The sequence below is a fragment of the Rhizobium phaseoli genome, assembly GCF_003985125.1.
Classification (GTDB): domain Bacteria; phylum Pseudomonadota; class Alphaproteobacteria; order Rhizobiales; family Rhizobiaceae; genus Rhizobium; species Rhizobium phaseoli.
The window spans coordinates 228,440-666,416 of sequence record NZ_ML133565.1; the positions used below are offsets into that span (position 1 = coordinate 228,440).

Annotated in this window: 388 protein-coding genes and 5 pseudogenes (1 of these 393 only partly in view); 227 read left to right on the forward strand and 166 right to left on the reverse strand. The window is 61.4% G+C overall.

Annotation, left to right across the window (positions count from 1 at the left end; all coding sequences use genetic code 11):
- The 11 genes from EFD56_RS01055 to EFD56_RS01105 form a co-directional block, all read left to right on the forward strand.
- Positions 1–416: the 3' portion of an amino acid ABC transporter ATP-binding protein gene (locus EFD56_RS01055; RefSeq protein ID WP_012490129.1), read on the forward strand. The gene continues 367 nt to the left of window position 1, outside the view; only the last 416 of its 783 coding nucleotides appear in the window; the start codon falls outside the window, past its left edge; it ends in the stop codon at positions 414–416.
- Positions 417–425: 9 nt separating this feature from the next.
- Positions 426–1,088: an amino acid ABC transporter permease gene (locus EFD56_RS01060; protein WP_010025109.1), complete on the forward strand. Its 663-nt coding sequence runs from the start codon at positions 426–428 to the stop codon at positions 1,086–1,088.
- Between the two features lie 12 nt (positions 1,089–1,100).
- Positions 1,101–1,766 (forward strand): amino acid ABC transporter permease, encoded by a 666-nt coding sequence (locus tag EFD56_RS01065; RefSeq protein ID WP_037146465.1) that lies wholly within the window; start codon positions 1,101–1,103, stop codon positions 1,764–1,766.
- Between the two features lie 30 nt (positions 1,767–1,796).
- The gene (gene dapA, locus EFD56_RS01070) at positions 1,797–2,675 is read left to right on the forward strand and encodes a 4-hydroxy-tetrahydrodipicolinate synthase (RefSeq protein ID WP_010025115.1); all 879 of its coding nucleotides are present in this window, start codon (positions 1,797–1,799) and stop codon (positions 2,673–2,675) included.
- 89 nt (positions 2,676–2,764) lie between these two features.
- Positions 2,765–3,799 carry a proline racemase family protein gene (locus tag EFD56_RS01075; RefSeq protein ID WP_012490127.1) on the forward strand — a complete coding sequence of 345 codons (1,035 nt, stop codon included), beginning with the start codon at positions 2,765–2,767 and terminating at the stop codon, positions 3,797–3,799.
- A gap of 16 nt (positions 3,800–3,815) precedes the next feature.
- The gene (locus EFD56_RS01080) at positions 3,816–5,066 is read left to right on the forward strand and encodes an NAD(P)/FAD-dependent oxidoreductase (protein ID WP_126904439.1); all 1,251 of its coding nucleotides are present in this window, start codon (positions 3,816–3,818) and stop codon (positions 5,064–5,066) included.
- Positions 5,067–5,100: 34 nt separating this feature from the next.
- Entirely contained in the window at positions 5,101–6,591 is a 1,491-nt protein-coding gene (locus EFD56_RS01085; protein WP_126904592.1) for an aldehyde dehydrogenase family protein, read from the forward strand.
- The gene (locus EFD56_RS01090) at positions 6,588–7,622 is read left to right on the forward strand and encodes a proline racemase family protein (protein WP_126904440.1); all 1,035 of its coding nucleotides are present in this window, start codon (positions 6,588–6,590) and stop codon (positions 7,620–7,622) included. Before EFD56_RS01085 ends, EFD56_RS01090 begins: the two co-directional genes overlap by 4 nt.
- A 9-nt stretch (positions 7,623–7,631) precedes the next feature.
- A complete protein-coding gene (locus EFD56_RS01095) occupies positions 7,632–8,396 on the forward strand; it encodes an SDR family NAD(P)-dependent oxidoreductase (protein ID WP_004672059.1) in 765 nt (254 codons plus the stop codon).
- A gap of 70 nt (positions 8,397–8,466) precedes the next feature.
- On the forward strand, positions 8,467–9,222 hold the full coding sequence (locus tag EFD56_RS01100) for an SDR family NAD(P)-dependent oxidoreductase (protein ID WP_037114250.1): 756 nt from the start codon (positions 8,467–8,469) through the stop codon (positions 9,220–9,222).
- 84 nt (positions 9,223–9,306) lie between these two features.
- Positions 9,307–9,984, forward strand: coding sequence for a GntR family transcriptional regulator (locus EFD56_RS01105; protein WP_037114247.1), 678 nt, complete (start codon positions 9,307–9,309; stop codon positions 9,982–9,984).
- 27 nt (positions 9,985–10,011) lie between these two features.
- On the opposite strand, the gene EFD56_RS01110 is transcribed toward EFD56_RS01105, so the two are convergent.
- Positions 10,012–11,013: an Ldh family oxidoreductase gene (locus tag EFD56_RS01110; RefSeq protein WP_004672058.1), complete on the reverse strand. Its 1,002-nt coding sequence runs from the start codon at positions 11,011–11,013 to the stop codon at positions 10,012–10,014.
- A gap of 229 nt (positions 11,014–11,242) precedes the next feature.
- On the opposite strand from EFD56_RS01110, the gene EFD56_RS01115 reads away from it, so the two are divergent.
- Together EFD56_RS01115 and EFD56_RS01120 are read left to right on the forward strand one after the other, a co-directional pair.
- A complete protein-coding gene (locus EFD56_RS01115; protein WP_170967835.1) occupies positions 11,243–12,295 on the forward strand; it encodes a proline racemase family protein in 1,053 nt (350 codons plus the stop codon).
- Between the two features lie 108 nt (positions 12,296–12,403).
- The gene (locus EFD56_RS01120; protein WP_004672053.1) at positions 12,404–13,243 is read left to right on the forward strand and encodes a hypothetical protein; all 840 of its coding nucleotides are present in this window, start codon (positions 12,404–12,406) and stop codon (positions 13,241–13,243) included.
- A gap of 105 nt (positions 13,244–13,348) precedes the next feature.
- Here the strand turns inward: EFD56_RS01120 and EFD56_RS01125 are convergent, their stop codons facing one another.
- The 7 genes from EFD56_RS01125 to EFD56_RS01155 form a co-directional block, all read right to left on the reverse strand.
- The gene (locus EFD56_RS01125) at positions 13,349–13,864 is read right to left on the reverse strand and encodes a hypothetical protein (protein WP_050981290.1); all 516 of its coding nucleotides are present in this window, start codon (positions 13,862–13,864) and stop codon (positions 13,349–13,351) included.
- Positions 13,865–14,002: 138 nt separating this feature from the next.
- A complete protein-coding gene (locus tag EFD56_RS01130) occupies positions 14,003–14,587 on the reverse strand; it encodes a TadE/TadG family type IV pilus assembly protein (protein WP_010014470.1) in 585 nt (194 codons plus the stop codon).
- A 1-nt stretch (position 14,588) separates the two neighbouring features.
- Positions 14,589–15,119 (reverse strand): TadE/TadG family type IV pilus assembly protein, encoded by a 531-nt coding sequence (locus EFD56_RS01135; protein ID WP_004672048.1) that lies wholly within the window; start codon positions 15,117–15,119, stop codon positions 14,589–14,591.
- Entirely contained in the window at positions 15,116–16,450 is a 1,335-nt protein-coding gene (locus EFD56_RS01140; RefSeq protein ID WP_012490117.1) for a TadE/TadG family type IV pilus assembly protein, read from the reverse strand. Before EFD56_RS01140 ends, EFD56_RS01135 begins: the two co-directional genes overlap by 4 nt.
- Before the next feature lie 206 nt (positions 16,451–16,656).
- The gene (locus tag EFD56_RS01145; protein ID WP_012490116.1) at positions 16,657–17,907 is read right to left on the reverse strand and encodes an ABC transporter substrate-binding protein; all 1,251 of its coding nucleotides are present in this window, start codon (positions 17,905–17,907) and stop codon (positions 16,657–16,659) included.
- Positions 17,908–17,946: 39 nt separating this feature from the next.
- Complete coding sequence (locus EFD56_RS01150; protein WP_126904441.1) at positions 17,947–20,073, reverse strand: putative bifunctional diguanylate cyclase/phosphodiesterase; 2,127 nt, start codon at positions 20,071–20,073, stop codon at positions 17,947–17,949.
- Between the two features lie 296 nt (positions 20,074–20,369).
- Complete coding sequence (locus tag EFD56_RS01155) at positions 20,370–20,567, reverse strand: hypothetical protein (protein WP_037146376.1); 198 nt, start codon at positions 20,565–20,567, stop codon at positions 20,370–20,372.
- Between the two features lie 496 nt (positions 20,568–21,063).
- Here EFD56_RS01155 and EFD56_RS01165 point away from each other — a divergent pair, with 496 nt between their 5' ends.
- The 13 genes from EFD56_RS01165 to EFD56_RS01230 all read left to right on the forward strand — a co-directional run bounded on the left by EFD56_RS01165 (position 21,064) and on the right by EFD56_RS01230 (position 37,125).
- Positions 21,064–23,595, forward strand: coding sequence for a sensor domain-containing protein (locus tag EFD56_RS01165; protein ID WP_081279185.1), 2,532 nt, complete (start codon positions 21,064–21,066; stop codon positions 23,593–23,595).
- A 594-nt stretch (positions 23,596–24,189) separates the two neighbouring features.
- A complete protein-coding gene (locus EFD56_RS32525) occupies positions 24,190–24,384 on the forward strand; it encodes a hypothetical protein (RefSeq protein WP_037146375.1) in 195 nt (64 codons plus the stop codon).
- A gap of 438 nt (positions 24,385–24,822) precedes the next feature.
- Positions 24,823–26,016: an ABC transporter substrate-binding protein gene (locus tag EFD56_RS01180; RefSeq protein WP_012490109.1), complete on the forward strand. Its 1,194-nt coding sequence runs from the start codon at positions 24,823–24,825 to the stop codon at positions 26,014–26,016.
- A 21-nt stretch (positions 26,017–26,037) separates the two neighbouring features.
- Complete coding sequence (locus tag EFD56_RS01185; protein ID WP_004672036.1) at positions 26,038–26,910, forward strand: branched-chain amino acid ABC transporter permease; 873 nt, start codon at positions 26,038–26,040, stop codon at positions 26,908–26,910.
- Between the two features lie 40 nt (positions 26,911–26,950).
- Positions 26,951–27,937: a branched-chain amino acid ABC transporter permease gene (locus EFD56_RS01190; protein ID WP_012490108.1), complete on the forward strand. Its 987-nt coding sequence runs from the start codon at positions 26,951–26,953 to the stop codon at positions 27,935–27,937.
- Complete coding sequence (locus EFD56_RS01195; protein ID WP_012490107.1) at positions 27,934–28,704, forward strand: ABC transporter ATP-binding protein; 771 nt, start codon at positions 27,934–27,936, stop codon at positions 28,702–28,704. Before EFD56_RS01190 ends, EFD56_RS01195 begins: the two co-directional genes overlap by 4 nt.
- The gene (locus EFD56_RS01200; RefSeq protein WP_012490106.1) at positions 28,697–29,437 is read left to right on the forward strand and encodes a branched-chain amino acid ABC transporter ATP-binding protein; all 741 of its coding nucleotides are present in this window, start codon (positions 28,697–28,699) and stop codon (positions 29,435–29,437) included. The genes EFD56_RS01195 and EFD56_RS01200 overlap by 8 nt, the downstream gene beginning before the upstream one ends.
- A 27-nt stretch (positions 29,438–29,464) precedes the next feature.
- Positions 29,465–30,673, forward strand: a complete 1,209-nt coding sequence (locus EFD56_RS01205) for an aspartate transaminase (RefSeq protein WP_012490105.1) — start codon at positions 29,465–29,467, stop codon at positions 30,671–30,673.
- A 75-nt stretch (positions 30,674–30,748) separates the two neighbouring features.
- The gene (gene nac / locus EFD56_RS01210) at positions 30,749–31,687 is read left to right on the forward strand and encodes a nitrogen assimilation transcriptional regulator NAC (RefSeq protein WP_004672030.1); all 939 of its coding nucleotides are present in this window, start codon (positions 30,749–30,751) and stop codon (positions 31,685–31,687) included.
- A 153-nt stretch (positions 31,688–31,840) separates the two neighbouring features.
- Positions 31,841–33,904, forward strand: coding sequence for a hydantoinase/oxoprolinase family protein (locus EFD56_RS01215; protein ID WP_126904442.1), 2,064 nt, complete (start codon positions 31,841–31,843; stop codon positions 33,902–33,904).
- Positions 33,905–33,915: 11 nt separating this feature from the next.
- The gene (locus tag EFD56_RS01220; protein ID WP_037146362.1) at positions 33,916–35,592 is read left to right on the forward strand and encodes a hydantoinase B/oxoprolinase family protein; all 1,677 of its coding nucleotides are present in this window, start codon (positions 33,916–33,918) and stop codon (positions 35,590–35,592) included.
- An 11-nt stretch (positions 35,593–35,603) separates the two neighbouring features.
- The gene (locus EFD56_RS01225) at positions 35,604–36,413 is read left to right on the forward strand and encodes an SDR family oxidoreductase (RefSeq protein WP_037114237.1); all 810 of its coding nucleotides are present in this window, start codon (positions 35,604–35,606) and stop codon (positions 36,411–36,413) included.
- A 10-nt stretch (positions 36,414–36,423) separates the two neighbouring features.
- Positions 36,424–37,125 (forward strand): HpcH/HpaI aldolase family protein, encoded by a 702-nt coding sequence (locus EFD56_RS01230; protein ID WP_126904443.1) that lies wholly within the window; start codon positions 36,424–36,426, stop codon positions 37,123–37,125.
- A 37-nt stretch (positions 37,126–37,162) separates the two neighbouring features.
- Here EFD56_RS01230 and EFD56_RS01235 read toward each other — a convergent pair whose 3' ends face one another.
- The 4 genes from EFD56_RS01235 to EFD56_RS01250 all read right to left on the reverse strand — a co-directional run bounded on the left by EFD56_RS01235 (position 37,163) and on the right by EFD56_RS01250 (position 39,243).
- A complete protein-coding gene (locus EFD56_RS01235) occupies positions 37,163–37,873 on the reverse strand; it encodes an RNA polymerase sigma factor (RefSeq protein ID WP_004672024.1) in 711 nt (236 codons plus the stop codon).
- Between the two features lie 37 nt (positions 37,874–37,910).
- The gene (locus EFD56_RS01240; protein WP_037114234.1) at positions 37,911–38,222 is read right to left on the reverse strand and encodes a cupredoxin domain-containing protein; all 312 of its coding nucleotides are present in this window, start codon (positions 38,220–38,222) and stop codon (positions 37,911–37,913) included.
- Positions 38,223–38,229: 7 nt separating this feature from the next.
- A complete protein-coding gene (locus tag EFD56_RS01245; RefSeq protein WP_004672022.1) occupies positions 38,230–38,751 on the reverse strand; it encodes a DUF4142 domain-containing protein in 522 nt (173 codons plus the stop codon).
- A gap of 144 nt (positions 38,752–38,895) precedes the next feature.
- Positions 38,896–39,243, reverse strand: coding sequence for a DUF488 domain-containing protein (locus tag EFD56_RS01250; RefSeq protein ID WP_012490098.1), 348 nt, complete (start codon positions 39,241–39,243; stop codon positions 38,896–38,898).
- Between the two features lie 95 nt (positions 39,244–39,338).
- On the opposite strand from EFD56_RS01250, the gene EFD56_RS33070 reads away from it, so the two are divergent.
- From EFD56_RS33070 to EFD56_RS01265, 3 genes are all read left to right on the forward strand, one after another.
- Positions 39,339–39,788, forward strand: a complete 450-nt coding sequence (locus EFD56_RS33070) for a hypothetical protein (RefSeq protein WP_010011249.1) — start codon at positions 39,339–39,341, stop codon at positions 39,786–39,788.
- Between the two features lie 454 nt (positions 39,789–40,242).
- Positions 40,243–41,265, forward strand: a complete 1,023-nt coding sequence (locus EFD56_RS01260; RefSeq protein WP_037146356.1) for a class I SAM-dependent methyltransferase — start codon at positions 40,243–40,245, stop codon at positions 41,263–41,265.
- A 352-nt stretch (positions 41,266–41,617) separates the two neighbouring features.
- On the forward strand, positions 41,618–42,430 hold the full coding sequence (locus EFD56_RS01265; RefSeq protein ID WP_245440542.1) for a PA3715 family protein: 813 nt from the start codon (positions 41,618–41,620) through the stop codon (positions 42,428–42,430).
- Positions 42,431–42,570: 140 nt separating this feature from the next.
- Here EFD56_RS01265 and EFD56_RS01270 read toward each other — a convergent pair whose 3' ends face one another.
- Both EFD56_RS01270 and EFD56_RS01275 read right to left on the reverse strand, forming a co-directional pair.
- Positions 42,571–44,136 (reverse strand): PQQ-dependent sugar dehydrogenase, encoded by a 1,566-nt coding sequence (locus EFD56_RS01270; protein WP_037146352.1) that lies wholly within the window; start codon positions 44,134–44,136, stop codon positions 42,571–42,573.
- Complete coding sequence (locus EFD56_RS01275; RefSeq protein WP_037146350.1) at positions 44,136–44,573, reverse strand: DUF2231 domain-containing protein; 438 nt, start codon at positions 44,571–44,573, stop codon at positions 44,136–44,138. The genes EFD56_RS01270 and EFD56_RS01275 overlap by 1 nt, the downstream gene beginning before the upstream one ends.
- 258 nt (positions 44,574–44,831) lie before the next feature.
- Here EFD56_RS01275 and htpG point away from each other — a divergent pair, with 258 nt between their 5' ends.
- Entirely contained in the window at positions 44,832–46,718 is a 1,887-nt protein-coding gene (gene htpG / locus EFD56_RS01285) for a molecular chaperone HtpG (RefSeq protein WP_037146348.1), read from the forward strand.
- 163 nt (positions 46,719–46,881) lie between these two features.
- Here the strand turns inward: htpG and EFD56_RS01290 are convergent, their stop codons facing one another.
- The 3 genes from EFD56_RS01290 to EFD56_RS01300 form a co-directional block, all read right to left on the reverse strand.
- The gene (locus EFD56_RS01290) at positions 46,882–47,205 is read right to left on the reverse strand and encodes a hypothetical protein (RefSeq protein WP_085744617.1); all 324 of its coding nucleotides are present in this window, start codon (positions 47,203–47,205) and stop codon (positions 46,882–46,884) included.
- 223 nt (positions 47,206–47,428) lie between these two features.
- Complete coding sequence (locus EFD56_RS01295; protein ID WP_029531801.1) at positions 47,429–47,815, reverse strand: DUF1236 domain-containing protein; 387 nt, start codon at positions 47,813–47,815, stop codon at positions 47,429–47,431.
- A gap of 166 nt (positions 47,816–47,981) precedes the next feature.
- Positions 47,982–49,019 carry an aldo/keto reductase gene (locus EFD56_RS01300; protein ID WP_126904444.1) on the reverse strand — a complete coding sequence of 346 codons (1,038 nt, stop codon included), beginning with the start codon at positions 49,017–49,019 and terminating at the stop codon, positions 47,982–47,984.
- Positions 49,020–49,483: 464 nt separating this feature from the next.
- Between EFD56_RS01300 and EFD56_RS01305 the strand changes: the two genes are divergently transcribed.
- The 3 genes from EFD56_RS01305 to EFD56_RS01315 all read left to right on the forward strand — a co-directional run bounded on the left by EFD56_RS01305 (position 49,484) and on the right by EFD56_RS01315 (position 54,045).
- A complete protein-coding gene (locus EFD56_RS01305; protein WP_064826441.1) occupies positions 49,484–51,370 on the forward strand; it encodes a diguanylate cyclase in 1,887 nt (628 codons plus the stop codon).
- 108 nt (positions 51,371–51,478) lie between these two features.
- Positions 51,479–53,773: an FdhF/YdeP family oxidoreductase gene (locus tag EFD56_RS01310; protein WP_126904445.1), complete on the forward strand. Its 2,295-nt coding sequence runs from the start codon at positions 51,479–51,481 to the stop codon at positions 53,771–53,773.
- Positions 53,770–54,045, forward strand: a complete 276-nt coding sequence (locus tag EFD56_RS01315) for a hypothetical protein (protein WP_037146339.1) — start codon at positions 53,770–53,772, stop codon at positions 54,043–54,045. The genes EFD56_RS01310 and EFD56_RS01315 overlap by 4 nt, the downstream gene beginning before the upstream one ends.
- A gap of 55 nt (positions 54,046–54,100) precedes the next feature.
- On the opposite strand, the gene EFD56_RS01320 is transcribed toward EFD56_RS01315, so the two are convergent.
- From EFD56_RS01320 to EFD56_RS01355, 7 genes are all read right to left on the reverse strand, one after another.
- Positions 54,101–55,099 carry an AraC family transcriptional regulator gene (locus EFD56_RS01320; RefSeq protein WP_037146337.1) on the reverse strand — a complete coding sequence of 333 codons (999 nt, stop codon included), beginning with the start codon at positions 55,097–55,099 and terminating at the stop codon, positions 54,101–54,103.
- A 767-nt stretch (positions 55,100–55,866) separates the two neighbouring features.
- Entirely contained in the window at positions 55,867–56,142 is a 276-nt protein-coding gene (locus tag EFD56_RS01330; protein WP_406550207.1) for a hypothetical protein, read from the reverse strand.
- Positions 56,143–56,262: 120 nt separating this feature from the next.
- On the reverse strand, positions 56,263–57,342 hold the full coding sequence (locus EFD56_RS01335) for a quaternary amine ABC transporter ATP-binding protein (RefSeq protein WP_037146335.1): 1,080 nt from the start codon (positions 57,340–57,342) through the stop codon (positions 56,263–56,265).
- Positions 57,335–58,222 carry an ABC transporter permease gene (locus EFD56_RS01340; protein ID WP_012490081.1) on the reverse strand — a complete coding sequence of 296 codons (888 nt, stop codon included), beginning with the start codon at positions 58,220–58,222 and terminating at the stop codon, positions 57,335–57,337. The genes EFD56_RS01335 and EFD56_RS01340 overlap by 8 nt, the downstream gene beginning before the upstream one ends.
- Positions 58,223–58,315: 93 nt before the next feature.
- Positions 58,316–59,317, reverse strand: coding sequence for an ABC transporter substrate-binding protein (locus tag EFD56_RS01345; RefSeq protein ID WP_004671995.1), 1,002 nt, complete (start codon positions 59,315–59,317; stop codon positions 58,316–58,318).
- 68 nt (positions 59,318–59,385) lie between these two features.
- Positions 59,386–60,180 carry a pyrroline-5-carboxylate reductase family protein gene (locus EFD56_RS01350; RefSeq protein ID WP_037114205.1) on the reverse strand — a complete coding sequence of 265 codons (795 nt, stop codon included), beginning with the start codon at positions 60,178–60,180 and terminating at the stop codon, positions 59,386–59,388.
- Positions 60,181–60,193: 13 nt separating this feature from the next.
- Entirely contained in the window at positions 60,194–60,823 is a 630-nt protein-coding gene (locus EFD56_RS01355) for a TetR/AcrR family transcriptional regulator (RefSeq protein WP_004671993.1), read from the reverse strand.
- A gap of 146 nt (positions 60,824–60,969) precedes the next feature.
- Between EFD56_RS01355 and EFD56_RS01360 the strand changes: the two genes are divergently transcribed.
- The 18 genes from EFD56_RS01360 to EFD56_RS01450 all read left to right on the forward strand — a co-directional run bounded on the left by EFD56_RS01360 (position 60,970) and on the right by EFD56_RS01450 (position 79,690).
- Positions 60,970–63,006 (forward strand): NADH:flavin oxidoreductase, encoded by a 2,037-nt coding sequence (locus EFD56_RS01360; RefSeq protein WP_004671992.1) that lies wholly within the window; start codon positions 60,970–60,972, stop codon positions 63,004–63,006.
- A gap of 164 nt (positions 63,007–63,170) precedes the next feature.
- Positions 63,171–63,779, forward strand: coding sequence for a dimethylsulfoniopropionate lyase (locus EFD56_RS01365; RefSeq protein ID WP_037114201.1), 609 nt, complete (start codon positions 63,171–63,173; stop codon positions 63,777–63,779).
- A gap of 99 nt (positions 63,780–63,878) precedes the next feature.
- Positions 63,879–64,628 carry an electron transfer flavoprotein subunit beta/FixA family protein gene (locus EFD56_RS01370; protein WP_126904446.1) on the forward strand — a complete coding sequence of 250 codons (750 nt, stop codon included), beginning with the start codon at positions 63,879–63,881 and terminating at the stop codon, positions 64,626–64,628.
- A gap of 25 nt (positions 64,629–64,653) precedes the next feature.
- Entirely contained in the window at positions 64,654–65,583 is a 930-nt protein-coding gene (locus EFD56_RS01375; protein ID WP_126904447.1) for an electron transfer flavoprotein subunit alpha/FixB family protein, read from the forward strand.
- A gap of 14 nt (positions 65,584–65,597) precedes the next feature.
- A complete protein-coding gene (locus EFD56_RS01380; RefSeq protein WP_126904448.1) occupies positions 65,598–66,290 on the forward strand; it encodes a dimethylsulfonioproprionate lyase family protein in 693 nt (230 codons plus the stop codon).
- 93 nt (positions 66,291–66,383) lie between these two features.
- Positions 66,384–67,511 (forward strand): S-(hydroxymethyl)glutathione dehydrogenase/class III alcohol dehydrogenase, encoded by a 1,128-nt coding sequence (locus EFD56_RS01385; protein ID WP_012490072.1) that lies wholly within the window; start codon positions 66,384–66,386, stop codon positions 67,509–67,511.
- Between the two features lie 3 nt (positions 67,512–67,514).
- Positions 67,515–68,351 carry an S-formylglutathione hydrolase gene (gene fghA / locus EFD56_RS01390; protein WP_012490071.1) on the forward strand — a complete coding sequence of 279 codons (837 nt, stop codon included), beginning with the start codon at positions 67,515–67,517 and terminating at the stop codon, positions 68,349–68,351.
- A gap of 55 nt (positions 68,352–68,406) precedes the next feature.
- A complete protein-coding gene (gfa, locus tag EFD56_RS01395; RefSeq protein WP_004675980.1) occupies positions 68,407–68,979 on the forward strand; it encodes an S-(hydroxymethyl)glutathione synthase in 573 nt (190 codons plus the stop codon).
- Between the two features lie 352 nt (positions 68,980–69,331).
- Positions 69,332–70,048, forward strand: a complete 717-nt coding sequence (locus EFD56_RS01405; protein WP_004675979.1) for a GntR family transcriptional regulator — start codon at positions 69,332–69,334, stop codon at positions 70,046–70,048.
- The gene (locus EFD56_RS01410) at positions 70,045–70,956 is read left to right on the forward strand and encodes a dihydrodipicolinate synthase family protein (RefSeq protein ID WP_012490069.1); all 912 of its coding nucleotides are present in this window, start codon (positions 70,045–70,047) and stop codon (positions 70,954–70,956) included. The genes EFD56_RS01405 and EFD56_RS01410 overlap by 4 nt, the downstream gene beginning before the upstream one ends.
- On the forward strand, positions 70,949–72,466 hold the full coding sequence (locus tag EFD56_RS01415; protein WP_126904450.1) for an aldehyde dehydrogenase: 1,518 nt from the start codon (positions 70,949–70,951) through the stop codon (positions 72,464–72,466). Before EFD56_RS01410 ends, EFD56_RS01415 begins: the two co-directional genes overlap by 8 nt.
- Complete coding sequence (locus tag EFD56_RS01420) at positions 72,463–73,809, forward strand: NAD(P)/FAD-dependent oxidoreductase (RefSeq protein WP_004679062.1); 1,347 nt, start codon at positions 72,463–72,465, stop codon at positions 73,807–73,809. The genes EFD56_RS01415 and EFD56_RS01420 overlap by 4 nt, the downstream gene beginning before the upstream one ends.
- Positions 73,810–73,887: 78 nt before the next feature.
- The gene (locus EFD56_RS01425) at positions 73,888–74,739 is read left to right on the forward strand and encodes a glycine betaine ABC transporter substrate-binding protein (RefSeq protein ID WP_004679057.1); all 852 of its coding nucleotides are present in this window, start codon (positions 73,888–73,890) and stop codon (positions 74,737–74,739) included.
- 84 nt (positions 74,740–74,823) lie between these two features.
- A complete protein-coding gene (locus EFD56_RS01430; RefSeq protein WP_012490067.1) occupies positions 74,824–75,915 on the forward strand; it encodes a quaternary amine ABC transporter ATP-binding protein in 1,092 nt (363 codons plus the stop codon).
- Positions 75,916–75,936: 21 nt separating this feature from the next.
- The gene (locus EFD56_RS01435) at positions 75,937–76,785 is read left to right on the forward strand and encodes an ABC transporter permease (RefSeq protein WP_004679053.1); all 849 of its coding nucleotides are present in this window, start codon (positions 75,937–75,939) and stop codon (positions 76,783–76,785) included.
- Entirely contained in the window at positions 76,782–77,633 is an 852-nt protein-coding gene (locus tag EFD56_RS01440) for an ABC transporter permease (protein ID WP_012490066.1), read from the forward strand. Before EFD56_RS01435 ends, EFD56_RS01440 begins: the two co-directional genes overlap by 4 nt.
- Before the next feature lie 16 nt (positions 77,634–77,649).
- Positions 77,650–78,648: a 4-hydroxyproline epimerase gene (locus tag EFD56_RS01445; RefSeq protein ID WP_004679049.1), complete on the forward strand. Its 999-nt coding sequence runs from the start codon at positions 77,650–77,652 to the stop codon at positions 78,646–78,648.
- Positions 78,649–78,676: 28 nt separating this feature from the next.
- Positions 78,677–79,690: a GlxA family transcriptional regulator gene (locus tag EFD56_RS01450; RefSeq protein WP_012490065.1), complete on the forward strand. Its 1,014-nt coding sequence runs from the start codon at positions 78,677–78,679 to the stop codon at positions 79,688–79,690.
- Positions 79,691–79,710: 20 nt separating this feature from the next.
- On the opposite strand, the gene EFD56_RS01455 is transcribed toward EFD56_RS01450, so the two are convergent.
- The 3 genes from EFD56_RS01455 to EFD56_RS01465 are packed head-to-tail and all read right to left on the reverse strand — an operon-like array spanning position 79,711 to position 83,366.
- The gene (locus tag EFD56_RS01455; RefSeq protein ID WP_037117884.1) at positions 79,711–80,991 is read right to left on the reverse strand and encodes a M24 family metallopeptidase; all 1,281 of its coding nucleotides are present in this window, start codon (positions 80,989–80,991) and stop codon (positions 79,711–79,713) included.
- A 40-nt stretch (positions 80,992–81,031) separates the two neighbouring features.
- Complete coding sequence (locus tag EFD56_RS01460; RefSeq protein ID WP_012490063.1) at positions 81,032–82,123, reverse strand: FAD-binding oxidoreductase; 1,092 nt, start codon at positions 82,121–82,123, stop codon at positions 81,032–81,034.
- Positions 82,113–83,366: an aromatic ring-hydroxylating oxygenase subunit alpha gene (locus tag EFD56_RS01465; RefSeq protein WP_012490062.1), complete on the reverse strand. Its 1,254-nt coding sequence runs from the start codon at positions 83,364–83,366 to the stop codon at positions 82,113–82,115. Before EFD56_RS01465 ends, EFD56_RS01460 begins: the two co-directional genes overlap by 11 nt.
- A 111-nt stretch (positions 83,367–83,477) precedes the next feature.
- Here EFD56_RS01465 and EFD56_RS01470 point away from each other — a divergent pair, with 111 nt between their 5' ends.
- Positions 83,478–84,365: a LysR substrate-binding domain-containing protein gene (locus tag EFD56_RS01470; RefSeq protein WP_012490061.1), complete on the forward strand. Its 888-nt coding sequence runs from the start codon at positions 83,478–83,480 to the stop codon at positions 84,363–84,365.
- On the opposite strand, the gene EFD56_RS01475 is transcribed toward EFD56_RS01470, so the two are convergent.
- Positions 84,366–86,018: an acyltransferase gene (locus EFD56_RS01475; protein WP_012490060.1), complete on the reverse strand. Its 1,653-nt coding sequence runs from the start codon at positions 86,016–86,018 to the stop codon at positions 84,366–84,368.
- A gap of 67 nt (positions 86,019–86,085) precedes the next feature.
- Positions 86,086–86,580, reverse strand: coding sequence for an Lrp/AsnC family transcriptional regulator (locus EFD56_RS01480; RefSeq protein WP_012490059.1), 495 nt, complete (start codon positions 86,578–86,580; stop codon positions 86,086–86,088).
- Positions 86,581–86,752: 172 nt separating this feature from the next.
- Here EFD56_RS01480 and EFD56_RS01485 point away from each other — a divergent pair, with 172 nt between their 5' ends.
- The 4 genes from EFD56_RS01485 to EFD56_RS01500 all read left to right on the forward strand — a co-directional run bounded on the left by EFD56_RS01485 (position 86,753) and on the right by EFD56_RS01500 (position 94,959).
- Positions 86,753–86,959 (forward strand): hypothetical protein, encoded by a 207-nt coding sequence (locus tag EFD56_RS01485; protein ID WP_126904451.1) that lies wholly within the window; start codon positions 86,753–86,755, stop codon positions 86,957–86,959.
- 28 nt (positions 86,960–86,987) lie between these two features.
- Entirely contained in the window at positions 86,988–90,695 is a 3,708-nt protein-coding gene (putA, locus tag EFD56_RS01490; protein WP_126904452.1) for a trifunctional transcriptional regulator/proline dehydrogenase/L-glutamate gamma-semialdehyde dehydrogenase, read from the forward strand.
- A 134-nt stretch (positions 90,696–90,829) separates the two neighbouring features.
- On the forward strand, positions 90,830–91,933 hold the full coding sequence (locus tag EFD56_RS01495) for a transposase (RefSeq protein WP_064817369.1): 1,104 nt from the start codon (positions 90,830–90,832) through the stop codon (positions 91,931–91,933).
- 485 nt (positions 91,934–92,418) lie between these two features.
- Entirely contained in the window at positions 92,419–94,959 is a 2,541-nt protein-coding gene (locus EFD56_RS01500; protein ID WP_126904453.1) for a methyl-accepting chemotaxis protein, read from the forward strand.
- A gap of 37 nt (positions 94,960–94,996) precedes the next feature.
- Here EFD56_RS01500 and EFD56_RS01505 read toward each other — a convergent pair whose 3' ends face one another.
- The gene (locus EFD56_RS01505; protein WP_126904454.1) at positions 94,997–96,322 is read right to left on the reverse strand and encodes an NAD(P)/FAD-dependent oxidoreductase; all 1,326 of its coding nucleotides are present in this window, start codon (positions 96,320–96,322) and stop codon (positions 94,997–94,999) included.
- A gap of 231 nt (positions 96,323–96,553) precedes the next feature.
- Here EFD56_RS01505 and EFD56_RS01510 point away from each other — a divergent pair, with 231 nt between their 5' ends.
- Positions 96,554–97,030, forward strand: coding sequence for an Lrp/AsnC family transcriptional regulator (locus tag EFD56_RS01510; protein ID WP_004679019.1), 477 nt, complete (start codon positions 96,554–96,556; stop codon positions 97,028–97,030).
- 301 nt (positions 97,031–97,331) lie between these two features.
- A complete protein-coding gene (locus EFD56_RS01515; protein ID WP_126904455.1) occupies positions 97,332–97,688 on the forward strand; it encodes a cupin domain-containing protein in 357 nt (118 codons plus the stop codon).
- A 138-nt stretch (positions 97,689–97,826) separates the two neighbouring features.
- Here the strand turns inward: EFD56_RS01515 and EFD56_RS01520 are convergent, their stop codons facing one another.
- The 7 genes from EFD56_RS01520 to EFD56_RS01550 all read right to left on the reverse strand — a co-directional run bounded on the left by EFD56_RS01520 (position 97,827) and on the right by EFD56_RS01550 (position 105,829).
- Entirely contained in the window at positions 97,827–99,254 is a 1,428-nt protein-coding gene (locus EFD56_RS01520; protein WP_126904456.1) for an aldehyde dehydrogenase family protein, read from the reverse strand.
- Positions 99,255–99,401: 147 nt separating this feature from the next.
- Positions 99,402–100,364, reverse strand: coding sequence for a threonine/serine dehydratase family protein (locus EFD56_RS01525; RefSeq protein WP_126904457.1), 963 nt, complete (start codon positions 100,362–100,364; stop codon positions 99,402–99,404).
- 2 nt (positions 100,365–100,366) lie between these two features.
- Entirely contained in the window at positions 100,367–101,362 is a 996-nt protein-coding gene (locus tag EFD56_RS01530) for an ornithine cyclodeaminase family protein (RefSeq protein WP_126904458.1), read from the reverse strand.
- A gap of 198 nt (positions 101,363–101,560) precedes the next feature.
- Positions 101,561–103,042: an NAD(P)/FAD-dependent oxidoreductase gene (locus tag EFD56_RS01535; protein ID WP_206513398.1), complete on the reverse strand. Its 1,482-nt coding sequence runs from the start codon at positions 103,040–103,042 to the stop codon at positions 101,561–101,563.
- Positions 103,039–103,341: a (2Fe-2S)-binding protein gene (locus EFD56_RS01540; protein ID WP_126904459.1), complete on the reverse strand. Its 303-nt coding sequence runs from the start codon at positions 103,339–103,341 to the stop codon at positions 103,039–103,041. The genes EFD56_RS01535 and EFD56_RS01540 overlap by 4 nt, the downstream gene beginning before the upstream one ends.
- Positions 103,322–104,449, reverse strand: a complete 1,128-nt coding sequence (locus EFD56_RS01545; protein ID WP_126904460.1) for an NAD(P)/FAD-dependent oxidoreductase — start codon at positions 104,447–104,449, stop codon at positions 103,322–103,324. Before EFD56_RS01545 ends, EFD56_RS01540 begins: the two co-directional genes overlap by 20 nt.
- 57 nt (positions 104,450–104,506) lie before the next feature.
- A complete protein-coding gene (locus tag EFD56_RS01550) occupies positions 104,507–105,829 on the reverse strand; it encodes an NAD(P)/FAD-dependent oxidoreductase (RefSeq protein WP_126904461.1) in 1,323 nt (440 codons plus the stop codon).
- Positions 105,830–106,330: 501 nt separating this feature from the next.
- On the opposite strand from EFD56_RS01550, the gene EFD56_RS33075 reads away from it, so the two are divergent.
- Positions 106,331–107,032 (forward strand): aspartate/glutamate racemase family protein, encoded by a 702-nt coding sequence (locus EFD56_RS33075; RefSeq protein ID WP_126904594.1) that lies wholly within the window; start codon positions 106,331–106,333, stop codon positions 107,030–107,032.
- A gap of 255 nt (positions 107,033–107,287) precedes the next feature.
- Here the strand turns inward: EFD56_RS33075 and EFD56_RS01565 are convergent, their stop codons facing one another.
- The 11 genes from EFD56_RS01565 to EFD56_RS01615 form a co-directional block, all read right to left on the reverse strand.
- Positions 107,288–108,943 carry an ABC transporter ATP-binding protein gene (locus EFD56_RS01565; RefSeq protein WP_037117866.1) on the reverse strand — a complete coding sequence of 552 codons (1,656 nt, stop codon included), beginning with the start codon at positions 108,941–108,943 and terminating at the stop codon, positions 107,288–107,290.
- Positions 108,943–109,797, reverse strand: a complete 855-nt coding sequence (locus tag EFD56_RS01570; protein WP_037117864.1) for an ABC transporter permease — start codon at positions 109,795–109,797, stop codon at positions 108,943–108,945. The genes EFD56_RS01565 and EFD56_RS01570 overlap by 1 nt, the downstream gene beginning before the upstream one ends.
- Complete coding sequence (locus EFD56_RS01575; protein ID WP_037117862.1) at positions 109,794–110,744, reverse strand: ABC transporter permease; 951 nt, start codon at positions 110,742–110,744, stop codon at positions 109,794–109,796. The genes EFD56_RS01570 and EFD56_RS01575 overlap by 4 nt, the downstream gene beginning before the upstream one ends.
- Positions 110,745–110,825: 81 nt before the next feature.
- Positions 110,826–112,439: an ABC transporter substrate-binding protein gene (locus EFD56_RS01580; protein WP_126904462.1), complete on the reverse strand. Its 1,614-nt coding sequence runs from the start codon at positions 112,437–112,439 to the stop codon at positions 110,826–110,828.
- 53 nt (positions 112,440–112,492) lie between these two features.
- Positions 112,493–112,846 (reverse strand): hypothetical protein, encoded by a 354-nt coding sequence (locus tag EFD56_RS01585; RefSeq protein ID WP_225881203.1) that lies wholly within the window; start codon positions 112,844–112,846, stop codon positions 112,493–112,495.
- Between the two features lie 217 nt (positions 112,847–113,063).
- A complete protein-coding gene (locus EFD56_RS01590) occupies positions 113,064–114,440 on the reverse strand; it encodes an aspartate aminotransferase family protein (protein WP_064824006.1) in 1,377 nt (458 codons plus the stop codon).
- Between the two features lie 11 nt (positions 114,441–114,451).
- Entirely contained in the window at positions 114,452–115,288 is an 837-nt protein-coding gene (locus tag EFD56_RS01595; protein WP_085781750.1) for a GNAT family N-acetyltransferase, read from the reverse strand.
- 149 nt (positions 115,289–115,437) lie between these two features.
- Positions 115,438–116,718: a 3-oxo-tetronate kinase gene (gene otnK, locus EFD56_RS01600; RefSeq protein WP_064824005.1), complete on the reverse strand. Its 1,281-nt coding sequence runs from the start codon at positions 116,716–116,718 to the stop codon at positions 115,438–115,440.
- Positions 116,719–116,721: 3 nt separating this feature from the next.
- Positions 116,722–117,498 (reverse strand): 2-oxo-tetronate isomerase, encoded by a 777-nt coding sequence (gene otnI, locus EFD56_RS01605; RefSeq protein WP_064824004.1) that lies wholly within the window; start codon positions 117,496–117,498, stop codon positions 116,722–116,724.
- Between the two features lie 11 nt (positions 117,499–117,509).
- Positions 117,510–118,454 carry an L-threonate dehydrogenase gene (gene ltnD / locus EFD56_RS01610; RefSeq protein ID WP_126904463.1) on the reverse strand — a complete coding sequence of 315 codons (945 nt, stop codon included), beginning with the start codon at positions 118,452–118,454 and terminating at the stop codon, positions 117,510–117,512.
- Between the two features lie 67 nt (positions 118,455–118,521).
- Positions 118,522–119,838, reverse strand: coding sequence for an MFS transporter (locus EFD56_RS01615; protein WP_064824002.1), 1,317 nt, complete (start codon positions 119,836–119,838; stop codon positions 118,522–118,524).
- A 242-nt stretch (positions 119,839–120,080) separates the two neighbouring features.
- Here EFD56_RS01615 and EFD56_RS01620 point away from each other — a divergent pair, with 242 nt between their 5' ends.
- The 4 genes from EFD56_RS01620 to EFD56_RS01635 all read left to right on the forward strand — a co-directional run bounded on the left by EFD56_RS01620 (position 120,081) and on the right by EFD56_RS01635 (position 123,913).
- Complete coding sequence (locus tag EFD56_RS01620; protein ID WP_016735888.1) at positions 120,081–121,079, forward strand: LacI family DNA-binding transcriptional regulator; 999 nt, start codon at positions 120,081–120,083, stop codon at positions 121,077–121,079.
- Between the two features lie 15 nt (positions 121,080–121,094).
- Entirely contained in the window at positions 121,095–121,763 is a 669-nt protein-coding gene (gene otnC, locus EFD56_RS01625; protein WP_012490043.1) for a 3-oxo-tetronate 4-phosphate decarboxylase, read from the forward strand.
- A gap of 193 nt (positions 121,764–121,956) precedes the next feature.
- Complete coding sequence (locus EFD56_RS01630) at positions 121,957–122,625, forward strand: haloacid dehalogenase type II (protein ID WP_012490042.1); 669 nt, start codon at positions 121,957–121,959, stop codon at positions 122,623–122,625.
- A 13-nt stretch (positions 122,626–122,638) separates the two neighbouring features.
- Positions 122,639–123,913 carry an NAD(P)/FAD-dependent oxidoreductase gene (locus tag EFD56_RS01635; protein WP_126904464.1) on the forward strand — a complete coding sequence of 425 codons (1,275 nt, stop codon included), beginning with the start codon at positions 122,639–122,641 and terminating at the stop codon, positions 123,911–123,913.
- Between the two features lie 84 nt (positions 123,914–123,997).
- Here EFD56_RS01635 and EFD56_RS01640 read toward each other — a convergent pair whose 3' ends face one another.
- The 6 genes from EFD56_RS01640 to argE form a co-directional block, all read right to left on the reverse strand.
- A complete protein-coding gene (locus EFD56_RS01640; protein WP_126904465.1) occupies positions 123,998–125,455 on the reverse strand; it encodes an NAD-dependent succinate-semialdehyde dehydrogenase in 1,458 nt (485 codons plus the stop codon).
- A gap of 63 nt (positions 125,456–125,518) precedes the next feature.
- Positions 125,519–126,562, reverse strand: a complete 1,044-nt coding sequence (locus EFD56_RS01645) for a tartrate dehydrogenase (protein WP_126904466.1) — start codon at positions 126,560–126,562, stop codon at positions 125,519–125,521.
- A gap of 10 nt (positions 126,563–126,572) precedes the next feature.
- Entirely contained in the window at positions 126,573–128,036 is a 1,464-nt protein-coding gene (locus EFD56_RS01650; protein WP_126904467.1) for an aldehyde dehydrogenase family protein, read from the reverse strand.
- A gap of 204 nt (positions 128,037–128,240) precedes the next feature.
- A complete protein-coding gene (locus EFD56_RS01655; RefSeq protein WP_126904468.1) occupies positions 128,241–128,594 on the reverse strand; it encodes a cupin domain-containing protein in 354 nt (117 codons plus the stop codon).
- Positions 128,595–128,631: 37 nt separating this feature from the next.
- Complete coding sequence (locus tag EFD56_RS01660; RefSeq protein WP_126904469.1) at positions 128,632–129,555, reverse strand: 2-hydroxyacid dehydrogenase; 924 nt, start codon at positions 129,553–129,555, stop codon at positions 128,632–128,634.
- Positions 129,556–129,578: 23 nt separating this feature from the next.
- Entirely contained in the window at positions 129,579–130,703 is a 1,125-nt protein-coding gene (gene argE / locus EFD56_RS01665; RefSeq protein WP_126904470.1) for an acetylornithine deacetylase, read from the reverse strand.
- Between the two features lie 264 nt (positions 130,704–130,967).
- On the opposite strand from argE, the gene EFD56_RS01670 reads away from it, so the two are divergent.
- A complete protein-coding gene (locus EFD56_RS01670; RefSeq protein WP_064844483.1) occupies positions 130,968–131,870 on the forward strand; it encodes a GNAT family N-acetyltransferase in 903 nt (300 codons plus the stop codon).
- A 1-nt stretch (position 131,871) separates the two neighbouring features.
- Here EFD56_RS01670 and EFD56_RS01675 read toward each other — a convergent pair whose 3' ends face one another.
- Positions 131,872–132,093, reverse strand: coding sequence for a hypothetical protein (locus EFD56_RS01675; RefSeq protein ID WP_016735876.1), 222 nt, complete (start codon positions 132,091–132,093; stop codon positions 131,872–131,874).
- Between the two features lie 290 nt (positions 132,094–132,383).
- Here EFD56_RS01675 and EFD56_RS01680 point away from each other — a divergent pair, with 290 nt between their 5' ends.
- Entirely contained in the window at positions 132,384–132,641 is a 258-nt protein-coding gene (locus EFD56_RS01680; RefSeq protein ID WP_080574769.1) for a hypothetical protein, read from the forward strand.
- Here EFD56_RS01680 and EFD56_RS01685 read toward each other — a convergent pair.
- Positions 132,634–132,945, reverse strand: coding sequence for a hypothetical protein (locus tag EFD56_RS01685; RefSeq protein WP_012490031.1), 312 nt, complete (start codon positions 132,943–132,945; stop codon positions 132,634–132,636). The two genes, EFD56_RS01680 and EFD56_RS01685, sit on opposite strands and share 8 nt — an antisense overlap.
- Before the next feature lie 257 nt (positions 132,946–133,202).
- Between EFD56_RS01685 and EFD56_RS01690 the strand changes: the two genes are divergently transcribed.
- Together EFD56_RS01690 and EFD56_RS01695 are read left to right on the forward strand one after the other, a co-directional pair.
- The gene (locus EFD56_RS01690) at positions 133,203–134,108 is read left to right on the forward strand and encodes a LysR substrate-binding domain-containing protein (RefSeq protein WP_064823995.1); all 906 of its coding nucleotides are present in this window, start codon (positions 133,203–133,205) and stop codon (positions 134,106–134,108) included.
- A 56-nt stretch (positions 134,109–134,164) separates the two neighbouring features.
- Positions 134,165–135,295, forward strand: a complete 1,131-nt coding sequence (locus tag EFD56_RS01695) for an HPP family protein (RefSeq protein ID WP_037145679.1) — start codon at positions 134,165–134,167, stop codon at positions 135,293–135,295.
- 37 nt (positions 135,296–135,332) lie between these two features.
- Here EFD56_RS01695 and ydiJ read toward each other — a convergent pair whose 3' ends face one another.
- The 4 genes from ydiJ to groES all read right to left on the reverse strand — a co-directional run bounded on the left by ydiJ (position 135,333) and on the right by groES (position 140,833).
- The gene (ydiJ, locus tag EFD56_RS01700) at positions 135,333–138,398 is read right to left on the reverse strand and encodes a D-2-hydroxyglutarate dehydrogenase YdiJ (RefSeq protein ID WP_126904471.1); all 3,066 of its coding nucleotides are present in this window, start codon (positions 138,396–138,398) and stop codon (positions 135,333–135,335) included.
- A gap of 119 nt (positions 138,399–138,517) precedes the next feature.
- Positions 138,518–138,784, reverse strand: coding sequence for a hypothetical protein (locus EFD56_RS01705; RefSeq protein ID WP_004678907.1), 267 nt, complete (start codon positions 138,782–138,784; stop codon positions 138,518–138,520).
- A gap of 57 nt (positions 138,785–138,841) precedes the next feature.
- Positions 138,842–140,470, reverse strand: a complete 1,629-nt coding sequence (gene groL / locus EFD56_RS01710) for a chaperonin GroEL (protein ID WP_064844479.1) — start codon at positions 140,468–140,470, stop codon at positions 138,842–138,844.
- A gap of 48 nt (positions 140,471–140,518) precedes the next feature.
- Positions 140,519–140,833: a co-chaperone GroES gene (groES, locus tag EFD56_RS01715; protein WP_037117842.1), complete on the reverse strand. Its 315-nt coding sequence runs from the start codon at positions 140,831–140,833 to the stop codon at positions 140,519–140,521.
- A 354-nt stretch (positions 140,834–141,187) separates the two neighbouring features.
- Between groES and EFD56_RS01720 the strand changes: the two genes are divergently transcribed.
- The 5 genes from EFD56_RS01720 to EFD56_RS01740 all read left to right on the forward strand — a co-directional run bounded on the left by EFD56_RS01720 (position 141,188) and on the right by EFD56_RS01740 (position 143,093).
- Positions 141,188–141,478, forward strand: coding sequence for a hypothetical protein (locus tag EFD56_RS01720; RefSeq protein ID WP_012490025.1), 291 nt, complete (start codon positions 141,188–141,190; stop codon positions 141,476–141,478).
- A gap of 83 nt (positions 141,479–141,561) precedes the next feature.
- The gene (locus EFD56_RS01725; protein WP_012490024.1) at positions 141,562–141,918 is read left to right on the forward strand and encodes a hypothetical protein; all 357 of its coding nucleotides are present in this window, start codon (positions 141,562–141,564) and stop codon (positions 141,916–141,918) included.
- A gap of 48 nt (positions 141,919–141,966) precedes the next feature.
- On the forward strand, positions 141,967–142,299 hold the full coding sequence (locus EFD56_RS01730) for a four-helix bundle copper-binding protein (protein ID WP_064829602.1): 333 nt from the start codon (positions 141,967–141,969) through the stop codon (positions 142,297–142,299).
- 42 nt (positions 142,300–142,341) lie between these two features.
- Positions 142,342–142,668 carry a DUF2934 domain-containing protein gene (locus tag EFD56_RS01735; protein ID WP_064829601.1) on the forward strand — a complete coding sequence of 109 codons (327 nt, stop codon included), beginning with the start codon at positions 142,342–142,344 and terminating at the stop codon, positions 142,666–142,668.
- A gap of 5 nt (positions 142,669–142,673) precedes the next feature.
- Positions 142,674–143,093 (forward strand): HD domain-containing protein, encoded by a 420-nt coding sequence (locus EFD56_RS01740; protein ID WP_064829600.1) that lies wholly within the window; start codon positions 142,674–142,676, stop codon positions 143,091–143,093.
- Positions 143,094–143,148: 55 nt separating this feature from the next.
- Here the strand turns inward: EFD56_RS01740 and EFD56_RS01745 are convergent, their stop codons facing one another.
- On the reverse strand, positions 143,149–144,252 hold the full coding sequence (locus EFD56_RS01745; RefSeq protein ID WP_064830158.1) for a flavodoxin family protein: 1,104 nt from the start codon (positions 144,250–144,252) through the stop codon (positions 143,149–143,151).
- Positions 144,253–144,499: 247 nt separating this feature from the next.
- Between EFD56_RS01745 and EFD56_RS01750 the strand changes: the two genes are divergently transcribed.
- Positions 144,500–146,872: a PAS-domain containing protein gene (locus EFD56_RS01750; RefSeq protein WP_425376299.1), complete on the forward strand. Its 2,373-nt coding sequence runs from the start codon at positions 144,500–144,502 to the stop codon at positions 146,870–146,872.
- Positions 146,873–146,934: 62 nt separating this feature from the next.
- On the forward strand, positions 146,935–147,510 hold the full coding sequence (locus EFD56_RS01755) for a histidine phosphatase family protein (protein WP_126904472.1): 576 nt from the start codon (positions 146,935–146,937) through the stop codon (positions 147,508–147,510).
- Between the two features lie 81 nt (positions 147,511–147,591).
- Here EFD56_RS01755 and EFD56_RS01760 read toward each other — a convergent pair whose 3' ends face one another.
- The 7 genes from EFD56_RS01760 to EFD56_RS01790 form a co-directional block, all read right to left on the reverse strand.
- The gene (locus tag EFD56_RS01760) at positions 147,592–149,442 is read right to left on the reverse strand and encodes a DUF2264 domain-containing protein (RefSeq protein ID WP_126904473.1); all 1,851 of its coding nucleotides are present in this window, start codon (positions 149,440–149,442) and stop codon (positions 147,592–147,594) included.
- A 76-nt stretch (positions 149,443–149,518) separates the two neighbouring features.
- Positions 149,519–150,793, reverse strand: a complete 1,275-nt coding sequence (locus tag EFD56_RS01765; protein ID WP_126904474.1) for an ABC transporter substrate-binding protein — start codon at positions 150,791–150,793, stop codon at positions 149,519–149,521.
- Between the two features lie 40 nt (positions 150,794–150,833).
- On the reverse strand, positions 150,834–151,547 hold the full coding sequence (locus tag EFD56_RS01770) for a DUF624 domain-containing protein (RefSeq protein ID WP_126904475.1): 714 nt from the start codon (positions 151,545–151,547) through the stop codon (positions 150,834–150,836).
- A gap of 20 nt (positions 151,548–151,567) precedes the next feature.
- The gene (locus EFD56_RS01775) at positions 151,568–152,677 is read right to left on the reverse strand and encodes an ABC transporter ATP-binding protein (RefSeq protein ID WP_126904476.1); all 1,110 of its coding nucleotides are present in this window, start codon (positions 152,675–152,677) and stop codon (positions 151,568–151,570) included.
- Positions 152,678–152,692: 15 nt separating this feature from the next.
- A complete protein-coding gene (locus tag EFD56_RS01780) occupies positions 152,693–153,865 on the reverse strand; it encodes a glycoside hydrolase family 88 protein (RefSeq protein ID WP_126904477.1) in 1,173 nt (390 codons plus the stop codon).
- A 4-nt stretch (positions 153,866–153,869) separates the two neighbouring features.
- Complete coding sequence (locus EFD56_RS01785) at positions 153,870–154,706, reverse strand: carbohydrate ABC transporter permease (RefSeq protein ID WP_126904478.1); 837 nt, start codon at positions 154,704–154,706, stop codon at positions 153,870–153,872.
- Positions 154,703–155,659 carry a carbohydrate ABC transporter permease gene (locus EFD56_RS01790; RefSeq protein WP_126904479.1) on the reverse strand — a complete coding sequence of 319 codons (957 nt, stop codon included), beginning with the start codon at positions 155,657–155,659 and terminating at the stop codon, positions 154,703–154,705. Before EFD56_RS01790 ends, EFD56_RS01785 begins: the two co-directional genes overlap by 4 nt.
- Before the next feature lie 212 nt (positions 155,660–155,871).
- On the opposite strand from EFD56_RS01790, the gene EFD56_RS01795 reads away from it, so the two are divergent.
- From EFD56_RS01795 to EFD56_RS01810, 4 genes are all read left to right on the forward strand, one after another.
- Positions 155,872–157,665 (forward strand): heparinase II/III domain-containing protein, encoded by a 1,794-nt coding sequence (locus EFD56_RS01795; RefSeq protein WP_126904596.1) that lies wholly within the window; start codon positions 155,872–155,874, stop codon positions 157,663–157,665.
- 65 nt (positions 157,666–157,730) lie between these two features.
- Complete coding sequence (locus tag EFD56_RS01800; RefSeq protein ID WP_126904480.1) at positions 157,731–158,570, forward strand: carbohydrate-binding protein; 840 nt, start codon at positions 157,731–157,733, stop codon at positions 158,568–158,570.
- Between the two features lie 97 nt (positions 158,571–158,667).
- Positions 158,668–159,336, forward strand: coding sequence for a response regulator (locus EFD56_RS01805; RefSeq protein ID WP_004678873.1), 669 nt, complete (start codon positions 158,668–158,670; stop codon positions 159,334–159,336).
- Positions 159,326–160,726, forward strand: coding sequence for a sensor histidine kinase (locus tag EFD56_RS01810; protein ID WP_126904481.1), 1,401 nt, complete (start codon positions 159,326–159,328; stop codon positions 160,724–160,726). The genes EFD56_RS01805 and EFD56_RS01810 overlap by 11 nt, the downstream gene beginning before the upstream one ends.
- Before the next feature lie 83 nt (positions 160,727–160,809).
- Here EFD56_RS01810 and EFD56_RS01815 read toward each other — a convergent pair whose 3' ends face one another.
- The 4 genes from EFD56_RS01815 to EFD56_RS01830 form a co-directional block, all read right to left on the reverse strand.
- A complete protein-coding gene (locus EFD56_RS01815) occupies positions 160,810–161,691 on the reverse strand; it encodes an ABC transporter permease (RefSeq protein WP_126904482.1) in 882 nt (293 codons plus the stop codon).
- A gap of 12 nt (positions 161,692–161,703) precedes the next feature.
- Complete coding sequence (locus EFD56_RS01820) at positions 161,704–162,567, reverse strand: ABC transporter ATP-binding protein (RefSeq protein ID WP_425376300.1); 864 nt, start codon at positions 162,565–162,567, stop codon at positions 161,704–161,706.
- A gap of 50 nt (positions 162,568–162,617) precedes the next feature.
- The gene (locus tag EFD56_RS01825) at positions 162,618–163,631 is read right to left on the reverse strand and encodes an ABC transporter substrate-binding protein (RefSeq protein WP_012490006.1); all 1,014 of its coding nucleotides are present in this window, start codon (positions 163,629–163,631) and stop codon (positions 162,618–162,620) included.
- Positions 163,632–163,921: 290 nt separating this feature from the next.
- Positions 163,922–164,650 carry a FadR/GntR family transcriptional regulator gene (locus EFD56_RS01830; protein WP_004677391.1) on the reverse strand — a complete coding sequence of 243 codons (729 nt, stop codon included), beginning with the start codon at positions 164,648–164,650 and terminating at the stop codon, positions 163,922–163,924.
- Positions 164,651–164,949: 299 nt separating this feature from the next.
- Here EFD56_RS01830 and EFD56_RS01835 point away from each other — a divergent pair, with 299 nt between their 5' ends.
- Positions 164,950–165,210 (forward strand): CopG family ribbon-helix-helix protein, encoded by a 261-nt coding sequence (locus EFD56_RS01835; RefSeq protein ID WP_004677393.1) that lies wholly within the window; start codon positions 164,950–164,952, stop codon positions 165,208–165,210.
- Positions 165,210–165,485, forward strand: a complete 276-nt coding sequence (locus tag EFD56_RS01840) for a type II toxin-antitoxin system RelE/ParE family toxin (protein ID WP_012490004.1) — start codon at positions 165,210–165,212, stop codon at positions 165,483–165,485. The genes EFD56_RS01835 and EFD56_RS01840 overlap by 1 nt, the downstream gene beginning before the upstream one ends.
- A gap of 6 nt (positions 165,486–165,491) precedes the next feature.
- Here EFD56_RS01840 and EFD56_RS01845 read toward each other — a convergent pair whose 3' ends face one another.
- A complete protein-coding gene (locus EFD56_RS01845) occupies positions 165,492–166,499 on the reverse strand; it encodes a LacI family DNA-binding transcriptional regulator (RefSeq protein WP_004677397.1) in 1,008 nt (335 codons plus the stop codon).
- A gap of 208 nt (positions 166,500–166,707) precedes the next feature.
- On the opposite strand from EFD56_RS01845, the gene EFD56_RS01850 reads away from it, so the two are divergent.
- From EFD56_RS01850 to EFD56_RS01880, 6 genes are all read left to right on the forward strand, one after another.
- On the forward strand, positions 166,708–168,030 hold the full coding sequence (locus tag EFD56_RS01850) for an alpha-L-fucosidase (RefSeq protein WP_126904484.1): 1,323 nt from the start codon (positions 166,708–166,710) through the stop codon (positions 168,028–168,030).
- A gap of 49 nt (positions 168,031–168,079) precedes the next feature.
- Positions 168,080–169,300: an ABC transporter substrate-binding protein gene (locus EFD56_RS01855; RefSeq protein WP_126904485.1), complete on the forward strand. Its 1,221-nt coding sequence runs from the start codon at positions 168,080–168,082 to the stop codon at positions 169,298–169,300.
- A 67-nt stretch (positions 169,301–169,367) separates the two neighbouring features.
- The gene (locus EFD56_RS01860; protein WP_029531794.1) at positions 169,368–170,294 is read left to right on the forward strand and encodes a carbohydrate ABC transporter permease; all 927 of its coding nucleotides are present in this window, start codon (positions 169,368–169,370) and stop codon (positions 170,292–170,294) included.
- The gene (locus EFD56_RS01865; protein ID WP_126904486.1) at positions 170,284–171,168 is read left to right on the forward strand and encodes a carbohydrate ABC transporter permease; all 885 of its coding nucleotides are present in this window, start codon (positions 170,284–170,286) and stop codon (positions 171,166–171,168) included. Before EFD56_RS01860 ends, EFD56_RS01865 begins: the two co-directional genes overlap by 11 nt.
- A gap of 199 nt (positions 171,169–171,367) precedes the next feature.
- On the forward strand, positions 171,368–172,297 hold the full coding sequence (locus EFD56_RS01875; RefSeq protein WP_016735846.1) for a substrate-binding domain-containing protein: 930 nt from the start codon (positions 171,368–171,370) through the stop codon (positions 172,295–172,297).
- Between the two features lie 16 nt (positions 172,298–172,313).
- Positions 172,314–174,458, forward strand: a complete 2,145-nt coding sequence (locus EFD56_RS01880; protein ID WP_126904487.1) for a methyl-accepting chemotaxis protein — start codon at positions 172,314–172,316, stop codon at positions 174,456–174,458.
- 55 nt (positions 174,459–174,513) lie between these two features.
- Here the strand turns inward: EFD56_RS01880 and EFD56_RS01885 are convergent, their stop codons facing one another.
- Positions 174,514–175,776, reverse strand: coding sequence for a DUF3422 domain-containing protein (locus EFD56_RS01885; protein ID WP_064820309.1), 1,263 nt, complete (start codon positions 175,774–175,776; stop codon positions 174,514–174,516).
- Positions 175,777–176,105: 329 nt separating this feature from the next.
- Positions 176,106–177,392 (reverse strand): ABC transporter substrate-binding protein, encoded by a 1,287-nt coding sequence (locus tag EFD56_RS01895; protein WP_064829587.1) that lies wholly within the window; start codon positions 177,390–177,392, stop codon positions 176,106–176,108.
- A gap of 192 nt (positions 177,393–177,584) precedes the next feature.
- Here EFD56_RS01895 and EFD56_RS01900 point away from each other — a divergent pair, with 192 nt between their 5' ends.
- The 6 genes from EFD56_RS01900 to EFD56_RS01925 are packed head-to-tail and all read left to right on the forward strand — an operon-like array spanning position 177,585 to position 185,723.
- A complete protein-coding gene (locus EFD56_RS01900; protein ID WP_126904488.1) occupies positions 177,585–180,107 on the forward strand; it encodes a hypothetical protein in 2,523 nt (840 codons plus the stop codon).
- Positions 180,108–180,124: 17 nt separating this feature from the next.
- Positions 180,125–181,219 (forward strand): beta-galactosidase BglB, encoded by a 1,095-nt coding sequence (bglB, locus tag EFD56_RS01905; RefSeq protein WP_012489996.1) that lies wholly within the window; start codon positions 180,125–180,127, stop codon positions 181,217–181,219.
- On the forward strand, positions 181,216–182,580 hold the full coding sequence (pglB, locus tag EFD56_RS01910; protein WP_126904489.1) for a polygalacturonase PglB: 1,365 nt from the start codon (positions 181,216–181,218) through the stop codon (positions 182,578–182,580). The genes bglB and pglB overlap by 4 nt, the downstream gene beginning before the upstream one ends.
- Positions 182,568–183,674 (forward strand): ABC transporter ATP-binding protein, encoded by a 1,107-nt coding sequence (locus EFD56_RS01915; RefSeq protein WP_097602471.1) that lies wholly within the window; start codon positions 182,568–182,570, stop codon positions 183,672–183,674. Before pglB ends, EFD56_RS01915 begins: the two co-directional genes overlap by 13 nt.
- 2 nt (positions 183,675–183,676) lie before the next feature.
- Entirely contained in the window at positions 183,677–184,663 is a 987-nt protein-coding gene (locus EFD56_RS01920) for a carbohydrate ABC transporter permease (protein WP_012489993.1), read from the forward strand.
- Positions 184,664–184,676: 13 nt separating this feature from the next.
- Positions 184,677–185,723, forward strand: coding sequence for a carbohydrate ABC transporter permease (locus EFD56_RS01925; RefSeq protein ID WP_004677423.1), 1,047 nt, complete (start codon positions 184,677–184,679; stop codon positions 185,721–185,723).
- A gap of 141 nt (positions 185,724–185,864) precedes the next feature.
- On the opposite strand, the gene EFD56_RS01930 is transcribed toward EFD56_RS01925, so the two are convergent.
- Positions 185,865–187,016 (reverse strand): ROK family transcriptional regulator, encoded by a 1,152-nt coding sequence (locus EFD56_RS01930; RefSeq protein ID WP_126904490.1) that lies wholly within the window; start codon positions 187,014–187,016, stop codon positions 185,865–185,867.
- Positions 187,017–187,183: 167 nt separating this feature from the next.
- Here EFD56_RS01930 and EFD56_RS01935 point away from each other — a divergent pair, with 167 nt between their 5' ends.
- A complete protein-coding gene (locus tag EFD56_RS01935; protein WP_483475670.1) occupies positions 187,184–188,206 on the forward strand; it encodes an AraC family transcriptional regulator in 1,023 nt (340 codons plus the stop codon).
- A 111-nt stretch (positions 188,207–188,317) separates the two neighbouring features.
- Here EFD56_RS01935 and EFD56_RS01940 read toward each other — a convergent pair whose 3' ends face one another.
- Positions 188,318–189,355, reverse strand: coding sequence for a LacI family DNA-binding transcriptional regulator (locus tag EFD56_RS01940; protein ID WP_064829581.1), 1,038 nt, complete (start codon positions 189,353–189,355; stop codon positions 188,318–188,320).
- Positions 189,356–189,531: 176 nt separating this feature from the next.
- Positions 189,532–190,164 carry a TetR/AcrR family transcriptional regulator gene (locus EFD56_RS01945; protein ID WP_004677429.1) on the reverse strand — a complete coding sequence of 211 codons (633 nt, stop codon included), beginning with the start codon at positions 190,162–190,164 and terminating at the stop codon, positions 189,532–189,534.
- A gap of 112 nt (positions 190,165–190,276) precedes the next feature.
- Here EFD56_RS01945 and EFD56_RS01950 point away from each other — a divergent pair, with 112 nt between their 5' ends.
- The 5 genes from EFD56_RS01950 to EFD56_RS01970 all read left to right on the forward strand — a co-directional run bounded on the left by EFD56_RS01950 (position 190,277) and on the right by EFD56_RS01970 (position 198,341).
- Positions 190,277–191,350: an efflux RND transporter periplasmic adaptor subunit gene (locus EFD56_RS01950; protein WP_085744669.1), complete on the forward strand. Its 1,074-nt coding sequence runs from the start codon at positions 190,277–190,279 to the stop codon at positions 191,348–191,350.
- Positions 191,347–192,432 (forward strand): efflux RND transporter periplasmic adaptor subunit, encoded by a 1,086-nt coding sequence (locus tag EFD56_RS01955; RefSeq protein WP_012489986.1) that lies wholly within the window; start codon positions 191,347–191,349, stop codon positions 192,430–192,432. The genes EFD56_RS01950 and EFD56_RS01955 overlap by 4 nt, the downstream gene beginning before the upstream one ends.
- Positions 192,429–195,500, forward strand: a complete 3,072-nt coding sequence (locus EFD56_RS01960) for an efflux RND transporter permease subunit (protein WP_126904492.1) — start codon at positions 192,429–192,431, stop codon at positions 195,498–195,500. Before EFD56_RS01955 ends, EFD56_RS01960 begins: the two co-directional genes overlap by 4 nt.
- Positions 195,501–195,576: 76 nt before the next feature.
- Positions 195,577–196,731, forward strand: a complete 1,155-nt coding sequence (locus tag EFD56_RS01965) for an alpha/beta hydrolase (RefSeq protein WP_004677432.1) — start codon at positions 195,577–195,579, stop codon at positions 196,729–196,731.
- Between the two features lie 158 nt (positions 196,732–196,889).
- Positions 196,890–198,341 carry an NCS1 family nucleobase:cation symporter-1 gene (locus EFD56_RS01970; protein WP_085744673.1) on the forward strand — a complete coding sequence of 484 codons (1,452 nt, stop codon included), beginning with the start codon at positions 196,890–196,892 and terminating at the stop codon, positions 198,339–198,341.
- A gap of 64 nt (positions 198,342–198,405) precedes the next feature.
- Here the strand turns inward: EFD56_RS01970 and EFD56_RS01975 are convergent, their stop codons facing one another.
- Positions 198,406–200,289 (reverse strand): methyl-accepting chemotaxis protein, encoded by a 1,884-nt coding sequence (locus EFD56_RS01975; RefSeq protein WP_012489982.1) that lies wholly within the window; start codon positions 200,287–200,289, stop codon positions 198,406–198,408.
- Between the two features lie 200 nt (positions 200,290–200,489).
- On the opposite strand from EFD56_RS01975, the gene EFD56_RS01980 reads away from it, so the two are divergent.
- Together EFD56_RS01980 and EFD56_RS01985 are read left to right on the forward strand one after the other, a co-directional pair.
- A complete protein-coding gene (locus EFD56_RS01980; protein WP_126904493.1) occupies positions 200,490–201,200 on the forward strand; it encodes a DUF4272 domain-containing protein in 711 nt (236 codons plus the stop codon).
- A 134-nt stretch (positions 201,201–201,334) separates the two neighbouring features.
- Positions 201,335–202,378 (forward strand): magnesium and cobalt transport protein CorA, encoded by a 1,044-nt coding sequence (locus EFD56_RS01985; RefSeq protein ID WP_012489980.1) that lies wholly within the window; start codon positions 201,335–201,337, stop codon positions 202,376–202,378.
- Between the two features lie 3 nt (positions 202,379–202,381).
- Here EFD56_RS01985 and EFD56_RS01990 read toward each other — a convergent pair whose 3' ends face one another.
- From EFD56_RS01990 to EFD56_RS02010, 5 genes are all read right to left on the reverse strand, one after another.
- Entirely contained in the window at positions 202,382–203,155 is a 774-nt protein-coding gene (locus tag EFD56_RS01990) for a phosphotransferase enzyme family protein (RefSeq protein WP_164736813.1), read from the reverse strand.
- A gap of 17 nt (positions 203,156–203,172) precedes the next feature.
- Entirely contained in the window at positions 203,173–204,054 is an 882-nt protein-coding gene (locus EFD56_RS01995) for an MBL fold metallo-hydrolase (protein WP_010009139.1), read from the reverse strand.
- A gap of 27 nt (positions 204,055–204,081) precedes the next feature.
- On the reverse strand, positions 204,082–204,399 hold the full coding sequence (locus tag EFD56_RS02000) for a hypothetical protein (RefSeq protein ID WP_245440545.1): 318 nt from the start codon (positions 204,397–204,399) through the stop codon (positions 204,082–204,084).
- 120 nt (positions 204,400–204,519) lie between these two features.
- Positions 204,520–204,774: a hypothetical protein gene (locus EFD56_RS02005; protein WP_004676077.1), complete on the reverse strand. Its 255-nt coding sequence runs from the start codon at positions 204,772–204,774 to the stop codon at positions 204,520–204,522.
- A gap of 70 nt (positions 204,775–204,844) precedes the next feature.
- Complete coding sequence (locus EFD56_RS02010; protein ID WP_010009145.1) at positions 204,845–205,201, reverse strand: hypothetical protein; 357 nt, start codon at positions 205,199–205,201, stop codon at positions 204,845–204,847.
- 273 nt (positions 205,202–205,474) lie between these two features.
- Here EFD56_RS02010 and EFD56_RS02015 point away from each other — a divergent pair, with 273 nt between their 5' ends.
- Genes EFD56_RS02015 through glgB form a run of 3 tightly spaced genes read left to right on the forward strand, consistent with a single transcriptional unit; the run spans position 205,475 to position 214,191 of the window.
- Positions 205,475–208,702 carry an alpha-1,4-glucan--maltose-1-phosphate maltosyltransferase gene (locus EFD56_RS02015; RefSeq protein WP_126904495.1) on the forward strand — a complete coding sequence of 1,076 codons (3,228 nt, stop codon included), beginning with the start codon at positions 205,475–205,477 and terminating at the stop codon, positions 208,700–208,702.
- Complete coding sequence (gene treS / locus EFD56_RS02020) at positions 208,703–211,984, forward strand: maltose alpha-D-glucosyltransferase (protein WP_064829575.1); 3,282 nt, start codon at positions 208,703–208,705, stop codon at positions 211,982–211,984. It begins immediately after the preceding gene.
- On the forward strand, positions 211,981–214,191 hold the full coding sequence (gene glgB / locus EFD56_RS02025; RefSeq protein WP_126904496.1) for a 1,4-alpha-glucan branching protein GlgB: 2,211 nt from the start codon (positions 211,981–211,983) through the stop codon (positions 214,189–214,191). Before treS ends, glgB begins: the two co-directional genes overlap by 4 nt.
- A gap of 7 nt (positions 214,192–214,198) precedes the next feature.
- On the opposite strand, the gene EFD56_RS02030 is transcribed toward glgB, so the two are convergent.
- Complete coding sequence (locus EFD56_RS02030) at positions 214,199–215,827, reverse strand: thiamine pyrophosphate-dependent enzyme (RefSeq protein WP_064829573.1); 1,629 nt, start codon at positions 215,825–215,827, stop codon at positions 214,199–214,201.
- Positions 215,828–215,861: 34 nt separating this feature from the next.
- Positions 215,862–217,040 carry an amino acid aminotransferase gene (locus tag EFD56_RS02035; protein ID WP_064829572.1) on the reverse strand — a complete coding sequence of 393 codons (1,179 nt, stop codon included), beginning with the start codon at positions 217,038–217,040 and terminating at the stop codon, positions 215,862–215,864.
- Between the two features lie 152 nt (positions 217,041–217,192).
- Between EFD56_RS02035 and EFD56_RS02040 the strand changes: the two genes are divergently transcribed.
- Positions 217,193–217,660, forward strand: a complete 468-nt coding sequence (locus EFD56_RS02040) for an Lrp/AsnC family transcriptional regulator (RefSeq protein WP_004676083.1) — start codon at positions 217,193–217,195, stop codon at positions 217,658–217,660.
- 24 nt (positions 217,661–217,684) lie between these two features.
- Here the strand turns inward: EFD56_RS02040 and EFD56_RS02045 are convergent, their stop codons facing one another.
- From EFD56_RS02045 to EFD56_RS02070, 6 genes are all read right to left on the reverse strand, one after another.
- The gene (locus EFD56_RS02045) at positions 217,685–218,446 is read right to left on the reverse strand and encodes an ABC transporter ATP-binding protein (protein ID WP_064829571.1); all 762 of its coding nucleotides are present in this window, start codon (positions 218,444–218,446) and stop codon (positions 217,685–217,687) included.
- Entirely contained in the window at positions 218,443–219,483 is a 1,041-nt protein-coding gene (locus EFD56_RS02050; RefSeq protein WP_064829570.1) for a FecCD family ABC transporter permease, read from the reverse strand. The genes EFD56_RS02045 and EFD56_RS02050 overlap by 4 nt, the downstream gene beginning before the upstream one ends.
- A complete protein-coding gene (locus EFD56_RS02055) occupies positions 219,480–220,505 on the reverse strand; it encodes an ABC transporter substrate-binding protein (RefSeq protein WP_064829569.1) in 1,026 nt (341 codons plus the stop codon). The genes EFD56_RS02050 and EFD56_RS02055 overlap by 4 nt, the downstream gene beginning before the upstream one ends.
- Before the next feature lie 145 nt (positions 220,506–220,650).
- A complete protein-coding gene (locus tag EFD56_RS02060; protein ID WP_126904497.1) occupies positions 220,651–221,520 on the reverse strand; it encodes an alpha/beta fold hydrolase in 870 nt (289 codons plus the stop codon).
- Between the two features lie 2 nt (positions 221,521–221,522).
- Positions 221,523–221,804, reverse strand: a complete 282-nt coding sequence (locus tag EFD56_RS02065; RefSeq protein WP_064829567.1) for a hypothetical protein — start codon at positions 221,802–221,804, stop codon at positions 221,523–221,525.
- A 27-nt stretch (positions 221,805–221,831) separates the two neighbouring features.
- Positions 221,832–222,284, reverse strand: coding sequence for a hypothetical protein (locus EFD56_RS02070; protein WP_004678174.1), 453 nt, complete (start codon positions 222,282–222,284; stop codon positions 221,832–221,834).
- 213 nt (positions 222,285–222,497) lie between these two features.
- Here EFD56_RS02070 and EFD56_RS02075 point away from each other — a divergent pair, with 213 nt between their 5' ends.
- The 14 genes from EFD56_RS02075 (at position 222,498) to EFD56_RS02135 (ending at position 237,562) form a co-directional block, all read left to right on the forward strand.
- On the forward strand, positions 222,498–228,800 hold the full coding sequence (locus EFD56_RS02075) for a HAMP domain-containing protein (protein WP_126904498.1): 6,303 nt from the start codon (positions 222,498–222,500) through the stop codon (positions 228,798–228,800).
- A gap of 10 nt (positions 228,801–228,810) precedes the next feature.
- Entirely contained in the window at positions 228,811–230,484 is a 1,674-nt protein-coding gene (locus tag EFD56_RS02080; RefSeq protein WP_096477425.1) for a response regulator, read from the forward strand.
- Positions 230,485–230,667: 183 nt separating this feature from the next.
- Positions 230,668–232,440, forward strand: a complete 1,773-nt coding sequence (gene treZ, locus EFD56_RS02085) for a malto-oligosyltrehalose trehalohydrolase (RefSeq protein ID WP_225881517.1) — start codon at positions 230,668–230,670, stop codon at positions 232,438–232,440.
- Between the two features lie 27 nt (positions 232,441–232,467).
- Positions 232,468–234,375, forward strand: a complete 1,908-nt coding sequence (gene malQ, locus EFD56_RS02090; protein WP_126904500.1) for a 4-alpha-glucanotransferase — start codon at positions 232,468–232,470, stop codon at positions 234,373–234,375.
- 17 nt (positions 234,376–234,392) lie between these two features.
- The gene (locus tag EFD56_RS02095; RefSeq protein ID WP_064830184.1) at positions 234,393–234,593 is read left to right on the forward strand and encodes a hypothetical protein; all 201 of its coding nucleotides are present in this window, start codon (positions 234,393–234,395) and stop codon (positions 234,591–234,593) included.
- A gap of 93 nt (positions 234,594–234,686) precedes the next feature.
- The gene (locus EFD56_RS02100; protein WP_009998651.1) at positions 234,687–234,902 is read left to right on the forward strand and encodes a hypothetical protein; all 216 of its coding nucleotides are present in this window, start codon (positions 234,687–234,689) and stop codon (positions 234,900–234,902) included.
- 11 nt (positions 234,903–234,913) lie between these two features.
- Positions 234,914–235,096, forward strand: a complete 183-nt coding sequence (locus tag EFD56_RS02105; RefSeq protein WP_009998647.1) for a hypothetical protein — start codon at positions 234,914–234,916, stop codon at positions 235,094–235,096.
- 9 nt (positions 235,097–235,105) lie between these two features.
- Positions 235,106–235,294 carry a hypothetical protein gene (locus EFD56_RS02110; protein WP_004678167.1) on the forward strand — a complete coding sequence of 63 codons (189 nt, stop codon included), beginning with the start codon at positions 235,106–235,108 and terminating at the stop codon, positions 235,292–235,294.
- An 84-nt stretch (positions 235,295–235,378) separates the two neighbouring features.
- A complete protein-coding gene (locus tag EFD56_RS32530) occupies positions 235,379–235,540 on the forward strand; it encodes a hypothetical protein (protein WP_016735802.1) in 162 nt (53 codons plus the stop codon).
- 216 nt (positions 235,541–235,756) lie between these two features.
- Complete coding sequence (locus EFD56_RS02115) at positions 235,757–236,047, forward strand: hypothetical protein (RefSeq protein ID WP_170965660.1); 291 nt, start codon at positions 235,757–235,759, stop codon at positions 236,045–236,047.
- A 13-nt stretch (positions 236,048–236,060) separates the two neighbouring features.
- The gene (locus EFD56_RS02120) at positions 236,061–236,468 is read left to right on the forward strand and encodes a membrane protein (protein WP_012489956.1); all 408 of its coding nucleotides are present in this window, start codon (positions 236,061–236,063) and stop codon (positions 236,466–236,468) included.
- Between the two features lie 66 nt (positions 236,469–236,534).
- Entirely contained in the window at positions 236,535–236,783 is a 249-nt protein-coding gene (locus tag EFD56_RS02125) for a hypothetical protein (protein ID WP_016735799.1), read from the forward strand.
- 183 nt (positions 236,784–236,966) lie between these two features.
- On the forward strand, positions 236,967–237,197 hold the full coding sequence (locus EFD56_RS02130) for a hypothetical protein (RefSeq protein ID WP_029531786.1): 231 nt from the start codon (positions 236,967–236,969) through the stop codon (positions 237,195–237,197).
- 101 nt (positions 237,198–237,298) lie between these two features.
- Entirely contained in the window at positions 237,299–237,562 is a 264-nt protein-coding gene (locus EFD56_RS02135) for a hypothetical protein (protein ID WP_126904501.1), read from the forward strand.
- An 87-nt stretch (positions 237,563–237,649) separates the two neighbouring features.
- Here EFD56_RS02135 and EFD56_RS02140 read toward each other — a convergent pair whose 3' ends face one another.
- Positions 237,650–238,720 (reverse strand): LacI family DNA-binding transcriptional regulator, encoded by a 1,071-nt coding sequence (locus tag EFD56_RS02140; protein WP_126904502.1) that lies wholly within the window; start codon positions 238,718–238,720, stop codon positions 237,650–237,652.
- Between the two features lie 180 nt (positions 238,721–238,900).
- Here EFD56_RS02140 and EFD56_RS02145 point away from each other — a divergent pair, with 180 nt between their 5' ends.
- The 5 genes from EFD56_RS02145 to EFD56_RS02165 all read left to right on the forward strand — a co-directional run bounded on the left by EFD56_RS02145 (position 238,901) and on the right by EFD56_RS02165 (position 243,440).
- Positions 238,901–239,728 carry an ABC transporter substrate-binding protein gene (locus tag EFD56_RS02145; protein ID WP_126904503.1) on the forward strand — a complete coding sequence of 276 codons (828 nt, stop codon included), beginning with the start codon at positions 238,901–238,903 and terminating at the stop codon, positions 239,726–239,728.
- Between the two features lie 77 nt (positions 239,729–239,805).
- The gene (locus EFD56_RS33450) at positions 239,806–241,323 is read left to right on the forward strand and encodes an amino acid ABC transporter permease/ATP-binding protein (RefSeq protein WP_126904504.1); all 1,518 of its coding nucleotides are present in this window, start codon (positions 239,806–239,808) and stop codon (positions 241,321–241,323) included.
- A 53-nt stretch (positions 241,324–241,376) separates the two neighbouring features.
- Positions 241,377–242,513: an NAD(P)/FAD-dependent oxidoreductase gene (locus EFD56_RS02155; protein WP_126904505.1), complete on the forward strand. Its 1,137-nt coding sequence runs from the start codon at positions 241,377–241,379 to the stop codon at positions 242,511–242,513.
- A gap of 91 nt (positions 242,514–242,604) precedes the next feature.
- Positions 242,605–243,108: a hypothetical protein gene (locus EFD56_RS02160; protein WP_126904506.1), complete on the forward strand. Its 504-nt coding sequence runs from the start codon at positions 242,605–242,607 to the stop codon at positions 243,106–243,108.
- A gap of 80 nt (positions 243,109–243,188) precedes the next feature.
- Positions 243,189–243,440: a hypothetical protein gene (locus tag EFD56_RS02165; RefSeq protein WP_004678156.1), complete on the forward strand. Its 252-nt coding sequence runs from the start codon at positions 243,189–243,191 to the stop codon at positions 243,438–243,440.
- A 5-nt stretch (positions 243,441–243,445) separates the two neighbouring features.
- On the opposite strand, the gene EFD56_RS02170 is transcribed toward EFD56_RS02165, so the two are convergent.
- Together EFD56_RS02170 and EFD56_RS02175 are read right to left on the reverse strand one after the other, a co-directional pair.
- Positions 243,446–245,950, reverse strand: a complete 2,505-nt coding sequence (locus EFD56_RS02170; protein WP_126904507.1) for a methyl-accepting chemotaxis protein — start codon at positions 245,948–245,950, stop codon at positions 243,446–243,448.
- A 199-nt stretch (positions 245,951–246,149) separates the two neighbouring features.
- The gene (locus EFD56_RS02175; RefSeq protein WP_126904508.1) at positions 246,150–246,878 is read right to left on the reverse strand and encodes an endonuclease/exonuclease/phosphatase family protein; all 729 of its coding nucleotides are present in this window, start codon (positions 246,876–246,878) and stop codon (positions 246,150–246,152) included.
- A gap of 123 nt (positions 246,879–247,001) precedes the next feature.
- Here EFD56_RS02175 and EFD56_RS02180 point away from each other — a divergent pair, with 123 nt between their 5' ends.
- A complete protein-coding gene (locus tag EFD56_RS02180; RefSeq protein ID WP_126904509.1) occupies positions 247,002–247,964 on the forward strand; it encodes a lysylphosphatidylglycerol synthase domain-containing protein in 963 nt (320 codons plus the stop codon).
- Here EFD56_RS02180 and EFD56_RS02185 read toward each other — a convergent pair.
- Positions 247,911–249,407: a phospholipase D-like domain-containing protein gene (locus EFD56_RS02185; protein WP_126904510.1), complete on the reverse strand. Its 1,497-nt coding sequence runs from the start codon at positions 249,405–249,407 to the stop codon at positions 247,911–247,913. The two genes, EFD56_RS02180 and EFD56_RS02185, sit on opposite strands and share 54 nt — an antisense overlap.
- A gap of 90 nt (positions 249,408–249,497) precedes the next feature.
- Between EFD56_RS02185 and EFD56_RS02190 the strand changes: the two genes are divergently transcribed.
- Positions 249,498–250,748: a DUF763 domain-containing protein gene (locus EFD56_RS02190; protein ID WP_126904511.1), complete on the forward strand. Its 1,251-nt coding sequence runs from the start codon at positions 249,498–249,500 to the stop codon at positions 250,746–250,748.
- 2 nt (positions 250,749–250,750) lie between these two features.
- Here EFD56_RS02190 and EFD56_RS02195 read toward each other — a convergent pair whose 3' ends face one another.
- From EFD56_RS02195 to EFD56_RS02245, 11 genes are all read right to left on the reverse strand, one after another.
- Positions 250,751–251,668 carry a DMT family transporter gene (locus EFD56_RS02195; RefSeq protein ID WP_126904512.1) on the reverse strand — a complete coding sequence of 306 codons (918 nt, stop codon included), beginning with the start codon at positions 251,666–251,668 and terminating at the stop codon, positions 250,751–250,753.
- Positions 251,669–251,828: 160 nt separating this feature from the next.
- Entirely contained in the window at positions 251,829–252,923 is a 1,095-nt protein-coding gene (locus EFD56_RS02200; RefSeq protein WP_126904513.1) for a hypothetical protein, read from the reverse strand.
- 243 nt (positions 252,924–253,166) lie between these two features.
- On the reverse strand, positions 253,167–253,910 hold the full coding sequence (locus EFD56_RS02205; RefSeq protein WP_085744693.1) for an ABC transporter ATP-binding protein: 744 nt from the start codon (positions 253,908–253,910) through the stop codon (positions 253,167–253,169).
- Positions 253,907–254,764 (reverse strand): ABC transporter ATP-binding protein, encoded by an 858-nt coding sequence (locus tag EFD56_RS02210; RefSeq protein ID WP_126904514.1) that lies wholly within the window; start codon positions 254,762–254,764, stop codon positions 253,907–253,909. The genes EFD56_RS02205 and EFD56_RS02210 overlap by 4 nt, the downstream gene beginning before the upstream one ends.
- Complete coding sequence (locus EFD56_RS02215; protein ID WP_004678146.1) at positions 254,761–255,696, reverse strand: ABC transporter permease; 936 nt, start codon at positions 255,694–255,696, stop codon at positions 254,761–254,763. The genes EFD56_RS02210 and EFD56_RS02215 overlap by 4 nt, the downstream gene beginning before the upstream one ends.
- Positions 255,697–255,700: 4 nt before the next feature.
- On the reverse strand, positions 255,701–256,795 hold the full coding sequence (locus EFD56_RS02220) for an ABC transporter permease (protein ID WP_126904515.1): 1,095 nt from the start codon (positions 256,793–256,795) through the stop codon (positions 255,701–255,703).
- Positions 256,796–256,800: 5 nt separating this feature from the next.
- A complete protein-coding gene (locus tag EFD56_RS02225; RefSeq protein WP_126904516.1) occupies positions 256,801–258,387 on the reverse strand; it encodes an ABC transporter substrate-binding protein in 1,587 nt (528 codons plus the stop codon).
- 64 nt (positions 258,388–258,451) lie between these two features.
- Positions 258,452–259,402, reverse strand: a complete 951-nt coding sequence (locus EFD56_RS02230) for a dihydrodipicolinate synthase family protein (RefSeq protein ID WP_126904517.1) — start codon at positions 259,400–259,402, stop codon at positions 258,452–258,454.
- Between the two features lie 23 nt (positions 259,403–259,425).
- Positions 259,426–260,313 carry an SMP-30/gluconolactonase/LRE family protein gene (locus EFD56_RS02235; protein WP_126904518.1) on the reverse strand — a complete coding sequence of 296 codons (888 nt, stop codon included), beginning with the start codon at positions 260,311–260,313 and terminating at the stop codon, positions 259,426–259,428.
- On the reverse strand, positions 260,310–261,140 hold the full coding sequence (locus EFD56_RS02240) for an NAD-dependent epimerase/dehydratase family protein (protein ID WP_012489933.1): 831 nt from the start codon (positions 261,138–261,140) through the stop codon (positions 260,310–260,312). Before EFD56_RS02240 ends, EFD56_RS02235 begins: the two co-directional genes overlap by 4 nt.
- A 20-nt stretch (positions 261,141–261,160) precedes the next feature.
- Positions 261,161–261,874, reverse strand: a complete 714-nt coding sequence (locus EFD56_RS02245; protein ID WP_012489932.1) for a FadR/GntR family transcriptional regulator — start codon at positions 261,872–261,874, stop codon at positions 261,161–261,163.
- Positions 261,875–262,220: 346 nt separating this feature from the next.
- On the opposite strand from EFD56_RS02245, the gene EFD56_RS02250 reads away from it, so the two are divergent.
- From EFD56_RS02250 to EFD56_RS02275, 6 genes are all read left to right on the forward strand, one after another.
- Complete coding sequence (locus EFD56_RS02250; protein ID WP_064829562.1) at positions 262,221–264,161, forward strand: ABC transporter substrate-binding protein; 1,941 nt, start codon at positions 262,221–262,223, stop codon at positions 264,159–264,161.
- Between the two features lie 118 nt (positions 264,162–264,279).
- Positions 264,280–265,266: an ABC transporter permease gene (locus EFD56_RS02255; RefSeq protein ID WP_004679120.1), complete on the forward strand. Its 987-nt coding sequence runs from the start codon at positions 264,280–264,282 to the stop codon at positions 265,264–265,266.
- 9 nt (positions 265,267–265,275) lie between these two features.
- On the forward strand, positions 265,276–266,397 hold the full coding sequence (locus tag EFD56_RS02260; RefSeq protein WP_004679118.1) for an ABC transporter permease: 1,122 nt from the start codon (positions 265,276–265,278) through the stop codon (positions 266,395–266,397).
- Positions 266,398–266,404: 7 nt separating this feature from the next.
- Positions 266,405–268,126: an ABC transporter ATP-binding protein gene (locus EFD56_RS02265; RefSeq protein WP_126904519.1), complete on the forward strand. Its 1,722-nt coding sequence runs from the start codon at positions 266,405–266,407 to the stop codon at positions 268,124–268,126.
- The gene (locus EFD56_RS02270) at positions 268,123–269,334 is read left to right on the forward strand and encodes a mandelate racemase/muconate lactonizing enzyme family protein (protein WP_126904520.1); all 1,212 of its coding nucleotides are present in this window, start codon (positions 268,123–268,125) and stop codon (positions 269,332–269,334) included. The genes EFD56_RS02265 and EFD56_RS02270 overlap by 4 nt, the downstream gene beginning before the upstream one ends.
- Before the next feature lie 12 nt (positions 269,335–269,346).
- Positions 269,347–270,534, forward strand: a complete 1,188-nt coding sequence (locus EFD56_RS02275) for a galactarate dehydratase (RefSeq protein WP_126904521.1) — start codon at positions 269,347–269,349, stop codon at positions 270,532–270,534.
- A 126-nt stretch (positions 270,535–270,660) separates the two neighbouring features.
- On the opposite strand, the gene EFD56_RS02280 is transcribed toward EFD56_RS02275, so the two are convergent.
- The 7 genes from EFD56_RS02280 to EFD56_RS02310 all read right to left on the reverse strand — a co-directional run bounded on the left by EFD56_RS02280 (position 270,661) and on the right by EFD56_RS02310 (position 278,000).
- Positions 270,661–271,233 (reverse strand): NADPH-dependent FMN reductase, encoded by a 573-nt coding sequence (locus EFD56_RS02280; RefSeq protein ID WP_126904522.1) that lies wholly within the window; start codon positions 271,231–271,233, stop codon positions 270,661–270,663.
- Between the two features lie 82 nt (positions 271,234–271,315).
- Entirely contained in the window at positions 271,316–271,981 is a 666-nt protein-coding gene (locus tag EFD56_RS02285) for a nitroreductase (RefSeq protein ID WP_004679108.1), read from the reverse strand.
- Positions 271,982–272,113: 132 nt separating this feature from the next.
- A complete protein-coding gene (locus EFD56_RS02290; protein WP_126904523.1) occupies positions 272,114–272,506 on the reverse strand; it encodes an ArsR/SmtB family transcription factor in 393 nt (130 codons plus the stop codon).
- Between the two features lie 146 nt (positions 272,507–272,652).
- Positions 272,653–273,345 carry a response regulator transcription factor gene (locus tag EFD56_RS02295; RefSeq protein ID WP_037145816.1) on the reverse strand — a complete coding sequence of 231 codons (693 nt, stop codon included), beginning with the start codon at positions 273,343–273,345 and terminating at the stop codon, positions 272,653–272,655.
- Between the two features lies 1 nt (position 273,346).
- Positions 273,347–273,724: a response regulator gene (locus EFD56_RS02300; protein WP_004679103.1), complete on the reverse strand. Its 378-nt coding sequence runs from the start codon at positions 273,722–273,724 to the stop codon at positions 273,347–273,349.
- A 2-nt stretch (positions 273,725–273,726) separates the two neighbouring features.
- Positions 273,727–274,368, reverse strand: a complete 642-nt coding sequence (locus tag EFD56_RS02305; RefSeq protein WP_012489926.1) for a response regulator transcription factor — start codon at positions 274,366–274,368, stop codon at positions 273,727–273,729.
- Positions 274,365–278,000 carry a PAS domain-containing protein gene (locus EFD56_RS02310; protein ID WP_126904597.1) on the reverse strand — a complete coding sequence of 1,212 codons (3,636 nt, stop codon included), beginning with the start codon at positions 277,998–278,000 and terminating at the stop codon, positions 274,365–274,367. The genes EFD56_RS02305 and EFD56_RS02310 overlap by 4 nt, the downstream gene beginning before the upstream one ends.
- Positions 278,001–278,334: 334 nt before the next feature.
- On the opposite strand from EFD56_RS02310, the gene EFD56_RS02315 reads away from it, so the two are divergent.
- From EFD56_RS02315 to repC, 6 genes are all read left to right on the forward strand, one after another.
- Positions 278,335–279,087: an SDR family oxidoreductase gene (locus EFD56_RS02315; RefSeq protein ID WP_126904524.1), complete on the forward strand. Its 753-nt coding sequence runs from the start codon at positions 278,335–278,337 to the stop codon at positions 279,085–279,087.
- A gap of 67 nt (positions 279,088–279,154) precedes the next feature.
- Positions 279,155–279,376, forward strand: a complete 222-nt coding sequence (locus tag EFD56_RS02320; protein WP_126904525.1) for an AbrB/MazE/SpoVT family DNA-binding domain-containing protein — start codon at positions 279,155–279,157, stop codon at positions 279,374–279,376.
- 98 nt (positions 279,377–279,474) lie between these two features.
- Positions 279,475–280,788: a hypothetical protein gene (locus EFD56_RS02325; protein ID WP_126904526.1), complete on the forward strand. Its 1,314-nt coding sequence runs from the start codon at positions 279,475–279,477 to the stop codon at positions 280,786–280,788.
- Between the two features lie 274 nt (positions 280,789–281,062).
- Positions 281,063–282,256: a plasmid partitioning protein RepA gene (gene repA, locus EFD56_RS02330; RefSeq protein ID WP_004679091.1), complete on the forward strand. Its 1,194-nt coding sequence runs from the start codon at positions 281,063–281,065 to the stop codon at positions 282,254–282,256.
- Between the two features lie 4 nt (positions 282,257–282,260).
- Positions 282,261–283,262 (forward strand): plasmid partitioning protein RepB, encoded by a 1,002-nt coding sequence (repB, locus tag EFD56_RS02335; protein ID WP_004679089.1) that lies wholly within the window; start codon positions 282,261–282,263, stop codon positions 283,260–283,262.
- 153 nt (positions 283,263–283,415) lie between these two features.
- Positions 283,416–284,720 carry a plasmid replication protein RepC gene (gene repC / locus EFD56_RS02340; RefSeq protein ID WP_126904527.1) on the forward strand — a complete coding sequence of 435 codons (1,305 nt, stop codon included), beginning with the start codon at positions 283,416–283,418 and terminating at the stop codon, positions 284,718–284,720.
- Positions 284,721–284,828: 108 nt separating this feature from the next.
- On the opposite strand, the gene EFD56_RS02345 is transcribed toward repC, so the two are convergent.
- Complete coding sequence (locus tag EFD56_RS02345) at positions 284,829–285,842, reverse strand: substrate-binding domain-containing protein (protein WP_010006458.1); 1,014 nt, start codon at positions 285,840–285,842, stop codon at positions 284,829–284,831.
- Positions 285,843–286,080: 238 nt separating this feature from the next.
- Between EFD56_RS02345 and EFD56_RS02350 the strand changes: the two genes are divergently transcribed.
- From EFD56_RS02350 to EFD56_RS02375, 6 genes are all read left to right on the forward strand, one after another.
- Entirely contained in the window at positions 286,081–287,346 is a 1,266-nt protein-coding gene (locus EFD56_RS02350) for an ABC transporter substrate-binding protein (RefSeq protein WP_037145835.1), read from the forward strand.
- 65 nt (positions 287,347–287,411) lie between these two features.
- Positions 287,412–288,398, forward strand: a complete 987-nt coding sequence (locus tag EFD56_RS02355; RefSeq protein WP_037145837.1) for a carbohydrate ABC transporter permease — start codon at positions 287,412–287,414, stop codon at positions 288,396–288,398.
- On the forward strand, positions 288,398–289,228 hold the full coding sequence (locus tag EFD56_RS02360; RefSeq protein WP_016735757.1) for a carbohydrate ABC transporter permease: 831 nt from the start codon (positions 288,398–288,400) through the stop codon (positions 289,226–289,228). Before EFD56_RS02355 ends, EFD56_RS02360 begins: the two co-directional genes overlap by 1 nt.
- Before the next feature lie 11 nt (positions 289,229–289,239).
- Positions 289,240–290,265: an ABC transporter ATP-binding protein gene (locus EFD56_RS02365; protein ID WP_126904528.1), complete on the forward strand. Its 1,026-nt coding sequence runs from the start codon at positions 289,240–289,242 to the stop codon at positions 290,263–290,265.
- A 63-nt stretch (positions 290,266–290,328) separates the two neighbouring features.
- On the forward strand, positions 290,329–291,114 hold the full coding sequence (locus EFD56_RS02370; protein WP_085744223.1) for a ThuA domain-containing protein: 786 nt from the start codon (positions 290,329–290,331) through the stop codon (positions 291,112–291,114).
- Positions 291,115–291,214: 100 nt separating this feature from the next.
- On the forward strand, positions 291,215–292,252 hold the full coding sequence (locus EFD56_RS02375; protein ID WP_085744224.1) for a Gfo/Idh/MocA family protein: 1,038 nt from the start codon (positions 291,215–291,217) through the stop codon (positions 292,250–292,252).
- A gap of 67 nt (positions 292,253–292,319) precedes the next feature.
- Here the strand turns inward: EFD56_RS02375 and EFD56_RS02380 are convergent, their stop codons facing one another.
- The 4 genes and pseudogenes from EFD56_RS02380 to EFD56_RS02395 all read right to left on the reverse strand — a co-directional run bounded on the left by EFD56_RS02380 (position 292,320) and on the right by EFD56_RS02395 (position 296,044).
- Positions 292,320–292,712 carry a DUF4112 domain-containing protein gene (locus EFD56_RS02380; protein WP_126904529.1) on the reverse strand — a complete coding sequence of 131 codons (393 nt, stop codon included), beginning with the start codon at positions 292,710–292,712 and terminating at the stop codon, positions 292,320–292,322.
- Positions 292,713–292,770: 58 nt separating this feature from the next.
- Positions 292,771–293,821, reverse strand: a pseudogene (locus EFD56_RS02385) (alcohol dehydrogenase family protein).
- 11 nt (positions 293,822–293,832) lie between these two features.
- Positions 293,833–294,168: an aminotransferase class III-fold pyridoxal phosphate-dependent enzyme gene (locus EFD56_RS02390; RefSeq protein WP_281040030.1), complete on the reverse strand. Its 336-nt coding sequence runs from the start codon at positions 294,166–294,168 to the stop codon at positions 293,833–293,835.
- A gap of 58 nt (positions 294,169–294,226) precedes the next feature.
- On the reverse strand, positions 294,227–296,044 hold the full coding sequence (locus tag EFD56_RS02395; RefSeq protein WP_126904530.1) for a methyl-accepting chemotaxis protein: 1,818 nt from the start codon (positions 296,042–296,044) through the stop codon (positions 294,227–294,229).
- Positions 296,045–296,287: 243 nt separating this feature from the next.
- Between EFD56_RS02395 and EFD56_RS02400 the strand changes: the two genes are divergently transcribed.
- Together EFD56_RS02400 and EFD56_RS02405 are read left to right on the forward strand one after the other, a co-directional pair.
- A complete protein-coding gene (locus tag EFD56_RS02400) occupies positions 296,288–296,536 on the forward strand; it encodes a type II toxin-antitoxin system VapB family antitoxin (RefSeq protein ID WP_016735730.1) in 249 nt (82 codons plus the stop codon).
- Positions 296,533–296,946 (forward strand): type II toxin-antitoxin system VapC family toxin, encoded by a 414-nt coding sequence (locus EFD56_RS02405; protein ID WP_064823948.1) that lies wholly within the window; start codon positions 296,533–296,535, stop codon positions 296,944–296,946. The genes EFD56_RS02400 and EFD56_RS02405 overlap by 4 nt, the downstream gene beginning before the upstream one ends.
- On the opposite strand, the pseudogene EFD56_RS02410 reads toward EFD56_RS02405, so the two are convergent.
- The 3 genes and pseudogenes from EFD56_RS02410 to EFD56_RS33095 all read right to left on the reverse strand — a co-directional run.
- A pseudogene (locus tag EFD56_RS02410) lies at positions 296,931–297,149 on the reverse strand (flagellar basal body protein); the annotation flags it as partial. The gene EFD56_RS02405 and the pseudogene EFD56_RS02410 sit on opposite strands and share 16 nt — an antisense overlap.
- A 208-nt stretch (positions 297,150–297,357) precedes the next feature.
- A complete protein-coding gene (locus EFD56_RS33090) occupies positions 297,358–297,519 on the reverse strand; it encodes an EF-hand domain-containing protein (RefSeq protein ID WP_225880153.1) in 162 nt (53 codons plus the stop codon).
- A 16-nt stretch (positions 297,520–297,535) separates the two neighbouring features.
- The gene (locus EFD56_RS33095; RefSeq protein ID WP_225880154.1) at positions 297,536–297,754 is read right to left on the reverse strand and encodes an EF-hand domain-containing protein; all 219 of its coding nucleotides are present in this window, start codon (positions 297,752–297,754) and stop codon (positions 297,536–297,538) included.
- A 399-nt stretch (positions 297,755–298,153) separates the two neighbouring features.
- Between EFD56_RS33095 and EFD56_RS02420 the strand changes: the two genes are divergently transcribed.
- The 11 genes and pseudogenes from EFD56_RS02420 to EFD56_RS02470 all read left to right on the forward strand — a co-directional run bounded on the left by EFD56_RS02420 (position 298,154) and on the right by EFD56_RS02470 (position 306,676).
- Positions 298,154–298,801, forward strand: coding sequence for a TetR/AcrR family transcriptional regulator (locus tag EFD56_RS02420; protein ID WP_010024936.1), 648 nt, complete (start codon positions 298,154–298,156; stop codon positions 298,799–298,801).
- A 26-nt stretch (positions 298,802–298,827) separates the two neighbouring features.
- Positions 298,828–299,299, forward strand: a pseudogene (locus EFD56_RS02425) (DUF1217 domain-containing protein); the annotation flags it as partial.
- Positions 299,300–299,704: 405 nt separating this feature from the next.
- Entirely contained in the window at positions 299,705–300,544 is an 840-nt protein-coding gene (locus EFD56_RS02430; RefSeq protein WP_010024938.1) for a transporter substrate-binding protein, read from the forward strand.
- Positions 300,545–300,707: 163 nt separating this feature from the next.
- Entirely contained in the window at positions 300,708–301,370 is a 663-nt protein-coding gene (locus tag EFD56_RS02435; RefSeq protein ID WP_016735724.1) for an amino acid ABC transporter permease, read from the forward strand.
- 5 nt (positions 301,371–301,375) lie between these two features.
- Positions 301,376–302,035, forward strand: a complete 660-nt coding sequence (locus EFD56_RS02440) for an amino acid ABC transporter permease (protein WP_126904531.1) — start codon at positions 301,376–301,378, stop codon at positions 302,033–302,035.
- Between the two features lie 12 nt (positions 302,036–302,047).
- On the forward strand, positions 302,048–302,818 hold the full coding sequence (locus EFD56_RS02445) for an amino acid ABC transporter ATP-binding protein (protein ID WP_010025547.1): 771 nt from the start codon (positions 302,048–302,050) through the stop codon (positions 302,816–302,818).
- A gap of 211 nt (positions 302,819–303,029) precedes the next feature.
- Positions 303,030–303,779, forward strand: coding sequence for a GntR family transcriptional regulator (locus EFD56_RS02450; protein WP_126904532.1), 750 nt, complete (start codon positions 303,030–303,032; stop codon positions 303,777–303,779).
- 4 nt (positions 303,780–303,783) lie between these two features.
- Positions 303,784–304,569 (forward strand): transporter substrate-binding domain-containing protein, encoded by a 786-nt coding sequence (locus EFD56_RS02455; protein ID WP_004673673.1) that lies wholly within the window; start codon positions 303,784–303,786, stop codon positions 304,567–304,569.
- 76 nt (positions 304,570–304,645) lie between these two features.
- Positions 304,646–305,317, forward strand: coding sequence for an amino acid ABC transporter permease (locus tag EFD56_RS02460; protein WP_037115065.1), 672 nt, complete (start codon positions 304,646–304,648; stop codon positions 305,315–305,317).
- Positions 305,314–305,973, forward strand: coding sequence for an amino acid ABC transporter permease (locus EFD56_RS02465; RefSeq protein WP_037145887.1), 660 nt, complete (start codon positions 305,314–305,316; stop codon positions 305,971–305,973). Before EFD56_RS02460 ends, EFD56_RS02465 begins: the two co-directional genes overlap by 4 nt.
- Positions 305,951–306,676 carry an amino acid ABC transporter ATP-binding protein gene (locus EFD56_RS02470; protein WP_010009825.1) on the forward strand — a complete coding sequence of 242 codons (726 nt, stop codon included), beginning with the start codon at positions 305,951–305,953 and terminating at the stop codon, positions 306,674–306,676. The genes EFD56_RS02465 and EFD56_RS02470 overlap by 23 nt, the downstream gene beginning before the upstream one ends.
- Positions 306,677–306,740: 64 nt before the next feature.
- Here EFD56_RS02470 and EFD56_RS02475 read toward each other — a convergent pair whose 3' ends face one another.
- The 3 genes from EFD56_RS02475 to EFD56_RS02485 all read right to left on the reverse strand — a co-directional run bounded on the left by EFD56_RS02475 (position 306,741) and on the right by EFD56_RS02485 (position 308,770).
- Positions 306,741–307,229, reverse strand: a complete 489-nt coding sequence (locus EFD56_RS02475) for a cupin domain-containing protein (protein WP_064832323.1) — start codon at positions 307,227–307,229, stop codon at positions 306,741–306,743.
- A gap of 360 nt (positions 307,230–307,589) precedes the next feature.
- Positions 307,590–308,327, reverse strand: coding sequence for a PspA/IM30 family protein (locus tag EFD56_RS02480; protein ID WP_010009822.1), 738 nt, complete (start codon positions 308,325–308,327; stop codon positions 307,590–307,592).
- Positions 308,324–308,770, reverse strand: coding sequence for a YjfI family protein (locus EFD56_RS02485; protein WP_010009818.1), 447 nt, complete (start codon positions 308,768–308,770; stop codon positions 308,324–308,326). The genes EFD56_RS02480 and EFD56_RS02485 overlap by 4 nt, the downstream gene beginning before the upstream one ends.
- A gap of 103 nt (positions 308,771–308,873) precedes the next feature.
- On the opposite strand from EFD56_RS02485, the gene EFD56_RS02490 reads away from it, so the two are divergent.
- The 7 genes from EFD56_RS02490 (at position 308,874) to EFD56_RS02520 (ending at position 315,819) form a co-directional block, all read left to right on the forward strand.
- Positions 308,874–309,929 (forward strand): ion channel, encoded by a 1,056-nt coding sequence (locus EFD56_RS02490; RefSeq protein ID WP_126904533.1) that lies wholly within the window; start codon positions 308,874–308,876, stop codon positions 309,927–309,929.
- Complete coding sequence (locus tag EFD56_RS02495) at positions 309,926–310,585, forward strand: YjfK family protein (protein WP_126904534.1); 660 nt, start codon at positions 309,926–309,928, stop codon at positions 310,583–310,585. Before EFD56_RS02490 ends, EFD56_RS02495 begins: the two co-directional genes overlap by 4 nt.
- Positions 310,586–310,619: 34 nt before the next feature.
- The gene (locus tag EFD56_RS02500; protein ID WP_004673652.1) at positions 310,620–311,021 is read left to right on the forward strand and encodes a DUF350 domain-containing protein; all 402 of its coding nucleotides are present in this window, start codon (positions 310,620–310,622) and stop codon (positions 311,019–311,021) included.
- An 11-nt stretch (positions 311,022–311,032) separates the two neighbouring features.
- The gene (locus tag EFD56_RS02505; RefSeq protein WP_126904535.1) at positions 311,033–311,635 is read left to right on the forward strand and encodes a DUF1190 domain-containing protein; all 603 of its coding nucleotides are present in this window, start codon (positions 311,033–311,035) and stop codon (positions 311,633–311,635) included.
- 1 nt (position 311,636) lies between these two features.
- Positions 311,637–312,794 (forward strand): glutathionylspermidine synthase family protein, encoded by a 1,158-nt coding sequence (locus tag EFD56_RS02510; protein WP_085744232.1) that lies wholly within the window; start codon positions 311,637–311,639, stop codon positions 312,792–312,794.
- A 340-nt stretch (positions 312,795–313,134) separates the two neighbouring features.
- A complete protein-coding gene (locus tag EFD56_RS02515; protein ID WP_085744233.1) occupies positions 313,135–313,701 on the forward strand; it encodes a sugar transferase in 567 nt (188 codons plus the stop codon).
- Between the two features lie 123 nt (positions 313,702–313,824).
- Positions 313,825–315,819, forward strand: coding sequence for a polysaccharide biosynthesis protein (locus EFD56_RS02520; RefSeq protein ID WP_126904536.1), 1,995 nt, complete (start codon positions 313,825–313,827; stop codon positions 315,817–315,819).
- 32 nt (positions 315,820–315,851) lie between these two features.
- On the opposite strand, the gene EFD56_RS02525 is transcribed toward EFD56_RS02520, so the two are convergent.
- The 3 genes from EFD56_RS02525 to EFD56_RS02535 form a co-directional block, all read right to left on the reverse strand.
- The gene (locus EFD56_RS02525) at positions 315,852–317,126 is read right to left on the reverse strand and encodes an O-antigen ligase family protein (protein WP_037145898.1); all 1,275 of its coding nucleotides are present in this window, start codon (positions 317,124–317,126) and stop codon (positions 315,852–315,854) included.
- 313 nt (positions 317,127–317,439) lie between these two features.
- Positions 317,440–317,691, reverse strand: coding sequence for a hypothetical protein (locus tag EFD56_RS02530; protein ID WP_010005462.1), 252 nt, complete (start codon positions 317,689–317,691; stop codon positions 317,440–317,442).
- Between the two features lie 51 nt (positions 317,692–317,742).
- A complete protein-coding gene (locus EFD56_RS02535) occupies positions 317,743–318,144 on the reverse strand; it encodes a DUF2934 domain-containing protein (RefSeq protein WP_126904537.1) in 402 nt (133 codons plus the stop codon).
- Between the two features lie 171 nt (positions 318,145–318,315).
- On the opposite strand from EFD56_RS02535, the gene EFD56_RS02540 reads away from it, so the two are divergent.
- Positions 318,316–319,038: a GntR family transcriptional regulator gene (locus EFD56_RS02540; RefSeq protein ID WP_126904538.1), complete on the forward strand. Its 723-nt coding sequence runs from the start codon at positions 318,316–318,318 to the stop codon at positions 319,036–319,038.
- Between the two features lie 43 nt (positions 319,039–319,081).
- Positions 319,082–320,269 carry a mannonate dehydratase gene (uxuA, locus tag EFD56_RS02545; protein ID WP_126904539.1) on the forward strand — a complete coding sequence of 396 codons (1,188 nt, stop codon included), beginning with the start codon at positions 319,082–319,084 and terminating at the stop codon, positions 320,267–320,269.
- A gap of 56 nt (positions 320,270–320,325) precedes the next feature.
- Here the strand turns inward: uxuA and EFD56_RS02550 are convergent, their stop codons facing one another.
- Entirely contained in the window at positions 320,326–320,973 is a 648-nt protein-coding gene (locus tag EFD56_RS02550) for a TetR/AcrR family transcriptional regulator (RefSeq protein WP_126904540.1), read from the reverse strand.
- Positions 320,974–321,109: 136 nt separating this feature from the next.
- On the opposite strand from EFD56_RS02550, the gene EFD56_RS02555 reads away from it, so the two are divergent.
- Together EFD56_RS02555 and EFD56_RS02560 are read left to right on the forward strand one after the other, a co-directional pair.
- Positions 321,110–322,294, forward strand: coding sequence for an HlyD family secretion protein (locus EFD56_RS02555; RefSeq protein ID WP_126904541.1), 1,185 nt, complete (start codon positions 321,110–321,112; stop codon positions 322,292–322,294).
- Positions 322,295–322,315: 21 nt separating this feature from the next.
- Positions 322,316–323,899, forward strand: coding sequence for a DHA2 family efflux MFS transporter permease subunit (locus EFD56_RS02560; RefSeq protein ID WP_126904542.1), 1,584 nt, complete (start codon positions 322,316–322,318; stop codon positions 323,897–323,899).
- Between the two features lie 80 nt (positions 323,900–323,979).
- On the opposite strand, the gene EFD56_RS02565 is transcribed toward EFD56_RS02560, so the two are convergent.
- The gene (locus EFD56_RS02565) at positions 323,980–324,849 is read right to left on the reverse strand and encodes an aldose 1-epimerase family protein (RefSeq protein WP_097541167.1); all 870 of its coding nucleotides are present in this window, start codon (positions 324,847–324,849) and stop codon (positions 323,980–323,982) included.
- A gap of 38 nt (positions 324,850–324,887) precedes the next feature.
- Positions 324,888–325,214, reverse strand: coding sequence for a DUF6665 family protein (locus EFD56_RS02570; RefSeq protein ID WP_097541168.1), 327 nt, complete (start codon positions 325,212–325,214; stop codon positions 324,888–324,890).
- 141 nt (positions 325,215–325,355) lie between these two features.
- On the opposite strand from EFD56_RS02570, the gene EFD56_RS02575 reads away from it, so the two are divergent.
- The 4 genes from EFD56_RS02575 (at position 325,356) to EFD56_RS02590 (ending at position 328,802) form a co-directional block, all read left to right on the forward strand.
- Complete coding sequence (locus tag EFD56_RS02575; RefSeq protein WP_064830221.1) at positions 325,356–326,978, forward strand: ABC-F family ATP-binding cassette domain-containing protein; 1,623 nt, start codon at positions 325,356–325,358, stop codon at positions 326,976–326,978.
- 129 nt (positions 326,979–327,107) lie between these two features.
- Positions 327,108–327,701 (forward strand): hypothetical protein, encoded by a 594-nt coding sequence (locus EFD56_RS02580; protein ID WP_004673617.1) that lies wholly within the window; start codon positions 327,108–327,110, stop codon positions 327,699–327,701.
- A gap of 86 nt (positions 327,702–327,787) precedes the next feature.
- Positions 327,788–327,952: a DUF1328 domain-containing protein gene (locus tag EFD56_RS02585; RefSeq protein WP_003571841.1), complete on the forward strand. Its 165-nt coding sequence runs from the start codon at positions 327,788–327,790 to the stop codon at positions 327,950–327,952.
- 331 nt (positions 327,953–328,283) lie between these two features.
- Entirely contained in the window at positions 328,284–328,802 is a 519-nt protein-coding gene (locus EFD56_RS02590) for a DUF992 domain-containing protein (RefSeq protein WP_010024224.1), read from the forward strand.
- A gap of 139 nt (positions 328,803–328,941) precedes the next feature.
- On the opposite strand, the gene EFD56_RS02595 is transcribed toward EFD56_RS02590, so the two are convergent.
- Positions 328,942–329,871, reverse strand: a complete 930-nt coding sequence (locus EFD56_RS02595; protein WP_126904543.1) for a LysR substrate-binding domain-containing protein — start codon at positions 329,869–329,871, stop codon at positions 328,942–328,944.
- Between the two features lie 71 nt (positions 329,872–329,942).
- Here EFD56_RS02595 and EFD56_RS02600 point away from each other — a divergent pair, with 71 nt between their 5' ends.
- The 10 genes from EFD56_RS02600 to glpK all read left to right on the forward strand — a co-directional run bounded on the left by EFD56_RS02600 (position 329,943) and on the right by glpK (position 341,106).
- Positions 329,943–330,860 carry a DMT family transporter gene (locus tag EFD56_RS02600; RefSeq protein WP_206513399.1) on the forward strand — a complete coding sequence of 306 codons (918 nt, stop codon included), beginning with the start codon at positions 329,943–329,945 and terminating at the stop codon, positions 330,858–330,860.
- A 112-nt stretch (positions 330,861–330,972) separates the two neighbouring features.
- On the forward strand, positions 330,973–331,746 hold the full coding sequence (locus EFD56_RS02605) for a DeoR/GlpR family DNA-binding transcription regulator (protein WP_004673604.1): 774 nt from the start codon (positions 330,973–330,975) through the stop codon (positions 331,744–331,746).
- Positions 331,747–331,856: 110 nt separating this feature from the next.
- Entirely contained in the window at positions 331,857–333,371 is a 1,515-nt protein-coding gene (glpD, locus tag EFD56_RS02610; protein WP_037115056.1) for a glycerol-3-phosphate dehydrogenase, read from the forward strand.
- A 41-nt stretch (positions 333,372–333,412) separates the two neighbouring features.
- Entirely contained in the window at positions 333,413–334,492 is a 1,080-nt protein-coding gene (locus tag EFD56_RS02615; protein WP_126904545.1) for an ABC transporter ATP-binding protein, read from the forward strand.
- Between the two features lie 9 nt (positions 334,493–334,501).
- On the forward strand, positions 334,502–335,572 hold the full coding sequence (locus tag EFD56_RS02620) for an ABC transporter ATP-binding protein (protein WP_004673594.1): 1,071 nt from the start codon (positions 334,502–334,504) through the stop codon (positions 335,570–335,572).
- Positions 335,573–335,574: 2 nt separating this feature from the next.
- Positions 335,575–336,441, forward strand: a complete 867-nt coding sequence (locus tag EFD56_RS02625; protein ID WP_016735689.1) for a carbohydrate ABC transporter permease — start codon at positions 335,575–335,577, stop codon at positions 336,439–336,441.
- 1 nt (position 336,442) lies between these two features.
- Positions 336,443–337,354, forward strand: coding sequence for a carbohydrate ABC transporter permease (locus tag EFD56_RS02630; protein ID WP_004673590.1), 912 nt, complete (start codon positions 336,443–336,445; stop codon positions 337,352–337,354).
- Positions 337,354–337,650 (forward strand): DUF2160 domain-containing protein, encoded by a 297-nt coding sequence (locus EFD56_RS02635; protein WP_004673588.1) that lies wholly within the window; start codon positions 337,354–337,356, stop codon positions 337,648–337,650. Before EFD56_RS02630 ends, EFD56_RS02635 begins: the two co-directional genes overlap by 1 nt.
- Before the next feature lie 81 nt (positions 337,651–337,731).
- Positions 337,732–339,456: an ABC transporter substrate-binding protein gene (locus EFD56_RS02640; RefSeq protein ID WP_037145939.1), complete on the forward strand. Its 1,725-nt coding sequence runs from the start codon at positions 337,732–337,734 to the stop codon at positions 339,454–339,456.
- 147 nt (positions 339,457–339,603) lie between these two features.
- Positions 339,604–341,106: a glycerol kinase GlpK gene (gene glpK, locus EFD56_RS02645; RefSeq protein ID WP_004673583.1), complete on the forward strand. Its 1,503-nt coding sequence runs from the start codon at positions 339,604–339,606 to the stop codon at positions 341,104–341,106.
- Positions 341,107–341,322: 216 nt separating this feature from the next.
- On the opposite strand, the gene pdxA is transcribed toward glpK, so the two are convergent.
- From pdxA to EFD56_RS02665, 4 genes are all read right to left on the reverse strand, one after another.
- A complete protein-coding gene (pdxA, locus tag EFD56_RS02650; RefSeq protein WP_126904546.1) occupies positions 341,323–342,309 on the reverse strand; it encodes a 4-hydroxythreonine-4-phosphate dehydrogenase PdxA in 987 nt (328 codons plus the stop codon).
- Positions 342,310–342,339: 30 nt separating this feature from the next.
- Entirely contained in the window at positions 342,340–343,473 is a 1,134-nt protein-coding gene (locus EFD56_RS02655) for an iron-containing alcohol dehydrogenase (RefSeq protein ID WP_037146279.1), read from the reverse strand.
- Positions 343,474–343,818: 345 nt separating this feature from the next.
- A complete protein-coding gene (locus tag EFD56_RS02660) occupies positions 343,819–345,006 on the reverse strand; it encodes a sialidase family protein (RefSeq protein ID WP_097602756.1) in 1,188 nt (395 codons plus the stop codon).
- A gap of 10 nt (positions 345,007–345,016) precedes the next feature.
- Positions 345,017–345,922, reverse strand: a complete 906-nt coding sequence (locus tag EFD56_RS02665) for a dihydrodipicolinate synthase family protein (protein ID WP_064829552.1) — start codon at positions 345,920–345,922, stop codon at positions 345,017–345,019.
- 323 nt (positions 345,923–346,245) lie between these two features.
- Between EFD56_RS02665 and EFD56_RS02670 the strand changes: the two genes are divergently transcribed.
- From EFD56_RS02670 to EFD56_RS02700, 7 genes are all read left to right on the forward strand, one after another.
- Positions 346,246–347,883 (forward strand): ABC transporter substrate-binding protein, encoded by a 1,638-nt coding sequence (locus tag EFD56_RS02670; RefSeq protein ID WP_126904547.1) that lies wholly within the window; start codon positions 346,246–346,248, stop codon positions 347,881–347,883.
- Positions 347,884–348,007: 124 nt separating this feature from the next.
- Positions 348,008–348,964: an ABC transporter permease gene (locus EFD56_RS02675; RefSeq protein WP_004677191.1), complete on the forward strand. Its 957-nt coding sequence runs from the start codon at positions 348,008–348,010 to the stop codon at positions 348,962–348,964.
- 2 nt (positions 348,965–348,966) lie between these two features.
- Complete coding sequence (locus EFD56_RS02680) at positions 348,967–349,926, forward strand: ABC transporter permease (protein ID WP_064829551.1); 960 nt, start codon at positions 348,967–348,969, stop codon at positions 349,924–349,926.
- Positions 349,923–350,930 carry an ABC transporter ATP-binding protein gene (locus EFD56_RS02685; RefSeq protein WP_064829550.1) on the forward strand — a complete coding sequence of 336 codons (1,008 nt, stop codon included), beginning with the start codon at positions 349,923–349,925 and terminating at the stop codon, positions 350,928–350,930. The genes EFD56_RS02680 and EFD56_RS02685 overlap by 4 nt, the downstream gene beginning before the upstream one ends.
- A complete protein-coding gene (locus EFD56_RS02690; RefSeq protein ID WP_037145954.1) occupies positions 350,930–351,922 on the forward strand; it encodes an ABC transporter ATP-binding protein in 993 nt (330 codons plus the stop codon). Before EFD56_RS02685 ends, EFD56_RS02690 begins: the two co-directional genes overlap by 1 nt.
- On the forward strand, positions 351,919–352,980 hold the full coding sequence (locus EFD56_RS02695) for a four-carbon acid sugar kinase family protein (protein ID WP_004673134.1): 1,062 nt from the start codon (positions 351,919–351,921) through the stop codon (positions 352,978–352,980). Before EFD56_RS02690 ends, EFD56_RS02695 begins: the two co-directional genes overlap by 4 nt.
- A 24-nt stretch (positions 352,981–353,004) precedes the next feature.
- Positions 353,005–353,769 carry a FadR/GntR family transcriptional regulator gene (locus EFD56_RS02700; protein ID WP_037145957.1) on the forward strand — a complete coding sequence of 255 codons (765 nt, stop codon included), beginning with the start codon at positions 353,005–353,007 and terminating at the stop codon, positions 353,767–353,769.
- A gap of 36 nt (positions 353,770–353,805) precedes the next feature.
- Here EFD56_RS02700 and EFD56_RS02705 read toward each other — a convergent pair whose 3' ends face one another.
- The 6 genes from EFD56_RS02705 to EFD56_RS02730 all read right to left on the reverse strand — a co-directional run bounded on the left by EFD56_RS02705 (position 353,806) and on the right by EFD56_RS02730 (position 360,835).
- Positions 353,806–355,590 (reverse strand): thiamine pyrophosphate-requiring protein, encoded by a 1,785-nt coding sequence (locus EFD56_RS02705; protein ID WP_037145958.1) that lies wholly within the window; start codon positions 355,588–355,590, stop codon positions 353,806–353,808.
- 103 nt (positions 355,591–355,693) lie between these two features.
- Complete coding sequence (locus tag EFD56_RS02710; protein ID WP_037145960.1) at positions 355,694–355,957, reverse strand: hypothetical protein; 264 nt, start codon at positions 355,955–355,957, stop codon at positions 355,694–355,696.
- Between the two features lie 153 nt (positions 355,958–356,110).
- Entirely contained in the window at positions 356,111–356,638 is a 528-nt protein-coding gene (locus EFD56_RS02715) for a DUF4142 domain-containing protein (RefSeq protein WP_037145962.1), read from the reverse strand.
- A gap of 101 nt (positions 356,639–356,739) precedes the next feature.
- Positions 356,740–358,722 carry a protein-L-isoaspartate(D-aspartate) O-methyltransferase gene (locus EFD56_RS02720; RefSeq protein WP_126904548.1) on the reverse strand — a complete coding sequence of 661 codons (1,983 nt, stop codon included), beginning with the start codon at positions 358,720–358,722 and terminating at the stop codon, positions 356,740–356,742.
- Positions 358,723–358,787: 65 nt separating this feature from the next.
- Positions 358,788–359,411: a DUF4142 domain-containing protein gene (locus EFD56_RS02725; RefSeq protein ID WP_037145967.1), complete on the reverse strand. Its 624-nt coding sequence runs from the start codon at positions 359,409–359,411 to the stop codon at positions 358,788–358,790.
- Positions 359,412–359,428: 17 nt separating this feature from the next.
- Complete coding sequence (locus EFD56_RS02730; RefSeq protein ID WP_037145969.1) at positions 359,429–360,835, reverse strand: cytochrome b6; 1,407 nt, start codon at positions 360,833–360,835, stop codon at positions 359,429–359,431.
- Between the two features lie 211 nt (positions 360,836–361,046).
- Between EFD56_RS02730 and EFD56_RS02735 the strand changes: the two genes are divergently transcribed.
- The 3 genes from EFD56_RS02735 (at position 361,047) to EFD56_RS02745 (ending at position 363,570) form a co-directional block, all read left to right on the forward strand.
- A complete protein-coding gene (locus EFD56_RS02735; RefSeq protein ID WP_037145971.1) occupies positions 361,047–362,942 on the forward strand; it encodes an APC family permease in 1,896 nt (631 codons plus the stop codon).
- Between the two features lie 74 nt (positions 362,943–363,016).
- Positions 363,017–363,262 (forward strand): hypothetical protein, encoded by a 246-nt coding sequence (locus EFD56_RS02740; RefSeq protein ID WP_037114894.1) that lies wholly within the window; start codon positions 363,017–363,019, stop codon positions 363,260–363,262.
- Between the two features lie 44 nt (positions 363,263–363,306).
- Entirely contained in the window at positions 363,307–363,570 is a 264-nt protein-coding gene (locus EFD56_RS02745; RefSeq protein WP_004673154.1) for a hypothetical protein, read from the forward strand.
- Positions 363,571–363,621: 51 nt separating this feature from the next.
- On the opposite strand, the gene EFD56_RS02750 is transcribed toward EFD56_RS02745, so the two are convergent.
- Together EFD56_RS02750 and EFD56_RS02755 are read right to left on the reverse strand one after the other, a co-directional pair.
- Positions 363,622–364,422, reverse strand: coding sequence for an SDR family NAD(P)-dependent oxidoreductase (locus EFD56_RS02750; protein WP_037145973.1), 801 nt, complete (start codon positions 364,420–364,422; stop codon positions 363,622–363,624).
- Between the two features lie 12 nt (positions 364,423–364,434).
- Complete coding sequence (locus EFD56_RS02755) at positions 364,435–365,604, reverse strand: zinc-dependent alcohol dehydrogenase (protein WP_037145976.1); 1,170 nt, start codon at positions 365,602–365,604, stop codon at positions 364,435–364,437.
- Positions 365,605–365,807: 203 nt separating this feature from the next.
- On the opposite strand from EFD56_RS02755, the gene EFD56_RS02760 reads away from it, so the two are divergent.
- Positions 365,808–366,014 carry a hypothetical protein gene (locus EFD56_RS02760; protein WP_037114936.1) on the forward strand — a complete coding sequence of 69 codons (207 nt, stop codon included), beginning with the start codon at positions 365,808–365,810 and terminating at the stop codon, positions 366,012–366,014.
- 22 nt (positions 366,015–366,036) lie between these two features.
- Here the strand turns inward: EFD56_RS02760 and EFD56_RS02765 are convergent, their stop codons facing one another.
- Positions 366,037–366,759: a metallophosphoesterase family protein gene (locus EFD56_RS02765; RefSeq protein WP_037114897.1), complete on the reverse strand. Its 723-nt coding sequence runs from the start codon at positions 366,757–366,759 to the stop codon at positions 366,037–366,039.
- A gap of 10 nt (positions 366,760–366,769) precedes the next feature.
- A complete protein-coding gene (locus tag EFD56_RS02770) occupies positions 366,770–367,576 on the reverse strand; it encodes a nucleotidyltransferase family protein (protein ID WP_012489848.1) in 807 nt (268 codons plus the stop codon).
- A 196-nt stretch (positions 367,577–367,772) separates the two neighbouring features.
- On the opposite strand from EFD56_RS02770, the gene EFD56_RS02775 reads away from it, so the two are divergent.
- Genes EFD56_RS02775 through EFD56_RS32535 form a run of 3 tightly spaced genes read left to right on the forward strand, consistent with a single transcriptional unit; the run spans position 367,773 to position 368,355 of the window.
- Positions 367,773–367,994, forward strand: coding sequence for a hypothetical protein (locus EFD56_RS02775; RefSeq protein WP_064837463.1), 222 nt, complete (start codon positions 367,773–367,775; stop codon positions 367,992–367,994).
- A complete protein-coding gene (locus EFD56_RS02780) occupies positions 367,991–368,188 on the forward strand; it encodes a hypothetical protein (RefSeq protein WP_064832823.1) in 198 nt (65 codons plus the stop codon). Before EFD56_RS02775 ends, EFD56_RS02780 begins: the two co-directional genes overlap by 4 nt.
- Positions 368,185–368,355: a hypothetical protein gene (locus tag EFD56_RS32535; protein WP_164736814.1), complete on the forward strand. Its 171-nt coding sequence runs from the start codon at positions 368,185–368,187 to the stop codon at positions 368,353–368,355. The genes EFD56_RS02780 and EFD56_RS32535 overlap by 4 nt, the downstream gene beginning before the upstream one ends.
- Here EFD56_RS32535 and EFD56_RS02785 read toward each other — a convergent pair.
- A complete protein-coding gene (locus tag EFD56_RS02785; protein WP_037145977.1) occupies positions 368,342–369,385 on the reverse strand; it encodes a Gfo/Idh/MocA family protein in 1,044 nt (347 codons plus the stop codon). The two genes, EFD56_RS32535 and EFD56_RS02785, sit on opposite strands and share 14 nt — an antisense overlap.
- On the reverse strand, positions 369,385–370,371 hold the full coding sequence (locus EFD56_RS02790; RefSeq protein ID WP_037145979.1) for an MDR/zinc-dependent alcohol dehydrogenase-like family protein: 987 nt from the start codon (positions 370,369–370,371) through the stop codon (positions 369,385–369,387). Before EFD56_RS02790 ends, EFD56_RS02785 begins: the two co-directional genes overlap by 1 nt.
- 181 nt (positions 370,372–370,552) lie before the next feature.
- Between EFD56_RS02790 and EFD56_RS02795 the strand changes: the two genes are divergently transcribed.
- From EFD56_RS02795 to EFD56_RS02835, 9 genes are read left to right on the forward strand one after another with little or no spacing between them, the layout of a single operon-like run.
- The gene (locus EFD56_RS02795; RefSeq protein WP_012489845.1) at positions 370,553–371,656 is read left to right on the forward strand and encodes an NAD-dependent epimerase/dehydratase family protein; all 1,104 of its coding nucleotides are present in this window, start codon (positions 370,553–370,555) and stop codon (positions 371,654–371,656) included.
- The gene (locus EFD56_RS02800; protein WP_126904549.1) at positions 371,653–373,695 is read left to right on the forward strand and encodes an NAD-dependent epimerase/dehydratase family protein; all 2,043 of its coding nucleotides are present in this window, start codon (positions 371,653–371,655) and stop codon (positions 373,693–373,695) included. The genes EFD56_RS02795 and EFD56_RS02800 overlap by 4 nt, the downstream gene beginning before the upstream one ends.
- A complete protein-coding gene (locus tag EFD56_RS02805; RefSeq protein WP_225882735.1) occupies positions 373,692–374,804 on the forward strand; it encodes a glycosyltransferase family 4 protein in 1,113 nt (370 codons plus the stop codon). Before EFD56_RS02800 ends, EFD56_RS02805 begins: the two co-directional genes overlap by 4 nt.
- Positions 374,805–374,806: 2 nt before the next feature.
- Positions 374,807–375,937 (forward strand): CgeB family protein, encoded by a 1,131-nt coding sequence (locus EFD56_RS02810; protein ID WP_037145983.1) that lies wholly within the window; start codon positions 374,807–374,809, stop codon positions 375,935–375,937.
- Complete coding sequence (locus EFD56_RS02815; RefSeq protein WP_126904550.1) at positions 375,934–377,025, forward strand: CgeB family protein; 1,092 nt, start codon at positions 375,934–375,936, stop codon at positions 377,023–377,025. Before EFD56_RS02810 ends, EFD56_RS02815 begins: the two co-directional genes overlap by 4 nt.
- On the forward strand, positions 377,022–378,122 hold the full coding sequence (locus tag EFD56_RS02820) for a CgeB family protein (RefSeq protein WP_126904551.1): 1,101 nt from the start codon (positions 377,022–377,024) through the stop codon (positions 378,120–378,122). The genes EFD56_RS02815 and EFD56_RS02820 overlap by 4 nt, the downstream gene beginning before the upstream one ends.
- A gap of 11 nt (positions 378,123–378,133) precedes the next feature.
- A complete protein-coding gene (locus EFD56_RS02825; RefSeq protein WP_037145988.1) occupies positions 378,134–379,180 on the forward strand; it encodes a UDP-glucuronic acid decarboxylase family protein in 1,047 nt (348 codons plus the stop codon).
- An 18-nt stretch (positions 379,181–379,198) separates the two neighbouring features.
- Entirely contained in the window at positions 379,199–379,933 is a 735-nt protein-coding gene (locus EFD56_RS02830; protein WP_064830246.1) for a TIGR04290 family methyltransferase, read from the forward strand.
- 33 nt (positions 379,934–379,966) lie between these two features.
- Positions 379,967–380,881 (forward strand): cytochrome c, encoded by a 915-nt coding sequence (locus EFD56_RS02835; protein ID WP_012489837.1) that lies wholly within the window; start codon positions 379,967–379,969, stop codon positions 380,879–380,881.
- Positions 380,882–380,914: 33 nt separating this feature from the next.
- On the opposite strand, the gene EFD56_RS02840 is transcribed toward EFD56_RS02835, so the two are convergent.
- From EFD56_RS02840 to EFD56_RS02900, 13 genes are all read right to left on the reverse strand, one after another.
- Positions 380,915–381,277, reverse strand: coding sequence for a c-type cytochrome (locus tag EFD56_RS02840; protein WP_012489836.1), 363 nt, complete (start codon positions 381,275–381,277; stop codon positions 380,915–380,917).
- A gap of 34 nt (positions 381,278–381,311) precedes the next feature.
- Positions 381,312–382,208: a cytochrome c oxidase assembly protein gene (locus tag EFD56_RS02845; RefSeq protein WP_126904552.1), complete on the reverse strand. Its 897-nt coding sequence runs from the start codon at positions 382,206–382,208 to the stop codon at positions 381,312–381,314.
- A complete protein-coding gene (locus EFD56_RS02850; protein WP_126904553.1) occupies positions 382,205–382,807 on the reverse strand; it encodes a cytochrome c oxidase subunit 3 in 603 nt (200 codons plus the stop codon). Before EFD56_RS02850 ends, EFD56_RS02845 begins: the two co-directional genes overlap by 4 nt.
- Positions 382,804–384,717 (reverse strand): cytochrome c oxidase subunit I, encoded by a 1,914-nt coding sequence (ctaD, locus tag EFD56_RS02855; protein ID WP_126904554.1) that lies wholly within the window; start codon positions 384,715–384,717, stop codon positions 382,804–382,806. Before ctaD ends, EFD56_RS02850 begins: the two co-directional genes overlap by 4 nt.
- On the reverse strand, positions 384,714–385,712 hold the full coding sequence (gene coxB, locus EFD56_RS02860) for a cytochrome c oxidase subunit II (RefSeq protein ID WP_126904555.1): 999 nt from the start codon (positions 385,710–385,712) through the stop codon (positions 384,714–384,716). The genes ctaD and coxB overlap by 4 nt, the downstream gene beginning before the upstream one ends.
- Positions 385,709–386,431: a c-type cytochrome gene (locus tag EFD56_RS02865; protein ID WP_245440556.1), complete on the reverse strand. Its 723-nt coding sequence runs from the start codon at positions 386,429–386,431 to the stop codon at positions 385,709–385,711. The genes coxB and EFD56_RS02865 overlap by 4 nt, the downstream gene beginning before the upstream one ends.
- A gap of 44 nt (positions 386,432–386,475) precedes the next feature.
- A complete protein-coding gene (locus EFD56_RS02870; protein ID WP_126904556.1) occupies positions 386,476–388,878 on the reverse strand; it encodes an FdhF/YdeP family oxidoreductase in 2,403 nt (800 codons plus the stop codon).
- 165 nt (positions 388,879–389,043) lie between these two features.
- Positions 389,044–389,301 (reverse strand): hypothetical protein, encoded by a 258-nt coding sequence (locus EFD56_RS02875; protein WP_425376301.1) that lies wholly within the window; start codon positions 389,299–389,301, stop codon positions 389,044–389,046.
- Positions 389,302–389,581: 280 nt separating this feature from the next.
- A complete protein-coding gene (gmd, locus tag EFD56_RS02880) occupies positions 389,582–390,685 on the reverse strand; it encodes a GDP-mannose 4,6-dehydratase (RefSeq protein ID WP_126904557.1) in 1,104 nt (367 codons plus the stop codon).
- 42 nt (positions 390,686–390,727) lie between these two features.
- On the reverse strand, positions 390,728–392,986 hold the full coding sequence (locus EFD56_RS02885; RefSeq protein WP_126904558.1) for a GumC family protein: 2,259 nt from the start codon (positions 392,984–392,986) through the stop codon (positions 390,728–390,730).
- Entirely contained in the window at positions 392,983–394,125 is a 1,143-nt protein-coding gene (locus EFD56_RS02890; RefSeq protein ID WP_126904559.1) for a glycosyltransferase family 4 protein, read from the reverse strand. Before EFD56_RS02890 ends, EFD56_RS02885 begins: the two co-directional genes overlap by 4 nt.
- On the reverse strand, positions 394,119–395,219 hold the full coding sequence (locus EFD56_RS02895; RefSeq protein WP_126904560.1) for a glycosyltransferase family 4 protein: 1,101 nt from the start codon (positions 395,217–395,219) through the stop codon (positions 394,119–394,121). Before EFD56_RS02895 ends, EFD56_RS02890 begins: the two co-directional genes overlap by 7 nt.
- On the reverse strand, positions 395,216–396,166 hold the full coding sequence (locus EFD56_RS02900) for a glycosyltransferase family 2 protein (RefSeq protein WP_126904561.1): 951 nt from the start codon (positions 396,164–396,166) through the stop codon (positions 395,216–395,218). The genes EFD56_RS02895 and EFD56_RS02900 overlap by 4 nt, the downstream gene beginning before the upstream one ends.
- A gap of 625 nt (positions 396,167–396,791) precedes the next feature.
- Between EFD56_RS02900 and EFD56_RS02910 the strand changes: the two genes are divergently transcribed.
- The 7 genes from EFD56_RS02910 (at position 396,792) to EFD56_RS02940 (ending at position 406,405) form a co-directional block, all read left to right on the forward strand.
- Positions 396,792–398,096 (forward strand): O-antigen ligase family protein, encoded by a 1,305-nt coding sequence (locus tag EFD56_RS02910; RefSeq protein ID WP_126904563.1) that lies wholly within the window; start codon positions 396,792–396,794, stop codon positions 398,094–398,096.
- 16 nt (positions 398,097–398,112) lie between these two features.
- Positions 398,113–400,236 carry a right-handed parallel beta-helix repeat-containing protein gene (locus EFD56_RS02915; RefSeq protein ID WP_126904600.1) on the forward strand — a complete coding sequence of 708 codons (2,124 nt, stop codon included), beginning with the start codon at positions 398,113–398,115 and terminating at the stop codon, positions 400,234–400,236.
- Between the two features lie 581 nt (positions 400,237–400,817).
- Positions 400,818–401,681 (forward strand): WecB/TagA/CpsF family glycosyltransferase, encoded by an 864-nt coding sequence (locus EFD56_RS02920; protein ID WP_126904601.1) that lies wholly within the window; start codon positions 400,818–400,820, stop codon positions 401,679–401,681.
- A 7-nt stretch (positions 401,682–401,688) separates the two neighbouring features.
- Complete coding sequence (locus tag EFD56_RS02925) at positions 401,689–403,179, forward strand: sugar transferase (RefSeq protein WP_164736815.1); 1,491 nt, start codon at positions 401,689–401,691, stop codon at positions 403,177–403,179.
- Positions 403,180–403,226: 47 nt separating this feature from the next.
- On the forward strand, positions 403,227–404,279 hold the full coding sequence (locus EFD56_RS02930) for a UDP-glucuronic acid decarboxylase family protein (protein ID WP_126904603.1): 1,053 nt from the start codon (positions 403,227–403,229) through the stop codon (positions 404,277–404,279).
- A 119-nt stretch (positions 404,280–404,398) separates the two neighbouring features.
- Positions 404,399–405,214 (forward strand): glycosyltransferase, encoded by an 816-nt coding sequence (locus EFD56_RS02935; protein WP_126904564.1) that lies wholly within the window; start codon positions 404,399–404,401, stop codon positions 405,212–405,214.
- Between the two features lie 201 nt (positions 405,215–405,415).
- Complete coding sequence (locus EFD56_RS02940; protein WP_126904604.1) at positions 405,416–406,405, forward strand: glycosyltransferase family 2 protein; 990 nt, start codon at positions 405,416–405,418, stop codon at positions 406,403–406,405.
- 199 nt (positions 406,406–406,604) lie between these two features.
- On the opposite strand, the gene EFD56_RS02945 is transcribed toward EFD56_RS02940, so the two are convergent.
- Positions 406,605–407,360, reverse strand: coding sequence for a response regulator transcription factor (locus tag EFD56_RS02945; protein ID WP_126904565.1), 756 nt, complete (start codon positions 407,358–407,360; stop codon positions 406,605–406,607).
- A gap of 559 nt (positions 407,361–407,919) precedes the next feature.
- Between EFD56_RS02945 and EFD56_RS02950 the strand changes: the two genes are divergently transcribed.
- From EFD56_RS02950 to EFD56_RS02975, 6 genes are read left to right on the forward strand one after another with little or no spacing between them, the layout of a single operon-like run.
- Positions 407,920–408,426, forward strand: coding sequence for an acyltransferase (locus EFD56_RS02950; RefSeq protein ID WP_010019085.1), 507 nt, complete (start codon positions 407,920–407,922; stop codon positions 408,424–408,426).
- Entirely contained in the window at positions 408,423–409,460 is a 1,038-nt protein-coding gene (locus EFD56_RS02955) for a Gfo/Idh/MocA family protein (RefSeq protein ID WP_004673248.1), read from the forward strand. The genes EFD56_RS02950 and EFD56_RS02955 overlap by 4 nt, the downstream gene beginning before the upstream one ends.
- A complete protein-coding gene (locus tag EFD56_RS02960) occupies positions 409,457–410,560 on the forward strand; it encodes a DegT/DnrJ/EryC1/StrS family aminotransferase (protein WP_064829542.1) in 1,104 nt (367 codons plus the stop codon). The genes EFD56_RS02955 and EFD56_RS02960 overlap by 4 nt, the downstream gene beginning before the upstream one ends.
- Positions 410,550–411,269: an acyltransferase gene (locus EFD56_RS02965; RefSeq protein ID WP_126904566.1), complete on the forward strand. Its 720-nt coding sequence runs from the start codon at positions 410,550–410,552 to the stop codon at positions 411,267–411,269. Before EFD56_RS02960 ends, EFD56_RS02965 begins: the two co-directional genes overlap by 11 nt.
- On the forward strand, positions 411,266–412,240 hold the full coding sequence (locus EFD56_RS02970; protein WP_004673254.1) for an NAD-dependent epimerase/dehydratase family protein: 975 nt from the start codon (positions 411,266–411,268) through the stop codon (positions 412,238–412,240). Before EFD56_RS02965 ends, EFD56_RS02970 begins: the two co-directional genes overlap by 4 nt.
- Positions 412,237–413,454, forward strand: coding sequence for a DegT/DnrJ/EryC1/StrS family aminotransferase (locus EFD56_RS02975; protein WP_126904567.1), 1,218 nt, complete (start codon positions 412,237–412,239; stop codon positions 413,452–413,454). The genes EFD56_RS02970 and EFD56_RS02975 overlap by 4 nt, the downstream gene beginning before the upstream one ends.
- A gap of 60 nt (positions 413,455–413,514) precedes the next feature.
- On the opposite strand, the gene EFD56_RS02980 is transcribed toward EFD56_RS02975, so the two are convergent.
- Together EFD56_RS02980 and EFD56_RS02985 are read right to left on the reverse strand one after the other, a co-directional pair.
- Positions 413,515–415,023: an O-antigen translocase gene (locus tag EFD56_RS02980; RefSeq protein WP_126904568.1), complete on the reverse strand. Its 1,509-nt coding sequence runs from the start codon at positions 415,021–415,023 to the stop codon at positions 413,515–413,517.
- A gap of 82 nt (positions 415,024–415,105) precedes the next feature.
- Positions 415,106–416,416 (reverse strand): polysaccharide biosynthesis/export family protein, encoded by a 1,311-nt coding sequence (locus tag EFD56_RS02985; RefSeq protein WP_206513402.1) that lies wholly within the window; start codon positions 416,414–416,416, stop codon positions 415,106–415,108.
- A 577-nt stretch (positions 416,417–416,993) separates the two neighbouring features.
- Between EFD56_RS02985 and EFD56_RS02990 the strand changes: the two genes are divergently transcribed.
- Together EFD56_RS02990 and EFD56_RS02995 are read left to right on the forward strand one after the other, a co-directional pair.
- Positions 416,994–423,335: a DUF4082 domain-containing protein gene (locus EFD56_RS02990; protein ID WP_126904570.1), complete on the forward strand. Its 6,342-nt coding sequence runs from the start codon at positions 416,994–416,996 to the stop codon at positions 423,333–423,335.
- A 102-nt stretch (positions 423,336–423,437) separates the two neighbouring features.
- A complete protein-coding gene (locus tag EFD56_RS02995) occupies positions 423,438–424,619 on the forward strand; it encodes a GTP-binding protein (RefSeq protein WP_126904571.1) in 1,182 nt (393 codons plus the stop codon).
- Positions 424,620–424,972: 353 nt separating this feature from the next.
- Here the strand turns inward: EFD56_RS02995 and EFD56_RS33105 are convergent, their stop codons facing one another.
- The gene (locus EFD56_RS33105) at positions 424,973–425,131 is read right to left on the reverse strand and encodes a hypothetical protein (RefSeq protein ID WP_237358129.1); all 159 of its coding nucleotides are present in this window, start codon (positions 425,129–425,131) and stop codon (positions 424,973–424,975) included.
- A 25-nt stretch (positions 425,132–425,156) separates the two neighbouring features.
- On the opposite strand from EFD56_RS33105, the gene EFD56_RS03000 reads away from it, so the two are divergent.
- The 8 genes and pseudogenes from EFD56_RS03000 to EFD56_RS03035 all read left to right on the forward strand — a co-directional run bounded on the left by EFD56_RS03000 (position 425,157) and on the right by EFD56_RS03035 (position 437,611).
- On the forward strand, positions 425,157–430,085 hold the full coding sequence (locus EFD56_RS03000; RefSeq protein ID WP_245440558.1) for a DUF4082 domain-containing protein: 4,929 nt from the start codon (positions 425,157–425,159) through the stop codon (positions 430,083–430,085).
- A gap of 49 nt (positions 430,086–430,134) precedes the next feature.
- Positions 430,135–431,367, forward strand: a complete 1,233-nt coding sequence (locus tag EFD56_RS03005) for a GTP-binding protein (RefSeq protein WP_126904573.1) — start codon at positions 430,135–430,137, stop codon at positions 431,365–431,367.
- A 48-nt stretch (positions 431,368–431,415) separates the two neighbouring features.
- On the forward strand, positions 431,416–431,721 hold the full coding sequence (locus EFD56_RS03010; RefSeq protein ID WP_126904574.1) for a hypothetical protein: 306 nt from the start codon (positions 431,416–431,418) through the stop codon (positions 431,719–431,721).
- Positions 431,722–431,765: 44 nt separating this feature from the next.
- Complete coding sequence (locus EFD56_RS03015) at positions 431,766–433,910, forward strand: peptidase domain-containing ABC transporter (protein ID WP_126904575.1); 2,145 nt, start codon at positions 431,766–431,768, stop codon at positions 433,908–433,910.
- Positions 433,907–435,349 (forward strand): HlyD family type I secretion periplasmic adaptor subunit, encoded by a 1,443-nt coding sequence (locus tag EFD56_RS03020; protein WP_029531752.1) that lies wholly within the window; start codon positions 433,907–433,909, stop codon positions 435,347–435,349. Before EFD56_RS03015 ends, EFD56_RS03020 begins: the two co-directional genes overlap by 4 nt.
- A gap of 424 nt (positions 435,350–435,773) precedes the next feature.
- A complete protein-coding gene (locus EFD56_RS03025) occupies positions 435,774–436,565 on the forward strand; it encodes a DUF6030 family protein (RefSeq protein ID WP_425376303.1) in 792 nt (263 codons plus the stop codon).
- 367 nt (positions 436,566–436,932) lie between these two features.
- On the forward strand, positions 436,933–437,199 hold the full coding sequence (locus tag EFD56_RS03030; RefSeq protein WP_126904577.1) for a type II toxin-antitoxin system prevent-host-death family antitoxin: 267 nt from the start codon (positions 436,933–436,935) through the stop codon (positions 437,197–437,199).
- Positions 437,199–437,611, forward strand: a pseudogene (locus EFD56_RS03035) (hypothetical protein). Before EFD56_RS03030 ends, EFD56_RS03035 begins: the two are co-directional and overlap by 1 nt.
- A gap of 35 nt (positions 437,612–437,646) precedes the next feature.
- Here the strand turns inward: EFD56_RS03035 and EFD56_RS03040 are convergent.
- Positions 437,647–437,814 (reverse strand): annotated as a pseudogene (locus tag EFD56_RS03040) (type IV secretory system conjugative DNA transfer family protein); the annotation flags it as partial.
- Between the last annotated feature and the right edge of the window lie 163 nt (positions 437,815–437,977).

Here is a 437,977-nt window from a genome sequence, read left to right on the forward strand (position 1 = left end):
GAGAAGGCAAGGCGAAGGCGACCGCCCGCGCCCAGGCTCTGCTCGAGCGCTTCGGGCTCGGCGCCAAGGCCAATGCCTATCCGGCCCAGCTTTCCGGCGGCCAGAAGCAGCGCGTCGCCATCGCCCGCGCACTGATGCTCGATCCGAAGCTGATGCTGTTCGACGAGGTCACCTCGGCGCTCGACCCGGAGCTCGTCAGCGAGGTCGAACAGGTCATCCTGCAACTCGCCGCCCAGGACATGCCGATGATGATCGTCACCCACGACATGTGGTTCGCGAAGAACATCGCGTCGCGCGTCATCTTCTGTGCGGGCGGCGTGGTCGTCGAGGACGGCCCGCCCGAGCAGGTGCTCGGCGCTCCGCGCGAGGAACGCACCAAGGAATTCATCGACCGCGTCTTCCACATCAAGCAGTAGGAGGCACAGATGAACTACACGTTCGATTTCAGCGCCGTCTCCATCGCCCCGCTGCTGCAGGGGCTGTGGGTTTCGCTGCAGCTGACGGCGGCCGCGAACATCATCGGCATCGTTCTGGGCTTCGGATTGGCCCTGCTGATCATGAGCCCGATCAAGATCGTGCGGCTGCCGTTCATGCTGTTCGTCGAATTCTTCCGCTGCACGCCGGCCATCGTCCAGATCGTCTGGATATTCTATTGCGTGCCGATGCTGTTCGATGTCTTCCTCGATCCGATGACGATGGGCATTATGGCCCTCGGGCTCAATCTGATGGCGTTCAATGCCGAGGCCTATCGTGCCTCGATCCAGGCGGTGCCGCGCGAACAGCTCGACGCCGGCATCGCGCTCGGCCTCAATCCGCTGCAGCGGGTGCTCTACATCGTCTTCCCGACGGCGTTCCGCGCCTCGATCCCGGTGCTTTTGACCAACGGCATCGTCATCTTCCAGCAGAGCGCGCTAGTCGCGATCGTGGCGATCCAGGACCTGATGTACCAGGGCAAGACGCTGGCGACGGAGACTTATCGTCCGATCGAGACCTTCACCGTCGTCGCCCTCATCTATTTCGCCGTGTCTTTCCCGATCACCCAGATCGTCGGCCTGCTCGAACGCCGCCGCCAGATCCTCGTCAGCTAGGAGGCCAGCATGATGACGCTCGATTTCTCGATCCTGCTGCGCTTCGAAAACGCGCTGCTCCTTGGCCTGTGGATGACGATCAAGCTGACGATCATCTGCGTCGTGCTTGGATGCTCTCTCGGCTTCCTCGTCGGCCTGGCGCGCGCGTCGCGCAATCTGGCGCTTCGCGCCATTGCGGGCACCTATGTCGAATTCTTCCGCGGCACGCCGGTGCTCATCCAGCTCTTCTGGATCTTCTTCTGCCTGCCGCTGATCCTCGGTGTCGAGCTTTCGAATCTCGCATCGGGTGTCATCACGCTGACGCTCTATATGGGCGCAATAACGAGCGAAACTTTCCGGGCGAGCCTCAAATCGATCGGCCGGGAGCAGTTGGATGCCTGTGTCGCCCTCGGCCTGCCGCAGAGGGTCCAGGTCGTCAACGTCGTGCTGCCGCAGGCGGTGCTGCGGGCCATCCCGACGCTGCTGTCGAACTGCGTCAGCCTGTTCAAGGAAAGCGCGCTCGTCTCCGCCGTCGGCATGGCCGACCTGATGTTCGTCGGCCAGAACATTTCGAACAATACCGCCCGTCCGGTCGAAGTGCTGACGGTCGTCGCCCTGATCTATTTCGTCATCGCCTTCCCCCTCACGCGGGCGGTCTCCCTCATGGAGGGACGCATTCTCAAGAAGCTCGCAATCTGAAAACCGTCGTTCCCAGGACAGGAGAATCCCATGAAACTTTCCGGCGTCATACCCGCCCTCATCACCCCCTTCGACGCGAACAACAGGATCGACTTCAAGGCGTTCGAGAAGCTTCTGACGCATCTGCGCGAGGCAGGCGTCACCGGCTGGGTGCCGAACGGCTCGACCGGCGAATATTTCAGCCAATCCAGGGAAGAGCGCCGTGACGTGCTGCAGTTCGTCAAGGAGTTTGCCAGGCCCGGCGAAATCCTGATCGCCGGCACCAATGCGCCCGCGACCCGCGAGGTGATCGAGCAGACGGCGCTCGCCAGAGATATCGGCTATGACACCGTCCTGCTGGCACCGCCCTTTTATACCCGTCCAACCCAGGCGGAACTGATCAGGCACTATGAATCCGTGCTTGGGGCCGTCGATGTGAACCTCGTCCTCTATTCTTATCCGGCTAAGGATGGTTCAGACATCAGCTTCGAGCTGATGGATCATTTTGCCGACAATCCGCGGGTGATCGGCATCAAGGAAAGCTCGGGTGTATTGCAGCGGGCGATCGACATCGCCAGCCGCTATGAGGGCAAGATCCAGCTCGTCAGCGGCTCCGACGATATCGCGCTCGATTTCATGTTCTGGGGCGCGGAAAGCTGGATCTGCGGCCCGTCCAACTGCATGGCCAAGGCCTGCTGCGATCTCGACCGAACCTACAAGGCGGGAGATCTAAGCAAGGCGCGCGAGATGATGAAGACCCTCTATCGGGCGATGAACATCCTCGAAAGCGGCAAGTTCGTGCAGAAGATCAAGTATGGCTGCGAGCTGCAGGGCTTGTCCGTGGGGACGTGCCGCGCGCCGCTCGGCGAGCTGACCGCGGAGGAAAAGGCCGAGTTCAGGGCGGCGATGGAGCCGATCCTCAACTGGTAGGATTTTTCACGTCGATACCGGGGTCGGCCGGAGGCAGGCCGGTCCCGAACATACTCATGGTTCCCAGGAAAGACCCGGAGACTCAAGCGATGCGATTCAAGAAGGTCCTGTCCGTCGTCGATTGTCATGCGGAAGGCGAGAGCGGCAAGGTGATCGTCGGCGGTGTCGGCCAGGTCAAGGGCGAGACCATGTTCGACAAGCGGAGCTATCTCGAAACCCACATGGACGATATCCGCAAGATGGTTCTCTTCGAACCGCGCGGCGCCGTCTGGCACAATGCCAACATCGTTCTGCCCTCCAATCATCCGGAAGCCGATTTCGGCTATGTGATCCTGGAGACGACGGAATATCCTGTTATGTCGGGTTCGAACACCATGTGCGTGGCGACCGTCCTGCTTGAAACCGGCATTCTTCCGATGCAGGAGCCGGTGACGAACCTGACGCTGGAATCGCCGGCCGGCCTCATTCGGGTTCGCTGTGAATGTTTAGACGGCAAGGTGACGAGTGTCCGGCTCGTGAACCAGCCGGCCTTCTGCTACCATCTCGGCAGCCATATCGAAGTCGAAGGTCTCGGCACGGTTGAGGTCGACATCGTCTATGGCGGCATGACTTACACGATGGTCGATGCCGCCGCTCTCGGTTTTTCGATCGATCCCTCCGAGGCCCGCGACCTTTGCGAGATCGGGCAGAAGCTCAAATTCGCCGCCGCCGAACAGCTTGCCGTGGAGCATCCCGACAACCCCGCGATCCCCGGCATTACCAACACCCAATTCATGGGACCGCTGCGCCGCGAAAGCGGCCGGCTGATTTCGAAGAATTGCGTCGTCGTCTCGCCCGGCCGCTGCGATCGCTCGCCCTGCGGCACCGGCTCGTCGGCCCGTCTTGCCCTGTTGCATGCCAAGGGCCTGATCGCGCCTGGCGAAACTCTCATCCATGAATCCATCACCGGAAGCCGCTTCACCTGCGCCATCGACGGGCTGGCGAAGGTCGGAAGATACGATGCCGTCATCCCGGCAATCGCAGGACAGGCGTGGATCACCGGTTTCTATCAGATGGGCATGGATCCGACCGATCCCTATCAACAAGGATTCACCGTGGCGGATACCTGGATGACGACGGTCTGAAGCCTAGAGAATGGATATGAGCGGAAACAAAATTCCTTTGGTGGTCGTCGGCGCGGGTATCATCGGCGTCGTCATTGCCTATGAGCTCCAGCGTCGCGGCCAGACCGTCGTGCTGGTGGACAGGGCGGCCCCCGGCATGGGCGCCTCCTACGGCAACATGGCGAGCATCGCGGTTACCGAATTCATGCCGGCTTCGCGCCCCGGCATCTGGGCGCAGATGCCGAAATGGCTGCTCGACCCGGAAGGGCCGGTGCGCATCCGGCCCGGCTACCTGCCAAAACTGGTGCCGTGGTTCCTGAGGTTCCTCGCCGCCAGCCGCCCCTCAAAATTGAGGGAGTTGGAGGCGGCCGGCGCTGCGCTCTGCGGCCGTGTTTACGAAGATATGGACGCGCTGCTCAAGCAGACCGGCCTGACGCATATGCTGACGGCAGAGGGGTGCCTCAGCCTCTATACTGATGACGCAGAGTTCAGGGCGGATCGCGAACATATCGATATCCTCGAGCGTTTCGGCTTCCGGCACGAAATCCTCGGCGGCAACGCCATCCGGGATCTCGAGCCGGCCTTGACCACGAAGATCGGCAAGGCGGTGCTCTTTCCCGACAATCGGTCGATCACCGATCCGTACAAGCTCGTCGCCGCCCTTATCGAAAAATTCCAGGCGCTCGGCGGCCGGATCGTCGAGGGCGACGTCGCAGGCTTCGAGCAAAGCGAGGCCGGCGTCTCCGCTCTCCGTCTGGCGGATGGACGAAGCCTTGCGGCGGAGAAGGTGGTGCTTGCGGCCGGCGCCTTCACCGCCCGGCTTTCCGCCCTGCTGCGGGAGCCCATCCCGCTTGAAACCGAACGCGGCTACCACACGCAGATCATGGAGCCCGGCATTTCGATGCGCCACTCGATCATCTGGCCGACGCGCGCCTTCATGGTCACGCCGACGGCAGGCGGCATCCGCGTCGGCGGCACGGTCGAAATGGCCGGCCTCGACGCTCCCCCGGATTACCGGCGCGCAAAGATCCTGGTGAAGCGGGCTCGGGAAGCATTGCCGGAGCTGAAGGCCGAAGGCGCGACGGAATGGATGGGGCACCGCCCGGCACTGCCCGACACCGTTCCGGTCATGGGTCCATCCGCCAAGCGCCGCAACGTCTGGTTCGCGACCGGTCATGGGCATCTCGGCCTGACCTATGCGGCCACGACCGGCCGGTTGATGGCCGATCTCGTTACGGGCGTTGAACCGCCCGTGGACATGAAACCCTATCGCGTCGACCGCTTCTGAGAGCGGTGCCGGCGCAAGGCAAAAGGGAGTGAACATGCGAAGCGAACTCTATATCGACGGACAATGGGTGAAGCCGGTCAAGGGCGGCACCTGCACGGTGACCAACCCGGCGACGGAAGAGGTGATCCAGACGATCGGAGCGGCAACGGCCGAGGATGTCGATCTGGCCGTCAAGGCGGCGCGCCGCGCCTTCGACAAGGACGGCTGGCCAAAACTGACGGGCGCCCAGCGCGCGAAGTATCTCCGGGCGATCGCTGCCGGCATTCGAGCCCGCCAGGCCGAGATCGCCCGGCTCGAGGTCCTCGACAACGGCAAGCCGTTCCCTGAGGCCGATTGGGACGTTGCCGACGCGGCGGGCTGCTTCGATTTTTATGCGGGGCTTGCCGAACAGCTCGACAACAATCCCGAGGAAACGATCGCGCTTCCGGATCAGCGTTTCACCTCCAAGGCTGTGCGTGAGCCGCTCGGTGTCGCCGGCGCGATCATTCCCTGGAACTATCCGCTGTTGATGGCGGCATGGAAGGTCGCCCCGGCACTGGCCGCCGGCTGCACCGTGGTGCTGAAGCCCGCCGAATTGACGTCGCTGACGGCGCTGGAGCTGGCGGCGGTTGCCGACGAGGCCGGGCTGCCGGCCGGCGTGCTCAATATCTTGACCGGCGCCGGGTCGGTCGCCGGCCAGGCGATCATCGATCACAAGCAAGTCGATAAGCTCGCCTTTACCGGTTCCGGGCCGGTTGGCTCGAAGATCATGGCGGCGGCCGCCCGCGACATCAAGCGCGTCAGCCTCGAGCTCGGCGGCAAGTCGCCCTTCGTCGTCTTCGAGGACGCCGATATCGACAAGGCCGTCGAATGGATCATGTTCGGCATTTTCTGGAACCAGGGCGAGGTCTGCTCGGCAACGTCGCGGGTCCTCGTGCAGGACACCATCTACGAGCGGCTGCTCGCACGGCTGATCGAGGAGACAAAGAAGATCAAGATCGGCAACGGCTTGGACGAGGGCGTTCTCCTGGGGCCGCTGGTTTCCAAGCGCCAGCACGAGCAGGTCGTCGCGGCGATCGAAGCGGCGCGGCAGGCCGGTGCAACGGTCGCCTGCGGCGGAGCCCGTCCGGAAGGATTCGACAAGGGCTATTATCTCCAACCGACCGTTCTGACCGATGTTCCGCTCGACAGCGCCGCCTGGGTTGAGGAGATCTTCGGGCCTGTCGTCTGCATCCGGCCGTTCAAGACCGAGGAGGAGGCGATCGACCTCGCCAATGATTCCCGCTTCGGCCTTGCGGCCGCCGTCATGTCGAAGGACGACATCAGGGCCGAGCGCGTTGCCGCCGCCTTCCGCGCCGGCATCGTCTGGATCAATTGCTCGCAGCCGACTTTCACCGAGGCGCCCTGGGGCGGCTACAAGGAATCCGGCATCGGCCGTGAGCTCGGCCGCTGGGGCCTCGACAACTATCTCGAGACCAAGCAGATCACCCGCTTCGTGAGCGAAGATCCCTGGGGCTGGTACATCAAGCCGGAGGCAGCCGAATGAACTGGAACCGCAGCCTCGACCTGCTGCAGGTCCACTGCCAGGGCGAGATCGGCAAGATCATCGTCGCCGGCGCGCCCGAAATACCGGGCGCGACCATGCTCGACAAGATGAACCACATCAACGCGGTGGACGACAGCCTGCGCCGCTTCGTCACCTTCGAGCCGCGCGCCAATGTCGCCATGTCGGTGAACCTGCTGGTCGAGCCGACCCGCGCCGATGCCGATGCCGGCTTCATCGTGCTGCAGGCCGACCGCGCCCACCCGATGTCGGGTAGCAACTGCATCTGCGTCGTCACCGCGCTTCTCGAAAGCGGGCGGGTGCCGATGTCGGAGCCGGAGACGGTGGTGCGGCTGGACACGCCGGCTGGCCTGATCGTCGCGCGCGCCACCTGCCGTGACAACAGATGCCTGTCGGTCAGCCTCAACAATGTGCCGAGTTTTGCCGAAGCGCTCGACAGTGAGGTGGAGACGCCGAAATGGGGCCGCATCAAGGTCGATGTCGCCTTCGGCGGCGTCTATTACGCGCTGGTCGATGTCGACCAGCTCGGCCTCGATATCGCTCCGGCCAATGCCCGGCTGCTGGCGGAAGCCGGCATCGAGCTCAAGTCGCTTCTGGCTGGCCAAGTCTCGGTCGCCCATCCGGTCCTGAGTGGCGTAAACGAAATCGCCTATGTCATGTTTCGCGGGCGCGAGGCTGACGGTGCGGTCAGAACCTGCACGACGCTGCAGCCGGGCCGCGTCGACCGCTCGCCCTGCGGCACCGGCAGCTCGGCCAATCTGGCGACCCTTTATGCTCGCGGTGAGGTCGCCGTCGGAGACTCGAGGACGTCGCGGTCGATCATCGGCGGCGAATTCCTAGCGGAGGCGATCGGCGAAACCGAGGTGGGCGGCCGCCGCTCCGTGTTGCCGAGAATAACCGGCCGGGCCTATGTCTATGGCCGTGAGCAGCTGCGCATGTCCGACGACGATCCCTTCGTCGCCGGCTTTGCGCTCTCTGATACATGGGGGCCGCAGGTCGGCCTGCTCGGATAGGAGCCTGCAATGTCTCACCTTCAACCTCTGGCCGACCAGACTGTCCTCGTCACCGGGGCATCCGGCGGAATCGGAGCAGCCATCATCGAGCGCCTTTCAGCCGAAGGCGCGCGGCCGGTCATCCACTACGGTCGCGACAGGCAACGAGCGGAAGCCCTGCTCGGCCAGCTCGACGGAAACGGATTGATCGTTCAGGCCGACCTCTCCCGTCCGGACGGCGCCTTCGCGCTTTGGCGCGACGCGCTTTCGGCGGCGGGACGAATCCATGCCGTGGTCAACAATGCCGGGGTCCGCAACGAGATTTCGATCGATGCCGATCCGGCCGACTGGCGGGCGGCTTGGCAGAAGGAGTTTCAGGTGAACTTCTTTGCTGCGGCGGATCTTTGCAAAGAGGCGCTCGTGCATTTCAAGCAGCATGGCGGCGGGCGGATCGTCAATATGGCCAGCCGCGCCGGTCAGCGCGGATACGCGGCCGACGCCATGCCTTATGGGGCGACGAAGGCGGCGCTCACCAATCTGACAAAGTCGATCGCGAGGAGCTTCGGTCGCGACGGAGTGGTCGCCGTCTCCGTCGCGCCGGGATGGGTGCGGACCGATATGGCCGAGGATTTCGTGGCAAGGCACGGGAAGGAGGCGGCGGTTGGCGACATCCCGATCGGTGAGATGGCCGAGCCGGGCGAGATCGCCGAACTGGTGGCCTTCCTGCTTCGTCCGTCGCAGGCATCGGTCAACGGCGCGACATTCGACGTCAATGGCGGCAGCTACATCAGGTAGAGCAGTTCCAGCGGTAGCAGGCAGCGGTAGTGCGGCGCAATCGCGTGAGGACAAAGGGAAGGGGTTCGTTATGAAGAGATTTTTGGGCAAGGTCGCGGTCGTGACGGGCGGCGGCGGCGGGATCGGATCGGCCATCTGCAAGCGGCTGGCCGATGAGGGCGCCTTGGTGGTGGTGACGGATGCGAACGCCGAGGCGGCGGATGACGTCGCCGCCGGCATAGAAGCTGCCGGTGGATCTGCAATTGCGATCGCGGCTGATATCTCGCGCAAGCCCGATTGCGTCGACCTCATTGAGAAAGCCTTTGCGATCAAGGGGCGGCTCGACGTGCTGGTCAACAATGCCGGCATCAACCGGCGCGGAAATCTGCTGTCGCTGTCGGACGAGGATTGGAGCGTGAGTTTCGCCGTCAACCTCGATTCGATGTTTCATCTCTGCCGGGCCGCGCTGCCGCATATGATCGCCGCCGGCGGCGGCGCGATCGTCAACACTGCCTCGCAATGGGGGCTCTACCCGGCGCCGAACCATATTGCCTACAACACGACGAAAGCGGCGGTCGCCGCCTTCACCCAGAATCTTGCCCGCGACTATGCGCCCGACAAGGTTCGCGTGAACGCCGTCTGCCCCGGGGAAATCCATACGCCGATGCTGGAAGCGGGCGTCAAACGCTCCGGCCGGACGATCGCCGATCTCGATAAGCTCGTTCCCTATGGCCGCATCGGCAAGCCGGAGGAAGTGGCGGCGCTCGTAGCCTTCCTCGTATCGGATGAAGCGGCCTTCATGTGCGGCTCGCTGGTGGAAATCACCGGAGCGCAGGCGGTGGCTTGAACGCGCCGATCGCCCTTGAGCATCGGGATCGTCTACGATATCCCAATGAGATATGCGTCGGGTAGGAAACGAGGAGCTCCGGGAATGCCTTTCAACACCGCTCAGGTGACCAATCTCGGAAAGGCGCCCACGGCCTCGGATGTGATCTTGAAATTCATCCGGGATTCGATCGCGGACGGCTCGCTTGATGAAGGCGAGCCGATTCGTCAAGACGATGTGGCGCGGCTGTTCAATGTCAGCAAGATCCCCGTCCGGGAGGCGCTGAAACGTCTGGAGTCCGAAGGCCTGGTGGAATTCCACCGGAACAAGGGCGCGATCGTCACCAGCGTCTCGGAGCCGGAGATCGCCCAGATCTTCGAGGTGCGGGCGATTCTCGAATCGAATGCCATCAAGCTCTCGATCCCGCACATGACCGAAAAGACCTTTGAGACGGCTCTGGCCTATTGTGACGCCTTCGCCAAGGAAACGGATGTGGCGCGCTGGTCGGAATTGAACTGGCGCTTCCACAGCTGTCTTTACGAGGACGCTGAGCGGCCGTTCCTCGTCAGCACGATCCGTTCGGTAAACGACCGGCTGGAGCGATATCTGCGGGTGCAGCTGACGCTGTCGCATGGCCAGGAGACGGCGGATCGCGAGCATCGGCAAATCATCGAAGCGTGCCGGGAGCGGGATGAGGAAAAAGCGGCAAGCCTCGTCTATGCTCATATCATGAGCGCCTGCCGATCGCTCCTCGAACACCTTCCGGCAAAAAAGCCCCGTTGAGCGTCATCCCATCGATCGCGGGAACAATCAGGCGCCGGCGATCTTCACGACAGCCTCGAAGACGGCGCGCGGCACTTTCACGCCTTCCGTCGCCGGCCTTGGATATTCCATGCCGCTGACGCCGGGTACGAACACCCCGTGTTGCTGAAGGCGGTCGGCCTGCCGCCGTGCGCGTTCAACAAGGCCATCGTCGGTGCGCCCCGGCATCATCGCCACGACGGTCAATCCTGCGGCGGGGCTGGCACTTCCCTCTCGAAAAGATGGCGTATCCAATGACCAGGGACCGCCGGAGAGGCCGGCCGACAGCATTTCCACCATCAGCGCGACATTGGCGCCCTTGCGCCCGCCGAAAGGAAGCAGCGCTCCGCCGAGCGCTCTTGCCGCATCCTGGGTGTCGTTACCGGCTTCGTCGACTGCCCATCCCGCCGGGATGCCACGCCCCTCGGCTGCGGCTGCGACGATATTGACATAGGCGGTCGCGCTCGACGCCTGGTCGATGATGAGAGGCAGCGACCCTTCTCCGAGCGGAAAGCCGAAGGCCATCGGGTTGGTGCTATAGACGGCAGGGCCGCCGGCTTTGGCAACCACCATGGCATTGGCGTTGGTGGCGGCGATGCCGACGATCCCTTCGCCGGCAAGCCTGCGGACATAGTATCCCAGTTCTCCTGCCGTGTAGCTGTTCGTCTGCGTAAAGATCGCGAGCCCGAAATTACGCACCGCTGCCACGAGATCGTCGAACGCAAGATCGAAACCAAGCTGCGCGATGCCCCGATCGGCGTCGGCGACGAAGAAAGCGGGATAGGGACGCTCGCACCTCGGCGAGGGATTGCAGTTGATACGCCCCTCGCGAAAGCTGTCGAGATAATCGACCATATGCGGAAACCCGAGCATGGCAGGTCCATAGAGCGCGGCTGACAAGGTGGCGTCCACGAGGGAGCGGGCAGTGGCTTCCCCAGCGCCTGCTGCCAGGCAGGCCCGCATCGCCAAGGCCTCAGCTTCCGTCCGATCGAGTAGGATCTCATCCGACATCGCAAATCTCCAATTCTCTGCTTCCTTGGCTACCGGGCGCCTGTTCAGCCCTCGGCGCGGTTATCTCAGCAGGCGTTCTTAGCAGAAGCGAGGAAACGCCGACAAGAAAATGTACAATTGTGTCCACAAACATAACTTTGCTGATTGACAAGTCTGCAGCGTCGTACAAAAGATATCGTATACGATATTACAAAGCAACGACGTAGGTCGACGTCAGAGGAGAATGGACATGGGATTCAAAAGAACGATCCACGCGGTTGATACGCACGCGGGCACGCCGATGCGCGTGATAACGGGTGGAATTCCGCATATTCCCGGCAATTCCGTCTATGAGAAGATGAAATGGCTGGAGAGCAACGACGACCAGCTGCGCAAGCTGATGCTGCGCGAGCCGCGCGGCTATCCCGCCCATTGCTGCAACATCATCGTGCCGCCCTGTCACCCGGAAGCCGATGCCGGCTATATCATCCTCGAGCAGGTCGAATATCCGATGATGTCCGGCGGCAATACCATCTCGGTGGTGACGGTGCTTTTGGAAATGGGCATGCTGCCGATGAAGGAGCCGATCACCGAGCTGGTGCTCGAGGCGCCCGCCGGCCTGATTCGCGTCAAGGCGGAATGCAGCAACGGCAAGGTCAAGAACGTGACCTTCAAGAACGTCCCGGCATTTGCCGCCCATCTCGATGCCGTCATCGATGTGCCGCATCTCGGCAGGGTTACCGTCGATGTCGGCTGGGGCGGCATGTTCTATGTCATCGCCGATGTCAGGCAGTTCAAAGGCCTTGAACTGATCCCGGAACATGGTCGGGAGATCGCGCGCGTTTCCGCGATGATCCGCCAGGCCGCCATCGAACAATTGCCGGTTGCCCATCCGCATTATCCCGGCGTCGGCATTACAATCTCACAGCTGTCGGGACCGACGGACGATCCGAACGCCGATTGGAAGAACACGGTGACGATGGCGACAGGCGATCTTTCCTGGGACGACCCAGCCACCTGGACGGGTGCGCTCGATCGCTGCCCCTGCGGCACCGGCACCTGCGCGAAGATGGCCGTTCTGCATGCGAAGGGCGAATTGCCGCTCCATCAGGCCTTCCGGCATCAGGGGATTCTCGGCAATATCTACACCGGCAGGCTGGTCGAGGAAGCAAGGATCGGCGACCAATCCGCCGTTGTCCCGACGCTGAGCGGCACCAGCTGGATCTCGGGCCTGAATACCCTCGTTCTCGACAATGACGACCCCTTCACCGAAGGTTTCACCCTCGGTGACATCTGGGCTTAAGGAAAGGCGCGCGACGCATCACCTGCGGCGATGATCCCGCTTTCGTTCTGGACGCCATATGTTTACAAGCGGAAGCTGTAAACATTCGACCGAACGGAGGCATCGATCTTGCATATCCTGCGTCGCGCGCTGCTGGGGTCCTTGTGGGCCGTGATCGGCTGGAAACCGTCTTTCTCAAGGGAAGCGAGCCCGGAAACGGCGATCCGCGAGGAGGCGACCTCGGTGACGCCCCGGCATGTTCTGTGTTTTCTCGGGAAGGATCGCGACCTCAGCCACTTGTCCGCGGCGGCAGCCCAAGCGATTCGGGACTTCGCCGATGGATTCAGCGTCGACGAGGATTATTCGCAGGCAGAGCCGGATGATCGCATGAGCCAATCGTTCGATGTCTGCTGGGATCGGGTCGAAGCCGATGTGTGGACCGAAGCGGACGAGAAAGCCGTCGCCGATCATCAATCCGTCCTTTATGTGCTCGGGCCGAGCATGGCGCAGGCGGAGACGGTGAAGGCGTCGATGACGGCGCTGCGTCTCGTCGAGCGGCTGATCGCAGCGGGAGCGGTGGCCGTCAAAGGTGAAAGCGCCGGCATCGCCCATGGCCTCGATCGATGGAGAACACTGATCGGCCAAGGTGCGGAGGCGGTGAAAGCGGCAGATCCGCTCGCCCAGCAGCGCATCGGCCGGCTCGCTTTCGCCAAACGGCCGCTATCGGCGCGGGGATATCTGGAGAGCGTCGGCTTCCATCTCGTCGGGCTGCCTGAAGTCTATGTGCCGGAGGCGATGGGCAGCGAGAGGCAGATCGTTGCCATCATCGACCAGGTCGCCGACGAGATCGCCGGGCATGGCCTGGATCCAACGCTGCAGAAGCGCCACGCCAGCCTTTCCTTCAGTTCCACCTATGAGGTGGACGAATTCAAGTTCAATCCCTACGGCATCGTCCGGCTTTCCGGATGAGCGGCCGCAAGAGCGCCTCAGGTTCTCCGGGGGAGCCGGTCGAGCCGGAGGGCGTCGGCGAAACCGGCCGACCCGAACCTTGGCCGAGCATGGCCGGCAGGTCGCTCAATCGATCTGCAGCTCAAGTGTTTTGGCAAGCTCTTCATAGTGACGCGCAGACCCGGCATTTTTCTCGGCGGCATACTTGGCGCCCACCAGCCGCGCGGCCTCGGCCGCAATTCGGAAAGCATCGATCCTGTCCTGGGGCTCGGCTGCGGCTTCATCGCCGATATCGCCGCTGCTGAAGCGGCCGGCTTTGAAACCGTCTCCGAGATCGATGACGCCGATCTCCGGAACCCCGTCCCTCAACCGGCCGAAGAAGGCCGCTCCGGCGCGTTCGCCATCCCTACGCCGCAACATCCCTTGGCCCGACGCCTTTCCCTCGAGGCAGGCTCCGATCCAAAAGGTGGGGCCGCTGGTCAGGGATGACGGCGCCACGAATTTGCAGTGGCTGCCCGGATCCTGCGACCATTGCAGTTCTGCGGCTGCCTGGGCAAAGCCCTGGGGATGGAACATCATTGCGGCGATCGGCGCCACAAAAAACAATCGCTGCACGCCGCCGAAAATTTTTTGCGCCGTCATCTCATTCCCTTCCGCATTCACGACTATCCGTTGCGTTGCCGTGGGAGCAAACCGCCGTTGAGGCGATGCAATGCACCATTGTCGCTCCGGCGACAACGGTCTGATTGCTATAGGTTGCCGCTCGCGACAGGCGGCAGCCTATTTGTAGCTGATCGTGTCGCTCACGCGCGGGCGGTTGAAGAAATGATGGTCGAAGCTGTATCCGTTCTGTCCGGTGAAATTCGAGAAAAATGACGAGACCGGTGTCGTCAATGTGTATTGCACGCGGGTGAGCACGACCTGGACGCCGGCGTCCTGGATCTGCGAGGGGATGTCGATTGCGCTCGCCGCGCCGGAGTTCAGCGCCGAGGTATTGAACGCGGCGGACCAGTTGACGGTGGCGTTGCCGTTCTTGCTGATATCGTTCACCGTGAGCGTGATCTTAAGCCCGCTCGTGTCATAGGGCTGCAGAATGAAGCTGGCGCCGGAAAGAAGCTTGGTGACATCGGAGCTCGTCCAGGAGCTCTGCTGTCCGATCAGATCGCCCGTCGTGGAAGCGATTTCGTCGATCTTACGGCTGACCGTCAGCGCGTGGCCGAGATCGACGGTGCCGAACAGCAGCATCACCAGGATCGGCAGCACCAGCGCGAATTCGACGCCGGAAGCAGCCAGCCGGTCGCGCGCAAGATCGAGCAGGCGGGATCGGGCGAAGCGGAACAGGGAAAGGCTTGGTGTCTTGATCATATCAGAAGGGCTCGTTGCGGAACAAGGCGGACGAGCCAATGAGATAACGGCCGTCTGAAAGCTTGGCGCTCGACAGGGTGAGGAAGTTGACGACGGGGTCCCAGGGCAGGAATGTCTGAACCAGGATATAATCGCTGCCCTTGCCGACATCGAAGGTCTGGGTGATGGCAAGATTGCCGCTGTTGTCGATCGGGTCGGTGCTGGTCGCCGATGACAGGTCGGAAAGCACGTTCACCTTGACCACCAGATCGCTGGAGCAGTTGAACGACAAAAGCATATCGTCGCAAATTTTCGCCTTGAACCCGGCGAGCGTGATCTTCGACGACGCAACTTCGCCAGTGCGGATCATTCGGGAGATTTTGTGAACCGAAGCGTCCAGCGCAGAGTTGACGAAGAACATGAGCGACACTTCGATGATGCCGAACAACATGATGAAGAGCGGCAGGGCGAGGATCGCGAATTCGATCGCAGCCACCCCTTGACGATCGCCGAGAAGACGGCGAAGCGGAGCGAGCTTTTTTTCGAGCTTCATTGGGTCAGCCGGACGGAAGAGAGATATTGGGTGAAGAGCGCCGACAGGCCTTCCGTGATCTCGGTGGACGACGAGGCCGACAGGAACAGGCTCTTGGACGACGCACAGTCGGCCAGCGCATAGGGGATGTAGTCTCGCCTGGTGATGCTGGTCGACACGCCGCTCCGCATGGTGCCGCCCCAGTTGCTCTTCCAGTTGGCGCTCGCCATGGTTGAGCCGACGGTGTCATTGTAACCCCAGTCCGTGGTGATCGGCAGATATTCGGTATAAAGAACCGCCATGGTGGCGGACTTGTTTTTGACGTAGCCGCACCAGTCCGGGTTAAGTGGCGCCACCTTTTTCAAGTTGCTTGAGTTCTTTACCACCCATCCGCGCTGTGACTGAACGCCGTCCGTCAGCAGGAGAACCAGCTTGAGCGGATTTGCCGAAGAGGTGCCATCACCACCCGTGCCGACTATCTTCTGTAGTGCCGCTAAGGCGACGTCAAAATAGGTATAGTTCATCGAAGTTGCACTTGTCAGACCGTAGCTGTCATCGGACAGGCGTTTGCGTGCGTTTGACGTATCCAGGGTTGGAGCGAGAACTTCCTTGGTCGTATCACCCAAGCTGTATAGCCCGACCTTGATCCGTTCGTGATTGCTGTCGGATTCATCGATCATGTCGAGCACTTCTCGGACGGCGTCACCGGCGACATCGGCACGCAGCTTTATGTTCTTCTCGGTGCTGTAATCATAGTTGTTGGCGTATGTCTTCTTGCCGACGGTATGCGCATCGCCGGTGTGGCAGGCGAACTGGCAGCCGATGCCTGAATACATGGTCGACTGACCTGAAGTCGTTGCCGCCAGAAGCATCGACGGCGATCTGTCGATGACGATATAGACATTGAGATAGGACGTCGCCGGGCCCTTGACGGCGCTTCCCACACTGACGGGGACGGTATCGATATTGGCGATCTTCATGAAGGTGGTCGGAACGGTGCCGCTCGCCGTCGCCGTTATGTTGTGGTTGGTGGTATCGATCTCGATCTCACCAAGCGCGTAGCTGTTTTCCACCTGCGCATGGAACCAGTCGGAAACCTTCTGCTTCAGCGCGTCGGTGTCTTCGCTATTGTTGATCTGTTTGACCGCGGCGATCAGGGCTGCATCGAGGTCGCTCTGCATCCTCTGCCGGACATTGTAGCTGCGGATGTAGTCGAAGCTCGCGCCGACCGCGACGAGCATCGGCACCAGGCTGAGCGCAACGACGATCGCGACGTTGCCCGTCCTGTCCCTGCCGAGACTGCGAAAGGCTCTAACGAGCCGACCGAAAGAATTTAAAAGCCCAGATCTCAAAAGCCACCATCGCGCAACACATAAAAATAGCAAAAGCAAGATGTTTCAAGGGAACTTAAGCCATTGTTAAATCTTGCTGGTTCCGACTCGAAACGAGCCGCCGGCGCGCCGTTTGCTGCGCATATCGTATAAGGCTGCGAATTATGGATATCCGCTGGTCGATATTTCACCGCATTTGACGGCGCATCGGCTTTTCGCGCGCGCCTTCATCGCTGCATCAGCAGATCGTGCAAGCGTTTCTGGGCGTCCCGGGCGGAAATGTTCCCGTCATTGAAAAAATCACCAACCACGCCGATCCAGCCTTCCGACATCTGGCTCGGCATCGCCTGGGATTGGGCGCTGACTTCGCCCCTCCTCGCCTTGATCATCTCCAATCCGAGCTTGCCGCAACGGTCGAGCCCCGACGGATCGACATCGGTGCGGACGGGCAGCGATCCCTTGACCCGGCTGAACGCGACTTGATTGCTCCGATCGAGCAGCATGCGCGCGAAAGCCTGCTGCGCCTCGGGCGTGCCTTCCCGGTTCGACAGCGGGAAGGCGAAAGCATCGATCACCATGAAATAGGCGATCGACGTGCCGGGAACGAGACTGCAATCGAAATCCTTGTCGACGCTGTATCCACGTGCGGCAAGCTCGCCCTTGGCCCAGTCGCCCATGAACTGCATACCGGCCTTGCCCTGACCCACTGCCGCCGCGGCGTCGGCCCAGGTCTTGTCCTTTCGCTTTTCGAGCGGCTCAGCATAGTTGGACAGACGCCGCAGCATCTCCAGGGCCTCGATCATGCGCGGGTCCTCCACCAGGGCGACATCGCCGCTCATCAGGCGGGCATAGCCTTCCGGACCGAACTTCAAATAGATGATGTCATTGAAAATGAGGGACACCTCCCATCGCGCGCCGCCGAGCGCGATCGGCAGTTGCCCGGCGGCCTTGATCTTTTCAGCCGTATCGAAGATCTCGTCCCAGGACTGCGGCGTCTTCACGCCGGCCTCGGCCAACATCGCCGTGCTCGTCCAGAGCCAGTTTTCGGCATGGATATTGGTCGGCGCGAAGTAGACCTTTCCCTTGTAGGAGATGCGATCCAGCACCGTCGCGGGAATGACGTCCCGCCAATGGTCCGCCTGCGCGACATCATCTATGTCAAGTACGATGCCCATTTCCGGCAGTTCGCGCGAGCCGTAATTGGCGTTCCACTGCATCACCGCCGGCGCATATCCGTTTGCGATGCGATCGCTCACCACCCGCTGGACGGCAACCTTGTTCTCCGCCGGCATATCGACCCACTGGTTACCGGCCGCCGCCCATGCCTTGCGGTAGACGTCGAGCGCCGCGGATTCGCTTTTCGATACCCAGAAATGCACGACATCGACCGCCTGGCCTTCATCTGCGAAAGCTTCTGCGGAAAGCGCTCCTGCCGCCAGTGCAGCCGCCAGCGATGCTCGTATGATACTCTGTTTCATTTGTTCCCCTCTTTCATTGATTAATTCTGCCGCACTGTCTCATGCGGCGCCCTGGAAGGCCGGTTCACCCGGCCCTTGCGTGATCCGTCCTGACTTGCCGCGCACGGCAAGGGGGTTTTGCGCCAGGCGTTCGACCGCCGCGGAGGCCGGTTCGGGTTTGGCGAAGAGATAGCCCTGGCCGATGTCGCAGCCGGCGGTCATAAGGAAGCCGCGCTGGGCCTCCTCTTCGATTCCTTCGGCGACGCATCGCTTGCCGAGGTTGCGGGCGAGATCGATGATCGCCCTGATGATCTGCTCCGAGCGGATATCCTTGCCGATCTCGGCAACGAAGCTGCGGTCGATCTTGAGTTCATCGAAGGGGAAATCGCGCAGGTGCACGAGCGATGCAAAGCCGGTGCCGAAATCGTCGAGGGATACCGACACGCCATGCTTGCGGAAACGGGAGATGGTCTCGGCGATCTGCTCGGCGCCGCGGTTGAGAAAAACGTCCTCGGTGACTTCGATGGCGAAATCACGCCAGTCGAGCCCGTTGGCTTTGACGGCGGCAGCGATGAGGTCGTAGCCGTCCTGGCTGACCAGCAGCGCTTCCGGCAGATTGATGGCAACCGAGCCGGCGCGCAGCCCCGCCGCCTTCCATGCCTTCAGATCGCGCCCGACCGTATTGACGATACAGCGCGTCATGGCCTGTATGAGGTGACCCTCCATCAGCGGCAGGAAGCGGCCGGGCGGCAGGATGCCGAGCTGGGGATGGCGCCAGCGCACCAGGGCCTCGAAGCCGAGATGCCGGCTGGTCAGCAGATCGACCTTCTGCTGATAATAGACGACGAACTCGTCGCGATCGGCGGCAAAGGCGAGGGCGGCCGCGAGCCGGTTCTGTTCCAGACGCTGGGCGAAGGATGCTTCGTCGAAGATCACGGCCGTGTTGCGCTTGGCCTTGGCAGCGTAGAGGGCCAGATCGGCGATGCGCATGAGCGTCGGCTCGTCGGAGGCATGACCGGGCACGACAGCGCCGCCGATGCTTGCCGAAACCGGCAGCAGCCGTCCTTCGAAATGGCATTCCGTCGCAATCGCCGCAACGGCCCGCCCGGCAATGCCTTCGAGGGTCGCGGCATCCGAGATTCCCGGAAGAAGAGCGGCAAACTCGTCGCCGCCGAGGCGAGCCACGACGTCGCCGGCGCGGAAGGTCTTCTGCAGCGCAGCCGCGACATGGGCGAGAACCGCATCGCCGGCCGGGTGGCCGAAACTGTCGTTGGTGGATTTGAAATGGTCGAGATCGACGAGCAGCATGGAAAAGCCGGCGCCTGTGCGCTCAAGGGAGCCAAACAGCCCGTTCAGCGCGTCGTTGAACGAGGAGCGGTTTCCAAGGCCCGTCAATGTGTCCGTATGCGCCAGATGGGTCAGCTTGATCTCGAAGTCGAGGGTCCGGCGGTGCTCGGTGCGCAGCTTTACGAGGAGCGGAATGAAGAGGATCAGGGTCGCCAGGATGAGCGTGGCTGCAGTCAGGCTGAGGAGCACCGCGCTGATGAGGCGGGTATGGTCGATGCTCACATCGCTGCGGTCGTGTGCACTCTCGATCAAGGCGCTGAATTGACGCATGAGCAGGCTGTCGGATGAAACGGCGAAGTCGATCGGTCCCCAGAAGCTGTAGCGCTCCCGCCGCTCCTGCAATTTGGTGGAGACGACGCGTTCGGCTCTTTGCAGAAAATCCTCCAGCCGGCCGTCGAGTTCGAGGCGCAGCTTTTCGGCGGCCGGGTCCGGCCCATTCAGCCGTTCGAGGAGATTTGCCTCGACCTCGTTGTTCAGATCGTGCAACTGAACGTTCATAGCCCTGATGTCGTCGATTGCCTTTTGAACGTCCTCGACCATTGGCCGGACGATATATTCCGGCATATTCGGATCGGTCGATGCTCGCATGACCGCCCGTGTCTGGTTGGCGAGCTGCTGGAAGCGGATGAACTGGCGCCCGATGAGATAGCTGATGTTCTGCTGCAGGGAATGGCGGTAGAGGGCCACCTTGACCGTGACAAAGGTTGCTCCGATCAGGACCGTCATGACGACGACGGCCGTGACGTAGTGCCGCCCGATGGAGCGGATATATTTGGCGACGGAAGAATGGGAATCGCCTGTTGGCGTTACCTTGTTTTTCATATTCGATCCAACCACCATTCACGCTCCATCAGGAAACATTGGCCGCCCGAGCCGCCTTGGTATCAGCGCCGTTCGAGGCATCCTTGAAAACGCCTCGAGATCTTGCTGCTTCCAACACGCAGACTTCGCCCTCAGCGCGAGTTTGCGCCGGATAGTACGCCACGAAATCTACCTAAAGATCGGCCGTCATGGCCCTGGTCCGGGTGCCGGACACTGGCACACCGGGAAAGATGAGGTCTGCGTCGTCGCACCCGCGCTATCGCAGTCGAGATCGGCGCCGGCCGCAGCGCAGCCCCGGGAGCTCTTGGACCGCGTCAGTGCGTCAGGAATTCCGGACGATGGAAAGTATTCGGTTTTTCACGACCGGCGCCACCGCGCCATTCGCACAGCAGCGTCTCCGTCCGCATAGAATTATCGATCACGTCGCTCCCCCCTGGGCGCATGCCATCTTCATCGATGGGAAGCGCAGATTCCGGTTCATCCCGCACCCTCTTCATGGCGGAAAAGGTCAAGCGGTACCTCGTTCGAACGGTTTGAAACTGCGGACGCTCTGGTTTCGGAAGCGTAAATGCCGTTCCGAAAAAAGCAATGAAACCAGTTCCTTGCGGAAAAGCTGATACGAAAAAATCGCGATCTGGCTAGGTTCTTCGGATTCCGGATAAGGCGTATGTCCGGCTTTGGATCAGTCTCCGCCGGGCCGATGCGCGCGCCGTTCGGCCGACACGTGCAAGCGGCCGCGGCGACGTAAACCGAAAGGCTGCTTCTGCCTGAAAGTGGGACTATCCACATTGCGCGCTGGCGATCCGGATCGCGCGCCGAAAGTTGCCGCGCCGCAGAAGGCGGAGCGATCTCTTAATTTTCTCGCCGCAGTATCAGCAGCCAAGCGACGTGCTTCGATTGCGGCCACGTCTTCGTCGGTTACGCCTCAAATGACTTGGGCGGCTTTCTCGGAAGAATATTCAGCCGGATGAATGATGCATCAGGCTGTCGCCCACGGTGAGTCAATCCATGATGAAGTCGTCGTCCCAATCGTCTCGGAACCCTGTTCCCGTTCCGGAAACGCACGGCCACACGGCTCAGCCTGCAGATCAGGGCGAGACGATCGACCGGGAGGCGCTCCTTGATGCGTTGCTGGGGCCATTCCCTCTCCCGGTCTTCTACAAGGATCCGCTTGGCCGCTATGTCGGCTGCAACAAGGCCTTCGAAGACTTGTTCGGCCAGAGGCGCGAAGAGATCATCGGAAAGACGGATTTGGAACTCAAGCCGGAGCTCCTGGCCGAACTCCATCTCGCCGGAAACGAAGCACTCCTCGAAAGGGTCGGAGGCCGCTATTCCGAAAGCAAGATAATCACCGCAAACGGTGGGGTACGGGATGTCGTCTGGAACAAGGCCGTCCTGTCGGGCGGGAACGGTGATGCCGCTGGTCTGATCGGCGCCGTCGTCGACATCACCGAGCACAAGCGGGCGGAGCGTGAGCTCAAGAAGGCGCTTGAATTCGCCGAGGGCATCATCACTGCCATTCCGGATGTCCTGTTCGAGGTGGACGAGGATGGTCGCTATCTCCAGGTCTGGACGAGAAGCCCGGAACTGCTGGCCCAGCAGCGGGAAATGCTGCTGGGCAAGTCTGTTGGCGATGTTCTTGCGCCAGATCAGGCGGACATCGCGATGGAGGCGCTTCGCACGGCCGGCAAGGAGGGAGTCGCCTACGGCCGATGCATCCGCATCTCGCTGCCGAACGGCGAGACACGGTGGTTCGAACTATCCGTGGCCAGGCGGCCGAACGCCGATCCGGCCGCCGCCACGACGCTTCTGGCATTTTCGCGCGACATTACCGAGCGGAAACAAGCCGAAGACGCCATCAACTCCGTGCGGACGCAGTTGCTCAGCGTGCTTCAGACCATGCCCGACATGATCTGGGTCAAGGATATGAACGGCGCTTATGTGCTGTGCAATCACACGTTCGAGCGAATGACCGGCCTGGCGGAAGCCGACGTGGTCGGAAAAACCGACTTCGACCTGTTCGACATTGGGAGGGCTCGGTTTTTTCGCGAATCCGACAAGGCGGCGATCAAGGCCGGGGAATGCATCCTCAGCGACGAGGAGTGGGTCATTTCCCAGCAGAGCGGTCAATCCGTTCTTCTTGAAACGCGCAAGGTGCCGATCACAGATGCGGAAGGAGCCGTCGTGGGGGTTCTCGGCGTCGCCCGCGACGTGACGGAGCTGAACGCATCGCGCCAGAAGATCCACCAGATGGCCTTTTACGATCCCTTGACCGCGTTGCCGAACCGATCGCTGTTCAACGACCGGCTGCGGCAGATGATCACCTCGGCCGTCTCGCGAGGACAGCGGGCCGGCGTGATGCTGATCGACATCGACCATTTCAAGGTGGTCAACGATACGATGGGACATCCGGTCGGCGATGAATTGCTCTGTCAGGCGGCCGCGCGCCTTAATGCGAGCGTCCGCGACTACGACACCGTCGCCCGCCTCGGCGGCGACGAATTCGCGATCCTGCTGCCGGATCTGCGGCCGGGAGACGATCTCGGCCGGGTCGCCAGCGACATCCTCGACAAGTTCCGGGAAAACTTCCTGCTGGATGGCAAGGAGGTGTTCGTCTCATGCAGCGTCGGCATTGCGCTCTATCCCGATGACAGCGCCGAGGCCAACGATCTGGTAAAATATGCCGACTCCGCGATGTATCTCGCCAAGCGCTCCGGACGAAACAGCTTCCGCTTCTACTCGAAGGACCTGACGGCGAGCGTCGAGGATCGCATGCGGCTGGAATTGGATTTGCGCCGGGCTATCGAGCGCGGCGAGCTGGAACTGCATTACCAGCCGAAGGTACTTCTGGACAGCGGCGCGATGATCGGCTCCGAGGCGCTGTTGAGATGGCGTCACCCCGAAATGGGCATGATTCCTCCCCTTCGCTTCATTCCGGTCGCCGAAGAAACCGGGCTGATCGTCGATCTCGGGCGATGGGTACTGCGCGAGGCCTGCCAGACGGCGGCCGAATTCAATGCCAAAAGCCGGGTCGTGAGCCGCTCGCCGCATAAGGTGGCGATCAACCTGTCGGTCAAGCAGTTCCAATCCGCCGGATTGGTAAGGTCGATCGGCGAAATTCTCGACGAAACTGGCTGTCGCGCCGAATGGGTCGAAATAGAAATAACCGAAAGCCTCCTCCTCGATCAGAAGGACGAAACGCTGCAGACGCTATCGGACCTTCGCAGCATGGGCTTTTCGATCGCCATCGATGATTTCGGTACGGGCTATTCGGCGCTCAACTATCTGGCGCGCTTCCCGATCGACACGCTGAAGATCGACCGGTCGTTCATCAACAGCACCGACCGGCGCAACGAGGAACTTGTGAAGGCGATCCTCTCAATCGCGCGCTGCCTCGGGCAGGAGGTGGTGGCGGAAGGCGTCGAGACCGCCGAGCAGGCAGCCTTCCTGGCTGCGAACGGATGCGGATCGGCGCAAGGTTTCCTCTACAGCAAGGCCCTGCCGAAGCCGGAAATCATGGCGCTGTGGTTGAGCGATTGACGGGCAAATCTGCCACAAGCATGATGCGCTAGCCATCAGCCGTCGATTTCGCTGGCACGGTGTTCGAATCCGTCCTCATGTCCTCGATCTCGGAACGTGCCTGAAAGCCTCGCCCGAAGCTCTGCCACCAGCCATCTCGCTGCGGGCCCGGGCGGGGTTGCGTATCACGTGAATCGGATATCCATCCTGATCGAAGGCAGAAAACTTGAGATGGACGAGACGGCCATCGGCAAGGTCGTCCGCCCCGCGGATAAGGAACGACCGCTTGCGAGTTCGCTTCGAAGCACGGCGAGCGGGATTTCATTTCGCCGGTTCTTAAGCTGCAGAACTGACCGGTTCTCAATTTGACGGTTGCGTTATCCGAATTTCGCAATGTTGTCCGATCGGCGCAGCAAAGCTTGGAACTGAGCCGTGCGCAGGGGCGAAAGTAGCAGTTTGTTAAGGTTGATCAGGCGTTTACTGGGTGTAGGGACGAACGCAACGCATTGAAATAAAAGGCGAAGACGTTCCGGTCGATCGGCAATGAAACCACGCCGCATCCTGGAGACATGAGAGTTTCCGTCCTCCCAGGCACAATGAAAATAATGAATGAGAATGGCTGAAATCTTCCAGTTTCCAAATCCGCTCTCCAACAGTGCGACGAATGCTCATGACCTGCAGACCGCAGCCGGACCGTCCGGCGGCTCCGACATGGATAACATGCTTCAGGCACGCGCCCGCATCCAAAAGGTTCTGCATGAACTCGACAGATTGACCGGTGAGCTCTGCCAGTTGGTTATCGAGGGTTGAGGGCGGAATGGTTTGGTCGGCGCGCCCCTTGCCGGCGAGGCCGCTTGATCGGATGACGTTCCATTCAAGGATATCGGTCTCCTGCGTCAGGAGCGATCCAGGTGCGCTGCAAGAATGCATCTCCACGCCGGACGCATGCAGACCATATCGCAGGGGAGGATGAAGCCGGTCCGACACCGGATCGTTTTCCCGTGCACGGCGCTCGGCGATGTCGGGGATGCTGGTTGTCAGGCGGCCGCCGCCGAGCTTTGGACCCCTTCTTCGCTATAAAGATTCGCTATGGCGGCAGAAGCGAGTTGTGTTGGCCATGCGCCGATGGATGAACCTACTGTGACAGTGTCAGCAGAAGACTGGCGCAACAAGAACCGCGGCAAAGCGGCATTTGAGCACATGACGGCAGGGGCCGATCAGACGTGTCCAACAAACGGAGTGGGAACCATGAACAAGACTTTGACGCGCCGGGCATTTTGCATTTCCACGGCAATCCTTTCCTTGACCGCGCTCATGACCGGCGTCTCGCAACGGGCTCTCGCCGCAGATGAAACGATCAGGCTCGGCCTGGTATCGCCGATGAGCGGGCCGAATGCCCGTTACGGCGCGTTTTCGCTGCATGGCGCCGAACTGGCCGTCAAAGAAATCAACGATGCCGGCGGTATTGACGGCCGCAAGATCGAAATCTTTTCCGCCGACAGCCAGGGAACGCCGGTCGAGGGCGTTTCGGCCACGCGGCGCCTGATCGACCAGGACAAGGTCAACTACATCATCGGTGACGTTTCGAGCTCGGTCACTCTGGCGATGCAGCCGGTCGCCGAAGATGCGGGCGTGCTTCTGCTGAACGCCGCATCGTCGAACCCGAAGATCACCTATGGCGCCGGCGTCGGCGGTTACAAGTGGACCTTCCGCAACTATCCCACAGACGAGAACCGGGCGCTGATTGTGGCGAAATATGCCGCCGAGCAGCGCGGCTTCACCAAATTCGCCGTTCTCTCGGTCGACAGCGATTACGGCCGTTCGGCGATCACCTTCACCAAGAAATACCTGCCCGACTTCAAGGGCGAGATCGTCAGCGAAGACTATTACAAGGAAGGCGAGGTCGACTTCCGCAGCGTTCTCGCCAAGATCCGTGACAATGGCGCCCAGGCGATCATCATGTACGGCCTTGCCGATACCACGCCAATTATCGCCCGTCAGATGCTCGAACTCGGGCTGGCCGGCAAGGTGACCCTGATTGGCAATGGCGAGTTCAACACCGAAAAGACCATCAAATCAGCGCCGAAGGTCCTTGAAGGCGCGGTCGAAGCCGCGGCATGGCTGCCGGCCTTCGACTCCCCCGAGAGCAAGGCTTTCGTGGAGAAGTTCACGGCTGCCTACAATGAGGCGCCGAACAACCACGCCTATGTCCATTGGGACACGGTTCACCTTCTCGCCCAGGCGATCAAGGAAGCCGGCAGCCCCGACCAGGCCAAGGTGCGTGATGCGCTCTCCAAGATCAAATATAAGAGCGCCGTCGGAGAGGTGACCTTCGACGATCACAACCAGGCTCGCCTGCCGATGATCCTGCTGCAGATCGAGGACGGCAAGCCGAGCATCAAAGGTGCCTACGCGGCGGATATCCAGTATCCTGCGAACTGATCCACCGTCGGGGATAGGACCATGTTCTCAACAATCCTTGAGCAGATCATCAACGGCATCGTGACGGGATCCGTCTACGCCATCGTTGCCGTTGGCATGACGATGATATTCGGGGTGCTCCGGGCCATCAATTTCGCCCACGGCGAATATTACATGCTGGGAACGTTCGGGGCATGGTTCGCCATCGACTATCTCGGACTGTCCTATGAGGCCTCGATCGTCGTCGGTGTGCTGTCGACGATCGTCATCGCCTATGTGGTCGGCAAATTCGTGATGCAGCGCATGGTCGGCGCTCCGCCCGAATCCGGGGTGCTCGCCACGCTCGGCATCGCGCTCGTCCTGCAGAATACCGTCATCCTGGTTTTCGGCGGCGGCTACAAGTTCTTTTCGGGCGGCTATATCGAACCCGTGTCGATCCTCGGCTTCAGCCTGGCCGAGCAGCGCGTCATCATCCTCATCGTCTGCCTGATCGTGTTCATCGGCCTCGAACTTATGGTGACCTATACCAGGATGGGCAAATCCATGCGGGCGGTGTCGCAGAATGTCGAATGCTGCGAGGTGGTCGGCATTGATGTGCCGCAGGTCGTGCTCAGGACCTTCATTCTCGGCGCCGCACTTGCCGCCCTCTCCGGAGTGCTGACGGCGCCGGTCAATGTCAGCGTCTATGGCGGCATGGGTGAGCTGATCACCTTCAAGACCCTGCCGATCATCATCATGGGCGGCCTCGGCAATGTGCGCGGCACCTTCTTCGCGGCGATGATCCTCGGTATCGCCGAGAGCCTGGTTGCCACTTATGTGGGACTGCAGTTCCGCGACACCGTCGGCTTCGCCACGCTGATCCTGATGCTGATGTGGCGCCCTCATGGGCTGTTCTCGACACAGGCGCGCTTCTGAGCGCGCTCCGCCGAACCTTTCTCGAATTTGAGGACTTGCTATGTCTCTCACGGAAGTCTCGCAATCACAGCAGCGCCGCGATCTTCGCCTGCCGCTCGGTGTGCTGCTGCTGTTGGCCGCGCTCTGCGCCCCCTTCGTCGCCAGCACCTATGTCGTCCATGCGCTGATCATCGCGCTGATCTTCATGCTGCCGGCGCATGGCCTCAATCTTCTGGTCGGTTATACCGGCCTGCTCTCGCTCGCCCAGGCCGCATTTTTCGGCATCGGCGCCTATGCCTCGGGCCTGCTGGCCGTCACCTACGGCACACCGTTCTACGTCAATGTCGCCGCCGCCGGGCTGGCGGCGGGCGCCATCGCCCTGCCTCTCGGCATCCCGGCCCTGCGGCTGCGCTCGACATCCTTCGTGATGTGTACGCTCGGCTTCGTGATCATCGGCCAGGCGATCGCCAAGAACTGGATTTCGCTTACCCGCGGCGATATGGGACTCTCCAGCATACCGAAGCCGCATTTCGCGCTCGGGCCGCTGTCCTTCACCGTATCGGGCACGACGGCCTTCTATTATCTGGCGCTGACCGTCGGAATTCTCGCCACGCTCGCCGTCTGGATGATCGTCCGCTCGCCTGCCGGGCGCAACATGATCGCCATCCGCGAGAACGAGACGCTGGCCGAATCCGTCGGCATCCCCACCTGGCGCTACAAGCTGATCGTCTTCATGCTGAGCGCGGTCTTCGCCGGCGTCGGCGGCAGTCTCTACGCGCATTATCTGACGGTGGTCAGCCCGCTGACCTTCCAGATGTATTATTCGACGACGATGCTGATCATCGTGCTCGGCGGCGGCGCCGGGACGATTTCGGGCGTCGTCTTCGGCAGCCTGCTGTTCGTCGGCCTGACTGAGGCCCTGCGTGTGACGCCGGAACTTCGGATGATCGCCTACGGGCTCTGCCTGCTCGTCTTGGTTTTTTGGTTCCGGAAGGGTTTTGCGCCCGCTATCAACCGCCTCTGGGATTCGATCGGGAGCGCGAAATGACCGGTCTTCCCATTCTCGAAATCAGCAATCTCACGAAATCCTACGGCGCGGTGAAGGCGGTCGACGATGTCAGCATTCATGTCGAGCGCGGCGAGATCGCCGGTTTGATCGGGCCGAACGGCTCGGGCAAATCGACCTTCTTCGATTGCAGCACCGGCCTCGGCAAACCCGATAGCGGCAAGGTGAGGCTCGACGGCCAGGATATCACCGGATGGACGCTGAACCGGATCGCCCGCGAGGGGCGCATGCTGCGCTCCTTCCAGAAGACGGTCGTCTTCAAATCGCTCGACGTCGAGGAAAACCTGATCATCGCGGGGCAGATGTTCAGCTTCCCGTCGCTGTTTTCCACCTTCGGGATCGGCAAGCTGTCGCGCAGCCGGGTCTCAGGATTGCGCGAACGTGCGCAGGAACTGATCAGGATGGCCGGGTTGTGGGACGTGCGCAAACAGCCGGCCGGCAATCTTTCCGGCGGGCAGCAGAAGCTCATCCAGTTCGCTTCCATGCTGATGCCGGAGCCGAAGCTGATCCTGCTCGACGAGCCGATGGCGGGCATCAACCCGAAGATCATCGAGCGGGTGGTCGAGACCATTCTCTACGCCAACAAATCGCTCGGCGTCAGTTTCCTGATCATCGAACACAATATCGACGTGGTGACCAGCATCTGCCGGCGGGTGATCGTGCTCGACCAGGGGCGCAAGCTCGCCGAGGGCCTGCCGCAGGAAATCATCAACGACCAGCGGGTCAGGGAGGCCTATCTCGGTGGCTGATTCAAATCTCTCGATCAAGAGCCTGCGTGCCGGATATGGATCTCTCGATATCCTGAACGGCGTCGATCTCGACGTGCCGGCAGGCCAGTTCGTGGCACTGATGGGACCGAACGGAGCGGGAAAATCGACACTTCTGAAGACGCTCTACGGCATGACGACGATCAAGGACGGCAGCATCGACTGGCGCGGCAAGAACATTGCCGGCTACAAGTCGCGCGCCATTCTCGGTGAAGGCATATCCTTCGTGCCGCAGGGCCGCTGCAATTTTCCGGTCATGACGGTGGACGAAAACCTGCAGATGGCGGCCTATACGCTGCGCGACGACAAAGTGAAGGCGGATCGGGATTATGTCTACGATCTGTTTCCGATCCTGAAGACGCGGCGCTCGACGCTGGCCGGCAATATGTCGGGCGGCGAGCAGCAACTGCTCGAAGTGGCGATGGCCGTCCTGCAGCGCCCGAAAGTGCTGCTGGTCGACGAGCCGTCGGTCGGCCTTTCGCCGGCGGCGATCGGCATCGTCTTCGATGAACTGCTGCGCCTGCATGCCGCCGGGCAGACCATTCTGCTCGTCGAGCAGAACACGAAGAAGGCCATGGAGGTCGCCGAACGCGCGGTGATCCTCAGGCTTGGCAGGGTCATCTGGGACGGTTTGCCGGGGGAAATCAGCCACGACGAACTCGGCGAGCTTTTCCTGACGGGCAAGATGCGCGGCGAGACTGAAGCGGTTCACTGAAACCCAAGAAAAACCAAGGACATATCCATGAGCACTTTCGTGCCAGCCTCACGCGTCTCCAGGATCAAGGTTTCGCCGAGCACGGCGGCGGCGGCGCGCGCCCGCGAGCTGAAGGCGGCCGGCCGCGACATCGTCGACATGACGGTCGGCGAGCCCGACTTCGATACGCCGGATCACGTGAAGGCAGCGGCCCATGCCGCCATCGACCGGGGTGAAACCAAATACACCGCCGTCAACGGCACGCCCTCCCTGCGCAAGGCGATCATCAACAATTTCGAGCGGCGTCTCGGATTGCGATATGGCGATAACGAGATCTGCGTCGGCGGTGGCGCAAAGCAGATCCTTTTCCTTGCCTTGATGGCCAGCGTCGAGAACGATGCCGAGGTCATCATTCCGGCACCCTATTGGGTCTCCTATCCCGATATGGTGATCGCCAACGAGGGCAAGCCGATCATCGTGCAATGCCCGCAGGAGCAGGGCTTCAAGCTGACGCCGGAAGCCCTCGAAGCGGCGATCACGCCGAAGACCATGTGGTTGATCCTGAATGCGCCGTCGAACCCGACCGGCGCTGCCTATAGCCGCGACGAACTGCACGAACTCGGAAAGGTGCTGCTGCGGCACCCCGAGATCATGATCCTCTCCGACGACATCTACGATCAGGTCTGGTTCAAGGACGAGCCGATGACGACGCTGGTCGCAGCTGTGCCGGAACTGAAGGATCGGGTGCTCCTCACGAACGGCGTGTCGAAATCCTACGCCATGACCGGTTGGCGCATCGGTTACGGAGCGGGGCCGGCTCCCCTGATCGCGGCGATCAACAAGCTGCAATCGCAGATGTCGTCCTGCCCGTCTTCAGTCAGCCAGGCGGCGGCCGCGCATGCGCTCGCCTCCGACCAGGGCTTCGTCACCGACAGCGTCAAGGTCTACAAGGAGCGCCGCGACTATGCCTGCCGGCGTCTGAACGCCGTGCCGGACCTGTCGTGCCTGGTGCCGGACGGGGCCTTCTACCTCTTTCCCAACTGCGCCGGCGTGATCGGCCGGAGGACGCCTGAGGGCAAGGTGATCGAGACGGACCTCGACTTCGTCCTCTATCTCCTCGACGGCGTCGGCGTGGCGGCCCTGCAGGGCGCGGCCTACGGCCTATCGCCGTATTTCCGCCTGTCGATCGCCACTTCGATGGACGCCATCACCGAAGCCTGTGATCGCATCGAGCGGGCGGTCGGCGAATTGCGTTGAATTCTGCAGCAGGCGGGAGGGGCTTGCGCGTTTCCCGCCCGAGGTCTTAGGTTCCGTAAACCGAAGCTTGAGGCCATGAGCGTAGATTTCAGAAAACTGCGAAGTTTCGTCAAGATCGTCGATACCGGCAGCGTTTCGCGCGCAGCCGCCCTGCTTCGCACCGCTCAGCCTGCGCTCTCCCAGCAGATCGCCGCGCTGGAGGCCCATTTCAAGCACAAGCTTCTGATCCGAAGCAATGTCGGCATCACCCCGACCGAGGCCGGCCTGATCCTCTATCGGCATGCCCAGCTGATGCTGAAGCAGATCGATCAGGCGCAGACCGATATCAACCAGTCCGCAAAGTCGGTGGCCGGACGGGTATCGATCGGGCTTGCGACCTATTCGACGTCGAGCGCCTTGTCGCTGCCGATCCTGAAGGAAATGAAAGCCCGTCATCCCGACGTCGTCGTCCACATAAACGACAGCTTCGGCCATATCCTCAGCGAACTCATCATGACCGGCAAGATGGACATGGCGCTGATCTATGCCGCAGACCCCATCAAAGGGGTGACGCTCCAGCCGCTGTTCCGGGAGCAGATGTTCCTGGTATCACCGCCGGGGGCGGAATTGCCCGGCGACCCGTCCGAGCCTCTGCCGCTTGCATCGGTCGATGCCCTGCCGCTGCTGCTGCCCAGCAAAGGCCATCTGCTTCGCCGGCTCATCGACGAAGCGTTCGCCCGCGCCCGCGCCCATCCGCAAGTGCTGTCGGAGATCGAGTCGGTGCCGGCGCTCGACGCCGCGGTACGGGAAGGGCTGGGCTCCACCATCCTTCCGGCATCGGTGGTGACCGAAACCTCCTATTTCGCCGGCACGCAGGTGCGGGCGCTGACCAAGCCCGTCATCGAAGCCACCGTCTCCCTCTGCGTCTCCGACCATCTGCCTCTGTCCGAGCCGGCGCTCGCGGCGCGGGCCGTCCTGCTGGAGATCGTTGCGAAGCTGATGAGCAGCCAGCATCAGGGTATCAAGACGGTTTAGAGCCGACCCGTTTTTCAACCGCCTGCCATAAGCAAACCCTATGGCGGCAGACGGCAACTGTGTTAGCCAAGCCGGTCGCCGATCACCTAACCTCCTCAGCAGACATAAGGGTCTCCGAAACCGCATGAGACCAACGGTTGCTTCGAGGGAAACATGGCAAAACTGGCTTTCGACACTGGCGGCACCTTCACCGACTTCGCATTGCTTGATGACAATGGCGATCTCCATCTGCACAAGGTGCTGAGCACGCCGAAGAACCCGGCGGAAGCGGTCGTGCAGGGCGTGTCGGAACTCCTGGAACAGTTCTCCTCCGCCATCTCGATCGAACGTCTGCAGGTCTTGGGTGCGACGACGGTGGTGACGAATGCTGTGCTGGAGCGCAAGGGCGTCGAGACCAGCTTCATCACCACCGATGGCTTTCAGGATATGCTTCGCATCCGCAACGAAGGCCGCTACGACCTCTACGATCTCAACATCAAATATCCGGAGCCGCTGGTCACGCGGTCGAACAGCTATGGCGCCGTCGAGCGCATCGCGGCCGATGGCGAGGTGATGACCGAACTCAAGGAAGAGACCGTCCGTGAAATTGCGTCGCATCTGAAGAAGAAGGGCATCCGTTCCGTCGCCGTGTGCCTGCTGCACGCCTATAAATATCCGCAGCACGAACAGCGTGTGGCAGCCCTCCTGCGCGAGGAAGACCCCGATATTTTCGTCTCGTTGTCGTCGGAGGTCTGCCCTGAGATGCGGGAATTCGACCGCGCCTCGACGACGGTCGTCAATGCCTATACCCGCCCGCAGATGGCCGGTCACGTCGCTCATCTTCAGCGCGAATTCGCCACCAAAGGCATCGACCGCCAGGTTCTCTGGATGACCTCGTCGGGCGGCCTGGTGCCGAGCCGGCGCGCCGCCGAACTTCCCGTCCGCCTGATCGAATCCGGTCCCGCAGCTGGCGCCGTCGCCGCCGCCGAATTCGGCCGCATTGCCGGCGAGGGAAGCGTGCTTTCCTTCGACATGGGCGGCACCACCGCGAAGCTTTGCCTGATCCCGAACGGCGAGCCGACGGTCGGAACGGACCTTGAGGTCGCTCACTATCAGCGTTTCCGCAAGGGCTCCGGCTTCCCGCTGAAGATCCAGTCCATCCAGATGATCGAAATCGGCGCCGGCGGCGGGTCGATCGCGGCAAAGAACCCGCTGGGTCTTCTCGATGTCGGCCCGCATTCGGCGGGCGCGATGCCGGGTCCGGCGGCCTATCAGCGCGGCGGCACGCAGCCGACGGTCACCGATGCGGATATCCTGCTTGGCTATATGGGGACGGAGTCCTTCGTCGGTGGTTCCTTCAAAGTGTCGAAGGACGCGGCGCGCGAAGCGATGGCCGCACTTGCCAAGTCGCTCGATGTCAGCGTCGACCGCTGCGCCTGGGGCATTCACGATCTCGTCAATGAATCCATGAGCAAGGCGGCGGCCATGCATGCCACCGATCTCGGTGTCGATCCGCGGTCGCTGCCGATGGTGGCATTCGGCGGCGCGGGCCCGGTGCATGCCTACGGCATCGCCTGCAAGCTCGGCATCAAGCGCATCATCTGCCCGACGGGGGCAGGCGTCACCTCGGCCATCGGCCTGCTGATCGCGCCGGTCGCCGTCGATCTCTCCGCAAGTCATCCGATGCCGGTCGACAATTGGGATGTCGCCGCGGTCGACCGTCTGCTGGACGATCTGGCTGCGCAGGGCGCCGAGGTGGTTTCCGCCGCCGGCATCGCCAAGGAGACGATCACCAACCGCTACACGGTCGACATGCGCCATGTTGGCCAGGGGCACGAGATCACCGTGGCTCTGCCCGATCGCGGCCTGCCGAAGGAGGAGTTCCTCAAGCAGCTGCTCGCCAATTTCTACAAGCTCTATCGCGAGCTGTTCGGCCGGACGGTCAACGCGTCGGTCGAGGTCATCACCTGGCGGCTTCGCGCCAGCGGCGAAAAGGATCGGGTGACCCGGCCTCACGAAGTCAATGCCGCCGATGCGTCGAAGGGGCAGCGCCAGGTCTATTTCCAGGAGCTCGGCGCCTATGCCGAGACGCCTGTCTACGACCACTACCGGCTTCCGGTGGGGCGCGAATTCGCTGGGCCGGCGATTGTCGAGCAGCGCGAATCCACCGCCGTCGTCGGGCCAAGTGGCGTCTTCCACGTCGATGCCAACGGCAACCTCGTGATCAACATTCAGTAAGGCGAATTCCGATGTCGAAGACCGCTACCGATTTCAACGATCCGATCAATCTGCAGGTCATGTGGAACCGCTTGATCTTCATCGCCGATCAGGCCGACAACGTGCTCGGCAAGACGGCCTTCTCGCCGATCGTCCGTGAGAACCACGATTATGTCACCGTGCTGCTCGACAGCAAGGGGCGGGCGCTTGCCCAATGCACCTGGTCCATCCCGGTCTTCATCACCTCGCTGCCGGCCGCGGCTCAGAAATATTTCCTGCCGAAGTTTCCGGCGGAAACGCTTGTCGAAGGCGATGTTCTCGCGACCAACGATCCGGAGATCGGCACCGGCCATCTGCCCGATGTGACGATGATCACGCCGATCTTCAAGAACGGCAAGGTCGTCGCCTATGCCGGCTCGATCGCTCACCTGCCTGACATCGGCGGAGCGCCGCTTCATTCGGAAGCGAGCGACATTTTCGAGGAAGGCATCCGTTTCCCGATCGTCAAACTGCACAAAGCCGGCGTTCCCAATCAGGACGTTCTCGACATCATCGCCGCATCGGTGCGGCTGCCGACCGAAGTCCAGGGCGATCTGGAATCGATGATCGCTGCCAACAATGTCATGGGTCGCGAACTGGTGAAATTCCTCGATGAATATGGCCTCGACGATATCGACGGCCTCGCCGAAGCGATCCATTCCCGCTCTGAGGCGCAGACCCGCAAGGCGATCAAGGCGTGGCCGAATGGCCGCTATTCGGCCCAGATGACGCTGGACGGCTACGAGACCGACATCATCTTGAAGGCGACGGTCATCGTCGGCGACGATTCCATCCATGTGGATTACGCCGGCACATCCGATCAGGTTCTCCACTCGATCAACTGTCGCACCAACTATCGCTACGCCCATTCGGTCTATGCGCTGAAATGCCTGCTCGATCCCGATACGCCGAACAACGAGGGCTGCATCACGCCGATCACCGACGACGCTCCGCTTGGCTCCGTTCTCAATCCGGAGCAGTGGACGGCGGGCAATTCCCGCAACTTGATCGGCCATGCGATCCCCTCGCTGATCTTCCGGGCGCTCGAAGGCGTGGTGCCCGACAAGGTCATGGGCGACAGCGGCGGCGCGCCCATATGGGCGGCCAACTGCGTCGGCCGCCGGGATGACGGTTCGCAGTACGGATCCGTGCAGAATTTCCATGGCGGCCAGGGGGCTCGTGCGGGATTCGACGGGCTGGATACGCTGAGCTTTCCATCGAACTGCAAAGTGACGGCCGTCGAAATGTTCGAAATCGCCGTCCCCGTGCTGATGGAGCGCAAGGAGCTCATCGCCGATTCCGGCGGGGCCGGCAAATATCGTGGCGGCCTGGGACAGCGGGCAATCCTGCGCAATCTCGGACGCTCGGCAATGAACATCTATCTCGCATCCGAGCGTGTCCGGCATCCCTGCTTCGGTGTCGTCGACGGACAGGACGGCACGCCGGGCAAGGTCAGCAAGGAAGGCCAGCCGCAATTTCCAAAGGGCAAGGTCGTGCTGAAGACCGGCGAGCGGCTGGAAGTCGAAACGCCGGGCGGCGGTGGATGGGGCAGGGTGAGCGAGCGACCGGCCGTGCTGATCGAGCAGGATCTTGCCGAAGGCCTGATCACCCCAAAAGCCGCAAAGCTTATATATGGCTACAAGGGCGCGGCCGCGGTGGCCGCGGAATAGGAGGAGCCGTTATGGGCCTGTTGAACGGAAAGATCGCGCTTGTCACTGGAGCGGGAACGGGCATCGGTCGCGAGGCCGCGATCCTTCTTGCCGAGGAAGGCGCCACCGTCGTTCTGACCGGCCGCCGGATGGCGCCGCTGCGAGAGGTCGCCGGGCTGATCGAGAAGCGGCGCGGCAAGGCCTTTACCCGGCCTCTGAACATCGAATCGCGGCAGGAAATCTTCGAAAGCGTGAAGTGGATCAGGGACGGCATCGGTCCGGTCGATATCCTCGTCAATAATGCCGGCAGCGCGAGCAAGGTACTGAACGCGCGTTTCCTCAGCGAAGAAGAGTGGAACTCCACGGTCAACGTCAACCTGACCGCCGTCTTCAACCTCACCCAAGCGGTTCTGCCCGATATGATCGCCAATGGCGGCGGCACGGTGATCACCGTCTCGTCGCTTGCCGCACTCAATCCGAACCTCCTGGGCGGAGCGGCCTATGGCGCTGCCAAGGCCGGGGTGAAGAACTTCATGACCTTCGTCCACAACACCTATCGAAACCAGGGCATCCGGGCGACGACGATCCTTCCCGGCGAAACCAACACGCCGATCATGGACAACCGCGCACGGCCGCCGCTCGAAAGCGAGCGGTCCGTGATGCTCGATCCACAGGACGTGGCGAGGGCAATCGCGCTCTGCGCAAGCCTGCAGAAGGGCGCCGTCATCCCCGAGCTTCACATCTGCCCGACCTTCATGCGGGACACATCGGCCGATATCGAGACCGCGCGCTGGGTCGGCGCGCCGGCCGATACGCCCGACATGCCGAAATCAAGGAAATAGGAGGACAACCATGAACGGCGCAAAGCTGCGCGCCCGGCTGCTGGCCGGCGAAGCCATCTCGATGTTTACGCCCCATCACTCCTCTTCGGGCCTGGCCGCCCGGCTGGTGGAACTGGGTGCGGATTCGGTCTTCGTCGACTGCGAGCATGGCACCTGGAGCTTCGAGGATGTCAGGATGACCTCCCAGATCGTCCGCTCGGTCGGCGGCGCTGCAATCGTGCGCCCGCATTCGCACGAACGTCCGGTCATCATCCGCTATTTGAATGCCGGCGCTGACGGGATCATGGTGCCGCTGGTCGAGACATCAGAACAGGCGCGTGCGATTGTCGATGCCGTCCGTTATGCCCTGCCATCGGATTACGACAAGCGGCTGGTGATCGCCATGGTCGAGACGCAGGATGCGATCGCCAATCTGAACGAGATGCTTCGTGTCGATGGCATCGACGTGTTCTTCATCGGTCCCGGCGATCTCTCCCAGGATATGGGTTATCCGCCAGCGCCGCCGTTCGGCGAGCCGCGCCCGGCAGCTGTGACGGACGAGGTCGCCCGCGCCGTTGGGAAGATCCGCGCCGCAGGCAAGATTGCCGGTACGCTCGTGACCGCCGAGGAACTGCCGCATTGGCGGGAAAAGGGCGTGCAGTTTTTCTATATTCACTCGGACCCGTTCCTGCGCCGCGGCCTCGCCGGCGTAAGGCAGGCGCTCGCCTCATAGCATGGGCGCTCCGTCCATATGGCGGCATTCTTCCGTATCAGGAGGTCTGGCGAAGCGCCGCGACGACGCGGTCGGCCATGAAAGCGCAGCGGGCGCCATCGAAGGGAAACAGCGCCGAGAAGGCGCCGGAAAGCCGTTTTTCAATCGACTGGCGCATCATCTTCCGCGCTCGGTGCAGCCGCGTCTTGGCGGTTTCGGGTCTTATGCCGAGATAGGATGCGGCCTCGTAGGTGCTCATGCCCTCGACATCCCGCAGCACGAAGATGGCGCGAAAGTCATCCGGCAGTTCGTCGACCGCCTGTTCCAGCAGTTGCCGCGCCTGGCTTCGCGACAGCTCGGTTTCCGGATCTGTCGCCGATAGCGAGGACGGAAACTGCACGACCTGGCCACCCGCCGACGTCGCCTGCATGTCGATTTCCTCCAGTCCGGTGGTGTTCTTTTGCGCGCGGACCCGGCCCAGCGCCTCGTTGAGCGTAATTCGGGTCAGCCACGTCGAAAGCTCGGCCTCACCCCGGAATGCCGACAGGCTGGCGAAGGCTTTGATGTAAGACGCCTGGACGACATCTTCCGCCTCCGCATCATTGCGGATGACGGCACGCGCGGTGCGGAACAGGCGCTGATTGTGACGCTGGATGATGGCGCGGATGGCGACCTCGTCGCCGATTTTTGCCAGCGGCAGGAGGTCGGCGTCGGCAAGTGCCGATAGAAGCGGTCGATGTCGTGTGACCGGAACCGGAATGGCTGTCATGGAAATCTTCGCTGCTCCGTGTTTCCAGGAGTCCGGCCTATGGCCGGACCTCCAGTGTACCCGTCATGGCGGGATGAAAGCGGCAGTAAAAATCGACCGCTCCCGCTCGGCTGATCGTCAGGCGGCTTTCCGATTTCGGCGGCAGATCGATGTCGAAGCTTTTGTCACGCGCCGTTGCCGTATGCCGGAATATATCATCATTTCGCCAGACGATCACATCGCCGACATGCAGTTCGGCAGGCGTCGCACTGAATTTCATGCCCGTGATGGTGACCTGATATTCCGCCGCCGATGCTGCCCCGGCCCAAAGTACAAACAGCAGCGGCAGCGATTTCATCGGCAGCTTCATCGCAAACCTACTTCATCATCGAGGCAAGATGCTCTGCATGCATCTGATGCTGCTTGAACAGGGTCAGGCCCGTTTCCAGGAGCGACTTCAGCTCCTTGTTCTGAGCCGATGGGATCAGCACCGTGGACAGCGCTGAATTGACCGACTTGTGGTAGGCGACTTCGTTTTCGACATAGGCCTTGTCGAAGGCCGCGCCGTCGAGAGCCTCAAGCGTCTTCAACTCCTTGCTTGCTTGAGCCGAGAGCGACTGGCTGATCTTGTTGTCTTCGGGCGTCACCTTCAACTTCTTGACGAGGGCGAGCGCCTGGTCATTGACGGCCTTGTGGTCGCGTTCCATGGTCTTGGCGAATTCGATGACTTCGGCATTCTTGCTTTTCTTCAATGCCTGTTCAGCGGCGGTGACATCGATCTGCCCCGCCGTATAGGCGATATGGGCGATCTGAGGGTCGGTCGGCTTGGCATCGGCGGCGAGTGAAATCGTGCCGAGCGAGGCCGCTATCAGCGCTGCACCGAAAATCTGTTTCAACATGATCCGTCTCCCTTGTGTCTTGCGAATGCCTTCCGCGGCGCCGGCGCGTCTTTGGAAGCAGGCATTGGATGCAGATCCGTCGAAAAGGTTCCCGGAAATTTTTACGCAGGGGGCAGCCTTTCATCGGCGTCGGGCGCCGATGTTTCAGCTTCTGCCGAGGAACCGCTGCAGCACGATCGCGTGATTGTGCTGCAGGTCCTTCGCCGCATAGAGAAGCGTTGCGTCCGATTTTCCGATCTGGTGTTCGAGTTCTTCTACGGCCGACGCGTTCATTTCGAGTTCGCCCTGGTAGCGGCGCTGGAACTCTGTCCATCTGGCGGGATCGTGGCCGAACCAGCGGCGCAGCGCCGGGCTCGGCGCGACCTCCTTCAGCCAGAGATCGACTGCCGCATCCTGCTTGCTCAGTCCGCGCGGCCAGAGCCTGTCGACGAGAATGCGGATGCCGTCCTTGTCTTGCTTCGGTTCGTAGATTCGTTTGATGTGCACCGTCATTTGCTCACCCGCATTGGTTCAGAATCCTTTTCGATCGAAGAGATGAGTGAAGGACTTGGTTCCACCTTAAGAGATATGAAAGGTTGAAGGCAGCCATGCTTCATTCGTCGCGGCTGCGGATCGCGCGGTTCCTCAAAAAGAACACGCCGCCGCATTTTTCCGGCGTGAATGACGATTTTGTCTGGGGTGCCGCGCTGGCCAGCGAACGAACGGCCGACGAACTGCTGGTCGTGGGCGAAGACGGCACTGTTTTGATAGGCAATGCCCGTGATGGTTTCCGCAGTTTGGGGGAGTTTTTCCCCGGTGATTACATCTGGTCGGTCCGCAGCTTCCTAGGGAGGATCTACTTAGGCACCTGTCTTTATGTGCTCGAAGGCTCTCGCGTGAGGCTGCTTACGGGCGAAAAGTTGGACGGCAAGACGCAGGTCATCAGCCTCGACAGCGTGTCTGATAACGCCTTGTGGATAGCGACCAACCGTCATGCGTACCGTTACGACGGCAGCGCATTCACATACTATCAGCACGGCGACAATCTCGCGTACTGATGGCTTCGGCTGAACCCATTGCAATAAGGTCAGCTGTCGGGGTATCCTGAACAATGGCTATTCATGTTTTGCTGAACCAGTTCGTCCACATAGGGGTCGAACGCTCTATCCTCGACACACCCGATCCGAATAACCCATACAGGCGGCTTGAACACGCGCGCGAGATCGGGTCATCGAGACAACTGAGGGACTAAACAGCTATGGCACGATGCCATGACGGCACGCGAGGAATTTCGTCGAGCGACGATCCGACAGAGCATGCCGAGCGGCATTGTCGTCTGAAGCTTCAACACCCGTCAGTATAAAGCGGAGATGCGGCTCGGCTGGGCCGTTCGGTCAGCAGGGCAGCACCCGATAGGGTTAGCTGGGTGCGTATTGTAGAATATGTGAATGTACGCATAATTTCCGCGGCTGGCGCGGCCAGGCAGATTGGTCGAGTGCTCTGGGGGATGCTATGGAAACAGATGTCGAGGACACCCATGCCGGTGTCGTGTCGCCGGAACTCGTGGTCGATGCACTCTTTGCATGCCGGAAGACGGCGGCGATCAGGGCGGCTATCGAACTCGATCTCTTTACGCATATCGGCGAGGGCAAAACGGCAGTATCCCTGGCGTCGGCAATGAGCGCTTCGGAGCGTGGGACGCGCATCCTGTGCGACTACCTCGTGGTCCATGGCTTCCTGACAAAGGAGAGCGGCGAGTACCGAATGACGCCCTCGACCAGAATGTTCCTCGATCGCAATTCACCGGCCTATATGGGCTCCGCCGTCGAGTTCGTCGCCGCTCCCGAAGTCCTGGATAATTTTCTGCGTGATCCGGCCGCCGTCGTTCGAAATGGCGGATCGGCCGGGCTTGCGAACCTGTCTGCAGATAATCCCGTCTGGTTGAAGTTTGCGCGCGGTATGGGCTCCTTTACCGGGCTCAGTGCCAAAATACTGGCCGGCGAAATCTCCGGCTGGGGCAAGCCTCCCAGAAAAGTTCTGGATATTGCTTCAGGTCCGGGCCTGTTCGGGATCGAAATTGCCAAGGTCTTTCCGTCGGCGGAAATCGTCGCCGTCGACTGGGCGGCTGTATTGGAGTTGTCGCGGCAGAATGCGGAAAGAGCCGGCGTTGCTGACCGATATCGGACGGTCGCCGGCAATGCTTTCGATGTCGACTGGGGCACCGGATATGACCTCGTGCTGCTTCCAAACTTCCTGCACCACTTCGATATGCCGACATGCGCTCAACTGTTGCGAAAGATCATCGCGAGCCTTGCAGAGGATGGTCGGATCGTCGCGGTTGATTTCGTGCCGAACGAAGATCAGGTTTCACCGCCTTTTCCCGCGGCGTTTTCCTGGGAGATGCTCGCTGGCACGCCGTCGGGGCAGGCTTATACGCACAGTGAGCTGACTGAGATGGCAAGACTGGCCGGCCTTGCGGGTGTCATGGTCAAACCGATGCCGCCAACTCCGGCAAGCCTCATTGTCTTCGAGTAGCCGGCCGATTGCCGTCTTGCTGCCGGCGGATGCCCGTCCTCTCGCTCTCGGTGATCTCGCATTTCCCGCCTCGTCGGTGAGACCCCGCCACGCATTTTTCAATCGGCGGCTTCATCGAATATCTGGGCGTTCTTTCGCAGATGGGATCCTTTGCGCTCGAACGCGATATCGATCCGAAAGAGGGTGGTCGAGGACCCTTTGGCCATCTCGAAGCTGCTCGCACGGGCGGAAGCGACCGTCTGGTCGAGAATTGACGTGCGCCTGGCTTTGGTGCGATCCGTATGCTGCAGTCACGCTTTGCATGGCTGGTTTGCTGAGGATCAATATGAAGCGGTTTTCGAACATCCGAACCTTGTTCTTCGCGCCGGTCGTCCTGATCGGGCTTGGCGCTCCGGCGGCATTGGCGGGGCAGAATGATTGCGTCGGCCGTGCGGCAGACATTATTCGACATGCTTACCCGAGCGCGACAAATGCCGATGATGGTACTCTTCTGTTCGAAGGGGCAACCATCACGCTATCCAGGAGCGACAGTGTCGATGACGATCCGCATGCGGTGATCTGCCGGGCTTGGCCGGCGCAGCCCCAGCTGACGCTGATTGCGGTTCCGTTGATGACAGAGCAGTCGGATTCGGAAAACGAAGGTGGTATCGAACTCCTCGTCGTCGACAGCACCAACCTGCAAGTAAGGCAGCGGCTGCGTCTTGACGGCTTCATGTCCGACGACGCCTTTCGTGTGCGAAGCGTCGCCCTCGACACCGCACGCTATCAGCTCGCTCCGAAGAGAACGGCTTTCGGCCTGCGTGTTTCGCGGGAAGGCAGTTCGCGCGCCAACCCATTCGGTGAAACGACCTTATGGCTCTTCGCGATCGAAGGTGATGGGCTGAAGCCGATTCTTGACAACGTTGTCGTTCGCGAAAGTCACGGAGAATGGGATACCGTCTGCGCCGGTGAGTTTAGCGAAACCACGCGCACGCTTTCGATGGTTCCGTCAGCCAAAGACACCGTTGCCGACATCATTGTCACCGAGAAAACGACGACATCCGTCAACAGGGTCGGAACGGATAATGATTGCAACAGCGAAGATAAGACGACGATCCGCAAACACCGGCTGCGGTACGACGGATCGGGATATGGCGTTCCCAAAGACCTGAAGCGGGTCGATTAGGAGGACTGACCGGGACGGGGTCCAGGCTGCGCATCGTGCACATGGCGAATTAGAGCTCGGGCAAATCTAGGCGCCCGAGCTTCATCCCGCCCTCGGCGCAGCGATCACCGTCCACAATTCTGTCCAGCACTCCGTCAGAGTTAGGGGCCTGTCGCTGGGGCGATCTGCATCTGCGGGGGCTGGAGCGCGTCGTCTTTCCCAGGGCTCACTTCGGTATCGGTTGCAGGCGCTCCGGGCGCGGCCGGCGGCGTCGGGGGATGAGCAGTTGATCCTGTCGTTTCGGTTCCGACCGCGGGATTGTTGCCGACAGGGGGTGCGGCGGCCTCAGCATTTATCGAAACCTGCTCGGTAGCGATCGGTTCAGGGGTGACCTTGCCATCGGCCGAAGCCACGCGCCATACGGTGTTGCCGCTATCATCAGCCACAAGCAGTGCACCGGTGCCGTCGATGCCGACGCCGACTGGCCGTCCCTTCGCCTGATCCCCCTTGATAAAACCCGTCACCACATCCTGCGCCTTGCCGGAGGGCTGGCCATTTTCGAACGGCACGTAGACCACCTTGTAGCCGTTGAAGCTGTCCCGGTTCCAGCTGCCGTGCTCGCCAATGAAGGCGCCGTTGGCATAGGCGGCCGGCAGCGCCGAATTCTTGGAGAAGGTCAGCCCGAGGGCCGCGACGTGGCTGGACAGGGCATAATCCGGCGGGATCGCCCTGTCGACCATCTCAGGGCGCGACGGGTGTACGCGCGCATCGACGTGCTTGCCATAATAGCTCCAGGGCCAACCGTAGAAGCCGCCTTCCTTGACCGACGTCATGTAATCGGGAACCAGGTTCGGACCCAGCTCATCACGTTCATTGACGACAGTCCAGAGGACGCCGGTATCGGGATTGAAGGTGAGGCCGTTTGGATTGCGCAGGCCCGAGGCGAAAACGCGCGCGGCGCCGGTGTTTCGGTCCACCTGCCAGATCGCGGCGCGCCCCTTTTCCGCTTCGAGGCCGTTTTCAACGATGTTCGAATTCGAGCCAACCGAAACGTACAGCACCTTTCCGTCCGGGCTGAGCGCAAGATCCTTTGTCCAGTGATGGTTGATCGGGCCGCCTGGCAGAGGCGTCAACAGTCTCGGCGGAGCGGTTATCTCATTCTGCCCAAGCGAATAGGGATAGGCGAGAATGGCGCTCGTCGAGGCGACATAAAGCGTGTTGTCGATCCACGCCACGCCAAAGGGCGACTCCAATTTTCTCAGGAGATCGTGCCTCTCGTCTACAATGCCGTCACGGTTCGTGTCGCGCAGCAGCGTGATCAGATTGCTTTCCTTCTGCTGGCCGCCACTATCGCCATGAGCGATCGACATGATCCAGCCCCGTATGAAATCCTTTGGCCGTGATTTTTGCTCGCCGGATGGACCGCGGGATTGAATGACCAGCACGTCACCATTCGGCAGGGTGTGCACGGTGCGCGGATTGGCGAGGTCCTTGGCAAACGCAGTAATCTTCAGGCCGTCCGCAACCGCCGGCGTCTCGCCTCCTTTCCAACCAACGACCTCCGCCACCTTCAGATCAGCGAGCAGAGACATGGCCGGCTCGGGCAGCACCGGATTAGGTCCGATCTGCGTGGAAATATCGAAATTGTCGCTCTGCGCATAAGCCGTGAGGCCGATGCTACTCGCTAGCGACAGGATCGACGCGCGGAGGATTCGGGTCTTGATCATCACACTCTCCAGGCCAGTCGGGCATACTTGCGGGCAGACACGGCCGCAGTCACCAGGCACAAGACGAACGTGACAGCCGATAGCGCCAGCCCGTAGGGGACCACTGCGGTCCAGCCATCGCCGGCATGCACAAGGCTGTTTGCGACCGCAAGCACCAATATCAATAGGTATAGGAGGGCGGATAGGAAGGTCGGCCGCAAAGGCTGAGTCCGCGGACGCAGCAGATCGAAGACTCCCACTAGAATTGCAAGCCCTCCGAAAACCAGGCCGGCAAACAGCAGCCAAGCTGAGAAGTTTTGCCATAGCAGATTGCCGCTTTGCCAGAAGGCGATATCGGTCGCCAGCGCGAGCGTAAAGCAGACGAAGGGAAATGGGATAAAGAGCGACTGTATGGGATAGGCGGTCGCGTCGCGATTTCTGGCGGAAAAGATTGCCATGGCATGCTCCTTGGCGAAGAGAGCTTCGACTTGCCTACCAACCGCACAACGCGGAGTTAGTTCCCGCCGCAGCCGTTGCCAATCGGCGTGGTTCGAAGAGCGACATATGCCATTGAGATTGGCGCCGCCTGTCAAAGGCTCGGGCAGTGCAGCGGAGCCGAGTGCTTCGCGCTCGCATCTGCTTTCAGCCCTTGAATTTTGCGCCCGGTTTCGCCAATTGATCGGCGGAAAAATCCGTATCTTCTGGGGAAACCAAGCATGACGACAAGTGTCGAACAGAATGTCGAAAGCCACGTCTTCGAGGCCGATGTCGCCCGCCTTCTGCATATGATGGTCCACTCCGTCTACTCGGACAAGGACGTCTTTCTGCGCGAATTGATCTCGAATGCAGCCGATGCCTGCGAGAAGCTTCGCTATGAGGCGATCGAGGCACCGGCGCTGCTGGGATCAGATGCCGAGAGCCGTATCACGCTGTCGCTGGACGACGAGAGCCGACAGCTCGTCGTGGAGGACAACGGCATCGGGATGCAGCGCGACGAAATGATCGAGGCCCTCGGGACGATTGCGAGGTCGGGGACCCGGGCTTTCATGGATCGCATAGCAGCGCGCAAAGCCGGTGAAGGCGCTCAACTGATCGGCCAATTCGGCGTCGGCTTCTATTCCTGCTTCATGGTCGCGGATCGGGTCGACGTGATCTCCCGCCGCGCCGGCTCGGAGGAGGCCTCGAAATGGTCCTCGGACGGCAAGGGGAGTTACAGCGTCGCTGCGGTAAATCTTGCCGAGGCGCCAGAGCGCGGCACGCGCATTGTCCTGCATCTGATGGAGGATGCGAAGAAATACACTTCCAGGTGGACTGTCGAGCGGATCGTCAAAGAACAATCCGGCCATGTTCCCGTCGCAATCCGGCTTATCGAAAAGCCGGGCAGCGAACCGGTTGAGATTACCGACGGCACCGCGCTCTGGACAAAATCGAAGAGCGAAGTCAGCAAGGAAGAATATACCGACTTCTACCGCGGCGTGTCCGGTCAATACGATGAACCGGTCCTTACCGTGCACTTCCGTGCCGAAGGCCGGCATGAATACACGGCTCTCGCCTTTGTGCCTGGAACACAGCCGTTCGACATGTTTGACCCGGATCGCAAGGGGAGGATGAAGCTTTACGTCAAGCGCGTCTTCATCACCGACGACGCGGAACTGATGCCGAGATATCTGCGCTTTGTCAGGGGCTTGGTCGATACGGCTGATCTGCCGCTCAATGTTTCTCGCGAAATGATCCAGGAAAGCTCGATCCTGGCGGCGATCCGCAAAGGCGTCACAAACCGGGTCATCACCGCGATCGAGAAAATGGCTGATAGCGAGCCGGACACCTACCTCAAGTTCTGGGAGAACTTCGGAGCTGTCTTGAAGGAAGGCATTTACGAAGACTACGAGCGGCGCACGCAACTGATGGCGCTTGCGCGCTTTCGTACCTCGACCTTGGCCGAAGGCTACCGTTCCTTGGCTGAATACGTCAAAGACGCGAAAGAAGGCCAAAATGCCATCTACTATCTTGCGGGTAGCAGCCTCGACCAGTTGAAGGCATCGCCACAGCTGGAAGGCTTTCGGGCGCGCGGCATCGAAGTGCTGCTGTTGACCGACTCGGTCGACAGCTTCTGGGCGGTGAATGCACCGGAGTTCGAAGGCAAGGCATTCAAGTCCATCACGCAAGGAGCTGCGGATCTTGCTGGCTTTCCAACCACCGATGGTCAAACACCGCAGGAACTGGATGGCGCCGGCCTGGCGATCTTCATCGGCTTCGCCAAGGAGAAACTGGCCGGTCAAGTCTCCGATGTCCGTGCATCCGACCGGCTGACGGAGAGCGCAGTCTGCCTCGTTGCGCCGGAGGATGGTTATGACAGGCAGATGGAAAAGATTCTGCAGAATGCAGGTCGTCTCCAAGGCGCCGCCAAGCCAATTCTGGAAATCAACCTGGCCCATCCTTTGGTCAGAGCTATCGCAGCGGTCGAGAACGATGCCTCCTATCAGGAGGACGCAACATTCTTGCTGCTCGACCAAGCGCGCATTCTGGACGGCGACCGGCCGGAAGATCCCCGAAAATTCGCGGAGCGGCTGGCGAGAGTCTTCCAGAGGTCTGTCCCTTCCTAAGCTGGGCTTGTTCAGCGCCCAAGCCGGTAACAGGCGTCGGCTTGTCGCGGGTGTCGCCATGAGTTTCCTGGCGGCATCTGCAGCCGACACTACACGGTGGATGCCGAGAAAGTTACGCCGGTCGAAGGGCTCGGGGCTGAGTCTGCCGGCTATTACGGTTAAGTTAGACGGGTTCGCTGCCGCGGCCAATGCAGGGAGTGAGAAGCTCCGGGTAGTTCTTTTCGTTGCTGGCCGTAAGATCGGTGGCTGAGAGCAGGAGTTCCGTCAAAGCTCCGAAGCGCTCATGCGCCTTTCTCAGGAGTTCGGCGCTGGCGATCGGGAGATCGATCACGGTCTCAAGCGTGCGAACGACACGCCGGGCGGCTCGCCGGATCTCGCGAGACGATATTTCAGATTTCACTATCTCCGCCGCCAGATTGAATTTGGCGCGGAAACTTGTCGCGTTTTGGGCGGCGATCTGCCATTGGCGGTAGGTCTGTTGCTGCATGGCGACTTAACGCCTCAAGCGCCGAAACGTCTCAACTCACCTGCAAACAAAGTGAATCGCATTTTAACCAAAACTTAAGCGTAAATTAGTTGAGGCTTATTAAACCGCCTAGCCCCGGGTGGACGTCGCGCTAACCTCCCACTCGTCAAAATAAGCGGGCGTCGGCTAAGCCGACGCCCGCAATCATCCGGGGGAGTTGTCACTCTTAAACCGCCGGATGCCACTACTCGATGATCTGCACGACCCTGCGGGTCTGCGGCTCGACGATGACGCGCTGCTGTCCCATCACGACGTAGCCATATTTCGGATTGTCGGGGACTTCACTGATCACGACATCAGGAGGCAGCGCGACGCCCACCTTCACCGGTTCCTGGACGATCACCCGTTCCGCCGGGGCCGGGGCCTGCTCGACGTAGGTTATCACCTGGGCAGGCGGAGGATCGATCACGCTGCCCGTCACGCCACCCACCACTGCGCCGACACCAGCTCCGATCGGGCCGCCGACGATGGCGCCGGTGGCCGCGCCTCCGACCATGCCGGTGACGGCGCCGTCCGCAAAGGCCGAGCCGGCTATGCAGGTGATTGCCGCTGCGAGAATAATGCTTTTCATGCTGTTCTCCTTTTTCACAGGTGAACCAGAAAAGCGGCGCGGCACGCATTGTTCCGGAGATAGGACCTAGGTCGGATGATGCGACGCACGGTCTTCGCCGCGCGGAGAGAGCAGGGGTTGCGATCGGACTGCCTGTCATCCCAGCGACTGCCTGGCCTGTGAGGAGTCAGCGACCAGAGACTTCGTGGACGGGCGCGTCAACCCGTATCAAACCAAGCGCTTTCAGTTCCTCCCACAGCTCGCGGGGAATGGCTGTGTTCCGCGCGCGCTGGTTAGATGTTACCTGATCAACCGACTGGCCACCGGGGATGACGGAAACGACAGCTGGATGATAGAGCGGAAAGTTGAGAGCGGCGTCTGCCATAGCGACATTGTGTTCTCGGCAGACCTGCTCTATTCGCCGAACCTTGTCGAGGATCCCTGGCGGGGCGTCGGAATAATTGTACTGTGCGCCGAAAATCGGCCCTGTGGCGAGGATGCCGGAATTATACGGACCGCCGAGCACTATGCCGATATTGCGGGCTTCGCACATTGGGAGGAAGGATTCCAACGCGTCCTGCTCAAGCAACGTGTAGCGTCCGGCAAGCAGGAACAGATCGAAATCTCCTCGTTCGGCTAGCGTCTGGCACATCTCCCACTCGTTGATCCCGCCGCCGATGGCCTTCACGACGCCCTGGTCGCGCAACGAGATCAGTGCGTGATATCCACCGGTCATGAATTGCTCGAAGTAATGGGCGCAGGCTTCCGGCGTGCCGTGGTTGAACACGTCGAGATCGTGAACGAACAAAATATCAAAGCTGTCGAGACCCGTGCGTTCGAAGGATGCTTCCAGCGATCGCATGACTCCATCGTAGCTGTAGTCGAAAATCTCCCTGCGACTGGGCGTATCAAAGAATTTGCCGATGCCGGTCCGCTCATCGGGTCGGCAGACCTTCATTATCCGGCCTACTTTTGTCGACACCACGCAGTCTTCCCGCTTTTTCCTCGCGAGGAAACGACCGACTCGCCTTTCCGCAAGGCCAAGCCCATAGAGCGGTGCGGTGTCGAAGTAACGAATGCCATATTGCCAAGCTGCATCCAATACGGCTGTTGCTTCTTCATCGCTTATGGCTCGATAGAGATTGCCGAGCGGCGCGGTGCCAAATCCGAGTTCCGTAAAGGTGAGGCCGCCGTCCCCTCTGCGATCCCAATGTCGCATCTGCATGTCGTCCGCGTCCTATGTTCGTCTTGCCGTTCCCCGCTCGAACAGATGCGCTGTGCCTCAACGGGGTTGGTTTGATCGCCTCGCGCGCGCAGCTATGATGTCGGTCACGCTCGAGCGCCGGATGTCGGCATCATGTCCCGCAAGAAGATTATTGAGAACTCCTTTGCCAGATTGCGGGTGCCAATCTTCGCCTCCGCCGCCACGCGCGCGGCTGAATTCTAGACAATAACGCATCTGAAGTGGAATCGAAGCGCAGGTTGGAAATTTCAGTCGCGACGCGACCGACGTTGCGCGGTGTTAAACCTCACGCAACTCATTCCGATCGTGCCTTCCGCATGCGTCGAAAGCCTGCATATCCGGTGCACCAGCAGCGATCGAGACGTCCGCCCTGCGGTTTAACGAAGCTCAAACCAGTATCGTCGTATGACAGTTTTCTTAGGTGGTTTGGAAGTGGATCCAAAGCAGTGAATGGCATCTGGACACAATTTGGTGGCAACCTTTCCTTCGTATCCCTGGCAATGTCGCTCTGGGCGCTCTTTTCGATTCAGTTTCAGCGCCGATCCATCACACAAGAGAGGATCGCCTTCGGAATCATAGCCGGCGGCGCCTCTGTCGGATCCATGTTGCTCGCCATCGAATTTCACCCCGGCATCTATATCGATCTGCGATTTTCGCCGCTCGCATTGGCCGGCATGTTCGGGGGGCCGATCGCTGCGGCTTTTGCCGCTTCACTGGCTATCGCCTTTCGCTTTGCCGTCGGCGGAACGGCGATGGTCGACGGGATAGTCACGATCGCTATCACCGCTGGGATCGGGGTGGCCGGTCATCTCTTGACGCGCAAGAGATCTCCAGGTTTCACGGACGTTGTTGTGCTGAGCCTCGCCCTCGGCGGCGCTCTGGTTGCATCCATGGCCCTGCTTCCCACTCTCGTGACCGCTCATGTACTTGCCGGGGCCGGTTTTCCGCTGACCGCTTTGAATTGTCTGGCCACCGTGCTGGGCGGCTTCGTCCTTTTGAAAACGCAGCAATGGGAGCTGGAACGCAGCATTCTGGTCACGGCATTTTCGCAATCGCCCGACTATCTCTATGTGAAGGACCGAAACAGCCGGTTCATCACCGTCAATGAAAACATGACCCGCCTCTTCCGTTTCAGAACGACGGCGGAAATGATCGGATTGTCGGATTTCAATCTGATGTCGCGGCCGCTCGCCGAGGAACTCTATTATCTCGAGCAGCAGGTCATAGACACCGGCGTGCCGCTGATCGATTCCACAGAGCATATAGAAGGCAGATTCCTGCTCGCCTCCAAGGTTCCGTTGCGCGACAAGCAGGGGCGGGTGATCGGTCTGGCCGGCGTAACACGGGATGTGACGGAGCGCACCGCCCTGGAGCGGGAATTGCGCGAAAGCAAGAATCTGCTGTCGCATGCGATGGCCAGCATGTCCGATGGCATCGCCATGTACGACAGCAAAGGTTTTATTCTCTTTTGCAACGAACAGTATCGCGATGCGTTCCCGCTTTCCGGAGAGGCTCGCGTGGTCGGCGCCCATATCAATGACATCCTGCGCCGCGTCGTCGCAACCGGCGAACGGCAGGGTATCCCGGAAGGAAATGTGGAAGAATGGATCAAGGCCGCCACAGCTTCCCTGCATAGCAACAAGGATGAAGAGGTTCAGCTTCACAACGGCGACTGGCGCAGCATCCGGACGCGACTTGCAGATGACGGCACGGCAATGGCCGTCGTCTCGGACATCACGGCGACGAAGCAGGCGGAAATCGCGCTCAGGCTGTCGGCGGAACAACTGAAGAATCTGGCCGAGACCGACGGACTTACCGGCATCGTCAATCGCCGCGCCTTCGACGAAGTCTTCGCGCGCGAAACCGCGGGCAACGCTCGGAGAAACACGCCTTTCAGTCTCCTGATGGTCGATATCGACCGTTTCAAGGCCTACAACGATACCTACGGGCATCCCGCCGGCGACCAATGCCTGCGCGTCGTCAGCAAATGCCTGCGCCAATCCGTCAGCCGACCGGCGGACATCGTGGCGCGCTATGGCGGAGAGGAATTCGTGGTCTTCCTTCCCGACACCAGCGCCAAGGGTGCAATGATCGTCGCCGAGCAATTCGCACGACGCCTCGCCCAGGAGAATATCGTTCATTCCGGCAGCGAATTCGGACGTGTGACCGCCAGTATCGGCATATCTTGCGCGACAGGGGCAATGTTGCGGGCCAGTCCGAACCGGTTGCTCGCTGAGGCCGATACCGCGCTCTACGAGGCCAAGACGCAAGGCCGCAACCGCATTCTCGCGCATTTGCGCGAGAATGGGCATGCGCTGAAGGACGCCGGCTAAGCGACACCCGGGTCCCTTCTCGAGACTGCGGCCTTTAATAGGATTTTTCTATCAAACCATCGCTTGAATGGCCTTGATGTTTGCCCGGCTTCGACAATACACGGGCGCATGGGCACAAAATTCATTGGGAAGAAATCGGCGGCAGCCGGAGGCTGGGGCGCTTTGAAGAGTTGCGGCAAGCAATTGCTGCAAAGTGGAATGCCGATCTCCGGGGCGCGAACGATGCTGAAGGCGAACCAGCCGGATGGGTTCGATTGCCCGGGCTGCGCATGGGGCGATCCGGAACACGGATCGTCGTTCGAGTTCTGTGAGAACGGGGTTAAAGCCGTCGCGTGGGAAGCGACGGAAAAACGGGCAACGCCGGCGTTTTTCGCGAAAAGAACGGTTTCGGAGCTTCGCCAGCTTTCGGATTACGAGCTTGAGCTCAACGGGCGCCTTACCCATCCCATGCGCTATGATGCAACAAGCGACCGCTACCTGCCGGTGGCCTGGGAGGTTGCCTTTGCCGAAATCGGCAGCATCCTCAAGGGCCTCGCTAATCCTGATCGCGCGGAATTCTATACGTCCGGCCGGGCCAGCAACGAGGCTGCCTTCCTCTACCAGTTGTTCGTGCGCGTCTACGGCACCAATAACTTTCCCGATTGCTCCAACATGTGCCACGAGGCGAGCGGCATCGCCATGCGCCCGGCGGTCGGCGTCGGCAAGGGCACGGTGCTGCTGGAGGATTTCGAAGAGGCCGAGGCGATTTTCGTGATCGGCCAGAATCCGGGCACCAATCATCCGCGAATGCTCGGCGACCTGCGGCGGGCAGCGCTTCGCGGCGCGCGCATCGTTGTCTTCAATCCGATCCGCGAGCGCGGCCTGGAGCGCTTTTCCGATCCGCAGGATAAGATCGAAATGCTGCGCCGCGGCTCGACCGATATTGCCAGCCATTATCTGCAGCCGCAGCTTGGCGGCGATATGGCCGCGATCAGGGGCATGGCGAAGGCTGTGCTGGCCGCGGAAGAGGTGGCGGCCGCAGCCGGCCTGCCGTCTGTCCTCGATCATTCCTTTCTCGCCGAGCACTGCGCCGGTTTTGCCGAATACAAAGCGTCGGTCGAGGCGACGAGCTGGGCCGAGATCGAGGACCAGTCGGGGCTTAGCCGAGAGGAGATTGAACGGGCGGCCGATGTCTATATCAAGGCCGAAAGGGTGATCTGCACCTGGGCGATGGGTGTGACCCAGCATCTGCATTCCGTGGCGACGATCCGCGAGATCGCCAATTTCATGTTCCTACGCGGCAATATCGGCAGGCCGGGTGCTGGCCTCTGCCCGGTGCGCGGCCATTCCAATGTGCAGGGCGACCGAACTGTCGGTATCGACGAAAAGCCCTCGGAGGATTTCCTCGATGCGCTGGAGACGCATTTCCGCTTCACGGTCCCCCGCCAGCACGGCCATAATGTGCTTGCCGCGATCGGCGCGATGCTCGACGGCTCGGCCGAGGCCTTCATCGGGCTTGGCGGCAACTTCGCCCGCGCCACACCCGACAGTGCCCTCGTCGAGAAAGCGCTTCGGCGGCTGAAACTGACGGTGCATATCGCGACCAAGCCGAACCATTCGCATCTGATGCCGGGCGAAACGGCCTTTATCCTGCCGTGTCTCGGACGGACCGAGATGGACCTCAACGCGACCGGCAATTCCCAGCTCGTGAGCGTCGAGGATTCGATGAGCATGGTGCATGGTTCCGCCGGCATCAATCGTCCGGCCTCACCGCTTCTCCTTTCGGAAGTCGCCATCATTGCCGGCATTGCACAAGCGACGGTCGGCTCTGCCGTGGTCGACTGGGCGGAACTTGCCGAGGATTACGATCGCATCCGCGATCATATCGAGGCGACCATTCCCGGCTTCGAGGATTATAATAAGCGCCTGCGCAAGCCGCGCGGTTTCCATCTGCGCAATGCCGCCGCCCATCGCAAGTGGCAGACGCCCACCGGCAAAGCGTCATTCTCCTGCCAGGCGCTTCCCGAGCAGACGGTGCACCAGCGTGCGCGAATAGGCGAGGGCCGCTTCGCCCTGCAGACATTCCGCTCGCACGATCAGTACAATACCACGGTCTACGGCCTCGATGACCGCTACCGCGGCGTCTACGGAGAGCGGCAGGTCATCTTCATTCATCCGGAAGATCTGAAGGCGATCAACGCCAAGGCCGGCGACCGCGTCGATGTCGTTGGCGAGCACGATGACGGCATCGAGCGCGTCGCGCGGGATTTCCGATTTGTCCCCTATGACATTCCGCGGGGCAGCATCGCCGGCTATTATCCCGAGCTGAACGTGCTCGTGCCGCTTGGCAGCGCCGGCGAGGAAAGCGACACGCCGACCTCGAAATCAATCATGGTTTCCTTCCGTCGGCGAAATGCCGCGTGAGCGAAGAGACGTCCGACGCCGACCGATTTCTCGCCCTTGTCGCTACGGCACAAGATAGGGATGCCAGGCTGACCGCGATCCAGGCCGGTCTGCTCGTCGCCGCGGACCTCAACATCGCATGTGACAGCCGCTCCTTTGCACGCAGGCTGGGAATCGCGCATGCGCTTGTCCTGCGGGAACTCGACGCGCTCGCCGAGCATGAAGATAAGCTTGAGATCGTCAAGCGGGATCCGAGGACGATGCGAGTGTTTTACAGATTGGCCAGGTCCTGAGGCTTGTCGCACAAAATTGTGCAGTGATTTCGCGATGACGGCGATGCGGCCCGGCTTATCGGCGGCTCACGCGTTTCCGCGTGTCTGAGGGGTATTCCCCATAGGTCGTTTTATAGACCGCGGAAAAGCGGCCGAAATGGAAGAAGCCCCATTTGAGGCAGATGGCCTTCATCGTCTCTTTGCTTTCGGGATTGAGCAGGTCCTGGCGCGCCGCGCGCAGACGAAGCATCAGCAGATAGGCGGCGGGAGACGTTCCCTTGAAGGCGCGGAAACCGGTTTCGAGCGCCCTGCTCGAGACGCCGGCTGCTTCGGCCACCTTCGGCATGGTGATCGGCTGATCGATATTGGCCTGCATGAACTCGATTGCCCTGCGCACATGCCGCGGAGCGATCAGGGCCGGTCCCTTTTCGAGGAAATGCGACAACCGGTGCGGCACCATGCGCACGACCAGATCGGCCAGCGCCTGTGTCATGTGCGCCATGGCGATCGGCGACTCCAGCAACGGGCCGTCGTCGCGCATCCCCGATATGATCGTTTCGGTGAGATTGCCGATCGTCCGGCCAACCGGCGTCGACAGATCCAGCTCCGGCAGCAGGTCCAGCGATCCACTAAACGGCATTTCGAAAGTCTGGCCGATCGTCTGGAGGATGACGGGCCAGTTGATCAGCAGTTCGTCGATGACGTTGCCTTGCCCATGCATGAGAACGCTGTCGGGTTCGAAATTGTTGTAGAGAAGCAACTTCCCGTTCCCGGCCTCGGCCTTGCGCGCTCCATAGGTCACTCCCATGCCGCCGCGGCGGGGGACGACCAGCGACAGATATTCGGCCGTGGTGCCGGTCGGCTCGATGTTGAACTGGAACTCCGCCTCATGATAGCCGGTCAGCAGGACCGCGCTGTCCGCCACCGAAAAATCCAGTCCCCAGTGGAAGTCCTTGGCGCGACCGACGGGCTCGGCATCAAATGCGCCAAATGCACCACCGAGGGTTTCCACCATGTTGTCGAAGGACGAACCATGGAATCGGAAGGAGAATGGCTTTGCGCTGTTTTCCGTCATGCTGTTCCCGTTATTTCTTCCGACCGAATACGGCGGGAGGTGTTGGTTGCATGATGATGACGTACGTCCCTCTTTGTGGCCACACCTGCTGACATCGCCTTTTCCTCCGCGCTTTCGTCAGGACCTGATGGACGGATCGAAGGGCGAGACCTCGCCGCATATTAACGAAAATGGGGGGGCAGCGCACCAAGTGGCGGCGTGGCGGACGAGCTTTCTGGCATCGAAAGCTGTTCGACTGAACGAATTCACGACGAGGACGACCCTGGCAGGTGTTGGAAAAGGGAAGCTTTTGAACAGTTTATCGACAACGCCCATCGGTCGGATTTTCCTGGCCGCTCGGCAGGAACTGACAGAACCGGCAGCACTTGGCAAGCCTCGGCGCTGCTGCTTTTAGTAGTAATCTGATGATAAAACGATTAGCCAGCCTGCGCAGTCGGCGCGCTCTAATGCCCCGCGCAAAAGTCGCCTGCCGAAGGTTCTAAAGTGGACCGCTCGAGATAGCCTTCGGCAGGCTGACAGGCAGTTGCATACGCACGGGATGGAGTGCGTATGAATGGAGCCCCTCCCATCATTTGGGGTCATCGATGGAGGGGTTTGGCTTCAGACCGTAGACCATCATGGCCCCGGTCACGGTTACTTTAGTGTTCCGCAGCCATGGAGCAATTGTCCCGCGTCGATATTGTCGGTCGAGCGCCTTTTCGCGACGCAGTCTGGACTGGTCCTGCGCAATATGTACAGGCTGGCGCTTTGCTCTGGCGACTTTGCCACTAGGCATCAGAGCTCCAATGCGACTCACCGGCCTCGTAGAAAGCAGAGGTGCCTGGTGCGGTACGAATTCCGGAATTGCCATGTGCGCCGACGTGGTAGAGCTGCTGGATCGCGACGCACCTGCTTGATTCGGTCGTCGCCTTAACGCTGTTGTCGCCGGGACGGTAGTTTCCGCGTGTGAGAACAACGGCGGGATGAACCGGCATCGGCTCGACCACGATCGTCCCGGCGCCGCCCGGTGAGGCGATCGGCATAATAGGCGACGTGCTGGTCACCAGGCACGCCGCCTCTGGCCATGTTTCCCAAATGCGCCCCGAAGACGATCCGGTTGCATCGCATGGCTACGCACCGGATATCGGTGTCGCCGACCAAACCGAGAGACGCCGCGCGGAGGTTCAGAGTGCGACTGAAAGAGTGTTGTCGCGCCGGTCGGCCACCTCATGCGAATTCACCATCGCGCCGGCGAGCTGGCGGAAGGTGACGAGCCCCAGGGTTTCTCCCGATGGTGTAACCACCCTGGCATCGTCGGCCGGCGTCGAGGCCAGCATCCGGACGGCCTCTTCGACCGTCGTTCCGGCCGCAATCGCCAGTCCGACCGGTGCCGCACCGGCGTGCAGCGGGGTCATGACGGCTTCGACATGGACGACCCGTCCCCGGTTCACTTCCTTGACGAAATTGGCGATGTATTCGTCGGCCGGGCGCAGCACGATGTCCTGGCTGGTGCCCTGCTGGATGACTTCGCCGTCACGCAGGATGGCGATCTGGTCGCCGAGGCGCAGCGCCTCGTCGAGATCGTGGGTGATGAAGACGATGGTCTTCTTGATTTCCTTCTGGATGTCGAGAAGCACCGTCTGCATGTCGGTGCGGATCAACGGGTCGAGCGCCGAATAGGCCTCGTCCATCAGAAGCACCGGCGCATCGTTGGCAAGCGCCCGCGCCAGGCCGACACGCTGCTGCATGCCGCCGGAAAGCTGGTTGGGATAGCGCTGCTCGAAGCCCTTGAGGCCGACCCGCTCCAGCCAGCGCATGGCGATGTCGATGGCTTTGGCCCGCTCCATACCCTGCACTTCGAGGCCGAAGATGGTGTTGTCGAGGACGTTGCGGTGCGGCAGCAGCGCAAACTTCTGGAACACCATCGCCGTCTGCTGGCGGCGGAACGTCCGCAATTCGGTCTCGTTCATCTTCACGACGTCGACGCCGTCGACCAGCACTTCGCCGGATGTCGGGTCGATCAGCCGGTTGATGTGGCGGATCAGCGTCGACTTGCCCGATCCGGACAGGCCCATGACGACCTGGATGCAGCCGGAGGGGATCTCGATATTGATATCCCTGAGGCCGAGCACGTGGCCGTATTTCTGGTTGAGCTCGGTCTTTGTCAGGCCTTTCTGCACCGCCTCGACATGGGCGGCCGGGTTGGGGCCGAAGATCTTGTAGAGGTGGCGGATCTTGATGCCGCCGAAATGATGCTCAGCCATGAACGGTCTCCCGATGCTTCTGGAGCCTTTTGCCATATGCCTGGCTGACCCGGTCGAAGATGATGGCAATGCCGACGATGGCAAGGCCGTTGAAAATGCCCAGCGTGAAGTACTGGTTGGCAATCGCTTTCAGCACCGGCTGGCCGAGGCCCTGGACGCCGATCATGGAGGCGATGACCACCATGGCGAGCGCCATCATGATCGTCTGGTTGATGCCGGCCATGATGGTGGGCAGCGCCAGCGGCAGCTGCACCTTGAACAGTTTCTGCGATCGCGAGGTGCCGAAGGCGTCGGCGGCTTCGAGCACGTCCTTGTCGACGAGGCGGATGCCGAGATCGGTCAGGCGGATCATCGGCGGGATGGCGTAGATGACGACGGCGATCAGGCCGGGCACCTTGCCGATGCCGAGCAGCATGACGACCGGAATGAGGTAGACGAAGCTCGGCATGGTCTGCATGACGTCTAGGATGGGGTTGACGATGCGCTGCAGCCGGTCGGAGCGGGCCATCAGGATGCCGATCGGGATGCCGATGGCGATGGAAAGAACCGTGCAGACGAAGATCATCGAGACCGTCCGCATCGTGTCATCCCACATGTCGAAATAGCCGATCAGCATCAGCGTCACCAGACAGCCGGCGACGACCTTCAGGCTGCGGCTCCCAAACCAGGCGATGGCCAGGATGATCGCGGTGATGATCGGCCATGGCGTCTGAGTCATGAAACGTTCGGCCGCGATGAGGAAATGCTGCAGCGGCACGAACAGGCTTTCGATGCCGTCGCCGTAGCTGCGGGTAAATCCGCGAAAGCCGTCATCGATCGCCTTCTTCAGATTGCGAAGCGCGTCATCGTTCATGTGCGGGAATTTGTAAAACCATTCCATCTCGGTTCCCCTTTCGTCAAACAGCCGTGGCAGTCTTTTTGATTTTGTCGGCGCGTGAGAAGCGGTGCGCTTTTCGCGCACCGCTATTTTTGTTTAGAGAGCAGCTTCGATCTTCGCGGCTGCCTCCGGCGAGACCCACTTGGTCCAGATGTCCTTGTTCTCTTCCAGGAAGTGCTTGGCACCGTCTTCGCCGGTCGCCTGGTTGTCGGTCATCCACGACATCAGCTTGTTGACCGTGTCGTTGCTCCAGGAGCGTTTCTTCAGATAATCCATGACCTCGGGGCCGACCTTTTCAGAAAAGGGTTTGGCAACGAGGGTCACGACGTGATCAACCGGCCACGAAGCGGGCTTCGGATCGGGGCAGTCGGCGACGGTGATGCAGCGCTTCCATTCGGCGGCATCCTCCGGCACGCCGGCTTCGAGCTTGACCATCTGATACTTGCCGAGAAGCGCGGTCGGCGCCCAGTAGTAACCGACCCAGCCTTCCTTGCGTTCGTAGGCCTTGGCGATCGAACCGTCGAGACCGGCAGCAGAACCGGTGTCGACGAGGGTGAAGCCCGCCTTCTCGGCGCCGAAGGCCTTGTAGAGCTGCGAGGTGACGACCGTGCCGCCCCAGCCCTGCGGGCCGTTGACGATGGCGCCCTTCTTGGGATCCTCTGGATCAGGGAAGAGTTCCGGATGCTTCAGCACGTCGCCGATGGTCTTGATGTCGGGATGGGCGTCGGCGAGATATTTCGGAATCCACCAGCCCTGTACGCCGCCGTCGGGCAGCGGTGAGCCGACCTGCACGATACGGCCTTCTTCCGTGCCCTTCTTGACGACATCAGGCAGCAGGTCGATCCAGGCTTCCGGGGCGATATCAGGCTGACCCTTTTCCGCCATTGACGTGATCGTCGGGACGGTGTCGCCGACGGTGATGTCGGCGCTGCAGCCATAACCTTCGTTCAGGATGAACTTGTCCAGGTTGGAGAGAACTTCGGCGCTCTGCCAGTTCATGCTGGCGATGGTGACGCTGCCGCATTCGGCGGCGCTGGCGAAAGACGCACCGCCGAGCAGGCCGAACGTCAAACATGTCGATGCGAGTAGTTTCTTCATTCTCGTTCCCTCTATTTAGCGGCTGATCTAGCCGGGCGGGGTGCCGCAGTACCCGCCCTCAACGGTTGTCAGGAAGCGTCTCCCATACTCACCGATTTCTTGAATGCTGCCGATAGTCCGTCTGCCACCGCAGCGTCGAACCCGGCGGCGCGCATGCCTTGGATGGCTGCCGCCGTTGTGCCGCGATAGTCGAGAAAGGCCGCAACGGTATCGGCGGCAGATCCGTCGCGACGTTCCAGCAGGCGGCCGGCGCCGACCAGCACCGTATTGACGGCGCGGCGGGCAATCTCGGCCGGAAGGCCATGGGCGACGGCGTCGCTCATCATGGCGGCAGCGAGCAGTGCCGGAAATGCCGGGCCGGACCCGGAAAGGCCGGTGAGGTAGTCGATATCGCCTTCGCTTGCGACTTCGTCCTGTGATCCGCAAGCCTCGAAAATGGCGCCGACAATGGCCCGGTCGTCTGCGGTGACACCGCTCGCGCCGATCCAGGGCGTATAGGATCTGGCCACTTCGGCGGCAGCATTCGGCAGCGCGCGGACGACGCGACCGGTGTTGTGGCGTTCTGAGAGGGCATTCAGTCGGACGCCCGCCATGACCGAGATGACGAGCTTGCCGTCGGCGTCGACCGTCAGGCCATGCCAGTCACCGGGGCGCACCGAGAGAATGATCACGTCAGAGCGATCGGCAAGCGCCTGGTTGTCAGACGTCCAGGAGGAGTTCGGGAAGCGGCGCGGCTGTGTGCTGCGATAGGAGAGGCAAAGATTTCGAGAATCGACCACGCCGGCATCAATGAGCGAGCCGGCGATTGCCCCGCCCAGCCAGCCGCCACCACCGATTATGCCGATTCTCAAGGAAACGCTCATCGCCGGCCTTCCTCTAACTGGGCCTATAGCCGTGCCGGGAGAAGAAGCGATCAAGCTCCCTCTGCTGCGGCACTTCGCCCGTGTAGATCGCAATATACTCCGGAATCCGTTTCATGCGGACGGCGATATCCTCCCTCGACTGCATGGAGATGTAGCCGATCTGCACGAGGTATGTTGTTCGCGCTCTGACATCCGATGTCGTTTCTGGTAACCCGAACCGCATGAACATGCGCTTCAGCGCCTCCAGTCGGATCTGGTCGGCGTGCTGAACTTCGGCCAAAAGCTCGTCCGACTGCAGCGCCCAGCTGCGGATGGCGAACTCGAATTTCGCGTCGAAGAGATCGGTGTTGAGCCAGCAATCGAATACGTTGAGCATCGCCTCGGCCAGCGATTCCGCGTAAGCCTCGGACTGCTTGATGATGTTGCCAGTGTTTTTGTCGCGCCACCGCGCCACCAATGCGCTCAACAGTTCCTCTCGATCCTTGAAGAACCAGTAGAAGCTCGTCCTGGAGAGGTTGAGCTTCTTCGCCAAGGGCAGAATTTTCACCGAGTCAACGCCCGACTCGAGCAGGGAATGGTAGGCTGCTTCGAGCCATCCCTCCTGCGATCCGCGCCAGCCAGTGTCGTTCAAAGCCTGATCCATGAATTAACTCCTATCAAATTACGACACGGCGCACAAGAAAAATGTACATATGTGTCGAAAATAACGACCCGTCTGTTTTCTTCGTTGACACATATGTACATTGCGCATAGCGTTCCTTTGTCGTTTTTAATCCGGAACCACGGTCCATGTCGAATGATCCTCTCCTTCAGCCTTACCAGCTCAAGCATCTGAAGCTGCGCAACCGTATCATCGTGACCTCGCACGAACCGGCCTATCCGGAAGACGGTATGCCGAAGGAAAAGTATCGCGCCTATACGGTGGAGCGGGCAAAGGGCGGCGTGGCCCTGACGATGACGGCGGGTTCGGCGGCCGTCTCCAAGGACAGCCCGCCGGTCTTCAACAACCTGCTCGCCTATAAGGACGAGATCGTCCCGTGGATCAGGGAAATGACCGATGCGGTGCACGGGGAGGGGGCGGCGATCATGATCCAGCTCACCCACCTCGGCCGGCGCACGCGCTGGGACAAGGGCGACTGGCTGCCGGTTGTGGCGCCGTCGCATCATCGCGAGGCTTCGCACCGCGCCTTCCCGAAGAAGATGGAAGACTGGGATATCGAGCGCATCATCAAGGATTTCGCCGATGCGGCCGAGCGCATGAAGGCGGGCGGCATGGACGGTGTCGAGCTCGAGGCCTACGGCCACCTGATCGACCAGTTCGTGTCTCCGCTCACCAATGAGCTCGATGGCCCCTATGGCGGTTCGCTCGACAATCGTCTGCGCTTCTGTTTCGACGTGTTCAAGGCGATCCGGAAAAGGGTAGGCGACGAGTTCATTCTCGGCCTGCGCTATACGGCCGACGAATGTCTTCCCGGCGGCACGGGCAAGGCCGAAGGCCTCGAATTCTCCAAGCGCCTGAAGGAAAGCGGCCTCATCGATTACCTGAATGTGATCCGCGGCCATATCGACACCGACGCGGGCCTGACCGATGTAATCCCAATCCAGGGCATGGCGAATTCGCCGCATCTCGATTTCGCCGGCGAAATCCGCGCCGCCACCCAATTTCCGACCTTCCATGCGGCGAAGATCCCCGACGTCGCAACCGCGCGCCACGCGATTGCGGCCGGCAAGGTCGACATGGTCGGCATGACCCGCGCCCACATGACCGACCCGCATATTGTCCGCAAGATCATCGAGAAACGGGAAGAGGATATCCGCCCCTGCGTCGGCGCCAACTACTGTCTAGACCGCATCTATCAGGGCGGCGCCGCCTATTGCATCCACAATGCCGCCACCGGCCGCGAACTGACCATGCCGCATATCCTTGATAAGGCCGATGTGAAGAAGAAGGTCGTTATCGTCGGCGCCGGTCCGGCCGGTCTCGAGGCGGCGCGGGTTGCCGGGGAACGCGGCCACAAGGTGGTCGTTTTCGAAGCGGCGAACAATCCCGGCGGCCAGATCCGCCTCACCGCCCAGAGCGAACGCCGCAGAGAGATGATCAGCATCATCGACTGGCGTATGAGCCAGTGCGAAAAATACGACGTGACCTTCCACTTCAACAGCTGGGCGGAAGCCGACACGATCGAAGCCGAAAACCCCGATGTCGTCATTATCGCGACCGGCGGCCTGCCGCATACCGAGGTGCTTTCGACGGGCAACGAGCTGGTGGTCTCCTCATGGGACATCATCTCCGGGGACGTGAAGCCTGGCACCAACGTGCTGATTTTCGATGATGCCGGCGACCATGCCGGCCTTCAGGCGGCGGAATTTCTCGCCAAGGCGGGCGCCAAGGTCGAGATCATGACGCCCGACCGGTCCTTCGCGCCTGAGGTCATGGCGATGAACCTTGTGCCCTATATGCGCTCCCTTCAGAAGCATGACGTGACCTTCACCGTCACATATCGCCTGGAAGCGGTCGAGAAGAGCGGCAATCAGCTTGTTGCCCATGTCGGCAGCGATTACGGCGGGATTGCCAAGCAGAGCAGCTACGACCAGATCGTCGTCAATCACGGGACCATTCCGCTCGATGAGCTCTATTTCGAGCTGAAGCCCAATTCGAGCAACCTCGGCGAGATGTCGCATGACCAGCTTCTGGCTGGTGAACCGCAGTCGGTCGTTCGCAATCCCGAGGGCAAATTCCAGCTGTTCCGGATCGGCGACGCTGTCGCTGCGCGCAACACGCATGCCGCCGTCTATGACGGCCTGCGCATCGCGAAGGATATATGATTGCAGCAGAGGCCACCGGCTGGCAGGCCTAAAATCGTCCTGTTCTAAAGCGTGTCGCGATCTTTCGGATTCGCTTGTCACGCTTTAGGTCTTTGTTTTTACGCATGTCTTTATCGCAAAACCGCTGCACACTTTTGCGAGACATGCTCTAGGGAGGGGATGGCATGAGTTTACGCGGGGGGAGCCTGCAGATTTTCTTGGACACAGCGTCTCAGGCTTTCCAGGCATTTGCGACAGCCCCGGTGGCCCGACGCTCGATACGGCAGTTTGTCGCAAAGCTGGAGCAGCCGGGAACCGCACGTGCCGGCGACGGAAGCCGGTTGCCGGTCTGCGATTACCTTGATGTGGCGCTCGCGATTGATACCTCCTATGATCCCTCGCTGGGGCGATTGGTCGAGGCGTTCAAAGGCATCGAGCCAATGCTTGAATGGCGTCGGCGCACCAAGTATGACCACTCGGCGAGCGACAATTTTGCCGATGGGCATGCCAATGCGATGATCATAGGCCCCGGCGGACTGGAGGAGCGGAGCGACCTGTGGCTCGGTGTGACGTTGATGGCGCCGCATGTGCGCTATCCCGATCATGATCATGCGCCGGAGGAGGTCTATCTCGTGCTTTCCGAGGGGGAGTTCAAGCAGGGGGAGGGGAAGTGGTTTTCGCCCGGCATCGGCGGATCGTTCTATAATGTCCCAGGGATCAAACATGCCATGAGGTCGGTCGATACGCCGCTCTTCGCCTTCTGGGCGTTGCTTGCCGATCGACCGCACGAGTAGCGCGATGAGCAGGTTTAAACCTTGCAGCGTCCTGTGCGCGTCTGAAAGGACGTCCGGCGCTGTAGGGATCAGCATTCGGAAGAACAAAGGGGATTGCAAATGAAGATTCTCGTGCCCGTCAAACGGGTTGTCGACTACAACGTGAAGATCCGGGTGAAGCCGGATGGTTCGGGTGTCGAGCTTGCCAATGTGAAGATGTCGATGAACCCGTTCGACGAGATCTCGGTCGAAGAGGCGCTGCGGCTGAAGGAAGCCGGCAAGGCCGAGGAAGTGGTGGTGGTGTCGATCGGCCCGGCCAAGGCCGAGGAGACGTTGAGGACCGCGCTCGCCATGGGCGCCGACCGGGCGATCCTGGTCGAGACCGACGATCAGGTCGAGCCGCTCGCTGTCGCCAAGATCCTCAAGGCGGTCGCCGATGCCGAACAGCCCGGATTGGTCATCGTCGGTAAGCAGGCGATCGACGACGATAGCAACCAGACCGGCCAGATGCTGGCGGCATTGCTCGGCAGGCCCCAAGCGACCTTCGCCTCGAAGATCGAGATCGGGGACGGCAAAGCAACGGTCACCCGCGAGGTCGACGGCGGCCTGCAGACGATCGAGATCAAGCTGCCGGCGGTCGTCACCACCGATCTTCGTCTGAACGAGCCGCGTTATGCCTCGCTGCCGAATATCATGAAGGCGAAGAAGAAGCCGCTCGACAAGAAGAGCCCGGCCGATTTCGGCGTCTCGACGACGCCGCGGCTGACGGTGTTGAAGACCGAGGAGCCGTCCGGCCGCAAGGCCGGCGTCAAGGTCAAGAGCGTCGCCGAACTGGTCGACAGGCTGAAGAACGAAGCCGGCGTGCTGTAATCGGGTTGGAACAGGAGCAATTATCATGAGCATTCTTCTTCTGGCCGACCATGACGGCCATCACCTCTCCGACCAGACCGCCAAGGCGCTGACGGCAGCCTCGCAGATCGGCGCCGACGTGCACATCCTCGTCGCCGGCAAGGCCGCCAGGGCGGCGGCCGATCAGGCCGCCAAACTCTCTGGCGTCTCCAAGGTGCTGCTGGCCGAAAGCGATGCGCTTGCCAACAATCTGGCCGAACCGCTGGCCGACCTGATCGTCTCGCTCGCCGGCTCCTATGACACGATCCTGTCTGCCGCCACCTCGGTCGGCAAGACCGTGCTGCCGCGCGTCGCCGCCCTGCTCGACGTTGCCCAGATCTCCGAAATCATCGAAGTCGTCTCATCCGATACCTTCAAGCGGCCGATCTATGCCGGCAACGCCATCCAGACGGTGCAGGCAAGCGATGCGAAGAAGGTGATCACCGTGCGCACCGCCTCGTTTGCTTCGGCACCGACAGGCGGCTCGGCCTCGGTCGAGGCGATCGCAGCGGTCTCCGATCCGGGTCTGTCGCGCTTCGTCGCCGATGCGCTGTCGGCCTCCGACCGCCCGGAACTGACCTCGGCCAAGATCATCATCTCCGGCGGCCGGGCGCTCGGTTCGGCCGAGAAGTTCAAGGAGGTCATCCTGCCGGTTGCCGACAAGCTTGGGGCTGCCGTCGGCGCCAGCCGGGCGGCCGTCGATGCCGGTTATGCCCCGAACGACTGGCAGGTCGGCCAGACCGGCAAGGTGGTGGCGCCCGATCTCTATATCGCCGCCGGCATCTCCGGCGCCATCCAGCATCTGGCCGGCATGAAGGATTCGAAGGTGATCGTCGCCATCAACAAGGACGAGGAGGCGCCGATCTTCCAGGTCGCCGACTACGGCCTCGTCGCCGATCTGTTCGACGCCCTGCCGGAATTGCAGAAGGCGCTTTAACGGGGAGACCGAACGTGGCGCGCATGGCGGGACGTCCAATCAGGCCCGGTGCCGACCTTCTCCTGAACGATGAGGAAAAGCCGGCCTATATAAGACTGCATGACATCGGCCGGGAAAGGCGTCCCCGGCCGCTGCAGGAGTTCCTCAACGATATCGGTGGGCTGATGCTGTCGGCCGACGCTCCCGCCGTTGCCAGTTTCGTTGCCGGCAAAGTCCTTCAGAGGCTGCTCAAGACCGGCAAGGTGCACCCGGAAGGAGGCCCTCTTCCTGGTGTGCCCGAGGGATTGAGTGACGCCATCAGTCATTTGGCAAGATCCGGACGGAAATACGAGGCGATCGCCAGCCAGTTCAAGAGCCTCGCCGACAGACTGCTCTGGAGACGCGGCCGCACTGGCCCGTTTGCCAGCCTGAATTTCGGCAATACGCACTCCCACGCCGTTCTGGTCGGTCCTGGCGGCATGGAGGAGCGCGCCGATCTCCGGGTCGGCGTGATCTATATGGATCGCTATACCCGCTTCCCCGATCATATTCAGACGCAGCCACGCGCGTTCATTCTGCTTTCGCCGGGAGAAATCTGCCTTGGTGATTCCCAGTGGTTTTCTGCCGCGACCGGAACGGTCTTCGCCAATGATGCCGGGCAATCCTTCGCGATAAGATGCACGGCGCAGCCGCTTCTCGCGGTGTGGTGCCAGGTCGAGCCGGGATGACACCAAGATGAGGCCGAAGCAGATGGTTTCGATCGCTCGGTCGCATCCCGCATAATTAACAACGGAAATTGAATTAACAGGAGGGATTATCAAATGGACGTTCGCGCCGCCGTAGCCGTTCAGGCCGGAAAACCGCTCGAAGTGATGACCGTGCAGCTGGAGGGGCCAAAGGCCGGCGAAGTGTTGGTCGAGGTCAAGGCGACCGGCATCTGCCATACCGACGATTTCACCCTGTCCGGCGCCGATCCGGAAGGCCTGTTTCCTGCCATTCTCGGCCATGAGGGTGCCGGCATCGTCGTCGACGTCGGCCCGGGTGTGACCACGGTCAAGAAGGGCGACCACGTCATTCCGCTCTACACGCCGGAATGCCGCGAATGCTATTCCTGCCTGTCCCGCAAGACCAATCTCTGCACCGCCATCCGTTCGACCCAGGGCCAGGGCGTGATGCCGGACGGGACCTCGCGCTTTTCGATCGGCAAGGACAAGATCCATCACTATATGGGCTGCTCGACCTTCGCCAATTACACCGTGCTGCCGGAGATTGCGCTCGCCAAGGTCAATCCCGACGCCCCCTTCGACAAGATCTGCTACATCGGCTGCGGTGTGACGACCGGCATCGGCGCGGTGATCAACACCGCCAAGGTCGAGATCGGTTCGACGGCGATCGTCTTCGGTCTCGGCGGCATCGGCCTCAACGTGCTGCAGGGCCTGCGGCTTGCCGGCGCCGACATGATCATCGGCGTCGACATCAATCCTGACCGCAAGGCCTGGGGCGAGAAATTCGGCATGACGCATTTCGTCAATCCGAAGGAGGTCGGCGACGACATCGTGCCCTATCTCGTCAATATGACGAAGCGGGGTGGCGACCTGATCGGCGGCGCCGACTATACCTTCGACTGCACCGGCAACACCAAGGTGATGCGCCAGGCGCTGGAGGCCTCCCACCGCGGTTGGGGCAAATCAGTCATTATCGGCGTTGCCGGCGCCGGCCAGGAGATCTCCACCCGGCCGTTCCAGCTGGTCACCGGCCGCAACTGGATGGGCACCGCCTTCGGCGGCGCGCGCGGCCGCACCGATGTGCCGAAGATCGTCGACTGGTACATGCAGGGCAAGATCCAGATCGACCCGATGATCACCCACACGATGCCGCTCGACGACATCAACAAGGGCTTCGACATGATGCACAAGGGTGAGAGCATCCGTGGCGTGGTGGTCTACTGAGCCATGAAAACCATCTCGATCGACAAGTCTTACGGCGGCACTCAGGGCGTCTACGTCAGCCGCTCCGAAGCCTGCGACTGCGACATGACCTTTGCGGTCTTCGTGCCGCCGCAGGCGGCCGAAGGCAAGCGCCCGGTTCTGTGGTACCTGTCCGGCCTGACCTGCACGCATGCCAATGTCATGGACAAGGGCGAATATCGGCGGCTTGCCGCCGAGCTCGGGCTGATCATCGTCTGCCCGGATACCAGCCCCCGCGGCGATCACGTTCCTGACGAGCCCGACAATTGGCAATTCGGCAAGGGCGCCGGGTTTTACGTCGATGCCACCGAGCCGCCGTTTTCGGCCAATTATCGCATGTACAGCTACGTCACCGACGAGCTGCCGCGTCTGCTTGCCGCCGAATTTCCCGCCGATATGGATCGCCAGGGAATTTTCGGCCATTCGATGGGCGGACATGGGGCGATCACCATTGCGCTCAAGAATCCCGACCGCTTCCGGAGCTGCTCGGCCTTCGCGCCGATCAGCCACCCCTCGGTTTCCGGCTGGTCGAAACCGGCCTTGCGGAAATATCTCGGAGCTGACGAAAAGACCTGGCGGGCCTATGACGCCTGCTCGCTGATCGAAGATGGGCATCGCTTCGCCGAGCTCTTCGTCGACCAGGGAACGGCGGACAGTTTTCTGGAGGACGGGTTGCGTCCCGACGAGCTTCGGCAGGCCTGCGAGGCGGCGGGCATTCCCCTCAAGCTTCGCATGCAGGAAGGCTATGGCCACTCCTACTTTTTCATTTCGACATTCATGGAAGACCATCTGCGCTGGCACGCGCAGAGGCTTGGAAAATGATTGCAGAGCTCGGCCGGGCATAACGCAAACGGCCAGGGAGGGAAGGAGAGAAGCAATGAGCAGCATAGCCATTCATCCGGCAGTGGATTCGGGCTTTCGAGCGACTGACGCTGCTTTCACAGGCGGGACGCTGGTGTGCAAATGCACGAGCAATCCTGTAAAGGTCAGGATCAAGGGCGATATCGCCCACAATCACGCCTGCGGCTGCACCAAGTGCTGGAAGCCCGAGGGGGCAGTCTTTTCGGTCGTGGCGGTCGCTCCGACCGAGAGCGTCGAAGTCCTGGAGAACGGCGACAAACTCGCCGTCGTTGACTCGACTGCCTTGATCCAGCGGCACGCCTGCAAGGAATGCGGCGTGCATATGTATGGGCCGGTCGAGCGCGAACACCCGTTCCAGGGATTGTCCTTCGTCCATCCCGAGCGCTTCCAGGAAGGCGGCTGGGCAAAGCCCGGCTTTGCGGCCTTCGTGTCGTCGATCATCGAAAGCGGTTTCGATCCCGCCAAGATGGATGCCGTCAGAGCGCAGCTGAAGGCGTCGGGTCTGGAGCCCTATGATTGCCTCTCTCCCGGCCTGATGGATTATATCGCCACCTGGATTGCCAAGAAGAGCGGCGTGCTCGCCGCCTGAATTTTTCGGGGAGCGCTGACGCCGGCGCTCCCCGATCAAGCCGGGCAGCGGCCGATAGACGTTTCTGATGCCCCTGCGCAGCTTTGTCCGCGGGCTTCCGATATCCGCCTCGACGTCGACTTTCCCGCACTTTGCCACCGACAATCAGCTTGAAAATGACTGCGCGATGCGTCGAGCGCCGCGGGCCCGTTCGCGCATGGCTTCGTGTTCGATCGTCGCGACTGTCGCGGCGCCGAAAAAATTGTGTTTTTCTCGAATACGAATTGTGTACGCAAGGTACACAATCGTTGACTCCTGCCGAAAGGCGTGTCATCTTTCCTGCAGTAGAGCAACGAATGGCCGGAGATCGACGATGGCGAAGACACCCAAGAGCAATCTCTACGAAGATCTGAAACGCCAGATTCTGACGATGGAACTGGACCCGGACGCCGATCTGGACGAGGCCAGTTTGAGCGAAAGGTACGGGCTTTCCCGGACGCCGGTGCGCGACATATTCCGCCGTCTTGCCGGCGAGGGTTATATCGACATCCGCGAGAACAGGGGTGCGCGGGTCATCCCGATGAACCACTCCACGCTGCGCAATTTCTTTCTCGTCGCGCCGATGATCTATGCGGCGGTCGGCCGTCTCGCCGTGCAGAATTTCAAGCCCGCGCAGCTTGTCGAGCTGAAGCAGACGCAGGAGCGGTTTCGCGCCGCCAGCCAGAAGACGGACGCTCTGGCGATGGTGCTGGAGAACAACCGCTTTCACGAAATCTTCGGCGAGATGTCGGGCAACGTCTACATGCAGCCGAGCCTCGGCCGGCTGCTCATCGACCACGCGCGCATCGGTCACACGTTTTTCCGGCCGAAAAACGAGGACATGAGGCGGCGGCTCCAACTGGCCGTCGACCATCATGACGGCTTTATCGCAGCGCTCGGCGCTCACGACGAGGATGCCGTCGTCGATCTCGTTTTTGAACACTGGGAATTGTCTCGCGAGAACATGGAGATGTTCATCGCACCGCAAGGCCTCAAGGCGGACGCCTTCGTCGGCGGTCCAGCCACGCAAATATTGGAGAAGTCATCGTGAAGTTTGAGGGGATCTACACGCCGGCGGTAACGCCGCTCGATCGAGATGGTCAGATCGACCGGGCCGGATTTGCAGCCGTGCTCGAGTCGCTGATCGAAGCGGGCGTCCACGGCATCATCGTCGGCGGCTCGACCGGCGAATACTACGCTCAGAGCAGCCAGGAGCGTTTCGAGCTCGGGGCCTATGCCAAGGAGGTCATCGGCACGCGGCTGCCGCTCATCATCGGCACCGGCGCCACGCGCACCGAGGATTCGGTCGAATATGCCAAGGCTGCAAAGGAAATCGGCGCGGATGCGATCCTGGTGTCGTCACCGCCCTATGCGCTGCCGACCGAACGCGAGAACGCGGTCCATGCCCTGACGGTCGATCGCGCCGCCAACCTGCCGATCATGCTCTACAACTATCCCGCCCGTATGGGTGTGGTGATGGGCGAGGAGTATTTCTCCCGCGTCGGCAAGTCGAAGAACGTCGTCGCCATCAAGGAAAGCTCCGGCGACATGGGCAATCTTCACCGGCTCGCCCGGAAATTTCCGCACATTGCGCTGTCCTGCGGCTGGGACGACCAGGCGCTCGAATTCTTCGCCTGGGGTGCGAAGAGCTGGGTCTGCGCCGGCTCCAATTTCCTGCCGCGCGAGCATGTCGCCCTCTATGAGGCCTGCGTCCTCGAGAAGAATTTCGACAAGGGCCGGGCGATCATGAGCGCGATGCTGCCGCTGATGGACTTCCTCGAATGCGGGAAATTCGTCCAGTCGATCAAGCACGGATGCGAGATCATCGGCCTCAAAGCCGGTCCGGTGCGGGCGCCGCTGCGCGGACTGAACTCCGAAGAGAAAAGAACCCTTGAGACCGTCGTTTCCACGTTGAAGCGCACGATCGGCCAGATCACGTCGGGAGCCAACCATGCATGAACCTTTGACCGCCGCCGAATACAAGGCGATTGCCGCCGGTCTTCAACTTCCGACGAATGCCTTCATCGATGGTGCATTCCGTCCGGCAAATTCCGGCAAGACCTTCACCTCGACCAACCCCGCCACCGGCGAGGCCCTGGCCGAAATCGCAGCCTGCGATTCCAGTGACGTCGATTTCGCCGTTGAGAAGGCGAAAGAGGCCTTTGACGACGGCCGCTGGCGGCTTCGTTCGCCGGGCGAGCGCAAGGAAGTGCTGCTGAAGCTTGCCAAGCTCCTGGAGCGCAACAGGCACGAACTCGCCGTCATGGAAAGCCTCGACAGCGGCAAACCGGTCCGCGAATGCCAGACCGTCGACGTTCCCGATACCATTCATACGCTGCGCTGGCATGCCGAGCTGATCGACAAGCTCTACGACAACACCGCGCCTGTCGGCGCCAACGCGCTGACGATGATCGTGCGCGAGCCGATCGGTGTCGTCGGATGCGTGCTGCCGTGGAATTTCCCGCTGCTGATGCTGGCCTGGAAGATCGGCCCGGCGCTTGCCGCCGGCTGCTCGGTTATTGTCAAGCCGGCGCAGGAAACGACTTTCACGACGCTGCGCGTCGCCGAGCTCGCCCTTGAGGCAGGCATTCCGGCCGGCGTCTTCAACGTCGTCACCGGTTCCGGCCGCGAGGTCGGCGAGCCGATCGGCCTGCATATGGACGTCGACATGGTCGCCTTCACCGGTTCGACGCCGACCGGCCGCCGCTTCCTGCGGTATGCGGCGGATTCCAACCTCAAGAAGGTCGTGCTCGAATGCGGCGGCAAGAACCCCGCCGTCGTTCTCGACGATGCCGAGGACCTGGATCTCGTCGCCGAGCAGGTCGTCAACGGCGCCTTCTGGAACATGGGCGAGAATTGCTCGGCCACGTCGCGCCTCATCGTCCATGCCAAGGTCAAGGACGAGCTGATGAAGCGCATCGGCGCCTATATGCGCGAATGGAAGACGGGCGATCCGCTCGATCCGGAAAACCGCATCGGCGCGCTGGTCAGCAAGTCGCACTTCGAGAAGGTCAAATCCTTCCTCGACGACGCCAAGACGGAGAAGCTCTCCGTCACCCAGGGCGGCGAAACCTATAACGGCATCTTCATCGAGCCGACCTTGGTCGAGGGCGTGACGCCGGCGAGCCGCCTGTTCCAGGAAGAGATCTTCGGGCCGATCCTGTCGGTCACGACGTTCAACACGCTCGCCGAGGCGACCGCTCTGGCCAACGACACCAATTACGGCCTGACGGCATCCGTCTACACGGGCAGCCTGCGCAATGCGATCCGGCTGACCCGCGACATCCGCGCCGGCCTGGTCACGGTCAACTGCTTCGGCGAAGGCGACGCCACCACACCGTTCGGCGGCTACAAGGAGTCCGGCTTCGGCGGCCGCGACAAGTCGGTCTTCGCTCACGACAACTATTGCGAACTCAAGACCATTTGGATCGACATATCCGAACGGTCGGTCGACGAGACGATCCGATGAGCCGCCATGTGATCAAGCACCTGCCGACCGACACCGGCGTTTCGGGATGGGAGGCGACCAGCGAACGCACCTTTCCCGTCACGGCGCTTGAGCACGACATTACGGCCGACTGGCTGATCATCGGCGGCGGGTTTGCCGGCCTGTCGGCAGCACGTCGTCTTTCGCAATCGCGCCCTGAAGACAAGATCGTCGTCCTGGATGCGCGTGAACTTGCCAAGGGACCGGCCGGGCGCAATTCCGGCTTCATGATCGACGTGCCGCACAACCTGTCCTCGGGCGAGTATTCGGTCGCGGACGAGGCGGCGACGAAGGACGAGATCCGTCAGAACCGTCTGGCGATTTCCTTTGCGGCCGATGCTGCAGCCGAATATGGCATGTCGCGCGAGACCTTCGATCCGGCGGGCAAGGTGAATGCCGCGGCCTCCGAGCGGGGGATGGGACTGAACGACAACTACCGGAAGTCGCTCGAAAAGATCGGCGAGGACCATCGTGTTCTCGATGACGCTCAGATGCTAGACATGACCGGCTCGCGTTACTATCTCGGCGGTCTCTATACGCCGGGCGCGGTGATGATCCAGCCGGCCGACTATATTCGCGGCCTGGCGCGCGGGATTTCCTCCAAGGTGATCATCCACGAGCACTCGCCGGTCCTGGAGCTTGCCCGTGAGGGCCGGACCTGGAAGGCAAAGACGGCCCGCGGCTCGGTTTCCGCGCCCAAGGTCATTCTGGGGGTAAACGGCCATATCCAGAGTTTCGGCCACTTCCGGGGCCGGCTGATGCATATCTTCACCTATGCGTCGATGACGTCGGCCTTTTCGCAGAACGAGTTCGGCGGCGACGTCACCGGCGTCGATCGCTGGGCGCTGCTGCCGGCCGATCCGATGGGCGCCACGGTGCGCAAGATCACCAAAGACGGGCTTTCCAGAATCGTCGTCCGGACGCGGTTCACCTACGACCCGAGCCTCAAAGTGTCGGAGAAGCGGGTCGCCGGCATCGCCTCCGAACAGCGGCGGTCGTTCGATGCCCGTTTCCCCGGGCTGGAGCGCGTTCCGATGGAATACAGCTGGGCGGGTGCACTCTGCCTTAGCCGAAACCATGTGCCGGCGTTCGGCGAGGTCGACGAAGGACTTTTTTCCGCCTGCTGCGAAAACGGTCTCGGCACCGTCAAGAGCACGCTTGCCGGGATGATGGCGGCCGATCTTGCGACAGGAGTGGCCAGCCCGGAGCTCGACAAATTCAAAAACCAGCCGGAACCGACGAGATTGCCTCCCGAGCCCATAGCATGGCTCGGCATCAACTCGGTGATCCGCTTTCAGGAATTGCGTGCGGGCCGCGAGGGATGAACCCTCGGCTCACGCAATAGGAAGACTGCCGCCCGCAGGCTTCGATGAGAATGGGAACTAAAACCAGGAGTAACAACAATGAAGACTTTGTGGAAGGCTCTCTGCGCCGCTGCGGTGATCGGGATGAGCATCCTGCCTGCCCGTGCGGAGGAAAAGACGATCACTCTGGGCACGATGGCGTGGGAAGACCTGACGCCGATCACCGGCATTACCAAGAAGGTTCTGGAAGACGCCGGCTATACCGTGAAGGTCACCGAATTTTCCGAATGGGGCATTGCCTATGCCGCTCTCGCGAAGGGCGATATCCAAGCTCTGACCTCGCAGACCGATTACGTCGCTCAGGACTATTGGGACAAGAACAAGAACCGCCTCGAGAAGATTTCTCCGGTTTCGCATGGCCTCTATCAGGGCGTGGCCGTTCCGAAATATGTCCCGATCGACTCGCTCGAACAGCTCAATGAAAACGCCGACAAGTTCGGCGGCAAGATCATCGGCATCGAGCCGGGCGCCGGCCTGATGCGCGATACCTCGAATGCGGTCAAGGAATACGGCCTCAAGCTCCAGCTCGTCGAAGGCAGCACGGCTGCGATGACGGCGGCGCTGAAGTCTGCCTACGACCGCCAGGAATGGATTGCGGTGACGATCTGGGAGCCGTCGTGGATGGTCCAGAAGTACGAGGTCAAGTACCTCAAGGATCCGAAGGGCGTCTTCCCGCCGCCGCAGAGCTACTACTGGATCGGCCACAAGGGCTTCTCGGAAGAATATCCGCATGCCCGCGAAGTCATGGCCAGCGTCTACGTGCCGATCGCCGACATCACCACCATCAACGGTGCAGTCAAGGACGGCAAGACGATGGACCAGGCCGTGCAGGACTGGATCGGCAGCCATGCCGACCTGATCAAGCGCTGGGAAAACATCAAGAAGAAGTAAATGCCGCGTGGCCGTCCGAACCCTCGGGCGGCCACCCTGAAACCTAAGAAAGAAGCCAGCGCCATTGGCTCAAAGGGGATCGCTATGAAAACCGCCAATATCGATGCCAATGATGTCCTGATCGACTGCCAATCCCTCTGGAAAGTCTTTGGGGGCAAGTCCGCTGCGGCGATGAAGTCGATCAAGGAGCGCGGCCTCGGCAAGACAGAGGTTCTGAAGGAATTCAACTGCGTCGTCGGCGTCTCCGATGCGAGCATCCAGGTGCGGCGCGGCGAAATCTTCTGCATCATGGGATTGTCGGGAAGCGGAAAATCGACGCTCATCCGCCTTCTCAACAAGCTGATCACGCCGAGTTCCGGCAAGGTCATGGTCAAGGGGCGTGATCTCGCCAGCCTGTCGCCGGTCGATCTGAGACAGATGCGCGCCAAGAATATCGGCATGGTGTTTCAAAGCGTCGCTTTGTTGCCGCACCGGACGGTTCTGGAAAATGCGGCCTTCGGCCTCGAGGTTCAGGGAATCGCCAAGCTGGAGCGCAACAAGACCGCCGCTGCCGCGCTGGAGAAGGTCGGCCTCGCCGACTGGCTGAGCCGGTATCCCAGCGAGCTTTCCGGAGGCATGCAGCAACGCGTCGGACTTGCGCGCGCGCTCGCTTCCGACCCCGAAATCATTCTCATGGACGAGCCGTTCAGTGCGCTCGACCCGCTGATCCGCCGCCAGCTTCAGGACGAGTTCCGCCAGTTGACCAAGGCGCTTGGCAAGTCCGCCGTTTTCATCACCCATGATCTCGACGAGGCGATCCGCATCGGCGACCGCATTGCGATCATGAAGGACGGCGTCATCATTCAGACCGGTACGGCCGAGGAGATTATCCTCAACCCGGCCGATGCCTATGTCGCCGAATTCGTCGCCGGCATATCCCGTCTGCATCTGATCAAGGCGCATTCCGTCATGCGCAGCGTCGCCGAATTCCAGCAGAATGCGGCGAATTCCGACATCGCTTCGCTGGCGCGGACGACGCCGGACGCCGATATCGACGAGCTTATCTCCTTGACGATGCAGTCGGACCGCGACGCCATCGCCGTCGTCGACAAGGATCAGGTCGTCGGCGTCGTCACGCCGCGCAGCCTGCTGATGGGCGTCAAGGGAACTTCCGCCCACGATCTGACGGCGGCGTGACCCCAACCGGAGCTGATCGACATGGATACTTCAGTCTTCACCGATCTGTTCGACGAATGGACGGACTCCGCGCTCGAATGGGTGAGCGACAACGGCGAATTTCTCTTCGACTATATCAGGCAGGTGCTCGAGGGCCTCTATGATGGGATCCTCTGGCTCCTCGAGCTTCCGCCGTTCTATGTGATTGCGATCGTCGTGGCGCTGATCGGCTGGCGGCTGGTCAATGTCTGGTTCGCGGCGCTCAGCGGTGTCGCGCTGGCGCTTTGTTTTTCGATGGGGCTCTGGCCGGAGACGATGAGCACCCTGGCACTGGTCCTCACTGCCACCGTGATCGCCCTGGCGATCGGCATTCCGATCGGTATCGCGGCGGGCTTTTTCACCGCTCTTGATCGCTTCATGGAGCCGGGTCTCGATCTCATCCAGACGCTTCCGCCATACATCTACCTGCTGCCGGCGATCGCCCTGCTCGGCTACGGACCGGCGACGGCGTTGATCGCCACCGTGATCGTCGCCGTGCCGCCGGCGGTCCGCCTGACCTCGCTCGGTATCCGCATGACCCCCAAGGAGTTCATCGAACTTGGCGAGGCGCTGGGGATGACACCGGCAAAGATGTTTTTCAAGATCCGTCTTCCCTTTGCTCTGCCCAGCATCATGGCGGGCATCAACCAGAGCCTGATGATGGCCTTCGGCATGGTCGTCATCGCCGGCATCGTCGGTTCGGGCGGGCTCGGAGAGACGATCTACGGCGCGATCAGGACGCTCGATATCGCGACTTCTATCAATGCGGCGATCGCCATCGTGGTATTGACCATGGTGATTGACCGAATAACGCAGAGCGCCGCTCGCTTGGGAACGGGGAGGAAGTCATGAATATTTCGGACTTGCAGTTTTCGCCCGGCGCTTTCCTGGCCCCGGCCGTCGATTGGCTCAACACCAACCTTCATCCGCTGTTTGCGGCCATCAGCTATGTGGTCGAAACGGTGCTTTCCGCCATCGAGGCCGCACTTCTCTTCGTGCCGCCTTTTGCGCTGATCGCGATCGTCGTCGCGGCGGCATTCTTTGCCGTCAGCCTGCGCGCCGCCATCGTCGCCGGCCTCTGCCTCGGCTTCTGCCTGCTTGTCGGACTGTGGACGGCGTCGATGCAGACGCTTGCGCTGGTCACCGTCGCCGTCGTGATCTCCGTTCTCATCGCCTTTCCGATCGGCGTACTCTGTTCGCGCTATAAGACATTGGAGGCGGCGGTTCGCCCGGTTCTCGACGTGATGCAGACCGTGCCGCCATGGGTCTATCTCATTCCGGCGGTGATGATCTTCAGCCTCGGACGCGTGCCGGCGATCATCGCCACCATCGTCTATGGCATTCCGCCGATGCTGCGTCTGACGACGCTTGCCTTCAACCAGGTGCCGAAGGTGTTCATCGAGCTCGGCAGCGCCATCGGCGCACCGCCCCGCTCGATCCTGTGGAAGATCGAGATGCCGCTTGCCAAGCAGACGCTGCTGGTCGGGCTCAACCAATGCATCCTGCTGTCGCTGGCGATGGTTGTGCTCGCCGGTCTCGTGGGTGCGGGCGGGCTCGGCGCGGAAGTGACGCGCGGCTTGACGCGCATGGAAATGGGGCTCGGCCTCAGAGCAGGCCTGGCAATCGTTGCCGTCGCCCTGCTGCTCGACCGGTTGACCCGCGGCCTGTTCGACCGCGGCCGGCTGGCGAAGGCGCGGTGAGCGGGGATATGAAAAAATGAGAAACAGCTTCTTCTGCATCGACGCCCATACCTGCGGCAACCCGGTCCGTCTCGTCGCCGGCGGCGGTCCGCTGCTTCCGCATCTGCCGATGGGCGAGCGCCGGGAAATCTTTGTCCGCGACCATGACTGGGTTCGCAAGGCGCTGATGTTCGAGCCGAGGGGGCATGACATTATGTCGGGCTCGATCATCTATCCGGCCTATCGGGAAGATTGTGATTTCGCCGTTCTTTTCATCGAGGTAAGCGGCTGTCTGCCGATGTGCGGCGCCGGCACGATCGGCACCGTCACCGCCGCGATCGAAGAGGGCTTGGTCAAGCCGCGTGAAGCCGGAAGGGTCGCTATCGAAACGCCGGCCGGCAGGGTCGACGTCACCTATGAGGAGAAGGGCGGCTATGTCGATTCCGTTCGCCTCCACAATGTGGCGAGCTATCTCCACCAGGCGGATGTCGAGGTCGATGTGCCTGATATGGGCCGGCTGCGTGTCGATATTTCCTATGGGGGCAACTATTATGCGGTCGTCGAGCCGCAGGAGAACTGGAGCGGGCTCGACGGCATGAGCGCCTCCGACATCGTCGGATGCAGCCAAAAGCTCCGGGCAGCGCTTGCCCATGTCGTCGATCCCGTTCATCCCGATGATCCGAGGATTCGCGGCGTCCATCACGCGATCTGGTGCGACCGCCCGGTGAATGATGTCTCGGACGGGCGCTGCGCCGTCTTCTACGGAGAAAAGGCGATCGACCGGTCGCCCGGCGGCACCGGCACGTCCGCACGCATGGCGCAGCTTTACGGAAAGGGCCGGCTTGCCGTCGGTTCGAGATACCGCCATGAAAGCCTGATCGGAACGATTTTCGAGGGCAGGGTCGAAGCCGAGGCGAAAATCGGACCTTATGCCGGCATTCTTCCGAGTATCGGAGGCTGGGCGCGGGTGATCGGGCACAATACGATTTTCGTCGACGATCGCGATCCGCTGGCGCACGGTTTTCAAATTCGATGAGGGGCGTTCGAAGGGGCAGGAGATGAACATGCGACCTGAACAGCATCGATTGGTAGACGATAGCGCAAAACAGCCGGCCCGACTGAAGGTGGGGTTCGTTCTGTCGCGGTCCTTCACGCTGTCGGCCTTCGCCTTGTTCGTGGATACGCTGAGGCTTGCGAGCGACGAGCAGGATCGGTCCGGAAGGGTGCTTGCCGACTGGCAGGTGATCGGCAGCACGCGGCACCTGATCACCTCCAGCTGTGGCGTCCAGGTGGCGCCGACCTCGGATTTCGTCGATCCCTCAAGGTTCGATTATATCGTCGTCGTCGGCGGCCTGCTGACGGTCGAAAATCCGGTCGACCAGCAGACGATCACCTTCCTGCGGCAGGCGGATGCGAAGAAGGTGCCGCTGATCGGCGTGTGCACCGGTTCGTTCATCCTGGCGGCGGCTGGCCTGATGAAACGGCACGAATCCTGCGTCAGCTGGTTGCATTACAAGGAGTTTCGCGAGCGCTTTCCGGAGCTTGCCGTCCGCTCCGACCGGCTCTTCAATCTCGACCGGCAGCGCGGCTCCTGCGCCGGGGGCAGCAGCGCTGCCGACATGGCGGCATTGCTGGTGAGAAAATACATCAGCCGCGATGCCGAACGAAACGCGCTTGAGGTGCTTCAGATCGAGAAGGCCCGAACGCCATCGGATGTTCAGCCGCGGCGTCCGCTCTATGACGACTATGACGACGCCCGCGTCAAGGCGGCGATGATCACCATGGAGCAGTTCGTCGACGGCAGCATGCCGATCGAGAAGCTTGCCGCCATGGTCGGGCTCTCAAGGCGGCAGCTGGAGCGGATCTTCATCGAAAAGACGGGCATGTCGCCTGCCAAGGCCTATAACCGCGTTCGCATGGAACGGGCAAAATCGATCCTTGCCCAGTCGAAAGCGCCACTCATCGAGATTGCGCTCGATGTCGGTTTTGAAAACGCCTCGCAGTTCACCAGAACGTTCAAGCGCACATTCGGGCAGACGCCCTCGCAGCATCGCGCGGCGACCTTGAGAGCGCACTGAAGCGTTTTCTTACCGGCGTCTCAGACCTCCTCCCAGGGAAAGCTGTCCAGCCGCTCGGCTCCCCTTGAGGTGATCAGGGCCTGGGTTTCCAGTTTGATGCTTTCCGATCCCGCCTCGGCGATCAGGCTTTCGACGTTGAGCACCATGTTCTCCTCGATGACGCCGCTGAAATCGGGATCGAAATCCGGATGCAGCATCACGCCCGGCCACTCGTCCGCCATGCCGGTGCCGTGCAGGGCCAGTGTGTAGCGGTAGGGCTGGTATTTTTCCGGGATCCGCCAGGACAGTTCGTTGAACTCCCGGAACGTCATGCCGGGCCTGATGACGGACAGATTGTGCTCGATCTGATCCCTGGCCGCGGCATAAATTTCCCTCTGCTTGGCGTTCATCGCGACATGGCCGCAGGTCCATGAACGCGAGAGGTCGGCGCAATAGCCGTAGGGGCCGATCATATCGGTGTCGAAGGAGATCATCTCGCCGCGCTTGACGACGTAGTCGGAACATTCCTGATACCAGGGATTGGTTCGCGGGCCGGAGGTCAGGAGCTTGGTCTCCAGCCACTCGCCGCCGCTGCGGGCATTTTCGAAGTGAAGCTCGGCCCAGATTTCCCGCTCGGTGCGGCCGGGTTCTGACACCTCGTACATGCGCGCCATGCCCGCTTCGCAGACGCGGATCGTCCAGCGCATCAGTTCGATTTCGTCGGCGCTCTTGATCGATCGCGCCCGTTCGGCGAGTTCCTGGCCGTCGAGCAGCGTAAAGCCGCGTTCGGTCAGCTCGAAGGCGCCGGCCGGTTCGAGCCGGTCCACGGCGATGCGCCTGTTGCCGCCATTGCCTTTGACGATGTCGGCGATCTCGTCCGCCCAGGCCTTCAGCCGGGGTTCCACGAGGTTGCCTGCGGTGAAGAAGATCCAGGATTTCGATGGCCGGATCTCGTCGATGCCGGGCAGCCCGTCATTGACGTGTTCGGCGCCTTCGAATTCGAAAATGATCGCCGGGCCGTCGGCCAGGATCAGCGCGTAGCGGGACGGATTATGCATCGTCCAGATGCTCATATTCGACGAGTCGAAGGCATAGCGGATATTGACGGGATCGTAGAGCAGCAGGGCGCCGCAATCCCATTCGCGCATCTTCATGCGCAGCCGTTCCAGCCGGTAGCGCCGCGCCCGGTCGAGGGTCGCGGCCGGCACCGGACTGATGAGCGGTCGGTCGGCGCCATCGGGGTTGAGGTAGGCCTGTTTCCGCTCGTCCTTAAAGACGGTCGAGCCGGTCAGCTCGACGGAGGCGTTGTCGTCTCGCAGCATCCGGGTGATCCCCTGTTGTCGATGATTGATGCGGTGTCGCTCAGCGTTCGATGACGAGATCGCTGAGCGGCTTCGAGCAGCAGGGCAGGAAGAAGCCGGCGTCGATTTCCCGCTGGCGGATGCCGCCATTGTGGTTCATGTCGACCGTGCCTGAGGTGAGCTTCGACTTGCAGGTGCCGCAGACCCCGTTGGCGCAGGAGGACGGGATCCTGACGCTCGCTTTCTTCGCGCAGGAGAGCACGCTCTGATCGCCAGTTACCTCGATGCTGCGGGCCTGCTTGGAGAAGGTGACCTGAAAGACCTTCGCGGCTGCTTCCTGGATCGCGGCGATTTCAGGCTCGTCGATGACGGCGGCGTCGAAGCTTTCCTCGAGATAATGCGCAGCGGGAACGCCGAGTTCGGCGGCAATGCCGCGCGCCGCCGCCATGAAGGGGGCGGGGCCGCAGCACATCACCGTGCGGTCGGCGATATCGGGAACCGCCAGCCTGAAATAATCCGCCGAAATACGGCCGGTAAGGCCGGACCAGGAGGGCTCGCCCGCAACCGTTTCTGGCAGGAAATGCAGCCGCAGCCCTTTCAGCTTGCGGGCGATGCAGGCAAGCTCATCGCGGAAGATCAGATCGAGCGGCGTGCGTGCGGCATGCAGGAAGACGACGTCGGCCGGCGCGCAGCTGTCGGCGAGCTCACGCAGAATGGACATGACGGGCGTGATGCCGGAGCCGCCGGAGAGCAGCAGAAGCTTCGGCTTCGAAGCCTCGGACCGGACGAAATGACCGAGCGGGCCGTTCGCCTTGACCGACGCACCCGGCACCAGCGTGTCGTGAAGCCAGTTGGAGATCTTGCCGCCGGGAACGCGCTTCACCGTCACCGAGAAGGCGTTCGTGCGATGCGGCGACGAGGAGATGCTGTAGCAGCGGCTTTCAGGCTCTCCATTGTGCTCCAGGTCGAACAGGAAATACTGGCCGGCCTTGAAGGCGAAGCGCTTGCCGTCAGGGGAGGCGAAGGTGAAGGTCTTGACGTCGTGGGTCTCCTGCTGGACGTCGAGGCAGACGAGTGTATCGTCTTCCTCGGGATTCCAGACGTCGTGACGGACGGCCTTTGCGAGCGGCGCTTGCGGGTTCCTAGTATCCATGAGCGCGCATCCGGTCGATATACCAGGTGGCGAACTTGTCGAGGTTCGTCTCGGAGAAGCGGGAATAGGGACCTGGCTGATAAGCGGGGTCGAGCGCGCCGGCATGGGAGCGGGCGACGAGATCAGCGTCCTGGTCGGTCGTCGCGATCCACACATCTGTCAGCTTGTCGAGGTCGTAATCGACGCCTTCGACGGCATCCTTGTGGACTAACCATTTGGTGCGGACCAGCGTCTTGCCCGCCGAAAGCGGAATGACAGTTGCCACGACCGCATGGTCGCCCATGAAATGGTTCCAGCTGTTATGGCCCCAGAGATGCGTGTCGCCGAGATCCTTGCGGGTCATCTGCCCGAGCAGCTTGGACGAGGCGGCAGTGGCGTCATGCGTCTGGGATTCGCCGGCGCCTGATATGATCAGCCGCTGCGTGCGGAAGTTCGTGGCGCAGTCGGCCAGCTGCTCGATGGCAGCTGACGGAAACCCATCGGCTTCCCATACCTGGGTGCGCGCCTCGTACAGCCGGAAATGCTCCTCGGCCTGTTCGCGATCCTCCGGGCTCAGCGTCTCGGGATCGAAGCCGAAGTCGAGATCGACGAAGGAGACGCAGAGCTCAGGATGGTTCGCGGAGCAATGGTAGCACTCGCGATTGTTCTCCATCGTCAGCTTCCAGTTGCCGTCTTCGATGACGTCGGTCTGGTGGGCGATCTTGGCATTGCGAATGTCGTAGGGCGCGAGACGCTCGACCATCGCCTGTTCGAGGCCGGCAATATCCTCAGGCGGATTGTCGGACAGGCAGACGTAAATCAGGCCGCCGATCGATTTGAAGGTAACGGGCTTCAGACCGTGACAGTCCTTGTCGAATTCTTTGCCCATGTGCGGGGCGTAGCTGAGCTCGCCCGTCAGTTCATAGGTCCAGGTGTGATAGGGACAGACAAGCTTCGAAACGATCGTCTTGCCCGGGTTGAGAAGACGCGAGCCGCGATGGCGGCAGACATTGTGCAACACGCGGATTTCGCCGTCGTCGTCGCGCAGCAGGATCAGGCTCGTCTTGCCGATGTCGACAACGGTGGCGTCGCCGGGCTCCGGAACATCGCAGTCGAGGCCGACGCAGATCCAGTGCTTGTGGAAGAAGACATCGATATCCGCTTCGAACACGTCTTCGCGGATGTAGAGCCCGGCCGGCAGCGAATGGCCGTCCGCGCGGGAGTCCAGAAGTGCCGAAATGGAAGAAGGAAGCCTGTTTAGCATGAGAACCCCTTATGTGAGAGTTTCCCTAGATTGCTCTTGCAGCGCCGGGCTTTCAACGGCATAAAAAATTAGCTTCGCATAAGTTTTTGTCATGCGAATAGGAGTCTCGTGATGCAATTTCGAAGACGGCTTCCGTCGCTGACGGCGCTGGTGACGCTGGAAGCGGTGCTGCGCAGGAAGAGCTTCACCACGGCGGCGAGCGAACTCGGCGTCACCCAGGCGGCCGTCAGCCGGCAGATCGCCGCCCTGGAGGAGGAGCTCGGCCAGCCGCTCTTCCTGCGCAAGCACCGGGCGATCGAGCCGACGGCCGCCTGCGTCAGCCTCGGCGCGACGCTGGCAAAGAGCTTTGCCGACATCGCCGAGAGCGTGGAGGCGATCCAGTCGCGCAGTCAGGACGTGGTGACGATCGGCGCGACCGTCGCCTTCTCTTCCTTCTGGCTGCTGCCGCGGCTCGCCGAATTCCGCCGGTCCAATCCCGGCATTCTCGTGAGGGTGATATCCCAGGATAACCCGATCACGCTGGATGACGGGGAGATCGACGTGGCGATCCGATACGGCGTGCCGCCCTTCAGCGATGGAACGGTCATTGCCTCGCGCGGCGACGTCGTCTGCCCCGTCTGCTCTCCCGACCACCTCAGGCGACGCGGAAATGGTCCGCTCGGCTCCGCCGACGAATTCATCGAAACGGAGGTGATCGATCGTTCCTGGTATGGCTGGGCGCAATGGGTGTCGCTGACCGGCGGCAATATCGAGGTCAAACCGTCGCTTCGCTTCAACCATTACACCGAAAGCATCGCGGCGGCGCGCGCGGGACAGGGGATTGCCTTGGGATGGCGCATGCTGATCGGCACCTTCCTGGAGGACGGAACGCTGGTGTCGGCCTCAGGAACCGAGCTTGCCGCCGAAGGCCGCTACAACGTGATCGTGCCGATCAAGGCCAAGCGCAGCCATGCGGGCGATCTCGCCGCCGCCTGGCTGACGGCCTCGCTGCACGGTTGATCAGAGGCCGAGGCCGGGTGTCGCCGTACGATGGACGCCCTTCGGCACGAAGGCGAACTGATCCGCCAGGCTGAGGAAATCGGCCGCCAGATGCATGACCGAAAGCCACATTTCGGTTCCCTGCAAGCTCGGCTCGCCGCCGTCGGCGAACGGGAAACCTTCGCCATCCCGCCATCTGTCGAGCGCCCTGGAGATCAGGCCGCGCGCGATCGCCTCGCCGTCGGTCCGGCGGTAGTCGGTCTGCCGCCCGATCAGCAGCAGCGGATGGATCGTATCAAGCAGGTTGCAGGCATTGTATTTCTCGGCAACGAAGCCTTTGTGGTTGCGGTAATTCAGGTGAACCGTCTCGATCGCTGCATGCGGATGCGGAAGCGGCATGCCGAACTGCGCATAGGTGCCGCGCGTCAGGCGATAAAATCCATTCACCGGCTGGAGCCATCCCTCCAGCGCCGTCGGCTCGCCCCAGAGGCCGGAGACGCCGCTGGCAGTGCGGCTCAGCCACTCGAAGAGCGCCGGTCGCGGCCCCTTGGTGCCGAAATACCTGGCGTTGAAATACATGGCGGTTCCGATGGCATCGACGACGCTGCCGGCGTGCCACGCCCGGCTCGGCCAGGGAAGCACACCCAGCCACTGCTCCAGCTCTCGAGCATCAAGCTGTACCGCCTGGATCGGGTGCCGTGGCCCGGAGCCGAGCAGTTCCAGCGCATAGCCGACCGAAAGCACGTTGTACAGCGCCTTCGGATCTTCTCTCAATGCCCGGTCCTGCCCATGCGAATGCGCCTCCGGAAAGAGGCCGGTCTCCCGCTCCTGAAGACCCCGGAGACGCTCGACGGTTTGCGACGTATCGAGTCCGGGCGGCAGCTGATCGAAGCCGGCGGCGATCTCGATGGCATCGCAGAGATGCCGGATCGCCGGCCGCCTTATTCCGTCCGCCTCCAGCGATTCATAGCCCTCGGGTGTTTTCCAGCGCGCAAGGATATCGGGCCATTGCTCCTTCGCCTTCTGCCCGAGCCTGACCAGTCGGTCTTCGATCTCTCCAATGCCGGATTTCCTGGCCGGTGCGCCCCTGCTCCGCAACATCTTTGCCGGAACTCCGCCGGCAATCGCAAGCGCAGGAACATCTTGCGTGACGACCGCTCCTGCGGCAATCACCGCGCCGTTGCCGATCGTGACGCCATCGAGGATCACGCAATTGGCGCCGATCCAGACATCGTCGCCGATGACGATGCCGATGCTGACGACGCCTTGGCGATGGATCGGCCGATCGGGGTCGTCGAAACCATGGTTGAAGCCGACGATCGACGCATGCGAAGCGATCCGCACGCCATTGCCGCAGGTCACCTTGCCGGAGACACAGGCATAGGGATTGATCGAGCAATCGTCGCCGAGGATCACGTCGCCCCGCACGAGCGCATGCCCGGCAATCCAGGACCGTTCGCCCATCGTCAGGCTCTCGGTGAAGATCGCAGCATTCTCGGCAATATAGGACGTCTCGGCCAATTCGGCGCCGCATGCTCGCCGAAGCTCCGCCTTGCGGGCAAGGTGAGCGGGATGATCGAGATCCTTCGCGACGCGCTCCCAGGGAAGAAATTGAAGCCTGCGCGCTTCGCGCTGTTCGTCTGCCGATAATGGGACGCTATTGGCTTGGCCCATCTTGATCCTCGCATTCAGCTTCAGCCGCGAATATCGGTTTAGCAGGACTGTCGGCGGCCGTCTTCCTTCACGAAAGACTCGAGCCGAACTTGTCCCAGCCTTCCTTGATCGTCTCCATCGCCACATTCGTCGAGGTGTTGGCAACATGGGGCAGCGTCGAGATGCGCTCGCCGAGCACGCGGCGGTAGCGCCCGATGTCGCGGGTGCGGATCTTCAGGAGATAGTCGAACCGGCCGGCAATCATATGGCACTCTTCGACTTCCCGGATCTTTTTGATGGCTTCGTTGAAGCTTCTCAGTGCATCCTCGCGGGTGTCGGAGAGCTTCACCTCGACGAAGGCGATGTGGTCGAGCTGCATCTTCGATGGGTTGAGGACGGCTTTGAAGCCTTCGATGTAGCCGTCGCTGATCAGTCGCTTGAAGCGAATCTGGCATGGTGTCTTAGAAAGCCCGACGCGCGCGGCGAGATCGGTGATCGACAGCCTGCCGTCCTCGGCGAGTGCCGCGAGGATCTTTCTGTCGAATTGGTCCAATTCACTAAAGTTATCGGTTTCCGCAGCCATTTGAACTCTCGATAATCGGTTTATAAGTTCATACAGCTTGAAAACCATTGAAATCAAGTGAGATCGCGATTCGTGACTGTGGTAGATTAATCGTCGGCAATGGGAGGAAGGGCGCAGCCGCCTGGCGCATTGCCGGGCTCGGTCGCTGCGACGTGTAAAAGGGGGATCGTAGATGCATGAGAGAAAAGCTGATGGCGATCAAAAACCGGATCTGCTCGCTCACTATCGGCCGGTGGCGATAAGAGCGGTCGCAGCCGCATTCACCCTCAAGAGCGACAAGCCCCCTGCGCGTCCGCTTCACGAGACGGAATATTCCGGCCCGATTTTTACGGACGATGCCACCTGGGACGACGAGCCCGGTGTTCCATTTATCCGTTAGACGAAACATTCACCGATCAGGAACTCTCATGTTGAACGCAGCGATCGACCCCGCATCCTCCAAAGAACCCGCCGGCGGCGTGCCGTTCGCCGCCTTTGCTCCGCCGATCCGGCCGCAATCGGAACTCCGCCAGGCGATCACGGCAGCCTATCGCCGTCCGGAAACCGAATGCCTGCCGCCGCTGGTTGCGGCCGCACGCGTTTCCGAAGCGAAGCGTTATGATATCCGCAGCACGGCTCGCAGCCTCATCGAGGCGCTTCGCGCCAAGCACAAGGGCACAGGCGTCGAAGGGCTGGTGCAGGAATATTCGCTCTCCAGCCAGGAAGGCGTGGCACTGATGTGCCTTGCCGAAGCGCTGCTGCGTATTCCCGATACCGACACCCGCGACGCGCTGATTCGCGACAAGATCGCCGAGGGCAACTGGACCTCGCATATCGGCGGCGGCAAATCGATGTTCGTCAACGCCGCCACCTGGGGCCTCGTCGTCACCGGCAAGCTGACCTCGACGGTCAATGACCGCAGCCTGTCGGCAGCGCTGACGCGGCTGATTGCCCGCGCCGGCGAGCCGGTCATCCGCCGCGGCGTCGATATGGCGATGCGCATGATGGGCGAACAGTTCGTCACCGGCGAAACCATCGAGGAGGCGCTGAAGCGCGCCCGGCCGCTCGAAGCGCGCGGCTTCCGCTATTCCTACGACATGCTGGGCGAGGCCGCGACCACTGCTGCCGACGCCGAACGTTATTTCAAGGACTACGAAAAGGCGATCCACGCCATCGGCAAGGCTTCCGACGGGCGCGGCATCTATGACGGTCCCGGCATCTCGATCAAGCTTTCGGCGCTGCATCCGCGTTATGTCAGGGCGCAGGCCGGCCGGGTGATGGGAGAGTTGCTGCCCAAGGTCAAGGCGCTCGCCGTTCTCGCCAAGACCTATGATATCGGCCTCAACATCGACGCCGAGGAGGCCGATCGGCTGGAGCTTTCGCTCGATCTGCTCGAGGAGCTCTGCTTCGCCCCTGATCTTGCCGGCTGGAGCGGACTGGGTTTCGTCGTGCAGGCCTATGGCAAGCGCTGCCCCTTCGTCATTGATTTCATTATCGATCTGGCGCGCCGCTCCGGACGCCGGATGATGGTGCGCCTGGTCAAGGGCGCCTATTGGGACGCAGAGATCAAGCGCACCCAGCTCGACGGTCTCGACGACTATCCTGTCTATACCCGCAAGATCTACACCGACGTCGCCTATATCGCCTGCGCGCGCAAGCTGCTTGCCGCCGCCGATGCCGTCTTCCCGCAATTCGCCACCCACAATGCGCAGACGCTGGCGACGATCTATCATCTCGCCGGTCCCGATTTTGCGGTCGGCAAATACGAGTTCCAGTGCCTGCACGGCATGGGCGAGCCGCTCTATGACGAAGTCGTCGGCAAGGAAAAGCTCGACCGGCCCTGCCGCATCTATGCGCCAGTCGGAACCCATGAGACGCTGCTCGCCTATCTGGTGCGTCGCCTTCTGGAAAACGGCGCCAATTCCTCCTTCGTGCATCGCATCTCCGATCCGAACGTTTCGGTCGAGGCGCTGGTCGCCGATCCCGCCGAGATCGTCGCCGCCATGCCGATCGTCGGTGCGCCTCATGTGCAGATCGCCGCGCCGAAGGCGCTTTACGGCAATGCCCGCGCCAATTCAGACGGGCTCGATCTCTCGAACGAGGCCACGCTGACGGATCTCGCGCAGGCGCTCGCCTCCACGGCCGAGAGCCCCTGGCACGCGCTTCCGATCCTCGCCGACGGTTCCACGGATGGGGTGACGCGCGACGTCCTCAATCCTGCCGATCACAGCGATGTCGTCGGCACTGTCACCGAACTGAAGGTCGAGGAGGCTGCCCGCATCGTTGCGATGGCAGCCGACTATGCGCCGCAATGGGCGGCCGTGCCGCCGGCCGAGCGCGCCGCCTGCCTGGAGCGGGCTGCCGACATCATGCAGGCCCGTATGAAGACGCTGATGGGCATCGTCATGCGCGAGGCCGGCAAATCGGCGGCCAACGCCGTCGGCGAAGTGCGTGAGGCAATCGACTTCCTGCGCTATTACGCCGAACAGGCGCGCAAGACCCTCGGGCCGTCCCACGCGCCGCTTGGGCCCATCGTCTGCATCAGCCCATGGAATTTCCCGCTGGCGATCTTCACCGGCCAGGTGGCTGCGGCGCTGGTGGCCGGCAATCCCGTGCTGGCCAAGCCCGCCGGCGTCACGCCGATCATCGCCTCGGAGAGCGTCAAGATTCTCCACGAGGCGGGCGTGCCAGTCGGCGCGCTGCAATTCGTGCCCGGCAGCGGCCGGCTTGGGGCCGGCATGGTCGGTGCCGAGCAGACGGCCGGCGTCATGTTCACCGGTTCGACCGAAGTCGCCCGGATGATCCAGGCGCAGCTCGCCGAACGGCTGTCTGCAACCGGAAAGCCGATCCCGCTGATCGCCGAAACCGGCGGCCAGAACGGCATGATCGTTGATTCCTCGGCTCTGGCCGAGCAGGTGGTGGCCGATGTCATTGCCTCGGCTTTCGACAGCGCCGGCCAGCGCTGCTCGGCGCTCCGCGTCCTCTGCCTGCAGGACGATGTGGCTGACCGGACGCTCAACATGCTGAAGGGTGCCTTCCGCGAGTTGACGATCGGTCGTACCGACCGGCTCAGCATCGATGTCGGCCCCGTCATCAACGACGGCGCCAAGGCAGAGATCGACCAGCATATCGAGCAGATGCGTGGCGCCGGCCGCAAGGTTGAACAGTTGCCGCTGCCCGCAAGTGCTGCCGCAGGTACCTTCGTTCCGCCGACGATCATCGAGATCAAGGCGCTGAAAGATCTGACCAAGGAGGTCTTCGGACCGGTCCTGCACGTTTACCGCTTCAAGAGAAACGGGCTCGACCGCCTGATCGAAGATATCAATGCCTCGGGCTACGGCCTCACCTTCGGGCTTCATACGCGGCTTGACGAAACCATCGCGCATGTGACGAGCCGCATCAAGGCCGGCAACCTCTACGTCAACCGCAACATCATCGGCGCCGTCGTCGGTGTCCAGCCTTTCGGCGGCCGCGGCCTGTCGGGAACTGGCCCGAAGGCAGGCGGTCCGCTCTATATCGGCCGCTTAGTGCAGCGCGCCCCCGTGCCGCCGCAGCAGGATTCGGTTCATACGGACCTTGCCCTTCGCGACTACATCGTCTGGCTGGACAAGAAGGGCTTGACGGTCGAAGGGGAGGCAGCGCGTGGTTATGCCGGCCGCTCGGCCCTTGGGCTCGAACGCGAGCTCACCGGCCCGGTCGGCGAGCGCAATCTTTACGCGCTGCATCCGCGCGGCCGCATTCTGCTCGTGCCGCAGACCGAGAGTGGGCTCTATCGCCAGATCGCCGCAGCCCTTGCAACGGGCAATCATGTCGCGGTGGATGCCGGTTCCCTCTCGAAATCGGTGCTCGCCGATCTTCCGGCTGCGGTCGCCAGCCGCATTTCCTGGACCTCGGACTGGGAAAAGGACGGACCTTTTTCGGGCGCGCTCGTCGAGGGCGATCGCGACAGGGTCCACGCGGTCAACAAAAGGATCGCGGCCCTGCCCGGTCCGCTTCTCCTGGTTCAGGCTGCCACGAGCGACGAACTTGCCGGCGATCCCGAGGCCTATTGCCTGAACTGGCTGCTGGAAGAGGTCTCGACCTCGATCAATACCGCCGCTGCCGGCGGCAATGCCAGCCTGATGGCGATCGGTTGAGCAAACCCGGCGCGAGGGCGTCAAAGTGCGCCCTCAAGGCCGCTGACAGAGCCCTCTTTCGTCATGCTCGGGCCTGCCCCCATGGGCGCTAACTTAGTATTGACGGTGATGATCGCGAGTGATTCATCTTGGTCATGAGCGATTCGTTGCAAGCATTGGATTGGGGCGAGCTGGTCGAACGACTTGGCTCGGCGGAAGAGTTGGAGGCGAGCGCGCGCGAGGCCGGCGCGCTGCTTCGAAAACGGCAGGTGGGCGGCGCGGCCGATCTGCTGCGATTGTGTTTCGCCTATGTGCTTGGTGGTTTTTCGCTTCGAACCTTGGCGGCTTGGGCCGAGCAGCGGGGGCTAGCGTCGATGTCCGACGTGGCCATGCTTAAACGTCTGAAGGCCAGCGCCGATTGGGTAGGCTATCTGGTTTCGGAGTTGCTTGCCGAGCGCTGCCCCGAAGCCTTTGCCGGTGTGCGCAGTGACCTGCGGCTGATGGCGGTTGACGCCACGGTCGTTGCACCACCTGGGCCAAAGCGGGCCTACTGGATGGTGCATACGGTGTTCGACCTTTCACGGCTGAAACTCAGCTCGGTTGAGGTCACCGATCGTCGTGAAGCCGAACGGCTGTCGCGCGGCGTCAAGGCCGGCGAACTTCGGATCGCCGACCGTGCCCATGCCAAGGCGGCCGATCTGGCTGTGGTGGTCGGGGTCGGGGCCGATTTTCTGGTCCGTGCTCCTTCCAACTATCCGCGCCTGCTGGATAGCGACGGCCAGTTGCTGGAGCGCTTGGCACTCTGCCGCGAGGCGGACGCCAAGGGTGTGCTCGATCGGTCCGTGAGGATCCAGGACGGCAAGTCCAAGGTCGAGGTGGCGGCACGTGTGGTGATCTTACCCTTGCCGCCTGAGGCCGCCGCAAAAGCCAGGCGAGCGGCACGCCGGTTGGCCGCTAAGGCCAGATACACGCCTAGCGATGCCGGCATCGAGATGGCTGGCTACCTGGTGCTGCTGACTTCGCTTAACGCCGACGACTGGCCCCCGGAGCGGCTCGCCTCGACCTATCGGTTGCGATGGCAGATCGAACTGGCCTTCAAACGCATGAAGTCGCTGATCGGTTTGGAAGACCTACGTGCCAAGGACGCCGACCTGGCCCGCCTGTGGATCAACACCGCCCTGCTCGCCGCACTGCTGGCCGAAGACGGCCTGCCGGCCCTCGATCCCGAGGCGCCGGACTCTCTCCCCCTGGCAGCCTGAACCAATCGGCATTGCCGATCTGGCGTCTCGTCGCCATCGCCATTACCAACATCTCTATCGCCGTCTTGCACGCCGCCATCAGGCCCATCGCCATCGGCCAGCTGCTCCATCGACTGCGAGAGCCGCCGCGAAGGCGAAGAGCCATCGCACATCGACGGCTAAGTTAGCGCCTATGGGGCCTGCCCCGAGCATCTTGCTTCCGTCGATAGGGCAGCAGATCCTCGGCACAAGGCCGAGTATGACGTCGAGGAAAGGGCGAGGTTGCCAGCAAATCGGGGGGAAGAGGCAGAAAAGATATGCCTTCAGTCATCCTCGGGAACAAACTCGACACCATTGACTATTTTTTTAAGAGTTCTGCCTATCGTGATGGTCTCTGGCGCGGCCACCGCCAATTGAGGGCAATGGTCAATTGCGCGCAGGCGTGCTGTCGCATGATGGGGCGCCGGAGTTAAGAGCCGAATTTCCTGGGCGGGGGCCACCATTTCATGTCGTTGATTGACCGACTATTGCAGCGTATGCGGATCGTGACGAAGGTCCTCTTCTTCGTGGTGCCTCTCGTCATCCTCATCGCGGGCATCGGCCTGTTCGGCTATTTCACGGCTGGGACGCTGAATGGCCAGATGACCCTGACCCGGCAGACGATCGATACGCTTTCCAGTTTTCAGCAACTGCGATCCTCGCTGACCGCCTTTACCGACCTTCCGACGCCGGCCACGCGCGATCGGCTGGTCGCCAGCATCGCCGATCAGCAGAAGGGTGCGGCGACGCTCGATGCCATGTTGAGCAATCCCGCCCAGAAGCAGCAGATCTCCGCCGTGCGCGAACTCGGCGGCAAGATGCAGGGCGGCGCCGACGCGCTCTGGGCGGTGGCGCAGGAACGTGCCAATACCGAACTGGGGATCGATGGGGCGGTAGCGCAACTTTTCAAGGAAAGCCAGACCGCCCGCAAGCAGCTCGACGTTCTTCAGGACCAGGCCGATGGCAAGGAGGCCTTCGTCCGGGCACTTCTTCTCGACGCCTCGGCCTACAAAAATCTCTCGGGACGCGTTGCGAAACTGCGCAAGGCGACCGCAGCCGCAGCCGATCCTCAGAAGCTTGCCCAGGCCATCGGCAGCCTTCTGCCGCCGCTCGTCAAGGAAGTCGGCGAGAGCGAGGCGCTCGGCTCCGATAAGGCGAAAAGCCAGATCGCTCCGCTGAAGCCGGTTCTGGACAAGCTTGCCGCGATGGCGAAGGACAGCGCCAATCTGTCGCTCGACGGCTATGCTCCCGTCGACCAGGATCTGCAGCGTTTCGAGGAGCAGTTTGCAAAACTCGCTTCCGGCAATGCGGATACATCAATCGAGCGTTTCGCCGGCATGGATGCGAGCATAGCAACGCTTCGCTCGATGGTCGTGATCGTCAATGCCGCTTTCAAATCGATCGACGATCTGCGACTGCACCTCAGCGAACTGAACAGGCGGGTCGATGCCGAGTCGCGGGATGCGGTTCTGGTGGATCTAAAGGCCCTGCGCGAAAGCGCTGCAAAGCTCGAGCCCTTGAGCGGCAAGAACGCCGCTTTGAAGGATCTTGCCAAGAAGATCGAGCCTTCCCTTGCTTTGATCGAAAAGGGTACCTCGGACCTGATATCGATCGCGGATCGGTGGCAAGGCAACAAGCAGACAGCGACCGAGCTGGTGGCGGCCGCAAGCCACACGCTCGAGCAGTTCGTCAGCACGGCGCAGGAGAGCGGCAAGGAAATCAGCCAGCGCTCGGCCACGATGTCGCTCTCCGCCATGATCGCGGGAACGGTGCTCGCCATCATCGGCGGGCTGATGCTCATCGAAACGCTGCGCGGACCGCTGAAGCGGATCACCCAGACGATGACGAGACTTGCTGCCGGCGATCTCAATGTTCCGATCGGCGATGGCAAGCGCGGCGATGAAATCGGCGATATGATCCGCTCCGTGACGGTCTTCCGCGACCAGGCGCTCGAAAAGACGAGGCTCGAAGAGGTCGCGGAAACGAACAGAGCGCGGGACGAACAGGAACAGGCGCGCCGCGCAGCCGAGCAGGCACGCATCGAAGCCGAGCAGAGCGAGGCCCTGGACGCGCTGTCCGACATGCTCGGCAAACTCGCCGACGGCAATCTTGCTGCCGTGATGAGCGAGGAACTGGCCGCCGATTATGTCGCGATGGCCAGAACTTATAACCAGGCGATCGATGCGCTCCGCCGGACCCTCGCCGAGGTCCGCAACACAACCTACGAAATCGCCGAGGGCAGCACCAATCTTTCGGGCGCGGCCGACGATCTGGCACGGCGAACCGAACAGCAGGCGGCTGCCCTCGAAGACAGTTCACGCGTGCTCGGCGAGCTGACCGCGAGCGTCCGCACGACGGCGGAAAACGCGCGCCAGACATCGGTTTCCGTCGCAGAGGCGCACCGGCAGGCGGAGCATTCCGCGGCCGTCGTCGCCAAGGCGGTCGACGCCATGGACGCCATCAACCGATCGTCGGACAAGGTCACCAGCATTATCGGCGTGATCGACGAGATCGCCTTCCAGACCAATCTTCTCGCCCTTAATGCCGGCGTCGAGGCGGCGCGGGCAGGAGAGGCGGGCAGGGGCTTTGCCGTCGTCGCTCAGGAGGTGCGCGAGCTTGCACAGCGCTGCGCCAAGGCGGCCCGCGAGATCAAGGATCTTATCTCCAACAGCGCAACGCAGGTCGGCACCGGCGTCAAGCTCGTCGAGGAGACCGGCCAGGCGCTATCGGCGATCATGGAACATTTCACCTCGATCAACGGGCTGGTGCAGGTCATCTCGACGGCGACGAGCACCCAGTACAAGGGGATCGACGAGGTCAATAACGCCGTTCGCGATATCGAACATATCACCCAGCACAACGCCGCCATGGTCGAGGAAAACACCGCCGAGATTCACAGGCTGCGGCAGCAGGTGGAATTGCTGAACGAACGCATCTCCCGCTTCCAGACCGCCGACAGCCGCAGGGATTCGGCTGTCCAGAGCCATCGGATGGCCGTGGCCTCCTGAGCGGCGTTTATGTCTTTCGCTTGGGGCGCGCGCCTGTTTAGAAATCGGCGACTTTGCCCCAGGCGGACGCCGCAAAGCGGCTGGGATGGTAGGGCCGCGGATCGACGATCGGCTCATCGCCGGTGACGATGTCGGCAATTAGATGACCGGCGCCGGGTCCGATGCCGAAGCCATGACCGCTGAAGCCGGCAGCGAGGATGAAGCCGGGGAGGGTGGCGATCTCACCGATCCCGGGCACGCCGTCCGGCGTGCTGTCGATATAGCCCGCCCAGGCTGCGCTGATGCCGGTGTCCTTCAACGCAGGCAGAAGTTTAAGCGCCCGCGCATGCGTAAGGGCAATGGTGGCCGCGTCGACCGCCGGGTCGAGGATGCGCATGCGCTCCATCGGCGTCTGGGTGTCGAGGCGCCAGCGTGCCAGGGATTCATGGCCGGAACGAATTCCCTCCAATCCGCCGGGCGCGAGGCTGCGCCAGCGCCGGGCGAACATCGGCAGGAACTGCGGCGCGAAACGAAGCTGCTGTGCAGTCGGATCGACCCGGCCGCGGCCGCTGATCGCCAGCGTGTAACCGCCATCGCCGCGACGCGTCACGGAAACCGCGGAGGTATGCAGTGCATCCGGCAGGCCGCTCGCGCCCGGTGAAACCGAAAGGATCGACGAGCGGATCGAGGCTTGCGGAAATCGAATGCCGAGCTGGCGGCAGAAGGATGAGGCCCAGGCGCCGCCGGCCAGGATCGCGATTTTGGTCCGGATCGTGCCATGCTCGGTGACGACGCCCGCAAGCCTGCCGCCTTCGATGTCGATGCCGCGGGCCGCACAGGACTGATGCACCGTGCCGCCGAGCTTCAGGATCGCGCGCGCGACGGCCGGCGCGGCACTTGCCGGATCGGCGGTGCCGTCCGTCGGTGAAAGTACCCCGCCTTTCCACACGGAGCCGGTCGCGCGCCCGCGGTCGGTTGCCTTCGCGCTGCTCAGCATATGGGTCGTGACGCCGACCGACCGGGCGAATTCGCCCCAGCGAGCCCAGCCGGAGAGCTCCTCTTCGCTGTTGCTGAGATAAAAAAGACCGCAGCGGCGGAAGCCGGTGTCCTCGCCGGTCTCGGTCGCGAAGCGCTCCCACAGACCGAGGCTCTTCGTCGACATCGGCAATTCCCGGGCGTCGCGGTTCTGCTGCCGGCACCAGCCCCAATTGCGGCTCGACTGTTCCGCCCCGATCAGCCCCTTCTCGACCAGGGCGACCTTCAATCCGCGCCGGGCCAGATAATAGGCTGCGAAAGCACCGACGATGCCGCCGCCAATCACCACCGCATCGGCGGCAGCAGGCGGCTGTGGGGTGGTGTCGACGTGCGTGAGCGGTGCGGGCATGGCATGGTCTCCGGTTCGGTACTAGTCTAACGGATCCGAAGCCGCGCCTTTGCCGCAGATCGACCGGCGGCAGCAGAAGATTCTGTCTTGCGGCGAGTCCAGCAGCCATTTGTGCTTCGTCATATGCCGCAATCTGATCGACACTGCCTTGGTATATGTTAAGCTCGACGCTGGAAAACCGCAGCATAATCTGCTGCACCGTTGGCGATCTCTAGCAGACGAAGGCGTGTGATGAAACTCGACCGGATCGACATAAAAATCCTCTACGAACTGCAGAAGAATGGCCGCGTCACCAATGTAGAACTCGCCGAGCTGGTCAATCTGTCACCGAGCCCGTGCCTGATGCGGGTGAAGAAGCTGCAATCCGAAGGCTACATCGAAGGCTATTCGGCTCAGATTAATGTCAGTAAGCTCGGCCAGACGCTCACCGTGTTTACCGAGATTACACTGAAGAACCATCGGCAGATCGATTTCGCCCGTTTCCTCGCGGCGATCGAGAAGGTCGACCAGGTGATCGAATGCCATCTGGTTTCGGGCGGCTATGATTATCTCCTGAAATTCGTCACCGCCGGCATCGACGAATATCAGACGATCATGGAACGGCTCACCGATATGGACGTCGGCATCGACAAGTATTTCAGCTTCGTCGTCCTGAAATCGCCGATCATCAAGGCCCACATGCCGCTGACCACTTTGTTTCCGCATTAGAGAGCGCGCATCGCCCCGGCATGTATGATCCGCACTTGCCCTCCTCGGTGACAGATGTCGCAACAGTCCGCAGGTGTGGCTGGGTGGTGGAGAGATTTCGAAATTTACGACTGAAACAAGGCCTTATTCGGTAACGCCGACTTCCGCATCGCCTTAATCTCGGATGACACCACGACCCATCCCAGAGGCAGGCCGGGATGGTCGAGGCCATCGGCAGCCCGTACTGCTCAGCTGTCGCGCTCGGAAACAGTCCAACCCTCGCCTCGTAGATCAGAACCGCCTCTCAAAGAAGGAAGATGACATGTCACTGTTGGTCACCATCGACACCAATCCGGATTTCACGCCAAAGGACGCGGTCCCGGGGCCGGAGCGTCTGATTTCGGGCAATCCCTTTTTCAAGACCTGGGCCCAGGATGCTTCAAAGGGGGAGAAGGTGTTGACCGGCGTCTGGGAAGCGACGCCTGGCGAGCATCATTCGATCAAAGGCACCACCTACGAATTCTGCCATATTATTTCGGGCCTCGTAGAAATCGAGGAGAAGGGCGGCCAGACGAAAACCTATCGGGGTGGTGACAGCTTCGTCATGAAGCCCGGGTTCGTTGGAGTTTGGCGTACTATTGAGACCGTACGCAAGATCTACGTCTGTGTTTACGAGTGACAGCAGATCTCAGGTGCGCCCACTAGAATAATGGCGCACCTGAGAATTCCAGATGAGGCGACTTCAGAAACCTGAACCGACGTTACTGCAGCGCCTCGCGTAAACATCCCCGAACGGACATACCGAAGTTTGGACATTTCACTCGTCCAAGAAGCCGACGATGCTCTTGGTTTCGCTAAACTCGTCCAGTCCGAACTTGCCGTACTCCCGACCGTTGCCTGATTGCTTGTAGCCGCCAAAAGGGGCGGCGCTGTCCCAGGCGCAGCTGTTGAGGCGAACAGTGCCGGCGCGCAGCCTGCCTGCGAGCGCCCGCGCTTCTTGCGGATCTCCCTGAATGTAGGCCGCCAGACCGTAGGGGCTGTCGTTGGCGATCGCGATCGCTTCCTCTTCGCTATCATAGCCGATGATCGACAGTACCGGGCCGAAGATCTCCTCCCGTGCGATCGTCATCTGGTTGGTGACGCGGGCAAACACGGTCGGGCGCACGTAATAGCCGGAATTGAGATGCGAAGGGCGCCCAGGACCACCGGCGACGAGCTCCGCTCCTTCCGCGATGCCGCGTTCGATCAGCGTCTGGATCTTGTCGAACTGGGCGCCGCTCGCGACCGGTCCGAGGTCGGTGCGTGGATCCGAGGGCGGGCCGACGACGAGCGCAGCCGCTTCCCTCGCGGCGATCAAGCCTGCTTCCTCCATTCGCTCCGCCGGCACCAGCATCCGCGTTGGCGCGGTGCAAGTCTGGCCGGAATTGCTGAAGCAGCGGCGTACGCCAGCGCTGACCGCGGCGGCGAAATCGGCGCTGGGCAGGATGATGTTCGGCGACTTGCCGCCGAGTTCCTGATGCACTCGCTTGACGGTCGGTGCCGCCGCCTGTGCCACGGCAATGCCGGCCCGCGTCGAGCCGGTGAAGGACACCATATCCACATCCGGATGGCTGGCCAGTGCGGTTCCGACAGTAGGTCCGTCGCCTTGGACGAGGTTGAAGACGCCTTTCGGCACGCCGGCCTCATCCACGATCTCGGCGAAGACCACGGCACTGAACGGAGCGATCTCCGATGGCTTCAGGACCATCGTGCATCCCGTAGCGAGCGCTGGAGCGACCTTGCAGGCGATCTGATTGATCGGCCAGTTCCAGGGGCTGATCATCGCGACGACCCCGATAGGCTCGTGTACGATGCGGGTAGAGCCCTGCATGTAGTCGAAGGCAAAAGTCTCGATGGCCTTGATCGTTTGCTCGAAATGGGTAGCTCCGATACCGGCCTGCTCTGCCCGGGCCATGGCGAGGGGAGCGCCCATTTCCCGCGAGATGACATCGCCGAGCTCGTCATTGCGGCGCTTGAGGATATCCACTATGCGCTTCAGCAGATCGATGCGCTCGGTCTTGGAGGTCTGAGAGAAGGAGGCGAACGCCCCCCGCGCTGCCGTGACCGCCCTCTGCACGTCGGCGGCGCTGCCGAGCGCTATCGTGCCCGCCGGCTGCTCCGTCGAGGGATCGATGACTTCGAGTGTTTTCGAGACGCAGGGTTCGATCCACTCACCGTCGATATAGAACCTGTGGGCATGCATCATTGATGGCTCCAATCTGTTGCTTGGTCTGCCGACGAACGCAGTCCGCGATACGCCGAACGGCGGACAGCTTGTATTTGCCAAAGGATGATCGCAGACCTTCAACGGCGACCGGGTGGTGCATTGACCGAAGTTGAATGGATCACAGCGCTAATTGTAGATCTCGGCCAGGTCGTGTAGATCCCAGTTCCCGCCGGACAGCACCGTACAGACTTTCTCTTCTGGCTTCACGTGTATGCTGCCTGCCAACAAGGCTCCGATTCCAATGGAGGCGGCCGGTTCAGCGATCAATTTTGCATCTTTGGCAAGGGCACGCATCCCGGCAATGATGTGTTCGTCGTCAACAAGAACAATCTCGTCCACATATCTTTCGATAATGGGATAGGGGTTTTGCCCCGGGACGCTTATCCTCAAGCCATCGGCAATGGTGTTCTTCAAGGGAAGCGTTGTCCGCTCCTTGTTGATCCGGCTATGGAAATACTTCGGTGTCAACGCAGGTTCCGCGCCTATGACCCGCACGGATGGGTTCGTTTCCTTGATGGCGGTCGCGATTCCCGAGATCAGCCCTCCGCCCCCCACGGGAACGATGACGGTATCCACATCCTCCAGATCCTGCAATATTTCACAACCGATCGTTCCCTGACCGGCCATTACTATGGGGTCCTCAAAAGCGTGAACAGCCGCGTACCTGTTTTCTTCGGCGATTTCATACACCCTTTTCCATCTGGCGGCGGTATCGCCGTCGAAAAGAATAACTTCCGCTCCGAGGGCCTTGGTGTTTTCGATTTTGATCTTGGGCGTGGTGACCGGAAGGACCAAAATCGCTTTCACACCCAGCATCCTGGCGGCATAAGCGAGCCCTTGGGCATGGTTGCCCGACGAGGTCGCGATGATCCCGTTGGCGATCTCTTCTCGGGAGAGCGAGAGAGCCTTGTTCAGAGCGCCGCGGATCTTGAACGCGCCAGTAATCTGCAGGGTTTCGGGCTTGAGATAGAGCTGACAACCAACCACTTTCTCGATCTTGTCCGCACGCAATAGGGGGGTATGTCTGACGTGCGGTTTCAGCCGCTCTTGAGCTTCACGGATGTCGTGAATGGTGGGGAAATTGCGCATGGTCATTGCTCGAAAAACTGAAAGAAGGTGCCGACGTTATTGGCTACGGCGTTATGATAAATTTTGCTGGCTGTCGTATTGTCCTGTATGGCCATGCCCGTGGAGTCGAAGATCGTGATTTCGTCATCACTTTCTCGTCCAGGTTTCCTTCCCAGCAATATCTCGCCGATTTCACCATGAATGTCGTCTTTGGTGATGATATTCTTGTTCAGGGGATGCCAGGTTTCGCCCTTCTCGGTGCACTGCGCCATCGAGTCGACGACTAGCTTTGCGTTCCTGAATATCTCTGGATCCAATTCCTGCTTGCCCTGTTGATCCGTGCCGATCGCAACAATATGCGTGCCGGGCCTGACCCAACCCGCCTCTACGAGCGAGCCTTTTCCGCGGGTCGTGGTAACAAGGATATCGGCCTGCTCGACGGCCTCCTTTTTGGAATTCGCCATCATGACAGGAATGCCAAGCTCGCTTTCAATATCCGTCTTGTATTTGAAGAGCGTGTCGGGGTTGCTGTCCCAGGCGTGGATCTCCTCGATCTTCATGATCTCGTTGATCGAACGGATTTGCATTCTCGCTTGATTGCCAGTGCCGATCGATGCGACCGTCGTGGCGTTCTTCCTCGCCAGCGCTTTGACGGAGACGGCTCCAGACGCTCCCGTTCTGAGACCAAGAATCAAACTTCCATCCATAACGCAAATCAACGCACCGCTCCTGGCGTCGAACAGGAAAATCGTCGCCATGCCATTGGGCACTCCGTGTGCAGTCGGGTTATCAATGAACCCGCCGGAAGAGGCTTTCATGGAGATTATTTCATTGGCTTTGTAGTAGCCAAGCTTAAAGTCGATTTCCCCCCGAGGCGACGGGAGATCTATCCCCATATAGTCAGGTTGTTCAACCTGATCACTGCTAAAGGCCTTGTACGCCTCTTCCACGGCAGCGATGACTTCCGTCACGCTGATCAGCCGACTGACCTCGTCCTTTTTAAGCAGCAGCGTTTTCATGCACCAGCTCTCTATTTCTTGATTCAACCACCGCTTCGACTATTCCGCCCAATTCCGCCATCATCATAATCGCCGAGTTTTGGCTTTATTAGCCATATGCGCGGAGCCCCAGGCAGATTATTTTATATTGCGCTCAGCTTTTGGCAGAGAGTGCGGCCCGCGCCTTGGTGGCGCCCATGGATTGTGTCCTGTGCGCCATCAGCGCCGCGTTTCTAAGAATCCGGCGACAGCGACGATGGCTGCATCCGTGTGCGGCCAAGCGGCTAGCTCGCCCAGCGTCACTGGTTTGATGGGCGGGCGCAGCCGATAGTAACCAGCCTCGCTGGGCGAGCCGCCACGGCATTCTGCCAGCAGTTCGACCGCAGTCAGGCCGCACAGCCGGCCTTGACATGGGCCCATTCCACATCGTGTGAACGCCTTCATCTGGTTCGGGCCCGGCACGCCGAGCGCTGCAACCTCGCGCAGCTTGCCAGCCGTAATTTCTTCGCAGCGGCAGACGATGGTGCTGTCGTGCTCTGGAATCCGGAATTTCTCGCCAGAACGAAAGCGACGCTCGATGAACGTCCTGCCTCTCATGGCACGAGCTAGCTCTCGAGTGAGCCGTGTCCGACGCTCTCCGTAGGCATTTCGGTCAATGAGGTTTAAGTCGAATGTGGCATTGAGGCCAGCCAACTCCCCTTGGAGTGCGGAGGCAACCGCGCCGACGATGCCGGCACCATCGCCGGCGATCGAAACACCTGGAACGGAACTTGCGCCGCAGGCATCGACGCTCGGGCGGAAAACCGCCGAATGCTCATCCCAATAGTAATCGCATCCCGCCGCTAGCGTGAGATTGAGGTTTGGCGCGATTCCTTGGTGCAGGAGGAGAAGGTCGCCTTCAATCTCGAGAGAATTCTTGCCCCTGCTCGCGCGCAGAGCGCTGAATTTTTCCTGCCCAACGGCCTCGATTGCGGTCACCCCGCGAACGACTCGCGCCCGCCGGTGAACATCGAAGAGAAGTTTCAGGCCTTTAAGGGCATGGGGTGAGGTGACAAAGGCGGGCAGATGAACGAGAGCCGTACGCCAGTTCTCGCGTGGCGTGGCGTCGACAACTGCGATCACATCTACGCCTGCCCGGAGAAGCTGGCTTGCCACTAAGTACAGCAGCGGCCCGGTTCCGGCGAGGATGGTGCGCCCGGACGGCACGAGACCTGACGACTTCATCAAGATCTGCGCCGCTCCCGCCGTCATGACACCCGGCATGGTCCACCCTGGGAACGGGAACGGGCGTTCGAGCGCGCCTGTTGCGAGGATCACCCGATGGGCGGCGATCGGTCGAGCAATCCCGCCGAGGGAAATCCCGACCTCGAGCGGATGCGCGCCGTCCAATTCTTCGTCAGCAGGCCCGACACTCCACACAGTCGCACGGGGGGCGTAGCTCAAGTTTCCTTGCCGAAATCGCTCGATGAGCTTCCGCCCGGCAGCGTAGTCCGGCCCCATGCAGGCGAGGTCGGCATCTGATGCATGCTCGACCGACCGATAAATCTGCCCGCCAGGGGATTCATTTTCGTCGGCGAGCAAAACCGCGAGACCGTGGATCGAGGCTTCGATGGCTGCCGAGAGGCCGGCGGGGCCCGCGCCAACGACGACGACGTCATAGGCAGGCGCGAGATCGGTGGCAGACTGAATGTTTCTAATCACCCTTCCTGCCTCGGCATGGCCGCGCCCTCCTGTGTTTCGATCCGCATCCCCTCCGCAACGTTGGTCATGCAACCCCGCTGGTTCGGCCGGCCATCGATTTTGACGAGGCACTCGAAGCAGACACCCATCATGCAGTAAGGACCACGGGCGGCGCCGGAGACCGGGCTGCTACGCGTGCTGCCATACCCCGCGGCCAACAGTGCGGCGGCAACGCTATCGCCTTGTCTGGCCATGGTCGGCATGCCGTTGAATGTGAATGACATTGAACTCTCCTTTCGGTCAGGCAGCCGCCGGAACATGGAACCTCCGGGAATGAAATGCGGAAAGATCGTCAGAAAGCGCGCCGGCTGAAATCTGCCGCGACAGGACCAGCGCATGATTGGCCGCCAGAGTCACGCCGGAATGGCAGGCACATGCGAACGCACCAGGAAACCTCTCTGACTGCTCGTAAATGGGGTAGCCGTCCGGCGTCACCACTCGGAATGCGGCCCAGATCCGCACCGCACTGGCGTCCTTTAGAAGTGGGAATGTGCGCACGGCGCGCTCAGCGAGGACCGCAGTAATCGGCCCGCGCGGCCGCTGGTGATCGATTGTGGTTTCCTTGCTTTCGCCGATCAGCACCGATCCCTCGTCTGTCTGCCGCAGATGGCCGGTGGCATGGCTTAGGAAAGGCTTCAGCCGCTCGGTCACAATGATCTGGCCGCGGCTGGGCGAGAGCGGAACGTTCAGCCCGACCATCGGAGCGAGCGCGGTGTTGCCGATCCCGGCAGCAAGGACGATCTTGCCGGCACCGAGTCGCCACCCGTCTCCGGCCAATTCGAACGTACCTGCGCGATGACTGATCGCAATCGTCTGCCGATGCGGCAGATAATGAACGCCACGCTGCTTAAGCGCCTTATGAAAGCCTGCGAACAGCCGCAGCGGATTGACGTGTCCATCGAGCGGGCTGAAAATCGCCCCTGCCACGGTCTCGCCGACCAGCGGCAAGCGGCGACGCATCTCCGCCTGATCGAGTATTTCATATTCGAGCGGTGGGGTTCCTTCCGCCTCCATTCCGGGCTGGCCGGCCAGCTTCGCCATGGATGTGATCCCGCGTTCCAGCTCCGTAGACGTGAGCCGAATTGAGAAGCCGCCCGATTGGACGAATCCAGTGTCGACGCCGGTTTCGGCCTTGAGTTCGGCCGCCAACTGGTGCCAGTTTGCAGTCGAGAGTCGCGACCACTGCGAATAGGCGGCGTTGCCGAGGCCCTTGCTTGAACTCCATACGAGACCGAAATTCGCCCGTGCCGCCCTGTTTGCCACATCGCCTTCATCGATGACGGCAATCCTTTGTCCGCACGTGGACAGACCCCAGGCAATCGATACGCCCACGAGGCCGCCGCCGATGATGATTACGTCGTAATCCATTTCGCTAGCTTCCTTCCATGCGTATATCAACGGCCTCTTGCTGGCCGGCACTCACGTTCAGATGGCACCTACCTTAACTTTCGAACCGTCCACCAGGCGCGACAGGCGGAAGGGGGTGGGGTCGACACAGGGTGCATCGTTGGCAACGAGGTCGGCGGCCAGGCGGCCGATGCCCGGGCCGAGGCCGAAGCCGTGCCCGGAGCCGCCCGCGGCCAGGTAAAGGCCCTTCACACCATCGACCGGCGAGATGACCGGCACCGCGTCCGGCGTGAAGTCCACGTAGGCTCCCCAGCTGTCGGCGATTTCGACGCCCGCCAACGCAGGAACCTGCTTGGTGACCCGTTTCAAAATGGCCGCGATCGTGCGGCGGCTCGGCGGCGGGTCGAGAACGCGCATCCGCTCGAAGGCCGACGGTTTACTCTTGTTCAAGCTTCCGAATGCCTCCGGACCTTGGAGGAAGGATTTGCCGATGCCGAACTGCACCGCTTTCAGACGCTTCATGAACATCGGCATGAACCAGCGGGCGTAGCGAATGCCTTGTGGAGTGATATCCAGCATTGCCCTGCCGCTGATCGCAAGCGTGTAACTGCCATCCAACCGGCGGGTCAGCGCGCAGTCCGGCGTATAGATCGCCTCGCCCAGATCCTTCGTGGGCCGCGTACGAAGCGCTGTCTGGCGCACGCTCGCCTGTGGAAACACAACGCCGTGCTGGCGACAAAACATCGACGTCCAGGCACCGCCAGCACAAAGGACGGCTTGTGCCCGGATGGTTCCCTTTTCGGTGATGACCCCCGCCACCGCTCCATTGACCAGATCGAGGCCTCGCGCAGCGCACTCCTGGTGGATCGTCGCGCCAAATTTGCGAGCGCCGTTCGCGATCGTCGGCGCGGCGATGGCGGGCTCGCCCTTGCCATCATCGATCGAATGCACGCCGCCGACCCATCGGCGTCCATTTGCCGGGATCGTGGCAGCCGCTTCCTTTGCGCTGAGCATCTTCGTATTGACATTGAACTGCCGGGCGGTCTCACGCCATGCTTCCCATTCCGCCAGTTGCCGCGGATTATCCGTAGCGTAAAGCAGACCGCATCGGCGGAAGCCCACGTCCTCACCGATTTTAGCCGCAAACTCATCCCAGGCTTGCAAAGCGATGCCCGAGAGCGGTAACTCGCGTGCATCCCGGTTCTGCCGCCGGCACCAACCCCAGTTGCGGCTCGACTGCTCGCAGCCGACATAGCCCTTTTCGACCAGAGCTACGGACAGTCCCCGCTCCGCGAGAAAGAAAGCTGCCGTTGCACCAATAATGCCGCCGCCAATGACGACAACATCAGCCTTTGCGGGAAGCTCTTGATCGTTCGGTATGCGCTTGACAATTGGAGACATGGGGGCTGACCTGAACTGATTTTGGCGGCCGATCTATACGGCACTGTTTCCTGCTCCTCCGGCGGGAGCAATTGAGGCAATGACGGCTATCGCATCGATTTCGACGAGATAGCCCTAGTGAAGTTCCGGTACCGGAACGACGTGCGAGTCGGGCGGGAAGCGCCCAAGCCTAGCCGTTCGGACGGATGCATTTCGATGACGCCTTCTGCCGGACGCAGGAAATTCCCGACGGACAGGGCAGGTCATGTGAAGCTACCGAGCGGAGGCGAGCAGCATGTATCGAATGCAAATGCAGGGGCGGCAGGAAATTCCGTTTTCGGCGGCGCGACAGTCACAGCTAGGACGGTCGAGCGGGTAAGCTACAGAGCGTGGTCTGACGACAGCGATTTTTGAATTGGTTTGCCGTCGAGCACGACAGATGCCCTGATCAGGTGCATGTCACCCCTGCTGCTACAGTCTCACCATAAAGAGCGTGCGCAATCAAAAACCGAGATATTAGCTATGACTACAGGCACTCATGAGTCCCCTGCGCTTGCCATGATCCACACGGTCCCCGGGATCATCCCCGCGTTCAACGAACTCGTTAGCCGCCATCTGCCCGGTTGGCGCCCGTTCAACATGTTGGATGAGAGCTTGCTGGGGAACACGATCCGCGAAGGCGCGCTATCACGTCAGACCATGCGGCGGCTTGCGACTCACATTTGGTCAGCGGTGGATGCGGGGGCTTCCGCAGTCCTCGTTACTTGTTCGTCGCTCGGCCCTGCAGTGGATGCGGCAATGCCACTCTGCCCCGTACCTCTCTTCCGTATAGATGATGGGGTGGCAATTGGGGCCTTGCAATGCGGAGATCGAATTGGCGTCCTCGCAACGCTGTTTACAACATTGAGCCCCACGACCCACTTGATCGAAAGCCATGCTCAGCGAATGAGTCGCGAAATTCTCCTTACAAGTCATCTCTGCGAAGGGGCGTTTGAGAAACTGCGGGACGGAGACAGAGCGGCGCATGATGCGCTGATACGTGAAGGCCTCGCTGCTCTGTTGGGCAACGTTGACGTGGTTGTTCTAGCTCAAGCATCGATGGCAAATGCGCTGAGCGAGATGAAAGGCACACCGGTGCCAATACTAGCTAGTCCCGAACTTGGAGTGCTGCATATGTCCTCAGCGCTGAAGAGCGCGACGTCGGGGAAAGCCCTGAGAGGCTAGGTAACCCGTCGATATTCCGGCAGCTCAACGGATGGTTGAGCTGGGTTCGCCCTCGTTCAGGGGCGCCGCGGCAGAGGTGAGAGGCGCACTGCTCATCCAAGGATCAACTGGCGACCAGCAAAAGCGGCGAACATCAGGAAATCGTGGAGCGACCTGATGAACAATGGATGTGGCATCGACGAATATTTGCGCCACGTGCGCTGAAACTCGCCGATCGTCAAGTCGCACCTGCCGCCGAGAGCCTCCTTCCCGCAATTATCCGCCTCCGACGGCGCGGATCAGCTTCGGATCCTGCTTGAGGCCGTCGAGCCAGGCCGGGTCGAGCTTGGGGACGGAGGAGAACAGTAGCTGTGAGTAGGGGTGGCTCGCGCTGCTACTCATGGCCGAGGGAGGGAGCTGCTCGATCTTTTCGCCCGCATACATCACCGCGACTTCGTCGCAGATCGCCTCGACCACGGAGAGGTCGTGGCTGATAAAAATGTAGGAGAGGGAAAGCTCCCGCTGCAGTTCCTTGAGAAGGTCGATGACGGCTGCGGCAACTACGGTATCAAGTGCCGACGTAACCTCGTCACACAGGATCAGTTTTGGCTCGGCAGCGAGCGCGCGAGCGAAGTTGACGCGCTGCTTCTGACCCCCGGACAGTTCTGACGGGCGCCGGTGCTTCAAGGCCCGGGGCAGGCGAACCATATCCAGGAGTTCGTCGATCCGCTTCTCACGCTTTTCACCTGTCATGCCGTGATAAAAGGCCAACGGTCGCCCGAGAATATCGCTGATCGATTTGGCGGGATTGAGTGCGGTGTCGGCGTATTGGAAAACGATCTGCAGCTCTCGCAACTGTTCTCGCGTACGGGCGCCGGCGGCTGGCGCCAGCGTCTGTCCATTGAAGGTGATCTTGCCCGCGGTCGCAGGAATGATGCCGGCAATCGTTCGAGCCAGGGTGGATTTGCCGCAGCCGGACTCACCGATAATTCCCAGATTGCAACCGCTCTCAACCTCGACGCTGACGGATTTCAGGGCTTTGACGAGGGGTGTGCCATCGGCCTGGATGGGTCCATAGCCTGCGATAAGGTCCTGCACCTGAAGAATCGCTTTGCTCTGCTGCTTGTCAGGGGATTTGGCCCGCGCTTCCGGCTTGAAAGCGCCTAACAACTCCTTGGTATAGGGATGCTGCGGTCTGCTGAGGATTTGCTCGGTGCTTCCGATCTCCTGGACTTCGCCTCCTTTGAGGACAACGATGCGATCGGCAATTTGGGCCACTACGGCAAGATCGTGCGAGACGTACACGCCGCCGATGCGACCCTTGTGCATTACGGATTTAAAGGCGCGCAGCACTTCGATCTGTGTGGTCACATCAAGCGCCGTCGTGGGCTCGTCGAAGATGACAAGTTTTGGATCACCGATCAGGGCCATCGCGGCCGAGAGGCGCTGCAACTGACCGCCGGAAACCTGATGTGGATAACGGGAACCGATCGTTTCCGGATCGGGAAGCGAGAGCGCCTTGAATAGGCTTACCGCGCGGGTGCGGGCCTCTTCGGCGGGCATCAGGTCATGGATGCGAGCGATCTCGATGACCTGTTCCATGATCGTCTGTGACGGGTTGAAGGCCGCGGCGGCACTTTGTGGTACATATGAGACGACGGTTCCTCGGATATTGGCCCGTTTTCGCTCCGGAAGGCTTGCCATGTCCTGACCGGCGAGCACGACGGAGCCGCCGCTGATCCGACAGCCGGCGCGGGCATGGCCCATCAGGGTTAGAGCGATGGTCGTCTTGCCTGACCCACTTTCACCGATCAGAGCGACGATCTCCCCTTCAGCGACTTCGAAACTGACGCCACGGATGATTTCGACGATGCGGCCGGAGTCGGTCTTGGCTTCGACCTTGAGGTCACGGATTTCGACGAGGTTGGCCATCATTCGCTCCGATCGCGTATTTTTTGAGGAAGGTTGTCGATCAGCAGATTGACGCTGATCGTCAGCGTGGCGATAGCGATCGAGGGGAAAATCACCGCGGGTGCGCCGAGCGGGAGGCCGCCGATATTCTCGCGCACCAGGGCTCCCCAATCCGCGTAGGGCGGCTGCACGCCAAGCCCGAGGAACGAAAGACCCGACAGGAGCAGCACGATGAAGACGAAGCGCAGGCCCAGGTCGGCAAGAACCGGCCCGACAATATTGGGCAGGATTTCGGACGCAACCAAGTAAGCTATACCTTCGCCGCGAGCGCGGGCCACGGTGATGAAGTCCATCGTATTGATGTTGACTGCGAGAGCCCGGGCGAAGCGATAGGAGCCGGGCGTGTAGATCACCGCAAGTGTCAGCACCAGAACGGGAATGGACGATCCGACCGCCGCCACGACCACGAGGCCGAAAAGCTTGCTTGGAATGGAATTCATGGCATCGAGAAAGCGACTGAGAAAGGTGTCGACCCAGCCCCCAGATACCGCCGCGATCATGCCGAGCACGACGCCCGAGAAGCACGCGATGCTAACCGCGACTAACGAAATGCCGACCGTATAGCGCGCGCCCATCAGGATGCGCGAAAGCATGTCACGTCCCAGATAGTCTGAACCAAGCCAGAACTGCTGGCTCATGGGGCCGAAATAGTCAAAATCGAGTATCTCACCCACCGGATGGGGGATGATCCAGGGAGCAATGACGGCGATGATTGCCCAGAAAGCAATGACGGCGAAGCCGACCACACCGACCAGGTTGATGCGATAGGCGAATTTCCGACGCTTTGGCGCATGTGTTTCGATCGTGGTCATCATCGTAGCCTCGGGTTGGCAAGAATAGCGATGATATCGGCCGTCGTGATCAGGATCAGATAGCCGACGCAGAATATCATCGCGCAGGATTGGATGAGCGGGAGATCGCGGGTGGCGACGGCGTCGACCATCAGCTTGGCGATGCCGGGATAGTTGAAGATCGTTTCGACGATGATTACTCCGCCCAGAAGGTATGAAAGCGAGAGGGCAATTGCGTTGACGATCGGACCGAGGGCGTTTGGCAGCGCATGTTTCAACACGATGCGGCTTCGTGAGGCACCCTTCAATAGTGCCATTTCGGCATAGGGTGTATTCAGTGTTTCCACCACCGCAGCCCGCGTCATGCGGATCATCTGCGCGGACACCCCGAAGGTGAGGGTGATCACAGGCATCGCGTAGACGCGCACTATGTCGGTGATAGTGTGGACTTCGTTGGTGAGTGAAATCGCGGGCAGCCATTGCAAATAGACTGCAAAGAACATGACAGCCAATGTCGCTATCATGAATTCCGGTACCGATATGACGCCGATCGTAAATACGGTGACCGCTCGATCATAAAGCGAGCCCCTTACCATGGCGGCGGTGATGCCGAGCGTCAATGCAATCGGTACTGCGAACAAGGCCGTGACGCCCGCAAGCTTCATCGAGTTCGCGAACCGGCCGCCGATCAGGTCGGCGACCGGCATGTTGTTGGCGTAGGACGTGCCCAGGTCACCCGATAGCAGTCCGCCCATCCAATAGATAAAACGCAGAAACGCCGGGTCGTCGAGATGCATGGCCGCGCGCAATCCGGCGACGGCCTCCGGCGTTGCAGCCTGGCCGAGAAGGATCGAAGCAGTATCCCCCGGCAGGAGCGTCGTCGCTGTAAAGACCGCGAACGAGACGATGACCAAGGTGATCACGGCGATGAGCAATCTGCTCAGCACCAGGGATAGGACCTCTTTGTTCACACTCGCTTCCTTCCAGTTATCGGGACCAAAGTGCAGAGGGGCCACAGCAATGTGGCGGCAGCCCCGAGACTACTTTGGCGATCACGATTCAAACCAAACATGCTCGGCCATGCGATAACCCATCATACCTCCGAGTGGGTTCGTTTCCATGCCCTTGAGCTTGTCCGTGATGGCGTCGATCCCGGTCAGGTAGGCCGGAATGATGGTGCCGGCCTCATCTGCAATCATCACCTGCATCTCATTGTAAATCGCTTTACGCTTCTCCTGATCGAGCGAGCCGCGCGCCTCGATCAGCATCTTGTCGAATTTATCCGATTTGTAATGGCTCTCATTCCAGGGTGCGCCGGACGCATATAGCAACGAGAACAGGATGTCGGGCGTCGGCCTATAATTGATATTGCCGAAATGGATCGGGGCCTTGAGCCAATACTTGTCCCAATAGCCGTCGGAGGGCACGCGCTGGACGTCGAGCTTCATGCCGATTTCGGCGCCGGCGGCCTGAATGATCATCGCCATGTCGATTGCGGAGTTCGCGGCCTCGGACGCGATCACCGGGATCGACTGACCGAGAACGCCCGCCTTGTTGAAATAGAACTTTGCCTTTTCAGGGTCGTACGGCTTAGGCTTGAGGTCGTCGTTGCGATAGGGGTTGCCCGGGAAAATCGGCTGGTCGTTGCCGATTTCACCGCGCCCGCGCAGGGCTGCCCTCAGGATCTGCTCACGATTAACCAAGTGCTTCATGCCCGCGACGAAATCGCTGTTTTGACCAGGGGGCGTATCGAGGCGCATGTTGAGGTTGGTGTAGCTGTTGGCGCTCGATTTCGACAGAACGAAGCCGGGCCTGCCTTCGACGAGCCGTTCCGAGCGGGGATTGATAGCGGCCGCGACATGGATGTCTCCCGACAGCAAGGCATTCACGCGCGAGCTGTCGTCGCTGATCGCGAAGAACTCAAATGAGTCGACAAATGGTCCTTTCGACTTCCAGTAATGGTCGTTCCGCCGCATAAGCGAGCGCACACCGGGTTCGAAGTTTTCGAGAACGAAAGGCCCTGTGCCGTTCCCCTTCGAGAAGTCGGCGGTCCCTTCCGCGACGATCATGAAGTGCTGTAGTGCCAGGATGGTCGGCAGGTCGGCGTTGGCGTCTGCGAGTGTTATTTCGAGAGTGAGATCGTCGAGCGCCTTGAACCCCGTCATTTGCTTTGCGATGGCATTGACCTTGGAGCCGACGTTGGGATCCAGGTGGCGCTTGAGCGAGTAGATCACATCTGCGGACGTAAGTTGTTTGCCGTCGTGAAAGGTGACGCCCTTGCGCAGCTTCACAGTCCACACCTTGCCATCGGTGCTCTCGATGCTTTCCGCCAGCTCCATCTCGACCGCGCCGGACCTGTCGAGGTTGGAAAGGCGGCTATAGACTGCGGAACACCGTGAATAATCCGTTGAATTCGATGCTTTGGCCGGGTCGAGCGTGTCTGCGGTCGAAGACGTGAAGCCTGCCGCCTTGAGATGTCCTCCGGTGATCGGAGACGCGGCGATCGCTTTAGTGGCGCGACCAACGATGACGCCGCCAGCGGACATGGCGACGCCCCCAGCGAGAAGCATCTGCAGCAGTTCACGGCGGGTGGCGCCGCGTCTGATGGCGCATTCGACCACTGCGTCGTCGGCGCGGGTCCAGTTCGTAGTCCTTAAGTCGGTCATGGCATTCCCCTTTTCTTTCTGTGACGGCCGCCTGCCGGCGAGCCGATCCGGTTTTAAAAGTCAGGCGCGCGAAGTGGCCACGGCCTCCGCGGGGCGGCCATCGACGTGAAATGATCGGGTGCGGTGAACTCCGCCGGCTCGATCGTGCCGTCGCAGCCCTTGTGGGCATGCCGCCGCTCCCGCAGCGGCCCGCCGGCGGGCAGGCCAAGCTCCGTCCCGCTCGCGAGATAGGCGCGCACGAGATCGTCGGGAAAGAGGTCATCATCGTCTGAATAGCGGTGGGCCTCGCGATAGAGGCTGAGCGTCGCCCGCTCGCCATGGATCTCGTGTCCCGTTTCGGCTGAAGCGATGAGCAAGCCGACCTCGTCGAAGCCCATGTAGCTGATTTCCGGAAGACTTTTGCTCACGCGAATTCCCCAGTGTTCGGCTCCGATGGAGCGCGGCTTCTCAAAGAAGAATATTCCGTTCCCGGCAGGATCGTTGTCCCGCTCTTGTATCAAGGCCGGATTTGTTGTGATCCGTGCCTTTCGTCTGTTTCAGTTTGTCACTTGCGCTGCGCCGGATTCTCCGAAAAGGCGCCCTGGCGCGGCACAAAACACCGAATCTAACCGTTTCGCGCTATTCTCAGACCCGCAGCGCCCCGCGCACATCCGGGTCCTCAAGCGTCTCGTCCAGCGTCAAACGCGTGCGCTCGACGATCGCATCGATTTCCGTTTCGGTGCAGCACAGCGGCGGCGCATAACCGAGCACGCCGTTGCCGAAGGCGCGGATGACGAGGCCGTTTTCCCAGGCGCGATCGAAGATCCGGCGGGCGGGTTCGGCGGATGCCGGCAGCGGCGTCTTGTTGATTTTGTCGGCCACGAGCTCGACGGCGGCGAGCATTCCGCGGCCGCGGACGTCACCGACGAGCGGGTGATCTCTCAGCGATTCCAACCCCTGCATCAGCCGCGTCCCGGCCTTGACGCCATTGTCGAGCAGGCCGTTTTCATAAAGCGTCAGGACTTCAAGGCCGACGGCGGCGCTGACGGGATGGGCCGAATAGGTGTAGCCGTGTCCGATAGCGGCGGCGCCGGCACCCTCGGCAATCGTCTCATAGACGTGGTCGGCCATGAAGACGGCGCCCATCGGGACGTAGCCGGAGGTGAGACCCTTGGCGGTCGTCATGAAATCCGGCACGACTCCCTCTTCGCTGCAGGCAAAAAGCGGCCCTGTGCGGCCAAAGCCGGTGATCACCTCATCGGCCACGAAGAGGATGTCGTGCTCGCGGCAAAATTCGCGCATCGCCTTCACCCAGCCTTTCGGCGGTACGAGCACGCCGCCCGAACCCTGGATCGGTTCGACGTAGAAGGCGGCGACGCGCTCCGGCCCGATCGCCTCGACCTTGCTTCTCAGCGCTGCCAGCGAGGCCTCGATAATCGCCTGCGGATCCTCGCCGACCGGGTTGCGGTAGGCGTAATGAGACGGAATTTTATGCTGCCAGTCGAAGGGAAGGCCGAAGCCGGCATGGAAGGCGGGCAAAGCGGTCAGGCCCGCACCGGCCGTCGAGGAGCCGTGATAGCCCTGTTCGACCGAAATGAACTGATCGCGCTCGGGCCGTCCCCGAGCATTCCAGTAGTAGCGGATGAACCGGATCGTGCTGTCCACCGCGTCGGAGCCGCCGAGGGTGAAATAAACATGGTTGAGATCACCAGGCGCCCGATCGGCGAGTTCTGAGGCAAGCCGGATCGCCGGCTCGGAGCCGAGGCCGAAATAGGCCGTTGCATAGGGAAGCTCCCGCATCTGCCGGGCTGCTGCCTCGACGATGCTTTCGTGGCCGTAACCGGCATTGACGCACCAGAGGCCGGCGAAGCCGTCGATCAGTTGTTTGCCGGAGGCGTCGGTGACCGTTGCGCCCTTGGCCGAGGCCAGTACGCGCACGCCGTGCTTCTCGTGACTGCGGTAGGAGGCCACAGGATGGATGAGATGGGCGCGGTCGAGTTCGATGAGCGAGTTGGCGTACATGGGGTCTCCGATCAGCCCAGCGCCTGGCTGGCAAGGGCGAAGGTGGTGGCAGCAGGGGCGGCGGCGTGGCCGGCCGATGGATTTCGCATTGCGATGCCGCCGCCGACATGGGCGAAGCCCTGTTCGGCGAGCCAAGGGGAAAGTCCTGTTTCGGCGGTGGTATCCACCCTGAGGAAGTGTCCTGGGCGTCTCGCGATGTGATGTTCGATGAGTTTCCTGGCGTCCTCGATGTTCGTTGCAACCACGGGTCCGATCACTTCGCCACGCCCGAAGGCGCGCATGCACGCGAAGCCCGAGACGCCGCCGTCGCGGCGAATGACGGCGAACTCGCCGACCTTGGCGAGATAGGAGAGCAGGTTTTCGCGGTCGGCGCCGAAGGCAACGCGATCGAGCGTCATGATTTCAGGGAGGTCGTCAGCGGTGGCGGCCTCAGTGCCGGCAGGCGCAGGGATTTCTCGGGCAAGGCCCTGGTGCTGCAGCACGGTTCCGGTTTCATGGAAGCCAAGCTTTTGGTAGAGCGGCAGGCCCGCCGTCGTCGCGACCAGCCGTAGCGGCCGGTCTCCTGCGATCCGCAGCGCGGCGTCCATCAGCCTGCGGCCGAGGCCACGCCCACGTATGGTTTCGTCGACGATGACCATGTTGATCGTCGCGCAATCTTGCTTGTATGGCGTGACGAGCACAGTGCCGACGACCCTGTCGTCTTCGAGTGCGATCATCCCGTCGCTCAAGGCGAGCGCCATCTGCCAGTCTTCCGTCCGATGCGGCCATCCCGCCTGTTTGGAGAGCGCGACGGCGGCGGCCAGGTGGTCGAGGCTGAACGGGACGATTTCGATCTGGCTTGCTTGCATGGGGGCGTCCTTCATGTCGTGCCCGCCAGTCTGCCGGAGCGCCGGCGGGCAGATCGTCTGAAGGCCGTGGTTCAGGCAGTATCTTATGGCTTTGCGATCACCGGCCGCCGCATCTTATGCTGGAGGACCGAGCCTTTCGCAAAACCTTGTCACCGCATCATCGCCAGCGCTGCGCCGAAGAAATCTTCGCCGCCGAAATTTCCTGATTTCAACGCCAGAAGCATGTCGCCCTGCCTATTGCCGACCGTGCGCAGCACCGGCACGCCGGGCGCAATTTCGGGGCCGATCAGAAAAGCCGGGATGGCGAGCTTGTCGACTGCGGCTCCCGAGGTCTCGCCGCCTGCGACGACGAGGCGCCGCACGCCTCGATCCACCAGCTCGGCGGCGATAATCGATGTGGCGGTCTCGATCACGTGGCCGGAGGCCTCGCGCCCATATTGCGATTGCAGCCGGGATACCGTTTCGGGCGCCGCGCTCGCGGCGACCACGACCGGGCCGGCAGAAATGCGGTCTCCCGCCCAGGAAATCGCCGAGGCGATCTCATCCGGACCGGCGGCCAGCAGACGCTCCGGATCAAGCCGCAGCACGGGCATCGATTGCTCGGCGATGTCGAGTTGGCGCAGCGTCGCTTTCGAACAGCTGCCGGCAATGATCGCCGAAAGCCCGCCGACTGGGCGAATGACGTCTTCACCTGTCGCGCTGCCGGATATCCGGCCGGAGCGGACGAGCGCGCGGGCAAGGCCGAGGCCGAGGCCGGACGCACCGGTGGATACCGGCGTTTCCAGCGCGATCTCGCCCAACGTTTCCAGATCCCGCTCGAAAATCGCGTCGGCGATAGCCATGGTCGCGCCCGTCGTTCGCAGGGCGTCGAACTTCGCCTTGGCGGCGGCCGGCCCGGCAGCGATGGCTGCCAGGTCGATCAGTCCGACGGCGCCGCGCGATTGCCGGGCGAGAACCCGGACGAGATTGGCATCGTGCATCGGGTTCAGCGGGTGGTCCTTGAGCGGGCTTTCGTTCAATGGCTGGCCGCCGACGAAGAGGTGGCCGAGGTAGACGGTGCGCCCGGTTTCCGGAAAGGCTGGCGTCACCAGCACGCCACCGCCGCCCGCAGCCTCGCTCAAAGCCTCGGTGACGGGGCCGATATTGCCGGCATCGGTGGAATCGAAGGTCGAACAGATCTTGTAAAGCACATGGCCCGCACCCTGCTGGCGCAGCCAGCGCTCAGCTTCGGTCGCGGCGGTCACGGCCTCCGAAGCCGGAACGGAGCGAATTTTCAGGGAGACGACCACCGCATCGACCTCCGGCAGCGCGAGCGACGGATCGGGAATGCCGACCGTCTGCACTGTCCGCAGACCGTTCTTCGTCAGCGTGTTGGCGAGATCGGACGCGCCGGTGTAGTCGTCTGCTATTGATCCAAGTGAAATGGCCATCGTCTAGCTCCGTGCAAAAGGTTTGAACCAGCCAAGGCCATCCAGTGTCTGGCTGCGCGGGACGTATTCGCAGCCGATAAAACCGTCATAACCCAGCCGGTCGATTTCGCTGAACAGGTAGGGATAGTTCAGCTCCTCTCCATCAGGCTCGTTGCGGGAGGGCACGCTGGCGATCTGGATATGGCCGGTGATCTCTAGCAGGCGCCGCAACGCCTTGGTGACGTCGCCATGGAGGATCTGACGGTGATAGATGTCGAATTGCAGTTTCAGGTTCGGCAGGCCGCATTCGGCGATCAGCCGTTCGGCGATCGCGAAGTCGTTGAGGAAATATCCCGGCATGTTGCGCCCGTTGATCGGCTCCAACAGCAGATCGATGCCTTTTTCCGCAAGCCGGCCGGCAGTGTAGGCGACGCAGCGCCGGTAGGAGGCGGCGGCCTCTGGATCATGAGGGTCGGCGATGCCCGCCATCAGGTGCAATCGCTTGACGCCCGTCGCCGCCGCATAGTCCAACGCCCGCTCGACATCCGCTTTGAGATCGTCGAACCGTTCGGGAAGAGCCGCGATCCCGCGCTCGCCCGCACCCCAATCCCCTGGCGGCAGATTGAACAAAGCCTGCTGCAGATCGTTGCGGGCAAGTCGTTCGGCGATGGCCTCCGGCGCGGCCTCGTAGGGAAACAGATATTCGACGGCGGAAAACCCCGCATCGGCTGCGGCGTCGAAGCGGTCGAGGAAGTCCCATTCATTGAACATCATCGTCAGGTTGGCGGCGAAAACGGGCATGTCGATAGTCCTTAGCGGCTCTGTGGTTCTTTGGCGGAGCCGGGCAATTGCGTGCCGGAAAGCTGCGCGTAGAGGCGCGCGAGGGAGGAATCGTCGTCACGGCCCATGCCGGCTCCGGCCGCCGCCAAGTACATCTGCAGAGCCGCCGCCGAAAGCGGTGCCGGATAACGCTCGGAACGGGCCATATCCTGGACGATGCCGAGATCCTTGACGAAGATCTCGATGCTGCTGAGCGGGGTGTAATCTCCGGCCAGCACATGCGGCATACGATTTTCGAACATCCAGGAATTGCCGGCCGAGGCGGTGATGACTTCATAGACCTTGTCGAGGTCGAGGCCCTGCTTGGCGGCAAAGCTTATCGCCTCGCAGGCGGCTGCGATGTGCACGCCGGCGAGAAGCTGGTTGATCATCTTGAAGGCGGCGCCCGTTCCGGCGGCATCGCCGAGCTCGTAGACCTTGCCGGCCATGGCGTTCAGAGCGGGGCGCGCCGCATCGAAGGCTCGGCCGGAGCCGGAAGCCATGATCGTCAGCTCGCCAAGTGCGGCCTTGGCCGCGCCGCCTGAAATCGGCGCATCGAGATAAAGCAGGCCGAGGGCCTCCGTCCGCGCCGCCAGATCGCGCGCGACGGCGGGATCCATGGTCGCCGACGAGATGAAGACGGCGCCGGGCTTCATCGTATCCGCAGCGCCCTGCGGCCCGAACAGCACGGTCTCGGTCTGAGCACCGTTGACCACCACGGAAACGACGATGTCGGCGTTTTGGGCGGCCTCGGCTGGCGTCGCTGCGCCGCGCCCGCCTTCGGCGACGAAGCGGTCCACCGCTGCCGGGGTTATGTCATATCCAACGACGTCGAGACCCGCGCGCTTCAAAGACCGGGCCATTCCCAGTCCCATGGAGCCAAGACCGATGACGGCCGCGACGACGGCAAAACCTGGGTTTTCAGCAAGCGGTGTCATGAGAGGTTCTCCAGTCTCGTGAGGAAGATCCGTGCCCCTCCGGAAGTCGTCCCGGAGGGGCTGTCGCTTAGCGATTGACGGTTTTAGCCGGGACCGTCAACACGGCCAGCGAACCGATGACGAGCGCGGCCGCCAGCAGATACATGCCGGCGCTGTTGGTGCCGGTGAAGTCCTTCAGATAGCCGACCAGAAACGGTCCGAGGAACCCGGCGAGATTGCCGACCGAATTGATCCAGGCGATGCCGGCCGCAGCGCCGGTGCCGGCGAGGAAAGCGGTCGGAAGCGACCAGAAAAGCGGCGCGCAGCTGATGGCGCCCGCAGCAGCCAGCGAGAGGCAGATGATCGACACCGTCGTGCTCGTCGCGAGCGTTGCGGCAACGAAGCCGCCGGCGGCGATAAGAGCCGGGACGACGAGGTGCCACCGCCGTTCGCGCAGCCTGTCGGCGGAACGTCCGAGCGCCAGCATGGCTACGAATGTGCAGATATAGGGGATGGCGGAAATGAGGCCGATGTTGAGATTTCCGCTGACGCCCGAGGCTTTCACGATGGTCGGCATCCAGAAATTCAGGCCATATTGCCCGAGCACGAAGCAGAAATAAATCAGGCACATCAGCCAGACGCGACGGTCGGTCAGCGTGCCCGAGATGCTGTGCGGGCTTGCTGTCTTGGCTTTATTCTCCGCCTCGATATTGGCCGTCAGCACCCGCTTTTCCTCATCGTCCAGCCACGTCGCGTCAGCGATCCTATCATCAAGATAAAAGAACGTCGCGACGCCGAAAAGAATGGCCGGAACGGCTTCGATCAGGAACATCCACTGCCAGCCGGACAGACCGTGCGTTCCGTGAAAGCTGTCCATCAAAAAGCCTGAAAGCGGATTGCCGAAAATGGCGGATACCGGGATAGCGGACATGAAAGTGGTAATGATCTTGGCGCGGCGATGCGCCGGATACCAGGATGTCAGATACAAAATGATGCCGGGGAAAAATCCTGCCTCGGCAACGCCCAGCAGGAAACGCAGGACATAGAACACGGTTTCCGACGAGGTGAACATGAAGGCGGCGGAGATGATGCCCCAGGTGATCATGATGCGGGCAATCCAGACCCGCGCACCGACCTTATTCATGATGACATTGCTTGGCACTTCAAACAGAAAATAGCCGATGAAGAAAATTCCGGCGCCGATGCCATAGGCAGCTTCCGAGAGGCCGAGCTCGCTCGACATCTGCAGCTTGGCGAAGCCGACATTGACGCGGTCGAGATAAGCGACGACGTAACACAACATCAAAAACGGCACGATGCGCCAGAATACCTTGCCATAGGCCCGGTCTTCCGTCGCCTCTGCGGGATATGCGCCAGCGATTGGCGCCTCTGTATGCAGCGTCATGATTCTCTCCTCCGATCGTTGCCGCGGTCTCCGACAAATCCTCCCGCGACACGCTGAGCCTTTTTGGCAGCGCTGCCATTCCCGTTAACTCATTTTGGCAGCGCTGCCAACCGCAAATTGGCAGCGCTGCCAAAAAAATCTTGCTTCTTGCCTGAAGTAGTGAAAAATGAATCTCGCCTAGTGACGGTGTTGCCAGACGCTTCGCGCCGGAAGGCTTGCTCATATCGGGTTCAAAATTGACGATGGAATTGAAACAACAGGCGACGGTCACCCTCGCGGAGGTCGCGGAAGCGGCCGGCGTCGGCGAGAGCACGGTGTCGCGCGTGCTGCGCAACCATGGTTCGTTTTCAGGCAAGACCCGGGAGCGGGTGATGGCCGCTGTCGAGCGGTTGGGCTATGTGCCGAACCGGATCGCCGGAACGCTGGCCTCCACCGGTTCGCGTCTCGTCGCTTTCGTCATTCCTTCGCTGTCCAACATCGTCTTTCCCGATGTGCTGCGCGGCGCCAGCGCCGTTCTGGAGGAAAACCGATATCAGTCGGTTTTTTCGGTGACCGACTATGATCCGGGCAGGGAGGAAGCGCTCGCCGCCGCAATGCTCGCCTGGCGGCCGGCGGCGGTGATGCTGGCAGGATACGAGCATACCGACGGCACGGCGAAAATGCTGCGCGCCAGCGGATGCCGGGTCGTGGAACTGCTCGATCTGGACGGCGACGCCCTCGATATCGCAGTCGGCTTCTCGAACCGCGCGGCCGGAAGGGAGAGCGCTGCCTTCCTGCTCAAGCGGGCTTATCGCAGGATCGGCTATGTCGGTCACGACCTCCAGCGCGATACCCGCGCCGGCAAGCGCTTTTCCAGTTTCTGCGAAACGCTCGAGGCCGCCGGCGCCCCGCTCATCGCCCGCGAAATTCTTGCCGGCCCATCCTCGGTGGAGAACGGCAGATTGGGGCTTGAGCGATTGCTTGCACGAGCGACCGATCTGGATGCCGTCTATTTTTCCAACGACGATATGGCGCTGGGCGGTTATTTTCATTGTCTCGCCCAAGGGATCGCGATCCCCTCGCAGCTCGCGATTTTTGGTTATAACGGCCTCGATATCGGCCGGGCGATACCACAGCCCTTGTCGACCATCCGGACGCCGCGCGTGGCGACCGGTGAGATAGCCGCGCAACTCATCGTCGCCAATGCGCCGCCGCAGGTCGTCGATCTCGGCTTTGAACTGATCGAGGGGGCGACCGCATGAATTGGAGGAACTGTCATGTCCGACGCGCGCCTGCGTGAGGAAATCTGTCGATACGGCCGGTCGCTGTTCGAGCGCGGGCTGACGCCCGGTTCGTCGGGCAACATATCGTTACGGCTGGAGGACGGCGGCTGGCTGGTCACGCCGACCAACGCCTCGCTCGGCTTTCTCGACCCGGCGCGTATTTCAAGGCTCGATGCCGAAGGCCGGCTCCTATCCGGTGACAAGCCGACCAAGGAAATCCCGCTTCACACCGCCCTCTACGACACACGCGGCAGCGCCCGCGCCATCGTCCATCTTCATTCCACGCATGCGGTGGCGCTGACGATGCTGCCGGAGATCGATCCGCGCGCCGCCTTGCCGCCGATGACGCCATACTATCTCATGCGCGCCGGCGAGACGGCGCTGGTGCCCTATTATCGCCCCGGCGATCCGGCGGTGGCCGATGCGATCCGCGGGCTGGCGGGCAAATACTCGTCGGTGCTTCTGGCCAATCATGGACCCGTCGTTGCCGGTGACAGCCTGGAGGCGGCGGTCTTCGCAACCGAGGAACTGGAGGAAACGGCGAAGCTCTATCTGCTGCTGCGCAACCTCAATCCCCGCTTCCTCAGCCCGGAGCAAGTGGCCGATCTCGTCAAGACCTTCGGCCTCGATCTTCCCTCGCATCATGACCACGACCACGATTGAACCCGTCCTCGCGTCGTGGACCATCGAGTTTGACGGCATGATGCGTCTGCGGGAGCGCGCAACCTTCTGCCAAACGCCGGTTTCGATACGATAGATTCTGCTTCCGATGCCGCCGATTCAGGCAAGCCATGGGCAAGGCGGTGCCTATGATTGTGGACACGTTCCCCTGTTCCAATCTTTCGAGGATATGCTGATGACCACGTTCCGTCCGAAATACATCACCTTCGATTGCTACGGCACGCTGACCAACTTCCAGATGGCGGAAGCAGCGCGCGACCTTTACGGCGAGCAGCTCGACGAGCCCCGCATGGTCGAGTTCATCAAGAATTTCGCCGCCTATCGTCTCGACGAGATCATGGGCGCCTGGAAACCCTATGCCGAGGTGGTGCACAATTCGCTCGAGCGGGCATGCAAGCGCAACGGCGTGACCTTTCGCGACGAAGCCGCGCAAATGGTTTACGAGCGTGTTCCGACCTGGGGTCCGCATCGAGACGTACCCGAGGGCCTTGCCAAGGTCGCGCGGGAAATTCCGCTGGTCATCCTGTCCAACGCCATGGACGCTCAGATCATGTCGAATGTCGAAAAGCTCGGCGCGCCCTTCCACGCGGTTTATACCGCTCAACAGGCAAATGCCTATAAGCCGCGTTTCCAAGCCTTCGAATATATGTTCGACATGCTCGGCTGCGGGCCGCAGGACGTGCTGCATTGCTCGTCCTCCTTCCGCTACGATCTGATGTCGGCGCATGATCTCGGCATCAAGAACAAGGTCTGGGTCAATCGCGGCCACGAGCCGGCCAATCCCTATTACGGGTATGTCGAAATCCCGCATATTTCAGGCCTGCCGGGCGTCGTCGGACTCTGACGGAGACAAGCGGATGCAGTTCCAATCCTACTGGCACGACACGGCCCGCCCTTTTGCTGAGGCGGCCCAAGGTCCTGTCGAAGGACATTACGACGTCGCCATCATCGGCGCCGGCTTCACCGGGCTCGCCGCAGCGCGCCAGCTTGCGACAGCCGGCGTCAAGGTCGTCGTGCTGGAGGGCGAGCGTGTCGGCTGGGGCGCATCGGGGCGCAATGGCGGCCATCTCAATAACGGCCTTGCGCATAGCTTCCTGTCCGCCAAGGCCGCGCTGGGCGTGGAGCGGGCCGTTGCGCTCTATCGGGCGTTCGACGATTCCATCGATACGATCGAGGCGATCATCACCGAGGAGGGGATCGACTGCGATTTCCGTCGGGCCGGAAAGCTGAAGCTTGCCTCCAAGCCGCAGCACTTCGAAGCCATCGCCCGCAATTTCGAAGCCGTGCATAGAGAGGTCGATCCGGACACGGCGCTTCTGACGGCAAACGAGCTGAAGGGCGAGGTGGGGTCGCCTTTTCACGGCGCCATGCTCTCGAAGAAGAGCGCGATGATGCATATGGGCCGCTATGTCGCCGGGCTTGCCGCCGCGGCCGTCCGCCACGGCGCGACCATCTTCGAACAGGCTGCGGTGACCGGCCACAGGCAGGGTAGCGGCCGCCACAGCCTTGAGACCGCGCGGGGCACCGTCACCGCCGACCACGTGCTGGTTGCGACCGGCGCCTACACGCCGTCGCTCTTTGGCTATTTCCGTCGTCGGATCATTTCGGTCGGCAGCTTCCTGATCGCCACCCGTCCGCTGAGCGATGCCGAAATCACAGCGACGATGCCGGGAAATCGGACCTGCGTCACATCGATGAACATCGGCAACTATTTCCGGCTGTCGCCGGACAAGCGGCTGATCTTCGGCGGTCGCGCCCGCTTTTCCGCAACGTCGGATCAGCGATCGGACGCAAAGAGCGGCGATATTCTGCGCGCCAGTCTCGCCGAGATCTTCCCGCAGCTCGCCGGTGTCGAAATCGACTATTGCTGGGGTGGGCTGGTCGACATGACGAAGGACCGCTATCCGCGCGCCGGCTATGTCGATGGCGTGTGGTATGCCATGGGCTATTCCGGTCACGGCGCCCAGCTTTCCACCCATCTCGGCATGATCATGGCCGACGCGATCATGGGCAAGGCAAACCGCAATCCGGTCAAAGGGCTCGAATGGCCCGCCGTTCCCGGCCATTTCGGCAAGCCGTGGTTCCTGCCGATGGTCGGGCTTTATTACAAGACGCTGGATCGCTTCAAGTAAGCGAGGCGCGCGGTCGACCTTTCCAGAACATAGATGTGGCAGGGGCGCCGGATGAATTTCCGGCGCCCTTTGTTTTTGCGCGGGTCAGGAAAGCCCGCCGATGTGAAAGCTCTTCATTTCCAGATATTCCTCGATGCCGCATTGTGCGCCTTCGCGGCCAAGGCCGGATTGCTTGACGCCGCCGAACGGGGCGACCTCGGTGGAAATGGCGCCGGTGTTGAGGCCGATCATGCCGAATTCGAGCGCTTCGCCGACACGCCAGGAGCGTTTCAGGCTCTCGGTGTAGAAATAGGCGGCAAGGCCGAAGGGAGTGGCGTTGGCAATGCGGATCGCCTCTTCCTCCGTGTCGAAGCGGAAGAGGGGCGCAACCGGCCCGAATGTCTCTTCACTGGCAAGCTGCATGTCGGTCGTCGCATCGCCAAGCACCATAGGCGCCGCATATTGATCCCCCGCGGGCATCGAGCCCGCAGTGGCGAGGATTTTAGCTCCCTTTTCCACCGCATCGTCGACGTGACGTTTGATCTTCTCGATCGCCGCCTTGTTGATCATCGGCCCGATATCCGTGCCGGCATCCGTACCGGCCCCGACCCTCATGGCCGCGACCCGCGCGCCAAGCTTGGCGGCAAAGGCCTCGTACACGCCGGACTGGACGAGAAGGCGGTTGGCGCAGACGCAGGTCTGGCCGCCATTGCGGAATTTCGAGGCGATTGCGCCTTCCACGGCAAGATCGAGATCAGCATCGTCGAAGACGATGAACGGCGCGTTGCCGCCGAGTTCGAGGCTGAGCCGCTTGACGCTGTCGGCCGCGCCGCGCATCAGCAGCGAGCCGACGCGGGTCGAGCCGGTGAAGGAGATCTTGCGGACGGTCTGGTTGGCCATCAACTCGTCGCCGATCCCGGCCGGCATGCCGGTGACGATATTGATCACGCCCTTGGGGATGCCGGCGCGCTCCGCCAGGACGCCAAGTGCCAGCGCCGAAAACGGGGTCAGGTCGGATGGTTTGATCACGACCGTACAGCCTGCCGCGAGCGCCGGCCCCACCTTGCGGGTGATCATCGCATTGGGAAAATTCCACGGCGTGATGATCGCCGATACGCCGACAGGCTCCTTCAGGACGACAATGCGCCGATCCGCTGTCGGTGAGGGAATGGTCGCGCCGCCGATGCGGCGCGCTTCCTCGGAAAACCATTTGACGAACGAGGCGCCGTAACGGATTTCGCCGCGCGCTTCTGCAAGCGGCTTGCCCTGTTCCCTGGTGAGGATCAGCGCCAGGTCCTCGATATTGTCGAGCATCAGATCGTGCCAAGCTTCCAGCAAGGCGGCGCGCTCGGCATGGGTTATTGCCCGCCATGGGCCAAAGGCTTTTTCCGCCGCCGCGATTGCGGCCCGCGTATCGGCTCCGTCCATATCGGGCACCGTGCCCAGCACATGCTGCGTCGCCGGATCGGTCACCTCGATCGTGCGGCCGGCTGCAGCCCCGCACCATTCGCCGTCGATGAGACCTTGCTGGCGAAGCAGGCTGCCGTCTCTCAATCCGTCCATTTTCTCCCCTTTCGTCAACGTGTTTGTTTTCCGCAATTGCGGGCACGCAGTGCGTGACATGCGTTAGCCGAGCGCTGAAAGCACCGATGCCGTGATCGCGTCGGTCTTGTCCTTGCCGGGAATTGCGCCGATGCCGCGCGCCGTCGTCGTTTCGATTGCGGCCATCACCTTTCCGGCGGCCGCCGTTTCTCCGAGATGTTCCAGCATCATTGCACCCGACCAGATGGCGGCGATCGGATTGGCGATCCCGAGATGAGCGATATCGGGTGCTGACCCGTGGACGGGTTCGAACATGGAGGGCGCCGAGCGATCGGGATTGATGTTGGCGGATGCGGCGAAGCCGAGCCCGCCCTGGATCGCGGCCCCAAGGTCGGTCAGGATGTCGCCGAACAGGTTGGAGGCGACCACGACATCGAGGCTTTCGGGCGCCATCACCATGCGGGCGGCCATGGCGTCGATATGGTAACTGGTCACGTCGACATCGGGATATTCCGCAGCGAGCCCGTGGGTGATCTCGTCCCAGAAGACCATCGAATGTTTCTGTGCGTTCGACTTCGTCACCGAGGCAAGCTTGCCGCGTCGCGCACGTGCCTGCTCGAAGCCGAAACGCAGGATGCGTTCGACCCCCTTGCGGGTGAAGATCGCGGTTTCGATCGCCACTTCGTTGTCTGTGCCCTGATGGATGCGGCCGCCGGCGCCGGAATATTCGCCCTCGGTGTTCTCACGGATGCAGAGGATGTCGAAGCCGTCAGACCGCAGCGGTCCCTGCACGCCTGGCAATAGCCGGTGCGGGCGGATATTGGCATATTGCACGAAGGCCTTGCGGATCGGCAGCAGGAGGCCGTGCAGCGATACGGAATCCGGCACCTTTTGAGGCCATCCGACGGCGCCGAGCAGGATGGCATCGAAAGACCGCAGCGTTTCGATGCCGTCGGCAGGCATCATGCTGCCATTTTCGAGGTAGTAGTCGCAGGACCAGGGGAGGCGGGTCCCCTCAAGAGAAAATCCGCTCGATCCGGCCGTCTTTTCGAGCACGGACCAGGCTGCTTCGGTCACGTCCCGGCCGATGCCGTCTCCGGGCAGAAGGGCGATCTTGTAGGTCTTCATCGCAGCTCCTTTAAAGGCTGATGAGCACGCTCTTGCTCTTGCGGTTGGCATGATAGGCTTCGCGGCCGAGATCCTTGCCGATGCCCGACTGTTTGTAACCGCCGGTCGGCAGGATATGGTCACGCGAGCGGCCGTAGCGGTTGACCCAGACGGTGCCGGCCTGCAGGCGGCGGGTAAGTCGGATCGCTCGGGAGAGATCGCGGGTGAAGAGGCCGGCGGCGAGCCCATAGGCCGGATGGTCGGCCAAGCTCAGCGCCTCTTCCTCATCCTCGAAGGTCTGGATAGTCAGCACCGGTCCAAAGATTTCCTCGAGAACCGCCGGCGATGTCGCCGTGACGCCGGAAATAAGGGTCGGTGCGTAGAAATAGCCGTCGCGGTCGAGGCGGCGGCCGCCCGTGAGGCACTCGGCCCCGCCGTCGATCGCGGCGCGGATGATGCCGTCCATACGGGCGATCTGGCGTTCGGAGATCACCGGCGAATAATCGGTCGTTTCCTCCCAGGTCGGGCCGGGGCGGATGGCCGCCAGCCTGGCAAGCAATGCCGTTGCAAGCGCATCCGCCACCTTCGCCTCGACGATGAGGCGGGATCCGCAAACGCAGGCCTGGCCGGCATTGGACAGGATGCTGCCGGCGATGGCGCCTGCGGCGAGATCGAGATCGGCGTCGGCAAAGACCAGCTGCGGGCTCTTGCCGCCGAGTTCCAGCGTCATCGGCTTCACCCCGGTGCGGGCGATATTGGCCATGATCGCCGCGCCGGCCGCCGTCGAGCCGGTGAAGCTGATCTTGGAAATTCCCCGATGGCCGGTGATGGCGGTTCCGGTGGTCGGGCCGTCGCCGAGGACGACGTTGACGAGACCGGCGGGCAGGCCGGCCCGCACCGAAAGTTCGGCAAGATAGAGTGTCGAGAACGGTGTCATTTCCGATGGCTTCAAGACCACCGCATTGCCGGCCGCCAGCGCCGGAGCAAGCTTCCACCCTGCCATCGACAAAGGGAAATTCCACGGCGTGATGGCGCCAACGACGCCGTACGGCTCCGTCATGATCATGCCGAAATTCGCGTCGTCGGTCGGGACGAGATCGCCGCCTTCCTTGTCGGCGAATTCGGCAAAGAAGCGGATCTGCTCGGCGGTGACGGCAATATCGCCGGCGACGAGCTGGCCGACCGGGCGGGTTGAGGAGAGTGCTTCGAGCCTGGCAAGGGTTTCCGCCTCGGCTTCGATCAGGTCGGCCCAGCGCTGCAGCGCCATGGTGCGCTCGCGCGGCCGCACGCCACCCCAATTGCTGGTCTTCAAGGCTGTTTCGGCCGTCTCGACGGCGTGGTCGACAAGGGCCTCGTCGGCAAGCGGGCAGCCGGCATAGGCCCTGCCGTCGGACGGCCGATGCATGTCGATAACGGCTTTGGCCGGAACCAGCCGGCCGCCGATGAAATGTCCGACGGGCAGGGAGATCGTGTTCGGATCGAAGCTGAGTGTCATTGCGCGTCCTCGGAATGAACCGAGGACAAGCCTAGCCGGGGAAGGCGAGCAGCATGCATCGACCGATCACGCTGCGGCGGCCGAAAATTGCGTTTTGCGCACTGCCACCAGTCAAATCTACGGCGGGTGACCGGCGCCCAAGCCGCGCGGTCTGCGGTCGGGAAACGACCGCGCCGCAGGCGATCGTGGCGCGCGGCACCGGCGTCATGATACCGTCACGTAGATCTTGCGCACCGTCTCGATCGTCTTCCACACGCCGACGAAACCCGGCTTCGTCACAAAACTGTCGCCGGCCTTGTAGACCACCGGCTCGCCGCCGTCCGGCGTGAGTTCGACCAGGCCGGACAGGATGTGGCAGAACTCGAACGTCTCGCCCTTGATCGAACGCGTCTCGCCGGGTGTTGCCTCCCAGACGCCGGTATGAACACTCTCTGCGCGGGCGACATCCTGCGCCCAGGTCTTGAAGGTGGGATTGCCCGAGATGAGGCGCTCGGGAAGAGGGCCGGATTCGCGCGGCGCCTGGGAGGGGTTGGTATCGATCGTCTTGAGCAGGGACATGGCTTTCCTTTCGCGAGTGCAGATTTGGGGGAATGAATCAGTAGCCGCGGCTGCGATCGACCAGCCCGATCGGGTCAAGGCCTGCCCGGTGGCGCTTGATATTGGCGATCACGGCCGCCGCAGCGGTTTCGGCTTGGGTGACGCTGGCAATATGCGGTGTCAGCAGGATGCGCGGATGGTTCCAGAAGGCGTGGCCCGCAGGCAGCGGCTCCGGATCGGTGACATCGACGACGGCGCCGGAGAGATGCCCGGCATCGAGTGCGTCGGCGAGCGCCTGATGATCGAGCTGCGCGCCGCGGCCGACATGGACGAGTGCCGCGCCGGCCGGAAGCCTGGCGAAGAGCTCGGCATTCAGGAAGCCGCGGGTCTCCTCCGTCAGCGGCAGCAGACAGACGAGAATGTCGGTGGTTGCAAGTAGCGTATCGAGTCCCTCAGCGCCGCTCAGGCATCGCACGCCGGCGATCGCCCGCGGACTGCGGCTCCAGCCGGAAAGCGGGAAGCCGAAGGGTTGCAGACGTTCGAGCACCGCGCTTCCAAGCATGCCGAGTCCGAGCACGCCGACGCGGCGTTCTGCGGCCTGTAGCGGTTGGATCGGCTGCCAGATGCCACGTCGCTGCTGGTCGAGATAGGCCGGCAGGTCGCGATGGAGCGCAAGGACGGCGAGCGTCGCATATTCCTGCATCATCCTGACGATGCCGTCCTCGACCATGCGCACCACCTTGACACGGGCAGGCACGGCATCGATGCGGAACTGGTCGATGCCGGCGCCGATCGAGAACAGGATTTCGAGATTGCGGTAGCGCGCGAGATCATCGGGCACCGTCCAGGTGATCAGGTAACGCACAGCCTCCGGTTCGACCGATGCCGGGTCCATGGAAAAGGCTATATCGGGCAGCTCGCGCGCGAAAGCTTCGGCGAATACGGCGCCGCGCTTCGCGTCCGAATTGAAGAGAAAGGTCATTGCATCGGCTCCTTGATCTCAGGTCAGGCGGTGCAGCGGCGGGCGAGGGCTTCGACCATTGCCTGGCAGGCGAGGAGCTCGCTGACGTGAATGAATTCGTCCGGCCTGTGGGCCCGGCCGATATCACCCGGTCCGCAGATGATCGCATCGATGCCGGCGCGCTGGAAAAGACCGGCCTCGGTGCCGTAGCTGACGGCGGCGAGCGGCTCGATGCCGGTCAGTTCGCCAAGCAGGCGGGCAAGCGGGGCATCGGCGGCAAGCGACAGGGCCGGATAGGCGCTGAGTTCGCGCCATTCCACCTCGAAGCCCAGTGGCGGCAGGGCCTCGGCCGCCGCCCGCAGGGGCGCCAGCAGCACGGCCGGATCGACGCCGGAAATGGCTCTCGCCTCGAACTCGGCCTCGCAGGTGTCGGGAATGATGTTGACCGCCTGGCCGCCCTTTAACGTGCCGACCTGAAGAGACGAGTAGGGCGGCTCGAACACATCTTCGAATGGGCCGTGTGTCAGCCGGGCGGCTTCGACATTGGCGCAAGCCAGGACGCCGGTCATGGCATGGATCGCGTTCAGTCCCTGGTCCGGGCGGGAGGAATGGCCGGACCGGCCCCTGACCGTCAGCCGGGCGGCGGCCTTGCCCTTGTGGGCGCGGATTGCCCGCATGTTGCTCGGCTCGCCGATGATCGCGCCAAGCGGGCGGGCACTGAGTTCCGGCAGGCGTGCGATCATGTGCGGGACGCCGCGGCAGCCGGCCTCCTCATCGTAGGAAAAGGCAAGATGAATGGGCCGGCGGAGCCGCGTTGCTGCGAGCGCCGGCACGGCGGCAAGAACGGCTGCTAGGAAGCCCTTCATGTCGGTGCTGCCGCGGCCGTAAAGGCGATCCGCTTCAGCCCGCAGGCGGAACGGGTCGCTGCTCCAGCCGGCCTCGGCGGCAGGGACCACATCCATATGGCCGGAGAGGATATAACCCGGCGCTTCGACCGGCCCGATCGTCGCGAAGAGGTTCGACCGGTCACCCTCGGGGCCGGGAAGCTCGGTGGCGGCAATACCGTGACTTTTGAGATAGTGGCGGATCCAGGCGACGATTTCGCCGTTCGGCGTACCGACGACGGAGGGAAAGCCGACGAGCCTTTCGAGAATTTCAATTGCCTGCATGGGCGTCCTCACGGCGCGGGATGTCGGGTGCAACCGGGCTCTTGCGGTCAACGGCGCCGTCGGCCGGTCGGGGTCTGCCAATGACTGTAGAGACCGGCGCAGGCTTTATTTGCCGAAAGCGTATCGGATTTGGTCGATTGTTGTGTTTGCGCGGGCCTCGCCAGTGAATTGTATCGTGCGATCCGTCCTATTCTCGATAAAGGTTTTTCCGTGGGGCGGCTTTCCCCGAAGGGCTTGGCCAGAAAATGCGGCAGGAGGGCGGGAGTGAGCGCACTGACATCTGAATCTAGGTTCGTCGACAGTTTCGAGACGCGCATTGCCGACATTAACAGCGTGGATATCGATAAGCTGCACGCGCTTTCAATGTCCGTCGCCTGGCCGCATCGCCGCGAAGACTGGCAGTTCTTGCGCGATTTCGGCCACGGCATCGCTGCGATCGACGAAATCGGCCGCATCCTGGGCTCAGCGATGTGGTTTCCCTATGACGGCCGGTTCGCGACCATCGGCATGGTCATCACCTCGCCGCGCCTGCAGGCCAACGGCGCCGGGCAGTGGCTGATGGGCCACGCGCTCGATCAGGTTGCCGGGCGCAATCTTGGGCTGAACGCGACGCGGGCGGCGCGGCGCCTTTATCTGTCCCTGAATTTTGTTCACGAAGCGTCGGTCTTCCAATGCCATGGCGAAGCAATCTTGCCGCCGGATATGGAACTGCCGCCAGGTGCCGCAATACGGGCGGTGGAAGCCGATGACCTGGAGGCGATCGCCGCATTGGATTCCATCGCCTTCGGCGCCGATCGCACGCTGCTGCTGGCGCGCCTCCTTGCCAATTCCAAAGGTGTCGTATTAACCCGCGCCGGCCGGGTCGAGGCCTTCTCTCTTTGCCGCAGGTTCGGGCGCGGCCATGTCATCGGCCCGGTCGTGGCAGGCAATGACGCAGACGCGATCGCCGTCGTCCATCCGCATGTGGTTGAACATGCGGGAGCATTCCTGCGCCTCGATACCCGCGAAAAAGGCGGGACGTTTGCCGATTTCCTCTCCCGCTGCGGTCTTCCGATTTATGATATCGTGACGACCATGTCGCTGGGCGAGCCTTGGCTTCCGGTACCGGGAGGCCGCGGGATGCACGAGCCAAAGACCTATGCGCTCGTCAGCCAGGCGCTCGGGTGAATCAAGCGCCGGGACAGAGAGGCAGCGATGCCAGAGCCTGAGCGCGCTGGCATTCGGGCCGAAACGAGCGATATTGCCAGAAACCATCCGGAGATTCGCGCCGGTATACGGTCTCGAGCCAGTAGATGGTGTCGTCGACCGGCAGGACGGGATGCCAGGCATACCACTCCGTCCAGATGCTTCCTGCCGGCTCTCTCTCGATGATCGTTGCCCACCTGTTCATCGGTGACCCTCGAATATGTCCGCGGTGTCTTCCCGGATGTCGAGGCGCATGGAACGCCTCTCCGGTTCCCCCGAAGCTGGACGCATAATTATCGTTCGACAGATGAGAATTACACCCAGAGCATTCTTCAACAGATATGATGCGCCGCGGTCGGTAAATCGTTCTGCTGCCCCGGTCCCGACGCAGTGCACTCGTCGCCTTCGAGACTCGAAGCGCTCGTTCCAGACATCTTGAAATTATATCGTAGTACGATATATTTGAAATGCACCGATCATCGAGGAGCATGCCTCATGGAACATCCATTGCATCCAGCATCGCACCGCCCTGCACCCTATCCTCCAAGCGAGGCGTTTGAAGCGTTGCGACAAAGAGTTCGCGCTTTGCTCGACGACAAGGAAACAGGTCGTTGGCAGCTCTTGTGCGCGGAATGGCTGTACGATGTGGCTTTGCTGACGAATGATTTTCGTCTCTGGATGCAGCGCCTCGACCGGCATTTCGACACTAGAGAGGGCGACGTGTTTCATCGCCGCGGGTCGTCGCTCAGTTGATTGAACGCAGTCCGAGGTAGGCCGCCAGACTGACCGCGGAGACGGCAATGGTCAGCTTGGGCCTGCCGTCGTCGAACATCGCTGCCAGCAGAAGGCCGAGCATCAGAATAACTGATTTCGCCCAAAGTTCCTGATCGGAGATGGTGAGAGCGATCGTTGCCAGAAAGACGGCGCTGGCGACCATCGTCGCGGGAGCGGACTTCTCCGCCAGATCGCCGCTCGGGAAATAGGGCAGGAGAAAACGCCGCATGCTCAGGCCCGAGGCGATGCTTAGAAGAAGACAGGTCAAGACAAGATGCAACATGGGGCCGTCCCCGATCAATCTGCAGGTGGAATCGCAGATGCAAACGCCGTGCCAGTCGCAAACCTCGAAATCATCATCCGATAACGACAGCGGCGGGCTCCGCTTGGCTATTTCCGCGGCGGCACGACCCTTTTTTCGGCAGCCGTACCCAGCCTCGCTCGATCGGCAAATTATGTCGTATTGCGACTTGAGGCATGGTGATGATTTCGATATGGAGAACTATCCCCAAGGTTAATTCCGGAAACGAGATCTTTTCATTGGACCTTTCGTCAATCGAAATATTCCTCGCCGTTGCCAGCGATTGCAGCGTGACGAAGGCGGCCAAGGCCGTCGGGCGAGTGCCGTCGAACGTGACGACGCGCATCCAGCAATTGGAGGAGGATCTCGGCGCCTCCCTCTTCAGCCGGGATGGCAAGAAGATGACGTTGACGCGGGAAGGCGAGACGTTTCTCACCTATGCCAACCGGCTTATGGCGCTTGCGCTCGAAGCGCGCCAAGCCGTGCGGCCGCTTGCCCCATCCGGAACATTGCGGGTCGGCACGATGGAGAGCACGGCGGCAAGCCGCCTGCCGGCGGCGCTCACGCAGTTCAACCAGATGTGGCCTGAAGTGTCACTGCATCTGACGATGGGCGCGTCCCGTGATCTCGCCCGCGATGTTCTGGCCGACGCGCTGGATTGCGCCTTGATCGCCCGGCCGCCGAAGACGATGCGGGAGGATGACCTGGATTTCGATGCCGAACTCAAGGCGCTGGAAAAAGAGACGGTTTTTGTCGAAGATCTGTTGATCGTGCTGCCATCAGGACATCCCGCCATCAAATCGGCCGCCGACCTGCGTGTCGGAGCGCTCGCCGCTTTGGAGCCTGGCTGCACCTATCGCAGGATTGCCGAAAACTGGGCGCGCAAATCGACCGCCCTGCCGACGAGCGAGCTCGGCTCCTACCACGCGATCCTGGCGAGCGTTGCGACCGGCAACACCGCGGGTGTGATGCCGAAATCCGTGCTCGAGCTCATGCACTGGCCGACCGCTGTCCAGACCCATCAGCTCGGCCCCGTCGAGACGCTGCTGGTCTACCGTCGGGATAATCGCCCCAGCGCCTTCAGTGCCTTTCACGAGGTCCTCAGCGCTAGAAAGGGCAGAGAGATCCGACTGGCGACAAACTAGTTTCTCCGTCTTCTCCTTCGCCCGCCAGACAATCCTCGCTTATAATTGGTCTTAGCATGCAATTTCCCGTTTCCCCGAAGGTAGCGCCGAGCCGTTTTCGCCGCTTTCGCCTGTTTTCGCCCATCCTGGCCGGTGCGACATTAAGAGAGCGGCTGATCGCCTGTTTCGGCGCGTTGCTGGGCATCGGTCTTACCGGCGTCATCAGCGGCTATCTGTTCGGCCAGGGACCGCATCTTCCGTTGATCGTCGCGCCAATGGGCGCCTCGGCGGTGCTGCTTTTTGCTGTGCCGGCAAGCCCGCTGGCGCAGCCATGGTCGATTATCGGCGGCAATACGATTTCCGCCATGATGGGCATCATTGCCGCCTATTTCATTCGAGATCCGATCATCGCAACTGGCGTCGGCGTTTCACTGGCAATCGGAGCGATGTCGTTCACGCGATCGCTCCATCCTCCGGGAGGGGCTGCGGCGCTGACCGCGGTGCTCGGCGGTCCCGTCGTCGCCGGCTGGGGATTTCTCTTTCCCTTCGTGCCCGTCGCCCTGAACTCCTGCATTCTCGTTGCGCTTGGCCTGCTGTTCCACAAGCTCTCCAAGCGGAACTACCCGCATGTCGTACCGAAGCCGGCGGAAAATACCCATCAGACAATCGATCTGCCATCTGCCGTGCGGGTGGGCTTTCGCGAGGAGGATGTCGACGCTGCCCTGGAAGCGCTCGATGAAACCTTCGACATCGATCGGGCCGATCTCGGGCGGTTGCTGCAACAGGTCGAGTTGCAGGCGGCCATCCGCTCAAACGGCAAGATCAGTTGTGCCGATATCATGTCGCGCGATGTGATCGCCATCGGCGAGGCTGCGGAACCGGATGCCGCACGGCAGCTTCTCCTCAAACACAATATCCGCACCTTGCCGGTGAAGGATCCGGAGGGCCGTCTGGTCGGCACCGTCGGCCTCAGGGAATTGTTTGCGAGCGGCGATACGATCGCCCATGCACTTTCCAAGCCGGCGGTGGCGAGAGCATCCGATGCCGCGCTGTCGCTGCTGCCCGTTCTGACGGATGGACGGACCCATGCCGTCATCGTCATCGATGATGACCACCGGATCCTCGGCCTGATATCGCAGACCGATCTCCTGAGCGCCGTGGCGCGGCTGCTGCCGAATGACGGCGACGCGATCGCCGCCGTGGCGTGAACTGGCGAGCGGCTCGGCTACTGCCGGCCTTTTGTCGTCAGCTCGGTGGAGCTGTCTTGTGTGAATGCCGGAGATCTGCCGTTTCCGACATGATCCCGGCGATGACCTGGAGCGGATGCGGCAGCCGCCGGCCGTCGATTTCCTTCACCTGGGAGCGGCACGAATATCCTGTCGCCATAAGGATATCGGCATCGCCGGCCGCATCGAGCTCCGGTTTCCAGCTCAGCGCGTAGAGGCGCTCTGCGATCTGCCGGTTGCGGGCCTCGTGTCCGAAGGTGCCGGCCATGCCGCAGCAGCCGGTCTGCGCCGCCTGAAGCTCGACGCCGAGGCTGTCGAACACTGTTTGCCATTGTGCGACGGAGGCCGGCGCATTGGTGCGTTCGGTGCAGTGGGGCATCAATCGGAAGCGGCCCTTGATGGCCGAAGGCGAGGCGGTGAGACGGTCGAGGTTGGCGGCGAGCCATTCCTGTGGAAGCAGGACCGTCGCCTTCAGCAATCCCTTATATTCGCTGCGGAAGGCAAGGGTCATGGAGGGATCGAGGCCGACGAGCGCCACGCCCGCTTCATCCAGACGCTGCAGATAATGCGCGGTCCGCTTGGCCGCAGCCTCGAAGCGTCCGAGATAGCCATGGACATGCAGGGCTTTGCCATTGACGTGGGAAGCTGCAAGAAAGGGCGTCAGCCCCATTTTCCGGGCAAGCGCGATGGCTGCGAGCGCCACATCGGGATCGAAATAGGCGGTAAAGGCGTCGGCGACGAAAACCACGCTTTTCTGCCTTTCCTGCGGCGACAGGGCTTCGATCGATTGCGGTGTCGCAAGCGGCACGCCGAGGCGGGCGGCTTCCTTTGCGAGCGAGATTTGCGGCAGGCGCGGCAGGGAGGTCAGGCCGGTCATGCGCATCATTGTTCTGCCGGCGCGCGTGCCCACGACGAGGTTATAGGCCGGCCGAATGCGCCGGACGAAGGGCAGGGTGGTCTCGATCGCCGCGACCAGCGGGTCCTTCAGCGGACGGAGATAACGTCCATAATAGAGTTCCAGGAATTTGGAACGGAAGGCCGGCACGCTGACCTTCACAGGACACTGCCCCGCGCAGGCCTTGCAGGCGAGACACGTGTCCATGGCCGCGCGCACCTCATGAGAAAAGTCGTCCCGGTTTGCCGGGTTCAGCGAATTGAAGGCGCGCCGCGCCAGGCTGGCGAACGGAATGCTCCGCCGCAGGCGCTTTGCCTCCTGGCGGGGGTCGATGCCCTTCTCGGCAAGCAGCCTCAGCCATTCCCGCATCAGCGCGGCACGGCCCTTGGGTGAGAAGCGACGGTCGCGGGTCGCCTTGTAGGACGGGCACATCGGGCTCGTCTCGTCGAAATCGAAGCAGGCGCCGTTGCCGTTGCAATAGGTCGCGTTGTCGAAGGCGGAGCGGATCTCGTTGCCGATGATGCGGTCGGTATCTCCCCGCAATGGAAGGTCGTCAATCTTCGTCAGCGCCTCGCCAGAAGGAGTTGCGATCTTGCCGGGATTGAGCCGGTTGTCGGGGTCGAAAGCCCGCTTGATCTCCTGCAGGCTGGGATAAAGATCGCCGAAAAATTCCGGCACATATTCGGAGCGCACGCCCTTGCCGTGCTCGCCCCAGAGCACACCGCCATATTTGCGGGTGAGGGCCACGACGGCGTCGCTGATCTCGCGCACCATTCTGATATGGTCGTCGCGGGTCAGATCGAGCGCCGGCCGCACGTGCAGCACGCCGGCATCGACATGGCCGAACATGCCGTAGGAAAGGCCGGCGCCATCGAGAAGCGCGCGGAACTCGCGGATATAGGCCGCGAGGTTTTCCGGTGGTACGGCCGTATCCTCGACGAAGGCGACGGGTCTGACCGGCCCCTCCACGTTTCCGAGCAGGCCGACTGCTCGCTTGCGCATCGACCAGATCGCTTCGACATCGGCATGGCCCCGGGCGATCGTATAGCCGGCATGGCGCGTCGTCGCGCCCGTGTCGAGCGACGCGGTTACTGCGGAAAGCTTGCGTTCGAGTTCCTCTTCATCGTCGGCCAGCACTTCGGCGATGTTGATGCCGCTAGCCGAACTGCCCGGATCGTCGGGAAGGAAGCGGGCGATGCCGGTCCAGACGATATCGCTCTTCGCAAGGCCAAGCACTGTCTCGTCGACAGTTTCCACCGAGGCGACCTTCAACGCCACCAGGTTGCGCGCGTCCTCCAGGGCGGTGTTGAAGTCCTCGTAGCGGATGTTGATCAGCGCCGCATGGGCGGGGATCGGCAGAAGGTTGAGCTCGGCTTCGGCGATCATCGCCAGCGTTCCCTCCGAGCCGCAGAGAACGGCATTGAGGTCGAAGCATCCGTCGCCGCGCCTGACATGGGGGAGGTCATAGCCGGTCATGTAGCGGTTGAGCTTCGGAAAGATCTCAGCGATCCGCTCGTGCTTTTCCCGCGCGATCCGTTCGACCGTCCTGTGGATATCACCGACACGATCCTCGCGCGCGGCGATCCCCGCGAGCGCCTCTGCGTCGAGCGGGCGCGACCAGAAATCGGACCCGTCCATAAGGATGATGCGCAGTCCGAGGACGTGTTTGCTGGTCTTGCCGTAGAGGCAGGAACCCTGGCCGCAGGCGTCGGTGGAAATCATGCCGCCGATGGTGGCGCGGTTGGAGGTGGAGAGTTCGGGCGCGAAGAACAGGCCGTAGGGCTTCAGGGCCTGGTTCAGCTCATCCTTGACGACGCCCGCCTGCACACGCGCAATCCTTCGGACGGGATCGATGTCGAGAATGGAAGTCATGTGCCGCGAACAGTCCACGACGACGCCAGACGTCAGGGATTGGCCATTGGTGCCGGTGCCCCCACCCCGCGGTGCGATGCGGATCTCCCGGAAGGCCGGTTCCGACAGGACGGCCGCCAAGACCTGCAGGTCTTCGACGTTCCTCGGAAAAAGGATGCCGTTCGGCTCGACCTGATAGATGGAATTGTCGGTGGAAAATACCGTCCTGCTCGCCGCACCAGTCTCGATATCGCCGGTAAACCCCGCCTCGACGAGCCGTTGGAAAAACCCCGCGGCTGGAAGAGGGATGGAATCCCTCGGTTGGAGGCGTGGAATCATTTCGAAACCTTCAGAATGCGCTTGAGCCCTGTCACTAGCGCATCGGCTCAAAAATCGGAATCGATTTTCGGAGCGAGCGGCAAGCCCATGCCGCTCGTGAAGGCGTCGTCAGCGGCGTGTCAACTGCTGGACGTAGCCGCCGGTCGGTTGACCGAACCGTCCGCTTCAAAGAGCCCGCGGGCCGCCTCGACCATCGACTGCAGGTGGTTGGGGTCGCGCACGCCCTGCCGGTAGAGCTCGATGATGATGCTCGCCATTCGTTCGGCTTCGTCGCTGTCCCTTGCCACCGCATAGTCGACGCTGAGCTTGTCGAAGACCTGCTGGCAGGTTGCCAGATCGCGGGAGTCCAGCGGCACCTGCGATCGGTTTACGATCGTTTGAACCATTTTCATTCCCTCGAAAGAGGCCCGCCCGGCGGGGCGTGCGGGCCGATCTATCGTCTGTCAGAAATCCATGCCGGCACCGGGGGGCAATGGCGGAGCGGCATCCTTCTTCGGTTTCTCGGCGACCATGGCTTCCGTCGTGACGAGAAGACCGGCGATGGAGGCCGCATCCTGAAGCGCGGTGCGAACAACCTTGGCCGGATCGATGACGCCCTGCGCATAGAGGTCGCCAAATTCGCCCGTCTGGGCGTTCCAGCCATAGGAGAACTCGGTCTTTTCACGCAGCTTGCCGACGACCACCGAGCCTTCCGCGCCGGCGTTCTCCGCGATCTGGCGCGCTGGCGCCTCAAGTGCGCGGCGAACAATATCGACGCCGACGCGCTGCTCGGAATTGGCGGTCTGCACATTTTCAAGCGCCTTGACGGCGCGCAGCAGCGCCACGCCGCCGCCTGGCAGGATGCCTTCCTCGACGGCCGCGCGGGTGGCGTGAAGCGCGTCGTCGACGCGGTCCTTCTTTTCCTTCACTTCGACTTCCGTCGAGCCGCCGACGCGGATGACGGCAACGCCGCCGGCGAGCTTGGCAAGACGTTCCTGCAGCTTCTCGCGATCGTAGTCGGAGGTGGTTTCTTCGATCTGCGCCTTAATCTGCGCAATACGGCCTTCGATGTCGGACTTGGCGCCCGAACCGTCGACGATCGTGGTGTTCTCCTTCTCAACCGACACTTTCTTCGCCCGACCGAGCATGTCGAGCGTGACGCTCTCGAGCTTGATGCCGAGGTCTTCGGAGATGACGGTGCCGGCGGTGAGCACGGCGATGTCTTCGAGCATGGCCTTGCGGCGATCGCCGAAGCCAGGAGCCTTGACGGCAGCAATCTTCAGGCCGCCGCGCAGTTTGTTGACGACGAGCGTTGCAAGGGCTTCGCCTTCGACGTCTTCAGCGATGATGAGGAGCGGCTTGCCGGACTGGACGACGGCTTCGAGGATCGGGAGCATCGACTGCAGGTTCGAGAGCTTCTTCTCGTGTATCAGGATATAGGGATCCTCGAACTCGACCCGCATCTTGTCGGCATTGGTGACGAAGTAGGGGCTGAGGTAACCGCGGTCGAACTGCATGCCTTCGACAACTTCGAGTTCGGTTTCGGCGGTCTTGGCTTCTTCAACCGTGATGACGCCGTCATTCCCGACCTTTTCCATCGCCTCCGCCAGGAAGCGGCCGATTTCAGCATCGCCATTGGCGGAGATTGTACCGACCTGGGCGATCTCGGAATTGTTGGAGATATTGCGGGCGTTGGCCTTGAGTTCCGCGACGATGGCGGCGACGGCGAGATCGATGCCGCGCTTCAGGTCCATCGGGTTCATCCCTGAGGTAACGGCTTTGGCGCCCTCCTTGACGATCGCCTGGGCGAGTACCGTCGCAGTCGTGGTGCCGTCGCCGGCGATGTCGCTGGTCTTCGAAGCGACTTCGCGGACCATCTGGGCGCCCATGTTTTCGAACTTGTCTTCGAGTTCGATTTCCTTGGCGACCGAAACGCCGTCCTTGGTGATGCGCGGCGCGCCGAAGGATTTGTCGATCACGACGTTGCGGCCTTTCGGGCCAAGGGTCACCTTGACGGCATTGGCCAGGATGTCGACGCCGCGCAACAGTTTCTCGCGGGCTTCGACGTTGAATTTGACTTCTTTAGCAGCCATGTCCTCACTCCTTCATAGGCAGCTAGCATTGACCACGTCCTGAGCGCCTCAGGCGGCCTGCTTTCCTTCGCTCCGGGCTTCGATGATACCCATCACGTCGTTTTCCTTCATGATCAGCAGCTCTTCGCCGTTGATCTTGATCTCCGTGCCCGACCACTTGCCGAACAGGATGCGATCGCCGACCTTGACGTCGAGCGCCTGAATCTGGCCGGCATCGTTGCGCGCGCCGGGACCGACGGCGATGACCTCGCCTTCCTGCGGCTTTTCCTTGGCGGTGTCGGGGATGATGATGCCGCCCTTGGTCTTTTCCTCAGAATCGACGCGGCGGACGAGAATGCGGTCATGAAGCGGTCGGAACGACATGTCTTCCTCCATCGACAAACAATGATGACGTTGTTCGCCAGACCGGACCGGATGACGAGGTCCGGGCGGGTGCAAGGTCGCGCGCCTTGCGCGTTTGATCTGGTTCGATGGTTTTTCGATTTCAAGGGGCGACGCAGAAAAATTAGCACTCGCTACCGGTGACTGCTAATGACCCGCGCGGGAACAGAAGACCGGCTCCTGCGTTCGACCTAATGACGATGGTCATCCCCTCGTCTGGAAGACGAGTTCAAAACTGTGTTCCGGCTTGAATCCGGACATCGGCGTTCCTAGCTCTCAGGCGATCGAGGCTCGATGAGCTCGATCAACGTCCCACGTCTTTTAGGAGTGAGTGACATGGAAGAGAAGACCAATATAATCAAAGACCTCAGCATCGAGGAACGCGAGGAAATCTTCGTCGATATCGCTCGCACGCTGGAGGATACGGCGCGCGAGGCCCTCGTCGAGGGGAATATGCAATTTGCTGTGCTGTCGAACAACATGGCCGAAGCGATCCGCGTCAACGCCGACGAACTCGCTCGGGACGATCCCGAGAATGCCGAGCGCGTGCTGCTCGAGGCGACGGCGATGATCTCGCAGTTCGAGGCCGTGCACCCGTATCGCATGGTCAGTATGGCCGTTCACTGATTGCCCCGCGCAAATCAATCGCCAGCCTGCGGAACTCTCACGGCTGGCGAAGGTTAATGGATCACAGCATCGACAGGTGATCCATGAACACTTCGAAAATCAGCACGCCACCCGAAAGCGGAACCGACGACGCGCGCTCCTTCGATACGCAAAGGGCCGAGGTCGATCGCCAGAGGGCATCGGACGCAGCCCGGCGCAATGCGGGTTCGACCCTGGATCGCGATACCAGCGCTGAAACTCCAAGCCTGAAACTTGCGAAAGAGTATCTGAGCCTCGGGGGGCGGCGCCGGTCCAAGATCGACGACAACATCACCACTGTTCGCCAATGGGAAGAGGATCCGCCGGCGGCCGAACGCTTCTGGCAGGAACGGGTGGAGACGCTTCCAAAGAATGTGCGCAAGCAGGTGGAGGATTTTCTTCCCACCATCAACACGCCTTGAAACACGGCCGCTCGATTTGGTCGCCGCGCGATGAATTGGAGGAAGAACATGCATGAGATGGATCCGATAATGCAGAAATGCATCGACAACTGCCTGCGTTGCTATGGCGTTTGTCTCCGCACGGCAATGAGCCACTGTCTCGAAGCAGGTGGAAAGCATACGGAGCCTGCGCATTTCAGGCTGATGATGGCCTGCGCCGAGATTTGCCGCACGTCCGCGCATTTCATGCTGATCGGCACCGATCACCATAAACATACCTGCCGTGAATGCGCCGAGATTTGCACGGAGTGCGCGGCCGACTGCGAACGAATGGGCGATATGCAGGCGTGTGTCGATGCCTGCCGGAGCTGCGCTGAAAGCTGCCGGCAGATGGCGGCCTAGTTTTCGGCATCTTGCGAGGTCAGGTCGGAACTGGAGAAGATCATGGCCACAGACAAACACGAACAGATACGCCGGCGGGCCTACGAAATCTGGGAGGCCGAAGGCCGCCCTGAAGGGGCGGACCTGCGCCATTGGATGCAAGCCTGCGACGAGCTGGCTGGCGAGGACGAGCATGAGACGCTGCAGGACCTGCTCGATCAAGACGACAGGGACGACGCGGCGCTGCTTCAAGGCGCAGGGGAAAGCGGCGATCTCGACCGGCCACGCCTCGCAGGTGGTCAAGCTGCCGGGGCGGCTGCGCCCGATATCGAAATAACCACGGGGGAGAAGCCTTCGCGGCAGAAGATCAGAGAGACCGAAGGACCGTAATCGTCATGCAGCATCTCGACCACGCCATGCAGATCGCTATGGACGCACATGGCGGCCAGACGGACAAAACCGGCCAACCGTTCTTCGAGCACTGTCAGCGGGTCGCGCTTCTCGTGTCGGGCGATGAGGCGCGAACCGTCGCCTACCTTCACGACGTTGCAGAAAAAGGCAGCGGCTGGACGCTCGACAGGCTGAGAGAGGAAGGCTTCCCGCCGGCGATCATCTCGGCGGTGGACGCGTTGACCCAGCGGCCCGACGAGCCGGACGAGGAATTCGTCAGGCGTGCGGCAGCAAATCCGCTCGCTCTGCCTGTCAAGCGGGCCGACCTTGAAGACAATCTCCGACAGGCCGAACAGATCGGCAAAAACAAGGAAAAGTATCAACGCGGCCTGGATCTGCTACGCGATATAGAGAACGGACAATAGGTGTTCCGTTCTGCGGCCACAGCCAAGGTCCTGCCGGCAAGAGTCGTTCGCGGCGCTATTTCTGACGCGGCTGCCGCAAGCCGGCGCCGGCAGCGATCTGGGGGCCTTGGCGCTTGGCGGTCGCGGCTTCGTACAGCGTTCGACCCGCATTGCGGATTTCCTCCTGCATCGCCTGGTCCTTTTCGTAGTTTACGTGGCTCGTCGCATAGGGCTCCCAATAACCAATATAGCGATCGACTTCGGCAAGCGGGCCGGCTGGAATAAGATCCATCGATCTCAGCCAGTCCGAGAGGTTCCTGCGGACATCTTCCGCACCCTCCGTGTCGCCATGAACGACGACGGAAAACAGGCGGCCTTCGAGATGGCGGGGATAGGGCCATCCATTCATCTCCAGCTGTTTTGCCTGGTCGGCATGTTTTCCGTGCGTGCTTGTGGGATCCGGATTGCCGCCGTCGGCACAGACAAGCCGGTCGATCATCAGCTTCAGGGATGACGGCGCCTGATACCAGTGCACCGGCGTGACGATCATGATGCCGTGCGCCTCGACCCACATCGGATAGATCTCGTTCATCCAGTCATGGATCTGCCCGAGCGAATAGTTGGGATAACAGGAACAGGGCCAGTGACAGAGAGCCGCCGCAGTGGAGAAGCAGGCTTTGCACGGGTGGATCTGCCTGCCGTATTCCGAGGCGAGCCGGCTCAGGTCGAGGACCTCGATCTTCACGTGGCGCTGCTGCTCCAGCACCTCCCTGGCGATATCGACCATACGGTAGCTCTTCGAAATCTCGCCCGGGCAGGTGTGTTCGCTGCGCGTCGAGCCGTTGACCAGAAGCAGACGGGTAGGCCCGTTCGGGTCGTCATGCCGCTTTTGCGCATCACGGATGGCGTCGCGGGCCGCCAGCCAGTCTTCAGCCAGATCATAATCGGGATCGGCGAAGCCGGGGCCGGCCTTGCGTGTCTTCGGGCTTTTTCTCGAATTTGCGTAGGCTTCCCAGGCTGCCGAAGCGAGTTTCGCAAGCTCTTCCTGCAATTTGCCGTAGGCCGGATCACGAAACTGATTGAGGAAGCGCCGCTTGAATTCGGGCTCGTCGAGCCGCGGGCTGGGGCTGCCCTTGCGCGGTTCGAGTCCGGAGGCCGAAGTGGAAACATTGGCTGGCATTGGGAACTCCTGAAGCCGCTGCTTTGCTGAACGCGCCGGCAGATACAGGGTTCCCGTCATGCCATCGATGGCCGATGCAACCTCAGTGTCGAGAGCGAAACTCTTTCGGAGTCCAAGAAATAGCCGCCACCCGCTAACCATTTCCTGACTATGAAACGGGTCGCGATGGCATGCCGACCAGCGGTAAGTCGCTTGTTAACTCATACGACTTACGGTCGCGTCCACTTGGGCGAACGGGGGAGTAGTCTTGTCCTACGAGCTGCACATGATCTCCGCAATGGATGGTGCATTGACGGGCCTGCCCGGAATTGGCGATTGCCTTGATCAACACGATATCGTGCTCGGCGTTCACCTCGATCGAGATGAATTTCATGAATGCGCCGCTAAGCGGCCGTTGCCGGAGCTTATTCTGCTCGACGCCCTGTCGCCGGAGGGGCGCGGTCTCGAAGACTGCCGGCGTCTCAAGGGAAACGCCGTAACGCGTGATATCCCGGTGATTATTGTGGTCTCGCCTCAGGACGAGCAAACCAGGATTGCGGGGTTTGCCGCCGGTGCGGTGGATTGTGTCTCCAACCTCGTCTCCGCCGCCGAGCTCGTTGCCCGCATCAAGCGACACATCGAACTCAGCGCGGCGCAGGCGCACCTGCGGCGGCGCAACGAGCAACTCGACACGGCGCTTGCCAGCATGGGACAGGGTGTCTGCCTGTTTGACGAGGACGGCCGGCTGCTTCTTTCGAATAATCGGTATGCGGAGGTTTACGGACTCGATCCCGCCGTCATTCATCCGGGGCAGTCACTGGAAGACATCCTGAAACTGCGAGGGGACGTTGGCGCCGTCCCCGCCACGTCCACGTCGGACTATCTCGCCTGGGCCGTAGCGACCAATATGGGCGACGCGCCCCAGGATTGGATCAAGGAACTCAAAACCGGCCAGATCATCCGCGGCTATCATCAGCGAACGCCGGAGGGCGGCTGGGTATCGACCCATGAGGATATCACACAGGCCTGGTTTGCGGAAAAAGCGCTTGCAGAGGCGCACGCCCAGGCAGAACGCGCCGAGCAGGAGGCGCGGGCGGCACATGCCCGGCTTCTGGCCGCTTTCGAAGTCGTCCCCGAAGGCCTCGTTCTGTTCGACGCCGAAGACCGCTTCGTCCTGTGGAACCGGCGATACGAACAGCTTTACGCCGAAAGCGGCGATATGCTTGTCAAAGGGATGCGCTTCGAAGACCGCCTGCGCACAGGTCTCGAATGCGGCCAGTATCCGGAGGCGGTCGGGCGCGAACAGGAATGGCTTGAGGAGCGTCTGGCCCATCATGCCGAGCCCACCAGCAAACACGAGCAGCGCCTGCCCGGAAACCGATGGATCCGGATCGAGGAACGCCGGATCTCCGAAGGGGGCAGCGTCGGCATCCGCGTCGATATCACCGATCTGAAGATGCAGGAGGCGTCGTTCAGGCTGCTGTTCGAAGGCAATCCGATGCCGATGTGGGTGTACGACCGCGAAACCCTGAAATTCCTTCATGTCAATCAGGCCGCCATCGATCACTATGGCTACCGGCTTGAGCAGTTCCTGACAATGACGCTGCGTGACATCCAGGCGCCGCAGGACGCCGACCGGGCAACGGCTGCCGTCTTTGACGCCGAGGATCCAGCCGCCACGACCTGCTCCTTCCGCCACCTCAAGGCAGATGGAGGCGCCATTGAAGTCACTGTCTACTCCACCTGCTTGAACCACAGGGGCAAGGCGGCATCGCTGATGGCCGTCGTCGACGTCACCGAGGCCAAGCGTGCCGAAAAGGCATTGCTGCAGCACCGCGATACGCTGGAAGAGATGGTGCGCTCGCGCACCGTCGAACTGGCGCGGCAGACGGAAGAACTCGAGCGCATGCTTGAACAGGAAAAGCAGATCAACGAATTGCAGCGCCAGTTCGTCTCGATGGCGTCGCATGAGTTCCGCACCCCGCTCGCGGTGATCGACGGTGCGGCGCAGCGGCTCATTCGGCGCAAGGAGGCGGCGACGCCGGAATTCCTTGCTGAAAAGGCCGACCAGATCCGCAGCTCGGTTTCCCGTATGCTCGAACTGATGGAAAGTATTCTTGCTGCCGGGCGGTTGGATCATGGCCGGATCACCATCGTGCCGAAGCCCTGCTCGATCGCCGAAATCATCGAAACCTGCAGCGCCCGTCAGGAAAGCATCCGGCGGTCGCATCGCTTTCTGCTTAAATTGGACGAGCTTCCCGAAACCATCTACGGCGATCGTCCCGCGCTCGACCAAGTCTTCAGCAACCTCTTCTCCAATGCCGTGAAATACGCGCCGGATTCTCCAAACGTCCATGTTTCAGGATGGCAGGAAGGAGAACGCGTCTGCATCACCGTGCGCGACGAAGGCATTGGCATCGACGCCGACGACCTCCCGAAGATGTTCCAGCGTTATTTCCGCGCCAGAAGCTCCACGGGCATTGCCGGCACCGGCATCGGCCTCAATCTCGTCAAGCAGATTGTCGAGCTTCACGGGGGAACGATAGACGTGGCGAGCAGCCGCGGAAACGGCACGACATTCACGCTGCGGATTCCGATAGGCGCCGAAATGTTGGACGAGCAGCGCGTTGCGACGGGCTAGGCAAGCGGGTGCGGCGCATATTGGGCGAATTTCAGTAGCACCCCGTAGAAGGGTTCAGAGGATTGACGATAATTTTTCTCCTTCGGCACGGAGAGACGATCTGGAATGCGGCAGGTCGGTTTCAAGGACAAAAGGATTCGCCTCTCACTGAAAGAGGGCGGCAGCAGGCGGATCAGGCCGGCAAGCTTCTTGCCCGCGAACTAGAGCGGCATGACGGTGAAATCGATGTTCACGTCAGCCCGCTCGGTCGTACGAAAGAAACAGTAGCGCGCATCGCGCGCTATATACCCTTGGCCAGCCGCGATGAACCAAGATTGATGGAGGTCACGACCGGGTCCTGGGATGGCATGAGCCACAACGAAATCGACAAGGAATATCCGGGCATGCTCGAAGGTGCCGATGCTTTCAACTGGTTCTTTCGATCGCCTGACGGAGAAACATTCGATGCAGCTTGCGCACGCGTCAAGGAGTGGTTGTCACAGCTTCGCTCGACGACGATCGCCGTATCCCACGGGCTGACGGGCAGACTGATACGAGGCATATATCTTGGATTGTCCCGAGAGGAAATGCTGAAGCTGCCGGTGCCGCAAACCGGATTTTATCGGCTTCAGGATGGCCAGGCCGAACTTGTTGAATAGCCCTGGGGCTGAACCAAGGATCGGCCGGATTTTCCGCTCTTGCTATCTCTGATTAGTCGCTTAAGTCTTGCCAAGACCAAGCTACGACAGGAGAGCAAAAGCCGGCACGCGCACGCCTTTCTCGCGAAAATGCCGCTCCAACTCCTCAAGATCGGGACAGGCCGGCGGATTGTCCAGCGCCGCTCCGCAATCCGCGCCGTTCGGCAGGGCCATCGCCGCAGTGACGAGCGTCGTGGTTCCCGGGCCGAGTTCACCGCGCAACTGCGGCAGCAGGGTCTTGGCGTGGATGAGGTTGGTATTCGGGATCGGGCTCATCGTGTGGCCAGCCCTGGGATTCGGCGATAGGTCCAAGATCGCGCTCACGTCCGTCTGGCCGTACCAGACGGCCCGGCCTTCACCCTGTTCGGAGCGATCGGCGTTGAAATCGGCGCGTTCGATAGCGAAGCCGCCCTCAATGGTGCTCAGTGCCCGGGGCGTGGCGACGCGGTGGATGCGGACGTGCCAGGGGGTGACGGGGATGAGCCAGGTTTCGATGGTGACGTCGTTCCAGGGGCGCCAGCGCGAATAGAGCCGGTCGCCGGATATCAGCGCCTCTTCCATTGTCTCGCGCATGCGGAAATGCACGCCGTCGTCGGAGAGGCCGAGCATGCCGTCGAAGCTTGCGGCGGTAAAATTGCGGTCATCGGCCTCGATGTTGAAGGCGTAGCGGGTGGAATAGACAAATTTCGAATATTTCTCGCTGGCGCCGCGCATCTTGTCGTGCTGCTGGCCCGAGGAGAGCACGACGAGATTTCCCGGTGTGTGCATGGCGACCATGCCTGCGGGCTTCAAGGGAACCGGCTGCGGGAATTGCGGCTGCGGCGCTTCTTCGGCGACCCAGAACGGATGATCCTCGGGAAGGGCGAGCGGCAGGAAGAATTTGAGCGCCCAGTAGGGCGAGCCGGGCGAATTGTAGCTCTCGCTCATCAGGAGGTTCGGATAGCCGTAGCCGATGGAGAGAACGCCATCGCGGTCGGCGATCGGCAGCGCCGACCACCAGCGGATATGGCGCATGTAATAGCCCTTGATCTCGGCCCAAGGCAGCGCTTCGAGGCCGGCAAAGGCAAGCGCACCCCAGAAGCCGCCAGCGGCGAAACGGTAGGTCTGGCTACGGCCGAAGGCAAGGGCGGCGCCATCCGGGCCGAACCAGTGGCGGATATCCCGGGCGAAGATTTCGGCGCGATGGCGGAAGCGCTGCTTGCGTGCCTCGTCGCCGCGCGCGAGTACGGCATAGATCAGGCCGTAGAAATGCATGGCGAAAGGAATGTAGTGATCGACCCGCCTGACCGGCCCGTCGCGATACCAGCCTTCGCCGAGATCGAACGCCTCGGCTTCATCGAGATAGGCGACGGTTTTGCCGTGGTCGAACGGAACACCGACGCGCTCCAGCCCAAGATCGATGAGGACGCGGAAGAATTTCCAGTTGTTGTCGATGAATTCCAGGTTCCGTGCCTGGAGAAGATAGGCGGCGACCGTCTTCTTGTCGCTGTCGCTCAATGGCTCCCAGATATGTTCGGGCACGAGCGCCAGCGCAAAGCCGACGGCGGCAAGCTCGACGAGCCGCTGGTTGCGGTCGGCGAGATCGCCCCAATATTCGGGATCGTCAGGATTGGTGCCGTTCGCCAGCCCGCGCCGATAGAGATCCCAATGCGGAAAATGGCCGCCGCCGGCGGCAAGGGGAACGATGCCCCAGAGCGGCCGCGCAAAACCTTCGAGATCCGCCGCCGCCCGGTCGAAGATCGCGCCGGCAGCGCCGAGGCGCACGCGGGCGCCGCCTTCGGAAAAATAGGGCAGGAGCGGTTCGAAAAGGTCGATGACGGCCTTTCCCAGATCGTCGCGCGTCTTCAGAGGATTACCGGAAAGCGGGTTGGCCCTGCTGGGATCGTAGATCATTGTCTGCTCTGACTCTTCTAAAACAGGATCGGCCGCGGGCCAGTGCTGACCCGCGGCCGCCGGTGTCTTGCGAGACCTACTTGATGGCCTTCACGCCTTCGGTCATGTCCTTGAGCCCGTCGTCGACGGAGGTGTTGTCGGTCATGATCGCGTCATGGGCGCGGTTGAGCACCACCTCGATCTTGGCGGCGTTCGGATTGACCGCCATTTCCAGATAGGCTTTGGCCGGTATCAGCGCTTCCTTGCTGGCCTCATCCTGCGGGAAGCCGGGCGTCGAGGCGATCTTGGCACTGACGTCAGCTGTCTTCAGCGCCGGGAAGGTGCCGGTCGCCGCGATGACCGCCGCACCTTCCGGGCCGGTGACGAACTTGATGAAATCAAGCGCCGCATCCCTGTGTTGGGAATTGGAGTTCACCGCCAGACCGGAGATCTGCGCGGCAGTCGTGCCGGCCGGCACGCCATCGGGATGCGGGAACTTCACGATGCCCCAGTTCTTGCTCTTCGATTCACCGGATTTGACCTTGGCGATCTGGGTTCCGACGAACCAGGTGCCCATCGGCAGCATGCCGATCGTGCCGTTGAAGAAGAGCGCCGAATAATGCGTGTTCGAGGTCTTCAGGAAGGCATATGAGGGGATGGCGCCGTCCTTCTGCAGGGTGAGCGCCCGCTCGTACCAGGGTTTCAGGAAGGCATAGTCGCCATCGACCAGCGTGTGTTTTCCGTCGAGGATGCCGGGCAGCTGGACGGTTGAGCGCCAGGTATGCAGCAGCGCGCCATAGGTCTTGTTGGTGCCCATGCCGCCGGCAAGCTTCTCGGCGGTCGCGTCGAACTGCGCCCAGGTCATGTCGTTGGCGGGGTAGGGGACGCCGGCCTTGTCGAAGATGTCCTTGTTGTAATAGACGATCCAGAAGTCGGAGCGGAACGGCAGCGAATAGATCTTGCCGTCGATGGTCAGCTCCTCGATCAGGCCGCCATAGGGCGCCGGATCGATCTTCTGATCCTTCACGAAGCCACTGAGATCGGCGATGTTGCCGGCGCGTACCAGATTGGTATAGCCCGGCACGTCCTTGATGGTGACGATGTCGATATCCTTCGAGCCGCCGGTCAGCTGCGTCGAGATCATCTGCTGGTAGTCCTGCGAGCCGAGATCCATCGGCTCGAACTTCACGTTCGGATGCTTGGCCTGATAGGCCTCGATCAGCGGCTTGTAATAGGCCGTCTTGTCCCAGTCCCACAAAGCCCATTTCAGCGTTACGGCGTCCTGGGCCAGTGCTGCGCCAGCCGTCGTCGCCGCCAGAGTGAAACCTGCCACGGCAAGTTTCACCGTCCTCCCGAATTTATCCAAATACATTCCTGTTCTCCTTCCCTGGATCGTCTCTGGATCAGTTATTTTATGAAGCGTCTCGTGCATGCGGTTTGCGGTGCGCCGGCAAGTCCAGAACCATCGCCGCCGCACGATGGGCGGCGAATGCGACAGCGAACATTCCGAGTGAAAAATTGAAGGTCGCCGGCATGAAAACGGAAACCGGATAGAAGAGGATATGCGCCAGCCACAGTGCGGCGTTGAAGGCGAGTGCGGCAAGGGCCGGAAGCGGGCGGGCGACGGAGGCAAGTGCTGCGAGGCGCAGGAGCCGCAGCGCCGGCAGGTCGCGCATCACCATCAGCATAGTGAGGTGGCAGGCGGTGACCGCGAGGAAAGCGGTCGCGACGAGCGCGATCGCCAGCGGTGCTGCGAGCATCAGATTGCCCCGCGCGCCGGCGGCATAGGTGGCTGTCGCATGGACGCCGATCGCAAGCGCGCCTGCCAAGCCGAGGCCCCAGGCGGTGGCGCGCCAGAAATATTGCCGGAATGCTTCCAAGAAGTCCCTGAGCAGATAGGTGTTGCGATCTTCCACGAAGGCCACCGAGACGCGGGCCATGGCGGCGAGCGCTGCCGGCAGCGTCACCACGAAGAGCGAGGCCAGAATGAACAGGATGTTGAGCTTGACGATCTCCCACCATTCGCGGGCGAGGATGTCGGCGAACAGGGCAAGGCCGGTCTTTGCAGGCGCATCCTTCGGAATGCCCGGCCCCTCCTTCGTCCACATGTCCCGCAACCACTGCATGGCCGTCTCCCGCAGGCGCCTCAGTAAAGAATCGAGCGTTCCGTTTCCTTGTCGAACAGCTGCGCATTGCTCATGTCGGCAATAAGCGTCGCCTCCTCGCCGATATCGGGCCGGAAGCGCGGCGACACACGGGCGATGAGATTGCGTCCGCCGGCGACCATATTCAGATGCACCTCCGAGCCCATGGGCTCGGCAAGCTCGACCACTGCCTTCACTGGCGCGAGATTTTCGGCCGGGATGTCGGCCGGCGGCAGTTCGTGGAAGTTCTCCGGACGGATGCCGAGCACCAGCTCGCGGCCCTCGTAAGGCGCGATCCTGCTCTTGTCGAAATGAACGGGCAGTGGCAGCTCCCGGCCGTCGAAAATGGCGACATAGCGCTCGCCGCGGCGCTGGATCGTCGATGGCAGCATGTTCATCTGCGGCGCGCCGATGAAGCCGGCGACGAACATGTTGACGGGGCGGTCGTAAAGGTTCTGCGGCGTGTCGACCTGCTGGATATGGCCGTCCTTCATGACGACGATGCGGTCGGCCATCGTCATGGCTTCCACCTGGTCGTGGGTGACGTAGATGAAGGTGGCGTTGAGGCGCTTGTGCAGCTTGGTGATTTCCGAGCGCATCGTGCCGCGCAGCTTGGCGTCGAGATTGGACAGCGGCTCGTCGAGCAGGAAGACGGCCGGGTTGCGCACCATGGCGCGGCCGAGCGCGACGCGCTGGCGCTGCCCGCCCGAGAGCGCCTTCGGCTTGCGGTTCAGGAGATGGGTGATGTCGAGGATCTTGGCGGCGTCCTGCACCTGCTTGTCGATGAAATCACGCGACACTTTGCGCAGCTGCAGGCCGAAGGCCATGTTCTTGTAGACGGTCATATGCGGGTAGAGCGCATAATTCTGGAAGACCATGGCGATATCCCGGTCCTTGGAGGGGACGTCGTTCATGACGTCGCCGCCGATCTTGAGTTCTCCGCCGGAGATCTCCTCGAGGCCGGCGATCATCCTGAGCGTCGTCGATTTGCCGCAACCGGAGGGGCCGACCAGGATGATGAATTCCTTATCGGCAATTTCCAGATCGATATCGTGGACGACGGTGAGCGCGCCGTAGGATTTGTTCAGCTCTTTAAGCGAAATGCTGGCCATCGGGTTCTCCTGACGTCACCAATAGGAAGACCAGCGGCGCGAAAGGCGCGTCAAAGCTTCCATGTAATAATAATCTCCCCAGGAGACACACTCATCGACGCCCTCACCGCGGCAGGTGTTGAAGGGCGATTTCTTCGAATAGGTGGCGTGCAGCACCAGGCCGTTGGAGACTGCGGGGTCCTTGACCGCATAGTGATCGGCAAGGCTCTTGATCATGCGGCGCGCCAGCATGCGGTAGCGTTCGGCGGCTTCGGCATCGACGAGATCGGCCATCTCAAGCAGGCCACAGGCGGTGATCGAAGCCGAGGAACTGTCGCGCGGCTCGCCGTCGCCATCGGAAAACACGAGATCCCAATAGGGCACCATGTCGGCCGGCAGCCGGTTGAGATAGAAGGCGAGCAGCCGGTCGAAGGTCTGGCGATATTCCTCGATCCGCTCGTAGCGGTAGGAGATTGCCATGCCGGCGATGCCCCAGGCCTGGCCGCGCGCCCAGGCGCTGTCGTCCCGGTAGCCCTGTTTGGTGGCGCCGCGCACCGGCGCGCCGGTGACCGGGTCCATGTAGAAGGTGTGATAGGTGGAATCGTCGGGCCGTACCGAGTTGGCGAGCGTGGTGCGGGCATGAATGAGCGCGATCTCGCGATATTTCGGATCGCCCGTCTCGCTGCTGGCCCAGTAGAGAAGCGGCAGGTTCAGCAGGCAATCGATGATGTAGCGGTATTCTTCCGGCCTGCCCTTGCGGCCCCAGGCCTGGATGAACTGGCCGATCGGCTGGAAGCGCTCGATCAGCTGGTCGGCGGCCAGGATCGCTGCCCTGCGGCCGTCCTCGTCTCCGACCAGCTTCCAGGCGGCGATGCAGGAGGGCGAATAGAGGAAGCCCATATCGTGATGGTCGGTCTCGATGCGCTTGACGATCCGATGCAGGAAGGACTGGACCTGGATCTGCGCGGCATGCCGAAATAGCGGATCACCGCTATGCTCGAAGGCCAGCCACAGCTCGCCGGGCCAGAAGCCCGCGGTCCATTGATCGTTCGCCACGGCAGGATAGAAATTGTTCAAACTCGAATGGTTCTGCGCGGCATAGGTGAACTGAGGAAGATTACGTCTGACCTGTGCGACGGCAAGATCGAGCGCGGCATTCACTTCCTTATCAGTGATCGGCTGCGGGGCGACTGTTGAAACGGCATTCATGGATTTACCCCTTCAGTCCCGTCGAGGCGATGCCCTCGACGAAGAAGCGCTGCAGAGAGAGGAAGACGACGAGAACGGGCACGAGGGCGACGACGGAGGCCGCCATGATCAGCCCGTACTCGGCCGAATATTGCGAGATGAACATGCGCAGGCCGATCTGGACGGTCTTCAGCTCGGTCTTGGTGAGATAGATCATCGGTCCGAGGAAATCGTTCCAGGTGCTGACGAAGGTAAAGATCGTCAGCGTCGAGAGCGCGGGCTTGGAGAGCGGCAGCATGATGCGCGCCCAGATCTGATATTCGTTCATGCCGTCGATGCGGGCCGCCTCGCAGAGTTCGGTCGGGATCGACATGTAGAATTGCCGCATCAGGAAGACGCCGAAGGCGGTGAAGGCCTGCAGGCAGATCAGCGCCAGATGCGTGTTGTTGAGGCCGAACTCGCGCATCAGCAGGAACTGCGGCACCATATAGACCTGCCAGGGCATGGCGATGGTAGCGATATAGCCGAGGAACAGCGTGTTCTTGTAGGGGAAGTTCAGCTTGGCGAAGGCGTAGGCGGCAAAGCTCGAGGTCAGGAGCTGCAGCAGCGTGACGATGATCGTCAGCTTCGAGGTGTTGTAGATGAAGAGCGCAAGCGGGATCTTCGTCCAGATATCGACGTAGTTATGCCATTGCGGCTGAGACGGTATCCACTCGATCGGGAAGGCGAAGACGTCGCGGCTGAGCTTCAGCGACGCCGAGAGCATCCAGGCGAAGGGCATCAGCATCACCACCGTCACCGTGATGACGATCGCATAGAGGAGGACCGTTTTGACGGTGATCTTGCGCCCGGCGATCCTCATGCCTCGTCCTCCCGCTGGCGGCGGAACTGAAAGACCGTGACCGCGAGCACAAGGAAGAACAGCACCAGCGAAATCATGCTGGAATAGCCGAGATCCCAGGAAATGAAGGCCTCGTTATAGATGTGGTAGACGAGCACGAGCGTCGATGTGCCGGGGCCGCCCTGGGTGATCATGAAGATCTGGTCGAACACCTTGAAGGACTGGATCGTCAGCATGACGGTGACGAAAAAGGTCGTCGGTCCGAGCTGCGGCACAGTGACATGGATGAATTTCTGCCAGGAATTGGCGCCGTCGAGATCGGCAGCCTCATAGAGCTCGGCATTGATGCCCTGCAACCCGGCCAGGTAGATGACCATGTAATAGCCCATGTTTTTCCAGATGCCGAACAGGATCACCGTCACCATCGCCCAGTGGCGGTCGGCCGCCCATCCCGGCATGTTCTTCGGGTCGAGGCCGAGCGTGTAGAGGATCATGTTCACCGGTCCCATCTCGGGATTGAAGATCATGTTCCAGACGACGGCGACGGCGACCAGCGAGGCGACATAAGGAAAGAACATCGCGGTGCGGAAGAAATTCCGCCCCGCGATCTTCTGGTTGAGGAGGACGGCGAGGCCGAGCGCGCAGAGCAGCGTCGCCGGCACCGAGGCGACCGTGTAGATGATCGTGTTCCAGAAGGCGGCGACGAAGGCCTTGTCGTCGAACAGCCGCCAGAAATTGTCGAGCCCGGCGAAGGTGATCGCATTCGAGCCGTCCCAATGCATGAAGGCGAGGGCGAAGGCGAACAGGATCGGGCCGAGCGTGAAGACCGCGAAGCCGAGGAAATTCGGCGCGATGAAGGAATAGGCGACGAGCGCGCTGCGGATCTTGCGCTGCCGCTTGGTGAGGACTGCGGCCTTCCGACGTGGAGTTGTCGGGGCGCCATCCGTCGCAATGACTGAATTCGATATGGACACGAACGCCTTCCTCCTCGACGGACTTGCTGCACCTGACGGCTTGCTGACGCCTCCGTCGCCGCCCCCCGTCAGTCAACGACATAACACATATCCGGTATTGGTCAAACAAGTTCTGAATAGGTCATACAAATGTAATGGAAAGCGTCAGAAACATATGATAGGTGAGCGTGAAGACCAGACGCTCGTCGAGGCTTTCCGGCGCAGGGAGGAACATGTTCAGCGAGATTTCAGGGGGGCTGCCTGACATTCTGGGCGACTTCATGCCCGGAGCGGTGCGTTCCGATCGTGAGCGCTGGAGTGCGGTGCCGCCGGCGACGCGCGATGCCGTTATTTGCGATGCCGAGGCTGCGGTTGCGCGCGCCTGGCCTCTGATTACGGCTTCCGATTACCGGGAATATACTGCGACCGGCAACCGCTCTCGTTTTGAGGAACTTTATTTCACCCGGCGGCGGATGCTCAACGATCTGGTGCTGGGCGAACTCGTCGAGGGGGGCGGGCGGTTTCTGCCTGACATCGTCGACGGCATCTTCCTGATAGCGGAGGAGAGCGGCTGGCAGCTTCCGGCCCACAATGCCTATGAACGCAGTGGCGCGCGGCTGCCGCTTCCCGACAATTCGCAGCCCGTCATTGATCTCTTCGCCGCCGAAACGGCGGCGCTGCTCGCCACGATCGTCGCCCTGCTGGGCACAGCGCTCGACGACCTCAGCCCGGAGGTTACGGCACGGGTTCGGCGTGAGATCGAGAGCCGCATTCTCCGGCCCTATCTCGGCCGGCATTTCTGGTGGATGGGCCGGGGCAGTGATCGGATGAACAATTGGACGGCCTGGATTACCCAGAACGTCCTGCTGGCGACCTTCTCCCTGAACACCGATCAGGCGACGCGCCGGGCGGTCGTCGAGAAGGCGCTCGCCAGCCTCGACGCCTTCCTGAAGGACTATGCGGAGGATGGGGCTTGTGAAGAAGGTGTGCTTTACTACCGCCACGCCGCTCTCTGCCTCCATGGCGCCGTGACCATTCTCGACAGCGTGGCGCCGGGCGCGTTTGCCGGGATCTGGCAGCAGCCGAAGATCCGCAACATGGCCGAATACATCGCAAATATGCATGTGGCCGGACGCCATTATTTCAACTTCGCGGATTCCTCCGCCGTCGTCGAGCCCTGCAGCGCGCGGGAGTACCTGTTTGGAAAAGCGGTCGGTTCGCCGATGCTGGCGGAATTCGCGGCGACCGACAGGGCGGCGGCCGAACGCCCGCATTTGCCGGAGGAATGGAACCTCTGGTACCGCGTGCAGGAGTTGCTGGTCGGTCATCGGATCCGCCGGACCGAAGCGAAACCGGCGCTCCAGGGCGATATTTTCTACCCCGGCATCGGCCTGTTCATCGCTCGCGACGAGCAGTTTTCGCTTGCGGTCAAGGGCGGCAACAATGGCGAGGGCCACAATCACAACGATGTCGGCAGTGTGACGCTCTACAAGAACGGACGCCCGCTGCTGATCGATGTCGGCGTCGAGACCTATACGGCCAAGACCTTCTCCCCGCAGCGCTACGAGATCTGGACGATGCAGTCGGCCTATCACAACCTGCCGACATTCGAAGGTGTCATGCAGTCCGCCGGTGAAACCTTCGGCGCAAGGGATGTCGAAGTCGAATTCGGCGAGGAAAGTGCGCGCGCATCTCTGGAAATATCCGGCGCCTATCCCGCGGATGCACAGCTGCGCAGCTATCGCCGCACCGTCTCTCTGTTGCGCGGCCGCCATGTGGAGATTGTCGATGCTTATGACGGAGATCGATCGGCGGTGCTGTCGCTGATGACGTGCCTGGCGCCGACCGTCACCGCCCAGAGGATCGATCTCGCAGATCTCGGCAGCATTGTCGTGGACGGCGCCGGTACGATCGAAATCGACGAGATCGAGGTGAATGACGCCAGACTGAGATCGGCCTGGCCCGAAAAGCTTTACAGGCTGCGTCTGCCGTTTGCCGGCAGGCTCCTGAAATTGCGAATAAATTAAATGATGAGAGCATGATGCCGAATATCGCTCACGCTTTTCGGCCTCATGCTTTGAGGAGGGCGAGCATGGAATTGACGCTGAAGATCGTGGACGCCGATGGGTTCGTCCTGGCAAGCTCAACAGGGCAGGAAGAGACTTTCCTGGTCTATCGCCAAAGCTATCGCGAGGGCGAGCAGGTGGTCGTTGAGGCCTCCGAGCCAGGACACATCTTCCTCGCGCTGGACAGCGCGATTCAGCCCAGCCTGGTCTATATGAAGGAGTGTTCCTATTCGCTTGCCGTGCCGTTCGGCGACAAGCGCCGACCCTATTCGCCGAATGCCTTCAAAGGCGATATGCATCGGCTGTCGGTGCGCAGGGCACGGCCCGGGGAGGTTGCGCATCGGCGCAATCTGGCGCTCAACCCCTGGGATGGTCACGCCAATCGCACGCTGTTTCCGCACGCACGCGCCAATGTCGAAACCCGGGGAGAAGCGGTCTTTGCCGCCCGGAACGCCATCGACGGCGAGAAGGCCAATGACGATCACGGCTTCTGGCCCTACACGAGTTGGGGCATCAATCGTGATCCGCAAGCGGCGCTGACGGTGGAGTTCGGCAGGCCCGTGCGGATCGACGAGATTATCTTCTACCTCCGCGCCGATTTTCCGCATGATTCCTGGTGGGAAGAGGCAAGCGTCACCTTCTCGAGCGGCAAAAGCTTTTCCTTCCCGCTGGCCAAGTCAGGCGCCGCGCAGGGCTTCCCGATCGAGCCTTGCATCGTCGAATGGGTCGAACTGCATGGCCTGATCAAGGCCGAGGATGTCTCGCCCTTTCCGGCGCTGACGCAGATCGAAATCTGGGGAACCGAGGCGCCGGGCGCCGGCGATCGGAACGTCGTCGCCGTTACAGCGGCTGACGAGCAGGCCTAGATATAAGCCTCTCCTGATCAGCTTGAATGTGGGGTGCTCGTCAGCGGTGGCAACGGGTCGCTTCCGCTAGCCCGTCCGCACGTGCTAAGGGGATCGGATGCGACTGCTCGTGGTGGAGGACAACAAGGATCTGGCGGCCTGGCTGGGCAAAGCCCTGCGGCAGGCGCAATACGCCATCGACATCGCCCATGATGGTGAGGATGCCGAGCATATGCTGAAGGTCGCCGAGTATTCGGCGATGATCCTCGACCTTGCGCTGCCCAAGCTCGACGGATTGACGCTTTTAAAGCGGCTGAGACAATCCGGCAGCAAACTGCCGGTCATCATCCTGACGGCCAATGCAAGCCTGGACGGCCGCGTGGCGGGTCTCGACAGCGGCGCCGACGACTATCTCGCCAAGCCCTTCGAAATCGCCGAGCTCGAAGCCAGGATCCGGGCGGTGGTGCGCCGCGGACAGGACCGCGCATCTTCGGAAATCACGGTTGGAGACTTGCTTTTTTCCGGTGGGACGCGGCAATTTTTCGTCGCAGGCGAGCCGCTGCAGCTGACGCCGCGGGAATATGCCGTTCTCGAGCAGCTCGTCATGAAGTTGGGTACCACGGTTTCGAAGACCGCCCTTTCCGAAAGCGTCTTCGGCTTCGACGACGAGGCGGATCCAAGCGCCATCGAAATCTACATCCACAGGCTGCGAAAGAAGCTCGAGAACAGTTCGGTTCAGATCGCGACACTGCGGGGGCTCGGCTATCTCCTCAGACATGTCCAGTAGCGTCGGCCCCAGAATCGGCGCGACGATCGCGCGGCTCAGCCGGAGCCTGCGCGTGCAGCTGCTTTGCTGGGTGCTGCTGACCCTGCTCGGCGCGATCGGTTTCAATCTTTACGACAGTTTCTGGACGGCGGATGCCACGGCAAAGCTGGTGACGGATCGAACGCTTCTGGCCTCGGCCCGCGTTATCGCCGAGGCCGTCCGTGTCGATGAAGGCGGCAATGTCCAGGTGGACGTGCCGCCGGCTGCGCTCGAGATGTTCGATACCGGCTTCGGCGACCGGGTCTTTTACCAGGTCATCACCGTCTGGGGCAGTCTGGTCAGCGGCTTTCCCGACCTGCCGCTGCCGGCCAGCCAGCGGACCGGCGAGAATCGCGCCTTTCACGGCGCTGACGTGCGCGTTCTGATGCTCGACCATCCCGTCGTCGGCCTTTCCGGCGATGGCGCGATCTCCGTGACCGTCGCCGTTACCCACAACAGCCAGTATGCGATGCGGCGGCAATTGTGGCTGTCGGACTTTTCCAAGCAGTTCGTGCTCGTCTTCGTCGCAAGTCTGGTGACCATCCTCGGCCTTCAACGGGGCCTGGCGCCGGCTCTGAGACTGCGGGACGCTGTGCGCCAGCGCGGCCGCAACCGTCTTGATCCCCTGCCGCCCGAAATGGTGCAGAGCGAGCTGCAGCCGCTCGTCCATGCGCTGAACGACCACATGGAGCGTGTCCAGAGCCAGATGGCGGCGCAGCGACGGTTCGTATCGAACGCCGCGCATCAGCTCAGAACGCCACTGGCGCTGATTTCGACGCAGGCAAGTGTGGCGGCGCGCGAAGAGGATGCGGCCCGCCGCGACGAGGCGCTTGCCGCGCTGCGGACCAGCACGCGGCAGATTTCGCGCCTCGCCAGTCAGCTTCTGACGCTGTCGCGGGCCGAGCCGGGAAGCCGGCGCCCGCGCAGCGATGCGACCGACCTCAGCAAGGCTGCCCGTGAGATCCTGGAGGCGCATGCCGAAGAGGCGCTCCGGCGCAACATCGACGTCGGGCTCGAAGCGGACCGACCCGTCATCGTCGAGGGCGACGGCACGATGCTGCGCGAGATGCTGGTAAACCTCATCGACAACGCCATCCGCTACAGCCGCGCGGACGGACGGGTGACGGTCTCGATCAGGCAGGAGGGCGACAATGCCGTCGTCACCGTGGAGGACAACGGGCCGGGCATTCCCGTGAGCGAGCGCGACCAAGTATTTGAGCGCTTCTATCGAATCATCGGAACCGAAAGCGAGGGAAGTGGTCTCGGGCTTGCCATCGTTCGCGAGGTTGTCGAAGGGGCCGGAGGTTCAGTGTCGCTGGGTGATGCCGTAGGCGGCGGTCTCGTCGTGACCGTGCGGCTTCCGCTTGCTTGAACCGGAAACGCATCAAACGAATGAAGGCCGGGCGTCGAGCCCGGCCTTCGCTTCGATCCGCCTTGGGAGGGAGGCCGATCTGGTTACTGCGTGTCGAGGTGCTGCTGCGGCCGCCATTTCGCCAGGCGGTTCTCGACCAGCGTCATGATGTATTCGGCAACGAGCGTGACGACCATGACGAGCAGGATCGCAGCGAACATGCCGGCGGCGTCGAAGGTACCCTTGGCAATCGAGATCAGCTGGCCGATGCCGAAGCGGGCGCCGACGAATTCGCCGACGATCGCGCCGATGATCGCAAAGCCGAAGGAGACGTGCAGGCTGGCGAAGATCCAGCTCATCGCCGAGGGAATGACGACCGTACGGGTCACCTGCCAGTCGGAAGCGCCGAGGATGCGGGCATTGGCGATCATGTTGCGGTCGGCCTCGCGCACGCCCTGGAAGGCGTTGGCAAAGACGACGAAGAACACCATGATGAAGGCGAGCGCCACCTTGGACGGCAGGCCGAGGCCCATGATCATGATGAAGATCGGCGCAAGCACGACGCGCGGGATCGAGTTGATCGCCTTGATGTAGACGGAGAAGATATCCGACAGGAAGCGGTTGCGGCCGAGGCCGATGCCGACGAAGACACCGGTGATCGAGCCGGCGAAGAAGCCGATCAGCGCCTCTTCCATCGTCACCCAGAGATTATACCAGAGCGAGCCTTCGGTGGTGCCCTCCGTCGCCCATTCATAAAGGCGCTCGAGAACGCCGCTCGGGCTCGAATAGAAAAACGGATCGATCCATTGCATGTTGGAAGCGAACTCCCACATGCCGATGACAAAGACTAGAATGGCGATCTGCCAGAAGCGCACCAGCGCGTCGCGCCGGCGCATGGCCTTCAGTGCGGAGGCTTCGATCTCGGCATCTGATGTGCCCGGACGAAACAGAGCGGCCGAACCGGCCTCGAAAGTTGTGTGTGCCATGATATCCTCCCGTCAGGCCGCTTCGCTTGCGCGGCGGTAGCTGGTCTCGACCTCTTCGCGCAGGTCCTCCCAGATCGTCTTGCAGTAGTCGATGAAGTTCTGCTCGTAGCGGATCTCCGACACGACGCGCGGGCGGGGTAGGTCGATCGGATAGACCGACTTGACCGTGGCGGGGCCGGCGGTCAGCACATAGACCTTGTCGGCAAGGGCGACTGCCTCTTCGAGGTCGTGGGTGACGAACACCACCGAGGCCTTGCGCTCCGCCCAGAGTTTCAGAAGTTCTTCGTGCATGACCGTGCGGGTCTGCACGTCGAGCGCCGAGAAGGGCTCGTCCATCAGCAGGATTTCAGGTTCGTTAATGAAGGTCTGCGCCAGCGAGACGCGCTTACGCATGCCGCCGGAAAGCTGATGGGGATAATGGTGCAGAAATTTCGACAGGCCGACGCGCGCCAGCCAATCGCGGGCGCTCTGTTCCGCCTCGGCGCGGGACTTGCCGCGGAACAGCGGGCCGGCCATGACGTTTTCGATCACGTTTTTCCAGGGAAAGAGCGCGTCGGTCTGGAATGCAAAGCCGACACGCGGATCGATGCCGGTGATCGGCCCGCCCATCAGGCGGACTTCGCCGGCGCTCGGGCGTGCGAGGCCCGTCACGAGATTGAGCGTCGTCGACTTGCCGCAGCCGGTCGGGCCGACGACGGCGACGAACTCGCCGCGGGCGACCGTCATGTTGAAATCGCGAAGCGCAGTCAGCGACTTTCCGGTCGGCGAGACGAAACGTCGGCTGACGTTGATCAGCTCGATCGCGGGGATCTGTTTGGTGTCCTGTTGCATGGTGATACCTGAAGGCGTGCTTAAGGGCGCGCACGCAATGCCCATGATCGAACGGACGCCGCTTCCGCTCAGGAGCTGGAAGCGGCGCGACGGCCTCACTTGACGTTCTTGACGAACTCGGTCGTGTAGGTCTTGGAAAGGTCGATCTGTTTGCCCTTGACGTTCTTGGAGAACTCCGAGAGCACGGCAAGCACGGTCTTCGGGCCGTCCTCCGGCATCACGCCATCGGGCGTGAACATGCCCTTGCCCTCGTCGAGAGCCTTGACGTAGCCATCCTTGTCGCCGACGTAGAAGTCCTTCGGCATCTTGTCCGCGATCTCGGCGGCGGAATGCGTATTGATGTATTTCAGCGTCTTGACGAATGCATTGGCGAGCTTCTGTGCCTCGTCCTTATGTTCCTCGACCCAGGAAGTTTCCATGTAGAGCGAGGCGGCCGGATAGGTGCCGCCAAGCGCCTTTCGGGTCGCTTCGACCGTGCGCATGTCGACGAGAACGCTCGCTTCGCCCGTCTTGATCAGGCGCGAGATCGTCGGCTCCGTCGTCATGCCGGCCTGGATCTGATCCTGCTGCATCGCGGCGATGAACGTGCCGCCGGCGCCGACCGGAATGGTGACGACGTCGCCGGGCTTGAGGTCGGCCTTGGAGGCCATGAAGAGGGTGAGGAAGTTGGTGGAGGAGCCGAGACCGGTGACGCCGAGGCTCTTGCCCTTGAAATCGGCCGGCGACTTGATCTCGGGATGTTTGCTCGAAACCATCTCGACCTCGCCCGGCGCCTGGCTGAACTGGACGATGGATTCGACGAACTTGCCCTTGGCCTGCAGGTCCACACAATGGTCATAGAAGCCGACGACGCCTTGGACGGCGCCTGCCAGCAGCTGGTTTTCGGCATCGACGCCGGCGGCTTCGTTCAGGAGTTCGACATCAAGCCCTTCATCCTTGAAATAGCCAAGGGATTCGGCGAGCTTGGCGGGCAGATAGATCTGCTTCTCGTAGCCGCCGACCATGATGGTGATCTTGTCGGCAGCGTGGGCAGCTGTTGCAGCAAAGGATGCCGCGGTCAGCAGCGCGGAAAAAGCGACGGTGTGAAAAAGGCTGCGTGAAGAACGCATGGAAATCTCCTCCTGGTGGTTTACCCGCATCGTCGTCTCGCCACTTCGACCGTGTCTCCTCCACGATGCTGCCCTTTCCTATGACCTCCAAGCTTTCAGTTAGCTTTCAGCCGCAGTCGGCGGTAAACAATCCGCTATGCATCCCGGTGAAGCGCGCTGGGCAATGGCCATCACAATAAAGGCGGCTGCGTAAACCGGCCAGCAGCTTCGCTCCCCAAGCCCATGTTCAGATGGTGGGCTGCTGGTGATTTCCGGAAAACCTGTAGTGCTGGCAGCGCTTCTGGCACGCCTCAGCTCGTAAAGCTCCGAAGATCCTTCAGCAGGTTCCGGTATCTGGCCTGGCTACCGACCAGATGCTCGCGCATGGCGTTGCGCGCGGCCTGATCGTCCCTGTCCGAGATGGCCATGACGATCGCTTCGTGTTCCCTGTGGATCAGCTTTCGGTAGGCGGTCTGCTCGGCGGTTCTCGTTTCCGGAACGAGCCGCGACTGCGGGATGATCACGGTTCCCTGCGATTCCAGGAAGTGCTTGAACAGCGGGTTGTTCGTCGCCTCGGCGATGGCGACATGAAGGTCGAGATCCGCCTCGCGGATGGATTGATCCGTCTCGATGCGCTGGAGGATTTTCCGGTGGCATTCGAAGATCGCCTCCTCCTGCGCCGGCGACCGGCGCAAGGCGGCAAGTCCCGCCGCCTCGATTTCGACAGGCGTTCGGATTTCGAGCACTTCCAGATCGGAGGCGACGCGGGCCTTGTCGACCTTTCTGCCTGACAGCGCCGGATCGGCGCCGATCACGAAAATGCCCGCGCCCTGGCGCACCTCGACCAGCCCGTCGGAGCGAAGGGCAGCCACCGCCTCGCGCACCACGGTCCGGCTGACGCTGTGCGTTTCCGTCAGTTCGTGCTCGCTCGGAAGCTTATCGCCGGCGGCGTACTGGCCTCTGAGGATCGCCTGCCGGAGGCTTTCGCCGACCTGTGCGACCAGCGACCCCGAGCCCCTGCTGCGATCCTTCCCTTGCATAGCCACGCCTCGACCCCCGCATCGGCTTCGATCCGGATGCTGTTCGAACCAGCAGCACTCCGAAATTTATGATTCATCACACATGTATGACAAATCTTGCGGTCTTTCAATGGATGAAGGATCGACGCTTTTGCTTTGGCTGCTTCACCGGCCGATGAAAATCCGACATTGTACCTCACAACTCTCGATGCCGCGTCACCTTTCTGGGAAGTCTCAGTCGGGCTTCATGACGTATAGGCGCTGGATATAATCAAAATTAATCGCTATGATTATGATTGATTGGTGTTGAGGAGTTTTTGATGGAGACCAAAGTTCTCACGGCTCATGTTCCATTGCCGCTTGCGCAGAAGGTCGATCAGCTTGCATCGCGCCTTGAGCGTTCGCGCGGCTGGATCGTCAAGCAAGCCCTGACTGCATGGATCGACCAGGAAGAGGAGCGTCGGCGTTTGACGCTTGAGGCGTTAGCCGATGTGGATAGCGGCAATGTTGTCGATCACCAGTCTGTTCAAGCCTGGGCCGATAGTCTTGACGGTGACGAGCCGATTTCGTTGCTCCGGTGATGGAAATCAAGTGGACGAGCAAAGCTGTCTCCGACATCGCTCGCTTATACGACTTTCTCTCCCCGATCGACCGGCGAGCTGCGGCCCGAACCGTGCAGGCGCTGGCGGCAGCCCCCGCTCGTCTAATTGAGCAGCCACGTCTCGGCGAGCGGCTCGAAGAGTTCGATCCTCAGGAGGTCCGCCGCATTCTCGTTGGCCGTTATGAGATGCGTTATGAAATCCAGCAGTCGACAATCTATGTATTGCGGCTTTGGCATACGCGCGAGGATCGGTAGTAATCCTTATAGCCGCCTTGTCGACTCTCCACGCACAAATCTCGGCGTCAGGATGAAATCCTGCGGCGGCTCGGCGGCAGCCTCGGGGCTTGCGATCCTGGCCAGCAGGCGCTGGGCGGCCAATTCGCCCAGCTTCTGCGCATCCTGCACGACCATGGTGATGCGAGGTGTGATGACGTTGCTCCAGGGCACGTCGTCGACCATTGCCAGCGAGACGTCGTCGGGACAGCGGAAGCCCATTTCCTGCATCACCTGCAGGGTTGCCAGCCCCATCATGTTGTTGGCGCCGATGATGGCGGTCGGGCGGTCGCGGCGGGTGAGCAGGCGCATCGCCTGTGTATGGCCGCCGCTCCTGGTATAGCCGCCCTCGACCACCAGTGACGGATCGACGTCGGCGCCGGCGCCTGCCATCGTGTCCATAAAACCTTTCAGGCGCTCGTCGGCGGTGTGCAGGCCGCTCGGGCCGGAGATGAAGGCGATGCGCCGATGGCCGAGTTGCAGCAGGTGCTCTGTCAGGATGGTCGTCGTCAGCGGATTGTCCGAGCCGACGAAATCGCGCGCGGCGCCATCCACCTTCTGGTCGAACATGACGATTGGCGTCTTGAAGTCGCGCAGGAAGGTTGCGTATTCCTCGCCGCGTCCGTTGGCCGCCAGAGCAATGCCTGCGATCTTTTGCGCCTGCAGCCGCTCCAGCAGCGCCCGTTCGAGATCGGCCCTGCCGGAGGAGTCGGCGATCAGCACGAAATAGCCGTGGTCGAGCGCCTGGTGCTCGATCTCGCGGCGGATGTCGCCGAAGAACATGTTGCCGAGATTGGCGGACACGAAACCGATCAGCGAGCTGCGCCCGCGCGCCAGCGTCTGGGCCACCGGATCGATGCGGTAGCCGGTCGATTTTATCGCCTGCTGAATGCGGTCGAGCGTCTCGGCGCCGACCCGTTTCGGGCTGTTGAGCGCGAGCGAGACGGTCGAGATCGAAACTCCCGCAAGGCGCGCGACATCGCGTATGGTGGTCATATCTGTCGAACCGGTTCTAAAGCTTTCTTCTGTCAGATTTTATTTGCTGTTGCAACATATCTGGCTTGATTGCTCAATTATGGTGCGTTTACCTCGCGGTTGTGCAATTCACGAATTTCGGCTTGACAGGTGCCGGGTCAAGGACGATGTTCAATCGCCGAACCGGTTCGACATGAAGTGGATCCGGAAAAACAGGGAGGAGAAACCTGTGACGAGTTCGGAACGCCAGCCGGAAAATCCTGTATCGGGAGGGGCGGGCAAGCACGCTTGGTTCAGCCATGATCGCCTTGGCATGTTTATCCATTGGGGCCTTTATGCTCTCGGGGCGCGGCATGAGTGGTTGAAGAACCGCGAAGAGCTGAGCGACGATCACTACCAGCGCTATTTCGAGAATTTCGATCCGGATCTTTACGATCCCAAGGCCTGGGCGCGCCGTGCCCGGCTCGCCGGCATGAAATATGTCGTGGTGACGACCAAGCACCACGAAGGCTTCTGCCTGTGGGATACCAAGGTCACCGATTACAAGGCGCCGAACACGCCCTGCGGCAAGGATCTGCTGACGCCGCTGGTCGAGGCTTTCCGCGCCGAGGGGCTGAAGATCGGCTTCTACTATTCGCTGCTCGACTGGCACCATCCCGATTTTCCGATCGACGTCCACCATCCCCTGCGCAACCATCCCAACGCCGAGGCGCTGAATTCAGGGCGCAACATCGCCAATTACGCCGCCTATATGCGTGAACAGGTGCGCGAGCTTCTGACCGGCTTCGGCCGCATCGATATCATCTGGTTCGATTTCAGCTATCCCGGCCGCGAATATCGCGGCCTTCCCGGCAAGGGGCGCGCGGACTGGGAGAGCGAGCGGCTGATCGAGCTGGTACGCGAGCTGCAGCCCGACATCATCGTCAACAACCGTCTCGACCTACCGCCGGGCAAGCTGCCCGATGTGACGACGCCGGAACAATATACGCCGCGCGTGGCGCCCGCCATCGCCAGCCAGGGCGTGCTCTGGGAAGCCTGCCACACCTTCAGCGGCTCCTGGGGTTATCACCGCGACGAGGACAGCTGGAAGAGCCCGGAGCAGATCATCCAGCTGCTGATCGATTCCGTCGCGCTCGGCGGCAACCTCCTGATGAATGTCGGCCCCACCGGCCGCGGCACATTCGATGCCCGCGCCATTGCCGCGCTCGAGGTCTATCAGAGCTGGATGGAAGTGAATGGGCGTTCGATCTACGGCGCCGGTCCGTCCGAATTTCCGGTGCCGGCCGGCTGCCGCTACACCCAACGCGGCAACCGCCTCTATCTGCATGTCTACAACTGGCCTTACCGCCACATTCATATCGAGGGCCTCGCTGACAGGATCGCCTATGCGCAGTTCCTGCACGACGCCAGCGAAGTGCGCTGGCTCAGCCAGACGAAGGAAGTGGATTCCAATATCGGCGTGATGGTGCCGGAGGGCATGATTACGCTCGAACTGCCGGTCCGGCGACCTGACGTTACCGTCCCGGTGATCGAGATCGTCCTGAAGGCGTGAATTCGGTCGCACCCGCGTGTTCATTGCGTCATGGAGGGAGGAGAAACCCATGAAGGTTCTGAAGAAAACGCTTTTGCTCGCCGCAATCGGCGGCAGCCTCTTTGCCACAACAGCATCGGCCGAGCAGATTAACCTGACCTGGCAGATGTGGACCGGCTCGGATGCTGACACCAAGGGCTGGCAGCACCTGGCCGACATGGTGACCGCCAAATATCCCGATATCAAGGTAACGCTGACGACGACCGGCTGGGTCGACTACTGGACCCGGCTGCCGGTGCTGGCGGCATCCGGCCAGCTCGCCGACATCGTTTCCATGCAGTCGCTGCGCATGCCGAATTTCTATTCGCTGCTGGAGCCGCTGAATGACCGGATCGCCGCCGACAAGTTCGATGTCGGCGCCTTTACGCCCTCGATCATCGGCGGCATGTCCGTCGACAAGCAGCTCTACGGCCTGCCCTATGACGTCGGTCCATGGGTCATCTATTATAATCAGGACGCGCTCGAAGGGGCCGGTATTCCGCTACCGAAGCCGGGCTGGACGCTCACCGAATTCACCGATGCCGCCAAGAAGCTGACCAAGGACGGCAAGTACGGCTTCGGCATCACGCCCCAGAACTATTCGGTGCTGGCCTCGGCCTGGGGCGATAAATATCTCAACGATTCAGGAGAGCTTGACCTTACCAATCCGAGCGCGATGTCGGCAGCCGACAGGGTGATCGGCTTTGCCGCCAAGGACAAGGTCGCGCCGCTGGCACCGTCGAGCGCCGATGCCGGCACGGTGATCCAGGGCCGGTTCTATTCGGGCAATGTCGCCATGTATGTCGACGGCCCGTGGTCGATCATCGGCATGAAGGACAAAGTCAAGTTCAAGGTTGGTTCTGCCACACTCCCGCGCGCAGATGGGGAGCTTACGGCCGTCACGGCGGGCTCGGGTTTCGGCATCGCCACCACGAGCAAGAATAAGGATGCGGCCTGGAAGGCGATCCAGGTGCTGACCAGTCCGGAAGCATTGCAATATCTCGCCGAACAGGGCCGCGCGCTGCCGGCACGAACGGCCTCGCAATCCTCCTGGTACAAGGTGGCGGCCAAGGACATCACCAATGGCGGCGAGGCGATCGACTATTCCCTGGCGCATTCCATCCCCTATGTGATCACCAACAACTGGGCGGCGGTGGAAAACCTGTTCAACCAGTATTTCCCGCCGGCCTTCGCCGGCAGCACCGACGCCAAGCAGACGATGGAGACCATCCAGAGCCTCGCGCAGCAATAGAGCCCGTGCGCCCGAAGGAATGCGCATGCGCCCGCCGTGGCAGGAATTGCCGCGCATGGAGGAAGACATGTCGGAAAGCGCCGTTGCCGAAATCACCCTGCAGTCCGGTCAGCCCCGGCGCTTCCTCAAGCCGGAGACGCAGACGGCCATGCTGTTCCTGTTGCCGAGCTTCCTCGGCTTCATGATCTTCATGGCCCTGCCGATCCTGGCGTCGCTGGCGCTCTCCTTCACCAACTGGCAGCTGATTTCGACGCCGGCCTTTGTCGGCTTCCAGAATTACATCAAGCTCTTCACCGTCGATCCCGCCTTCTACACCATATTGAGAAACACGCTGTTTTTTGCCGTCGAATATCTGGCGGTGAACATCATCGTCTCGCTGACGCTGGCGGTGTGGATATCGAGCCTCAAGCGCGGCAAGGCGATCTTCCGGGTGATCTTCTTCCTGCCAACCTTCACCCCGACGATCGCGGCCTCCGTGGTGTGGCTGCTGATCTTCACGCCGGACGGGCTCGCCGACAGCATCATCCGGTCGCTCGGCCTCGGCGTGCCGAATTTCCTGCTGAGCTCCAGCTGGGCGATGCAGGCAGTCGTGCTCGTGACGCTCTGGGCGAATGTCGGCTACAACGTCGTGATGTTCAACGCCGCGCTCGATCTGGTGCCGAAGCACTATCTCGAGGCGGCAATGATCGATGGGGCGGGTCCCTGGCGGCGCTTCTGGCGCATCCGCCTGCCGCTCATCTCGCCGACGGTGTTCTTCGCCACCGTCATGACCGCCATCACGTCGCTGCAGGTCTTCGACGAAATCTTTGCGATGACCCGCGGGGGACCGGGGTCGGCAACCGCCACGCTCGGCTTTGCCATCTATCAGAAGGGCTTCACCAACTTCCAGATGGGTTATGCCTCAGCGCTGGCCTGGGTGATGTTCGTGATGATCATGGCGCTTACCATTCTGCAGTTCCACATGCAGCGCAAATGGGTGCATTATGACGATTGAGCCGATCTGGCGGCATCCGCATTCCGTCTCTGCAGGCCGGCGCCGCCTCCTGCGGCGCATCGGCATCTTCGTCAGCTATACCGGCCTTTCGCTGGTCGCGCTGCTGTTTCTCTTTCCCTTCTTCTGGATGGTGTCGAATGCGGTGCGCTCCAATACCGAAGTGCTGGCCGTGCCTGTCCGCATCCTGCCCGAGGAATATCATTGGGACACTTTCATCGAGGCGCTGGTTTCGCTGCCCTTCGGCACCTTCCTGTTGAATTCATTCATCGTCGCCTGCAGCGTGACCGCGATCGTGATCGTGGTCTCCTGCCTTTCCGCCTACGCCTTCGCCCGGCTCAGGTTTCCCGGCCGCGAGGGGCTGCTGCTCACCTATCTCAGCACGCTGATGATCCCGCAGGTGATGCTGGTCATCCCGCTCTTCCTCGTCGTCAGCAAGCTCGGCTGGATCAATACCTATCACGGCATGATCCTGCCGGTCGCCTTCTCGTCTTTCGGCACCTTCCTGCTGCGCCAGTTCATCCTCGGCATTCCCAAGGATCTCGACGAGGCGGCGATGATGGACGGGGCCTCGCGCGTGCGCATCCTGGTCACCGTCATCGTGCCGCTTGCCATGCCGGCCATCGGCCTTCTGTCGCTCTTCACCTTCATCGCCCAGTGGAAGAGCTTTCTCTGGCCGCTGATCGCCACCAGCGGTCTCGACAAGGCGACACTGCCGCTCGGGCTCACCCTGTTCCAGACGCAGCAGGGCACGGCCTGGAACTACATCATGGCGGGCGCGACGATCTCCATGCTGCCCGGCGTCGTGCTCGCCATCGTGCTGCAGCGGGTGATCTACCGCGGCATCACCGTCAGCTCCGGCTTCGGCGGAAGATAATTTCAGTTAAACAAAGACTTGAAGGCGTCACATCAAGTTCGTCTCGATGTCCTTCAAGTCCGACCGAATGCCGCCGAAGAACGTGCTTCTGACGCCGCTAGAGCTTTTCCGCGCGCTTAACTTTCGCTTCACGTCGAAAAGTAAAATTTAACCAAGATTTGAAATAACGCGTTCACATCCGAATCGCGCAGGGGAATTCATGAAAACCGCCACGCTTGCATCCATCGCCTTGGCGATATCGATCTCTGTCGCCAATGCGCAGACGATCGGGGTTTCGATGACCAATCTCGACAAGTTCAGGCAGATGCTTGTGAACGGCGTCGTCTCGCACGGGAAGACAATATCGGGCCTCAAGCTGGTCACCGCGAATGCCGATGGCGACAATGAGCTGCAGAAGAAACAGGTTCAGCAGTTCGTCGCCGACAAGGTCGATGCCATTATCGTGATGCTGTCTGATGGCGATGTCGGGCCGCAAATGACCAAGATCGCAGCGGATGCCGGCATTCCGCTGATCTACATCAACACCACGCCCTCCAATCTCTCGGACTTGCCGGACAATCAGGTTGTTGTCGCCTCCGATGAGAAAGACTCCGGTACGCTGGAGACGAAGCAGGTATGCTCTCTCCTCAAGGGCAGGGGCCGCGTCGTCGTGCTGATGGGCGAGGTCTTCCATGTGGCAGCCCGCACCCGCACCCAGGACATCGCCGATGTCATCGCGACGCCGGAATGCAAAGGTCTTGAGATTGTCGAGCAGCAAGCGGCCTATTGGTCGCGCGATTATGCCGATCAGCAGATGCAGGAATGGCTGGCGGCCGGCGTCAAGTTCGACGCCGTTATCGCCAACAATGACGAGATGGCGCTCGGCGCGATCCGCGCCATGAAGAAGGCCGGCATGCCGATGAAGGATGTCGTCGTCGCCGGGGTCGACGCGACCGACGATGCGCTAGCCGCGATGGTGGCTGGCGATCTCGACGTGACCATTCTCCAGAGCGCCGTCGGGCAGGGCGCGGCTGCGGTCGATGCTGCCATGAAGCTCATCAACAAGGAGAAGGTGCCGCGCGAAAACAACGTTCCCTTCGAACTCGTCACCCCTGAGAACATTGCCCAATACCTGCCGAAGAGCCAGTGAGCATAAGAGGCCTATGATGTTGCATTTCTGGAATAAATTCGGCATTCGCGCGCAGATCACCGCAGGTTTCGTGCCATTGATCCTGCTGATGAGCCTGCTGACCGTCAGCACGATCTCGGGCATGAACGGGCTCGCCGCCATCTTCGCTTCCTATCGCGCCACGGCCGGCCAGAGCCTCGCCATCTCGGATTACAGCGAGCAGCTGCACGAGATCCAGATGTCGGCCGAAGCCTTCCGCTCCACGCCGACGCAGGCTGTCGTCGACAGTTTCCGCGCCGGCGTGAAGGCCTTCGAGGCCGACGATCCGCGGTTTGCCGGCAACAAGGACCTGCAGTCGGGCCTGGCGACGATCCGCCAGGATATTGCCGCCTATGGCAAGGCCTTCGAACAGATCGTCGCCCTTCAGGCCCGCCGCGACCTGCTGATCTCCAAGGTTACCGAATTCGGCCCCTGGACCAGCATCGCGCTCAACGATGTCATGCGCAGTGCCTGGCGCCAGAGCGACGTCGCCCAGCTGCATATGACGGCGGCGACGCTGGAGGCCCTGAACCGCAGCCTCTATTTCTCTGAACGCTTCGTGCATTCCGAGGATTTTACCGCCTATGATACGGCCCAGGCGGCGCTTGCCGAAGCGGTGACACTCAATGAGACTGCCGCCAAGGCGGCGAAGGACGAGCTGCAGAAGAAGCGCCTGATGGGCGCCGGCCAGCTCATGCAGAACTATACCGCCCGTCTAGGCGACATGAAGGAGGTGCTGCAGGCTTCCGGCAATATCCGTCAGACGCAGCTCGGTGTGCTCGCGCCGAAAATATCGGGCGAGTTCAAGGATTTGCAGGCGACGGTGACCGGCGCCCAGACGAATCTCGACGGCTCGGTTGAAGCCATGGTTTCCTCCGCGACCAGCACGACGCTGGTCATCAGCGGCCTGCTGATCGTCATCGGCCTCGTGCTCTCCTATTTCGTCGGCCGGCTGATTTCCTCGGCGGTGCGCGGGATGGCGCAGTCCATGGAACAGCTTGCTCGCGGCGAGGAAGGGATTTCGATCACCGGCGTCGAGCACCGCCACGAACTCGGCGCCATGGCGCGTTCGCTGAAGGTTTTCCAGGAGACCGGCCGCGCCAAGCTGATCGCCGAGGCCAATGCCGAACGTGCGCGTCTCGCCGCCGAAGAAGAGCGGCTGCGCCAGGAAGCCGAGCGGCTTGCCGACGCGCAGGTCATGGAACATGCCTTCCGGCAGATCTCGCTCGGTCTCGATGCGCTCTCGAAGGGCGACCTCTCCGTGCGCGTCGGTGAAGTCGACCATCGCTATGTCAGGATCCGCGATCACTTCAACAGCTCGGTCGCAAGCCTCGAAGAAGCGATCGACTCCGTCATCCGCGCGGTCACGACCATCCGCTCCGGCCTTGCGGAAATCTCCACCGCCTCCAACGATCTCGCCCGCCGCACCGAGCAGCAGGCGGCTTCGCTGGAGGAAACCGTCGCGGCGCTGGGCGATGTCACCCGCGGCGTCAACGGAACGGCGGAGGGCGCCAGCCGCGCCCAGGCTGTGGTGGCCACGGCCCGCACCAATGCCGAAAAGGGCGGCGAGATCGTCTCGCGCGCCATCGCCGCGATGACGGAAATCCAGAACTCCTCGTCCAAGATTGGTAACATCATCAGCGTCATCGACGAGATCGCTTTCCAGACCAACCTGCTGGCGCTGAACGCTGGTGTCGAGGCGGCGCGTGCCGGCGAGGCCGGCAAGGGTTTTGCCGTCGTGGCCCAGGAAGTCCGCGAACTCGCCCAGCGTTCCGCCAATGCGGCACGGGAGATCAAGGAACTGATCTCCACCTCCTCGGCACAGGTCAAGACCGGCGTCGAGCTGGTGGGTGAATCCGGCCTCTCGCTCGAACAGATCGTCGAGCAGGTCACGGCCATGAACGCGACCGTCGCCGAGATCGCCATCGCCGCCCGCGAGCAGGCGACCAGCCTGCGCGAGGTCTCGGCCGCCGGCGACCAGATGGACAAGGTCACGCAGCAGAACGCCGCGATGGTCGAGGAAACCACGGCCGCCGCCCAGAGCCTGACCCAGGAAACCGAGAGCCTCGCCGAGCTGCTGCGCCGCTTCAAGACGGGCAACGGCCTGGCATCGGACCAGCGATACTACGCGATGGCGTCGTAACGTCCTGCTAACGCAGCCAAGAGAACGCTGCCGCCTTCAAAGGGCGGCGGTCGCGTCAATGGCCTCCGGCCGCCGGATTGTGCGGCGCGCCGGCGATGCTTCGGCGAACGTGGCGGACCGCCGTCCAGACGGCGAAGAGAACCAACGGGATGGCTCCGAGAACGGCGAGTTTCGTCACGTGCGGATCGACACCCAAGGCGGAGATGCTTTCGAGGCAGATCTTCGCCAAGCCGATAGTATAGTAGGTGATGGCGATGACGGAGAAGCCTTCGACCGCCTGCTGGATGTGCACCTGGATGCGCGCCCGCTCTTCCATTGAGGTCAGCAGTGAGGCGTTCTGATCTTCAAGCTGAACCTGCACGGTGGTTCTGAGGAGGTCTCCGGCCAGGCTGACGCGTTCGGCCAGTTCGTCGAGGCGCCGTTCTGCCGCATAGACGGAGCGCACAGCCGGTTGGAAGCGCCGGTCGATGAAGGTGCCGAGCCTTTGTCTTTGCTCGACCCGCTCTTCTCGAAGCTCCGACAGCCTGCTCGCCACGATCTCGGCATAGGCTTTCGTCGCGCCGAAGCGGTGGCGGGCGAGTGCCGAGAAGTTGAGCACATCGGAGGAGAGCCTCGTCACCTCGGACAGCAGCGCCTTGTCGACTTTGACGGCACTCTGCATGTGGACGATCAGCAGATCGAGGCGCTGGTCAAAGGCGGAAAGCTTCGACACGGTCTCGCGCGCCATCGGCAACGCCAGTAGCGCCATCATCCGGTATGTCTCGATTTCCAGGAAACGCCGGACCATGCGGCCAGTGCGATAGGCGTTGAGGTTGCGGTTGAAGAACAGGAATTCGAGGAAGCCGCTGTCGGTCAGTCGAAAGTTCGAATGCACCTCGGCGTCGCCGCCGCCGACCCGCGAAGCGACATAGTCGAGCTTGGGCTTTTCCAGGATGCGCCCGTCCTTTTCGTCACGGACCAGCACGCGCACGGCGGCGATGACCTTTCCGCCAACCTGGCTGCAGCAGGCCCGAAAGGCTTCCGGCGGGTTGCTGCCGGGTTCGGCCGATGCCGGCACGACGAAGGTGAGGGTGAGGAACTCGGTATGGGCTTCCCATTTGAGCCGGCCGTCGCCGACGCGGCCGATGCCGTGGTTTCCCTCGCCGGTCGTGGTGACGTCTTCCAATCCCGGCAGGGAACCGGGCGGCGAAGGAGGGCCACTCTCGCCGACGATGGCGACGTGCCAGACATCGGTGTCGCCATCGAAGTAGAGCGACGGGCGCGCATGGAGCTCGTTGTGAAGTTCCCTTCGCAGCGGATGCTCAGAGCCGAGTGGCATGGAGATGCACCTCAATGGGCTGGACTGCCGCCGGTTTGCCGGCTTCAGTAAGTTGAGCCTGACGCCGGCGCGCCGCGCAGGCCGAAACGCCTATAGCGTCTCGCGAAGTCCGTGTCACGACGCCAAAGAACCATCGGTTCCATCCGCGCCGATCTGCCGCGGCGCAGTTGCACCAGGCCGCCGGCCGACCTTGCGACAGGAAGGGCCGTTCCGACCATCGCGCTGCGGATTATAGCGGCGTAGACGGGGGCTAAAAAGCGATCAGCCACGGCCTGTTGCGAGGTCGTGGCTGATGCAGCGCGCAATCTGTGGGAGACAGGCGCGGCCGGTTACTTGTTGGCGGCGAGCGCCACGTTGACCTTGTCGACGTCCGCGCTCATCGCCTTGAAGGTGTCTTCGAGGGAAAGTTCGCCGACGATCAGCTGACTCATCCGCTGGACGATGAGCTGATAGATGGCGGACGAGCCCTTGAGGCGTTCGAGGTCGCGGGCTGCCTTCGGCGCGCTGTTGCGGGCCGCGAGGAAGACGGCCATGGCGTCCTTGGCATTCTGGCTGTCGAGCTTGTACTGCGGATCCTTGATGTCGGCGCCGGTCAGGATGACGTAGTTTTCGGCGATCTCACGCTGAACCTTTTCGGAACCGAGGAATTCGATGAAGGAGGCCACGGCCTGCGGGTACTTAGTGCGCTTGAAGCCGACAATCGCGGTACCGCCGGGCATCGCATAGCAACCGGCATCGCCGCAGGGCGCGCTGATCGCCGTCCAGTCGAAGGCGTCGCCGATCTTCTTCTGGAACGGATTGACCATCCAGTTGCCGGCGAGATAGGTCACGACATTGCCGTTGACGAACTCGTCACCCATGTTCTTGTACTGGGTTCCGCCGGCCGCACCCCACATTTCCTTCGGGAAAGAGCCGTCCTTCGTCCAGTTGTAGAGATCGGTGATGTAGCGCTTGGCAGCATCGTCGGGGAAGGAGAACTTGCCGTCCTTCACGTAGTTGGAGCCGTAGGAGAAGGCCGCGCCGGAGAAGCGGTGGCCCGAACGGTCCATCGTGAAGGGGATCTGGGCGCCGGTCGCCTTGGCGACGCGTGCCGAGGCTTCGACGATGTCCTTCAGCGTGGCGGTCGGCTTCGGAAGCGGTTCTTTCGCCTGTTCGAACAGCGTCTTGTTGACGAAGGGCAGATTGAAGGTCTGCGAGGCGACGTAGCCGTTGATCGAATTCGGATCGTTGACGCCGGGGAAACGAAGGGTGTTCAGGCTGTCGCCGTGCAGCTTGGCAAAACCGTCGGGATCCTTCATCAGCGGCCGCATGTCCAAGTAATAGGGCGCCAGCTGCCAGTCGGTGATCTTGGCGACGTCAGGACCTTCTCCGATGGCAAGCTGCACCGGCAGCTGCTTGGCGACGGCATCGTAACCCGACGAGACGAAGTTCACCTTGATGTCGGGATGCGCGGTCTCGAATTCCTTGCTCAGCGCTTCCATCCGCTCGACATAAGCCTGGTCGTCGTCGGTGAAGAGAAAGGTGATCGTCTGGGTTTCGGCCATGGCCACGCTGGACCAGGCGAAAGAAACGGTGGCCAGCGCCAGTGCGAAAGCCCCTGAAAGATACGTTTTCATTTTCATCCTCCCATGAAAACATTTTCATAAATCGCGGCATCAGCCATCGATTAAGGGAATTTCATATACTTGACATTCGTTCCGTCAAGCTATTTTCTACACGAATAGCGATGTTTTTGAGCGATTTTCAAAAATCACGCACCCACATAACCTAATGAAAATATTTTCATAGGATTGCGGAGGAGGCGATCTGTGAAAACGGAAAGCATCAAGCAGCCGGACGACACGGCGCCAGCGTACGGCGTGGCCGAGGGGCAGACGATCACGGCATGGGCCGTTTCGGCCCTCATCGAGCGCTATTTTCCCGGCGAGCCGGCTCCGGCCGAAGATCGCGTCAACTACCGCTTCATCAACGGTTTCGTCGATGTCGGCGACCTGCCGTGCCGCAAGGCCTTCTGGTCCACCATGGTCGGGCGGGCGCTGGAGCCGGACACGTGCTGGCCGACTGAAAGCCTCTATCTTCCCGGTTCAAACCGCCGCGTGGAGTTTACCAGCTTCTGGCATGTGCCCACCCATGTCAGGCGATGGCTGAGGGGCACGTTCAGGACGGATACCCCGCGCAGGCTCAATCTCGCGCTCAAGACCTGCGGCGGCGTCCGCATCTGGGTCAACGGCCAGGAGGCGTCGCGCTTCGAGCCCTTCAGGCGCAACGTCGAGAGCGCAACCGAGATCGCGCTGACGCTCGAGGCCGGCGACAACGAGGTTCTCGTCCATACCGAAGACCTTGCCGAGCGCGACACGACCTGGTTCTTCGAGCTCGAAATGCTGGACAGCGAACCGCTCTCGGTGCTGCTGCCGGTAGCGCTGGACCAGAACGAGGTGCGCGAACTGGAAGTTCTGTCGCGCGGCGTGCGCCCGGCCCGAGACGTCTTCGTCAATCAACCGCTGGAGATCGTCTTCGATACCGCGCCCGCGCGCGATCTGCCCGTGGCGCTCAAAGTCGTCGGCCATGGCCACGAGCGGCCGGTTCTCGCCCATTCGAAGCTGACGTTGCGCGCCCAGCAGAGCCGCCTGGTCGCCGAGGAAGTCTGCGGCATTGCGGACGGTTATCACGGCGTCCACATGACGATCGGCTCCGGGCCGGGTTCGGTCACCCGCGTCATCGATGCCGCCTTCATGAGTAGCCTTTCGCCGTTGCCGGTGGAGACGTCGCTTTCTGCCCGCAAGCGGCAGGCGCTGGAATACAGCGCCCGCTTTGGCGCCAATCGCGCCGGGCGCCTCATCGCGATGATGGAAACCGGCCATCACGACCCGAAAAGCTTCGATCGTATCGTTGACGCGACGCTTGCCTCGATCGATGCGCGGGAGGATTGCTCGGACTTCATCATGGTGCCGCTCCTCTGGCTGCTCGGCGCCTATGGCGACCGGATGCCCGAGGCCATCGTCGAACGCATCCGCCGTTCCGTTCTCTCTTATCGCTACTGGGTCGACGAGCCGGGCAATGACGCGATGTGGTTCTGGAGCGAGAACCATGTGCTCTGCTTCCATACCAGCCAGCTGCTGGCCGGGCTTCTTCTGCCCGACGCGGTGTTCTCGGCCTCCGGGCGGACGGGACGACAGCAGGCGGAACTCGCCGTCGAGCGGCTCGGCCGCTGGTTCGACAGCGTCGAGGCCCACGGCCTGGCGGAATGGAATTCGGCCGCCTATTACCCGATCGATTTCATCGGTCTGCTCGCGCTGGAGCGCTGGGCGGAGCGCGGGATCGCCGATCGCGCCCGCGGCCAGATCGATCTCATCTTCCGCATGATCGCCCTTCACACGCTTGCCGGCGTACCGGCCGGCTCGCAGGGCCGCGCCTACGACAAGGAGCTGCGCGCCGGACCGCTGACCGAGCTTGCACCCTTTGCCCAGGTCGCCTTTGGCACCGGCTGGCTCAACAACGGCGTGGCGGCGCTGACGATGTTCTGTGCCGGCAGCTATGAGCCGCCCGCCGATCTGACCGAGCTTGCCGCCCTTCCCAGGGGCAGAAGCGTCGAGGCGCGTTACAGCCAGGGGCTCGAGAGCGGAAAGCTCGTGCTGTTCAAGAACGAGGCGGCGCAGCTTTCGACGGTGGTCGATCACAAGACCGGCCGGAAGGGTCACCAGCAGCACGTGCTCGACATCAGGCTGGCCGGCCATCCGATGGCGCGACTCTGGGTCAACCATCCCGGCGAGGACGATCCCTGGGGCAATCAACGGCCGTCCTATTGGGCCGGCAACGGCATCCTGCCGCGTGTCGCCCAGCATCGCGATGTCGCCCTGCTGATCGAGGACACAAGCGACGCGCGGCATGCGTGGACGCATGCCTATATCGGCCGCGATGGCCTCGACGATCTCATCGTCGAAGACAAGTGGCTGATCGCCCGATCGGGCAGGGGCTTTGCCGCCCTCTGGGCCTCAAACGGCCTGGAATTGATCACCGAAGGGCCGACCGCCGGCCGCGAGGCGCGCTCCTACGGGTCGCTCTGCGGCTGGGCAGCTATCGTCGGAAGCGGGAATAGCGATGCCTTCAAGGCCTTCCTCGAACGTTTATGCCAGACAAAGGTTGCCTTCGATCCCGCGCTTCGGCAGCTCGTCCTGACTCCGCCGGGCGGTCCGGCGCTCTCCCTTTCTTATGCCGATGGTCTTTCGATAGCCGGCAAGCCACGGCCGTTCACCCATGATCAGCCGCAGCCGATCCTCACCCACGACAGCGCGGCCTCCGGCTCAGCCGCTGACGGGCCGTTTTACTCCTGAGAATATAGGATTTCAGCATGAACACAGCATCTGTCGACAACGGCGCTCTCCTGACGACCATCGATCGCGTGGCGACGGCCTTCAGCCGCCTCAGGGGCATCAAGGAAGGTCTCGTCACCGACGATGCCGCCTCGGGAATCCAGTTCGACGAATGGGACTGGGAAGTCGGCGTCGGCCTTTATGGCTTCCTGCGCCGGGCGATTGCCGCCAACGACCCGAAGGCGCTGCAGGAGCTTGTCGTCTGGTACAGCGGCCAGATAGATCGAGGCCTGCCGCCGCGCCAGATCAACAGCACGGCGCCGATGCTGCCGCTGGCGATCCTCGTCGAGCATGTCGACCGTCCTGACTTTCGCGCCCTCGTCGAGGACTGGGCCGAATGGCTGGTCAAGGAGCTGCCGAAGACCGAGGACGGCGGCTTCCAGCACGTCGTCAAGGAACGTCTCAACGACGGCGAATTGTGGGACGACACGCTGTTCATGGCCTGCCTGTTCCTCGCCCGCGCCGGGGTGCTCTGCAAGCGCAACGACTGGATCGACGAGGCCGTCTATCAGTTCGTCATCCACACCCGCTATCTCTCCGATCCGGTGAGCGGTCTGTGGTATCACGGCTGGACCTTCAACGGCCGGCACAATTTCGCCAATGCCTTCTGGGCGCGCGGCAATGCCTGGATCACGGTCGCCATCCCGGAACTCTTCGATCTCGTGCCGACCCTCGGCGAGAAGGACCGGCGCTTCCTGTCGAACGTTCTCGTCAGCCAGGTGCGTTCGTTGAAGGCATATCAGCGGCCGGACGGCATGTTCACGACGCTGCTGGACGATCCGTCCTCGCCGCTGGAAACCTCGGCCACGGCGGGTATCGCCTACGGTATTTTGCGCGCCATCGATGCCGGCATTCTCGGCGAGAGCGACAAGGTCCATGCCGAGCGTGCGCTGAAGGCCGTGCTTGCTCAGATCGACGAGGAAGGTGTCGTGCATGGCGTTTCGGACGGCACGCCGATGGGTCATGACCTTGATTTCTATCGGCGCATCCCGAACCTGCCGACGCCCTACGGCCAGGCACTGACCATGCTGCTGCTGACCGAAGTCCTTATCGAGAATGGCCGACGCCAATGAGTGCCACCTCCCTCGTCGCGATTGAGGCCTTCGACGGCGACAATACCAGCCGCCTGCAGGCGGCGATCGACGATCTCTCGGCTTCCGGCGGCGGACGCCTGAAGCTCCTGGCGGGCATCCACCTCTGCCGGGGGCTCCAGCTCCGTTCGGGCATCGAGCTGCATCTGGCCGCCGGCGCAATCCTGCGCCCTGTTTCCGACTATGAGGCTTACGCGCATACGACTGTTTCGGTAATCGCCGAGAAGTCGGACCGCGGCATGATCGTCGCCAAGGGCGCACGGCGGATCAGCCTGACGGGACCGGGGCGCATCGAGGCCGGCTGCGAGAGCTTCATCATCGGCGACGACGAGACGGTGGGGACCTTCATCCCGGCGGAATTCCGCCCCCGCGCCGTCGTCTTCGAAAGCTGCGACAAAGTCGAGATCAGCGCCGTCCATATCAGCCGCTCGCCGATGTGGACGCTGCACTTCGTCAACTGCACCGATGTCGCGGTCCGGAACGTCACCATCGAAAACGACCGCCGTCTTCCCAACACGGATGGCATCGTGCTCGATGCCTGCCGGGGCGCCGTCATCGAGGATTGCACGATATCGACGGCCGATGACGGCATATGCCTGAAGACCAGCATCGGCCCGCAGGGTGTCGCCATCGGGCGATGCGAGAATATTCTTATCCGCCGCTGCTCCGTTCAGAGCCTCAGCTGCGCGCTGAAAATCGGTACTGAAACGCATGGCGACGTCACCAACGTCGTCTTTGAGGATTGCAGCGTCTCATCCTCCAACCGGGCGCTCGGCATATTTTCGCGTGACGGCGGCCGGATCTCGAACGTGAGGTTTTCCAGGATTGCGGTAGAGTGCCGCGAAACGCTCGATGGCTTCTGGGGCTCGGGGGAGGCGCTGACCGTCAACCTCGTCGACCGTGTCACTGAGCGCCCGGCAGGTGCGATCGAAAACCTCATTGTCGAGGACATTACCGGGCGCATGGAGGGGGCGATCACCATCATCTCGACTGCGTCCGCTGGCATCCACAACATATCGCTGGCACGCATCGGCATAGACCAGTGGCCCGGCGAACTCGGCACCGCTCAGTCCTACGACCTGCGCCCGACCAATGCCGATCTCGCGCCGAAGGCCGAGGGCGGCGGCCGCGCCAATGCCTGGACGCGCGGGGCGGACGGCCGGGTGATCGGCCTGCAGGACTATCCAGGCGGAATGCCCGGCATGTATGTGGCTGATGTCACCGGGATCTTGATGAACGAGGTGCGGATCACAAGACCGACACCGCTGCCGCAAGGCTGGAACGCAAACGACGTCGTCTTCGAGACGGCGGCACCCGATGGGAGTAGGGCATGGCAGAACTGAGACTTTCCACCGTCAACAAGTCGTATGGCTCCGTTAAGGTGCTGCATGACGTCGAACTCGATATCAAGGACGGCGAGTTCGTCGTCTTCGTCGGCCCGTCGGGCTGCGGCAAGTCGACCCTGTTGCGCGTCATTGCCGGCCTCGAAGAGGTCACCTCGGGCGGAATTGCGATCCGCGGCCGGGATGTCAGCGCGCTCTCGCCGGCCGAGCGCAAGATCGCCATGGTTTTCCAGTCCTATGCGCTTTATCCGCATATGAGCGTGCGCAAGAATCTTGCTTTCGGCCTGGAGAACCTCAAGTTCAAGCGCGCCGAAATCGACGCTCGCATTGCCGAAGCGGCCAGAATGCTGGCGATCGAACCTTATCTCGACCGACGGCCGAAGCAGCTCTCCGGCGGCCAGCGCCAGCGCGTGGCGATCGGCCGGGCGATCGTGCGCGAACCGGATATTTTCCTCTTCGACGAGCCGCTTTCCAATCTCGATGCGGCGCTGCGCGTCCAGACCCGCGCCGAGATCACCAAACTCCACCGCGAGATCAAGACGACCATGATCTATGTGACCCACGATCAGGTCGAAGCGATGACCATGGCCGACAAGATCGTCGTGCTGCGCGCAGGCCGCGTCGAGCAGGTCGGTGCGCCGCTCGAACTCTTCGATCATCCGCGCAATCTATTCGTCGCCGGCTTCCTCGGCTCGCCGCGCATGAACATCGTCAAGGGCAAGGTCTCGAGCCTCGGCGAGGGCGGCATCGCCATCGATGTCGTCGGCGGCGGCAGGATCGTCAGCGATGTCGACCCGACGGGCATCACGGTCGGGCAGGATGTGCTTGCCGGCATAAGGCCCGCGCATTTTTCCCGCTCCAGTGAAAAGGGCCTGCCGTTCATCGTTCAGTATCACGAGGGACTCGGTACGGAGACCTATGTCTACGGCAATCTTGCCGGGCAGGAGGAGCAGATCATCATCCATGAAGCCGGCCATTTCGCACCTGTTCAGGGCGACCGGATCATGATCGACGCCGATCCGGCACGCGTTCACCTGTTCGATCCCGAAAGCGGCCTGGCTTTTGCCCGCCGATCGGGTCAGGGGAGGCGCTGACCATGGCTGCTGCTGCATTGCTCTCCCAGGCGGGCGACACGGCAATGAAGGTGGTCGAGGCTCCGATGAATGCGGTCGAGCGCCTCTTCGGCCGCAAGCGCATGCCCTGGCTGTTCCTGGCGCCGAACCTTGTTCTGTTCGCCATCTTTACCTTTCTTCCGATCGCGATCGCGGTCGGTTACGCCTTCACCGGCGGCACCAATCTTTTCGTCTCGGAACGGCCCTTCGTCGGCTTCGACAATTTCCGCGCCCTGCTTTCCTGCGGCAACTATCTGCAGCCGGGAACCTGCCAGGAATCGCTGTTCTGGACGGCGGTGTGGAACACGCTGTGGTTCGTCGCACTGAACGTCACCGCCACATTGCTGGTGGCGCTGATCACGGCGCTGATCCTCAACCGGGCGATCTTCGCGCGCGGTTTCTTCCGGGCGATGTTCTTTTATCCCGTTCTGCTGTCGCCCGTTGTCATCGGCCTGATCTGGAAATGGTTCCTCGATCGCAACGGGCTGTTGAACGCCTTCTTCCAGATGCTCGGCGTGCCTCCTGAAATTTTCCTGCTGGATGTCGGCTGGTCGCGCTTCTTCGTCGTCGTGGTCTCGGTCTGGTTTCACATGGGTTTCTACACCCTCATCCTGCTTGCCGGCCTCCAGGCGATCCCGAAGGAACTTTACGAGGCCGCCGCCATCGACGCCGCGTCGCCGCGCCGCACGCTTTTCAGGATCACGCTGCCGCTGCTTGCGCCGAACCTACTCGTCGTATTCATCCTTCTGATGATCAAGTCCGTGCAGATCTTTGACGAGGCTTGGGTTTTGACGAATGGCGGCGGTCCGGGCACGGCCAATAGCTTCATCGTCCAATATATCTACCAGATGGCCTTCAGTAGCGATCTTCGCCTCTTCGGCCTCGCCTCGGCCGCCTCGGTTCTGATGGGGCTGGTGCTTCTGGTTCTCACCCTCATACAGCTGCGCCTCGGCAAGCGAATGGAGTCCTGAGATGAAAAGCTCTATGAACCCGATCCGCTTCATGACGCGCACGCGCCGGGCCGGACGCATCGATATAACAGACATCCTGTCCTGGGTCTGGCTGATCGGCGGCACGCTCGCCGTCCTCGTTCCCGTCCTCTGGGCCGGCCTCTCGTCGCTGAAGCCGGCGGCCGAAATCACCCGCTTTCCGCCGACGCTGCTGCCGCGCGCCGCGGTGGAGCAGACCGTGCCCGGCTTCGACAAGCCGCTCAGCCTCTGGCAAGTCACGATCGACGGCCAGGCGCGGGAAATGGCGATGGTCCGGCGTATCGGCCTCAAGGCCCAGATGGTCGATCCCGCCAATCCGGGACAGCCGGTCAGCGTCGACGTGAAGGGGATCACCCCGGTCCAGCACCTGACCGTCGCCACCGAAAATTACACCGATCCGCTGACACGCTTCAGCTTCCTGACCTTCCTCAAAAATTCGGTGTTCGTCACCGTCGTCGCGACGCTTCTGACGCTGATCGTCAACGCGATGGCGGCCTTTGCGCTGTCGAAATATAAATTTCGCGGCGACACGACGGTGTTCGTCATCATCATTTCCACCCTGATGATCCCGCTCGCCGTCGTCATGGTGCCGGCCTATCTCGTCATCGTCGGGGTCGGACTTGCCGACAATCTCTGGGGCGTCATCCTGCCGACCATCGCCTCTCCAACCGCCGTCTTCCTGCTGCGGCAATATATGCTGACCATACCCGACGAACTGATCGAGGCGGCGCGCGTCGATGCGGCGAGCGAATTCTGCATCTTCTGGCGCATCATCCTGCCGCTGACGGCGCCGGCTCTGGCGGTTCTCGCGATCTTCTCTGTGCTCTGGCGCTGGAACGATTTCCTCTGGCCGCTGATCGTCCTCAACAGTCGCGAGAATTTCACCCTGCAGGTCGGCCTGAACGCCTTCCAGGGCGAGTTCTCGGTGCAGTGGCACTATATCCTGGCGATGACCTTCCTCAGCCTGCTGCCCGTCACCGTCGTCTTCCTGTTCCTGCAGAAATACATCACCACGGGCATTGCCGGTACCGGAATGAAGTGAGCGAGTCCAGGCGCAGACGCAATCGGGGTCGAGATGCGGAGACCTGCCGATTTGGACAGGAGCGGTTCAGGCTTGATCGCCGGACCGCTTCGATCTCGTGTGAGGCAATGCCCGCAACCAGCACACGCTGGTGGGCGAATATCACAAAACGGTTTCGAAGAGCGGGATCAAGGCCGCGCCGATCGCGCCGGGGGCATCGATGATCTCTGCCAGCGCAAGCTTCGGAACGTCGCGCAACGCGCCGTGCCGCGGCAGGTTGTTGAATTCGGTCCGTTCAATCAGCATTCTTGCAAGCGAATGCGGAAGCTCGCCACCCAGCACGATCAATGCCGGGTCGAAGATCGCGCAGATCGCATTGACAGCGCGGTTGTGGGCCGGCGTGACGCGGTCGACCCATTCCTCGACGCCGTCCCAATCCACCAGTTTCTCGTTCTTCAGATCCCGCAATGTCAGGCCCGAGCGTCCCTTGGAGCGAAGATGCTCGAGCAGTTGGTTGAGCGCGGGGCGATCGTCGTAATCCTGACGCCCGAAGAGAACGGAGAATTCGCCGGCGTTGCCGAAACTGCCGCGAAACGGCATGCCGCCGGAAACGAGACCGCCGCCGTAGCCATGAAGGTGGGCGATATAGGCGAAATCCGTGGCATCACGACCGACGCCGAAAATGGCTTCCGCCAGAGCCGCAGTCCTGGCGACATTGTCGGCCCAGACCGGCAGACCAAGTTTATTGCCCAGCAAGGGCGCCAGGTCGATCAGCGACCAATGGGCGAGCGGCAAGGGACAGTTGAAGGCGGTCTCCAGCATTCGGTGGCCAGCGACCGCCAGGCCGACGCCGAGGACGTCACGCCGCTTGGCGTCGCGACGGGCAAGAATGTCTTCGACGGCTGCTTCGATCCGGTCCATCTCCTCCGATAGCGAAGACCCCGTCTGCGCGATTTCCATGTTTTCCAGAGGTTCGCCGAAGCCCATGAGACAAAGTCCGATCGAACCGACATTGACGGAGATTCCGAGCGTGAGACACCACTCCTTCCGGAGTGTCAGCTCAGGACTGGGCGGTCCCGCCCGCCGGTTTTCCGACTGCGAAAAGACGAGCATTCCTCGATCGTGCAGTCGTCCGACGATCCTGTGCAACGATTGCTGCGTCAGATCGAGCGGCTCGGTCAGGTCGGAGCGCTCGATGCCGGGAGACTTCCAGATCAACCGCAGGAGGTCCCGTTCGTTGCGGGTGGCTACCCGCGGCGGCTGTATATCGCGCAGAAAATGGGCGGCTACATGGTCCAGGGCAACGTACTTCATTTTCCGATCATATTGATTTACACTGTAGGTGTGAAGCAGGTGAAGGGGACGCTTGGCTTCTGCGGGGCAAGGAGGTCATCCGTGGTTCTCGGCCCTGCTTACCGCATCGAGATTGGTCATACCAGTCGCGATGGCGCGTCATTTCTCAAGGGAGTTGCATGGATTCGATGAGACCTGAGAATATGGCCCACTTTCCGGAGCATGGGCGTTACGGTTTTGTGCCGACGCATGAAGGCGCCAGCTTCGAATCGATGGTGCAGGCCTTTTCGGCAGGCTATGGGGTCTTCGGCGCGCAGCCGCTGAAAAACGAACGGAAGTTTGCCTGGGCCGCGGACCTGAGAAGGACCGAGGCGCTCACAACACTTCATTCGGTGTATGAGAGCCCCTGGACCATCCGAACGCTTGACGAGAGCCCGCAACATCTGACCTTTTTCATGCCGCACACCGGATCCTTTCGTCTATCGATCGGCAGGAGAACGGTTGAAAGCGGCACCGGTCACCTTCTTATGGCCAACAACCACGAGGCCGGCGATCGCGTGATCCAGGGTGTTCCGCATCGCTCGGATGCTCTCTTCCTGGACTGGAAGGTCGTGAAACAGGCGCTTGCTTCGCTGGTGGAGACGCCATTCTCCGAGTCGCTCGACCTCGAGCCCATTCTGGATCTCACGACACAGGCCGGCCAACTCATCGGCAATCTGGTCCAAACGATTGTACAGGGCATGCGCGCCGGCGGTCCGCTGCTGTGTTCACCCCTTGCGGCGGCGGCGATGAGCGAAACGCTCGCTCACCTCGTGATCCGATTCGGACGCCACCGTCTTTCCGATCGTCTCGAAAGGAAGAAAGTGTCGCTGATCGCGCCTTGGCATGTCCGACGGGCCATCGAGTACATGCATGCCAATATTGCGGAACCTCTTACGATGACGATGGTCGCCGACGACGTCGGCGTTTCCCTTCGCGCGCTGCAAACGGGTTTCAAGGCCTTCCGAGGGACGTCGCCGGCAGGTTACCTCCGTACGATCCGGCTGCAGGCGGCCCGCGAGCAGCTGCGGGATCCGACGAACCAACGATCCGTCCGCGAAATCTGCGCGATATGGGGGTTTGCTCACGCGGGGAGATTTTCCATCATCTATCGCAGCACTTTTGGCGAAAGCCCGCGGGATACGCGGCTACGGGCGGAGCGCTTGCGCTGATTGCTGGAACAGGATGATTTTAGGCCCGGTTGGCCTAAAATCATCCTGTTCCGAATTAAAGAGTTAGCGCATGATGTCATCCGAACCGCTCACACTTTTCGGCATCATGTTCTAGCGCGGAGGCGCAATGCTGCCGCGCAGGACGAGGTGGCAGCCCAGTTCCAGGCGATGGGCCGGACGCTGGGGATCGTTGGCGATCAGCCGCTGTTCGATGAGTGCGAGTGCCGCCGCGCCGAGCCTGTCGGTGGGGACGCTGACCGTCGAAAGCGGCGGGCGGCTGAACTCGCCGGGCACGATGTCGTCGAAGCCGAGGACGGAAACTGCTTCGGGCACACGTATGTCGCGATCGGCCAATGCCTTCAGGCAGCCGAGCGCCAGATTGTCGGCCGCGCAGAAGACGGCAGTGGCGCCTTGCATCGTCGGATCGCGGTCGAGCAGCGCGTTGATGGCTGCCTCGCCATGCCTGGGCTCATAACCCTCGGCCTCGACGATCATCTCCTCCGGGACCGGTAGCTGTGCGGCGAGATAGGCATCGGAGAAGCCGTCGTACCGGCGCTGGATGGTCGTGCGCCCCTTCCAGGTCAGGTGCAGGATACGGCGATGCCCGAGCGCCAGCAGGTGCTCGATGCCGAGCCGCGCGCCGAAGCGGTTTTCGGGGGTCACCGTATCGACCAGCATGGTCGGGTCCTCGCCGTTGACGATGACCACGGGCATATCGGTGGAGGCGAGGCTGCGGATGAGTTCCGGCTGATCGTCGTTCAGGACCACGATCCCGTCAGCGCGCTCCGCTAGCGCGATCTGCCTGACCTGTGCGCCATCGATGCGCCGGCCGGTGCTGACGAAAGGCACGATCCTGATGCCGCGGCGCTCGCATTCCCTCCTGATACCGTTGAGGATCGTCCAGCTGACCAGGTTGAGGTCGCTCTCCGGCGCAGCGTCGTCGGGAATAGCGAGAAGCAGAACATGCAGGGTGGCGATCGTCGCCTTCTTTCTCCGGCGGTCGAGGTAACCGAGGCGTTTTGCCGAATCCAGAACCCTTTCGCGCACCTCGACCGTCAGCGGCGCGGTTCCGTTCAAGGCGTGCGAGGCCGTGCTCAGCGACACGTCGGCATCGCGCGCGACATCTTTGAGATTGACTTTGCGTTCCACTTTTTCCGTCACGAGTTCAGGTGGCGCCTTTGAAGGCAGAGCTAACTCGATGTTTTTACATAAAGACTTCAGAAAAGCTACCTGCGTTGCAGCATATTTCTCCGCTTTCGGCGAAAGCTGGCTGCGGTGCCGCAAACGAACAATGACAAGTGCAGGCGCCGGGAGACTATTGCTGATCAGTGAGGCTTGGCGAGCAGACCGTTGAATAGCAAGTCGAAATAGGTCCGCAGGAAGGCCTCTTTGTTGGGAGTGGGCACGCGGCGGTCGTCGAAGATCAGCCGCAGAACCGTCGTCGTCAGGATGGGAGCGACCACGATGTCGGAGAATTCCACCGGAACTGGGCGAAACTCGCCCGACGCCACGCCTTCCAGGATGAGGGCGTCGATCTTGGCGATAATCGGCTCGATGAATTGATCGTGGTGGCGGTCAATGAGGTCGGGAAACCGGTGTCCTTCCCCAATGACGAGCCGCGTCAGCTCGCGGGTCGTGCGATCCTCGGCGATTTGTTCATAGAGCAGGCCGAGAATGGAAGTCAGCCGGTCGGTGGCGCTGCCACTGAGCCCGTCGGTAATCGCCAGCAGCTCCTGAAATGGCACGGAAAAATGGTTGATCATCGCTTCGAAGAGCTTTTCCTTCGTCTCGAAGTAAACGTAGACGGTGCCTTTGGTGACGTTAACCCTGTCGGCGATGTCTTCCACGCGCGTGCCCGCAAAACCGCTTCTGACGAATTCTTCGAAAGCCGCATCCAGAATCTGGATGGGTCGCAACGCTTTCTGTTCCGCGCGTGTGAGCTTCTTCGGAGATGCCATTTTTTCCTCGCCTCCCTTGTCGTGCACACCCTCTTCCCTGCGGCACAAAGTTTCATTGACTAATGCGTCAGTCAATTATATAGGGGCTGCCGTTGAGAGCAAGAGGTCAATTATGAGAACCATCCTGATCGCCACAGCGATCGCATGCGCCATCGGTCTCGGATCCTGCAGCGATGAGAGCAGGCCGGCTGAGCCGACCCCGCGGCAGGTCGGTGTCGTTGTCGCCAAGCCTGAGCCGCTGGTTCAGGGGGGCGCGATCACGGGAGAGGTGCGGGCGCGTGTCCAAAGCGATCTGTCGTTCCGCGTCAGCGGCAAGATCATCGAACGGCTCGTCGAGGTCGGTCAGACCGTGAAATCCGGGCAGCTCCTCGCACGCATCGATCCGGAAGAGCAGAAGGCCGACCTGGATGTGGCGGCGGCCAATCTTCAGTCGGCCGAGGCGCAGCAGACTCAGGCGCAGCTTGCATTCGACCGCCAGCAGAGCCTGTTTCGGACGCAGGTGACGACCCGCGCCGCGCTCGATCAGGCGCAGGAGGCGCTTCTGACGGCGCAGGCATCGACCAAGTCGGCGCAGGCACTCTTCGAAACCGCTCAGGACACCTTGTCCTACACTGAGCTGAAAGCGGATGCCGATGGGGTGATCACCGCCCGTAACGCCGAGGTCGGGCAGGTGGCGCAGGCCGCTCAGGTCGTCTTCACGCTTGCCCATGATGGCGATCGCGATGCCGTCTTCGAGGTCGTGGAAAGCGCATTCCTGCGTCCGATTGACGGCGACGGGACCGTAACTCTGTTGTCGGATCCGACGCAGAAGATCACGGCGAAGGTTCGCGAGATTTCGCCGACAATCGATTCCGCCACCGGCACCATCAAGGTCAAGGTGGCGATCTCGAGCGATGCTCCCGTTCCGCTGGGCGCTCCCGTCGTTGGACGGTTCAATTACCTGGCACAGGACGTCATCCAGCTGCCCTGGTCGGCAATGACCTCGAAGGACGGCAAGCCGGCCGTCTGGATCGTCGATCCGACATCCTCCGTGGTTTCGGCCAGAACGGTCGACGTTGCCGGCTACGAAACCGGCAGCTTCGTCGTGAAGTCGGGCGTGTCGGCAGGAGAGGTCGTGGTGACCGACGGCACCAAGTTCCTCAGGCCCCGTGAGATCGTGTCTTACGTCAAGGAAGCTTCCAAGTGAGTATTCGTCTGAAGATTGTCGCACTTATGCTGGGCACGGCCCTGGTCTCCTCCTGCGCGCCGAAAGAAGAGAGTAAGGACGAAACGCCTCGGCCGGTGCTGTCGACGACGGTCAGGCAGACGCCGGCCACGGCCCTCAGCCTGACGGGCACCATCGAACCGGCGACCGAAACCGAACTCGGCTTTCGGATTCTCGGGCGAATGATTGCCCGCAATGTCAATGTCGGCGATATCGTCAAGAAAGGTGACGTCGTCGCCGCCATCGATCCGGTGGCGCTGGAGCTTGCTGTCCGCAGCGCCCAGTCCGATGTGGAAAACAGCGATGCCCAGCTTAGAAACGCGGTGACCACGGAGCAGCGCCAGCGCGCGCTGGTGGAATCGCGCTCGGGCACGGAAGCCTCGCTCGAAGAGGCCGAGCAGGCGAGACGGACGGCAGCGGCAGCCGTCGCCAAGGCACAGGCTAATCTCGACAAGGCCAAGGAGCAGCTGGGCTATGCGCAGCTTCGGGCGGAATTCGATGGTGTTGTAACGGCGACTTCGGCCGAGGTCGGGCAGGTCGTGTCGGCCGGCCAGACGGTCGTGACCATTGCCCGGCCGGACAAACGCGACGCCGTCGTCGACGTGCCCCAGGCAGCCGCTCAGAAACTGAAGCTCGGTGCGCCCTTCGAAGTGACACTGCAACTCGATCCGACGATCCGCACCTCAGGAACCGTCCGTGAGATCGCGCCGGAGGCGGAGACGGCCACCCGCACGAGCAGGACGAAGATCGCGCTCACCGATCCGCCTGAAGCGTTCCGGCTCGGCTCGGTCATCACCGCCTCCGCCACGATTGCCGCGGAGCCGGAGATCGTGCTGCCTTCCTCGGCCATCCTTTCCGGCAGCGACGACCAGAGCGTCTGGATTGTCGACGTGCCCGGCAAGAAGGTGTCGCTGCGCCGCGTCAAGATCGCGGGCGATGTCGTCGACGGCGGCACTGTCCGCGTCACCGAAGGGCTCGCACCCGGGGAACGGGTGGTCGTGGCCGGCGTGCATAAACTTGAAGATGGCCAGGCCATCAGGATCGACCAGGAGATCAACCAGTGAAGTCCTTCAATCTTTCCGACTGGGCGCTCGAACACCGTTCGCTCGTCTGGTACTTCATGATCGTCTTCATTCTTGCAGGCGCCTTCTCCTACCTGAACCTCGGCCGCGAGGAAGACCCGAACTTCACGATCAAGACCATGGTGATCACCGCACAGTGGCCCGGCGCCTCCGCCGAAGAGGTGACGCGGCAGGTGACCGACCGGATCGAGAAGAAGCTGCAGGAACTGGAATCGCTCGACTACACCAAGAGCCAGACCGTTGCCGGCCAGACGACCGTTTTCGTCGAACTGCTGCCGACGACCAAGGCCCGGGATGTCGCGTCCACCTGGCTGCGTATTCGCAACATGATCGCCGACATCAAAGGCGATTTCCCGAGCGGTGTTGTCGGCCCCTTCTTCAACGACCGCTTCGGCGATGTTTTCGGAAACATCTATGCCTTCACCAGCGACGGTTTGACCCAGCGGCAGCTTCGCGATCTTGTCGAAAATGCTCGCTCCGAGGTTCTGAAGGTGCCTGATGTCGGTAAGGTCGACGTGATCGGCGCGCAGGACGAGGCGATCTATCTGGAATTCTCCACCCGCCAGATCGCAGCCCTTGGCATCGACCAGCAGTCGGTCATCCAAACCCTGCAGGCCCAAAATGCCGTGACGCAGTCCGGCTTTGTCGATGCCGGGCCGGAGCGCATCGCGCTCAGGGTGAGCGGACAGTTCACATCCGAAGAAAGCCTGCGGTCGATCAACCTGCGCATCAACGACCGCTTCTTCCCGCTGACCGACGTCGCCACAATCACGCGCGGCTACGTCGATCCGCCGTCGGCTCTGTTCCGCTTCAACGGCCAGCCGGCGATCGGGCTCGCCATCGGCATGAAGCAGGGGGCCAACCTCCTGCAGTTCGGCGAGGCGCTCGATGCCGAGATGAAACAGGTCGTCGCCGATCTTCCTATTGGGGTGGACGTTCACCGCGTTTCCGACCAGCCGGCGGTGGTCGACGAAGCGGTTTCGGGCTTTACACGGGCGCTCTTCGAAGCGATCGTCATCGTGCTCGTCATCAGCTTCATCAGTCTCGGCCTACGCGCCGGCATGGTGGTGGCGATCTCCATCCCCCTGGTGCTCGCCATTACCTTCGTCGTCATGGAATATTCCGGAATCTCGCTGCAGCGCATATCGCTCGGCGCATTGATCATTGCGCTCGGCCTGCTCGTCGACGACGCCATGATTGCCGTCGAGATGATGGTGGCGCGCCTGGAAGCGGGCGACGATCTAAGAAAGGCGGCGACCCACGTCTATACATCGACCGCTTTTCCGATGCTGACGGGAACGCTCGTCACGGTCGCGGGCTTCATCCCGGTTGGTCTCAACAGTAGCGCCGCCGGCGAATTCACCTTCACGCTTTTTGTGGTCATCGCGGTTTCGCTGGTCGTTTCGTGGATCGTCGCAGTGCTCTTCACGCCGCTTCTCGGCGTGACGATCCTGCCGAAAACCATGAAGTCGCATCATGAGAAGAAGGGGCGCTTCGCTGCTGTCTTCTCCTGGCTTCTGAAGCTCGCCATGCGCTGGCGCTGGGCCACCATCGTGCTCACGGTCGGCGTCTTCGCTCTCTCGGTCGGCGGCATTGGGCTGGTGCAGCAGCAATTCTTCCCGAACTCGGACAGGACTGAACTCGTCATCGACTGGAATCTGCCGCACAACAGCTCCATCGCCGAGACCAACCGGCAGATGGCCAAGTTCGAAAAGGAGATGCTGGCCGACAACAAGGATATCGACCATTGGACAACGTATGTCGGTCAGGGCGCGCCGCGCTTCATCCTGTCGTTTGACGTCCAGACGCCTGATGTCACCTTCGGACAGACCATCATCGTCACCAAAGGCCTCGACGTGCGCGACAAGGTGCGTGCGGACCTGCAGAACTATCTGACCAAGACCTTCCCCGGCACCGACGCCTTCGTGAAGCTTCTCGACATCGGCCCGCCCGTGGGCAAGCCGGTCCAGTATCGGATCAGCGGACCCGACATTCAGAATGTGCGCGACATTTCCCAGCAGTTCGCCGGCGTCGTCGGCGCGCATCCGCTGCTGTCGAACATGGTGCTGGACTGGAACGAACCCTCGCGCGTGGTGAAAGTCGATGTACTGCAGGACAAGGCGCGCCAGCTCGGCGTCTCCTCCGAGGACATCGCCACCGCTCTCAACGGTATTGTCGAAGGCTCGACGGCGACGCAGATTCGCGACGACATCTATCTGGTCAATGTCATCGGCCGGGCGAGGGCATCGGAGCGTGACTCGGTCCAGACGCTTGAGAATCTGCAGCTCTCGACCTCCAACGGCAAGGTCGTGCCGCTTTCGGCGGTGGCGAATTTCCGCTACGAGCTCGAGCAGCCGACGATCTGGCGTCGCGACCGGCAGCCGACCATCACGCTCAAGGCGGCCGTCATCGGCTCGACGCAGCCGGCCACGATCGTCGACCAGCTGAAGCCGAAGGTCGAAGAGTTCCAGAAGAACCTCCCCGTGGGATACAAGGTGGAAGTGGGCGGCGCGGTCGAATCAAGCGCCGAAGCCCAGGGACCGATCGCTGCTGTAGCGCCGCTGATGCTGTTTACGATGGCGACGATCCTGATGATCCAGCTGCAGAGCTTCAGCCGCCTGTTTCTGGTCTTCGCGGTCGCGCCGACGGCCCTGATCGGCGTGGTCGCGGCGCTCCTTCTGAGCAACGCACCGATGGGCTTCGTCGCCATCCTCGGCATTTTGGCCCTGATCGGCATCCTGATCCGCAACTCGGTCATCCTGGTCGTGCAGATCGAGCATCTGCGCGCCGAAGGGGTCGCGGCGTGGCAGGCGGTGATCGAGGCGACCGAACATCGCATGCGGCCGATCATGCTGACGGCGGCCGCCGCCACCCTCGCGCTGATCCCAATCTCGCGCGAGATCTTCTGGGGCCCGATGGCTTACGCCATGATGGGCGGCATTGTCATCGGAACCGCGCTCACGCTTCTGTTCCTGCCGGCGCTCTACGTCGCCTGGTTCAGGATCCCGAGGGATGAAACTGTTCGGGCCGACGCCGCGGCGGAAGCATGAAGACGGGCTTCGACGGCCATCCAATGCAGCCGCCGCGCCGGCGGCTGCATATCTCGGTTTCCAACGGAGCGGATCGATGAGGGAACGATACTCTCAACGGCTGCCAAAGGCCGGCGCGGCCATGATCGCAGCGATCGGGCTGGCAGTGCTTGCGGGCTGCGCCACCAGACCATCGCCTGACGTCTTGAAGCCCGTACATCTGAGTGGGCCTGTTCATTCCGAAACAGTTCCGGAGCGGGTGAACGTCCTGACCGCGACCAACAGAGCACCCGATAGCGTACGGGGTGGATTTGGCGGCACATGGGCCGCGACCATGACCTACGAGCACTACGCGTTTTCGGTCCCGTCCGGCAGGAAGGACACCGCCATCGTCTACCCGACGGCGAAGCCGGACCCGGAACGGCAATTTGCCGTCGTCGAGCGCAAGCAGTTGGCGAAGGACGCCTTCATGCAGCAGGCGCTGGGCTCCGTGCAACCCGACGGCACCATCGGCATCTTCGTCCATGGCTACAACTACAGTTACCAGGAGGCGCTTTATCGCACGGCCCAGATCGCTGCGGACGCCAAGATACAGGGCGCTCCGATCCTGTTTTCCTGGCCGTCCGCTGCCTCCGTCGCAGGTTATGTCGCCGACCGTGACGCCGCGCTTTCTTCGCGCAGCGAACTCGATTCCCTCGTCACCTCGCTTTCGGCCTCCGGCAAGGTGAAGCGCGTCATCCTGTTCGGGCATAGCATGGGTGGATTCCTGGTCATGGAAACGGTGCGGCAGCTCAAGCTGCAGCATCGCGACGATGTCGTCGGCAAGCTGGCCGTGGTTCTCGCCGCCCCCGATATCGACGTCGACGTGTTCCGCTCCCAACTGACGGATATCGGCCAGATGCCGATGCCGATCTCCCTTCTTGTGTCGAAGGATGATCGGGCGCTCGTGGCTTCGAGCTTCATCGCGGAAGAACGCCCGCGCGTCGGGCGTCTCGATATCAATGATCCCGTCATCGAGGAGGCCGCCATGAAGGAAAGGCTTCGGGTTATCGACATCACGTCGATCGAAGCAACCGACGGGCTGGGGCATGATCGCTATGCATCTCTTGCCAAGTTCGGCGCGCAGCTTGCCTCCTTCGAGAGCGGCGGGCGCACGAGCGCCGGCGACGTCGGTGCCTTCGTCTTCGATGCCGCCGGCGCGGCGGTCGCAAGTCCGTTTCGACTGGCCGGTCGGGTGGCGGCGGCTCAATAGGCGGCGGCTACAGCATGCCCGCGGCGCGGCCCCGAGCCATCTGTACAATGCGACCATCAACATTGTGTACAATGTGACTATTAAATTGTCAGATGCCTAAATGAAGCGCAGACTTCCTCCCGTGGTCGAGTCGCCACAGGGGATATGGGAGGGCATTCATGAGCATTCGAGATCCGTCTCCCTCGTTGTATAACGAGGACCTTGCACCCGCCGCCGAGCGCAAATGGGGTGCATTCAGCATTTTCAACGTCTGGACGTCTGACGTCCACAGCCTGTGGGGCTATTATCTGGCGGCGAGCCTGTTTCTGCTGTGCGGCAGCTTCGTCAATTTCGTCATCGCCATCGGTATCGGTTCCCTGGTCATCTTCATCCTGATGAGTCTGGTCGGCAATGCCGGCGTGCGCACCGGCGTACCATTTCCGGTGCTGGCCCGTGCCTCCTTCGGCACCTTCGGCGCCAACGTTCCGGCACTGGTCCGCGCGGTGGTCGCCTGCTTCTGGTACGGGGCGCAGACGGCCGCGGCATCCGGTGCGATCGTTGCCTTGCTGATCAGGAATGAGAGCCTGCTCGCCTTCCATCAGAACAGCCACATGCTCGGCCACTCGACCCTCGAACTGATCTGCTACGTCATCGTCTGGGCGCTGCAGCTGCTGATCATTCAGCGGGGTATGGAAACGGTCCGCAAGTTCCAGGATTGGGCCGGCCCGGCCGTGTGGATCATGATGCTGATCCTGGCGGTTTATCTGGTTATCAAATCAGGCACTTTCTCATTCGGCGCGGAAATTCCGCGCGACGTGCTGATCGAAAAAACCAAGGATGCCGGCGTGCCGGGTGAACCGGGCTCGATTGCGGCACTTGCCGCCGTGGCCGCCACCTGGATCACCTATTTTGCCGCGCTCTACCTGAACTTCTGCGATTTCTCTCGTTATGCGACGAGTGAAAAAGCGCTCAGGAAAGGCAATCTCTGGGGTCTGCCGATCAATCTTCTGGCCTTCTGCCTCGTTGCAGGTGTCACGACCACGGCCGCCTTTACCGTCTATGGCGAGGTGTTGCTGCATCCGGAAATGATCTCGGCGAAATTCGATAGCTGGTTCCTGGCACTGCTTGCAGCACTGACATTTGCGGTCGCGACGCTCGGCATCAACGTCGTGGCCAACTTCGTGTCGCCGGCCTTCGATTTCGCCAATGTCTTCCCGCGCCAGATCAATTTCAAACGCGGGGGATATATCGCCGCGCTGATCGCCCTCGTACTCTATCCATTCGCTCCCTGGGAGACGGGTGCGGCGCATTTCGTCAACTTCATCGGGTCGACGATGGGGCCGATCTTCGGCATCATGATGGTGGACTACTATCTCATCCGGAAGAGCCAGCTGAACGTTGAAGCGCTCTACCGCGAGAATGGCGAGTTCCGCTTCCAGAACGGCTGGCACGGCAATGCCTTCATCGCATTCGCGGTCGGCGCGCTGTTCTCCTCGATCCTGCCGACCTTCACCTCTATCCTTCCGGATTGGTGGGGCACTTATGGCTGGTTCTTCGGCGTCGCCATCGGCGGAGCGATCTATTTCGTGCTGAGAATGGGCGCGCGGCGCAATCCGGCATTCGCCGCATGACCAAATAGAAGGCGCCGGGCAACGGCCGGGCGTCTTTTACTTCAGAATTCCTGCAGACCTACGTTCAGCGGCGCGCGGCAACCGCAGGGATCGCTGCGCGGCCGGTGGGCTGGGCCATGGTTCTCGCCGTCGAACGAAGGGCGGCGGATTGCCCGGAGGCTGCATCGTCGAGCCTGAACTGGGCGACAAGCTCGCGAAGCTTCTGGGCTTCCTGCGCGAGCGAGTCCGACGCCGCCGTCGACTGCTGCACCATCGTCGCGTTCTGTTGCGTGGTCTGGTCCATCTGGTTGACCGCGACATTGACTTCACTGAGGCCGATCGACTGTTCTTTCGCAGACGTGGCAATCGAATCCATGTGCTGGTTGATCTGCGTGATGAAGCCGCCGATGGTCTTCAAGGCCTGACCGGTATCGCGCACCAGTTTCACACCGCTCTCCACCTCTTTCGAGGAATTCTGGATCAGGCCCTTGATTTCCTTGGCAGCACTCGCCGAGCGCTGTGCGAGTTCGCGCACTTCCTGGGCGACGACGGCGAAGCCCTTGCCCGCTTCGCCGGCTCGTGCTGCTTCCACGCCGGCGTTCAGCGCCAGAAGGTTGGTTTGGAACGCGATCTCGTCGATGACGCTGATGATGTTGGAAATCTGCTGCGACGAGGCCTCGATGCGTTCCATCGCCTCCTCCGCGTGGGAGACGACTTCCGCCGAAATGCCGGCGCTGCGATTTGCCTCCGTGGCTACCGCACGCGTTTCTTCGGTCCGTTTGCTGGAGTTCGACACGTTGGCAGTGATCTGTTCCAGCGCGGCGGCTGTCTCTTCGAGCGAGGCCGCCTGCTGCTCTGTGCGCTTGGAGAGATCGCTCGCGCCGGAGGAGATCTCCCGCGTGCCTTCGTCGATCGTGCCGATGCTCTCGGAAATCGCTTTCAGCGTCGCACTCAGTTGCGTCACCGACTGGTTGAAGTCGTGGCGCAGCACCTCGAAATCGGGTGCGAAGGCCTCATTGAGCTGGAAGGCGAGGTCGCCCGCGGCGAGGCGCTTCAAACCGGCGGCAAGACCCGAGGTCGCAATACGCAGCCGCTCCGAAGCGTCTTCTTCCGCCTGCTTTTGGGCGGCAACGCGATCGGCCTCCGCTTTGTTGCGGTTTTCTTCGGCTTCCAGCGCCAGCCGCTTGTTCGTGATCGCCGCTTGGCGGAAGATCTCTACTGCCGCAGCCATCGAGCCGACCTCATCGGCGCGGTCGGCAAAGGGAATTTCCGAGCCGGTGTCCCCTTCGGCCAGGCGCCGCATCGCGACGGTGATGCCGGTGATCGGGTTGGCGATACTCTTCAGCACGAAGGCGACGGCGCCGAGAACGAGCAATCCCGCAAATCCGATCGCGGCAAGCAGGTAGAATTCGATCGAGGCGAAGGTTTCCTTGCTGAGGTCGGCCGCCTTGTTGCTGCCGCTGACATCCAGTTCGACGAGGCTCGTCGTTGCCTCCTTCAGCTTGTCCGAGTAGGTGCGCATCCCTGCGCCAAGGTATTGCCCGGCTTCCTCGGTCTTGTTGGCGCGCGAAAGGGCGAGCAATTGCGAGCTGCTGGCGATGTAGCCTTCAACGCTCTCCTTGATTGTCTTGATCAACTCGCGCTCGTGGTCGGACGAGGCAAGCGGAATGTAGGCGTCCACCGATTTGCGAATGGCATTCTCGGCAACGGCAATCGCCTCTTCGCGTGTCTTCTTCTCCGCCTCGCTCTGCGCGATGACGTGATCGCGGTAGGCGAGGCGCAAATTCGTCATGTTGAGATTGATTGCCTGCGAGGCCCGCACGCTCGGCAGCCATCGGGTCGCGATTTCCTCGGTGGAGCCGTTGGTATTTCGAAGACCGTCGACGGCGAGATAAGCGACAAGACCGAAAAGGAGGGCTATGCCGCCGAAGATCAACAGCAAACTCGATTTTATGTTTGGACGACGCATTAAAGTCCCCATCGAACGCTCCCGCCGTCACACCGGCGTGATGAGATCCCTTTGTAGCAAAAAAAATTTAACGATGTGTTCCGGGAGGGAACAAGGCCGTTTACTAGTTTTGCGGGAACCTGCCGCCCCTTGCGTGCTCATGATCACGTTCAGACGGGAAAATGCCTATCGATGGGCGTCAGAGTTGATAGGAGCCAGTCATGATGAAGCGCATATTTTCAGTCGTTCTAGCATTGATCCTTCCGGTGCAGTCAGCCGTTTCTCAAGCCCCCGATGAGGCGCAAGCCCGCAAAACGCGGTCTATCGCCCAGCTTCAGTCGGAAGGTGTGCCGACCATCGATCATCTGCCGACCATCGAGACGGAGAGCGACAGCACCCGCCGCGATACGAAGGCTGTCGCTCAGCGCGCCATCGCGCTTGTAATCGTTGCCGTGAAAGGCGAGACCGGCGACCACGCCATGGGCCAGACCCTCATCCGGCAGTTCGACGCGGCACGTTTCTTCACTCCGAAAGAACGGGCATTCATGGACGACCCCAATCCGTCGGAGCAGGACCGGGTGAATTTCGCCTGGCGCTACGAAGGCGTTCACGTCCTGTTATGGGCGCTCGGGATTGCGCCGGAGCTCGAACGTCCCGATCATATTTGCGACGTACCGTCCATCGCGAACACGCTCAGGGAGCTGGGGACGGACGGGCTGATGCGTCGCGCCAAGCTGCGCCCGCAAAAGGAGCTGCTCGACGCCGCCGACCTGATCTACCGCTATGATTGGGCTGCCGTGAACGCCCGGCTGAAGGGCGAGGAACCGCCCGCCGGATTGGACAAGGGTGTCGTTTACGAACGCCACTATGCCCTCAACTGGCTGATCGGCTACCTGGATCAGGACTGGGACGATATCTCCACGGACACATGATGCTTCCTGCGTCCAATCGGCTTCCACCAAGGCGGATGCATGTTTGGTGAAATGGCATTATGATCGCTAGGTCGCGGATCGGCGAGGAGGTCGGCCACGGCGGGGTTATTCCTGGAGAGGGAGGACGGCAGGACTTGGAACAGTTGAAGGATCCGGACAGTGTTTCGCCGCAGGCCGGCAGCGGCTCTGCGTCGCCGCGGCATGAGCGACGGGGCGTGGTGGCGGCGGCCGTATACCAGCAGGGGCAGCGCATTCGCGACATCAGGATAGAAGAAGCCGGCGAATGGCGCAGCCGGGAGAACGCCATCGTCTGGATCGGCCTGCATGAGCCGGATGAAGTGCTGTTGCACCAGGTGCAGGCCGAGTTCAATCTCCATCCACTGGCGATCGAGGACGCGGCGCAGCCCCATCAGCGGCCGAAGTTGGAGATTTACGGGGACGCGATGTTCATCGTCGCCCGCACCGCCCATATGAAGGATGGCGAGATCATCTTCGGCGAAACGCATCTGTTCGTCGGCCGCGGCTATGTCGTCTCCGTGCGCCACGGCGAGTCCTCTTCCTACCTGACGGTGCGGCAGCGATGCGAGGCGACGCCGACTGCGCTTGCCCACGGCGAGAACTATATTCTCTATTCCATCCTCGATTTCATTGTCGACAACTACATGCCGGTCATCGAGGTCGTGCAGGAGGAGGTCGAGAAGCTCGAGGATCTGGTGCTGCGCGAACAGCTGGGAAAGTCCGACATCGAACGGCTTTACCTCCTGCGCCGCAAGCTCTTGCGGCTGCGAAACGCCGTGGTGCCGCTGGTGGACGTCTGCCGGCGATACGAGCACATCGACCTTCCCGGCATGGATCCGACGCTGCAGTCGCTGTTTCGCGATGTGACCGATCACGTTCGCCGGGTTCAGGAAGATATCGACGCGCTGCGCGAGGTCCTCGCCTTCGCTTTCGAGGCCAGCGTGATGATCGGCCAGACGGAGCAGACGGCGATTGCCCGCAAACTCGCCGCCTGGGCGGCAATCCTCGCCGTTCCCACGGCGATCGCCGGCATTTACGGGATGAATTTCAGCGACATGCCGGAACTGAAATTTCAGTATGGTTATTTCGTCGTGCTCGGCGTCATCGCTTTCCTCTGTCTGTGCCTCTTCGGCTTCTTCCGACGGAGGAAATGGCTCTGATTGTCAGCGCAGGGCCTCCAGCAGCCGTTCCCGATGGCTGGAGATATAGTCGATGTCGCCGAGATAAAGCCGGGCGTCTCCGTTATCGATGTCCTCGGCGAATGTCCCGTCTCCGGCTGCTGCGCTTGCCAGCATGAAATCCACGAGCGCCCGAAGTCGCCGGCAGATCATTTCGGGAAGCTGGAGTCGCTCTTCCGCCGTTGCCCCATAAGCCGTGCAGAAGATGTCCGCCCGGCGCAACTGGTCGTCGAGACCGAACGCCACGGCGGGATTGGCCGGATCGGACAAGGGGGCCCAGCGATAGACCGCATAAGCGAGGTCCCACAGGCGCGGGGCAGGATGGGCGGTGTCGAAATCGATGATCCCGACCGCCGCATCATCCGCCGCGGCAACGTTGTAAGGCGCAAAATCGCCGTGGCATATGATCTCGCGCGGCTCTTGCGGCGCCAGCATCCATGTCTGAGCCTCGGCGTCTTTCTCCAGAAATCCTTGCGAAGCCGAATGAAAATCGCCGAGAAGCCTTGCGGCCGAAACCAGCATGCGCTCGGAACCGACGAAGCGATCGCCGAGGTCTTCGCAAACGCGCCCGGCGACGTAGCTCACGACCTCCTGGTTGTGGTCGGTGATGCCGATCGGTTTGGGCGCTCCGGCAAAGCCTCGGCTCCTGAGATGGTGCAAGAACCGATGCACCGTCGGCGTCCATGTGCCGGATGGTCTGATGACGGTCTCGCCGTCGCGCCAGATCTGCCCGGTTCGTCCGCCCTCCAACGGTTTCAAATTATCGCCTCGAGCATTCATGCGGATTTCAACGTTTCGAGATGGGCCTGAACCGTGGCGCCAAGATTGGTCTCGTGGCAGTTCCGGTAGAAGGCCAGCGTGTCCAAAGGCATTCCCTCGGGAATGGCGACGAAGTCTTCAAGCCGAAAGCCGTTCAAACTCCCGAGCTGTCCGTTCCTCAGCCGGTCTTCCTCCAAAGCGCCGACGCTATCGGCCAAGGCTTCGAAATAGGCGAGATTGGCATCCACGATCGAAGGAGAAGACGTCCTGCCATGTGCCGGAATGACCAGCCTAGCATTGAGATCGCGTATCCGCTGGAGCGAGGAACGGATCAGCTGGAGATCAGCGGCGCTTCTGCTCCAGACCTCGGGGATCGGATATTCCACCGCGTCGACGGCGAGGCAGATGCGCAGCTCGGGGATCCAGACGGCGATATGGTCGGGCGTATGCCCCGGCGTATGAATGAGCTCCAGCGTCAGATCGCCGCCGTTAAGGGTCATTGAGCCGGAGAAGGTGATGTCGGGACCGATGATCTCGACATCGCCAAACCGCGAATCCTCGCCCACCTTGTTTATCAGGACCTGCTTAGTCGCGGGATCGCGCAGACGGTCGAGTGCTGTGGCATGCGCGATGATGGGAGCGCGCCCGGCAACAGCGGCATTGCCCCAGAAATGATCCCAATCCATGTGCGAATTGACGACGATCAGCGGACCAGCCCCGGCCCTTTCCTCAAGAAGATCCAGAGCCGTCCGGCAAAGCTCGGACGTGCCGAGCGTATCGATGAGGACGTTGAACCTCTCGGTCCTGACAAATACGGCATCGACTTCGTCTCCGGCGCAGACGATCACGATCCGCTCGTCGAGTTCGGGATGGGAGTGCAACTCCACCGCTGGATTCATGTCTTGGGCTCCTGAAGCGCGTCGATATTACTCGTCCCTTGGTGTGAAAGAGAGGCTCCGTCTCCTATTTTCGGCGATGATCGCAGCTTTGACTTGGTTGAAGAATTCCTCGGGAATGAACCCGTAATCGACGCGACTGGGATCATCGGGGCGTGGGCGCAAGTCATAGCCGGGCCAGATAAAGCGGTTCAGTTGAGTCAGTCGCAGCCAGTGCCGCCCGGCATCAAGGCCAATCGATTTTGCTACTGCGGCAGGCATTTCGAGCGATGCCGAGGCATCGGCTGGATCGGGTTCGGAGTGGGTAATGGGTATGACAACAACTTGAGTTGCCGCTGTGTCCTTCACCTTCGCTGCAAGAACGATCGCGCAAGGCCTGTCCTTGGAAGCTTCGTATTTTTCCTCGTCGTAATCCGCTTTCCAGAGAAAAGTATCTGATCACCAGGCCAGGTGGGGGTTCGGGGAACTTCACTTCGGCGCGACGCCATATTTAGCGTTTTCGATGTCCGAAATAGTTTCGTCGTCCAACTCTCCGACAACGAGAACCTCACGCTCTCGGCGCTTCAGGCTCCTATAGTGTTCAAGCTCGGTCGCGGAAAGATAGCCGCCGATGACACGCCCATGACTTGTGACTTCAATGACCGTTCCAGCCATCGCCTCATCCTGATATCGTGCGAAGCTGCGAGAGAATACAGTCGCGGGCACTCTCACTGCTGTGGCCATCCTTCCTTCCTCCATCCATAATGTGTAAAATACGCAAATTACGTAAATTGTAAATGATGATGGAAGAGCTTCAATCCGGTTTCTGCCGCACCGGTACATGCACATCCCACTGTCTCATCACTTCGTTCGGCACGGCGGCTGCGCATATCACCGCCACACTGGGTTTCGAGCGGCCGAGGCTTTTCGGCGTCCAATGCGCTTGGAGCGGCACCGCGCAGCGGGGAACCAGCACCTTCGCATTGGGTTCCAGCACGCTCCACTGCTCGTGCCCTTTGGCATTCTCCTGCGCGATGAAGCGCCTGGCCTCCTCGCGGATTTCGAAGAGCCCGTGCTTGTCTGGTGTCGAGCGATCGGTGTCGATGCTCCAGGCGGCGAGGCATGTTACGCAAGCCGACAGGGCGGCAGTGAAGAGTATTGATCGAAGCATTGATGCGCTCTCAACCGCCCGATAGGTTTTGGATGCGAAACAGTCGGGGCATCTTTTAGCGCATGGCGGCAATATCTCTACAGGCAAAACAAAAGGCCCTCGGATATCGCCGTGCTCCGGCTCGATCGGGCGCGCGTGACCTGCCAGTGTGATTGAGCAAGCCTTGAATTCGATGCTGTTTGCGATGTCGATGCAGCCGTGAATTGACGGGTTGCGTGGAACAACCTCCGCCAAAGGAAGTTTGCCTGAAAAGCAAACTCGAGGCGGCGGCCGATGTTATTATCTGCGAAGCAGGGTGCGGTGAGCACCCCACCCAGGATCTATTATGTCAATCCGCTGCTTCTCCAGGGCATCGATGCATGGCGCGAGGTTTTCGACCACGCGGCGGATACCGGCTTCGACCATGTGCTGACAGCGCCTCTGTTCGACCGGGGCGGGGAACGCAGCGTCTTCACCTCCCAGGACGTCGACCGTCTCGATCCTCAACTGCAGCTCGGAAGCACGGTAGAGGATGGAGTGGCGCGTCTGGCGGAAGCCGCTGGCAAGAGCGGCGTCGGCTTGATGATGGACCTGATGCTCGACGGAAAAAGGCAAGATCGGCAAGCGGGCTTTCGACCCGTCGATCCCCGGCGCTCGCCGCTCGACCCGGCGGAGCCGATGAGCATGCTGGAAGCGGAGCGGCAATCGCAGCTCTCGGTAGAATGGGTCGAACGGCTGCAGCGGCTGTCCGATGCCGGCCTAGCCGGTTATCGGGTGCTCGGGATTGATCGGGCAACACCGGCGCTTTTCAAAACGCTGATTGCCGGAGTGCGCGAGAAGGCTGAGGTGCAGTTCTTCGCCTGGACGCCCGGCACCGATTTCGCGGTGAGAAGCGCCATCGCCGATGCGGGTTTCGCAGGCTGTTTTTCATCGATGGCCTGGTGGGATCTCGACGAGAGATGGTTCGTCGAGGAGCATCATATCCAGGAGCCGTTCGGCTGGCAGATTGCCTTTCCCGAGCCGCCGTTTGCCAGGCGTATCGCGCATGGGACGGAGAGCCGTGAAATCCTCGAGCGGCGCGCCGTCCGAGCGCTGCGCCTTGCCGCCTCGCTTGGCGGCGGCCTGATGGTTCCCATGGGCTTCGAATATGGTGCGGCGACACCGCTTGATCCAACGCATGGCGACGGCTCGGGCTTGCGCAGGCTGCGCCATGATCTCGCCTTCGATATCTCATCCGAGATCAGGCTCGCCAACAGCGAAATCGGCAAGGCCGGCCAGATGCGGGCTCCGTCGCTTCGCCTGATCCGCAATGCCAATGGGCCGGTTTCGGTCCTTGTTCAATCCGAGGCGGAGGATCTTCGCAGCGCGTCCGATGTGCGCTTCATCCTGCTCAACCGGGATCTCAGGCGAAGCGCGCCTGCGCCGGTGACAGCGCTTCGCGAGGCCGCCGCCGGCTTTCTTCCCGTCACCGCCGATGGCGCGGCCCTGCGTCTGCGGGCAGGGGAGATCCGGGTGATTGAAGGCCAGGTGCCGGAGCCGATCACCTCAAGACCCGCTCTTGACATTGAGCAGGCGACGGCATCGGCGCGGCTTGCCATCGAAAACATCGTGCCGCGGGTTGATGACGGACGCTTTCCTGTCAAACGCGTGGTCGGCGAGACCGTCACCGTCGAGGCGGATATATTCGCCGATGGTCACGACCCGCTCGCAGCCGCCCTGCTCTGGCGGCCGCATGACGCCATGGCGGAGTGGAACGAGACGCCGATGCAGCTGGTCGGAAACGACCGCTGGCGGGCTGAATTCCTGCTTGAGCGCATTGGGCGCTACGAATTCGCGGTCGAGGCGTGGAAAAATCCGTTCGCGATCTTCCGCTACGAGCTGACCAAGAAGAACGATGCGAGGCTCGACCTGAAGCTGGAGCTCCAGGAGGGGCTGAACCTCGTCCGCGCCGCGAAGGCCGAAGCGCCGGCAGCGCTCGGCGCCGGCTTGCAGGCTCTGATCGACAGTCTCGAAAAGGCTTCCGATCCCGAGCGCACGGCGATCTTGCTCGATCCCGAGACATCCGAACTGATGAACAAGGCCGACAGGCGGCCGTTCCGGCTTCGCTCAACGGCAAGCGCCGTCGATGCCGAACGCAAGGAAGCAGCCTTCGCCAGCTGGTACCAGATCTTTCCGCGTTCGCAGAGCGGCGATCCCAACCGGCACGGCACCTTCGACGACGTCATCCCGAGGCTGGCCGATATTCGCGGCATGGGCTTCGACGTGCTCTACTTCCCGCCCATTCATCCGATCGGCTCGACCAACCGCAAGGGCCGCAACAACAGCCTTAAGGCTGCACCCGGCGATCCCGGAAGCCCCTATGCCATCGGCTCGGAAGATGGCGGACATGACGCCATCCATCCCGAGCTCGGCGATTTCGAGGATTTCGGCCGGCTGGTCGAGGAGGCGGGCCGGCATGGGCTGGAGATTGCGCTGGATCTCGCCATCCAAGCGTCGCCGGATCATCCCTGGCTCAGGGAGCATCCCGGCTGGTTCGACTGGCGTCCCGACGGCACGATCAAATATGCCGAGAATCCACCGAAGAAATACGAGGATATCGTCAATGTCGATTTCTACACGAAGGATGCCTTGCCTTCCCTATGGGTGGAGCTGAGGGACATCGTCCAGCTCTGGGTCGACCAGGGCGTCAAGCTGTTTCGCGTCGACAATCCGCACACCAAGCCCTTCCCCTTCTGGGAATGGCTGATCGGCGATATCAGGGCGCGCCATCCCGACGTCGTCTTTCTCTCGGAAGCCTTCACCAAGCCGAAGGTCATGTACCGGCTGGCGAAGATCGGCTTCTCCCAGTCCTATACCTATTTCACCTGGCGCAATGCCAAGTGGGAGCTCGAGGAATATATGCGGGAGCTCACCGAGACGGCGCCGAAGGAATTCTTCCGCCCGCATTTCTTCGTCAACACTCACGACATCAATCCGGATTTTCTGCAGAACGCGCCGCGCCCGGCATTTCTCATCCGCGCCGCACTTGCGGCCACCCTTTCAGGATTATGGGGTGTCTATAACGGTTTCGAACTTTGCGAGGGACGGCCCGACGCCAAGCGCAAGGAATATGCCGACAGCGAGAAATACGAGATTCGCGTCTGGGACTACGACCGGCCGGGCAACATCATTGCCGAAATCAGGATGCTCAACCGCATCCGGAACGAAAACATTGCGCTGCATTCGCATCTCGGGCTGACGCTGCTCCCCGCCTGGAATGACAACATCCTCTTCTTCGAGAAGGCGAGCAAAGCCCGCGACAACGTCCTGCTGATCGCGATCAGCCTCGACCCCCATAATTTTCAGCAGAGCGACGTCGAGCTGCCGCTCTGGAAGTGGTCGCTCGGGGATGGCGGCGCGCTCGACGCCGAGGATCTGGTTGGCGGGCATCGTTTCAAATGGACTGGCAAAAGGCAGACCGTCGCTCTCAATCCTCACATTCTGCCCTTTGCAATCTGGCGCGTTCGCGCCGCGGAGGCATGAATGGATACGATGAACCCCGGTAACGCCGAGCCACTGCTCTGGTACAAGGATGCGATCATCTACCAGCTGCATATCAAGTCGTTCTACGACGCCAATGGCGACGGCGTCGGCGATTTCGCCGGCCTGCATGCCAAGCTCGATCATATCGCGGCCCTCGGCGTCAACGCCATCTGGCTGCTGCCATTCTTTCCCTCACCACGCCGCGACGACGGCTATGACATCGCCGACTACGGCAATGTCAGTCCGGATTACGGAACGATGGAGGATTTCCGCGCCTTCGTCGATGCCGCCCACCAGCGCAATATCCGCGTAATCATCGAACTCGTCATCAACCACACTTCCGACCAGCATCCCTGGTTCCAGCGCGCCCGACAGGCGCCTCCGGGATCACCCGAGCGGGACTTCTATGTCTGGTCGGATACCGATCAGAAGTTCCCGGAAACGCGCATCATCTTCCTCGATACGGAAAAATCCAACTGGACATGGGACGCGGTGGCCGGCGCCTATTACTGGCACCGCTTCTATTCCCACCAGCCGGACCTGAATTTCGACAGCCCGCTCGTCATGGAGGAACTGCTGAAGGTGATGCGCTTCTGGCTGGAAACCGGCATCGACGGTTTCCGTCTCGACGCGATCCCCTATCTCGTCGAGCGCGAGGGGACGATCAACGAAAACCTGCCGGAAACCCATGGGATCCTCAAGCGCATCCGCGCCGCCCTCGACGCGACCCATCCCGGCGTGATGCTGCTCGCCGAGGCCAATCAGTGGCCGGAGGACACGCGCGAATATTTCGGCGACGGCGACGAATGCCACATGGCCTTCCACTTCCCGCTGATGCCGCGCATGTATATGGCGATCGCCAAGGAGGATCGGTTTCCGATCACCGATATTCTGCGCCAGACGCCCGAGATTCCGGAGAATTGCCAGTGGGCGATATTCCTTCGCAATCACGACGAGCTGACACTGGAAATGGTGACGGATGCGGAGCGCGACTATCTCTGGGAAACCTATGCGTCCGATAAGCGGGCTCGCATCAACCTCGGCATCAGGCGGCGCCTGGCGCCGCTGATGGAGCGCGATCGCCGCCGCATCGAGCTGATGAACGCGCTTCTTCTCTCCATGCCGGGAACGCCCGTCATCTATTATGGCGACGAGATCGGCATGGGCGACAATATCTATCTCGGCGACCGGGACGGGGTGCGCACACCGATGCAGTGGTCGCCGGACCGCAATGGTGGCTTCTCCCGCACCGACCCGGCCCGCCTCGTGCTGCCGCTGATTGCCGATCCGCTTTACGGCTTCGAGGCCGTCAACGTCGAAGCGCAGAGCACCGATGCGCATTCGCTGCTCAACTGGACGCGCAAGATGCTGGCGTTGCGTGGCCGCCACCCGGCTTTCGGACGCGGCTCGCTTCGATTTCTCTCGCCCGAAAACCGCAAGATCCTCGCTTATCTCCGGGAATATGAAGGCGAGACGCTGATGTGCGTCGCCAATCTCTCGCGCCTGCCCCAGGCGGTTGAGCTGGACCTGTCGGCCTTCGAGGGCCGCGTGCCGATAGAGCTGACCGGCATGTCGCCCTTTCCGCCGATCGGGCAGCTCACCTATCTCCTGACATTGCCGCCCTATGGTTTCTTCTGGTTCCAGCTGCAGGCCGATGCGGATCCGCCGGCATGGCGCACGGCGCCGCCCGAACAACTGCCCGACCTGGTGACGATGGTCATCCGCCGCGGCCTGCTCGATCTCGTCGACGAGCCCGCGCATATGCGCGTCCTCAGTAACGAAATCCTGCCCGCCTATCTCTCCCGGCGGCGATGGTTCGGGGCGAAGGACCAGCCGCTGCAGGCGGCGAGGCTAATCTCGGCCACGCCGATCCCCTTTGTCGACGGTGTCGTTCTCGGCGAATTGGAGGTGGTGCTGCCTGACCATACCGAATCCTACCAGTTGCCGCTGACGGTCGCCTGGGACGATGCCCAGCCGTCGGCGCTAACCCAGCAGCTGGCGCTCGGGCGGGTTCGACAGGGCAGGCGGGTCGGTTTCCTGACGGATGGTTTCGCCGTCGAGCCGATGGCGCGCGGCATCCTGCGCGGGCTCGCCGACCGCTCGCGCATCACCGGGCGCACCGGCACGCTGGAATTTCTCGGCACCGAACGGCTCGACCGGCTACAGATCACCGACGACATGCCAGTCCACTGGCTGTCGGCCGAGCAATCCAACAGTTCGCTGATCGTCGGCGAGGTCGCCATGATCAAGCTGATCCGGCACATTTTCCCCGGCATCCACCCCGAGGTGGAGATGACGCGGTTTCTGACCCGGGCCGGCTACGACCACACGGCGCCGCTGCTCGGCGAAGTCGCGCACACCGATTCCGGCGGGCGCCGCTCGACCTTGATCATCGTCCAGGGCGCGATCCGCAATCAGGGCGACGCCTGGAACTGGATGCTCAACAATCTGCGCCGCGCTGCCGACGAACTGGTGCTGGCCGATCCGGCGGTCGAACCTGGCGACGACGTCTTCCGGTCGCTGATCAGCTTCGTCGCGATGGTTGGCATGCGACTGGGCGAATTGCATGTCGTGCTCGCCGGGGAAACCGCGGATGCGGCCTTCAGCTCTGTCGTCGCCGGCGACGATGAGGTGGAGGCGATCAAGAGGGCCGTGGCGGGCGAGGTCGCCTTTGCCATGTCGAAGCTTGCCGAACGCGAGGAGGATGCCGATCCCGCGATCGATCTGCTCGCCGCTTCGCTTGTAGGGCGCCGTGCCGAACTCGTCGAGCTGGCTGGGCGGCTGGCGGAAAGCGCCCGCGGCACGCTGATGACGCGCACGCATGGCGATTTCCATCTCGGCCAGATTCTGGTCAGCGAGGGCGATGCCGTCATCATCGACTTCGAAGGCGAGCCCGCGAAAAATCTCGCAGAGCGACGCGCCAAAACGGTTCCGCTGCGCGATGTCGCCGGGCTGCTGCGGTCTCTGAGCTATCTCGTCGCCACCGCCCAGCTCGAGAATGACGCGGTCACCGAACATGAGAACGAGGTACGCCGCGATGCTATCGCCCGGTTCGGGCGCAGTGCCGAGGCGGCCTTCCTCGATGCCTACTGGCAGGCAGTCTCCGCGTCGAAGCCGCTTGCCATGCCGGCGGAACAACGCAGGCGGGTTCTCGACGCCTTTCTTCTCGAAAAGGCCGCCTACGAAATCGCCTATGAAGCCCGCAACAGGCCGAAGTGGCTGCCGATCCCGCTCGCCGGCCTTACCGAAATCGTATCGCGCTTAGCGGGGGTCAATGCATGAATGTTGAACGCTCGGAACTTCTTTCAGGCATCGGACACGATGCGCTCTGGGCTCTGATCGAGGGACGCCATGGCGATCCCTTCTCCATCCTTGGTCCGCACGAGGCCGGCGGCATGACGGTAGTGCGCGTCTACCTGCCGGGCGCCGACGCGGTCGATCTCATCGATGCGGACAGCGGCAGGGTGGTGACGCCTTTCAGCATCGCTCATCCTTCCGGCCTGTTTGCCGCCGCGACGGCTTCAAGAATGAGCTATAGGCTGAGGATCCAATGGCCCGATGGCGAGCAGGTCACCGAGGATCCCTATAGCTTCGGTCTTCTGCTCGGAGAACTCGACCTCCACCTGATATCCGAAGGCACCCATTACAGCCTGAGCCGGACGCTCGGCGCAGTGGCGATGTCGATCGACGGTATCGCAGGCGTTCGTTTCGCCGTCTGGGCGCCGAATGCCTGCCGCGTCTCGGTGGTCGGCGATTTCAACGCCTGGGACGGGCGGCGCAATCCGATGCGGCTGAGGCAATCGGCGGGCGTCTGGGAGCTGTTCGTTCCCCGGTTGGCGCCAGGCGAACGATATAAATTCGAGATCGTCGACGCACATGGCAACTGCCTGCCGCAAAAGGCCGATCCAGTGGCGCGCGCCAGCGAAGCCGCCCCGTCCACCGCCTCGATCGTCGCCTCGTCGACGCCGTTTCGCTGGACCGATGACGGTTGGATGAAAGGCCGCGACCGGCAAGCGCGGCTCGACGGTGCGATCTCGGTCTACGAGGTGCACGCCGGCTCCTGGCTTCGCGACCGGCAGGACGGCAATAGCTATCTCGATTGGGCCGAACTCAGCCAGCGGCTGGTTCCCTATGTCCGGGACATGGGATTTACCCATATCGAATTGCTGCCGATCATGGAGCATCCGTTCGGCGGCTCCTGGGGCTACCAGCCGCTCGGGATGTTTGCCCCGACAGGCCGATACGGAACGCCCGAGGATTTCGCCTATTTCGTCGACCGGTGTCATGGCGCCGGCATAGGTGTCATCCTCGATTGGGTGCCGGCCCATTTTCCCACGGATGTCTGGGGTCTTGCCCGCTTCGACGGCAGCGCGCTCTACGAGCACGAGGATCCCCGGGAGGGTTTTCACCGTGACTGGAACACGCTGATCTACAATCTCGGCCGCAGCGAGGTGAAAGGTTTCCTGATCGCCAGCGCGCTCGAATGGCTCGAGCGCTACCATGTCGACGGCTTGCGCGTCGATGCCGTCGCCTCGATGCTCTATCGCGACTATAGCCGCAACGAGGGCGAATGGATCCCCAACCGGTATGGCGGGCGCGAGAATCTGGAGGCGGTGGAATTCTTCAAGCACCTCAACAGTATCGTTCACGAGCGTTGCCCGCATGCCATAACCATCGCCGAGGAATCGACGGCCTGGCCGGGTGTGACAAAGCCGCCGGAAGAGGGTGGGCTCGGCTTCGATATCAAATGGAACATGGGCTGGATGCACGACAGCCTGAGTTATATCGAGAAGGATCCCGTCTACCGGAGCTATCACCACGGCACGATGACCTTCGGCATGATCTATGCCTATTCCGAGCGTTTCATCCTGCCGATTTCCCATGACGAGGTGGTTTACGGAAAAGGCTCGCTGCTGGCGAAAATGCCGGGAGACGAATGGCAGAAATTCGCCAATCTGCGCAGCTATCTCGCCTTCATGTGGGGCCATCCCGGCAAGAAGCTGTTGTTCATGGGAAGCGAAGTCGCCCAGCCGGGCGAATGGAACCACGATGCATCGGTGAGCTGGGACGTACTGGACCGGCCTGCGCATGTCGGCATTCAGCGCCTGGTGAGGGATCTGAACGCGTTTTACGGCGACGAGCCGGCATTGCAGTTCGGCGATTTTCACCCCGAGGGCTTCGAATGGGCGACCGCCGATGACGCCGTCAATTCCGTTCTGGGCATGCTCCGTTTTGCCAGTGACCGCTCTTCATCCGTCCTTATCCTGTCGAATTTCACGCCGGTGCCGCGTTACGGCTACAGGATCGGTGTGCCGCAGGACGGCGTGTGGATCGAGCGGGTCACGACAGATGCGCGGGAATATGGCGGCTCCGGCCTCGTCAACGGCGCGGTTTCGAGTGAATCCGTGCCGGCCCACGGCAGGCCGTTCTCCTTGTCGCTGACACTGCCGCCGCTGGCGACGGTTTTTCTCAAGGGGCCGTCGCCGTGATAGGGATCTATTCGGCGTGCGGCGCCGGATGAATGAAGGGCCAAGGGCTTGCCTCGGATGCTTTTTCGATCGGAACCTCGATGAGAACAGGTTGGTCGAGAGAAAGGGCTTCCTCGATCCTGTTTTTCAATTCTCCCGGACTCGTCACTCTGAACGACCGGATACCGAAGCTCTCCCCAAGGGCGACAAAATCCGGATTGGTGAGATCGGACCCGAGGTAGCGGCCGTTATAGGCCTGTTTCTGGTCGCGCAACACGTTGCCATAGGCCGAATTGTTGAAGACGACGGCGACGACGGCGATCTTGTGCTGGACGGCAGTGGCGAGTTCCTGAACGCCGAACATGAAACCGCCGTCGCCGGAAACCGAAACCACGGCTTTATCGGGATTGGCGACCTTAACACCGAGGGCGGTGTTGAAACCAAAACCCAGATTGTCCTGATAGCCGCACGTCACATACTGACGCGGGCCGTAGACGGGGAAGGCAAAGCGGGCGGTAAAGCCCATCTGACTGACCTCCTCAACGAAGAAGCCATCTCTTGGAAGAGCCTGGCGAATGGCATCGAGATAGGCGAGCTGCGGCTGCACGCTTGAGAAGCGAGATATGGCCTCGCTGTTTAGTTCGGCGAACTCGCTGGTGCGATCCTCGCGGCGGGAACCTGCCAGCGCATCGATCAGCGCCTGCGTTCCGGCCTCGGCATCGGCGACGATGCCGACATCGGGCTTGAGACGAACCATTTCGGTCGGATCGATATCGATGCGGATGATCTTGAGGCCCTTGGGCAGCCACTTCCACCGCATGAACTGCAATTCGAGCCGGCTGCCGATGCCGATCAGGACGTCCACCTTCTTCCAATATTCATAAGCCGCGACGAAATTCAGATAGTTCGGGTGATCGTCGGCGACGATGCCTTTGCCGGAGCGATGCGAGGTAACCGGCGCCTGCAGCAGTTCCGCAAGAGCAGCAATCTCGGGCCCGGCATCTGCCGCACCGCCGCCGACCATGATCATCGGGTTCCTGGCGCCTGATATCAGTGCCGTTGCGGCCGCGATCTGATCCGGGTTGACTGCCGGACGAGGTGCGCTTGCGCCCGTGGGAAGATCGACTTCCGGGCCGGATTGTCCAAACACATCCCAAGGCGCTTCGATCGCCCCCGGACCCTGCCGGCCGGAGAGCATCTTCCCGACGACCCCTGATAGGACAGGGCCGGCTTCGGACTGGTGATTGATGCGCTCCGCCACCTTGGTAATTCCGCGCATTGTCGAGAGCTGATCCGGCAGCTCGTGCAACTGGCCTCTGCCTCGGCCGATCAGGTGCGACATGATGTTGCCGGTAATGCAAAGCACCGGCGCATTGGCGCCGTAAGCGGTGCAAAGTGCTGCGCCGGAATTCAGGACGCCTGGGCCGGGGACAACAGTATAGGCGCCAATCCGGCCGGTGGATTTGGCATAGCCGTAGGCCATGTAGCCGGCGCCCTGTTCATGCCGGGTATGGATGAAGCGAAGCTTGTCACCGGCGCCGTAAAGAGCATCGTTGAAGTCATACATGTGGGCGCCCGGAATGCCGAAGACCGTGTCGATTCCATGGGCGACAAGCGATCGGGCGATCGCCTGGCCGGTCGTTTCTTTCCTGCTCATTTGGAAATCCAATGACTTGAGTTCGGTTATGTCACTATCGCTTCAAGCAACCTTCGGCTCGAAGTGCGGCAACGATGGCGCCGGCGTCGGCCGGCTGCATGCCCGCGAGATTCATCCGCCCGGAATCGGCCATGTAGATGCCATGCCTGGCTCGCAGCGCCACTGCGATATCTTTTGACATGGAGAGATTGGAGAACAGGCCGCGCTGCCGGCTGATGAAAGCGAGATCCGGCGCGGCGGCTGAGAGCGCCGCCCGATTGCCGTTGACGCGCTCGCACATTTCCGCGAGTTCGGCGCGCCATATTGCCGATAGCTCGGTGTTTTCCAGAACGGTCCTGACGACCGCCGCACCATGATCGGGCGGCATCGACCAGTTGACGCGGGCGAGGGCGGCCATGTTGCTTTCGGCCTTTCCAATTTCATCGCTGGTGCGGGTCATGACATAGAGCGCGCCGACGCGCTCGCGATAGAGACCGAAATTCTTGTCACAGGAATAGGCGATCAGTGCCTCGTCGACCGCTTCGAGGATCATGCGTGTCGGCGCGGCATCCTGTTCGAGGCCGTCGCCGAGCCCTTGATAGGCAAGATCGATGAACGGCACCAGCTTGTGCGCAACGACGAGCTTGGTGATCTCCAGCCACTGTTCCTCGGTGAAATCAATGCCGGTCGGGTTATGGCAGCAGCCGTGAAGGAGCACGACATCGCCTGCACTGGCCGCAGACAAGGCTTCGATGACGCTGTCGAATTTCACCTGCTGCGACACCAGGTCGACGAAGGCATATTCCTTAACGGCCAAGCGCGCCGCACCGAAAATCGGCGCATGGTTCGGCCAGCTCGGTGTTCCCAGCAGGACCTTCGCGGATGGATTTGCCGCTTGAATGAGTTCGGCGCCAAGACGCAGTGCGCCGCTGCCGCCGGGGGTTTGAATGCCGACGAGGCGTGGGGCGAACGACGGCGCCTTTCCGAAGATGATCGGCTGCAACAGGCGCACATATTGCAGATCGCCTTCCGGGCCGAGATATTTCTTGCTGTCCTGGGTCTCAAGGAGAAACTGCTCCGCTGCCTTTACGGCGCGCATGACCGGCGTGCGTCCCATGCCGTCGCGATAAACGCCAACCCCGAGGTCGATCTTCCCGCTGCGCTCGTCGGCCTGAAAGGCCTTGATGAGTGCAAGCAGGCTATCTGCCGGCCGGCTCTTCAGTTCTTCAAACACAGATCCACCTCCGTTTTTTCTCTCATCGGAGACTAGCGGAAGTCGGGTGGCGAATTTCTGCGATTATCCTCCTTCGTTAACCGAATTATGCAGAGAATCTGCGCGACATCGGTATGATGCGCAGAAATTCACCTTGAATGGGAGTGTTGGCTATGCTTGACCAGTTCGACATCAAACTGCTTGCGGCTCTCCAGCAAAACAGCGAGACGACGCAGAGCGAGCTGTCTCAGAAGGTCAATCTGTCTGCGACCCAATGCGCACGCCGCCTCGAAAGGCTGCGCAACGAGCAATATATCCAGAGCGTCGTGGCTATTCTCAACCCGGCCAAGCTGGGCTTCAGCGTCGTCGCACATACCCTCGTCAGTCTCAGGGCGCATACGGAAGGTGGAAACGAACGGCTCCATCGCTTCATCGAGACCGCGCCGGAGATCCTGGAGTGCTATTCGCAGACAGGCGACGCTGATTTTCTGATGAAAGTCATGACGCGCGATCTCGACCATCTCAGCCAATTTCTCGAAAGAATGATCCGGGTCACCGACAACCTGGCCTCAGTCAAGTCAAGCATCGTCCTGAAAACGATCAAGAAGACAACCGCTCTGCCGCTGCAAATCGTCACGTGAGTGCGTCGCGCGGCTGCCGCCGCCTTACCTGAGATAATGGATGTGCGGACGCGAATGATAGGGGGAGGACTCGACGCGGGCCTCGATCGAAAAGACGTCGCGCAACAGGCTTTCGCTCAGCACGTCCTGCGGCGCGCCGGAGGCGACGATCTTGCCCTGCTGCATGATGATCAGCGCATCGCAGAACATGGCGGCATGGTTGAGATCGTGCAACGCGACGATGCTGGTGATCGGCAGGTCGGAGACGAGCCGCATCAGGCCGATCTGGTGCTGGATATCGAGATGGTTTGTCGGTTCGTCGAGGATCAATTCCCTAGGCGACTGGGCAAGCGCCCTGGCGATATGGGTGCGTTGCTTTTCTCCACCCGACAGGTCCTGCCAGCGATGGTCACGCTTTTCCGCCATGCCGGCACGGGAGAGCGCCGCTTCGACCGCCTCTTCGTCGGCTCTCGTCCAGCCGGAGAACATCGACCGATGCGGGAAGCGGCCGAGCTTGACGACGTCGACGACCTTCAGATTGGCATTGGTCGTGGCATGCTGCTCGACGAAGGCGATGCGCCGGGCGATCGAACGGCGGTCGATCTTTCCAATGTCGTACCGGTCGAGCGTGACGCTGCCGGAATGCGGGCGCTTGAGGCCGGCGAGAAGCCTGAGCAGCGAGGTCTTGCCGGAGCCGTTCGGCCCGAGCAGGCCGAGCATCCGGCCGGGCTGCGCCTCCATGGTAACGCCGTCGAGGATGGTCTTCCTGCCAATTTTCCAGGTGAGGTTGTCGGCCTTGATGCTCATGACGCGCGCTGGAACCGGTAGAGGATGATCGCGAAGAAGGGAACGCCGACCAGCGCCGTGACGACGCCGATCGGCAGGATCTGGCCGGGAATGAGGGCGCGCGCGGCGATGTCGGCGAGCACCATGAAAATCGCCCCTGCGATGGCGCAGGCCGGCAGCAGGCGGATATGGAGCGGCCCGACGACGAAGCGCGCGACATGCGGCACGACGAGGCCGACAAAGCCGATCGAACCGACCATGCTGACGATCGTCGCCGTCATCATCGCGGTGAGCGCGAAGAGCGCCATGCGGGCGCGGCCGACATTGACGCCGAGCGAGGAGGCGGCTTCGTCGCCGAAAGCGAAGGCGTCGAGCACGCGGGCATAGAACAGACAGGCGACGAGGCCGAGGCCAACGACGACCGAGACCAGCGCGAATTCCGGCCAGCGCACGCCGCCGAAACTGCCGAGCAGCCAGAACATGACGTCGCGGGCCTGCTGCGCATTGGCCGAGGTGGTGACGATATAGGAGGTCGAGGCGTTGAAGAGCTGCGATGCGGCGACACCGGCAAGGATGGTGCGGTCCGCGCCGCCGCGCGTGCCGTTCGACAGCAGCGCCACGAAGAAGAAGGCCGCGAAGGCGCCGGCAAAGGCGCCTGCCGACAGCGATACCGCGCCGGCGCCGAGGCCCAGGATGACGATCGCGACGGCGCCGGTGGAGGCGCCGGCGGAGATGCCGAGCACATAGGGTTCGGCAAGCGGGTTGCGCAGCAGCGACTGCATGACGGCGCCCGACAGCGCCAGCCCGGCGCCGCAGAAGGCGGCGACGAGCGCCCGGCTCAGGCGATAATCCCAGATGACCGTCTCGTGGATGCGGTTGAGCTCGATCGCGGTCCAGCCCAGCCGATTGGTGACGGCCGAAAACGTCGTTGCGAGCGGAATCGGCAGGTCGCCGATCCCGACGCTGACGCCGATGGCGACAGCGATAAGGCAGAGGGAAGCCAGAAGCAGTGCGGTGAGTGTTCCCAGCTGCCGGAAGAGACGGCCCGCCTCGGTCACTTCAGCAGACCGAGGGCCTTCAGCTGCTCGGCCACCTGTTCGGCGCCGTAGATCGTGCGGATGGTCGGGTTCATCGCCTGACCGTCCATGACGACGAGCGCCTTGTTCTTGACCGCCGGGATCTGGCTGACGGCAGGATCGGTGTTCAGGAACTTGATCTTGGCTTCGGGCTTGTCGAGCTCCCAGCGGTTGCGGTCGAGGCTGGCGACAACGATCACGTCGGGGTTGGCGGCGATGATGCCTTCCCAGCCGATGGTCGGCCATTCCGCAGCCGCGTCGATTGCATTGCGTCCACCGAGCAGGTCGGCGATGAAGCCGGAGGCGCTGTTCTTGCCGCCGACATAGGCATCGGCCGACGGGCTGGGGCTGGAAAACCAGAAGACGTAGGACAGTTTCTGGCCATCCTTGGCAACGCTTCCGCGCAGCTTGGCTTCACGCGCCTTGACATCGGCGATCAGCGCCTGGCCGCGGTCGGTGACGTCGAAGATCTGGGAGAGTTCGTCGATCTCCTTGTAGAGAAGATCCATATTCCACAGCTCGCCGCGGCTGCCGTACTGGTCCTTGACGTCCTTGGTGCTGAGGCAGGTGCTGGGCGAGAGATAGGTGGCGACGCCGACCTTGTCGAAATCCTCGCGCTTGGCGACCTTGCTGTTTGGTCCGACCAGGCTCGGCAGAGCGGCGGCGACGAAGTCTGGATTTTCGGCGAGCATCGATTCGAAAGTGGGCATTTCGACAGTCAGAAGCTTGACCTTGGCATTGGCCTCAGTGAGCTGCGGCAGCACCTTGCTCGGCCAGAAAGCGGTGCCGACCATCTTGTCCTGGAGGCCGAGCAGCAGCAGGATTTCCGCGCTGTTCTGGCCAAGCCCGATTGCCCGCTCAGGCGCCTTCTTGAAGGTGACCTCGGCGCCGCAGTTTTCGAGCGTCAGGGGATAGGTGGTCGAACCCGCCAACGACGGCGTTGCGGCAAGGCCGATCACAGTGAAGAGGCCGCAAGCGGCGGCGATTGATTTGAGGCTGGTCACTTAGAAATCCCGGTGCGCAAGTGTCTGGCCGCCCTATAGCCCCAGGATGGGCCCTGAAACAAGACTTAAAAGATCAACTTATCGAAAAAATCGACCGCCATTCGACATTGCTGCCGGACGCCTGCTACGGAAACGCGTCTCAAGCCTAGGCACCATCCGCTTCGAGAAACTCCCGGATCGCCGCAGACAAGGCTTCCGGATTCTCCTCGGCAACATGGTGGCCACTGTCTATGCCGAAGCCGCGTACATCATCCGCCCAGTTCCGCCAGATGGCGACGGGATCGCCATAGATCTGCTCCATGTCGTCGCGGAGCGACCAGAGGCAGAGCATGGGGCAGGTGACTTTCCGGCCAGCGTCGCGATCCGCGCGGTCATGGAGATGATCGACGCTGAGGCCGGCGCGATAATCCTCGATCATTCCGTGGATGACGTGAGGATCATGGATGACCTCGATGAGGTCGTCGTAAGCCAGCCTGCCCATCAGCGCCGGCGAGAGTTTGTCATACCACGCCAGGGGATCGGCCAAAATCGCCCGCTCCGGCTTTGCCGGCTGGGCGAAGAAGAACCAGTGATACCAGTCTCTCGCAAATTGCCAATCGGCGCGTTCGAGATGCTCGATAACAGGGATGCCGTCGGCGATGACGAGTTTCCGAACGCGGTCAGGGTGGTCCATTGCCATGCGAAAGGCGGTCAGGCTTCCGCGGTCGTGGCCGACGACCACGAAGTTCTCGTGCTCCAGTCGTCGCATCAGTTCGACGAGGGCTTCTGCCTTGGCTCGCTTGGAGGAATTCTTGCTTTCGGCAGCGTCGACAGGCTGATAGGAGCGGCCGAAGCCGGGCAGGTCGGGACAAACGACCGTGTAATCGGGCGAAAGCAGATCCGCCACCTTGCTCCAGGTCAGATGTGTCCTGGGATGGCCGTGGAGAAGCAGAACGGCGGGTACCTCGCCGCCGATGCGGACGCGAAGTGAACCCAGCCCTACATCGACTGTCTCAAGAGAAAAGCCTTCGAACACGCTCAGCCGAGCTTTCCGACGAGCTTGGCATAGTCCGAAAACGTTGCGCCTTCGCCCTTCCGGCCCGCCTCGCCCGCCAGCTTCAGCACGCGGATCGGAAACAGGATCGCCGCGAGGTTGGCGCCGGACAGCTCGTGGTCGTCATCCTCCTCGATCGCCTTTTGAGCATTGGACAGCGCGGCATCGATTTCCGCGCGGGTGAGCAATTCCTTTTCGACGATCGCGTCGCAAATCGAGGCCATCGCCATGATCAGGCCCTTGAGCTGCAGATTGGCAGTATTCATGAGAACCCCCAGGGTAGGATAGGATGCCTAGTCCGGCTCGACAGGCCGGATCGTTTCGATTGATACAGTCCCGTCAAGAATGCCGCGCCTGAGATCGCGCCTGTTCCGATCGATCTCGATCACAGTATAAAGCTTGTCATCGCGGAAGGCACTGGCATTGGCGGTCGTCACGTCCTCGGCGGGTGCCGCATCCACTTCCATGAAATCGAGCTCGCGGGCCGCGGCGACGATCCTGGCGTCGCCGGGCGTCCTGGCGGCGACGACAACGATGCCGTGTCCCGGCGCGTTTGCCCATCTCGGATCGTCCGGCTTGGCGATCGGTTCCAGCCGATAGACGTTGAGTAGCTCTTGGCCGGCATCGGGCGAGGCTTCCGCCGCCGCATCCTGCATCTGCGCCTGACTTTCGACCGATTTTCCAAAGGTGGTCGGGCTCGTCGCGTTGTTGATCTCTTCCTTGCCAGTCCTCGAGACGTTCGACATGTCGCTCTCCATTGTCAGGACGGAAACGACGGCCGGCGGGGAACGGTTCCAGCCTGCGCGAAAAACGGCAAAGCCGGCTTCGTACGCGGCTTCGGATTTGTGCAGCTATTAAGTTCATTTTGAATGATAAATCGTGATAAACTCTACCGGGGATGGCCCATACCATTTTCCAAGTTGAGCACTAAATACCAGTCGTCGAAGAGGGGGATTTTCGTGAGCAACCAAACCAGCGAATTCGCGCGCGACAATGGCGCGGCAGACAGCCTCATTGGGCGCGACCACAAAACGATGGCGTTCGATGACGCCAGTGCTCTCCTGGAGGTCCTGGTCGCGGTCAGGCGCGGCGATTTCTCCGTGCGAATGCGCTCCGATCTCACCGGCGTCACCGGCAAGATCGCCGACGCCCTCAATGACATCATTGCCGCCAATCAGCGCATGGCCCAGCAACTCGAACATGTCGGCCAGGTCGTCGGCCGCGACGGGCGAACGAGCACGCGGGTGCGCTTCGGCCTTTCCGACGGGTCCTGGTCCGAGATGGAGGGGTCGATCAACGGTCTGATCGACGATCTGCTGTGGCCGACGACGGCGGTGACGCGCACGATCACGGCGGTCGCCAAGGGTGACCTGCTGCAGACCGTTCCGCTCGACGTCGACGGCCGGCCGCTCAAAGGGGAGTTTTTGCGCTCGGCTGATATCGTCAACACGATGATCAAGCAGCTGAGCGTTTTCACCTCGGAAGTGACGCGCGTCGCTCGCGAGGTCGGCACGGACGGCAAGCTCGGCGGCCAGGCGCAGGTGTCTGAGGTGACCGGCGTCTGGAAGGACCTGACCGAAAGCGTCAATTCAATGGCGTCGAACCTGACGGCGCAGGTGCGCAACATCGCCGAAGTGACGATCGCCGTTGCCAATGGCGACCTGTCCAAGAAGATCACCGTCGACGTGCGTGGCGAAATCCTGCAGCTGAAGGAAGCGATCAACACCATGGTCGACCAGCTGCGCTCCTTCGCTTCGGAAGTGACGCGTGTGGCCCGCGAGGTCGGCACCGAAGGCAAGCTCGGCGGCCAGGCGCTGGTGCCGGGTGTCGCCGGCACCTGGAAGGATCTGACCGACAGCGTCAACGCCATGTGCGGCAATCTGACGGCGCAGGTGCGCAACATCGCCCAGGTGACGACGGCCGTGGCGCGCGGCGACCTGTCGCGCAAGATCACTGTCGACGTCTCGGGCGAAATCCTGGAGCTGAAGGAAACCATCAACACCATGGTCGACCAGCTCAACGGCTTTGCCGGCGAGGTGACGCGCGTGGCGCGTGAGGTCGGCACCGAGGGCCGGCTGGGCGGTCAGGCGCAGGTGCCGGGTGTCGCCGGCACCTGGAAGGATCTGACCGACAACGTCAATTCCATGGCCTCGAACCTGACGGCACAGGTGCGCAACATTGCCGAAGTCTCGACCGCGATCGCCAATGGCGACCTGTCGAAGAAGATCACCGTGTCGGTGTCGGGCGAAATCCTCGAGCTGAAGGAAACCATCAACACGATGGTCGACCAGCTGAACGCCTTTGCCTCGGAAGTAACGCGCGTCGCCCGCGAAGTCGGCACGGAAGGCCGGCTCGGCGGCCAGGCCAATGTGCGCGGTGTCGCCGGCACCTGGAAGGACCTGACCGAAAACGTCAACTCGATGGCCGGCAACCTGACGGCGCAGGTGCGCAATATCGCCGAGGTTTCGACCGCGATCGCCAATGGCGACCTGTCGAAGAAGATCACCGTCCCGGTTTCGGGCGAAATCCTCGAGCTCAAGGAAACCATCAACACGATGGTCGACCAGTTGAACGGTTTTGCCGGCGAAGTGACGCGCGTGGCGCGCGAGGTCGGCACGGAAGGCAGGCTCGGCGGCCAGGCAAACGTGCGCGGTGTGGCCGGCACCTGGAAGGATCTGACCGACAGCGTCAACTCCATGGCCTCCAACCTCACCGGCCAGGTGCGAAACATTGCCGAGGTTGCGACCGCCGTCGCCCAGGGAGACCTGTCGAAGAAGATCACCGTTCCGGTTTCGGGCGAAATCCTGGAGCTGAAGGAAACCATCAACACGATGGTCGATCAGCTGAATGGCTTTGCCGGCGAGGTGACGCGCGTGGCGCGCGAAGTCGGCACGGAAGGGCGTCTCGGCGGCCAGGCGAACGTGCTCGGCGTCGCCGGCACCTGGAAGGACTTGACCGACAGCGTCAATTCGATGGCCGGCAATCTGACGGCGCAGGTGCGCAACATCGCGGAAGTCTCCACGGCCATCGCCAATGGCGACCTGTCGAAGAAGATCACGGTGTCGGTTTCGGGCGAAATCCTCGAGCTCAAGGAAACGCTGAACACCATGGTGGATCAGCTGAACCGCTTCGCCTCGGAGGTCACGCGCGTCGCCCGCGAAGTCGGCACCGAAGGTAAGCTCGGCGGCCAGGCGCAGGTGCCGGGTGTTGCCGGCACCTGGAAGGATCTGACCGAAAACGTCAATTCCATGGCCTCCAACCTCACCGGCCAGGTTCGCAACATTGCCGAAGTGACGACCGCCGTGGCGCGCGGCGACCTGTCGCGCAAGATCACCGTCGACGTGAAGGGGGAAATCCTGGAACTGAAGAACACCATCAACACCATGGTGGACCAGCTCAACGCCTTCGCCGGCGAAGTGACGCGTGTGGCGCGCGAAGTCGGCACCGAAGGCAAGCTTGGCGGTCAGGCGCAGGTCTCCGGTGTGGCCGGCACCTGGAAGGATTTGACCGACAGCGTCAACTCGATGGCCGGCAACCTGACGGCGCAGGTGCGCAACATCGCCGAGGTGGCGACCGCGATCGCCAATGGCGACTTGTCGCGCAAGATCACCGTCGATGTCCGCGGCGAAATCCTGCTGTTGAAGGACACGCTGAATACCATGGTCGATCAGCTTCGCTCCTTTGCCGGCGAGGTGACGCGTGTGGCCCGCGAAGTCGGCACCGATGGCCGCCTCGGCGGCCAGGCCGTCGTTCCCGGCGTTGCCGGCACCTGGAAGGACCTGACCGACAACGTTAACCTGCTCGCCGCCAATCTGACGACCCAGGTGCGCAACATCGCCGAAGTGACGACCGCCGTGGCGCGCGGCGACCTGTCGCGCAAGATCACCGTCGACGTGAAGGGCGAAATCCTCGAACTGAAAAATACCATCAACACCATGGTGGACCAGCTCAACGCTTTCGCCGGCGAAGTGACGCGTGTGGCTCGCGAAGTGGGCACCGAAGGTAAGCTCGGCGGCCAGGCGCAGGTGCCGGGAGTCGCCGGCACCTGGAAGGACCTGACGGACACGGTCAACGTCATGGCCGCCAACCTGACCGAGCAGGTGCGCGGCATCGTCAAGGTGGTGACGGCGGTGGCAAACGGCGACCTCAAGCAGAACCTCACCGTCGCCTCCAAGGGGGAGGTGGCAGCCCTTGCCGAAACCATCAACAACATGACCAATACGCTCGCCACCTTCGCCGATCAGGTGACGACGGTGGCGCGCGAAGTGGGCGTCGAAGGCCGCCTCGGCGGCCAGGCGAATGTGCCGGGCACAGCCGGCACCTGGAAGGATCTGACCGGCAACGTCAACCTGCTCGCCGCCAACCTGACGACGCAGGTGCGCGCCATCGCCGAAGTGGCGACCGCCGTCACCAAGGGCGACCTGACGCGCTCGATCAAGGTCGATGCGCGCGGCGAAGTGGCCGAGCTCAAGGACAACATCAACACGATGATCGACAACCTGCGGCTCACCACCGAGCGCAACACCGAGCAGGACTGGCTGAAGACCAATCTTGCGCGCTTTACCAACATGCTGCAGGGCCAGCGCGACCTGACGCTGGTCGGCAAGATGCTGCTGTCGGAGCTGGCGCCGCTGGTCGGCGCCCATCAGGGCGTCATCTACCAGGTGGATGCCGACGAGAGCCAACCGTTCCTGTCGCTGCTGTCGGTCTATGCGCAAGGGGGCGAGGCAGCGCATCCGCCGCGGCTCGACTTCGGCCAGGGTCTCGTCGGACAGTGCGCCAGCGATGCCCGCCGCATCCTCGTCACCGATCTGCCCGAGAATGTCGTACCGATCAGCTCCGGCGTGTTCACCACCCTGCCGAGAAGCGCGATCGTGCTGCCGGTGCATTTCGAGGGCCAGGTGAAGGCGGTGATCGAGCTTGCTTCGGCCGGCGAATTCACCGAGCTGCAGCTCTCCTTCCTCGATCAACTGACGACATCGATCGGCATCGTTCTCAACTCGATCGAAGCGACGATGCAGACAGAAGGCCTGCTCAAGCAATCGCAGCAGCTCGCCGCCGAGCTGCAGACACAGCAGCGCGAACTGCAGCAGACCAACGAACAGCTCGGACAGAAGGCGCAGCAGCTCGAGGAACGCAACGTCGAAGTCGAGGCGAAGAACCAGGAGATCGAGCAGGCGCGGCGCGCGCTGGAAGAAAAGGCGGCCGAGCTGGCTCTGACCTCGAAATACAAATCCGAATTCCTCGCCAACATGTCGCACGAACTGCGCACGCCGTTGAATTCGATCCTCATCCTCGGTCAGCAGCTCGGAGAAAACCCCGACGGCAATCTGTCGGGCAAGCAGGTCGAATTCGCCAAGACAATCCATGGCGCCGGCACCGATCTGCTGAACCTCATCAGCGATATTCTCGATCTCTCCAAGATCGAATCCGGAACGGTCTCCGTCGATGCCGAGGAGATCTTCGTCAACAACCTGCTCGAGGTGATGGCGCGACCGTTCCGGCACGAAGCGGAAACGCGCAACCTGTCCTTCGCGGTCGAGGTCGGCGCCGATGTTACGAAGAGCATCATTACCGACTCCAAGCGGCTCCAACAGATCCTCAAGAACCTGTTGTCGAACGCCTTCAAGTTTACCGCGCAGGGCGGCGTGACACTGCGCGTCGCATCGGCGACGAGCGGCTGGTCGTCGGATCACCCCTCGCTCCGGCACGCGCCGTCGGTGATCGCCTTTGAAGTCGTCGATACCGGCATCGGTATTCCGCCGGAAAAGCAGCGCATCATCTTCGAGGCGTTCCAGCAGGCGGATGCCTCGACGAGCCGCAAATATGGCGGCACCGGCCTCGGATTGGCGATCAGTCGTGAACTGGCAAACCTGCTCGGTGGCGAGATCCAGCTGCGCAGCACGCCCGGCGTCGGCAGCACCTTCGTTCTTTACCTGCCGCTGACCTATGTCGGCGCCGGTGCCGTTCCACCAAGGCCGCTTCCACCGCCGGCGAATGTCGTAGAATTTGCCGAGGCCGCGGCAAGCCGCCGCGCCGAGAAGCCTACCGAACATGTCACCGACGACCGTCACCGGATCGAGGTCGGCGACTCGGTGCTGCTCGTCGTCGAGGACGATGCGCATTACGCCCGCGTTCTCGTCGATCTCGCCCGCGACAACGGCTTCAAGGTGCTGGTGGCGATGCGCGGCAGCGATGCGCTGACGCTCGCGCAGGAATACAAGCCGTCGGCGATCTCGCTCGATATCTTCCTGCCCGATATGCTCGGCTGGACGGTGCTGAGCCAGCTCAAGCAGAACCCGCAGACCCGGCATATTCCGGTGCAGATCATCAGTCTCGACGAGGATCGGCAGCATGGGCTTACACGCGGCGCTTTCGCCTTCATGAGCAAACCGACGACGCCGGAAGGGCTAGGCAAGGCGCTGTCGCGCCTGAAGGCCTATGCCGAGCCGCGCCGCAAGCAGTTGCTGCTCGTGGAGGACGACGAGGCGGAGCGCTTGAGCGTCACTGCGCTTCTCGGACATGACGACATAGACATCACCAGCGTCGGCTCCGGATCCGAGGCGCTTGCCGCCTTGCGGCGCAATTCCGCCGACTGCGTGGTGCTCGATCTCTCTCTTCCCGATATGTCGGGCTTCGAAGTGCTGGAGCAGATACGCGACGATGTCGAGATTGGCGAGGTGCCGGTGGTCGTCTTCACCGGCCGGGAGCTCTCGGCGGAGGAGGACGCGACGCTCCACAGCATGGCCCGCAGCGTAGTCGTCAAAGGTGTGGAGTCCCCCGAGCGGCTTCTCGACGAGACGGCATTGTTCCTGCACCGGGTCGTCGCCGATCTGCCGGCGGCCAAACAGGCGACGTTGCAGGAGTTGCACAGTTCGGACGAGGATCTCGTCGGCGAGACCGTGTTGCTCGTCGACGACGACGCTCGCAACATCTTCGCACTCAGCAGCGTGCTGGAGCGCCGCGGCATGCGGGTTCTGACCGCGACGACCGGCAGCGAAGCCATCGACGTCATCAACACCGAGCCCTCGGTTGCGATCGTGCTGATGGACATCATGATGCCCGGGATGGACGGCTACGAGACGATGCAGGTCATTCGCTCGGAACCCCGCTTCCGACGGTTGCCGATCCTGGCGCTGACGGCCAAAGCGATGAAGGGCGACAGGGAGAAATGCCTGGAGGCGGGCGCGTCGGATTACCTGGCGAAGCCCGTCAACACCGAGCAGCTGCTGTCGGCGCTGCGCATGTGGCTGCACCGTTGAGGATCCGGCCATGAACCCCGTCAACATCCTCCTCGTCGACGACCAGCCCGCCAAACTCCTGAGCTACGAGGTCATTCTCGAGGAGCTCGAGGAGAACCTCATCAAGGCGCAGTCGGCCCGCGAAGCCTTCGAGCACCTGCTGCGCACTGAAATCGCCGTCATCCTGGTAGATGTCTGCATGCCGGAACAGGATGGTTTCGAGCTCGTCAGCATGATCCGGCAACACCCGCGCTATCAGAACACGCCGATCATCTTCGTCTCGGCCGTCATGCTGGCCGAACCGGACCGGCTGCGCGGCTATGCGGTCGGTGCCGTCGACTACGTCTCCGTCCCGATCGTGCCCGAGGTGCTGAGGGCCAAGGTCCGGGTCTTTGCCGATCTCTACAGAAAGACGCGGGAGCTCGAGCGGCTGAACGCCGATCTGGAAGCCAGGGTGCACCAGCGCACCGCCGAGCTCGAGGCTTCTGCCATCCAGTTGCGTCAACTGAACGAGGAGCTCGAGCAGCGGATCGACCAGCGGACGCGCGAGCGTGAGGAGGCGCTGGCGCAGCTTTTCGAAGCGCAGAAGCTCGACACGATCGGTCACCTCACCGGCGGCGTGGCGCACGATTTCAACAATCTTCTCATGGCAGTGCTCGGCAGCCTCAGCCTGCTGAAGAAGCGGCTGCCGGCGGACGAGCGCAGCGAACGCCTGGTGACGAATGCCATCCAGGCGGCCGAGCGCGGCACGGCGCTCACCCAGCGCCTGCTCGCCTTCGCGCGGCGCCAGGAACTGAAGCCGCAGGCAGTCGACTTCCTCAGGCTGTTTGAAAATATCGAGGATCTGCTCGCCAAGGCGGTGGGACCGCGCGTCGAGATCCGAAAGTGCATCCCGGCGGATCTGCCGCCGCTCTTGGTCGACAGCAATCAGCTGGAGCTGGCGCTGCTCAACCTCTTCGTCAATGCACGCGATGCGCTCGAAAGCGGCGGTGCGGTGACGGTCGCGGCGGCTGCGGAGGAGGCACGGCCGACCGGCCTTGCGGGCGGAAATTACATCAAGATATCGGTCTCGGACGATGGCGAAGGGATGGACGAGGCGACGGTCCTGCGTGCCGCCGAGCCATTTTTCACCACCAAGGGGATCGGCAAGGGCACCGGCCTCGGCCTGTCGATGGTGCACGGCCTGGCAGCGCAATCGGGCGGCTCGATCCAGATTTCGAGCACGAGAGGCAAGGGCACCACCGTCTCACTCTGGCTGCCCGTCGCCGAGAGCTTCACCAGGGCGCAGGCGGCGGACGTGCCGACAGCGGCGGAACCGGTGAAGCCGGTGTCGCGATCGCTCGCCATTCTTGTCGTCGACGACGATGCGCTCGTCAGGACTGGAACTGTGGCGATGCTGGAGGATCTCGGACATTTGCCGCGGGAGGCGTCTTCCGCCTCCCAGGCTCTGGAATTCTTCGCCGGCGGGCAGGAGTGCGATCTGGTTATCACCGATCACGCCATGCCGGGCATGACCGGCGCCGAGCTTGCGCGCCACCTTCGTGCAGCCTTTCCCAACCTGCCCGTGATCCTCGCTTCCGGCTATGTCGAGCTTGCCGAGGACCAGGGGCTCGGCCGGATGCTCAGGATGACGAAGCCGTTCACCCAAGAGCAGCTTCAGGCGGCCATGGACGAAGCGCTCCGGGACAAGGTCGCTGCGGCGTGATCGACGAAGCGAGCGGCTGGCCCTTCACTTTGATAGGCAGGCAGCGTGCGATTGTGATGAGCTTAGGAAATCCCACTCCCTCTCGGCCGGCACGCTGCTGACACCACAGCTCACACGTCCGCTTGCAGACGAAACTTTTTGCTCCTGCAAAAGTTACCCAGGTTCCGTCCATTCATCAAAGGCATGCCCTTGACCAACATGACGTTCGGCCCCGCCTTCAGCGAAGACGGCATTCTGTTCCGCCTCTGGGCTCCTCTGCATGAAAGCGTGTCATTGAGGATCGAAGGCGCGGACCCTCGTCCGATGCAGGCGGGCGAAGATGGCTGGCATCGCTGCCTGGTCGCGGATGCCGGAGCCGGCATGCGCTACCGTTTCGTGCTGCCCGACGGCCTCGAGGTTCCCGATCCGGCCTCGCGCTTCCAGCCGCAGGATGTGCATGGCCCGAGCGAAGTGGTCGACCTTTCTTCCTATCGCTGGAACACCAGCGAATGGACCGGCCGGCCTTGGGAAGAAATGATCATCTACGAACTGCATATCGGCTGCTTCACGCCAGAGGGTACTTTCAAGGCTGCGATCGAGCGGCTCGACCATCTGCAGGCATTGGGCGTGACGGCGCTGCAGATCATGCCGCTCGCTGAATTCCCTGGCCGCTACAGCTGGGGCTATGACGGCGTGCTTCCCTATGCTCCTGACAGCAGCTACGGCCGGCCGGAAGATCTCATGGCGCTGGTGGACGCTGCACATGAGCGCGGCATCTCGGTCTTCCTCGACGCCGTCTATAATCACTTCGGCCCGGACGGGAACTATATCCCATCCTACGCGCCGCTTTTTACCGATCATCACAAGACCCCCTGGGGCCACGGCGTCAATTACGACGGCGACGGCTCCGGGATGATCCGCGAATTCATCATCGAGAACGCCATCTACTGGATTACCGCGTTCCGGCTCGACGGTTTTCGCTTCGATGCCGTCCATGCCATCAAGGACGACAGCAAGGAACATCTTCTGCATGCGCTCGCCCGCCGTGTTCGGGCAGCCGCCGGCGACAGGCACGTCCATCTGATCGTCGAGAACGAGGAGAACGACAGCGAGCTGCTGCAGCGCGATGAAAGCGGCGAGCCGAGCCTGTTCACGGCCCAGTGGAACGACGACTTGCACCATGTGCTGCATATCGCTGCGACCGGCGAGACCTTCGGCTATTATGCCGACTACGCCGGTGATGCCGACAAGCTTGGCCGCGCGCTGGCGGAAGGCTTCGTGTTTCAGGGCGAGCATATGCCCTATCGCGGCGGGAGCCGGGGCAGGCCGAGCGGCCACCTGCCGCCGACTGCCTTCGTGTCCTTCATCCAGAACCACGACCAAATCGGCAACCGGGCGCTCGGCGACCGCATCATGGCCGTAAGCCCGGCCGATGCCGTCAAGGCAGTCACATCAATCTACCTGCTGGCGCCCGAGGTTCCGATGCTGTTCATGGGCGAGGAATGGGGCGCCGACGAGCCTTTTCCGTTTTTTTGCGATTTCGACGAGGATCTGAACGACAAAGTCCGGAAAGGCCGGCGCGAGGAGCTGTCGCGCCTGCCGGGCTTCGATGCCGGCGAGCTTCTCGACCCGACGGCGCCGTCGACCTTCGCTGCTGCAAAGCTCGACTGGGAGAAACTCGCCTCCTCGGAGACCCTCGACTTCTACAGGATGCTTCTCGGCCTACGACGTCAACGAATTATTCCCTTGCTGAAAGGAGCCGCCGGACATGCGACTTTCCAGTCGGCTGGAGCAGCGGTTGCGGTGGCTTGGACGCTTGCCGGCAACCGGCGCCTTCATCTCGCCGCCAATCTCAGTGACGAGGCCGCGAGGCTTGGCCATCGGCATGAGGACGGCGAAACGATCTTCCGTCTCGGTCGCAATGACGATGGAGATCTTGCCCCATGGACGGTGATCTGGAGCATCGGCGAAGCGTAAGGGGGCCGAAATGAAGGCGATCGAATTATGAGGTCCTGGGAGCTCGAAAGTCTCGCCCGCCGGCACGGCATCATCCCGACAAGGCCCAGTCCCGACAATCGGGAAGTGGCGATCTCCGGCCGGACCAAGCGCAAGCTACTTTCGGCACTGAAGGTTGACTTGTCGGCTGCGGTTGATCGCGAGACGGCCGGGACGCGGCAGGAGCCGAAGCAGACGCTCAAGGAGATCCCGAGGTCATACCTGCCGGAGTTTCTTTCCTGCACGCGGATCTGGGGCATCAGCCTGCAGCTCTACGAGCTTCGTTCGGCGCGCAACTGGGGCATAGGAGACTTCGAGGATCTTGTCGTCATGACGGATCTGGCAGGATCGCTCGGCGCCGATTTCATCGGACTCAATCCGCTTCATGCGCCGTTTCTTGCCGATCCCGACCGCTGCAGTCCTTATGAACCATCCAGCCGCCAGCATCTCAACCCGCTCTATATCGCCGTCGACTGCGTCCCCGGGTTTGTCTTGAGTCGAGCACTCGACCGAAAGTTGGAGAGGCTTCGCCGGACCGATCTCGTCGATTATGCTGAGGTGGCTGCGGTCAAGCTTCAGGCGCTGCGCGATCTCTGGCCGGGGTGGCGGGGGCGGAGCCCAGTCGACAAGGCTTATGCTCCGGCCGATTTCGACCTCTTCGTGGCGCAAGGCGGCGAGGACCTGCGGCGGCACGCTCTGTTCGAATGCCTGTCGCTGTCCATGGCCGGGCGCGGCGCCGGCGCCGGCTGGCAGACATGGCCCGCAGATTTTCAGCGCGCCGACAGCGCAGCCGTCGCAGAATTCGAGCGCGATCATCAAGACGATGTGCGGTTCCATATGTGGCTGCAGTGGCTCGCCCACCGGCAGATGATGCAGGCGGCGGAGCGGGCACTGAAGGCCGGTATGCGGATCGGGCTCTATCTCGATCTTGCGGTGGGCGAGGCAGTCGACGGCTCGGCGACATGGAGCCAGCCAGAGGTCTATATTTCCAAGGCCACCATCGGCAGTCCACCCGATCCCTTCGCGGTTGACGGGCAGGACTGGCATCTTGCCGGCTATCTGCCGTCCAGGATCGCATCGGGAGAAACTTCTCCCTTCCGTCGGATGGTGACGGCTGGGATGCGCTATGCGGGCGCGATCCGCATCGACCATGCCCCGGCGCTCCGGCGGCTCTTTCTGGTGCCGCTCGGCAGCAGCCCGGAGGGCGGCGGCTATGTGCGCTATCCCCAGGAAAGGCTCCTGCAGATCCTGGCCGAAACGTCGGCCGAGCATCGATGCCTTGTCATCGGCGAAGCCTTGGGAATGATCCCCGAAGACCTACCCGACGATCTGGTGTCGGCCCGCATTCTCTCTTATCGGATCCTGTCCTATGAACAGGACGAAGACGGCTTCAAATCGCCGGATACCTACCCCGTTCTTGCCTTGGCCTGCATTTCGACGCACGATCACCAGACCCTGGCCGGCTGGTGGCGCGGCGCCGACATTCAGGACCGGCGCGAGCACGGCATCGTCCCGCCGGATCTCACTGAAAAACATCTCGAACAACGCAAGCGCGAGCGGAAAAGCCTGAAGGCGGCACTCAGGGCAGCCGGTCTCGGCCTGCCCCAACGTCTTGACGCAACGGCAAGTCGGGAAGCGCTGAGGGAATTGACCGTCAGCGCCTATCGCTACATCGCCAGAACCCCGTCACTTCTCGTCGCGGTGCGCCTCGCCGATCTCACCGACGAGAAAAACCCGACCAATATTCCAGGCACCAGCGACAGCTATCCGAATTGGAAGCCGAAGTTGTCGGTTTTGCTCGAGGACATGATGTCGAGCCCGCTCGTCAAGCGCGTAACGGAGGCGATGCGCGAGGAAAGGCCGCAAAATCGTAGGGCAAGGGAACGAATGGGAAGCCGGCGGATTCTGAATAGATAGGAAAAAGGATTGCCGAGATGATTTCCAAGAAACAGCTGGTCGAAGTCGCGGTGGATACCGAAGAAGGGCGTGTCCCGCTCGGCATCATGAATGCCGGGCAGGCGCTCGCGCTTTCCGATGATCTCGATGTCGAAGTATCGCATCCCGATCACGAGCCCGGCAAAACCGACCTTTTCATCCGGAAGGACGAGTTGCGACGGCATCTCTGCAATCGCTAGGACCGACCTGGCGTGTTCCTCCGGCCGATTTGCCGTCGATCCCGGAACCTCGGCGGATCTGGATTGTTTGACATGATCATCAAGGAGAAAACCATGGCACATGCCGACCGGAAACATATCGGCGCTGGCGCGAAGGGTAAGGGGGATGGCAGCGGCGCCATGACCGACCTCAAAGAGGCACAGCTTCCCGAAAACGCGGTCCTTTCGAACCGCGACAAGGCACAACACTCCAAGGAGCGCGGCCTGGACGGCAAGACGGTTCAGACCGAGCAATATTCCGATCACAGCTCCAATCGAGACCCTGACTGAGGAGAGGCGCGATGAGCAGTAAGCTACCACCAATTCCAGCAGGCAACGTCAGCAGCAAGGGCGCAGGTAAGTCGGTGAAGACCAAGGCAGAGGACACTGCGATGGCAAGCGGCGGCGAAGACCCCGACAAGAAGGGTCAGCAAGGCAACACCAAGGTCAACACGACCCATCAGGGTTACCAGCAGGATCGCTAGGAGGCATCGATGTCCACGTCCAAAAAGAGCGCCGCGACCATCCGCCAGGGTGGTCCCGGCGCTTCCCATGAAAATGCCAAGGCTCCGCTCGACATTCCGAAGCCGGCAGCGGAGCCCGACAAGCGCACGCAAAGCAAGGTCTCGGGCGGAGGGGGCGAGCATGATCGCCACCATAGCCATGACCCGCAACGGAAGTGAGGGACAGACCAGCGGCGAAACCTGACCAGCCGAAAGAATGGGGCCGCCGCTTTATGGGATCAACATGATGGAAGAAGACAGACCATGACGACCGCATTCATCCTTGTTGCATTGGCTCTCATCGGCATCTACGCCGGCCCGACATTGCTGTTTATCTGCGTTGGTTATGCCGACTATATGCTGGAGCGACGCAGACACTTGCTGGCTTTGAAACACGTGGTAAGGCGTCGCAGCGATAAGCTTTAGGCGTCCCGGCAGCACCATTGCCGACGCGAGCACAAGACCGGTTGCGCGCGGCCGGGATTATCCCAATCCATGTTTCATAAACATCCGCCACGACAGACAGCCGCCTAGGCCGGGGCGCGACGCGCCGTCCTGGCGGACGGCCGCTTCTGGAACAATGCCCATTGATGCTTGTTACTATGGCGGAGCGTTCGACGCCGAAGCGGCAGGAGGAGTTCGATGAAGCGGAGAGTGGCATTGCCGTTGCTTTGTGCCGTCGCCCTGGCTGCTTGCACGACCAGCGTGGGCAGCTACTCTTCGGCCGGCCTCACGCCCATTCCGGGTAGTATTACCTATGGCGGCCAGCCTCGCACGAAGCTCACCAAGTCGCCGATCGGGTCTTCCTTCCCGCACAGCTTCACGGATCAATGGGGACGAGAGGTTGAGGAAATATACATCATCCGGCCTGACCGAAGCCTGCTGATCGCCGAGCGCCATTATCGGCCGGTCTTTTCACTTGACGATGACTAGGAGGAGATGTGACATGCCGCGCCGCAAGACCAATGAGATGCCGACGCTTGACACCACCGGAGCAAAGATCGGTGAGCCGGTGCCGAAAGCCATCATCGATGTCAACACCGCATCCGTCGGGGTCCCCCGCCAGCCTGAAGAAGACCTGCGCGCAGAGTTGAGCGCCTTGCGCAGACAACTGGAGACGCTCCAGCAGCAGATCCTCGATGCAGGCCAATTGGCCAAGGACAGCGCCAGTCAGGCGATCCGTCAGACCGAGACAGTTGTGAAACAATATCCGCTCTCGACAGTGGCGCTCATGGTTGCTGTCGTGGGTCTGCTTGCCCTTGCTTCACGCCAGGTTCTGGCGCCGCGCCATCGCGAACCATCCGTCCTGCACGACCTCAGGGACTATATTGACCGGGCCCGCGGATGGATCTGACAAGATTTCGGGATTGCCAGCATCCTGATTCTGCAAGACGCTTTGTCAAGCAGCGGGAGAAACGGGATGCTCGACCTCATTATACGAAGCGCTTTCAATATCGTCGGACGCGCGGAGCGCCTGATCGAAGCGGCGAGGCGGCTGCTTGACGGAGATGATCGTGACGAGTTGGAGGTGTATGAGCTCGATTGTGAGATCGAGCGGTTGAGGGATGTGGTTTTCGGGATGGACGAGGCGGTCCGGTCGTTGGCGCTCACCGTCGAATACTGGCCGCGGGCCGTTCACGCCCATGCATTGCCGAAGACGTTGCACTGATTGCGTGACATTCGAAGCGCCGCGCTGTTTTTCTAACACGGATCGGCATGTCACGCCGATGTCACGCGACGGTTAAGGCAATATGTGCATAATTGGGACATTCGGCGCTTCCGATTTCCGGGCTGGGTGCGCTGGAACGGCGAAAATGAGGGGCAGAGGCGCTATTATCGTTGGGGCATGGCGATGACTTTGGAGACCTCCGGGCAAATATCAGAGCCCGACGAATTCGTATTTCCGGTTCACACCCGGACGATCGCGCAGATCCGCTATGACATTCTTGGCCAGGTCATGACGGTCATCTATCATGATGGCCGCTCGCGCACCACGACCGGCATACAGGGCTCGGCGATGCTGAGAATCCTCGCCCAGCGTCCGCTGGAGCGTTCCCCGTTTCTGCTGCGCACGGTCATCTGATAGAGAAAATCAGCGCGTCCGCAGCTAAATCGTCCTCATCGTGCATCCATTTCCCGGGAACTGCGTTCATCCTCGATTAGCCAGTCTATGGAGGGAAGACGATGACCTTTCCACGGCCGAAAGCCGAAGCTCCCGCGCAGCGCTTCGAAGAAGCTAGCGCCGCTGCACGCGACGCATTGGAAAAAATGATCGCAGCCGCCAATGAAGCCGGATGGGGCACCGAGGAAATATCGGTCGCATTCCTTCAGGCCGCGCGGTTTTTGAACGAAGCCAACAGAAAAGATCCCGATCCTGCCGACGATCCCGTCATCAGCGAGGTGCCGGGCAAGCGGGAGCAGATCGGACATGGCGAGCTTTTTGATTAGAGCAAATCCCGTGTGAAGCGCTTGTGCGTCCGAACTTGCGACGTCCCCCGCGTTCAACGTCTATACGGGGTTCCCTGACGGGAAAACTCACGGGCCAACCCTGGCGACCGAGCCGCGCATCACGAGGGTCGTATTGATCTGCAGCCGTTCGACGGTAAGAGGGATTTGTTCGATACGGGCAATCAGCCGTTCCCCCGCGAGTTTGCCCATCTCGTAAACGCGTTGGTCGACGATGGTGATCGGCGGAACGGTCACGCTGGTCCAATCGGCGTCCAGGAAAGAAATCATCGAGATATCCTTCGGAATTGAGAGGCCGAGCGACTGCAGCGACTTGAATACGCGCAGTCCAACGAGGCTGTCCGATGCCAGGAGCGCGGTTGGAGGCGCTGAATCCGAGAGCAGGCGTTTGACGACGTCGTCCGTTTGCGGCTGATCCGTGGCGCCGAGCCGAACATAGTGAACGGGATTTGGCAAACCTGCCTCCGTCAGGACCTGCACGAAGCCTTCCACGCGTTCGCGCACGGCAGAATTCGATATGCGACCGATATCGGCGAGCTTTCCGCCCTCGGCTTCCATAGCGGACACGTATGCTAGCCGGCGATGTCCTTGCTCGACCATACAGCGGGTCGCGGCGATTGCCGCCTCTCGATCGTCGCCAGTCACGGCATCGACTTCGAGCTCTGGGATGTTCCGGTCGAATAAAACGAGCGGTACGCCGGCGCGGCGGACTTGCCGGAGATGATCGATTCTGTCGCAGCGGGCCGGGGTCACGATCAAGCCATCGACGCGCTTGCCGATCAGTAGGTCGACGGCCGATATTTCGGCGTCGAGCTGTTCGCCCGAATTGGCGATGATGACGGTGAAGCCTGCCAGGCGGGCCATATCGCTGATGCCGCGCACTGCCAGGCTGAAGAACGCGTTTTCGATATCGCCGACCACGACGCCGATAATCCCTGATCTCCCGGTACTCATGCTGCGCGCGAGCTCGTTCGGTCGGTATTCCAGCGTTGCGGCGGCCGCAACGACCTGGTCCCTGATCTTGTCGCTGACGACGCCATAGCCGCCCAATACGCGGGCAGCGGTCGCCTTCGAGACCTTCGCCGCCTTCGCGACGTCGGCAACCGTGACGGAACGTTTCGGAGCAGCGGAATCTTCCATGGGGCAGCACTACAAGAGTTGTTGACGGGCGGTCAATTGACGGATATCAAATATTACGTGAGACCGGTCTCTTTTTGTAAGAGACCGGTATCTTTACCGGCTTCGACTTGCCGCAAGTGCGGCGGCGAGGTGTGAATCCTAATGCCGACAAGAGCATTCCTTTCAGAGTGGAGAACGAAGATGAGGTTTCTTGAATCATTTCCGGCTGTCGTCACGCCGTTGCGTGCTGGCCTCATGGCATGCCTTCTGGCCGCAGGAATGGGGTCCGCGGCAGCCGCCGACAATCCCTACAAACTCATCGAGCCTGGTGTCATCAGCGTCGGAACGATGGGTGATGCCAAGCCCTACACGTTTGCAACGGCAGACGGGCAGTTCACCGGCTTCGATATCGAGCTGTTTCTCAACGTCGTATCCCGCCTTGGTTTTTCCAAGGACAAGGTGACCTTCACCGGCCAGGAATTTTCCGCACTTCTGCCGTCGGTCGCGAATGAGCGCTTCGACGTTGCCGTTGCGGCGATCGGAACCACCGAAGCCCGCAAGAAGACAGTCGATTTTTCCGATGGCTATCTCGCCGGCTATCTTTCTGTGTTGACGCCGGACGCCGGCATCAAGGATGCCGCCGGACTCAAGGGCAAACGCCTCGGCGTCGTGCAGGGAACCCTTCAGGAAATCTACGCCGCCAAGAATTTCGGCGGCACCGATCTCGTTAAATTTCCCGACAACAATTCCGCGGTTGCAGCACTCAACAACGGCACGATCGATGCCCATTTTCTCGATTACGAGGCAGCTAAACAATATGGTGGCCGCTTTCCGGCGCTGAAGATCGCCGTCAACATTCCGTCCTTCGATGCGCCGGCCGGCTTCGTGATCCGGAAGGGGAACGACGCCTTCCGCACGGCGCTGAACGGCGCTCTTCACGACGCTATGCAGGACGGCACCTGGAAGACACTCTACGAGAAGTGGTTTCCCGGCTCGCCGATGCCGGATCAATATCTTCCCAAGAAGTGAGGCGCGACCGTCCGCCGACGGCGGACGGTTGATCTTTGCCGGCCGCCTGCTCGGCAGGGGCTTCAATGGGGATGACGATGAACTGGATTGACAATCTGCGCCGCAGCTTCCTCGACTGGGATGCGATGGTGGACGTGCTGCCGAGCATGATCAGCGTCGGCCTGAAGAATACGCTTATTCTCGCCGCTGCCTCGACGGTGCTCGGCGTCGTGATCGGCATGGTGCTTGCCGTCATGGGTATCTCGCAGTCTCGCTGGCTGCGGCTGCCGGCGCGTGTCTATACCGACATCTTTCGCGGGCTGCCGGCGATCGTCACGATCCTGATCATCGGCCAGGGTTTTGCCCGGATCGGGCGCGAAATGTTCGGCCCGTCGCCATTCCCGCTCGGCATATTGGCGCTCAGTCTGATCGCTGGCGCCTATATCGGCGAAATCTTCCGCTCGGGTATTCAGAGCGTCGAGCGCGGTCAGATGGAGGCCTGCCGGGCGCTCAGCATGAGCTATGGTCAAGGCATGCGGCTGATCGTTATCCCGCAGGGCATCAGACGCGTGCTGCCGGCGCTGGTCAACCAGTTCATCGGCAATGTCAAGGATTCGAGCCTGGTCTATTTCCTCGGATTGCTCGCCTCCGAGCGGGAGATTTTCCGCGTCGGCCAGGATCAGGCGGTTGTGACCGGCAATCTGTCGCCGCTGCTGTTGGCGGGTGTCTTCTATCTCGTGATCACCGTGCCGCTGACGCACTTCGTCAATTATATCGACGCAAGGCTGCGGCTGGGAAAACAGGGGCGGGGTTCGGGTGCGGCGAGCGGATTGGTCGAGGTCAGCGAGCTGCAGGCCGCCGCCGGGCCAGTTGCCGACGCGCCGCGGTTCAAGGGCGGCGCGCTCAATATACGGGGATTGAGCATGGCTTATGGCGAGCTCGAGGTCCTGAAGGGCATCGATCTCGACATCGCTCCCGGCAGTGTTACCTGCGTCATCGGCCCTTCGGGCTCGGGCAAATCGACATTGCTGCGCTGCCTGAACAGGCTGGTCGAACCGAAAGGCGGCGACATCCTGCTCGATGGCGACAGCATTCTCGCCATGAGGCCTGAGAGGCTGAGACGCCGCGTCGGCATGGTATTTCAGCACTTCAACCTGTTTCCCGATCACACTGCGCTTGAAAACGTCATGCTGTCGCTGACGAGGATCAAGAAAATGCCGAAACGGCAGGCGCGGCGCATCGCCGAGGCGCGCCTGGCCGAAGTCGGACTTGCTGCGCGCAGCGATCATCGGCCGGCAGGCCTATCCGGCGGGCAGCAGCAGCGCGTTGCCATCGCGCGGGCTCTCGCCATGGATCCCGAGGTCATCCTGTTCGACGAGGTGACGAGCGCACTTGACCCCGAACTTGTGAAGGGTGTGCTCGACCTGATGGCGACCCTCGGCCGCCAGGGCATGACGATGGTTGTAGTGACGCATGAAATGGGATTTGCCCGCCGGGTGGCCGACCAGGTCGTTTTCATGGACGAGGGCCGCATCGTCGAGGCTGGATGCCCCGAACAGATCTTCGACAATCCCAGAAGCGAGCGGCTGCAACGCTTCCTCGCGGAAGTCCTCTGACGCGCCCGCGTGAATGCGTTCGAATGACAGAAGAGCAAGATAAGGTTATCGACATGAATGCTTCCCCCAAACCTTCGAAGGTCGTCGTCATCGGCGGCGGCATATTCGGGGTCTCGACATCGGTTCACCTCGCTCGGCTCGGGATCGCCACCGTTCTCGTCAATGACGGTCCGCTTGCCAATGGCGCTTCCGGCCGATCGCTCGCCTGGCTGAACTCTGCGCGGAAACGTTCCGCCGCCTATCACCGGCTGCGTCTCGCCGGCATTGACCGCTACCGCACACTGGCTGCCCGCTATCCGGATGCGCCGTGGCTGCGCTTCGACGGCGGCCTGACCTGGGATGCTGACGATGACGGCAACGAGATTTCCGAAATCTACGATTATGAGCGTGATCTCGGCTATCACGCGCAATGGGTTGTGCCGGAGGAGATTGCCGGGGCGACGCCAGGCGTCGATGCGCGCGCCGTCACGCCGCAGGGCGCGATCTTCAATCCCGGGGAAGGCTGGGTCGATCTTCCCGCTTTGATCGACACGCTCGCGCAGGAATTCCGCTCGCTCGGCGGCGAGATCGTCACTGATGCCGGACGGGCGATGGTCGATATCGAAGGGGCGCGCGTGCGCGGGGTGACGGCAGCGAACGGCAGGCATTGGGTCGCCGAGTCCGTGCTTCTTGCTGCCGGCGCCGCCGTTCCTGCAATCGTGGCCGACGCCGGCCAGCAGATCGAGGATGCGACCCCTGTCGCCCTTCTCGTCAGAACCAAGCCGATCCGCCATCCGCTGAAGGCCGTGCTCAACACCCCGCGGGTCGCCATCCGGCCGACGCCCAATGGCGGCTTTGCGCTCGATTCCGCCTGGTCGGAGGAAGAGGTGAGGGTCAACCCGGACGGCAGCTATGATGTCAGGCAATCGACGCTGGACGGTTTGCTGCACGAAGCTTCCATGGTTCTCGAAGGCAATCCGGCGCTTGAGATCGAGGATTACGGCGTCGGTCCAAAGCCGATCCCGGGCGATGGCGAGCCGGTCTTTGGCGAATTGCCGTCGATCTGGGGTTATTTCGTCGCCTTCAGCCATAGCGGCGCGACCCTCGGCCTGATTGCCGGTGAATTGCTCGCCCACGAGATTGCTACCGGATGCCGCCATCCGCTGCTGGCGGATTTTCGGCCCGAACGTTTCACCCCGCCGGGACGATGAAAACCTGGCAGGAGCGCGGCGGCAAGATCGGCGGGTGGGATCAATTTGCGCCATCGGGCGTTCTGCCGTGAGGAAACACGGGAGACGCATCATGTTCAAGAACGAATCCGGCACTGGCGTGGACGACAGACTCGACGACGCCGGCATCCCGCTGGCAAATAGAGACGAGGCCGACATCAATCCCGACCTCATCAGGCGCGAGGGCTTCGCGAGCGAGGCTGAATACCGCGCCTATCTCGCCACACTTGGCCGCGAGATTCCGTTCGACGCCTATGTGGGAGAAACCGTCGAGAGCTCCGAGGGGCATGCTCTGGACGGCCGCCTACGGGAGTTGCGGGAGGAGCTCGAAAACCTCCAGGCGCGTCTGCACGTGATCAGGCGGCAGGCCGCAACCGTCTTGACAGAAAATGCCCGCTGGGCCGATGCCAGCGCCCATGCCCAACTCGGCGACCGGCCATGGCTTAAGCTGGCGGGGGCAATGGCGGCAACCTTTGTCGTCACCAGGGGTGTCCGGCGATTGCCACTCGGGACCGTTGTGACCACGGCGCTGCCCCTGGCTGCCGCCGCGCTCAACCGGAAGCTTGCCAGAGATTGATTTCCGAAAAGGGGCTGAAGCGAGTGCCATCTTCTCGCCGAAGTGTTCGTGCCATCTTACGGTCTGGAAGGGAGATGAACATGGCTGGACATGACGACCGCTATGTCGAGATCACGACGCGTCTTCGCTCGATGCGGTCGTTCTGCGACTTCCTCTCGCAGGGCGGAACCGTCCGCGTCGCCTTGTCGGACGGCGAGCCTTACAAGGACGTCACTGCTGTTCTGCTCGAACGGAATCGCCGGGAGGCGGAAGCGCTCGCCCGCACCCGCAGGCAGCTTTATCCGGATCTCGCAGACGAAGATGTGACGCCGCCGCTCTATAGCCGTCACTGACCGCATCAAGCAGCGGCCACGCCACGCGTGTCCGTTTCTTCCAGCTGGAACTGGTCGATCAGCTGCAGAAGCGTCCTCGTCTCGTCGGCCAGTTCCTTCGTCGCCGCGCTCGTTTCCTCGACCATGGCGGCGTTCTGTTGCGTCATCTGGTCCATTCGGTTGACGGAGGAATTCACCTCGTGCAGCGCATTGTACTGCTCTCTGCTCGAGCGGGCGATGACATCCATCTGCTCGGATGCAGTCACCACTTTTGCGGAAATGCTTTCGAGGACTTCGCTGGTTTGGCGCACGACCCGCGCGCCGTTGGTAATCTCCGCACGCGAGCGTCCGATGAGCTGCTTGATCCGCTGACCGGCCTCGGCGGAGCGCTGGGCGAGATCGCGAACTTCCTGGGCGACGACCGCAAAGCCTTTGCCGGCTTCACCGGCGCGGGCTGCTTCGATGCCGGCGTTGAGCGCGAGCAGGTTCGTTTGAAAGGCGATGTCGTCGATGACGCCGATGATCTGCACGATCTCGTCCGAAGCGGCTTCGATCTTGCCCATCGCGTCGATGGCGCTGGCGACCACCTCGGATGAGGAATCGGCCGTCTTCTTAGTGTCGGTGATGATCTCGCGGGCATCGTCGGCGCAGGCCGCCGACGAGCGAACGGTGGTGGTAATCTCTTCGATGGCTGCGGCGATTTCCTCGAGCGCCACGGCCTGCTGCTCGGTGCGCTTGGCGAGGTTGCCTGCCGCCAGATCCATCTGGCCGGCATTGCCTTCGATCATCCGGGTGTTGGTGCGGATCTGGTCGATCGTTTCCTGCAGGCGCAGCAGCGACGCATTGAAATCGTTGCGCAGCTGCTCCAGCCGGCCGAAGAACGGCGTTGCGATCGTCTGCGAGATATCGCCGCGCGCCAGGCGTCCGATACCCGCAGCCAGGGCCGTCACGGCGAAATCGATCTGCTGTTCGACCGAGCGCTTTTCCTCGTCGTTGCGGCGCCGTTCCTCCTCGGCTCTCGTCCGTTCGATCTCGCTGCGCTCCTCGATTTCGACCTTGGCGATGGCGTTGTTCTTGAAGACGCCGAGCGCGCGGGCCATGTCGCCGATTTCATCGGCCCGGCTTTCGCCGACGATCGCCGTTTCGAGCTTGCCGTCGGCGAGCCGCCGCATGGCCGAGGTGATCTGGGTGATCGGACCTTTGAGCGTGACAGTCAGCCCGATGCCGGCGAGGATAGCGATCACCACGCCGAGGATCGTCGTTCCGAGAGACATGGAATTGGCGTCGGAGCGTTCCGCGGCGGCGTTCTGCCGCTGCATTTCGGCGAAAGCCGTCAGCTGCGACCACATCCCGTCCACGTCGGCGGCGGCGGCGCGGAATTCGTCCTGGCGCTGCCCGCTGATGCGGACGAGATCGGTGGCGGCCTTCTGCATCTTGTCCAGCGCCGGCAGCAGCTTCGGTTTGAGTTTATCGAACTGCGCAAAGCCGCCGACATTGGAAATCAGCATGTCCAAGCCTTTTCTGACGGCAGTGATCTCCTGCGAAAGCCGCTGGAGATTGGCGTCCGTCGGGGCGAGCGTCAACTTCGCCAGGACGATCTGAATCACATAGGCCGAGGTCGTCAGTTTCTGGCCGTCTCTCTGGCTGGCCTTGGCGCGCTCGACTGTTTTCGCCGTCTCGGCTGCCTTGTCGGTCACGGCTTTCACCCGCCGTGCGGCGACCGCCTGGAAGTCGGGCAGTCTGGCGATGATCCGGCTCGTGACGTCCTTGAGGCCGGCGGCACTCTCCGCGGTCTGGCCCGCCGTTTCGACAAGCGGTTTCAGAGCAGCAATGGCGTCGTCGACGACCTTTTTGGCCTCGGGCGCCTCGCCGCCAAGCGCCATTCCTACGATGCGCTGCTGCCGGGCGAGTTCCTCCAGTTCCGGGCCGGTGATCGGGCCGGCCGCCTGGGCCCTGTCGTTCAGTGCTAGGACGAAGGAGGTGAAGTCCGAAATGCGCTGCGCGTCAGCGAGCGTGTTGCGTGATTCATCTTCCTGCAGGTCGGCAGCACGTTGGAGCGCCTTGGCCCCTTCGACAAGATCCGTCTGGGACGATACGACGACGCTCTGCGCCTTCTGGAGATCGGTGAGCAAGGCTGCGCGGCTCTCCTGCAGCTGCCAGAGCAAATCCATGCGCGTCGAAATTCCGTCGATGGAAGCGAGTGCCTGCTCCAGTTCCTGCTGGCCGCTGTGATCTGCGGCGAGCCTGTCGAGGCCGGCGTTCAGAAGGCCGCGTTGATCGGCAAGCCTGGCGGCGACGGCATCCCGGTTATCCTCAGTGGCGTCGGCAAGGAACTCGGCCATCGCCGCCGACAGGTTGCGAAAGCCGCTCAATGACTGCAGGACGGAGTTGGAAATATCCATCCGCCCCTGAAGCAGGCTCGATGCATAAAGGCCCATGGCGCCAACCGCCATGATGCTCAAGACGAATGGAACGATGAATACCATCACCTGCGTCTGAATGCGCACACGTGACAACAGCCTTCCCAACATCACCCCTCCTTCCCAAGAGAACAATCGGCTTCGCGAAGGTCTCCTCGTCCGCTCGAGTCGATTGCATATCTTTCCCGCCCTGACACATGACGGAATGAATATTCCATATCATATTAATCGTGAAATATTCGTTTCAAAGTCGTTGAGAGTAGGGTTGGATGTCGCTTTTCCACCGATATCGGGGCGCAAGCCGTGTGGATCAGGCGAAACTGATTTCGGCAAAGAGCGGAAGATGGTCCGAGGCGACCTTCGTCAGGCGATTTTGCAGGACAGCGGCTCTTTTGACGACGAGGTCGTCGGTGATGAAGATGTGGTCGAGGCGCATCAGCGGGTAGCGGGAGGGAAAGGTCGCTCTTGGCGCAGCCTTGCCTCCAAGCTGGGCGTCCTTCAACGACCGTGCGACAAGGCGGTACGTCGCCGATGACGGAATGGCATTGAAATCGCCGCAGAGAACGCAGGGAAGAGGTTCCTCCATTGCGCCGCGCAGCCAGCCCGAATTCAAAAGCGTCGTCATCTGCCGGATGCGCTCGCGCCCGCGCAGGCCGAGATGAGTGTTGACGACCAGCAGCTTCCTATCGCCGACCAGGACTTCGACCGACAGCGCGCCGCGCCGTTCGCCGACAGAGGGCAGCGGACCGGCCTTGACCGCAGACGTCGGCAGCGCCGTGATGATCGCATCGCCATATTGCTCTTCGGCAATCGATAGCGCCGGATGAAAATGAGCCTGCATTTTCAGCAGCGAGGCGATCAGATGAGCCTGATCGATGCCGCCGGTTCTCCGTCTCAGAACATCGACCTCCTGCAGAGCGACGATATCGGCCCCCGCCTCGGCGATAACCGACGCGATGCGGCCGGGGTCGAGCTTCCGGTCGTTGCCGATGCAGCTATGCACGTTATAGGTCAGAAGTTTGATCGATTTATCCGGCATCGGCCCGCTAAAGCTGGTCTCCCCGCGAGAGACAGGACTCGTTCTCCGGTGGGGAACACAAAACTCTTTTGATCGTTCCAGATGATCGAACCATGGCGCTCGCACTTAAAAAACGGACAATCGATGAGTCTGAAAAACGCAATCTGGAATGGACTGCTCGTTGCCGCCCTTTGTATCGCGGGCTTTCTTCTCTATCGGATCTTCCGCCAGTACAGCCTGGAACAGATCGTTCAATCGGTCCGCAGCATACCCTTTCCGACCTTCTGCACAGCACTTCTGTTTGCGGCGGCATCCTATCTGTGCCTCAGCTGTTTCGACTATCTGGCGATCCGCTCGCTCGGCAAATCCCTGCCTTACCGGAAAATCGCGCTCGCCTCCTTCATCAGCCTTTCGCTCGGCCACAATATCGGATTTGCGGGGCTGAGCAGCGGCGCCTTTCGCTATCGTTACTATTCCCGCTGGGGCCTGACGGCCGAGGACGTGGCGAAGATCATCCTGTTCTGCGGCGTCACCGTCGGCATCGGCTTGATCACGCTCGGCGGCCTTGCCCTGATCGTCAATCCCGGTGATGCCGCGCGTCTGCTGCGAATCGATCCGGCGAGCACCTGGCTTTTCGGTCTGCTGGCGCTCGCCGTGCCGGTCATCTATGCCGGGCTGGCGTTTTTCATCCGCGGCAGCCTGCGGCTCTGGCGCTGGTCGCTTCAGCTGCCGCGACTTTCGATCGCGGTCGCCCAGGTCGGGGTCGGGACGATCAATTTCATGCTGGTATCCGCCTGCCTGCACCAGATGCTCTCGGTCTTCGGCGACGTTGCCTTCTTCAGGTCGGTGACGGCTTACGTGCTGGCCAATTCCGCGATCCTCGCGACACATGTCCCCGGCGGTCTCGGCGTACTCGAGGCGACGGTCTCCTATGCCGTGCCGCAGGAGGCGTCGATCGGTGCGCTGATTGCATTCCGCTGCGCCTATTTCTTCCTACCGCTGGCGCTCGGCGCCGCGCTTTTCATCGCCAGCGAAGTAATCTTCCGCCGCCAGTCACGCGGGGCGGACGAGGAGGCGGAAGAGCGCGCCGAGGCCCAGTCGGTTTAGCAGCTTGACGGGCCGCGCCGGGTCGAAGAACGCGGTGCCGCTTATCGGCGAAATACTGCCCGACAAATCAACGACAAATTCCCGCAAGCCTCGAGGGCCATCATTGAGCGCGTCGATTGCCTGGATGATCGAGCCGCTCTGCGCAAAGGCTGCGGCAAAGGTCTCGGTGGTCGTTCCAAGATATTCGGCCAGCAGGTGATGGCGCAAATCCGCGATTCCGCCGCGATGCTCGTCGTTGGCGGCCTCGAGAAGCATGTCGCACTCCGAATCCAATCCCTCCGAACGGTTGTTGAGATTGGAGGAGCCGATGCGGATCAGTTCGTCATCGGCAATGATCAGTTTGGAATGGATGAGCACCTCCACCCCGTCGTCATTTTCGGGCACTGACGGCCCGGGCACGACGGGATAATAGACCCTGAATCGGTCGGCACGATCGGCACGCTTGAGGCGGCGGATGACGCGGTCGCGATTGCCGCCCATGAAGAGCTTTTCGATCAAGCCATGAGATCGACGCGTGCAGATGACGACGATTTCGGGGCCATCTTCCTCCTGCAGCCGCGCGGCGAGGGCGTCAGCGACACGAAAGGAGGCAAGATATTGCGCTTCGATGTAAAGCTGCCGCCGTGCCATGGCGATGATATCGAGTGTCGAGGCGATGCCATCGCTGATGCCGGCGCGCAACGTGGTCGCCGGCTCCGTCAGCACGAAGCTCGCGGGGATCTGCTTCAGCGAAACGGCAAGATCACTCGGCCATGTGAAAGGGTAGCTCTCGGCAAGCGGTCCGTGGCTTTCGCCGGTAGCGCTTTCCCAGCGTCGCCGTGCGATATCGCCGATCAGTCTTGCCGCGTCGCCGGTGACCATTGCCTGAACGTCATGCAGCGGATCGTAGGACACGCCTTCGGGGTCGCGTCGCAATGCCTCCCTGGCGCGATGTCGTCTCGTATCCCATCGCCGCGATGTCAGGTCCATGCCGCCGATGAAGGCGACGGCGTCGTCTATGCAAACGAGTTTCTCATGGTGGCAGCCGCGCACCGTGCTTTGAAGATCGAAGCGCAGATCGATCCTGGCATTCCTAGGGAAGTTTTTCTTGCGGAGCACCTGCAGGGATTTATCCGAATAGATCGGCCCGAGCGCCCAGATGAGGATGCGTATTTCAAGTGCTGGATTTGCCGCGGCCAGCGCATGCAGCAGATCTGCCAGTGTTTCGTCGGATTTTTCCGGCTCCATGCGGATGTCTGGATTGAAATCCCACCCGACGATCCAGACACTGCGCCGTGCCTGCCGCAGCGTGCGCGCCAGCTCGGCGAAATACTGGTTGCCATTGATCAGGAAGGCCACCTTTTCGGCGCAGCCTTCCAGTTCCTGTTTTTCACCGCCGCTTGGCTGTTGCGCTTTTGTTCTAAGCAGGTAGGGTTGATTGAGCATGGTTTCTAACGCGGTCATGGTTGCCTCGGCCTTTTGACTGAAAGCAAACGCCCGGGACTTTCCCGAGTTCCCGATCGCCGCCGGCGATGGAAAATGTAAGGAAAATAAATGTCACAGCGAGCAGGCAGCGCGGATCTTCCCCTCCACGGGGGACGGGTGCCGCATTGGCTCGGCGAGCGGATGACGCGGCTTGGCACGCTGATCACCGAGGCGATCGTTCATCATTACGGCCGCGATGAGTTTCTGCGCCGGCTCGCCCACCCCTTCTGGTTCCAGTCCTTCGGCGCCGTCATGGGCATGGACTGGCATTCCTCCGGTATCACCACAAGCGTTCTCGGAGCCTTGAAGCGCGGGCTGAAACCGCGCGCTGGCGAACTCGGCCTGCATGTCTGCGGCGGACGCGGCCAGCACTCGCGCAAGACGCCGCAGGAGCTCGTCTCGATCGGCGAGCGCGTCGGCCTCGACGGGGAGGGGCTGGCGACGACCAGCCGTCTGATCGCCAAGGTCGACAGTGCCGCCCTTCAGGACGGGTTCGACCTGTATCTCCACGGCTTTATCGTTGCCGACGATGGTCATTGGGTGGTCGTACAGCAGGGCATGAATGGCGACCGCCGGCAGGCTCGCCGCTATCATTGGCTATCCGAAGGGCTGGAGAGTTTCGTCGATTCACCACATGCGGCGATCGAGGGACGGAACCAGGGCGATATCGTCAATCTCGCCGACCGGCGCGCCGAGCGCTCACGGCGAGGGCAGCTCGATCTGCTGGCCACCCTCGGTCCCGACAGGATCGTCCGTGAGGCAGCCGCGCTGCAACGTGCCGAGCAACCGGAGCCCGAGCCCGCCGACCAGCCGATGCTGCCGCATCTGATCATGCCCGCTCATCACGATGTCCGCGAGAGCGATGTCAATATGCGCCGCCTGCACGGAAATCTCGCCGCGGCGGCCGATCGCGGACCAGCTGATTTTCAGGAACTGCTGCTCGTTCCCGGTGTCGGCGCTCGCACAGTGAAGGCGCTGGCAATGGTGGCGGAAGTCGTCCACGGTGCGCCCTGTCGCTTCTCCGACCCGGCGCGCTTCTCGATCGCCCACGGCGGCAAGGACCGCCACCCGTTTCCTGTCCCGCTCAAGGTTTATGACGAGACGATCGGCGTAATGAAATCGGCGGTGCTGAAGGGCAAACTCGGAAGGGAGGAGGAGTTGCAGGCGCTTAAGCGCCTCGACGAACAATCCCGGCAGATGGAACGCTACGTGACCGGCCCAGACCTCAAGGAGATCATCGCCGGCGAGTTCCGTCAATCCGCCGATTTCGGCGGCCGCAGCGTCTTCGGCTGGGAGCTGCCGCCGGTCGCTGACGATTAATCTCAGTGACCGTCGGGCGGGACGGCTTCGGCCGGCACCGTCTCCTTCAGGTTCTTCCGGTGGAAGATGAAGAGACCGGCAAAGACGATGATGGCGGCGCCGATGACGATCTGCATGTCGGGAATATCGTTGAAGAAGATGTAACCGAGCACGATCGCCCAGAGCAGCAGCGTATATTGCAGCGGCGCCAGCAGCGATGCCGGTGCGAGCTTCAGCGAGCGGGTGATGAGCAGGTGCGCGCAGGTGGCGACGACACCCAGCAGCAGCATGCCGGACCAATCGATCGGTGTAGCCGGCTGCCAGTGACCGATGCTTAAGCCGATACCGGTGGCAAGGGCTGCGACCGTCTGCCATGTGACCAGCGTCGTGTCGCTGGTGGAGCGCAGATAGCGGCTCATGACCAGCGAGAGCGCGAAGGAAAAGCTGCCTGCAAGGCCGAAGAGCGAGGGAAGCGACAGCATCGCCGTCGAGGGGCGCAGCGCAATGACGACGCCCGCGAAGCCGACCAGAACGGCCAGCCATCGGCGCCAGCCGATCTTTTCCCCGAGAAAGAAATGCGAGAGTGCCGCAATATAGATCGGCCCTGCCATATAGAAGGTCATGACATCGGCGAGCGGCAGATAGGCGACGGCGGCATAAAACAGAGCGACATCGCCGGTCGCCATGGCCACCCGCATGAACTGGAGGCCTTTCTGCTCGACACGGAACAAGGCCATCGGCCCTTGTCGTGCGATCATCGGCCCGAGCAAGATGAAAGCGCCGAGCGAGCGGATCACCAGCACCTGGCCGACGGCAAAGCTGGTCATCAACCACTTGCCCATTGCATCGTTCAGCGCAAACAGCAGATCGCCGAGCAGCATCAGCACGACGCCCGTCATGATCAGGTTGCCTGTAGTGGCGACGGCCGTCTTGGTCTTCATTCTCCGAATCCTCGCAAAACGGCCGCGCATGCGCGGCCGAATGCGGCTTCGACCTTAACAAGGCCGATGTCAAGTGTTCACTTGTGTACAGACGGCGGGCGGCGGCCGTGGCAGATCAGCCCGTCAGAGCTACCGCCGCGGGAGATTCGCTGAAGAGCCTTCAGTATTTCCAGCTCGTAAAGTCGTCTGCAACGCACCCGAAAGGCGCACGATCCTGGCCGAACCGCATGCGCAATTGAATGCATCCCCATTTGTTCAATGGCGCCGGCATAAGATTGTTGATGTCCATCCCCGGCGACTGAAACGGCGTGCTGGCACTGGTCACATACCACAGCCAGAAACCGACCAAACCGCCGAATATCAAGAGCAGGGTTCCGAAAAACAGCCGTAACCGCCCTCCGATCGACATCGTTTTCCTGGGCTGCCCGATCAACACCGGCGCGGCCTGGTCGGCGTCGGATCGTGCGAAGGGGGCAAGCGCGAGATTTCGTTCGGCCTCCGTCAGCGCGAGACGCTGCAGCCGATCATCCAGAAGGACCGGCAGGGCCGTCTTGCCATGCCGGACGGCCAGCGCAACGGCTTTGCCATTTGCGTCGCCGACTATCAAAGGCTCTTCGCCCTTTTTCATGCGTGTGTAAGCTGATCGACCGGTCCTATCGTTGGCGATCTTGTCGTTATAGGTAACGGAAAGAATGTTGCGCTTGCGATCGAAGGCTGTGATTTCGACCGGTATGGCGTTCAACAAGGCCGGCTGGCGCAGATGCCGTTTGACACCCCATATCCGCACAGCGTGGAACAGTGGTCCAAGGCTCATGCAGCCAAGCAACAGGACAAATGTGCCGAGGGTGATGATCCGGTTCCAGATTTTGTCCAGACCGAGGCTGATCGTTGCCAATTCCGGATTGTCGGCCGAGATCACGACACCGGTTTCATAATCGCCGGTATGAAAATCGACAAACATCACCGCGACTTCCGTGTCGTAGTTCCGTCCGTCGTAACTGTAGACGAGGCGCGCGCTACAGTCGGCAAAGAAGAGCTTGCGTGTCGTGCATCGTCCATTTTGGACATCACCGTCCTCGAGTGCCAGAGGATTTTGGCTGATTTGAAAATCCCTGATGACGCCCGGCCCTTCCCAGATGAGCATCAACACCGTCAGTGCCAACATGAATGGCGCCGCCCAAAAATAAGCTCGCGGTGTGGAAATCACATCGGGTGCAAGCGATAACGGACGGCTTGGAAGAACGAGAGCGGGCACGAGGATGCTGCCTTTCGAAATACGGCTGAGAATGGGTCGGGTAAAATGCTTGATCGAATCGGACTAATGGCTTCAGGACAATGATCGTATTGATACATTGTCCGTCAGCCAAATGTCACTCTGGTTGTCTCGCGAGGGTGGCACATACTCACAGAAAGAGCGTGCTAAGGCTGAACCGCTGGCTGTCATCATCGTGCGAGGCGGTCGTTGCCGGGGCTGTCGGCCGTGTTGGACCGAGGGGAGCTAACCCTTGCCGTACATCCTGCTCGCGCGCAGCAGGCGTTGCGAATAGGGATGTTCGACCGCGCCTCTTCTCAGGGTCTCGATATCGACCTCTTCGACGATCTCACCCGCTTCCATGATGGCGACGCGGCTGCACATATGGGAAACGACGGCGAGATCGTGGCTGACGAGGAGGTAGGTCAGGCCGCGCTCCTTGCGCAAGTCCTGCAGCAGATTGAGGATCTCGGCCTGGACCGACACATCGAGCGCCGAGGTCGGCTCGTCGAGAAGCAGGACGTCGGGGTTCAGCATCAGGGCGCGGGCGATCGCGACACGCTGCCGCTGCCCGCCGGAGAGCTGATGCGGAAAGCGGTAGCTCAACGCCGGATCGAGGCCGACCGAGCGCAGCACGGCGTTCACGTCGACGCTATTCCTGTCCAGCCCCTGGTTGCGCAGCGGTTCCTGCAGTTGCGAGCGGATGGTCTTGCGCGGATGAAGCGAACCGTAAGGGTCCTGAAACACCATCTGCACCCGCCGATAGAACGGCCGGCTGCGCTGCCGCTCCAGCGCCTCGTAGTTGAGAGCGATCCGGCCGTCATAGTTGGCGTTGAGGCCGGAAAGCGCCCGGAGAACGGTAGACTTCCCACAGCCGGATTCGCCGACCAGACCGAAGGCCGTGCCGCTCTCGATGGCGAGGTTCACGTCTTTGACGACAGGCCGCTGACCGTGTCCGAAGCGGATGGTGAGATTGTCGATCCGGATCATCGCGGCGTCTCCGCTGTCAGGTCATTCAGCCAGGCCGGATCGCGCTTCAGGATCGGCAGCCGGGCGGGCGGGTCCTCGATCGTCGGCAGCGAGGCCAGCAGCCCTTGCGTATAGGGGTGTTTGGCCTTGTCGAGATCGCGCGCCTCCAGCACTTCCACGACGCGGCCGGCATACATGATGAGGACGCGGTCGCAGAAATTGCGGATGAGGTTGAGATCGTGGCTGATGAAGATCAGGCCGAGATTGCGGCGGGAAACGAGTTCGTCGAGCAGCGCCAGGATCTCGAGCCTGACCGTCACATCGAGCGCGGAGGTCGGCTCGTCGGCGATCAAAACCTCGGGTTCGGCGATCAGCATCATGGCGATCATCACGCGCTGGCCCATCCCGCCGGATATTTCATGCGGATAGAGGCGGGCAACGCGCTCGGGATCGCGGATCTGGACGGCTTCGAGCATGTCGAGCGCCTGGGCGTAGGTCTTTTTCGCGCTCACCTTGGGATGATGGAAGCGGTAGGTCTCGGCGATCTGTTCGCCGATCCGCATGACAGGATTGAGCGAATATTTCGGGTCCTGCAGGATGAGGCCGATCCGCCGCCCGCGGATCGTCATCATCGTCCGCTCATTCGCTTTGATAAGGTCGATGTCGCGGAAGGCCATGCGCTCGGCGCTGACCTGTGCTGTCGGCGGCAGCAGTTTCATGATTGCCCGGCCGACGGTGGATTTGCCCGATCCGGATTCGCCGACGATGCCGAGTTTTTCCTGGCCGAGCGTAAAGCTCACGCCGCGCACTGCCCGCATGTGGCCGCCGCCATAGGCGATTTCGAGGTTGCGGATATCGATCAGGGGCTCTGTCATTCCGAACCTCTCGGGTCAAGCACGTCGCGCAGCGCATCGCCGACGAGATTGAAGGCGAGGCTGACCAGCGCGATGGCGATGCCGGGCGCGGCGATCACCCAGGGGCTGTCGAGCATGAATTCGCGGCCGCTGGCGGCCATCGAACCCCATTCCGGCCATGGCGGCTGCGCGCCGAGGCCTAGAAAGCCGAGACCGGCAGCAGTGATGATGATGCCGGCCATGTTGAGCGTCACGCGCACGATCACCGAGGGAATGCACATGGGCAGGATGTGGCGGGTGATGATCGCGATCGATGTCGCGCCCTGCAGGCGCACGGCGGCGATATAATCCGCCTTGCGAAGGCTGAGCGTTTCGGCGCGCGCCAGCCGGGCAATCGGCGGCCAGGCCGTCAGCGAAATGGCGATGATCGCATTGGTGATGCCGGGACCGAGAGCGGCGGCAAAACCGAGCGCCAGTACCAGCCCGGGGAAGGAGAGGAAGATATCGGTGATGCGCATCAGGATCTCGTCGACGATGCCGCCGAAATAGCCGGAGAAGGTGCCGATCAGCAGGCCGAGCGGCGCGACGATGATCGTCACCAGCATGATGATGTAGAGCGTCGTGCGGGCGCCGTAGATCACCCTCGAAAAGACGTCACGGCCGAAATTGTCGGTGCCGAGCCAATGTTCCGCCGAAGGCGGCGCAAGCCGTCCTGCCATATCCTGAACGATCGGATCGTAACTCGTGAGCAGGGGAGCGGCGGTTGCTACGACGATCAGCAGCACGATGATGACGAGGCCGGCGAGGCCGAGCGGATGCAGGCTGAACTTCAGCCAGCCCTGGTGGATCTGCTGCGCCGACGACTGGAACCAGCCCTGAGGCTCGGGCGCGTGCAGCCAATTGCGAAAGCCGCCGGCACGGGTGCTGTCTGCGTCTTCGGTGGAGATCGTCATGGCGTCACCGTGTTCTCGGATCAAGGATGCGATAGAGGACGTCGGACAGGATATTGATCGTCAGGAAGACGGCGCCGATCGTCAGCACCGAGCCCATCACGACGTTCATGTCGTTCATCTGCAGCCCGCGGGTGAGATATTGGCCGAGCCCCGGCCAGCCGAAAACCGTCTCGATCAGCACCGCCCCTTCGAGCAGCCCGCCGAAAGTCAGCGCCAGGATCGTCAGCAGCTGCACGCGGATATTGCGGAAGGCATGGCGCCAGACGACCTTGCGGGTGCCGAGCCCCTTTGCCCGGGCGGTGATGATATATTCCTGGCTCAGCTGCTCCAGCATGAAGCTTCGCGACATGCGGCTGATATAGGCGACCGAGTAATAGCCGAGGATTGCCGCCGGCAGGATGATGTGGCCGAGCGCATTGTGGAACACGTCCCACTGGGCCTCGATCGCCGCATCGATCAAGAGAAAACCGGTCATGGGCGTGACGAGGCCTTCATAGAAGACGTCGACCCGGCCCGACGCGCCGACGAGCTTCAGCTTGGCGTAGAAGATGAAAAGCGCCATCAGGCCGGTCCAGAAGATCGGGATGGAATGGCCGGCAAGGGCAACGATGCGAGCGATATGGTCGATGATCGTCCCGCGCCGGACCGCAGCGGTGATGCCCAAGGGAATGCCGACGATCGCTCCGATGATCATGGCGATGATGGCAAGCTCGATCGTCGCAGGAAAGATCGTCATCAGATCGGTCAGGATCGGCTGGCCTGTCGTCGCCGACATGCCGAGATCGCCGGTGGCGATCTTGCCGACATAGGAGAGGAACTGCATCCAGATCGGCTGCCCGAGGCCGAGCTCGTTATAGACGCGGTCGTAAACCTCCTTGCTGACCTCCGCCCCGGTGATCGCGAGCACCGGGTCGGCAGGCAGCAGGCGGCCCATCGAGAAGGTCAGGAAGAGCAGGCCGAGCAGCGTCGTCACGACGGCCAGCACGCGTCCCGCCAGCCGCCGCAGCAGGCTCAGCAGAGGGTGCGGGGCCGCTTCGGCGAACCCGCCCCCCGCCGGCTGGCGGCCTTCCCGCTTCGATGTCAGATCGGCATTCGCCACGCGCTCTACTCCTTGGTCACGTCATGCCAGCGCGTCGACCATGTCGTGTGCCCGTGATAATTCTTGACATTGGCGCGCATGACATAGGGGTCGGTTCGCTGGAAGAAGATGACGAGCGGCGAAGCCATGCCGGTATAGATGCCGTCCATCTTCTTGAAGATGTCGGTGCGCTTTTCCGTGTCGCGCTCGCGCATCGACTGGTCGATGAGCGTGTTGAGTTCGTCCACCTTCATGCCCGTGCGCCAGAGATAATAGCTGCCGAGGCGTGCCTCGTCGCTATTGTCGGGGTTGAAGGCATATTGCGTGGCGACAGCAAAGGGATCGGGCAGGCGGGCACCGGAATTGCCGAGCAGCACTTCGAATTTGCGCTCGCGGAAGGCGGGCGTGAACTCGCCGGGCACGAGATCGAGATCGAAGCCGGCGGCGCGCGCACTCGCCTGCAGCGCTTCCGCGAAGGGCAGGGTCGGGGCTCCCGAGGGGTTGAGCACCTTCTTCAGGCCGTTGGGATAACCCGCCTCCGCCAGCAGCTGCTTGGCCTTGGCGGGGTCGTAATCATAGCGAACGGCTGCCTCCTCGGGCGCGCCGATCATGCCGCGCGGGATCATCGACTGCCAGGGAAAGCCGGTGTAGCGCATGATATTGCCGGAGATCGCCTTCCAGTCGAAAGCATGCTGGAAGGCCTCGCGAACCTTCGGCTTCTGCAGATCGGGGTCTTTCTGGTTGAGGGCGATATAGTAGAAGCCGAGACCCGGAACATTGTCGATCACCATGTCCTTGTTGCTGGCGAGCGCATCGAGATCGCCGCTCGCGACATACTGGCCGACATCGACATCGCCGGCTTCGAGCTGAAGCCTCAGATTGCCCGATTCCGGAATGTGGCGGGCGACGACGCGGGCCATGGCCGGCTTGCCGCCCCAGTATTTCGGCTGTGCATTGAAGATCGCCACGTCGTTCGGCCGCCACTGCGCCAGGCTGAACGGACCGCTGCCGGCGGAATTGGCCGAGAGCCACGCGCCGCCGAAGTCGCCGTTCGCCTCATGCGACAGCACCATCTTCTTGTCGACGATGCCGATCGATGAGCCGGCCAGCGAATAGAGCACGAGATCCGTATTCACGGCCTGCGGCAGCTCGATCTCCAGCGTATGCTCGTCCTTGGCGCGAACGAGCTTCTCGACATTATCGGCCTTGAACCCCCAAAGCGCCACATCGGTCGAGCCGACCTGACCCATCTTGATAACGCGCTGGATCGACCAGGCCGCATCCTCGGCTGTCACTTTGTTGCCGCTCTGAAAGACCGCATCGTCGCGCAGGGTTAGCGTGATCACCTTGCCGTCAGGTGAGACGCTCCATTGCGTCGCCAGCATCGGCTTCAGCGTCTTCAGATCGTCCGGCGACAGCTGCACGAGGTTGTCATAGAGGTTGGAGATCAACTCGGACACCGTGCGGGCATTGTTCTGGGCCGGATCGAGCGTCCGGATACCGGTCAGATTCGTCCCGATCACCAGCATGTTGGGCGGCGATGCCGCCAGGCTCGGCTGAGCCGCCGCCAGGGCGCCGGTAATCGCGATCGTCGTCAGTAGCTGTTTCAGCATCTCAAGACCTCCCAATCTCATGGCGCCATCCCGCGCCTGTTGCATGCAGAAGAACGTTTCGAACTCAGCCGGCAGCCTTCACCGCCTGCCGGTCCGGTTGTGTTTGAATGTCGCCCTCGGCCTCCCATCCTCGAAGCAGGCGATGCAACTCCTCGCGGTCCTGCTGATCGAGCTGCGGCAGTCCCGGCGCGCGGACCGCCCCGACATCGAGGCCGGAATAGGTGACGGCTTCTTTCACGACCGTCACGTTCGCGCCGTTGCGGAATTTGGTCCGCATCCGCTCGAAGGGTTCGAGCTTGCCGACGATTGCTCTCGCCGCGGCGAAATCGCCCTTTTCAAGCGCGTCGTGGACGGCGAGCGAAAGCTTCGGCGCGACGTTGACGAGGCCTGACGTGAAGCCGCGCGCGCCGGCCGCGGTGAAGGTCGGTGCCCAGCTTTCCGCCAGGCCGCAGACGAAGAGCGCGCCATTGGGATCGGCGGCGGGGATCGCGCGCGACAGCAGCATCAGATCGGTCGTCGCGAATTTGATGCCGGCAATATTGCCGTGATTGGCGAGGCGGACGATCTCGGCGACGCTGAAACCCTCGGCCCTGACATAGGCGACGAGCGGCAGGGCGGACGCATCGGCGAGGGTGCAGAAATAATCGATCTGCGCCGAAGGGGCCGCGAAAGGATCGACGGGCTGGTGCGACATGACGGCCGATGCGCCCATCGCCGCCGCATCCCTGGCCATGCCGATCGCCTCGCGCAGCGACCGCCCGACCGCCGCCGTCACCGGCGCTTGCCCGTCGACGCCTGCGACCGCCGCTTCGTGGACGATCCGGATCTCCTGCGGCGTCAGCGCGTAGAATTCCCCGGTATTGCCGGCTGCGACGATGTTGTGAATGCCCGCCGCAGCCACCCGCGCATAAACTTTCGCGGTAATCCGGGGTTCGACTTCGCCCCCGCCGTCATAAGCCGTGACAGGCACCCCCGACACGCCTGTAAGCGCCTTGCGCATGCTCGCGATGCTCATTGTTCTACCCCGCTCGCTTTCCATCAAGATGACTGTTTGCCAAAGCGGAAGGGCGGCAGCCCCTCCGCATCCACGTCGAAGGCGATGACTGTGCCAGCCTCGAAACGTCCGGTCCGGTCGGTCGACAGACTGGTGACGAAGAGCGTCCTGAAATCGGGCCCTCCGAAACATGGCATGGTCGGTGCCGCTACCGGCAGATGATAGATTTCGACGATTTCGCCTTCGCTCGACATTCGGTTGAGACGGCCGGCAGAGACGCCGGCGCTCCAGTAAAACCCGTCGCGATCGGTGGTCGCCCCGTCCGGCCGCCCCTCTTCCTCGGTGAAGCTGCGGAGACGGCGTCCTTCGCCGAGCTCGCCAGTCCTCGAATCGAAGTCGAAGGACTGCAGAAAACATTGACGGCTGTCGGAGTGGTACATCCGCCGGCCGTCAGGCGACCAGGCGAGGCCGTTGGAACTCGTCAGACCAGTGGCGACGGCGCGTGCGCTGCCGTCGGCTCCCACGCGAAAAAGTGCGGCGTCATTCACCTGCGGCTTGGCTTCGCTGATCGAGCCGACCCAGAAGTGTCCGTCCGGGCCGACCTTGCCGTCGTTGAGGCGGCCGTTGACGTGGCGCCCGACCGGGTCGCAAAGAAACTCGATATCGCCCGAGACGGGATCGAAGAGATGGACGCCCGTTTGAAGACCGACGACGATCCTGTTGTCAGGGCAGAGCCCGAGGCAGCCGACCGCAGCCGGCATTGCAAAACGGTCGACCGTGCCTCCCGGGGAAAGCCGCAGCACGGCGGGCGCCAGGATGTCGACAAGCCAGAGAGCGCCGGTCTCTTCGTCCCATACGGGCGATTCACCCACCGTCAGCGGCTGTTGCAGCACCGAACGGACCTTCGGTTCAATGATGCGCGGCGCCGTCACGAGACCGTCTCCGGGTTTTTGGCGAGACCCTCGCCATCGCGCATGCGAATGGTGCCGTCGTGATTGAATTCGCAGAAACCGCCGCCCTGGAATGCGCGGGCGACCGCGCTCTCCGCGCCATCCTCGATGTGGGCGTGATCACGTGGCCGGTCCTGCGGCTGGTAGCCGAGCCGTGCCGCCAGATCGTTGTCCCACCATTTTTCGTCCGTATCGGAGACGCCGTAGACGACCGTTGCGCCAATCGAAGGATGGGTGAGCCCGATCCGCACGAGTTGCGCCAGATCCCGCGCGCTGATCCAGATCGCGATCGACCGCTCGCTGTTCGGATAGGTGCCGGCATTGCCGATGCGGATGGAAAGAGACCGGATGCCCGAAGTGTCGTAATAGAGCCCCGCCACCAACTCGCCCCAGCATTTGGAAAGCCCGTAAGGGCTGTCCGGTCGCATGGGATCGAGCGGAGAGATGATCTGGCCGCGCGGATAAAAGCCGGTCGCGTGATTGCTGGAGGCGTAGACCACCCGCGCGACCCTGTTGATCCGCGCAGCCTCGTAAAGATTGTAGGTACCGAGGACATTCGCCTGCAAGATCGCGTTCATGTCGACGCCGCCGGCAAGGCCGGCGAGATGAACGACGCCGTCGATGCCGGCCAGAGCCGTCGTCGCCTCGTCGAGCTTTGACAGATCGGCGACGATAAAGCTTTCGTTCTCGGCCAGATCCGCAGGTTCATGAACGTCGATCAAGCTGAGATGCTCGACATGCTGCCGAAGAAACGGGCGCAGCAGCGTTCCGACCCGTCCCGCGGCGCCTGTCATGGCGATCCGTCTCATCATCTTCCTCCCATCGTCGCTCAAACCCCCTGAAACATCCGGGCGCGCGCATTCAGTATGTGTTTCTTCATCGCGTCATGCGCTTCGGTCTCCCGTCGCGCGAAGATCGCCTCCACGATCACCGCATGCTCGTCCTGGACGCTGCGGATCTGCTCCGGCGTGCGTTTCAGGCTCAGGCTTCGCGTCACGGAATGGCCTATGGCGAAATGTGGCTTGAACCATTCGCGGACGGTGATGTGAAACTGATTGCCTGTCGCTGCTGCGATCGCGTCATGGAGGGCCTGGTCCTCCTCGGCGCCAAGTTCGCCGTTGCGCAGACATTGCTCGAGCGAAAGAAGGGCGGCCGTTATCCGTTCCTTGTCGGCCGGCTGCCAGTTGCGTGCTGCCAGCTCGGCTGCCTCGGCCTCCAGACCGGCGCGGAACTCGAAGAACCGCTGGACATCGGCGAGCGAGCCGACCGGAACCATTGTCAGCATCGATGAATCCGGGCGCTGCCGGACGTAAGATCCCGAACCCTTGCGCGAGACGACGAGACCGTCGGTTCTGAGCCGCTCCAGCGCCTCGCGCACGACCGGTCGCGATGCTCCGAAATCGCCAGCGAGCCTCGTCTCCGAAGGCAGCCGCTCATTGACGGGAAACGTGCCGTCCGCGATCATCCCCACGATCTTCTCGTAGATGATGTCGCTGAAGCGCGTTGCGCCTCTGTTGGAAACGGCATCGACAGCGACTGTCATTATCGTTCTTTTCTCCCCATTGCGCAGGCCGGCCGGCCGGCGCCGGGATATATCTGTGGCCCATACACCGAAATCCTGCCATGCTGTCGCGACCGTGAGGTGACGGTGACAACATCTGACAGATTTTCGGTCTTCTCATCCCATATCTGCCCTCGGCAAGGACCTTGGCAGGGCATGTGATGCTGAATCGCTATCGAATTTGTAATTATCTGTCAACTCTTGTAATCATCTGGGAACGTGGTTATGGTTTCGTCCGCAGCGCCGAGGAGGGCGCGAAACGGCAGGTTGGGAGCCCGCCGCACCAGCCGGTACAAGAGTTGCGCCGGCCCAAACAGGGAGGAACTCGATGCCCAATGAAATTCTGTCGCGCGGTGTCAGCCGCCGCGCCGTGCTTGGCGGTATGGCCGGCGTTGCGGCGCTGTCCGTCGCCGGTCGCGCTTTCGCTGCTCCGGGAGGCGAGGCGCCGGCGTTAGCGCAACTCGTCAAGGACGGAAAACTGCCGCCGCTCGCCGAGCGCCTGCCGAAAAAGCCGATGGTGGTGACGCCGTTCGAAAAGGTCGGCACCTACGGCGGTACGCTGCGGCGCGGCCTGCGCGGTTCATCGGATCACAACGGCATTCTGCGCATGGTCGGCAACCAGAGCCTCGTGCGCTGGAACCTGGAATTCACCGCCGTGCAGCCGAACCTTGCCGAAAGCTGGGAGGTCAGTGACGACGCGACGCAATTCACCTTCCATCTGATCGAAGGTGTACGCTGGTCCGACGGTCACCCCTTCACCGCCGATGACATCGTTTTTGCGATCGAAGACTGCGTCAAGAACACCGAGCTCTACAGTTCGACGCCGGCGCAGCTTGCCGTCGCCGGCAAGCCCGTCACCGTCGAGAAGATCGACGATCGTACGGTGAAATTCACCTTCGCGGCGCCGAACGCGCTCTATCTGGAAAATCTCGCCACGCCGCTCGGCCAGCACCCGACGCTGTTTCCCAAGCACTACTGCAGCCAGTTCCTGCCAAAGTACAACCCCAATATCGAGGCCGATGCGAAGAAGGCGGGTGTGACCAGCTGGACGGAGCTCTTCCGCAGCCGCTGCGGCGATATCGAAATCCCGACGCGTTGGGGCAATGTCGATAAGCCGACGCTCGATCCCTGGGTCGTCAAGGAACCCTATGTCGGCGGCGCGACCCGCGTCGTCATGGCCCGCAATCCCTATTTCTGGCAGGTGGATACATCGGGCAACCAGCTTCCCTATATCGACGAGATCAACTTCGGCATTTCGCAGGATGTGGAATCGCTGATGCTGAACGTCATCTCCGGAAAGATCGACATTCAGGAGCGCCACATCAGCGTGCTCGCCAACAAGCCGACGCTGTCCCAGAACATGCAGAAGGGCGACTACCGCCTGCTGACGCTCGTGCCTTCCGCCTCGCAGCAGTGCCAGATCTACTTCAACATCACCCACAAAGACCCTGCCATGCGCAAGATGTTTGCCGATAAATCGTTCCGGCAGGCGCTTTCGATCGGCATCAATCGCCAGGAACTCATCGACATCGTCTATTTCGGGCAGAGCGAGCCTTATCAGGCCGGACCGCGCCCCACCCACCCCTGGTATCACGAAAAATATGCGCGCCAGTTCACCGAATACGATCCTGACAAGGCAGGCGCCATGCTGGACCAGGCCGGCTACAAGAAAGGTGGCGATGGCATGCGCGTTCGGCCGGACGGGCAGAAGGTGTTCTTCTCGATCGACGTCATTCCAACGCTCTATCCCGATCTCGTCGATGCGCTCGAGCTGGTGAAAACACATTGGGCCCAGATCGGCGTCGACATGAAGGTCAACACGATCGAGCGGGCGCTCTATTATACCCGCGGCGACGACAACGCCCACGACGCGGCGGTGTGGCCGGGGCCAGGCGGCCTCGATCCGATGCTCGATCCGCGCGATTTCTTCGCCTTCCATCCGCAGGGCTCGCGCTACGCCATTCCGTGGACGCTCTGGTACACCTCCAACGGTGCGCGTGGTGAGGAGCCGCCGGAAAGCCAGAAGAAGCGCATGAAGCTCTTCGACGAGGCGCGTTCGACCGCCGATCTCGACAAGCGCGGCGCGATCATGAAGCAGATCTTCGATATCGCGGCGGAAGAATTCGAGACGGTCGGGCTTTGCCTTGCCGTGGGTGGCTTCGGCATCATCCGCAACAATCTGCGCAATGTTCCCGAGAAGCAGCCGGACAGCTGGTCCTGGCCCAATCCGGGGCCTGCGATGCCGCAGCAGTTCACCTTTACGAGCTGATTTTGATCGAGCGCCGTACCGACGGTACGGCGCTTTCTTCGGTTCGCCTTCAAAGATGCCTTGCCGGCGCTGATCGCCGACAGGGCCGGAGGGCGGCGTTCAATGCAAGAGGCGCCTCATGCTGGTCTTTATCGCCAAACGCTTGCTATGGATGATTCCATCGCTTTTTGCCGTCAGTTTTCTCGCTTTCGTGCTGATCCAGCTGCCGCCGGGCGACTATGTCACCACCTACATCGCGACGCTGGCAGCCTCCAACGAGATCGTCGACCAGAACACGGCGGCGCAACTGCGCGAGCGCTTCGGCCTCGACGATCCGATGCTCATCCAATATTTCAAGTGGATCTGGGGCATCCTCTCGCGCGGCGATTTCGGTATTTCCTTCGAATGGCAGCAGCCGGTCTCCGACCTGATCTGGGAGCGCATGGCGCTGACCCTCGTCCTGGCTCTCTCGACATTGATCGCCACCTGGGCAATCGCGCTGCCGATCGGCGTCTTTTCCGCCGTGCGCAAATACTCGATCGGCGACTATTTCTTCACCGCCTTCACCTTTTTCGGTCTGGCCGTTCCGTCCTTCCTGCTGGCGCTGGTGCTGATGTATATCGCGGCGGTCGAATTCGGCCAGGATGTCGGCGGGCTGTTTTCGCCGCAATACGAGAATGCGCCGTGGAGCTTCGCCAAGATGGTCGATCTCTTTTCGCATCTTTGGCTTCCCGTCATCATTCTTGCCGTCTCCTCGACGGCAAGCCTCATCCGCGTCATGCGCGCCAACATGCTCGACGAACTGCCTAAGCCTTACGTGACGACGGCGAGGGCAAAAGGGCTCTCGGAGTTCCGGCTGCTGATGAAATATCCTCTGATGATCGCGCTCAATCCGTTCATCTCGACGATTGCCTGGCTGCTGCCCAATCTCATCTCCGGCTCGGTGGTGGTCGCCATCGTCCTCAATCTGCCGACGGCAGCACCCTTGCTGCTGCAGGCGCTGATGGCCCAGGACATGTATCTGGCGGGCGCTTTCGTTTTGCTGATCTGCGCCCTGACGCTGATAGGCTCCCTGATCAGCGACATCCTGCTTGCGCTGGTCGATCCCCGCATCCGGTTGGAATAGGAGCCTGATATGGCCGACATCACCGTTACAAATCTGCAGCCGGACCGCGCCGCCGTTGCATCGCAGTGGCAGCTGATCTGGTGGGCTTTCCGCCGGCATCGGTTGGCCATGGTGGCGCTCGTCGTTACCGTGCTGATGTATATCGTTGCCCTGGTTCCCGGCTTCTTCGCCATTAACGATCCGAACCTCCAAAATGCGCGGGCGACCTTTCATCCGCCGCAGAAATTGCATTTGATCGATACCGAGAACGGGTTTTCCTTCGGCCCGCATTATTATCCGATGAAGCTGACCCGCGATCCGGAAACCCTGGCCGCCATCTTCAAGGAAGACACGACAAAACGTGTCGACGTGCAGTTCTTCGGGCGCGGCTACGAATATTCGGTATTTGGCCTGTTCAATACCAACATCCATCTGATCGCCTCGCCCGACAAGACCACGCCGCTGCTTCTCTTCGGCGCCGACCGGCTCGGGCGAGATGTCTTCAGCCGGACGGTGCAGGGTTCGCAGGTTTCGCTGTCGATCGGCCTTGTCGGCGTCTTCCTGTCGTTGATGCTCGGCATCGTGATCGGCGGAATCTCCGGATATTATGGCGGCCGCATCGATTTCTTCATGCAGCGCGTGATCGATTTCGTGCTGTCTCTGCCGACGATCCCGATCTGGCTCGCCATGGCCGCGGCCCTGCCGCAGGATTGGCCGGCAACGCTGCAATATATGATGATCACGATCATCCTGTCGCTGACCGGCTGGGCGCAACTCGCCCGCGTCGTCCGCGGCCGCTTCCTGTCGCTGCGCACCGAGGAATTCGTCGCCGCGGCGAGACTCGACGGCGTGCGCGAAAGGCGCATCATCTTTCGTCACATGCTGCCGAGCTTTGCCAGCCACATCATCGCATCGATCACGCTTGCCGTGCCGGCGATGATCCTCGCCGAAACCTCTCTCTCGTTCCTGGGACTCGGTCTGCAGCCGCCCACCATCTCCTGGGGCGTGCTTCTGCGCGAAGCCCAGAACATTCGCTCGATCGCCACCGCACCCTGGCTCTTCATGCCGGGCTGTGCCGTCGTGGTCGCCGTGATGGCGCTCAACCTTCTCGGCGACGGCCTGCGCGATGCGGCCGATCCCTACAACAAATGAGGCCGGCATGACCGATATCGTTTCTATTGCCGGCAAGCCGCTGCTTCAGGTGAAAAACCTGACCGTCGAATTCCCGTTGCGCACCGGTGTTTTTCGCGCCGTCAACGATCTGTGTTTCTCGATCGAACCGGGCAAGACGCTCTGTGTCGTCGGCGAGAGCGGATCCGGCAAGTCGGTGACTGCCCGTTCGATCCTGCAGATCGTCGATGCGCCCGGCCGCATTGCGGCAGGATCAATCGTCTTGAACGATCAGAACGGCGGCTCGACCGATCTGACCAGCCTCAATCCACGCGGACGCCAGATCCGGGCGATCCGCGGCCGCGACATCGCCATGATCTTCCAGGAGCCGATGTCGTCATTGTCGCCGATCCATACGGTCGGCAACCAGATCGTCGAGGCGCTTCGGCTGCACACAAGGATGAGCAAGGCGGAGGCGCGGGCCGAGGCGATATCGCTGCTGAAGCAGGTCGAGATCCCCTTTCCGGAGAAAGCGCTGGACCGCTATGCGTTCCAATATTCCGGCGGCATGCGTCAGCGTGCGATGATTGCCATGGCGCTTGCCTGCAAGCCGCAGCTTCTGATCGCCGACGAGCCGACCACGGCCCTCGACGTGACGACCCAGGCCGAAATCCTCGACCTGATCGCCCGCCTGCAGAAGGCGAACGGCATGGCCGTTCTCTTCATCACCCATGATATGGGCGTCGTTGCACAGATCGCCGACGACGTGCTCGTCATGCACAACGGTGTGGCGAAGGAATATGGGCCGGTCGAGCAGATCTTTCATGCGCCGAAAGACGACTATACCCGCATGCTGATCGGCTCGGTGCTGAAGCTGGAGCAGAAGGCCGAAATCCGCTTGGCGCGCGCGCCGCTCGACAGGACGGCGGCGCCGATCCTCGAACTGCGCAATCTGTCGATGAATTTCGGCGACGTGAAAGCGCTGGACGATGTCTCCATTTCGCTGCTGCCGGGCGAGACGCTCGGCATTGTCGGCGAAAGCGGATCCGGCAAGACGACGATGGGCCGTTCGATCATGCGGCTGCTCGATCCGACCGCCGGCGAAATCCTCTACCGCCGCGCCGGCGGCGACGTCATCGATCTGGCAACAGCCAAGGGTCAGACGCTTGCCGCTGCGCGGCGGGAATTGCGCATGGTGTTCCAGGATCCGTTCGGCTCCCTCAATCCGCGCATGACCGTTTCCCAGATTATCGGCGAGCCGTTGCTCGTCAATGGCATCGCAAAGGGACGGGCGCTGGACGAGCGCGTCTGCCAACTCATGGAGCAGGTCGGCCTCGATCCGCGGGCGCGCGAACGCTACCCGCACGCTTTCTCCGGCGGCCAACGTCAGCGCATCGGCATTGCCCGCGCCATCACGCTCAATCCGCGTGTCATCGTTGCCGATGAGGCGACCTCGGCGCTCGACGTCTCCGTGCGCTCGCAGGTTCTCGATCTGCTGATGCGCCTGCAGGATGAACTCGGACTCGCCTACATCTTCATCAGCCATGATATCGGCGTCATCCGCTACATGTGCGACCGCGTCGGCGTCATGTACAAAGGCCAGCTCGTCGAAATCGGCGATGCGGAGAAGGTCTGCAATACGCCCGAGCACGCCTATACCCAGGCGCTGATCTCGGCGATCCCGCGCCCCGATCCGCGGGACCGCGATCATTCCAGGCGCTTCCGTTACGTCGCGCCCGACAGTCTGAAGAATGGAAGTTCTCAGAGATGAAAATCACCGGAATCCGCACGTTTCTCATGCATGTCGGCCAGCCCGACCCCTCCAATTGGGCTGCCGACCAGCGGTCTGGCGATCGCACTTCCAAGCAGTTCGGCGGCACCCGAAACTGGCTCTTTCTGAAGATCGATACCGACGAAGGCATCACTGGCATCGGCGAGTGCTCAGGCTGGCCGCGCGTTGTCGAAACGGCGATCCACGACCTTGCGCCGCTGCTCATTGGCGAGGATCCGGCACATATCGAGCGCCTGTGGCAGAAGATGCATATCGCGATGATGGGGCACGGCATGCTCGGAACCGTCGGAGGCGGGGCTATGACCGGCATCGACATGGCCCTCTGGGACATCAAGGGCAAGGCGCTCGGCGTGCCTGTCTGGATGCTGCTCGGCGGCAAGGTGCGGGACCGGATCCCGATCTATTCGCATGCCAATACGCCCGAGCGGGCGCTTGCGCTCAAGGAGCGTGGCATCAGGGCGATCAAGTGCGGTGGCGTCGCCGATCCCGTTCGCAAGGTTGCAGCGCTGCGCGATGCCGTCGGCGACGACATGGATATTGCCATCGACCTGCATGGACCGCCATGGCTGACGCCAGCGGATGCCTGCCGGCTGGTGCGCGCGCTCGAACCCTACGAGCTGATGTGGGTTGAAGACCCGATCGCCCCCGAGAATATCGAAGGCTACCGGCGCATCCGCGACGCCGCCCATGTGCCGCTTGCGGCGGGCGAGCGTTCGGCAACCATTTTCGGCGAACGCGAGCTGATCGAGAGGGAACTGGTCGACGTGATTCAGCCCGATACGGGCCGGGCCGGCGGCATTACCCAGATGAAGAAGATCGCGGCCATGGCCGAAGCCCATCACATCCAGATGGCGCCGCATTCCGGCTCGCTCGGGCCGGTGGCGGAATATGCGGCCCTGCATCTGCTGGCCGCCATCCCGAACGCTCTAATCCTCGAGCGCCTCGACGATGACTGGGGCGGCCGGCGCCAAACGATCGTGCCGCACCCTGAACAGGTCGACGGCTTGATTGCCGTTCCCGATGGTCCGGGGCTGGGCTGCGATATCGACGAGGACTTCGTCGCGCGCTTCCCCAGCGCCGGCAATGTTTCGGTGCCGCAAGCCGCCGGCGCCTACAATCCCGGAACCGACAACGAGCATGTCTACGTGCAGACGCGCGTGGCACGCCGCAGCTATTTCAATCGCTAGAAGGACAGACTGATGAAGATCGACCGCATGCGGGTTTTCATGACCCGCGACAAGGACCGTCCGCGCGTAATCGTCGCGCTCGATACCGATGATGGGCTCACCGGCTGGGGCGAGTGCTACAATCATGGCCCCGACAAGGCGCTGCCGCCGCTGCTCGATTACCTCTATGGATTCATCTCAGGGCAGGATCCGACGCGCGTCGAATATCTGGTCAACCTGCTGATCCAGCAAAGCCGCTTCCCGCCGGGCGCGCTCGGCCTTGCGGCAATCTCCGCGCTCGATCACTGCCTGTGGGATCTGGCGGCCAAGGCGGCGAACGTGCCGGTTTACAAGCTGCTCGGCGGCGAGGTGCGCGATCGCATCAAGGTCTATGCCGGGGTCTACACCGCGCCCGATGCACCGGCCGCCCGCGACGAGTTCGACCGCTTGAAGGAGGGTTGGGGTTTCACCGCCTTCAAGCTCAGTCCCTGGCGGATCGATATGCATTCCAATCGCTGGGGCAATGTCGTGAAGGCGTCCGCGGATTATTTCCGCTCGCTGCGCGAGACGGTCAGCGACGAATACGAGATCGCCTTCGACGCCCATGCCAAAATATTTGAGCCGATCGCCGCAAGGCAGCTCGGCAATGCGCTGGCGCCTTACGATCCCCTGTTTTTCGAGGAGCCGCTGCGTCCGGAGAATATCGAGGCCTGGGGTGACCTGAAACAGGGCCTCGACTGCGTGCTGGCAACCGGCGAGTCGCTCTACAACAGGAACGAGTTCCTGCGGCTGCTGCAGGTCAAGGGCGCCGATCTGATCCAGCCCGATATCTGCGTCGTCGGCGGCATCAGCGAGATGCGCCGCATCGCCACCCTTGCCGAAGCCTACTTCGTCGGCGTCGCTCCGCACAACCCGATGGGGCCGCTCGCGACTGCCGTCAACGTGCATTTCTCGGCGGCGGCGCAGAATTTCCGCATCCTCGAATATCGGCTGCCGAAGGGCCAGGCCTATGTTTATGGCGGCCTCGATGTCGAGAAGCGCCAGGGAGAGACCCGGTACGTCGTCGACCCCTACCTGCCGAAGGACGGTTATCTCGAACTGCGTCCCGACCGGCCCGGCTGGGGCGTCGAAATGGACGAGAAGGCGATGGAGGAGGAAGGCTACATCCACTGGCAGCGGCGCGTGCCGAAGCGGCCGGACGGCTCCTACGCCTTCGCTTGAAGACGTTGCTCGAAAATCAGGAACTGGCTGCTGCCGCATGGAAGCGGCCAGTTTCTTTTATGCTCCGATGCATGTCGCCTGGAAGTGTGAAGCGGTTCCGGGACAACGACATGCATACAAAAGGCTTTAAGCATCTCTCGGCAGCACCGAGCGAACCCTTGCGATGAAGACATGGAAATCCTGCAAGAATTTGCGAAGGAAATCCGCCGTGGCCTCGTTCGTGACCTCGCCGTCATCGGTGATCAGCCCCGGTGTGAACTGGATGTAGGCTTCCGGGGCATTCATCTGGGGCGAGTTGCAGAAGCTCAGCACGCTGCGCAGATTCTGCTGGGCGACGGCTGTGCCTATCGCGCCCGGCGACGTGCCGATCACCGCTGACGGCTTGCGTGTGAACGAGTTGGTGCCGTAGGGGCGGCTCGCCCAGTCGATGGCGTTTTTCAGCCCGCCGGGTATCGATCGATTATACTCCGGCGTGACGAACAGCACGGCGTCGACAGCCGCTATGGCCGCCTTGAATGCCTTGCCGGCCGGCGGGTAGTCGGCGTCATAGTCGTAACTGTAGAGCGGCAGGTCCTTGAAGGATATCTCCGACATTTCAAGTTCCGGCGGGGCAAACCGTACCAACGCCTTGGCGAGCTTGCGATTGATCGATCCCTTGGCGAGGCTGCCGATGAGATAGCCGACTTTATGCGTGGTCATGGGGTTCTCCAATATCGCGGATGATAGAAGACCTATCACGCAGGAAGCATCGAAGAGGTCTCTTGTTCCTTTAGCGCAGGCATTAATTGTCGACGAAAGTGACCGTCTCGGCGAGGGGCGCGCGGCCCGTACGGGCAAAACTGACTGCGGGGTCCTCGTAGCCGATCGACATGCCGCAGAAGAGAATGAGCCCGTCCGGCGGTGACAGGGCTTCCGCGACTGTCTCGCGAACCTGTGACCATGCCATTTGCGGGCAACTGTGCAGTCCTTCGGCGCGCAGCAGCAGCATGACGGTCTGCAGATACATGCCGACATCGGCCCATTGGGGTGGGCCCAGGTCACGGTCGATGTAGCAGAACAGGGCAGCGGGCGCGCCGAAGCAGTTCCAGTTGGCGATTGCTGCCCGCTGGCGCGCCTCCCAGTCTTCGCGGGCAATGCCGAGCGCGCTGTAGCGCTCCTTGCCGAAGGCGGATCGGCGCTCCCCGTATGGGGACTTCAGCGCGGCCGGGTACATCTCGTACTGCCGCTTGTCCCAGGGGTCGCCGTGGGCCACGCGCTCGACGGCCGAAGTCTTGAGTTCGGCCAGCGATGCGCCGGTCATCACATAGGTGTTCCACGGCTGGATGTTCGATCCTGACGGCGACCAGGCGGCGGCGGACAGCACGCGCTCGAGTATCTCCCTCGCCACAGGCTTGTCTTTGAATCCGCGCACCGACCGCCGGCTTGTGACTGCCTCATAGACGTCCATGATCGCCTCTCCTGACCGTTCCGTTGCTGCTGTGGTTCATTATCTCCATTCGCAATGGAGGCGTAACCACACCCTGGTCTAGGAGGCGTACATCAAACGTTCATCAGGGATTGAGCGGCAGGAGCAACATGGTCATTTGATCAGGTGGCTGGCTCGAACGCGTTCTTCCGGAGAGCGACGGCGCGATCCGAAGATATCGGCGAGCGTATCGAGCATCGTCCTCGCCATGCCCGACTGAAGGGAATAATAAATCGTCTGGGCAACCCGTCGTGTCTGCACGAGTCCGTGTTCTCGAAGAATTGCCAGATGCTGGGAAGTCGAAGACTGGCTCAATCCCACTTCATCCGCAAGGTCGGTCACCGACACTTCTCCCTCGGTCAACAGATGCAGAATGTGGAGCCGTTTGGCGTTCCCAATGGCCGACAAGAAGGTTGCCTCGATGTCGAAGGCGTTGGTTTCGCGCGAAGGCGTGGCTGACGATCGAGTGTACAGGCGTGATCTCCTTATGGAATCAAAGCCGGGCATGAAGTCATATCCCTGAGCTTTAATTTAGAGATAACGCATGGGTGCGAAGCCGAAACCCATTGCTGGCGCCGCGGCGTCTTTTTCAACGCGAATCGGATACGGCGCGCATGAATTGGACAGTCTTCATTGGAAAGCGCCAGGCCGAGCTAACGCGAGCCGGCCTGACGCATTTGCGCCGGCAGCGTTTCCCAGGCCCTGATCAGTTCACCGATCGACGCAGCCTCCATCTTGTGCATCACATTGCTGCGATGCAGCTTGACCGTCACCTCGCTGATGCCGAGATCGAAGGCGATCTGTTTGTTGAGGCGTCCGCGCGCCACTTCGTGCAGCACTTCGCGCTCGCGCTGCGTCAACGTCTCCAGGCGCTTGATATTGCGTTTGGCGATCGCGGCTTCGGCCCGTCGTTCGGCATCCATCGCAATGGCCGCGGTGACGGCGTCGAGCAGCGTTTGATCCCGCACCGGTTTGGTGAGAAAATCCACGGCGCCCGCCTTCATTGCCTGGACGGTCATCGGAATGTCGCCGTGCCCGGTCAGAAAAATGATCGGTTTGGAAATGCCGTTCTCGGCCAGATGGCTCTGCAGGTGAAGGCCGCTTGCTCCCGGCATGCGCACATCGAGGATCAGGCAGCCGGGGTTTTCCAATATGTCGGCGTCAAGCAATTCACGGGTCGAGGCAAAACTGACCGACTGGAAACCGGCAGAAAGGATCAGCTCGGACAGCGCCTCGCGTACCGATGCGTCGTCATCGACGATAATGACGAGCGGCTGGTCCTCTTGATATCTGCACTGCAGCGATAACGACGCCGATCTCCGCAGCAACGGCTGGTCAACTCTCATGTTACCCTCCATCTCTCGATTGATGTAAAGCATTGGCGATAGCCGCCAGCAGGGCCTGGGCATCGAAGGGCTTGCGGAAAAATCCGCCGGTGCCCTGAGCGCGGCCCTGATCGGCGATCTCGTGGCGGCCCGTGATCAGGAAGACCGGCAATTCCGGACGTGACTTCCTGACAAGGTCGCGAAGCTCGAAGCCGTCTATACCGGGCATTCCGATATCGGTGATGAGCACATCCAGGTCCGACAGCCCGCTGACGAGCAGCGAGCCCGCCGACGGGAAGCCTCGGGCCACATAACCCGCCGATTCCAGAAGGTCGCCCATCGATTCAAGCAGTCTTGGATCGTCATCGACAACGGCGACGACATGTCTTGTCTCGTTCATGTTCAATTCCCCCCCACCCGGCGCGAGTGGGTAATCGGTATTTCCAGTTTCTCCGCGATCCGGACGAGATCGGCGAGCGACGCCGCCGCCATTTTCTGCATCACATTCCTTCTGTGGATCTGCAGTGTCACTTCGCTGATCCCCAGTTCGGCTGCCGCCTGCTTGTTGAGAAGACCGCTGACCACGAGCGGCAGCACTTCGCGCTCGCGCGGTGTCAGGTCGAGATAGTGCCGTTTCAGCATGTCGAGTTCGGCGCGTTCGCCTCTCTTTCGTCGATCCTGGGCAATCGCCGCGTGGATCGCCGCCATGAGATCGGCATCGCTGAACGGTTTGGTGAGGAAATCCACGGCGCCGCTTTTGATCGCACGCACGGAGGAGGGGATGTCGCCATGGCCGGTGATGAAGACGATCGGCGGATGATCCCCGTCGGCGATCTGTCCCTGCAGGTCGAGGCCATTGATGTCGGGCAGTTCGATGTCGAGGATTAGGCAGGCAGGGACATCCGGCTTGTCCATCTTCACGTAATCGCCGGCCGATTCGAAGGCGACCGCACGCATGCCGTGCGAATCCAGCAGCTCGCCGAGCGCTTCACGGATACGTTCATCGTCATCGACGATGAAGACGATATGGTCGTCCGCCGTCATGACACCGCCTTTGTTTCAATGGGCAATGTAAAGATCAACGTTGCTCCGTGCGGTTGGTTCTTCTCCGCCCACAATCGTCCGCCATGCAGTTCGACGATCGAGCGGCAGATCGCCAGACCCATGCCCATGCCGTGTTCCTTGGTCGTGAAGAACGGCTCGAACATCTTCTCGGGAAACTCCATCCCGTAGCCGCGATCGCTGATTTCGGTCTGGATGGTATTGCCCATATGGCGCACGCGCATCTCGATCGCCTTGTCGCCGGCAACGCCATCCATCGCCTCGATGCCGTTGCGGATGAGATTGATCAGAACTTGCTGGATCTGGGTACGATCGACGGCGATGAGCGGAAGGTTGTCATCGACCGAAACCTCGATCCGGGCGCGACGGCGCGCCGCTTCGTCCGCCATGAGGCTGCGCGCCTCGTTGACCACGCCCGAAAGCGCCGTATGAACTCTCCTGTCGGCGGATTGTTTGAACAGGGCGCGGATACGGCTGACGACATCCGCCGCCGAGTTGGCGTCGCGGATGATGCGCTCGACCGTCCTTTGCGCCCGCTCCATATTCGGAGGGTCGGCCATCAGCCAGCGCTGGCAGGCATGCGAGTTTGCGACGACGGCGGCGAGCGGCTGGTTCACCTCGTGGGCGATCGAGGCCGAAAGCTCGGCGAGGCTCGCCACCTGGCTCGCCCGCGCAAGGCCCTCGCGCACCTGACGCAGATCCTCTTCCGCCCGAACCTCTCCGTCGATATCGAGGCAGATGACATTCCACTGGACGATGACGCCTTCGGCATTGCGCATCGGCGCAGCGCGTGTCTCGACCCACCGGTATTCGCCGTCGAACCGCCGCAGGCGATGCCTGCGCGCATAGGGCTCGCCGGTGCGCAATGAATGGGCATAATCCAGTTTGACGCTCGCCACGTCGTCGGGATGAACGCCTGCGTCGAGCGTGCCGTCCAGCCGGGTTTTTCCTGTTCCGTCCAATTCTTCCAGCTTGTAACCGAGGAAGTCGCGCAGTCGGGGGTTGCGGTATACCGGTTCTCCGTCGGGAGCCGCGCAATCGATCATTGCGGGCAGCGTTTCGACGATTTGCCAGAGCGAACGCTCCCTCTCGCGCAGCTCCTCCTCGATGCGAAGCTGATCGTCGATGTCATGCGTCAAGCCGTACCATTGAATGATCCGCCCGTTCTCGTCCCTGAGGGGCTCGGCGCTGCCTCTGACCCAGCGATAGACGCCATCGGCGCGCCGCAGGCGATATTGCTTGGAGAAGCGTTCGCCGGTGGCGAGGGAGTGGTGGAGTGCTTCGGTGAGGCTGGCGGCATCGTCAGGATGAACGGCGGCTTCGATGAGGGCTGCAAGCCGGGTTACACCCGGCATTTTCATATCGATGATGTCGAGACCGAGAAAATCGATCAGGCGCTGGTTGAAGAAGGTCGGCGTGCCGTCCTGATCAAGCCGCCAGAGCAGGCTCGGAACCATGTCCACCAGTTGCGAGAGCTCGCGCTCGCGCTCGCGCAACGCTTCCTGTGCGCGCATCTCATCGTCGATATCGACTGAGATGACGCACCATTGGGTGATGGCCCCGTTCTGATCCCGCAGCGGCTCGGCGCGGCCGTCGACCCAGCGATAGGCTCCGTCGAAGCGGCGCATGCGGTACTTGATCGAGAAGGGATCGCCGCTGACGAGCGAGCGGTGAACCGTCTGAAGCAGCCTTGGTGCGTCATCGGGATGGACAAGTGTATGAATGACGGCCGACAGGCGGCTCACGCCCGGCTGATCCATGTCGCCGACGTCGAGGCCGAAGAAGTCGATCAGGCGTTTGTTGAAGAAGACAGGCTCGCCTGTCGGTGTCAGCCGCCTGATCTGGGCCGGGACCATGTCCACGAGCTGCGACAGCTCGCGCTCGCGGTCGCGCAGGGCCTCCAGCGCACGCACCTCCTCGTCGACATCGAGGGAAACGCCGTACCACTGCACGACCTTTCCGTCTTCATCACGCCGCGGCTCTACCCTGCATTCGGCCCAGCGGTAGACGCCGTCTTGTTCGCGCCAGCGAAACCGCATCGCGGTACCGTCGCCGCTTTCGAAGCACTGCCGCAAGGTGCGCTGAACGTCGGGCGCATCTTCGGGATGGATCAGCTGCTGCAGCAGATCTTCGATGCGCGGCTCGCCGGCAGCGTCGAAATCGGCAATGACGGCGCGAAAATGGTCCTGATACCGTTTGTTGAAGTAGATCGAGCCGCCGGTGGGCTCGACGCTCCACACGCGGACCGGAACGGCATCGATCATCTGCTGAAGCTGCCGTTCGCTTTGCCGGAGCGCCTCTTCGGCATGCACCTGATCGTCGATGTCGTGGCAAAGCCCATACCACTGGAGGACATTGCCGGCCTGATCCCGCAGCGGTTCGGCGCGGCTCGACATCCAGCGATAGACGCCGTCGGCCCGGCGCAGCCGATAGCGCATGGCGAAGGTCTCGCCGGTGACGAGGCAATGGCTGAGCGCTGCTCTGAATTCAGCTGTATCGTCGGGATGAACGATGGCCAGAAGCACCGCTTCCAGCCGGCTCATATCCGGCTTGTCGGAGTCCGCCACATCAAGGCCGAGGAAGTCGACCATGCGCTTGTTGAAGAAAGTCGGCTCGCCCTCCGGCGTCAGTCGCCAGACGTGGCTCGGCACCATGTCGACGAGTTGTGAGAGTTCGCGTTCCCGTTCGCGCAATGCCTCCAAGCTTTGATGCAGTGAAAGGGTCGCCAATTGATGCTGACGGGAAATGGCGGCGACAATGAGCGCCGAAAGCGCCGAGATGGCCAGAAAAAGCTGCAGCATGATCTGCTTGTTTTTCTGTGACTCCGGATCGCCCGCAAATTGGCCGGCGCCCGTTATCGTGAAGACCGCCGTTATCAGTGCCAGCAGCACGAGCGAGACTGCCGCGCCCTTGAACTCGAAGCGGACCGCGGCCCACAGGAGAGGCGGCATGATGATGTAGGCGAAGGGCAGGTAGCCGCTCAGCGAAAGAGCGGCAACGGCGAGGAAGATAAGTCCGAGAATACAGGCTTCCATCCACTGTGTTTTCGAAAGCTGCGGCCTGCCGCGCCAGTTGTGGAGCACGACGAGCGCCAGCGGCGCCACGATGAGGACGCCGGTAGCATCGCCGATCCACCAAAGAGGCCATGCCGTCACGAAGGATTGCGACAGGATGCTGAACCAGGCAAGCGTCGCACTTCCCACCGTCGCACTGACGATCGGGGCAACGCCGGCGCCGAGCGCGACGAAAGCAAGGACTTCCTGCAGGCTTTCCAGCCGCACCGGCCGTTTCAGGACGCGGTTCACCAGCCAGGCCCCGACCAGCGCTTCCAGGGCGTTGCCGACATAGATCAGAAAGGCGGCAGCCGGTGGACTATGAAACCACAGGACATTGCTGAACATCTCTGCCAGGCAGCCGCCCAGCACCCACCATGGCCAGCTGTAGCCGGAGCTGAGGATAAGCGTCGCGATGAACAGCCCGCTCGCCGGCCAGATGGAAATGCCGGTTCCAGGCACGATCGCCAGAGATTGAGCAAAGCCGCAGGCAAGCACATAAGCCGCAATAAAGAAGCTCAGATGCAAAAGCCTGGGACGGTGCGACCAGACGTTCATAATCAGCTGCTCCTGGCGGACAGAAATAACCGGCGGGTTGTCAGCATTTGCGGTGGTTGTTTTTGATTTTCGGGCCGGCGAGCTCATGGTTGAACCGTAATCCTGCCTCACCACAACCGCAACTCATGGAAACCCATGCATTGCGCGGGGATGCAGCCGGATATCGGAGCAAAGGGATACGGGTGTCCGCTTTATCCGATGGCGCACCCTATACCGGAGGCTGGCTCACCTAGGCCCAAGGACTAGGACGCCGGACTTCCGGCACGATGGAAGCTCTCCGACTTTCCGGTCATTGTCGCCCCACCGCGAGCATTGGGCTGCGATGGCGAGGGTCGATATGAAGATCATGGTAGCGGGAGCAAGCGGCATTGTCGGAACGCAACTCACGGCGAAACTGCGCCGGGCAGGCCACGATGTCACGGTCGCATCGTTGTCGCTTGGTGTCGATACGGTGACGGGCAGGGGCCTCGAAGCGGCGATGGCGGGAAATGAAATCGTCATCGATGTCACCAACGCCGCATCGTTCGGCGATAGTTCGGCGTTCGATTTCTTCAGAACATCGACGAAGAACCTGCTCGCCGCTGCGGCCGGAGCCAATGTCAGGCATTATCTCGCGCTCTCGGTCGTCGGCACGCCCTACCTCGTCGAAAGCGATTATTTCCGGGCGAAACTGGTGCAGGAAAATCTCATCCGTGCTTCCGGCCGAGGCTACACGATCCTCCGCTCGACGCAGTTTTACGAGTTCATCAACGGCTTAATCGAAATCGGTGCCGAAGGCGACGTCCTTCGCTTGCCGCCCGCGGCAATGCGGCCGGTCGCCGCCGGTGACGTCGCGGCGTTTCTGATGGAACTGGCAGCGGGAAGTCCCGTCGGCGGTATCGTCGAGATCGCTGGCCCGGAACAGTTCGGAATCGACGAAATCGCGCGGATTTATCTCGCCGCAAACGAAGACCAACGGCCGGTGATGACTGATCCGTCCGTTCCCTATTTCGACGTCGAATTGACCGGCAATGTGCTGCTTCCCGGTGCCGGCGCCCGCACGGCGAGCCAGACGCTCTCCGACTGGCTCTTTCAATCGATGGCCGCCTAACGGCCGGTTTGAAATTTGCTGCGCGAGGTAATACCTTTTGAAAAGAAGGCATTACAGAGCTGCGAGAATGGCCACGACCGTTACCGCCAAAGGGCAGGTCACCATCCCGAAGCCGGTCCGGGACATGCTCGGCATCGTTGCCGGCAGCAGGGTCGATTTTCATCGCGCTGCCGATGGCCGCGTGGTTCTGGTGCGCGCTGCCGACGCAGGATGTCGGGCGCTATCGCACTTATTTCCCCTCCCTGAAATTGATATCGCCGGATCTTTAAGCTGGCGTTTTGCGGCGTGAGCCAGATTTCAAAAAATCTTCATGAAGCCCAAGGTTGAAAATCTCCGGTCCTGCTCCAAGTCCGGTCGGCGGTCGCCGAAACGGCAGGGGAGGGGCACATGGGCAACAGGAACAGCGAGCGGATCCGCGGGGTCAAATCGGTCTTGGAACTCCTTGTTGTCCTCTTCTGCCTTCTATCCTGCCCGCAGGCACTCGCCGCATCCGCAGATATTGGCGGGCTGACGGTGACGCTGCCCGATGCTGCTTCCGGTTGGAGGAAGACCGGCAAAGGCGATCTCTTCATGCTGCAGAAGGATTTCCCCGAAACGGAAGACGACAAGCGCGGCAGCGCACTGATCCAGATCTCCAAGCCGCTCTCGGGCGGGCGCAATTCCCTTCCGGCCGGCGTGAAGAGCTTCGTCGCATCGCTGCCCGAGATGGCCAAGGAAGATATCCTGATCAAGCATTACGGGGTGACCATAAATGGCCACGATATCCGCGTGGAGGAACGTTGCTGCGTTCAGCAGGAGAATGTCAGCATCAGCCAGATCGTCGTAGGCGTCGCCAACGACAAGCGGCAGGCCTATCTGCAGCTCGTGCTCTTGAACCTCAAAGGCGACAGAAGTCAAAGCGCCGAGGCCGATTTTGAAGCTCTCGTGCGCTCGTTGAAGCTCGATCCTTCGGATAAGGATTTCGATCTCGTTCCTGCAAGCGATGACGGCGGGCTCGACGGCGTCTTTACCCATCTCGATACCGGTGTCCGCCCGAATGTCTTCGGCGGCGTGGATTTCTATTCTGATAGCGAGATCACCATGTTCGAGCCGAAGGGACTGTTCAGCACGAAACTGCCAAAGGGTGGCCGGAGCATTGTCGAGCACTGTAGGGAAAACCCATCCGACTGCGGCCTTTACAAACTCACCGGTGGTGGCCTTTTCTCCTCTGCCGGATCGATCGAAATGCGCAGCCTCACCTCGGCCTATGGCACGATTGAGATCGAGACGAAGCCCCTTTCGAAAAAGGGCGATGATCTGGTAATCGACGGAGACGATTATCGCGCAGTGCCGCCATTCCGGGACGGCGCGACGCTCGACGGCGCATGGGGCTACACATTCGCTTCGAGCGGCATGACCGCAACGTCGTCGGGATCAGTTGCCGCTAGCAATACGCTGACGCTGCATAAAAACGGCACTTTCGAACGCAGCCGCTGGTCCGGAGCTTCGATGACGAACGAAATCGGCGGATCGCAGTCGGGGGTGACGGCGTCGGGCGATCGGCCGGGCTCCAGCGGACGCTATAGGCTTTCCGGCTATCGCCTCGACCTGACCGACGCGACCGGCAAGACGGAGAGCCTGAGCATTTTCGAACCGGACAAGAGTTCCGACGGGCTCCTGGTGATCAACGGCAACAACTATTTGAAGGATGACGAGCAGTAGTCGGCCCGGGCCTTTCCGTTCCGCCCGCGGCATTGCCAAAATTTTATGAATTTCATGTGCATGACCGATGGCGCGAGCCTTGGCCTTCAGCCCTCGCTCGGATGGGAATCACCGCCGATCGGTCCGCGAATTGCCAGATTTCCGAACCCGTTTCGTGTGCGTCGAGGCGTGGTCCGGTTAACCATTTGTAATTCGCTCACGAATCGCGGCATATAGTAACTGCGCAACTGAAGCGCTTTCGTTCAAAATTGCGCAGTTACTTGGGAAAACGATCATGCAGCCGAGTCTTGCTCTTCAAGACGATCAAGAGCATCTCCCGTCGCTTCTGGCAACAGATGCGAAGGAGTTGTCCTATCAGCTTCAGCAGCATCAGGCAAAAATCTTCCCGCCGCTTTCCCAGAAGACGATCCGCACTTTCTCGCCGGCGGAAGCGGCAGCCTTCATCGGCATCGGCGAAGGTTATCTCAGGCAGGTCGCCGCCGACGGCCACGGGCCCGATCCGCTCGCAAACGGACGCCGGCTTTACAGCGCAACCGACATGGACCGGATCCGCCGCGTTCTCGACGAGCGAAACGGAACGCCGAAATATGTGCCCGCCCGCAGGCCTGGAGAAAAGCTCCAGATCGTCTCTGTCATGAATTTCAAGGGCGGTTCGGGCAAGACCACCACGGCTGCTCATCTGGCGCAGTTCATGGCGCTGCGCGGTTACCGCGTGCTTGCCGTCGACCTCGATCCGCAGGCCTCCTTATCCGCCTTGTTCGGCCATCAGCCGGAGTTCGACGTCGGCGAAGGCGAGACGATCTACGGGGCGATCCGATACGAGGAACCACGCCCAATTGCCGATATCGTGCGCGCAACCTATACGCCCAATCTGCATCTCATTCCGGGAAATCTCGAATTGATGGAATTCGAGCATGAGACGCCGAAGGCGATGGCGTCCGGAAGGGCGGAGACGATGTTCTTTGCGCGTATCGGCGAGGTGCTGACCGAGATCGAAAGCCTTTACGACGTCGTTGTCGTCGATTGCCCGCCGCAGTTGGGATTCCTGACGATGTCGGCGCTCTGCGCAGCGACCTCGGTATTGATCACGGTCCACCCGCAGATGCTCGACGTCATGTCGATGTCGCAGTTTCTGACGATGACAAGTGAACTGATGTCGGTCGTCGAAAGGGCCGGCGGGCGCACCAGCTATGACTGGATGCGCTATCTTGTGACGCGCTTCGAGCCGAACGACGGGCCGCAGAGCCAGATGACCGGCTTCATGCGGGCGATCTTCGGTAATCGAATGCTTCACAACGCCATGGTGAAGTCGACAGCGGTTGCCGACGCCGGCGTCACCAAGCAGACGCTTTACGAGGTCGAGCGGTCTCAATTCACTCGCGGAACCTACGACCGGGCGCTGGAATCGCTCAATCTCGTGAACAGCGAGATCGAGGCGCATATTCGCTCGACCTGGGGAAGGAAATAGATAGATGGCGCGCAAGAACCTCATCGAGATTTCCGCCCCGAACCCGGCAAGGGTGGAAGCGGTCGCACCGCGCGACAATCGTCCGATTGCAGGCTTCGTGCCGCAGGAGCGTAGCGCTGCACCGGTCGGCGGCATCACCAAGACGCTCGGCAACATTACCGAAAAAATGGAGCGTGCGAGCGAGCTCGAACGGCAGCTCGCCGCCGGCCAGGCCATCGTCGAACTCGACACCGGCCTGATCGACGCGTCCTTCGTCAGCGACCGGTTGGCGATCGATGCGGCCGAACTCGCGCAGCTTGTCGAGCAGATCCGCGAGCATGGGCAGCAGGTTCCGATCCTCGTCCGTCCGCATCCGGAAACCAGGGGACGCTACCAGGTCGCTTACGGCCATCGCCGCCTTGCCGCCACCAAAGAGCTCGGCATCAGGGTGCGCGCGGTCGTCCGCGACCTCACCGACGGTCAGCTGGTCGTCAGCCAGGGACAGGAAAACAGCGCCCGAACCAATCTTTCTTATATCGAGCGCGCGCTCTTCGCCTCGAGGCTCGAGGAGCGCAGCTTCGGCCGCGATGTGATCATGGCGGCGCTCGCCGTCGACAAGGCGGCGCTGTCGAGAATGCTGATCGTCATGCGGCAGGTTCCCCTCGATCTCATAAACGCCATTGGCGCGGCGCCCGATATTGGCCGCCGACGGTGGCTGGAGCTCGGCGAGCGGCTTGAGAAAGCCGACGTCGGGAAGATCCTCGCAGAGTTGTCCGCGGACGACGCGCGCAGAATGTCAAGCGATGAGCGGTTTCAGCGGGCGCTCGTTCTGGCAACAAAGACGACGGCGGTGCAAAGGCCGGCGGTGGCCAGAACCGAAGTCAGTGGCGTTCCCGTCATGATCAAGAAGACAGCCGCGGGTGCGACCTTCGTCTTCGACGGCAAGATGGCGCCGGGCTTCGATCAATTCGTCCAGGAACGGCTGCAAAGCCTGTTCCAGGAGTTCAAAAAGCACAGAGGAGCGTAGCGCGCAAAAGAAAAAGGCCCCCAACGACGCCGTCGTGGAAGCCCTTCTCAGATCTTAAGCACATCGAGAATCGCATTTCCACGAATCACAGTCAAGCGTCTTAGGCACCAAATTGGCGGATCGTTTTCTTTTGCCTGAACGAAGGTGAAGGCAATGGAGAGTGGATATGTGACGACGCCCTTTGGGCGGCGGCCGATGTCGCTTGGCATGCTGGCGAGCCAGCAACTGGCCGAGACGATCGAGCCGGGGATGAAGCGCAGCAAGTGGAAACTGTTCCGGGCGATCTGCGAGGCGCGGCCAGCGCTCGGCGTAACCGATCGGGCGCTGACGGTGCTCGACGCGCTTTTGACCTTCTATCCCGATGACGAGATTTCCGAGGAGAAGGGCCTGATCGTCTTTCCGTCGAATGCGCAGCTGTCGCTGCGTGCCCGCGGTATGACGCCGGCGACGCTGAGGCGCCATCTTGCCGTCCTGGTCGAGGCCGGCCTGATCCTGCGCAAGGACAGCCCGAACGGTAAGCGCTATGCCCGCCGCGACAGGGCAGGGGCGATCGGCGAGGCCTTCGGCTTCAGTGTCGCTCCGCTTCTGGCCCGCGCCGTCGAAATCGAAAACCTTGCGGCCCAGGTGATTGCCGACCGGGAACTGCTCCGGGCGACGAGAGAACGCCTGACGGTCTGCCGGCGCGATATCTCCAAGCTGATCTCCACCGCCATCGATGAAGCCGTTCCCGGCGACTGGGGGCAGATGATGATGATGTTTCGCGATCTTGTCGCCAGGATCCCGCGCATGGCTCGCATCGAAGAACTGGTATCGTTGCTTGACGAAATGGGCCTGCTGCGTGACGAAGCGGTCAACCTGCTGGAAAGACACATTAAACGAGAAAAAATAGACGCCAATGAGTCTCAAAATGAGCGTCACATACAGAATTCAAACCCCGACTCCACCTCTGAACTTGAACCAAGCTTCGACGCGAAGCAGGGCGAAACGGCGGTGACAAACAACGAAGGGATGGCCGAACCGCTGGATGTGGGAAGGCAGAAACCGCCGAGACCTTCCGCCGGATATGCTGGCAGAATGCAAGGCGCCGCCGATCCGGTCGCCGGCCACAGCCTGAAATCCTTCCCGCTCGGCCTCGTCCTGCAGGCCTGCCCTGCTATTCTCGATTATGGGCCGGGCGGCGCGATCGGTAATTGGCGCGACCTGATGTCGGCCGCCGTCATCGTCCGCTCGATGCTCGGCGTCAGCCCCTCGGCCTATGAGGAAGCCTGCGCCGCCATGGGGCCGGAAAACGCCGCGACCGTGATCGCCTGCATCCTGGAACGGGGAGGACAGATCAACTCGCCCGGCGGCTATCTCCGCGATCTCACCCGCAGGGCCGAGAGAGGCGAATTTGCGATCGGACCGATGCTGATGGCGCTGGTGCGGGCCAATGGCGGGGTAAGGCGACATGCCGGCTGATGGATTTCAGCTGCAATGCGGTTGTGTAGTTGCCTCATCCGGTAAACTCACCGGTTCCAGTCCGATTGTCGGGCTGGACGAAAGGTTGCGGCGAGAGGAGCGGTCCAGTCAGCGCGGCGGCGCAGTGCTTTCTCGCAGGATCAGCTCGACCGGCCATAATTCATGGATCTCCTCGGCGGCGCGTCCGGCGATCAGCTGCAACGTTAGTTCGGCGCAGCGTGTGCCGGCGGCTCGCATGGAGGATCGGGTTGTCGAGAGCGACGGCACCATGTTTTCGGCCGTCAGGTAAGGGAAGACGTCGTCATGGGCGATGACGGAAATATCCTGTCCCACCATCATCCCAAGCGAGCGGACGGCGCGGTAGACGCCGAGTGCTGTCATCGTGGAACCGGCGACGATGGCGGTCGGCGCATTCGCTCTCTCGAGGAAGGAGCGGGCATGGCGAAAGCCGCTCTCGTCGGAAAATTTATCGCAGACCATCATGTTGGGATCGGCGATGAGTCCACGCTCCTGATGGGCGAGCCGAAAACCCTGTTCGCGATGGATCGAATAGGTCTTGCCCTTGAGCCCGTTGATCATCGCGATACGGCGGTGGCCGAGATCGAGCAGGTGTTCGGTGGACCTGCGCACCGCATTTTCATTGTCGATATCGAGCCAGGCGTGAACGTGCTCCGTCTCCGACCGGCCATGAACCAGGAAAGGCAGACGCAGGCTACTCAGCATCTCGATCCGCGGGTCCCGAGGACGAGGCGAGTGAATGATCACTGCATCCACGCGGCGGCTTTCGACCAGGCGTCTGTAGGCTTGCATCTCGTCGTCGTCATTATGCGCGGTGATCGGCGTGATGAGGATATCCGTATCGGCCGTTTCCAGGCGCTGCGCCATGCCCGACATGAATTCAGCGAAATGGATTTCTCCGGACCGCGCCATCATCACGCCGATCGCTCCGGCTCTTCCGGTCTTTAGCCGCACGGCGTTGATATCGGGGCGATAGCCGAGTCTTATCGCTTCGCTTGCAACCCGGGCGCGGGTGGTTTCGCTCACCTCGGGGTAGCCGCTCAGCGCACGGCTGACCGTCGTCGGAGAAAGCCCAAGCTGCTTTGCGAATTCACGAAGTTTCATCGGTGTCTTCTTTTGTCCCGGCAATCAATGGACGATGTGCTGGCGGTGCGCAACGGGTCCGGCGATAATTGAAATCGATTTCAATTATTCTGGCCTCTATAGTGTCCTCCTAAGATGTATATGGCGCCGTGGATAGTGGCAATCACAACTAAAAAGTGCCAATGTGGCGACTTGACGAGGTCGAAACCTTCTGCAATTGTCCGCGTGCCAAATCGATTTCAATTTCTGGGAGGAGATTATGAAGAAGTTTGCATTAAGCTTGTCGGTGCTCGGCGTCGCCATCGCCTTCGCTGGCCCGATCCGTGCCGCTGAAATTTCGTTTGCCGCCAACACCACGGGAAAAAACGTCGAATTCCTCAACAAGCAACTGGCAATTTTCGAGAAGGAGACCGGCAATCAGGTCAAACTCGTCACCATGCCGTCGTCGAGCAGCGAGCAGTTCTCCCAATATCGCCTGTGGCTTGCCGCCGGAAACAAGGACATCGACGTCTATCAGACGGACGTCATCTGGGCGCCGCAGCTTGCTGACCAGTTCATCGATCTGAAGGACGCCACCAAAGACGTGGCCGGCCAATTCTTCCCGTCGATCATCGCCTCGCAGACGGTCAACGGCCGGCTCGTGGCGCTGCCATTGTTTACCGATGCTCCGGCGCTGTTTTACCGGAAGGACCTGCTTGAAAAATACGGCAAGCTGCCGCCAAAGACCTGGGACGAGATGGCGGCGATCGCCAAGGACGTTCAGGATAAGGAACGCCAGGCCGGACAGAAGGACCTTTGGGGGTATGTCTTCCAGGGCAACTCCTATGAAGGGCTGACCTGCAACGCGCTGGAATGGGTGAAGTCGTCGGGCGGCGGCCAGATTGTCGAGCCAGACGGGACAATTTCGATCAACAACGAGAAGGCGGCGGCAGCGCTTGAACGCGCCAAGGGCTGGATCGGGACGATCTCACCCCCAGGCGTGCTCGCATATCAGGAAGAGGAATCGCGCGGCGTTTGGCAGACGGGCAACGCCGTCTTTATGCGCAACTGGCCCTATGCCTATTCCCTTGGTAATGGTTCCGACAGCGCTGTGAAGGGCAAGTTCGACGTCATGACGTTGCCGGTCGCCGCGGCCGGCGACAAGCCGTCTTCGACGCTTGGCGGCTGGAATCTGGCGGTTTCGAAATATTCTGAAAAGCAGGAAGCAGCCATTGCGCTGGTAAAATTCCTGGCGTCGAAGGACGTCCAAAAGGCGCGCGCCATCGAGCTGTCCAACCTGCCCACACTGACAGACCTCTATGATGACAAGGATGTTGCCGCCGCGCAGCCCTTCATGCCGAACTGGAAACCCATCTTCCAGGATGCCGTGCCGCGTCCTTCGGCGACCGCCAAGGTAAAGTACAACGAAGTGTCTTCGAAGTTCTGGACGGCGGTGCACAACACGCTGTCAGGCAGCGGCTCGGCTGCCGAGAACCTCGAGCTTCTCGAAGCCGACCTCACGACCCTCAAGGGCGACGCCTGGTAAGATTCCGGCCGGCGGCTGTGAAGCCGCCGGCCCGGTTTCGAACGAGCGAACGGGAGAGGCGTTTCATGACTGAAATCGTAGTTTCGCAAGCAGTTGAACCAAGGATTTCCAGGCTCAGAGCCTCTACGGAGCTGCGATCCGAGCGTGTTCGATCCGCCTGGATGTTCCTGGCGCCGACGCTGCTGATCCTGGCAATCGTCGCCGGCTGGCCGTTGTTCAGAACGATCTATTTCAGCTTTACGAATGCGTCGCTCAACGACCTCGGCAATGCGCGGTTCGTAGGCTTTTCCAATTATCTGTCGTGGGTGACGCTGAAGAGCGGAAAGACTATCTATCGCGGGCTGCTTGCCGATCCGGTCTGGTGGAGAGCGGTTTGGAACACGGCAAAGTTCACCCTCCTTTCAGTGGTGCTCGAGACCATACTCGGGCTGATCGTCGCGCTGGTGCTGAACGCACGCTTCGTCGGCCGTGGCGTTGTTCGGGCGGCAATCCTCATTCCCTGGGCGATCCCGACGATCGTGTCGGCCAAGATGTGGGCCTGGATGCTCAACGACCAGTTCGGCATCCTGAACGACATCCTGCTCGGCTTCGGGCTTATCAGCGAGAAGATCGCCTGGACTGCCAACCCGGAAACGGCGATGACCGCCGTGCTGATCGTCGACGTCTGGAAGACGACGCCGTTCATGGCGCTGCTGATCCTTGCCGGACTGCAGATGGTTCCGGGCGATATCTATGAGGCCGCCAAGATCGACGGCGTCAATCCGGTCAAGGTCTTCTGGCGTCTGACGCTGCCGCTGATCCGCCCGGCCATCATGGTTGCCGTGATCTTCCGAATGCTGGATGCGATGCGCATCTTCGATCTGATCTATGTGCTGACGCCCAACAATGCGCAGACCAAGACGATGTCGGTCATGGCGCGCGAAAACCTGTTCGACTTCGACAAGTTCGCCTACGGCGCGACCGCCTCGACGGTGCTTTTCGTGATCATTGCCTCCGTCACCATCCTTTATATCTGGCTTGGCCGCGTCAGGCTCGGCGGGGAGGAACGCTGATGCTGCTGTCGATCACCAAGAATACGCTCTTCTACCTGCTCGTCACGATCATCGTCATCATCGCGGTCTTTCCGTTCTACTATGCGATCCTCACCAGCCTGAAGACCGGAACGGCCCTTTTCAAAGTCGATTATTGGCCGACCTCGATCTCCTTCGGCAACTACACGTCGGTGATGGGTCAGGGCGGGTTCGTCCGCAGTCTTGCGAATTCCGCAATGATCGCCTGCGTCGTGGTCTCGGCGTCGCTGTTGCTTTCGATCACCGCATCCTTCGCCTTGGCACGGGTACATTTCCGCGGACGGGCGCTGTTGATGCTGACCATCCTCTCGGTGTCGATGTTTCCGCAGATTGCCGTCCTTGCAGGCCTCTTCGAGCTCATTCGCTGGATCGGCATCTTCAACACGCCCTTTGCGCTGATCTTTTCCTACATGATCTTCACGCTGCCGTTCACCGTCTGGGTGCTGACCACCTTCATGCGCGAATTGCCGATCGAAATCGAGGAGGCAGCGATTGTCGACGGCGCCTCACCGTGGGTCATCGTCACCCAGGTGTTCATGCCGCTGATGTGGCCGGCTCTGGTGACAACAGGGCTGCTCGCCTTCATCACCGCGTGGAACGAGTTCCTTTTTGCGCTGACCTTCACATCGTCGGATACGCAGAGAACCGTCCCGGTCGCCATCGCCCTGCTTTCGGGCAACAGCGAGTTCGAGATCCCCTGGGGCAACATCATGGCGGCTTCGGTGATCGTCACCGTGCCGGTGGTCGTGCTCGTTTTGATATTCCAGCGCCGGATCATTTCGGGGCTGACCGCCGGCGGCGTCAAGGGTTGAGGGAGTAAGGCATGGCAGAGATCCGACTGGAGAATATCCGCAAGAGCTTCGGCGCCTTCGAGGTGATCAAGGGTGTGACGATGGACATCCGCCGCGGCGAGTTCATGGTGTTTGTCGGACCGTCGGGATGCGGTAAGTCCACGCTGCTCCGGCTTATCTCCGGCCTCGAGGACATCACCTCAGGGACGCTTTCCTTCGACAGCGAGACAGTGAACCGGCACGCGCCGTCGAAGCGAGGGATCGCCATGGTGTTCCAGTCCTACGCGCTCTACCCGCATATGACAGTGTTCGACAATATGGCTTTCGGCATGAAGCTTTCCGGGAGCAACAGAGATGAATGCCGCCAGCGCGTGGAGCAGGCGGCCGGCATGCTGCAGCTCTCAGCCTACTTGGATCGCCTACCGCGACAGCTTTCCGGTGGCCAGCGTCAGCGCGTCGCAATCGGCCGGGCGATCGTCCGCGATCCGAAGGTCTTTCTCTTCGACGAGCCGCTGTCCAACCTCGATGCGGCGCTGCGCGTGGCGACGAGGCTGGAGATCGCCAAGCTTCATCGCAGCATGCACAATACGACGATGATCTATGTGACGCATGATCAAGTCGAGGCGATGACGCTCGCCGATCGGATTTGCGTGTTGAGGGACGGCGTCGTGGAGCAGATCGGCACGCCGCTGGAGCTGTATGAAAGCCCGAATTCGCTCTTCGTGGCCGGCTTCATCGGCTCGCCGAAGATGAACTTTCTGTCGGGCGAACTGGCAGAGCCCTATGGCAGCGATACGATCGGCGTGCGCGCCGAGCATATTCGTATCGCGTCCGAGGCGCCGGTCTGGAGCGGCACGGTGATCCATTCGGAAATCCTCGGCTCGGATAGCTTCGTCTATGTGGATATCGGGGCGGATGAGCCGCTTATTGTGCGGGAGGCCGGCGTCTCCCGTCACGAGCCGGGCCAGACGCTTGGCCTTGCCCCGCTTGCCGGCCACGTTCACCGTTTTGACCAGTCGGGCCGTGCGCTCGAACGTCAATCGATGCAGGCTGCCTGAACTTTCAGGGATCAATGTTCCTCCCAAGGCCCGATCCGTTTTTTATGACAAGGAGAGAATGACATGACCATTCGCACCATTGTGTGGGGTGAAAACATTCATGAGACTACCAATACAATCGTCCGCGGCATCTATCCCGAGGGCATGCATACGACGATCGCCAATGCGCTGAATGCCGATCCCGCCATCTCGGCGACGACGGCGACGCTGCAAGAGCCGGAGCATGGGCTCAGCGAAGCCCGGCTTGCCGAGACCGATGTTCTGACCTGGTGGGGCCATAAGGATCACGGCGCGGTCTCGGACGTCGTCGTCGAGCGCGTCGCCAAACGCGTCTGGGAAGGCATGGGCCTGTTGGTGCTGCATTCCGGCCATTTCTCGAAAATCTTCAAACGGCTGATGGGCACGCCCTGCGCGCTGAAATGGCGTGAGGCGGGCGAACGCGAGCGGCTGTGGACGATCAACCCGCGCCATCCGATCGCCGCCGGCATCGGCGAGCATTTCGAGCTCGAAAACGAGGAAATGTACGGCGAGCAGTTCTCGGTGCCGGAGCCGCTGGAAACGGTGTTCATCTCCTGGTTCCAGGGCGGCGAAGTGTTCCGCTCGGGCCTGACCTGGCGGCGCGGCGCCGGCAACATCTTCTATTTCCGCCCCGGCCACGAGACCTATCCGACCTATCACGACGCCACCATCCAGAAGGTGCTGATCAATGGCGTCAAGTGGGCCTATAACCCCGAGGGCGCGTTGACTGCCATTACCGATGCTCCAAATGTGCCGGTAGAGAAGGCGCTGGAGCCGATCGTCGAACGCGGCCCGAAACTGCACCAGGCCGGCGAAGCCGGTTACCGGTAACAGATGAGATGCCGCGTGCAGGGGCCCGTTTGGCCCCGCAAGAAGCCGCGATGATCTCGCGGCCGCTCACGCTTTGATGGATAACCATGAGGACAAAAGAATGCGCTTGATCATTCTCGGTACCGGAGGATGGGCAAATACCCATGCCATGCATTTTTCGGAAATCGCCGGCGTCAAAATTGTTGCCGCTGTCGATACGGACGAGGTTCGGCTGCGCGCCTTCGCGCTCAGGCATACTATCCCGCTGACGTTCACGTCGCTCGATGACGCCCTTGCCTGGGGAGAGTTCGACGCCGTTACCAATGTCACGCCGGATCGCGCGCACTATTCCACGACGATGAAGTTACTCGCCGCGGGCAAGCATGTCCTCTGCGAGAAGCCGCTGGCGGTCAACTACCGCGAGGCCAAGGAGATGGCCGACGCCGCGGCGGCGTCCGGCAAGGTCACGATGGTGAACCTGACCTATCGGAACGTGGCCCCGCTGCAAGCCGCGCGCAAGATGGTGCTGGACGGGCGCCTCGGCGCGATCCGCCACTTCGAAGCGTCCTATCTGCAGAGCTGGCTGGTCTCGAAGGCCTGGGGCGACTGGACCAAGGAATCGCAATGGCTCTGGCGACTGTCGACGAAGCACGGCTCGAACGGCGTGCTGGGCGATGTCGGTATTCACATTCTCGATTTCGCGGTATTTGCCGCGGGAAGCGACGTCAAGGCGGCGGCATCGCATCTCAAGGTGTTCGACAAGAGCCCCGGAAACCGAATCGGCGAATATGAGCTGGACGCAAACGACAGTTTCCTGATGATGGCCGAACTCGAAAACGGTGCGGCCGGCGTCATCCACGCGACGCGCTGGGCGACCGGCCATCTGAACGAACTGCGCCTGCGCCTGCATGGAGACAAGGGTGCGCTGGAGGTGGTGCATACGCCTGAAGGTTCGACGCTCAGGGTCTGTGAAGGCGCTGACGCCGACAAGGCAATCTGGCGCAAAATCGACGTTGAACCGGTCATCACCAATTTCCAGCGATTTGCAAAGGCCGTGCAAAAGGGGCAGCCGGATGAGCCAGGTTTTGGCCACGCCGCCAAGCTGCAGTTTGTTCTCGACCACGCCGTAAAGACCGCTGGCGCTTTGACTGAGCTTTAGAGGAAAAAGTTCAGACGGGTCGCTCGGCGTCTTGCGGGAGGTCACCGCCGCGGCGCGGCCAACCTCGTCAAATTCGCCTGCTCAGTTCATCTTCGCTCACGCCGAAGTGGTCGAGGATGATGCCGACGTTGCGGCGGTGAGATTTGAAATAGACGTCGAAAATATCGCCGATCAGCGGAACCGTGCCGCAGGCGGCGTCGACGCCGAGATTGACCGCCATGCGGGCGAGTTTGTGAGCGGGAAGGCCGAGCCGCCTTGCCTCATCGATGATGAAAAGACCGATCAGGGATCCGGCAATGTCGCCGATAGCGGGGATAAGGCCGAGGACCGAATCCGCGCCGATCCGCACGCCGACGACCGGCAATCGAACGGCCGTATCCATCAGACGGGCTATGCCGGCAGCGCGGCGAATTCGTGCGAATTCGGCAGAGGTGAGATATTTCGTTTTGCCGCTGTCCATGGCCGTGAAACGCCGCAAAACCGATAAGGTTCGCCGGCGACGTGATCGGAGAAGCGCACTATCTCTGGTCGGGAACCACGACCAATTTACCGACGAAGTTCTTCGCCATGAAATCGGTCTGGGCGCGGTGGAATTCCGACAGCGAGTAGACGCCGCCGACGAGAGGCCGGATTTTGCGGCTTTCGATATAGCCGACAAGCCGGCGGAAGTCGGCGCGGCTTCCCTGGCTCGATCCATGCAGTTGCAACTGCTTCAGATACATGGTCCTCAGGTCGAGCCGGATAACCGGGCCGGCGATCGCGCCGGCCGTCGTGTAACGGCCCTCGGGGCGCAGGATCTTCAGGAGATCGTTGAACAGCGGCCCGCCAACGAGATCGGCGACGACATCGATCGGTTGTCCGCGGCTTGCGGAATGCGCGGCTTCGACAAGTTCGCCCTTGCCGCGGGTAACGACCGCTTCGACGCCGATCTCGTGCATCGCCGCCTCCTTGCCGGGGCCGGCGACGGCGATCGGGATGGCGCCGCGGGCGCGCGCAAGCTGGATGATCGCCGAACCGACGCCGCCGAGGCGCCGGTGACGAGGACGCGTTCGCCGGCGGCAATCCGCGCCCGCTCCAGCAAACGCTCACCGGTCAGATAGGCGCAGCAGAAGGTGGCGAGTTCGACATCGGTCAGATCGGTTGCAACGACATGGGAGTTTTCGGCGGGCAGCGTCATATATTCGGCGTAGCCGCCGTCGCGGCCATGGCCCATGTAATCGATGTCGGCAAGGCTGTCGTCGTCGCGGTTGTAGATCGAGAAATCGACCACGACGCGTTGGCCGATGCGTTTTGGGTCGACGCCGGTGCCGACGCCGACGACATGACCGACCGTATCGGTGCCCTGAATACGCGGGAAGGTCAGCGTGTTGCCGCGCCTGCGCCAGGTGGAGACGGCGGACGGATCGTGTCGGTGCCGTAAGCGCCCTAGCGCACCCAGACGTCGGTGACGCGGATCAGCACTTCGCCCTCCGCCGGCGTCGGGACGGGCACCTCCCTGTCATAGACGAGCTTATCCAATCCGCCATGGCCGGTCAGCAATACGGCGGCCATCCTTTCCGGGATCGTCACGCGGCTTCTCCTCAGATCGCCTTGAAAACGCTTTCGATCGCGTCCGCTGCCGCCCTGACGACGACATCTGCCTCTTCGCGTGTCAGGCAGAGCGGCGGCGCGAAGCCAAGAATATCGCCCTGCGGCATGGCTCGGCCGATGACGCCGCGTTCGAGAAGAGCGGCGGCGACCTGCGGGCCGATCTTCCGGCCGGCATCGAAGAAGCGACGGTCGTCCTTATCTTCGACGAATTCGACCGCTGCCGTCAGGCCGTCGCCGCGGACGTCGCCGACGTTGCGATGGCCGCCCACCGCCTTCTCCAGCTCCGAGCGGAAGTAATCGGGCGACTGCGTTGCCGTGATGGCGATCGTGACGAACTTATATCACGGGCATGGCGCGCCGGGATGGTTTCGACCGCCGATCGCGTCAGGCCGCTTTCGGCGATCGCGACCCGGCAACTGCCGCATCGATCTGAAAGCGGCTGACAACGCCTTCCAGCGTCTGCGTCTGGCCGCCGAGCGCGCGGCAGGCCGAGACGGTTTCCACCGCCATGGCGGCGTTACGCTGCGTGACTTCATCGAGCGCATTGACCGAGGCGTTGATTTCCCCGATCGCCACGGCCTGCTCGGAAGAGACCGAAACGATGCGGGCGATCAGGCCGGCGACCTGTTCGACTTGGCCTTCGATTTCCATCAGCGCCTTGCCGGTGCGGTTGACGAGCTCGACGCCGGTGGAAACCTGCGACGACGACGTGGAAATCAGAGATCTGATCTCTTTGGCGGCGTTGGCCGAGCGGAGGGCGAGCTCACGCACTTCCTGCGCCACGACGGCGAAACCCTTGCCGGCTTCGCCGGCGCGGGCGGCCTCGACACCGGCATTGAGCGCCAGGAGGTTGGTCTGGAAGGCAATTTCGTCGATGACGTTGACGATCTCGCCGATCTGGGCGGACGAGCCTTCGATCTTTTGCATGGCGGCAATCGCTTCGCGCACGACGGCGGCCGAATGTTCGGCGCTGCTGCGAGTCTCGGCCATCATGCCGGTGGCCTTGCCGGCATGGTTCGAAGCGTCCTTGGCCTTGGCGTTCATTTCGCCGAGCGCGGCGGTCGCCTCTTCGAGCATTGCGGCCTGCTGTTCGGTGCGGGATGCCAGGCTGTCGGCCGCGTCCGTGATGCCGGCGGAAGAGCTGCCGACCTGTCTGGATGTCCGGGAGATCTCCGCCATCGAGGCGCAGAGCGCATCCATACTGTTGTTGAACTTGGCCCGCAACATTTCGTAGGCCGGGGCGAAGCCTGTGGTGATCCGGCAATCGAGATTGCCGAGCGAGAGTTGGTCCAGGCCGTAGGTCAACTCCTCGATCACCGTTTCCCGTCGCTGCTCCTCGGCAGCTTTTTCGGCCATCTGGCTGCGCTCGCGCTGGAATTCCTGATCGCGAAGCGCCGTTTCGCGCTTCTGTGCGTCCTGCCGCTCCAGCGCGTTGCGGCGGAACACCGCCACCGCCTTGGACATGGCGCCGATTTCGTCGGAGCGGTTGGCGTAGGGGACTTCGGTCGAGAAATCGCCTTCGGCGAGGTTGCCCATATAGGCTTTCATGCCATCCAGCGGCACGATAGCCCGGCGGCGCAGAAGATAGAGCCCAACCAGCAGCAGGGCGAAGGAGCCGAAGCCGGCGGCGCCCGCGTAGATCGTCCAGGTGACAATCTCCGAGGCGGCATTGCTTTCTTCGCCCTTCAGGAAGGCGTCGGAATTTGCGACAAGCTTTTCGACTGCATCCTGATGTGCGTGGAAGGCGACGCGCAATTGCTCGATGGCTCCATGCGCCTTGTTTTCGTCCTTGGCGTTCAGGGCTGGGATGATTTCACGGTTCATCACCTGCCAGAACAGATCGCCCTTGGCGAGGACATCGTTTTCAAGCTCGTCCTTCAAGGATTGCGGCAGCCGGGTGGATTTCCAGTAGGCGCGGCGGTCGTCGTAAGCGGCCTTAAGATTTGCGATCTTGGCAAGATTGGTCTCGGCCAGTTCGGGAAATTTGCTTGCCTCGAAAGACAGCATGTAGGATTCCACAACGAAGAGCGGCGGCGGCAGAATATCGGCAATGAGATCCTTGCCGTAGACCACCTGCTCGTAAACCGGGCCATTGACCTTCAGCCGCTCGAGCGCCGATTGCTGCAACCCGATCGACATGAAAAGACCTGTCGAAACAGCAACGCCGAAGGCCACCAAACTGCGGGCAATAGTAAATGCCAAGATCGTCTCCAAATAACTTTGCGGCGTCTCTTCTTGTCGAGATGCCTGATGTACGTGGATCATTATTTCGCAAGAACGCTGCAATATAGTTAACTCTTTTGGATCTCAGTTGCTCCGGCGACTATTTACAGGCCTGGCAAGTGTCCAAAATTGGGTCGTTTTTCCCTTGACGTGGTGTCAAGCCATCGTCTGCCATCTTGATGGCTGACACGGCGGGTTTATATTGACTGTGAAGGAGAGTTCATGGCTGAACCGCAACTTTCTGTACGGAGCGCAAGGGCGCGGGATCTTGCACACCGGCTTGCCCGCCGTGAAAATCGCTCGATAGCCGACATTGTCGAGCGGGCTCTTGAATCCTATGAAATACGCGAAGCCGGGCGCGAGCCGGCTGTGTCCTTCTATAACAGGCTTTCGCAACAAAGCGGGACGGACATCGACCTTGAAGCGGTCATCAGGGAAGGCAGGCAGGTTCACAAGGGCATTGAGCTTTGATTTTTCTCGATGCCAAGGTCGTTTCGGAAACTTTGAGAAAATCTCCGAGCGAAGCCGTCATCGCCTGGCTCGTCCGTCATGATGCCGAATTGGCTCTGCCTACGGTGACGATTGCCGAGATCGCTTTTGGTATCCAGAAGATCCGGCCAGATCAGCGAGCCGAACGCCTCGAGAAGGCACTCTCCGACTGGCGGCGCCGCTTCGCGGACCGGATTTTTGGTCTGACTGAAGAGGCTGCTCTTGCTTATGGCGACATCATGGGGGCCGCCGCGCGTCAAGGGCGCGGAATGTCGGCGCCGGACGGCATGATCGCCGCAATTGCGCGGGTAAATGGCGGTCGACTGGCAACGCGAAATCTGAGCGACTTTGCCGGGACAGGCCTTGAGTTGATTTCCCCTTGGGAATTCTGACGTCCTTCATCAGACTGTTTGCCGACCGAAGTCGATCTTGCTGACGAGGTGGAAGCGGCCTTGTAGCCGACGGTGTTCGCATCGGCGATATTGTCGGAAACCGTGCTCAGCCGGTTTGCCTGCGCGCTCATGCCCGAGACGGCGGTTTTCATGCTTCCAAAAAATGCGCATGGCTCGACCTTCAAGGTTTGGGAACATGCCATGTGACGAAAGGCTTCCAGGGCCGGATTGCGGGCGCGCGTCATCGCGCGCACCCGGACGAAGGCCGGCGCCGGTCGATGATTTGCGTGTCTGGATTGCCTCGTGATGGCGATAGGCGCTGCGGCTCATCCGTGCGCGGGCGTCGTGCGCCCGTTACGGCGCACCATGCGTGAAGAAACGAACTGCAACGCGACGAGCCCGTATGGATCGTCAGCTCGCGGCGGACTGGACGGACAACGAACCGGTGCCTGAGCTATCGAGCAGCGCAAAGAGCTGGCTCGCCTGGCTTTCGGTGACGTCATCAGGCTTGCCGGCCATGAACTCTTCCAACGACACCAGCCCGTCGCCGTCCGTCTCGAGATCGGAGAGCATTGACGACAGCTCGCCATCATCGCGGCGGCGGTGGCGGTCCGTCGGCACATTCCGATTGTCGGGCGGACATGGCTTCGGCGAGCGCATCGAGCGAGAGCGAGCCGGTGCCCTCGCTGTCGAAACTGTCAAACAGCGTTCCGGCCTGGTCCTCCATCACATCGGAGGGCCGGGCCGCGGCGAATTCGGCCTTGTTGACATAGCCGTCGCCATCGGTATCCAATTGTGAGACATCCATGCCTTCACCGCCATCCTGTTCCCCGCCGGGGCCGGATTGATCGGAGAAGGTTCATCGACATGGCCATCAGCTGCGACAAGAGCTTGTCGGTGCTGCTGCTCGAGTCTTCGTCGGACAGCTGGGTGGTTGTTGATTTTTTTGCTGAAACCGTATTACACGAAAGGATGTCCTCGGATGCGGACGTCGAGCTCCTGCTATAAGAATAGGAAGAGATTGATGTTTGCAGCAGAAATGGTCGTCATAAGCGCTCCATCGCTAAGGTGGGATGCAACGCGTTACAGAACGTATTAGTTCTCTAAATCGAAATCGCTAATGCTACAACCGAAGAAATCCCTCAGAAATCGTAGTGCGCTTTCTCAGGTCGTCGGCGTGCGCTTCGGCAGGGCGGGTTAGACGGTCATGAAAGCTATCGATGAGCCTGCGGAGGAGCCGCGCAGACGAGGCCGGCCGAAAGTCTCCACCGACGAAGACAAGCGCGTGCAGATCGTCGAAGTGGCCCGCCGGGTTTTTGTGAAATACGGATATGCCGGAAGCACGACCGCGGTCGTCGCCTCCGAAGCGGGCGTTTCCAAACAGACGCTCTATCGCCTGTTTGAGAGCAAAGAAGAGCTGTTCGCCGCCGTCGTCGCGGCGTATCGGCGCCTGATGCTTGATCTGCCACGGCCCGCCGAAGACTGTTCGATCGCCGAAAGCCTTGAACGGATCTTCATGCTCGACATGGACGAGGACAGAGATGCGGACCGCGCCGGTTTCCTGCAACTCGTCTTCCGTGAAGCAGCACAATTTCCTGAGCTCGTCGACATCCTGCAACGGGAAGGCATGCTCGCCAGCCGACAGGAGCTGGCCGACTGGCTGAGCGATCGCCGGGCCGAGGGCCGGCTTACCCTGGACGATCCGCTGAGCGGAGCCCGGATGCTGATGGACATGATCTTCGGAGGCATGGGACCGCCGGAGGGCCGTGCTCAGGCCTGGCCCGAGCGGGCAGCGCTGCTTGCCCATCTTCGCCGCTCAATTGCGATCTTTGCCGCCGGCATCGGCGCCGCCTGAGCGAACGAGAGCATTTCTGACTCTTGGACCTCAGCGATTCATCGAGCTTAGCCAACAGCTTGAGTGACAGCCGTTATGCCGAGTTCGCCGCCGCCTTCAAATTTTCCGGAGAGACCAAGACAGCACAGTCGGACGTGCAGCGGGACTACCTGCTGGACGCCTATGAGGCGTCCTTCGAGACCGAGGCGGACACCATCGACGACGAGACCGATTTATTTCGAGGAGAACATCGCGTCGATTACGTCGGTCGACGATTTCCTGTCGAGTTCGCGGCTGAAGAACTATGTGCTGACGGCGTTCGGCCTCCGCACCGAATACACATCGAGCAGCTTTCGGAAAGATGTCCTTACGAGCGATCTCGACGACGCCGACAGTTTCGTCAACCAGTTCGACGACGACGTCTATGTCAGCCTCGCAAAGGCCTTCAACTTCAACGAGGACGGCTCCGTCGACGGCGGTCTCCTGTCGGAAGACCAGATTTCACTGGTGACAAGTGCTTAAGCAGTGGCCTCTGCGACGATTGCTTCCAAAGTGATCCTACTCCGTTACCACCGCCCAACGTCGTTCGGCGGCCGCCACTCCGAGACCGATCGGGAACACTTCTTGTGGGAGAACTCTCCAGGAGTCGCTTGGGCGACCTCTTTGGAGTCCACATAATCGCCGCACATTTTGCTTCGACCATCTTGGCAACCCCAAGCGGTCAGAACGCAGCAAGTGGTCCGCTCGGAAAGCGGTCGAAAAAAATGCTGCACTGCCAAAAATATCACCACGCGCACTGCTGTGCGTTTTTTCGGCATGACCCATTGACAATTCATCCTTGATGGCACTTGATACATTATTCCAGTAAAACAGACACGCGTCCATTATACTGGAACAATGGGAACCATCCATAAGGGGAACGCCATGACCATTTCCTTTCGCACCGGTGTGATATCGCTGGTCGCCGCCGCTTTGTTGTCCACGCCTGTGCTCGCCGAGGGCAGCAAGCTCGATGAAGTGCTGGCCCGCGGCCATCTCGTTCTCGGCACGGGCAGCACCAATGCACCCTGGCACTTCAAGAGCGCGGACGACAAGCTTCAGGGCTTCGATGTCGACATGGGCCACATCATCGCCAAAGCCCTGTTCGGCGATCCGGAGAAGATCGAATATGTCAATCAGTCCTCGGACGCCCGCATTCCGAACATCACCACCGACAAGGTCGATATTACCTGCCAGTTCATGACCGTTACGGGGGAACGCGCCCAGCAGGTGGCCTTTACCATTCCCTATTATCGCGAGGGCGTCGGCCTGATGCTCAAGGCGGACGGAAAGTATGCCGATTATGCCGCTCTGAAGGCGGCGGGTTCCTCGGCCACCATCTCGGTTCTGCAGAACGTCTATGCGGAGACGATGGTGCATGCGGCATTGCCCGAGGCGACCGTCGACCAGTACGAATCCGTCGACCTGATCTACCAGGCGCTGGAGTCGGGGCGTGCGGATGCCGTCGCCACGGACCAGTCGTCGCTCGCCTGGTACATGACGCAGAACCCAGGCCGCTACAAGGATGCCGGCTACGGCTGGAACCCGCAGACCTATGCCTGCGCCGTCAAACGCGGTGACCAGGACTGGCTGAACTTCGTCAACACTGCTCTTCACGAAGCCATGACCGGCGTCGAATTCGACTTCTACGCCAAGTCCTTCAAGACCTGGTTCGGCAAAGACCTGACGCCGCCGCAGATCGGCTTCCCCGTCGAATTCAAGTGACGGTCATGCGAGGCGGGATCTCAAACCCGCTCCGCAGGAACAGGATGATCTTAGGCCGGGGTCGGCCTAAGATTGGTATCCGGTTCTAAATCGAGGAGTTGGAGCATGATGTCGTCCGAACCGCTCGCGCGTTCGACATCAGCTCCGGTCTGAAAGGGCCTGCATGGGTTACACGCTGAATTTCGCGGTCGTCTGGCGCAATTTCGACTTTCTGCTAAGCGGACTTGCGCTCAGCCTCGGCCTTGCCGTGATCTCGATCCTGATCGGGGCCGCAATCGGTCTTGTCGTCGCTTTCGCGCTGACATCCAGGAGGCGCTTCGCGCTCGTGCCGGCGCGCATTTATGTCACTGTCATTCGCAACCTGCCGATTCTCGTCCTCGTGCTTTTCGCCTTTTTCGCGCTGCCGCAGATGGGCTTGCGCCTCGACAAGATGAAAAGCTTCGTGCTGGTTCTCTCCCTCTATTCCGGCGCCTATCTGGCCGAAGTATTCCGTGCCGGCCTGCTGTCGATTCCGAGAGGACTGACCGAAGCGGGACTCGCCATCGGCCTGACCGGGATGCAGATCCGCAGTTCCATCATTGCGCCGCTGATGCTGCGCAACGTGCTGCCATCGCTTTCGTCGACGATCATCTCGCTCTTCAAGGACACTTCGCTCGCCGCCGCCATCGCCGTGCCCGAACTGACCTTTGCCGCCCGCAAGATCAATGTCGAGAGCTTCCGTGTCATAGAGACCTGGATGGTCACATCAGCTCTCTATGTCGCGACCTGTTTCCTCATCGCCGCCCTGATGCGCCTCGTCGAGCGCCGTCTGGCCCTGCCGAGATAGTCCCGATGTCCCACACTTTTCTCGAACAACTCTGGATCGCCCGCTACGTCATCATGAACGGCATCGCCATGACGGTGTCGATCTCGCTGCTGGCCATTCTCGCCGGCTCCCTCATCGGCGTTTTCGTCGGCCTGGCGCTCGTCTATGGCGGCATGATTTTACGCCTCATCGTGCGCGCCTATACGGATATCATCCGCGGCACGCCGGTGCTCGTTCTCGTGCTGGCAAGCTATTACGTCTCCGCTGCGGTCGGTCTCGATCTCGGGCCGTTTTCCGCCGGGGTGCTCGCCCTTGCCATCTTCTGCTCTTCCCATGTCGGCGAGATCGTGCGCGGAGCGCTTCAGGCGATCCCGAAGGGGCAGACGGAAGCCGCCAAGGCGATCGGCCTGACCTTTACCCAGACCTTTACCTCGGTGCTGTGGCCGCAGGCCATGCGCCAGTGCCTGCCGGCATGGGTGAATACGGCGGCCGAAATGGTGAAGGCGTCGACGCTGCTCTCGGTCATCGGCGTCGCGGAGCTTCTGCTGCGCACGCAGGAGATCATTTCCCGCAATTTCATGAGCCTCCAGTTCTATTTTCTGGCCGGTGGTCTCTATTTCATCGTCAACTACGGCATCGAGCACTTCGGCAAATATGTCGAGCGCAAGACCGCCCTGCCGTCCTGAGGAGACTTCCCGATGGCCAAGACCATTCTCGACATCAAGGGTCTGCGCAAGACTTACGGTATCCACGAGGTTCTCAAAGGCGTCGATTGCGCTGTGCAGGAAGGCGAGGTCATCTCGATCATCGGTTCGTCCGGTTCCGGCAAGACCACCTTGCTGCGCTGCGTCAACATGCTTGAGGAATTCCAGGGCGGCACGATCCGCCTCGACGGCGAAGAGATCGGCTATCGCGTCGATGGTGCGACGCGGCGGCGCAAGAGCGAAAAGGAGATTGCCCGCCAGCGCGCGCTGACCGGCATGGCCTTCCAGCAGTTCAATCTCTTCCCGCATATGAGCGCCGCCGAAAACGTCATGCTCGGCCTCATCAAAGTGAAGAAGATGACCAAGCCGGAGGCCCGCATCATCGCCGAAAAATGGCTCGACCGCGTCGGCCTCGCCGCCCGCACCAACCATTATCCCGGTCAGCTCTCCGGCGGCCAGCAGCAGCGCGTTGCAATTGCTCGCGCCATCGCCATGTCGCCGCGGCTGATGCTGTTCGATGAGGTAACCTCGGCGCTCGACCCGGAACTGGTGGGCGAGGTGCTGCAGGTGATCAAGGGGCTTGCCGCCGACGGCATGACCATGCTGCTCGTCACCCACGAGATGCGTTTTGCCTACGAGGTTTCGTCCCGCGTCATCTTCATGAACCAGGGCGTCATCTGCGAGGAGGGCGATCCGAAGGAAATGTTCGTGCGTCCGAAGACCGAACGGTTGGCCGAATTCCTCAAAACCTCGAGCTTCAACTAAAAAACGCCAAGCGAGGCAGTTCGGCGCCTCCGGCGCCGGTGCCGCTGCCCGGTCGGTTGACGATCAGGATATCGGTGCGGGGAGGGGGCCGGCGCCCGCATAAATTCCGCGCAGGCTGCATTCCCTACAGGCAAATTTCCCGCAACGCATCCGAGCCCTCTTGAAAATCCTGGCCGCATGATTTTGGCATGCGCTTTGCTTTCTCTCTTGTATGCAAGAGTGCCACACATCCGAGACCACGCAGAAGTCCATCGAGGCGACGATCGTCTCCGGCATCCTGTCTGCCAGGATTCGGCCCGGTACGCGGCTTGGCGAAAACCAGCTGGCAACGCTCTTCGGCGTATCCCGAACCCGCGTCCGTGAAGCCATGATGCGCCTGGAGACCCGCGGTATCGTGCATGTCAGCCCTCGGCGAGGCTGGTTTGTCGTCGAGCCGTCCGCCGAAGATGCGATCGCGGTTTATGAGGCGCGGCGTATCGTCGAGGCCGGTTTGCTGCGCAGCATGCGCGTGCTGGCGGAGGAGGGCCGCAAAGCTCTCGACGCGCATCTGAACGAGGAGCGGAATGCAATGGCGGCGGGCGACCGCCAGCGCCTGACCTATCTGATGGGCGATTTTCATATCCGCATCGCGGAACTGAGCGGGAACGCCATCATCGTCGATATCCTGCGTGACCTGACCGCAAGGACCATCCTCATCTCGATGCTCTATCAGTCCGAATTTCACGCGGCGCAGTCCCACGAGGGGCATTGCCGCATTTTCGAGGCCATGCAGGCGGGCGACTTTGTCAAAGCTGCGGCGCTCTCCGTCGAACATCTTGATGAAGTCGAAATGGGCCTCGATCTCACGGCACGCCCGGATCCGCTTTCGGATCTGCGCAATTCCCTGTCGCTGCCGCCCAAGACCGCGTCCGCCGTCCCCCAACAGCCAGACTTGAAAGCCACAACCTCAAAGGAGCAATGAACCCATGCTGACAAGACGAGTCTTCTTCGCAATCGCGACCCTGGCCGCGACCTTCGGCTTCAACGCGCCGTCTCACGCCGATGCTCTCGCCGACATTACGGCGCGCGGGACGCTGCGTGTCGCTGTCCCGCAGGATTTCCCGCCCTTCGGCAGCGTCGGCACCGACATGGCGCCCATGGGCTATGATATCGACATGGCCAATCTCATTGCCGAAAAGCTCGGCGTCAAAGCCGAGCTCGTGCCGGTCACGAGCGCCAACCGCGTCCCCTATCTGCAGACGAACAAGGTCGATCTTGTCATATCAAGCCTTGGCAAGAATCCGGACCGCGAAAAGGTGATCGACTTCTCGGTCGCCTACGCGCCCTTCTTCAACGGCGTGTTCGCACCGGCCGATCTTGCGGTCGCCAAGGCGGAAGATCTCGCAGGCAAGAGCATCGGCGTCACGCGCGGCGCCGTCGAAGATCTCGAGCTGACGAAGATCGCGCCAACCGACGCGACGATCAAGCGTTACGAGGACAATAACGGCACCATCTCGGCGTTCCTGTCCGGCCAGGTCGATATCATTGCCACCGGCAATGTCGTGGCGGCTGCGATCCTCGCCAAGAATCCTCCCAAGCGCCCGGAGCTGAAGTTCCTCATCAAGAACTCGCCCTGCTACATCGGCCTCAACAAGGAACAGTCCGCCCTGCTGGAGAAAGTGAACGGCATTATCGCCGCCGCTAAAACCGACGGCACGCTGAATGCGATATCGCAGAAGTGGCTCGGCGCCGATCTGCCGTCCGATCTGTAAGCAAACCTGGTTCTTGCGCATGTCTCCTGCGGCCGCGGGATGACATGCGCCCCGTCACCGCAAGAGGGGACATTCCTTGAGCTACCATTTCGAATTCGGCTGGCTGCTTCAATATTACCCTGACATCATCAAGGGCATCGTGATCACCTTGGAGCTTATCGCGGTCGGCGGGGTGCTTGGCATTTCGCTCGGCATTTTCTGCGCCTGGGTGCGGGCACTCGGCCCGGCCTGGCTGAAACCGGTCGTTGCGGCCTATGTCGAGCTGATCCGCAACACGCCCTTCCTGATTCAGCTCTTTTTCATCTTTTTCGGTCTTCCGTCGATCGGCCTCCATCTTTCCGAACTGACGGCGGCCAATCTTGCAATGGTCGTCAACCTCGGCGCCTATAGCTGCGAAATTATCCGTGCCGGTATCCAGGCAACGCCGAAGGGCCAGTTCGAGGCGGGCGAGAGCCTTGCCATGACGCGCTTCGAGACCTTCCGGCATGTGGTTCTCGTGCCTTCGCTGCAGCGCATCTGGCCAGCGCTGTCGTCGCAAGTCGTCATCGTCATGCTCGGCTCGTCGGTCGTGTCGCAGATCGCCGCCGAAGATCTGACCTTTGCCGCAAACTTCATACAGTCGCGAACCTTCCGCGCCTTCGAGGCCTACATCGTCTCGACTGCCATTTATCTCACGCTGGCGATCCTGCTCCGGCAGGTGCTGGCTGTCATCGGCGGGTTGATTTTTCCAAGGAGAGCGGCGCTATGATCGAGTTCACCCTCTGGGATATACTGCGCAACCTGCTGCTCGCCACCCGCTGGACAATCCTTCTCTCGCTCGTCTCCTTCATCGGCGGGGGCGCGGTCGGACTGGGGTTGCTGTTGCTGCGCATCAGCAAAAACAAGGCGTGCAGGGCATTCGCGAAATATTATATCGAGCTCTTCCAGGGCACGCCGTTGCTGATGCAGCTCTTCATTGCTTTTTTCGGTCTCGGTCTCTTCGGCATCGATGTGCCGGCCTGGCTTGCCGCGGGCATGGCGCTCATCCTGTGGACCGCAGCCTTTCTCGCCGAAATATGGCGAGGCTGCGTCGAGTCGGTCGCCAGAGGGCAATGGGAAGCCTCCGCCAGCCTCGGCATGGGGCGGTTGCAGCAGATGCGCTACGTCATCCTTCCGCAGGCGCTGAGGGTCGCCATCCCGCCCACGGTCGGCTTTTCCGTCCAGATCATCAAGGGAACGGCGCTGACCTCGATCATCGGCTTCGTCGAATTGTCGAAAGCCGGCACCGTGGTCACCAACGCCACCTTCCAGCCCTTCACCGTCTATGGGCTCGTCGCCCTCATCTACTTCGCCCTTTGCTGGCCCTTGTCAAAAAGCAGCCAGATCCTGGAGAGGAAGCTCAATGTCGCTCATCGAAATCACTGAAGTCCGCAAAAGCTTTGGAGCCACCGAGGTGCTGAAAGGCATCAATCTCGATGTAGAGCCGGGGGAAGTCATCGCCATTATCGGCAAGAGCGGTTCGGGTAAATCGACCCTGCTTCGCTGCATCAACGGCCTGGAGACCATCACCAGCGGCTCCATCTCCGTGGCCGGTGCGCAGCTCCTAGGCGACGAGGTGCATCTGAAGGCGCTGCGTCTCAAGGTCGGCATGATCTTTCAGCAATTCAACCTTTTCCCGCACTTGAGCGCCGGCGGCAATGTCATGCTGTCGCAAACCGTGGTCAAGAAAACTCCGAAGGCCGAGGCAGAAGCCGTCGCCCGCAAGATGCTGGAGCGGGTGGGGCTGGGCCACAAGTTCGACGCCTATCCGGATGAGCTCTCGGGCGGCCAGCAACAGCGCGTCGCCATTGCCCGCGCGCTCGCCATGCAGCCGACCGCACTTCTCTGCGACGAGATTACCTCGGCGCTCGATCCGGAACTGGTCGCCGAAGTTCTGGCGGTGGTGCGCGAGCTTGCCGCCGAGGGAATGACGCTCCTGATGGTCACGCATGAGATGAAGTTTGCCCGCGACGTCTGCAGCCGCGTCGTGTTCATGCATCAGGGCAGGGTCCACGAAGCAGGCCGCCCGGAGGATCTCTTCGCCAATCCGCAAACTGCCGAGCTCAGGCAGTTCCTCGGTGTCGGCTAGGGGCGTCGCAGGTGAAACGAATGTAAGGCTTGAGAGCGGTCGTGTGCCGCCCGCTTGTTGGTGGCTACCGCCATGTCTTGGTGAGAAATCCCGATGGACCTTGAACGGGATCGCTATGGGGGATGGGTACGGACGCGATTTTCGCCAGCATTTCGTTTGAAGCAGCCGAAGTCTGAATGTCGGCTTGCTGTCCCTTGGGATAAGCGCCGACGACCTGGAAGTCCGGCGTGCAGCCGAGATTTTGGTGGCCTGTCCCGGCCGGAAGCACCAAGCAGTCCCCCGCCGTGACCTCGATGGCCTGACCGCCGGAACCGCCAATCAGAAGGGTGGCGCTGCCACGTGCCACTCCGAGCACCTCATGCGCGCCGGCATGGTAGTGCTGATAATCGAAGACACCGTTTGCCCAGATGTCTGTCCAACCGCCTTCCGCGAAGCGACCTTCGAAATCACAACGTCGGTCGTCGTCAAGAAGCCCCTTGTAAAGTAACACCGGGAGACGCTGATTGTTTGGGACCCAATCGCTCGGCTCGAAAATTATCGTTTCGACATGCATGTTGGATGCCTAGCTTGTCACGGATTGACGGGGGGCGTTGACGCTGCTCGCTCAGACCTTTTCGGAGCGCTCGTCACCGAAGTCACCCGCGCTGTCGGCTTCAAAAAACTAAACCTTGGTGTTTGCCAAAGGTTCCTCGGCGCGCTGTCGCCTCCCGGAGGATAGTGGGGGACCGGCGGGAGGCGTGCCTGGTGCCCCCGATCTGGCCACCTGCGGTCGCTTCGGCAAGCACGAGCTCGGCCCGCAGCAGCCTGACGAAATCATTCATTCTTCGACTTGTTCGGTCTGCAACGCCGAAATTCCCTGTACGGCCGCTCCGTCTTCAAGATCACTCTGACGACTGGGCGGCCGCTCCGGGAATTATCGGTCCTTGTTGCCGGCAGGGGCGGGCAGCAAGACCGGCTCGGCCGAGTGCGTCGGCGCCATCAGCTGAGCGAGAATGTCGTCCGCCGAATGGCTCGAACTGCCAATGCCGGCCTCGCGCAGCTGGCGGTCGAGATCGCTGCCGTTTTCCAGCGCGGCCAGTTCAGCGCCGGCTTCGATACGGCCGGCGGTGATTTCCTGGCGTTTCTTGATGCGTTCGAGACTTTCCACGGCGCTGCCGAGACGGGTGTTGATGCCCGACTGGCTATGGGCGATCGCCGATTGGGCGCGCAGCAGCGACTCGTTGGCTTTGACGTTCTCCACTTCGCGCTTCATCTGCGCGATGCGCGACTCGGTTTCCTGGATCGTGCGCAGCATCTGCTGCTGGCGGGGCAGCAGCCGATCGAGCTCTTCCTGGTCTCGCTGCACTTCGGCGCGGCTATTGGCAATGCGCTGCGCGAGACCCTGCGCGAGATCCGTACGGCCTGCGGAGATCGCAGCGCGGGCGCTGTCGGTATCCTTGGTTTCCTTCGCGCGGTTTTCTTCAAGCCGGCGCATGACGCTCTTGTTCGATGCCATGATGCCGGCCAGATCGGATCGCGCCCGGCGCAGCGATTGCTCGGCGTCGCGAATTTCCTGGTCGAGAATGCGCATGGATTGGCTGTCGGCGGCCGCTTCTGCTGCCTCGTTGATGCCGCCGCGAATGGCGGTAAAAATCTTTCCCCAGGTGCTCACGCTGCAATCTCCCCGCTTTTCCATTCTTCAATCATATGCGCTGCGTCGACGGCGTTGGCAGCCAGAATCGCGACTTCCTCGACGACGGTCTCGGCCGACGAGCGTGCCGACAGCGAACCGAACAATTCGTACCATTCCTCACCGTCAATCGTGGTGATGCCGAAGCTCGAAAGCGGGACGAACTTGTGCGTCTTCAGAACCATGCGTTCGAAGGCCTCTCGCTTGGGCACCTCCTTGCAGGGCACCAGAACAACGCTGACGAGGATATCGCGCTCGCCGCTCACCGTGACGAAGACGTCAAGATCGCCTCTTTCCTTCAGCGTTACACACAAGACGTCCCCGTGCTCGGGTACGGCTACATCAACATCGCCGAGCGCCTCCGGATCGGCGGCGAACAGGCGCGTCAAAGTTGTGAGGTTCCAGGTCTCCAAAAAGTCCTCCATCGGTTAGAGCGTCAAAAATATCTGGGTAGTCGGTTTACAACTTAAAGGTCTGGCGCGCGAAATAAATTTCGATAGGGTGCACGTTAGCAACCGGGGGAATCGCTTGCCATTTATCGCTTCATTTCTGCGGCGTATATATCTTTCGCTGGGCGAGTTGGCCTGGTCAGCGCTTTTTCTTATCCTCGTTCTTCATCTGGTCTTGTCTTACCTGCTCTTTATGCTGGCAGGCGAGGGCGATCTCGTCGTCAGGCCGGTCGACTTCGTTTATTATTATATGGTCACCGCAACGACTGTCGGCTATGGCGATCTTTCTCCAAAGTCGGCGCCCGGCCGGCTCATCACCGTGCTGATCGTTCTTCCCGGTGGCATTGCCATCTTTACTGCAGTTCTTGGCAAGTTGTTGACAGCTATCGGTACGATTTGGAGGAATCGCATGCGCGGATTGGGTGATTACAGCGAACGCGCCGGCCATATCATCGTTGTAGGCTGGCAAGAGGGGCAGACACACCAGACACTGCGGCTGCTGCATTCCGAACGCCATGCCAACGAGCCGATGAGCGTTCTGGTCGCCAAGGACCTGCCGGAAAATCCCGCCACCGACTACGCCGACTATATCAGAAGCGATCGGCTTGCCGATGCTGATGCCTTGACTCGGGCCGGCATAGCCCAGGCGCGCGCGATCATTGCGCGCGGCGCCAATGACGACGAAACGCTGGCCGCAGTCCTGATTGCCGAGGATCACGCGCCCAATGCCCATATCGTTGCCTATTTCGACGATGACCGCACGGCGCAGATGGTCAAACAGCTGCGGCCGCGCGTCGAGGCGGTGGGATCGCTCGCCGAGGAGCTCCTGTCGCGTTCAGCGCGTGATCCGGGCTCCTCGGAAATCGCCGCACGGCTGCTGTCGGCCGCCTCCACCGACACGGCCTTTTCCCTGCCGGTGCCGCCTTTGCAAACGCCACTGCTCTATGGCGAGGTATTTTTAAGGCTCAAGCGCCGGTACAACGTGACGCTGGTGGGCATGCTGAGCGAGGGCATGACCGATCTGAATTGCCGAGACGAGACGCCGATGCGCGGCGGGGAGACTCTTTACTACATCAGCGGAATGCGGCTAGATCCCGCCACCATCGCCTGGGCTAGAATGGGAGACGAAACATGATCGGCTGGTTCGGTGGAAGCAAGGAAGAAAAGCCCCTGCCAAAAGAACTCGGTCCCTTGAACGTTGCCATCGGTGGGGCGTTCGAGATCGATTTCCTCTCCCTTGAAGCCGATGCTTTGGGCGGCGAGCCGGCCATGCCGCTGCCACGGAGCGGGCCATTTATCATTGCCGGTTACGGTGAGGTTCTGCTCGATGCCGCCACGGTTCTGTCGCGCTATTACGATGAAGAGAACCGGATGATTCAGGTGATGTCGGCCTCGGGCAAGCCCGGTGATGTGATCGACGATATCAGCTTCTATCAGCCGTGGGACAGCGTCGTGCCTGCCGGTCAGAGCGAATGGAACCGCTGGACCGGGCCGGCCGGCCTGATCGGACAGCCATCCTATGATGCCGACGGGATCCTCTACAACCGGTTCTGGGGCGACGGCCCGGAACGCGCCCAGCTGGTGGAATTTGTCGAAAGGGTCGAGGACGGTGAGGCACAGCGCGCCATTCATCAGACCTGCATGTTGTATTATCGGCCGCTTGGCTCGACGCGCGAAATGCTGCTGATCAATGTCGAGCGCGACCTCGACCTCGGCCAGAGCCAGGCGGGCAGTTCAGTGGAATTTCTGATCGGTTACGGTCTGGCTCCCGCCGACGTTCGCCGCGTCTGATGGGCTTTATCAATTTTAACGGAGGATTTTATCGATGCTCGATTACGTGGCGGGCCTGCCTGCCTTCCTTGGCTATTTCGCCATCGGTCTCGGCGCCTATGCTGTTTTCGCGGTGATCTATACCTGGCTGACGCCGCAACAGGAGGTACAACTCATCCGCGCCGGCAATCTTGCGGCCGTTACGGCATTCTTGGGCGCCCTTGTCGGTTTCAGCCTGCCTCTGGCTTCGGCGGCAGCCAATTCGGTCAGCATCATCGACTACGTCATCTGGGCGGCGATCGGCATTCTGGCGCAGATCCTCGCATTTTATATAGCGAACTTCACCATGACGGATCTGCATGAAAAGATCACCGCCGACGATATCGCCGCCGGCCTATGGGGCGGCGGAATCGCCCTCGTCATCGGCATTCTCAACGCCGCCTGCATGACCTATTGAGGGAGGGAAAGATGCGCAGACGCATGAGCGGGCACAGGCGACCTTTCCTGGCCCTTGGCACCATCGCTGCCTCGACCCTGGCACTGTCCGGCTGCGGCGATGACACTCCTTCGGATATAATGTTCACGTCGGTCGACCAATGCGTGACCGCCGGGATGGACCGGCAGGTCTGCCAGGCCAGTTATCAGGATGCGATGCGCGCCCACCTCGCCACCGCGCCGCGTTTCGACGGCATGGCTGCGTGCGAAGCCGAATACGGCAAGGGTCAGTGCACGGAACAACCGGCCAGCGCTCTGCCCAACAACACCGGCGGGAGCGGCAGCGTCTTCATGCCCTTCCTGGCAGGCTATATGCTGTCTTCGGCATTGAACAACGTCAGCGATTATTACGATTATCGCCGGCGCCAGGAGGAGGCCGGTTACTATTACGGCTCGACGCCGATCTATCGCAATCGCTCGGGGCAGACGCTGACGACCACCGTTCGTTCGGGCGGCATGCGCAGCGACAGCGTGACTGCGCCTTCGCGCCAAAGTGTCAAGCCGGTCAACGTCAATACCCGCACCGTCGCCCGGCAGGGCTTCGGTGGCCGTTCGTCCTTCAGTTTCGGCGGCTGACATGAAGCGCATCACTCTTCCTGCGCGTCCCGATTGGCGTGACAAGGCGCGCGCCGTCGGCTTCGGATTTCACGTCATGTATGGCGAGCCCTACTGGCTCGACGATGCCGCCTATACGTTCACACTGGATGAGATCGAGACGCAGATCGAAGAGCCGAGCCAGCAACTGCACGATATGTGCATGGATCTGGTCGGTGATATCGTCGGCAGCGAAGAGTCGCTCGACCGGCTGGCCATTCCGGAGGATCTGCGCGATGTGGTGCAGCGATCCTGGCAGCGCCGCGACCGGCACCTCTACGGCCGCTTCGATCTTGCTTATGACGGCAACGGCCCAGCCAAGCTGCTCGAATACAACGCCGATACTCCGACCTCCGTCTTCGAGACCGCCTATTTTCAGTTCAACTGGCTGACCGACCAGATCGCTTTGGGTGTTCTGCCGAAGGAGGCGGACCAGTATAATTTCCTGCAGGAGAGCCTTGTCGAGGCATTCGACCAGTTCCCCAAGGAGTCGATCTTCCATTTCGCGGCGATAACCGACAATGAGGAGGATCGCGGCACGACGGTCTATCTGATGGACTGTGCGGTGCAGGCCGGCCATCGCGTCGAGCTTCTCGACATTCGCGAGATCGGCATCGATGCTGAGGGCCGCTACACCGATCTCAAGGATCGGGTGATCGATCGCTGCTTCAAGCTGTACCCATGGGAATTCATGCTGCGCGAGCCGTTCGCCCGCGAACTCGCGCGCTCGGGCGATGTTTTCGTCGAACCCGCCTGGAAGGCCGTGCTTTCCAACAAAGGGCTTCTGCCTCTGCTCTGGCAGCGCCACCCCAATCACCCCAATCTGCTGCCCAGCTATTTCACCGACGACCCGGCGGCTTCGACCTTGAGCGACTATGTGCGCAAGCCGCTATTGTCGCGAGAAGGCGAAAACGTTACGATCTTTCGAGAGGGGCAGGAACTGGTTTCTGCTCCGGGCGATTACGGCGACGAAGGTTTCGTCATCCAAGCCTATGCCCCGCTTTTCGAAAGCAACGGCGGCTTTGCCGTGCTCGGCAGCTGGGTCGCCGGCGATCGCGCCTGCGGCCTTGCCGTGCGCGAGGATCGCTCACGCATAACGGCCAATCTGTCGCGTTTCGTGCCGCACATTATAATGGAGTAAAATTCCATTACGTGCGTAGCATATCCCGTATTCAACCCAATCCTTGCCACAAGAGGGCCTGTCATAGACACGCCGAGCAAAGCCGCAAATGAGGGGAGAGTTTACTGCAGTGAACCTGGGGCGGAAACTGGGCAACGGCGCCTTGAAGTCTTCGCTCGAGCCTTATCGGATTCCAATTTATTGATGCACAGGTGAGTCAAGGGACACGGGCGATGATCAGTAGACCGCTCATTGACGAAAGCGGCAACAACCGGAATTGACGCGCTGCGTTTTTTTGACGATACGGCGCGGTGGGGCGTATGGCAAAATCCCCCTTGAGGCGGTGGAACAAGTGCGGAGCGTGGGTTTGAAACGGGCGGTCGATATTCTTCTGGCTGTGGTCGCGTCGGTCATCCTGTTTGTTCCGATCCTTGTCGTCGCTCTCTGCGTCCGCATGACTTCGCCGGGCCCGATCCTCTACTGGTCCAAACGTGTCGGCCGCTTCAATCAGATCTTCCTGATGCCGAAATTTCGCAGCATGCGCGTCGACACGCCGACGGTTGCCACACATCTGCTCGAAAATCCCGATCGGTTTCTGACCCCCATCGGTTCGTTTCTGCGCAAGTCCAGCCTCGACGAACTGCCGCAGCTCTGGTGCATTCTGGTGGGCAGGATGAGTTTCGTCGGGCCTCGGCCGGCGCTCTACAATCAGTATGATCTGATCGAATTGCGGACGGCCCACGGCGTCGACAAACTCCTGCCTGGACTGACCGGGTGGGCTCAGATCAACGGCCGCGACGAATTGCCGATTCCGGAGAAAGTGAAATTCGACGTCGAATATCTTCACCGGCGCTCGATCGGCTTCGATATGCGCATCCTGTTTTTGACGGCCGGGAAGGTCATCCGCCGCAAGGGAATAAAGCATTAAGTTACCTACTTCTGATAGATAAGTGCCGCGGAAGACCTTGGTTTCCGATTATTTCAGTTGCGCTCGTTGTAGAAAATGACAAGAAGGGGATTGTCTGATTGATCCGCGAGACGCTGGGAAGCAATGCCTGAAAATACCCCCACTGAGACGCCACGCTCAGCATGGTTCTTAGTGCCGATGCAGGCGCTCGTCGCCCCTCTGCTGGCGATGCCGCGTCCTGCCAAACGCGCGCTCGCCTTGCTGGTGGATTCGAGCTTTTGCGTCCTGACGATCTGGCTGGCTTATTGCTTCCGACTGAACGAATGGACGGTGCTGACCGGCGTGCAGTGGTTGCCGGTCTTCGTCTCCCTGTGCATGGCCCTTCCTATCTTCATCGTCATGGGCATGTATCGGGCAATCTTCCGTTACGCCGGTCTTGCCGCTTTCATCGCGGTTCTGAAGGCTATTGCGATCTACGGCGTCGCCTTCATGACAATTTTTACTGCGCTGAGCGTCCCTGGCGTTCCGAGAACGGTCGGTATTCTCCAGCCTTTCCTGCTGCTGATTGCGATCGGCCTGTCGCGACTGGGCATCCGCTATTGGCTCGGCGATACCTATCAGCGTATCCTTCACCAGAATACGCTTGCCAAGGTGCTGATCTACGGGGCAGGGAATGCCGGTCGACAATTGGCCGGTGCTCTGACGAACAGCGCCGAACTCAATGTCGTCGGTTACCTGGACGATGATCCGCGTCTCAAGGGCGGCATCATGGGCGGCTTGCCGATCTACGACCCGTCGGATCTTCCGGTGCTCGCCGAAGCTCTTGGCGTGCACAACGTGCTTCTTGCTCTGCCATCCGCATCGCGGCAGCGACGCAATGAAATCCTCGAGCGCATTCGCAAAGCCAGGGTGAATGTTCGGACATTGCCGGACCTCACGGCGCTTGCTCAGGGCCGTGTCGCCGTCTCCGACATTCGCGAGCTGGAGATCGAAGATCTGCTGGGCAGGGAAGCGGTGGCGCCGCGGCAGGAATTGCTCGACAAGGCGATGCGCAAGAAGGTGGTGATGGTCACGGGCGCCGGCGGTTCCATCGGTGGTGAACTCTGTCGGCAGATTTTGCGCAATGCGCCTTCGAGCCTCATCCTCATCGATCAGAACGAGTTCGCGCTTTATAATATTCACGCCGAATTGCTGAAGCTGGCCGAACTTTACAAGCTGGAAAGCCTGCAGATCGTTCCGATCCTTTGTTCCGTCCGCGACCAGGACCGCATGGAACATATCATGCAGAGCTGGCGGCCGCAGACGCTCTATCATGCCGCCGCTTACAAGCATGTGCCTCTCGTCGAACATAATGCGGTGGAAGGCATCAAGAACAACGTCATGGGGACGCTGATCACCGCACGCGCGGCGAATAAATGCGGCGTCTTGAATTTCGTGCTGATCAGCACGGACAAAGCCGTGCGTCCGACGAATGTGATGGGCGCCAGCAAGAGGCTGGCGGAGATGGTTCTGCAGGCGCTTGCCGCAGAACCGGCCGTTGACAGAGTGCGCACGAATTTCTCGATGGTCCGGTTCGGAAACGTCCTCGGTTCCTCCGGATCCGTCGTGCCGCTGTTCCGGCAGCAGATCAAGGACGGCGGGCCGGTTACCTTGACGCACCCGAAAATAACCCGCTACTTCATGACCATTTCGGAGGCCTCGCAACTTGTCATTCAGGCGGGCGCGATGGCCGAAGGCGGGGATGTTTTCCTGCTCGACATGGGCGAGCCCGTCCGCATCGCAGACCTCGCCCGCAAGATGGTCGAGCTTTCGGGATTGGCTGTTCGCGACGAGGATAATCCCGAAGGGGATATCGAGCTTTCCGTGACCGGCCTGAGGCCCGGCGAGAAGCTTTATGAAGAACTGTTGATCGGGGATAATCCTGAGACAACCGAACATCCCAGGATTATGAAGGCACGCGAGGATTTCCTGTTCTGGCCGGAGCTTTCGAAGAAACTCAGCTCTCTCAATGCGGCACTGGATCGAAACGATATGGTCGCGGCACGTGCGACCTTGGCGGAACTCGTCTCCGGCTATTCCTCAACCGGTGAGGTGTCGGATCTTGCCTTCACCGGCACCGAGACCATCACGGCAGCCTGAAGACGACAATCAGCGACGTTCAGCGCGGGAATTCAGCTTCGCACGACGGGCGCGAAGCGTGTGCTGCCCCGATCCACGCAAATGAGGGCGACCATATAGGCGAAGATCGGATCGAGTGCCTTTTGGTTGAACATGATGCCGACGCTGCCGGTTATTAGGTAGCTGCTGGTGAGCAGAAGCGCGAGCGCGATAGACAGGTCTCTGCCGGGACCAGGTTCCTTTTTCCAGGCGGCTATCAAGGGCGTCAGGAGCAGCAGCGAAAGCGCCGCGATGCCGACAACGCCGGCGTCAATTCCCGCTGTCAGAAAGCCGTTATGGACATGCGAGAAGGTCAAGTATGGCCGCATGCTGTCTGGCAGTTCCGCCAACACCGAGGCCATCCTGTTTTGCGGGCCATAACCGGTCAACGGATCCTTGCTGATTGCCGACAGTGCGCCCTTGTACAAAGCGACCCGTGCGCTGAGTGAGGTAACCTCGTCTTCGCTGCGTTCAAGCGATGCCATATTTTCCTGTAGCGCCTGGATGCGATGGATGATCTGGCCGCTGCCCAGTGCGATAAGTCCCGCAAACAGCAAAGAGCCGGTAATGGCGAGACTGCGCAAACTCAGATGAAAGCTGTGTTTGCGGAAATACCAGAGAAGGATGACGAGATGGACGGGAATGGCCAGCCAGGCCGAACGTGTTCCGGAAAGCAGTACGCAACCGAGGCCGGCGGCATATCCCAAGATCGCAATTCTTTGCTCCACGCTTTTGGGAGACTGAACGTTGAGAAGCGCAACGCCGCCGAAAAGCAGACCTATGATGCCGAGGAGTGCAGCATTCGAGGTTCCAGCCTCTGCTCTTTCCATCAGAAACATGATCTGCAACAGGCTGATGAGAAAGGTGACGATCATGCCGATCCCGGCTCCGAGGATAAACAGCGGCACGAGGCGGCCCTCGGGAGATTGGCGCATTCGCGGCAATATCAGCCAGATCGAAAAGAAGGGCAGGAGACGGAATATCCAGTCTGGCACTTCGGAGTAAGGCGGATTGATGGCGATGCTCGCGATCATCACCAGCGGGTAGATCGTCATGCAAATGGCAACTGCTCGGTCCGATTTCGACAGATTCAGCGGAAAGCGGGCTGTCGCCAGTAGATAGAAGGCCGACAGCATCGACGCGAGGAGGATGAACCCGTTGAAATTGGGGGAAAGCCCGGGCAGGATTGCAAAGAGAAAAACCGCAATGCCGTTGGTACGATCAAATGCGCTTCCAGACCCGCTCCCGGGATGAAGTACCGCAATCGCGAGTTGCCTGAAGTAATTCACTTTGCTGATCCTGAGGTGTCTGATCCAGCCTCGCTAAGGACCGTTGTCACCGCTGTCAAGCGGTGGGCGCGGGCGCAACCCGCGCTTTTCTGACTGTCGTATTCCGGCAACAGCAGAACGCGGACGCCTTTTGCTCTACCGTCGATGCGCCGCAATGCCCTGCAACGGCAAGGCTGATGCGACGACGAAACACGTTTGAGGTGCGGCGACCTTACCCTAAGGATGTCATTTGCGCGTTTGGTGACGCCGGTCGACCAGACGATCCGGCTTTATCATTCTTCCGCTCGCGCGGCTCACTCGTTGAGGTCCATAGCTAACGCCAATATGAGCGGGCCAGGCTTTCCGCCGATGATCGCCCAAGGAGATAGCCGAACCCGAACGCCACAATACCGATGCCAAGCAACAATGCGCTTGCAGTGTGCGGATGGTCTCTGGCGCCAACGGTGACTGCATGGACCTCGCGTTTCACGCCACTCGCTGCCGTCTGGGCGACCCTGGCCAATCCTTCCGGCTGTTCGACGGGTGTGCCAGTGAAGCCGGCGTTCAAATCCTGTTTGTCAGCCATGTCGGGACCTTTCCTGAATGTGCTCGTGCTAAATTTTGCCGGGCTGTAATTTCAATCCTGCTCGCGAGTGCCGGGTGAGGCTTCGCGTTGATCCGCGTCTTCGAGATCCGTCTTGACGAGAAAGGCGTCGCGATGCTGGCGAGAGGCCTCTCGCAAGGCTGCGAGCCTGGGGGGATTATCAGCCTCGTCCCGCTGCGTATCGAACTCGTGCTCGGCGCGGATCCAGTGATCCCGATGCTTGCCTTCCGGCCTCCCTTCCTGCTCCCACAGCGCGTGTGCCCTCTTGCGGATCTCGTCCTCACGGGCGGCTGACTGAGAACCGATGCTCTGCTCCACGGGTTCCCGAATGGCTTTCCGCGCCGTCTTGCCTCTGCCCGTGCGAGTGGGGGACGAATCCTTGATCTGCGTGTCGTCGGTCGGGATTTCGTTTTTGCGTCGTAACGGATTTTTCATCGGCGCCTCCTTTGATGGGGTCTCAACCAATTCCGCTGACCTAAGTTCCACACAGAGTCCCAACCACGCTGAAAGGCTGTTCCAGAACGCTTGCGATACAACATGCCGGCGATTCGATATCTTGGCAGGGTATCGAAACTGATATACTAGTATGCTACCCCGGTAGCGTTTATGAGCCAAGCCCCAGAAACCAACGCGCATCTCGTCCCGATTCCGCACGACGCCGGTCGCAGGCCGCGCCGCGTCACCACGGCCGGCGCCATTTATGAGCGTCTCTATGCCGATATCATCTCGCTGCGGATGCCGCCCGGCCTGTTTCTGCAGGAAAAGCGGATCGCGGACGAATTCGGCGTCAGCCGCACGCCGGTGCGTGAGGCGTTGCTGAGGCTCTCCGAAGGCGGACTGGTCGATATCTTTCCGCAGTCGGGTACCGTCGTATCGCGGGTGCCGGTCGCGGCGATTCCCGAGGCCGTCGTCGTGCGCAAGGCGCTCGAAGGCACCACCGTCGAAATGGCGGCTGAGGCTGCCACGCCAGCCGATATCGCCCGTCTTGATGCGATCATTGCCCGGCAACGCTCGCATGCCACGGCCGGCGACACCGCAAGCTTCCACGAGGAGGACGAAGCCTTCCATGAGGCGATCGCGCAGATATCGGGCTATCCCGGGATCTGGGCGATTCTGAAGGCGGTCAAGGTGCAGCTCGACCGGGCCCGGCGGCTGACTTTGCCGGCGCTCGGGCGCATGGGCAATGTGGTTTCCGAACATATGATCATCCGCGACGCGCTGGCCGCCCATGACGCGGCGGCTGCGCGTAGCGCCATGATCCACCATTTGAGCGCCGTCATTCCCGATGTCGACGAGCTGCGCTCGCGTTACCCCAATTATTTCTGCTGACAACAGGACCACCACGAAACGAAAAGCTAGGGAAGGAAGAAGGATGCGGCAGGGTTGGAGATGGTTCGGGCCGGAAGCGCCGGTGACGCTGGATGAGGTCCGTCAGACGGGCGCGACCAATATCGTCTCGTCGCTGCATCAGGTGCCGATCGGCAGGGCCTGGACGGAAAAGGAAGTGCGCGAACGCCAATCGCTGATCGAGACCACGCCTGCCGATCGGTCGCCGCTCGTATGGTCGGTCGTCGAAAGCATTCCGATTCCCGACGCCGTCAAGCGCAAGGGCGGGGAAGCAGAGGCTGAAATCGAGGCGTGGATTGCCAGCCTGGAAGCAGTTGCTGCCTGCGGCATTCCGATCGTCTGCTATAATTTCATGCCCGTCGTCGACTGGACCCGCACCGAACTCGATTTCGTGACGCCGACAGGTGCGACAGCCATGCGCTTCGATCACGAACGCTTCGCAGCCTTCGATCTTTTCGTTCTGAAACGTCCGGATGCGGATCGGCAATATTCCGCGGAAGACCGCGAACGGGCGCGTGTCGTCTTCGAGCAGATGTCGCAGGAGGAAGTTGCCGAGATCACCCGCATCATCACCTCGGCTTTGCCCGGCTCAACCACTGAGCCCCTGACCATTCCAGCCTTCCGGGAAAAGCTGGTCGCCTATAGCGGTATCGACGCCGCACGCCTGCGCCGGCATCTGATCGAGTTCCTGGAGGCAGTGACCCCGGTTGCCGAAGCCCGTGGCGTCAAGCTGACGCTGCATCCCGATGATCCGCCGCGTTCGCTGTTCGGTCTTCCCCGCATCGCTTCGACTGCCGATGACTATGCCGCGCTCTTCGATGCAGTGCCGTCGGCGGCGAACGGCATGTGCTACTGCACCGGCAGCCTCGGCGTGCGCGCCGACAACGACCTGCCGGCCATCGCGCGACGCTTCGCCTCGCGCATCCACTTCGCCCATCTGCGTGCCACGACGCGTGAGGGCGATGGCCGGACCTTCCATGAAAGCGCGCATCTCGAAGGCGACGTCGACATGGTCGCGGTTCTCCGGGAACTGGTTGCCGAAGACCGCCGCCGCAGCGCCAAAGACACGATCGTCTTCCGTTCGGACCATGGTCACCGCATGCTCGACGATCTCGACAAAACAGTCACGCCCGGTTATCCGGCAATTGGCCGCATGCGCGGCCTTGCCGAACTCCGCGGCATCATGCATGCGCTTGGCGCTCCGCCGACCTGAGAATTTTCGGGCAGCAGCGCTTCGGCGAAAATCACCGCGCTCTGGTATTCAAAACGTCAGAGCGCGCACCCCTTCAGAAAAAGATCCGTGCACATTTTCGCCCTCGCGGCGATCTCCTCGACCCCGGGCGGCGGCTGCTGACGCAGCATCGCAGCGCGTTGCGGCTCCATGATCATCATGCCGCGCAGCATGCCGCAGGCGGCATGGGGATCGTCAAGCGCGATCAGCCCGTGGGCGATCTGCCTGCGCAGCCAGTCCTCCATCAGCGTGTTGGTTCTGACGATGGCTTTCTCATAAAAGCTGGTGGCGATTTCAGGAAAACGGTCTGACTCGCTGATGACGAGCCGGGTCACGGTGATCGTATCCAGCGAAAGGGTCAGCATGCCATAGGCCGTCAGCATGCGCTCCAATCCCTGCCTCAGATCCGCCACGGCGAGCGTGCCGGGATCCAGCGCGATCAGAAAGCGTCCCGTCCGCTCCGTGATCATCTCCGAAAAAAGATCGGCCTTCGTCGGAAACAGCCGGTAAAGCGTCTTGGTCGAAACCCCTGCGGCCTGCGCGATCGCAGCGATGCTTGCCGCGGCATATCCGCTCTCGTGAAACTGGCGGTTGGCCGCCTCGATGATCACGCTTCTCGTGTCGTCGTCGCAGCGGATCTGCGGCCGGCCTCGCGGCCTCTTCTCGATTTCGTGATTTTGGACCATCACAATTTTCCAAATTCTCGTTGACATTCATCTTCTAATACATATTTTGGAAAATATCAAGTTTCCTAAAGCGCATTCCACCTGAATTCGAAGGCCGCGGCCGGTAGCGACAGCGACCACTCCAAGGAGAGAGACAATGTCCATCAAAACGCTGCAGGCCCTGAACAACAACGCGCCTGCTCCGGAAGCCACGGCCGAAGCCGCACCCGCAACGCTCGATGCCGGCGCCACGCCGCACTTGGTCGAACCTGCCGTGCTCTCGGAGCCTCCCGCCCGTAGGCGCACTGGCCGCCGATTGCTGCTCGGCGCAACGGCCGTCGTCCTGATCGCTGCAACCGCTTATTACGGCCACAATTACTGGACCGTCGGCCGCTTCGAGATTGCGACGGACGATGCCTATGTGAAGGCCGACAACACCACCGTCGCACCGAAGGTTTCGGGCTATATCGCAGAAGTGCTCGTCAGCGATAACGCGGTGGTCAAGGCCGGTCAGCCGCTTGCCCGCATCGATGATCGCGATTTCCGCGCCGCTCTCGATCAGACCAAGGCCGATGTCGCCGCGGCGGAGGCGACGCTCAATGCCAAGCAGGCCTCGCTCGACATTCAGCAGTCGACGATTGCCGCCGCCCGCGCCACGGTCGAGGTCGACAAAGCCAATGAGACCTTTGCCGAACAAAACAACAAGCGCTATGCCAATCTCGCAACCAACGGCTACGCGCCGGTTCAGACCGCGCAGCAGGCGGCTTCCGCCATCGCTGCAGCCCAGGCGACCATCACTCGTGATACGGCAGCCCTAGAGGCCGCCGTCAAACAGGTCGAACTCCTGAATGCCGAGCTTGCTCAGGCAAGAGCGACGCTCGCCCATGATCAGGCCGTCCAGCATCAGGCCGAACTGAACCTCTCCTATGCGACCATTACCGCACCCGTCGACGGCATCATCGGCAACCGCACGCTGCGTATCGGCCAATATGTTCAGGCCGGCACTCAGCTGATGTCGGTCGTGCCGACGAGCGCGGTCTATGTGATCGCCAACTATAAGGAAACGCAACTCACCGATGTCAGGGCCGGCCAGCCGGTGGATATCGAGGTCGATACCTTCCCGGGCCGCACCTATCACGGCCATGTCGACAGCCTTGCGCCGGCAAGCGGCCAGGAGTTCGCCCTGCTGCCGCCCGACAATGCGACCGGCAACTTCACCAAGGTCGTTCAACGCATTCCCGTCAAGATCGTCCTGGACGCCGAAGCCGCAAATGGCGATCTGCGCCCCGGCATGTCCGTCCAACCGAGCATCGACACCAAGGCCGATGCCGATCGCAAATAAGGGCAGGATCGGGAGATTGTCATGTCAAGCATTGCGGCCGCCGCTGGGGCCATTGCGCAACCGCGCGCCAGCACAAGGGATTGGATCGCCGTCCTCGCCGGCATGATCGGCGCCTTCATGGCGATCCTCAACATCCAGATCACCAATGCGTCCCTGCTCGATATCGAGGGCGGCATCGGAACGGGCGTCGACAACGGCGCCTGGATCTCGACCTCCTACCTGATCGGCGAGATCGTCGTCATTCCGCTGACAGCCTATTTCAGCAGCGTCTTCTCGTTTCGCCGTTATATCCTCGTCAACTCCATCCTGTTTCCGTTGTTTTCGATTGCCTGCGCCTTCGCCCATGATCTCGGTACGATGATCGTGCTGCGCGGCCTGCAGGGTTTTGCCGGCGGCGTGCTGATCCCCATGGCCTTCACCATGGTGCTGACCAAGCTGCCGAAGAGCCAGCAGCCGCTGGGCCTGGCGATCTTCGCGCTTTCGGTCACCTTCGCGCCGGCGATCGGCCCGACCATTGGCGGTTATCTCACCGAAAACTACGGCTGGCAGACGATCTTCTTCATCAATGCCATCCCGAGCGCGGTGATGGCTGCGGCTCTTGCCCTGACGCTGGAGAAGCAGCCGATGCAGCTTGGCCTCCTTAAAGAGGGCGATTGGGCCGGTATCGTCACTATGGCGATCGGTCTCTCGGCGCTGCAAACCGTGCTGGAGGAAGGCAACAAGGAAGACTGGTTCGCCTCGCCTTTCATCGTCAAGCTCAGCATCCTCGCCTTCGTCTTCCTTGCCGCCTTCATCTGGATCGAGCTCACCGTCAAGAAGCCGCTGGTCAAGCTCAGCCTGCTGACGCAGCGCAATTTCGGCATCGGCGTTGCCGTCAACGTGCTGGTCGGCGTCGCACTCTTCGGCACCGTCTATATCCTGCCGCAATATCTCGGCCAGGTGCAGCGCTACAATGCCGAGCAGATCGGCAACGTGCTGGCCTGGACCGGCCTGCCGCAACTGCTGCTGATCCCGCTCGTGCCGATGATGATGAAGCGCTTCGACGCCCGTTATATCGGCTTCCTCGGCATCTCGATCTTTGCGATCAGCTGCTTCCTCAACATCACGCTTTCGGCCGACACCGCCGGCGACCAATTCTGGATTCCGAATATCGTGCGCGCCGTCGGTCAGGCTTTGGTGTTGACGCCGATCACCGCCATCACCACCGCCGGCATCGCGCCTGCCGATGCGGCCGCCGCCTCGGGGCTGACCAACATGCTGCGCAATCTTGGCGGCGCCGTCGGCACGGCAACGCTCGGCACCGTGCTGACCAAACGCGAGCAGTTTCATTCCAATATCATCGGCCAGTCCGTAACGCTCGGCCGGGATGAAGTCCGCGATCGTCTTGCACAAACGACCGCCTATTTCATGCAGCACGGGGTTTCCGATCCCGCTCTCGCCGCGCACAAGGCCGTTGCCGCTCTCGGTCAGATCGTCAGGCGCCAGGCCCTCATCCTGGGCTTTGCCGATACTTTCGCCGTGATCGGCCTAGTGCTGGCCATTGCTGCCGTCGCCTTGCTGCTCACCCAGAAGCCGCGGGCCGGGGCTGGCGCCGGCGCCCACTGACAATCGGCCGCGGCCAACGCTGCGGAAACAACTGTTCTGGATAAAAACTGCTTCGCGCGCCGATAGGGCGCGCGAAGCCTTTACTGCAAGATCTCGACGGTAAAGGCGAAACGCGCCGTCGCCCCCGGCGCCAGGATGGTGGTGGAGGGGCGTTGCGACAGCTCCGATGAACCTCCGGCTTCCGCGGCTGTTCCGTGCCACGGCTCGACGCAAAGAAAGGGCGCGCCCGGTTTGGTCCACAGGGCGAGATTGGGAAGGTTTTCGAAACGGAACCGCAAAGCCGGTCCGCTTTCGGCGCCGTAACGCAGGCCTTCGCCCGCGCCCTTCGGGAAAATCATCGCATCCTTCTCGAACATGGCGTGATCCAGTACCAGGCGGCCTTTATCGAAGGGGGAGGGCAACGGAACCGGATTGATAAGGCCGCCCTCCAGCCGCAGGAGCTCCGGCTCACCCTCATTGTCGAGCGTGACCGTGTGGGTGCGCCCGGCAGCGCCGGGCAGCGGCCAGAGGAAGGCGGGATGAAAGCCGAGACCGAAGGGAAGCGGTCTTACGTCGCGATTGCTGACCTCCGCCGCCACCGTCAACGCGCGTCCCTCCACCGCGTGCTCCACGGCCAGCAGGAAATCGAATGGATAGACCGCCTGCGTGGCTGCCGAGGCTGAAAGTTCGTGCCGGCACATGGTCGGCGTGGACGCGGCGAGGCTAAACTCGCTTCGCCGGGCAAAGCCATGCTGGGCCATCGGGTAGACCGTACCGCCAATCGCCAGCGTGTCATCGGGCGCCTTGCCGACGATCGGAAACAGGATCGGCGACCGTCCGGTCCAATAGGCCGCGTCGCCCGTCCACAGCCAGGAGCGTCCATCGTCGCTGGTGAGCGCCTGCATCTCGGCGCCGAGGGAGGAAACGTCGACGGCAAGATGCTGATTGCCGATCCGTACTGAGCTTGGCATTGCAATTTCCTTTCGCCCTGATGGGCACGACTTTTACGTCATTTTCGTATGGCGCCCAGTCTGGCGAGCACCTCGTTTGGAATGCCGTAACGTTGGATGGCGTCGCGATTGTTGCGCAACCCGCAGCTCTCGCGCTGAACGAAAAATGCCCAGACTGCATCGGAGGCTTCGTTGAGCAGCCTCTCGCGTTCCTCCGCGCTCTGGCGCTCGACGGCCCAGGCTCTTAACGCGGCGAGCGCCGCCTCCACCTTCAGCCCATGACGGCCGAGCGAATTGGCGCGTTCCGACATCAGCCCATATTCGAGGACGTTGAAGCCATTGGCCTGCTGCGACTGCCTGAAGGACTGCGGTGGGCGAAGGCTCATCGGCTGGAATCCTCTAATCAGCGTAGGCGGCGATCTTATCCAATCGGAAGCCGGAGATCGAGAGGTGGAAACGGGCCTATCCTGCCGTTTCCATGCGTGGCATAAGGGCGCCGAAACTTTCCCCGGACCCCCGCGCACACCATGATTCGTATTGAGAATATCAGCAAGCAGCTCAGCCACCGCATTCTCTTCATCGAGGCCTCGGCCGCCCTCAACAGAGGCGAGAAGATCGGTCTGGTCGGCCCGAACGGCGCCGGAAAGACGACGATCTTCCGGATGATCAACGGCGAAGAGCAGCCCGACGAGGGACAGGTCTCCTGCGAAAAGGGCGTGACGATCGGCTATTTCAACCAGGATGTCGGCGAGATGGCGGGTCACAGCGCCGTCGCCGAGGTGATGAACGGTGCCGGCCCGGTCAGCATCGTTGCCGGGCAATTGCGCGAACTCGAGGCCGCCATGGCCGACCCGGAAAGGGCCGGCGACATGGAAGAGATCATCGAGCGTTACGGCGAGGTGCAGGCGCGCTACGAGGAACTGGACGGCTATGCGCTCGAGGGGCGCGCCCGCGAAGTGCTGGCCGGTTTGAGCTTCAGCCAGGAAATGATGGACGGCGACGTCGGCGCGCTGTCGGGCGGCTGGAAGATGCGTGTGGCGCTGGCCCGCATCCTGCTCATGCGCCCCGACGTCATGCTGCTCGACGAACCGAGCAACCATCTCGATCTCGAAAGCCTGATCTGGCTCGAAGAGTTCCTGAAGGGCTATGAAGGCGCGCTACTGATGACCTCGCACGACCGCGAGTTCATGAACCGCATCGTCAACAAGATCATCGAGATCGACGGCGGCGGATTGACGGCCTATTCCGGCGACTATGAATTCTACGAGCAGCAGCGCGCGCAGAACGAGAAGCAGCAGCAGGCGCAGTTCGAGCGTCAACAGGCGATGCTCGCCAAGGAGATCAAGTTCATCGAGCGATTCAAGGCGCGTGCCTCGCATGCCTCGCAGGTGCAGAGCCGGGTGAAGAAGCTGGAGAAGATCGACCGGGTGGAACCGCCCAAGCGCCGCCAGTCGGTCGCTTTCGAGTTCCAGACCGCGCCGCGCTCCGGCGAGGACGTGGTCAGCCTGAAGAATGTCCATAAGAAATACGGCAGCCGAAGCATCTATGAGGGTCTCGACTTCATGGTGCGGCGGCGGGAGCGCTGGTGCATCATGGGCATCAACGGCGCCGGGAAATCGACCTTATTGAAGCTGGTGACGGGCACCGCCGCGCCTGACCAGGGCAGCGTTGCGCTCGGCGCCAGCGTCAAGATGGGCTATTTCGCTCAGCACGCCATGGATATCCTCGACGGCGAGCGGACGGTGTTCCAATCGCTGGAAGACAGGTTTCCTCAGGCAGGGCAGGGCCCCTTGCGGGCGCTTGCCGGATGCTTCGGCTTTTCCGGCGACGATGTCGAGAAGCGGTGCCGGGTGCTCTCCGGCGGCGAGAAGGCTCGGCTGGTGATGGCGATGATGCTCTTCGATCCGCCGAACCTGCTCGTGCTGGACGAGCCGACCAACCATCTCGACCTCGACACGAAGGAGATGCTGATCAAGGCACTCTCGCAATATGAGGGCACGATGCTGTTCGTCTCGCACGACAGGCATTTCCTGGCGGCGCTCTCCAACCGCGTGCTCGAATTGACGCCGGACGGCATCCATCAATATGGCGGTGGCTATACGGAATATGTGGCGCGCACCGGTCACGAGGCGCCTGGCTTGCGCAGCTGACGATTTTTCCGGCGACCTGTCGAAGCGGTCCGGTCGACACGACCGGCGATAGGCCCTATCGGTCGTTCGAAGGCCGGTTTCCTGTGAGCGAAGCACAGCTTCGGCTGATATTGCCGGCGCTCTGCCACGATGATGACCTATTTCCGTGGTGTTCGGAGCCCTCTTCATTTTCAATCGGGGACGGGGCGCGTCTGCATGGACTGGATCAATCGCTATATCGATCAGCCGCTACTGCACGGTGCGGCGGGCTTGCTGCGGAGTTGGCACATCCGCACGCGGCAGCCGCCGGAACTGTTGGAGCCGACGTGGAATCTCGTCGTGCTTTCTTTTCTCCTTGTCGCCAGCGGGCAGGTGATGGCCGGAAGGCCTTTCGCGCTCAGCGTCGCCGCGCTGGTCATGCTGGCCCTGCCGTCGGCCAGAAAGCTGTTTTCGGCGATAAAGGTGGGAGGAAGCGCCTATGGCGCCCGGGAGTACAAGTCACTGAGGGCGCGTGCCGTGGCCAAGCGTGAGGCGGAGTGGTCGGTGCGGATCATTGTTCTTTTCTCATCGGCCTGCCTTCCGTTCATCGCTCGCATCGACGATCCCGTGGGCGCCTGTTTCATGTTGGGGGCAAGCGTCTGGTTCGTGCTGACCGGGCCGCTGAAGACCTATCTCGATGCGGCTGAACCTCCCGAGCCGACCGAAGGCGACCGGACCTACAGCGGCGTCTTTCATTTCGGCTGAACGAAAGCTGTCTGCCGAGCATGATAGGCAGGGAACCAAACCGGGCGGTCTCCGTTATCTGAGCAGCAACGTAAAAGGAGATTGCGATGCTTTACTACGCTCTGGTGTTTCTCGTTGTGGCCTTGATTGCCGGCGTCCTCGGATTTGGCGGCATCGCAGGGGCTTCAGCTTCTATTGCCCAGGTTCTGTTCTTCATTTTCCTGGTGTTGTTCGTCGTCTCGCTCGTCATGCGCTTTATGCGCAGAGTATAGCGAGGGGAAATAAAGTATAAAACCCGGTGACATCAATCACCGGGTTTTTCTTTTCTTGGCGGTCGCCCACGCGCCGGTTAGAACTCGCTTTGGGCGAATGTGTTTTTCGTGCAACCATCCCTGACAAGATCGTGAAATGGCGCATGCGGCCCTGCATGGTGCCTTCGAAATGTCCCAATGGGGCTGAACCGTGAGCTTGTCGCTTGCGCTTCGCACGCGCTTTGACATGCGACGCGAAAACGGCACCGTTCTGGGATTGCGTTGCGGTCCTCTCCGATTTCCGGTGCCGGCCAGCCGGGTGTTCCCGTCACGATTTGAGAAGGAGAGACTTATGAATAAAACTCTTGCGACGGCGTTTGCCGCGGTATCGTTGACGTTTATCGGCGCGGGGGCGGTCAGTGCTGCCGATCCCGTCACCAGAACAGAAGAGCCGGATCTGCGGAATGGCGTGAAGATCGGTTATCTCACTTGCGATATCGGCGGCGGCACGGGTTATGTGCTTGGTTCCTCGAAGGAAGCAGACTGCGTCTTCCAGTCGATCGTCGGCAATGAGCTTTTGGATCACTATACCGGCGAAATGCGAAAGCTTGGCATCGATCTCGGCTTCACCACGCGCAGCCGCCTGATCTGGGCCGTCTTCGCGCCGACGGCCGGCTATCACCGCGGATCGCTCGCCGGCCTCTATGTCGGCGCCACTGCCGAAGCGACGGTCGGCGCCGGTGTCGGCGCCAACCTCCTAGTCGGCGGCACCTCCGGTTCAATCCATCTGCAGACGGTCAGCCTGACCGGCCAACTCGGCCTGAACGTTGCGGCCGGCAGCGCATCGATGACATTGACCCCGGCGGATTGATCGGTTTTTGACGCGCCCTGCCGCAACCCGGCGGGGCGTCAACCCCTTGCGCCCGTTTGCGGGCGCTGTAATGGACGATTATCCGAAAATCCGGGACAGCTAGGCCGCCGAGACGTTCAGGCGGATAGGGCGGCGTGTCTTACGCTTTCGCCCTGCCGGGTGCGACAAAGCTGTTGATCGTCGCCTCGTCATGACCGGCTTCGCGCAGGAAGCGGCTGGCAAATTCAATGGCGGGACTTCGTAGCGCATCGTCCGGCCGAATGAGGTGAAAGGAGACGTGATAGTCCAGCGTACTGTCCGACACCGCCACGACGCGTCCGGCGGCGAGCGCCGCATCGGATAGCGGAGGGCGGGCGAGCGCGATGCCTAGTCCTTGCGCACAGGCATCGATCACCAGGTTGTAATCCTCGAAGCGCCGATCCTGGCCGCGCGGCGTATAATCGACACCTTCGCGAGAGAGCCAGCGGCGCCAGCCTTCGATATTGGAGTCGTGAAGGATCGGTAGCTCGAGCAGGGAAAGCGCATCGGAGCGACGTTCAAGCCGGTTTGCCAGTGCCGGGGCGGCGATCGGAAAGGATTTCTCCTGCCAGAGCGGCAGAGCCCGCACGCCGGCCCACGGCCCCTTGCCGCAGCGGATGGCAAGATCCGTGCCTTCGCCGAAATCCGCCAGCCGGTGCTCGAGCGTCAGCTCGACATGCAGCTCGTTTCCTTCGAGCTTCGCCATACGCGGAAACAGCCACAATGATGCCACCGATGGCGTCACCGACAGGCGCACCACCGCCTTGTTCGGCCGGGGTAGCCAGCGCTCGCCGCTATTGCCGAGCAAAGCAAGCGCTTCCTCGGCGCGCGCGAAAAACCGCATGCCCTCCGGCGTCAGGCGCACTCCCCGGGCCTCGCGCGCAAACAGCCGCACGCCCATCCAGCGTTCGAGTCGCGAGACCTGGCGCGACACGGCGCCATGGGTGATGCCGCTTTCCTCGGCCGCGGCGGAAAACGATCCGAGCCGGGCGGCGCGGGCAAAGGTTTCGAGCGTATCAAGTGGCGGAAGCACGGGCGAGCTGTGAACCATGTGCACATTTGATCATCGATTGCGATGCTTTTCAAGCACGCGTGGTCGGCTTAAATCTTGGTCAAACACCGATGGAGGCAATAATGAGCATGGCAGCAAGCGCACCGGTTTCGGCGAAGGAGCAGGGCAGGTTTGATCTGGTGGCCTTTGCAGCGATCGTCGTCACTATTCTCTTCTGGGCCTCCTCCTTCGTGGTCATCCGCATCTGCCTCGGGCCGCTGACGCCGATCGAACTGGCGACGGCGCGCTATGTGGCCGCCGGTGCTCTCGCCCTCATCTACCTCGCCATCTATCGACCGATTCCCGAAAAACGCGACGTCTTGCGCCTCTCCGTTGCCGCCGTACTCTTCATCGCCGCCTATGCGGTTCTGTTGAACACCGGCGAGCAGACGGTTGCGGCGGGACCGGCCAGCTTCATCATCAATACCATGCCGGTCTTTACCGCTCTCATCGCCACCTTCGCGCTCGGCGAACGCTTCGGCCGCTGGGGCTGGGCGGGCACCGCGGTTTCCTTCGGCGGCGTGGCACTGATCGCAGTCGCCTCCGACGACGGTCTCAAGCTCGATCCGAATGCAGTCCTTATCCTCGGCGCGGCGCTCTGCTCGGCGATATCAAGCGTGCTGCAGAAGCCGCTGCTCGGCCGGCTGCCGGCGCTTGCCGTCACTGCCTGGATCCTGCTGATCGGCTCCGTGCCGCTCTTTCCAGCCGTACCGGCGACCGTCCGCGCGCTGGCGGCAGCTCCCGCCGAAGTCAATTGGGGCGTTGCCTATCTGGTCATCTTCCCGACCGCGATCGGCTATCTCACCTGGGCAATCGCGCTGAAGCGGCTGACGGCAGGTCGCGCCTCGAATTTCCTTTACGGCGTGCCGCCAGTCGCAACCCTGATCGGTCTCGTCTGGCTCGGCGAAATGCCGACGGCACTGGGCGCGATCGGCGGCGTCATGGCGATCCTCGGCGTCCTCGTGGTCAACCTCATGCGGAAACGCTGATTGCACGGCGCGGCCGCCATCAGTCGGGGCGCGAAAACCTGGCCGCCGGCAATTAGGCATTGCGCCGCCCTTCGCTTTCTTTAAAAACGAAAGCAGATCGAAAGGGGCGCCGATGTTCTTGACCGACCGACAGACTGAAATCGTGGCGATCGCGAAATCGAGTGGCAGGGTTCTGGTCGAGGAGCTCGCCTCACGCTTTTCGGTGACGCCGCAAACCATCCGCAAGGACCTCAACGATCTCTGCGATGCCCAGGTGCTGACGCGCATCCATGGCGGCGCCACATTCCCGAGCGGCACCGAGAACGTCAAATACGAGGCGCGCCGCCAGATTGCCGCTTCGGAGAAACAGGCGATCGGCATGGCGGCCGTCGAACTGATCCCGAGCGGGGCCTCGCTCTTCATCAATATCGGCACGACGACCGAGGCGGTGGGCGAAGCGCTCGCCAATCATCACGAGCTGATGGTGATCACCAATAATATCAACGTCGCCAATCGGTTACGTCTATTTCCGGCAATCGAGGTGGTGATCGCCGGCGGAGTCGTGCGTGGGTCGGACGGCGGTATCGTCGGCGAAGCGGCGGTCGATTTCATCCGCCAGTTCAAGGTCGATTATGCCGTGATCGGCGCCTCGGCGATCGATATCGACGGCGCGCTTCTCGACTATGACTTTCGCGAGGTGAAGGTCGCACAGGCGATCATCGCCAATGCCCGCCACGTTATTCTCGTTGCCGATTCCACGAAGTTCGAACGCACCGCGCCGGTCCGGATCGGTCAGCTCTCCCAGGTTCACACCTTCATCACCGACCACTGTCCGGTGCCGTCGATCCGCAATCTCTGCCTGGAAAACAATGTGAAGCTGATCGAAACAAACAGCAGATCGCGATAACGCGACAACATTCGTTTGACATTCGTATTTCTTTCGTTTTAACTGATGTCACTTTCGCAATCGCGCAAATTTTGTGCGATGCGAAATCAGCAGCAGGCTCGGAGGGGCAATTGGGCCGGGAGATATACGATATTTTCGTCATTGGCGGCGGCATCAACGGCTGCGGCATCGCGCGTGATGCCGTCGGGCGCGGCTATTCCGTCGCGCTGGCGGAGATGAACGATTTCGCCTCCGGCACCTCATCCGGCGCTACCAAGCTGATCCATGGCGGCCTGCGTTATCTCGAGCATTACGAGTTCCGCCTGGTGCGTGAATCGTTGATGGAGCGCGAGATCCTCTGGGCGATGGCGCCGCACATCATCTGGCCGCTGCGTTTCGTATTGCCTTATCATAAGGGCGGCATTCGCCCCGCTTGGCTGATCCGGCTCGGCCTCTTCCTCTACGACCATCTCGGCGGCCGCAAGCTGCTGCCGGCGACCTCGGTGCTCGACATGCGCAAGGACCCGGCCGGCAAGCCGCTGAAGGCGCTATTTACGAGAGCGTTCGAATATTCCGACGGCTGGGTCGATGACGCCCGCATGGTGGTGCTGAACGCCCGTGATGCCGCCGACAAGGGTGCGGCCATCATGCCGCGCACCAAAGTGGTCTCGGCAAGGCGCGAGAACGGCCTGTGGCATATCGAGACCGTCGATGCCGTCACCGGCCGCAATGACAGTCATCAGGCCCGTATGCTGGTCAATGCCGCCGGCCCCTGGGTCGATCATGTCATTCGTTCCGCCTTCGGCCAGAACGAGGCCCACCATGTCCGCCTCGTCCAGGGCAGCCATATTGTCGTGAGGAAGAAGTTCGACGATCCGCGCGCCTATTTCTTCCAGAATCCGGACAATCGCATCATCTTCGCCATCCCCTACGAGGGCGACTTCACCCTGATCGGCACGACCGACCGCGATTACACCGCCGATCCCAGGGATGTCCGGATCTCCGAGGAGGAGACGGTCTATCTCTGCAATGCGGCGTCCGAATATTTCAAGGAGCCGGTGCGGCCGGAAGATATCGTCTGGACCTATTCGGCGGTCCGCCCGCTTTATGACGACGGCGCCTCGAAGGCGCAGGAGGCGACGCGCGACTATGTGCTGAAGCTGGAAGGCGAGGGGCAGACCGCGCCGCTGCTCAATGTTTTCGGTGGCAAGCTCACCACCTATCGCCGCCTGTCCGAGCACGCGCTGGAGAAGATCGGTGCTGCGATCGGCGTCAAGGGTGCTCCGTGGACGGCCAAGAGCCATCTGCCCGGCGGCAATTTCCCGGTTCGCGGTTATGAGGGGCAGGTCGCCGCGCTGAAGCAGCGCTATCCGTTCCTCGCCGATCAGCACGCTCGCCGGCTGATCCGTCGCTACGGCACCAGGGCCGAGACGCTGCTCGGCAATGCCCGCGGCATCAACGATCTTGGACGGTTGTTCGGCGGCGATCTCTACGAGGCCGAGGTCGCCTATCTCGTTGAACATGAATGGGCCCGGCACGCCGAAGACGTGCTGTGGAGGAGAACAAAGGATGGTCTGCGCCTTTCGAAGGAGCAGGCTCAGTCACTGGAGGAGTACATGGCTGCCATGCCGGCGATGGCCGGATAGGCGGCGTGTGATCCCCGCTGCGTGGAGGCACGGGAACGGGAATGCTGGAACTGCGAAACGCCGCCAAGATGGTGGGCGCGGACTATCACATCTATCCGACCGATCTGGTCCTCGAGCGCGGCACGCTGAACGTCCTGCTCGGGCCGACGCTGTCGGGCAAGACGTCGCTGATGCGGCTGATGGCCGGGCTCGACCGTCCGACCGCCGGCTCCGTGCATTTCGACGGCGCCGACGTCACCGGCATGCCGGTGCAGAAGCGCAATGTCGCCATGGTCTACCAGCAGTTCATCAATTATCCGGCACTGACCGTCTATGAGAACATCGCCTCGCCGATGCGCATCTCTGGCAAGGATGCCGCCACCATCGACCGTGAGGTGCGCAAGGCGGCCGAGCTTCTAAAGCTTACGCCCTATCTCGACCGTACGCCGCTCCATCTCTCCGGCGGCCAGCAGCAGCGCACCGCGCTTGCGCGCGCGCTCGTCAAGAATGCCAGCCTGGTGCTGATGGACGAGCCGCTTGCCAATCTCGATTACAAGCTGCGCGAAGAGCTGCGGCAGGAATTGCCGAAGATCTTCGCCCAGTCCGGCGCGATCTTCGTCTACGCCACGACGGAACCCTCGGAAGCCTTGTTGCTTGGTGGCAATACGGCAGCGCTCAACGAGGGCCGGATCACGCAGTTCGGCCCGACGATCGAGGTCTACCGCAATCCGCTCGATCTGACGACGGCAAAAACTTTCGCCGATCCGCCGCTGAATTTTATTGATCTGGTCAAATCGGACGGCAATTTCCTGCGCGATGGCGACGTGATTTTTGCCGTGCCGGCGCATCTTCAGAACGTGCCGGACGGGCCGGCAACGATCGCGTTTCACCCGCATCATCTTGCTCCAACCGCCCAGACGGCCAATTCGGCGCGGCTGACGGCACGGACACAAATTTCGGAGATCACGGGGTCGGAAAGTTTCGTGCATCTGCAATTTGCCGATACCCGCTGGGTGATGCTTGCGCACGGCATCCACAACATCGACCCGGACGCGGACCTCTCCGTTTTCATCGACACGCGCCACCTGATGGCGTTCGGCGCGGACGGCCGGGCGATCACCACCGTATGGCAGAGGGGCTAGGAGAAGATCATGGCACGTATCACCCTCGATCATATTCGACATGCCTATGGGCCGAACCCGAAGACCGAGAAGGACTACGCCCTCAAGGAAGTACACCACGAGTGGAACGATGGCGGCGCCTATGCGCTGCTCGGACCTTCAGGCTGCGGAAAGACCTCGCTGCTCAATATCATTTCCGGCCTTATCCAGCCGTCCGAAGGGCGAATTCTCTTCGATGGACACGATGTTACGAACCTGCCGACGCAGCAGCGAAATATTGCGCAGGTATTCCAGTTTCCGGTCATCTACGACACGATGACCGTCTATGACAATCTGGCTTTCCCCTTGCGCAACCGCGGAGTGGCGGAGCCGGATGTTGATCGTCGCGTCCGCGAAATATTGGAGATGATCGATCTTGGAGGCTGGGCCAAGCGACGTGCCCGCGGTTTGACGGCGGACCAAAAGCAGAAGATTTCGCTCGGCCGCGGCCTCGTGCGCTCGGATGTGAACGCGATTCTCTTCGACGAGCCGCTCACTGTTATCGATCCGCATATGAAATGGGTGCTGCGATCGCAGCTGAAGCGACTGCATAAGCAGTTCGGTTTTACCATGGTCTATGTCACGCATGACCAGACGGAGGCGCTGACCTTCGCCGACAAAGTCGTGGTGATGTACGATGGCCAGATTGTGCAGATCGGCACGCCGGCCGAACTCTTCGAACGTCCGAGCCACACCTTCGTCGGCTACTTCATCGGTTCTCCGGGTATGAACTTCATGCCGGCCAAGGTGGAAGGCCGCACGGTTCGGGTCGGCGAGCATGCACTGACGCTCGACTATGCGCCGAAAACGTCGGCAGCGGCCAAGGTAGAGCTTGGAATCCGGCCCGAGTTTGTTCGGGTCGGCCGCGAAGGCATGCCGGTGACCGTCAGCAAGGTGGAAGACATCGGCCGGCAGAAGATCGTCCGTGCGCAGTTTGCCGGCCAGCCGATCGCGATCGTCGTGCCTGAGGACGAAGAAATTCCGGCTGATCCCCGGGTGACCTTCGAGCCGTCGGGTATCAGTATCTATGCCGACTCTTGGCGCGCTGGACCGGAGGCTTGATCATGGAAAAAACCTGGAACAACAAAGCGTGGTTTCTGGTCCTGCCGGTGCTCGTGCTGGTGGCGTTCTCGGCCGTCATCCCCTTGATGACGGTTGTGAACTATTCCGTTCAGGACACTTTCGGAAACAACCAGTTCTTCTGGAACGGAACGGACTGGTTTACCCAAGTCCTGCATTCCGACCGTTTCTGGGCCGCCCTGCAGCGAAACCTGATTTTTTCGCTGATCATTCTCGCTCTTGAGATCCCGCTCGGCATCTTCATTGCGCTCAACATGCCGAAATCGGGCATCGGCGTGCCCGTGTGCCTGGTTCTGATGGCACTGCCACTGCTGATCCCGTGGAACGTTGTCGGCACGATCTGGCAGGTGTTCGGCCGCAACGACATTGGTCTGTTCGGCTATTACATCAATGCCATCGGCATCGATTACAACTATGTGCAGGATCCGATCGATGCCTGGGTGACGATCATCATCATGGATGTCTGGCATTGGACGAGCTTGGTCGTCTTGCTCTGCTATGCCGGCCTCGTTTCCATTCCAGATGCCTTCTATCAGGCAGCCAAGATCGACGGTGCGTCGCGTTGGGCCGTATTCCGCTATATCCAGCTGCCAAAGATGAAGCGCGTTCTTCTGATCGCCGTGCTGCTGCGTTTCATGGATAGTTTCATGATCTATACCGAGCCGTTTGTCGTTACCGGCGGCGGTCCGGGCAACTCGACCACTTTCCTGTCGATCGATCTGGTCAAAACCGCGCTCGGACAGTTTGACCTCGGTCCGGCCGCTGCCATGTCGCTGATCTATTTCCTCATCATCCTGCTGCTTTCGTGGGTGTTCTACACCGTCATGACAAGCCACGACGCGGAGAATTGAAATGAGCGCCTCCAACGAAACGACAGCGAGCCGAAAAATCTCGGGCGTTACCAATGTCGCAAGCGGTCTCTCCTCCGATGAGGTCAGCCGTCTGATGCGCCGGCGCGGCGAGGAATCGCGCTGGTGGTGGCTGGTTCCGACGATCTATATCATCGTGCTGCTGTTGCCGATCTACTGGCTCGTCAACATGAGCTTCAAGACCAATGCGGAAATCGTCAATTCTCTGACGCTTTATCCGCATAACCCGACGATCGCCAATTACGTGACGATCTTTACGGAGAAAGCGTGGTATTCCGGCTATCTCAATTCGATCACTTATGTCGTCATGAACATGGTGATCTCAGTGGCGGTTGCGTTGCCGGCGGCCTATGCCTTCTCCCGTTATCGGTTCCTCGGCGACAAGCATCTCTTCTTCTGGCTGCTGACGAACCGGATGGCGCCGCCTGCCGTCTTTGCCCTGCCGTTCTTCCAGCTCTATTCGGCGTTTGGACTGATCGATACGCACATCGCCGTGGCATTGGCCCATTGCCTCTTCAACGTGCCGCTGGCGGTCTGGATTCTTGAAGGCTTCATGTCGGGCGTGCCGAAGGAAATCGACGAAACGGCTTATATCGACGGCTACTCGTTCCCACGATTCTTCCTGAAGATCTTCACGCCTCTGATCGCGAGCGGCATCGGTGTCGCCTGCTTCTTCTGCTTCATGTTCTCCTGGGTCGAGCTGCTGATCGCAAGAACGTTGACGACGACCGACGCGAAGCCGATCGCTGCCACCATGACCCGTACCGTCTCGGCATCCGGCATGGATTGGGGTCTGCTCGCCGCTGCGGGTGTTGTGACCTTGATCCCAGGGGCGCTGGTGATCTGGTTCGTGCGCAATTACATCGCCAAGGGCTTCGCCCTGGGGAGGGTTTGATGAGCTTTTCGCTTCCCGATTTTTCATGGATGGCATGGACCTGGCCGACGGCCGCTTTCTTCATCGTCATCATATTGCTGCTGATCGGCATGGGGGTCTGGGAGTATGCCGTGCCGGGCGGCAACCCGCGGATCGGAATCCTGCGCTTCGAGACGACGCGCGGTGACCGGCTTTTCCTTTCGCTGCTCGGCAGCGCCTTTATCCATCTTGCCTGGCTTGGTCTCGCGGGATCAAGCCTCTGGTGGGCTCTCGCCCTCTCCGTCGTCTACGCCGTCGGCGTATTCCGTTACGTGTGAGGGAAGCTGATGCAGATGGCCGGGGGTATTTCTGGCCACCTGAGACGTGAAGACTGCAATCGCAAACCCTGGGAGGACATTATGCGAAGGCATTTATTGACCACGACAGCAGCGGTACTGCTGGCCATGACCGGGTCGGCCTATGCCGGCATGGACGAGGCAAAGACTTTCCTGGATAAAGAGATCGGCGACATGTCGACGCTCTCTCGCGCCGACCAGGAAAAGGAAATGCAGTGGTTCGTCGATGCTGCGAAGCCCTTCGCCGGCATGGAGATCAAGGTCGTTTCGGAAACCTTGACCACCCACAAGTATGAGTCCGAGGTTCTGGCTCCGGCCTTTACTGCGATCACCGGCATCAAGGTCACGCACGACGTCATTCAAGAGGGCGACGTTGTCGAGAAGATCCAGACACAGATGCAGACCGGTCAGAACCTTTATGACGGCTGGGTCAACGACTCCGACCTGATCGGGACCCACTGGCGCTATCAACAGGTGCGCAACCTGACTGACTGGATGGCCGGCGAAGGCAAGGACGTTACCAACCCCGGCCTCGATATCGACGACTTCATCGGCACCAAGTTCACGACGGCGCCGGATAAGAAGCTCTACCAGCTTCCTGACCAGCAGTTCGCCAACCTCTACTGGTTCCGCTACGACTGGTTCAACGACGAGAAGAACAAGGCCGATTTCAAGGCGAAATACGGCTACGACCTCGGCGTTCCGGTCAACTGGTCGGCCTACGAGGACATTGCTGAATTCTTTACCGGCCGTGACGAGAACGGCAAGAAGGTCTTCGGCCACATGGACTACGGCAAGAAGGACCCGTCGCTCGGCTGGCGCTTCACCGACGCCTGGCTTTCCATGGCCGGCAACGGCGACAAGGGCCTGCCGAACGGTCTTCCGGTCGACGAATGGGGTATCAAGGTCGACGAAAAGTCGCGTCCCGTCGGCTCATGCGTCGCGCGCGGCGGTGATACCAACGGCCCGGCCTCCGTCTACTCGATCCAGAAGTATCTCGACTGGTTGAAGGCCTACGCACCGCCGGAAGCTCAGGGCATGACCTTCTCGGAATCCGGTCCGGTTCCGGCACAGGGTAACGTCGCGCAGCAGATCTTCTGGTACACGGCCTTTACAGCAGACATGGTCAAGCCTGGCCTGCCTGTCATGAACGAAGACGGTACGCCGAAATGGCGCATGGCACCGAGCCCGCACGGCGTTTACTGGAAAGACGGCATGAAGCTCGGCTATCAGGACGTCGGTTCCTGGACTCTGATGAAGTCGACCCCGACGGACCGTGCGAAAGCGGCCTGGCTCTATGCGCAGTTCGTGACCTCCAAGACGGTTGACGTGAAGAAGAGCCAGCTCGGTCTCACCTTCATTCGCGAATCCACCATTCGCGATAAGAGCTTTACGGAGCGTGCTCCGAAGCTCGGCGGTCTGATCGAGTTCTATCGTTCGCCTGCGCGTGTTCAGTGGTCGCCAACCGGTACCAACGTTCCCGACTATCCGAAGCTGGCTCAGCTTTGGTGGCAGGCAATCGGTGACGCGTCCTCCGGTGCGAAGACGCCGCAGGAAGCCATGGATTCTCTCTGCGGCGAGCAGGAGAAGGTCATGGGTCGTATCGAGAAATCGGGCGTCCAGGGCGATATCGGCCCGAAGCTCGCCGAAGAGCATGATCTCGCTTATTGGAACGCGGATGCGGTGAAGAAGGGCAACCTTGCGCCGCAGCTGAAGATCGAGAACGAGAAGGAAAAGCCGGTCACCGTCAACTACGACGAACTCGTCAAAAGCTGGCAGTCGAAGTAAGGCGGACCGCGGCCGGAGGCGACGAGGCTTCCGGCCATTCACTTCCCGCCACCGGCAGCAGGCCGGTGGCACCCACAATCTTTCTCTCATGACATCCCCGCATCCGCCCTCCTGGGCGGAGCGGTTTCGTGCGAGCCGGAGACGGATATGAGCGGCTATATTCTTTCGATCGACCAGGGCACCACGTCTTCGCGCGCGATTATCTTCGATGGCGGCATGAAAATGGCGGGGTCCGCGCAGGCGGAGATCACCCAATATTATCCGCAGCCCGGATGGGTGGAGCACGACGCGGCCGAAATCTGGCAGTCCGTCGCCGATACGGCGCGCAAGGCGATCGCCGATGCCGGTTTGAAGCCTACCGATATTTCCGCCGTCGGCATCACCAACCAGCGCGAGACGGCGGTCGTCTGGGATCGCCGGTCCGGAACTCCTCTTCACCGCGCGATCGTCTGGCAGGACCGGCGCACAGCGGAAATGTGCGAAAGCCTGAAGGCGGACGGATATGAGAAGCTGTTCAGCGCCAAGACCGGGCTGCTGCTCGATCCGTATTTTTCGGGGACCAAGCTGCGCTGGCTGCTCGACAATGTCGATGGGCTGCGCGAGAAGGCGGAGGCGGGCGAGGTCTGCTTCGGCACGATCGACAGTTGGTTGATCTACAAGCTGACCGGCGGCCGCGTGCATGCGACCGATGCTACCAATGCATCGCGAACGCTGCTCTACAATATCGATGACGGCGCCTGGGACGCGGAACTGCTCGGCATTCTCGGTATTCCCCCTGCCATGCTGCCCGAGGTCAAGGAATGCGCCGACGATTTCGGCCGCGTCGACAAGGCTCTCTTCGGCGCGGAGCTTCCGATCCTCGGGGTCGCCGGCGACCAGCAGGCAGCCGCGATGGGCAATGCCTGCTTCGAGCCCGGCATGATGAAATCCACCTATGGCACCGGCTGTTTCGCCTTACTGAATACCGGCCGGGACCGTGTTTCCTCGTCCAACCGGATGCTGACGACCATCGCCTGCCGGCTCGACGGCGAGACCACTTATGCCCTCGAAGGCTCGATCTTCATCGCCGGCGCCGCCGTGCAGTGGCTGCGCGATGGGCTCGGCATCATCGAGCAGGCGTCCGAGGCAGGCGTGCTCGCGGCCAAGGCTGATCCCGGGCAGCAGGTCTATATCGTCCCCGCCTTCACCGGGCTGGGCGCGCCTTATTGGGATCCGGCGGCGCGCGGCGCGATCTTCGGCCTGACGCGCAACAGTGGACCGGCGGAATTTGCCCGCGCCGTGCTTGAATCCGTCGCCTATCAGACGCTGGACCTGCTCGTGGCGATGAAGAAGGACTGGGGTGTCAACCAGCTGGAAACCGTGCTGCGAGTCGACGGTGGCATGGCGGCTTCGGACTGGACGATGCAATGCCTCGCCGACATGACCGGAAATCCGGTCGACCGCTCGGCAATCCGCGAGACGACGGCGCTTGGCGCGGCCTGGCTTGCCGGTTCGAAGGCCGGCATCTGGCCCGGCAGGCGGGAGTTTGTACAAGCCTGGGTCTGCGACCGCCGCTTCAGCCCTTCGATGGAGGAGGGCGAGCGTCAGGGCAAGATCATCGGCTGGAAGAATGCCGTATCGCGGATGATCTCGGACGCTTCGGTGGGATAGCCGCTCGTCTCGTGGGCAAACCATCGCTGTGCTGCGCCGGCCGGATAGCCTGCCAACCCACCGCACCTCCATCGTATGATGTGGGCGCAATGCAATTGTACAATGATCAGAAGTCTTTCGAGTTTCCCTGAGCCGGATAACAACATGGTCGACGTCGTCGCTGTTTCTTCTAGCGCCCGGATCAGCCAATCGGTGACGTAAACAGATATCGTAATTTCACGCCTTCTGGCGTGGGGACCGGGCCATCAGGCGGGCATAGGCGATGGCTGAGAGCATGTTGATGTGGTTGGCCTTTCCCGTGCCGGCAATGTCGAAAGCGGTGCCGTGATCGACCGACACCCGGTCGATCGGCAGGCCGAGCGAGACGTTGACGGCCGTTTCGAAGGCGACGAGCTTGATCGGGATGTGGCCCTGGTCGTGATACTGGGCGATGACAAGATCGAAGGCGCCGTTATAGGCGCGGGCGAAGACTGTGTCGGCCGATATCGGCCCGACGACGTCGATGCCATTGGCCTGCGCCTGTTCGACGGCGGGCGCCAGGAATTCCATGTCCTCGGTGCCGAATAGGCCGTTTTCGCCGCAATGCGGGTTGAGGCCGGCAACGGCGATGCGCGCTTTCTTGCCGAGGCGCAGGAAATGGCGGTGGCCAGCCTCGATGGTCGCGAGCACCCGCTCGGTCTTGGCGCGCTCGATTGCGCCCTTTAGCGAGATATGGGTCGAGACATGGATGGTGTTCAGCCGCTCTGAGGCAAGCAGCATGAAGGAGCTCTTCGAGCCAGTGAGATGGGCGAGCAGCCCGGTATGGCCGTCATGATGATGGCCGGCGAGGTTCATCGCCTCCTTGTTGATCGGCGCGGTGACGATGACATCGGCTTCGCCAGTCATGGCGAGATTGACGGCACGGGTGATATAGCGCACCGAGGCATCGCCGGCGACGGGGCTGACCTTGCCGATCTCGGGCAGGGCCGCGCCGAGCGGAACTTCATCGACAGCGATCCTGTCATCGCCGGGGGCATCGGCCGGACCGAATTTCAGCCCGGTGCCGCTGACGCGGTCGGCGCGCTCCAGCGCTTCGACATTGCCGACGATGACGAAATCGCGACGCTCTTCGCTCGGAAGAGCCGCCATGGCCTTGACGATCACCTCGGGGCCGACGCCGGCGGGATCACCGAGCGTGACGGCGACTTTCGCATTCCTGTCCATGATCAAGGTCCCTTCTGAAAACCGTGTCGCCTAAAAAGCGGCTGCGTAAATCGAGCGAATGTCGGCGCGGGTAAGATCGCGCGGATTGTTGTCGAGCAGGCGGCGAATGGCAAAGGCGTCGTCGGCCATGGCGTCGAGATCGCTTTCCGGCACGCCGAGGCCTGACAGTTTCATCTCGATGCCAAGTTCGGCGCAGAAAGCATAGGCCGCATCGAAGACGGAGCCTGAGTTTTCCGAGGTTTGACGCCCAAGCGCTGCCATCACCGCTTTCGTCTTCTCGGGCGCAGACGGCGTGTTGAAGGCGAGAACATGCGGGAAGATCAGCGCATTCGCAGCGCCATGCGCGACATGCCAGCGTGTACCGAGCGGATAGGCCAGCGCATGGCCGCCGGCGGTATTGACCGGACCGAGGCAGAAGCCGCCATAGAGCGAGGCGAGCGACAGGCCGGAGCGCGCTTCGGCATCGTTGCCGTCCTTGACGGCGCGGGCGAGATATTTGCCGACCAGCCGCGTTCCCTCGATCGCGTAGATATCGACCATCGGATGGGCCTTGCGATTGGTGAACGCTTCGACGCAATGGGCCATGGCGTCGACGCCGGTGGCGGCCGTCGTGCGCGCCGGCACGCTGAAGGTGAGCGCCGGATCGATGACGGCGATATCGGCCAGCATGTGCAGGCTTTCGACAGCGAGCTTCGCCATCGTCCTGGGGTCGGTGACGAGCGCGCGGATGCCGGCCTCGCTGCCGGTGCCCGATGTCGTTGGCACCTGGGCGAGCGCTGCCTTGCGCGGCCCGTGCACCTTGTTCGGGCCGACGACGTCATGCAACGTCTGCGCGGAGCCGGCAAGAACGGCGGCGAGTTTTGCCAGATCCATGGCGCTGCCGCCGCCGAAGCCGACAATCAGCTCGGCGTCGGCGCCGTTTGCCGCCGAGAGCACCTTTTCGAGGTTGGCGGTATCCGGCTCGGGCGTCACTTCGGCAAAGACTGTCACCTCGCCCTTTAATTCCAGCAGGTCGATGCGCGAGGCATTGAAAGCATCGGAGATGACGAGCGTGCGCCTATAACCCTTTTCGGCAGCCCATTTGCCGAGCTTTGCCGCCGTGCCGATGCCGAATTCGATCAGATGCGGCCGGACGATCGTGATTGGCGAATCCAAGCTGGCCATGAACCAGTCCTCCTGCGAGATCTTGCGGCGATAGTGTCGCGTCATTTATTGTAAAGTTGTAAGATCAATGTCAAGCCGACAATCCAGATCGGCGGAAATTTTATCGCCGAGCATGCCGCAGAACAGGCCCCAGGCCATTTCTTCGTTCCAGTATATGACTTAAAATCAGATGCTTACATGTGTGTGGATCGAACGGTCGGTTAAAAGGTTAGCCGCCATCATGTCGGCGGCGGCGAGGCCAACCCTGTTGTCAAATCCTCGGCGTGACCGGCCGATCTCCCTGTGTCCCGCATGGTCTCATGCGGGATCGGAAAGCAGATTTACAATTCCAGGCCGGCATTTTGCTTACGGCAGCGCTTGCGAGGCGAGCCGCACATATTTGATGGCTCGCCGGTAATAGGTGTAGGCGACATGGAGCGTGCCGTCGCTGCCCTGGATGACCGAGGGATAGGAGAATTCGCGGTTCAGCGAATCCTTGGAATTGTTGCTGAGACAGAAGCCGTCGCCTGTATCGAGATCCATGCGATGCGGAAAGGTCCTGCCGCCATCCCTCGAAATCGCCAGGCTGAGCGGTGCGCGCGGCACACCCCAGACCGCCTTGCGGCCGGTATCGGCAACAGCAACAGCGGACTCTCCAGCCTCGTCACCCTCGATTTCGTCGTAGAGAGACTGACGCCGCGCATCCGACATATCAGCATTCGAATGGTTGTAAACCATTCCAATCCCTCCATTATCCAGAACAGTGGCCTGGATTGAGGAGTTGTTGTTCGGCAGTTCGGTCGGCTCGGGCGGGCTCCAGGTTTCGCCGCCATCCGCCGATCGGCTGGAAAGAATGGTTTCGGCGAAGCGATTGCGGTAGAAGGCGACCATGTCGCCGCCGCCAAGCGGCAGAATGTTCATGTGGACGGCGCCGATGCTGTCGGGAATATCGCGCATTTGCCAGCTGGCGCCGCCGTCGCGCGAGATCAGCACCGCTGCCGTATCGGCATCGCCACTCCAGCGTTGGCCCTCAAGCCCGACGCAGCGGAAGATCGGCAGCAGCCAGTCGCCACGGTCGTTGACGACGATCTGTTGGCGAACGAAGGTACCGGGGCTTTCGCAGAGGATCTGGACCGGACCGAATGTCTTGCCGCCGTCACCCGAAATCCGGCATTTGACAATCGAGCCATCCTGGTTGCCGGAGGTCTGCGATGTGTAGAGCAGCCATGTCGTTCCGTCCGGCGCGTTGAAAATCAATGGGTTCTGCTCTGATTTCTCCGGATCGTCGCTCATCTTTTCCGGTTCCGACCACCGCTCGGAGCCCGGTGGCAGCCGCGACATGTAAATCGAAATATCTCCCATGCCCTCCATCGTGCCGCCGAACCAGACGCAGCTCAGCGTGCCGTCGGGAAGAAAGGCGAGATTTGCTGCATGATTCTGGATGCAGGGCGAGGGCAGGTAGGCATCGGCGCGGCCCGCGACAGAGGGGTGAGGGGTGACGGCCCCGGTCATCAGAGCGGGCACGTCTTCCGGAGGCAGGCCGGTAAATGTCATGGCGATCTCCTCAAGGCAGTTTGGCGTAGCTATCCGCGAGGGCGGCATAATCGGCCTCGCTCAGCGGCATCAGCGGTGCGCGCGTACGCTTCCAGGCGGGGTTGCCTGTCTTCAGCCCAACCATTGCCTTGATCGTCGGAATCTGAACGTAGGAGTTGGACAGCGTGCGATAGGCGTTGATGCGCGCCTGCGCCGCCTCGACATCGGCGGCGCGCGCTTCGTCATGAACATGGTCGTAAACGGTGCGCAGCGAATCCGCCACCAGATTGGAGGTGGCCGTGATGCAACCTGCGCCGCCGGCCTTCATCAGCGGCAACAGAAGCGGATCGGCGCCGGCCAGCACCGAGAAGCCGGGATGAGCGGCGATGATGGCCTGCATGTTGTTGAAATCGCCGGCCGATTCCTTAATGCCGACGACCGTTTCCGGGAAGGCCGCAATCAGCCGGCCGATCAGCGGAAGGGATAGCGGAACAGCCGAAACCTGCGGGATATGATAGAGAATGACCCGCAGACGCGTGTCGGCGACCTTTTCCAGTACCTGCGAATAGGCGGCGAACAGGCCGTCGTCGGAGACGCCCTTGTAATAAAAGGGCGGCAGCATCACCACTTTGGTGACGCCGAGCGACAGTGCGTGCCGGGTCAGTTCCACGGTCTCGGGAATGGCGACGACGCCGGTGCCCGGCAAAAGCCTGTCGGCTGGAATGCCGGCCTTCACAGCCGCTTCCAGAATGGCGCGCCGCTCGCTGCCGGAGAAGGAATTGGCCTCACCGGTGGTGCCGAGCAGGGCCACGCCATGGCATCCCTCGGTCAGCAGCCGGCGGCAATGGTCGGTGAAAAGCGCGAGATCCGGCGTGTTGTCTGCTGTCAGCGGCGTTGCGGCCGCGCTGAAGACGCCAGTGATCCTATGGTGGCTCATATCCCCTCCTTCGGCGCGTCCTGGCTTGCCGATCCGTGTCCGAACCGCGCGACTGCGCTCGATTGTCATGCCTCTGTCTGTGATGGAGTATTAAGAACTTTTCCATTGCAGCGCTTTTGTCAAGAAGACAAAATGACTTGATCTGAAATCGAAAATTTATCTTATTGTAATTGCTATGACTTTTTTAGAGATAAATTTTGTTCGAATGGAATTCGCGATTTTTTGTTGACATATTTACAATAACGAGAGAACGATAGGCGATGGATTGTGCTGCGCCTGGCAGCGCAGGGAGAGCGCTGCCGATTTCACCTGGGAGGAATGCCATGACTTTTGATCAATCGGATAAAACCAATCTATCGCGCCGCAACGCGCTGAAGCTCGGCATTGCCGCCGGCGTCGGGCTGACCGTGTTCGGGATGAATGCCCGCATCGTGCTGGCCGATGAAGGCCAGGTCCTGAAGGTCGCCCATCCGGCCTTCGACCAGGACTGGTCGCCGCTGCGTGGCGGCGGCAGAACCTTCCGCTGGAACTCGATCTGGTGGGCTTCGCCGATGTATTTCGACAGTCAGGGCAATATCAAGCCCTACGTCTTCACCAGCTGGGAATCGGCCGACAATACCGTCTGGACCTTCAAGATCGACCCGAAGGCCGTCTTCTCCGACGGCAGCAAGATCACCTCGGCCGACGTCAAGGGATCGTGGGAAGTCGCCTCGATGCCCAACACCAAGAGCCAGCGCGCCGACCAGGTGCTGAGCAAGGTCAAGGGTTATGCCGAAATCGCCGCCGGCTCGGGCAATGAGCTGACCGGGGTCGCGACGCCCGACGAGGGGACGGTGGTCGTGACGCTCGCCGCCGCCGATCCGATCTTCTTCATGCGCCTCGCCAACCATATCGCTCCGATCACCAAGGCGTCGCAGTCGCGCGGCAGCGACGGCGAGGAAATCATCGACTGGTACAAGCCGGAGAACAAGCCGGTTTTCTCCGGCCCGTTCAAGCTGACGAGCATCGATATCGATGCCGGCAAGATCACCTTCGAGCCGAATGAGAAATTCTTCGGGCCGAAGCCGAAGCTTGCCCGCATCGACATCACCTCGATCGAGGATAATGTCACTGCGACGTCGCTGATCAAGTCCGGCGAGTTCAACGCCCATACCGAGCTTGTCACCTCGACGATCATTCAGGATCTCGGCCCGGAATTCTCGGCCGGCCCGCTGATCCCGACCAGCCAGCACTTCTGGTTCAACACTTCCCGCGCGCCGATGGACGATCCGAAGGTGCGCCAGGCGCTGATCATGGCGGTCGATCGCGACGGCCTGTTCAAGGCGTCCTATCCGGATGGCCCCCACAAGAAGGCCGACCAGATCCTCAACTCGGTGCCCGGCGCTGACAATTCCGGCTTCGAGCCTTTTCCCTATGATCCGGCAGCCGCCAAGAAGCTGCTTGCCGAATCGAGCTATGGCGGGCCCGAGCGCCTGCCGAAGCTCCTGTTCGTCGGCATCTCGGCGCCGGCCATTCAGGCCGCTGCCCAGTTCATCGCCGAGCAATGGCGCCAGAACCTCGGCATCACGGCCGTCGACATGAAGCCGCAGCAGGACGCCTATGCCGGTCCGGATCAGAACTCGGTCCAGATCTTCCGCGACGACGTCGGCACCCGTGTTCCCGACGCTGTTTCCTATCTGGCGGGCAGCATCGCCTCGACCTCGTCGAACGCGCAGAACAAGCTCGGCGGATACAAGAACGACAAGGTCGACAGCGCCCTTGCCGAAGCGGCGACCAAGGCTGCGGACGATCCGCAGCGCGTTGCTCTCGCCCAGGAGGCCCAGAAGGCGTTCCGCGAGGATTGGGCCCTCATTCCATGGTATTCTCAGGCGATGTCGCGCTGGGCCACCAAGGAGGTCAAGGGCATGGAGAAGAACCTCGACTGGCAGATCGCCGAACCCTGGAACATTTCCATCGGTTGATTGGGAATTATCGTTCCTGGCAACAAGCGCGCGAAGGCTGCAAGGCCTTCGCGCAAGTTTCAAGACGAAGAGATGCGATCTGGCTTCAGGGGTGGACCGCATCGACAACAGGTGGGAGGTGGCCTTGCTGCGCTACGTGCTAACCCGGTTCGCCATCTGGATTCCGTCCGTTCTCGTGGTGATGCTGGCCGTCTACGCGCTGGCCTTCTACGGCGCCGGCGATCCGATCAAGCTCATCTTCCTGCGCGCGCCGGGCGACGTCGCCTACAATCCGCAGCGCATCGAGGCCATCCGCGAAAGTGCGGGGCTCAACAGGCCCTTCATCGAACAGTTCGGCCTTTACATCTGGAACCTGCTACACGGTCAGTTCGGCAATTCGCTGACATCGGGCCGCGCCGTCTGGGCGATGGTCTCGGCTGCCGCCCCGGTCTCGTTCCAGCTTGCCCTCTGCGCCATCATCCTGACGGCTGTCGTCGCGATCCCGCTCGGCATGATCGCCGCGCTGAACCAGAATTCGCGCCTCGACTATGCCATTCTGGGCTCGGCGCTCTTCCTCTGGGCGATCCCCGCCTATGTCGCAGGTCCCTTGCTGATGGTCGGCCTGATCGTGCTCTTGCCGGGCGCAAGCGTGCCCTATGGCTGGGGCGGTGTCTTCGATGTCCGCATCCTGCTGCCGCTGCTCGTGCTTTCCTTCCAGCCGATCGCGCTGATCGTGCGCCAGACCCGCGCCGCCGTCATCGAGGTGCTGTCGGAGGATTTCGTTCGCACCGCCCGCGCCAAGGGCGTGCCCGAGATTGTCGTGGCGCTGCGCCATATCCTGCGGCCGGTGCTGACGCCTGTCGTGACCCAGCTCGGCCTGATCATGATCACCATCGTCAATGGCGCCATCTTCGTCGAACTCGTCTTCGGCCTGCCGGGTCTCGGCCGCCTAACGGTGCAGGCGCTGATCAATTCCGATTATCCCGTCATCCTGGCGATCACGCTGATCGGATCGTTCCTGGTGATGGTGTCGAACCTCCTGGTGGACGTGCTCTATCCGCTGCTCGATCCGCGCGCCAACGATTCAAGAAGGAGCCGCTGACCATGTCCGCAATCCCTCTTTCCACCACCGAGACCATCGAGGAGCCGCCGGTCAGCCTGTGGCGCGACGCCTGGCATCGGCTGCGGCGCAACAAGCTCGCCGTCTTCGGCCTCATCGTCGTCCTGATCCTCGCTTTCACCGCGATCTTCGGGCCGTATCTCACGCCCTATGATTATCTCAGCCAGGACCTCAACGCGCGCAACGCGCTGCCGTCGATGAGCCACCTCTTCGGAACCGACGACCTCGGCCGGGACGTCTTCAGCCGCGTCGTCTTCGGCACGCGGACCGCCTTCCTCGTCGCCGTCATCGTCACCTTCTTCGCCGTGCTGATCGGCCTCACGCTCGGCGCGGTCGCCGGCTTCTTCGGCAATCCCTTCGACCGCGCCATCATGTGGCTGACCGACGTCACGATGTCGGTGCCTAACCTGCTGCTCGTCGTCGTCATCAATGCCTCGCTGAAATCGCCGATCACTCGCTGGATGGAAGCGCGTTATCTCGAGACTCTCAATCCTTTCTACCGCCAGACGATATGGGTGGATTTCATCCTCGTCTTCGGGTCAATGGCGCTGATCTCCTGGCCGCCCTATGCCCGTCTGGTGCGCGCCCAGGTTTTGTCGATCCGCAGCAGGCCTTATATCACCGCTGCCCAGGCGCTCGGCCTGTCGAACTGGGTCATCATCAAGCGCTATGTCGTACCGAATGCACTCGGGCCGCTGATCGTCTCGGTCAGCGCCGGTCTCGGCACGGCGATGGTGCTGGAAAGCGCCTTCAGCTTCCTCGGCGTCGGGGTCAACCCGCCGACGCCGAGCTGGGGCAACATGATCTCGGACGGCCTTCGCGTCTGGCAGCATTATCCGCATCTTCTCGCCGCTCCGGCGGCCGTGCTCGGCCTTGCCTCGGTTGCCTTCAGCTTCCTCGGCGACGGCCTCAACGATGCTCTCAATCCGCGGGGCAGCAAATGATGGACACGCAAAACAGAGAACGCCTGCTCGATGTCAGGGGCCTCACCGTCGAGATCGACGGCCGCAACGGCCCGGCCGTCGTCGTTGACGGCATCGATCTCCATGTCGACAAGGGCGAGACGCTGGGCGTTGTCGGTGAATCCGGCTGCGGCAAGAGCCTCACCATGCTGAGCCTGATGCGGCTCCTGCCGAACAAGATCAAGGTTACGAAGGGATCGGCGAGCTTCGACGGTCGCGACTTGCAGACGATGTCGAATGCCGAGCTGCGCAAGGTGCGCGGCGGCGATATCGGCTTCGTCTTCCAGGATCCGATGACCTCGCTCAATCCCGTCATGCGCGTCGGCGACCAGATCTGCGAGCCGCTGATCTATCATCGCAAAATGAAAAAGGCGGAGGCCCGCGCCCGCGCCGTCGAGCTCCTGCGCCTGGTCGGCATTCCCGGCCCCGAAGAGCGGCTGCAGGCCTTTCCGCACGAGCTTTCCGGCGGCATGCGCCAGCGCGTGATGATCGCGATCGGCCTTGCCTGCAATCCCAAGCTTCTGATCGCCGACGAGCCGACGACGGCGCTCGATGTCACCATCCAGGCCCAGATCGTCGATCTGGTAAAGGATCTGCGCGCCAAGCTCGGTATGTCGGTCGTCTGGATCACCCATGACCTGGCGCTGATCGCCGGCCTCGTCGACCGCGTCGCGGTGCTCTATGCCGGTACGGTCGTCGAGGACGCGCCGGTCGACGAACTCTATGACCGCCCGAGCCATCCCTATACGCGCGGCCTGCTCTCCTCGATCCCGAAACTGTCCGATCCGCCGGCAAGCCGGCTCTCCTCGATCGGCGGCACGCCGCCGGAGCCGGGGCGCCGGCCGAAGGGCTGCCCCTTTGCGCCGCGCTGCCCGCTCGTCGAGGCGATCTGTCACGAGCAGGTGCCGCGGCTCGAACCCTTGAGCGGCAGCAGCAACCATCGCGCCGCCTGTTTCGTCGTGCAGAGAATGCAGGAGGCCGCGTGATGGCTGCTCAACCGCTGCTCAAGGTCGAAAACCTGGTCAAGCATTTCCACGTCAAGCTCGGCGCCTTCGGCGAACGCGCGGCGACCGTTTACGCGCTCGACAATGTCGATCTCGACATCATGGAGGGCGAGACGCTGAGCCTCGTCGGTGAATCCGGCTGCGGCAAATCGACGACCGGCTTCACCATCCTCAATCTCTACAAGGCGACCAGCGGCAGGGTCGTCTACAAGGGACAGGACCTCGCCACACTCGACGAGAGGCAGATGCGGCCCTTCCGCCGCGACTTGCAGATCGTCTTTCAGGATCCCTATTCGACGCTCAATCCGCGCATGACGGTGGGCGAGGCGATTGGCGAGCCGATCCTCTTTCACAAGCTTTGCACCAAGGCCGAGCTGAAGGACAAGGTCGCGGCGCTGCTCAGCGATGTCGGCCTGCCCACGCGGTTTGCCCAGCGTTACCCGCACGAGCTCTCCGGCGGCCAGCGCCAGCGCGTCGTCATCGCGCGCGCCCTTGCCTGCCAGCCGAAATTCATCGTCTGCGACGAGGCGATCTCTGCGCTCGACGTGTCGATCCAGGCGCAGATCATCAACCTTCTGCTCGACCTGCAGGAGAAATACGGACTGACTTACCTCTTCATCGCCCATGACCTCGCGGTAGTGCGCCATATCAGCACCCGCGTCGGCGTCATGTATCTCGGGCGGCTCGCCGAGCTTGCGACCCGCGAGGAGCTGTTCGACAATCCGCTGCATCCCTATACCAGGGCGCTATTGTCGGCCGTTCCGGAGACCGATCCGGAGCATGAGCGCACCCGCCAGCGCCAGATCCTGCAGGGCGACGTGCCGAGCCCGCTGAACCCGCCCTCCGGCTGCCGTTTCCACACGCGCTGCCCGATCGCGATGGATGTCTGCAGCAAGGTCATACCCGTCTGGAAGGAGGCCAAGGCCGGCCATCTTGTCGCCTGCCACGCCGTCAATACGGACGAGATCGCATGACGCTGAAGGCCGCGATCATCGCCGACGATCTGACGGGGGCGCTTGATACCGGCACCCCCTTCGTTGCGGCCGGCCTCTCGGTCGCCGTCGCCGTCGATGTCGGTGCGGCGCAGGATGCGATCGCCACCGGCTGCGATGTCGTCGTCGTCAATACCGCCTCGCGCGCGCTGCGCGGGCATGAAGCCGCCGAAAGGGTCCTGTCGGCGGCCGGGAAATTTCGCGACGTGAAGCCCGGCGTGGTCATGAAGAAGATCGACTCCCGGCTGAAGGGCAATGTTGCGGCGGAAAGCCTGGCGCTGGCGGATGCGCTCGGCCTGAAGAATATTCTCGTGGCGCCCGCCATTCCCGATCAGGAGCGCCTGACCTACCGGGGCTGTGTCGTCGGCCGTGGCGTCAACAAGCCGCTGCCGATCGCCGATCTGTTCGAGGGCCGCGCGGACAATGTCGTCGTCGCCGATGCCGAGGGCGATGCCGATCTCGATCAGATCGTCGCGGGTCATGTCTGGCTGACGACGCTCGCCGTCGGTGCGCGCGGCCTCGGTGCGGCATTTGCCCGCCGCCTCGGCGAAACCGAGCGGTCGATGGCGGAATATGTAGCGACCCCGCGCACTCTGTTTGCCTTCGGTTCGCGCGATCCGATCACCGCCGCCCAGATGAACCGGCTCGAAGCCTCCGGCGCCTTGCGTATGGTGGTGGACGCGCCGATGGGGCAGATCGAATGCGGGGAGGGCCTGGCGCTGCCGGTGCTGCTGCGCTGCACCGGCGATATGACGGCAGATGCGGCCCTCGTCGCCCATGACTTTGCGGCAGGCGTCAAAAGAGTGATCGACGATACCCGGCCCGATATGCTGATGGTCGGCGGCGGCGATACGGCGCTGGCCATCCTCCATGCGCTTGACGTGAAGGTGCTCACACCGAAGGGCGAAATCGAGGCCGGTATTCCGTGGTTCGATGTCGCGGCAGCCGACGGGCGGCCTTTTCGGTGCGCCGTCAAGTCGGGGGGCTTCGGCAAGCCTGATAGTTTGCTAAGACTGGTTCTTCGGAATCAGGCGGCATAGAATGATACCGTCGGGGAGAATGACGTGACTGAAGCGAATGGCGAATCTTTGAACGCGGAAGTCGGCCCGCCGGGCAAGCCCGAACGCGGCAAGGCCGTCAAGCTGGTCGATCGCGTCTTCGACCAGCTGCTCGAGCGGATCCGCGGCGGAAACTATCCGCCGGATTCACGCCTTCCGGGCGAACACGAACTTGCCTCGATGCTCGGTGTATCCCGGCCGATCGTTCGCGACGCGCTGGCGCGCCTGCGCGACCAGGGCATCGTCTATGCCCGCCAGGGGGCAGGCACCTTCGTCAGCGCGCATGGATCGCCGACGACGCAGCTCGCCTATTCGCCTGTCAAGACCATTGCCGATATTCAGCGCTGCTACGAATTCCGCCTGACCATCGAACCGGCCGCCGCCTATTTCGCCGCCAAGCGCCGTAATGAGCAGGCGATCCAGAAGATCGCCAGCGCTCTTGCGGATCTGCGCGAGGCGACCAGCCACCAGCTTCACCGCACCGATGCCGATTTCATTTTCCATCGCGCCGTGACCGAGGCTGCCAACAACCATTATTACACCGCCTCGATCGATGCGCTGAAAGCCCATATCGCCGTCGGCATGCATCTGCACGGCCTCTCCCTGCTCGGCCCCCGTCAGGGGCTAGAGCAGGTCTATGAAGAGCATAACGCCATCTACAAGGCGATCGCCGATGGCCGCGCCGATGATGCGCAAAGGCTGATGAAGGCGCATCTCGAGGGCTCCCGAGACCGTCTGTTTGAGGGCAGGGCGCTCGATCTGTCCTTCTGAGACCGTGAGACGTCGGCTTCGCGAATAGGTCGAGGCCTATCGCCGCGACAAGATTCCGGCAAAGAGCTGACGGAAGGTCCCGGCGATCACGCCGGCTTCATGTGAATCTCCGGTCATCAGGGCCGAGGTGATCTTCCGCATCTGCTCGAAGGTGATATGCGGCGGCAGCGGCGGCACTTCGGGATCTGTCTTCACTTCGAGAATGACGGGGCAGTCGGCGGCCAGAGCTTCTTCCCAAGCGGCGCCGAGTTGATCTGGTCGGTCGACGAAGATGCCGCGGAGCCCGATAAGCTCGGCGAATTTGTGATAGCGCAGATCTGGAATGGACTGTGACGCATCAAATTTCGGGTCGCCTTCCATCACCCGCTGTTCCCAGGTCACCTGGTTCAAATCCTGATTATTGAAGACGCAGACGACGAAGGTCGGATTGGTCCAGGCCTTCCAATATTTGGCTACGGTGATCATCTCTGCGAGGTTGTTCATCTGCATGGCGCCGTCGCCTACCAGGCCGACAACGGGGCGCTCGGGATGGGCGAATTTCGCGGCGATCGCATAGGGGACGGCAGCGCCCATCGAGGCCAGTCCGCCGGACAACGACCCTTTCATCCCGCGGCGCATCTTGAGGTCGCGTGCGTACCAGTTCGCGCAGGAGCCGGAGTCGCTGGTGATAACGACGTTATCCGGCAACCGCAGCGAGAGCTCGCTGACGACGCGTTGCGGATTGACCGGATTTGCCTCGACATGCGCCCGCTCGTCCAACGTCTTCCACCAGGCGGCGACGTCTTTCTCGACGGTTTCCCGCCAACTGCGATCGGGATTTTCGCGCAGCAGAGGCAAGAGCGCCCGCAGCGTTTCGGCTGCATCACCCGTCAGGCCGAGCTCCATGGGATAACGCAGCGACAGCATATCGGGATTGATGTCGATCTGCACGCCGCGTGCCTGACCTTCCTCCGGCAGGAATTCGGAATAGGGAAAGCCGGAACCGATCATCAGCAGGGTGTCGCAGTCCCGCATGAGGTTCCATGAGGGTTCCGTCCCGAGAAGTCCGATCGAACCGGTTACCCAAGGGAGGTCGTCCGGCAGTGCCGCCTTGCCGAGCAAGGCTTTGGCGGCGCCAGCCTGAAGGCGGTCCGCCACCGCGATGACCTCGTCGGTGGCATGAAGTGCGCCGGCGCCGACGAGGATCGCCACCTTCTTTCCGGCGTTGAGGATATCGGCCGCAGCCTGAAGATCATCTCCATGCGGAAAGACCCTCGGTGGCCGGTAACCTGGGGCCGAATGGACTGTGCCGTGCTTTCGCGCGGGCTCCTCATAAGGCATTTCCTGCAGGTCATTCGGCAGGATGATCGCTGTCACCGTCTTGTTGGCGAGTGCGATGCGGACGGCTCGATCGATCAGATGACGCACTTGGGCGGGGGCTGAGGCCTGCTGCACGAAATCGCTCGCGACATCCTTGAAGAGGGCGGCGAGATCGAGCTCCTGCTGATAATGCCCGCCGAGCGCACGGCGCGCCTGCTGGCCAACGATGGCGAGAACCGGCTGATGGTCCATGCGGGCGTCGTAGAGACCGGTGATCAGATGGGTTGCGCCCGGTCCCGAGGTGGCGATGCAGACCCCGAGTTCGCCTGTGAATTTCGCATAGGCGGCGGCCATGAATGCCGCCATTTCTTCGTGTCGTGCCTGAATGAATTGCATCTTGTCGGACGCGCGGTGGAGCGCTCCGAAGACGCCATTGATGCCGTCGCCGGGATAGCCGAACATACGCTGTACGCCCCATTCGCCAAGCCGTGCCACAATGAAATCGCCGACCGTTTTCGTCATGGAAAATATCCTCGTTTGCAGAATGGTGGTCGCACGAGCAGCTCGACCAAGGCATTGCGAGATCAGATCGCCGGGGTAACGATGGCTCCGCCTGTCGGCTCTTCTAGTGCCTGAGGCGCCCCCAGGACGGATCCCACACAACGTCTTCGACAAGATCGACAAAGATGGGAGCATGGCCGCGATGGGTCTCCGCCAGCTTGAAGGCTGCCTCAGGTTCCATTTCCTCCCCGGGAAAGATCGCATCGTCCTGGCCTATATCTGCGACCTTGCGGACGTAGCCTCTGATCTGGTTCCCCGATCGATAGAGTTTGACGACCAGCGAGCCGGGCGGTACGGCGCCCGCGGGATGGCTGATATATTCGTGCATTCTTCGGCCTCCTCATTGGGATCCGCGCCAGCGGCCAAGTCCCGATGCTCCCGGTTCCCGTTTTCCGGAATCCGATCGGCGCAGAGTCGGTTCAATTCTGGATCGATCTCTGCGCCTCCGGCAGTTCCCGCGGCCTTACCCCTTGGTTCTCGGCTATTTATTGAGTTCTTGCGCCATCTGGAGATGGTGTTCCAGAGCAGGCCGCGTGCTTGCCGCCCACGCCTTGAGTTCCGGATTATTGCCTTCGTCGCCGTAGCGCTTGAAGAGATCGACCGCGTCTTCGTGGGCGGATTCCTGATCCGAGTGATATTGCTTGTTGAAGTCGTCACCCTTGAGGCCGTTCAGCTTGTCGAGCATGCTTTGCTGGTCCGAGGTCATTGCGTTCGGAACGGTGGCTTTGACCTTGCCGCCCGCTACCAGCGCCTTCAGTTCCTCGGTGGTTTTCTGGTGGTCGGTCAGCATCTGCTGCGCGAAGGCTTTGGTCGCGTCATCGCCGCGCTCGACCGCGAGCTTGCTGGAGGCAATTTCGAACATATCGCTTGCGGCCGCCTCCTTGATGAAATCCTCCGTTTTCGGCGGCACGCCCATCAGGGAATTGACGCCGGTCTTTTCAGCTGCCGATTGTGCGAAAACGGGAACGGCGAGCGAAAGAGCGAGTGAGGCGATAACAAAGCGTTTCATATGGATCTCCTGGGTTGATCATCCGCCAAACTTGCGGACGAGCCTTGAGTTCCCGGCTATCGCCCACGACAGTGATCTCGGCCGCTTCAGCAGAGGCCGGCTTAAAAGCCAAAAGGGAAGGTTTCCGGATCGCCCTTGCTGGACTGTGGAGCGACAAGTGGAGATAGCGCGTGCGTTTCATCAAACCAGATGAAAGCGTCGTATTGCCGCGACAGTGATGTCGACATGTAATGGCTCAGCCGTTCGGTTTCCGGCCTGTAGATCACGCCTATGAATCGCTGAAGCCGCTGTTCGACCAGGCTTGCGTGCAGTTCCTCATCGGCCCTGAGGTCGAGTAGAAATCGCGGCTTTGCAGCCTCGTGACATAAGCGCTCGCAGCTCTGGGGGAGCGACGGATTCATCTGTTTCTTCTCCGCCCGCCCATCCCAATCGTCAGCGGCGATCACCTCGCCGCAATGTGTGCCCAGCCCTATGAGGCTTGTCATCTCGTCGAAGCGCTGCCGGCACAGTTGACCGAGGCTCAGTTCGTCGCGGGCAGTTGCCATATCCGTGTAGCGGGCGTCGCCGATATGGGAGTTGTGAGCCCATATGATGATCTTTGCCGCCGGTCCGTGAAAGTCGAGAAGATGCTCGACGGTGTCGGCCATATAGGTGTCGCGCAGGTTCCAGGCTTGGGCGCCGCCGTAATACATGACGCGATAATATCGTTCGGCGGCGGCGAGCAGTCTTGCAGACTGGACGGCGTTCAGAAAATCATCTTTCCCTGAAGCCGCATCATCCAGAGATCGAGCCAGAAGCTCAGTGCATTGCTTCAGCACCGCATCCTCGCATGATCTGTAGGCTTCGGTCAGCACGGCCCGACCATAGGTGGCGGGATTGCTCTGCCAAGGGCTGAGGCAGCCGTAACGCTCCCTGGCAATTCTGGCAGTTTCCGGGCTGATCGTTTCGAGATAATCGAGGACGGAGCGGATCGACCCGGACATATTATAGAGGTCCAAACCGTAAAACCTGACCGGATCCTTGTGCGACGCTTTGCGCCGCTCGTTTTCCTTCTTCATCCAGCCGACGAACCGCGAAAACTCCAGGTTCCGCCACATCCACTTTGGAAAGCGGCCGAACGGCTGGCCGTCTCCCGGTGCCTGACCATTTAACCAACGGTCAATGGCGGCCGCATCCGGCCAATCCGCTTCTGCTGCAATGAGATTGAATCCGTAATGTTCGATAAAATGCCGGCTGATGGCAGCCCGCGTCTCGTAAAATTCGGCGGTGCCATGGGTGGATTCGCCAAGCAAAACAATGCGGCTGTCGGCAAACCGATCGAAAAGGACGGCAAAGCTCTTGTCGTCGACCGACGAGAATTCTTCCGCCGCGGCCGAGATGAGTTTGCTGGATGTTTCCTCTGCGCGCGATGACGGGGCTGTCGCCGTATACATCGGATGGGCGGCAGTCCAGGCGTCCTCACCGATCAGCGGGACGAAAAGGACGCCGCCCAGATCTTCCTCCTCGAAGGTGGTTGCCCCCGTGCGCGTAATGCGTTTCAGGCGCTGTTCGTCGTTGCGGCCGACCGGGATGATGAGCCGCCCGCCGAGATCCAGCTGCTCCTTCAAGGCGGTCGGTACCTCGGGTGCGCCAGCGGAAACGATGATCGCATCGAAGGGAGCAGCTTTGGCCCAGCCTTTGCTGCCATCGCCCACCCGGACGTCGATATTGCCGTAGCCCAGCCTTTCGAACCGTTCTCTCGCCTGAAGCGCCAGCCTTTCATGGCGTTCGACGGAATAGACGTGCCTGGCGATCCGGCTGACGAGCGCCGAGGCGTATCCGGAACCGGTTCCGACCTCGAGAACCTTGTCGTCCGCTTCGAGGTCGGCTTTTTCGATCATCAGGGCGACAATGAAAGGCTGGGAGATCGTCTGACCGTCGCCGATCGACAAGGGCGCGTCCTCATAGGCGAATTCCTCGAAGCCTGGATCGACGAATTTCTCGCGCGGCACGATGCGCATCGCCTTGATGACACTTTGATCGCCGATGCCGCGACGCATGACATGGTGTTCCACCATGTGGTCTCGCAGGCGGTTCATATCCATGGAATACCTCCACTCTCGAACAGAACAGCCGAAGGCGCGTGGTTGTTCCGACCAATGGCACACTGCTATGGCTTGGGCTTGTTTGCCGCCATGGTCTGCGGGGGCAGCCGGATCGCCGCGCCTGTCAGCGCGGCATTGATCTCCTGGGCGTGTCTGAGATGGGCGAGTACGACAGGCAGCATGGACGCTGCCAATCGCTGCATCTCGGCGTCCTCGCCGAGGGAAATTTCCCAAGCCAGCAATTGCGCCGTCTTCTGATGGTCGACGATCTGCGCCTTGATATAGGCGGCATCGAACGCCTCGTCATCCAGCCTGTCCAACTGGTCGCGCACCGCTTGATGGTCCGGATCGAGCGACGTCGGGAGCGGTATCTTGGCGGCGTCGGCAAGTTCCCTCAGTTTGCTATTGGCATCTGTGTGATCGCGAACCATCATATCGGCAAATTGCTTTGCGGCATCGGCCTTTGCCTTGCCGCTGGCCATCTTGCCCAATTCCACCTCGGCAAGTCCGCCGGCGGCTGCGAGCTGCGCAAACAGCCGATCCTGATTATTGGTTTGGTGTGGTGCCGGAACGCCCGGCTTGGACATCGCAGTGTCGGCGCCCATTCCAGCGGGATTGCCGATCTGGGCGACGGCGGCGCCGTTCAGCAGGATCAGTCCGGCCAGCAGGGCGAAAGGGCGGCGATACATGGCTTTCTCCTCATACCTCACAGCGTCAGCAAATAGGCGACGAGATCCTTCTTCTCCTGCCCGGTCAGCTTGACCCCGAGCACAAGATTGAAGAATTCGACCGTGTCGGCGAGTGTCATCAGTCGACCGTCATGCAGATAAGGCGGCGAATCCTTGATGCCGCGCAGCGTGAAAGTCTTGATCGGCCCGTCGGGCAGCGTGGCGAAATCATTGAAGACTTGGCCAATCTTGTAGAAGCGCTCGAGCTTCAGGTCGTGCATGTTGTTGTCCATGAAGGCGGTCTGGGGCACGTGGCAGTCGGCACAGCGTCCCTTGCCAATGAAGACCTGCTCGCCGGAGAGCTCTTGCGGCGTGGCGAGCGCGGGGTCCAGTCGGCCAAACGGATCGAGCTTCGGCGCGGGCGGGAAATCGATGATATTCTGCATCTGCGCCATCATCGCGACCTGGTTCGGCCGGTCAGGAAGATTGACGCCCTTGCGTGTCGCGCTCACATGGTCGCCGTTGAAATAGGCGGTTCTCTGCTCGAATTCGGTGAAGTCTTCGACCGACCGCAACGACCGCTTCGAACCGTGAATCTGCTGGTTGAACAGGCCGCGCAGGCTGGTCGTGTCCAGCCGGAATCGATCCGCCTGCGGGCGAACATCCGGCGTCAGGTGAAAGGCGGCGTTGGTGTGGAAATTGGAGTGACAGTCGAGGCAGGCGACACCCATGCTCGGGTCGGCAACCTTTCTGTCTTCGGTCTGGTTGAATTCTTCCTGCGGGAAAGGCGTCAGAAGCAGCCGCAGCCCTTCCATCTGAACCGGCGTGATGATGCCGTTCATGATTTCATAGAAGTTTTTGATCGTCAGCAACTGCCCGCGGGAAACATCACCAAGCTCAGGGCGGGTCGTCAAAAAGATCGGCGGCGGGAATTCCGGGGTGAGGTTGTCGGGAAGGTCGAAATCGACGTCGAACCGGCGGAGATCCCGCATTTCGCTTGCATGAATTTCATCGATCTCACGGTTCGGAAAGACCTGCCCGCCTGTCGCCTGCTTCACATGCGGTAGAGGCAGGAACCCCTCCGGCAGCAGGTTCTTCTCGCGAATTTCGCCCGGCGCCATGGCCGCGAGTTGATCCCAGCTCGTGTCGGTCGGAAGCTTCACGCGGATGCCGTCCTGCACCGGCTTCATGCCTGCCGACATCATGACGCCAGCCATGGGCTTGTCGGACAGATCATAACGACGCTCCAGAAGGCTGCGCTGTCGTTGAGCGACTTCCGGCTTCTGCGCCTCATCGATCTTGCGCGCTTCGGAAAACGGCATGGTGGGCAATGGCCGATAGGTCGTGTCGGGCGGCAAAGGGTCTGACAAGGCGCCGGCTGTCAGGACGACGACGCCGGCAAAAGAAGCCGCACAAAACAGGCCAATAGCACGAGATGTCCGCATATCCCTCTCCTCCGCTCGCGGGTTGAGCTGGCCTCCAAACTGCACGCGGCACCAATTGTTCCGGGCAATTCTGGTATGGTCCGCACTTTCTGCGTGACCCGGATCTGCCGCCCGGGCCGGTCTTTCGATCGCATCTTTCCATGGCTGTGCCTCGGGAACCCGCGCGTTCCCCGCTTGTTGGTTATCGCCCAGCCTGGATAAGGAATGAAAATTGAACCTCAGCACGCTCCTGTTCGGTCGGCGTCTTGCCAATCGTGAGCATGAAGACAAGAAGATCGGTTGGATCGCAGCCGTGCCGGCAATGGGCCTGGATGGCCTGGGATCGTCTTCCTATGGCCCGGAAGCAGCGCTCACCGTGCTCATTCCGCTCGGCCCGCTCGGCCTGGGCTATATCGGCCCGGTGATCGGCTGCATCGTCGGTCTGCTGGCGATCCTCTATTTCTCCTACAGACAGACGCTCGCGGCCTATCCGACGAACGGCGGTGCCTATGTCGTGGCGAAGGAAAATCTCGGAGAATATCCGAGCCTGCTTGCCGCCGCGGCGCTGATGATCGACTACGTGCTGAATGTCGCGGTCGGCGTTTCAGCCGGTGTGGGAGCACTCGTCTCGGCAATACCCGACCTTCACCCTTATATCCTGCCCCTGTGCCTCGGCATCGTTCTCCTCGTCACGCTGGCCAATTTGCGCGGAACCGGGGAGGCCGGCTGGCTGTTCGCCCTGCCGACCTATGTATTCGTTATCTGTTTCCTGGGCGCCATCGGCTATGGACTGGTCGGGATCGGCCTGGGAGAGAGGCCGGCACCCATTGTCGAGCCGCCGCCACTCGGTCCGACTGCTGAAGGCGCAACGCTCTGGCTGCTGATGCACGCATTTGCCAGCGGCTGCACCGCCATGACCGGCGTGGAAGCTGTTTCCAATGGCATGGGTTCCTTCAGGCAACCTGTCATGCGAAACGCCTACCTCACTCTCACGATTATCGTCGTTATTCTCGGTCTGTTGCTCGGCGGTATCGCGATCCTCGCCACCGCCTTTGAGATTGGTGCAATGGATCAGACGAAGGAAGGCTATCAGAGCGTGCTGTCGCAGCTGCTTGCCGCCGTTGCCGGCCATGGCGCCTTTTATTACATCGCGATGACAAGCCTCCTCAGTGTCCTGTGCCTCTCCGCCAATACCAGTTTTGTCGGTTTTCCGCGTCTCTGCCAGATGGTGGCTGCCGATGGCTATCTGCCCAAAGCCTTTGCTCAACCCGGCCGCCGGCTCGTGTTTACCGCCGGCATCCTGTTCCTCTCCGGCGTCGCCGGGCTGCTTCTGCTCGTCTTCGGAGGGATTACCGACAATTTGATCCCGCTCTTTGCAATCGGCGCCTTTTTGACTTTCACGATTTCTCAGGCAGGCATGACCGTGCATTGGCGCCGCCGGTCCACGCACCACAGAGCAAAGCTGGTCATGAATGGCCTCGGCGCGGTCTCGACAGCGGCGGCGCTCATCATCATTTTGGTGGCGAAGTTTGCCGAAGGCGCGTGGATCACGCTGATGGCCGTCCCGATGGCGATCCTCGTCCTGAAATCGGTCAAGAGCTACTATGCCTCTCTTCAACGCGAGCTGCGGAAGCCTGGTCCGATCACCATCGAAGATATCGAACCGCCGACGGTTCTGGTCGTCACCGAGACGTGGAACAGATTGAGCGAGCGCGCCATTAAATTTGCGCTGACAATCTCGCCCGACGTCGTCGCCGTCCATTTCATTCGTCTCGGCGGGCCGGACCGCGAGGAGGGCGAAAACGGGCTTCGTGAGGAATGGCGTGTTGACGTGGAAGAGCCGATCGCGGCACGCGGATTGAAGCCGCCAAGGCTGATGCTCATTCCCGCTCCTTATCGGCAATTGCACGAACCGCTGCTGCGGCTGATCGAAAAGCTGGATGCCGACAGTCCCGAGAGGCGGGTTGCGGTTCTCATTCCCGAAACCGTCAAGGACAGATGGTGGCAGAAGCTTCTGCACATGAACAGGGCGGGGCGGCTGCGGACGAAACTCGTCAGGCTCGGAGGACCACGGCTGACGGTGGCTACGGTCCCCTGGCGGCTTTATCGGGAGGAGCAGACGGCGTGAGCGCTTTTTGCTCGATGCAGCCTTGGAACTTAGTCGGAAGTGCGAAGTTGGGCAGGCATCAGCAAGAGGCGCCAATGTCCGTCAATCCCTTGATGAGCGAACCGGTCGAAGATCTCGCTTCCCGTCTGGAGGCGATGACGGATGACGAGTTGTTCGAAACCATGAATGAGCTGGAAAAAGTGAGCGACCGAGCCGAGCACGACGCGACGGAGGAGGCTCTGTCCCGCATCGCTCTGACTGAAAGCGAAATCGAGCGGCGCTACCCTGGCCGACTGCTCGCGCCGTATCGCGACTGGAGGCAAAGGCAGCCGCTGCTGTGACTGTGGCGAATTAGCGCAAATGCAAAGAATAGACGGAGGTAGAGATGAGCAGCTCTGAAACGACGACGGACCACAAGAAGATCCGCAAATGGGCAGAAGACAGGGAAGGCAGGCCGGCCGCGATCCGGACCCGCGGCAAGGGAGGTGTACTGCGCATCGATTTTGGAGAGAAGGAAGAGGAATTCGACGAAATCGACTGGGACGAATTCTTCAAGATCTTCGACGAAAACAAGCTTGCCTTTCTCTACCAGGACAAGACCAAGGACGGGAAGACAAGCCGCTTCAACAAATTCGTCGAGCGTAACTGAATGCCCTTCACGCGGCGCTTCCCATCGCCGCGTTTGTGCCGAGGGCCGATGTCATTTGCGGCCAGAGCCCGGCTCCGCCATTTTCGAATGCTGGTGCGCGAGCACGCTTGCCGGGGTGACGTTGGCAACGGCGGCTTGGAGCTTGTTCTTCCAGCCGCTGACGACATCGCCTTCGCCATCCATCATCGCGTCATAGCCGATGCGCGCGACTTCACCTGCATCATCCTTCTTCGACTGGCCGATCGCGGTATCCAAAAGACCTGCCCGTTTGAAGAACTCGGTTTCCGTAGCTCCGGGCATGAGGCAGCTGACGGTCACACCGGAATCCTTCAATTCCTCGCGCAGGGCGAAAGAGAAGCTGTTGATGAAGGCCTTGGTGGCGTTATAGACGGCCTGATACGAGCCCGGCATGAAGCCTGCGATCGAACCTGTGAGCAGAATGCGTCCCTCACCGCGGCTGCGCATCTGGTTGCCGACAGCGTGGATCAGGTCGATCGTCCCGGTGATGTTGGTATCGACGACCTTGCGGGCCTCTGCAAAATCCTGGTCGAGAAAGGCCTTGCCGAGCCCGCATCCTGCATTCGCCATCAGCAGGTCCACCGACCGGCCGCTGCCGGTGATCCGTTCCACGAGCCGATCTACGCCTTGGGATGTCGACAGGTCGGCCTCAACGGCCTCGACCGCCGTGCCGAACTCCTTGAGGTGGGCTGCCGCTTGATTGATGCGCTCCTCGTCGGCGGCGATGATGAGATCATAACCATCCTGGGCCGCGCATTTCGCCAGCTCGTAGCCGATGCCAGTGGAGGCGCCGGTGACGACGGCGAGGCCTTTGCCTGCTTCATTATCAGCCATCTTGCTGCTCCTTCAGGGTTTGAGGACGACCTTGATGCATCCGTCCTGCTTGTCGCGGAACGTCTTGTAGAGGGACGGCCCGTCTTCCAGCGTGCCGCGATGAGTGATGACGAAGGACGGATCAATGTCTCCTTCTTCGATACGTTCCATCAATCTCGGCAAATAATGCTGGACCGGTGTCTGGGCCATCCTGAAGGTCAGGCCGCGATTGATGGCAGACCCCATCGGGATCTTGTCGAGAAAGCCGCCATAGACGCCGACAATCGAAACCGTACCGAAATTGCGACAGCAATGGATCGCCTGACGCAGCACATGCGGCCGGTCGGTTCCCATGAACATTGCGACCTTGATGCGGTCGAGGCGCGAGTCCCAGCTGGCGGCTGCCTCGGCTTCGGTTCCAACCGCGTCGATGCAGGCATCTGCACCGCGCCCATGGGTCAGCTCCATGATTTGGTCGTAGACATCCTTGTCCAGGAAATCGAGGGGGATGGCTCCGGCAGCTTGTGCAAGGGCAAGCCGCTCGGGCACCGCATCGATGGCGATCACCCTTTCAGCGCCGAGCAGGAAGGCGGAGCGGATTGCCATTTGGCCGACAGGGCCGCAGCCCCAGATCGCGATCGTATCGCCCGGTTGAATGTTGCAGAAGTCCGCAGCCATGTAGCCGGTCGGAAAAATATCCGAAAGAAAAAGCACCTGCTCGTCGGAGAGCCCGTCCGGCACCTTGATCGGACCGACGTCGGCATAGGGCACGCGCAGATATTCCGCCTGCCCACCGGCATAGCCGCCGAGCAGATGTGAGTAGCCGAAAAGCCCGGCCGGCGAATTGCCCCACATCTTCGTGACTTTCGCGCGATCCGGATTGGAGCGCTCGCAGCCCGAATAAAAACCACGCTTGCAGAAAAAGCATTCGCCGCAGGAAATTGTGAACGGGACGACGACACGGTCGCCGACCTTGAGTTTGGTGTTGTCTCTGCCGACCTCCACGACCTCGCCCATGGTCTCGTGGCCCATGACGTCGCCGCTGTGCATGTCCGGCATGACGCCGTCATAAAGATGCAGATCGGACCCGCAGATCGCGCAGGCAGTGACCTTGATGATGGCGTCCCGGCCGTTTTCAATCTTGGGATCGGGCACGCTCTCGCAGCGGATATCATGCTTGCCGTGCCAGGTCAGAGCTCTCACGTCGTTTCTCCTCAGCGCTCGTCGATGGCGCTCCAACCTCAGCTGCTGCGAAATGTTCCCGTCGAGCGGGGGCTGTGATCGCGGTGCCGCGGCGTTCGGAACAGAGGGTTGCGGTGCGAGTTCGTCCTGAGGGCGCAAGCAACGGCAAATCCGTCGCTGCGTCCGGCTTGAACCGCAAGCTTCCCATCACGAAGGAGCAAATCATGACTTCGTCCAAACACGCAAAGACCACCAAACCAAGCGATCTCGACCTGTCGGACGACCCAGGTATCGGCCGCTCACGCGGCATCGTATCTCCGCCGGACGACGAAGCGCTGCAGGCCGAAAACACCGTTGAAGGCGATACCGCCAACGATACGACGCCCCAGGGCGGCGTGGATCCGCGTCGCCGCGGGCGGACCAACAAATAGCGGTCACCCTCGACAGAAAGGATCATAACTCGAGTAAAGCGTAAGGTTTGCCGGTCGGCTTCTCGACATGGGCGGCGACATTGTAGACCGGGGCGCCGCCCGGTGTGCGACCCTCGTAGGATCCGCGATGGGCATGGCCGTGGACAACCGCGTTGACTCTAAACCGGTCGATGGTTTCCGCAAGCCGCGAGGAGCCCAGAAAGGGATAGATTTCCAACGGCTCACCTGCCACGGTTTCGGCGATAGGAGCGTAATGCAGCACGACGAGGGAGCGGTCGGACCGTACCTGCCGCATCGCGTTTTCCAGCCGCATCGATTCCTCGACGCTCTCGGCGACCATCGCCTTGATGGCGGTTTCGCCGAAGGAACCGAGCATATGGCGGCCGAAGCCGCCGGCAAAACCTTTGACGCCAACGAAACCGACACCGGCGATTTCGGCTGCATGGCCGTTCAGCAATTTCACGCCGGCGTCGGTCAGGATTTTGCAGATGTCATCGACCTGGCCGCTTTCATGATCGTGATTGCCGAGGACGGCGATGGTCGGCACCGTGCAATGGCGCAGATCACTGGCAAGCAATTCCGCCTCCTTAGGCTTCCCGAGATCTGTCAGATCGCCGGCAATCACCAGGACATCGGCGACCAGAGAGATTTCGCCAAACAGATCCTTGTAGGATTTTGCACCGTCCTCAGTCATATGCAGGTCGGCTACAGCCGCAACCTTCACGCTCTTTCGCTGATCATCCATCGCATTTCTCCTAATCGCCTCTGAGTTCGCCTTCGCCGCCGACATCGGCAAAACCCCATTCCTTCACGTCGATCTCGAAATCGACGCGGGAGTACATCCGTCCGCGGCATATTTTCATTTGCGGCAGCGGCAGCTCCTGTTGCGCCCTCAGCCGGTCCAGAAGCTCCTCCAGCAGCCAGCGGGGAATCTTGTCCCGCTCTGTGGGATAGATCCATCGGAAGTTGAGAATTTGGATGAGAAGCACTTCCCAATGGACTTCGAGATAGGCGAGCAGCTTGCGCCAATCGATCGCATCATGTGCCTTCAAGATGACATGCGCGACATCGGCGCCATCGTAGCGATGTCGCAGCTGGACAAAGCACTTCGACCAGACCAGCTCGGTCGGGCTGACGATCCTGACCGTGTGGCCGCACATTTCGACCTTTCGCGCATCTTCGAACCAGTCATCGCCGACCGGCATCGTTCCGTTGGAGGAAGCGAAGATGACATCGAAGAAATGATTGCCCTTCAGCACTTTCCCGAGCCAGCGCTCGTCTTCGACTTCGACCGCGTAGCCTTTTGATTTGAAGTGACCCAAGATGCGGGCATAGTCACCCGCCTTGCAAAATATGTCGAAATCCTTCGTCTGGCGCGAGATGCCGGTGTAGGCACAGACGGCGTAGGTGCCGGCGACGAGAAAAGGAATACGTGATTTGACGAGCTCCTGAACGGCTTCGGTAACGAACGGCTCGGCCGCCGGATCGATAAGCTGCGGAAACGCCTTTGCCTTCATCAGCGCATCATTGTCTCTGCCTTGTCCGGCTGTTCGCACGGTCATCGTCGATTCCTGCGTTTGATACGCAAAGCAACACCTGGAGCGGTTCAATGTTCCGGCCCTGCGCTGAAGGCAGTCGCCGTGAGAGCTGTTCGTCAAGCCCGCCCGATTGCTCCGGAACTTCGCTATCTCCGTGTCGTTTGGACGATGAGACGCATGTCGCGTCTCTCCAGCCCCCGGGTGATAATTGGAGGATGTCATGGACAGACGAGCGAAGATATCGACAGGCGCGAACGACAGGCCGAGAAACGAAACCATTGCCGGAAGCGGCCCGGGTATTCCCGACGACAGCGGCCGTTTGGTCGAGCTGACGGATGAGGAAATCAAACGCACGAAAGCTTCGCTGCTGCGCGACCGGCTCGACGATCTCAAGGACGAGCTCGACGAGCAGATCGACCTTCCGCAAAGGGGCGCGCCGTGACCGAGGTCAGAAAAGTCGGCCCTTCCGCCTCAGGCTCGGGCTACGATGATGTAAAGCCGCCGTGGCGAATGATGATATTCGTCATCACCATTTTTCTCCTCGCTTGTCTGGCCGCTCTGGCTTTCGTGCTGACGACACATCCGGGCGAATCCGATGAGAAATCAGCCATGCCGGCGACGGAGCAGGCACGATGAGCGACGGGGATAACGATCCTGTTCAGCGACCGTCATCCTCTTCGGCAGGCAAACGCACCAGGCTCAATGCCGGCAGAATTGCGCTCATCCTGGTCGGAACGGTCGGCGTCGTGGCGTTCATCCTTTATGCCACGATTGTTTTCTACGGCCTTCTCATGGGGTCATGAGAATGCATCCGCCTGCTTGGTAGATGTCATCGATCACCGAAGCAACCGCGACGAACTCTTCAGCGGCAGGGTCGTAGCGCTGTCCTCGAGCGAGTCTGCTCGTCCAATCCACGGCGGCTCGGCCGCCCCATTCCTCCGGCGGTTCGACCAGGATTTCGCGCGACGTGCCGGATAGTCTTGCGGCGGTGAAGTCATAGAACGATCCGTCGACATTCCTGAATGAAGCGCCTCCGTCGGTTCCGAAGAAGTCGGCGCCGATCACGGCATCGCAACCGGCCTGTAGCCGCCATGACGATGTCAGACGGAGCACTTGACCGCCAGAGAGCGTGAGCGTCGCCGCGGCAAAGTCCTCGACGGAGCCGCTTTCCTCAAGCCTTTTTCCACCGGCGCGCAACTCGCTCGTGACGGTGGTGACGGATGGAAAATCGAGGCACCATAAGGCAAGGTCGATGAGATGAACCCCGAGATCGATAAGGCAACCGCCGCCGGACAGCGTCTTGTCGTAGAACCAGGGCTTGTCGGGGCCATAGGCGTTATGGAAAGTCAGGTCCGCCGCGAACACCTTCCCGAGAGCACCGGAGCGGATGAGCTCACGGATTTGCCGCATGCCCTCCGTATGGCGATAGGAAAGGTCGACCCCAAGCAATCTGTTCGCTGCCTTGGAGGCATCGACGACGGCTTTCACTTCCGACGCCGTTCGGCCGAGCGGCTTTTGGCAGAAGACGGCAATACCGGCCTCGAGCGCGCGAACGGCATGCTCGGCATGGCTGGCGCTCGGCGTCGCAATGACGATGCCGTCGAGCTGCTGATCGAGCAATTCCTCCAGATCGGCGGCGATCACGGCATCGGGCGCGAGCGCTTGAGCCTGCCGCACCATCTCCACCGAGGGGTCGGCAATGGCGATGGCCTTGGCCAGGCCGCTGTCGAGCACCGCTTTCATCCGGTGCCGACCGATCCAGCCGACGCCGAGAAAACCGAGCTTCACCTGGTTGAGGGCGGTCGCCGCCTCTGCCGAAACCCGCTCATCCATCAATATTGCACCAAGGCTTTCAGGAAACCGTCAGGACGGTCGCGTGTGCTGTTCAGCGCCTCGTCCAGCCGTTCCAGCGGATAGATATGCGTATAAAGCGGCCGGGGGTCGATCTTGCCTTGGCGCACCGCTTCTATCGCCTCGCCAATGCCCTTCATGTAAATGGCGGGATCACGCTCGTGAGCGTTGATGACATCGAGTCCGCGCCAGTTCCAGAGCTGCATGTTCACCTGGCGAGGGCCGTCCTGGTGATAGCCGGCGATAACAAGTCGGCCCCTCTCCTTGGCAAGCTCGCCCGCCAGGTCGAGCGGCCATTGTTTGCCTACCGCTTCGATGACGCAGTCGCAGAAAGTTCCATCCGTCAGCGTCCTGACGTCCTCGATGATGCGCCAGTGATCGTCCATCGGGATGACCTCGGTAGCGCCCATCCTCCTTGCGACATCGAGCGAATAGGGCCGCCGAGAGATGGCGATCACCCTTGCCCCCGCCGAGGCGGCGAGCCGGGTCAGGAGGGCACCAATAAAACCAATGCCGATAATGGCGACGGTCTGGCCGCTTTCGATACCGCTGCGACCGAAGATGTTCATGGCGCATCCAAGCGGCTCGCCCGGAAACGGCTGACCTTCCAATTCTTTGGGCAGCACGGCAACCATCGCGGCATCCGCAAGGTCGTGCGTGGCGTAGGCATGGTAGGACAGTGCGGCGACCCGATCGCCCTCTCGAAGGGCTGTGACGCCGCCACCAACGGCATCAATGACTCCCCAGCCCTCATGGCCCAACCCGCCGGCCTCGGTCGGAAACGTCATCCATTCTGGTCCTGCCCAGGGCGTGAGGTTCGAGGCGCAGACGCCGCAGCCTTCCAGTTTTACTCTGACCTGGCCCGGACCGGGTTCCGGTAAAGGGCGGGTCTCCAGCGAGATTTGTCCGGGGCCGGTGACGATCGCAGCCCGCATGAGGTCGGCCTTTTGGCTCGCCAAAATGTCCATGGGATATCCTCCAGGTAAGGCGTCCCTCGAACCGTCGGTCTTGCGAAGAGTTCCCGCTGGAAGTCAAAGAAGTCATAGATGATGAAGTCAATAAAGATGTCATTGAAGAAGGAACTTTTCCACCTACGCTCGGTTCGGCCGCTATCTCCGAAGCAATTTCTTCAACCGGACGGATCCAATAATGACGATCTTGATAACAGGTGGGTGCGGCTTTATTGGCCGCCATGTTGCTGCAGAACTTCTGCAAAGCGGCTATGATGTGCGCATCCTCGATGCCTTGATCGACCAGGTGCATGCCGACGCCGAGATTGTCGTGCCGGAGGGTGCCGAGGTCGTTCGCGGTGACGTCAGGGACAAGGACGCAGTGCGCGCGGCGCTCGCAAATGTCGACGGCGTCATCCATCTTGCCGCCGAAGTCGGCGTTGGGCAATCAATGTATGAAATTGCCCGTTATGTCGGCTGCAACGACCTCGGAACGGCAGTGCTGCTCGAAACGATGATCGGCATGCCTGTCGGAAAGATCGTCGTCGCTTCCTCCATGAGCGTTTATGGAGAAGGGCTTTATCTGACCGCAGGCGGCAGACGGCTCGGATATGTCAGGCGGCGCAGCCATCATATCAAGCGTGGCGAATGGGATCCGCTCGGACCCGATGATGAGCCGTTGACCCCCGTCGCCACCGACGAGGAGAAGCCGGTCGATCTGGCTTCGATCTACGCCTTGACGAAATATGCTCAGGAGAAACAGGTCCTGATCTTCGGCGAAGCCTATCGTCTGGATGCCGTTGCCCTGCGTCTTTTCAATGTTTTTGGCGCCGGCCAAGCCCTTTCCAACCCCTATACCGGCGTGCTCGCAAATTTCGGCTCGCGGCTGGCCAACGGGCAGCCGCCGATGATCTTCGAGGACGGCAAGCAGCGGCGCGATTTCGTCCATGTGCGCGACGTGGCGAGGGCTTTCCGACTTGCCCTGGAGAAGCCCGCGGCATCGGGCCACGTGATCAATATCGGCAGCGGCCAGGCCTATTCGATCGCAGACGTTGCAACGCTTCTTGCCGACGCGATGGGCGTTCCGGAGATCGCCCCCGATATTATGAACAAGGCGCGTTCCGGCGACATTCGCAATTGCTTTGCCGATATCTCCAAGGCACGTGAACTGCTCGGCTTCGAGCCCAGATACCATCTCGAAAATTCGCTCGGTCCTTTCGTCGACTGGGTCCGGCAAACGGGGGCGATCGACCGCGGCGCCGAGATGAAGCGGCAACTGGAAGAACGGGGGCTGGTTTCATGAACAGGACCGGTTCTCGAGGATCCAGCCAGCGGGAGACTCGGCGCTTCGGCTTCGTCGAATGGTTCAGACCGGGAGAACATGAGCGGGCCGAGACACTGCTGCCGGATATTCTGGCGAGCGGCGCCAGTTATCTCAGGACACATCTATCCTGGGCGGAATATCTCGCGCCGGGCGGCCAGGAATGGTTCGATTGGCTGATCCCGCGCGTCGGCAGCGAAATCGATCTTCTGCCCTGCATCCACTACACGCCGCCATCCCTGTCGCGGACGGGCAAGTCCTCCGGCGCGCCGGTCGATCTCAAATCCTATGCCGACTTCGTCGATCATATCCTGACGCGTTACGGCGGCTATTTTCGTCATATCGAACTCTGGAACGAGCCGAACAATCTGCTCGACTGGGATTGGCGCCAGGACAGCGATTTTCTGCTCTTCTGCGAGATGATAGGCGGCGCCGCCTATTGGGCCAAGCAGCGAGGCTACAAACCGGTGCTTGGCGGCCCGTGCCCCTTCGATCCCTACTGGCTCAACCTGATGGGCATACGCGGCGTGCTCGGTGTCGTCGATGCCGTCGGCTTCCACGGCTTTCCCGGGACTTGGGATAGCGAAGAGGCGACCTGGGGCGGTTGGGACATGCATCTGGGCGAGATGCGCGGGATTATCGATCGCTATAATGCCCATGCCGAGGTCTGGATTACCGAGGCCGGCTATTCCACATGGCGCAATGACGAGATCGAGCAGGCGCGACGCTTCATGAAGGCGCTCACTGTCCCAGCCGACCGCATGTATTGGTATTCCTGGCGCGACGTACCGCCGGATGTTCCGGTTCAGGAAGGCCTGTGGTTCGACCCGCGCCATTATCATCTCGGCGCGGTCACCCACGACAACAAGCCGAAGCTGCTTGCCCGTCTCCTGATGGAGGGAGGTGTTAACAGGCTGGAGGCGGTCGCAGCGCTTGCCACCCCTCGAATCGCCTCCGGTGCCGCGCCGATCGTTGTCACCGGCGGGAGCGGGTTTGTCGGCTGCAATTTGGCGGACAACTTGCTGAACGACGGGGAGGACGTCGTCATTCTGGATAGCCTGGCACGATCGGGAGTCGATCAGAACCTTTCCTGGCTGATAGAACGGCACGGGGAGCGGGTGCATCCGGTTCTTGCGGACGTTCGTGATCTGATGGGGATCGAAGCTGCCTTTTGTGATGCCAAGGCTGTCTTTCATTATGCTGCCCAGACGGCTGTGACCACGAGCCTCGTCGATCCGCTGGAGGATTTTGAAACGAATGCTCGCGGCACCCTCAATGTCCTGGAAGCGGTGCGCAAGGCGGGCAGGCGCGCGCCGGTCATTTTCGCCAGCACCAACAAGGTCTATGGTGGTCTTGATGATCTTGGCATGATCGAACTCGACGATCGTTACCTTCCCGAGAGCGAAATCGTCAGGGAGCAAGGTATCGGCGAGGACCGCCCCCTCGATTTCTGCACTCCCTACGGCTGCTCGAAAGGCGTTGCCGACCAATATATTCTAGACTACGCCAAGTCCTTCCGAATACCGGCCGCGGTGCTGCGCATGAGCTGCATCTATGGGCCTCGCCAATTCGGCACCGAGGACCAGGGCTGGGTCGCGCATTTCCTGATCCGGGCTCTCGGCGGAGAACCCATTTCCATCTACGGCGACGGTAAGCAGGTGCGCGACATCCTCCACGTGAACGATGCCGTCGCCGCCTACCGGTCGTTGCTTGCGAATATTGATCGCGTCAGCGGCAATGCCTTCAATCTGGGCGGGGGGCCGCGTAACGCCGTCAGCGTGCTGGGGGTGCTGCGCGCGATCGAAGAGCTGACGGAACGTCCCGTTGCAACGAGCTTCGGCCCGTGGCGCGCCGGCGACCAGTTCTATTTCGTGGCCAACACGCAAAAGCTGGAACGCGAAACCGGCTGGGAGGCCCGCATTGGATGGCGAGACGGCCTGCGGCATCTCGCCGAATGGCTGATTGTCAATCGTTTCGGCGGTCGGCAGATCCCCAGGGAAAAGCGGAAGGTATCGGCATGATCCGACGGGAGCGACACAAGGGGCATCGCCGCGTGGTGATGACGGTCGATGCCGTGGGCGGCGTCTGGCGCTATGCCATGGATCTCGCCGCGGCGCTGAGGCCGAAGCAGGTTGAGATGGTCTTCGCAGGGCTTGGTCCCAGCCCCGGCAAGGAAAAGGTGGCCGAGGCAAACCAGATCGGCAAACTCGTCTGGCTGGACGCGCCTCTCGACTGGATGGTGGAGAACGAAAAGGCAGTTGCGCACGTCCCACGCTTGATTGCTGATCTTGCTCGCCGCGAAGAGGCCGACCTTCTGCATCTCAATCTGCCGTCGCATGCGGCTTACATGGAAACGGATCTGCCGGTTATGGCGGCGTGCCATTCCTGCGTCGTCACCTGGTTCGCCGCCGTTCGCGGAAGCCAGGTGCCGCAGGACTGGCAGTGGCAATATCGGCTCAACCAGGCCGGTTTTGCGCGCGCGGATGCCGTGATAGCGCCGAGTCGCAGCCATGCCGCAGCGATGCAAGCCGTCTACGGGCCAATCGCGGACCTCCAGGTCGTTCACAATGCGAGCGCTCTTCAAACGTCCGAGGAACCGAAGCGGAATTTCGTTCTCGCTGCCGGGCGGTGGTGGGATGACGGGAAAAATGCCGCGGTTCTGGATGCTGCGGCAGGCATGACGCGCTGGCCCGTGGTGGCGGCCGGCGCAAACAACGGTCCCAACGGACAATCGGTGCAGTTTCGCCATGCCGACCATCGCGGCGAGCTTCCGCATCCCCAGATGGCAGCCGCGATGCGGCAGGCCGCCATCGTGGCTTCGCCTTCGATCTACGAGCCGTTCGGCCTTGCAGCTCTGGAGGGGGCGAGGGCGGGCGCGGCATTGGTACTCGCGGATATACCGACCTATCGGGAGATCTGGGAGGACGCCGCCCTGTTTGCCGATCCGCGTGATCCTGAGGCTTTTGCCGATGCGTTCAACACTCTTGCCGATGATCCGCAACGGCGCGCTACGCTTGGATTGAAAGCGCGCGTGCGATCCGAGCGCTTCAGTCTCGACGCTCAAGCGAAGGCAATGTGCGGAATTTACTCCGGCATGTTTGGCCGCCCCTTTTCAACAGCAGCGGAGTGATCATGAAGTTCGTCTTTTATACCCATTCGCTGATTTCCGACTGGAATCATGGCAACGCACATTTCCTTCGCGGCGTCATGCGGGATCTCCAGCGGCGCGGTCACGAAACGCTGGCATTGGAGCCGGAAGACGCCTGGAGCCGCACCAATCTCGTCAGCGATCAAGGGCCGGCCGCCGTCGAGCGTTTTCATCAGGTCTTTCCGCAGCATCGCTCGGATTTCTACGACGAGGCTTTCGACCACGAGGCGGCACTTGGCGATGCCGATGTCGTCATCGTGCACGAGTGGACGGCACCGCGACTGGTCGAGAGCCTCGGGCGCATCCGGCGCAAAGGCGCTGGCTTCACCCTGCTCTTCCACGATACGCATCACCGGGCCGTCTCGGCCGAAGGGGACATCGCGTCGCTCATGCTTGACGATTACGACGGGGTGCTGGCCTTCGGGCAGACCTTGCGTGAGCGCTATCTTCGTGCAGGCTGGGGAAAGTCCGTCTTCACCTGGCACGAGGCAGCGGACGACGCGCTGTTTCGGCCGTTGCCGGATGTCGAGAAATCAGGAGACCTCATCTGGATCGGCAATTGGGGCGATGACGAGCGATCGGCTGAGATTGCCGAGTTCCTGATCCGGCCCGCCAGAGATCTGGCGCTGAAGACGATGGTTCGCGGCGTTCGCTACCCTGACCATGCGCTGGATGAACTTCGTAACGCCGGCATCGCTTATGGCGGCTGGATCGCCAACGCCGATGTTCCGGCCGCCTTTGCTCGCCACAAAGTGACGGTACACATCCCGCGGCGACCTTATGTCGAGCACCTGCCCGGTATTCCGACGATCAGGGTCTTCGAGGCACTAGCCTGCGGCATACCCCTGATCTCGGCACCTTGGGCTGATGTCGAGCATCTCTTCACCCCAGGCCGGGACTATCTGCCCGTCGGCAATGGCGAGGAGATGAAGAAGAGCCTGCGTGCCGTCCTCTTCGATACAGATCTCGCCGCGAGCCTCGCTGCAGCCGGTCTTGCGACCATCAAGGCGCGTCACACCTGCCGGCACCGCGTTGATGAGCTGCTGGAAATTCTGGCGAACTGCGGCACGAGCAAGGTCACTGCGAAGCTTCAGCCATGGGAGGCGGCGGAATGAAAATCGCATTTTACGGTTCGAGCCTCGTCTCTGCCTATTGGAATGGTGCCGCCACTTACTATCGCGGCTTGCTGCGGGCGCTCTCGGGGAAAGGCTATGAGATCACCTTTTACGAGCCCGACGTCTACGATCGGCAGAAAAACCGCGACATCGATCCACCGGACTGGTGCAGGGTCGTCGTCTACGAGGGAACGATCGACGCATTGAAGACCGTTGCCGGCGAAGCTGCCAGGGCCGATATTGTCGTCAAGGCGAGCGGCGTCGGTTTCGAAGACGATCTGCTGCTGGAGGAAGTCCTTCGCAACGCGCGACCGCGAGCCCTGAAAATCTTCTGGGACGTCGATGCCCCGGCAACGCTTGCCGAACTCAGGGCCGATCCCGATCACCCGTTGGGCCGAGCGCTCCCGAAGATCGATCTTGTGCTGACCTATGGCGGCGGCGATCCTGTCGTGAGTGCATACCGCTCCATCGGGGCAGCCGAATGCATTCCTGTCTATAATGCGCTCGACCCGCAAACTCATCATCCGGTACCGGAGGACGGCCGCTTTGGCGCCGATCTCGGTTTCCTCGGCAATCGCCTGCCGGACCGGGAGGCCCGGGTCGAGCGCTTCTTCCTGGAGCCTGCCTCTCGTCTGCGGGACCGGAAATTCCTGCTCGGTGGCTCCGGCTGGCAGGACAAGCCGATGTCGTCGAATGTCAACTACATCGGCCACGTGCCGACGCGCGACCACAACGCCTTCAACGTCACTCCCATGGCGGTTCTCAACATATCGCGTGCCAGCATGGCGGAGACCGGATTTTCGCCCGCGACGCGGGTCTTCGAGGCGGCCGGCGCCGGCGCCTGCCTCATTACCGATTACTGGCAGGGCATCGACCTGTTCCTTAAGCCCGACGAGGAGATTCTCGTTGCGCGCGATGGCGAGGATGTGGCTGCCCTGATGGCTGGTCTGTCGCGCCGCGGCGCCCAGGAAATCGGAGAGCGGGCGCGCCGGCGCGTGCTGGCCGAGCACACATACGCCAATCGCGCCGAAACCGTGGATGCGATCTTTCGCGCCCGCCTCGGCGCGCGCGTGGAGGCAGCGGAATGACAAGGCCGCTCGACATCGTCTTCCTCGGCCTTTCGCTTTCCTCGTCCTGGGGAAACGGCCACGCGACGACCTATCGCGCGCTCATCAAAGGCTTGCGGCAGGATGCTCACCGCGTTCTGTTCCTGGAGCGAGATGTTCCCTGGTACGCCAATCACAGGGACCTCGCTTCGCCTGACTTCTGCGAGCTCGGTTACTATTCCGATCTGAATGCCATGATCGAGCTTTACGGTGAAAGGCTGCGCAAGGCCGACGCCGTTATCGCGGGATCCTATGTACCGGATGGCGTGGCGCTGATCGACAGGCTCGCTGCGTTGGAGTTGAAAAGTCTCTGCTTCTACGACATCGACACGCCGGTGACCTTGGCCAAGCTCGACCGCGGCGATGAGGAATATCTGGCGCTGCGGCAGATACCGCTGTTCGACGCCTACTTCTCCTTCTCAGGAGGAGAGGTGCTGGCGCGATTGGAGCAGAACTACGGTGCACGGAGCGCCGTTGCCCTCTACTGCTCCGTCGATCAGGAGCGCTACGCAAATACGGGAGAGGCTGCCGCATGGGATCTTGGCTATCTCGGAACCTACAGCCCGGACCGGCAGCCGACGCTGGAGCATCTCCTTCTGGAGCCGGCGCGCCGTCTGCCGGAGATGCGCTTCGTCGTCGCCGGATCGCAATTTCCTGATGAGATCGCGTGGCCGGCCAATGTCGAACGCATCAAGCATCTGGCGCCAGCCGAACATGCAAGTTTTTACAGCCGGCAGCGATTCACGCTGAACGTTACTCGCCGCGACATGATTGCTGCCGGCTGGTCTCCCAGTGTGCGACTCTTCGAGGCCGCCGCCTGCGGAACGCCGATCATCAGCGACTTCTGGCGCGGCCTCGGCGAGCTATTGCCGGACGGGGAGGCCCTGTTCATAGCGCGCGCGCCGGAAGAGGTTGTGGCGCTGCTGAGGGAACTTCCCGACAGCGACCGCTTGTCGGTCGCGGCTGCCGCCAGGAAAGTGGTGATGAACAGTCATACGGGGGCTGCGCGTGCTCGCGAATTCGCCCGCGCTCTTTTGCAACTGCCCGCTAATCCAGCTTTGGACCGTATCTCAGCGTAAGGAGAGTATCGATGCTTCACGTCAATCATCGCCGGAAAGGAAAGACTGCTCTGGTTGCAGGGGGCGCCGGCTTTGTCGGCTCGCATCTCTGTGATGCTCTTCTCGGCCGCGGCGATACGGTCATCTGCGTAGACAGCTACATTACCGGGTCGCGGGACAATGTGAGGCCGCTGATGAATCATCCGGGTTTCCGGCTTATCGAAGAGGATATTTGTGCAGTCCTGAAGATCGACGAGCCTCTTGACCAGATCTACAATCTGGCCTGCGCTGCATCGCCGCCGCAATATCAGGCGGATCCGGTTCATACGATGATGACTTGTGTCGCCGGCACGGGCAACCTTCTCGCGTTGGCCGAACAGCACGGGGCATCCTTCCTCCAGGCCTCGACAAGCGAGGTCTATGGCGACCCGGCCGAGCATCCGCAGCGAGAGGATTATCGCGGCAACGTCAGCTGCACGGGGCCACGCGCCTGCTACGACGAGGGAAAGCGCGCCGCCGAAGCTCTCTGCTTCGACATGCTGCGGGTCAGGCGCGTCGACGCACGGGTCGCCCGCATCTTCAACACCTATGGACCGCGCATGCAGGCCAATGACGGCCGGATCGTCTCCAACCTGATCGTGCAGGCCCTGTCCGGGAAGCCTCTGACCATCTATGGAAGCGGCACACAGACGCGATCCTTCTGCTATGTCAGCGATCTTGTCGGTGGTCTCATAGCCCTGATGAACGTGCGGCCAAACCCCGGCATGCCTGTCAACCTCGGCAATCCTGGGGAGTTCACCATCAATGAGCTTGCCGAGATGGTTCGTTCAATGATGGCGGTTCGGACCGTGCTCGCCTACAAGGCGCTGCCGAAGGACGATCCCCAGCGTCGCCGGCCTGATATTTCCCGCGCGATGGAGCTTCTCGATTGGCAGCCGACGGTACCGCTTGCCGAAGGGCTGCGATATACAATCGACTGGTTTGCCGCCAATCTGGACGATAGCCCACGCAAGCGAACAGGAGCGCCTCGCTCTCGTCGCAGAATGGCGGCCTCGCAGGCCGCCTCCCTGGAGAGCTGATCGAAAGGCGGATGCACGATGATGAACCCGTCTTTGAAACGGCGTATCAAAGAATTGGGCCCCTGGTTCCATAATATGCGGCTGGGGGAGATCGAGACCGCGCCGGACCATTTTCTCGGCGACTACCCGGCATTCAAATGGGACGGTTTCAAACATGTGGTGCCTGACGATCTTGCAGGCCGCAGCGTTCTTGATATCGGCTGTAATGCCGGATTTTATACCCTCGAGATGAAACGCCGCAACGCGGGCCGGGTTCTCGGCATCGATAGTGATCCACGCTATCTCGAACAGGCCCGTTTCGCCGCCGATCATTTTGCCCTCGACATCGAGTTCAGGCAGATGTCGGTTTATGAGGTTGCACAACTCGGCGAAACCTTCGATCTCGTGCTCTTCATGGGTGTCCTTTACCACCTGCGCCATCCGTTGCTGGCACTTGATCTGCTCTACGAACACGTGGTTGGCGATCTCATGCTGTTCCAATGTCTGCAGCGGGGCGAGGAGCGGATTGCCCCGCTTCAAGATGACTATGAATTTTCGGAATGGAACGTTTTCGACCGGCGGGACTACCCGACGCTGTTCTTCGTCGAAGAGCGCTATGCGGCCGATCCTACCAACTGGTTCATCCCGAACAAGGCAGCGGTCGAAGCCATGTTGCGAAGCTCCGGATTTGTGTTGGAGGCAAATCCCGAGCGCGAGGTTTATCTTTGTCGCCGAGGCCGGCGGCCCTACATGGTCGAGCCGCCGCCCGCTTGAGGCGATCGCTCGACAGGACAATGCAGGTCCACAATGTTGAAAGGTACGGGACCGTTTTCGTTTGCCATTGTTGCGATCCTCGTCATCGCGACCTTGGTCTGGTTCGTGACCAAACCGCATCCGCTTTTTGCTGCCGGAGATCCTCGATTAACGCCCGGGGATGCGGAGCGGGGCCGATTGGTATTTGCCGCGGGCGGCTGCGCCTCCTGCCATGCTTCACCGGGTCAACCCGATCGCCTGAAACTGGGCGGCGACCTCGCTCTGGCCTCCCCTTATGGAACGTTTCGGGTCCCAAATATTTCGCCCGATCCGCAGGCCGGCATCGGCTCATGGTCGGTCGCCGATCTGGCTAATGCGCTGATTGCCGGCGTGTCTCCGTCGGGACGGCATTACTATCCCGTGTTTCCATATGCCAGCTACACCGGCATGACGCTTGACGATATCAGGGACCTCTATGCCTATCTGCACACGCTTCGGCCGGTCGCGGAGCGTCCGCAGCCGCACGATATCGATCCGATTTTTCGCATTCGACGCTTCGTCGGCTTCTGGAAGCTGCTCTTCTTTCATCAAGGCCGGCCGGGGGGGAATCCGCTCGGCGATCCGATGCATGATCGCGGAGCCTATCTGGTCGAAGCGCTCGGCCATTGCGCCGAGTGCCATTCCTCGCGCAACATCTTCGGCGCAATCAAGCCCAAAACCCGGTTTGCCGGAGGGGTGAGTTCCGAAGGCGTCGGCTTTAATCCGAACATCACGCCGGAGGGCATCGGCTCGTGGTCCGAGCAGGATATCGCCGAAATGCTTCGGAGCGGCAAGACGCCCGATCACGGTTATGTCGGCTGGTCCATGGCCGATGTCGTGGAGAACACATCCGAGCTTTCCGAGCCGGACCGCATCGCCATGGCTCGATATCTGAAGTCGTTGCCGCCGCGACCGACGCCGCATCCGTAAATCAGGTGAACGGTTTTGCCGTCGCTCAATGCCTCAACGGCCATAGAGATAGGCGGCGAGGTCACGGGCCTCCGCTTCGGAAATGCCGGTGGCCGGCATCGCGGTCTTCGGCGAATAGGCTTGCGGCGTAACGATCCAGCCGACCAGATTATCGGCGGAATTGTTGAGCACGCCGGCAATATAGACTCGTTCGCGCAGACCGGACAGGTCGCCGCCGACCTTGCCGTCGGCGCCCTCTATGCCCGGAATCGTGTGGCATCCGGCGCAGCCATAGCGGCGGAAGATCGCCGGTGCGCGTGCGGGATTGCCTTTCGTTATCGCGATCGCAGCGGCTTGGCGTTCGGAGCGCTGGCGATAAATGTCGGTCAAGAACACCGCTGCCGCCAAGCTAATCATGCAGGCAGCCGCCACGAAAGCAGGCCGAAGCGAGTTACGGGGCAACGATGTGCGTTCCACCTGCGCCTCCTTTTCCCGAATCTCTGATCCACAACGCGGTCAGCGTCAGCGCTGCGATGGCGTAGATGGTTCCTGCTGGCACCCACATCACCAGGCCCGCCACCTGCTGATCCTCGAGCGGCGACAGCCCCCAGGTCTCGGCGGCTCGCGTCTGCACCCCATAGAGCACCCTCGGCGCAAGTGCGATCAGCGCGCCGAGAATGCTCATATGCAGCATGGTCAAAAAGACGTGCCAGGCGGCCAGCCCGCGGTTCTTCTTCCAGATGACGGACCACCAGAAAAGGACGGCGCTCACGAAAAAGCAAAGGTGTTGCAGGCGGTGGAGGGGAAGGCTGTCTATCGTAGCGTCGAACAGGATCGGCGCGTGCCAGGCCCAGATCGCCACGCCGTGCAGCAGTGTCGCCACTGTGCCGTTGCTGAGACAGTTCCACGCGCTGCGCGTGGCGTTTGAAGCAAGTGCCCGCCCCGTCTGGCGCCTGACGATCTTCGGTAGTCCCCAGAGCAGCATCGCCGAGGGCCGCGCCAACACGATTAGCGGCGCCGAAACCGCCATAACCAATTCATGTTCGATCATGTGGAAGGTGAACAGCTGCTCACCCAGCCAGTGCAGGGGAGAGACGAGCGCGCCGGCCAGAACGAGCCAGCCGGTCCAGAAGGTCGCGACCCGCTGCACGAAGGCACGACGGCTTTCGGCCGATCGAGACCGGAAGCGAAGGCTGCCGCATGCAAATAAGGCCGCGCTGAGGCCCAGCGGCATAACGATCCAGAGGTCCATGGTCCATGGCAAGGAGACGGAATGGACATGGCCGTCATGGGCCGACGCAGGTGCCGCCATAGTCACCAGAAAGGAGATCGTGGTTGCTGTTCTCATAGCCGCGGCACCCAATAGATGCATCCGTAGAGAGGAAGCCAGGCGAGGACGACAAAGTTCCAGTAAAGCGCGTTGTCTTCGACGTCGCCGTAGCGGCGGGTGTTGTCTGCATGCTTGGAAAACATCAGGCAGGCGAGAACGATGGTGTCGATGAGATCGGTGACGATGTGGGTGGTGTGAAGACCAAGGATCGTCCAGGTGATCGATCCGTAGGCGTCGTCGTCCCAGCTTATATGAAGGGCAGGAAATTCGAAGAAGCGGGGGATGAGCGGTATCGCGCCCATGAAGGTCATGGCGATCAGTCCCAGGCGCACCTTGCGCAGGTCCTTGCGTTGCGCCCACCGCGACACCAGCATATTCGGCACGATGCTGACGAGAAGCAGCAGGGTCAGCACCGTGCCCGGAAGAAGGTCCGGAGGAGGGGCTTCGATCGGCCAACGCGGCGCCAGGCTCATGAGGTAGAAATAGACCGCGATTGTCAGTGCAAATCCCATGCCTTCGATCAACATGAAAGCGCCGGTGCCCCAGAAGGTCAGGCTCGCGCTGCCCGTTCCATGCAGGGGAAGCTTCGACAGGTCGAGCGCGATGCGTTCTTTCATGACTCGTCCTCCGGAGTTTGCTTCGGCCAGAACCATCCCGTGAGGGTGATGGCTATCGGAATCGCTCCCCAGATCACCGCCCAGGGGGTGAAGATCGAGCCGATCAGCATGATGGTGGTGGCGATCGCCGCCAGGAACGGCCAGATCGAATTGGCTGGCATGGCTTCCCGCGCTTCCGGCTCGGCAGCCATAACGCTGCTGACGATTACTTCGCGTCGGTCGAGCCTGAGGCCCGTGGCCACCGGCAAGGTCTCTCCGTCCGCCCAGAGTGGTGCGGCGGATCGAACAACCGGGATGTGGCGGAAATTGTAGGGGGGAGGGGGCGAGGATGTGGCCCATTCCAGCGTCGAGGCGTTCCAGGGGTTCGGCCCTGCGAGCGGGCCGAATTTGAAGCTGCGCACCGCGTCGATGAAGAAGATGAGGAAGCCGGCAGCCAGGATGACGGCGCTGAGACTGACGAAAAGGTTCAAGCCTGCCCAGGGCAATTCCGGCGGATAGGTATAGATGCGTCGCGGCATGCCTTGCAGGCCGAGGATGTGCATCGGGAAGAAGGTCAGGTGAAAGCCGGTGAAGATGAGGCCGAAGGCCCATCGGCCGAGCCTTTCGCTCATCATGCGGCCGGTCATCTTCGGGAACCAATAGTAGATCGCGCCGATGAGCGGGAAGACGGAACCGCCGATCAGCACATAATGGAAATGTGCGACGACGAAATAGGTGTCGTGAACCTGCGTGTCGAGCGGCACGGAGGCCACCATCACGCCGGTCATTCCGCCGATGACGAAGGTAATCAGGAAGCCGATGATGAAAAGCAGCGGTGTCTTGAAGACGGGACGTCCGTCCCACAACGTCGCCAACCAGCAGAAGATCTGGGTCCCGGCAGGAATGGCGATCGCCATGCTGGAGGCGGTGAAGAAGCTGCTTCCGAGACGAGGCAGACCGGCAACGAACATGTGATGGACCCAAAGCCCGAAAGCCAGAACACCGGTCGCGATCATCGCCAGGACAAGCGGCAGATAGCCAAAGACCGGGCGCCGGGTGAACGTCGAGATCATGGCGGACACCATGCCGACGGCGGGCAGGAAGATGATGTAAACCTCCGGGTGGCCGAAGAACCAGAACAGGTGCTGCCAGAGAAGGACGTCGCCGCCTTCCGAGGGATTGTAGAATTGCGTGCCGACCAGCCGGTCGAGAATGAGCGAAGAGGAGCTGAACATGATAGCCGGCATGGCCAGGATGACGAGAAAGGCCGTCACCAGCATCGACCAGACGAAGAGCGGAATGCGATTGAGCGACATGCCAGGCGCCCGCAGCTTGAAGACGGTCACGACGATTTCGACGGCGACGGCAAGGGCGGATACTTCGGTGAAGGTGATCATCTGTGCCCAGAGGTCCACCCGCTTTCCCGCGCCATATTGCGGACCGGCCAACGGCACGTAAGAGAACCAGCCAACATCGGGGGCGGTATCGAGAGCCAGAGAGATCCAGAGAAGCAGCCCCCCGGCCAGAAATATCCAATAGGAGAAGGCATTCAGCCTTGGAAAGGCGATGTTGCGCGTTCCGACCATCAGCGGAACAAGATAGACCGCCATTGCCTCCATCACCGGCACGGCGAAAAGGAACATCATGTTGCTCCCGTGTACGGTGAAAATCTGGTTATAGCGGTCGGCGCTGATGAAGCGTGCCTCCGGGAAAGCAAGCTGCAGGCGCATCGACAGCGCAAGCACGCCGCCGAGGAGCAGGAAGAGGAAGGCTGTCGCGATATAACGCCGCCCGATGATCTTGTGATCGACCGTGGACAATGCCGCCAGCAGCCCTGACGGCGTCGACCAAGTTCGCCTGAGAAGGGCTTCGGCGCCTTCATCGCCGGCTGCCAGATCAGCGGGGGATGGGATATTGGCCTGGCCGGTCATCGGAGTTCACTCAGATAGGCAGTCAATTGCCGCAGCTCTTCGCTGGTGAGGGGAACCAAGGGCATGTTGTTTCCCGGCTTCAACGTCTGCGGATCGGCAATCCACGCGGCGATCGAGCCCCGGCTATTCTCCAGCAGCCCCGCCCCGATCATGCTGCGGCTGCCGACATGGGTAAGATCCGGTCCTGAGATGCCGCCCGCAGCAGTGCCGCGGACCGTGTGGCAGGCGGCGCATGGCTTGCTGATAAAGACCAGCTTGCCCGCCGCGGCATCGCCATCGGCCGGCTCGACCGCCGCTCTTCGCTGCGCGTCCAGCCAGCGGGCATACTCGTCAGGCTCCTCGGCAACCACCAGCAGAGCCATGTGGCTGTGCTGCAGGCCGCAGAATTCGGCGCATTGACCGCGATAGATTCCAGGTTTGTCTGCATGAAGCGTCAGCCCGTTCTCGCGGCCGGGAACCAGATCCTGCTTTCCCGTCAGGTTCGGTATCCAGAATGAGTGAATGACGTCCGTTGCCTCCAGGCGCAGCCGGACGTCGGTTCCCACCGGAATATGCAGTTCGTTGGCCGTCTGAAAGGTTTTGGCCGGGTCCGCATCAAGATAAGTGAACTGCCACCACCATTGCTGGCCCCGAACGACGATCGTCGCAGGATCAGCCTCGCGCCAGTCGATGCTGCGCGTGGCGTAAAAGCTCGAGACGGTCAGAAATGTTATGACGAGAACGGTCCCCACAATTGCCGCGCTTACGACCCTGCCCATGGAACGCTCGGTCTGAGGCCTGCCGGGCGCCGGGTTGTTACTGCGAAGCAGGGCCCAGGCCATCACGGCCATGACCAGCACGAAGACGACGCCGCAGACCGCGACGAACAGCAATAGCAACTCTCTAAGCTCCATGGCTGAAGGTCCATCGGCATTCAGCGCCGATTGCGGATCGCCAGTGCAGCTGGAGAGAAACAGGAGATGGGGGAGTAGAGAAGAGGCGCGCGGGATCTTCAAGGCCGAACACCTCGATCGGAACGGACGCCGGCCGGTCCCTCCTCGAAATGGCTTGCCGCCGGTGCGCGGTTCTCGGCTGGTCTGGTATGTTTGTCGTCGTTCCGGCTTGGCGCAGTATAGGGTGCCGAATAGGCGCCGATCGTCCTGATGTAGCCTGCGAGCTGCCAGATCTGGTCGCTCGTCATCTTGTTGGCGAAGGACGGCATGCCATTAGGCCGTCCGTCGCGAATGGATGCCACGACCGAGACCATTTCCGAACCGTACAGCCACCAGCCATCGAGAAATGAAGGGCCGGTTCCGCCTCGCCCATCTCCATGGCAGATAGGGCAGCCGAACCAGGAATAAAGACGCTTGCCTTGGCTCAGATCATAGGCGGTGGTTTCATAGGGCTTGTCGAGGGCGAAATAGACGTCGGGCGGTGTCCCGCCGATCTTGTCGGGCATCAGCCGGAACTGGTCGAGCGCTGAGGTAACAGGGGGATCGGCGCGATATTGCCTGGGATGCCTTGCCCAGCCGATCACGGCGCCGATAGCAAACACGCAGAGAATTGCTGCCGAGGCGAACCAAATTCCGGGCTTTTTTTCGGTTATTCGGTCGAGACGCGGTCGTAGCTCAACCAAGGCACCCATCGCGGCGGGATAGGCCCGATCCTGCCGTGGACGAAGTGCCCAGCCGATAGCTGCCGCTGCGGCGGCCACGCAGAAAAGCGTCGCTGCCATAAACCAGCTTCGGTTCTTGCTTTGGCGCATCGCCGAAACCTGGTTCAGGACCGCGAGGATTGGGCGGAGAGGCTGAGACGCACCGGCAGCAGCTTATAAGACGGCGTCTTGGCCTTAGCATCATGATGCGCCAGCGGAAAGAGCGGGTTCGCCTCCGGATAATAGGCTGCGCAGCAGCCGGCCGGAATATCGTGCCGCACGACTTTGAATTCTGTGACGCGGCGCATCTTTGCGACTTCGATGGCCGTCGTCAGATCGACGAAGTCACCCTCTTTGAAGCCCAGCCTGAGAATGTCCTCCTCGTTCATGAAGACCACCTTTCTCGTCCCCTTCACGCCGCGGTAGCGATCGCCATAGGCATAGATCGTCGTATTGAACTGATCGTTCGCGCGCAGGGTGGTAAGGTTGAGAACCTCCCCGGCGCCGGAACCGATATCGAGTTCGGGAAAGAGCCGCGATGGGGTGATGAAGTTGGCTTTCTGGTTCGCAGTCGTCCATTTTCGCTCCCGCGCCGGTACGGGTCTCGGAATGCCGCCTGGCTGGAACATGCGTTTGTTGAAATCCCTGAATGTCTCGGGATAGGTCGCTTCGATCGCGTCGCGGATCTTCGAATAGTCGCCGACCCATTCATCCCAGGGCACCCGACCTTTCGTCAGCGTTGCTTTGGCCATGCCGGCGATGATTGCAGGTTCCGACAGCAGCTCGTCGCTTGCCGGTTTTGCCCTTCCGCGCGAGCCGTGGAAATGCGCCACCGAGCTTTCGATGGAGACGGCTTGCGGGCCGCTTGCCTGATCATCGATCTCGATCCGGCCGAGGCAGGGCAGGAGGTAGGCAATCTCGCCATGGATCACATGGCTGCGATTGAGTTTGGTTGCAATCTGGACACTGAGGCGCAGTTTCCGCCAAGCCTCTTCCATCGCCTCCGTTTCCGGAACCGCACGCAAGAAATTACCGCCGAGCCCGACAAATGCCTTTGCCTCCCCTTGCATGATGGCTTTGCAGGTATCGACCGTCGAGCGCCCCTCCCATCTCGGAGGCTCGAAGTGATAAAGTACCGACAGCTTGTCGAGCGGGACGAGCGCGGGCTTTTCGGTTATTCCGACCGTGCGCTGTCCCTGAACGTTCGAATGTCCTCGCACGGCGCAGATGTTTGCGCCCGGCTTACCGACATTGCCGCGCAACAGCGCGAGATTGGCGACCATGTGGACGTTCTGGACGCCCATCACATGCTGGGTCAGGCCCATGCCGTAGATCATCAGCACGGCCTCTGAATGCGCATAGATGCGCGCCGCCTGGATCATCTGTTCGCGGGTCAGGCCGGAAACACGCTCCAGTTCGGCCCAATCGTGCCGACGGGCGGTGTCGGCGAACTCTTCGAAGCCCGACGTATGCGTGTTGATGAAATCGTGGTCGAGCACGTGCTTCTTGTCGGCTGCGGCGATGGAAGCGGCAAAGGCGACCGCCGCAGCGTTGTCCGGTTTGTCAGGAACGGCGTCGGAGCCTGAAACCTTGCTCGCGCCTATCGCCTTCAAGGCATCGTCGGCTTCGATCAAGGCTTTGCAGACCCCGAACAGGGCTGCGATATCACCGCCGTTCTTCACCTGGAAATATTCCGAGGAAATCGGCGTCGATCGGCCGGTCAGCATCTGGCTCGGCATTTGCGGGTTGATGAAACGCTCAAGGCCGGCTTCGCGCAGCGGATTGAAGGTGACGATCCTGACGCCTCTATCGGCCGCATCCTGCAGATCGTGCAGCATTCTCGGCGAAGAGGTGGCGACATTCTGCGCCAGGTAGAAGATGCAGTCGCAGTTCTGGAAGTCCGAAAGGATCGCCGTGCCGACGGTCGCGCCGATGCTTTCCGGGAGCCCGACCGACGTGCTTTCGTGGCACATATTCGAGGAGTCGGGTAAGTTATTGCTGCCGAAGATGCGCGCAAAAAGCTGATACATGTAGGAGGTTTCCAGGGAGGCGCGACCCGAGGTGTAGAAATCCACCTGCTGCGGAGGAATGGAACGCAGCTCTCTGCCGATTTCGTCAAAGGCCTCGTCCCAGCTCACCGGTTCGTATTTGTCCGTCGCGCTGTTCCATCGCATCGGGTGGGTAAGCCGACCCTGCTCCTCGAGATCGTGATCGCTCCATTGCTCCAGTTCCTGCAATGTATGGGCGGCAAAAAAAGCGCGGTTCGCCCGGCGCGTGGTGATCTCCCAGGCAGTTGCCTTTGCGCCCTCCTCGCAGAATTCCATCGCATGCGGTTTTGCAGGCTTGGCCCAGGCACAGCTCACGCACATATAGCCGTCCGGTTTGTTGTGGTGGGCAAGCAGCGACGATCCGGATCGCGGGACGTGCTCGCGCAGAAGGATTTCTCCGACAGCTCTCGCCGCTCCCCAGCCGCCCGCCGTCCCTGTGTTTTCTCCAATTGTTGGGTGATGTTTCGACTTCGTTGACATGTCTAGCTCCCCACAGTGCCGAAGCGGAAATCCCCGGCAAGTTATTCGCGGTCCGAACTCTCCGGGGAACAAACTGTTCCAGGCGTGCCAGCGGAGGCGCCTGACGATTGCCGGGACTGAGAGGCGAATGAACGATCCCTGACGGCTCAATCATGGCGCAGGCGCTCAGAGTGGTGTCGGCGCCTCGGCCTCGACCTCAGCATAGAGCTGGCCGCACATCGTCAGCGATCGCCGCATGGCAGCGACCCGGTCCTCGGCGTCTTTGGAGGAATAGGCCCAGATTTCGGTGGCCCAGCTCTTGCCATCCATCTCGTACTGAAGGGCGAATTTGTAGAGACGTCGCGCGTCCGCGTCGCTGCTTAAGAAAGCGCGATCCGGATCGTCGCAGTGCTCTCTGTTGCGGGGGAAACGTATAACATTCACAACAACGTGCTCCTCGGATCGCCTCGTCGCCAAGGCTCGACAGGCGCTTTCCAAGGACCAAACCAGACCACTTGAATTTCGTTCCCTTCGATTGCCGTTGGAGCGGTTCATCGTCCGACCGTCGAAGCACGCGCGCCAGAAAGCAGTTGATTGCGGAGCGCCGGAAGCGGACTACCCTCCCATGCGGGGGGCGCAGGCTGGCACGACGGCGGTTGACGTTGCCGCACGCACGGCACGTCGGCGACACGTTCCCTCTTGATCGGCGAGGCCTTGGGTCTCTTCAGGCGTAGGCGAAGCCTTTCGTCACACCGACCGACGGAACATTTCGTGCCATGACTTTCAGATCCTCGCGAACCATCTCCGCAACCAGCTGATCAAGACTGGTCTCGTGTTTCCACCCAAGCTTCGTGTGCGCTTTCGTCGGATCGCCAATCAGAAGATCAACTTCTGTCGGACGGAAGTAGGTTGGATCGATTTCCACCACACACTGACCGGATGTCTTGTCGTATCCCTTTTCCTCGACCCCGCTGCCACGCCAGTCGATCGGCATGCCCACCTTGGCGAAGGCCTTGTCCACAAAGGAACGAACCGAATGCGTTTCGCCGGTCGCCAGGACATAGTCTCCCGGTTCGTCCTGCTGCAGCATCAGCCACATGCCGCGGACATATTCTCGCGCATGTCCCCAGTCGCGCTTGGCGTCCAAATTGCCGAGATAGAGCTTCTCCTGCAATCCAAGATGGATCGCAGCCGCCGCCCGGGTGATTTTACGCGTGACGAATGTTTCGCCGCGGATCGGGCTTTCATGATTGAACAAAATCCCGTTGGAGGCATGCATGCCGTAGGCCTCGCGATAATTGACCACAATCCAATAGGCATAGAGCTTGGCCGCCGCGTAGGGTGAGCGAGGGTAGAAAGGTGTCGTTTCGCTCTGCGGAACTTCCTGGACTTTGCCGTAGAGTTCCGAGGTGGATGCCTGATAGAAGCGCGTCTTCTTGGTCAGCCCCAGCAGGCGAATTGCTTCAAGCAGCCGCAGGGTGCCGGTTCCATCGGCGTTGGCAGTATATTCCGGTGTCTCGAAGGAAACTTGAACGTGGCTCTGCGCGGCGAGATTATAAATCTCGTCCGGCTGCGTTTCCTGTATGACGCGGATGAGATTGGTCGAATCGGTCATATCCCCGAAGTGCAAAATGAAGCGAGGATTCTCGACATGGGGGTCCTCGTACAGATGCTCGATGCGACTGGTATTGAAGGACGACGAGCGTCGTTTGAGGCCGTGAACGATATAGCCCTTGTCCAGGAGCAGTTCGGCCAAATATGCACCGTCCTGCCCTGTTATGCCCGTAATCAGCGCAACTTTTCGGTTCTTTTTCATTCCGGCATCCATGGTTACTCTCCAATTCGAATACTGCCGAAGTATATTGCTGCGTTATCTCTGGGATCTCAAAGAAAATATGTTTTTAATTGTTGCGGACGGAGAATCGGCGGTGTGGAGTTGGTAATATTTCATCAGAGATTTTGAGAAAAGCTCGGAGTCGCTGAAGTTATACAGCGCATGCTTCTCGGGGTTTACATTGTTGATTGCGACAAGGATTTCCGAGTTTCGCTGGCTTTTCATTTGCTGCAGGCTGAACTCGACGGCGCGACGACTCGTCTTTCCCCATCTGACAACCGCCAGCGTTTTTTCTGCGAGCGCAGTCAGAAGAACGGTGTCCGTCGAGGCGAGGACGGGCGCGCTGTCGAAAATGACAACCCGGCCGGCCGCGCCCGCCATCTCGATGATTTCTGCCAGGCCGTTCGAACGAACGCGTCGCTGAAGGCTGAACTTGCCAGAGGGAATGAAGTCGATCCCTCCTGGATGGTGGTAGACGATGTCGCGGATGTCCGCGTGCCCGTTTAGATATTCGTTCAATCCTTGCTGTAGACCCGACCTGAAGAACGAATCGAGTTCTCCCCGTCGAAGGTCGCCGTCGACCAACAGCACCGGAATTGCCGCGGCGGCGAGTTCGATGGCCAGCGATCTTGCGACAAGCGACTTGCCTTCTCCGCTGTGAGCCGACGTCACGACGATACTGTTCGGCAACTTGCCCCCATTGGACTGTTTGAGTGTCAGGATCACAGTACGGATTGCTTCGTCAAACATCGGGACCGGCGCAAGCCTGAAAACTGTCTTCGGATTTTCCTTCCGCGCCAGCCGTGGGATAAGTCCCGCCGGTATCGTGCGGGTCAATCCTGCTATTTGGTCGAAACTCCGGATGGACCGGTCCCACATTTCCATGGCGAAAGCAGCCGTTACGGCTGCCGAGATCGCAGCCAGAACGGTGCTTACCAGATAGAAAAGCCGTCCACGTCCTAGCGATCCGAGCGGCACTGAAGCCGGTGATAAGACCTCCAATTCGGCCCCGGGAAGCTTGGCCTTGTCGACTATGTCACGGCGCTGGTCCTCAAGTTTGTCGAGTGCCAGCTGTTCCTTCTCGGCTATCCGCTGCAGTCGCGTCAATTCGGTCAGCACCAGGGCGTCGCGTGTGCGTTTTTCATGGGCGTCATCCAAGATCGATTGGACCGCGGCAGCCTCGTGATCAAGTGCGGCGAGCTTGGCGCGCATTGTTTGGAGATATTGCTTGGTCGCAAAGCTGAGGTCGGCGCGGGAGTTTTGGATCTTCTCGCGCAAATCCACGACGGGCTCGGCATTGCTGTCGTATAGTTCAAGCAGACGGGCAAGATCTTCTTCCTGTGCGTGAAGATCACGTTGCTTTCTGGTAATGTCGTCCGGGAGGGCGATGTTCTGCACAGCGACCGAAGCGCTATCGGCCGCCTCAAGCGTCGATATCACCGCCTTGACCTCAACCCGGGTTTCCTCAATTTTCCCTTCGCGGCCGGTGAGATCTATGAGTGATTTGAGCCGCTCGTCCTGAGCGTCCTCTTTCGACACGACGTCCATCGATTCTTGATAGTTTCGGGCAGCCTCGCGGGCAATATCCGCCCGAGCCTTCTGTTCGGAGATGCGCTGCACGATCCATTTTTCCGCTGAATCGAGACGGCTGCGGACAATGGCCTTCCGCTCATCGAGGTAGATGCTGATGACACGGTTCGGAACCGCGGCGGCCAGTTGAGGGTCATTCGTCGTGAAGCTGACCTGGACAACGTCACTCTTGTCTTCATGCCAGACGCCGAGCGCCGTATAAAATTCCGGGATGACGGCGTCGATGCCGTCGCGTTCCGGCTCGGTAGGTTTTCGGGGATCGAACAGGCCGCGCAACTTTGCCCGGATGCTCTCAAACAATGAGAGCTCCCGCAGCGCTGGATTGAATTCCGGCCGCAAGCTAAGCCGCAGTTCGCGCACGACCCGCTCTGCAATGCTTCTGGATAGAAGCCGCTCCGTCTCCGATTTCGCGTCAAGCAGATCACTGCTGCTTTTATCCTCCACACCAAGCGATTTTGCGAGAGGCTGATGGATAATCAGCCGGGCCCAGGCCTGATAGACGGGCTTCATCCCAGAGATGATGATCGCTGCGGGCGCCATCAGCAGCAATGTTATAGCGATGATCATCACCATTCTCCGCCGCAGCATGCGAAAGGCGGCTGCGAGGTCCAGGTTGTCCGCCTTGGTCTCTACCTGAGCTCGAGGATCATAGCGCATCGACGAGATCGGAAGGTTGCGGTCTGGCGGCACAGTGGAAATCGTCATCGTGCATCAATCCGTGCTTGAGGTTTCGCGCAAACGGCTCCGTAAAGTTTTTGGAGTGATCGCATATAGGCCATCATGCTGAAATGGTTGAGATAATGCGCGCGCCCCTGGACGGAGAGGCGGATGCGCAATTCCCGGTCGGACACCAGCTTTGCCAAAGCTCCGGCCAAGGCATTCTGGTCTCCCACCGGCACGAAGATCCCGGTCTCGCCATCGGTAATGACTTCGTCATGCGCCCCTACACGCGTGGTGACGACGGCGAGCCCGTGGGACAATCCTTCGAGCACGGCCATTGCCAGCCCTTCGGCGTGTGACGGCAGGACCAGAATATCTGCACGGGCGCACAAGGCTCGCGCCTCGCCGGCATCAAGCCAGCCAGGCATCTCGACCCGATCGGAAACCGCCATGGCGTCAGCCAGATGGCGATAGTGCTCGACAGGGCCATCGCCGGCCAGTACAGCCCGCCACCGGAGTTCCTTCATAAGCGGGTGGCTCAGGGCGGACAGAAGCTCCGTGACACCCTTGCGTTCGCTCAACCGGCCGAGGAATACGATCAACGGTATCTCGCTGTCGCGAATTTTGTGCGTCCCGGGATCGGGGACGCAATTATGGGCGACGACTGCGCGGCGCTCGTCAACACCCAGAAGGGTCGTCAGTGTCGCGCGATCGCGCTCGCCCAGTGCTACGACACGGTCGGCATTTTGGAACATCCGACGGATGAGCCGTTGTTGACCCCGCGAGCGTTGCGCGAAATCGCCGGCGTAATCGTAGTCGTGAAGGTGCAATATGTGGCAGCACCCTAACAGGCGGGCAGCCTCGGTCAGGATCAGTTTGCGAGACGTGCTGCCGCGGCCGGCGATATGGATATGGTGAATGCGGTCAGGCGCAACGATACGGTCCTTTGCCATCGTCAGGATAGCACCGACCAGTCGCGCCGGCGAAGTCCATTTGGACCATCGAGCCCCTCTTGTATCTGTGACTAGATGCTTGATGCCGGTCTCTTTCGCGGACTCTGTTATGTAGCCGACGAGCCTGCCGATGCCGCCGCCGTTCTCACAGCCGCCCGGAAGATAGTGGCGGACGCTCGCAGCGCTCCATGCCGCTGGTCGGCTTCTGTCTGTGAGGGCTTCCATCAACATGACCCGACCACCTCCCGATAAACTGCCGCGGCCTGACCGCCGACCCGTTCAGGCGAATTTGGTCCCTTGGCCCAGTCGAGCGCATTGGCACCGAACCTGTTTCTGAGTTCGCCGTTGTCTGCCAATGTCCTGATTGCAGCCGCGAGCTCTTTGGCATCTCCGGGAGGGACCACCATCCCCAGCCCGTTGGGCTCAACGGTCTCCCGCAACTCGCCGACGTCAGTAACGATGACGGGTTTGCCAAATGCGGCGGCTAGATTGAGCACGCCGCTTTGGGAGGCTTCCGTATAGGGAAGCACGACGATGTCGGTGTCCAGGAAAAGCTGGGCGACCTCGGCATCCTCGATAAAACGATTGCGAATATCGTAGCGGTCGGCATCCCCCATGAGCGGCAGGAAGATTGCCGGATTGTCGCCGCGGCCCGCGACCGTGACGCGGAGGTTGGGAAGCACGCCCTTGAGCATCGCTTCGGCCCGGACCAGATGTTCCAGGCCCTTATAGGCAAATATCCGCCCGAACAGCAGGACGCGTATCGTTCCGTCCGCTTCGCGCGGTGTCATCTTCTGTCTCCGGGCGAGCTCGGCATAGCGAAGGATGGAGGGATGCGACAGAACGTGGACGCAGTCTGACGATTTTGCATATCGGTCGAGGACCATCCGCTTCAGTCCCTCGCCATGCACGACAAGGTGCCCGGATTGCTTCACCATCAGTTCGGGGGCCCAGCCGGGCAATGTACGCGTATCGGAGTCGCCCGGGTGGATTTCGACGTCATGGATCGTCGTCACAAGCGGGATCGGGCGCCAGAACGGCACGGCGAGGTTCAGCCAAAGCGTAGAATTGCTGAGGAGATGAATAAGGTTCGGCCGTTCGCGCCGGATCAGACGCGTAAGCTGATACAAAAACCACGGATTGGAGAGAGAACGATGTCTCGGCCAGTCCAGAAGGTGCAGATCGACGGCGGGGTCGAAGGAAGAGGCGAGATGTGCATAGCGCCGGCGCGGTACGGCAAGCACCACATCGAGGTGCTGGGCAACGCCGCTGGCAAAGGAGATGGTATAGTCTTCCAGTTCGGAGACCAACAGCAGCGCCTTCATTTCGCTACCTCCGGCAGGCCAACGTCCAGACCGAGCCGAGACAGGCCGCGCGCCGAGCGCAAGCTGTCGCGCGTCCGCCTGAGCAGGTTCGGTTCGCCGGCAAAGAAGAGGCCTTCGATGGCAAGCTTGAACCGCGTGAGCGCATCGGCGCCCTGAAGCTTTGCCGACGCAACGCGATAGGGATAGTGATCCCTCAGATGTAGTCTTGCCGGCAGTTCATGAGTGGAGAGAAACAGGTTCGTTGCTTCCACGGTCTGCTGCCAGTGGGTCATCCGTCTCCTGAGCGTGGCAGCATCTTCGGCAGCGCGATACCAGTTGTTATTGTGGATGCGGTAGAATCCCAGCGGGTCCGGCATGGCAATCACGTCCCCCAGAAACGGGTAGATCCCCACGAGCCAGGCATCGGCCGATATCCGGAAGTCGAGTGGAATGCTGCCCGCAGCATCCCATGCGCTCCGCCGTACCGCGACGGCTGACGTCATCGGAAAAGGCCACCAACCAGCCGATCTGGCGAGTAGCGACGACAAAGCACCCGAACACAGGGTTCGCGGGATCGGCTTGGACGTCGGCGTGCCATCGACAAGCGTTGGCTGCAGTCGATGATAGACGAGTGATGCTTGAGGATTGGCACGGAACGCTGCAGCCGTCGCCGACAGCTTGCCCGGCACCCACCAGTCGTCAGCATCCAGAAAGCACAGGATCTCGCCCGTGCTTGATCCGACAGCGGTATTCATCGCAGCCGCCTGTCCTGCGTTCTCCTGAAAGATCACCTTTACGCGGCTGTCATACGCTTGCAGAACAGACCGCGACTGGTCGGTCGAGCCGTCATCGACGACGATGATCTCGACATTGCGTGCGTCTTGGCTCAACACGCTGTCTATCGCCCGCCCGACAAAACGAGCGTAGTTGTAATTATTGATGAGGACACTGAGGGCCGGCCGCTCCATGACGCGCTCTCAGGTCGGTTGCCACAATGCACCGCTGTGCAGCGCAAAATTGATTAAGAGGCCGACCTTTCCGTAGCCGTTGCGGTTTGGAGCATCGGTAATGGTGTTATTCAAAATGGGTCGGCCGAACCGTATCCCGCGCAGAGCCGATGAGATCGCCGCTGACAACGCCACGACGAGTAGAGCGCCCGTCGTGTTGCATAGAGAACTAGGATCATGACGCAGGAACATGGCAATCCTAACCTTCCAGGCTTCGACTGCAGAGAAAGTCTCTGTCAGAATTGTTGCCTCATTGCAGTGGAATCGCGGCTTAACCCACCACGCCTCATAAGACATTCATCGCCACGGTACCGATGAACGGACAAGCGCAACATCTGCTCTTAAGGGCAATTGGCGGACATGAAGGCCCGTCTTTTGGGTAAATACCGGCCGGAAGATTAAGCCCAACATCGTCTTTTGGTGGAGCGAGGGTGCATTAGGCGTAGCCCACCCTTCACTAGGACAGATTGACCGCGGATGGGGCTGAATGTTTGCTTGAGAGCAGCACGCGCCACGAAGAGGACACCTGTTTTTGATCTGCCGCGATCAACAGCCGCTTGTCTGTTCAAATCAGTCGGGACGGATAATGAGAGTAGATAGCCTTAGAACTGCCAGCGGGCCAACCATCAGTTGGCGGGTCTTAGAATGCTGGGGCGCCGGCATATCCCTTTTTTTTCAGGCAGGCGCCCTTCTGCCGCTGATCCTCGCAGATGCGGACGGAGCGCTCAGCGAATCTGCCAGATCTATACTGCGTTTGCCTTGCATTCCTATATATGTATTTACAGCCGTGATCCTGATACGCAATTTTCCGCAGTTTCTAACGGCGCTCAGGCGAAATCTGATTGTTCCCCTGATCTTTGCCTTGCCGTTTTTGTCGACCCTGTGGTCAATAGCGCCGCCGACGACCTTGAGGCGCGCAATCGGCCTTTTGTTTTGCGTGCTTCTTTCCTACGTCCTGGCGATACGTTTTACGCCGAGGCAGCTGCTGTTCCTCCTATTTGTAACCCTGGGAGCCTGTACCGTCCTCAGTGTGGTTATGTCCGTGGTGTCACCAGCCCTCGCCACCATGCCGGATGGTGATGGAGCAATGCGGGGCGTCTTCATTCACAAGAACGTGCTGGGCTGGTACGCGGCGCTGATGATCTTGGTGGCGACCGCCGTGCTGATCGACGGGACGTTCGGCCTGCGGCGAACCGCGTTTATCCTGTTGGCCGGAGGTATCATCTGTCTCGCGCGCTCCGGATCGATGACCGCAATCATTGCAACGTCAGTCGCGTTTTGCCTGATCGGCTTTTATTCCCTCCTGCAAAGAAGCAGCAGCATTGGCCGCGTCGTCATCGTCCTGTTTTTCATCCAGCTGTCTGTCGGCATTCTGATTTCGCTTCACGAATTCCTGGTTCCGGCCCTTGAAGCGCTCGGCAAGGACGCGACTTTAACGGGCCGAGTGCCATTGTGGGAGCTGGTCGATCGCGAAATAGCCGATCGTTGGATGCTTGGGTACGGTTATCAGGCTTTCTGGACAACCGCGAACCCGGAAGCGACACACATGTGGTTGAAGATCGGATGGCCCGCGCCGCACGCGCATAATGGATATCGTGATATCTTGTTGAGCTTCGGGATAATGGGAATGATCCCGTTTGCTGTGATGCTTCCCCATGCAATCCGCCAGGGCGCGATGCTTCATTGTCATGACGCGCAGTACGGGTGGCTCTGGCTCAATGTCCTGACGATCATGATCCTGGTGATGAATCTGACCGAGAGTATTTTTTTCGTTCAGAATGACGCCATCTTCATCCTGTTCACCACAGCGATCATCATGTTTTCGCTGTACGCGCCCGTCGTTTCGGTCAGCCATTCGCCGTCGTGGCAGACGTCTCGAGTGGCCTTATGAGGGGGTGGCAGACATCATGAGGCGGCGTCTTGGACTGATCCTGAGCATCTTGCCCGTCATGCTCTTTCCGCAGTCCGGCAATTCGGCTCCAGCCGGGATAGAGGGGGATGCGCCCGAGCGCCTGCAGATACTCATCCGGGAAGCGACCTGCGCGGAAGCTTCCGCGACGTCGTCAGCCAAATTGAACGGGACTTCTTTACGCGACGCATTGAGCAGCAGCACCGCGGCGCGAACGATATTCTACGTTTCTCCCGATGGAAAAGACACTTGGAGCGGCCTGCTTCCGACTGCAAATCAGCAGGGGGACGATGGCCCTTTCGCCAGCATCGAACGAGCCCGTGATGCTGCCCGCGAGATAGGCGGTCCCAATCTGATTGCGCTTGGTAAAGGCGATTACTACCTTACCCAGCCGATCGTCTTCGACGCTCGCGATACCGGTTTGATCCTTACGGCAAGATGCAATGAAGTGCCGGTTCTGCATGGCGGGCGACGCGTGGATAACTGGGCGCGGCAGTCCGATGGCCGTTGGACGGCGCCGCTGTCATTGCCGCCGGAGCAAGGCGTCGGTGACCTTTTCGTCAATCGGATACGGCAAACTCGGGCTCGATTTCCCAATGTTCCGGCTGATGGCGACCCCCGCGAGGGGTGGTTATTCGCCGCAAAGTGCGAACCTGCAATCGATATGTGGGAAGGAAACACGCGCTTTTGTTTCCGTGCCGGCGATCTTCCGAACATGGGGGACGCGAGCGGGCTGGTCATCAACATCGTTGGAGGCTATCAACCCGGAAGCCAGTGGGGTAATGATACGCTTCCGGTCGTATCCATCGATGGCGCCGACCGGACCGTCCATACCAAAGGCACAAGTTATTTCTTTACCGCAGAAGGCAGCCGCTACTTCCTTACCGGCGCCAAAGGCTTGCTCGACGCGCCTGGAGAGTGGTGGCACGACCCTGCCGCGGGCCAGCTTCATTATATCCCGATCGATCAGTCGTTCCCCGATTCCGTCGTCGTTGCTGGTGTTTTGCCGACATTCTTGAAGCTGGACGGGGCCAATGGGATGGTTGTATCGGGGATCGAGATCAGAGACGGAGCGCCTGACGGCAGCGGCAAATTTTATACGGATACCAGAGGATTTGGCGCCATCCGGGTCGAACACGCCGATGGTGTCAAGATCCTCGGCAACAATCTCGAGAATGTCGGCGTCGGGATCCATGCGACGGAAAGCAAGGACGCGTTGATCGCCGGCAACGTGATTGCGGATGTGGCCGGCAACGGGATTTACGTCGGCACGAATTACGGCACCTTCGGCAAGTCGGACGGGGCCAGAATCCTTTCGAACCATATCCATGACATTGGGCAGGTGTACATTGAGACTGCCGGAATATGGTTCCAGGCGGCCGACAATGTCAGGATCGCCGACAACGTCATCGAAAACACGGCGCAGTTCGGGATCACCGGGGGATCGCTGTGGGGTTCCAATGACGCGGTCTATAACGCCGTCATCGAGCACAATGTGGTCCGAAACGCCAACCAGCAGACTGCCGATGGCGGCGCCATCAAAATGATGGGCGAGCAGGCCGACTCCTTGAACAGCACCATCCGCTTCAACGTCGTGACTGGGACCGGCCACCTCATGAACAGGCCCGACGGAACGTTCTGGCCTCCCGGATATGAAAACATTAGCGAATGGCCCACTCCCATCAGCTGGGCGATCTACACCGATGGAAAAGCGAGCGGCCTGCGCATCGAAGGAAATTCGCTCTCGGGCAACATATCGGCGATTGGCATCAACGGCGGTTGGAGCAATTTGGTGACGGGAAACGTTATCACAGGCGGATCGGGCACCGCTTTTCGCGTTGACGACGGTACCGGCAGGGGCTGGCACCCGCCATGGGCAGGCCCAAATCGCATCGAGAACAATGTCGTGACGATCAACAATAGCAACGGGCTTGCTGCCTACGTCTATGCTCCCGACCACGGGCCTCAATATGTGCAATTCGCACGTAACCGCTACATCGGCAATTTGAATAGCCAGAGCTTCCGAGTAGATCCTGGGATTATGCGGTCCGGAGAACTTGGCAGTCTACAGGATCTTCAGAAGGCTGGCGCGGACACGGGAAGCGTAATCGTACCCGAGTAACAAGAACGCCACCACCGGCAGTGTTCTCAGGCGATTAAATCAGGCGCCGCGGCAACTTGTACTGCCGAACAAGTATAGTTTCGTCATGCCGGCAACTGCCGCAGGCAAGAGCATCGACGAGTTGAGCGTGGCGATCGAACCGAGGGCCCCCGCCGGAGCTAACATCTCCCCTGTCGGTTCACCATGTCTCTCTTCCCGGCTTGTTAATGCATGCCGCCCGGAACTGTGCAGCGGTTCCGGGAGAACGACATGCATAAAAACAAAGGGCTAATGCGCAGCGCGTCAACCAAATTTGATGCGACGCGCTTTAGTGCTCAAGCCTAACCATCTTTGCTCGCACGAAACGATATCTTCTGCAGCTCTGCCAGGATCAAACCGCTGTTTCGGGGCCGCGGTCATCACACAAGGAGCGACGTGGTAAGCCATGGGGTACGCAGACTTACTTCGAATATTGTACGTCATCTCGGCATAAGACGTAAACACGAAGTCTATGCTACGTCCAATAGCTGGAGCAGCAAGTATGGAGGCAATCGGCCTGGCAGGATATTCTGATGACGGTTTCGGTCGCGAAAGCGTGGGTCATGAGAAAACAACCAGCAGGCAGCCAAACTTCAGTTCTTCATCCAGGGGGCGCGCGAGAATGGACGAATGTCCTTGGTGTTCGCGTTTCGGCGGTCAACCTCGAAAGCGCGACCGGGCTTATTCAAAACGCGATCGAAGACGGCAGGAAGGGATATGTGTGCGTTCGCGACGCACACGGCATCGTCCGATGCCAGGACGACGCCGAACTTCGGTCGATCCATAACCGGGCATTCCTCGTAACCCCTGATGGCATGCCATTGGTATGGGCCTTGAAACGTGCCGGCCATCTAGAGAGCGATAGAGTCTACGGACCTGACCTGATGCTGTCTGTTTTCGACGCTGGCAGATCCAAAGGCGTGCGCCACTTCCTCTATGGGGCGACAACCGGGACGCTGGAGCAGTTGCAGGCGCGCCTTCTCGCAAGATTCCCGGAAGCGCAGATCGTCGGCTCGTACGCACCGCCTTTTCATCAATTGTCGCAGCAGGAAGAGACGGATGTTGCGGACCGGATCAATCGGTCAGGCGCGGATATTATCTGGGTTGGTCTTAGCAGCCCCAAGCAGGAGCTCTGGATGGCTCGCATGCGCGATCGTCTTGATGCATCGATGCTCATCGGTGTCGGAGCAGCTTTCGACTTCCACGCCGGCCTCAAACGACAGGCTCCCAGGATCATTCAAAGAAGCGGCTTCGAATGGGTGTTTCGCCTTCTATGCGAGCCGCGACGGCTGTGGCGGCGCTATGCGCTGGTCGTCCCGACCTTCATCTCGCTGACAGCATTCCAGAGGCTGGGGCTTCGGAAATTTCCAATCGAAGACGAGGTTTTTGGATCGAGCGCGCCAAAAGCAGTAGCCGTAAAGGTGTAGAGCCATCATGTCCCTATTAGCGTCGATATCCGACCTGCCGAAGGCAATCACCCCAAATGATGTGGCCGCGCGAACGGGCCCGGCAAATTCCGGCTCGCCGATGGCAAACGCCACCTCGGGCGCTGCGTTCAGCAGGGGGCTAAGGCTGAATATACCAGCTCCACTCAAGCGCAGGATACCTCGGCTTGCGACGTCGTCATTGTTGGTTGCCGGCGACGTTGCGGGTTATCTGATAGCCTATTTTCTTCTTCTGCCGTTTCTTCCCGACGGGTCGGAGAACATGGTGCTGGAGCGTGCTTTCGCCCTCGCCGCCCTGGCGGCGATCATTCTCTATGCGTCGAGCGCGCTCTATCCCGGTTATCGGCTTCATGACCACGAGCATCTGCGCCGCCGCACGACAGCGTCGGCCAAGGTCGCTGTCATTGCAGCGCTTGGGGCGATCCTTCTGCCGGAAGGGACACGGCTGCTGCTTCCCATCTTCGGGTTTCTTGGCCTCGGGTTGATTGTTCAGCCTGCCATGCACGGGGTTGCCCGTGGTCTGTCGCGGAGACTTGGTGTCTGGGGAGAGCGGGCGGTGATCATCGGCGGCCGCAATCGTATTCCCGCGCTCATGGCGCATTTCACGGACCATTGGCAGTATGGCATTCGGCCGGAATCCTACGCCGCCGACATCTCTGAACTGTCACCTGATGAGCGCCCATCGATTGCCTTGATCGCCGATGATACGGGCTCACATATCGCCGAGTTGGCGACGTTGCGTAAGACGTTCGCCGAAGTCATCCTCCTCTCCGACACGCCAAACGTCAAAGTAGCCGGATTGCGACCGGCGGATATCGGCGGAGAGATCGGTGTTCGCCTGGCGAGCGGCAGGGGGGCGGCAAACTCGAACCTGGTGCGTCGCGCCCTCGATCTGGCGATCGCCATCCCCGCGGTGCTGGTGCTGATGCCCGTCATTCTCATTGCTGCGGCGGCGATCTATGCCATCGATCCGGGGCCGGTTTTCTTCAGGCACGCCAGGGAAGGTTTGTTTGGCAAGCCGGTTCACGTCCTGAAGCTCAGGACGATGTACAGAGATGCGGAACAACGCCTCGAAGCGTTGTTCCGAGACAATCCAGCCGCACAAGCCGAATGGTCCACTCACTTCAAGCTTCGGGAGGATCCGCGCGTCTTGCCCGTGATCGGACATCTCCTTCGCGCATCGAGCATCGATGAGCTCCCGCAGTTGGTGAATATCATTGCAGGAGAAATGGCCTTGGTGGGACCCCGTCCGTTTCCCGAGTATCACCTCTCGGCGATGGATGGCGAGTTTCGTGACAAGCGGCGTTCGGTGGTACCGGGGCTGACAGGCCTCTGGCAGATATCCGAACGAAGCGATGCGGATATCGAGCTGCAGCAGCAACTCGACGGCTTCTACATCGACAACCGGTCCCTGTGGTTCGACTGGCACATCCTTCTCAGCACAATTCCTGCGGTCTTGAAGGGCAAGGGAGCTTGCTGAGCTGTTTCTCGTCCTGCGCGCAATCATCACAACAATGGAGCACATCAATGCACGGACATAAGCGAGTTTTGGTTACCGGCGGCACCGGATTTTTGGGATCATTCCTATGCGAAAGGCTTTTGCGAGAAGGTAATGACGTCCTCTGCGTGGACAATTACTACACCGGTTCGCGCGACAATGTGCTGCATCTTCTTGACGATCCTCGCTTTGAGGTGCTCCGTCACGACATTACCTTCCCGCTTTATGTGGAGGTCGACGAGATCTACAACCTCGCTTGTCCCGCATCTCCGGTCCACTATCAGCATGACCCAGTGCAGACGGTGAAGACTAATGTGCATGGGGCCATCAATATGCTCGGCCTGGCCAAACGCACCAAGGCGAAGATCTTCCAGGCATCGACGAGCGAAGTTTATGGCGATCCGGCCGTCCACCCCCAGCCGGAGGAGTATCGAGGCAGCGTCAATCCCATCGGCCCGCGGGCATGTTATGACGAAGGCAAGCGGTGCGCCGAGACGCTGTTCTTCGATTATCATCGTCAATACGGCGTCGAAATCAGGGTGGCGCGAATCTTCAACACCTACGGGCCGCGCATGCAGACCAATGACGGCCGCGTCGTTTCCAATTTCATCGTTCAGGCACTTCAAAACGAGCCGATCACCATCTTCGGCAACGGCACGCAGACGCGCTCATTCTGCTATGTGGACGATCTGATCGAGGGCTTCATCCGCCTGATGGGTGCGCCGGCCGGTGTTACCGGCCCGATCAATCTCGGTAACCCGGGAGAATTCCAGGTCCGGGAACTGGCCGAAATGGTCATCGAGATGACGGGATCGAAATCAAGCATCGTTTACAATCCCTTGCCGATCGACGACCCGACGCAGCGCAAGCCCGACATTTCCCGCGCGACGCAGGACCTCGGCTGGCAGCCGACGGTGAACCTGCGTGAAGGCCTCGAGAAGACGATCGCGTATTTCGAGTGGAAGCTTTCCGGCGGAGGCAGGAGTATGGCCGGCGCCCGGGCCGCACCAACGGGTTACGCCTATCTGCCGACCCCGGCTGTCGGCCTTCCTGTTTCGCAGGCTGCGGCCCTGGGAACGTGAACAGAAACGGCAAGCGCAAATCAAGGCTCGGTGTTCAATGAACCGAGCCTCGAAGCGCGATTGCAAAAGAGTGGCGACCGTAGGATGTGCAAATCGCCGCAAAACCGAGGACATGAACCATGCGCGTTGCGGTTATTACGCCATACTACAAGGAGTCTAACGAGCTGCTTGAGCAGTGCCGGGCGAGCGTTGTCGACCAAACCGTTGCATGCGATCATGTTTTTGTTGCTGACGGCTTTCCGAACGAGGTCGTTGAGCGCTGGCGCGTAAAACATTTCATCTTGCCAAATGCCCACGGAGACGCGGGCAACATGGCTCGCGTGATCGGCAGCCTCAGCGTCTTTGCCCAAGGCTATGATGCGGTGGCTTTTCTCGATGCGGACAACTGGTACAGATCCGACCACATCCAGCGCTTGCTTGACCTTCACTGCCGTACCGGTGCTGCAGTTTGCACGACGCGACGTTCAATGCACCGAGCGGACGGTAGCTACATGTTCGACGACGCAAAGAGCGACGGCCGCACGCACGTGGATACGAACTGCTTATTTCTCACGCGGCCGTCCCTGCCCATCATTGCCCGCTGGGCTCACATGCCGAGGGAACTCTATCCAGTAGGAGATTCCGTCTATTGGAGCTCGATCCGGAGTTCTCGGCTGTCGCACGCTCATGAGCCGGCTGTGACGGTATGCTACCGCACGACTTGGGAAGCCGATTACAAGAGAATGGGAGAAGCTGCTCCTGCGGGGAGCAAGACCCTCGCGTTCACTGACCGGCCGTACTACTGGTTCAAGTCTCTCCCGGCTCGGGAGCGCTGGCGCATCTGGCAGGATTTCGGCTTTCCGCTCAGACGCCGCACCGTAGCAAAGCTGGTCGGCCAATATGCGCTGTCAAGGCTTTCCCCCTATTCCTATGTCGGCACTAAACATGAGTACTGAAACGTCCTGCCTGGCCCCTAGTCTCCCGATTTCTTGCAGTAGGGCCTTGTTGGACGCTGTGTGGTCGCGCGCGAAATCGGCCAGGAGAAGAACATGGCTCAACGACTGCGAGCGTGAGCGGAATTACGGATGAAACGAAACGATGCCGTGCCGGACGATCTGTCAATCCAAGAGCGACACGGAGCGCATGGAGGAAGAAGTTTGCAACGTGTTGATGTCGTAGTTCCATGCTACAACTATGCCCATTTCTTGCAGGAATGCGTTGAAAGCGTCCTTTCGCAAGCGGGTGTCGATGTGCGCGTACTCATTCTGGACGACTGCTCGCCAGACCACACGCCGGAAGTCGGAATGGCTCTGGCATCCCACGACAAACGAGTCACTTATAGACGGCACACCGCAAATATGGGCCACATCGCCACTTACAATGAGGGGATCGATTGGGCGCGCGGCGACTTATTCCTGCTTCTTTCTGCCGATGATTATCTTTTGCCGGGCGCGCTGGGTCGCGCGGCAGAGCTGATGCGCAATTATCCGGAAGTTGGGTTGGCATTCGGGAATGCGCGCATAGCTGAGCCGGATGGTACCATCCAGCGCGCCGATCCGCTCGGCGACAATACCGTGCATCCCATGCAGGTCTTGACCGGTCGGGAATTCATGCGGTTGAGCGGAGCGCGCAATCTCGTTCCAACGCCGACGGCCGTTGTGAGGACGGCGCTGCAAAAGCAGGTCGGCGGCTATAACAAGGAACTGCCGCATGCCGGCGATATGGAAATGTGGCTGCGGCTCGCATCACATGCCGAGGTGGGATTCATCAACGCCGATCAAGCAGTTTATCGTCAACATGCTTCGAACATGTCGCTGCAATATTATGGAGAAAATATACTTTCCGACCTTCTGCAAAGAAAAAATGCTTTTGATATTCTATTTAGCCAAGCGGCCGATAGCCTCAGAAAAGATGAGATGTTGCGACGCTTTCTTGCCAGGGAACTCGGAAAACATTCACTTCGACTGGCGGGCATCGCGTTCAATAACTTCGACGTTGCGACGGCCTTGGCTATTCAGCGTTTTGCATTGGAGGTTTCTCCTGACGTGCGAAATTCACTGCCATGGCTCAAGTTGGTCTGCAAGCAAACGATCGGGCCAAGGTACTGGAACACTTTAAGGACTATGCGGCGCAGAGTTGCAGCATGAAATAGTCGGGACCGGGTCGGGTTAGTTCATCGCAGCTACGGAAAAACGGTCCCAGGTTGAGCGCTCTATCGCTACTCATGCCAGGTCGTCCCGGGATCAGGAGCCCCGGTGACGCATTCGCGCCACCTGGGATCGAGCAAGATATGGTTGGGAAGGGTTGGGTTTCAGCTGTGGTATCGGCGCTGCGTATTTTTCACGCTTAAGCCGGAATACTGTTTTGGAACAAGTCGTTGAGCTTGAACACAACTTCCGTCCTGTTGGTTGCCTTGACCTTTTTCATGATGTTGCGGACATGCACCTTGACCGTGCTTTCTCGCAAATTGAGTTCGTAGGCGATTATCTTGTTCGCCTTGCCGCGCCGCAGTGCCGCTACGACTTCGGCCTGACGGTCTGTGAATATCCCTGCCAGCGGCTGGGCAGTCGAGCTGCTCGACTGCAGCAAGTGACGCATGGCAAACAGAGCGCTTGCAGGCACGAAAAGTCCACCTGCTACCGATAATGCGATCAGCTCCATGCAAACGCTAATACTGACAGAGGCCGGTATGTAACCTTTGGCTCCGCAGTCGATCGCCTTGACGATTTGCGCGAAATCGTCGCTGTCGGACAAGATGATCACCGGCGTCGAGACGAATTCGGACGAAAGGTTCTTGATCTGCTCCGAAACGGCAGGCTCGTCGACCATCTTGCCACCGACGTTCAGGAGAATTGCCGAAAGCGGAGGATATTCTTCGCGCTTCTGCTTCCACTCCTCAATCGATCCAAACGCCAGAATCTGGAAATCTGCCGTGTGGGCCGTCATGCATTGCGCAAGGCAATGCCGATCAAGCTCCCTCCTGTCGAGAATGACAAGCGACTGCTTCGGACTTGCCGGCCGGGCAAGTGCCGCCGGGCCATTTTCTATTTCTAGGGGAAGTGATATATTTTCCTGCTTATGGTTTATGTTTATTGTATCCAACGCCTCATCCTCCTAGTCTTTTTCCACGCGGTACGCAAAAGTCGAACATGAGCTCTCCTCGCAAAAAGGAGAGTTTGGTTAACAAAAGTGCTAATTTATTACCACAATTCTGGGGTCCCTACACTAATTAATAGTGGTTAGGCCTGCACCTTTGTTCCAAGACTGGATATCAATAGATCAACATTTGAAACTGATCAATATATTTCTAAGCAAGTTTTATAAAGATATATGACATTACTATATATATTCGGTGAAGCTCGCCAACCATATGCAATCAACTGGCCGTCTTGATGGAGAGGCGGGATAGACCGCCGTCCGACGGCCGCTGCGGTCGAGCGATGGCCATAGACGTTCGCGAGCCTCGTCATCCGATTTTTGTAAGCCTATACGCCTTTTGGTGAATAAGCTTCAACGTATTGTTTCTTTACTAAGAGGACGAAAACAATTCTCTTTGGAGGCAGAGAAATATTTGCTCTGTTGAAATGAAATCTTGCGCATTCACCCGATTGTGACCGGTTTCAGCCAGATCAGGGCCTGTTTGAGTAGGGGACGAGACGGGATGATTGCCTCGAACGTCAAGCTGGACGACAGCTGCGTTATTCACCATCGAGATCTTGTGAATCTGTACGGCTGCACGATTGGCGCGGGAACGCGCATCGGCACCTTCGTTGAAATCCAGAAAAACGTCATCGTCGGCAAAGACTGCAAAATCTCCAGCCACTCCTTCCTCTGCGAAGGCGTGACGCTCGAAGACGGCGTTTTTATCGGCCACGGGGTGATGTTCACCAATGACACTTACCCGCGCGCCGTTAATGCGGACGGCAGTCTGCAGACGGAGGCCGACTGGGTCGTCATTCCCACACTGGTCAAGCGCCATGCATCGATCGGCAGCAACGCCACCATTCTGCCCGGCGTGACAATCGGAGAGGCCGCCCAGGTCGGCGCCGGGGCTGTCGTGACCAAGGATGTGCCTGACGGCGCCATTGTTGCCGGTGTCCCGGCCAGGATCACCGGTCACGTTCATGACCGGTCAGTAAACATGCAAGCGTTTGGAGGAATGCGATGATCGGCATTGCTGTTGTTGGATATGGATATTGGGGTCCGAACCTGGTCCGCAATATTTCGGAGGCGGGCGGCGCACAGCTCATTTCAGTCTGCGATCTCAATGTCGATCGGTTGGCAGCGGTCAAAAGCCGCTATCCGGCAGTGACGATCACCGATAATTTCGAGGAAGTCCTGCGTGATCCGAGAGTGGATGCAATCGCGATCGCGACGCCGGTCTCGACCCACTATAAGCTCGCAATGCAGGCTATGATGGCCGGAAAGCATGTCTTCGTCGAAAAGCCGATGGCATCGACGACGGAGGAAGCATCCCGGATGGTCGAAGAGGCAGCGCGGCGACGCCTCGTGCTCGCCGTCGATCACACTTTCGTCCACACCGGCGCCGTCCGCAAGATGCGCGAACTGGTCGAAAGCGGCCTTGGCGACATGTATTACTATGACTCGGTCCGGGTCAATCTGGGGCTGTTCCAGCACGATGTCAGCGTCATCTGGGATCTTGCGGTGCACGACCTGTCGATCCTGGACCATGTCCTGCAGGAAAGGCCGGTGGCGGTTTCCGCGACGGGGATGAGCCATGTGCTCGGCGAACCCGAGAATATCGCCTATCTGACGCTCTTTTTCGAGAGCAAGCTCATCGCCCACATCCACGTCAATTGGCTGGCGCCGGTCAAGGTGCGCCGCACGCTGATCGGCGGCAGCAACAAGATGATCGTCTATGACGATCTGGAGCCCAGCGAAAAGATCAAGGTCTACGACAAGGGCATCACCATGTGTCCCAACTCTGATGCATATGGCGAGAAGGTCCATCAGATGCTGGTGGGATACCGCAGCGGCGACATGTGGGCGCCGAAGCTCGATATGACAGAGGCGTTGAAACGCGAACTGGATCAGTTCGTCGATTGCGTCGAGCAGAATGCGCGGCCGATTACCGATGGCCAAGCAGGCCTGCGTGTCGTCCGCATCCTTGAAGCCGCAAGCCGGTCGCTCGCTCAGCGCGGTCGCATCATCGAGCTCGAAGAGGCGAGGCGCATTGCATGATCCCGTTCCTGGACCTCAAGGCACAGTATAATTCCATCAAGAGCGAAATCGACGCCGCAGTGCTCGGCGTCCTGGCTTCAGGGCAATACATATTGGGCGAGGAGGTCGCCCGCCTCGAGCAGGAATTCGCGGACTATTGCAACGTCAAACATGCTATCGCAGTCAACACCGGGACCAGCGCCCTGCATCTGTCGCTTCTCGCGGCCGGCGTCGGCCCCGGCGATGAAGTCATTACCGTGCCGTTTACCTTCGTCGCGACCGTATCGGCGATCTGCTATACAGGCGCACGGCCTGTTTTCGTCGATGTCGAGCCGGTGACGCTGACGATGGATCCGGCTCAGCTCGAGGCTAAGATTACACCCCGCACCAAGGCCATTATTCCCGTCCATCTCTACGGGCAGATGGCTGACATGGACGCGATCCAGGCGATTGCCGACCACTACCGGATACCTGTTATCGAGGACGCATGCCAGGCGCACGGCGCGCAATACAAAGGCGCGCGCGCCGGCAGCCTCGGCGCATCCGGCTGCTTCAGCTTCTATCCCGGTAAAAATCTCGGCGCCTGCGGCGAGGGGGGTATCGTCGTGACCAACCGCGACGATCAGGCCAAAACAATGCGCATGCTGCGCGATTGGGGCCAGGAGCAGCGCTATCACCATCTGCTGAAGGGCTTCAACTACCGCATGGACGCCATTCAGGGCGCGATCCTGCGCATCAAGCTCAGGCACCTTGAAGCCTGGACCGAAGCGCGCCGCACTCATGCAGGCCGCTACTCGTCGCTGCTCGGGCGATCGGCGCATTTGACGACGCCTGTCGAGAAAGACGGCCGGCGCCACGTTTACCACGTCTATGCCATCAGAAGCCGCGATCGCGATGAGCTTCAGCGCGTGCTGAGCGCCGAGGGCATTCAATCCGGGCTGCACTATCCGATCCCTGTTCATCTACAGAAGGCCCATGCCGACCTCGGTTACAAGACCGGCGATTTCCCCGTCTCGGAGGCCGCCGCAAAAGAGGTTCTCTCGCTGCCGATTTATCCTGAGATGCCCGCGTGGCACGCCGATCAGGTGGCAGCTGCGTTGGAAGACGCCTATGTCAGCTGATCGTTCGGGCGAGGCCCGGATCGTGCATGCGGTCCATGGTCGTCAACAAAGGCCGGCGGATCCGCCCTACCAGGCGGGGCTCGTTGAAGAGCTCAGGCAATCCTATGGGCGCGCCGGCCTGATCGAGCTCTACGGTCGCTTTGCGACTGGGGACGGTGTCGTCGACACCATGATGCGCAAAGCCATCTGGCAGGCGGTCACGCGCAGCTGCGGCACCGGATTGCAGGTTGCCGGCGGCGCCGGCTTCAAACACCCGGAGACGTTCGAGATCGGCAATGGGGTGTTCATCGGCGCTCAGGCCTATATCCAGGGACGTTTCGACGGCAGATGCAAGATCGGCGACAATGTCTGGATCGGCCCGATGGCCTATTTCGACGCTCGCGATCTGGTGATCGAGGATTCCGTTGGATGGGGACCTGGCGCCAAGGTGCTTGGCTCGACCCATACGGCACTGCCGCTGGATGTACCGATCATTCGCACGGATCTGGAAATCAGGCCGGTGCGCATCGGTGCGGAGGCCGATATCGGAACGAATGCAACCATTCTTCCCGGCGTGACCATCGGGAAGGGGGCGATCGTTGGAGCGGGAGCCGTCGTCGTCTCGGACGTCGAGCCCTTCTCGGTTGTCGCAGGAGTTCCTGCGAAATTAATTCGTTGGCGTTCGGAGAATGATCCGATGACGAACATGTCGCGTGAGGAAAGATCATGAGAAACAAACGGGTACTCATTACCGGCGGTGCCGGTCTGATCGGTTCGCATATTGCCGATCTCGTTGCATTGGAAAAACCTCGCGAGATCATCATCCTCGACAATTTCGTGCGCGGGCGCCGGGACAATCTGAGCTCGGCAATCGGCAGCGCGCCGCTTAACATCATCGACGGCGATATCCGCGACAGGTCGCTGCTGGCGAAAGCCTTCGACGGCGTCGATATCGTCTTTCATCAGGCGGCCATCCGCATAACCCAATGCGCGGAAGAGCCACGACTGGCTTTCGAAGTGCTGGCCGAAGGCACATTCAATGTCCTCGAAGCGGCCGTCAAGGCGGGTGTTTCGAAGGTCGTCGCGGCCTCTTCCGCCTCCGTGCTGGGCCTTGCCGAAAGCTTTCCGACGACCGAACAGCATCATCCCTACAATAACCGGACGATCTACGGCGCAGCAAAGACCTTCAACGAGGGATTGCTGCGCAGCTTCGCGGACATGTATGGCCTACGCTATGTCGCGCTGCGCTATTTCAACGTCTACGGGCCACGAATGGACGTTTACGGCGCCTACACCGAAGTGCTGATCCGCTGGATGGAACGCCTTGCAGCCGGAATGCCGCCGCTCATCTATGGAGACGGCAGCCAAACGATGGACTTCGTCGATGCACGCGACATCGCCCGGGCAAACCTGCTCGCGGCAAAGAGTGACGTTACCGACGAGGTGTTCAACGTCGCGAGCGGCAGGGAAATAAGCCTGCTGGAACTCGCGCAGATGCTGAGCGACATCATGGGATCCTCGCTCGAGCCGCAACACAAAGAGGCCCGCACGGTCAATGGCGTGACCCGTCGTCTGGCTGATATCAGCAAGGCTGAAAAACTTCTGGGTTTCAAGGCCGAAATCTCGATGGAGCAGGGGCTTCGTGACCTTGTCGAGTGGTGGCAGTCAAAGACTGCTGCAGCCGGAGGTCAAGCCGCATGAGCACGTCATTATCGACAATCCCTGTCGCCAAACCCGTCCTCGGAGAGGAAGAGGCAGAGGCCGCCCGCCGCGTTATTCTATCTGGATGGGTAACCCAGGGGCCCGAAGTCGCCGCTTTCGAGCGTGAATTCGCCGCCTATGTCGGCGCGGCCCACGCCTGCGCCGTCTCCAACTGCACGACCGCGTTGCATTTGGCCCTCATGGCGGTCGGCATCGGTGCCGGCGACGAGGTCATCACGGTCAGCCACTCGTTTATCGCAACCGCGAACGCCATCCGCTATTGCCATGCGGTGCCCGTCTTTGTCGACATCGAGGCCGACGGCTACAATATCGATCCCAGCCTGATCGAAGCAGCCATTACCTCCCGCACAAAGGCAATCCTGTGTGTGCATCAGCTGGGAATGCCGTGTGACCTCGGACCGATCGTCGAGATCGGCAAGCGCCACGGGGTCCCTGTTATCGAAGATGCGGCCTGCGCGACGGGAAGCGAAATCCTGTGGGATGGCCGCTGGGAAACAATCGGCAAGCCGCACGCCGACATTGCCTGCTTCTCTTTCCACCCGAGAAAGGTGGTCACCACAGGCGATGGCGGCATGTTGACCACGGCCAATGCCGAATATGACCGGAAATTCCGGCTGTGGCGCCAGCATGGCATGAGTGTCACCGATGCGGTCCGCCACGGCTCGAAGCAGGTGATTTTCGAGGATTATGACGAGCTGGGCTACAATTACCGGATGACCGACCTTCAGGCCGCCGTCGGACGCGAGCAATTGCGGCGGCTGCCGGAATTGGTCGCCCAGCGCCGGCTGATTGCCGAGCAATATTGCGAACGTCTGTCGACAATTACAGGGCTTTCTTCGCCGGCCGAGCCACGCTGGGCTCGAAGCAACTGGCAGAGCTTCTGCGTGAGATTGCCTGATACGGTCGACCAGCGGGCCATCATGCAGAGCCTGCTCGACCAGGGCATCTCGACCCGGCGCGGTGTGATGAACATTCACCTGGAGGGAGCCTATTCCGGTGAGCGCTCCCACCGCGTTGCCACGAGCCTGATGCGAAGCATATCTGCGCAGCAGCAAACGATCATCCTGCCGCTTTATGCCCAGATGACCGTGTCTGACGTGGACCGGGTTGTTGAGGCCCTTCGCGCCGCCATTGCGCAGGCGTCTGTCGGAGCCATAAGCGCGCAACGTACCATGGACGTCGCTGTCGCCTGATCCCGCAATTTAATCAGCATAACGAACAATGCGCGCATCGCCGGATGCGCGCATTGTTCGTTATGCTGATTTCGTGATCCATCCGCGGATGATCGCTGGAACGGACTCCGGTGGAAGCAGGTCGATCAGCATGCGCAGCGAATAGAGCCCGCAGACAAGGACGGCGATGAAGCCGATCGTGGTCGCCGGCCACAGCGGCAAGATCGAGAACATCAGGAATACCAGTGCCGATGCAGGCAGGAAAAGCAGCGCGTGTCTGCGGTTGGCGGCGGACCAGCGAAAACCGGTCAGCTTTCGCACGATCCCATAGATCAGGATGCTGTGCCAGACATAGAGGCCGAAGAACGCCATACCGGCTCCTTGCGTCCCAAGCAGCGATACAAGGAGCCAGGCCAGCCCCACATGCACGGCCGCCGCCGCAACCTCCGTCCAGAAGAAAATCGCCTGGGTCCGTTTCGCCACGACGATGAAACCCATCGGCCAGGAAATAATCCGCAGCATCATGCCAAGGCAGATCCAGCGCAGAAGATCGACTGCTCCATGAAAATCGGCCGAATAGAACAGGCTCATCATGAGCGGGGCGAGCGTCAGCGTGCCGATGAGGCCGGGGCCTGCGAGCAGCATGCTTATTTCCGCCTGTTCGTTGACCAGCCGATTGCATTCAGAATCGTTTTCGGCCGCCGCCGTCAGGCGCGGATAAAAATCCGTTCCCATCGCCTGCAGGATGAAACCGGCATAGAGACCGCCAAGGCCCCAGGCCGCCTGGTACAATCCCGCCGCTATAACACCGCCCTCCTTCAGCACGATGAGGCGGATGGCATAAGCTGCGCCGAAGGTCAAAAGCCCGCTTGCCATGAACACGAAGCCGAGCCTGAGCAGCGCCGACACTTCCCGACCGAACTGGCGGGTCGACATTGGCGAGGGATGCGGAAATATCCGCCGGCTGTACCACCAGGTCGGCAGGATTGAGGCAGCTGCAATTATCACGAGCGACGGCGCGATCGCCTGGACCCCGAACAGGTAGATGAGCGGGATACTCACGGCGGTACCGAAGAGCCCGGCAAGCACGTTGATGCGGGCAAGATCCGCAATGCCTCGCAACCCTTGGATCAATGCGCTCTGCCCAGCAGACACCAGTCGAAAGAAAACGGCGAGCGACAGCAGCACGATACCACCGACGTTCTGGAAATCACCGAAAGTGAAACTTGAGATAGGATATGCAAATGCGGCGAAAAGAAGCGCGCCAAGCAGCGCGAGCACCAGCGATATGCGTCGCAGTACGGTCGCGGACTGGGCAATCCTCGCTGCGTCGCCGGTTCCCGCTGCCTCCGCCACTTGGCGCACGCCACTTCCGCCGACGCCCAGGCCCGCGATAGACTGCGCGATATCGACAATCGAACTGTAGAGGCCCATGAGTCCGATGCCTTCCGGCCCGAGCAGGACGGCCATCGCCTTGTTTCTGATAATGCTGAGTGCGACATTCACGAGCGAAGCGCCGCCCATCAGCATCGTAGACCTGAGGATCTGAGTATAGGTCTGGCTGGTGGGTGGGGTCATGCGCAAAGTCATCGGAAGCCCCCCCGGTCGTCTACCCCGGGCTTGCGTTCAGTCGCCCGCCGCAGGCTCGATTGCACCACATGCTTTTTGCTGTTCACCGGCTTGCCTGACTGACATGCGCCTCTGTCTCAATAGACAGCGCAGCGTCGTCTTCTGATGGCGTATCGGCGAAGCGGCCCCGCGTGACCCTGACTACGTCGCCCGGCGCCAGTTCCGTCGTTTCGGAGGCCGGGAACTGATTGACCCCACCCTTGTCCCGCCGGCTGACGATGAACGTCAGCGGCAGGTCATCGCTGCGGTCCATCGCCCTCGCACCGTTCGATACTTCTTCGAGAAGCAGTTGTTGCGTGGTGTCGCGCTTCAGTTTGAGCTGATCGAGATTGGCCTTCTCCGCCTGCACCTCGGAAGCGTTCTCGCTGCGGCGATTGTCGGAAAGTCCCTCGAGATTGCGCTTCGTCTCGTTGATCGCCTGGCGACCCCGCATGATGGCGGTGACGAGGTCGAGCCGGTCGGAGCGATAGGTGGTCAGCAATCGCTCCAGATCCATTTGGCGCGAGGTGATCGTCAGGCCCTTCTGGACCAGGGTCCTCACGCTCGTCAGCTGCTCCTCGACCGACTGGATATTGTCATCCGAGCCTTTCAGCTTTTCTTCCAGCGTCTCGATTTCCGCGGTTAGGAGATTGCGCAATTCGACGAGGGCCACCGACTGCTTGTCCAGCGCGCTTGCACGGGCCTGAAATATGACCCGCTCCTCCGCGAAGATACTCTCGGCGTATTGCCGGTCGGCAGCAGGTGGCTGATCGAACACAATCTCCTTCGCGCCGGTCATCTCCGTTTGCAGCCGCGCGAGCTTTGCCGCGCTGCGCAGCAGCGCATGGTCGATTTCCCGCAATTCACCGGCAAGCTTGATCGTCTCCGATTGCTGCTGCGCCGCGGCCCGCAACGGGCCGCCGCTCATGGCGAGCGACTGGAGGACTCTCAAGCCGGAGCGAAACTTGTATTCTCCCGGCGCCATCACGTCTCCGACGACGTAAATGGAGGGATAGTCGAGGATATCAATGGTCACGGCAGGGGCCTGGGCCAGACCCATCTTCACCTGAAGGCGCTTGCCGATCTCGTTGGTGAGGCCCTCATTGTCCATATTTCCAACCGCCAGCGACCCCAGAAAGGGCAGGGACACTATACCTGCATCCGAAACCGTATATTCGCCGCCAATCCCATCCCACCGTTCAAACTGGCCCTTGGACGGTATCCATTGCACGACCGTCACGCGGATTTTCGTTTGCGGAGCCAAGGGGGAGCTGTCGGCAAGAGCTGGCGGTACAGCTCCGGCAAGAAAGACGAGTGCACTGATAACGGACGTCGCGCGAAAGAACACGCGAGGGGCGCGGTGCGATAGATTCATATACATGTCTCGCCTGCAAAACATTCTAACACGGACGCTGATACAATAGGTTTGAACGCTGCCTGAACGCCGGACGCCAAGTCCGACCCTGCATGGTCAGTGTGCAGTCTGGCGAAGCCTTGAGGAAGGTGGAGGTTGTTTGCTTTGCCACATCAATATTGATGAGGTGGGGAGGTGCTTCAGCCCAAATTGGGTAGAAACATATATCTCCGGCGCGACGCGACGGCATAGACCGCGGAAAATCAATAGGTTCTGCACGCAGGAATAGGCGCGCTCGCTTGGGGGAAGCGCAACCCTGCCGGTAGCGCCTTTCTGCTCGGATCATCGATTTTGTCGGGATGAACCGGCGGCGTCGCCACTGCTGCGGCTTTGATCCTGCGCAGAACGCGGCGAATCGTCGCCCTCGTGCGTCTCGTCCAGCGTGTCGGCGGCGCAGCGCGGCCGTTTGCCCAAAGGATGCCGCCTGTAGAGCGAAAGGCGTAGGATATACCCTGGTCGTTTTCGACTACAATTCAAGTCCGCGTACCAAAACGATCTTGATAGATTGACCCTGCTAATCTCGCGAGAGGTGCCTGCCATGAATCGCAACGCTCGTCGGTGGACTTCGCGCTCACTCCTCGTTGATTCGCTATTTCCCCGGTGGTTTGCAGCCGGCGAGACAGTGAGGCCGCGCAAGCCTGCCGAAAAGCACGCGGACAGTGCTCAACTTGCGGCATCCGCGCATACTGCGGATAAAAACAAGCTTGATGGCAAGCTTGTCGACGATTCCAACAATAACCCGGCGTTCGCCGAGCGCGAGGCGGAACATCGCACGGGCGTGATCGCCGACCCTGACGTTCAGGACAGTATCACTCACCCACTGCCGCCCTTGTCCGACCCTTTCGCAGCAGATCGCGAGCCCGCAGACCGGCAAGGTAACAGCGTTGCGTCTCGGTTTTTTACCTATGGGCCGGGCTTTGCGGGATTCAACGTGCACGCGAACGGAGTGGCATTCGGACCTCAATCGCCGCTTTATCGCAGCTCCGGCGGGATGAGCCTCATTGGCGACGATCCACTGGCGCCTTATCTGCCGCAGAGCCCGGCGCCGACAGGTTCGGGGCAGAATTCTGCGGTGGCCGGTGAGCGTGCGCACTCGGGCAAAGTCGTCATTCTCGAATCGAGCCCGTCAGCGCAGGGGAGTGCACAGCATGCCGGAGCGAATTCCCTGGCCTTTGGCATGCCCTTTGGTGTGTGCGGGTGCGGCTACTATACGTCCCCGACGCGCATTCTCGATTGGGCTCATGGCGGCGCCCTGCTCCAACAGGACGGTCAATTGCCGGGGACCAAGCTGACCGAGGGGCCGGACTTTGTATCGACGGCCAAGCGGGCCATCGCCGCCTCGATCAGCGATCCGCTTCTCGATCGTAGCCTGTCTCCCCTCTCGGGCTGGAACGGAACAGCAAGCTGGACGGAAACAACGGCCTTGAACGGATCGTTGCCAGGCGGCGGAGAGACCGGAAAGGGCACCACCACGAAGGGCTCCGGCATCCTTTCCGGCTCGGTGACGACGCCACCCGCACCTTCTACGCAGCGGTCGCTGACTACACAAAGTCTGGCAGTCACGGCGGCGGCGGCCAGCAACGCGATCGTCCTGGAAAACCAGAAGCAGGGTAACCCAGAAAGCGAGTGGGGCATCGACGGTGCCGGCAGTACGAACATCGAAGGGTTTGCGACCGATATCAGCGTCGACAACGGCAAGACGATCAGCTTCAAAATCAACACCAATTCCACCAACTACCGGATCGATATCTACCGGCTCGGCTATTATGGCGGCATGGGGGCGCGCAAGGTCGCGACCATGCAGCACACCGGCTTGCAAACCCAGCCAAGTCCATTGCGCAATTCCACCACCGGCACGGTCGATGCCGGCAACTGGGCTGTCTCGGCGTCGTGGACCGTTCCCGACGATGCCGTTTCAGGCGTCTATATCGCCAAGCTCGTCAGACAGGACGGCACCTTTGGCGAAAATCAGATCCCGTTCATCGTGCGCGACGACGGCAGCCAAAGCGACATCGTCTTCCAGACCGCCGACGAGACCTGGCAGGCTTACAACGGCTGGGGTGGCGCAAACCTCTATGGCGGCAACGGGCCGGCGACAGGGCAGGGTGCTGGTCGCGCCTATGCGGTCAGTTACAACAGACCGATTGCGACCCGCGGCGGGGTCGGCACTTATGCCGGCCCGCAGGACTATCTATTCGGCGCCGAATACGCCGGCATCTACTGGCTGGAACAGAACGGCTATGATGTTTCCTACATGTCGGGTGTCGACGTCGACCGCTACGGCAGCCTGTTGCTCAATCACAAGACATATATCGATGCCGGGCACGACGAATATTGGTCCGGTCAACAGCGTACCAATGTCGAAGCCGCGCGTGATGCCGGCGTCAACCTTATGTTCTGGAGCGGCAACGAGGTCTATTGGCGCACCCGCTGGGGCAATGCCTACAGTGCCGACGGCACGCCTTATCGCACCTTGATCACCTACAAGGAGACATGGGCCAACTCCGGCATCGATCCTTCCAACGAATGGACGGGCACCTTCCGCGATCCACGCTTCAGCCCACCCGCCATCGGCGGCGGAAACCCGGAAAACTCACTGACCGGACAGTTGTTCAAGGTCGACGATGTCGGCAACAATCTCGGCGCGATCACCGTCGGCTATGACGACGCCAACCTGCGCTTCTGGCGCAATACGAGCGTCGCCAATCTTCAGCCTGGCCAGACGGCAACGCTCACCAAGAACTATCTCGGCTACGAGTGGGACGAAGCGCCCGATAACGGCTTCGATCCGGCAGGTCTTGTCAAGCTGTCATCGACGACGCTTCCGGTCAGCACCTATTTGCTGGACTACGGAAACACGACCGGTAATGCGACCGCCACCCACAATCTGACTCTTTATCGGGCGCCGAGCGGTGCACTGGTGTTCGGCGCCGGCACGGTCTACTGGACATGGGGCCTGAGCGACAATCACGACAACGAGGCGACACCGACCGACCCCCGCGTGCAGCAGGCGATGGTCAACCTGCTCGCCGATATGGGCATTCAGCCGGGAACACTGCAATCCGGGCTCGTCGCCGCAACCGCCTCTTCGGATCATACTGCACCGACCTCGGTCATCACGGTTCCCGCCACGGCGACCGTTGGATCCAGCGTGACGATTACCGGCACCGCAGCCGACACCGGCGGCGGGGTCATCGCCGCGGTCGAGGTTTCAACAGACAACGGGGCGAGCTGGCATCCGGCGACGGGCGATGAGAACTGGACTTATACCTGGTCACCGCAGACCGCAGGCACCTATACCATCCGGTCTCGCGCAGTCGACGATAACGTCAACCTTGAAACACCCTCGGCGGGACGAACGGTCACCGTCAGCGGGCCGAATTACACCTCTCTCTTCGGTGCGGCGACGCCGGCGGTCGTCAACACCAACGATACTTCAGCCGTTGAACTCGGCGTCAAATTCCAGACCTCGGCGGCAGGCACCGTCACCGGCATTCGTTTCTACAAGGGCGACCTGGATACGGGCACGCATACCGGCTCGTTGTGGTCGAGCACCGGTACGCGGCTTGCGACCCTCACCTTCACCAACGAGACGGCCAGCGGCTGGCAGACCGCCTATTTCACGAGTCCGGTGACGCTGACGGTTGGCCAAACCTACACGGCGTCTTACCACACGAACAGCGGTCACTATTCGACCACCACCAACTACTTCACCTCAAATGTGACCAGCGGTCCGCTGACGGCACCGGCCAGCGGCAACGGCGTTTACCGCTACGGCAGCAACAGCCAGTTACCCACGAGCACCTTCCAGTCGACGAATTATTGGGTCGATGTGATGTTTACGACGTCGGCCTCGAACACGACGCCGACGGCGGTTGCCGATACGGGGGATGCGACCGAGAAGGGTGGGGTGGCCAATGGTTCGGGCGGCGTGGTTGCCAGCGGCAACGTGTTGACCAATGACACCGATCCGGATTCCGGTGACACCAAGACGGTGACCGCGGTCAAATTCGGCGCGACGTCGGGCACGCTCGGCTCGGCACTCGCCGGCACCTATGGCAGCCTCGTTCTGAATGCATCGGGGACTTACAGCTATACGATCAACGAGACCAATACCGCCGTCCAGGGACTGCGGCAGTCGACCAACACGCTGAGCGATGTCTTCAACTATACGATGCGCGACACGGCCGGCGCCACCGCCACGGCAAACCTGACCGTCACCATCCATGGCGCCAATGATGCGCCGGTGCTGGCCGTTCAGACGACGACCCAGAACGCCACGGTTGGCTCCGCCTTCTCCTTCACCCTGCCGACGACGACTTTCAGCGATGTCGACAGCGGCGAGACCCTGGCCTATTCGGCAACGGCCGCCGATGGCACGGCGCTGCCGTCATGGCTGAGCTTCAACACCTCGACGCGGACCTTCTCCGGCACGCCGACGACAGGCGGCACTTATGGCGTCAAGGTGACGGCGACCGACCTTGGCGGTCTTGCCGCCAACGAGACCTTCAACATCGCCGTGTCGGTGCCCGGCAATACGACGCCGACGGCGGTTGCCGATACGGGGGATGCGACCGAGAAGGGCGGGGTGGCCAATGGTTCGGGCGGCGCGGCTGCCAGCGGCAACGTGCTGACCAACGATACCGATCCTGACGCCGGTGACACCAAGACGGTGACGGCCGTCGTCTTCGGGGCGACGTCGGGCACGCTCGGCTCGGCACTCGCCGGCACCTATGGCAGTCTCGTGCTCAATGCATCGGGTGCTTATACCTATACGATCAACGAGACCAATGCCGCCGTTCAGGCGCTGCGCCTGTCGACCAACACGCTGAACGATGTCTTCAGCTACACGATGCGTGACAGCGCCGGTGCCACGGCCACGGCAAACTTGACCGTCACAATCCATGGCGCCAACGATGCACCGGTGCTCGCCGTCCAGACGACGACGCAGAATGCCACGGTCGGCTCCGCCTTCTCCTTTACCTTGCCGACGACGACATTCAGCGATGTCGACAGCGGCGAGACGCTGACCTATTCGGCAACGGCCGCCGACGGCACGGCACTGCCTTCCTGGCTGAGCTTCAACGCCTCGACGCGGACCTTCTCCGGCACGCCGACGACTTCAGGCACTTACGGCGTCAAGGTGACGGCGACCGACCTTGGCGGTCTCGCCGCCAACGAGACCTTCAACATCGCCGCATCGACGGCGGCGACGACCTACAGCCTGTTCTCCGCCTCCAGCACGCCGGCCCAGACCAACCTCAATGATGGTCAGCAGCTCGAACTCGGCGTCAAGTTCACCTCGAACGTTGCCGGGGATGTCACAGGCATCAGGTTCTATCGCAGCGCCAACGACAACGGCCAGAACGTCGTCGACCTGTGGAGTTCCACCGGCACCAAACTTGCCACCGCCACTTTCACCAACACCACGGCGAGCGGCTGGCAGACGGCGAACTTCGCAACGCCCTTCACCATTGCCGCCAACACGACCTATGTCGCGTCCTACCACACCACAGGGGCCTATGTGGCGACGGCCAATTTCTTCACGACTGCCGTCACCAGCGGCCCGCTGACGGCGACAGCCAGCGGCAATGGCGTCTACCGCTATGGCGGCTCCGCCACCGCTGGCATTTTCCCAAATGCCACTTTCGGTGCTACCAATTATTGGGCCGATGTGGTCTTCCGTCCGGGATCGGGCACGCCTGGCAATACGACGCCTACGGCAGTTGCCGATACAGGAGACGCGACCGAGAAGGGCGGGGTGGCCAATGGTTCGGGCGGCGCGGCTGCCAGCGGCAACGTGCTGACCAACGATACCGATCCTGACGCCGGTGACACCAAGACGGTGTCGGCAGTCAACTTCGGCGCGACGTCGGGCACGCTCGGCTCGGCACTCGCCGGCACCTATGGCAGTCTCGTGCTCAATGCATCGGGTGCTTATACCTATACGATCAACGAGACCAATGCCGCCGTTCAGGCGCTGCGCCTGTCGACCAACACGCTGAACGATGTCTTCAGCTACACGATGCGTGACAGCGCCGGTGCCACGGCCACGGCAAACTTGACCGTCACAATCCATGGCGCCAACGATGCACCGGTGCTCGCCGTCCAGACGACGACGCAGAATGCCACGGTTGGCTCCTCCTTCTCCTTTACCTTGCCGACGACGACATTCAGCGATGTCGACAGCGGCGAGACGCTGACCTATTCGGCAACGGCCACCGACGGCACGGCACTGCCTTCCTGGCTGAGCTTCAACGCCTCGACGCGGACCTTCTCCGGCACCCCGACGACGACAGGCACCTATGGCGTCAAGGTGACGGCGACCGACCTTGGCGGCCTCGCCGCCAACGAGACCTTCAACATCGCCGTGTCGACGACATCATCGACCAGCTATAGCCTGTTCTCCGCCTCCAGCACGCCGGCCCAGACCAACCTCAACGACGGTCAGCAGCTCGAACTCGGCGTCAAATTCACGTCGAACGTTGCCGGGGATATCACCGGCATCAGGTTCTATCGCAGCGCCAACGACAACGGCCAGAACGTCGTCGACCTGTGGAGCTCCACCGGCACCAAGCTCGCCACCGCCACCTTCACCAACACCACGGCGAGCGGCTGGCAGACGGCGAACTTCGCAACGCCTTTCTCCATTGCCGCCAACACGACCTATGTCGCGTCCTACCACACCACAGGGGCCTACGTGGCCACCGGCAATTTCTTTACGACCCCCGTCACCAGCGGCCCGCTGACGGCGCCCGCGAGCGGAAACGGCGTCTATGCTTATGGCGGCTCTGCCACCACAGGTCTCTTCCCGACCAGCACCTTCAATTCAGCCAATTACTATGCCGACGTCGTGTTCCGGCCGCAGCTCGCCGCATGACGGAAAGGATAAGGTCAGGGAGCGGTTTCGCATGAGGTTAATACGGTGTAAATGCGGGTCGCAGCGAGGGGAACTGCCTCCGCTGTCGTTCAAGGGACTCCGATGAATAAGGAGCGGCTCCCGGTAACCGTACTGGCCGGCTTCCTCGGCGCCGGCAAGACGACGCTGCTCAGCCATGTCCTGAATAACCGCCAAGGCCTGCGGGTCGCGGTCATCGTCAACGATATGAGCGAAGTGAACATAGACGCCAGTCTCATTCGCGACGGCGGCTGCAACCTGTCCCACACCACGGAGACATTGATCGAGCTCAGCAATGGCTGCATCTGCTGTACCCTGCGCAACGACCTTCTGACGGAAGTGCGACGACTGGCCGAAAAGGGCCGATACGACTATCTGCTGATCGAAGGAACGGGCATTGCCGAGCCGCGCCCTATCGCGGCAACCTTTTCCTTCCGCGACGAGACCGGCGTCTCGCTCTCCGATTTTGCTCGCCTCGACACGATGGTGACCGTTGTCGACGCTGCAAGCCTCCTGGCCGATTACAGCAGCGCCGATCTGCTTGCCGACCGCGGCCTGCAGAGGGACGGCGAGGACCGGCGCACCCTTATCGACTTGCTGGTCGACCAGATCGAGTTTGCCGATGTCGTAGTGATCAACAAGATCTCGGACGCGAACGAAGAGACCCGCGCCGAAGTCCGCAAAACGGTGGCTGCCCTCAATCCGGATGCCCACCAGGTGGAGACGGATTTTGGCAGGATTTCTCTCGAAACCGTTCTCAATACGGGCCTCTTCGATGAAGCAAAAGCCGCCGCGCATCCTTTGTGGCACAAGGAATTGTACAGCCCGGGGAAGCATGTTCCTGAGACGGAGGAATACGGGGTATCGAGTTTCGTCTATCGCACGAGGCGTCCTTTCGACCCGATGCGGTTTCGCGCATTTCTCGATGCGCCCTGGCCGGGCGTGTTGCGTGCCAAGGGCCATTTCTGGCTCGCCACGCGCCCACGCCACGTGGGCCTGATGTCGGCTGCCGGGATCCAGCGGCGCTGCGAACCCATGGGGCTGTGGTGGGCAGCCGTGCCCCGGCAGGACTGGCCGGACCATCAGCAATTTCATCGGCACCTTCAGAGCCGATGGGACAATGCTTGGGGCGATCGCCGGCAGGAATTGGTTTTTATCGGCGTAGACATGGACGAGACCGGTGTGCGGACTGCACTGGACGGATGCCTCGCGAGCGCCGATCCGCGCGACTGGGCCACCCTCGAAGATCCGTTTCCGGCCTGGTAGCTCGAGCGGCGCAGGATAGCGCGTGCGTGTTAACCGGCTCGACCAGCCGGGATGCGGTGAGGATTATCACATCGACGTATGGGTGTACCACCCACATACCCCTGATTGCTGTCGTCCGTTCCATGGCGAAAGCTGGCAGGATGAAGTCTTCCAGGGTCGATCGACGGAATGGGGACGCCGCTGATGCGGAGAATTCATGTCAGTAATCGTGAGTATTTGAGTATATTTGGTGGAGCGTTGAGTATCTGTCGTGCGCCCCCTTCCTGGAGTGCAACCCTTGGACCGACGACAGTCGTGTCTTCGACGGGTACTGACGGGTCCCCGGGTTTTGCCAGTCAGGGTAGCGCAACCGTTCAATCCTCCTTCACCGGCACGGTCACGTCTTCCCTGATATCACCAGGCGACGTGCAATCGTCCCCTCGATCGTCGACAGCGATGCCGGCGCCTGCGGCCGATGGCGGCGCGCGGGACACATCCACGAAAACGGCGTCGGCTGCAGCGGTCTTCGACACGTCCTCCTCGACATCTGAGCGCACCGTGCTTGGCCCGGATCCGTACGAGGAGGCTGCGACGCTGCCTGCCGCTCCCGCGCTGACGGGTGTTACGAGCGGTACCGACAGCGGCAGCGGCGAAACGGCAGCAGCTGTTCCTTCTTCCAGCAGTGTCGCCGCGGCTTCGCTGCGCCTTCAGACCTCGGTTGCATCCCTCTCGGTCGCGCCGAGCTCGGGCTCGTCTGCTGAGACGACAGCGGCCCCGACAGCACTGGCGGCTCCAGCGACGGCTACGCCTGTGGCGACGCCCAACAAGATCGCACTCGAAAACCTGAAGCAGGGCAACCCGATCAGCGAATGGGGGCTGGAGGGCGACGGCAACGGCACCATCCAGGGCTTTGCCACCGAAATCAGCACCAATATTGGCCAGACGGTCGATTTCAAGATCGCCACAGACTCCACCCATTACCGCATCGATATCTACCGTATGGGTTATTATGGCGGGCTCGGCGCGCGCAAGGTCGACTCGATCGAGCAGCAGCTGACCACGGCGCAGATCCAGCCGCACCCGATCGTCGACATGTCGCTCGGCCTTATCGACTGCGGCAACTGGTCGGTCTCAGCGAGCTGGCAGATTCCAACGGACGCGGTCTCCGGCGTTTATTTCGCCAAGCTGGTGCGCGAGGATGGCACCGAGGATGCCAGCATCATCCCCTTCGTCGTGCGCGACGACGCCTCGACCAGCAATATCGTTTTCCAGACGTCGGACACCACCTGGCAGGCCTATAATGCCTGGGGTGGCGCCAGCCTCTATTACGGCGAAGTGCCCGTCGATCCCGCAAACATGATCGGCTACCTGCCGCCGAACTGCAGTTGCGGCCTGCAGGCCATCGGCCGCGCCTCGGCGGTCAGCTACAACAGGCCGATCATCACCAATACGAGCCCGATCGGCGGCTCGCATGATTACATCTTCGGCGCCGAATCCTCCGCCATCTCCTGGCTGGAGCAGAACGGCTACGACGTATCTTATATTTCAGGCGTCGATGCGGCGCGCAGCGGCAGCCTGCTGCTCAACCACGATGCCTATCTCTCCGTCGGACACGACGAATACTGGTCGGCCGAACAGCGTGCCAATGTCGAGGCCGCCCGCGATGCCGGCGTCAATCTCGCCTTCTGGAGCGGCAATGAGTGCTACTGGAAGGTGCGCTGGGAAAGCAGCATCGACGGCAGCGGCCAGGCCTATCGCACCATGGTCTGCTACAAGGAGACCTGGGGCACGAGCACGGATCCGAGCAATGTCGGCACCGGCACCTGGCGCGACCCGCGTTATGCCGATCCGGGGCAGGAGCCGGAGAATTCGCTGACGGGAACGATGTTCCAGGTGGACAGCTACCGCCAGGATACGATCTCCATCCCCTACGACTATTCGAACCTACGCTTCTGGCGCAACACCGATGTTTCGGAGCTGCACGAGGGCGATACCTACAATCTGGTGCAGAACCTGCTTGGCTATGAATGGGATTCCGATGTCGAGAACGGATTCCGTCCGGATGGACTGATCAACCTTTCGCTGTCGACGGTTTCGGTGAGCACCTATCTGCGCGACTACGGCACCACGGTCGGCGATGCGGTGGCGACCCACAGTCTGACCATGTACCGGGCGGCCAGCGGCGCGCTGGTCTTCGGCGCCGGCACCGTCTTCTGGTCCTGGGGCCTGAGCGACAACCACCAGGGCCCGACGACGTCGACCGATCGCAACGTGCAGCAGGCGATGGTCAACATGTTCGCCGACATGGGCATCCAGCCAACGACGCTGGATGCGAGCCTGATCCTGGCGACACAATCGACCGACACGCTGAAACCCACCTCGACGATCAGCTCGCCGCTCGTCGGCGCAAGCTTCCTCGAAGGCCAGCATGTGACGATCACGGGCACGGCGCAGGATTTCGGCGGCGGTATCATCGCCGGCGTCGAAATTTCCACCGATGGCGGCCAGCACTGGTTCAAGGCGACGGGCCGGGAGAGCTGGAGCTATAACTGGGTCGTGCAGGCGAGCGGCACCTATACGATCATGTCGCGCGCTGTCGACGACAGCGTCAACATGGAGGCCCCCTCGGCCGGCAAGCAGGTCACCGTCACCTTGCCGGGCACCCAGGGCCTGTGGACGCTGGCGGACAAGCCCGCCGTCGAAATGGCGATCGATCGCGATTCCGTCGAGCTCGGCCTGCGCTTCCAGGCGACGACGGCAGGCTATGTCGAGGGCATCCGCTTCTACAAGGGTTTCTACAATATCGGCGACCATGCCGTCAGCCTCTGGAGCGCCGACGGAACGCTGCTGGCAACGGGTGTCTCCGTCGGTGAATCGCTCTCCGGCTGGCAGACGGTGATGTTCTCCAGTCCGATCCAGATTACGGCCGGCACGACCTATGTGGCCTCCTATCACACCAACGGCTACTACTCCGCCACCGACAACTATTTCGGCGGCACCTATGCCAGCGGCGCGCTGAAGGTCGTCGATGGCGGCGGCGTCTACGCCTATGGCGACAATGCCGGCATCTTTCCCGGCCAGAACCTCGGCACCGGCACGAACTACTGGGTTGACGTGGTCTTCGACGCCGGCCCCAACAGCGCGCCGGTCGCCACCGACGATACGGGGCTGACGCTCACCCGCAACGACAGCGTCGTCCTCTCGATCGCCTCGCTCATCGGAAACGATACGGATCCGAATGGCGATGCGATGACGATTTCGGCTGTCGGCAATGCCGTCAACGGCACGGTGACGCTCAACAAGCAGAACGGCACCATCACCTTCACGCCAACCAATAATTATTCGGGGCCGGCAAGCTTCACCTATACGCTGTCGGACGGGCGCGGCGGCACGGACCAGGGCAATGTCAGCCTCACCGTGGACCCGGGCCCTTCGGGGGAGACGCTGTTCAAGTCGAGCGAAGGACCGTCGGGCGCAAGCTACAACGAGGGCCAGTCGCTGGAACTCGGCATGCGGTTCTCCGCTTCGTCGAGCGGCATGGTGACCGGCGTCCGCTTCTACAAGGCATCAGGCGATACCGGCCCGCATACCGGCTCGCTGTGGACATCCGATGGCAGGCTGGTCGCGACCGTCACCTTCGCCGACAGCGGATCGCTGAGCGGCTGGCAGACCGCGACATTCTCGAACCCGGTGCATATCCTGGCCGGCACGACCTATGTCGCCTCCTACCACACGACCGGCTCCTATGTGGCAACGGCAAACTATTTCACGACCGCCCACAGCAATGGCTCGCTGACGGCGCTTGCCGGCAGTAACGGCGTCTTTGCCGATGGCTCCGGTTTCCCGACCTCCAGTTACCAGTCGTCGAACTACTGGGTGGATGTCGTCTATAACCAGACGAGCAACGTGCTGCCGGTCGCCGCCAATGACAATGGCTACACGACCTATTCCAGCACGGCGCTGTCGATTGCCGCAGCCAGCCTGCTTACAAACGACACCGATGGCGATGGCGACCTGCTCAGCATCACCGGCGTCAATGGTGCGGTCCACGGAACGGTGAGCTTCAACAGCCAGACCAAGACCGTCATTTTCACGCCGACGGCGGGTTATGCCGGCGCGGCGAGCTTCTCCTATACGGTTTCAGACGGGTTTGGCGGCACGGCGTCGGCCACGGTCAGTCTCACCGTCAACACGCCGCCGGCCGGGGGGGCGACGTCGAGCCTGTTCACCGGCGCCGATACGTCGGGGATTGCCGCCGCCAATGACGCCAGCTCGGTCGAACTCGGTGTCAAGTTCATCGCTTCCGCCAACGGCCAGATTACCGGGCTCACCTATTACAGGGGCGCCCAGGATACCGGCACGCATGTTGGCTCGCTGTGGACGACGAGCGGCCAGCTGCTGGCTCAGGCGACCTTCATCAACGAAACGGCGAGCGGCTGGCAGACGGTTTCCTTTACCCAGCCGATCAATGTTTCAGCCGGCACTATTTATGTGGCGAGCTACCATTCGAATGGCTTCTATTCGGCCACTGCGAACTACTTCGTGACAGACTATTCGAACGGTGTGCTGACGGCGCCGTCGAGTACGACGAGCGGCGGCAACGGCCTTTATGCCTATGGCACCAGCAGCCTGTTTCCGACCGCCTCCTACAATGCGAGCAATTATTGGATCGACGTGCTCTATCAGCAGGGCGGCGGGCAAAATACGGTTCCGGTCGCCGCCAATGACAGCGGCTTCTCGACCAACACGGGCACGCCGATCACCATCCAGGCCGCGGCGCTTCTGGCAAACGACAGCGATGGCGATGGCGATCCGCTGGCGATCACGGGCGTCAGTGGGGCGGTCAACGGCGCGGTCGCCTGGAATGCTCAGGCCCAGACGGTGACGTTTACGCCGACGGCAGGCTATTCGGGACCGGCGAGCTTCAGTTACGCGATCTCGGACGGCAAGGGCGGCACGGCATCGGCTCAGGTGGCGCTCACCGTCAACAGCGGAGCCGCGGGTCCGGAGCAGAACCTCTTTGCATCAAACGCGACGCCCTCGGTCGTCTCGGTCAACGACAACCAGCAGGTCAATCTCGGCATGAGGTTCCAGGCCGATGCCGCCGGCTGGATCAGCGCCATCCGCTTCTACAAGGGCGCCGACAATACCGGTCCGCACAACGGCTATCTGTGGACCGCTTCCGGCACGCTTCTCGGCAGCGTCACCTTCAACAACGAGACGGCGAGCGGCTGGCAGACCGCGCAGCTCAGCCAACAGATCGCCATCCAGGCGGATACGACTTACGTCGTGTCCTACTCCACCAACGGCAATTATTCGGCGACCGGCAATTATTTTGCCAGCGACGTGACGAATGGAGACCTGAAGGCATCAGGCGGCAACAACGGCGTCTATGCCTATGGATCGGGCGGGCTGTTCCCGACCGCCAGCTATAACAGCACGAACTACTACGTGGACGTGGCATTCAAACCGCAGCTCGCGGCGTAACGCCCACGCGGATGCAAGACCAAGCATGCCGTAAAGTGTGAGAGTATCGATGATGCGTACAGATATCAGATTGCCGGTTACGGTTCTCGCCGGGTTTCTCGGCGCCGGGAAGACGACTGTCCTCAATCATGTCCTGAGCAATCGGGAGGGTCGTCGGGTTGCTGTCATCGTCAACGATATGAGCGAGGTCAACATCGATGCGGATCTCGTGCGCGAGGGGAGCGCAGACCTCTCGCGCACGGACGAGACGCTTGTGGAGCTCACCAACGGATGCATCTGCTGCACGCTGCGCGAGGATCTCCTGAGTGAGGTCAGGCGGCTGGCAGCCGCCGGCCGTTTCGACTATCTGCTGATCGAGGGCACCGGCATTGCCGAACCGCTGCCTGTTGCAGCCACCTTCTCCTTCCGCGATGAAAGCGGAGCGGCCCTTTGCGACGTGGCAAGGCTCGACACGATGGTTTGCGTCGTCGATGCGGTCAATCTGCTCGCCGATTACCAGAGCGCCGAGTTTCTTGCCGATCGCGGCGAAAGGCGTGACGGGGACGATGAGCGCAAGCTCGTGGAATTGCTCGTCGAGCAGATCGAATTTTCCGATGTCGTCATCATCAACAAGGCAGGCGATGTGCCCTGCGCCGAACTTGCCGAGGTTCGCCGGGTCGTCGCGGCACTGAATCCGGATGCCCAAGTCATCGAAGCGGTCTTCGGCCAGGTGCCGCTCGGCGCGATTCTCGATACCGGCCTCTTCAGCGAGGCGAAGGCCGCCCGCCATCCGCTCTGGCACAAGGAACTCTTCGGTTGGGGCGACCATGTGCCGGAGACCGAGGAATACGGCATCAGAAGCTTCGTCTATCGCAGCCGCCGGCCGTTTGATCCCTCAAAACTGCAGGGTTTCCTCGGCAGAAAATGGCCGGGCCTCATCCGGGCAAAGGGGCATTTCTGGCTTGCGACGAGGCCGGACGAGATCGGTTTGCTCTCGATCGCCGGCACCCAGTGCCGCATCGATACCAGGGGTTACTGGTGGGCCTCCGTGCCGAAGGTGCAGTGGCCACGCTTTCCGCAGTTTCGCCAACTCATCGACCGGCATTGGGACGAAGTCTGGGGCGACCGCCGCCAGGAGCTCGTCTTCATCGGCGCCGGCTTCGACGAAGGAGCAATCAGGGTCGCACTCGACGACTGCCTGACCGGTGAGGAGACAGGCTTCGATCCGCAGACGGCCGTCGGGCTCCGGGACCCGTTTCCAGCGTGGCCGCACGGGGCTGTCCACGCACATTCGAGCGGCTAGTGCGTCCCGCTGGACGTGTGACGCTTTGATCAACAAGAGGAGAGAACAATGAACAATGAACTTTACGCAGACGGCATCGGCGAAATCACCATTACCGGAACGATCGTGCGCATCGACCTGATGTCGCTTTCGGCGACCGACCGTGACGCCAACAACAACCCGAAGCCGGTCTTCCGCCAGCGCATCATCATGCCTGTCGATGCCTTCGCCAATGCGGTCGATCTCATGCAGAAGGCGCTTGGCGGGTTGGTCGAAGCCGGCGCGGTTCGTCGCGTTGCCGATATGTCAGGGGCGGCGGCCGAGATCCAGTCGGCGCCGGTCGGCGCTTCGAACGCTTCGCCGAACTTCAACTGATAGAACAAATATCGCCTCGGTTCGTATTGGGTTTCGGGTGGGCCATGAGTGGTTTTCTGCATACCAACCTGCACTGTCTGGCGCTCGTCGCGCGTCATCATGGCGTCGATCTTGCGCCTGAGCGCTTACAGCACGATTATGCCGTCGGCAACGATCCCGTTGCCGTGCGGCAGCTGCTGCGCATGGCGAAGGATGCCGGCCTCAGAGCCCGGCATCTGACGCTCGACTGGCGATCCCTGTTTCAGCTCGGCCAGGCCTTTCCGGTGCTGGCGGAACTGACGAACGGCAATTGGGTGGTGATCGCCGACGCCGTCGGGAGCGGCGAGGACGAGAGAATTCGCGTTCTCGACCCGCTGGCGTCACGCGCCGAAGCGATGATGCTCAGCGAAGAGCAATTCGCCAAGGCCTGGCTTGGATCGGTGGTTCTGCTGAAACGCAACTATCGCATGTCCGATGAGGACCGGCCTTTCGGCTTCCGCTGGTTCGTGCCTGAAATCATCAGGCAGCGCAGCTTCTTCCGCGATGTCGCGCTCGCTGCCTTCGTCCTTTACGGCCTCGGACTGACAACCCCGATGTTCTTTCAGCTGGTGATCGACAAGGTGCTCGTACATCAGAGCTATGCGACACTGACGGTTCTGACGATCGGTATCGCCGTGGCGCTCGTCTTCGACGCGACCTTCAGCTTCCTGCGCCGCTATCTCCTGCTCTACGCGACCAACAGGATCGACATCCGGGTGGCGACCCGCACTTTCGGCCATCTGCTCAATCTGCCGATCGCGCTCTTCGAGCAGGCCTCTGCCGGCGTGCTCGTCAAGCATATGCAGCAGACGGGGCGTATCCGCGAATTCCTGACCGGCCGGCTGTTCCTGACGCTTCTCGACGGCGTGTCCCTCTTTGTCTTCGTGCCGATCCTGCTTCTCTACAGCGTCAAGCTGACGCTCGTGGTTCTCGGCTTCGCAGCGCTTGTCGGCCTGGTGGTGATGCTGCTGGTCGGGCCGTTCCAGCGCCGCCTGCAGGCGCTCTATCAGGCGGAAGGCGACCGCCAGGCCCTGCTGGTGGAAACCGTGCACGGCATGCGCACGGTCAAATCGCTGGCGCTGGAACCGCGCCAGCGCAAGGTTTGGGACGATTATTCGGCCCAGTCGATCTCGGTGCGTTTCCGGGTCGAGAAGATTTCGACCATCGCCCAATCGATGACCGGCCTTCTGGAAAAGCTGATGAGTGTGGCGATCATCGGCCTCGGCGCGCTCGATGTCTTCAACGGCGCGATGACCATCGGCGCGCTCGTTGCCTTTAACATGCTCGCCGGCCGCGTCTCCGGACCTCTGGTGCAGATCGTCACCATGGTGCACGAATATCAGGAAGTGGCGCTGTCGGTGCGCATGCTCGGCGAGATCATGACCCAGCGGCCGGAGCAGGCGGGGCGCGGGCGCGGTGTCCGCCCGCGGCTGCAGGGGCGCATCGAGTTCGATCGGGTCACCTTCCGCTACGCTCCCGACAGCGCGCCGGCGCTCGACAACGTCTCCTTCGCCATTCCGGCCGGCTCGGTGTTCGGCGTGGTCGGCAAGAGCGGCTCGGGCAAGACGACGATCACCCGGCTCATCCAGGGTCTCTATCAGAGCCAGGAAGGGCTGGTGCGCATGGACGGATATGACAGCCGCGAGATCGACCTCGTGCATCTTCGAACCAGCATCGGCGTCGTGCTGCAGGACAATTTCCTGTTCCGCGGCTCGGTCCGCGACAATATCGCCGCCGCCAAGCCGGATGCCAGCATCGAGGAGATCATGGAGGTTGCCCGCATCGCCGGCGCCGAAGAGTTCATCGAACGGCTGCCGCGCGGCTTCGACACGATGCTGGAGGAAAACGCCGCCAACCTGTCGGGCGGACAGAAGCAGCGCCTGGCGATCGCCCGCGCGCTGATCACCGACCCGAAGCTGTTGATTTTCGATGAGGCGACGAGCGCGCTGGACCCTGACAGCGAGGCGATCATCCGCGACAATCTCAGCCGCATCGCGGCCGGCCGTACCGTCATCATCGTCTCGCACCGGCTTTCGACGCTCGTCAATGCCGATGCCATTCTCGTCGTCGAACGTGGCAAGGTCGCCGATATTGGCCGGCACGATCAGCTTGTATCGCGCTGCATGACCTATCGCCACCTGTGGTCCCAGCAGATGAGGCAGGTTGCATGAGCGCGCACGCGAGAAAACCCAACGAGAACCTGCCGGCCCCCATGGACAATGGGCAGTCGAACGAGAGCCACTCAAGCAAGGGGAGGGAGCTCATCGCCCGCCCGCCACTGCCGCCGGTCATTGCTGAATTCCAGTCCGATGCCGTCGAGCTCGAGGAACGCGCACCGCCGCGGGTCGCCCGAATGACTCTATATTGCGTGACAGCGCTGATTGCTTCGGCGATCATCTGGGCTTCGGTCTCGTCGATCGATGAGGTGGTGATTGCGCCCGGCAAGCTCGTCACCACTCAGCCGACTATCGTCGTCCAGCCGCTCGAAACCTCGATCATCCGCACGATCGACGTCAAGGCCGGCGAAGTGGTGCATGCCGGCCAGACGCTGGCGACGCTCGATGCCACCTTCAGCCAGGCCGATGTCGGTCAGTTGAAGACAAAGTTCTCCGCTCTCGACGCGCAGGTGAAGCGGCTTGAGACCGAGCTGACCGGCGAGGACTATTCGAAGGTCGCCGGCAATACGCCGGACGAACAGTTGCAGGTGCAGCTGTTCGGCCAACGGCGCGCCTTCTACACCGCGCAGCTGAAGAATTTCGAGCAGCAAATCGCCGGCCAGTCCTCCGTCCTTGCGGCAAACCGCAACCAGGAGGCCGTGCTGAACGACCGGCGCGATAACCTCTCACTGATCGAGGCGACACGAAAGAAGCTCTATGACACGGAAAGCGGCTCGCTGCTGACCATGCTCGGCTCGCGCGACGCCCGCCTTGATGTCGAGGCCGATATCACTGCCGTGCGCGGCAAGGCCGACGAGGCAGCTCACACCTATGCCAAGCTGCTCGCCGACCGTCAGGCCTTTATCGAGGATTTCCGCCGCGCCGCGATGGAACAGCTGGCCGACCTGCGCAGCCAGCGCGACATGGCGGGTGAAGAGCTGAAGAAACTGGAGCTGCGCCGCAATATGGTGGCGCTGACTGCGCCGGCCGATGCCGTCGTGCTCGATCTGGCGCAACGTTCGGTCGGTTCGGTGGTGCGGGAGGCCGAACCGGTTGTCACGCTGGTGCCGATCAACGTGCCGCTCGAAGCCGAAGTGTCGATCAATACGCGCGATATCGGCCGGGTGGCCGTCGGCAAGGAAGCGCGCATCAAGCTCGATGCCTATCCCTTCCAGAAATATGGCACCGCCTCCGGCGAAGTGAGAACCATCAGCCAGGACACCTTTCTAACCGGCCAACAAGAGCAGACAGCCACCCCCGGCCAGCCGGCCGCCCCCTTCTTCAAGGCGCGGATCCTGCTTGCCGATACCCGGCTGAATGTCGCGGATGTGCCGGTGCGGCTGCTTCCCGGCATGACCGTGTCGACGGAAATCAAGGTCGGCAACCGCACGGTGATCTCGTATTTCCTGTATCCGTTGCTGCGCGGACTCGATAGCGCGATACGTGAACCGTAGGCCGGCGGATCGGTTGGCTGAAAACCAGTTCCGAGTGAGCTTCGAGGCAGATGCCGCGTCTCATCGTCTGCGGTTTGGGTCGCCTGCATGTTCGTGAAGTCTCACCGCTTGACGCTATATGAGACTAACCTCACACTCGCAGTGTCGAAGGTGAGTCGAGCAGACCGTACCGTTTTTCAGATGCGTTGCTCACCTTCAGCAGGAGCCGCGACCAGGGTTGATCGATCCGAGCCCGATTGGTCGCAAAGAGAATCGAGGTCGATCGACTTCGAACGCGCACCGGTTCCTATTTTGTTTGTGAGGCCGCGCCGTGGATAAGGTGTCATCAGCCGTCGATCCTCCTGGCGGTGGCCCGCGTTCACACCGGAATTTCCCGTGGCGGAACGTCCCCCGCTGGCTGCTTTGGCCAGTGCTTTTGATCGGCATGTTGCTCGTAGCGGGCATCGTCGTGTTTTTCGGCGGAAGCGACCGTCTCGAAGGTCCGCCTGGGCGCGTTGAAGATCGATCTCTCGATAAGGCTGCCCCGTCATCGGAAACCGCCGCCCGCCGTGATGATGAGGCTGCTTCTCCTCTCCGGCCGACGTCGATATCGCCGCAGCTGATCGAGGTCCCGAAGCCGGAGCTGGCAGGTGAGTTTCTGCGGATGTGGCGCGTCTCGGGGTCGAATATTTGCTCTGCTCTTCGAGAGGCCGGTATCGCGGTGAGCGAGTGGAAAGCCGCGTCGATGCGCAATCGCAATTATGAATGTTATTTTCAGCGCGTTTACGAACGGGACGAGACGCGTCCCCTGAGTTCCACCTTCCTCAAAGTTCGTGGAAATGAAATGGGCGAGATTGTTGAGGTCCGCGCCAGGATCATCGGGCCGACGACCGACGATGAGGGGCGTCTCGCCCCGGCCATCCTGCGCATGTTCGAGATCATTGTGAAGCAGGCGTGCTGGCGTGATTTAGAGGATAGTCTTACGTCGATCCAAAAGCTTCGAAATGTAGAATACGAAAGGTTCGGCGCCTATCTCAGTTTCAAGCGCGAAGCCGACGGCGGAAGCAATTTTGATTTTGTTCTTGGTCTTAAGGCGACCTCAGCGTCGCAGATGAGGACCAAGACCTATTTTTCGCCGGAGCGCTGGCTAACCGGAACCGATCGCCGCAATGTTTCCGGGAACGTGATCCTCACGGACCGCTCGGGCACGTCCATGTTAGCCAATTGTGCAAATTGACGGCATAGCCGGAGGGTGATCTGCAGGAGTTGCTACGACCGTGCAGAGGAGGGCGCCACCAACGACGCTTTACAAGCCCTCGCGGATAAAAAAACGTAATTATAAGGCGTGGTGGCCTGCGCGCCTTTTCGCCATGCCTCGTTCTTTATGTGAGGTTGAGCTAGCCGCGAAATATCCGCGCCAGGTGATGATGGCGCGGCGGGACTAGTCCATCCGGAGGTCGGAACCCACTGCAGACCGGCCAGGCTCAGCTTCCGATCAGGTTGGTCCAGAGAGTTCAATCGCCGAAAATAAAGGCAGCCTCCACTATATTCAGCATTATTGGAAATGCTGTATATAACAACAAATACAGCAAAGGAGGACGCCTATGCCCAGGTCAAGCGGTTCCTATTCTACCAGCGATCTCTCCCGGAAATCCGGCGACATCATCGCCGAGGCGCTTCGTCATCCGGTCACCATCACCCAGCGCAACAAGCCGCGCCTCGTCCTCCTCAACATTGAAGATTACGAGCGGCTGATGAAACAATCCGACCGCCGATCCGTCGGCACCATAGGGACCATGTCGGATGAACCCTTCGCTGAATTCGAGAACGCCGTCGAGACCTATGCCGGCGAGGATGAGGCAGGTCGGTAGTGAGCTACGACCTGATCCAGACCGCAAGCGTTATACGGTATCCTTACCTGTGGGCGCGCGAGGCTGAGCGTGGAGAGACGGAAGACGCAAGGAGCGGCCGGTCGCCGTGGGCGTGAGAATGCCACGGCCGGACGGTGATCTGGTCCTGTTCTTTCCTATCACCACCAAGCAGCCGGACGTGTCGTGCTTTGCTGTGGAGGTGCCATTAATCGAAAAGCGCCGCGCCGGCCTCGATGCCGATCGCAGGCTTTGGATCATCTTCGACGAGTTCAACACCAACATCGTCGGCAATTCATTCTATCTCGAGCCCGAGCCGCCGATCGGTCGCTTCAGCAAGGCCTTCTTTCTGCCGTTGCTGCGCGAATTCATCAGCCGCCGCAAGTCGGCCACGGAAGTCAACCGGTTCCGCTGACCTGCTACGGCAAGAGTGTGGCGGCGTATTGACCGTCATGAAGGGGATTTGACGAAGCAGTTTGCCTCGGCCGCCGCATCCATATCCTTGCGACGGAAGTAGATCGCCCGTCCACAGTGGCCCTGCACGATGATGATCTGTTCGTCCTTCGATTGGGTGATCTCGTGCGGAATGATCAACGGCCGGCGCTGGCAGCTGAGGCTTCGCACTTGGAAATAGAATGTACCCGGCTACACGCGTGTGGCGGTGAAGTTGAAATGTCCGGATGTTTGCAAAGTAGAAATGTCACTTTGGTCTGCATCCGGCAGGCGATCAGCCCCGATCTGAGCGGCTGGTCCGGGTTGCAAGATCAGATCGGGGCGGGTG

Coding starts and splice junctions, on each gene's coding strand:
- EFD56_RS01060 (WP_010025109.1), top strand. CDS start 426: ATGAACTACACGTTCGATTTCAGCGCCGTCTCCATCGCCCCGCTGCTG.
- EFD56_RS01065 (WP_037146465.1), top strand. CDS start 1,101: ATGACGCTCGATTTCTCGATCCTGCTGCGCTTCGAAAACGCGCTGCTC.
- dapA (WP_010025115.1), top strand. CDS start 1,797: ATGAAACTTTCCGGCGTCATACCCGCCCTCATCACCCCCTTCGACGCG.
- EFD56_RS01075 (WP_012490127.1), top strand. CDS start 2,765: ATGCGATTCAAGAAGGTCCTGTCCGTCGTCGATTGTCATGCGGAAGGC.
- EFD56_RS01080 (WP_126904439.1), top strand. CDS start 3,816: ATGAGCGGAAACAAAATTCCTTTGGTGGTCGTCGGCGCGGGTATCATC.
- EFD56_RS01085 (WP_126904592.1), top strand. CDS start 5,101: ATGCGAAGCGAACTCTATATCGACGGACAATGGGTGAAGCCGGTCAAG.
- EFD56_RS01090 (WP_126904440.1), top strand. CDS start 6,588: ATGAACTGGAACCGCAGCCTCGACCTGCTGCAGGTCCACTGCCAGGGC.
- EFD56_RS01095 (WP_004672059.1), top strand. CDS start 7,632: ATGTCTCACCTTCAACCTCTGGCCGACCAGACTGTCCTCGTCACCGGG.
- EFD56_RS01100 (WP_037114250.1), top strand. CDS start 8,467: ATGAAGAGATTTTTGGGCAAGGTCGCGGTCGTGACGGGCGGCGGCGGC.
- EFD56_RS01105 (WP_037114247.1), top strand. CDS start 9,307: ATGCCTTTCAACACCGCTCAGGTGACCAATCTCGGAAAGGCGCCCACG.
- EFD56_RS01110 (WP_004672058.1), bottom strand. CDS start 11,013: ATGTCGGATGAGATCCTACTCGATCGGACGGAAGCTGAGGCCTTGGCG.
- EFD56_RS01115 (WP_170967835.1), top strand. CDS start 11,243: ATGGGATTCAAAAGAACGATCCACGCGGTTGATACGCACGCGGGCACG.
- EFD56_RS01125 (WP_050981290.1), bottom strand. CDS start 13,864: ATGACGGCGCAAAAAATTTTCGGCGGCGTGCAGCGATTGTTTTTTGTG.
- EFD56_RS01130 (WP_010014470.1), bottom strand. CDS start 14,587: ATGATCAAGACACCAAGCCTTTCCCTGTTCCGCTTCGCCCGATCCCGC.
- EFD56_RS01135 (WP_004672048.1), bottom strand. CDS start 15,119: ATGAAGCTCGAAAAAAAGCTCGCTCCGCTTCGCCGTCTTCTCGGCGAT.
- EFD56_RS01145 (WP_012490116.1), bottom strand. CDS start 17,907: ATGAAACAGAGTATCATACGAGCATCGCTGGCGGCTGCACTGGCGGCA.
- EFD56_RS01150 (WP_126904441.1), bottom strand. CDS start 20,073: ATGGTGGTTGGATCGAATATGAAAAACAAGGTAACGCCAACAGGCGAT.
- EFD56_RS01165 (WP_081279185.1), top strand. CDS start 21,064: ATGATGAAGTCGTCGTCCCAATCGTCTCGGAACCCTGTTCCCGTTCCG.
- EFD56_RS32525 (WP_037146375.1), top strand. CDS start 24,190: ATGGCTGAAATCTTCCAGTTTCCAAATCCGCTCTCCAACAGTGCGACG.
- EFD56_RS01180 (WP_012490109.1), top strand. CDS start 24,823: ATGAACAAGACTTTGACGCGCCGGGCATTTTGCATTTCCACGGCAATC.
- EFD56_RS01185 (WP_004672036.1), top strand. CDS start 26,038: ATGTTCTCAACAATCCTTGAGCAGATCATCAACGGCATCGTGACGGGA.
- EFD56_RS01190 (WP_012490108.1), top strand. CDS start 26,951: ATGTCTCTCACGGAAGTCTCGCAATCACAGCAGCGCCGCGATCTTCGC.
- EFD56_RS01195 (WP_012490107.1), top strand. CDS start 27,934: ATGACCGGTCTTCCCATTCTCGAAATCAGCAATCTCACGAAATCCTAC.
- EFD56_RS01205 (WP_012490105.1), top strand. CDS start 29,465: ATGAGCACTTTCGTGCCAGCCTCACGCGTCTCCAGGATCAAGGTTTCG.
- nac (WP_004672030.1), top strand. CDS start 30,749: ATGAGCGTAGATTTCAGAAAACTGCGAAGTTTCGTCAAGATCGTCGAT.
- EFD56_RS01215 (WP_126904442.1), top strand. CDS start 31,841: ATGGCAAAACTGGCTTTCGACACTGGCGGCACCTTCACCGACTTCGCA.
- EFD56_RS01220 (WP_037146362.1), top strand. CDS start 33,916: ATGTCGAAGACCGCTACCGATTTCAACGATCCGATCAATCTGCAGGTC.
- EFD56_RS01225 (WP_037114237.1), top strand. CDS start 35,604: ATGGGCCTGTTGAACGGAAAGATCGCGCTTGTCACTGGAGCGGGAACG.
- EFD56_RS01230 (WP_126904443.1), top strand. CDS start 36,424: ATGAACGGCGCAAAGCTGCGCGCCCGGCTGCTGGCCGGCGAAGCCATC.
- EFD56_RS01235 (WP_004672024.1), bottom strand. CDS start 37,873: ATGACAGCCATTCCGGTTCCGGTCACACGACATCGACCGCTTCTATCG.
- EFD56_RS01240 (WP_037114234.1), bottom strand. CDS start 38,222: ATGAAGCTGCCGATGAAATCGCTGCCGCTGCTGTTTGTACTTTGGGCC.
- EFD56_RS01245 (WP_004672022.1), bottom strand. CDS start 38,751: ATGTTGAAACAGATTTTCGGTGCAGCGCTGATAGCGGCCTCGCTCGGC.
- EFD56_RS01250 (WP_012490098.1), bottom strand. CDS start 39,243: ATGACGGTGCACATCAAACGAATCTACGAACCGAAGCAAGACAAGGAC.
- EFD56_RS33070 (WP_010011249.1), top strand. CDS start 39,339: ATGCTTCATTCGTCGCGGCTGCGGATCGCGCGGTTCCTCAAAAAGAAC.
- EFD56_RS01260 (WP_037146356.1), top strand. CDS start 40,243: ATGGAAACAGATGTCGAGGACACCCATGCCGGTGTCGTGTCGCCGGAA.
- EFD56_RS01270 (WP_037146352.1), bottom strand. CDS start 44,136: ATGATCAAGACCCGAATCCTCCGCGCGTCGATCCTGTCGCTAGCGAGT.
- EFD56_RS01275 (WP_037146350.1), bottom strand. CDS start 44,573: ATGGCAATCTTTTCCGCCAGAAATCGCGACGCGACCGCCTATCCCATA.
- htpG (WP_037146348.1), top strand. CDS start 44,832: ATGACGACAAGTGTCGAACAGAATGTCGAAAGCCACGTCTTCGAGGCC.
- EFD56_RS01290 (WP_085744617.1), bottom strand. CDS start 47,205: ATGCAGCAACAGACCTACCGCCAATGGCAGATCGCCGCCCAAAACGCG.
- EFD56_RS01295 (WP_029531801.1), bottom strand. CDS start 47,815: ATGAAAAGCATTATTCTCGCAGCGGCAATCACCTGCATAGCCGGCTCG.
- EFD56_RS01300 (WP_126904444.1), bottom strand. CDS start 49,019: ATGCAGATGCGACATTGGGATCGCAGAGGGGACGGCGGCCTCACCTTT.
- EFD56_RS01310 (WP_126904445.1), top strand. CDS start 51,479: ATGGGCACAAAATTCATTGGGAAGAAATCGGCGGCAGCCGGAGGCTGG.
- EFD56_RS01320 (WP_037146337.1), bottom strand. CDS start 55,099: ATGACGGAAAACAGCGCAAAGCCATTCTCCTTCCGATTCCATGGTTCG.
- EFD56_RS01335 (WP_037146335.1), bottom strand. CDS start 57,342: ATGGCTGAGCATCATTTCGGCGGCATCAAGATCCGCCACCTCTACAAG.
- EFD56_RS01340 (WP_012490081.1), bottom strand. CDS start 58,222: ATGGAATGGTTTTACAAATTCCCGCACATGAACGATGACGCGCTTCGC.
- EFD56_RS01345 (WP_004671995.1), bottom strand. CDS start 59,317: ATGAAGAAACTACTCGCATCGACATGTTTGACGTTCGGCCTGCTCGGC.
- EFD56_RS01350 (WP_037114205.1), bottom strand. CDS start 60,180: ATGAGCGTTTCCTTGAGAATCGGCATAATCGGTGGTGGCGGCTGGCTG.
- EFD56_RS01355 (WP_004671993.1), bottom strand. CDS start 60,823: ATGGATCAGGCTTTGAACGACACTGGCTGGCGCGGATCGCAGGAGGGA.
- EFD56_RS01360 (WP_004671992.1), top strand. CDS start 60,970: ATGTCGAATGATCCTCTCCTTCAGCCTTACCAGCTCAAGCATCTGAAG.
- EFD56_RS01365 (WP_037114201.1), top strand. CDS start 63,171: ATGAGTTTACGCGGGGGGAGCCTGCAGATTTTCTTGGACACAGCGTCT.
- EFD56_RS01370 (WP_126904446.1), top strand. CDS start 63,879: ATGAAGATTCTCGTGCCCGTCAAACGGGTTGTCGACTACAACGTGAAG.
- EFD56_RS01375 (WP_126904447.1), top strand. CDS start 64,654: ATGAGCATTCTTCTTCTGGCCGACCATGACGGCCATCACCTCTCCGAC.
- EFD56_RS01385 (WP_012490072.1), top strand. CDS start 66,384: ATGGACGTTCGCGCCGCCGTAGCCGTTCAGGCCGGAAAACCGCTCGAA.
- fghA (WP_012490071.1), top strand. CDS start 67,515: ATGAAAACCATCTCGATCGACAAGTCTTACGGCGGCACTCAGGGCGTC.
- gfa (WP_004675980.1), top strand. CDS start 68,407: ATGAGCAGCATAGCCATTCATCCGGCAGTGGATTCGGGCTTTCGAGCG.
- EFD56_RS01405 (WP_004675979.1), top strand. CDS start 69,332: ATGGCGAAGACACCCAAGAGCAATCTCTACGAAGATCTGAAACGCCAG.
- EFD56_RS01415 (WP_126904450.1), top strand. CDS start 70,949: ATGCATGAACCTTTGACCGCCGCCGAATACAAGGCGATTGCCGCCGGT.
- EFD56_RS01420 (WP_004679062.1), top strand. CDS start 72,463: ATGAGCCGCCATGTGATCAAGCACCTGCCGACCGACACCGGCGTTTCG.
- EFD56_RS01425 (WP_004679057.1), top strand. CDS start 73,888: ATGAAGACTTTGTGGAAGGCTCTCTGCGCCGCTGCGGTGATCGGGATG.
- EFD56_RS01430 (WP_012490067.1), top strand. CDS start 74,824: ATGAAAACCGCCAATATCGATGCCAATGATGTCCTGATCGACTGCCAA.
- EFD56_RS01435 (WP_004679053.1), top strand. CDS start 75,937: ATGGATACTTCAGTCTTCACCGATCTGTTCGACGAATGGACGGACTCC.
- EFD56_RS01440 (WP_012490066.1), top strand. CDS start 76,782: ATGAATATTTCGGACTTGCAGTTTTCGCCCGGCGCTTTCCTGGCCCCG.
- EFD56_RS01445 (WP_004679049.1), top strand. CDS start 77,650: ATGAGAAACAGCTTCTTCTGCATCGACGCCCATACCTGCGGCAACCCG.
- EFD56_RS01450 (WP_012490065.1), top strand. CDS start 78,677: ATGCGACCTGAACAGCATCGATTGGTAGACGATAGCGCAAAACAGCCG.
- EFD56_RS01455 (WP_037117884.1), bottom strand. CDS start 80,991: ATGCTGCGAGACGACAACGCCTCCGTCGAGCTGACCGGCTCGACCGTC.
- EFD56_RS01460 (WP_012490063.1), bottom strand. CDS start 82,123: ATGGATACTAGGAACCCGCAAGCGCCGCTCGCAAAGGCCGTCCGTCAC.
- EFD56_RS01465 (WP_012490062.1), bottom strand. CDS start 83,366: ATGCTAAACAGGCTTCCTTCTTCCATTTCGGCACTTCTGGACTCCCGC.
- EFD56_RS01470 (WP_012490061.1), top strand. CDS start 83,478: ATGCAATTTCGAAGACGGCTTCCGTCGCTGACGGCGCTGGTGACGCTG.
- EFD56_RS01475 (WP_012490060.1), bottom strand. CDS start 86,018: ATGGGCCAAGCCAATAGCGTCCCATTATCGGCAGACGAACAGCGCGAA.
- EFD56_RS01480 (WP_012490059.1), bottom strand. CDS start 86,580: ATGGCTGCGGAAACCGATAACTTTAGTGAATTGGACCAATTCGACAGA.
- EFD56_RS01485 (WP_126904451.1), top strand. CDS start 86,753: ATGCATGAGAGAAAAGCTGATGGCGATCAAAAACCGGATCTGCTCGCT.
- putA (WP_126904452.1), top strand. CDS start 86,988: ATGTTGAACGCAGCGATCGACCCCGCATCCTCCAAAGAACCCGCCGGC.
- EFD56_RS01495 (WP_064817369.1), top strand. CDS start 90,830: ATGAGCGATTCGTTGCAAGCATTGGATTGGGGCGAGCTGGTCGAACGA.
- EFD56_RS01500 (WP_126904453.1), top strand. CDS start 92,419: ATGTCGTTGATTGACCGACTATTGCAGCGTATGCGGATCGTGACGAAG.
- EFD56_RS01505 (WP_126904454.1), bottom strand. CDS start 96,322: ATGCCCGCACCGCTCACGCACGTCGACACCACCCCACAGCCGCCTGCT.
- EFD56_RS01510 (WP_004679019.1), top strand. CDS start 96,554: ATGAAACTCGACCGGATCGACATAAAAATCCTCTACGAACTGCAGAAG.
- EFD56_RS01515 (WP_126904455.1), top strand. CDS start 97,332: ATGTCACTGTTGGTCACCATCGACACCAATCCGGATTTCACGCCAAAG.
- EFD56_RS01520 (WP_126904456.1), bottom strand. CDS start 99,254: ATGATGCATGCCCACAGGTTCTATATCGACGGTGAGTGGATCGAACCC.
- EFD56_RS01525 (WP_126904457.1), bottom strand. CDS start 100,364: ATGCGCAATTTCCCCACCATTCACGACATCCGTGAAGCTCAAGAGCGG.
- EFD56_RS01530 (WP_126904458.1), bottom strand. CDS start 101,362: ATGAAAACGCTGCTGCTTAAAAAGGACGAGGTCAGTCGGCTGATCAGC.
- EFD56_RS01540 (WP_126904459.1), bottom strand. CDS start 103,341: ATGTTCCGGCGGCTGCCTGACCGAAAGGAGAGTTCAATGTCATTCACA.
- EFD56_RS01545 (WP_126904460.1), bottom strand. CDS start 104,449: ATGGATTACGACGTAATCATCATCGGCGGCGGCCTCGTGGGCGTATCG.
- EFD56_RS01550 (WP_126904461.1), bottom strand. CDS start 105,829: ATGTCTCCAATTGTCAAGCGCATACCGAACGATCAAGAGCTTCCCGCA.
- EFD56_RS33075 (WP_126904594.1), top strand. CDS start 106,331: ATGACTACAGGCACTCATGAGTCCCCTGCGCTTGCCATGATCCACACG.
- EFD56_RS01565 (WP_037117866.1), bottom strand. CDS start 108,943: ATGGCCAACCTCGTCGAAATCCGTGACCTCAAGGTCGAAGCCAAGACC.
- EFD56_RS01570 (WP_037117864.1), bottom strand. CDS start 109,797: ATGATGACCACGATCGAAACACATGCGCCAAAGCGTCGGAAATTCGCC.
- EFD56_RS01580 (WP_126904462.1), bottom strand. CDS start 112,439: ATGACCGACTTAAGGACTACGAACTGGACCCGCGCCGACGACGCAGTG.
- EFD56_RS01590 (WP_064824006.1), bottom strand. CDS start 114,440: ATGTACGCCAACTCGCTCATCGAACTCGACCGCGCCCATCTCATCCAT.
- EFD56_RS01595 (WP_085781750.1), bottom strand. CDS start 115,288: ATGCAAGCAAGCCAGATCGAAATCGTCCCGTTCAGCCTCGACCACCTG.
- otnK (WP_064824005.1), bottom strand. CDS start 116,718: ATGGCCATTTCACTTGGATCAATAGCAGACGACTACACCGGCGCGTCC.
- otnI (WP_064824004.1), bottom strand. CDS start 117,498: ATGCCCGTTTTCGCCGCCAACCTGACGATGATGTTCAATGAATGGGAC.
- ltnD (WP_126904463.1), bottom strand. CDS start 118,454: ATGACACCGCTTGCTGAAAACCCAGGTTTTGCCGTCGTCGCGGCCGTC.
- EFD56_RS01615 (WP_064824002.1), bottom strand. CDS start 119,838: ATGACGCTGCATACAGAGGCGCCAATCGCTGGCGCATATCCCGCAGAG.
- EFD56_RS01620 (WP_016735888.1), top strand. CDS start 120,081: ATGGAATTGAAACAACAGGCGACGGTCACCCTCGCGGAGGTCGCGGAA.
- otnC (WP_012490043.1), top strand. CDS start 121,095: ATGTCCGACGCGCGCCTGCGTGAGGAAATCTGTCGATACGGCCGGTCG.
- EFD56_RS01630 (WP_012490042.1), top strand. CDS start 121,957: ATGACCACGTTCCGTCCGAAATACATCACCTTCGATTGCTACGGCACG.
- EFD56_RS01635 (WP_126904464.1), top strand. CDS start 122,639: ATGCAGTTCCAATCCTACTGGCACGACACGGCCCGCCCTTTTGCTGAG.
- EFD56_RS01640 (WP_126904465.1), bottom strand. CDS start 125,455: ATGGACGGATTGAGAGACGGCAGCCTGCTTCGCCAGCAAGGTCTCATC.
- EFD56_RS01645 (WP_126904466.1), bottom strand. CDS start 126,562: ATGAAGACCTACAAGATCGCCCTTCTGCCCGGAGACGGCATCGGCCGG.
- EFD56_RS01650 (WP_126904467.1), bottom strand. CDS start 128,036: ATGACACTCAGCTTCGATCCGAACACGATCTCCCTGCCCGTCGGACAT.
- EFD56_RS01655 (WP_126904468.1), bottom strand. CDS start 128,594: ATGTCCCTGCTCAAGACGATCGATACCAACCCCTCCCAGGCGCCGCGC.
- EFD56_RS01660 (WP_126904469.1), bottom strand. CDS start 129,555: ATGACCTTTCTCTTCAATTCGGACGCGAAGCGCGGCGCCGTATTCGCC.
- argE (WP_126904470.1), bottom strand. CDS start 130,703: ATGCAGGCAATTGAAATTCTCGAAAGGCTCGTCGGCTTTCCCTCCGTC.
- EFD56_RS01675 (WP_016735876.1), bottom strand. CDS start 132,093: ATGAACAGGTGGGCAACGATCATCGAGAGAGAGCCGGCAGGAAGCATC.
- EFD56_RS01680 (WP_080574769.1), top strand. CDS start 132,384: ATGGAACATCCATTGCATCCAGCATCGCACCGCCCTGCACCCTATCCT.
- EFD56_RS01685 (WP_012490031.1), bottom strand. CDS start 132,945: ATGTTGCATCTTGTCTTGACCTGTCTTCTTCTAAGCATCGCCTCGGGC.
- EFD56_RS01695 (WP_037145679.1), top strand. CDS start 134,165: ATGCAATTTCCCGTTTCCCCGAAGGTAGCGCCGAGCCGTTTTCGCCGC.
- ydiJ (WP_126904471.1), bottom strand. CDS start 138,398: ATGATTCCACGCCTCCAACCGAGGGATTCCATCCCTCTTCCAGCCGCG.
- EFD56_RS01705 (WP_004678907.1), bottom strand. CDS start 138,784: ATGGTTCAAACGATCGTAAACCGATCGCAGGTGCCGCTGGACTCCCGC.
- groL (WP_064844479.1), bottom strand. CDS start 140,470: ATGGCTGCTAAAGAAGTCAAATTCAACGTCGAAGCCCGCGAGAAACTG.
- groES (WP_037117842.1), bottom strand. CDS start 140,833: ATGTCGTTCCGACCGCTTCATGACCGCATTCTCGTCCGCCGCGTCGAT.
- EFD56_RS01720 (WP_012490025.1), top strand. CDS start 141,188: ATGGAAGAGAAGACCAATATAATCAAAGACCTCAGCATCGAGGAACGC.
- EFD56_RS01725 (WP_012490024.1), top strand. CDS start 141,562: ATGAACACTTCGAAAATCAGCACGCCACCCGAAAGCGGAACCGACGAC.
- EFD56_RS01730 (WP_064829602.1), top strand. CDS start 141,967: ATGCATGAGATGGATCCGATAATGCAGAAATGCATCGACAACTGCCTG.
- EFD56_RS01735 (WP_064829601.1), top strand. CDS start 142,342: ATGGCCACAGACAAACACGAACAGATACGCCGGCGGGCCTACGAAATC.
- EFD56_RS01740 (WP_064829600.1), top strand. CDS start 142,674: ATGCAGCATCTCGACCACGCCATGCAGATCGCTATGGACGCACATGGC.
- EFD56_RS01745 (WP_064830158.1), bottom strand. CDS start 144,252: ATGCCAGCCAATGTTTCCACTTCGGCCTCCGGACTCGAACCGCGCAAG.
- EFD56_RS01760 (WP_126904473.1), bottom strand. CDS start 149,442: ATGATCTACGATCCCAGCAGGGCCAACCCGCTTTCCGGTAATCCTCTG.
- EFD56_RS01765 (WP_126904474.1), bottom strand. CDS start 150,793: ATGTATTTGGATAAATTCGGGAGGACGGTGAAACTTGCCGTGGCAGGT.
- EFD56_RS01770 (WP_126904475.1), bottom strand. CDS start 151,547: ATGCAGTGGTTGCGGGACATGTGGACGAAGGAGGGGCCGGGCATTCCG.
- EFD56_RS01775 (WP_126904476.1), bottom strand. CDS start 152,677: ATGGCCAGCATTTCGCTTAAAGAGCTGAACAAATCCTACGGCGCGCTC.
- EFD56_RS01780 (WP_126904477.1), bottom strand. CDS start 153,865: ATGAATGCCGTTTCAACAGTCGCCCCGCAGCCGATCACTGATAAGGAA.
- EFD56_RS01785 (WP_126904478.1), bottom strand. CDS start 154,706: ATGAGGATCGCCGGGCGCAAGATCACCGTCAAAACGGTCCTCCTCTAT.
- EFD56_RS01795 (WP_126904596.1), top strand. CDS start 155,872: ATGTTCAGCGAGATTTCAGGGGGGCTGCCTGACATTCTGGGCGACTTC.
- EFD56_RS01800 (WP_126904480.1), top strand. CDS start 157,731: ATGGAATTGACGCTGAAGATCGTGGACGCCGATGGGTTCGTCCTGGCA.
- EFD56_RS01805 (WP_004678873.1), top strand. CDS start 158,668: ATGCGACTGCTCGTGGTGGAGGACAACAAGGATCTGGCGGCCTGGCTG.
- EFD56_RS01810 (WP_126904481.1), top strand. CDS start 159,326: ATGTCCAGTAGCGTCGGCCCCAGAATCGGCGCGACGATCGCGCGGCTC.
- EFD56_RS01815 (WP_126904482.1), bottom strand. CDS start 161,691: ATGGCACACACAACTTTCGAGGCCGGTTCGGCCGCTCTGTTTCGTCCG.
- EFD56_RS01820 (WP_425376300.1), bottom strand. CDS start 162,567: ATGGGCATTGCGTGCGCGCCCTTAAGCACGCCTTCAGGTATCACCATG.
- EFD56_RS01825 (WP_012490006.1), bottom strand. CDS start 163,631: ATGCGTTCTTCACGCAGCCTTTTTCACACCGTCGCTTTTTCCGCGCTG.
- EFD56_RS01830 (WP_004677391.1), bottom strand. CDS start 164,650: ATGCAAGGGAAGGATCGCAGCAGGGGCTCGGGGTCGCTGGTCGCACAG.
- EFD56_RS01835 (WP_004677393.1), top strand. CDS start 164,950: ATGGAGACCAAAGTTCTCACGGCTCATGTTCCATTGCCGCTTGCGCAG.
- EFD56_RS01840 (WP_012490004.1), top strand. CDS start 165,210: ATGGAAATCAAGTGGACGAGCAAAGCTGTCTCCGACATCGCTCGCTTA.
- EFD56_RS01845 (WP_004677397.1), bottom strand. CDS start 166,499: ATGACCACCATACGCGATGTCGCGCGCCTTGCGGGAGTTTCGATCTCG.
- EFD56_RS01855 (WP_126904485.1), top strand. CDS start 168,080: ATGAAGGTTCTGAAGAAAACGCTTTTGCTCGCCGCAATCGGCGGCAGC.
- EFD56_RS01860 (WP_029531794.1), top strand. CDS start 169,368: ATGTCGGAAAGCGCCGTTGCCGAAATCACCCTGCAGTCCGGTCAGCCC.
- EFD56_RS01865 (WP_126904486.1), top strand. CDS start 170,284: ATGACGATTGAGCCGATCTGGCGGCATCCGCATTCCGTCTCTGCAGGC.
- EFD56_RS01875 (WP_016735846.1), top strand. CDS start 171,368: ATGAAAACCGCCACGCTTGCATCCATCGCCTTGGCGATATCGATCTCT.
- EFD56_RS01880 (WP_126904487.1), top strand. CDS start 172,314: ATGTTGCATTTCTGGAATAAATTCGGCATTCGCGCGCAGATCACCGCA.
- EFD56_RS01885 (WP_064820309.1), bottom strand. CDS start 175,776: ATGCCACTCGGCTCTGAGCATCCGCTGCGAAGGGAACTTCACAACGAG.
- EFD56_RS01895 (WP_064829587.1), bottom strand. CDS start 177,392: ATGAAAACGTATCTTTCAGGGGCTTTCGCACTGGCGCTGGCCACCGTT.
- bglB (WP_012489996.1), top strand. CDS start 180,125: ATGAACACAGCATCTGTCGACAACGGCGCTCTCCTGACGACCATCGAT.
- pglB (WP_126904489.1), top strand. CDS start 181,216: ATGAGTGCCACCTCCCTCGTCGCGATTGAGGCCTTCGACGGCGACAAT.
- EFD56_RS01915 (WP_097602471.1), top strand. CDS start 182,568: ATGGCAGAACTGAGACTTTCCACCGTCAACAAGTCGTATGGCTCCGTT.
- EFD56_RS01920 (WP_012489993.1), top strand. CDS start 183,677: ATGGCTGCTGCTGCATTGCTCTCCCAGGCGGGCGACACGGCAATGAAG.
- EFD56_RS01925 (WP_004677423.1), top strand. CDS start 184,677: ATGAACCCGATCCGCTTCATGACGCGCACGCGCCGGGCCGGACGCATC.
- EFD56_RS01930 (WP_126904490.1), bottom strand. CDS start 187,016: ATGAAGTACGTTGCCCTGGACCATGTAGCCGCCCATTTTCTGCGCGAT.
- EFD56_RS01935 (WP_483475670.1), top strand. CDS start 187,184: ATGAGACCTGAGAATATGGCCCACTTTCCGGAGCATGGGCGTTACGGT.
- EFD56_RS01945 (WP_004677429.1), bottom strand. CDS start 190,164: ATGGCATCTCCGAAGAAGCTCACACGCGCGGAACAGAAAGCGTTGCGA.
- EFD56_RS01950 (WP_085744669.1), top strand. CDS start 190,277: ATGAGAACCATCCTGATCGCCACAGCGATCGCATGCGCCATCGGTCTC.
- EFD56_RS01965 (WP_004677432.1), top strand. CDS start 195,577: ATGAGGGAACGATACTCTCAACGGCTGCCAAAGGCCGGCGCGGCCATG.
- EFD56_RS01970 (WP_085744673.1), top strand. CDS start 196,890: ATGAGCATTCGAGATCCGTCTCCCTCGTTGTATAACGAGGACCTTGCA.
- EFD56_RS01975 (WP_012489982.1), bottom strand. CDS start 200,289: ATGCGTCGTCCAAACATAAAATCGAGTTTGCTGTTGATCTTCGGCGGC.
- EFD56_RS01980 (WP_126904493.1), top strand. CDS start 200,490: ATGATGAAGCGCATATTTTCAGTCGTTCTAGCATTGATCCTTCCGGTG.
- EFD56_RS01995 (WP_010009139.1), bottom strand. CDS start 204,054: ATGAATCCAGCGGTGGAGTTGCACTCCCATCCCGAACTCGACGAGCGG.
- EFD56_RS02005 (WP_004676077.1), bottom strand. CDS start 204,774: ATGGCCACAGCAGTGAGAGTGCCCGCGACTGTATTCTCTCGCAGCTTC.
- EFD56_RS02010 (WP_010009145.1), bottom strand. CDS start 205,201: ATGCTTCGATCAATACTCTTCACTGCCGCCCTGTCGGCTTGCGTAACA.
- EFD56_RS02015 (WP_126904495.1), top strand. CDS start 205,475: ATGTTATTATCTGCGAAGCAGGGTGCGGTGAGCACCCCACCCAGGATC.
- treS (WP_064829575.1), top strand. CDS start 208,703: ATGGATACGATGAACCCCGGTAACGCCGAGCCACTGCTCTGGTACAAG.
- glgB (WP_126904496.1), top strand. CDS start 211,981: ATGAATGTTGAACGCTCGGAACTTCTTTCAGGCATCGGACACGATGCG.
- EFD56_RS02030 (WP_064829573.1), bottom strand. CDS start 215,827: ATGAGCAGGAAAGAAACGACCGGCCAGGCGATCGCCCGATCGCTTGTC.
- EFD56_RS02040 (WP_004676083.1), top strand. CDS start 217,193: ATGCTTGACCAGTTCGACATCAAACTGCTTGCGGCTCTCCAGCAAAAC.
- EFD56_RS02045 (WP_064829571.1), bottom strand. CDS start 218,446: ATGAGCATCAAGGCCGACAACCTCACCTGGAAAATTGGCAGGAAGACC.
- EFD56_RS02065 (WP_064829567.1), bottom strand. CDS start 221,804: ATGAATACTGCCAATCTGCAGCTCAAGGGCCTGATCATGGCGATGGCC.
- EFD56_RS02070 (WP_004678174.1), bottom strand. CDS start 222,284: ATGTCGAACGTCTCGAGGACTGGCAAGGAAGAGATCAACAACGCGACG.
- EFD56_RS02080 (WP_096477425.1), top strand. CDS start 228,811: ATGAACCCCGTCAACATCCTCCTCGTCGACGACCAGCCCGCCAAACTC.
- treZ (WP_225881517.1), top strand. CDS start 230,668: ATGCCCTTGACCAACATGACGTTCGGCCCCGCCTTCAGCGAAGACGGC.
- malQ (WP_126904500.1), top strand. CDS start 232,468: ATGAGGTCCTGGGAGCTCGAAAGTCTCGCCCGCCGGCACGGCATCATC.
- EFD56_RS02095 (WP_064830184.1), top strand. CDS start 234,393: ATGATTTCCAAGAAACAGCTGGTCGAAGTCGCGGTGGATACCGAAGAA.
- EFD56_RS02100 (WP_009998651.1), top strand. CDS start 234,687: ATGGCACATGCCGACCGGAAACATATCGGCGCTGGCGCGAAGGGTAAG.
- EFD56_RS02105 (WP_009998647.1), top strand. CDS start 234,914: ATGAGCAGTAAGCTACCACCAATTCCAGCAGGCAACGTCAGCAGCAAG.
- EFD56_RS02110 (WP_004678167.1), top strand. CDS start 235,106: ATGTCCACGTCCAAAAAGAGCGCCGCGACCATCCGCCAGGGTGGTCCC.
- EFD56_RS32530 (WP_016735802.1), top strand. CDS start 235,379: ATGACGACCGCATTCATCCTTGTTGCATTGGCTCTCATCGGCATCTAC.
- EFD56_RS02115 (WP_170965660.1), top strand. CDS start 235,757: ATGAAGCGGAGAGTGGCATTGCCGTTGCTTTGTGCCGTCGCCCTGGCT.
- EFD56_RS02120 (WP_012489956.1), top strand. CDS start 236,061: ATGCCGCGCCGCAAGACCAATGAGATGCCGACGCTTGACACCACCGGA.
- EFD56_RS02125 (WP_016735799.1), top strand. CDS start 236,535: ATGCTCGACCTCATTATACGAAGCGCTTTCAATATCGTCGGACGCGCG.
- EFD56_RS02130 (WP_029531786.1), top strand. CDS start 236,967: ATGACTTTGGAGACCTCCGGGCAAATATCAGAGCCCGACGAATTCGTA.
- EFD56_RS02135 (WP_126904501.1), top strand. CDS start 237,299: ATGACCTTTCCACGGCCGAAAGCCGAAGCTCCCGCGCAGCGCTTCGAA.
- EFD56_RS02140 (WP_126904502.1), bottom strand. CDS start 238,720: ATGGAAGATTCCGCTGCTCCGAAACGTTCCGTCACGGTTGCCGACGTC.
- EFD56_RS02145 (WP_126904503.1), top strand. CDS start 238,901: ATGAGGTTTCTTGAATCATTTCCGGCTGTCGTCACGCCGTTGCGTGCT.
- EFD56_RS33450 (WP_126904504.1), top strand. CDS start 239,806: ATGAACTGGATTGACAATCTGCGCCGCAGCTTCCTCGACTGGGATGCG.
- EFD56_RS02155 (WP_126904505.1), top strand. CDS start 241,377: ATGAATGCTTCCCCCAAACCTTCGAAGGTCGTCGTCATCGGCGGCGGC.
- EFD56_RS02160 (WP_126904506.1), top strand. CDS start 242,605: ATGTTCAAGAACGAATCCGGCACTGGCGTGGACGACAGACTCGACGAC.
- EFD56_RS02165 (WP_004678156.1), top strand. CDS start 243,189: ATGGCTGGACATGACGACCGCTATGTCGAGATCACGACGCGTCTTCGC.
- EFD56_RS02170 (WP_126904507.1), bottom strand. CDS start 245,950: ATGTTGGGAAGGCTGTTGTCACGTGTGCGCATTCAGACGCAGGTGATG.
- EFD56_RS02175 (WP_126904508.1), bottom strand. CDS start 246,878: ATGCCGGATAAATCGATCAAACTTCTGACCTATAACGTGCATAGCTGC.
- EFD56_RS02180 (WP_126904509.1), top strand. CDS start 247,002: ATGAGTCTGAAAAACGCAATCTGGAATGGACTGCTCGTTGCCGCCCTT.
- EFD56_RS02185 (WP_126904510.1), bottom strand. CDS start 249,407: ATGACCGCGTTAGAAACCATGCTCAATCAACCCTACCTGCTTAGAACA.
- EFD56_RS02190 (WP_126904511.1), top strand. CDS start 249,498: ATGTCACAGCGAGCAGGCAGCGCGGATCTTCCCCTCCACGGGGGACGG.
- EFD56_RS02195 (WP_126904512.1), bottom strand. CDS start 251,668: ATGAAGACCAAGACGGCCGTCGCCACTACAGGCAACCTGATCATGACG.
- EFD56_RS02205 (WP_085744693.1), bottom strand. CDS start 253,910: ATGATCCGGATCGACAATCTCACCATCCGCTTCGGACACGGTCAGCGG.
- EFD56_RS02210 (WP_126904514.1), bottom strand. CDS start 254,764: ATGACAGAGCCCCTGATCGATATCCGCAACCTCGAAATCGCCTATGGC.
- EFD56_RS02215 (WP_004678146.1), bottom strand. CDS start 255,696: ATGACGATCTCCACCGAAGACGCAGACAGCACCCGTGCCGGCGGCTTT.
- EFD56_RS02225 (WP_126904516.1), bottom strand. CDS start 258,387: ATGCTGAAACAGCTACTGACGACGATCGCGATTACCGGCGCCCTGGCG.
- EFD56_RS02230 (WP_126904517.1), bottom strand. CDS start 259,402: ATGAGCATCGCGAGCATGCGCAAGGCGCTTACAGGCGTGTCGGGGGTG.
- EFD56_RS02240 (WP_012489933.1), bottom strand. CDS start 261,140: ATGAGACGGATCGCCATGACAGGCGCCGCGGGACGGGTCGGAACGCTG.
- EFD56_RS02245 (WP_012489932.1), bottom strand. CDS start 261,874: ATGACAGTCGCTGTCGATGCCGTTTCCAACAGAGGCGCAACGCGCTTC.
- EFD56_RS02250 (WP_064829562.1), top strand. CDS start 262,221: ATGCCCAATGAAATTCTGTCGCGCGGTGTCAGCCGCCGCGCCGTGCTT.
- EFD56_RS02255 (WP_004679120.1), top strand. CDS start 264,280: ATGCTGGTCTTTATCGCCAAACGCTTGCTATGGATGATTCCATCGCTT.
- EFD56_RS02260 (WP_004679118.1), top strand. CDS start 265,276: ATGGCCGACATCACCGTTACAAATCTGCAGCCGGACCGCGCCGCCGTT.
- EFD56_RS02265 (WP_126904519.1), top strand. CDS start 266,405: ATGACCGATATCGTTTCTATTGCCGGCAAGCCGCTGCTTCAGGTGAAA.
- EFD56_RS02270 (WP_126904520.1), top strand. CDS start 268,123: ATGAAAATCACCGGAATCCGCACGTTTCTCATGCATGTCGGCCAGCCC.
- EFD56_RS02275 (WP_126904521.1), top strand. CDS start 269,347: ATGAAGATCGACCGCATGCGGGTTTTCATGACCCGCGACAAGGACCGT.
- EFD56_RS02280 (WP_126904522.1), bottom strand. CDS start 271,233: ATGACCACGCATAAAGTCGGCTATCTCATCGGCAGCCTCGCCAAGGGA.
- EFD56_RS02285 (WP_004679108.1), bottom strand. CDS start 271,981: ATGGACGTCTATGAGGCAGTCACAAGCCGGCGGTCGGTGCGCGGATTC.
- EFD56_RS02290 (WP_126904523.1), bottom strand. CDS start 272,506: ATGCCCGGCTTTGATTCCATAAGGAGATCACGCCTGTACACTCGATCG.
- EFD56_RS02295 (WP_037145816.1), bottom strand. CDS start 273,345: ATGAGAGTTGACCAGCCGTTGCTGCGGAGATCGGCGTCGTTATCGCTG.
- EFD56_RS02300 (WP_004679103.1), bottom strand. CDS start 273,724: ATGAACGAGACAAGACATGTCGTCGCCGTTGTCGATGACGATCCAAGA.
- EFD56_RS02305 (WP_012489926.1), bottom strand. CDS start 274,368: ATGACGGCGGACGACCATATCGTCTTCATCGTCGATGACGATGAACGT.
- EFD56_RS02315 (WP_126904524.1), top strand. CDS start 278,335: ATGAAGATCATGGTAGCGGGAGCAAGCGGCATTGTCGGAACGCAACTC.
- EFD56_RS02320 (WP_126904525.1), top strand. CDS start 279,155: ATGGCCACGACCGTTACCGCCAAAGGGCAGGTCACCATCCCGAAGCCG.
- EFD56_RS02325 (WP_126904526.1), top strand. CDS start 279,475: ATGGGCAACAGGAACAGCGAGCGGATCCGCGGGGTCAAATCGGTCTTG.
- repA (WP_004679091.1), top strand. CDS start 281,063: ATGCAGCCGAGTCTTGCTCTTCAAGACGATCAAGAGCATCTCCCGTCG.
- repB (WP_004679089.1), top strand. CDS start 282,261: ATGGCGCGCAAGAACCTCATCGAGATTTCCGCCCCGAACCCGGCAAGG.
- repC (WP_126904527.1), top strand. CDS start 283,416: ATGGAGAGTGGATATGTGACGACGCCCTTTGGGCGGCGGCCGATGTCG.
- EFD56_RS02345 (WP_010006458.1), bottom strand. CDS start 285,842: ATGAAACTTCGTGAATTCGCAAAGCAGCTTGGGCTTTCTCCGACGACG.
- EFD56_RS02350 (WP_037145835.1), top strand. CDS start 286,081: ATGAAGAAGTTTGCATTAAGCTTGTCGGTGCTCGGCGTCGCCATCGCC.
- EFD56_RS02355 (WP_037145837.1), top strand. CDS start 287,412: ATGACTGAAATCGTAGTTTCGCAAGCAGTTGAACCAAGGATTTCCAGG.
- EFD56_RS02360 (WP_016735757.1), top strand. CDS start 288,398: ATGCTGCTGTCGATCACCAAGAATACGCTCTTCTACCTGCTCGTCACG.
- EFD56_RS02365 (WP_126904528.1), top strand. CDS start 289,240: ATGGCAGAGATCCGACTGGAGAATATCCGCAAGAGCTTCGGCGCCTTC.
- EFD56_RS02370 (WP_085744223.1), top strand. CDS start 290,329: ATGACCATTCGCACCATTGTGTGGGGTGAAAACATTCATGAGACTACC.
- EFD56_RS02375 (WP_085744224.1), top strand. CDS start 291,215: ATGCGCTTGATCATTCTCGGTACCGGAGGATGGGCAAATACCCATGCC.
- EFD56_RS02380 (WP_126904529.1), bottom strand. CDS start 292,712: ATGGACAGCGGCAAAACGAAATATCTCACCTCTGCCGAATTCGCACGA.
- EFD56_RS02400 (WP_016735730.1), top strand. CDS start 296,288: ATGGCTGAACCGCAACTTTCTGTACGGAGCGCAAGGGCGCGGGATCTT.
- EFD56_RS33090 (WP_225880153.1), bottom strand. CDS start 297,519: ATGCTCTCCGATCTCGAGACGGACGGCGACGGGCTGGTGTCGTTGGAA.
- EFD56_RS33095 (WP_225880154.1), bottom strand. CDS start 297,754: ATGGATGTCTCACAATTGGATACCGATGGCGACGGCTATGTCAACAAG.
- EFD56_RS02420 (WP_010024936.1), top strand. CDS start 298,154: ATGAAAGCTATCGATGAGCCTGCGGAGGAGCCGCGCAGACGAGGCCGG.
- EFD56_RS02430 (WP_010024938.1), top strand. CDS start 299,705: ATGACCATTTCCTTTCGCACCGGTGTGATATCGCTGGTCGCCGCCGCT.
- EFD56_RS02435 (WP_016735724.1), top strand. CDS start 300,708: ATGGGTTACACGCTGAATTTCGCGGTCGTCTGGCGCAATTTCGACTTT.
- EFD56_RS02440 (WP_126904531.1), top strand. CDS start 301,376: ATGTCCCACACTTTTCTCGAACAACTCTGGATCGCCCGCTACGTCATC.
- EFD56_RS02445 (WP_010025547.1), top strand. CDS start 302,048: ATGGCCAAGACCATTCTCGACATCAAGGGTCTGCGCAAGACTTACGGT.
- EFD56_RS02450 (WP_126904532.1), top strand. CDS start 303,030: ATGCAAGAGTGCCACACATCCGAGACCACGCAGAAGTCCATCGAGGCG.
- EFD56_RS02455 (WP_004673673.1), top strand. CDS start 303,784: ATGCTGACAAGACGAGTCTTCTTCGCAATCGCGACCCTGGCCGCGACC.
- EFD56_RS02465 (WP_037145887.1), top strand. CDS start 305,314: ATGATCGAGTTCACCCTCTGGGATATACTGCGCAACCTGCTGCTCGCC.
- EFD56_RS02470 (WP_010009825.1), top strand. CDS start 305,951: ATGTCGCTCATCGAAATCACTGAAGTCCGCAAAAGCTTTGGAGCCACC.
- EFD56_RS02475 (WP_064832323.1), bottom strand. CDS start 307,229: ATGCATGTCGAAACGATAATTTTCGAGCCGAGCGATTGGGTCCCAAAC.
- EFD56_RS02485 (WP_010009818.1), bottom strand. CDS start 308,770: ATGGAGGACTTTTTGGAGACCTGGAACCTCACAACTTTGACGCGCCTG.
- EFD56_RS02495 (WP_126904534.1), top strand. CDS start 309,926: ATGATCGGCTGGTTCGGTGGAAGCAAGGAAGAAAAGCCCCTGCCAAAA.
- EFD56_RS02500 (WP_004673652.1), top strand. CDS start 310,620: ATGCTCGATTACGTGGCGGGCCTGCCTGCCTTCCTTGGCTATTTCGCC.
- EFD56_RS02505 (WP_126904535.1), top strand. CDS start 311,033: ATGCGCAGACGCATGAGCGGGCACAGGCGACCTTTCCTGGCCCTTGGC.
- EFD56_RS02510 (WP_085744232.1), top strand. CDS start 311,637: ATGAAGCGCATCACTCTTCCTGCGCGTCCCGATTGGCGTGACAAGGCG.
- EFD56_RS02520 (WP_126904536.1), top strand. CDS start 313,825: ATGCCTGAAAATACCCCCACTGAGACGCCACGCTCAGCATGGTTCTTA.
- EFD56_RS02530 (WP_010005462.1), bottom strand. CDS start 317,691: ATGGCTGACAAACAGGATTTGAACGCCGGCTTCACTGGCACACCCGTC.
- EFD56_RS02535 (WP_126904537.1), bottom strand. CDS start 318,144: ATGAAAAATCCGTTACGACGCAAAAACGAAATCCCGACCGACGACACG.
- EFD56_RS02540 (WP_126904538.1), top strand. CDS start 318,316: ATGAGCCAAGCCCCAGAAACCAACGCGCATCTCGTCCCGATTCCGCAC.
- uxuA (WP_126904539.1), top strand. CDS start 319,082: ATGCGGCAGGGTTGGAGATGGTTCGGGCCGGAAGCGCCGGTGACGCTG.
- EFD56_RS02550 (WP_126904540.1), bottom strand. CDS start 320,973: ATGGTCCAAAATCACGAAATCGAGAAGAGGCCGCGAGGCCGGCCGCAG.
- EFD56_RS02555 (WP_126904541.1), top strand. CDS start 321,110: ATGTCCATCAAAACGCTGCAGGCCCTGAACAACAACGCGCCTGCTCCG.
- EFD56_RS02560 (WP_126904542.1), top strand. CDS start 322,316: ATGTCAAGCATTGCGGCCGCCGCTGGGGCCATTGCGCAACCGCGCGCC.
- EFD56_RS02565 (WP_097541167.1), bottom strand. CDS start 324,849: ATGCCAAGCTCAGTACGGATCGGCAATCAGCATCTTGCCGTCGACGTT.
- EFD56_RS02570 (WP_097541168.1), bottom strand. CDS start 325,214: ATGAGCCTTCGCCCACCGCAGTCCTTCAGGCAGTCGCAGCAGGCCAAT.
- EFD56_RS02575 (WP_064830221.1), top strand. CDS start 325,356: ATGATTCGTATTGAGAATATCAGCAAGCAGCTCAGCCACCGCATTCTC.
- EFD56_RS02580 (WP_004673617.1), top strand. CDS start 327,108: ATGATGACCTATTTCCGTGGTGTTCGGAGCCCTCTTCATTTTCAATCG.
- EFD56_RS02585 (WP_003571841.1), top strand. CDS start 327,788: ATGCTTTACTACGCTCTGGTGTTTCTCGTTGTGGCCTTGATTGCCGGC.
- EFD56_RS02590 (WP_010024224.1), top strand. CDS start 328,284: ATGAATAAAACTCTTGCGACGGCGTTTGCCGCGGTATCGTTGACGTTT.
- EFD56_RS02595 (WP_126904543.1), bottom strand. CDS start 329,871: ATGGTTCACAGCTCGCCCGTGCTTCCGCCACTTGATACGCTCGAAACC.
- EFD56_RS02600 (WP_206513399.1), top strand. CDS start 329,943: ATGGAGGCAATAATGAGCATGGCAGCAAGCGCACCGGTTTCGGCGAAG.
- EFD56_RS02605 (WP_004673604.1), top strand. CDS start 330,973: ATGTTCTTGACCGACCGACAGACTGAAATCGTGGCGATCGCGAAATCG.
- EFD56_RS02615 (WP_126904545.1), top strand. CDS start 333,413: ATGCTGGAACTGCGAAACGCCGCCAAGATGGTGGGCGCGGACTATCAC.
- EFD56_RS02620 (WP_004673594.1), top strand. CDS start 334,502: ATGGCACGTATCACCCTCGATCATATTCGACATGCCTATGGGCCGAAC.
- EFD56_RS02625 (WP_016735689.1), top strand. CDS start 335,575: ATGGAAAAAACCTGGAACAACAAAGCGTGGTTTCTGGTCCTGCCGGTG.
- EFD56_RS02630 (WP_004673590.1), top strand. CDS start 336,443: ATGAGCGCCTCCAACGAAACGACAGCGAGCCGAAAAATCTCGGGCGTT.
- EFD56_RS02635 (WP_004673588.1), top strand. CDS start 337,354: ATGAGCTTTTCGCTTCCCGATTTTTCATGGATGGCATGGACCTGGCCG.
- EFD56_RS02640 (WP_037145939.1), top strand. CDS start 337,732: ATGCGAAGGCATTTATTGACCACGACAGCAGCGGTACTGCTGGCCATG.
- glpK (WP_004673583.1), top strand. CDS start 339,604: ATGAGCGGCTATATTCTTTCGATCGACCAGGGCACCACGTCTTCGCGC.
- pdxA (WP_126904546.1), bottom strand. CDS start 342,309: ATGGACAGGAATGCGAAAGTCGCCGTCACGCTCGGTGATCCCGCCGGC.
- EFD56_RS02655 (WP_037146279.1), bottom strand. CDS start 343,473: ATGGCCAGCTTGGATTCGCCAATCACGATCGTCCGGCCGCATCTGATC.
- EFD56_RS02660 (WP_097602756.1), bottom strand. CDS start 345,006: ATGACATTTACCGGCCTGCCTCCGGAAGACGTGCCCGCTCTGATGACC.
- EFD56_RS02665 (WP_064829552.1), bottom strand. CDS start 345,922: ATGAGCCACCATAGGATCACTGGCGTCTTCAGCGCGGCCGCAACGCCG.
- EFD56_RS02670 (WP_126904547.1), top strand. CDS start 346,246: ATGACTTTTGATCAATCGGATAAAACCAATCTATCGCGCCGCAACGCG.
- EFD56_RS02680 (WP_064829551.1), top strand. CDS start 348,967: ATGTCCGCAATCCCTCTTTCCACCACCGAGACCATCGAGGAGCCGCCG.
- EFD56_RS02685 (WP_064829550.1), top strand. CDS start 349,923: ATGATGGACACGCAAAACAGAGAACGCCTGCTCGATGTCAGGGGCCTC.
- EFD56_RS02690 (WP_037145954.1), top strand. CDS start 350,930: ATGGCTGCTCAACCGCTGCTCAAGGTCGAAAACCTGGTCAAGCATTTC.
- EFD56_RS02695 (WP_004673134.1), top strand. CDS start 351,919: ATGACGCTGAAGGCCGCGATCATCGCCGACGATCTGACGGGGGCGCTT.
- EFD56_RS02705 (WP_037145958.1), bottom strand. CDS start 355,590: ATGACGAAAACGGTCGGCGATTTCATTGTGGCACGGCTTGGCGAATGG.
- EFD56_RS02710 (WP_037145960.1), bottom strand. CDS start 355,957: ATGCACGAATATATCAGCCATCCCGCGGGCGCCGTACCGCCCGGCTCG.
- EFD56_RS02715 (WP_037145962.1), bottom strand. CDS start 356,638: ATGAAACGCTTTGTTATCGCCTCACTCGCTCTTTCGCTCGCCGTTCCC.
- EFD56_RS02720 (WP_126904548.1), bottom strand. CDS start 358,722: ATGGATATGAACCGCCTGCGAGACCACATGGTGGAACACCATGTCATG.
- EFD56_RS02725 (WP_037145967.1), bottom strand. CDS start 359,411: ATGTATCGCCGCCCTTTCGCCCTGCTGGCCGGACTGATCCTGCTGAAC.
- EFD56_RS02730 (WP_037145969.1), bottom strand. CDS start 360,835: ATGCGGACATCTCGTGCTATTGGCCTGTTTTGTGCGGCTTCTTTTGCC.
- EFD56_RS02740 (WP_037114894.1), top strand. CDS start 363,017: ATGTCCGTCAATCCCTTGATGAGCGAACCGGTCGAAGATCTCGCTTCC.
- EFD56_RS02745 (WP_004673154.1), top strand. CDS start 363,307: ATGAGCAGCTCTGAAACGACGACGGACCACAAGAAGATCCGCAAATGG.
- EFD56_RS02750 (WP_037145973.1), bottom strand. CDS start 364,422: ATGGCTGATAATGAAGCAGGCAAAGGCCTCGCCGTCGTCACCGGCGCC.
- EFD56_RS02760 (WP_037114936.1), top strand. CDS start 365,808: ATGACTTCGTCCAAACACGCAAAGACCACCAAACCAAGCGATCTCGAC.
- EFD56_RS02765 (WP_037114897.1), bottom strand. CDS start 366,759: ATGGATGATCAGCGAAAGAGCGTGAAGGTTGCGGCTGTAGCCGACCTG.
- EFD56_RS02770 (WP_012489848.1), bottom strand. CDS start 367,576: ATGACCGTGCGAACAGCCGGACAAGGCAGAGACAATGATGCGCTGATG.
- EFD56_RS02775 (WP_064837463.1), top strand. CDS start 367,773: ATGGACAGACGAGCGAAGATATCGACAGGCGCGAACGACAGGCCGAGA.
- EFD56_RS32535 (WP_164736814.1), top strand. CDS start 368,185: ATGAGCGACGGGGATAACGATCCTGTTCAGCGACCGTCATCCTCTTCG.
- EFD56_RS02785 (WP_037145977.1), bottom strand. CDS start 369,385: ATGGATGAGCGGGTTTCGGCAGAGGCGGCGACCGCCCTCAACCAGGTG.
- EFD56_RS02790 (WP_037145979.1), bottom strand. CDS start 370,371: ATGGACATTTTGGCGAGCCAAAAGGCCGACCTCATGCGGGCTGCGATC.
- EFD56_RS02795 (WP_012489845.1), top strand. CDS start 370,553: ATGACGATCTTGATAACAGGTGGGTGCGGCTTTATTGGCCGCCATGTT.
- EFD56_RS02800 (WP_126904549.1), top strand. CDS start 371,653: ATGAACAGGACCGGTTCTCGAGGATCCAGCCAGCGGGAGACTCGGCGC.
- EFD56_RS02805 (WP_225882735.1), top strand. CDS start 373,692: ATGATCCGACGGGAGCGACACAAGGGGCATCGCCGCGTGGTGATGACG.
- EFD56_RS02810 (WP_037145983.1), top strand. CDS start 374,807: ATGAAGTTCGTCTTTTATACCCATTCGCTGATTTCCGACTGGAATCAT.
- EFD56_RS02815 (WP_126904550.1), top strand. CDS start 375,934: ATGAAAATCGCATTTTACGGTTCGAGCCTCGTCTCTGCCTATTGGAAT.
- EFD56_RS02820 (WP_126904551.1), top strand. CDS start 377,022: ATGACAAGGCCGCTCGACATCGTCTTCCTCGGCCTTTCGCTTTCCTCG.
- EFD56_RS02825 (WP_037145988.1), top strand. CDS start 378,134: ATGCTTCACGTCAATCATCGCCGGAAAGGAAAGACTGCTCTGGTTGCA.
- EFD56_RS02830 (WP_064830246.1), top strand. CDS start 379,199: ATGATGAACCCGTCTTTGAAACGGCGTATCAAAGAATTGGGCCCCTGG.
- EFD56_RS02835 (WP_012489837.1), top strand. CDS start 379,967: ATGTTGAAAGGTACGGGACCGTTTTCGTTTGCCATTGTTGCGATCCTC.
- EFD56_RS02840 (WP_012489836.1), bottom strand. CDS start 381,277: ATGATTAGCTTGGCGGCAGCGGTGTTCTTGACCGACATTTATCGCCAG.
- EFD56_RS02845 (WP_126904552.1), bottom strand. CDS start 382,208: ATGAGAACAGCAACCACGATCTCCTTTCTGGTGACTATGGCGGCACCT.
- EFD56_RS02850 (WP_126904553.1), bottom strand. CDS start 382,807: ATGAAAGAACGCATCGCGCTCGACCTGTCGAAGCTTCCCCTGCATGGA.
- ctaD (WP_126904554.1), bottom strand. CDS start 384,717: ATGACCGGCCAGGCCAATATCCCATCCCCCGCTGATCTGGCAGCCGGC.
- EFD56_RS02865 (WP_245440556.1), bottom strand. CDS start 386,431: ATGGCAGCGACGCTTTTCTGCGTGGCCGCCGCAGCGGCAGCTATCGGC.
- EFD56_RS02870 (WP_126904556.1), bottom strand. CDS start 388,878: ATGTCAACGAAGTCGAAACATCACCCAACAATTGGAGAAAACACAGGG.
- gmd (WP_126904557.1), bottom strand. CDS start 390,685: ATGGATGCCGGAATGAAAAAGAACCGAAAAGTTGCGCTGATTACGGGC.
- EFD56_RS02885 (WP_126904558.1), bottom strand. CDS start 392,986: ATGACGATTTCCACTGTGCCGCCAGACCGCAACCTTCCGATCTCGTCG.
- EFD56_RS02890 (WP_126904559.1), bottom strand. CDS start 394,125: ATGTTGATGGAAGCCCTCACAGACAGAAGCCGACCAGCGGCATGGAGC.
- EFD56_RS02895 (WP_126904560.1), bottom strand. CDS start 395,219: ATGAAGGCGCTGCTGTTGGTCTCCGAACTGGAAGACTATACCATCTCC.
- EFD56_RS02900 (WP_126904561.1), bottom strand. CDS start 396,166: ATGGAGCGGCCGGCCCTCAGTGTCCTCATCAATAATTACAACTACGCT.
- EFD56_RS02910 (WP_126904563.1), top strand. CDS start 396,792: ATGAGAGTAGATAGCCTTAGAACTGCCAGCGGGCCAACCATCAGTTGG.
- EFD56_RS02915 (WP_126904600.1), top strand. CDS start 398,113: ATGAGGCGGCGTCTTGGACTGATCCTGAGCATCTTGCCCGTCATGCTC.
- EFD56_RS02920 (WP_126904601.1), top strand. CDS start 400,818: ATGAGAAAACAACCAGCAGGCAGCCAAACTTCAGTTCTTCATCCAGGG.
- EFD56_RS02925 (WP_164736815.1), top strand. CDS start 401,689: ATGTCCCTATTAGCGTCGATATCCGACCTGCCGAAGGCAATCACCCCA.
- EFD56_RS02930 (WP_126904603.1), top strand. CDS start 403,227: ATGCACGGACATAAGCGAGTTTTGGTTACCGGCGGCACCGGATTTTTG.
- EFD56_RS02935 (WP_126904564.1), top strand. CDS start 404,399: ATGCGCGTTGCGGTTATTACGCCATACTACAAGGAGTCTAACGAGCTG.
- EFD56_RS02950 (WP_010019085.1), top strand. CDS start 407,920: ATGATTGCCTCGAACGTCAAGCTGGACGACAGCTGCGTTATTCACCAT.
- EFD56_RS02955 (WP_004673248.1), top strand. CDS start 408,423: ATGATCGGCATTGCTGTTGTTGGATATGGATATTGGGGTCCGAACCTG.
- EFD56_RS02960 (WP_064829542.1), top strand. CDS start 409,457: ATGATCCCGTTCCTGGACCTCAAGGCACAGTATAATTCCATCAAGAGC.
- EFD56_RS02965 (WP_126904566.1), top strand. CDS start 410,550: ATGTCAGCTGATCGTTCGGGCGAGGCCCGGATCGTGCATGCGGTCCAT.
- EFD56_RS02970 (WP_004673254.1), top strand. CDS start 411,266: ATGAGAAACAAACGGGTACTCATTACCGGCGGTGCCGGTCTGATCGGT.
- EFD56_RS02975 (WP_126904567.1), top strand. CDS start 412,237: ATGAGCACGTCATTATCGACAATCCCTGTCGCCAAACCCGTCCTCGGA.
- EFD56_RS02980 (WP_126904568.1), bottom strand. CDS start 415,023: ATGACTTTGCGCATGACCCCACCCACCAGCCAGACCTATACTCAGATC.
- EFD56_RS02985 (WP_206513402.1), bottom strand. CDS start 416,416: ATGAATCTATCGCACCGCGCCCCTCGCGTGTTCTTTCGCGCGACGTCC.
- EFD56_RS02990 (WP_126904570.1), top strand. CDS start 416,994: ATGAATCGCAACGCTCGTCGGTGGACTTCGCGCTCACTCCTCGTTGAT.
- EFD56_RS02995 (WP_126904571.1), top strand. CDS start 423,438: ATGAATAAGGAGCGGCTCCCGGTAACCGTACTGGCCGGCTTCCTCGGC.
- EFD56_RS03005 (WP_126904573.1), top strand. CDS start 430,135: ATGATGCGTACAGATATCAGATTGCCGGTTACGGTTCTCGCCGGGTTT.
- EFD56_RS03010 (WP_126904574.1), top strand. CDS start 431,416: ATGAACAATGAACTTTACGCAGACGGCATCGGCGAAATCACCATTACC.
- EFD56_RS03015 (WP_126904575.1), top strand. CDS start 431,766: ATGAGTGGTTTTCTGCATACCAACCTGCACTGTCTGGCGCTCGTCGCG.
- EFD56_RS03020 (WP_029531752.1), top strand. CDS start 433,907: ATGAGCGCGCACGCGAGAAAACCCAACGAGAACCTGCCGGCCCCCATG.
- EFD56_RS03025 (WP_425376303.1), top strand. CDS start 435,774: ATGTTGCTCGTAGCGGGCATCGTCGTGTTTTTCGGCGGAAGCGACCGT.
- EFD56_RS03030 (WP_126904577.1), top strand. CDS start 436,933: ATGCCCAGGTCAAGCGGTTCCTATTCTACCAGCGATCTCTCCCGGAAA.